Origin of the sequence: uncultured Winogradskyella sp. (assembly GCF_947498005.1) — a bacterium.
Lineage (GTDB): Bacteria > Bacteroidota > Bacteroidia > Flavobacteriales > Flavobacteriaceae > Winogradskyella.
In genome coordinates this window covers 1-461,373 of sequence record NZ_CANMIW010000001.1, presented here as the reverse complement: position 1 = coordinate 461,373, position 461,373 = coordinate 1, and the positions used below count along the sequence as shown (strand labels likewise).

Sequence of the window (461,373 nt, the reverse complement as noted above, 5' to 3'; positions counted from 1 at the left end):
TTGGCTTTTTTGTAGCATTAGCATATTTATCGAAATATTTAATAGGTATTTCTGTCTTCTCTAAATTTTCTAATACTTCAGACCCATTACCAACAACAATAATTCTTAAGTTATCTGCTTGAAAGTATTTATTAGCGACACGCATGATGTCTTCTACAGATACATCTTTAATTTTTTGAAGATATGTAGAATAAAAATCCTGCGGTAAGTTATTTAATTTAATGTTTAAAGCATAATCAGCTATAGTTTGTGGACGCTCTAATGCCATTACAAAATTTCCAATATACTTTTGTTTAGCATCTTTTAAAAGTTGTGCGTCTACAGGCTCTGTTCTAATCCTTTTTATTTCTTTTAAGGCTTCAACCACAGCACTATCAGTAACTTCATTTCTTACTTTTGCTGTAGCATTAAAACGAGATGCACCATATCTACTATTTCCTAATCTAGAATAAGCACCATAAGTATAACCCTTATCTTCTCTTAGGTTCTTAAATAAGTAGCCTTCTCCACCACCACCTAAGATATTATTTGTAATTAAAGCCGCGTGATAATCGTCATCACTCATTTTTAATTTTACATTGTTAGTAATAGAAAGGTTAGATTGTGTTGCATCTGGTACATCAACAAAATTAATTTGTGTGTACTGAACATTAGGACTAGGATTTGGTACTACAGAATTTACATCAACAGACTTCGTCCAATCCTTAAAGTATTTTTTTACTTGCTTCTTTACATCTTTATATTCAACATCACCAATAACCACTAAATAAGCACTATTTGGATTGAAATATTTTTCATAAAAAGCTACAACATCACCAAAAGATACATTATTAATAGTTTCTTCTGTTACAAACTCACCATATGGATGTTTTTTACCATAAGATAAAGCCGATCCTACTCTACCAGCTATGGCATCTGAGCTTTTTTCCTCACTTTTTAATCCTTCTAGTAATTTAACTTTTTCTTTTTCAAATTCTTCTTCAGTTAATAATGGATTAATAGCTGCGTCAGATAACAATTCTAATATTCTATCTGAATACTTTGTTAAAGAACTCGCATAACCACCAGTAAAACCAAAGTTTAAATTTGCACCTAAAAAGTCTACTTCTTCATTAAATTCATCTTTTGATATAGATGTAGTTCCGTTACCTAACATACTACCTAATAAACTCTCAACACCAGCTTTATCTCCTGTGGCAATTGGTTTATTATCTATTCTAAGAGAATATGTTACTTTAGGCAACTTATGATTTTCTACAACCAATACCTTTAAACCATTCTTCAATTCAAATTCCTTAGGCTCTTCAATTGTAATTTCTGGTTCAGGACCAGCAACAGGTGGCTGAGATCTATCTATCTGTGCACTTGCACTAATAGTTATAATAAATAATGCGAAAAACGCTACTATTTTAGTTTTCATACTTAATGTTGTTTTCATATTATTGATCTTCTTTTTTTGGAAGGTATTGTACTTCTACTCTCTGATTTGGGCTTAAATATTTTTTAGCCACTGACTGTATTTCTTCTCTAGTAATTGATCTGTAAATCTCTAATTGATTATTAATGATATTTACATCACCATATAATAAATAATAACTCGCTAAAGAACCTGCTATACCAGCTACACTAGAGTTAGAATTAACAAAATCATTTTCAAATTGATTTAAGAGCTTATTATAATCACGTTCGCTAATAAGTTCATTCTGAATTTTTACAATTTCTTCATCCATATCAGCTAATAAAGTTTCTAAACTAACGTCTCCTGATGGTAATGCAAATAATGCAAAAATGTTATAATCTACTTGACCTAAGTTTACCGCCTGTACAGTTAAAGCTTCTTTCTTTTCATCAATTAATTTTTTGTATAACACTGAACTTTTTCCGCCACTTAAATAACTAGATATCATATCTAAAATATAGGCTTCTCTTGTAGACTGACCAGGTAATCTATAAGCTGCAATAATTGCAGGAATCTGAATATTTTTATCGTAAGCCACCGCCTTTTTAGTTTCCGTAATAGGCGCTTCCATTTTAAAATCACGAACTACTTCTGGTTTTTTCTTTACAGCGCTAAAGTAATCTATTACCATTGCTTTGGTCTTCGCGTAATCTATATCACCAGCAACAACTAATACAGCATTGTTTGGTCCATAATACTTATCAAAATAAGCATTAAACTCTTCTAAAGTTGCAGCATCTAAATGATCCATTTCACCAATTACAGTATCTTTATAAGGATGTTCACTAAAAAGGTTTTCCCCAATTGCTTTCAATAAACCACCATATGGTCTATTGTCCATACTTTGTCTCTTTTCCTCTTTTACAACTTCATTCTGAGTATCTACACCAACTTGGTCAATTACTGGGTGAAGCATACGCTCTGACTCTAACCATAAGCCTAATTCTAACTTATTAGATGGAAATATTTCGTAATAATATGTTCTATCATTATTGGTATTGGCATTAAAAGTTCCGCCATTTGCAGGAATAATTTTCATAAATTCTCCACGCTCTATATTTTCAGAACCTTCGAATAAAAGGTGTTCAAAAAAGTGAGCAAATCCTGTTCGTTCTCTGCTGCCATCTTTTCCTCCAACATCATACATTACAGATGTTATTACAACAGGCGCTGTATTATCTTTGTGCATAATAACGTGCAAGCCATTGTCTAAATCAAATTCTTCAAATTCAACCTTTTGCGCTATTGCCTGATGGCTAATAAACAACAAAGAAGCCAAAGCCATAAAATAGTTTTTCATTGTAGTTTTGTTTAAATTAAAATGTTTTAAGTGATTAGTCTTTGCATGATGTAATTTGTTACATGCAACCAAACAAAAATACATAATGATTATCTCATTCTTTAAGAATATGTGTAAAAACCCTACATTATACACGTGGTTTTTTTATTTAACCTTTTTGTATCTGTGATTTTTAACCCAAAAACAGCTTGAAAAGCCTAAAAACGTTTGTATATTAAGAATATAGGAGTATATTTGCATCCGCTTTCTGAGAAAGAAAGTGATTTGATTATAAACAAATTAATAAAAACGTTACGCTATGTACGCAATTGTAGAGATAGCAGGGCATCAATTCAAAGTTGAAAAAGACCAAAAAGTTTTTGTTAACCGTTTAGCAACAGAAGAAGGTAAGAAAGTAGATTTCGATAACGTTCTTTTAATTGGTGATGGTAACAATGTAACTGTAGGCGCCCCAGCTATAGACGGAGCACAAGTAAGTGCTAAAGTCTTAAGTCACCTTAAAGGTGATAAAGTAATAGTCTTTAAAAAGAAAAGACGTAAAGGTTACCGTGTAAAAAATGGACACAGACAATCTTTAACTGAAATCGTAATTGAAGGTATTACTACTTCTGGAGCTAAAAAAGCTGCTCCAAAGAAAGAAACTAAAAAAGCTGAACCTAAAGTAGAAGCGAAAGCTGCTGCTCCTAAAGCTAAAAAAGCTACAGGTAAAGCTGATGATTTAAAGAAAATTGAAGGTATTGGACCAAAAATCGCATCTACGTTAGTAGAAGCAGGTATCGCTACTTTTTCTGATTTAGCTAAAGCTACACCAGAAGCAATTTCTGAAATCATTGCAGGTGTTCGTGGAAATCACGTTACAGACACATGGCCAGCACAAGCTCAATTAGCTGCTGATGGTAAGTGGGATGAGCTTAAAAAATGGCAAGACGAATTAGATGGTGGTAAAGCATAATTGCTAAATCACTTAAGTATAACAATATAAAACCTTAAGATCATGGCTCATAAAAAAGGAGTTGGTAGTTCGAAGAATGGTAGAGAATCAGAATCGAAACGTTTAGGCGTTAAGATATTTGGTGGACAAGCTGCTATTGCTGGAAACATTATCATAAGACAACGTGGTAACACACACCATCCAGGTGAAAACGTTTACCAAGGAAAAGATCACACTTTACATGCTAAAGTTGACGGTCTAGTAAAATTTACTAAGAAAAAAGACAACAAGTCTTACGTTTCTATAGAGCCTTTTGAGGCTTAAGAAATATAATTTCTTAACAAATTTAAAAGTACCTATTTTTTAGGTGCTTTTTTGTGTTTAATAACAATATGATTATAAAAAAAGTATGTTAGATTAACATACGCTCACTTAATTTGTTGTTTAACCAAATTAAGCGACAAACTTGTTAAGAATAAAATCCTTCCTATTTGTTTTTTTCACTTTTATAGCACTGAGTTATGCCCAAGATTCTCATCCTATAAATGATAAACTTTATCAATTAAAGAGTGAATTAGAAATAGCTAAAAAATCTAAAGACTCCACTAAGATTGCAATCACTTATATTAAGCTTGGTAATTTTTTTCAGCAATTAGGCTTATATAGCGAAGCCATTAAAAACTATCAATCTTTTCAGAAGACTTATACTAAAAAAGATACGTCCCTTGTTAATGTTCAAAATGCATTGGCAAATATTAATTTAGATTTAAAAAAATATAAAGAAGCTAAAAAACATACTTTAGCAAGTCTAGAAATTTCAAATGAGCTGAACTATATTAAAGGTAAAGCAAATGTGCATGCACTATTAGGAAGTATAGCCGAAAAACAGAAGGATTACAAATTAGCCTTAACGCATCAAAACAAAAGTTTATCTATTTTTAAACTGTTAAAAGATAGTACAGGCCTTGCCATTTCTAACGAAAACATTGGCAGCATTTATGAAGATTTAGAACATTACGAAAAAGCGAAGTCCTATTTTAAAAAAGCAAAACGTTTTTCCAATTATTGTAATTCTGATATTCGTATTAATATAATTAACAATTTAGGAGACGTCAACAGAAAAACAGGCAATTTTGATAAAGCAATTCGTTATACAAATCAAGCATTAAAACTTTCTAAAACCACTAAAAATGAATCACAACTAGAAAGTGCCCTCAAAGATTTATCTAGAACTTATGCAGAGTTAGGAGATTATAAGCGTGCCTATGAATATCTCAACAATCAAAGCGTCGTTAACGAACAAGAATTAAAAAGAAAAAATATTGAAGTAGTAAGTACAATGGAAGTACTTTATGAGGTAAATAAAAAAGAGGCTCAATTACAGTTATTAAATAAACAAAATCAAATAAATAAGGTACGACAATACATCATCCTAGTTTGTACACTATTTATAATTTTAGCGTTAACGCTTGCCTTTCTGTATTGGAAAAAAAGAAGAAAACACGAAAAACGAATTTTAGAATATAGACAACAACTACTTCAGGTTGATTTAGATAAAAAGACTGCTGAAGAAATTGCCTTAAAAAAAGAAATAGAAACTAAAGTTTCATCACTAACCAATTACAGCTTAATTATTGCCCATAAAAACAAATTATTATCTGATGTTTCTAAAACCCTTTTTAAACTTAAAGACAGGAATATTAACCTTGTTAAATCAAAATTAAAAGAGCTTATTAAAGAAATTGATACTGATTTAGCAAACCATAATGAATGGACTGAACTTATGGGATATTTTGGTCAAATTCATCCAGAATTCTTTGAGAACATCAAGCAAATAACGTCAGTAAAGTTGTCATCTTCAGAAATGCGATTAGCAATGCTACTTCGGTTAAATTTATCTTCAAAAGAAATTGCAAACATTTTACATATTACGCCAGATAGTGTGAGAATAGCTAGATATCGACTCAGAAAAAAATTACCAATTAACTCTAAGGACGATCTTCAGTCCTTTCTTCAAAATTTATAACACATATTTCCTATTTATGTTTTACATGTTATGAGATTGTAAATGTTGCTCTCTTATATAGCCATTTTAAAGGGTTTTATTACTTTTTGTTAACATATTCTTCAGGTTCAAAAAGTCGTATAAACATAGCTTTGTACAAAACAAAAACCAACTAATAATGAAACATTACATTACCCTTTTATTATTAATAACAGTAACCTTTTTTAGTTATTCCCAAACTGGAAATGTACAAGGTGTTATTACAGATCATAATGGACTTACCGTTCCTGGGGCCACTCTTGTAGTAGATTCTACTAATAAAGGTGTCGTATCAGATTTTAACGGCAAGTATACAATTGTAGATATACCAGAAGGTGTACAAACCATAACCGTAAAATATTTAGGATATGCAGATGTAACTAACGAAGTTACAGTGGTAGCCAATACAACAACTGTTTTAAATTTCACACTTAACTCAGAAGATACAGAATTAGATGAAGTATTAATTTCTGGATTTGGATTAAGTGGACAAGCGAAAGCGCTTAATACACAAAAGAATAAACTGAACATTACTAATATTGTTTCAACGGATCAAATAGGAAAATTTCCAGATGCAAATATTGGTGACGCTGTAAAACGTATTCCTGGTATTACAATGCAAGTAGATCAAGGAGAGGCTCGTACCATTGTTATTCGTGGGTTAGCACCTCAATTAAATTCTGTAACGCTTAATGGAAGTAGAATTCCATCTGCAGAAGGCGACAATAGAGAAGTACAGATGGATTTAATCCCTTCAGATATGATCCAAACCATAGAAGTAAATAAAGCAGTTACACCAGATATGGATGCCGATGCTCTTGGTGGTTCGGTTAATTTAATAACTAAAACTTCTCCTCAAGGTTTTCGTCTATCAGCAACTGCTGGATCAGGTATCAATTTTATCTCAGACAAAAGAATACTAAACGGTTCGTTTTTGGTTGGTGATCGATCTAAAAACGACAAATTTGGTTGGGTAATATCTGCTTCTGTAAACGATAATGATTTTGGTAGCCATAATGCGGAAGCAGAATGGACAGACGAATTTGAATATAATGCTGGTGACGAAGATAATTTAGTAGAAGTAGATGTAAACCCTTATGCTAATGTATTTGAAATTAGAGAATACAAAGTGCAACGTATTAGAAGAAGTTTTTCTGCAAATTTCGATTATAAATTAAACGACAATAATAGTATCTATTTTAAATCTATTTATAACTGGAGAGACGACAGAGAAAACAGATTACGTTTAGAACATGAAATTTTAGATGGTGAGGATATAGGAGCAGCTGATTTTACAGTAGATGCTAATGGAAACCTTACCAGCTTTCTTGTTGAAGCTAAACGCCAAACAAAAGGCGGTATTGATAATGACCGAAATAAAAATACGCGTCTAGAAGACCAGAGAATGCAAAATTATAGTTTAGGAGGCGACCATTTATTAGGCAATGTTCAATTCGATTGGATGGCATCGTTCTCTAAAGCATCAGAAGAGCGTTTAAACGAAAGATATATTGAATATGAAAGTGAATATAGTGTTGCGTTTAATAATAACGAAGACAAACCACTATATACACCATTAAGTGGAGAAGGGAATTTTGAAGATTTTGAATTTGGTGAATTATCCGAAGAAAATCAATATACAGAAGAAAAAGACTATAACATTTCGGTTAATGCTCAAATACCATTATCTATTATCAATGGTGAAGATGGAATTTTAAAAATTGGAGCAAAAGCCAGACTAAAAAACAAAAACAGAAATAATAATTTTACAGAATATAGTGATGAATCTGGAGCTTTAGAGATTTTAGGCTCAATTCCTACTCGCGATTATTCCGACTCAGATTTCCTTGCTGGCAGCCAATATCAAATTGGAAATTTTGTTGATACTGAATTTTTAGGAAGTTTAAATCTAAATGATACCGACCTTTTTGATGGTGAAGATTTACCAGAAGAATACATTACAGCAAATTTTGATGTTGACGAAAATGTATACGCAAGTTATGCAATGCTTAATCAAAATTTATCAGATAAATTTAGTGTTTTAGCTGGTGTAAGATTAGAACATACGTCTATTGATAGTGAAGGAAATGAGCTAGAATTTGATACAGATGGTGATATCTCAGGAATTAATGTTGTTAAAGAAAGCAATTCTTATACTAATATATTACCTGGCTTACATCTAAAGTACAATGTTTCAAATAATACTATCTTAAGATTTGCTTGGACAAACACATTGGCAAGACCTAATTATGTAGATTTAGTACCTTACCGTGAAATAAATAACGAAGACGAAGAAATCTATTTAGGAAACTCAGAATTAGACCCAACAACATCAATGAACTTTGATATTATGGCAGAGCATTATTTTAAATCTGTTGGTATTATTTCTGGTGGTTTATTTTATAAAGACCTCCAAGATTTTGTTTATACGTTTCAAACCGAAGATGAAAATGGCTATGAGGTTTACCAACCCTTAAATGGTGATGAAGCTTCTGTTTTTGGTGCTGAATTTTCATTTCAACGTCGTTTAGATTTTCTTCCTGGTTTTGCAAAAAACTTTAGTGTTTACCTTAATTATACATACTTAACATCGAGCACTGATGGTATAAGAAACGAAGATGGTGAAGAACGTACAGATTTAGATTTACCACAAACAGCTCCTAACATGTTTAATGCATCATTAGGTTATGCAGCTAAGAAATTTAGCATACGTTTATCTGGTAACTACTCTGATGCTTATATCGATGAAATAGGTGGTAATGCTTTTGAAGATAGATACTACGATGAGCAATTTTTCTTAGACTTAACAGCTAACGTTGCACTTAACAAAAACCTAAGTTTATACCTAAACATTAATAATATTACTAATCAGCCCTTACGTTATTACCAAGGTGTAGCAAGCAGAACTATGCAAATGGAATATTACGAGAAGCGTTTAACTTTTGGATTAAAATATGATTTGTTTAAAAAGTAAAATGATGAAGAAAGTATTATTATTAGGCATTTTTACCATAACATTAGTGTCTTGCGGAAACAAGCTACCAGTAATTGCACCAACGTTGGTAACAGAAAAGTTACCACACGATAGTGATGATCCTGCAATTTGGGTTAACAGTAAAAACCCAGAGGAAAGCATTGTTTTTGGTACAGATAAAGATGACGTTAATGGCGGAATTTACGCCTTTGATTTAGACGGAAAAATAATAAAGGATAAAAGCATAACTGGCATCAGTTACCCAAATAATGTTGATGTAGAATACGGCTTTAAACTCAATGATTCTACAACAACAGATATCTTAATGTTTACAGAGCGCGAAAAAAATCAAATACGTTTGTATGCTATTCCAGATATGAAACCTTTAGATAACAATGGTTTCAAAGTATTTACAGATGAAACCAATGTAGAATATAAAAGACCAATGGGAATTTCATTGTTTAAAAACCCAAAAACGGGTAATATTTCGGCTTTTGTAAGCAGAAAATCTGGACCAACAGAAGGTTATCTTTATCAGTATGGTTTAGTTTCAGATTCTACAGGTGTACATGCAAAACTTTTAAGAAAAGTTGGTAAATTTAGTGGTACAAAAGAAATAGAAGCGATTGCTGTAGATGATGAATTAGGTTTTCTCTATTATTCAGATGAAGGTGTTGGTGTTAGAAAATATTACGCTGACCCTCAAATGGGAAATGAAGAAATAGCATTATTTGGTGGCGAATTTTTTAAAGATGATATTGAAGGTATTGCCATTGCAGCCTACCCAAATGAAAAAGGTTATATTATTATATCTAATCAACAAGACCATACTTTTAATTTTTTTAAACGAAGTGATAATAGCTTTGTTAAAACCTTAAACTTAGGTACTATTGAAACTGATGGTTGTGATATTGTCACAACGAGTTTAGGAAAAAAATTCCCGAATGGTTTATTTGTATCTATGAACGATGAAAAAGACTTCTTCTTCCACGCCGTAGATTCTTTAAAATTGAAATTATAATTGAGCTAATTATATATTGGATTAAACCCTTTCTATTTATAGAGAGGGTTTTTTATTGCAATAAATTCTTTATCTTTTTGTTTAATAATGACTAACCAATCATTGAATGAAAAATTTATCTGTCTTTATAATAGTAAGCTTTAGTTTCCTCTTAAGCTGTAAATCTTCTATATGTAAAACGCAACTCCTTTCAGAAAACAATACTTTAAAGAAAAGGATACAGGAACTCGAAACCAAGGATAGTATCAATTTTGAGGCTGCCATAGAACTAAAAAAAATGAATGTGGTATATAGAGGTGTTACAAATCCTATTTATATTACCATACCGCACGCTTTATCATTTGAAGCTTCTGCTCCTGGATTAAAAAAGAACGATAGTATTGGGAATTATATAATGTATCCAGGAAGCGGCACAACCGTCGATATTTTAATTAAAGCTACTCTCAAGAATGGTAAGGAATTTACTCAAATAAAAACATTGAGAATTCGAGATATAGGTAATATTGAAGGAACATTAAATAGTATCCAATGTGGTAATTCTAAATGTCAGCTACTATTTACTAAGGAAGAATTAAAGAATAGTAAAATAGGATTAAACGGCGATAATTTTGTATTTAATCTTGATTTAGATGTAACAGGTTTTAAACTAAAATTACCTAATATTGAAACTATTCAAGTTAATGGAAACACAATTCCTGAAACAATTAATGATGAACTTGACAAATTGAAACCAGATGATAAAATCGTAATTTTTGATATCAATCTAAAAGTTAATAACCCGAATTTTAGTACAATTAGGATTTGTAAAACTCCTATAATTCAAGTAAGAATAATAGAATAATTATATCGCATTAAGACCTTCAAGCCTCTATTTTTAAATCAAACAATCTCCATCTTCTTCAACAAAAAGCTAGCATTCATGTTTTGGCAAACACCTTGTTTTAGTTTGTAATCAAAAAAGAGTTCATCGTTTATAATTTCTGCATCGAAGTAATAATTTTTAACGGCTTCAAGTTCAGTTTCAATTTCTGTGAGACTTAAATCATGTGTGGCTATAATTCCTGTAGCATTTTGTTTTACTAGCTTTTCAACAAACTTCCTAGAACCAATGGCCTTATCTGTACTGTTGGTCCCTTTTAATATTTCATCTAAAATTACAAAATAGCTCTTGTCATTTTCAATGGTATCTACTACAAATTTTAAGCGCGTAAGCTCGCTAAAGAAGTACGAACTATCATCTGTTAACGAATCTGTTGTTCGCATACTTGTAATTAGTTTTATAGGCTTGTATTTACTTTGTCTAGCACAAATAGGCAAACCAACATTAGACATTACAATATGAAGCGCTACAGTTCTTAAAAACGTACTTTTCCCTGCCATGTTTGCACCTGTAACAATAAAGAATTGCTCTTCTTCAAGTTTTAAGTCACTATCGACTCGTTTTTCAGAATTTAAAAGAGGATGTCCTAAACCTTCTGCTAATATGGTTACAGGCTCTTCAGTTAAAATAGGATAAGTAAAATCTTGATGATTAAATGCATAATTTCCAAAACTATTAAAAGCATCAAAAAAAGTAACCACTTCAAACCAATCTTCTACCTTATTGCCATATTGTATAATCCATTTTTCTACATTATAACTACTTCTTATGTCTATTAGCGAAAAACCGTTTCCAAAAATCGCAGAGATTAAATTGTTTCTATTATCTAAAGCATCAAGTGTTTTAGAGAATTTTGAAAATATTTCTGAAGCTTTTAATCCTTCTGACTGAATACGTTTTTGCTTCTTTTGTAATAATTCTGACTTAAATTCAGTAGTTTCAATGGCATTTAGCAACAAGGCATATTGTCTAAAGGTATCTTTTGCTCGTCCTGTATGCTGAGCCAAAATGTTTATTTTCTTTAAATACACACCTGTAATCCCTAAGCCCAAGAGCAACCAGTAACCAGCTATTGAAATCGGAATAATCTCAGCAATTCCAAGACCAATAAGCACCAAAGAAGCTATAGTAAAACCAATAGTTAGCCAGTACTGAGCTTTTCCCAAAAAGGGTTTGTAATCTTTTAACCACGTGATAATAGATTTTGCGGAATGCTCAATTTCTACACCTTGTGCAACAGCAGAATAATTTTGTCTCCATTCCGGCAGAGCCGCTAATTCTTGGATAGCCTGTTGTCGCTCTTCAATATTTGTTATATCATTAGCGAGTAAATTTTTAGTCAGTTTTTGCGTGCCCTCTTTTATTGCTGTTCTATTTATATATTGAAAGAAAGACCCTTTACCGAATAAATCAATATCTAGACTAAAATAATGTTTTGGATTTTGAAATTCTTCGCCATCTAACCTTTCGTAAAAATCGCCATTTGCAATCTTTATTTCATCTTCATTGATGGCGATAAGTCGTTTGTGAAGATTTCTTTTTGCTTTTAAATCTGTATATCTTGAAAGCAAAAAAAGAAAACTTGCTATACCAAAAACACCAATGCACAAGGCTAGTTGCCAATTTTGAAACGTAAAATAAACACCTGTTGCCGTAAGCACAAAAATTGAAAGTCGTAAAATACTATACAAACTGAGTTGCTTAAAAATACGTTTAGATTCCGTTTGATTGGTTTCTAATTGCGCTTTATAAAATGTATTTGGGTTTTGCATAGTGCTAAATTATAGGAGAAATATAGTAAAAGTAAAAATCCCAAACATAATTATGCTTGGGATTTATATATCATTTAACGTCTTCTAATTAATGAAGACTAAATTGTTGTTAACCTTTTAGTGTTGCGGCTAAATACTCACGATTCATACGTGCTATATTCTCTAAAGAAATACCTTTAGGACATTCCACTTCACATGCTCCTGTATTAGTACAGTTACCAAAACCTTCTAAATCCATCTGTGCAACCATGTTTTGTACACGGTCAGCTGCTTCCACTTGCCCTTGAGGTAATAGAGCATACTGTGAAACTTTTGCACCAACAAATAACATGGCTGAAGAGTTTTTACACGTTGCTACGCATGCACCACAACCAATACAAGTTGCCGCATCCATAGCCTCATCTGCTGCATGTTTAGAAATTGGAATAGAGTTAGCATCTTGAGTATTACCTGATGTATTTACAGAAATATAACCACCAGCCTGCTGAATTCTTTCGAACGATGTTCTATCTACCACTAAATCTTTAATGACAGGAAATGCAGCTGCTCTAAATGGCTCTATGGTAATAGTATCTCCATCATTAAACATACGCATGTGTAACTGACATGTTGTAATACCTCTATCTGGTCCATGTGCTTCTCCATTGATATACATAGAACACATTCCACAAATTCCTTCACGACAATCATGGTCAAAAGCTACAGGTTCTTCCCCTGAATTTACTAACTGCTCATTTAAAACATCCATCATTTCTAAGAAAGACATATGTTCTGAAATATCAGTTACTTTATAATCTACCATTTGACCCTTTGAACTAGCGTCTTTTTGTCTCCAAATTTTTAATGTTAAATTCATTCCTTTTCCTGACATAACTTTCTTATTTGTATGAACGTTGTTTTAGTTCAATATCATTAAACTCTAATTCTTCTTTATGTAAAACAGCATCAGCTGGTTCACCTTTATATTCCCAAGCAGAAACAAATGCAAAATCTTCATCATTACGTTTAGCTTCCCCTTTCTGAGGACCATCTAATTCCGCAGATTCTTCTCTGAAGTGTCCTCCACAAGATTCAGCTCTTACTAAAGCATCTTTTGCGAACAATTCCCCTAATTCTAAGAAGTCAGCAACACGGCCAGCTTTTTCAAGCTCAGGATTCATTTCATTTGCTCCACCAGGAACTGAAACTTCTTTCCAGAATTCTTCTCTTATGGCTTTAATTTCTGCCATAGCTTCTGTTAAGCCTTGTGCGTTTCTAGACATTCCTGCCTTGTCCCACATGACCTTTCCTAATTTCTTATGGAAGTAGTCTACAGATTTTGTTCCTTCATTATTAACAAAGAAGTTGATTCTTTCTGTTACTTCTTTTTCAGCTATATCAAATTCTTCAGTATCCGTTGAAATTTTCCCTGTACGAATATCATCAGCTAAATAATCACCAATTGTATAAGGTAATACAAAATAACCATCTGCTAAACCTTGCATTAAAGCTGAAGCTCCAAGTCTGTTGGCACCATGATCAGAGAAATTAGCTTCACCAATACAGTAACAACCAGGAATTGTAGTCATTAAGTTATAGTCAACCCAAACACCACCCATTGTATAGTGTACAGCTGGATAAATCATCATTGGTGTCTCGTATGGATTTTGATCTATAATCTTCTCATACATTTGAAACAAATTCCCGTATTTAGCTTCTACAATAGCCTGTCCAAGTTCTTTAATTTTTGCAGGACTTGGATTTTGTATATTATGAATCTTAGCTTGCTCTTTACCATAGCGTTCAAAAGCAGAAGCAAAATCTAAATAAACTGCTTCACCTGTAGCATTTACTCCATAACCAGCATCACAACGCTCTTTTGCTGCTCTAGATGCAACATCTCGCGGTACTAAATTACCAAATGCAGGATAACGTCTTTCTAAGTAATAATCTCTTTCATCTTCTGACAAATCAGTTGGTTTTTTACGACCTTCTCTAATTGCCAAAACATCTTCCATGTTTTTTGGCACCCAAATACGTCCATCATTACGCAACGATTCTGACATTAATGTCAGTTTAGATTGGTAATCACCAGAACGTGGAATACATGTTGGGTGAATCTGTGTGTAGCAAGGATTTGCGAAATACGCTCCTTTTTTATGTATTTTCCAGGCTGCAGTTGCGTTAGAACCCATAGCGTTTGTTGATAAGAAATATACATTTCCGTATCCACCAGAACCTACTACAACAGCATGTGCTGAATGTCTTTCTATTTCACCAGTAATTAAATTACGAGCAATAATACCTCTTGCTTTTCCGTCTACAATAACAACGTCAAGCATTTCGTGACGGTTAAACATTTCAATTTTACCACGAGCAATTTGTCTATTCATTGCAGAATAGGCTCCTAATAATAATTGTTGTCCTGTTTGACCTTTAGCGTAGAATGTTCTAGATACTAAAACACCACCAAAAGAACGGTTGTCTAATAATCCACCATAATCACGTGCAAAAGGAACACCTTGTGCCACACATTGGTCAATAATATTAGAAGAAACTTCAGCTAAACGATAAACATTTGCTTCACGAGAACGGTAATCACCACCTTTTACAGTATCGTAAAATAAGCGGTAAGTGGAATCACCATCACCTTGGTAATTTTTTGCTGCATTAATACCTCCTTGAGCAGCAATTGAATGTGCTCTACGAGGCGAATCTTGATAAGCAAATGCCTTAACATTATATCCTAATTCTGCTAAAGTTGCAGCAGCAGAACCACCAGCAAGACCAGTACCAACAACGATAACATCAATATGACGTTTGTTAGCTGGGTTTACTAAATCAATTTTATTTTTATAATCAGTCCACTTATTTTTAATTGGACCCTTTGGTACTTTTGAATCTAAAGCCATATTAGATATTTTTTAGTGAGTAAAGTGATGGAATAACGCGATGAAAATAAATCCTAATGGAACTAAAATCGCATAAGCTTTTCCGAATCCCTGTAATCCTTTTGTGTATTTGTTGTTTGCACCAGTAGATTGAAATGCAGACTCAAAACCATGTAATAAGTGCAGTGCCAAAAACACAAAACCTACTATATAGAGTGCAACTCTCCAGATAGGAACAAACTTTTCCTGTAACTCGTGAAAATATCTAAACTCACCATTGTGCATTCCAGACATATCACCAACGATATACTTAGTATTAATCTCTGGAATCCAGAAATCAATAAAGTGTATAATCAAAAACGCTAGGATAAATCCGCCACTCCAAATCATGTTTCTGCTCATCCACGTAGAATTGGCAGCGCCATAATTTTTAGCGTACTTAACACCGTTTGCTTTCTTGTTTTTGATTTCTAATACAAAACCCATTACAAAGTGAAAAATCACTCCAATAATTAAGATAGGTTGAATAACATACTGAATTACCCAAAATGTTCCCATAAAGTGCGATATCTCGTTAAAGGTATCTGGACTTATCACAGAAAATAGGTTAATCACAAAATGTTGTAGTACAAAAATCATGAGGAAGAGTGCCGAAAGTGCCATGGCAAACTTTCTTCCAATCGACGAATTTAGAATTCCGCTCATTGTAGTTCTAATTTATTTTAGTCTAACAAAGATACAGCGCAAATGACTTTTAGGCAACTGCGCTGAGTGATTATTAATTTATTTAGAATGAATTTAATCTAGAACCAAATTATTTAATTTCTAATTTGGTTTTGGCATTATCTATCCTTATCTCATAAACACCTTTTGGTAGATAAATTTTCTTATTTCCTGTTTCTTTAAATTCAATATTTTTGTCTTCTTTCATTAAAGCTTTTTTTCCTTTTTCCGTAAGCTCTAAATTATAATCTAAGTAGTTAAAACCTTTGCCAATAGCTATTGATCTTGAACTTAATATAGTACCTTTTTCAGAGACAATTTTTAAAGTTTTTTGACCAGCAGTATGACTAAAAAACTTAATGGTAGTTTCTGGTATATAAGCTTCAGACCAAGGGCTCCAAGAACTTCCCCATCGACGAGAATATTTAATAGGCTCTATCTCCATAAATGAAATATTATTATCAGAATCTTCAATATTCATCGATTGAAGCGCTTCAATATTAGTTTTATAAATGCTTCTTCCGTGTGTTCCTATCAATAAATCTTTAGCTTCAGGTTGAATAACGATGTCATGCACAGCAACATTTGGAATACCATTTGAAAATGCTTCCCATAATTTTCCTTTGTTAAATGAAACATACGCACCATTATCGGTTCCTAAAAATAATAGATTCTCTTTTGAAGGGTCTTCTCTAATCACGTTGACTGGAGACGACGGAATATTACTGTTTATTGCTTTCCAAGTTTGTCCATAATCGTCACTGACATAAACATAAACTTTAAAGTCATCCCAACGATATCCATTTAAAGTGACATAAACACGTTCTTTTTTATGTTGAGATGCAACCACTCTACTAACCCATAAATCTTTTGGTAGGTTATTTGAAATTGTAGTCCAGCTTCCTCCTGCATCTTTGGTAACACTAACAACACCATCATCACTTCCTGTATAAACTAAGCCAAACTGAAATGGACTCTCACTAATAGTTGTTAAAGTACCATAAGCTACGTTTCCTTTTTTTCCTCCATTGGTTAAATCTTTACTTATAGCTTCAAAATCATCGCCTTTATTCATAGAACGCATCAATTTATTGCCTCCTAAATATAAAATGTCTTGATTATGTGGTGATAACAATATTGGTGTTTGCCAATTGAAGCGATAAGGCGTTTCTCCTAAGGTATGTTTAGGCTGAATATATTTACGCTTACCTGTTTCACGATTAATTCTAAAATAATTTCCAAATTGAAATCCTGTGTAAACAATATTTGCGTCTCTGCTATCTACTTGAATTTGCATGCCGTCGCCTCCCATTATTGATTCCCATGGATATTGACCACTTTGGTGCCAGCTTTTATCTTCTCTTGCATTATGTGCACCAACCCAAACACCATTATCTTGCAAACCACCATAAACATTATATGGTTGTTCATTATCTACATTAATAGCGTAAAATTGACCTACACTAGGCGAATTTAATTTCACCCAACTCTCACCATCATCATAACTCATGTTAAGTCCTCCATCATTTCCATTAATAAGATGACCTTGCATTTTAGGGTTTACCCAAAGTGCCTGATGATCTGCATGTACATTTTCTCGGCTAATGGATGTAAACGATTTACCAGCATCTTTAGATTTAAGAATAGGAACTCCCATTATATAAATGCCATTAGCATCTTGCGGATCCACTCTTATTTCTCCAAAATAATAACCGTAACTGTAATACAAGCCATCTATATAATCATCGTGTGTTTTTTTCCAAGATTTTCCGCCATCAGTACTTTTATAAACCTCAGCTCCAATAACTGGTGTATCAAAAAGTAAAGCATTTGCATCTTCTAAATAATGTGCTAAATCAATTGGCTTTACGGTTCCGCTACTTACCAGTTGTTTTACGTTGGATGCTCTATATTTTTCTTGAAATCCATTGGTTTTTAAATAGGCGTTTAGTTTTTTGTCTTCAAGCTTCATAAAACCCTCAACACTCATGGTTTTAAAATCTTCTTTTGTTAATCCTGAAGATTTACTCTTTTTAGATTGAGCTTTTCTATGAAACTGACTATCGTGAATAGTATAAATAGTATTTTCATCATAAACTGCAATTCCTATTCTACCAACACCTTCTCCTGTTGGGAATCCACTTTTTTTAGTTGATACTTTTATCCAAGTAGCTCCTGCATCTGTACTTTTATAAATTGCAGAGTTATTTCCATTTCCTGTAAAATTCCATGCTTTTCTATCTCTAGTCCAAGAGGAAGCAAACATTATGTTAAAATTATCTGGCGCATGTTGTACATCAATAATGCCGCTCATATTATCCACAAATAATGTTTTAGTCCAAGTTTTACCGCCATCTGTAGTTTTATAAATGCCACGCTCGTCGTTTGGCGAATACAAATGACCAGTCACTCCAATGACAACTTCATTAGGGCTTTTAGGATTTATAAGAATACGACCAATATGATGTGAATCTGGTAAACCAACATTCTGCCATGTTGCACCATTATCTGACGATTTTAAAATTCCAATACCAGCATAACTAGACCTTGAGCTGTTATTTTCGCCTGTACCAACCCAAATGGTTCTGTTTTTCCAATCTACTGCAATATCTCCAACATTTTGAGTGTCTGAACTGTCTAAAATCGGCATAAAGGTTGTCCCATTATTTGTAGTATGCCAAACACCACCTGATGCATAACCAACATAAAATTCTGATGGCATTTCTGGATTTACATCCACATCTACCACACGACCACTCATTACTGTTGGTCCTATATTTTTAAAAGGCACATTTTTGACTAAAGATGTTTCTTGCATTTTTTGCTTTTCAATTAAAGCATCTTTAATGGCTTCTGCAGAAGTAGCAGGTTGCTGAGAAAAAGTAAAAAAAGAACTTAAAAGTAAGGCAAACGAGAGGAATTTGGACATAATTTTTGTGGTTGGATTTTTAATGCTATGAAATTAAGCATTTCAAAACGAACCGTCATAAAAGACTCTTAAATTTTAACAGATTCTAGTCTTGGACTTTTGCTTGCATTTTTAGTTTCACTACCTTTGAGATTGAACTGAAATTAATAACCATACACATTTACAAAGAATTCATTTTTAATGAACACCTTGTGATTACCTATAAATTTTACAATCATGAAATACGATTTAATAGACTCAAAACTCTTCATAAAAAATCGCAAAAATTTTGCTTCGCAAATGAAGCCTAATAGCTTAGCGGTTTTTAATTCTAACGATATTTATCCCATTAGTGCAGACAGCACAATGCCTTTTGAGCAGCACAGAGATATTTTTTATTTAAGTGGCGTTGACCAAGAAGAAAGTGTTTTGGTGTTATTTCCAGATTGTCCAAATGAAGATTTTAAAGAAGTTTTATTTGTTAGAGAAACTAATGCGCATATCGCAGTTTGGGAAGGCGAAAAATTAACTAAGGAAGCTGCATTTAAAACTAGTGGAATTAAGACCGTTTTATGGCTTCAAGATTTAGAGAAAACAATCGCTGAACTTTCTACATATTGCGACACATTCTACATTAATACTAACGAACATTATAGAGCTAATGTAGAAACTGAAACTAGAGAAGACCGTTTTACAAAATGGCTATTAGCTAAATATCCTGCGCATAGCGTTGCAAAAAGCAATCCTATTTTACAACGTTTACGTTCTGTAAAAGACCAGATTGAAATAGATTTAATGCAGCATGCCTGTAATATCACTGAAAAAGGATTCAGAAGAATTTTACCATTTGTAAAACCTGGTGTTTGGGAATATGAAATTGAAGCTGAATTGCTACATGAGTTTGTTAGAAACCGCTCTAAAGGGTTTGCATATACACCAATTATTGCAAGTGGAAACAACGCTAACGTTTTACATTATATTGAAAACAATCAAGAATGTAAAGCTGGCGATTTAATCTTATTTGATATTGCTGCAGAATATGCCAATTATAAAAGTGATTTATCTCGAACGATTCCAGTGTCAGGAAAATTTACAGACCGACAAAAAGCGGTTTACAATGCTGTAAATCATGTTAAAAAAGAGGCTACAAAATTATTAGTGCCTGGTACGCTCTGGAAAGCATACCACGTAGAAGTTGGTAAAATTATGACAGACCAACTATTAAACCTTGGCTTATTAGACAAAGCTGATGTGCAAAATGAGGATCCAAAATGGCCAGCGTATAAAAAGTATTTCATGCACGGCACAAGTCATCATATCGGATTAGATACTCACGATTATGGTTTACTGCACGAACCTATTAAAGCCAATATGGTATTTACGGTAGAACCTGGAATTTATATTCCTGATGAAGGTTTTGGTATTCGTTTAGAAGATGATGTCGTTGTGCAAGAACAAGGCGAACCATTTAATTTAATGGGAAATATTCCTATTGAAGCTGAAGAAATTGAGGATTTGATGAATGCTTAATTCTAATTAATAACAAAAAAAAAGCGCTTTTTAAAAAGCGCTTTTTTTTATTTATATCTCTACTGTAGTAGACTCAAAAACATAACGTTGTAGTTTCTGTAAGGTTTCTAATTTATCACTAGAGTTTACTAACAATGAAATATTGTTATTACTTCCACCATACGCAATCATACGTACATTAACGTCTTGCAGTACTTGAAAAAGTTCTGGCGTATCAGGATGATATATAATATGATTACCTACCAAACAAACAATACTCATATAATCATCAACCTCAACGGTTGCAAACTTCTCTAGTTCTTCAGTTATAGCTTCTAAATGCGTTGTGTTATCAATGGTCAATGACACCGCAATTTCAGACGTTGTAATCATGTCGATAGACGTTTCGTACTTCTCAAAAATTTCAAATACTTTCTTTAAAAATCCGTGTGCCAATAACATACGTACTGACTTAATTTTTATTGCTGTAATTCCATCTTTTGCTGCAATAGCTTTTATGCCTTCGCCATGAATTTTATTTGTTATTAATGTTCCATGCGCATTTGGTGCCATTGTATTTTTTAATCGCAAAGGAATATCTAAATTACGAACAGGCATTACGGTTTGTGGATGTAAAATCTTGGCTCCAAAATAAGCCAACTCAGCAGCTTCATCATAAGACAAATGCGATAATGCTTTGGTATCATTTACAAAACGAGGGTCGTTGTTATGAAAACCATCAATATCTGTCCAAATTTGAACTTCTTCAGCTTCAATGGCCGCACCAATAATGGTTGCTGTGTAATCACTACCTCCTCGTTGTAAATTTGCAATATTTCCATCAACATCTAAACAAATAAAACCCTGTGTTATATAAACATCAGCGTCATTTTTATTTTGCATTAAACGTTCTAAATTCTGTTTGATGTAGAAATTATCAGGTTCATTTGCTCTATCAATTCTCATAAACTCTAAAGCAGGTAAAAGCGCAGCACTGACTCCATGTTGTTGCAATAACTTACTAAACATATAAGTTGAAAGCAATTCCCCATTAGCTAAGATTGAATTATGAAGTAATTCTGAATGCGATTGAGAAACATTATCTAATAATGACACAAAAATAGAATTGACATAATCAATAACATCTTTTTGCAAACCGTTATCTTGTATTAAGTTAGAAACGGTTTCTTTATAGGTTTCGTTTAATTCTATAATCTGTTTTTGGGCTAACTCAGTATTCCCTTCTTTTATTAAATCAGAAATTTCTACCAAAGCATTTGTTGTACCAGACATTGCAGACAGCACCACAATTTTTTTACCATTAGTACCAATGATTTCTTTTACATGGTTCATGTTTTCTACAGAACCAACAGAAGTACCTCCAAACTTATATACTAACATAACTTTTTAAATATTTAGAGAACAAATGTAGAGTTGACATTTGTAATAAACATAAAAATTAAAAAAATAGTTGCTTTTTACACAAATTGTTAATTATATAACAAAATTATCTTTTGAAATATTTACTATTCGGAATGAAAGAGATTCCAAAAAATGAAATTACAGCAGGTAAAACCCATCCTAAACTATAGTTTGCAAAAGGAATATAGCTGGTTATTGATTTTAATTCTTCTGATGGACTCATAAAACCTATCACATCTGGAATACTAAATAGAAGCGTCATTATAACTACAACTCTAAAGACCAAAGGTGTCGCCAATTTCTGAGGCAAAACGTTCAATAAAATTAAGACTATAGTGATAGGATAGATTAATAACAAAACTGGTACAGCCACAACAATTATAGAGTTAAAATCTAATTGACCAACACCAACACCCAAAACACATGCTAATATCGCAGTGATAACATACACCAACTTAGAGTCGTTAAGTAAACCTTTAAAATAATCTGCTGTACCTGCAACAATACCAATAGCTGTTGTAAAACATGCCAATGAGATAAGAATACTTAAAACAGTATTCCCAAATTTACCTAAAGACGAAATACTAATAGCTCGTAATAAGTTTGCGCGTTGCATATCATTACTCAACGCTCCATTTACCGTAATATCTGAACTATAATAAGCTCCAATTGCTATTAAACCTGCATATATAACAAACAGCCCTAAACCTGCGATAATACCAGATTTTCTAATTAACGTACGTTTAGATGCATAGGCTTCAACAGCCATGTTATCAAAATTTAAAGACACAATGATAACTGCTCCAACAACGACTGCTCCAATAGCATCAAAAGTTTGGTATCCTTCTAATATTCCGGTAACAATTGGTGTTTCAAATTGTGAAGTTCCTGTATTAAATTCTGAAGAAAATAAAGCTATACCAATAACAGCCAATAACATGATGACGATAAATGGCGTTAGAAATTTTCCGATGAGATTTAATATTTTTGAACGATTAAGCACAAATACTAATACTAAGGAAAAATAGATGGCACTAGTTAATAATGGACTCGTACCAAAAGCTGGAAAAACCGCAATCTCATGAGTGGCAGCTGCTGTTCTTGGCGAAGGAATGGCCACAGCAATCACATAAATTAGAATACAATAGATTAAACTAAATGTAGGCGATACTTTTTTACCAAAATCAAATAATGTTCCTTGAAGTTTAGCGTGAGCAAGAATTCCTAAAATTGGAATCACTACTGCTGTTATCATAAAACCAATAGTAACCCAAAACCAATTTTCGCCAGCTTTGTAACCCAATAAAGGTGGAATTAATAAATTACCAGCTCCAAAAAACAAGGAGAACAATGCAAAACTAGTAACTAATAATTCTTTGCGTTTTATATCCACTATTTTGTCTTCTTGAGTTTTAAATCTTCAAAATCGAAGCTAAAATCTGTTATTGGCGCAATGTATTTCATGGTTGCAGAAACAGCTTCTTCGTTTTCATTGAACGTAAACTTTACATACACGTCTGCATCATAACTTCTATCATTCCATTTTGCAACAAAAGTGGTTGCATTTAATGGTAATAATTCTCCAAACAATCTTGAGGAACGTTTACTCTTTATAGCATATCCTTTTTTTGCTTCGTGCGAAATTATTATATCTCCAAACCAATCATCTGTATACGTACCAACTATATGTTCTGGTTTTGGTAAGGTTTTAAGTTTTTGAGCTTTATCTATTTTAGTATAAACATCAGCTTTTAAACTATCGTTATATTTTATATAATCTGCATTTCGGTTTCCGTATTTCTCTAACCAATTTCGGTTTTCATAACCCAAATAAGCATCCTTAATAGTATTGGTAATGGTATTAAAAGCAGAACCATTCATTTGGTTGGTTAATACTATAATCCCTAAATCTAAATCTGGGATCATAGTAAACTGAGTTACTGTACCTAACAAACCTCCCGTATGATATACTTGTTTGTGTCCGCCTTTTACATCAGTTAAAAACCAACCGAGTCCATAACCTTTAAAATTAGAATTATAAGAATCATTAGGATATACATTTAATGGTGTTTGTAATTGCCAAAGTTGATGAAATTGTTCTTTGCTTAGCAAACGTTCTCCAGTGTTGGTTACTGCATCATTCATTAAAAAAGCTGCCCAAGTTAACATATCTGGAACATTACTTACAATACCTCCTGCAGGATTTGCAGTTTCACTCCAATCATGCGGAATTTGCACAACCTTTCCTTCTGCCATAGTGTGTGCATCAATAATATTAGATTTATCTGTAACTCTATTATAAGATGCTTTACTATTAATCATTCCAACAGGTTTCATAATTTTAGTCTCTATAAATTCTTCCCAAGACAAACCACTGACACGTTTTAAAACCTCGCCCGCGATGATAAACATATTGTTATTGTATGCAAATTTGCTTCTAAATGAAGTTTTAGGTTCTAAGTATTTAACGTTATTGATGACATCATTAACATCAAAATCACTGCCTTCCGGAAAAAACATTAAATCGCCAGCACCTAATCCCATACCACTTCTGTGAGTTACTAAATCTCTAACCGTAAAATTTTCTGTAACCCAAGCATCGTACAATTGAAATTCTGGTATATGTTTTCTAACCTTATCATCCCAATTTAATTTTCCTTCATCAATTAACATTGCTAAAGCAAAGCATGTAAAACCTTTACTATTAGAAGCTACACCAACTAAGGTTTCATCATTCATATCCTTTTTATTGGTTAATGAACGCACACCATGACCTTTAGAATACACAACCTTTCCATCTTTATAAATACCAACAGAAATTCCTGGAACGTCAAACGTTGTTAAGGTTTCTTCAACGAGTTTATCTAAGCGCGCTTCTTCAATTTGAGCGTTTAATAGATATGCAGAAATAAAAAATATAGTTAAAAAAAGATGTTTTAAAATCATCGAATTCAATTTTCAGGTTTGATTATTTTCAAAGATACTAAAATGTTATAAGGGAATTTAGAAGGGAAAACAATTGCAAAAATTATCTTTGCCATATGACACTTAGCTACAAGAATAGTAATATTAATTACACCATTACAGGTATAGGTAAAACCATTGTTCTACTTCACGGTTTTTTAGAAACCTTAGAAATGTGGAATGATTTTATTCCTCAATTATCAAGTACCAATCAAGTAGTAAGCATTGATTTACTTGGTCACGGCAAAAGTGATTGCTTAGGTTATGTGCACACAATGCAAGATATGGCCGAAGTGGTAATTGCAATTTTAGACCACAACAACATGAATAAAGCAAAAGTTATTGGTCACTCAATGGGTGGCTATGTGGCATTAGCAATAGCAAAACTTAAACCAAATCTGTTAGATGGTTTGTGTTTAATGAATTCTACCTTTGAAGCCGATGATGCTGAAAAAAAAGCACTCAGAACTAGAGCCAATCAAATGGTAAAAACAAATTTTAATAACTTGGTAAGTATGTCTTTTGCGAATTTATTTTCAATTGAAAGCAAAATGAAATACAAGACTGAATACAATAATGCCTTAAAAATAGCATTGAAAACACCTGTTCAAGGTTACATTGCTGCTTCAGAAGGCATGAAACTTAGACCAGACTATTTTGAGGTCTTTAAAAGTTTAAAATCGAAAAAAATAATAATCATTGGGAAGAAAGATCCCTTGATAAATGGAGAAAGAATAAAATCTCAAATTGAAAATACGGATATCATTTACCACGAACTTTCTGAAGGGCATATGAGTCATATTGAAAATAAATCAGAATTATCTTACTTATTGATGCGTTTTATCGAAAAATAAACCCTTTTAACGTTTTGTTTTTGCTTTTTTCCATAAGTTTACATTCCTCTTAACAAATAATTTGTAAACAATTTATTATGAAACTTACAAAAGTATATTGCGATTTATTTGGTCATAATTATAAATTAACCAAAAAAGTAACTCATCATGTAAAAGAGTACACATGTAGCTGTTGTAAAAAACAATTAACCACAAGTAGTACAGGGAAACTTACGGAGTTAACAGAAAAACGTCAAGAAATCAATCTAGCATTAGAACGTATTTATAATAACAGAACAGTACGTTTACAGCAAAAACTAATCAGTTCGTCGATTTATTAAGTGTTGATAACTTATTAGCAACTTAAATTCATATATTTCTACACCCTCAATTATATTAATCCCTCTATAATTAAGAATTAATGAAACACGTTTATTGCTCATTATTTGGTCACGACTATAAAGTCTCCAAAAATGTTACTTATCATGTAAAAGAGTATAAGTGTAAAAACTGCAAATCTGAAATGACTATCGATGGTGATGGGCATTTTATTCCACTAACACCAAAATTCAAAGAAATCAATGCTGTTTTGCACAGGGTGCATAACAAACGTTTAGAAAAGGGTCGTAAACTTTTTATGATTGATCTTTAAGTGCATTCCAACCTTTTGCTATTATAGGAATCTTTTCATCTGCTCTCGTTACGAGATGCATACCTCTATCTTCTTCTGTTATATAACCAATAACGGTTAAATTAGGATTGCCTTTTATTTTAGGAAAATCTTCTTGAGACACTGTCATTAACAACTCATAATCCTCTCCTCCATTTAAAGCAATCGTAGTGCTATCTACATTGAACTCCTCGCATGTAGAGATTACTTGAGGATCTAAAGGGATTTTATTCTCATAAACATCAGCTCCCACTTTACTTTGTTTACATAAATGTAAAATTTCAGAAGATATTCCGTCACTAACATCAATCATACTTGTTGGCTTTACCTTCAGTTCTTTCAATAATTCCACAATATCTTTTCGAGCTTCAGGTTTTAATTGACGTTCAATAATGTACGTATACATTGATAAATCTGGCTGATTATTCGGGTTAACCTTAAAAACTTCTTTTTCGCGTTCTAAAACTTGTAATCCCATAAAAGCACCTCCTAAATCACCAGTTACCACCAATAAATCGTTAGGTTTAGCTGCGGATCTTAAAACCTCATTTCCTTTTTCAACTTTACCAATTGCTGTTACGGAAATTATTAATCCAGAGGTTGAAGATGTTGTGTCTCCACCTATTACATCAACATTATATATTTTTGCAGCAGTAGTAATGCCTGCGTATAATTCTTCTAACGCTTCTAAAGGAAAGCGATTAGAAACCGCAATTGATACCGTAATTTGAGTAGCCATGGCATTCATAGCATAAATATCAGATAGATTAACGACGACGGCTTTATAACCAAGATGCTTTAATGGTGCGTAGCTTAAATCGAAATGCACACCTTCCACTAATAAATCGGTTGATACAACAATTTGACTCTTACCAAAATTTAAAACTGCAGCATCGTCACCAATTCCTTTAATAGTAGATTTTTGTGTAATTTTAAAATGATCTGTTAAATGCTCTATAAGTTTAAATTCACCTAATTCACTCAAAGGTGTTCGCTGTGGGTTTTTATCTTCAATCATATTGCAAAAATATTATGCTTTTTTTTAATAGTATGTATTAATAACATTATTTATGACTATTTCTCCGATTTTGTAGTGAACCACCTCAATTCCTTATAACTATGAACTAAAAATAGCCAATTGCTCATTATAAATAAACCTAAAATTATCCTTCAAAATTGACTAAAACACTCAAAAATCACAAATCACAATGCATTTCATCGAAAATTTAAGCATTTTAACTCTTTTTAATATTGATTTTATAAATTGGTCATCCCAAGTTTAGATAATTAATAGAATGAAACCTACATCAACAGAGTTATTACCCTGTGCCATCTTTGGGCATAATTATGTGAGATCTAAAACCAATATAGATTATTCATTAGAACTCACTTGCACGCATTGCGATGCTGTGGTTAATACGGATTCTCATGGAAATTTTGAAAATAATACAGTTCACAATTCACAGTTAAAAAACACGCTCCAAGAGCTATATAGACTTACAAAACGATTTAATAAACTCAAAGCAACTTCTTAGCTAAATTTTATTCGCACAACTTCAATAGACAAATCTTATCAAATCATATACTAATATAATGTTAGTGCCTATGGTTTAACCTTTGTTATATCGTATATTTGCACTCAATTTAAACCAATTTATTTTAGAACAAAGTAAACTGGTATCAGAACAAATTTATTAAACGATATGATTAAAGTCTCAGATCACGCTAAAAAGAAAGTCATAGAGCTTATGACAGATGACGGCTTCAACCCAAATACAGACTACGTTAGAGTAGGTGTAAAAAGCGGTGGATGTTCTGGCTTGTCTTATGATTTAAAATTTGACAAATCACAAGCAGAAGAGGACAAGGTTTTTGAAGATAACGACGTGAAAATTATTGTAGATAAAAAGAGTTTTTTATACCTCATTGGTACAACTTTAGAATATTCAGGTGGATTAAACGGAACTGGTTTCGTTTTTAATAACCCTAATGCCAACCGAACTTGCGGTTGCGGTGAATCTTTTTCACTTTAAAATTAAAATAAAGACATGTCAAAATATACTGAAGACGACTTAAGGGAAGAGCTAAAAACCAAAGAATACGAATACGGTTTTTACACAGATATTGAATCTGAAACATTTCCTGTTGGGCTTAATGAAGAAATTGTAATTGCTATTTCTAAGAAGAAAGAAGAACCAGAATGGATGACCCAATGGCGACTTGAAGCATTTAAAGTTTGGAAAGAAATGGAAGAGCCAGAGTGGGCTAACGTTCACTATCAGAAACCAGATTTTCAAGGGATATCTTATTATTCTGCACCAAACAGTAAACCAAAGTACGATAGTATTGACGAAGTAGATCCAGAATTATTAGCCACTTTTGAAAAACTTGGTATTTCCCTAGATGAGCAAAAGAAATTAGCTGGTGTTGCTATGGATGTCGTTGTAGATTCAGTTTCTGTAGCTACAACTTTTAAAAAGACTTTAGGCGAAAAAGGCATTATTTTTATGAGTATTTCTGAAGCCATTAAAGAACATCCAGAATTGGTAAGAAAACATCTAGGAACAGTAGTTCCACAAAAAGATAACTTTTACGCAGCTTTAAATTCTGCTGTATTTAGTGATGGTAGTTTCTGTTATATCCCAAAAGGTGTACGTTGCCCAATGGAATTGTCAACGTACTTTAGAATTAACCAAGCAGGTACAGGACAGTTTGAAAGAACACTTGTTATTGCTGATGAAGGCAGCTATGTATCTTATTTAGAAGGCTGTACAGCACCAAGTAGAGACGAAAATCAATTACACGCAGCTGTTGTAGAGTTGATAGCATTAGATGATGCCGAAATAAAATATTCTACTGTACAAAACTGGTATCCAGGAAACGCTGAAGGAAAAGGCGGTGTTTTTAACTTTGTAACCAAAAGAGGCCTTTGTGAAAAAAACGCAAAAATATCTTGGACACAAGTTGAAACAGGTTCTGCAGTAACCTGGAAATACCCTTCTTGTGTTTTAAAAGGTGATAATTCAGTAGGCGAATTTTATTCTATTGCTGTAACAAATAATTATCAGCAAGCCGATACTGGTACTAAAATGATTCACTTAGGTAAAAACACAAAATCAACAATTATATCTAAAGGAATTTCTGCTGGTAAGTCGCAAAACTCGTATCGTGGATTGGTTCAAATTAATTCTAGAGCTGAAAATGCGCGTAATTTTTCGCAATGTGATAGTTTATTAATGGGTAATGAATGTGGTGCACATACCTTCCCATATATTGAAGCGAAAAATAAAAGTGCCATGATTGAGCACGAAGCAACAACAAGTAAAATTGGTGAAGACCAAATATTTTATTGTAATCAAAGAGGTATCGATACGGAAAAAGCAATAGCGTTAATCGTCAATGGGTTTAGTAAAGAAGTCCTAAATAAATTACCGATGGAGTTTGCTGTAGAAGCTCAAAAATTATTAGAAATAAGTCTAGAAGGTTCTGTTGGATAATAACAATGGACATTAGCTTTCGCAGGAATGACAACATATTATGAAAAAAGTAAATTTAATTATCATTTTAGCTTTAGTGATGTTCTCATGTAAGAACGAAACTAAGCAAGACATTGACCTCGAAGAAAACCGAGCAAAATCGTATGACGAAAATGATGGTTTTATAACCATGAAAGGAGACTACGTTTATTTTGAAGACGCAGCAGTTTTACAAACGGCTAGTGAAATTTATGGTGTTGTCATTGATGATAACTTACAACTTTTAGAAAAGGAAGTTAAGCCTCTAAAGAAAGAATCTACAGATATGGTTTCTGTAACTGTTAGAGTAAGAAAATTTAAAAAACCAGAAGGCGAAGAGGGTTGGCCTTTTAGAGTTGAAATAAAAGAAATATTAAAGGTGGAAACACTAGACCCAGATTCAAAAGACGTTATAAAATTAGCAAAATAAGATTATGTTAAAGATCAATAACTTGCACGCAAGTATAGAAGACAAAGCCATATTAAAAGGTATTAATCTAGAAGTAAAAGCAGGAGAAGTTCATGCTATCATGGGACCAAACGGTTCAGGTAAAAGTACTTTAGCTTCCGTAATTGCTGGTAAAGAAGAATACGAAGTTACAGAAGGAAATATCTTATTAGAAGATGAAGATATTGAAGAATTAGCCGCTGAAGAACGTGCTCACAAAGGTGTGTTTTTATCATTTCAATATCCTGTAGAAATCCCTGGAGTTAGCGTCACTAACTTTATGAAAACTGCAATCAACGAAACACGTAAGGCTAAAGGTTTAGAAGATATGCCTGCCAAGGATATGTTAAAAATGATTAGAGACAAATCTGAACTTTTAGAAATTGATCGAAAGTTTTTATCACGTTCTCTAAACGAAGGATTCTCTGGTGGAGAAAAGAAACGTAACGAGATTTTTCAAATGGCCATGTTAGAGCCAAAATTAGCCATCTTAGATGAAACGGATTCTGGTTTAGACATTGATGCACTTCGTATTGTAGCCAATGGTGTCAATAAATTAAAATCTAAAGACAACGCTGTTATTGTAATTACCCACTACCAACGTTTATTAGACCATATTGTACCAGATTTTGTTCATGTTTTATACAACGGAAAGATTGTAAAATCTGGAGGAAAAGAATTAGCACACGAGTTAGAAGCTAAAGGTTACGATTGGATTAAAGAAGAAGTTAACGCATAGCGCTCTGCGCTAGTTGCAGTATTCAGTCTCAGTTTGTAAGTGCTAACTCAGAACTGATTACTCAATCTTTTTGTAACTTCTTTAAATAATAACATAGGACACAGATTACGATCCCAGTTTATACAACTAAAACTGCGACTGAAACCTGAAAACTGAACAAGAATGAGTTTAAAAGAAAAATTAGTATCGTCATTTATGGCATTTGAAGACACAGTAGATGTGCACTCTTCCATACATGATATTCGTACTGAAGCCATAAAGACGTTTGAAGTAGAAGGATTTCCAACTAAGAAATTAGAAGATTGGAAATACACATCCTTAAATTCTGTTTTAAAACAAGATTACAGCGTATTCCCTAAAAATGAAAATGCGTTAGAATTTAAAGATATCAAGAAGTATTTTATTCATGAAATCGATTCATATAAAATCATCTTTATAGATGGTAAGTACTCTTCGCATTTATCACAAACCACGCATGATGGTTTAGACGTTTGCTTAATGTCTGCTGCGCTTACAAAACCAAAATACAAAGTAATTATTGATAATTACTTCAATAAAATTGCTAGTAAAGATGGTTTATCTTCTTTAAATACGGCATTTTCACAAGAAGGTGCATATATCAATATCCCAAAGCATAAAGTTGTAGATAAACCAATTCAAATTATTCATTTTTCAACAGGAAATGAGGCTGCAGTAATGTTACAACCACGTAACTTAATTATAGTTAACGAGAATGCACATGTTCAGATTATAGAGCGTCATCAGAGTTTAACAGACAATCCTGTTTTAACGAATTCTGTAACTGAAATCTTTACTAATAAACGTGCTATTGTAGATTATTACAAAATTCAGAATGATAAGCAAAGTGCGTCCTTAATTGATAACACTTACGTAAATCAGAAACAAGAGAGTTTAGCCAAAGTGCATACCTTTTCTTTTGGTGGTAAATTAACGAGAAACAATCTTAACTTTTATCAAAATGGAGAACGTATAGATTCTACCATGAAAGGGATTACCATTATTGGAGATAAGCAACACGTAGACCATAACACATTAGTACACCATATAGAACCAAATTGCGAAAGCCACCAAGATTACAAAGGTATTTTTGATGACAACGCAACAGGTGTATTTAACGGAAAAGTGGTTGTTGAAAAATTAGCACAGAAAACCAATGCGTTTCAAGCTAATAACAACATTTTAATGAGTGATAAAGCAAGTATCAACACGAAACCACAGCTTGAAATTTTTGCAGATGATGTAAAATGTTCTCACGGCTGTACTATTGGTCAGTTAGATGAAAGTGCTATGTTTTATTTACGTTCTAGAGGAATTCCAGAAAAGGAAGCACGCGCTTTATTGATGTTTGCATTTAGCAACAACGTTATGGATTCGGTTAAAATACCAGAACTTAAAAATAGAATTACCTCTATAATCGCTAAGAAATTAGGCGTTAACCTTGGGTTTGATTTGTAAATAGTTTAGAAAAAAACTGTCTGGTTCTGGAAACCTTACAGGTCCAAATATTATATAAAAAAGGATTGCTATTTAGCGATCCTTTTCTTTTTTAAATACTATCTCCTTCACAGTGCCATCACAAGATAAAAACATACCTGTAACTTTGTCATTTTCATCTTTTAGAAAATGATAAAGTGTTCTGTCATTATTTCCAAAGTCATTTAACTGAACAGCATGCAAACTAATATTTCCATTTCCTTTATAAGTTAATTTCAGTGTTTCATCTTCAATGAAAAAATGATAGATTACATCTAACTCTTCAGAATAAAATTTACCTGTAAAATGAGAAATATCAACCGATTCAGCATCTATAAATTTAGCGTGTTCAAAATAAAATGGCGTTCCACCAAATGAAATAATCATATCGTGAGATGCACTAGGTGTGAAATCAAATTTCACATTCTGGCTTTGTGCTCTGTGAAATTTATTTTCGTCATACTGCACAAGAGCAGTAGACGTTCTACCCATAGAACCTATAGATTTTAAAGAATCCTTTTCTACAAAAATTTTCATAGTCATATCACTGTTGATTTCTTTGTATTCGCCAATAAATTCTTTAAACTTTTGTGCTTTGAATACCATTTCCTCTTCCTCTTCCGTTTCATTTTTAATCCTTTCGTCATTTTCTATCAAAATATCTAAAATTTGATACGCTATTCTTGGTGCATCTATCTCTTGTGAATTTGTTAGAACTATTATTCCTATTTGCTTTTCTAGAACTGTAATTAATTGTGAACGTCCACCAAAACCAAATCCATTGTGATTTAAAGTTTCATAACCTTTATAATTATCTAACATTAATCCACGAGCATATTTCGCCTTCTTTCCTGAAATTAGAGTTTCAGGCGTTTTTAAAAATTCTGCTAAAGGTTTAAATTCTAAAATCTGGGTATTTAGCATTTGCATCCAAATAGCCATGTCATTTACTGAGGAACCCATGCTTCCTGCACCATAACTCAATTGATCATTAGTATTAAACTTGTAGCCAACTTGATTTCTTTTATATCCAACAGCTTTATTTTTTATTGGTTTTCCATGTTCAACTCTTACAAAAGTTGAATTCATTTTTAATGGATTCAATATTTTATGTTTCAAATATTCATTCAGGTTTTGCCCTGAAATACGCTCAATAATTATGGCTAACAAATTATAATTGGTATTAGAATAACTTACTTTTTCGCCAACTAAATGGTTTAAATTTTTCTGTTTAATGGCTAAATCTAAAACCGAATTGTTATCATAATATTGAGTATCGTAATCAAAACCAGCTAAGTACATTAACGTATGATAATTACGAATGCCACTCGTGTGGTTCAGTAAATGTTTTATCCTAATGGTTTCTTCGTACTCTGGAAATTCAGGCAAATACATTCTAATATCATCATCTAAATTGATTTTACCATCATTTGCCAAAGCCCAAATAGCCGAAGCTGTGAATTGTTTTGCTATGGATGCTAAACTAAAAACTGTAGAATCTGAATTCTTAATGTTATAATCTAAATTTGAAAGCCCAAAGCCTTTAGAATAGATAGATTGCCCTTGATTAATCACCTTTATGCTCAATCCTGGCTTATCATTAGAAACATAAGATGCTAATAATTCATCAATTTTTTGATTTGCATTTGTTTGCGCTATCGAACATAAAAAGACAAATAGACAAACGAACAAACAAGTCTTTCTTATGTTTAACATTGCTTATATTTTTGATAAAAATAAGTAGGAATCAATCCGAAATTAAGAAATAGAAAGCCAATAAAAACAATGATACCTCTATATGGCCAAGTCAAAAACTCGAACATAGCACCAATACCGAGAATAAAAAAAGTAATAAATCCGAGGATGTAGAATGATTTTTTCATGATAAATGATTTATGAATATTTATGAATAGATTTTTTATAAGCTGCATAAAAATGAGCAGGAAGTATCACAAGTACTGAAACTATAATTGCACCAAGTAGATAAGCATTTGCATAAGGCCAGTCCATAATTTGAAAAACTAAGCTGACTACCAATAATAGGATGACTAAAAATCCAACAGAGAATTTCACCTTATTTACAGTAATGATTTCTTTAGCTAATTTTTGATGATTAGTTTCCAATTGTAAATTCTGAAAACTAGTGTAACCACCAAATTTCTGTAAGGCTTGCTGATACAGTTTATTGAAATCATCGGAATCTTGATTTTCTATAAATGTGCAGATATGGTCTAGTAAATCATCCCTTAATTCAATGTTTTTCACACCGTATAAAGACAAACTGTTCTCAATAAACGCGATATGCTTTTCTGATAATTCCATGATTATATCGGTTTTGGATTAAAAATTAAATTTAAGGTTTCAATAAAATCATTGATTTCTTCAGTTACAGTCTCTACCATCTTCTTCCCTTCTTTAGTTACTTTATAATATTTCCTAACACGCTTACCGATAAAAATTTTTTCCGTTTCTAAGACCTTTTTCGCTTCAAGCTTATGTAAAATCGGATACAAAGCACCTTCTGAAATATCTATTTTCCCTGAAGTCATCATTTTCACTTCTTGTGTAATCTCGTAACCATACATTCTACCCTTTTCATTTATAAGCTTTAAAATGATCGGTTGCAATGTTCCTTTTGTTAATTCTTTACTATACATATCACAAATATACATTTTATAAAAATGTATCCTAATAAAATGTATGTTAAAAAGTTTAATGAATACTTATAAGTTTTTCTTTAAGAACAATGCGTTGTATCTTTGTAACTAGGAATTAAGCCCATGTTAGACGTACAAAAAATAAGAAAAGACTTCCCCATTCTCAACAGAACAGTTAACGGGAAACCACTCATATATTTCGATAATGCAGCAACTTCGCAAACACCACAACAGGTTATTGACGTTATTGTAGATTATTACAGTAATTTCAATGCTAATATCCATAGAGGTGTACATAGTTTAAGCCAAGAAGCGACTGATGCTTATGAGCAAGCACGTATTAAAATTCAGAATCACTTTAATGCGAAAGAAAGTCATGAAATCATATTCACTTCTGGTACAACGCATAGTATCAATTTAGTTGCTAACGGATTTTCTTCTCTTTTGAAAAAAGGCGATGAAATTATAGTCTCAGCATTAGAACACCACAGTAATATTGTGCCATGGCAAATGCTTTGCGAGCGTACAGGTGCAAGTTTAAAGGTGATTCCTATGAATGAAAATGGCGAATTAATCCTTTCTGACTATGATGCACTTCTAAATGAAAACACCAAATTGGTTTTTGTTAACCATATTTCAAATGCCTTAGGGACTATTAATCCTATTGAATATATTATAGAAAAAGCACATGCGGTTGGAGCTGCTGTTTTAGTAGATGGTGCACAATCTTGTCCGCATATTAAACCAGACGTTCAAGCATTAGATGTTGATTTCTATGTGTGTTCTGCACATAAATTATGCGGACCTACAGGTGTCGGCATGCTTTATGGGAAAGAAGCATGGCTAAACAAATTACCACCTTACCAAGGTGGAGGCGAAATGATTGCAGAAGTTTCTTTTGAAAAAACAACCTACGCAGGTTTACCTCACAAATTCGAAGCTGGTACACCAAACATTTGCGGTGGTATTGCGTTTGGAGCTGCCATTGATTACATGAATAATATTGGTTTTGAAAACATAGCCAAATACGAACAAGAACTTTTAGACTACGGATCTGAACAATTACAACAAATTGAAGGTTTAAAAATCTACGGTACCGCAAAAGAAAAAACCTCTGTAATTTCTTTTAACGTTGGGACTATTCATCCTTATGATATAGGAACCATCTTAGACAAAATGGGAATTGCTGTGCGTACTGGTCATCATTGTGCGCAACCCATTATGGATTTTTATAAAATTCCAGGAACCATTAGAGCATCCTTTATGTTTTATAATACCAAAGAAGAAATTGACGCTTTTATTGTAGCCTTGAAGAAAGCGATTATGATGCTCTCTTAGACTTTGGCATTAAATATGTAACTTACAGTAGTAAACACTTTATAGATGAAAATTTTACTAAGTTTATTTATGCTTTTAACAACGTTGAATTCTTGTGATTCATCAAAAAAAGCGATTGAAAACAGCAAAAAAATGCAAACCTCGCTCTCTGGAACTTATTACATTGTAAATGTTAAAGACATGGATGTGTCTTCAAACAAAATCACTATTAATTTTGATGAAGCATCAAATAAAGTTACTGGATTTGCAGGTTGTAATAGCTTTTTTGGCAATTACACATTAGAAAATAATACGCTAACTTTTCAAAATATTGGTGCGTCTAAGAAATTCTGCCCAGGAACGGCTTCAGTTGTAGAACGTCAATTTTTAAAGGCTTTAAATTCAGTTAACTCATATTCTATTAACGAAAATTCCATTTCATTTTCTATTGATGAATCTATTCTTATAAAAGGAAGCAATGTAATGGCTTCTTCAAAAAAAAGTACTGCAACAACTGAGGTTAATGATAAGACTGCAGTAAAATATGTTACGAGTTCTAAAACGACATATAATTTTGTTTCAATTTCAAAAACAAACGTTTTATTATCAAATGACAAAGGCCTCCAAGATATTAGCACATTTTCAACTGATGCCAAAGATTGGAATGCAATTACTGAATTAATAAACGCAATAGATGTTGAAACAATTCAAGATTTAATTCCGCCTTCTACAAGTCATCAAACAGATGGTGCTTTGCACGCATCTTTAGCCATAATTATTGGCGATATCGAATATATGACGCCAACATTTGATCATGGTAATCCTCCAAGTGCTATAATGGCTTTAGTTAATAAAGTGTTATCCATTAAAGAAAACACGGATTAAAACTAACGATTTCGTAATTTTGCACAAAAGAATGAGACTATGACTATTGAAGAAGTACAAAACGAAATTATTGACGAGTTTTCTATGTTTGAAGATTGGGAGGAACGCTACCAGTATATGATTGACCTCGGAAAGGACTTACCTTTAATTGAGGAAAAATATAAGACCGAAGATAATATAATCAAAGGTTGCCAAAGCAAAGTTTGGGTCCATGCCAATATGGATGAGGAAAAGGTAAACTTTACTGCAGATAGTGATGCCATAATTACAAAAGGAATCATTGCTATTTTGATTAGAGTTTTTTCTAACCAACATCCAAAAGATATTCTCGAAGCAAATACTGATTTTATAGATCAAATAGGCTTAAAAGAACATTTGTCACCTACAAGAGCCAATGGCTTAGTTAGTATGATAAAACAATTAAAAATGTATGCCATAGCATACCAAACACAACTTAATTAATTAGATTTTTTTTATAAAAATCTAATATTTATTAATATCACTCCTATTTTTATAGGAACAAAAAATATAATTTGCCATGAGCGATGCAACCATAGATACAGCAGTTTTAGGAGAAAAAATTCTTAGAGTACTAAAAACCATATACGATCCTGAAATCCCAGTAGATATTTACGAACTTGGTTTAATTTACGATGTTTTTGTAAACGAAGATTTTGAAGTTAAAATTTTAATGACGTTAACTACACCAAACTGCCCTGTTGCTGAAACATTGCCATTAGAAGTTGAAGAGAAAGTTAAATCACTTAACGAAGTCAAAGATGCTGAAGTAGAAATTACTTTTGATCCACCATGGACGCAAGACTTAATGAGTGAAGAGGCTAAGTTAGAACTTGGAATGTTGTAGAGCCTAATTGTTTAAGAACTTTCAATCAATAAAATATTATCCTAGTAATCATTGAGTATATAGTTATTAAGATTTATGAAAGGAGAAATAATTAACAGAGTCACAAATAGTAAGCTAAAAGTTATTGACTTAGAAGATTACTATCCCGAAGGAAGGCGCATTCTTTTTGATATAAAAGATTGGTTACTTGAAGGTTTAGTACTAAGGGAAAAAGACTTTAGAGTATTTGTTGCAGAACATAATTGGTCACAATACCAAGATTGTTTTGTTGCTTTGCATTGCTCTACTGATGCAATTGTACCAGATTGGGCGTACATGTTAATCTCAATTGAGCTTCAATCATATGCTAAATTATCCCTTATTGGTTCTTTATCAGATTTAGAAACGGTATTATATAATGATATTATTTCAAAATTAGATCTTTCCATTTATAATAACTTACCTGTAATTATTAAAGGATGCTCTCACAAACCTGTGCCTTCCAACGCTTTAATTTTGTTAACCCAAAAACTAAAGCCAATTGCAAAATCTATTATGTTTGGAGAAGCATGCTCTTCCGTGCCTTTATTCAAGAAAAGTAAAAAATAAAAGTGACCTTAATAAATTTCAAGTGTCTTAAGAATGGTGATTTAATTGAAAAAAAAAGAACTAAATCTAATAATCACTTATATTTGCAAATTAATTACAAATTATTTTATTAAAATTTAATCCATTATGAACAAGAAATTACTTTTTTCCCTTCTTTTATTATTTGCTGTAACTACGGTTGCATTTGCTCAAACAAAAGAAGAATTGGAAGCTCAAAAAGCTGAAAAACAAGCTGAAGCTGACAAATTTCAAGGAGAAGCAAACGCTTTACAAGCACAAATAGATGCTTTACCAGGCTGGAGAACAGGTGCTTTTGGTACCATTGGTGGTAGCCTTTCTAATTTTAGCAATTGGTACGGTCAAGGAACTCCAGATTTAGCTTCTGGTAGTTTTGGTATTACATTAAATGCATTTGCTAATAAAATTGAAGACAAATATTTTTGGAGAAACTCTTTATTAACTAACTTAAACTGGATAAAGTTTGATGACAAAAATGATGATGACGATGACGATAGCTTCAAAAACGGTACAGACGTTTTCAACATCTCATCTCTTTATGGTAGAAATTTAAGCAAAACATGGGCTATTTCTGGGTTAATGGAATATAGAACTACGCTTTTAGACAACTTTAATGATCCTGGGTATTTAGACGTTGGTGTTGGTGCTACTTGGACTCCTATTGAAAACTTAATAGTAGTGATTCACCCATTAAACTACAACTTTGTATTTGCTAAAAATGATGCTGTTTTTGAATCTTCTATGGGTGCAAAAATTGTTGCGGATTATACTAGACAAATTGGAGCAATAAACTTTAAGACAAACTTCTCTACATTCCAGAGTTACAAATCTAGTGAATTATCAAACTGGACATGGACTAACTCGTTTAGCTACACACTTTGGAAAATGATTGGTGTTGGTTTTGATTTTGGTTTAAGAAGCAATCAGCAAGAAGCACTTAATTACGCCTTCAATCAATGGGATCCAGCAGGAACTGACGCTGAACCAACATTTGATAATCTTGATAACAAGTTACAGTCATATTATACATTTGGTTTAAGCTACAAGTTCTAAATCAAACTTATTTAGAATAAAAAAAGAGGTCTTAATGAGACCTCTTTTTTTATTTATATAGTTTTAATTTAATAGTTATTCTATATCCTCAACATCAGGATATAAGAAGTGATTATAAGGAAATCGTGTTACATGTATTTCTCTTACTTCTTTATAAACTCGTTTTCTAAACTCTTCCATGTTCTCCTTATTTAATGCAGAGATAAATAAAGTATTATCTCCAACTCTATTCATCCAAGTTCGTTTCCACTCGTCAATAGAATAATTTGCTTCCGTTCGTTCCGCAATCAAATCATCGTCATCAAAAGGCTCTGGCTCATAAGCATCAATCTTATTAAAAACCATGATAGTAGGCTTATCCTTGCTTTTTATATCGTCTAAAATCTGATTTACAGAATTTATATGTTCTTCAAAGTTGGTGTGCGATATATCTACAACGTGTAATAATAAATCTGCCTCGCGTACTTCATCTAACGTACTCTTAAAAGATTCTACTAATTGGGTTGGTAATTTTCTTATAAAACCAACAGTATCACTAACTAAAAAAGGTAGATTCCCGATAACTACTTTTCTTACTGTTGTATCTAAAGTTGCAAATAATTTATTCTCAGCAAAAACGTCACTTTTACTAATAACATTCATCAAAGTAGATTTCCCAACATTGGTGTAGCCAACCAAGGCAACACGCACCATTTTTCCACGATTACCACGTTGTACAGCCATTTGCTTATCAATGGTTTTAATCTTGGATTTTAATAATGATATTTTATCACGTACAATACGTCTATCTGTTTCAATCTCAGTTTCTCCAGGTCCGCGCATACCAATTCCACCTTTTTGTCGTTCTAGGTGAGTCCACATACCTTTTAATCTAGGCAACAAATATTCGCATTGCGCTAATTCTACTTGCGTTCTTGCATAACTCGTTTGGGCACGTTGCGCAAAAATATCTAGGATAAGATTAGTTCTGTCTAAAATTTTACAATTTAGAATTTTACTAATATTTCGCTCTTGAGCAGGTGATAATTCATCATCAAAAATTACTGTTCCTATGTCATTTTCCTTAACAAACTTAGTGACGTCTTCCATTTTTCCCGTACCAATAAAGGTCTTAGGATTAGGCATACTCATTTTCTGCGTGTAACGTTTTACAACCTCACCACCTGCAGTATAGGTCAAAAATTCTAATTCGTCTAAATACTCTTTAGAGGTCTCCTCATCTTGATCTTGAGTAATGATACCAATTAAAACGACTTTCTCTAAGGCAATATCTTTTTTTTCTATCATAAATTAATTAAAGTACAAAGTTAAACAATTGAATCATTTCAATGTAACATTATAAAAACCTATATTTAATCCATGATTAATAATCCTGAAATTTACACTTTAGCGTTTTATAATATTGAAAACTTATTTGATACCAAAAACGACCCTTTAACTCATGATGATGATTTTTTACCGAATTCCTTAAAACGCTGGACACCGAAGCGTTATCAAAAAAAACTATTGAAATTAGGAACAGTAATTTCTAAAATAGGAAACGAGAACTCTAATTCCGCTCCTGACATAATTGGTTTAGCTGAAGTTGAAAACGAAAAAGTAGTAAAAGATTTAGTTAACAGTAAAAATCTTATTGAGGAAAATTATAGCTATATACATTATGATTCTATGGACGAACGCGGAGTTGATGTAGCGCTAATCTACAAAAGCGATCGTTTTCAAGTTATAAATTCTGAAACATTTTCAGTTTATCTAGAAAACGACAAAGGAGAACAAGATTATACACGAGACGTATTGTTAGTACAAGGTCTATTGAATAACGAAAATATTAACGTAATTGTAAATCATTGGTCTTCAAAAAGAGAGGGTGAAAAAGAAACTGAATTTAAACGTATTGCCGCAGCTAACGTTGTAATATCAATAATTAAAAAACTAAAAGAAGAAAAACCTGAAGCTAAAATTATAGTAATGGGTGATTTTAATGATAACCCAAATAGTAAAAGCATACTATCACTGCAAGAACAAGGTAATTTATTTAATCCTTTTAAAACGGTTTGGTCTAGAAGTAATGGCAGCCTAAATCATAATTTTCAATGGAATATGTTTGATCAAATTTTATTTTCAACCAATTTTTTTGATGTTAGTAGTTCTTCATTAATTTATCACAACGCTGAAGTGTTTAACAGTAAGTTTCTTACTCAATATAAAGGTAAATTTAAGGGACAGCCATTTAGAACCTTTGTAGGTAGAAAATATACAGGTGGATATAGCGATCATTTCCCTGTTTTCCTTCAATTAAAGACTTCTTAAAAAACAGCCAAACCATTTGTCGATTATAACGGTAGTTAATCTATTATAACATTGTTAACATCTTGTTAATAGCCATTTTTTATATATTCGACTTCACATTGTTTTAAGCGTCTAACCAACGTCAAACTTGTGCTTTACAGCAAAATTTTATCAAACACCAATAAATTCTCTTACAATATACTGATTGTGAGAGCATTAAATAATTCTTAACAAACCGATTAATAATGAAAAAGATTACTCTATTTTTAATCATGCTTGGGTTTATTTTCACAGCAAATGCCCAGTATAATTTCCCTCCAATAGTAGGGCCTACAAACGTGGCCTCAGGAACTCCTGTTACTATTAACTTAAATGATGCAGCAAATACTGCTGCGGTACCAGCATCCTCAACGGGATCTTACAATTCATTTTCAGTTTCAGTAGATTGGGTTGTTGGAGGTGGAAACCCTTGGTCTTCAGAAGCAGACTTAACGGTAACAACAACTTCAGGTACAATTACTATAGATCCACCTACTACAGGAGGATTAACTAGTAATGCAAGTACTACATTAACTTTTGTTGGTGAATTTACTGCAATTTATGATCCTACTGTAGATGGGTTTATAGATTTAGTAATGAATCAAAGTTTTGGTGGTTCTGATGCAGATTGGGAAAACATAGTTGTTACTTTATTTGAAAGTCCAACATGTATTGACCCTTACGATATTAGTTCTTCTAACGTTACTTCTAATTCAGCGATCTTGGATTGGACGGCTGGAGATTCTGAAACAGATTGGAATATAGAATATAACAGTGGTACAGATTTCACACCTGGTAATAGCGAAGAAGAGAATGCAATTTCTGTAACTGGTTCGCCTAACACAACATTAACAGGTTTAACACCCGCAACAACGTACTATATCTATTACCAAGCAAATTGTGGGCCTGGAGACGAAAGTTTATGGGTAGGTCCATTTATCATGACTACAGAGTGTGTAACTTTTATTGCACCATATACTGAAGGTTTTGAAAACGCAGGAGATATACCATTATGTTGGTCTAATGGAGGTGCCGAAGAATGGGAGTATGCTGATGACCCTGGATTTGACCATATTGGAGACAATGGTACAATGTTAGGAAGTACCACTACAAATAATTATTTTGCATTTGTCGATTCTTCAGGAACTGATGATCCGAGTACTTTAACAACACCATTAGTAGATGTTAGTGGCTTAACAGCACCTGCACTTTCATTTTATGAAATTAGTGATAATGAAGGAAATGCCAACAGTACTTTAGACGTAGAAGTTTGGGATGGTGCTGCATGGAACATGATGGCGACCTACAACACTAACACTTCTGGCTGGGAACTTAAAGTTATTGATTTAAGTACGCTTACTATTACTGGAGATGTACAAGCAAGGTTTATCTTTTCGGAAACAGAAAGTGGAGATTTTTATGATGACATTGCAATTGATGATGTTACATTTGATGAAGCTCCAACATGTTTCAATCCAACAGCTTTAATGGCAAATGCTATCACTTCTAATGGAGCGGAATTAAGTTGGTCTCAAGACGGAACAGTCGCATTATGGAATATTGAAATAGTTACGGCAGGTACACCTGCTACTGGTACGCCAACAGATGTAGGTATTACAAACCCATATACGGCTTCAGGATTAAGTGCAGTTACGAGCTACGAATATTATGTACAAGCTAATTGTGGTAGTGAACTTAGTGGTTGGGCAGGACCTTTTGCTTTTGAAACACTTTGTGATATTTTTATTCCAGATTACATTCAAAATTTTACAGATATACCAGCTGACTGTTGGGAAGAAGCAGATAGTGGAGATGCAACTACTGGACCTATGGATTTAGGTGCTGGACTTTGGGCTGCAGATGGATTTTTAAACAATGGAACGACAGGTTCTTTTAGAATAAACATATATCAAGGCGATGTTAGAAGTGACTGGATTATTTCTCCTCAATTTGATTTAACAGGTGGTCCTTTTCAAGTTGAGTTTGATTTTGGAATAATGCTATTTGCAAATTCTACAACAGCAGGTACTTTAGGTTCTGATGATACAGTTCAATTATTAATGACAAATGATAATGGTGCCACATGGATTTCTCTTTTAACTTATGACAACACCTCAGTTGTTCCTGTTACTGGTGAACATCCTGTTGTTGATTTAACAGCATATAGTGGACAAATAGTTCAATTTGGAATTTTAGCTTCAGATGGAACTGTGAATGACCCAGAAGATGTTGATGTATTTGTTGACAATTTTAGAGTAAGAGGAATCCCTACTTGCCCAGAACCATCAGACTTAACTGCAAATAATTTAAGTTTAACTTCAACTGAAGTTGGTTGGACAGAGAATGGAACTTCAACATCTTGGAATATTCAATATGGTGAAGCTGGTTTTGCTTTAGGCACTGGAACAATTGAGCCTGGAGTAACTACTAATCCTTATATTCTTACAGGTTTAAATCCAGATACAAATTATGAGTTCTACGTATCAGCAATTTGTGGACCTGGTGATGAAAGTTCTTATTTTGGTCCTTTTGATTTCTTTACTGGATATTGTGAGTCAATACCATCAAGTAACGATGGAACTGGTATTAATTATGCCAATTTAGGAGTGACGACATTTACGAGTTTAGGTGATTTGACTTATGAAAATCATACAACACCAACAGTAAACGTTTTCCAAGGAATTAATACAAATTTAGAAATAGAGTTTGGTCACAGTTTCACTTACGACGTTAATGTTTGGATTGATTTTGATGACAATTTAATATTTGATGATACAGAACTTGTTTTCCAAGGAGAATCTTCCGGTGCAAGTACACCTCATTTAATGGATGCTTCATTTGTGATGCCAGTTACGGCACCTATTGGAGAACACAGAATGCGTGTTGGATCGGCTGACTTTGGTCAAACCACTCCTGATCCTTGTTATGATGGATCTTGGGGTGTAACATTAGATTTTACAGTTAACATACAACAATTGAACTGTACTTTAGCAGAAGCCGATTATACAGTAGTACCAGATTGTGATAACGATCAATTTTATATTGAAGTTAATGTAACAAGTTTAGGAGATGCTACTTCTTTAGCTCTCACAAACAGTTTAGATGCTAGTTCAGTTCAAGCAACGGCAACAGGTGTTTATCAAGTTGGTCCTTTCCCTTTTGGAAGTTCAGCTAAGGTTTTTGTAACGAATGAGCAAGACAATAACTGTGTAATTAGTAGTGAAACATTTGAAGTTTTAGCATGTCCACCTGCTAATGACGATTGTTCTACAGCAATAACGGCAGTGGTTAATGCAACTAGTACTTGTGATATGGTTACTTCAGGAACTATATTGGCAGCTACGCCTTCGGGTGTACCAGATGGAAGTTGTACTGGATCTCCAGACGATGATGTATGGTTTACTTTTGAAGCACTAGATGAAATTCAAATTATCTCTATTGTGAATGTTGTAGGTGGTACAACAAATATAGACCACGCACTTTACGAAGGTTCTTGTGGAAGTTTAACAGAAATTTACTGTACTGATGATGATGCTACTGTTACACCATCTTTAGTTGTAGGAAATACTTATTATATCCGTGTATTTAGCGGAGGAAGTCAACCAGAAACATCAACTTTTGATTTATGTATTAGACCTGCACCAACAAATATCATTTGTGACAATGCCGAAAACTTCTGTTCTGTTGGAGGTGCCTTAACAACACCAAATATCATTGGAATTCCAAGTACTGGCCAAGTTGCTTGTTTAGGATCTATACCAAACCCAACTTGGAATATTATTCAAGTAGGGGACTCAGGACCTATTGAAATTCAAATTGAACAAACTGATGAAAACGGAAACGGATTAGATGTTGATTTTGTTATTTGGGGTCCATTTACATCAGTTAATCAAGCATGTACGGACATATTATTAGAGGATTGTCCAACTTGTCCTTTCTCTAACAATCCTGATACAGGTTTCTATCCTTTAGGAAACATTGTTGATTGTAGTTATTCAGGAGCGTCAATAGAAAATTTATCTATTGATAATGCACTTAGCGGAGAAATCTACATGTTACTAGTAACTAATTTTAATGGTGGAGCTGGTAATATTACCATAGAACAAACTAATGCTGGTGCTACTGACAACGGAACAATTGAAGCTGAAATCGATGCACAAATTGCGAGTGATGAAGTTATAATAGATCCTAACAACGACCCAACAGAAATTGATGAAGTATCAGTTTGTGGATTTGATTCTGTGACTATATTAACAGATTCTCCTTTTGCAGATGAATTTGTTTGGTATAAAAATGGTTTTGTATTAGATGGAGAAACGTCTTCTTCTCTAGTTGTAACAGAATCGGACAACTACCAAGTACAAGCATTTGATAATCAATGTGGTTCTGAAGCTTTTTCTCAGATCGTAGTTATTAATCTATATGAAGATCCTGGTACTATTGCACCTCAAAACATTACAGTATGTGATGGACCTGAAGCAGATGGATCTGAAATATTTGACCTAGAAGCATTAACAACTTCGTTAGGATTAGGTGACGACTATACAGTATCATATTATACGAGTACAGCGAATGCTAACCAAAGAATAGATCCTGTATCAACTTCATACACATCATCTGGTGAGACATTAATTATGAGAATTGAAGATGCCGATGCAGTAACTAACGATTTCCTTGGTTGTCGTCAATTATCTCAAGTGGAATTAATTGTAAACCCAAGACCAACTGTAAATCAACCAGCAGATTTTGTTATCTGTGATGATTTAGATGGAAATGTTGATGGTGTTACTACTTTTAATTTATTATCTATCAATGATGAAGTTAATACAGATGCCAATGTAGAAATTACATATCATATATCTCAAGCAGATGCAGATGCAGACGCAAGCCCTCTCGCAAGTCCTTACTCAAGTAGTGGAGAAACAATTTTTGTACGTGCGGAGAATACAGATAATGGTTGTTACAACACAACATCGTTTAACTTAGAGGTTAATGTTGTTCCTTTAGCATCTTTTGATTCAGAATTAACATACGCAGTTTGTCCTAATGCAACTGTACCAATAACTATTGGTATTGTACCAACAAACTTTACAGCTGCCGATGTTACAGTTAATTGGTCTTTAGATGGAATTGCAGTAAGCGGAAGTGGATTAACTTTAGATTCAGTATTAATTGCAGGTGAATACGCTGCAACAATAGAGTTTAACGCAACAGGCTGTATCAATACAATTTCAGTTGAGGTTATAGAATTAGAATCGTGTGTATTCCCAGAAGGTATTTCTCCTGGTGTTTCACCTGGTCAAAATGACACATTTGATTTAACAAGTTTTAATGTTACGAAACTTGAAATATTTAATAGAAACGGAACACTTGTATACTCTAAAAACAACTATACTAATGAATGGTATGGACAAACAAACGACGGAAAAGAATTACCTGTAGGAACATATTTCTACACGGTAGTTTATGAAGGTGGTGCTATGTCTAAAAGTTCTTGGGTATATATTAACAGATAATCAACTAACAGAATCAACTTATTATAATGAAAAAACTCTCTATTATAGCGGTTTTGCTTTTAGCATTTCAAATGCATGGGCAACAAGACCCTCAGTACACGCAGTACATGTATAATATGAATATAATAAACCCTGCTTATGCAGGCTCAAAAGAAAATCTTTCTTTTGGATTATTATACAGAAACCAATGGTCAAAAATTGATGGTGGACCAGAAACAGGAACATTTTTCGGACATTCACCTGTCGGCGAAAATATGGGTCTTGGTTTATCTGTAATATCAGATCATATTGGTCCAGTAACCGAAACGAATGCGTACGTAGATGTATCCTATACATTGCAATTAGGAGGAGAACATAGATTAGCTTTTGGTATTAAAGCCGGTGCTACCTTTCACGATATAGGATTAAATACAGGTGTTGAAGTGGTTGATCCAACAGATCCATTCTTCGCTCAAGATATAAGTGAAACGACGCCTAACATTGGAGCTGGTTTCTTTTATTACACAGAAAAGTATTATTTATCATTATCTGTACCTAACTTATTATCTTCTGTTCATTTAGATAATAACGGATTAAAAATCGGATCAGAAACACAGCATTACTTCTTTACGGGTGGTTATGTGTTCGATCTTTCTCCTAATACAGAACTTAAACCATCATTTATGGTAAAATCTGCTTTTGATGCGCCAACATCATTTGATATTAATGTTAACGCTAGATTTTATAAAAAGTTTGAAATTGGAGCATCTTATAGACTCGATGATTCTGTTGCTGGTATGATGAATTTTGCATTAACGCCATCCTTAAGAGTTGGATATGCTTATGACTTTATTTCGTCAGATATTAAAGCGTATGCACCTGCATCACACGAGGTCTTTTTATTATTTGACCTTAATTTCCCAAAACGTGTTTCTCGTTCACCAAGATACTTTTAATCAGTTAAGCTAAACAATTATGAAAAACTTTAAAACATTATTATTTATTACGTTGATGAGTAGCTTTTGCTTAACTGCTCAAAACGCTAGCACAAAAAAAGCAGATAAATACTTTGCACGATTTGAATTTGTTAAGGCTGCTGAAAGTTATAACGAATTAGTAGAAGAAGGTAAGGCAGATACATATGTATACAGTCAATTAGCTGAAAGCTATTATAACATCTTTAATACCGAAGCCGCAGAACGCTACTATGCAAAAGCATTGGAGACATCAGATCAACCAGAAATGGTCTATAAATACGCTCAAATGCTAAAAGCAAATGGAAAATATGCTGAATCTAATACACAAATGGACAAATTTGCAACAATGCGTCCAGCTGATGATAGAGCAACTGCATTTAGAAAAAATCCTAATTACCTTCCAAAGATTTTAGAGCAAGGTAAAAAGTTTAACGTGCAGAATTCAGATTTTAATTCTACTCAGTCTGACTTCGGTGGAACATTACAAGATAACAAGTTATATATTACCTCTAGTCGTAACGACAGTCGTAAAACTTATGGGTGGAATGATCAGCCTTTCTTAGATATTTATACTATCAATAAAAATACTGATGGTTCTTATCAAGAAGCTGAATTAGCTAATAATAAAATTAACACAAGATTTCATGAAGGACTTGTGTCGTTTTCACCAGATGGTAATACTATGTATTTTTCAAGAGAAAGTTATTTTGAAAAAGCGTATGAAAAAGATTCTTTAAGTAGTACACGTTACAGCCAACTTTATTTATTTAAAGCTACTAAACTTGGTGATGATTGGGATACTGTAGAAAGTTTATCTGTAAATAGTCAAAACTACTCTGTTAAAAACCCAACAGTAAGTAATGATGGTAAAACATTATTCTTCGCATCAAACCAACCAGGTGGATATGGAGATTTTGATATTTACAAAGCTGCTATTAATGAAGATGGTACTATTGGTGAAGCTATTAACTTAGGTCAAAAAGTAAATACTGAAGGACAAGAAATGTTTCCTTATATCAGTAGTAATAACACATTATACTTTTCTTCAAACGGTCATTTAGGTTTAGGAGGGTTAGATGTGTTTTATACTAAAGAGATTGATGGAAAAATGGCGCCTATTAGAAATGTAGGTATTCCTATTAACAGTAATGCAGATGACTTTGCATTTATTATAGATGAAGAAGCCGCTGAAGGTTATGTATCTTCTAACAGAGAGGGCGGAAAAGGAAGCGATGACATTTACGAATTTAAAAAATTACAACCTTTATGTGATGTTTTAATTTCAGCAACGGTTTTAGATGATAAAACACGTGAGCCAATAAGTGGTGCATCAGTGTCATTATTTGATGATGAAGGCAATAAAGTAGTTTCTAAAACAACGAATGAAGAAGGTATTGCAGAATTTATCGTTGAGTGTGATAAAGATTCTGAACTAGAAGTAGTAATGGAAGACTTTGAAAGTAAAAAAGTACCAGTAAAAGGAACCAACGATGAAGAAACTAATGTTCAGATTTCCTTAGATCCTATTGAGAAAATTATTGAAGCTGAGCAGGTTGTACTATCACCTATCTACTTTGAGTTTGATAAATCTAATATAACAGCAGAAGGCGCTTTTGAACTAGATAAATTAGTTCAGATTATGAAAAAATATCCTGAAATGGTTATAAAAGCAACTTCTCATACAGATCAGAGAGGTTCAGAAACCTATAATGCTAATCTTTCTGATAGAAGAGCAAAAACTACTGTTCAATATGTAATTTCTCAAGGAATTGATGAAGCTCGTATTTCTGGAGAAGGTAAAGGAGAATCTGAACCAAAAGTAGATTGTTCAAATGGTTGTACAAAAGAACAACATGCTGATAATAGACGTTCTGAATTTTTAATTGTGACTCAAACTGCTGCTACAGAGTAATACACAACTAAAAAACTATAATTTATTAAAACCTATTCAATTCATTGAATAGGTTTTTTATTTCCATGATTTAAAGGGATCTTTGCTTAATTGAGAATTGTAATATCGTATATCACCAGTAACCTCAATACCTAACCAATGTGGTTTTTCAAAAAACTCGTTTTCAGAGTTTAATTCTACCTCTGCAATACACAAACCCTCATTGACGCCAGAGAAAACATCTACTTCAAAAATGTGTTTACCAAAAACAACTTCATAGCGTATTTTATCAATAATTCCATCTTCACAAAGGGTTAACAAATTTTCTGCTTCTTGTTTTGAAATTTCTTTTTCCCACTCAAACCTAGATAATCCATTAGATGTAGATTTTCCTTTTATGGTTATAAAACCGCTATTTTTTTTTAATCTTACCCTAACAGTCCTCTCCTTGTGGCTATTTAAAAACCCTTGTTTTATGGTATAACTTGCAGAAGCCTCAGTTTTAAAAGCTTCAGATTTCACTAAGAATTTGCGTTCTATTTCTATCATTAGAAGATTAAAAATTATTATTTCCAGCCATTTATTGGCTAAATTTACACTATGCCTAACGATTTACCAATTAGAAAGATAATTCATGTAGATATGGATGCATTTTATGCGTCTGTAGCTCAAATGGATAATCCTGAATTGCAAGGAAAACCAATAGCAGTTGGTGGTGGAGGAACTAGAGGTGTAATAAGTGCAGCAAGTTATGAGGCCAGAAAGTTTGGCGTAAAGAGTGCCATGTCTGGTCGTTTAGCCATAAAATTATGTCCAGATTTAATCTTTGTAAAAACCGATTTTGCACGTTACACGGAAATCTCAAAACAAATTAGAAAGATTTTTTTAGATTATACGGACTTGGTAGAACCCTTATCCTTAGATGAAGCTTATTTGGATGTAACAGAAAACAAAATTGGGCTTCCTAGTGCCACTTTATTAGCTCAGAAGATAAGAACACGTATTTATGCAGAAGTAGGCTTAACAGCTTCAGCAGGTATATCCATCAATAAATTTATAGCCAAGGTCGCAAGTGATTATAATAAACCAAATGGTCAAAAAACAGTAAACCCTGAAAACGTGTTACATTTTCTTGAAGAATTAGATATTAGAAAATTTTATGGTGTCGGTAAAGTAACCGCAGAAAAAATGTACCAAAAAGGAATTTTTACAGGAAAAGATTTAAAGTTGAAATCAGCAGAATATTTAGAGGAACACTTTGGTAAATCTGGTCGCCACTATTATCAAGTAGTTCGTGGTATACATAACAGTGAAGTAAAACCTAATCGCATTAGAAAATCATTAGCCGCAGAACGTACTTTTAGCAAAAATCTATCCTCAGAAATTTTTATGCTCGAAAAATTAGACCATATCGCAGAGGAAGTGACCAAACGATTACATAAAAGTAAAGTCGCAGGTAAAACAATTACATTAAAAATTAAGTACAGTGATTTCACATTACAAACTAGAAGCAAAACTTTACCATACTATGTCAGTGAGAAAGCCATTATTTTAGAGGCAGCGAAAGACTTATTATATCAAGATTCCCTAAATAATTCTGTTCGACTTTTAGGTATATCATTATCTAATTTAAATACAGAAATTAAAAAAGTAAAAAAAGAAGATACGTCTGCGGTTAGTGTGCAATTAAAATTTGAATTTTAAAGATTAAAAAATGATTAAAATAAATGACAACGTTATTAACAAACAAGAATTTTTAAACCTAATCAATAACAAGCAAAAGATTCAAGCTATTAAAAAATTAAAAGAAACAACAAATTTAGGTTTAAAGGAATGTAAATATATAATCGATAATTTAACGATGAATCCCAATTATTACGATGGACAAACAATTTCAAAACCAACTATAACATCATTAAAAGATAAGAATAAACTATCTCAACGAACCAAGGGCAGTCATGTCCTTTCTAGCAATTCTTCCAACTCAAAAACTTATATCTTACTAATTCTAATAGTAATCATTACTGTATTATTATACATGTATTTTAACAAGTGAATATGACAACTAATTTTAGTACATTAAAAAAGAGCGGCTGAATATATTCAGTCGCTCTTTTAATATTTAATATGTATTAATAATTAAAAACTACAGCTTTCAATTTCCGAAACACGCAAGGTGTTTACCATACCTTTATCTTGTATTGGCATAGCAGCTAAACTAATTAGCATATCACCAACATCTAAATAGCCTTTTTTACATGCCATGGCATTTACATCTTCAATTGTTTCATCTGTACTTACAAATTTGTCATAATAAAATGCAGTAACTCCCCAAAGTAGACTTAACTGAGTTAATATTCTCCTATTTGAAGTAAATACTAAAATATGAGCTGAAGGCCTCCATGCCGATATTTGAAATGCAGTATATCCACTATTAGTTAATGTAGAAATCGCCTTCGCATTAATTTCATTTGCCATATTAGCAGCATGATAGCAAATCGCTTTCGTTACATAACGCTTAGTACGAATATGTGGTGGCGATTGTGGCACTTCAATTAAAGGTGAATCTTCAACACTACGTATTATATTAGACATTTGTCGAATCACTTGAACAGGATACTGACCAACAGATGTTTCTCCAGATAACATTACAGCATCTGCACCATCCATAACGGAATTTGCAACATCATTTACCTCTGCTCTTGTTGGCGTAAGGCTTGTGATCATTGTTTCCATCATTTGTGTAGCAATAATTACTGGAATTCTTGCGCGTTTCGCTCTTAACACTAATTGTTTTTGTATAAGTGGTACTTCCTCTGCAGGAATCTCTACACCTAAATCTCCACGTGCAACCATTAAACCATCACAATAAGCAACAATTTTGTCGATATTTTCAACAGCTTCTGGCTTTTCAATTTTTGCGATAATAGGAATTTTTTGATCACTATGCTCATTAATTAAACTTTCCAGTTGCATTAAATCTTCCGCATGGCGGACAAATGATAAAGCAATCCAATCTACTTTTTGACTAATTGCAAAAATTGCATCATCTATATCTTTTTCTGTTAAAGCAGGCTGAGAGATATTTGTGTTAGGAAGGTTAACACCTTTTTTAGATTTTAAAGGTCCTCCTTGAATAACTCTTGCTTTTACTTCAGACTTTTTATCCGTTGAAACAACTTCAAAAATTAACTTTCCATCATCTAATAAAATTCGCTCACCAGCTTTAGCATCTTGAGGAAAGTTATCATAGGTCATATAAACGCGCTCTTTTGTTCCTTCAAAACGCTCACCAGTTGCAAAAATAATTTCATCACCTTCATTTACAACAACTTCACCTTTCATTACACCTACACGTAATTTAGGACCTTGTAAATCTCCTAAGATAGATGCATTGTAACCAAACTCTTCATTAAGTTCTCTAATCATTTTTATGCGCTCCTCAACATCTTTGTAATCTGCATGAGAAAAGTTAATCCTAAACACATTACATCCTTCATCTAGCATTGCCTTTAGCACTTCTTTAGTGCTAGTTGCTGGACCTAATGTAGCTACTATTTTTGTTTTTTTATTTGACATCGATTCAAAAAATTAAATTGTCTTTCGACTTTATTTGTAACGGATTTACCGTATAACTCGTTATTATTTGCGGAATAGCTTGTAGTTTATTTAGTATAAGTTTTTCTTGTACATTATTTATTTCATCTGAAATTTTTAAAAAAAAATCAACTTTCTTAAATTCTGTAATTAGATTAAAGGTTTTTAAAACTTTTTCTGGCTTATCAAATAAAGTTCCACTACTAGATAAACTTACTTCTTCCTTTTTACATACATTAGAAATTAAATTCCATTGTATATATTCTGTTTCATTATCCCATTCAAAAATGCTATATGAAGACTCTAAATATTTAAAGTCAATATCCTTTTCTTGGCGTGCTAACTTAAGCTCTAAGTGTTTATTGAGCAAATAAGCTAATCGATAATCTTCTAACCTACAATGAATTGCTATTAATTTATAGGAATCATCATAAAAATCATCTACCTGAAGTTTGTGTAAAGCCATATGTTTACAACTTTGATACTAATTCAATTTTTAATTCTAGAATTAAAAACCTTAATGTTTAATTGGCATAATGATGTAAATATAGTACAATAAAAGCTTAGTTTTATTAAGAAAGGGTTAATCTTATTTAAGAAAATCTACGAAAACGTTATCGTAATTTTTAAGAATTAAAAATACTTAATGAAGTCTGGTTATTTCATTTTGAAACGCAAAAAACGCACGTTTTGATGCTTTTTCCTCTGCCTTTTTCTTAGATGTTGCTCTGGCTTTAGATACCACCTTTTCATTTATTGAAAGTTTTACAGAAAAATGTTTAAGTTCATCGTTTCCTGTGTCATCATAGACCTGATAGTCAAACGTGTTTTTTTCCTTTTGGCACCACTCTATTAATAAGCTCTTATAGCTAATTACTTTACCTTCTAATGTTTCAATATCTACGTGTGGATGTATAACACGTTTGTAAATAAATTTTTCACAAGTATTATATCCTTTGTCTAAATAAATAGCACCTACAAGAGCCTCAAATAAGTTACCGTGAATATTATCTCCAAAATTTGAAATCGGAATTCTACTTTGTACTAAATCTATAAGTCGTAACTCTTCACCCAACTTATTTAAATGCTCTCTACTCACAACTTTAGATCGCATTTTGGTTAAATACCCTTCATCTCCATGAGGTACTTTTTCAAATAAATACGCAGCAATTACAGAACTAAGCATGGCATCGCCAACAAATTCTAATCTCTCGTAATTGATTGCATTACCCAATTCGTCCTTGATATTCATTGAGCGATGCGTAAATGCTTTTATATAAAATGACTTTGATTTTGGCTTAAAACCAAGGATTTCTTTAAGTAATAAAAAAAAATTCCCGTCTTCTTGAGAACGGGAATTTAATATGTTACGAATGAAGCTCATTCGGGATTTAGTCTAATTTTTTGAATACTACACAAGCGTTATGACCGCCAAATCCAAATGTATTACTCATTGCAATTTTTATATCTCGTTTCTGAGGTTTATTGAGTGTTAAATTTAATTCTGGATCTATGTTTTCGTCTACCGTTTCGTGGTTAATTGTTGGTGGCACAATACCATGTTGCATAGCCATAATTGAAGCAATGGCTTCAACAGCACCAGCAGCACCCAACAAGTGACCAGTCATAGATTTAGTAGAATTAATATTTATGTTTTTAGCATGACTGCCAAATACTTCTGATATAGCTTTTAACTCGGCAACATCACCTAATGGTGTAGATGTACCGTGTGTATTAATATGATCTACATCTTCGGGATTTAGGCCAGCATTTTCTAAACAATTTTTCATTACCGCAACAACACCAATTCCGTCAGGATGTGGCGCAGTCATATGATATGCATCTGAAGATAAACCACCACCTACAACTTCTGCATAGATTTTAGCTCCTCTTGCCTTAGCATGTTCATACTCTTCTAAAACAATAGCTCCTGCTCCTTCGCCTAATACAAAACCGTCTCGATTTGCATCAAATGGTCTAGAGGCCGTTTTAGGGTCATCGTTTCGAGTACTCATTGCGTGCATAGCATTAAATCCTCCCATACCAGCTATAGTTACTGCAGCTTCACTTCCGCCTGTAATAATCACATCACAAGACCCTAAACGTATAGTGTTTAAAGCATCGATCATTGAATTTGCAGAAGATGCACATGCAGATACAGTAGTATAATTTGGACCCATAAAACCATATTTTATAGATATGTTTCCTGGTGCTATATCAGCAATCATTTTTGGTATAAAACGTGGATTAAATCGAGGTGTTCCGTCACCAGCAGCATAGTTTAAAACTTCATCTTGAAAAGTTTCTAAGCCACCAATACCAGCTCCCCAAATTACTCCAACTCTTAATTTGTTTATCGCTTCTAGGTCTAGTTTTGAGTCTGCAATTGCTTCATCTGAAGCAACCATTGCATACTGCGAAAACTTATCCATTTGTCGCGCTAATTTTCTATCAATAAAGTCAGTAACTTCAAAGTTTTTTATTTCACAAGCAAATTGTGTTTTGAACTTTTCAGCATCAAAATGTGTTACAGGTGCAGCACCACTTTTGCCACTAATAAGACCTTCCCAATATTCATCTTTGGTATTTCCTATTGGTGTTAGTGCACCTAAACCTGTTACTACAACTCGCTTTAATTCCATAAAAATAAAGTTATTATTTAGCTTCTTCTATATAAGAAACAGCTTGACCAACTGTTGCAATATTCTCAGCTTGATCGTCTGGGATTTGAATATCAAATTCTTTTTCAAATTCCATTATTAATTCTACAGTGTCTAATGAATCCGCTCCTAAATCGTTTGTGAAGCTAGCTTCAGTTACAACCTCGTTTTCATCAACACCTAATTTATCTACGATAATCGCTTTTACTCTTGATGCAATGTCTGACATAATTTTTTAATTTTAAGTTTTAATTAGATGGCAAAAATAAAAAACTTTATTTGAATTTTCATCTTTACCGATAAAATGTGTTTTTAATTTTAGTAAAAATAAAGATAAAGTATTTGGTATTTGCTACTAATTGTTAATTATTATTCTTTTTTTTGTTTGAATAATTGAAGAAATATACCTGTAAATGAAACGTGTAGTAATTTTTGCGTCCGGAAGCGGCTCTAATGCTGAAAATTTAATAAAGTTTTTTCACAACAGCGATAATGCGTCTGTTATTCAGGTACTAACTAACAATCCTCATGCCAAAGTTTTAGATCGTTGTAAAAAACTGAAAGTTAGCGCCTTATCATTTAATAGAATTGCGTTTTCAAAATCTGATGATGTCTTAAATATACTAAAGGCTTCGCGTCCAGATCTTATAGTATTAGCAGGATTTCTATGGAAGTTCCCAGAATTTATACTAAAAGAGTTCCCTAATAAGGTCATTAACATTCATCCTGCATTGTTGCCTAAATATGGAGGAAAAGGAATGTTTGGTATGCATGTGCATGATGCTGTAGTTAAAAGCAAAGAAACCGAAACTGGTATTACCATACATTATGTAAATGAAAATTATGATGAAGGTGCAATTATTTTTCAAGCAAAATGTAAGGTTTTACCTATGGATTCTGCAGAAAATGTCGCTCAAAAGATTCATTTGTTAGAAATGGAGCATTTTCCTAAAGTAGTAGACAAATTATTATTATAAAACATAATTAATAAATTATAAGTCAATATGCCTTCGAAACTGTGAAGGGTAAAATTTAAGATTCATGTTTTCATGAGAACTGAATGATGAGTAAAAAGAAAAAAAAATATTATACCGTTTGGAAAGGACATAAAACTGGTGTTTTTGAAAAGTGGAACGATTGTAAAGCTCAAATAAAAGATTTTCAAGGTGCGCAATACAAATCTTTTGCAACCTTTGAAGCTGCTAAAGAAGCATTAAAAGGGAATTATTTTGATTATATCGGAAAATCAAAATCTTTTAAAAGTGAACTCTCGGAAGCGGAATTAAAAAAAATTGGGCAACCCAATTATAATTCTATTTCAGTAGATGCAGCTTCAAGTGGCAATCCTGGTATAATGGAATACAGAGGTGTAGACACTAAAACAAAAAAACAACTCTTTATTCAAGGCCCTTTTGAACAAGGGACTAATAATATTGGTGAATTTTTAGCCTTGGTACATGGTTTAGCTTTTTTGAAACAACATAAGAGTGAGCGTATAATGTATACAGACTCTAGAACAGCTATGAGTTGGGTACGAAAAAAAACATGTAATTCTAAATTAGAGCGAAATGCAAAAAACAAACCCGTTTATGATTTAGTTGATCGTGCGGTACAATGGTTGAAAACCAATGAGTATTCTACAACAATTGTTAAATGGGAAACTAAAGCTTGGGGAGAAATTCCTGCTGATTTTGGCCGAAAATAGATCTCATTAGCTTTATAAAATTTAGTATTTCACAAGGAATATATTTTACGTAAATTTGCAACTTAATTCAAACGTAGGTAATGAGTAAATTAGTGATTGTAGGTACTGTGGCATTTGATGCTATTGAAACCCCTTTTGGAAAAACTGATAAAATTCTTGGTGGTGCAGCAACTTATATAGGTTTATCTGCTTCAAATTTTAACGTTGATTCTGCTGCAGTTTCTGTAGTTGGAGGCGATTTTCCTCAAGAATATTTAGACCTTTTAGCAAATAGAAATATTGATATTGAAGGTGTAGAAATCGTTAAGGACGGTAAAACGTTCTTTTGGAGTGGCAAATACCATAATGACATGAACTCACGTGATACTTTAGTTACTGAGCTTAATGTATTAGAACATTTTAATCCAATTGTTCCTGAAAACTACAAAGATTCAGAAGTTGTTATGTTAGGCAATTTACACCCACTTGTACAACAAGGTGTATTAGACCAAATGACTAAAAAACCAAAATTGGCCATTTTAGACACTATGAATTTCTGGATGGACATTGCATTAGATGATTTACTTTCTGTAATCAAGAATGTTGATGTTATTACCATAAATGATGAAGAAGCAAGACAATTAACAGGAGAATACTCATTAGTGGTTGCTGCAAGAAAAATTCACCAAATGGGACCTAAATATGTAGTTATAAAAAAAGGAGAACATGGCGCATTATTGTTTCATGATGACAATGTGTTTTATGCTCCTGCACTTCCTTTAGAAGAAGTTTTTGATCCTACAGGTGCTGGTGATACTTTTGCTGGTGGCTTTGCTGGCTATTTAGCAAAAACAGGAGATTTCTCTTTTGAAAATATGAAAACAGCAGTTATCTATGGATCCACACTTGCTTCGTTTTGTGTTGAAAAATTTGGAACAGAGCGAATGCAGAATTTAACGGATAAAGAAATTTATAAACGATTAGACCAGTTTAAGAGTCTAACACAATTTGATATAGAATTAAGTTAAAAAAACGCGCTCAAAATTGAGCGCGTTTTTTTATTCTAATTATTTAAAGACTAAACACTAACAATAGCAGATTACACAACATGAGCGATGCTTTAAAACATGAATGCGGAATTGCACTCATTAGACTTTTAAAACCTTTAGAATATTATAAAGAAAAGTATGGAAGTGCTTTTTATGGTGTTAATAAAATGTATTTAATGATGGAAAAACAGCACAACCGTGGACAAGATGGTGCTGGTTTTGCAAGTATTAAATTAGACACAAAACCTGGCGAGCGTTATATTAGTCGTGTACGCTCTATTGCGCAACAACCGATTCAAGACATTTTTGCCCAAATTAATGAACGCATTAATGATGAATTGACAAAAAATCCTGAATATCAAGATAATGTAGATTTACAAAAAAAGCATATTCCATATATAGGTGAAGTATTATTAGGTCATGTACGCTATGGTACATTTGGTAAAAACAGTGTAGAAAGTGTTCATCCATTTCTAAGACAAAACAACTGGATGCATAGAAACCTTATTGTTGCTGGTAACTTTAACATGACAAATGTTAATGAGTTATTTGATAACTTAATTGATTTAGGTCAGCATCCTAAAGAGAAAGCAGACACCATTACTGTAATGGAAAAGATTGGCCATTTTTTAGATGATGCTGTTTCAAAAATTTACCGAGATCTTAAAAAGGAAGGTTACAATAAAAACGAATGTTCTCCTTTGATTGCAGAACGTTTAAAGGTAAGTAAAATTCTAAAACGAGCAGCAAAAAACTGGGATGGTGGTTACGCTATGGCAGGTTTATTAGGTCATGGTGATTCTTTTGTTTTAAGAGATCCTGCTGGTATAAGACCTGCATACTATTATAAAGACGATGAAGTTGTTGTTGTAGCATCTGAGCGTCCTGTAATTCAAACGGTATTTAATGTTCCTTTTGATGCTGTTAAAGAATTAGATCCAGGACATGCCATTATTACTAAAAAATCTGGAGCAACTAAGATTAAAAAAATATTAGAACCGTTAGAGCGCAAAGCCTGCTCCTTTGAGCGTATATATTTCTCTAGAGGTAGTGATGCTGAAATTTATCAAGAACGTAAAAAACTAGGTCGCTTACTAATGCCAAAAGTTCTTGACGCCATTGATAACGACACCAAAAATACCGTTTTCTCATACATTCCCAATACTGCTGAAACTTCGTTTTTTGGTATGATAGAAAGTGTAGAAGATCACCTCAACGAAAAGAAAACAAAATCCATTTTAAATGGTGGAGGGAAATTATCTGCAGAAAAAGTAACTGAGATTTTATCTGAATTCCCAAGAATTGAGAAAATAGCCATAAAAGATGTAAAACTGAGAACGTTTATTACTGAAGATAGTAGTAGAGACGATTTAGTAGCACACGTCTATGACGTTACCTATGGGGTAATAAAACCAAATGACAACTTAGTTATTATTGACGATAGTATTGTTAGAGGAACTACGCTTAAGAAAAGTATTATTAAAATGATGGATAGGTTAAATCCTAAAAAGATTGTTGTGGTATCTTCTGCACCTCAAATTCGCTATCCAGATTGTTATGGTATTGATATGGCTAACTTAGAATCATTAATTGCCTTTAGAGCAGCGTTAGAGTTGCTAAAAGACAATAATCAATATAATATTATTGATGACGTTTATAAAAAATGTATTCGTCAAATCAATTTAAAAGATGTTGAAGTAATAAATTACGTAAAGGAGGTTTATGACAATTTTACTGACGAACAAATCTCTGATAAAATTTCAGAATTATTAGGTGACGAATCTATAAATGCAGATGTAAAAATTATTTTTCAACCTGTTGATAACTTACACAAAGCATGTCCTAAAAATTTGGGAGATTGGTACTTTACAGGCGATTACCCAACACCTGGAGGTAATAGAGTTGTTAACAGAGCTTTTATCAATTTTTATGAAGGAAATAAAGAAAGAGCGTACTAAATAGCAGTCTGAATAAGCATTTTAACCGAAAAAAACGACATTATATCCAAAAAAAATGCATTTCATCCAATATTTAGGTTCGTTTTAACAAATAAAATATACATTGGTACCACCATAACATAAGTAGGTTAAGTTCATGGTAGATTTGGGGCAAAAAAAGGTGAACTTCGTTCACCTTTTTTTATGGACTAATTTTAAAGTCTAAATTTCTTAAACCCCTCTATTTTTCACTTATCAGCAAACAAAGCATAAGCATTCCACGCTTAGACTAATATATAGGTCGTTTATCCAAAAAATTGATTGCATAGGTATTGTCCTCTTATATTTGATTCACCATAACATAAGTAGGTTAAGTTTATGGTAGATTTGGGGCAAAAAGGGTGAACATCTGTTCGCCCTTTTTCATACCCAATTCCCAATTAAAATTATTTTTGAGCATAAAAAAAACCGAGTCTTATAAGACTCGGTTTTTTTATATAATACCTTTAACTTACTTAGCTTCAGCATATCGTCTTTCAACTTCATTCCAGTTGATTACATTAAAAAATGCTTCAATATAATCTGGTCTTCTGTTTTGGTAATTTAAATAATAAGCATGCTCCCAAACATCTAATCCTAATATAGGAGTACCCTCGCAAGTAACACCTGGCATTAATGGATTATCTTGGTTTGGTGTAGAACAAACTTCTACTTTCCCTCCTTTATGCACACACAACCAAGCCCAACCAGAACCAAATTGCGTAGCTGCAGCTTTAGAAAAAGCATCTTTAAACGCATCAAAAGAACCAAATTCTGCTTCAATAGCATCTTTTAATTCTCCAGACAAACGCCCTTTTCCTTCAGGATTCATAACTTCCCAAAATAATGAGTGATTATAAAAACCACCACCATTATTTCTTACACCTCCATTACTCATATCTAGGTTTCCAAGGATATCCTCAATTGATTTCCCCTCAAGATCAGTTCCTTCAATTGCGGCATTTAATTTATTTGTGTAGCCTTGGTGATGTTTAGAATAGTGAATCTCCATTGTACGAGCATCAATATTTGGTTCTAAAGCATCATAAGCATATTTTAATTTCGGTAGTTCGAAAGCCATAATAATTATATTTTTTATTGATTAATAATTTCTTTGATCTCAAATTTACAATTTTGTGCGTGATTTTCTCTTAATAAACTATTAAGATTCCCTATTTTGGTATAAAAATTTTCTCTTGCATAATTCAACTTACAAAATATACGATGCATCAGCAGGTAGTGGCAAAACATATACCTTAGCTAAAGCCTATATAAAAATACTTGTTCAGGCTAAAAACAACAATCAATTTAAATCTATTTTGGCCATTACATTTACCAACAAAGCCGTTGGCGAAATGAAAGAGCGAATTATTGATATGCTAAGGTCTTTTTCATTAGAGGAAAGCTTATCAAATCCGCATCCTATGTTTGATGCAATTTGCAAAGAATTAGACATTAAGCCTGAATATTTACAAAAAAAATCTAAGAACATTCTAAAACACATCATCCATAATTATGGAGCATTTGACATTTCTACTATTGATGGTTTTACACATAGAGTAATTAGAACATTTGCTCACGATTTAAATTTACCTATAAACTTTGAAGTAGAACTTGACCAAGATAGGCTTCTCAACGAAGCGGTAGATAGTTTGATTTCTAAAGCAGGAAACGACAAAACGTTAACCCAAGTATTAGTCGACTTTGCAATTGAAAAAGCAGATGATGATAAGAGCTGGGATATCAGTTATGATTTTAATAAAATTTCGAAACTTTTAGTTAATGAGAATGATCTTTCTGCAATTAAAACTTTTAAAAACAAAACACTTGAAGATTTTAAAAATCTAAAGCAACAATTATCTAAAGAGATTCTTCAAATTGAAGAAAATATCATAAGTAAAGCAAGTTCAGCATTAACTCTTATCGAAGAATCAGGATTACAATTCAACGATTTTAGCAGCAGCTATCTTCCTAAATATTTTGAAAAATTAAGTAATAAGAATTTTGAAGTTGGTTTTGAAACCGCTTGGCAAAATAATTTAATAGAAGGACATACCATATACCCAAAACGCGTATCTGATGATGTAGCTTCAACTATAGAAAGTATTCAACCGCAATTGGCTAAAGATTTTATCTCCTCAAAAGCTTCAATTTTTGAATTAAAGCTTAAAAAGGGATTCTATAAAAACATTACACCGCTTTCAGTATTAAATGCTATAAAAAAAGAGTTAGATATTTTAAAATCGGATCAGAATAAAATGTTGATTTCAGAATTCAACACTATTATAAGTGAAGAAATAAAAACACAGCCTACACCCTTTATTTATGAACGTTTAGGTGAAAAATTCAAACATTATTTTATTGATGAGTTTCAAGACACCTCTAAAATGCAATGGGAAAATTTAGTACCTTTATTAGATAATGCACTTTCTGCAGCTAATGGTGACGCAATGCTCGTTGGTGACGCCAAACAAGCCATTTATAGATGGAGAGGTGGTGATGCAGAACAGTTTATAAAACTAGGTAACAAAATTAGTAATCCTTTTCAAATTGAGCCAGAGGTATTGTCTTTAGAGACCAATTATAGAAGCTCAAAAGCCGTAATTGAATTTAATAATTCTTTTTTTGATTATTTAAGCACTACGGCATTTAGTGAAGTTACCTACGCTGATTTATTTAAAAAGGCAAAACAAAACACTCACAATTCTTCTGAAGGTTACGTAAGCCTGAATTTTTTAGATCCAGAAAAAGAAGATGACATTAATGAGTTATATGCCATAGAAGTTTTAGCAACTATAAACGAATGTTTGGCTAACGGATTTCCATTAAATGATATTTGTGTTTTGGTTAGAAAACGAAAAGAAGGTGTTGCAATTGCGAATTACTTAAATGAAAAAGGCATTAAAATTACATCTTCGGAAACGTTATTATTAAAAAATTCTGACAAGGTTAATTTTATTAATTCATTTTTAAAATTATTAATTCAACCTACAAATGATAGCTTAAAAATTGAAGTCCTTTCATATTTGGCTGAGCAGCTTCATATTGAAGATAAACACCAATTTTTCACTTCGTACATTAAGGGAAGTCTGGATGATATGTTTTTAGAATTAAAACAGCTAGATATCTATATTGATAAAAACCAATGTCTCCAATTGCCTTTATATGAATTGGTAGAGCATATTGTAAGATGCTTTAATCTTAATATAGACTCTGATGCTTACCTTCAGTTTTACTTAGATGTTGTATTAGAATTCACTCAAAAACAAAATGCAGATATTGCTGGTTTTATTAATTATTTTGAAAACAAAGCAGAAAAACTAAGCGTTGTTACACCAGAGAATATGAATGCTGTTGAGATAATGACCATTCATAAGTCTAAAGGATTAGAATTCCCTGTTGTTATTTTTCCGTTTGCTGATCTTAATATATATAGGGAATTAGAACCAAAGGTTTGGTTTCCGGTTGAAGCTCAAAACTATAATGGTTTTGATACCTTATTACTCAACTATAATAAAGACGTAGAGCACTTTGGAGAAATAGGAACAGAGATTTATAGTGTACACCAATCGCAATTAGAATTAGACAACCTCAATTTGCTCTATGTGGTTTTAACAAGAGCCGTTGAGCAATTATATATTATTTCTAAAAAGGATATAAGCTCTAAAGGTATAATTAATAAAGACACTTATGCTGGTCAGTTTATTTACTTTCTAATTAGCGATAATAAATGGAATGACAATCAATTAGAATACAGTTATGGAACCTTAAAACCTAACGAAGATGTTTCAAAAAAGAACGGTACGTCCATTCCTCTTAAATTAATTTCGGTTCCTAAAGAGGATCATAACCTAAAAATTGTTACCAAATCTGGATTGCTCTGGGACACCCAACAAGAATCTGCCATTGAACGCGGTAACTTGGTGCATTTAATTTTATCGAAAATAATAACTATTGGCGACATTGATTCTGCATTTAAAGATTTGTTGATCTCTGGCGATATTACCACTAAGAATAGCGAATCATTAAAAAAATTAGTTTTAGAAGTTTTAAACCACCCTAAATTAGAAACATACTATAAAGACGATTTTAAAACCTACAACGAGCGCGACATCATTACAAATACTGGTCAACTTTTAAGACCAGACCGATTAAATATCAATTCGAAAAATGAAGCTATAATTATAGATTACAAAACTGGTGATGCTAAAGAATCTCATTCATATCAACTTAACAATTATGAAGCGGTTTTAAATGGAATGCAACTCCATGTAACACAAATATTATTGGTGTATATAAATGATACAGTTGAAGTTCTAGAAGTCTAATTATTCATAGTACCTTTGCAAAACAATCAAAATTTACAGTCATGTACGGAAACATAAAAAATCATTTACAAGAAGAAATAGAATCTATAAAAGAAGCTGGCCTTTTCAAAGAAGAGCGCATAATAACGTCTCCTCAAGGTGCCGAAATCACTTTAAACACGGGACAAAAAGTTTTAAACTTTTGTGCTAACAATTATTTAGGCTTGTCATCGCATCCAGAAGTTATTCAAGCGGCAAAAGACACTATGGATACACACGGATTTGGTATGTCTTCAGTTCGTTTTATTTGTGGCACACAAGATATACACAAAGAATTAGAACAAAAAATAGCCGATTTCTACGGCACAGAAGACACCATATTATACGCAGCTGCTTTTGATGCTAATGGTGGCGTTTTTGAACCGCTTTTAACCAAGGAAGATGCTATTATTTCAGATTCTTTAAATCACGCTTCAATCATTGATGGTGTCAGATTATGTAAAGCAGCAAGATATCGTTACCAAAATAATGATATGGCAGATTTAGAAACACAGTTAATTGAAGCTAACGCTAATGGTGCACGTTTCAAAATCATTGTAACTGATGGTGTATTTTCAATGGATGGCTTAGTAGCACCTTTAGACAAAATCTGTGATTTAGCAGATAAGTATGATGCCATGGTAATGATTGATGAATGCCACGCAACAGGTTTTATTGGAGAATCTGGTATAGGAACTTTAGAAGAAAAAGGTGTTTTAGGCAGAATAGATATTATTACCGGAACATTAGGTAAAGCGATGGGTGGCGCAATGGGTGGTTATACCACCGCTAAAAAAGAAATTGTAGAATTGTTACGTCAACGCTCTAGACCTTACTTGTTCTCAAATTCTTTAGCACCAGCTATTGTTGGTGCTTCAATTAAAGTTTTTGACATGTTAAAGAATGACACCTCCTTAAGGGATAAAGTAGATTGGAATACCAAATACTTTAAAAAAGGAATGAAAGAAGCAGGTTTTGATATTGTAGATGGAGATTCTGCTATTGTTCCAGTAATGTTATATGATGCAAAATTATCTCAAAATATGGCAAATATGTTATTAGAAGAAGGTATCTACGTTATAGGTTTCTTCTACCCTGTGGTTCCAAAAGATAAAGCAAGAATAAGAGTACAACTATCAGCGGCTCATAACCAAGAACAACTTGACAAAGCCATCTCCGCATTCATTAAAGTTGGGAAAGCATTGAATGTTATCTGATATACTAAATATATTATCTCAAACGAGTAAAATTAGGGTTATGAACGTAATAATTTTATACTTTTGTCTTTGTTAATAACATTTAACAACTTACTTTTGCATACAATTAACACTTAAAATTTAAATTAATTACAATATGAAAAATCTTAGCAGATTATTTTTTGTTGCCGTGCTTATTGCAAGTTTTAGCACTTCTAATGCTCAAGACAAGAACAATCCATGGTCTATTACAGTCGGAGCTAACGCTGTTGACTTTTATCCAGTTGGAGAAGATACTCCACAAGGAGATTATTTTGACGAGTACTTTAACGCAGAAGATCATTGGAACGTATTTCCATCTCTTTCTACGATTGCAGTTTCAAGATACCTTAGTGATGGGTTCACATTCACAGCTACAGGTTCTTTAAATAAAATTGATAAAGTAGGATCTAACGTTGACGCATTTTCTGGAGCAGAATCAACAAATAGAGTTGATGACTTAAGTTATTATGCTTTAGATGGTAGAGTATCATATAGTTTAATGGAAGTAATTAACTCTAAAGTTATCGACCCTTACGTTGGTATTGGTGGTGGTTACACTTGGTTAGACGATTCTGGTGCAGGTACATTAAACGGTTCTTTAGGACTTAAATTTTGGCTTACTGAGCAAATTGGTATCGATGTACAATCTACTTACAAGCATGCTTTTGAAGATAACATGAAAAAGCATTTCCAACATTCAGTTGGTGTATCATTTAAATTTGGTGGTACTGATACTGATGGCGACGGTATTTATGACAAAGACGATGCTTGTCCAGAAGAAGCTGGATTAGAAATCTTTAATGGTTGTCCTGATTCTGATAATGACGGTATCCAAGATTCTAAAGATGACTGTCCTAACACTGCTGGTTTAGCAGAATTTAATGGATGTCCTGATGCTGATGGTGATGGTGTAATGGATAAGGATGATAAATGTCCTAATGTAGCTGGTTTAAAAACTTTAGCTGGTTGTCCAGATGCTGATGGTGACGGTGTTGCTGATGGTTCTGATAACTGTCCTAACGAAGCAGGTCCTGCTGCTAATAACGGATGTCCTTGGCCTGATACTGATGGTGATGGTATCTTAGATAAAGATGATAAATGTCCTAGCGAAGCTGGTACAGCTGCCAATAACGGTTGTCCTGAAGTTAAGCCAACTGAAGAAGTAATGAATACTTTAAATGAGTATGCAAGAACAATCTTATTCCAGTCAGGTAAAGCTAGTTTCCAGAAATCAACTGATCAAGTATTACAAGCAATGACAGCTATCTTAAAAGAATACCCAAGAGCAGATTTCTCTATCGAAGGTCATACAGATAGTCAAGGTTCATCTTCAAGTAACCAAGCGTTATCAGAAAGAAGAGCAAATGCAGTTAGAGATTATTTAATTTCTAATGGTATTGCAGCTGATAGATTAACAGCAGCTGGTTTTGGTGAGTCTACTCCAATTGCTAACAATAGAACAGCAGCTGGTAGAAAAGAAAACAGACGTGTAGAAGTGAAGTTGAAAAACTAATCACAAATTACATTCTAAAATAAAGTTGAAAAACGCTCCGAAGTTCGGAGCGTTTTTTATTTTTATAAAATGATTGGTTTTATAAAATCCGTATTAATAGATCTTAAACAAAAAGAGTTAAATCTAGAAGATTTAAATTTTATCCTTCCCAGTAAACGTGCTGGTGTTTTTCTTAAACATCATTTATCTACGCTAATAGATCAACCTATTTTTGCACCACAAATCGTCAGTATTGAAGAATTTGTAGAAGACTTATCTGGTCTACAAAATTTACCAAATACAGACTTATTATTTAGACTCTACGAAACGTATATAAAAATTACACCTAAAAACGAACAAGAAACATTCGATTCTTTTTCTAAATGGGCTCAAATCTTATTACAAGACTTTAATGAGATAGATCGTTACCTTATACCACACGAGCATATCTTTGATTACTTAAAAGACATTCAAGAGCTTAATCACTGGTCGTTAGAAACTAACCCAACAGAATTAGTGAAGAATCACTTAAAGTTCTGGAAACAGCTTAAAAACTATTATATAGCCTTTGTAGAAAACCTTTTAAAAATTAAACAAGGTTATCAAGGACTAATTTATAGAACGGCCGTAAAAAACCTAGATTCCTATATTGAAAGCTCTAATAAAACTCATGTATTTTTAGGATTCAACGCTCTCAATACAGCTGAATCTACAATTATACAAAGTTTATTAAAAAATACAACCTCTCATATCTATTGGGATATTGACAAGGCTTTTATAAATGATAACATCCATGATGCAGGTTGGTTTACGAGACAACATAAAAATCAATGGAATTACTTTGAAACTCATCCGTTTAATTGGACTACCTCTCATTATTCTGAAGTAAAAAACATTCAGGCCATCGGAATCCCAAAACTTGTTGGCCAAGCAAAATATATAGGTCAAATATTAGAGGACATCACACAAAAAGACAATAATTTATCAAAAATAGCCGTAGTTTTAGGCGAAGAGCAATTATTATTACCAGTTCTTAACTCTATTCCCAGTAACATTAAAAAACTAAATGTTACTATGGGTTTACCGTTAGAGTTTGTGCCTTTAGCTTCTTTATTTCAGCTATTATTTTCGGCCCACAAAAACAACTTAAAGCAGTTTTATTTCAAAGATGTGATTAGTATTCTATCGCATCCAACTGTTTATCCATTGTTTGAAACTGAAACGGGTAACATTTCAAGTAAGATTGTACTTCATATTCAACAGCAAAATTTAGTTTATTTAACAGTTACCGAATTAAAAAATATAGATAATTCACATTCCGAATATTTAGACTTACTTTTTAAAACTTGGAATAATTCACCAAATATTGCATTAAATCATTGTCTAGAACTGATTTTAAAAATGAAATCGTATTACAACGATGACAAACAAAAATTTAGTCTTGAGTTAGAATATTTATACCGTTTTAATACCTTATTCAATCAGATTAAGGAAGTCAATAATACGTATCAATATCTCAATTCCATTGTAGCATTACAATCCATTTATAAAGAACTATTAAGTTCAGAAACTTTAGATTTTAAAGGCGAACCGTTAGAAGGGCTTCAAATTATGGGAATGTTAGAGTCTCGAGTTCTAGATTTTGAAACTGTTATCATCAGCTCTGTGAATGAAGGCATTTTACCATCGGGAAAAACTAATAATTCCTTTATTCCGTTTGACGTTAAAACAGAAAATAATCTACCAACCTTTAAAGAAAAAGATGCCGTTTACACCTATCACTTCTACCGACTACTACAACGTGCAAAAAACGTTTACATTTTATATAATACAGAAGTAGATGCACTAAAAGGTGGCGAAAAAAGTAGGTTCATTACCCAATTAGATATTGAAGGGATTCATGACGTTCAGCACAAAATAGTTTCCCCAGAAGTACCAATTGTAGAGCAAAAGTTACAAGAAATAATAAAGACACCTGCCGTTATAGAGCAAATAAAAGTTTTATCTAACAAAGGTTATTCGCCATCCTCATTAACCAATTACATACGTAATCCTATAGATTTCTATTACGATAAAATATTAGGTATTAAAGAATTTGACGAGGTAGAAGAAAACATTGCAGCCAACACTTTGGGTTCAGTAATACATAATTCTTTAGAAGATTTTTACAAACCAATTGAAGGTTCTGTTCTTACCTTAGAGCATCTTAAAATGTTTAAGAGCCAAGTTAAAGCGATGGTTACAAAACACTTTGAAACGCTTTATAATAAAGGTGGATTTTCAACCGGAAAAAACCTCATCATTTTTGAAATTGCCCAACGTTACATCACTAATTTCCTAAATAAAGAAATTGAAAGTGTAAAACAAGGCCACGAAATAAAGATACTCTCCATTGAAGCCGATGAACATATAGAAATTAAAATTGAAGGTTTAGATTTTCCTGTTAAACTTAGAGGAAAAGTAGATAGAGTTGATAGCTTTAATGGTCTTACACGAGTTATAGATTACAAGTCTGGTAAAGTGACTCAAAATAAAGTAGAAGTTGTTGACTGGGAAGATTTAACCACAGATTATGATAAATACAGTAAGTCTTTTCAAGTGTTGTGCTACGCATATATGATGAAACAACAAAACCGCATTGAATTACCAATTAATGCTGGCATAATTTCATTTAAAAATTTAAATGAAGGTTTCTTAAAATTTGGAAAAAAGCCATCATCAAATTCGCGATCTAAAGATCAACTTATCACTCAAGAGACTTTAGATAATTTTGAAATTGAACTAAAAAAATTGATTCTTGAAATATGTAATCCTGAGATTAATTTCATTGAAAAAGAACTCGACTAATGAAAATCGATAAGAACATAATTCTAGAAAGAGACAACAAAAAACCAATATTAATTGATACTTTTTATTCTGAAAACATAGAAAATCAATCTGTTGTTATTTTTAGTCATGGTTATAAAGGATTTAAAGATTGGGGAGCTTGGGATCTTATGTCTGAAACTTTAGCTAAAGCTGGATTCTGTTTTATTAAATTCAACTTTTCTCATAATGGTGGTACTATGGACAATCCCATAGATTTTCCTGATTTGGAAGCTTTTGGAAATAACAATTATACTAAGGAGTTAGACGATTTAGATGCGGTTATAACCTGGACTCAAGATTATTTCAAAAGCAACTCTAATATCAATATCCAAAACATTTCGCTTATTGGTCATAGTCGTGGTGGTGGAATTACAATCTTAAAAGCCTCAGAAGACCATAGAATTACCAAACTCATAACCTTAGCAAGCGTGTGTGACTTTGGCAAACGCACTGCAACTATTGGTGATTTAGACTCATGGAAAAAAGAAGGTGTTAAGTATGTTTTAAATGGAAGAACTAAACAACAAATGCCACATTTCTATCAGTTTTTTGAAGATTTTAAAGCCAACGAAGAACGCCTTCATATTGAATCTGCAGAGAGACGTTTAAACATACCACATTTAATTATTCATGGCTCTGATGATACTTCCGTAAAAATTGATGAAGCCGAAGCTTTACATCAATGGAATCCTAATAGCGAATACAAAATAATTGATAACGCAGACCATGTGTTTAACACTAAACATCCTTGGAATAAAAGCGAGCTTTCTAATGAATTGAATGCTGTTGTAGACCAAGTAATTGATTTTATAAAAAGGTAAACTTGTCTGTTTACTTCAATCCACTCAACACTAAAACAGGCATTTTAGTACTATGGAAGTCTTTCTTTAAAATGGTATTTTTTTCCCAAAGCTTCTTAAAGAATCCTCGCTTACGCCTAACCACACATAATAAATCTGGGTTATTTTCTTTATGATGTTCCAAAAAGGCCATAAAAGTTGTTGGACTATCTGCATATTTAGTTGATGAGACAAGAGACTGTAACTCATCATTAACATCAAAATCGTGTTTTTTATGATGTGGTGTTTTTACTAAAAGTAAAGTGACAGCAGCATTAAATTGAGCTTTTATCGAAGCCAATGGATAAAGCACATTGTCTTTTTTTATAATTGCCGATTTTAAAGCTATCAATAACTTTTCAAATGGTTTAAACGTATAGCCTTCTGGCACAATCAAAGCCGGAATCTGCGTTTGCTTTATAATTTTTCCAGACGTCTTCCCTAAATAAACTTCATCTTTTATTGAATTAGTTCTTGGCTCAAGAATTATTAAATCTACCTTCAATGCATCACAAACTTTTTCTAAGGTATCAATTAATTTTCCCTTAAAAGTTCTAATAATCACATCAACACCTTTAGTGTCAATAGAGGATACATGTGTTTCTAAAAAAGATTTAGATTCAGCCTCTAAAATAGGATCTATTTTAATCATTGTGCCAGCCTTAGTATAAACATTATATATTTGAACTACATATACTTTTGCACCAAATGCTTTAGCAAAATCTACGGCATACTGTAAATGCGATTGTGCATTTTTTGAAGACCCAACAGGAACTAATATCGTTTTCATCTGAAATAATTTTAAACAAAAATAAACATTAAAAATGATTCGTAAAGCACATGAAAAAGATATAGATTCTATTTTGTTACTAACAAAAGCTTGTGCTAAAGCTATGATAGCAAATCACATTTACCAATGGAACAGTCATTATCCAACTAAATTCGCATTTCAAAATGATATTAATCGAAAGGAACTTTATGTATTAGAAATTAATGGTAAAGTCAATGGAACTATTGTTATTTCTACATATATGGATGCAGAATATGAATCAATAAAATGGATAACTTCAAACCAAAACAACATTTATATTCATCGTTTGGCTGTACACCCAAAATATCAAGGTAATGGTTATGCTCAACAACTAATGAGTTATGCAGAACAATTTGCCATAGAAAACAACTATACCTCTATAAGATTAGACACCTTTTCACAGAACAAAAGAAACCAAAAGTTTTACGAACTTCGCGGGTATAAACGATTAGGTGATATACACTTCCCAAAACAGAGTGAATTCCCCTTCCATTGTTACGAATTGATATTGTGAGCAGATCTATAACTTTAAAACAGATAAATACATTAGCTGTTCCTGCAATTATTGCTGGAATTTCTGAACCTATTCTGTCGTTAACCGATTTGGCTATAATTCGCAACATGGAATTTAATGCCACAGAATCTTTAGCCGCTATTGGTATTGTGAGTACATTTATGTCTATGCTCATTTGGGTTTTAGGACAAGCACGCAGTTCTATTTCTTCTATCATTTCTCAATATTTAGGTGCAGGAAATGTAGAAGCCGTTAAAAACTTACCAGCACAAGCTATATTTGTTATTACAAGTTTAAGTCTTATAATTATTGCTGTTTCTTTTCCTTTAGCATCTCAAATATTTAAGCTTTACAACGCTTCAGGAAGCATTTTAGAATTTTGCATTGATTATTATCAAATTCGTGTATTTGGATTTCCTTTTACACTTTTTACTATTGCTGTTTTTGGGACGTTTAGAGGTCTTCAAAACACTTACTACCCAATGTTGATTGCTATTTCTGGTGCTATTTCAAATATTATTCTAGACTTTGTTTTAGTTTACGGAATTCAAGATTTTATTCCTGCATTGCATATTGAAGGTGCTGCTTATGCGAGCGTTATTGCTCAAATAATTATGGCTGTACTTTCTGCGTATTACTTGCTTAAAAAAACGAATATTCCATTATTGGTTTCATTTCCATTTAATCACGAAATGAAACGTTTTACACTAATGATTCTAAATTTATTTGTAAGAACACTGGCTTTAAATGCCGCTTTATATTTTGGGACAAGTTTTGCCACCAAATATGGCGAAAGTTACATTGCAGCCTATACTATTGCCATAAACCTCTGGTTTTTTGGTGCGTTTCTTATTGATGGTTATGCTAGCGCTGGTAATATTTTATCAGGTAAACTATATGGTGCTAAAAATTATAAAACACTAATTGAATTAAGCAATAAACTCATTAAATATGGTATTATTGTTGGCTTATTTATAGGATTAATTGGTGCTCTATTTTATTATCCTTTGGGTCGTTTATTCAGTAACGATGAATACGTTTTAAAAGAATTCTACAATATATTTTGGATTATTCTAGCCATGCAACCCTTATGTGCTTTGGCATTTATTTTTGATGGTGTTTTTAAAGGTCTTGGTAAAATGAAATATTTAAGAAACGTGTTGCTATTCTCAACATTAGTTATATTTATTCCTGTTATATATTGGACAGATGCTCAAAACTATAAACTTACTGGCATTTTTATAGCATTTACACTTTGGATGATAGCTCGTGGTTTACCCTTAATCATAAAATTTAGGAAAACATTCAAAAGCCTTGCTCAAAACACTTAAATTTGTTCGAGAAATTAAATTTCTATAAATGAGTTTTCTAATTGCCTTAATTCAAAACACCAAAATAGACGAAAAACTGAAGCAGGCGCCAGATGACAATTACAGTATTGGCGTTTTTATTGGCACGCTATTACCTTTTGTGGTTTTAGTTATTATAGCTTTTGTCATTTATAGATATAACAAAAACAGATATAAAGATAATTAATATGGATATTCTTAACTTTTTAGGCGGAAACGGCTTGTTTTTAGTCCTAGGATTGGTGCTAATAATTGTATATTTCTATAACCGTAATAAAAGACGATAATGAGTAAAATTCGTATAACAAAACAGTTTTCATTTGAAGCAGGTCATGCGCTTTATGGTTATGATGGTAAATGTAAAAACCTGCATGGTCATAGTTATCATTTATTTGTTACCGTAATTGGTGAACCTATTATTGATCATTCTAATGTGAAATTTGGAATGGTAATAGATTTTGGTGATCTTAAAAAGATTGTAAATAAAGAAATCATTGACGTTTTTGATCACTCAATGATTTTTAATAAAAATACACCACATTTAAACTTAGCAAAAGAACTTAAGAATCAAGAACATCATATTATACTCGTAGATTATCAACCTACAACAGAGATGATGGTCATTGATTTTGCTGAAAAAATAAAGAAACACTTACCAGAGAACATAGCATTACATTCTTTAAAACTGTCTGAAACATCAACGAGTTTTGCTGAATGGTACGCTTCGGATAATGAATAAAACTCATCACATAATACTTGCTGAAGGAAAAAAAATCTACTTCTCATCAGATAATCATTTAGGTGCACCAACACCTGAAGCATCAAAACCTCGTGAAAAAAAATTTGTAGCTTGGTTAGATGAGATTAAAGAAGATGCTGCTGCTATTTTTCTACTAGGCGATTTATTTGATTTCTGGTTTGAATATAAAACAGTGGTCCCAAAAGGATTTACGCGAACTTTAGGGAAATTAGCTGAAATTACAGATTCTGGAATTCCAGTTTATTTCTTTGTAGGGAATCATGATTTATGGATGAAAGATTACTTTAAAACAGAATTAAACATTACTGTTTTTCATAAACCACAAGAATTCTCTTTTAACGATACAACCTTTTTTATTGGTCATGGTGATGGTTTAGGCCCTAAAGACAAAGGCTACAAACGCATGAAAAAGGTGTTTACTAATCCCTTTTTTAAATGGCTGTTTAGATGGATGCATCCAGATATTGGTTTAAAGATTGGGCAATACATGTCTGTAAAAAATAAAATGATTTCTGGTGATGATGATGCCAAATTTTTAGGTGAAGACAACGAGTGGTTGGCTCAATATGCCAAACGTAAACTTGAAGACAAACACAGAGATTTCTTCATTTTTGGTCATAGACATTTACCGCTTGAAATTCAACTTAACGAAACGTCTAAATACGTGAATCTTGGTGATTGGATTCAGTATTACACCTATGGTGTTTTTGACGGAACTACTTTTGAATTGAAGAAATACTAAACGACATCCTCTTTTTCGTGCTCCTCAATATCGTGTTGTAAATCTAGAGTTCTTAAAGGTTTATTCTTAAGTCCTATAACGGAAACAACAATAAGTGTTACAGTTCCGCCAAGCACAACGGCTAAAGGTGCGCCAAATAATCTGGCTGCTATTCCACTTTCTACAGCACCAAGTTCGTTAGATGACCCAACAAACATAGAATTAACAGCACCAACGCGTCCTCTCATATGGTCTGGCGTTTTTAATTGTAATATAGTTTGACGTACAACCATAGAAATTCCATCAAAAACACCAGCAAGGAATAAAGCTACAACACTAAGCCACATAAATTTTGAAGCACCAAAAACGATCATACAAAGACCAAAGCCAAAAATTGAAATCAATAATTTTTTTCCTGTGCTTTTTGCAATAGGAATGTATGTTGTAGCTAACATGGTTAAAATACTTCCTGAGGATAATGCAGCGTGTAAAATACCTAAACCTTTTGGTCCTGCATCTAATATATCTTTTGCAAAAACGGTAAAAATAGCAACAGCACCACCAAACAATACGGCAATCATATCTAAGGTTAATGCTCCTAACACCACTTTGTCATTAAACACAAAATTGAGTCCTGCTTTAAGACTCTCTTTTACGGTTTCGGTATTTCCTTGATTTAAAATTGGTTTTTTGGCAATTCCAAATACTAACAGTAAGGACAGCATAACCAATAAGAATATAATACCAAGCGTATAATGAACACCAATCCAAGCGATTAAAAATCCACCTAATAATGCTCCAAAGACACTAGCACCTTTCCAAGTACTACTGCTCCATGTTGCTGCGTTGGGATAAATTTTCTTTGGAACGAGTAATCCGATTAATGAAAATATAGTTGGGCCAAAAAACGCTCTTAAAACACCACCAAAAAACACCAAACCATAAATACTGTATAAAATAGTATTGGTTGTCCATGAGGTTTCAATTTGATTAGACGTCAACCAAAACAATCCAAAACTTATAAATGAAAACAGTGCAATACATAGTGCAAAAAGATTTCGTTTTTCTTTTTTATCAGCAATATGACCTGCAAAAGGTGCTAGAAAAAAAGCAGGTAAAAACTCGCATAGACCTATTATGGCAAGACTCAATTTGTCGTTAGTCATTGAATACACTTGCCATTCAATTACAACAAATTGCATAGACCAACCAAAAACTAAGGCAAATCTTACTAATAAAAAAATGTTGAATTCTTTAATTCTTAATGCTGCGTAAGGGTCGTTTTTTGCCAATTTTTAGTCTATTATTTTAAACGTTACACGTCTATTTTGCTGTTTTCCTTCTTCCGTATCGTTGGTTGACAAAGGTTGCGAACTTCCATAGCCAAAAGATTTTATTCTTGAAGTATTTAGACCTTGTAAAATTAAATAATCTGCCACAGCTTTTGCACGTTGCTCAGATAATTCTTTATTTCTATTTTCTATACCTGTATTGTCTGTATGGCCGTAAATTTCAACTTTAAAACTAGGATTACTTTTTAAATGTGAATATAGCTGATTAAGTTCTTCTTTTGATGCCACTAGTAATTCTGCTTTATCAATATCGAACAATACATTTTTGAACGTATAGATTTCATTGGTTTTAAGTTTTGGTTCTTTAGTTTTCTCAATTATTATTCCTTTTTCTTCTTTTACTAAGGGTTCAATAGAAATGTCGTCTATGTAGTAATAGGAAAATTGATGTTTAGCTTTAGTTGTTTTTAATATTTCCTGTAGTTCTGTCCTTTTATTATTATTAAAATTTCCTATTAAAAAATGAGTTTCATAGCCTTCAGCAATAAATTCTAGGGAAACTTTTGTCCAATTAACTCTATCATTATAAAATAATTCAGAATCAGTAGAATGTAAACGAAAACGTTTATTCGTGTGTTTTTTAGGGTTAATATTGGTTTCAGAAATGGCTTTAAAACTTTTCGTAGACAACACCAACTTCTGCTCTGTAAATAAAACTTGAATACCTTTTAGAGCATCTGTTGAATTCTCAGCTAAACTGATATAAAATGTAAGCTTATAAGCTTTGCCTTCTTCTAATAATTCACTTAACTCTCCTTGAACATATTCTCTATAGTTATCTGGTGAAAACGCATAAAAACCGGCATAAGATTTGCCGTCTTTGGGCATTTGATAACCAATGTAATTATGAGACCCAACAGCTTTGCTGCAAGTACTAAAAAAATCAGTGGATCCTAAATTTGGAATAGACCAACCTGTTACATTTCTACTGAATTGCCCAATGATTTCTGGACATCTTTCATAATCTTCAAAACTTGGATTAAGAACAAGATTTTGACTCGATGAAAGAAGACTAAAGAATATGAAAAAAGTGAAAATTAAATGTTTCATGTTTTATCAACGAATAGGTAATCTATTGTATTTTATAGTTGATAGGTCTTGAAAAGCCTTAAACGAATTTCTTAGGCTTTAATATCCTTCAACTTTAATTGTAAACTCACATTACCATTCCAGTGATTTTCGTCAATAGAATACGCTGCGCTGAATGGCCTTTTAGTTTTTATAATATCTATTTTGTCGCCTAAACCAAAACCAATACAAACAATCTTATCGTTAAAAGATTGCGTAACAGTTAACCTAATATGCTTATCATCTTCGCCAACACATTTTCCCCAACCTGTATCTTTTATGTTTTGCGACATAAAGGTTGGCGACATATTACCTGGTCCATATGGTGCAAACTGCTTTAAGATACGCATCAATTTATCATTGATTTCTCCTAATTCTATTTCTAAATCAACTTTGAGTTCTGGTGTTAGTAGTTTTGGGTCTATAGTTTCTTTTACAACACTTTCAAACTTTGCTTTAAAGGCTTCGTAGTTTTCTGGCAGTAAGGTTAAGCCTGCGGCATATTTATGACCTCCAAATTGTTCAATATGTTCTGAACATGCTTCTAATGCATTATACACATCAAATCCTTTTACAGAACGTGCAGAAGCCGCTAATTTATCGCCACTTTTTGTAAAAACTAAAGTTGGTCTGTAATACGTTTCTATTAAGCGCGAAGCAACAATACCAATTACTCCTTTGTGCCAAGTTTCGTCATAAACAACGGTTGTAAAGCCTTCTTGTTCATTATTTTCTTCAATTTGAACTAAAGCTTCTTGAGTAATGCGCTTATCGGTTTCTCTTCTATCTGTATTAAATTGGTCTATATCTACAGCATATTCTGCTGCTAGATTAAAATCAGTTTCAGTTAATAGTGTTACGGCATGGTTGCCATGTTTCATTCTTCCTGCTGCATTTATTCTTGGTGCAATGATGAAAACGACATCTGTAATGGTTAGAATATCCTTTTTAACCTCAGCAATAATGGCTTTCATTCCTGGTCTAGGATTGGTGTTTATAACCTGTAGGCCAAGATAGGCCAATGCTCTATTTTCATCTACAATAGGTACAATATCTGCACCAATTGCTGTAGCAACTAAATCTAAATATTCTACTAAATCTTCAGCTGTTTGTCCTTGGTTTACTGCTAAAGCCGTTATTAATTTAAAACCAACGCCACAGCCACATAATTCTTTAAAAGGGTAATCACAGTCGTCGCGTTTTGGATCTAAAACTGCTACAGCATCTGGAATTTTATCTCCTGGTCTATGATGATCACAGATAATAAAATCAATCCCTTTTTCTTTGGCATAAGCCACTTTATCTATGGCTTTTACACCACAATCTAATGCTATAATTAATGTAAAATCGTTATCGTCTGCAAAATCAATACCTTTATAAGACACTCCATAACCTTCGTCATAACGATCAGGAATGTAGGTGGCAACAGAATCAATTCTTGTTTTTAAATAGGAAGACATTAAGGCTACAGAGGTTGTTCCATCTACATCATAATCGCCATAAACCATTATGTTTTCTCCTGCGTCAATGGCTTTTTCAATACGAGCAACGGCAACGTCCATATCTTTCATTAAATATGGATCATGTAAATCACTAAAACTTGGCCTAAAAAATGTTTTGGCTGCTTCAAACGTATCAATGCCACGTTGCAATAGTAAAGTTGCAACAACATCATCAACACCAAGTGCTTTTTTCATTTCAGAAACTTTTACAGCTTCAGGTTTTGGTTTTAACGTCCAACGCATTATTATTAGAGAATTTTAGTGTTTAGTCATCATCACTTTCAAACAGAAAGTTAGTATAACCTAAGGTAATATTTTCTGTATGTGTAGTTGCAGCATTATAGAGACCTGCTTTTAAATAATAGCCATTAGAAATACCTGTATCATTTACCCAATCAGTTGTTGGGTCGGCTTCAAAATCCTCGTCTATAAGAACCGCTTCATCTTGCTTAACCATAATACTAACTATGCCATTGTTTTTTTCTAACGTCACATTAAGAGGAAATTGCGAATAATTGCCATTATTTACAAATGGAAAATCAACCTTACTAAACGTGGTCTCACTAGAACTTACTTCTGGATCTTTACGGATTACGGTTTCAAGTTTATCGTTATGTAATTCTAATCTAAAAAAGGGTTTATTAGAATTACCTCCTCTGTTATGTACTTGCGCAATCGTCATACCTTCTGAAGGAATGTTATAATAAATCCCTTCAAATTCCATTTTAGAATAAGATGTTAAAGGCCCTTCTGTAATTTGTTTAAGCTCGGCACGACGTCCTTTGTCTAATTGGCAAACTAAGTTTAATTCCTCCTCATCATCTTCCATGTAAAAATAAGGTTCATCAGGAAGTGCGTTGTCAAAAACGGTGTCTAAATCATCTTGATTTGTACTGCAAGGCGGACTATCACAACCACCAGTATCCCAACTGTGTTCTATAACTAAATCTTCATTAAACACAAAACGCTCATAAAGGTCTGAAGGATCATCATCATTAGGATCATCATCCGTCATACCTTGTTCATCGTCAGTTCCGTTAGATGTATTATTATCTGATGAGCAACCCATAAACAGAAAAATACATACAACTAAAATATGGCTTATTTTGTTAAGTTGTGTTATCATAATACGCATCGTTTAATTATAAATAAAGACTATCTCAAGCAATCTATGATAGGCTTCATTATTTGTTATGAAAATGTATTTCAGTCTTTACCGTTGCAAATTGTCTAAACATTTCCATTACACCACAGTATTTTTCAACGGATAAATTCACGGCACGTTCGCACTTTTTTTCATTTAAATCTGAACCATAAAAATGATAATCTACTTTCACTGTATGGTATATTTTAGGATGCTCATCTGTTAAATCGCCAGAAACTTCCATTTTAAAATCATCAATTTCTACTTTCATTTTATTTAAAGTAGATACTACGTCTAAACCTGAGCAACCTGCTAAAGAAGATAACATCATAGCTTTTGGTGCCATACCAGAACCTGTACCACCAAACTCTTCAGACGCATCCATCATTATAGAAGGCCATCTTGGGTTATCAGATTCAAACGTCATGTTTCCTCTCCAGTGTGTTGTTATTTTATCGGCCATTTTCTTTTAGTTTAAAAATTAGAACTCTTATCTTGTTCATTCAAAAATACTACTAAAAAAATAACTATGGCACTAGTAACTCCTTTGTCTGCAGAGCACGATTTAGAAACAAAAGAATTAGCAGAATTCTTTAACGAAACCCTTGGCTTTTGCCCTAATTCTGTATTAACCATGCAACGCAGACCTGCAATAAGTAAAGCATTTATTAATTTAAATAAAGCTGTAATGGCAAATGAAGGTAAAGTGACCTCAGCCTTAAAACGAATGATTGCTTGGGTAAGCAGTAATGCGACAGGTTGCAGATACTGCCAAGCCCATGCTATTAGAGCAGCAGAACGTTATGGTGCAGAGCAAGAACAATTAGATAATATTTGGGAATACCGAACACATGCTGCTTTTTCTGAAGCAGAACGTGCTGCATTAGATTTTAGTTTAGCTGCAAGTCAAGTACCAAATGCTGTTAATGCTGAAATAAAAGAGCGTTTGTACCAACATTGGGACGAAGGTGAAATTGTTGAAATGTTGGGTGTTATTTCACTATTTGGCTACCTCAACCGATGGAATGATTCTATGGGAACTAATATTGAAGAAGGTGCTGTTGAAAGTGGTGACAAATATTTAGGCAAACATGGCTTTGAGGTTGGTAAGCATAATGGTTCTCAGTATTAGATTATATTAATACACTTTAAAAGTTATTAAAACCTTGCTTCTTCATATGATGTGAAAGCAAGGTTTTCTATTGAGTACACTTTACTCATTGAAATGGCAAGTTCACTCATTCTGTATTTCTAAATATCATCTTCAAACATACATTTGAGTAAACCAACGCGCTTACTCATGTATAATACAGCCATTAAAATTTTATTTATTCTCTTATTATTACCACTTTTTAGCATTGCTCAAGAAGGTATTGTTACTGGTACTTTAACTACGGAAGACGATGGATTACCATTACCAGGCGCATCAATTATTGTTAAAGGAACGACTAATGGTGTTACAACTGACTTTGATGGTAATTACAGTATTTCATGTTTAGTTGGCGATATTCTAGTTGTTAATTACATAGGTATGACGCCAAGAGAAATTAAGGTAACAGCCAGTATGTTTGGTGCAAAAAACACCGTTTATGTTACTAGAATACCTATTAGACCGATAAACAGTGATGCTTATGCCAATGCAGTAAGTGGCATTAAAAGGGACGAATTAAAAACACCCAATATTGAAGACACTAAATACAGTTACAATACAAAAAACATCTATAATTCCTTGTTGCGTATTAAGGCTATTGATATAAAACCTAATGCTGTTAATCTAACCTATTTTAATCCTGATATATATTTTGAAATTGCTTTAAACTCTGCTTTAAGTTTTCAATTTGTAAAGGATAATAACTTACCTGACTTACAAACAAAATTTAGTCAAGGTGCATCGCAAAATGGCGAACTTACCTTCTTAGGACCAGAAACTGGTAACTATTTTTCTTATGGTCCGGAATTAGCACAACTAGAATTTGATGGTTCTGACTACAATTTTGATTCAAATGGACAATTTGTTGCTTTAGGTAACGGAAATGGCCAAAAAGCGAAATCTTATAAGAACTCTGTTTTTAATACAGCTATAAAAAGATCTCAAAATTTAAACCTTAATGTAGAGTCTGAAAATTGGAGTACCAATCTTAACTACACTAACAAAATTTCTAAAGACATTTTTGGACGTCAACGTACCAAAACAGATGAGCTAATGTTAAGCTTTAAAACTACAAAGCACAGAACAGGTAAACTAAACTGGGACACTTTTGTTAAATATGGAAAACGCAATAATAACCAACCAAACATCAATGGTTTTACCAATAATCTGCTTTTAAACGCTTTGGTAACACCTACAAGTTTTAGCAATTATCAAGGCAGTTTGTTGCCAAACAATACCCAACGAAGTTTTAGTCCTTCAAGTTATAATAATCCTGAATGGCTTTTTAATAATCATAAGAATTACGATGATAATGATTTATATGTAATTAGTCTTCAAAATGAAATTGAGCCTAGTGATAATTTCAAAATTCGAAGTCATATAAATTATAAAACTACCAAGAACGAACAAAGCTTTGGAGCTGTTGCTAACACAATAGGTTTTGAAAACGGCTATTTAAGTAAAAAACATATTAATAGAAACACATTTAACGCAACTCTATTACTAGATTACGAGATAGATCTAGGAGAATTTAACCTAAATCTAAATTCTGTTACAACCTATAGCCATCAAAATCTTAAGTATCAATTTAAAGAATCTGAAGGATTTAGTGAATTTTCATTTTCAAATCCAAGTAACACAACCGAAGTAAACAATTCGCTTTTTCAAAATATTTTAAGACTGAAACAATTTGTAGAATTTTCGCATTCTCATGGTACTAAGTTGAGTTTTAGTAATGATTCTTATGTATCATCAATACAAGGAAATAAGTTGTTTTTACCAACATCTATTTTAAGCGTAGATGTATTAGACCTTATTCATATTTATGATTTTCGATACATCTATTTAAGCGCAAGCAGTGCTTTTGATGTTAGCGGATTACCTTTATTCTACACTAATCAAAGCCACAATAGTTTAGGGTTATCGCCTTCTGAAAGTTTAACTTATACCAGCAATACAGACCTGTTTACAAATAAAAGTATAGAACTAGAAAATAACCACGATTATGCATTTAATGCCGAAATTGGGTTCTACGCTTTGGGTATCAACTGGGATTTTGAAGCCAGTTACTTTGGCTCTCTAACAGAAGGTAGTGTGTTTCCTGTTTTGGAAAATAACAATTTTTCGCTTAAAAACATTGCTGATATTAGTAATAAAGGTTTTGAATTCAATCTTGAATTTTATAAATATTTCGATGAATTAAAGTGGATTCCTAGACTACAATTTTTTACAAATAACACGGAAGTAAAAAAATTATATGATACACAAACACGAGTTCCTATCGATGGTTTTAATTCCGTTTCAAAAAACCTAATTGTTGGCGAATCTGCAGGTGTAATTGTAGGCACAGCATACCAAAGAGACGAACAAAATAATATTGTTATTGATGCTAATGGTTATCCTATTGTTGATGCTGAACAACAAATTATTGGTGATCCTACACCAGATTTCACACTCGGATTTTCTAACGCATTACACTGGAAAAAACTAAAATTAAATCTAGTATTCAACTACCAAAAAGGAGGTGATGTTTGGAATGGCACACAAAACGTGCTCAACTATTTTGGTGTATCTCAGCAGTCTGCAGACCAAAGATCCATCACAAACTATATTTTTAACGGTATTACAGAGCAAGGTACACCTAACACAACAACGGTAGATTTTTATAATGCAGCAAATGGTATTGAAAACAACCGTTTTGTAAGGTATGGATTTGATGGTGTTGCAGAAACAGCTATAGAAGACGCTAGTTTTTTCAACATTAAAACAATCGAACTTTCTTATGATTTCGTAAAAGAATATGATTCCTTTTTTAGACAATTTGAAGTCGGATTGTATGCTACAAATTTATTAACGATAACCAAATATAAAGGCGCTACGCCGTTTTCAAGTCTTTTTGATACTAACTCTGGCAATAACCTCAACTTTTTTAATACACCTATAATTTCTGAAGTTGGGTTTAGAGCAAAACTTAAAATATAGTAACGATGAAATATATAAAACAACATATCAAAATTCTAACATTAATAGTTTGCATTGGTATATCCTTTTTATCATTTAAAGCTTACAAAGCCATTAATAATCCATTAGAAAAAATCTATACACAAACCGATAGACCCTTCTACTTCCCAAGTGAAACCATTTGGTTTAAGTCTTATGTGGTTGGCACAGATCATACCATTTCAACCTTAAGTGATATTATGCATGCAGAACTTATTTCGCCAAAAGGTGCGGTTGTAAAATCATTAATATTAAGCATAAACCAAGGTTATGCCTATGGCGACTTTGATATTGATAAAAATTGGGTTGGTGGAATCTACACGCTTAAATGTTACACCAACTGGATGAATAATTTTGGCGACGATGCCTTTTTTACTAAAAAAATTACAGTACAAAAAGTTGTAAAACCGAATCTCCTGATGCGTTTAAAATTTGAAAAAGAAGGCTATGGGAAATCGGCTAAGGTTATCTCTAATTTTGAAGTAAAAGATTTAAAAAATAATCCTCTAGCTCATACTAACATTACATACACAGTTAGTGTAAAAGGAAAAATAATAATTACCAAATCTGACATTACAGACCAAAAAGGGCAACTTAAACCAACGTTTACGCTACCTGAAAATTTAGAATCCTCAGATGTTGTTTTAAATGTATTAGTTGATTATAAAGGCACAACAGAATCTATCTCTAGAGCTGTACCAGTTGTTCTAAATACCTTAGACTTACAATTTTTACCTGAAAGTGGAAAAATAATAGCAGGTACTTTAAACAAAGTTGCTTTTAAAGCACTTAATGAATTTGGAAAACCTGTAGATGTAAAAGGAAATATATTAGACGAGAATAATGTTGTAGTTTCAAATTTTGAAAGTTTTCACGATGGTATGGGAAGTTTTAATTTTAATCCTAAAAAGAGTGCAACTTATTTTGCTCAACTCACAGAACCATTTATCTCTGATGAATTAATTCCACTTCCAAAAATTCACAACAATGGTGCACGGTTTTCTGTAATTACAGATAGTCTTTTGACTCAGGTTCATCTATTCTCAACCTATTCTACAAATTTATTTCTTGAAGTTTCTAATGCCAATGGTTCGCTTACAAAGAAGAAAATTTCTAACCATCAAAATCTGGTTTTAAACACTGAAGATTTTCCAATAGGAATTACAAAATTCAGCATTAAAAACGAGTTTAATAGCATCTTTGCAGAACGCTTGGTGTTCATCAATTCGCACAAGCAATTACACATTGATCTTACTTTAGATAAAGAAACTTACAATACGAGAGAAAAAGCTAAGCTTACAATTAAAACCTATGATAGTAACAATAAGCCAATTCCTGCAAACTTATCTCTAGCCATTGCAGATCATAATTTACTCTCATTTGCAGATGATAAACAAGATCATATTTTGTCTTATCTACTATTGTCTTCAGAATTAAAAGGAAAGATTCATAAACCTAATTTTTACCTCAATCCTAATGAAGTAAAATCAAAGAAAGCTTTAGATTATTTAATGTTAACTCATGGTTGGCGAACGTATATTGATCAACCAAAAATCACTTTAGACAATGCCGAATTTTTACCCGAACAAAGCGCTATTCAATCTGGCATTGTACTTAACAAAAAAGGAAAACCAACAGCTGCCAATTTATTACTTTTTGATGATAATGGAACTAAGGTACTCGTTTTTAAAACTGCAGAAGATGGGTCTTTCAATTTTAAATATCAGAAAAACCGGAGTCTAACTTTATTAGCTTATAAAGACAATGGAGAAAGCTTAGTCATAAAAAAAACAACTCTAAAAAAAGGCAATTACGGCAATGAAACTGAAAATAATAACACAGAAAACAAGGATGGTTTTAAAGCGTTTATAAAAAACGAAAAATTATTAAAGAAACCTATAAAACAAAAAGCCATAGCGCATATTGGTTTAGAACAAGACGATAGTAGCCTAGAAGAAGTTGTGGTCGTTGCTTATGGTACAATGAAAAGGAGCCAATTATCTGGTGCTATTGCACATATTAATGCGGAACAATTTGACACCAATAATTCTGTTATTAATGTATTATCAGGTAAGGTTGCTGGTGTAAATATAGTAAATGGAAGTGGTCAACCAGGAAATTCACCGACAGTGAGAATAAGAGGTTTCGGATCACTATCGGGAAACAATGAACCATTAATTGTTATTGATGGCGTTCCTTATGAGGAGTCGGTTTTTGCAGATTTAGACTCTAACCAAGTTTCTTCCGTTACAGTTTTAAAAGATGCTGCAGCAACCTCGTTATATGGCAGTAGAGGCGCTTATGGAGTCATCGTTATTTCCACAAAAGATGGGCTAAGTTATGGTCGTAAAAAGAGATTAAACAACCATAAATATAATAACTACGCAGTGCATCAATTCTATAATTTCAATACAATATACACCCATACGCCAAACACCTTTTACATGCCAAAATACGAAGGCACAGCACTACCTGAAGAACGTACAGACTTTAGGCAAACCATATATTGGAATCCAGTTGTACAAACAAATGCTGAAGGTTTGGCTGAACTAGAGTTTTATAATTCTGATGCCATTACATCTTTTAAAATTACAGCTGAAGGTATTGGATTCAATGGACTTGTTGGTAAACAAGATAAATTATATGCGACCAAAAAAATGTTGAATGTAGATTTTAAAGCACCAAATTATATGGTTTTAAATGACATCATTTCATTACCAATTACCATTTCTAATGACACCGAAAAAACACTAGAAACTAAACTAGAAATTAGACTTCCTAAACATTTAAAATTAGTAGAATCTTTTAAAGATAGCGTAACTATTAAAAGCCATAGTGCTGTTACAAAAAACATTAAAGTTATTCCTATTGAAAAAGGTGAAGCTGTTGAGATTACCATAAGAACAATATCTGAAAATTATAAAGATGTGGTAAAAAAACAAGCCACCATTTTAAGTCCTTACTTTCCAACTGAATTATCTTTATCTGATTCAAAATCTCAAAGTTTTGAGTTTCAACTTAATCATGTGGTTGAAAACTCGCTCTCTGCAGAATTTAATATTTATACTGATGTGATTGGTGATGTAATGAATGGTATAGAAGCATTAATTCGCGAGCCTCATGGCTGTTTTGAACAAACATCTTCATCTACATATCCTAATATTATGGTATTAAAATATTTGAAAGAATCAGGAAAAAGTAATCCAGAAATTGAAGCCAAAGCAATGGATTTTATCAAAAAAGGATACAAACGACTCATTAGTTTTGAAACCTCAGAAGGTGGTTTTGAATGGTTTGGTAACACACCTCCTCACGAAACTTTAACCGCTTACGGCATTTTAGAATTCACAGAAATGAAAGCCATTTACAAAGATGTAGATCAAAAAATGATTGATAGAACTGTACAATGGTTACTTAGCAGAAAAGATGGAAAAGGTGGATTTAAGAAAAGTGAAAAGGGTTATGATAGTTTTGCGAGTTCACCGTCTGATGTTGCAAATGCGTATATCATTTACGCATTAAGCGAAGCAAAAATCGAAGCAGATCTTTCTGTAGAATATACAACAGCTTTCAATGATGCTATTAAAAGTAATGACACCTATAAAATGGCATTATTGGCTATGACGAGTTATAACCTCAACAAAACTGAAAATGCTCAAGTCTTAATTGAAAAAATTAAAAACAATATAGAAGATAATGGCTTTGAAAAATTGCCTGTAGAAAACACCATTACAAGATCTTATGGCAACTCAAAAAATATTGAAACCACAGCGCTAACTTTATTAGCATTGATGCGAGAAGCTACAACGGCAGACATTTTAATTACAAAAGGTATTGATTATTTGGTTAAGCAAAGACAGTATAACCGTTTTGGCTCTACACAAGCCACTGCAATGGCCTTAAAAGCACTAATTAATTATACTAAGATGCAAAATCAAAAAATGATCAATGAAAATGATAGCATTACCTTATTGATTAATGGAAAATCATTAAAAAGAAAACTAGAAATAACAACAGATGGAAAAATTACCATCCAAAATATTGAACATTATTTAACAACTGGTAAACAAAACATAGCCGTTAAATTTAACAATCCTAAAACTGAATTTCCATACAGTATAAACCTTACTTGGGACAGCACATTACCTAACAGTTCTGACCAATGTCCTTTACAACTTAAAACTACAATCTTGGAAAACGACTATGCGGTTGGTGACAATGTAAGTTTCTCAATTAACGTGACCAACACAAAAGCAGAACCACTCACTATGACAACAGCTATTATTGGGATTCCCTCTGGTACAACGGCACAACCTTGGCAACTAAAAAAGTTATTAGAAGAACATAAAGCAGCATACTACGAAGTTTTTGATAACTATTTAGTGTTTTACTGGCGCGAATTTAGAGCCTCAGAAACCAAAAATATAAGACTAGATCTAAAAGCAGATATTGCTGGCAATTACCAAGCTCCTGCAAGTACTGTTTATCTGTATTATGGCGACGAGAACAAAACTTGGATTTCTGGGAATGAATTACAGATTGCTGACTAAATAGTTTTATCATTCCTGCGAAGGCAGGAATCTAAATTGATAAACGTTTAAATTGCTTCGCTATTAAATAAATTAGATTAAAACCTTACTAGAAATAGTGAGGTTTATTTAATTATGCCACACACAAAAGGGACAGTTTTACAATATGGTAAAATTGTCCCCTTTTTATTTTAAAAAAATCAACCAACATTCGATTCATCTTTAAAAATTATTTGAACCAAAACCACACAAACAACTGTTTAACAGATATTTAATTCCATGTTTTTACTGTCCTTTTTTTTTAATAGTGTCAATAGTACCTTGCAAACGAAATCATAGTTAATTGTAAACATGTGTTATAATTTAGCTTAAATAAACTATCAATGGAAATATTTAAATTCACAATCGTATTTATAACCTTAATAATTAGTGTCTGTTTCGTAATATTTCTAATATGGGTTCTTATAATGGTTCGTGAACTAAGAGATACACCTAATCAGAAGATTGAAGCATTAGGTAATTTTTTTAGTAAGATTCCTGTGGAAAGGTTCTTCAATCTACCATCAAAGAAAAACGTAAAAAAGAAATATAAAGACTAGTATATTATGCATTATTCCCAATAACTGGATAAGTCAAAATTCTTTACCGCTTCAATAATTCTTCTATCTTCTTCTGCAACTCATCCACAACCAACTCCTCAAACCAAGGATTCTTACTTCGCCAAAAACGATTCGTAGGCGATGGATGCGGAATCGGAAAATATTTGGGCAAATAGTCCTTGTAATCGCCAACACGCTCTGTCAAGTTTTTTTTATCTTTTAAATAATACTTCTGTGCATAAGCGCCAATTAAAATAATTAACTCAACATTTGGCATTTTTTCTAATAATGGCGTATGCCATTGTGGAGCACATTCTGGTCTTGGTGGTAAATCTCCTGTTTTTCCTTTTCCAGGATAGCAAAATCCCATAGGTATAATGGCAAAATTTTCTGTGTTGTAGAATTGCTCGTCTGTGACATTAAGCCATTGTCTTAATTTTTTCCCACTTTGGTCATCCCAAGGAATTCCGGAATTGTGAACTTTTGTTCCAGGTGCTTGGCCAATTATTACAATTTTAGATTTAATATGAGCGGTAGCAACTGGTCTTGGACCTAATGGTAAATGTGCTTTGCAAATAGTGCATTGGCTTATGTTATGAAGTAAATCTTCCAAAGGAAATAAATTTAATTAGATCCTGAAATAAATTCAGGATGACAACGAATTACCTCTTTTTTAGTGGGAATTGTTTAAAGCTTAAGCCTTCAAAACCTGAAATCATGAAATTTCTAATGTTTTGGTGTCCTGTTCCGTTTGGTTCTTTTAAAACATCTTCAAAATAATAACTTCCAAAACAAGCCAAGGTTTCTTTTTTGGTTAAATTCTGGTCTTTTGCAAAAGCAAATAACTTACAAGAACCTGAGTTTTGACCTTCGTCATTTTCTAGTGTTCCATTAGTAAAAGCACTTGGTGTAAACACATAATTTTCTTCTATTACTGTCATTGTTTCAGAAAAATCCGTTGACTCTAAATTAGACTTCAATTTATTTATAAATTCGTTTAAAATCATATTATTTGCTTTTTCCTCCTACAATTATAACTATTTCACCTTTTGGCGGTTTGTTAGTGTAATGTTCTAAAACTTCTTTTGCCGTTCCTCGTATAGTCTCTTCGTAAAGTTTAGTTATTTCTCTAGACACAGAAACTGGTCGGTCTTCTCCAAAATATTCACAGAAATGCCCTAAGGTCTTCACCAACTTGTGTGGACTTTCGTAAAAAATCATGGTTCTGGTTTCTTCAGCGAGTAGTAAAAAACGTGTTTGCCTCCCTTTTTTAACCGGCAGAAATCCTTCAAAAACAAACTTATCATTGGGTAAACCACTATTTACTAAAGCTGGTACAAAAGCTGTTGCACCCGGCAAACAATCTACTTCAATATTGTTTTCAACGCATGCTCTTACTAATAAAAATCCAGGATCTGAAATAGCTGGTGTGCCAGCATCACTAATAACTGCAATGGTTAAACCAGCTTTTAATTTTTCAATTAAATGATTAACCGTTTTATGCTCATTGTGCATATGATGGCTTTGCATCTGTGTAGTGATTTCAAAATGCTTTAAAAGTTTCCCTGAAGTTCTGGTGTCTTCAGCCAAAATTAAATCCACGTCTTTTAGAACCTCAACAGCTCTAAAAGTAATGTCTTTTAAATTTCCTATTGGTGTTGGGACAAGGTAGAGTTTGCTCATCTAATAAATTTGTTAACTAAATTTCCCTTCTACCAACTCCATAAAACGCGTTTCAAATTCCTCTTTTCCTGCCCAATTATTATAGTCTGGTTTAACCATATCTAATATTAATTGTTTTGTTTCATCTAAAGAATGCATCGTGTTAATCTGAGAAATCACACGATCATAATCTTCATTTTTACCATCAAACAAATGTTTAATAAATGCCAACTTATCATTGAGACCAATATTAAGTCGTTTCCCTTTTAACTTATCATTTAATGATTTCTTAGCAGAATCTGCCTCTCGTTTTTTAGCGTCTTCAATGGGTTCAAATTCTGGGATTTCTTCAAAACCAGAAGTAATGTTTTCAAATTCAACAGATGTTGACGTTTTTATATCATTTGGTAACGCTTTTTCTAATAGTGCATCTTCAGGTTCAGATTCTTTTGGCATATGTTCAAACATATCCTTTATTTTGGTCATCACAGGTTCCATAATGCCATCATCTTCAACCTCATCTACATTAACATAGGTTCTGTCTTCAACTTCTATATTATCACTTACCTTATTATTAAAAGCGGTATCTAACATGTCAAAAAACGAAGAGTCGTTACCAATGGTTGGCATATTCTCTTCAAAATTTTCTTGAGCAAATTTTAAAACCGTTAACTTTTCATAAAGCTGAGAAACTTCCGCATGCAATTGATCTACATCCTCTCTTCCTTTTAATTTTAGAATCCTATGTGCAATGCTAACTAATTCTGATTCTAATTTCTTTTTCATCTTTTCGTAAGTTTTACTTTTGATTTTTAATAAATTTGCGAGACCTTTATAAAAATCGAAGACGCACTTCGATTTAGTGCTAAAATTACAAAATGTTTCTCGAAAATACAGTAAATCAGAAAGAACAATTTGGGTGGATTGAAGTCATCTGCGGATCGATGTTCTCTGGCAAGACCGAAGAATTAATTAGACGACTTAAGCGCGCACAATTTGCAAAACAAAAGGTTGAAATTTTTAAACCTGCTGTAGATGTGCGTTATGATGAAGAAATGGTGGTTTCTCATGATGCCAATGAAATACGCTCAACACCTGTACCTGCTGCTGCTAATATTCCTATTTTAGCAGACGGCTGTGATGTGGTTGGTATTGACGAAGCTCAATTTTTTGATGATGAAATTGTTAGAATTTGTAATGATTTAGCCAATAAAGGCATTAGAGTTATTGTCGCTGGTTTAGATATGGATTTTAAGGGGAATCCTTTTGGTCCAATGCCAAATCTTATGGCAACTGCTGAGTATGTTACTAAAGTGCATGCGGTTTGTACCAAAACAGGGAATTTAGCACAATACAGTTACAGAAAAGCATTAAGTGATGATTTAGTTTTACTTGGCGAAGTAGACGAATATGAACCTTTAAGTAGAGCAGCTTACTATAAAAGTATGCAACGCGATAAACTTAGACAACTTAAGGTAAATGATGCGGAAGAAATAGATTCTAAAGACCAAGCAAAAGATGTCTAAAGCCTTAGAAACTGTTCTTGAAATTGATTTAAGTGCGCTTACTCATAACTTCAAATACTTAAAGTCTAAACTACAGCCGCAAACCAAATTTTTAGCAGTAGTAAAAGCATTTGCTTATGGAAGCGATTCCGTAGAAGTAGCAAAACACCTCGAAAAACTAAACGTAGATTATTTTGCCGTGGCTTATGTAAAGGAAGGTGTTGCACTTAGAGATGCAGGTATTGAAACGCCAATATTAGTGCTTCATCCACAATCTATAAATTTTAAAACGCTTATTGAGAGCTGTTTAGAGCCTAGCATTTATAGTACACATGTTTTAGATGAATTTATTAAAGTGGCAGAAGCACAAACTCAAAGTAATTATCCAATTCACTTAAAATTTAATACAGGTTTAAATCGCCTTGGGTTTAAAGAGAGTGATATTGAAACAATCGTAGCTAAACTCAAAAAAACAGTATCCATAAAAGCAACTTCTTTATTTTCTCACTTGGCAGCAAGTGAGGATCCCAAAGAAGAAGACTTTACAACGCTTCAAATTAACAGGTTTAAAACTATCGCAAATTTATTTGAAAAAACATCTGGCTTAACACCTTGGTTGCATTTATGTAATACCTCTGGCATTATTAATTATACTGAAGCCCATTTAGATATGGTAAGATCTGGTATAGGACTATATGGTTTTGGCAATTCTGCAGAAGAAGACAAAAAACTTAAACCTATTGCGAGTTTAAAATCCGTAATTTCTCAAATTCATAGTATTGAAAAAGATGAAACCGTAGGTTACAACAGAGCTTACACTTCTATTGGTACAGAACGTACAGCAACCATACCAATTGGCCATGCAGATGGCATTAATCGAATTTATGGTAATGAAAATGGCTATGTAATTATTAACAACAAAGAAGCGCCAATTTTAGGAAATGTCTGTATGGACATGATAATGGTTAATGTTACCAACATAGATTGTAAAGAAGGTGATGAAGTCATAATTTTTAACGCAGACTATAAAGCAAGCAGCTTATCTAATTCTGCAAAAACCATTTCTTACGAAATTATAACCTCTGTTTCTCAGCGTGTTAAACGCGTTTTTTTAAGGTAATTTCACATTTTTTTAACATGTTGTGACTTTTTCTGCTAACTTTGTGTCTCAACTAACACATTAACTAACTATTAAAAAACATTAAATTATGTTAAAAGAATTTAAGAATTTTATCATGACAGGCAACGTTGTAGAATTTGCAGTTGCTGTTATCATGGCTGGTGCAATTGGAGGCGTTGTTACAGGATTTGTAAACAATATCGTAATGCCAGTTGTAGGTCACTTTTCTGGTGGTATGGACTTCGCAGATAAGAAAATCATTTTAGATGAGGCAATCGTTGATGCTGCAGGTGCAGTTACAACTCCTGAAAACGCAATAATGTGGGGAAGTTGGATCAATACAATCATCAACTTATTAATTGTAGGTTTAGTTATGTTCTTTATTGTTAAGGCATATAACAAAACTAAAGCACCAGTTGAAGAGCCAGCTCCAGCAGGACCTTCTGAGCTTGACATCTTAAAAGAAATCAGAGATTCATTAAAAAAATAAAAGACGTATAGCGTCATCGCTACACTCATATTTTTTAATTAAACCCAGACTAAAAAGTCTGGGTTTTTCTGTTTTTAGACTTTTTATTGCTAAACCAATAATTTAAACGCCTTATTTTTATCACATTTTTAAGACTATTTACAAGGTGTTACTTGAAGAAATACTCTAATTTTGAGACCTTTGAAAAACAACAATTATTAAATTCGTAAATCTCACTTATTAAAATCATTCTTGCCATTAAAGATGGTAAAATTGCGAATAATACGTGAATCTCTTATTAACAATAAATAAATACAAATGAAAGTAGCTATCGTAGGTGCAACAGGCTTAGTAGGAAATGTAATGCTTAACGTTTTAGAAGAACGTAATTTCCCTGTAGATGAATTATTATTAGTCGCTTCTGAGCGTTCAGTAGGTAAAAAAATAAAATTCAAAGGAAAAGATATCTCTGTAATTAGTATTCCTTCTGCTATTGAGGCAAAACCAGATATTGCATTGTTTTCTGCAGGTGGATCTACATCATTAGAATGGGCTCCTAAATTTGCCGAAGTTGGTACAACTGTTATTGATAATTCTTCTGCTTGGAGAATGGACCAAACCAAAAAATTGGTGGTTCCAGAAATTAATGCAACGGAGTTAACTAAAGCAGACAAAATTATTGCTAACCCAAACTGTTCTACTATTCAAATGGTAATGGCATTAGCACCATTACATTCAAAATATAAAATTAAACGAATCATTGTTTCTACATATCAATCTGTTTCAGGAACTGGTGTAAAAGCGGTTGAGCAAATGGAAAATGAAATCGTAGGAAAAGAAGGCGATATGGCTTACCCTTATCCTATTCATAAAAACGCAATTCCACATTGTGATGTTTTTGAAGATAATGGTTACACCAAAGAAGAAATGAAATTGGTTAATGAAACTCAAAAAATATTAGGTGATCGTTCAATCGCTGTTACTGCAACTGCGGTAAGAATACCAACGGCTGGTGGACATAGTGAAGCTATAAATGTAGAGTTTGAAAACGAGTACGATGTTGCTGACGTTAGAGCACTTCTAAATGATACAGATGGTATAACTGTTCAAGATAATTTAGAAACAAATACATACCCAATGCCAATGTATGCTCATGGAAAAGATGATGTCTTTGTTGGACGAATTAGACGTGATGGCTCTCAACCAAATGCCCTTAATCTGTGGGTTGTTAGTGACAACCTTAGAAAAGGAGCTGCTACAAACACTGTACAGATAGCAGAATTTCTTGTAAAGAATGAATTAGTATAAGAAAGGTTATTAATTAATTGAAACTCAAAATAGCGATAAATTCGTGTGTTTCAACTAATTATTTAATTACTTTGTTATAATTGTTTTTATATTGCACTCCCCTTTTACCTTTAATATTTTCGTCTTTAGGCCCTAACCTGAAGACGAAAATATTATATTTGAAATAATGAACCATTTATTTCAATAAAACCTAATTTATGAAAAAATTACTCCTAGTTGCTTTAGCACTATGTACTGTTGTTTCATGTAAAAACGAAACCGAAAACGTGAAACCAATTTCTATAGATTATCCAGAGACTAATAACGTAAATGTTGTTGATACTTTATTTGGAGAAGCCATTGTAGATCCTTATCGCTGGTTAGAAGACGATAAGAGTAAAGAAACTGAGGATTGGGTAAAAGCTCAAAATAGTGTAACTTTTGGTTACTTAGACAATATTCCTTACCGAGAAGAGCTAAAAGAAAGACTTACCAAGCTATGGAATTACGAAAAAATTGGCTCACCTTTTAAAGAAGGAGATTATACTTATTTCTACAAAAATGATGGTTTACAAAACCAATATGTTATTTATAGATATAAAACCAACGCAGATCCTAGTACAGCAGAAGTATTTTTAGACCCAAACACCTTTAAAGAAGATGGTACAATATCTTTAGGAGGTACAAGTTTTTCTAAAGACGGAAAAACATTGGCTTATGCTATTTCTGAAGGTGGAAGTGATTGGCGTAAGGTTTTAATAATGAATACAGAAACTAAAGAAATCATTGAAGATACTTTAGTTGATATAAAATTTAGTGGTATGTCTTGGTATAAAAACGAAGGCTTTTACTACTCTAGTTACGACAAACCTATTGGTAGTGCGTTATCTGCAAAAACAGATCAGCACAAAGTTTACTACCATAAGCTTGGAACAAAACAATCAAAAGATCAATTAATTTTTGGTGGTACACCTGAAGAAAAACACAGATATATTTATGGTGGTGTAACTGAGGATGATCATTATTTAGTGATTTCTCCTCGTGTTTCAACTTCTGGAAATAAACTCTATATAAAAGACTTAACCAAAACAAATGCACCATTAATTGAAATTTTAGGGCACACAGATTCAGATACTAATATTATTGAAAATGTAGGTTCTAAACTTTATATAATGACAAACTTAGGAGCTCCAAATGAAAAAATAGTTACTGTTGATGCGTCTAATCCAACACCAGAAAATTGGGTAGATTTTATTCCTGAAACCGAAAACGTATTAAGTCCATCAACTGGTGGTGGTTACTTTTTTGCAAATTATATGGTTAATGCAGTTTCTAAAGTATTGCAATATGATTACGATGGTAAATTAGTAAGAGAAATAGAATTACCTGGTGTAGGAAGTGCTGGAGGATTTGGAGCAAAGAAAAAAGATGCAGAGCTATATTATTCGTTTACAAACTATGTAACGCCTGGAAGCATTTACAAATATAATATTGAAAAAGGGACTTCAGAATTGTTCAGAAAACCAGACATCGATTTTAATCCGGAAAATTACACGAGCAAACAGATTTTTTATAAGTCTAAGGATGGTACAAAAGTACCAATGATTATAACACATAAAAAAGGCCTTGAACTTAATGGTAAAAACCCAACCATTCTTTATGGTTATGGTGGATTTAATGTGAGCTTAACTCCAAGCTTTAGTATTGCTAATGCCGTTTGGATGGAACAAGGTGGTATCTATGCAGTGCCTAATTTAAGAGGTGGTGGAGAATATGGAAAAGCTTGGCATGATGCAGGTACTAAACTTCAAAAACAAAATGTGTTTGATGATTTTATAGCAGCAGCTGAATATTTAATTTCAGAAAATTATACGTCTTCAGATTATTTGGCAATTAGAGGAGGCTCAAATGGTGGCTTATTAGTTGGCGCTACAATGACACAGCGTCCAGATTTAATGAAAGTTGCATTGCCAGCTGTAGGTGTTTTAGATATGCTTCGTTATCACACATTTACTGCAGGAGCAGGTTGGGCTTATGATTATGGAACTGCTGAAGACAGCAAAGAAATGTTTGACTATCTCAAGGGCTATTCACCAGTACATAATGTAAAAGAAGGTGTAAAATATCCGGCAACAATGGTAACTACAGGAGATCATGACGATCGTGTAGTACCAGCACACAGTTTTAAATTTGCTGCAGAATTACAAAGTAAACAAGCAGGAAACAACCCAACTCTTATAAGAATTGAAACCGATGCTGGTCATGGTGCGGGCACACCTGTTAGCAAAATTATTGAACAGTATGCAGATATCTATGGATTTACACTTTACAATATGGGATACGAAGTGTTGCCAACTAAAACAGAAGAAAAAGTAAAAGGGTAATATTAACTAGCTATTAATTAAAACAGGGTCATTGTCACTTAAACCACTTCATAAACAACTCAAAGAAAAGAAAATAAAGTTTCTTTTTACGGATTATTACGATACTATCCTACATAGAAAAGTACATCCAAATTACACACAGCGTATTTGGGCGAAACTTATGATTAAGGAGATGGGATTGTCTGCCTCTATAGATGAGCTTTACTTTACTAGACAGGCATCAGTAAAATATTTAATAAAAAAACTTAGTCTTGAAGATGTTGAAATTCCGTACAAGGCCTTACAAAACGAAATTTGTAAGCGTTTAATTAATGCAGATATTATTTCTATACATGAAAAAGAGGAATTTCTATCGCTTTTTGAAGCTGCAGATGTTAGGGCAGAATCTAGTGTACAGTATTTAAATCAAGATGTTTTAGATACATTGAAGTATTTTAAATCTAATGGTGGTAAAGTAATATTGGTTTCAGATTTTTATGGTTCTAAAACTTTATTTGAAAAGCTATTGTCCTATCATGGCATTTTAGATTTGTTTGACCATGTTTACAGTTCAGCAGAATTAGAAAAAAGTAAACACAAAGGAACAATCTACGAACCTATATTATCAGAATTATCTATTGATGCCAATGAGGTAATGATGATTGGTGACAATTTAAGAAGTGATTATACTAATGCGGTTAAAAATGGACTTAACGCTTATCAACTTCCACATAAAAAATATCTAAAAAAGAATAAACGTAACAACTTTGGCAACGATAAAAAACGTCTAAATAACATTGTAAATAAGGTTTACAAAAAAGCCCAAAACAGTGCGTCAATTCCTTACACGGAATATATAATGCATTATCATACGTTTGTTGAACGAATGTATGAAACTGCTAAAAAGCAAAATTTAAAAGACTTATTCTTTCTATCACGAGAAGGACAATATCTTAAAAAACTTTTTGATTCTTACCAAGACTATACGTTGCTAGATGAAAGTAAAAAAATAAATACCCATTACTTAAAAATATCGAGACAAGCATCACTTCAAATAGCGCTAAAAGAACTTGAAGTTGAAAATTTTGGATATTTAAGAAAGAAATATTACAACCTTTCGTTAGAGGATTTTCTGTTTACAATTAATTGCCCGGAAGACTTAACCGCTCAAATTATTTCTGAATTAAAACTTGACGGGAAAAATGTTATTGAACAGTTTTTTAAGTCTTCATGTTTTGAAAATTTAAAACTAAACGAAACCTTCATTACATATTATAATACCCATAGAAAAGAAAGTCATGAAGCTTTTAACGCGTATATCAATTCTTTTAATTCTGATATAGAAACTAACGGAATTGCACTTGTAGATATTGGTTGGGGCGGAACGATGCAAGAATCCATTTATAAGTTTTTTGAAGGTAAAATTCCAGTAACAGGATATTATCTCGGACTTGGAGAGATTTATGATATTCAACCAGATACTAAACGTTATGGTTTAAACTTTTCATTACTTCCATTTGTTGATTATAATGATCGTATTTTAATGGCAAACATGCAGTTATACGAGCAATTCTCAGCTGCTGACCATGGAAGTGCGTTAGGTTATAGATTAGATGAAGACAACTATTCTTTTGAATATCATAAACCAGAAGAAAAATGGCTGTATGACAATCATATAAAGGCACATCAGGAAGAGATGCTAAAGCTTCATAAAACACTTTTACCAACCTTAGAGCCTTTGTGTTATAGTCAAGAAGAAATGCAAGATGCTATTTCTAAAATGGCATTAAAAGTAGGCTTGCTTCAAAAAACTAAGAAAATTAAGTTCTTAAAAACGTTAAGTCATGGTTTTTATCAAAATGTTGGAGACAACAAAGTCGGTATTACCTACCGACCACCAAAAATTAAAAGTCCGGTAAAAAGTATTATTAGTTTTTTAATGACACCCGAAAAATATTTTAGGTACTTAGTAAAACTAAAACCATTACTGTATAGCAAAAGTAAGATCGTCGCTTTTTTTGCACCTATGTATTTAATTTATCTCTATTTTAGATTTAATAAATATCTTAGATTTAAAGTTTTAAACCGTTTCTTTCTTCTGAAATATAATGTGTTTAAATAAACCTTTAATTAGTACTTAATTTTCAATTTTTTGATTTAATAATTAAAAATTCGCTAGAAAAAGCTTAGGTTTAGTTTCTATTTACACTTTTAATGGTAGGATATTTATATATTCAACTGTCTCATTAATGTTGTAAACAACAGCGAATGAAAAAAAATTACTATTTCTTATTGCTTATTGTATTGTTAGTATGCTCTTGCGAAAAAGACGATGGTTTATCTCCAATTGATAACCCTTCTATCGTTCATTTCGATTTGGAGAATATGCCTTATCAATCTCTTTCAGAATATCAATTTTTTCTAAATGAATTAAAAAATCTTGAGCCTTCACCTGGTGTTATTCCATATACTTTAAATTCATCTTTATTTAGTAATTACGCTCAAAAAAAGCGTTTTTTATGGATGCCTAATAACAGCAAAGCATCTTATATCGCTGATGATCAAAATTTACAGTTTCCGGTTGGCGCTATTTTAATCAAAAACTTTTATTACAACAACGTTTTGCCCGAGAACAACACTCAGATTATTGAGACGCGATTAATGATTAAAAAACAAGAAGGTTGGATTTTTGCAAATTATAAATGGAACACAGCGCAAACTGAAGCCATTTTAGACATGGATGGAAGCACAATAGATGTACAATGGCTGCTAGACAATGAGGTACAATCTGTTCAATACAGAATTCCATCTGGCCCAGAATGCCATACCTGCCATAAAGTATTAGAAACACCTAAACCTATAGGTCCAAAACCAAGAAACTTAAATTTAAGTTACAACTATAGCGATGGTTCTTCAAATCAATTAGATAAATTAGTAGATCTTGGTTACTTAGAAAATACATTGCCTAATATTATAGACAAATTACCAAACTATAACGATAGTGATGAAACATTAGAACTACGTGTGAGAGCATACGTAGATGTTAACTGTGCTCATTGTCATTCCGAAGAAACACATTGCGCATACAGACCCTTACGATTTGATTTTTCTGATACACACAACCCAACAAATTTAGGTGTTTGTGTAGAAGCAGATACAGATCTTGGTTTTGACTTAGGTCATATTGTAGAATCTGGAGATGCAAGAAATTCGGTATTATATTATAGAATAAGTTCTGTAGAACCCTCAGACAGAATGCCACTTTTAGCGCGTTCTTTTGTTCATAAGGAAGGTGCAGAATTAATTGAAGAATGGATTAACACTTTAAACTCTAACTGCAACTAAAAACACTGATATGAAAAAACCATTACTATTCGCAATTCTTTTAGTCTTATTTTCTACTATTGGCTTTGCGCAGCAAATACAACAATCCGCAGATTGGCCAAACAGTCAATGGACGTTATCTGGTACTTATGATGCTAATTACCTTTATGAAGATCCCACAGGAACAAGTGAATCTTTTTCTTTTGATGATAATCTTGCTGGTGGTTCATCCGTAAATAATGTTGCTGTAGAGTCTCCAGTAATTAATTTAAATGCCGCTTTTACAGCTAACGAAACAGAATTATTTGTTTCGTTTCAATATGTGCTAAATATTTATCAGGCAGAAACTTTACATCTTCAATATTGGGATACTGACTCTAGTGAATGGGTTAATTGGGGAAGTCAATTATCTGAAAACTCACCTAGTACTGTTAATTTTTGCAACGGCACGCCATCGTCTTATATCAGTGATGAATTAGATATTTCTAATTTTTCTAGCACTCAATTATCTGGATTTAAATATCGAATATTTTACAATGACAATACATCCTTTGGTTGGGGTTTTTGTGTTAATTCTGTAAATATTATTTCTAGTGTACCACCTGCATGTCCGAGTATAAATTCATTAACCATTAATAATGTAACCGCAACATCGGCTGATGCAAATTGGATAGCAGGAGATACTGAAACCAATTGGGAAGTAGCAGTATATCTTGCGTCAGAGCCACTTCCATCTTCCGGAGTACCAACGGCTTCCAGTCTTTATACTATTACAAATTTATTACCAGAAACCGATTATATAGTTTGTGTAAGAGCCGATTGTAATGTGGAAGGTTTTAGTGGATGGGAATGTCAAAATTTCACAACTGGTGTAGACACATCTGGTTTTCCTGTAATATTTACAGCAAACTCAATAAATACAACAGGATCTTACGATATTGCATTAGTGGATTTAAATGGCGACTTTTTAGACGATGTTGTATCAGTTAGTTCAAGTAATATTAACATACACTATCAATTATCCTCAGGTGGATTTAATGTTGTAAATATTGCTACCACTATGGCAGATAATGCGCCTAACTGGAGCTTAGCGGCTGGCGATTTTGACCGTAATGGGTTTAATGATCTCGTTTATGGCGGAGGATCTGGTGTAACTTTTATGAAAGCCAACAGCACTGGTACTGGTTATTCTGAAATATCAGGTGCTGATTATGTGTTTTCACAGCGTTCTAATTTTGTAGACATTAATAACGATGGTCACTTAGATGCCTTTGTTTGTCATGATGTAGATGCTAACGTTTATTATATAAATGATGGGTCTGGTAATCTAAGTTTCTACCAAGGTAGAAGTGCTGGTGTAGTACCAAATGGCTTAGGATTAACACCTGGTGGAGGAAACTACGGAACAGTATGGATAGATTTTGATAACGATAGAGATATGGATATGTTTATCGCAAAATGTAGAGGAGGCTCTACAACTATTAGTACAAATGAGTTATGGCGAAATGACGGTAATGGTGTTTTTGTTAATGTAGCAGATACAGGTTGGTACGACTCAAATTATCCAACAGATGGACATAATAACTCTTCTAATCTAGGAGATAATGTACAAACATGGTCTTCTGCTTGGGCAGATTTTGATAATGATGGCGATATGGATGTATTTGTAGGAGCGAGTAGCTCTACTAATGGAAATTCAAAATTAATGCGAAACAATGGCGACGGTACATTTACTGATGTTACATCTGGTTCTGGCGTCTTAGATGCACAAATGGGAATTGAGAATGCACCTGCCGATTTTGATAATGATGGATTTGTAGATGTCTTATCTAATGGCGACATTTTATTTAATAATGGCGATTTTACGTTTACAAATTATTCTGAAAACATGCCTTCAAGTGGAGCTATTGGTGATACCAATAATGATGGTTTTTTAGACGTGTTTAGAAACGGGAATATTTTTATTAATAACACCAACGCCAACAATTGGGTTAAAATAAACACTATTGGTACAATGAGTAATATTAATGGTATTGGTGCTAGAATTGAAATCGAAACCGCTTTAGGTACTCAAATTAGAGATGTTAGAAGTGGAGAAGGTTTTGAGTTTATGAGCTCATTAACTGCGCATTTCGGAATAGGAACTAATACAGCTATTAATAGTATTACAATATATTGGCCATCTGGTAATGTAGATTTTATTGAAAATCCGGCAATAAATACAACACATAACATTACTGAAGGTTCTGCACTAAGTGTTATTGACGAAACACTAACAGATCTTACCATATATCCTAATCCTGTAGAAGACGAATTAAATATTGAAACTACTGCAGATATTACCAATAAAATAGCAACAATTTTTGATATTAATGGTAAACGTGTTCTAAACCTTAAATTGAATTCAAACTTAGTTGATGTTTCAAGTTTAACAAGTGGAGTTTACTTTCTAAGATTAGAATCTAACGGAAAAATTATGAAACGAAAGTTCATAAAGAAATAAACCCTCATATTTTAAATATTAAAGGAAACCGTTTGAGAAATCAAGCGGTTTTTTTATGCAAATTAATTTTTTGAAAGACATATCTTTGCATTATGCTTCAAGTAAAAAATGTCACTTTTGGATATTCTAAAACTAAGATTTTAAAAGCGGTTGACTTTAAAGTTGAAGCTGGAGAAAATCTTGCCATAATTGGCGAAAGTGGCTCAGGAAAAAGCACACTTCTCAAACTAATTTATGGCGAATACGATTTAAAACAAGGTCATATTTTTTGGAAAGACGAAGAAATCTTAGGGCCAAAACACAATTTGGTTATTGGTTACGATTTTATGAAATACGTGACTCAAGAATTCGACCTTATGCCTTTCATTACGGTTGAAGAAAATATAGGTAAATACCTCTCTCGTTTTTATCCTGAAGAAAAACAAAAACGTACAAAAGAACTTATAAAAGTTGTAGAACTTGAAGCTTTTGCCAACACCAAAGTAAAATTACTAAGTGGTGGACAAAAACAGCGTGTAGCTATAGCGAGAGCATTAGCCAAACAACCCGAAATTCTTCTACTAGACGAACCGTTTAGCCATATTGATAATTTTAAAAAACAATCGCTTAGACGTAGTGTTTTTAAATACTTAAAAAACAATAATATTGCTTGCTTGGTTGCCACACACGATAAAAATGATGTACTAGGTTTTGCAGACCAATTACTCGTTATTCACGATTCTAAAATTATAGAAAAAGACACACCACAACATATTTACAATAATCCAAAAACACCTTTAATAGCCTCGTTTTTTGGGGAATTTAATGTCATTGAGCCTTTTGGTATTGTATATGCCAATCAAATTAAAATTGTAGCACAATCCGATTTAAAGGCAGTAGTAAAAACGGCTTATTTTAATGGTAGTAATTGGCTAATTGAAGCTGAATATGAGTCTGAATCTATTTTTATTGAACATTCTGAGCTAATAGAATCAGGTACAGAAATTTACTTTGTGGTTTCTTCGTAATTCTTGATAGAAGCTTTCAATTTTTTAAACATACGGTTTCTCAATTTTAGCGGTTTCAAAACCTCTATACTATCACCAAATCCTAAAATAAGTCGTTCTAACTCAAAATTAATTTGAACAAAAATATTAAAAACAACACCATCTTTCGTTGTTTCAATTACACGTTGTGTGGAATGAAATGGCTTCGTAATAACATAAGGAGCATTTTTATGGTCTATTTTAAATTGAATACGTTGTGCTCTAGAATTTGAGACCGTTACACCAACCACATCCTTATAATAATCATCACCATCTATTTTAAAATCCTGATAATCTTCATTTTCTAGCTTTAGTATTTCAATCATTCTATCTAATGCCAATGTGATAAACTTTCCTTTCTGACTTCCTAATAAAAACCATCTATTATTAAATTCTTTAAGCAATTGCGGATGCACTGTCATTATGCTCGCTTTTCTTGCTTTAAATGACTGATAAGATACTTCAATAACTTTTTTATTCTGAATAGAATCATATAAAACATCAATATATTCAAGACCTTTCAATTGTTCATTCTTATCTAAATGAATTATAGCTCGCTTGTCTTTTTGTGATGAGTTTACTGAATCTTCTAAGCGTTGTAAAACACCATCCATTTCTTTAAATAAAGAAAAATCTTTAAACTGTTTAAGTAACTGTATTGCCTCATCCATAACTTTCACGTCCTTTTCAGTTACAGGAATATTAATAATGCTATAATCGGCATCATCGTACTTATAATACTTTCGGTCGTAAACTACAATTGGTGCATTGTAACCTAACTTGTCGCTACGCATCATTTGCAAATCTAATTGTACAGTACGTTTGCTAACATCAATATCTTTGCCTTCGTATTCGTAAAGCGCATCAGAAACGGCTACTATTAAATCATTAAGTGTCCATTGTCTAAAATGATTCTGAAGACATTTATCAATGGTTTTATATCTTATTAATGCGTTTTTATTTACTGCCATAATTATTGATTACATGTATTACAATACAGATTTTTAACTCCATCTTTTCTTAAATTCTGAAAATCTTTATCTATCCATTTGCACCATCTTTCTTTATTAAATTTAATGGCTCGTTTATGAACCCTTAATAACAAACTTTCATCAGAGTCATTTTGATAAGCAACAAATGTTTTTACAAATACAAAAGCTGAGCTTTCGTCTAATTTGTTATTGTCAAATCTTTCTGCAAGATTATTAATAGTTAAATGATACATACTCCATCTATTGAAGAACAAACTTAAGTCTGTTTCATCTTCAATATTTTGCGCTTGACTTCTAAAATAATCTGTAATGAACTTGAAAGATTCTTCAATTTTAGAACTAAAGTTTATTTGAGCATAATACTGAATACTAGCCATATGGTAGTTTAAAAACAAAGGATTTACTTTGTCTTCATTTTTATAACTTTCAAATAAAGGTTCTACCTTTTCAGGATGCATAACTTTAGAAAAATCATCTAAATTAGTATCCCAATCACTTAGTAATCGTCTCGAGGTTATTGCGTAAAGATTAAGTAGATTTTTTTGAGCAGCCTCAGATAATAACTCAGGTTTAGACAACCAATTTCTAACAAAAAACACAATATTATCTAAGGAATAAAAGTATACGTTCTTTAATAGTAATGCTGATACATTTTGCACCAATTTTGGTTCATCAAATAAATTATCTAATACAAATTCTTCATTTAGAAAAAGATTGCTTTCCTCCTTTAAATACATCTCTGCCAATACTTTATTTACTAAATCATAATTTTCATTCAATATGGCATCTACTAAGTTATAATGTAACACTAATGGGTCGTCTAATTTCCAATTTCCATTGAGGTAAATAATAGCTTTAGAACGTCGTTGTAAGCTGAGTGCTTCTTTCCAGAATTCATTTTTATTATCAGCTAAATATTGTTTTATTTTAGGTTTATGGTTACCTAAAGTATTTTCTAATCCCAATAATTCGGTTTGGTAATAGCATAATTCCCAATTTTCCTTGGCATCAATCTTAAAGGCTTCAGGTTTAATATTTAGTTTACCTTTTAAATAATTCTTTATATAATCCGCACGTTTACTGTGAAGCATGTTGTTCGTTTTTGAATTACCATCTACAGAGGTATAACTCTTTATGTCTATTGAATGAATCTGCTCAGGTTCAATCTCAAGCATTGGATTTGTAACCGGAATGATTTTTCCGCTTTTAAAATCAAAACTCACTTCATAGATGCCATTTACACCCTTCGTTTTTAAAGCAACTTTAGGTGTGTAAATCTCTGGTTTAATATCTCTTAACTCATACCTTTTGCTTGGTATATGACAAGGAACGTTGTAACTACATTTTTTTCCGTCTTTAATTAAAATAATGTTTGCACTGAGTGTTTTACCTCTAAGATGTTCCGGAATTTCTCCTAGAGATACAATTATCCTTTTTGGGTTTTCTGCTGTGTTATTCGCAAATAACTCATCTCTATAAACAGGTTTTAACATTACACCTTCGTAAATATCGGAAGCATCTAGTCTATTTTCTTGGCCACACATTAATTGATTTCTATCTATTAAATCTATAGCGAAACCATCATTTTTATTTTCAATAATTTCATGAAGATTTTCAACACTATGATAACCCATTATCACTTCATTATTAATAATTGTTAATCCATTACCAATGTTTATTATAATATTACTTTTATTTCCTACAAGGTCGTCGCAAGTAGCATCAGTGCTCTGAACAGCAAATGCATTATCAGAAAGTTGACCATCAATTATATAACCTTTTTTACCAAAAACATGTGTCGCAAAAACACGTTTAGTAGTTGTATGATAGCCAAATCCAAAATCGGCATAGTAAAATGAATCCGAAATCATATTGGCATAATGACCTGGCGAATTACGCCAAGACTTAAACATCTCGTAAGCCAATCGTTCTAATTCAGATTTATTTAATGGTAGTTTTTTAGGTCTTGTATACAGAATGTTCTCACCAATATTAGTAAATGACTTATTGAAATGAAAAACGCGCTCTTTTGGATTGGGAAAATCAGTATTATGCTCCACATGATTAAGCGAATTACGACTAACCATATAATCAGTATGCAATTGTGCTGCTTTGGCTAAATCAGGATGTCTTTTAAGTGGATGCTTCCCTTTTGCCTTTCTTAATACATTAATTTTTTCTGTTAAAAGTTCTGATAATTTTTCTTTATCTGATGCCTTTAATTGTGCATTTACACATTGAAAACTACATAAAAATAAAAGGCTAAAACATAAAATGTATTTCATAAGATTGAGAGGGTTTAAAACTTAAATCACTAAACACACCACAACTATAATGCCTGAGTAAAACAACTTATATTTTATTACAACGCCTTGTCTAATTTAAAACAAAAAAAACACTACGCAAAAAGATTGCGCAACACCTAAAGACATTTGATTAAAATTAATAAAATGGAAACTTTAAAGTTGAAAATATTCGAAGTCTTGGTCAATAATATTACAATTGAAGAATTTGAAACATGGTTATATAATTCTGAAGAAATTATTTCAAAAATTAGAACTAATAAATTTATCTTCAAGGTAATAACTATCAACTACAAAAGTAAAAAATGGCGAATTCAACTTGAAGAATTAACATTCTCAAAATTCGATAAAGACGATTTAATTGTATTAATCATTGAAAAAGAATGTAATAATATAATTCACAGCGAAGACTATGATGAAATATATAAAAGTCTAAGTAAAATAATGATGCATTTTGAATATGAATCCGATTCTAAAACCATGTGGGATTTCTTTAGCTTATGGGATCAATTCGACTTAATTAAATTACAATACTACCCAAAAAACACATACTATTCAGATGTAAAAAAATTAGCTTTCGAAACATATTCTTTAATAAAAAATTGCCAAAATATTAGTCAGAAAAAGACAATTTTAAAATCAGGAAAAACCGGGATTTAAAACAACTCAGAACGTCAAAAACTTAGGGGTAAAACCACAAAAAGTATCAATATCTAAAAAATTATTTGCTTTTTTCAAAAAAAGTTAATACTTCGTATTAAGGGCATGAATTTTCTGAAACTGAAAAATTAAATTTTGTAAAGTCGAAAAAAAAGCTAAATATTTGCATCGCATTTCAACCAAAACACACGTTGAATTAAAAATTAGAAACTATGAGTTTATTTATAACATATCAAAACTGTCCAGAAGGAATACCGCCTTTTGTGATGCTTCGTGATTATCGTTAGATAAACTTTTCAAATTTATAAATGAAAAATCCGAAGCCAATTAAAAACTGTTTCGGATTTTTTGTTTTCAGTCATTAGCAAACCTGCTAAACACATTTCCACAAACAGTTATTACAAAAATATTATTCTGTCACTTCGAGAGCAATCGAGAAGTCGCACATTAAAACAAATTTTAAATGAAACATACACAATTCACATAGGCACAGATTCCTAATTGGGAGTAATTAATTGGAATCATTAAAATAGACAAAACAATTGTAAACATGTCTAATGAGACCAAAGCATATAAAAGGGCAAAAGGAAAAAGAAGTCCGTCGATTATTAAAACGTCAAAGTGAAATTTGGAAACTTCAGCGAGACCTAGGTTATATAAAACTAAAAGAACCTATTCGTCACGGTTGGTATAAAGAAATTGTTATAACAGAAAAAGTAGAGCGCTATAAAAACAAGGCAGCGATTCTAGAACTTTATAACAAAATTGAAAGGTATTATTGGGGAAGAACAAAAGAAGAAGCTGAAAACAAATGGCTAAATCAAACGTCAAAACACCTTATATACAAAGGGTTTCCAACAATTAGTAAAAAGCAATTTAATAAGATAAGATATAAGGCACAATGCATGTGTACTTCGTTTCAGTTTAGAAACGAAAACAAAAAGTTAAGAATTAGATTTTATATACGCATCCCAAAAGGAGCCTATAAAATTAAATATTCTAGAGCTTATATCACACACCGAAAACGTATTGACCCAAACCTTATTAGTGAAGATGAATTTATTGATTCGCAACTATTGAGAAAGGGATATTACAACATTAAAGAAGCTTTTTATCCTTGGAAAGACGATTGGAATTTAACCAATTACAAACAAGAAAAATTAAAAACAAAAAGACATCTCAATGAGCTCAAAAAATACGCTCTTAATGATGTCATCAACGAAACTATATCATGGGAAAACCATTAACAAAAACTAAAATAATACAAATAACCTCTGGTCGAGGTCCAGCAGAATGCTGTTGGGTTGTCGCTCAGATTCTAAAACAATTTTTAGAAGCTGTAAAAGACAATGGCATTGATTACAAAATATTACAACGCGAAAAAGGCATTGAAAACATGACGTTGCAATCTGTGACAATTCAGCTCAAAGGCAAAAGTCTAAATGTATTTTTAAGTCAATGGATAGGCACCATTCAATGGATAGGCATTTCAAAATTTAGACCAAATCACAAACGCAAAAACTGGTTTGTTGGTTTGTACGAAGTAAGCAAAAGCGAACAATTTGAAATTCTTGAAAAAGATATTACCTATCAAGCCACTAAAAGTTCTGGACCAGGCGGACAACATGTAAACAAAGTGAGTTCTGCTATTAGAGCCATTCATCAACCAACCAAAACACAAGTGCTGGTTATGGATAGTCGCTCTCAACATCAAAACAGAAAAATAGCAAAAACACGCTTGCAAGAAAAAGTAACAGAACTACAATTAGACGCCTTAAAATCTGGTATAAAAAACCAATGGAAAAACCACTTATCAATAGAAAGAGGAAATCCTGTGCAGGTTTTTAAAGGTTCCGATTTTAAAAAAAATGTAGTTGTAAAAGATTTTAAAAAACAACGATACGCACTAAAAAACGAATTGCGTAATCAATTAAATACTTAAAACCATGGACACTAATTTATTAAATAATTACGTGCTAAAAGCTATAGATGCTTATCCATACGAACTAGAAGAAACTGTAGAAAATCTAAACTACGCCTTATCCTACGAAGCCGATAATGCATACGCTTTGTATTTAATGGGTCGTTTACAAGCCGAACAATTTGGCGATTTTGAAAAAGCCAAGCAATATTATGCTGAAGCTTTGGCTAATAAGCTAGATTTTCACAAGGTGTATTCAAAATACATTCTGGTTTTAATGTGGAATGAAGATTACCAAGAAGCTCAAAAATTAATTGACTATGCTTTAACCGTAAAAGGACTAAACAAAGGCGAAGTTTACTTATTTCAAGGGCAACTTTATGAGGTTCTTCAAAAATATAAGAAAGCATTAAAAGCTTTAAAGCTCGCAAAAAAGCACGTGTACAATAACAGCTTTACAAGTTTCATCGATTCTGAAATTAAAAGAATCAAAAACAAAATGAAACCGAAAAAGACTAAAAAGTCTGAAAACAAAAAGAAGAAAAAAAAGAAAAACAAATGATTGTCATTTCTGCGCAGGCAGGAATCCACAATTAAAAATTAGAATTATGAAACGACAAGAATTATTAAAACGATTTCTAACAAGAACAGACAAAACAGGACGGTTTATAGTAAGTTCAAAAGTTACAGGTATTACCTATTTTATAGAACCCATAGACAACGGAAAACCAGATAAACTTTGGGGAGACGTTGACCCAGCAACAAATAAACTCACTGGAGATTATGGAAACAAAACTATTGGAGCTGTAAAGGAACAAGACTCTTTAATCACTGAAAATAATGGGTTTACAAACATTTTAACCTTCAAAGGAAGTCCCTTAGGCGTAATAGATAGTAGAGATAAAATGTATGAACGCAATAAAATTTAAAAAATATTTTACTACGCAAAAACATTGCGCAATAGTATAAAATATTTGCAGAGTAATTAATTAGAAGTCTTTTTGAAATCAGACTTTAAAGTAGTGCTCTGCCAGAACGAGGCATCTGGCAGAGCTTCATAAAAGTTCTTTAAAATTATTAGGAAGCATTGAGCAACTGGTTGGCTCGCCTGACTGTAAATCAGGTCTTTTATTAAGCTTGTAGGTTCGAGCCCTACTGCTTCCACATCAAGCAAGTCTTGTTAAGTGTTTCGGTATAGCACTATTGTATAAATCCTTACCAATTGGTATGAGGTTTTTATATTCAACTTGACTTGATACCAACGGGTTATTTGGTAAATAATAACCACCATCTATGTACACAGGTTCGAATCCTGTCTTCTCTAACGGGAAGTAGCTAAAGCGGTTATAGCAATAGATTCAATATGTAGGTTCGAGTCCTACCAAACCGAGTTTCGGTTTGTGGCGGAATTGGCAGACGCGCTGTATTTCGGTTACAGTTTGAAATGGAATCATAATCCATAATTAGTTAAAGAAGGTCACTTTTAAAAATAGACTACCAAGTGCGCCACACTTTAATTGGTAAAAACAAAGTGAACTAAAACTCGCAAACGCAATACGTTGCAAATGCAGTCTAGAAAACACCTTGAAATACTGATGTATTAAAAGCCGTTTGAGGTTTTCTTTTAAAGATTCATTTTTCAATAAACGATATAACAAAAACTGTTGTTTCAAAATTGATAAATCATCCAAGAAACAAAATTTAAAAACCCTTTAAATCGCATGTATTTCCGTAGTTAGAAAGATGGTTTTCTTTCGCTCTGTTAGTGAAACCCATTTTTGAAAAGTCTTTGGACGAATTCAAAAATGATGGTTGAACTAATCCCGCTGAAAAGCGGGATTTTAATGAATAGTCATTCTCATAAAGAGAATTCTATTATAAATGTTTAACCGTTCTGAAACAAAAAATAAAAACTTCAGAACAAAAAATTAGAAATCATGTATAGAGTAAGAATTCATGCAGGTACAGTAGGTTTAGTGTTTAAAAACGGTAATTACGCTCGCGTTATTACACCAGGAAAACATTGGATAAATTTTAGAGAGCAAGTCTTAAAATACGACTTATCACAAGCTTTCAGTGCACCAAAAGCATTAGAAATCTTGCTTAAAGATGAGACTTTAGCCAACATGTTGCACGTTGTAGAAGTAAAGGATAACGAAATTGTTTTACTTTACGAAAACAACAACTTTAAAAGCGTATTAAAAGCAGGTCGTTACACCTTCTGGAAGGGTTTAATAAACTACAAATTTGTCACTGCAGATTTAAGTAAAATCGAAATCACAGAAGACATCAAAAACGTCTTGTTCAGCAATATGCAAATGCGTCAACACATTAGAACGTTTGAAGTTGCAGCATACGAAAAAGCAATTATGATTGTTAATGATGAGTTTGTTAAAATCTTAGAACATGGTACTTACCATTTCTGGAGAAACGAGCAGACCATTAAAATATCTAAAGCAGATATGCGTCAATTGCAATTAGAAGTTGCAGGTCAAGAATTGTTAACCAAAGACAAAGCAACCGTTCGTATTAATTTCTACGCACAATACAAAGTTACTAATGTAGAAACGGCGTTAATGCATAGTAAAGACTACGAAAAGCAATTGTACATTATTTTGCAATTAGCATTGCGCGCATTTGTTGGCGCTTACACCTTAGACGAATTGTTAGAGCAAAAGGAAACGATTGCCAAAGCGGTTTTAGAAGATGCAAAAACACAAGCCAACAAGTTAGGTGTAAATGTGTTGCACGCAGGTTTGCGAGACGTTATTTTACCAGGCGACATGAAAGAGATTATGAATCAAGTATTGATTGCTCACAAAAAAGCGCAGGCTAATGTGGTCACAAGACGAGAAGAAACAGCCTCAACAAGAAGCTTGTTAAATACCGCGAAATTAATGGAAGACAACAGCATGTTGTTCAAGTTAAAAGAGATGGAATATGTTGAGAAAATTGCCGACAAAATTGGAGAAATTACAGTAGCCGGAAACGGAAACGTTATTGAACAATTAAAGGATATTTTCTCTGTGAATAAGTAGTGTTATGGCGTTACCCTCTTTCGCTAGCCAACGTCGCTAAAAGCTATGAAGGCTGTAGAAAAGCTTCAGAGGGTCGCGCTTTCCACTATATCTTTTTTAAAAAAAATAAAAAAGGATGCCGTTGCAATCGCTAACGCAGAGCAAGCTAAGGGCTTTATCACAGCAACGAGCATTTAAACACAAGAAAGACAAACAAAACAAAAGTTAAAAACTTAATTAAGTAAAAACTCAAGCCCTATATCAATTCGTAGAATTGAACGTCAAGACGCAGAATAGATGAAGAAAAGCTTCGAAATCAGGAGAACGCAGTTCGACGCGAAGTTTTCAAATCGGTTTCAGTTTGCAAAACTGAAAATTCCTTGGCTTGACCGTGATTTTTTGGTTCGTTTACTCGTGAATTTTCATTTTATGGAACTCGTGATGTGCTTCGCAGTTTGCATCAAGGCAAAATGAACGTAAAGAAAAAAATGAACGAAAGGCAAAAAACAATACCTACCAGGTTTTTGAAACCTTGCAGGATAAAAAAACAACTACGCAAAAACAATGCGCAATACACTATAATATTTGTAGTGTTATTAAAATAGATTCTGAAACAAGTTCAGAATGACAAAACAATAAAAATGAAAACAAATACAAAATTAACCGGTCACGATTTATTAGCCTTAGGTTACAGACAAGGCAAATGGATGAAAGACGCCTTAACTCATATCAACAAAAATGAATTAGAAGGCGACGCCTTAAACACATACTTAGCGCAATTTAAATCGCCAGACCCAATAGAATTACATAAAACGCCAATTGAATTTTCAATCAACATTAAAGCAGAAAACGAAGAAGAAAAAGACAATGTTGATAAAGTGATTAATTCCATGCAAACCTTAATGAAAACACCAACATTAGTAGATGGTGCTATTATGCCAGATGCTTGTCCTGCTGGGCCAGATGGAACAATTCCAGTTGGAGGTGTTGCAGTGGCCAAAAACGCCATTCATCCAGGAATGCATAGTGCAGATATTTGCTGTTCGGTAATGCTAACCGATTTCGGGAAAGCAGAACCAAAAGACATTTTAGATGCAGCACATGCTATAACACATTTTGGTCCTGGTGGACGCGATAGAGATTCACAATTTAGATTTCCAAAGGAATTATTAGACGCTTTTGAATCTAACTTTTTTTTGAATGATGGGAACATGCTTCAAATCGCAAGGTCTCATTTAGGAACACAAGGCGATGGTAATCATTTCTTGTTTGTTGGAACCTCTAAAAAAACAGGAAACACCATGTTGGTAACCCATCATGGTTCAAGAGGTCCTGGAGCAAGACTGTACACCAAAGGCATGAAAATTGCCGAACGTTTCAGAAAAGAATTATCTCCAGATACGAAAAAGCAAAATGCTTGGATTCCGTTTGAAACCGAAGAAGGACAAGCGTATTGGGATGCCTTGCAGATTATAAGAGATTGGACAAAAACCAATCACGAAGTATTGCATAATTCAGTAGCTGAAAATTTAGAAATTAAAATTGAAAACAGATACTGGAACGAACATAACTTTGTCTTTAAGGATGGCGATTTATTTTACCATGCTAAAGGCGCAACACCTTTAGATGCTAAGTTTATGCCAGATATTACAGGACCAAGATTGATTCCGTTAAACATGTCTGAACCTGTATTAATTGTTGAAGGAAACACCACAACTACTAATTTAGGTTTTGCACCACATGGCGCAGGAAGAAACGTGAGTAGAACACAGCATAGAAAAAGCAAAACAGGTACAACCATGCAAATCTTTAAAGAAGAAACACGTGGATTAGATATTAGATTTTTTTCAAAAGAAATTGATATTACTGAGTTGCCATCTGCTTATAAAAACGCCAAAGCGGTTAGACAACAAATGGACGAATTTAATCTAGGAAAAGTCATTGATGAAGTAGTGCCTTATGGTTGCATTATGGCTGGCGATTGGCAGAAAAATGCACCTTGGAAGATTAGGCGAGAGAAACGTAGAAACTCAAAAAAGAGAAATTAATCTTTAAAAATAAGACCTGCTAGTTTTCAATATCGAAAGCTTTCGGGACTGCAAGGTCTACAATTTAACCTTAGAAAGGGAAAAAGTGGGCTGACTTCGGTTGGTCTGCTTTTTAATTTTAAAAAACCTCTACTACCTTAAATTCATTCCCTCTAAAAACCATAGCATCATCAACACCTTTAGACAATAACAATTTTGCAATTGGCGTTGCGGCAGAAATGGCAAAATACTTTGTATTATCCACAATTAATTCACCTGCACTTACAGCAATAAAATAATTGGCTTGTGTTGTTTTTATTACAGAACCTAATGCTACTTTTTGGTGTTTAGCTTCGACATTTATTTTTTGAAGGATTTGTTTTTGCTTTTCAATTTCTGCTAATTGATGACCTGCTTTTTCGCGTTCTAATTGCAACATGGCTCTTCCAGTTTCATGCTTATCACCAGCACTACTTTTGGTTTCGGACGTTAGAGAAATTTGAATTTCAGTTATCGTATTACTGATAGCTTCAAAACGAGCATCTATAAAAGCGTGGCATTGATTGTATAAATCTTGTTTAACGTTCTTTGTCATTATGATGTCGCATTGGGTTATAAAGTGTTATTTCAAAATTAAATATTATCACTATTTAGAATGTCTTCCGTTTCCTTTTTTTGGAGTCCAAAGAAAATTTGGGAAACAATGTTTATATCCTCATTTTTACCTGAAAGGTTTCCCTTTATTTTAATCTGGTTAGTACCTTTTACTTGGCTTGCTTCTATATTTAAAACATCTAATAAAGAAAATAGTTCGTTGGCTCTTGGTATTTGAATATCATCTTGCAATCGATTAAAATTCGTATTAAATTTAAAAAAACTAGAGCTGTTTGTTTCATTAGTATCAACATGCGATTTTGCGGTATTAAAATACATTTTGCTATCTCGCTCTTCTGCATAAAAGGTGTAGTAAGGTATACTTAATAAAACGCTATTTACTATTGCACCTTGATTTATAAGATATGTATTTAGACTTTCATTTTTCTGAATCCCTAAGTCAATCGCAATTTTTGGCACTTCTTTTTCTTGTAGTTTTTTTACTTCTATTTTTTCAAAATTATCATCATACTTGTAACTTATAATAGTATCGTTTTGAAGTGTTCTTCCTTTAATTCCTAAACTAAAAACTCCATTTGATTTGTTTACTAATTGAGACACCTCTAAATTGTTTTTAGTAAAAAATGACAGGTTTTTTAGTCGATTTGTCAATGAGGATTTATGTTCCTCCTTGTTAAAATTAGCATCAAAATATAACTCTAATGAAGCGTCTTTTAAACCAGAATATGAATTGTTAGTTTTATAAGCATCTGTATCCTTTGTGAAAATATCGCCGCCTATTACGGCTTTGTTATCTTCAAAATTTAAGGTTATTAAACTTTCTTTATTTACAAACACAATATGGTCTGTTGCGTCACTTAACTTCTCAATGAGACTATGATTCTCGTCAGTGATAAGTTTATCTTTTAAGAGGACGTCTTCAAAAACAGTTTCTAATTTATCTAAAGGTGTATCTAAAGTTAAAGCTGTGGCAATTTTTTCTGAGTTCCAAGCTAAAATCAGTTTAGACTTTTCTAAAACTAGTGTTTTATAACCTTTTTCGTCACTTGTAATGGTACTAGATTTTTCTTTAGCATATTTTGTTATATACTTTTCAAAAGCCTCTGAATCTTCAATTTTAAACGTGGTAAAAAAGGTGTTATCAATACTTTTAATGGTATAAAAGGCTATTGAATATGGCTGTATGTCTACACCTATATCGTCATCTTTTTTTGAATCGTCTTTATCCTTGTCTTTGTATGATTTTGTGTTTTCCCAATAATAACTTGGCGATGTTAAGGCATCTAAAACTAGTGTTTTTGTAATGTTATGTACGCCAACTTTTATAACAGTTTCTGCATCTTTATGGATAACATTTAGTAAAACAGATGTTTTCTTAAAATGGGTATAACCAAAATACCCTAACAATACTAATAGAAGTATTGATAGGGTTATTTTTAGGAATTTTTTCAAAAGTATTTGAGTTTAAAAATTAATCCATTAACGCATTAATCATATTTAAAAAATAGGCTAAACTATTGCTATTTCCTTTTTCTGGTGTGTTTAAAATCATCTCACCTTCCATAGCGTTATTCTTAACTTTTCCTGTTTTAAAAATGACATCTTCTGTGTTTTCTGCAATAAAATCTATTCTTTCTTTAAAATCATTAGGCATAATTTCTCTTGGAAATGTAGCTGCGATTTCTTTACCATTTACATAGATTGCACTAGAGTTCTTTTTAATTAGGCTTTTATGTTTCCCGCTCACTTTACTATCGAATTTTCCGGTTTTAATTGCAACCATATCTTCAAAAGATGTTCCTAAAAGAATAGCATCATCCTTAAACATTACATTTAAAGCAAAAGGTAATTCATTTGTATTTAGCTGGTAAATTCCGTTAGCATTTAAAGTAACTTCGCCTCTACTTTCCTTTACTGCTATTTTCATTAATTTATGAAACAAATCACCTTCAGAAGACGTTACCATCATTAAAAAACCTGGTAATGTTTCCTTTTTAGTTTTAGTTACTTCTTCTCTTTCATAGTTTTCATCGTACTCATAAGTTGTATATGTTAATTCTCTTTCTTTCATTTCTGTAAGAACGAAAAGCATATCGCCTCTTAATATTTTTGCCGCACCTTCTTCATCTAATAATAAGGATAAAATGTCCATACCAATTGGCAAAAATTCTGCAACTTCGTTATCGTCATAACCTTCAAACATTTTGCTCATCATCTCCGGATAAGCTTCTAAAATGCCTTTTGTACTCATATTCACAGAAAAATATCCTAACATTTTATCTTCATTAAAGTATTTAAAAAAGTTAGAATTCATTTTACCATTATACATAGCCTCTGTGTATTTGGCCATTTCATTATTCATGGTATAATTTGTTTTTAGAGACACATGATTTTTCTCAAAATTAAGCTTAGAGCTAAGAGACATATCTCCATAAAACTTTTGAAAACCATTGTATAATCCTAAATAATCCGAACCTAAACCATAAGAAGCTTGTTGTAATATATCTGAATAAATAGAACTAAGATCACCAATCCAAGCTGTAGCTTCATCTTTACCATTGCCAACTGCTTTTACATATTTTGTATTTTTTAAAATAGAACCATTAGCATAATTTGCTTGCATTGTTGCTTTTGCATAGGCAATTAAAGCTTTATCGCTTATTAATTTTTTGGCTTCTCTCTCCTTCCTTAAATTCTCGTAATAATCATCATTATAAGAAGACGGCTCGTATTCCGTTGATTCTATAACCGTTTCTTCTATTTCTACTTCAGCAGATTCCATAACGATTTCTTCAACTTCTGTTTCTTCTATAACCGTTTCGTCATCACTTACAAAAGAATCTATAGTTAGCTTCTCAACACCATTTTCTGTATTGGTTGTTAAGGTTATGGTTTTGTATTGAGAACCCGATCTGCTTTTACTATTAAACTTAACTATAATTTCACCAGATTCACCAGGACTCATAGCAGTAACTGGATACTCTGGTACAGTACAACCACAACTAGCTCTTGCATCTGTGATAACTAAATCTGCATCACCTGTGTTTGTGAATTTAAAGGAATGAGAAACTTCGCTTCCTTGAGAAATGACTCCAAAATCATGATGATTTTCTGCAAACTCCATTACTGGATAAGAATATGCTTCATCTACCACGTCTTCTACTACAGCTTCTTCTATGCTGTAATCGTTATAACCATAATAATCGTTGGTGTATGTTTCTTGAGATAATGTAAATAGCAATACATTATCATTCCACATCATTACCATATTGTCATAAGAATCTACAAAATAAGACAAATCCCCTTCTGTAATTACATTCTTCTTTTCTCGTTCTGGCATTAATTTTTCAAAACCAGATTTATCCTTTAGAGGTACTAAAAAATTATGTTTTAAACTCAAAGAATCAGACGTCATAAAGTAATAAAAACTACGTTTTAAATCGAACCCTAATTCATTTAGGTTAGATACTTGTCCGTCAGTTTCTTTAATCATTTCTTTCAGGAAAACTTTTCCAATTTTTGAATTTTCAAACTCAGCTACAGAGACTAAATCAGTTACATTTTTTCCTTTTATAGCAATAACTGCTTTAGCATCCTTTGGTATTTTAGATATTAAATCTTGTGCGCCAATAGTTAATGTAATACAGAATAGATAGGTAAATAGTAATATTTTTTTCATGTGATAAGTTGGATTGGGTAGTTTTATTATTTAGATAATTGAATTGAATTTGTAATGTTTTTTTCTCCTAAGATTAAAGACATTAAATCTACTTTTAAGAAGACGGCTTTTTTATTAGGAGATACTTTTGCATTTGAATTAGAGACTTGTTCTACATCATTCTCAAACCTGTAAATACTTGTATAGTTAGCATCGTCAAAAATTTCACGATCCTCACTCTTTAATTTATAAAAGCTTCTTTTAACACTCTCATCATAAGAAAATGTGCGTTTAAAACTGTTAGCACTATAGGAGAAATTGGTGGTATTAAAATTTGTTTTACTCTTTTTGTTGTGCTTACTAATTAAGTCTTTAAACACAGCATCTAAATTAGCTGTAGAGCTAAAATCACATGAAATAGTAAAAATATAATTATCAAAGTCTGAAGTCGTCTTTATGTTAGAAATACCCTCTATAGTTTTAAGGTGACTTTTTGCCTCTTTTAAAGCCAAACCTATATCTTCTTTTGAAGGCACTTTGTAACCATTAACACTATCCAAAAGCATTATGGATGCAATTTTAGATTTACTTTTACTTAAATTAAATGTTACCAGCATTTCGCCACTTCCATCTGCATTTAATTTAATTTCTTCGAGAATTTCAAAACAACTCGAAAACAGGGTTAAGCTTACTATAATTATAAAGAAATTGAAAAATCTTTTCATGCTAAGGTCTCGATTTTAATGGGCTAAAATTGTATTACAGGACAAAACTGATTTCAAAAATAGTAATAATTACAAGGGCTTTAAGACTAAACCGAATAATAATCACTAATATGTCTAAGAAATGGCCATCTCGTTACAAGCATACTTAAACTTTACACTTTATTTCTGTTTCTCTTTAGATTTTGAATACTTTAAAACTCCGAAATATCCCATTTGTTTTACAATCCAAGATTTTCTACTTTCTATATATGTTGTTGCCGGATTTGCTTTATATCGTAAAGGACTTGGCAAAACTGAAGCAATAGCTGCCGCCTCATATTTAGATAAATTCGAAGCTGATTTTTTAAACCAATACTGAGCGGCTGCTTCTGCTCCATAAATACCTGGACCCATTTCTATACTATTTAGGTAGACTTCCATAATGCGTTCTTTTGTCCAGATTAATTCAATTAAAAATGTAAAATAAGTCTCCAATCCTTTACGCAACCAACTTCTATTAGGCCATAGAAATACATTTTTAGCAGTTTGTTGAGAGATGGTACTTGCACCTTTAAGTCTTTTGCCTTTTTTATTATTCTCGTAAGCTTTCTCAATAGCTTTAAAATCGAATCCATTGTGCTTTAAAAAGAACTGATCTTCGCTACAGATGACGGCTTTTTGTAAATTAGTTGAAATCGCTTCAATTGAAACCCATTTATGCTCCCAACCTTTATCGTTTACATCCGTTTTTTCAACATTACGAATTATCATTAAAGGAGTTACTGGTACAGCAACCCATTTAAATAAAAAAACCAATCCAATAGAACAGATAACCAACCAAATAAGAATTTTAAAAATAAATCTAAATAGTCGTTTTAATAATTTCATTACCATTAATTATGCTAAATCTGCTAATTCCTTACCTACTAAACTACCAATCGCAATTCCCATACCTCCTAAACGCACGCCGCAAAACACATGATTAGATAGTTGTTGTACAATAGGATTTTTTTGTTTTCCAACACCCATAATGCCAGACCATCTATAGTCAATTTCAAAATTTGTAGTTGGCAAAATAGTTGTTTTTAATAAGTCTTCAAGCTTATTTTGAATAATTTCTGTTTGCGCAAATACAGTGGTTTCTTCTGTTTTAAAATCTAAGTGTCGTCCACCACCAAGTAATACTCTATTATCTATATTTCTAAAGTAATAGTAACCTTGGTCCAAATGAAACGTACCTTTAATATGTAAATTATCTATAGGTTTTGTGATTAAAACTTGTGCTCTTGCTGGTTGCACTTTTTCTAAATTAAGATGCCTAGCGAACCCATTGGTTGCAATACATAAATTCTTGCTTTTTAATTCAAATTGGTTCGTTTTTATTGTTACTGCATTGACATCTTCAGCATAAGATTCAACCGTTATGTTATTCAGAATTTTTATGCCCAAAGACTGCACTTTTTTCAATAAAGCACTCATCATTTTTCCGGTATCAATTTGTCCTTCAAATGGATTAAAACAATAGTCTGATTTTATATTTTTAAAGCCAAAATCATTGTCTTTAAACAAAAACACATTCGCATTATAAATTGGGAACAAAAGTTTATTAATGGCGCTTTGCTCACTTTTACAAGTATCATAAAGTGTTTTGTCTAATTCTAAGAATAATTCGTAACCACCTAAATTCTGATAATCAATTGTTTTATCTCCTAAATTTTCACGAAGAATTTGAAGTCCATTTATTCGTTTTTTAATCAATTCTAAAACCTCTTCTTTCGAATGAGATTGTAAATCATCAATAATCTCGCTTAGGCTACCAAAACAAGCAAAACCTGCATTTTTGGTACTTGCGCCTTGTGGAAGAATTCCTTTTTCAAGAATTAAAATCTTTGATTTAGGAAAACGCTGTTTTAATTGTAAAGCACAATTTAGACCTACAATGCCACTACCAACAATTGTAAAATCAATGTTAGTTAGCCACGTTTTTGTTTCCCAATACGATAAATTCATAACGACATTATTTTCCATAAAAAAAGCTCCTAAAATTAGGAGCTTTTAAAGTATACATAATAATTTTATTCTACTATAATTTTCTTGGTCACTTTTTGTGAACCGTCAGAAATCATTAGCATATAAACGCCAGCCTGAGCATTACTAAGTTGAATAGTTTCCTCAAAACGACCTGTATTATCATAAACATTTTTATAAATAGAACGGCCTCTAATATCATAAACATCTATTGAAATAGCGTCTCCAGAAGTAGGATTAAACCCTATATTGAATTCTCCATTATTTGGATTTGGATATATGCTTAAATTGTCTAATTCATTTTCTACCACACTTAAAGATTCTGTACAGAATTCCATTGACCAATTGTTTAAAGTACCTGTATCACCATTAAAGAAATCAACCAAAACAAGTGTCCAATCACCATTCATATCTAAGCCATTAAAACTGCTTAAAGCATTTTCTGGAGCTGCTAAACCAACAGTTGGGCTAGCACAAGTAATTGCCGGTTCTCCATCCTTAAACGTTATGTCAATATTTCCAAAAGCTGTTGTGTTACAATTTCTATTCCAAATATTCACAAAATTTACACCGTCAGGATGTTGTAATTGTAATAACAAATCACCAATATAAGAATGTGTAATATCTACGGATACTCTTAAATCTGATATTGTACCAGAATCTGAAACGTTAATTGTATTACCTACAGCAGTTCCTGCCGAGTTAGCACCTGCACCATCTGGTATAGCTAAAGTTAAAGCACCAGACGCAAAAGTTGTACAAATTATATCTACGCCTATAGCAATACTATTGCTATTCACGTTAAAAAAAATGCCGTTTGCAGCCTCAACCATAATTCTACAGTTAGAAGAAGATACATTTGGTACCGTAATATTTTGCGAGCCATCGTTTGGCGTATTACTTGCTAAAACAGTATCAAAATTTAAACCACCATCTGTTGATAGTAATATATTAACATTTGCTTCATTAACTCCATTTGCTGTAGTACCAGAAACATCCCAAGTTACGGTTTGAGACGTACCAATTTCCCAAGAAATTCCACTTGAGTTCTGAGACGTCACAGTAAAAGGCCCAGCAGATGTTGTCACTGTTGCAGTCATATTATCAGAATCTGTTTGTCCTCCACTTGCATCATTATCTCTAACGGTTAAAACAAAATTTAAGTTTCTATTTACTGCGGCTAATTTTTCCCAATCTGTAGATACACCTCCATCAGTTATAATATCTGAAAGTCTTGGAATATAACGTGTAGGATTTGATGTCCCAGGAAAAGTTCTTACTAATGGTCCAGTAGTCGTTGTTTCTGTTGGCACACCTGCTGATCCTAAATCATATTGTTCCCAAGTGTAAGTTAAAGAAGCTGTTCCATCTACATCAGTTGAAGCGCTACCATCTAATTTATATGGTGTACCTTGAGGAATAGTATAATTTGAACCTGCATTAGCTATTGGTTCTGAGTTCCCTGTTGCTGTTCTATTTACAGGACAAGAACCTGTACCTGTGACGTGATTCCATATTCTAAAAATACTATTCTGATGAAAATAATCATCACTACCTATTTGTACATTATCTGATCCGCAAATACCAGCATATGCCATAATTGTAGATCCGCTCCCTGGTTCATAAGCATTAGAGGCAGATCTGTTACCTCCAGCACAACTACCAACAGATCCATTAAAAGTGTGTGGCGCACCAAATTGATGGCCTAATTCATGAGCTACGTAATCAATATCAAAAGAATCACCAACAGGCTGATTAACACCAGTTACTCCTCTTCCCTTGTTATTGTTATTACAAGTAACGCCTAAACCTGCTAATCCACCAGCTCCTGTACTAAACGTGTGTCCTACATCATAATTTCCAGAACCAATAGTGTTACTAATTTGAGTTTGACTTTGATTAATTAAAGCGTTAGTACTATCATTACTAAATGGGTCTGTACTACCATCTGTATAGATTATACTAGTGTTATTAGAAACTAACGTCATGGTAATAGATAAATCTCTTTCATAAACACCATTAACTCTATTAATTGTTACCACAATTGCAGCCATAGCATCGGCTACAGTGCCGCCATGAAATGCAGTGTATTCTCCTGTACAAGCTACAGCAAGTCTGTAATTTCTTAACATACCATCATCAGCATTTTTGGCTAAAGATGTAGCTTCTGTATTATACAATCTTTCATCGTCAATAACACCACATTCAAAATCTGAATTTAACTCTTCAAGATTTTGTCTAGAATAGACAGTATAAATATTTCCATCCGCTGAAAATGGGTCAATAAATTGTGTTCCATTCGCTGTATTTAAAAACATAGCATGAAATCCTTTAGATGTTATACTAAATCTAATAATCTCTGAAGGATTATCAATTCCTTGACCAGCATATGTTCTGGTATTAGGATATTCTGCCTGAAGCTCTGACTCCATCATAGGTGTTTCAAATACTCTATAATTTTTAAGTTCTCCATTAGAGTTTGGAAAACCAATTATTGTATTTCCTTTTTGTTGCCTGTTACCAACATTTTGCAATGTTAACTTTAATTCATCCAGATTTAATTTGAAGAACTTTTCAGTCTTTAATGTAATCTTTCTAAAAACTTGCTCAGATTGCATTGCTTTGTCTTCACTAACGCTTGACCATAATTCGTTAGAATTCTGAGCATTAACAGACATAGAGAAAAACAATACACACAATAGTGTTGTTTTAATTACGTAAATTTTATTCATAGTTATATTTTTTTACAATCCTTAAAGTTAATTGTATTTATTCGATTATCAAAAAATGCCTAAATCTCATTCAATTGAAGCCGTTTTTTTAATAAGTAAAGGGCTTAAATAAAAAACCCAAACTTATTCAGTTTGGGCTTATTTTTAGTCTTCAATTGCATCTTGCAACTTAAAATCTTCCATAAATTTAGTGGTATAATTACCAGCTATATAATCTGGATGATCCATTAATTGCCTGTGAAAAGGAATGGTTGTTTTTATACCTTCTATTACAAATTCATCTAAAGCACGTTTCATCTTATTAATAGCTTCTTCTCTCGTTTGAGCTGTTGTAATAAGTTTCGCAATCATAGAGTCATAATTTGGTGGTATGCTATATCCTGCATAAACATGTGTATCTAATCTAACTCCATGACCACCTGGTGCGTGTAGTGTGGTAATTTTTCCTGGAGAAGGTCTAAAATCGTTAAACGGATCTTCTGCATTTATTCTACATTCTATAGAGTGTAATTGTGGTAAGTAATTTTTACCAGAAATTGGCACACCTGCTGCAACTAATATTTGCTCACGAATTAAATCGAAATCAATAACTTGCTCTGTAATTGGATGTTCTACTTGGATACGTGTATTCATTTCCATGAAATAGAAGTTTCTATGTTTGTCTACAAGAAACTCAACTGTACCAGCACCTTCATATTTTATAAATTCGGCAGCTTTTACAGCCGCTTTACCCATTTTAGTTCTCAATTTATCTGTCATAAACGGAGAAGGTACTTCTTCCGTTAATTTTTGATGACGTCTTTGAATTGAGCAATCACGTTCAGATAAATGACAAGCTTTTCCACGAGAATCACCTACAATTTGGATTTCTATATGTCTAGGCTCTTCAATAAGCTTCTCCATATACATATCGTCATTTCCAAATGCTGCTTTAGATTCTGATCTTGCAGATTCCCACGCATTTTGTAAATCTTCTGGTTTCCAAACGGCACGCATACCTTTTCCACCACCACCTGCTGATGCTTTTAACATTACTGGATAACCGGTTTCTTCTGCAAGGATTACACATTCTTCATAAGATTGAATAACACCTTCACTTCCGGGAACACATGGTACACCAGCTGCTTTCATTGTTGCTTTTGCATTGGCTTTATCACCCATTCGATCAATCATCTCTTCAGATGCTCCAATGAATTTTATTCCATGCTCTTCACAAATTTTTGAGAATTTTGCATTTTCAGATAAAAACCCATAACCAGGATGAATAGCGTCTGCATTTGTAATTTCTGCAGCGGCAATAATATTTGATATTTTAAGGTAAGAATCTGTACTAGAAGGAGGCCCTATACAAACAGCTTCGTCTGCAAATTTAACATGAAGACTTTCTGCATCTGCCGTAGAATAAACTGCAACAGTACGGATACCCATTTCTTTACAGGTTCTAATAACTCTAAGAGCTATTTCACCTCTATTGGCAATTAGTATTTTTTTAAACATGTCTTTTGAGTTTAAGAGTTTATTGTTTAGCAACAAATGCTTAAATATGTCTATTTAAACGTATACTAAAACTTCTAAACCTAAAATTTATGAAGGATCAACTAAGAATAATGGCTGATCAAATTCTACTGGTGATGAATCATCCACTAAAACTTTTACAATTTTTCCTGATACTTCAGACTCTATCTCATTGAATAACTTCATAGCTTCAATAACACAAAGAACGTCACCTTCTTTAATATCTGTACCAACTTCTACAAAAACAGGCTTGTCTGGAGATGGCTTGCGATAAAAAGTACCAATAATTGGCGACTTTATAGTAATATATTTAGAATCTTCTGTTGCTACTGGTGCAGCAGCAGGAACTTCTTGAGCTGGTGCAGCCTGTTGTACTGGTATTTGTTGTTGTAAAACAGGAGCAGCTTGCATAGGTACTTGCTGCACAATTGTAGTGTCATCTGAACCTGTTCTAATGGTAATTTTTACATCATCCATTTCTAACTTAACTTCACTTGCACCCGATTTAGCTACAAACCTAATTAAGTTTTGTATTTCTTTTATATCCATAGTTTTTAGATATTTTTAGTTAGTTAATTGTTTAGGAATTATAAGCCCATTTAAAATAAATTGAGCCCCAAGTAAATCCGCCACCAAAAGCAGCAAATATAATATTATCACCTTTTTTAAGTTGTGATTCGTAATCAAATAATAATAATGGTAATGTTGCAGACGTAGTATTACCATACTTCTGAATATTCATCATTACTTTCTCGTCTTCTAAATTTATTCTATTCGCAGTAGCATCAATAATACGTTTGTTAGCTTGATGTGCTGCCAACCACTCAATATCATCGTTTGTTAGGTCATTTCTTTTCATTATTTTCTCTGCTACATCTGCCATATTGAAAACAGCATTTTTAAAAACTGTTTTTCCATCTTGAAAAATATAATGCTTTCCTTCTTTGAATGTATTTTCGTTTATTGGGTATGAAGAACCTCCATAAGTTGCCTGAAGAAAATCTCTTCCTTCACCATTACTTCTTAGTAGTTCATCTTGCAACCCTAAACCTTCTTCGTTAGGTTCAAACAGAACTGCGCCTGCTCCATCACCAAAGATGATACATGTTGCTCTATCTTCATAATTAATAAATGAAGAATTTTTGTCTGCACCAATAAGAAGAATTTTTTTATATCTACCAGACTCAATGTAGGCAGATGCCGTTGACATACCGAATAAAAAACTCGAACACGCTGCTTCTAAATCGTAAGAAAATGCATTAACGGCTCCTATTTGAGTTGCTGTATACGATGCAGTAGCAGCAGCTTTCATATCTGGAGTTGCTGTACATACAATTACTAAGTCAATCTCTTTAGGATCTAATCCTTTTTTCTGTATTAAATCTTCTGCTGCCTTAATAGCTAAAAAGGAAGTCCCTTTTCCTTCTTCTTTAAGAATTCTACGTTCTTTAATACCAGTTCTTGTAGTAATCCATTCGTCATTAGTTTCTACCATTGTTTCAAGAACTTTGTTCGATAAAACATATTCTGGTACATAGCCTCCGACTGCTGTAATTGCCGCTGTGATTTTACTCATTGTTAGGATTTAGAAAATTAAAAGTATAGAAAATTGACAAAATTTGATCTGTTTTATTCAATTTTTATCGATTTATAGCAAATAATAACGCAAATTAAGTGGTTTTTGCGCTATTGAAAAAATAATAACAAAAAAAACGCTCCCAATGGAGCGTTTTCTTGTATGCATGCATAATACTTATGCTACGTTTTCTTCTTCAACAGATTTGTCAATTAATATTTGACCTCTGTAATATAATTTACCTTCGTGCCAGTGTGCTCTATGGTATAAGTGTGGCTCACCAGTTGTTGGGCAAGTTGCTATTTGAGGTACAGAAGCTTTATAATGTGTTCTTCTTTTATCTCTTCTTGTTTTCGATATTTTACGCTTTGGATGTGCCATTTTAAATGTTATTTATCCGTTAATAGTTTTTTTAAATTATTCCAACGAGGATCAATTTCCTCAGATGATTTTGTTTCATTATCCTGTTTAGGACTTAATTCTTCTAATTTTGAAAGTATATCTGATTGCAATGTGCCATCTTCTATACCTGGATGAATTCGTTTTATAGGAACCGCCAAAATAATAAGTTCATATATATACTGAGCCACATTTATTTCATATTCTCCATGTGGTACGATTAATATATCTTCATTATCATTGTTATACTCATTTCCAAACTTAACAACTAGTTTAAAATTGTCATCAATTGCTTGGTTATAAGGTTCGTTTGTAACATCGCAATTAAGATTAATTGTACCTTTAGCCGAAAAATACAACTCCAATAATGTTGATTTTTTTTCGAATTTAAGGTCAATTTTAACATCAACTGCGTTGAATTCGTCGTATTCAAAATGCTTAAAGAACGTGTTATCAATTTGATAATCAAAATGATGCTCTCCTATTTTTAAACCTACAAAAGGTATTGTATAAGATTTTAATGCCTTCATCATCACTCTCAATTTGAGCCTGCAAATATATAAAATTTTAATTATTTAAAGCCTAGATATCAACAAATTTTGTTTATAACTATCTCGACTGCTTTTTTAACGGGTTTTTACTGAACTGATCATACTCTTTACGACTCCTAAAAATTTGTATTGCAGTATTAATGGCATGCTTCAATGAACCTTCATCTGCAATCCCTTTTCCTGCTATTTCATATGCTGTTCCGTGATCTGGTGATGTTCTTACTTTATTTAAGCCTGCCGTGTAATTTACACCTTCTCCAAAGGCTATTGTTTTAAATGGAATTAAACCTTGATCATGATATGACGCTAAAATTGCATCAAATTTCTTGTAGGTATTAGATCCGAAAAAGCTATCTGCTGAATATGGTCCATAAACTAAATTGCCTTCTGACTTAATTTTCTCTAATGCTGGTTTTAAAATTTTATCATCTTCATCTCCTATGACACCATTATCACCTGCGTGAGGATTTATAGCCAGTACTGCTATTTTTGGTTTTCTAATTCCGAAATCTTGTTTCAAAGATTTCGAAACCGTATTTATTTTTTCGTTTATTAGTTCTTTCGTGATTTTTTCACTTGCTTCTTTAAGTGGAACATGATCAGTTAAAAGACCAACTCTAAGATCATTTGACACCATAAACATTAAACTTTTTCCGTTTAAAGCTTTTGCTAAATAATCTGTATGGCCAGGAAAATTAAATTTTTCGGATTGTATGTTGTGTTTATTTATAGGAGCAGTTACCAATACATCTATTAAACCATCTTTTAAAGCGTTAGTTGCAGCCTCTAAAGATTTAATTGCATATTCTCCAATTTTTTTATCTTCTTTACCAAAATCTATTTTAACTGGTTCGTCCCAAACATTAACTACATTCACTTTACCTGCAGCAACTTTATCAGGAGAATCTATATTGAAAAAATTTATTTTACTCTTAAAATGACTTTTAAAAAACTGCATAATTTTACCTGACGCGAAAATCACTGGCGTACTAAGCTCTAATGTTCTTGGGTCTTCGTAAGCTTTTATAATAATCTCTGGACCAATACCATTGAGGTCTCCTACTGAAATACCTACAATTACTGATTCTATTTGCTTCATATATTATGTACTAAATATTTATAGAAATTAACAAAATTATAATCTATAAGATGCGTTTTCTTTTAGATACAACGTTTTCTCGTAAAATGGGATTAACTTTGTTGCTGCAAATTTAAACTAAATAAAGTACAATTTATGTTCACAGGGATTATAGAAAATTTAGGTATCATTAAAACATTAAAGAAAGACAGTGGAAATCTTCATATCACTGTACAATCCTCAATTACTGGTAAATTAAAAATAGATCAAAGCGTAGCACATAATGGTGTTTGTTTAACGGTTGTTAAAATTGATGGAGATCAATATACGGTTACGGCAATTAAGGAAACTTTAGATAAAACGAATTTAGGGCATTTAAAAAATGACGAATATATTAATCTTGAACGTGCAATGAAGCTTGGTGATCGCTTAGATGGCCATATTGTTCAAGGTCATGTAGATCAAACTGCCAAATGTATAAGTGTTAATGAAAATGATGGAAGTTGGGAATATACTTTTGAATACGACCAAGCACTTAATAATATAACTATAGAAAAAGGTTCTATCACTATAAATGGCGTAAGTTTAACTGTTGTTAATTCTAAAACCAACCAGTTTTCTGTTGCTATTATTCCTTACACGTATAATCATACCACTTTTAAATCCTTAAAAATTGGTAATAATGTAAACTTAGAATTTGATGTTATTGGGAAATACGTAAAACGACTTAACGACCTAAGAAACTAAGCTGTTTTTTTAGATACCGTGTACGCTTTGTAAGCACCAAAACCAAGAGCTAAAACAAATAAAACGATAATACCATTATCAATAGGTAAACCTGGTGGTGGTGGTGGAATAGGTGGTGGTGGTGCAGTGCTTTGCGCCATAGATGCGAAACCTACAAAAAAAACTAAGACAGAGGCTAACATATTTTTGTTTTGCATTCTATTATTTAATGGTGTAAAAGTATTAAAATTATTCAGTTTACAAAATTAATTTAACTAAAAAACATCTTTGAATGGTAATTATTCTCGATGAAATACCAAAAAATGAAGCTGTTTTAGGGAAGATACTTACATTTTCCGTGGTATTTCACGCAAATATAATATTAATTTTTTACCCAAAACACTACTAATAGCAATTACTTTTCAATAATTTCTACGCTTATAATTTCAAATTTAAAGAAACTTCATGTTTAATCAATACTTAAACACAAATTCAAAATATTTATTATAGGTAAGAACAAAAAAATATTTAATTGTTTGAAAATTAATATTTTAAATTTTAATATCTTGAAACACTTCCTTAATTTTTGCTTCGCCATATTTTCTTTCTAAACGTCTTATGGTAAAGTGAGCAGTTGCCATGTTCTGAAAATGATCCACAAATACATAATTCAATCCGCCTCCACCTATGGCTCCAATAACAGGAACAGCTTGCGCTAAAAACTTTTCACTTATAAGTAAACTAAGACGCGTGGCAATACTAGATAAAAAGTTCCCTATAGCATTTGACCCTAAAATGCCAGCGCCTTTTGCTAAACTATCTAGTGTGATTTTAATACCTGAAGCAGAAACATTATTTATGGTAGAATTTAAAGCTAATCTAGTCGTATAATAACTTGCCTCTAAATCATCATCATTTTTAGAACCACCACCTAAGGCAAAGACTTGCAAACAAGCCATTTGTCCTTCTAGCGTATAAATATCCTCTCCTTCACTACGCGCAATATCCATTATACTTCGCATTAAAAACTTAGTTGTTAAAGTTACCTCTGAAGCAAATATAGCAGTACCAAAACCAGTAGATGAACCAAAAAAACCACTTATAGCTCCCGTACTGGTAACAATACCTTTATAGGTGTTTTTAGATGGCTTTTTAAACGTTTTGTTTTTCTGTATTGTAAGCAAATTAGCTTTCACTATTTTCAATAATACAGATTCCGTAATTTTTTGAACTTTTAATAAAATTTTTTCTGGCACAAACTTTATTCCTGTTTCAACGGTATTACCAACCTTATTTACATTTCTAATCGCCCAACTTAAGTTGTGCATACTCATTTTCGCTTTTATTAAAGCGTCATTGTCTTCTGACGAAATTGTATTTGGGACTATATCCATTATTTTACGTTTACCTTAATATGTCGATACTTTGCAGTAATCGTTACATTAGCAATAACTGTAAATTAAGAAAACCTCTTGATTTCTCAAAAGGTTTAACTTAATTCTTGGCTTAAATTCAAAACTCCATTTTAACAACACTAAGAACTATTACATAGTTAAAACTAGTTCTAAATTCAGAAATAAATCAGTATCCAAAAATTATCGATTAAAGAAACTTAGGCTTAATAACCAGCATTGCCCAAGCCCAATTTTGACTTCCTGCTGCGGCATCTTCAGTTACTCCTTTTAAATCATACATTCCATCACTAGCAAACATTTGAGAATATCCCAATACCAATGCATATCCTTTAAATTTTTGCTTAAATACCAAATCTACTTCTGTACCTAAAGATTTTTCTCCACTTGCCAACTCTTGTTCGCCACTAAAATTTAAAGCTTTCACTAATAAACTAGATTTTTCACCTAATTTAAAATTTGCACTCGCATGTATATCTACTAAACCAATTGAATTTGCATGATTACCTACGTAGAAATAATCCATAAATCCATTAAACTTGTGGTTTGTTCCGTATAAAGGAAAGAACGCTCCTGTTTCACCCGCATCGCCATCATTCCCACTAATAACCTCAACACCAGCTCCAAAAGTCACTTTGTCTGACGATTTATAAGTTAAGTCTAAACTCAGTAAATGAGCACCTTTAATATCTACTTCACCTTGTCTTTGACCTGCCTGTAAGTAAGCATTAGCTGCCACACCTAATTTCCCTGAATTATACTTTAAATGTGTACCAATCGTCTGTAAACTACTTGTTCCATCTGCGGTTGTTCCGTCGTCTTCATATTCTTGAAAACCATTATTCATTAACAATAAACTTCCAGAAAATTTAGACCATTTTTTACTTAAATGTAGCATTTGCATGGTTTTATACGAGAAAAAACCAGTAGTATCGTAAGATGTTCCTGCAGAAACAAAACCTGTTGGGTTACTATAGTCTTGGTTGAAAGCTAAAGCAAAATCTAATTTAAAGCTATCTTTAGTATACTTGAGTAAAGCTGCATCATGGTTTCTTCCTTGTTGTGCCCAATCTAATCCACCTAAAATGCGTTGATCATCATAAGACAAGGCTTGACGACCAATTTTAGTTGAGAAGCCTTCACCTAATTTAATATCTGCCCATGCTTCAAATATTGCAAAAGAATTATTTTGATCATATGGTAAAAGCTGTCTGTTTTCTCCCCAAACCATCACGTCTTGTAAACTTAAATAAAACTTATAAGCGTCTGTTTTAAAGCCCGCATTTAATCTTACTCGAGTTGAAATTCCGAATCCCGCATCTGCATCATCAGCAATTAAACTTCCAAATCCGTTTCTATATTCTGTACGAGGTCTAAACTGACCATCTAAACTAAATTGCGCCTGAGCAAATTGTATGAATAATGCTACAAAGGCTAATAAGGCATATTGTTTTTTCATGATTCTTGTTTTTAAGTTTGAATTATTTTTTGAGTTTTTAGGTATCATTTTTTGGTTGTTTTAAGGTTGTAGTCGCCCTGTACTGCTGAAAAATCCTCTTTTTCAATAGCCTATTTAATGCTGATTAAATGTTTTGTTATTTACTTATTAGTGCTCTAAGAAGTCTATTAAGTGTTTTCTGTATTTGTAGTAATCGTCGTGCTCTAAGACTGATTTTCGAGTTCTAGGTCTTTCAAATTCTATATCTAATATATCTCCAATTTTTGCTTTAGGTCCACTTGTCATCATAACCACTCTGTCTGCTAGGAAAATTGCTTCATCAACATCGTGCGTAATCATAACAGCTGTAATTTTTTCCTTGTTCCAAATTTCAATCAGAATATCTTGAAGCTCTCCTCGCGTTAAAGAATCTAACATCCCAAAAGGCTCATCTAATAGCAGTACTTTAGGTTTTATGGCGAATGCTCTTGCAATGCCAACACGTTGTTGCATACCTTGTGATAGATCTGAAGCTCTTTTATTAAAGGCATCTTCTAGTCCTACCTTCTGTAAATAATATTTAGCTATATCATTTCGTTGTGCTTTTGTAGCATGAGGAAAAACCTGATTCACTCCTAATAACACATTTTGTAAAGCCGTCATCCAAGGCATTAAACTTGGTGCCTGAAAAATAACACCTCTATCTGGTCCTGGTCCTTTAATCTGTTTTCCTAAAACTGAAATACGACCTCCCGAAATAGGATTTAAGCCGGCTATCATTGAAAGCATAGTTGTTTTACCACAACCTGAATGGCCAATAATAGTAACAAACTCTTCTTTTCTAATTTGAAGATTTAAATCTTCAAGAACAACATAATCCCCTTTTGGAGTTGGATAAACTTTCTTGAGGTTTTTTAGATCTAGCATCACTTCATTAGAAGGAAAAAGACCATTATCAGTAATAATATTAGACTGGTTTTGTTCAATTATAGTACTCATAATATTTTATATTTAAACTGATTAACAAAATCTTTTGGGCTTAAATCCGGTAGTATTATTTCTTCAATAGAATCTGATTTTCTTTCCTCACCAATATCCATTAAATATTCAATGATTGCATTACGAGTTTTCTTGAAGTTTGCATTATCATTCAATTCCGTTTTATCTCGTGGACGCTCGATATCGATTTTAAATTCTGGTCCTAAAGTTGCATTTGGTCCTGGACGTAATGGAATTATGCGGTCTGCCATGTAAATGCCTTCATCTACATCATTAGTAATTAACAAAGCTGTTCGTTTTTCTTTTCCCCAAATATTTAAAATTTCATCTTGCAAATTACCTCTTGTCAAAGCATCTAATGCTCCTAAAGGTTCGTCCATAATAATCATTTCTGGTTTCATTGCTAATGCTCTCGCAACCGCAACACGCTGACGCATACCACCAGATAATTCCTTTGGGCGTTTATTAATTGCTGGTGTTAGACTAACCATTTCTACATAATCAGCCACAATCTCTTGCAATTCTTTTTTGCTCTTTTTAGGAAAAGCTTCCTTTACTGCCATATAAACATTTTGACCAACGGTTAACCAAGGCAACAACGAGTAATTTTGAAAAATAACACCTCGCTCATGACTTGTTCCAGAAACTGGCTCTCCTTTAAAGAGCACCTCGCCTTTTGTTGGTTCTATTAATCCATTTATAAGGTTTACTAAGGTTGTTTTCCCACTTCCTGTAAAGCCAACAATGGCAACAAATTCCCCTTCCTCTATGGATAAATTTATATTAGATAAGACTTCGGCTTCGGTATCACCTTGACCGTATGTTTTATATATATTATTTAATTCTAAGTACGCCATTTTAATTCTGTTTAATGGTTGATTTGTTATTAGTTAAACCAATTTCACGATTAACTATTCAAACAATTCCATATTATTAAATCGCATCTGTTTTATCAAAAGACACCCAATTTTGTATGGTTAACATCAATCGATCTAATAGGAAGCCAATTATCCCAATAACAAACATCGCAACAATTATTTTTGCATTAGAGTCATTTGCTCCATTCTGAAATTCTTCCCAAACAAATAATCCTAAACCAGGACTTTGGGCCAACAGCTCAATAGCAATTAATACCATCCAAGCTACAGACAACGTTATTTTTAACCCTGTAAAAATTAGAGGTAATGATGAAGGCAATACAACTTTGAAAATTTTTTGAAAAGATCCCAATTTCAATACTTTAGCAACATTGATATAATCTTTATCTACAGAAGAAACTCCCATTGCCGTATTAACTAAAGTTGCCCACATTGAACACAACCCAACACTAATGAATGAGATCGTAAAAGAACTATCTTCGTTAGAATCTATTAACAATGTTTTTACAATCATAAATACAAGTAAATACCATACTACTGGAGATACAGGTTTAAAAATTTGAATAAACCAGTTAAACGCACTTTTTAAAGTAGGACTTAATCCTATAAAAATTCCTAACGGAACTGCTATTAATAAAGCCAATAAAAAGCCAGCAAAAACTGTTTTTAAACTTCTAAATATTTGATCCACAAAAGAAGGTCTTCCTGTATAAGTAATTTCATCTAATCCATCTGCCACACGTTTTTCATTTAAAGCGGCTGTCTTTTCTTTGAAAGCAGCTTTATCTGCAGCTATAATATTGTGATCCCTTAAAAGAGACTTATAAGAATCCCATACTTGAGATGGTGAAGGCAAAGTATTTGGCTTACAACTTACATCTCCCGAAGCTATACAAGCCTCCATAGCATCTGCTGCAGCTTGACCTTGATCTGTTAAAGCTTTTTCAATTTTAAAATCTGCTTCTTTATTATAGAGCGCCTTTGCTCCCATATGCCAAAGCCCAATAAATAATAAAATAGAGGCAAGTGGCACAATAGTTTTACGTAGTAAGGTTTTAAAGTCTTCCTTATCTATGTTACCTGTAAATAAATCTTTAATAGTGCTTAAAAAGCCTAATCCTATAAATTTAGTAACCTTTCCTAATGTTAAACTTTGCTTCATAATTTATTATTTAAAAAATACTTATCTTAATTATTGTGCTGCCTTATCCTTGTTTCCAATTTTAAAGCTATTGATATACGAAATAGGGTCTTTAGCATCATACATAGTACCATCAATAAAATCTGTTGTAGCTGGCTTATAACCGTCTGTTGCTGGTATATCTGTTGCTGGTATGTTTCCTTCTTCTACTAAAAGTGTTGCTGCTTTTTTCCAGATATCTGGTCTGTATATATCTTTAATTGTACTAGCATACCAATCTGCAGACTTTGCTTCAGGAATTTGTCCCCATCTTCTCATTTGAGTTAAGAACCAGATACCATCTGAATAGAAAGGGTAGGTTGCATTATACTTATAGAATACATTAAAATCTGGCATCTCTCTTTTGTCACCTTTTTCAAATTCAAAAGTACCAGTCATTGAATTCGCTAAGACAGCTTCATCAGCACCCACGTATTGAGACATAGATAAAATCTTTACCGCCTCTGCTCTATTACTTGGCTCATCTAACCATTTTCCTGCTCTTATTAATGCTTTTGTAACAGCTATAGCCGTATTTGGATTTTCTTCAACAAACTTCTCTGTCATAACAAATACTTTCTCTGGGTTATTTTTCCAGATATCGTAATTCGTTACTACAGGCACGCCAATTCCTTTGAAAACGGCCTGCTGATTCCATGGCTCACCTACACAATATCCAAAAATAGTACCTGCCTCTAACGTTGCTGGCATTTGTGGTGGAGGCGTTACAGATAATAAAACTTCTGCATCAATTTGTCCTTGCACGTTATCAGCAGTATACATTCCTGGATGAATACCAGCTGCAGCTAACCAATATCTAATTTCATAATTGTGTGTAGATACAGGAAATACCATACCCATTTTAAATGCTTTACCATCTGTTTTATATTGATCAATAACAGGCTTTAACGCTTCTGCATTAATCGGATGAATTGGTTTACCTTCTGAATCTTTAGGAACATTTGGCTTCATTTTAGACCAAACATCATTTGACACTGTGATACCATTTCCGTTTAAATCCATTGAAAAAGCAGTAACCAATTTAGCTTGACGACCAAAACCTGCTCCTGCAGCAATAGGTTGACCCGCTAACATATGTGACCCATCTAATTGACCATCGATAACACGATCTAAAACGTTTTTCCAATTAGACTGCGCTTCAACTGAAACAAATAAACCTTCATCTTCAAAAAAGCCTTTTTCCTTAGCGATTGCTAATGGTGCCATATCTGTTAGTTTAATAAAACCAAAGGTTAATTGTGGCTTTTCAATTTCTAAAGTTTTTGTTGTTGAAACCTCAGCAATTTCTTTTTCTACAGTTTCTTTTTTTTCACTTTCGCCACAAGCAAATAATAAAACTGCTAGTGATAAAATAAATGTAGATTTTGATAATAATGTCTTCATATCTATGTTGATTTTGTAGTTAATCTAAGTATTAATACTTATATGAGACAAATATAGAAGCGAACTTTTAAACAACACATGCAAAACACTAGTATAAAAACGTTTTTTCCGTAGCTCACGCACCACCTTAAAACAAATCAAAAACTGTAGTTTTACATATTATTATTATAAACAACACAACTACAAATCATTATAAATCAAAAAAAATACTTAGATAAAATTAATTACCTAAGTATTAACTATAAAGATTAAGCTTATTTATCTAAGTAAAAGTTATAATTATTGTATTTAAATATGAAGTTTTGGCGTTGACCATTAATTAATTTCGAAGAATTTGAGCTAAATACTAAATCAAATACCAACATAACGTTAGATTTTAATTACTTAGTATTTACCAAAATATAGAGTGGATTGTAGTTATTTGATGTTAACTATTTAAAAAATAATTGTGTTCAGAGATTTCATTTCTAAGCTGCTCTACGTCTACTATACCAATACGTTTGCCAATTGCAAAGATTAAATTTTCTTTCTTAAGTGCAGATATGGTTCTAGTAACCTGCTCATCTGTTGTACCAGCAAAACCCGCGATTTCTTTTCTGCTTAGTTTTAAATCTAGTAAACCTTTATGATTTGTGCCAAATTTTCTATTTATATATAATAACGCATCAATAACTTTTTCTCTAACTGTCATTTGTGCAATGGCTTTAACTTTAGATTCCGTCTTATTCAATTCATAGGCATAAAACAACATAAGATCATAGGTTAATTCAGGGATCTTTTTAAGCATCAGCTTTAATGTTTTATCGGTAAAATTACATAGTATAGAATCTTCTAAGGCGACAGCTCCAATAGAATACTTTTCACGAATACCAAATCCACGATGCCCAATTATCTCTCCATTAGTTACAAAACGAAGAATCTGCTCTTTTCCGTAAATTCCTGTTTTTAACACTTTAGCCTTCCCTTTATTCATAAAGAATAAACCATTTGTTGGAGCGCCTTCCATAACAAATTGCTGACCACTTTTACAAACAATAGTGCTTCTATCTTCCATAAATTCTTGAATTGAATCTAATTCGATATTTTTCTTAATCAAACAATTTTGATTAGCACAAGTTTTACAATGTATTGCTGGTACAGCCATAATTAATTCAACAAATTTAAAACTCGCGTTTTTATGGACGTTTGCAAGAATACTAAATGCTTATTTTCTAACAATTCAGTATTAATACGTATTAAGTTTTAAAAATTCATATTACAACAATATTATAAAACTAAGTATATATACGCAATATTATAGCAACAAAACTACGTACGTATTTGTTTTATTATGCATTCCTTAAATAGGGCTACAAAGAAATTACAATTACTCAAAAAAGAACCTTGAATATTAAGAGTATCGTATTTTATTACTTTAAAGTATAGCGCATTGACTACAAACACTTAATAATCATTTAATTACAACACATTAGACACAATAAACCAAACACATCATAACAAATTCTACAACAGATTATTACGAAAAATAAGAATTCAACCATCGCAATTCTGATTTTTCGCGCTTCTTTTTAATCAAATTGGTATTTAAGTGAGGATAAATTTTGATTTTCGCAAAAATACGTATTACAACATCAGATATGCGTTTCTATGTATAATTTATTACGTATTTATACTTAATTTTGAGTTTGATATGTAAATCCAAATGTTATGAAAACTATAGTTGTTATAGGAAACGGAATGGTTGGCTACAAGTTTTGTGAAAAATTTGTTACTAAGGAAGGACATGAAAATTATAAAATTATTGTGTTTGGTGAAGAACCAAGACCAGCATACGATCGTGTTCATTTAAGTGAGTTTTTTGAAAACCAAGACGCTAAAGCCTTAGAAATGGCTCCAAGATCATGGTATGAAGAAAACAATATTCAACTTATTACAGATACTCGTATCACAGATATACATAGAGGTAAAAAAACAATTACTAGTGTTAGCGAAGAAGAGTTTCCTTATGATTATTTAGTTTTAGCAACGGGCTCTTCTGCGTTTGTTCCACCAATAAAAGGTGTTGAAAAAGAAGGCGTTTTTGTTTATAGAACTATTGAAGATTTAGAGCGCATGTTGAGTTATGCTGCTAAAATTAAAGAAAACAACCCAAATGCAAGAGCTGCAGTACTTGGTGGTGGATTATTAGGTTTAGAGGCCGGAAAGGCTGTTATGGATATGGGCTTAGAACCTCATATTGTAGAATTTGCTTCTAAATTAATGCCAAGACAATTAGACTTAAGAAGTAGTCAAGTATTACAGTTAAAACTAGAGTCCATTGGCTTAAATATCCACTTAAGTAAAGCAACAAATCAAATTTTAGGAGATGATGGCTTTATCACAGGAATGGAATTTGGAGAGGATGACAAGTTAGATGTTGAGATGTTAATCATTTCAGCAGGTATACGTCCAAGGGACGAACTCGGTAAGACTTGTGATTTAGAAATGGGAGTTCGTGGAGGTATTGTTGTTAACAATAAAATGCAAACTTCTGACCAAAATATTTTTGCCATAGGTGAAGTTGCACTTTATAATCATATGATTTATGGTTTGGTTGCACCTGGTTACGATATGGCAGAAATAGCAGCTAGTCAAATATTAGGTCAAAGCGATGTTTTAATGCCAGATGAAATAGACATGTCCACCAAACTAAAACTAATAGGTGTAGACGTTGCTAGTTTTGGAGAACCCTTTATGCCAGCATCTAAAGGACATTCCATTATTTTTGAGAACAAAACACAACATTTATATAAAAGAATCAACGTAAGCCTTGATGGAAAATCTCTACTAGGAGGCATATTAGTTGGTGATGCAGCAGATTATAATATGCTACATCAAATTTACTTAAACGGCATGGCAATCCCAGAAGATCCTGCCCAATTAATTCTTCCTGCCAGTGAAGGTGGCGCCTCTTTTGGCGATGTTTCTGATTTGCCAGATGAAGCACAAGTCTGTTCTTGCGAGAGTGTTACAAAAGGACAAATATGTAGCGTTATTGAAAACGGAGACGCTACAGATGTAGCTGGTGTTGTAAGTTGCACAAAAGCTGGCACAGGCTGTGGTGGATGTAAACCAATGGTAACTGACCTAACGAACTCTACATTAAAAGCGTTAGGTATTGAAGTAAAAGAAGGTGTTTGCGAGCATTTTGACTTAAGCAGACAAGATCTTTACAAAATCATTCAAGTTAAAGGGTATACTAATTTCAATGAAGTCTTAGATAACCATGGCAATGGTGGTCATGGTTGCGAATTATGCAAACCTCTTGTAGCTTCATTGATGGCAACAATTAATGCTGACACAGCAAATAAAGAATATGCTATACAAGATTCTAACGATAGATTTTTAGCGAATATTCAACGTAACGGAACCTATTCCGTAGTACCAAGAGTTCCTGGTGGTGAAATAACGCCAGACAAGTTAATTGCATTAGGTCAAATTGCGAAGAAATATGATTTATACACCAAAGTAACAGGTGGTGTTAGAATAGATTTATTTGGAGCAACACTACAACAATTACCCTTAATTTGGAAAGAACTCATCAGTCATGGATTTGAAAGCGGACACGCTTACGGTAAATCTCTACGTACCGTAAAAACTTGTGTTGGCTCAACATGGTGTCGTTATGGTATGGACGAAAGTGTTTCTTTCGGAATTGAGCTAGAAAACAGATATCGTGGTATACGTGCGCCTCACAAAATTAAAGGAGGTGTTTCTGGCTGTATACGAGAATGTGCTGAGGCACGAGGAAAAGATTTTGGATTAATCGCTGTAGAAGGTGGATGGAATTTATATCTAGGAGGGAATGGTGGTGCAAATCCTCGACATGCTGAATTATTCGCAGAACAAATAGACAATGAAACTGTTATTAAATACTTAGATCGCTATTTAATGTTTTATATGCGTACGGCAAAACCTTTGCAAAGAACTGCTGCTTGGCAAGAACGATTAGAAGGCGGCTTAGATTATCTTAAAGAAGTGATAATAGAAGATAAACTTGGTATTGCTGAAGACTTAGATAATGAAATGCAAACATTGGTTAATAAATTTGAATGCGAGTGGACCCAAGCCGTAAATGACCCTGAAATGATGAAGCGTTTTAATCATTTTATTAATAGTGACGAAGAAGATGACAACTTAGTATTTATTCCAATGAGAGAACAAAAAATGCCTAAGGCTTGGTAATATTTAAAACAAAAAACTATGGATTCAATTCTAGAAAATTATAAAACTGTACAAGTTAAAAGCGTAAAAGTTTGGTTTAAGGTCGCTTCGGTAAACGATTTCCCTACGGATGGTGGAGCCTGCGTAAAATACAAAGACAAACAAATTGCTGTTTATAATTTTAAAAGAACCAACTCTTGGTATGCTTGCCAAAACCTTTGCCCTCACAAACTAGAAATGGTTTTATCTAGAGGAATGATTGGAGATCAAGGAGGTATTCCCAAAGTTGCTTGCCCAATGCACAAAAAAACTTTTTCTTTAGAAACAGGAGAAAATCTTAATGGAGATTTAGGTGCCATAGCCACTTACCCTGTAAAAATTGAAAATAACATTGTGTATATTGGATTTTCTGAATAGATTTAGAAATTACATTAAATCCTTCTCTTTTGAAAACTAAATTTGAAAAAGCAATTGCCTTAATAGATCAAAAAAATTCTGAAGACCCTAATTCTATCGCGTATGAAGGCAAAGAATTTCCTAAAGAATTGCTATACTCACAGCGCATGATGAGTAAACTTCTTGACGTAGACGCTAATGCTTCTGAAGAACTTCAAATAGCCATTAGAGCGCAACATATTGGTCGTTGGCAAATAGAACGAAAATCATATCCTATGGATAAAATTGGATATTTTCAATGGCGAAATGACCTCAAAAAAATGCATTCAGAAATCACGAGTCAAATTTTAAATAGTGTTGGTTATGACAAACCATTTGTTGATCGTGTTTCATTTTTAATAAATAAAAAACTAATAAAAAAAGATACAGAAACGCAATCATTAGAAGATGTTGCATGTTTGGTTTTTTTAGAATATTACTTAGAGGATTTTATAGCAAAACATACTGACGAAAAAATTATTGATATTCTTCAAAAAACTTGGGGAAAAATGTCAGCAAAAGGGCAAGAATTAGCGTTGCAATTAGACCTTTCTTCAAAAGGACTCTCCTTAGTTAAAAAAGCATTAGAATAAAACTCAAAAACAATGACAACCAATGTTGGCTCATTAGATAATCGTACTTTTAGTAAGCTTAGGCGCTTATATATCATTGCGCTAAGTGCTATTGCCTTGTCTGTTTTTATTAGCCAAATATTTGTTAGAAATTATTTAGATGATCAACAAAGTGATTCTACCGTCATTAATGTTGCTGGTCGGCAAAGAATGTTAAGTCAGAGAATCACAAAAGAAATTTTGTTAATCTCCACTGAAAAAAATATTGAAGAAAAAAATGAGCTAAAAAACCAGCTCATAAAAACACTAAGTTTATGGGAAACTTCTCACAACGGATTACAAAAAGGAAGTGACAGTATTAATTTACCAGGAGAGAATAGCCCAGCCATTATTGCCATGTTTAAAAGGGTTAATCCTTATCATCAATCCATTTTAAAAGCAGCAAATTCCATTATACAAACGGTAGAAGCTAACCCAGAAACAGCAAATATTTCTTTGTCCAAAAACATTGAATTAATTAAAGAAAATGAAGCCCCTTTTCTGCAATTAATGGACAAAATAGTAAACCAATACAATGCTGAAGCCAACACAAAAGTAGATCGTTTACGTAACTTAGAATTAATTTTAGTCATCATAACTTTAGCGATTTTGCTAGGTGAATTTATCTTTATTTTTTGGCCTTCAGCAAAATTTGTAAAAGCAACTATAAAACGTTTATTAAAGTCTGAAACACAGGCTTTAAAAATTGCTCGTGATGCAGATATTTTAAGAGAAAAAAACGAAAATTCAGTTAAAGAATTGCGGAAATTAAACGAGGTAATGGATAGAACACTTCTATTCGCCAGAGTAGATGCTAATGGTTTAATTATTCATATTGGTGACAAATTCTCAAGATTATTCAAGCTCTCTCATTTTACACAAGGGTTAAAATTATCTGAAATCATTTCTATACACAAAAGTGAACAAAAAGTTATAGATGATTTATTAGCTTATAATAGTAAAATTGGATGGCAAGGTGAGGTAAAAGCCACTAAAAAAAATAATGAAACCGTATGGCTAGAAATGTATATTATTCCATTTTACAGCGTTAATGAAAAATCTGAATTCATAATTATTTCTTCAGATATAACTTCTAAAAAAAATGCACAATTAGAAGTAGAAAAACTTTCTAACGAGCGCTATAAAGAGCGCATGAATCAACAAAAGTTAATTGCAAGTAAAATCATAGAAAACCAAGAAAAGGAACAAAATAGAATTGCAAAAGATATTCATGATGGCATTGGCCAAATGCTTACAGGTTTAAAATTTAATTTAGAAAGCATAAATCCTAATGATATAGAAAAAGCAGCAGTTAAAGTCGAGTATTTAAAGGAATTGGCCTCAAATATTATTCAAGGCGTAAGAACAGCAACGTTTAATCTTGCACCTCCAGAATTAGGGGATTATGGCATTATTCCTGCGCTAACCAAACTTACTAAGGAGCTTAATAAATTCACAAATAAAAAAATAGAATTTTACAATAAAACGAATTTTGACCAACGATTAGATTCATTAATTGAAATCAACATTTACAGAATAACACAAGAAGCCATAAATAACGCAATAAAATATGCCCAATCTAGCCATATAATAGTAACGCTGTCACACAGCACCAGTATACTAAGTATTATCATAGATGACAATGGCGTTGGTTTTGACACTAACAATAGTAAAAATCCATCTAAGGAGTCTGGTGGTATGGGAATGATGTTTATGAAAGAGCGTATTTCTTATATAAATGGCCGATTTTTTGTAGATTCTTCACCAGAAAACGGAACGCGCATTACGCTTAATATACCTATATCTAATTAGGTATAATTACTTAAAAAATACTATTTTTGTGTTATCAAATTACTAAGTATTTATGAATAACTTAAATATAGTTCTTGTTGATGACCACGTATTGGTAAGAGATGGAATAAAAGCACTTTTAGAAGAAGAGCAAGGAATCACTGTAATTGACGAAGCTTCAAATGGTCTCGAAGCGCTTGAGGTTTTAAAAAATCAAAAGCCCAATTTACTCGTTGTGGACATAAGAATGCCAAAGATGAACGGTATTGAGGTCGTAAAAGAAGTAAAAAAAAATTATTCAGGTATAAAAACATTAGTGCTTTCAATGCATGATTCTGAAGAATATGTATTAGATGCTATTCAGGCTGGTGCAGATGGTTACCTTTTAAAAGGAGCAAGCAAAGAAGAATTTCTTAAAGCATTACAAACTATAGCTTCAGGCGGAAAATATTTTACAGGTGATATTTCTGCTATCATTGTTAATAATCTTACCAATAAGCGCACACCCTCTGAAAGCCCAAAAGAAATGATAGTTGAAAATCCATTTCAATTAACAAAGCGAGAAAAACAAATTCTTAAGTTAGTTTTAAAGGGGAATAGTAATAAGGATATTGCAGCCGAATTAGAAGTAAGCAAGCGCACTGCCGAAGTACACCGTTTTAATCTTATGAAAAAACTGCAGGTAAAGAACCTTATTGAACTATCAAATAAAGCGGCAGAATATAATTTCAATTAGATATTTTTGACGCAATTAGCAATTTAAAGCACACTTTGTTGTGTTATTATAGAAAATTTGCGAATACATTCCTTTTTTGATAAAATTATCAAAAACACTTAGAATTTAAGATTTAAACTACGTATTAATACTTACTTTTATAACTGTTAACTCTATTAATTTCCAAAATTGGTAATTCATTAGAAGGTAACCTCGTTATCAACAGTTCTCATTAAAAATAAGTCTTGTGCAGCAAAATCAAATTAAAACAACGTGTTCTTATTGTGGCGTAGGTTGTGGAATCATTGTAAAAAAAGATTCAAATGACAATATCACTGTTGAAGGAGATAAAGAGCATCCTGTAAATAAAGGAATGCTATGCTCTAAAGGCATGAATCTTCATTATGTAGCTAAAGACACTTCGGACAGGCTTTTGTATCCCCAAATGAGATGGAGTCGGTCTCATCCTCATGAACGTGTTTCTTGGGATTCTGCCTTAGATAGAGCTGCTGGTGTTTTTAAATCTATTATTAATAAATACGGTCCAGACAGTGTAGGGTTTTATGTTTCCGGACAATGTTTAACCGAAGAATACTATATAGCCAATAAACTTACCAAAGGTTTTTTAGGCACCAATAATATTGATACTAACTCTAGATTATGCATGAGTTCTGCCGTTGTTGGCTACAAAAAAGCATTTGGCGAAGACTCTGTCCCAATTTCTTATGAAGATATTGAATTAGCAGATTGCTTTTTCATTACAGGCGCAAATCCTGCGTATTGTCATCCAATTCTTTTTAGACGATTAGAAATGCATAAGGAAAACAATCCTGACGTTAAAATTATTGTTGTAGACCCAAGAAAAACAGACACTGCAAATTTTGCAGATTTACACCTTCAAATTATTCCAGGAACGGATATTGTTCTTAATAATGCCATAGGAAGACGCTTAATTGACCGAAAAAAAATTGATAAAAACTTTATTAAAAATCATACTGAAGATTTTGAAAAATATAAAAAACATGTGCAATCTACCTCGCTTAAAGAAGCTGCACATATTTGCGGTATAACTGTAGATGAAATAAAAAAAGCAGCTACAATGATTGGTAATGCTACCGGTTTTGTAAGCATGTGGACCATGGGACTTAATCAAAGTGCTATTGGAACTTATAAGAATTTCTCATTAATTAATTTATCCCTTATTACAGGTCAAATAGGCAAACCAGGTTCTGGGCCTTTTTCTTTAACAGGCCAACCAAATGCAATGGGAGGAAGAGAAGTTGGAGGTATGGCAAATTTATTAGCCGTTCATAAAGATTTATTAAACGAAAAAGATAGAAATGATGTAGCTGAATTTTGGAATGTAAATAAGATATCTCCAAATCCAGGACTTACAGCAACCGAAATGTTCGACGCCTTAGAAAGCGGAAAAATGAAAGCCATTTGGATTATTTGCACCAACCCAATGGTAAGCATGCCCAATTCTCATCGTATTGAAAAAGCTCTTAAAAATGCCAAATTTGTTGTCGTTCAAGATATTTCAAAAAACGCAGACACAGTAGACTATGCAGATTTAGTACTTCCTGCTGCTGCATGGTTAGAAAAGGAAGGTACCATGACCAATTCTGAGCGTCGTATATCGTATTTACCTAAAGCTCTCGAAGCACCAGGCGAAGCAAGGCCAGATGTAGAAATTTTATGTGATTTTGCAAACAGAATGGATTTTAATGGCTTCAATTATAATTCTACAAGCGAGATTTATCAAGAATACTGCGCCATGACTAAAGGTTCAAACATTGATATTTCTCATCTTAATTATACAAGATTAAAAAATGAAGGCACCTTTCAATGGCCAGTTCCCTCGTCTGGACATAAAGGAACACCTCGACTTTTTGAAGACAAAAAATTCTATACACCTTCTCAAAAAGCAATTTTCAACATTCCTGCGACAACAAAAAACACATCTGAGCATCCAAATTTAGAATTCCCTTTAATTTTAACAACTGGAAGAATAAGAGATCAATGGCATACCATGACAAAAACGGGTAAGGTCTCTAGATTAAAAACCCATTACTCTAGTCCTGTTTTAGAAATTAACAATGCAGATGCCTATGTTAACAAAATTAAAGATGGTGATGTTGTAGAAGTTAGAAGTGGAAATGGTGTTGTTAGAGTACGAGCTAAACTCACAAACAACGTTAGACTTGGCGTTGTGTTTTTACCAATGCATTGGGGAAAACAACTGCAGAGTGACCTAAATAGAGCTAACAATTTAACCAATACGCTCGTTGACCCTATATCAAAAGAACCCGATTTTAAATACACTCGTGTTTCTGTTTCAAAATACAAAAAACAAGAAGAAAAGATTATTGTAGTTGGTGCAGGTGCCGCTGCTTTTAGATTTGTTCAGAATTATCGCGATCATAATGAAACGGATAAAATCAGTGTATTTTCAAAAGAAGATAATCCTTTTTACAATCGTGTTTTACTTCCGGAGTATGTTACTGAGGAATTATCTTGGGAGCAACTTCAAAAAATAAAAGATCTTGAATTAGAAAAACTAAAAATAGATTTATTTGGTAATACATTTATAGTTGAAATTGACAGAGTTAATAAATTAGCTATTGACAATAATGGTAATACACATCCTTATAATAAGCTCATATTGGCAACTGGTAGTCGTGCTTTTGTACCAAATGACGTACAACTAAAACTGCCAGGAAGGTTTACACTAAGAAGCAAAACAGATGCTGACAGGTTTAAATCTTACCTCAACGCAACTAACTTACCTGCAAACAAACAACACGTAACCATTGTTGGAGGAGGCCTTTTAGGGCTAGAACTCGCTGCAGCTTTAAAACACAAAAATGTAAATATTACCATTATTCAAAGAGGCTCTAGACTTATGGAAAGACAATTAGACCAATTGTCTAGTAAATTACTTGCTATGCATGTACAAGAATTAGGTATTCAGGTCTATTTTTCTAACGAAGTAAGTACGGTTTTTAATGACGAGGACACTGACGAATTAGGAATAACACTAAAAAGTGGAAAAGCATTTAAATCTAACGCTATTGTATATGCTATAGGCACTAGGCCAAATATAGAAATAGCAAAAACTTGCGGAATTACTTGTGGTCGAGGCATTAAAATAAATCAACATTTACAATCCTCAGACCCAAATATATTTGCTATCGGTGAGATTGCAGAATTCAAAAGCACCTTATTAGGTATCACATCTGCAGCAGAAGAACAGGCAGCCATATTAGCTAACTTTATTTTAGGAGATATTAGTAGTATTTACAAAGGCTCAGTAGCTATGAATATATTAAAATTTAGCAATTTAGACCTTTGTAGTATAGGTAATATATCTGTGCCAGAAAACGACCCAAGCTACGAGGAAATCATTTTTACGGACATGAGTAAACGCTATTACAAAAAATGTATAGTTAAGGATGATTTGTTAGTTGGCGCCGTTTTAGTTGGTGATAAAAATGAATTTGCAGAATTTAAAGGCCTTATTGAAAGTAAGGTAGAATTATCTAATAAAAGAGATTCTTTATTAAGAGGTGCTTCAAATGATAAACCCGTTTCAGGAAAACTAATTTGTTCTTGTAGTCAAGTCGGTGAAGGTAATTTAGCCGAAGCTATTACCAATGGTTGTACTAACTTCACAGATCTATGCAAGCAAACTGGTGCTGGTCTTGGTTGTGGCAGTTGTAAAACAGAGGTTAGAGAAATTCTCAATGCCCAAAAAGAATTAGTATGATAAACAGACTAACGAGATTGATTATAAAAGGAGGTGTTTTGTCTCCAGCAGAATTAAAACTAATTTGTCAATCTGCAGAGGATTTAGGTTCTGATGTGATATCATTTGGTTCAAGACAAGATATATTATTTCCAGATGACCTAAATAGCGAAAAAACAGAAACGATTGAAGGTTTTCAGATGGTTAATCCCAAAAGAGACCATTCAGAAAATATTATGTCGTCTTATGTTTCTGCAGATATTTTTCCAAATACTTCTTGGCTTACAGGAGACAAGTATTTGTATGTGTTAGAACAATTTAGAAATGAACATCGTTTAAAGATAAATATTACAGATCCAAAACAACGTTTAGTTCCTTTATTTACTGGACACCTTAATTTTATTGCTTCAGAACAAGAAGATTATTGGTACCTGTATATTCGTTTACCTTTTTGGAAAAAAATGGAAATCTACCCTGTTTTAATCTATAGTTGGGACATGGCTAAAGTGGCAACAGTTATAGAAAACCTTCTCAAAGAAGAACCTGAAACAATAGACATGATTTTTGATTTGGTTAATGATGCTATTCAAACGAATAACATCACTATAGACAAGCAATTACACGTACCATTCCATCCATTTCCTTATTACGAAGGCATGAATAGAATTGGTGGCGACAAATATTGGCTAGGTTTATATTGGAGGAATAACCGATACGATCTAGACTTTTTAAAAGCCATGTGCGATTTATGTTCTGATTGTAAAATTGGAAAAATATCTATCACGCCATGGAAATCTTTTATTGTAAAGGATATACCTGTGAGTGCTAAATTACATTGGGAAAAATTTCTAGGAAAACATGGTATCAATGTTAGGCATTCTATGCTCGAGTTAAATTGGCATTTACCTGTAGCTAATGATGATGCTTTAAAACTAAAGAAATACTTAGTTGACTATTTTGACACTAACGATATTAGTACCTACGGCTTAACTTTTGGTATTACTGAATATACTAGAAAAGCCTATTATTTTACTTCTATTGTTATTGAGAAAAATACGCCTCCTACTGGTTTAAAAGATTTTAAAATACGAGATACCTACAACTTATTATACGCTAAAAATTTCGACCCAAATACTAGAGATTATATTGTGCACGTACAAGAAGTTGACAAAGCAGAATTGCCAAATTTACTGATGGAACTGAGTCGGTTATATTTTGAACAATTAGGTTCTGACACAGATGAAATAAAAACTTTAGAAGACACTGAAGAAGAAATTGAGTTTGAAGTGTACCAATGCAGGGACTGCTTAACAGTTTACAACCAAGAGTATGGCGATATTACTCAAAATATTGAACCAAATACAGCTTTTGAAGCTTTAGATAATAATTACACATGTTCGCTTTGTGATGCACCAAAAAGTCATTTTGAAAAAAAGATTTTTACAAAAAAAATAAGTTAAATTACTAACCTCCAATAGTAATCATACTTCTATTGTTAGAATGTTGTTTTGGGTCATTTAATTGCTCAAAACTATTCATTCCACCTCGTTTTGGTAATTTTTTATAAATGGCTTTTGCTATAAACTCTTCAATAGATTCTTGGTTTCTTAAAGCGGTTAAAATATCCGTTTCATTATTAGAAAATAGGCAGTTTTTAACTTTGCCGTTGGCTGTTAGCCGAATTCTATTACAACCATCACAAAAAGGATTACTCACAGAACTTATAATTCCGAATTCGCCGTTATGACCAGAAATTTTATAATCTCTAGATGTAAAGTTGTTTTCATTTTCAAGCTTTATCAAATTCTCAGCTCCAAAATGATTTGTGGTTTGTTCTAAGATATCTTGTTGTGTAACAAGTTTTGATTTATTCCAGTTATTACCATCAAAAGGCATAAATTCTATAAACCGAATTGAAATTGGCAACGCTTTCGTCAGCTCAATAAAATCAACAATTTCATTATCATTAAATCCTTTAATTAAAACAATGTTTAGCTTTACTTTAAAACCATTTTCAATTAACAAATGAATATTTTCGTAGGCTTTAGCAAATTGATTTCGTCTTGTGATGTGATTGAATTTTTCAGCATCTAAAGTATCTAAACTCACATTGATGTTTTTGAGTCTGTAAGTTTTAAAATCGTCAATAAATCGGTCAACTAAAATACCGTTAGTGGTAATGGAAAGTGTTGTTTTTAGAGAAGATAAACGCTTCAAAATGTCTCTAAAATCTTTCCTTACCAAAGGTTCGCCTCCTGTTAATCTAATCTTATCTACACCATTCGCCACAAACACTTTTGCAATTTCATAAACCTCTTCTGCATTCATTAAATGTTGTCTTGGTGTTAATTGCACACCTTCAGATGGCATACAATACGTACAACGTAAATTGCATTTTTCGGTCAACGAGATTCTAAGGTAGTTGTGTGTTCTACCTAAAGTATCTGTTAAAATGGCGTTTGGTTGTTGCATTATTAATGTTGCTGACCTTTTAGTATTTTAAAAACATGTGTTAAATGTGGAAACACAGCATCCATAGATTCTTTGGCGCCATTTGTTGAACCTGGTAATGCCAATATTAAACTGTCTCCAATAGTACCGCAAACACTTCTAGACAACATGGCATAAGGCATTCGGTCTTGTCCGTAACTTCTAATGGCTTCTTCTACACCAGGAATTCGTCGTTCTAAAATTGGCTCTAAAGCTTCAGGTGTAACGTCTCTGTACGATAAGCCTGTTCCACCTGTAAAGATGACTAGATTAGAGGTTTCAGAATACAGCATGGCTTTGTTTCTAATGGCTTCTATTTCATCAGGAATGATATCATAATTACTAATTTCAATGTCACTTTGCTTCAATTTTTCAATAATGGCTTTTCCTGCAAAATCTTCTTTTTTACCCTCGGAAATAGAATCTGAACACACAATAACACTCGCTTTTAATTGTGAACGATGCTTGGTTTTAAAACTACTTTTTCCACCGCGTTTTTCAACTAATCGTATGTTTCCTATTTCAATGTGTTTGTCAATTGGTTTCAACATATCGTACATGGTTAATGCCACAACCGAAGCGCCATGCATAGCTTCTACTTCCACACCAGTTTTATAAATGGTTTTTAAGGTTAAGCTGATTTTTACTTCTAAACCTTCAATTTTATAGGTAATTGCCGTGTATTCAATTGGTAACGGATGACAATCTGGAATCACATTGTGCGTGGTTTTTACAGCAAATAGACCAGCCGTTTTTGCCATCTCAAACACATTACCTTTTGGTACTGTATTATTTTGAAGCGCATCAATAGTTTCTTGCTTGCTCACTTTTACAGTGGCTTCTGCTGTTGCCACACGAAGTGTTTTGATTTTATGCGTAATATCTACCATTTTAATTATTTATTAACCTTCCATTGGTGCGATTCATCTTCAAAAATTTCCTTTCCAAATATGGGCACTTTCTTTTTTACAATATTGACTAAATACTCTGTAGCTGCATACACTTCTTTACTGTGTTTTGCCGAAACGAAAACGAAAAAACAGACTTCGCCAGCTTTAATTTCCCCCAAACTATGGTAAATATGCATGCATGTTAAGTTGAATGTCTTAAACGCTTTTTCTCTAATATCGTCTAAAATAGGATGCGCCATCTCTTCGTAACACGTAAAGTCTATTCCTGCAACGGTTTTATCATTTACAACGTCTGCTCGCACTTGCCCTAAAAAGATATTGTGCGCACCAATACTGTGCTTAGTTTGATGTTTTTCTATAGAATTGGCTATAAATGCTGGTGTAATTGGTCCGTTAATAAATACTTTTTTCATTGTTGATCTTTTGTTGCATTGAAATTACACCACCTTCAATATTTTTTACATTTTGAAATTGATGGTTTTTCAATAGTTTAATGGCTTCTAAACTGCGTTTTCCACTTTGGCAGTAAACCGCATAGTTTTCGTTTTTATTTAAATTTTTAATCTTCGATTCTAGAATTGATAAGGGAATCTGAAGACCATTTGAAAGTTCTAATTTTGGGGTTTCGTGCAATTCTCTAACATCTATACATATGACGTTCTGAGAAATAGCCTCATTTACACAAACGGCTTCTATTTTATGGGTTTTATATTCTGAATTAAAAAAGGCTTCATCAATACTTTTTGTTTCAGACTTTTTGAAATTGATACAATTCTGAGAATTATTTAAGGTGTTATAAACCAAAAGTTGTCCTGATAGAACGTCGCCTGTTTCTAAAATCATTTTTATAACTTCATTCGCTTGAAGCATCCCAATTAAACCAACAGTTGTTCCTAAAACACCAGCCGTTTCGCAATTGGATACTTTCGCTTTATCGTTTTTAAACAAACATCGATAGGTTGGTCCATTCTTATAATTGAATACCGAAACCTGACCTTCAAACCTATAAATAGAACCGTAAACAAAGGGTTTATTTGTAATTATACACGCATCATTAATTAAATAGCGCGTTTGTATACTGTCTGTGGCATCGATTATTATATCGTAGTTTCTAAAAAGCTCTAACGCATTCTCTCCAGACAAATAGTAATTATAAATTTCAATATTTACATTAGAATTTAAAGCTTTTAATTGTTGTTTTGCAACAACGACTTTTTGCTGAGTAATAGACGTTTCTGTATACAGAATTTGACGTTGCAAATTGGTTTCTTCAATGGTGTCTCCATCAATAATTCCGATGTGTTCAATGCCAGAAGCTGTTAAATACGGCAAAATTGCACAGCCCAAACCACCAGCGCCAACCACTAAAATTTTTGCGTCTTTTAGTTTTTGCTGACCTGTTGCACCAACTTGTGGTAATTGTATTTGTCTATTATATCTTTCCAAAATTAACCTCCTGCAAATGGTGGTAACAATGCAATTTCATCGTTATCACTTAATTTAATTGTACTATCTATGTCTACTAAATTTTGATTTAATGCTACAGAAACATCAAACGTCTTTAGGTTATACTTTTCATTTAAAAGCGCCAAACAATCTGAAATTTTTAAGTCTGAAACCGTAAGTTGTTCCTCACTGCATTTTGTAGCTTCGGCAATTGCGCCATAATATTTTATAACAGCCATATTACTTTTTTTTGTTAACCAAGTCTCTTGTAACCTGATTCATTTTTTCTACTTTTTCTTCAAAATTCCCTTTAATGGTTTTTCTAAACTCATTGAGATTAAGCACCATTTCGTTGATATCTTCCGGAATGACATCTTCTAAAAACTGTCTAATACGTTTTGCCGTAGTTGGCGATTTCCCGTTAGTAGAAATCGCAATTTTTACGTGTCCTTTGGTAACAATGCCACCTAAATAATAATCGCATTGGTCTGGTGTATCTGCAATATTTACCAATAAATATTTGGCTTTAGCTTCGCGATTTATTTGCAAATTCACATCGAGATTGTCGGTACAACCAATAACCATATGTCGCTTTTCTAAATCTGAAATATCGTAAGCTTTCTCAGTAAGTTTAACCGTTGAATGCTTACTTGCCAAATCTCTTAACTCTTGCATAAATTCTATAGAAATGACTTCTACATTCGCATTTGGGCTCGATTTTAAAAGAAAAGAGAGTTTCTCTAAACCAACATTTCCACCACCAACAATTAAGACATTGAGTTGGTCTACTTTTACAAATATTGGGTATAATTCGTTTCTTTCCATACTATGGATTTAAGTTTAAATTTTGATATATAAAATCGTCCTCTATAAACGATTCTTTAAAATAAGTCAATGCACTTTTATGACCATTAACCACATCGCCAATAATGATAATTGCAGGACTCGTTAGCTGTTTTTCTTCTACAATAGCTTCAATAGTATTTATAGTGCCAACACCGGAATTTTCATCCTTTTTTGTACCATCTTGAATAACTGCAATAGGCAAATTCTCACGATTGTTTTGCTTGTAAATTGAAACAATCTCAGCTAGTTTTCCCATTCCCATTAAAATTACAACCGTTGCTGAAGATTTAGCCGCGAATTTTACGTCTTCAGATAATTTTCTGTTGGATGTTGTGCCAGTAATAACCCAAAAACTTTCAGTAACGGTTCGTTGTGTTACAGGAATACCAATCGCAGCAGGAACAGCTATTGCAGACGTGATTCCTGGAATAATTGCGGTTCTAATGCCAAAGGTTTCTAAATAATCTGTTTCTTCTTTTCCTCTTCCAAAGACAAAAGGGTCGCCTCCTTTTAACCGAACGATATATTCATATTTTTCAGCGTATTCTACTAACAAATCATTGATTTCATCTTGCGAATAAGCATGTGCACCTTTTCGTTTACCAACAAACAATTTAACTGCATTTGGCGCATGTTCTAAAATAGATTCGTTTACCAAGGCGTCGTACAAAACAGCTTTTGCTTTTTTGAGTGCTTTAACTGCCTTTAGCGTTAGCAATTCTGGGTCTCCTGGTCCAGCGCCAACCAATACAACCTTAGGTCTTTTATTTGTGTGTTCTGTCATTATTTTAATTGGCTTAAAGCTGTTAATTCTTCTTTTGTATTTATGTTTTTTACGGCTATTTTATCTTCAGGTTTTATCTGAATGGTATTATAATCCGTCGTTTTTATAAGGTCTAAAAGTTTTAGTTTATTTTCTGAAATTGCAGTTTTAAAAAGAGACGTTACTTGTTTTGAATACATTCCGATTAATGGATAATCGCTTTCATCATCTTTTAAATAGGTAATTGAATGGTCTTGAAAATTATTCAACAAATAAGTATTTAAAACAGCGGTTTTTATATTCGGGATATCACAACTTAAAATCAGATTGAATTCGTTATCTGAATGATTTAATGCTGAATAAATGCCTCCAACAGGCCCTTTGTTTTCATAAATATCTGCAATTAACGGAAATCCAAATTGCTTATAATTTTCATTTTTTGTGACTAAAACTATAGTTTCACTTATTGGAAGAACAGCTTCAATAATATGTGTTACAAACGGTTTGTCTTCATACAAAACAAGTCCTTTTTCTTCTTGCATTCGCGAGCTTAATCCGCCACATAAAATATAAACTGATATGTTGTTTTTAGTGCTCATTTATATCAATGTCAGTTTAAAACAAGCTATTAATAATACAATGGCAAGTATGTTTCTTAAAACCGTATTCGGGATTTTATGACTACCATAAACGGCACCTAAAAAGCCTCCAACAAGTGCGATAGGAATTAATTTGAAGGATTCTACTGAAATGGAATGATTAAACGCATAACCAGAAATACCTGCAACGGAATTCACAAAAATAAAGAGTGCGGAAATTGCTGCAGCTTCTTTCATGTTTCCCCAACCTAAAAGGATGATAATTGGACTTAAAATAATGCCACCTCCTATACCAATCATTCCTGAGAATAAGCCAATAAAAAAACCAATTCCTAAGGCGAAAGGGGTTTTAAATTCAACTTTAGTGGTTCTACTTTCTTTAGAAGAAAACACGATTCTGAAAATTGCAACCAATAAAAAAACAGCTAAGATTATTTTATACACTTGCGCATCGATAGTGATATAGCCTCCTAAAAATGCAGCAGGAATAGATGCCACTGCAAAAGGGTAAAACAGTTTCCATTTAAAATGATTGTGCTTTTTAAAATACCAAAATGAGATTCCGGAAATGAATATATTTAAGATTAAAGCTGTCGGTTTTATATAGTCTACAGGAAATGAAAATGCTGCCATTAAAGCAATGTACCCACTTGCGCCTCCATGGCCAACACTTGCGTACAGAAATGCAATGCCAATTAAAGCAATAGAAAAAATGACCCATATTTCTGTTGGCATTATCGTCATAATTCTAATTTCTTGTATTCCTCTTCTAAAAAATTAATACAGTTTTGGTTTAAAGTTTCAAATTGAAGGATTAACGATTTTCCATAGTCAGTAACTTGAGTTCCTCCTCCATTTTTACCTCCAATATTTTTCACTAAAACCGGTTGTTCTGCTAGAGTTTCAATCTCATTGAGTAAATTCCACGCTTTTTTATAAGACATTTTTAACGCTTTTGCTGCCGCACTTATTGAGGCTGTTTCATCAACTTGCTTTAATAAATTTATACGTCCGAAACCAATAAATGGTTTGCCTTCTTTCTCAATCCAAAGTCTAGATTTAATCTCCATTATACGTCAAGTTTTATACATGTAACCTCATCTCCTATTTTAACCTCAGCAGTTTCTGATGAAACACAAATCAATACATTGCTCATTGCGTAGGTGTATAACATCGCTGAACTCTGACCTTGAAGCACCTCAACAAATTCGTCTTCTAAATTAGCTTTTAAAAACAGTGTTTTTTGAGATGGATTTTTTATCGCTGATTTACTTTTTGCTATTACTTTCTGTAAGTGATTATTTTTATAACCACACATTTTTCTTAGTAATGGAAGCGCATAAATATAGAAACAAGTCAACGCAGAAGCAGGATTTCCTGGTAATGCAAACACATAAGTGTCTCGTTTTTTGCCAAACCACAATGGTTTGCCTGGTTTTTGGTTGATTTTGTAAAACAACTCTTCTACATCATTTTCTAATAAAGCTTCTTTTACAAAATCGTAATCGCCAACTGAAATTCCACCAGAAACTAATAAAATATCGTTGGCATCTAAAGCATTTTTTATACTCGTTTTAGTTGCTTGGTAATCGTCTTTTACAGCGATAATTTCAATCTCTTTAATTCCTGCTTTTTGCAAGGCTGCTTTTAGCATTACGGAATTGCTTTCGTATATTTTTCCGATTTCTAAATCTGTTCCTGGTTGTTGTAATTCGTTACCAGTAACTAAAATTGCTACGCTTGGTGTTTTACAAACCGAAACCGTTGTTATACCCAAACAGGCTAAAAAACCTATAGCTGCTTCATTTAGTTTAGTTCTTTTTTTTAAAGCTAAATCTCCTATTTTAATTTGCTCGCCCGTTTTACGAATATTAGCAAATTTTGATGGCATTTTTTTAATATGAATAGATGCCTCTAAACGCTCAACATGCTCTTGCATAATAACCGTATCTGCGTTGTCTGGCACTAATGCGCCTGTGAAAATCCGAACAGCTTCCGTTGGTTTGAGGACATAATTAGTAGAATCTCCTGCTTTAGATTCGTCCACCACAGTATATGTTTCTTCTTTTGAAAATTGAATAGCATAACCATCCATTGCAGATTGTCTAAAGGGTGGCATGTTTATAGGCGAAAACACATCTTCAGACAAAACTGAATTTAATGCATCTTGAAGCTGTACTTTTTCAAAAGAAAATGCACTTGGAAAACTATCAATTATATCTAATGCTTGTTTAACTGAAATCATGTTAATTAGAGCGTTATATCTTACCAAACATAACGAATATTTTATATTTAAAGTACAGGTTACTCATATTTTTGTTAAAAAAAGATAACACCCTCTATATACTGAAATAAAACTAGTCACTTTTTAGAGAATTTGAACCTCCTATTAACTGAAAAAACGTACCGCTATTTAAAAATTTCAATGTTACATTCTTTAGTTGTATTACGCTACGTACAAGTGTTTTTACAAGAATTGAGCACGTTTATGATTGAATGAAGCAAGTTGAAATCACTGCAGACACTTATTTTTGAGCAAAGAAACTTAATAGTTAAAATATTATGAATAAACCCTCACTCTTTAAATTAATTGTATTAATAATTACTGGTATAAGTAGCCTTCAATTAAGTGCTCAAACCAATGGAACTTATACTAATGACGGTGGATCAGGAAATGGATTATGGACGTTAGACACAAACTGGACTGCTAGCACAATAGCAGATGCATCAGGAGAAGCAACTATTCAAACTGATGTTGCTTTAAATGGTATGACTGTCGTAGAAGTAGGGTCGGTTAATATTACCACTAACACTGCCCGCACATTTTCTAGTGGTACTTTGCAGCTAAATGGTTCATCTAGTGATTATATCATTAGGTCATGGCCTAGTAATGGAACGACCCTTGACTGTGATGTCATTATAAATGCCAATAACAAGCAATTTCTTATCAGAAATACAGTTAATTCAAAACTAATCTTCTCAGCTGGTTACACTTTAGATCTAGGAAGTAACAGAGTAGATATAAATAACCAATCAGCTAATCCTGTAGAAATTAATGGAAATGTGAGTGGAACGGGTAGTTTTCTTGTTGAAGATGCAGGTTCTAATGGAGGAATGATTTATGCAGCTTCTTCTGATTTTACAGGCTTTTCAGGTAATCATACGACCATTAACAATCCTATTATTTCAAATACTAACTCCGAAATTGTTAAAAGTGGGAAACAAATTCAAGTTAGAAATTCAGGGTCATTTACCGTAAACGTGGCAAATACAATTAATGGTAGTATTAGTAGACATAAAAATGGAATTGGTTTGGTTGGTACCGTAACGTTTAACGCCAATCAAGAAAGCATGGAACAGCTTAAAATTGATCGTGAAGAACTAGCATTAGACTTTGGTGCTGACGTTACATTGGTGCAATTTTCGTCTTATGATACTTCGCCTTCAACTGGAATTCATGGTAGAGTAGATTTAAGAAATTATTTTTCAGGTGTTCTTAGAATTGGAATTTCGGATACTGAAGTATCTCAATCCCTATTAGATACTTGGCTTATTGATGGCGTAGAACCAGCAGATGGTACCATAACGCAGGATGCATCAGGTTATATTAGAGTACCAAGAATTGCTTCGACTACAGCCAACCCTATTGATTGGGAAAACGGCTCTTCTTGGATAGGTGGAGTTGTTCCAACAGCTACAGATAATGTTATTATACAAGGCAATATTCAAATAAATACGGACGTGGTTGTTAATGATTTTGCAATTATAGAAGTTGGAGCAACAGAAAGAGTAAAAGTTGAAGCAGGACATTCTTTAACTATTAATGGAGACGCCATTACTAAAAACAACCTTTTTGCATATTCTACATCTACAAGTTTTGCTAGTTTAATTTTCAATGGAACTGTAAACGGTGATATTCGATATTATAGATATGTAAATGGAGTTTCAGATGGCAATGACCTCATCTCTTCTCCTGTTGATCAAAATTTTTCAACATTAGCTAATAATAATTCAGCTGAATTGGTTTCAAATACAGCACCTAATGAGAACCAAAAATTATTTGGTCCTTTTAATAATGTAAACGGTGTTTACGAAAACTGGGTAACAACTGATGGAGAAATTATAACACCAGGTGAAGGTTATAGAGCCGGAACTATCAATGGAAGCACCATTTATTTCAAAGGAACAGTGCCAGATTCTCCAGTAGCCAACGTGCCAGTTACACTTACAGATGGAGGAGATCCAACGTATGGCCCTTGGAACTTAATAGGAAATCCATATCCTTCATATTTAGATTTTGGTGTCTTTTGGACCGAAAACGAAAGTGTATTAAATGGTGGTAGTGGAGCTTACAAAGCAATTTACGGCTATGATGCAGATGATTCTGACGGCAGCAATTATACCATTTGGAATGCAATCAATACAACTTCTGATAAAATTACACCAAGTCAAGGATTTTATGTTAGAACAGTTTCAGGTGGAACTGTGACTTTCACTCCTGCGATGCGAACGCATGGAACTTCTGAAGATTTTATTGCTGGTAGATCGTCAACATTAAATCCTGTATTATCCGAATTGTTTTTATCTAATGGAGCAAATAATTATAACACAAAAATATACTTTGCTGAAAACCAAACACGTGGCTTAGACCCTGGATATGATGCCGGTACTTTTACAAATTCAACAAGCGGTATATACACTAATCTTGTCGAAAATCATGCAGGTGTAGAGTTCGCTATTCAGGTATTACCTTACGATGATTTTAATGACATAATAGTTCCTCTTGGCGTTAATAGTGAGTCTGGCACACAATTAACAATTGGTTTAAATACTGAAACCACAACAATCCCTTCAAATATTAACGTTTATCTTGAAGATAACGCTACCAATACCTGGACGTTATTGAATAATAGTGATTATGTATTTACACCATCTGATGAATTAAACGGAACTGGTAGATTCTATATCCATTATTCAACAAATGCACTATCCGTAGATGATAATTTGTTAAATGGTTTACAAATATATTCTAACCAATCATCTAAAACCCTAGTGATTAAAGGACAATTAAATTCTGAAACTTCAGCCGTATTATATGACATGCAAGGTCGATTAGTATTTCAAAATATTTTGAATGCGTCAGACACTACAAACACTATTAACGTTGGCAGCCTAAAAACAGGGGTTTATATAGTAGAGTTAATAAATGACACTCAAAACCGAACTCAAAAAATTATAATTAATTAAAATAGAACAGACTTCTAATTTTAAGACTAGTTCATAAAATAAAAACCGTAATATCTTGTTCATATTACGGTTTTTTCTATTATTTAGTTTTACTGAAAATTATTTAGTTCATGCAGACAAACCTCAAAGCACTATATTTAAACAAAATCAATATGTATCTAAAATCCATGAAAAGTTCATTTGCTCAAAATGTTGCCTTACTATTATTACTTACAGCTGTTTTCAGTTGTAAAAGTGAAGTAAAGCAAGACCTTAATAAAACAGATAAAATTAATCCTGTAGAAACACTTGCAATACCTGATGCTCCCGAAGGCATGGTATGGGTAGAACAAAAAACCTTTTTACAAGGTGCCAAAGATGCTGATCAATACGCCATGCCGAGAGAAAAACCAGCGCATTGGGTTACTGTTGATGGTTTTTTTATGGACATTACTGAAGTTACCAATAAGCAATTTAAAGCTTTTGTTGAAGCCACCAACTACGTTACTATTGCAGAACGTGAAATCGATTGGGAAGAAATGAAAAAAGAACTACCTCCAAATACACCAAAACCTCACGATTCTATTTTACAACCAGGTAGTTTAATTTTCAATAAAGATGTAAACGCCGTTGTAAATATGCAGAACTATGGCCAATGGTGGACATGGAAAACAGGAGCGGATTGGAAACACCCTGATGGCCCAGAATCAACTATTGAAGATAAAGATGATTACCCAGTAGTCCATGTAGCCTATGAAGATGCTTTAGCGTATTGCGAATGGGCAAATCGACGTCTGCCAACCGAAGCGGAATGGGAATCTGCTGCCCAAGGAAAAAACACAAACACCATATTTACGTGGGGAAATGATGCTGCTCAACTCGATGTGAATGCCAATACATGGCAAGGTGTTTTCCCTACAAGAAACGAATCCATAGATGGTTTTGAATTTATTTCACCTATAAAATCGTATCCACCAAATAGTATTGGACTTTACGATATGGCTGGAAATGTATGGGAAATAACCAGTGATTTTTTTAATGTAAATTATTATAACGAATTAGACAGCTCTAAGACTATTGAAAATCCTACAGGAGCTGAAAGACATTTTAACCCAGATAATCCTTATCAAGTAGAACACGTGATGAAAGGAGGCTCTTTTTTATGTCATGCCTCTTACTGCGCAAGCTTTAGAATATCAGCTAAAATGGGTGTTTCTGTAGATTCCGGATCCGATCATATGGGCTTTAGAACCGTAGCAACACCAGAGATGTTGAAGTCTGAAGATTAAAACGACTATTTCACATATAACACTAAAAAAAGGGAACGTTAGCTTTCCCTTTTTTTTATTATATAACATGATTTTTATAGCGCTTATGTCGTAAAGCGAAATCTACTGAAAGATTAGTCTATCACAGAAAAGCCTTTAGAAACTCTAGTAACTCTCATATAAAAAGCACCCCAATCTTCACCTTCTTCAGTGGTAAACCAAGCACTCATATCCGTTTCACCCTCAGTAAAGTTACCTGTAAAGCTTATCACTTTAGCATCTTTATCTACCGCTTTGGTTTGCTCCCATGCTCCAATTTTTACACCACCAGATTTGAAATTCATAGTTCTACCATCTGCAATAGCCTCGGTAGAAATAGTACCTGCCTTACCTTCAACAGTGGCATTAATGGCTAAATTAGCTTCAAAAGGCCATCTACTCAATTCAATAGTATAGGTTCCCGATTGCTCAAAGGCTACAGTAAACTCGCCTCCCATAGGGTTCTTTTTTGCTTCTCTAATAAAATTCTGATTCCATGGAATTTTAGAATCGTGTACATGGGTATCATGACAGGTTAATTCAATAGGATTCTGCTGATCTGACCCTAAAACTATAATAGGAAACTGGTTAAATTCTGTTGAAACAGAACTCCACCATTCGTTATAATATCCACGCATTTGCTCCACTTTCTCTGGGAACTGTGCGGCCAAGTCATGCTCTTGTCCTGGATCTTTAGACACATCATACAATTCCTTCCCGTTAACCAATCGCATTTTGTCTGCCATCACGGCACTTTTTCGCCATTTAATAGGGCTCTGTACACGTTGCGAATCAGTAATAAGATAATCTCTTCCAATGCTCTCTTCTTCACCTAAAATAAGTGATGAAATATCAGAACCATCGATTTCCTTTTGGCGTTCTGGTAATTCTAAATCACACAACGTGGCTAAGGTTGGTAAGATATCTAAATGCGCCGTAAGCGCCTTAACATCTCTTCCACCTTCAATATTTTTTCCAGGATACTTAATAAAAAATGGCACACGGTGTCCACCTTCATATTCACTGTTTTTTGTGCCTTTCATTCCTGCATTATAACCGTAAAGTTGCCCTTTAACTTTCTTATATCCTGAAGCCGTTCCGTTATCAGTCATAAATATAACAATGGTATTATCTGCGATGTTTAAGTCTTCTAATTTCTTCTGAAGTTTCGCGACATTATCATCCACGTTGGTAATCATTCCGTAGAATATTTTTTGAAACTCCGGAATGTCTAAATCTTTGTATTGGTTATAATAGTCCTCAGGAACATTATATGGTAAGTGTGGCGCATTTGTAGAGATATACGTAAAAAATAGTTTATCCTTATGCGTTTCAATATAATCTATAGCCTCATCAAACCATACGTCGGTACAATAACCTTCGTACTTTGTAGGCAAACCATTTTTAAAATAGGTATCATCAAAATAATCATTATCCCAATAATCTGGTGTTTGGCCTACTCCACCTCCACCATGAGTGATGGTGTATTCAAACCCTTTATCTTGAGGTCTAGAAGGATAAGTATCTCCTAAATGCCATTTTCCAAACATCGCGGTTTTGTAACCATTTTCTTGAAACACTTCGGCCATAGTCACCTCATCATCTCTTAGAATTGACACGCCACCTATGGTATGCCAAACGCCAACTCTATTAGCATATCTTCCGGTCATTAAACCAGATCTTGAAGGCGCACAAGTAGGCCCAACATGAAAATCGGTTAACCTTACCGATTCATCATGAAGTTGATCTAAAGCTGGTGTTTTCACCAAAGTGTTACCATGAGCACCAAGATCTCCATAACCTTGATCGTCTGTAATAATAACAATCACATTAGGCTGCTTTGTTGTTTTCTTAGTTACTGTTTTTGATGATTGAGATGTACATGAAAATGCAAATCCCATAAGTGCCATTAATACTATTATTTTTTTGTTCATTTCAATACTAGTTTTTGAAAGTCTATGGTGTTATTAAATTATTTTTAAGCGTTATTTAGTTATTCTGGAAGTTCTTTTTTCCATTCGTACCAAAGCTGTTTGAACTCATTAACACGTTGTTGATTCGCTATAGCGACATTATTGTTTTCCTTTGGATCTTTAGAAATTTGATAGAGTTCTTCTCTTTTTATTTTGTCGTTAAACAATAGTTTCCAATCGTCTTTTCTAACCGCTCCTTGTGCCCAATGATTGGTATTTTCTCTAGGGAAACGCCATTCCCAAAATAAGGGTTTTGTTCTTTTAAAACTATTGTTTTCTATAATTGAACTGATATCTTCTCCGTCAATAGCATAATCGTTTGGTAATTCGGTTTGCGCTAAACTGGCAAAGGTTGGCAATAAATCTACGGTTGAAAGCACACTGGTAGAATCTACCTTGTTTTCTTCAACATGATTTTTCCATTTAACAATAAAAGGCACTGCCACACCACCTTGAAAGATATCGACTTTCCGTCCTTTTAAACCTGCTGTAGAACCTGCTTCTTTAGAAGGTCCCCAACCCGCAGGTCCATTATCACTTGAAAAAATTATTAATGTATTCTCATCTAATCCTAGCTCTGAAATAGAGTCTAATAAACGCCCGATATGATAATCGGCATCCTTTAAAACCGCATAATAGGTTTCTTTGCTTGGCGATAAGCCTTTAAACGGTTTGCGCTGTGCCTCAGAAGGCCACAATGGTGTATGCGGATCTTTTAACCAAAGGTTCACAAACATCGGTTGCTTCCCTTTATTCTCCTTTATAAAATCTATGGTTTCGTCTACAGCTATTCTGCTTGAACTTTGCACCCAAAGGGTATCTTTATCCATAAATCGTGTGGTTGGCCATTTTTGATCGCCTTTCCAAGTGGGTCCGTTCCCGTTCCAAACTCTTGTTTCATCATAACCATAGTCTTTTGGTTCTGGTGCTGAAGGATCGCCATGAGGTTTACCACCACCTCCTAAATGCCATTTCCCAAAATGTGCTGTTTTATAACCTGCATTTTGTAAAGTTCGCGGTAGATAAACCGGAAGGGAATCGTTTAAATAATTTGGCATATGACGTTTGGCATTAACTTCGTTTCCTGCAAAGTGTGCATGAACACGATGTCTTGCCGGAAAATGGCCTGTTAAAACCGAAGCTCGACTTGGGGAACACACACCACTTGTCACATGAAACTGGGTGTATCGTGTGCCTTCAGCTGCCATTTTATCTAAATTTGGCGTTGCCACTTCTGTATTTCCGTACACACCTAGATCACCATAACCCCAATCATCCGCAAAAATAAAAATGATGTTGGGTCTTGCATCTTCTGTTTCTGCTATCGTTGCATTATCAGCTACAGTTGTCGTCTTCGTTTCATTACAAGAACTCAGAATGATGGCCACCCATAAAAGTGTGATATGTTTTAAATAACGCATTCTCATTTCGGTATTAATTTTCAAACGTTTCTTTTTTCTGTTCGTTACGTAATGCTGCAGCTAACTCCTTAACCTTTTCAGGGAATTGAGATGCTAAATTGGTGTTTTGTCCTATATCCTCTTTAAGATTGAAGAGTTGTACCGTATCCTTTGCAGTTGTAAAACGTTGCCCTTCTTTAAACCATTTTGGTATTCTGGTGTGGTAACCATCTTTATTATTTATGTATAACCAATCTCCTTTTCTAATCGCATATTTAGACGTCCAAGTATTATGAACAATAGTTTCTCTTACAGGTTCATCCGTATTGGTTAGCCATACATCAGAAAAATTGAAACTATCATGCTGAAACCCTTTTGGCAAATCACTTTTTGTAATAGATGCTAAGGTATTTAAAAGGTCTATTTGACTAAATAATTGCGTACTCTTGGTTCCTGCTTTAATATGATTGGGCCATTTTACAATAAAAGGCACATGATGACCACCTTCATAAACATCTCTTTTAACACCTCTAAAAGGATGCGAACTATCGTGGTCATAATTTTTAATACGGTCATAAGCATAGCGCTCTGACCCATTATCTGATGTAAAAATAACGATGGTATTATCATCGGCATTAATAGCTTTTAAGGCCTCTAAAATTTGTCCGACCGCATCGTCTGTTTGATATACAAAATCGCCATAAGGACCTGCATTACTTTTTCCTCTAAATGCTTCATTCGGAATTATTGGTGCATGTGGCGAAGGAAATGCCATATACAAAAAGAAAGGATCTTTGGCTTGTTCTTGATTTTTAATAAAAGTCACAGCCTTGGTCGTCACCGTTGGTAAAATCTTGTAAAAATCCCAATCTTCAACGGCAGGTCCTGGTCGTAATTCCCAATTGCCTTCTAGTGCAAAATCTTCTTTAGGATGTTGTAAGGTGCGTGTTGGTACTTCCGTTACTTTATCATTTTCTATCCACGTGTAAGGGGGGAAATTAATAGTACCATCACCAAAATAAGAATCAAAACCAATTGATAACGGTCCATTAGGAATGGATTTTCCCCAATCGTAAGCATGTGCTGGCCAAATTTCAACGTCTTTTTTGCCATGCTTCGCTTTTTCTTTTTCCGTAACCGCTTTATTTCTGATAGCTTCCCAGTTCCATCCCAAATGCCATTTTCCAATAGCTGCGGTATGATAACCGTTAGTGTTAAGAATATTTGGTAAGGTTACTTGGTTTTCTTTAAACACAGATTCGCCCATGGCATGTACAATATCATTGAAATCTCTCCAATGGTAACGACCCGATAATAAGGCATATCGACTTGGTGTACACACACCTGAAGAACTATGAGCCTCTGTCATTAAAAGTCCTTCTTTTGCTAATTGATCTAAATGAGGTGTTGGGATTTTAGACTGTGGATTTTGAATCGCTAAATCACCAAAACCCATATCATCAGCATAAAATATAATAATGTTGGGTTTATTAACTTGAGTCGTTGGTTTTGTATGTTCTCGACAAGCCGTTAAGCACACCAACAGTATCATATAAAAGTAGGCGCTCGTCTTCATGGTTTTAGCTTTCTTTTTTCCAGTCAATGGTGGCTTTCTTATTTTCTAAATCGACCCAAATACTAGCATGCTCGTAATTTCGGGTTAAAACCCAACCTTTAACTTGCATCTCATCTAAAGGCTTACCTAAAGGTTTATCAAACTCAGGGTACCATTGAAGTGATCCCATACTTAAGCGATAGCCCCAATTATAACTAATATAAGAATGTTTTTGTGCACCGGCTAAAAAAGAAGCTAATGCGAAAGTTAGATGCTTTTTAGATATTTCTTCTTTTTCCTTTTCAGATTTAGCCATAAATTTTTTGCTTAACCACGCATTTTCTGGCCATGTCTTAAACACCACAATTTTTCCACTTTTACCTGCTTTTTCCATTTCTTGAATATCCTTAAGCATACTTTCTTTGGATTTGCTATTAAAATATCCAAAATGCTCAATCATTATGGCATCGGTATAATCTGGAAAATCATTTTCGCTATTTCTAACAGGCGTAGAACGAATACCATTATAAACGATTAATTTATCATTACCAATTTTAGCTCTCGTTTCTTTAATTAGATCTTTTAAGCCTTGTTGAATTGAGTCAAATTTTTCAGTTCCCCACAATTTTTTATTTCCAGGATTGGTCACTTGGACTAAACCGTCAAAGAAAACACCATCTATATTTTCATTATTCAAATTGTCTTTAGCGACATCAGACCACCAATTTCTAACCTCAGGATTAGACAAATCATATCGTTTAATTCTTTCGTTTTTTAAGTCTAACTCTCCAGTTTTTGTTTTAAGCCACCAATCAGATTTTGTTTGATAATCTTCATGCGCTTTATACATCTTATAATCCAAAAATGCATTCCAATAAAACACCACTTTCATGTCTGGATTAAGCGCTTTTAACACTTTTGCATCTGCCGCAATAGTTTCTTCAGAATATTTGTATTTTGGAAAGCCATGAGCCTTTTCTAATACTGTAAAATTGGAATGCAAAGCAATAAATTTGGCTTCCTTTTTAGTTAAAAGATCCCCTTTTTTTCCAAAGTGAAATGCAACAGGAACCTTATCCCAACTAAATTCTGGATAATGCTTATCGTCTTGAGAAAAGGCTGTTTGAATTAAAAACAAACCAATTAAAAACAAACTTTTATGTAGAAATGGGAGCTTCATGTTATTCCTATTACTTGATTGGTAAAATCTTAATCGATTTTAAACTTGATGTTTGTACATCACCTTCAACTAAAGACGTCTTTATGATATGATTTCCTGCTGTTTTAAACTCTAATATCCCCATTCTGCGGTACGCGTATTTATCAGTAGCCGCTTGTTGATTTTGAACCTTGACACCCTCATCTGTTGTGGTTTTCCAAACTAAACGTCCTTTACCTTTATACTCTAAATCTAGATAATAATAGCCAGGTTCTTGAACATTTACGTCCCAACAAACCATACCATTTTCTTCCCAATTACTGACTTGATTAGCATGTTTCCATTCGCCAAATTTTTCCATCCAGCGTACGTTTTTTTGCTCTGCACCTTCTACTATACCAAACTCTGTTAACAACCTTGTTGGAACATTTGGATAAATCCCTAAATGGGTTTCTACAACTGCTGATTTATCCTTAAGTTCTACTTCTATTACTGAAATTAATTCTTCTGGCGCTTTAAATGGCACATTAATTACCAACCAATCGTTTTCCATTTCATAGGTTAAAGCACTGCTTTTATTACCATCTAAAAGTGAGATTTTCTTCACTTTAGATTTTAAACCTGGCAAATATAATTTACCATTTGTAGGCCACTGCCCTACAGATAAATAAAGCGACTTATCATTTGTTGTAACATCTCCCCATGGTAAAGCATAACCCCAAGGCGAACTTCCGGCATCATACACAACTTGTGGATATTTTTGTATCCAACGCCCAGATTCTTGTAAAAACTCGATACCTATATTGGGAATCGCACCATTACTATCTGGACCCACATTAAATAAATAAGATCCTCCACGAGCGACTGTTTCAATAACACGACCTAAAATTTTCTTTGGGCTTTTAAAGTTGTTATCATACCAGGCATATGACCAAGAATCGTTATTGGTATCACAAGTTTCCCAAAGTCCTTCTACATTACGCGTTGGCACTTCCATATCTCCAATACTAGCATAGTCTCCCATACCATAACCTACACGACTACACATCATCGCATTAGGTTGTAATTCTCTTACCATATCTGCTAATTCTACCACATACTGTTTTGGCATATCACCAGGCGTATCAAACCAAACGAAGTCTATGTCTCCATAATTAGTACATATTTCTTTTACTTGAGGTTTACACTTATTATAAAAATAATCCTTGAAATCTACTTTATTTCCGTTTTCATCGACTTCTGGACCTCTAGTTCCTCCTGGTGCCGTCCAATCTTGATTATGAGAATAATAGAACCCGAACCCAAGGCCTAATTCTTTACAAGCCGCAGATAACTCATGCATTGGATCTCTACCAAATGGAGTAGCGTCTACAATGTTAAAATCACTAGCTTCAGAGTCGAACATAGCGAACCCTTCATGATGTTTACTGGTGATAATAATATATTTCATACCCGCATCCTTAGCCAATTGTGCTATTTGTTTAGCATCAAATTCCACAGGGTTAAAGGTTTTAGCCGTTTCCTTATATTTTTCTGGTGCGATATTGGCCACACGCTTGCTCATTAACCATTCGCCAATGCCATAATAGGTTTTGTCTTCCCATACACCACCAAGATTTGAAAATAAACCCCAATGAATAAACATACCGTAGTTACCTTCATCAAACAACTTTGCTTTCCCACTTTTTAAAGCATCACCAGAAACTGTAGTTTCTCCCCACATTTCTTCCATTCCCTTTTTGTTTTTGTCTTGAGAATGAATATTTGTAATACCTATAAGTATTACCAAAACGGAAAAAATTAAATGTCTATTCTTAATCATATGCCTATTATTTTAATTCTTTTGACCTGAGGTTCAATCAATTAATACTTTTAGATTACAATCTATATCTTAAACCAATTTTCCAAGTTGGAGTTCGGGTGTAATAAGACGTAAAATTTTGCGGATCGTCACCAATATATCTTCGAGTGTCTTCTCCGGTAAGATTACTTACACCTGCACTTGCTTGTAAGCCTTTTATAATGTTATATTTTAAATTGATTCCTAGAAGTGTAGTACCTTCAGTATAATGTGCTTCATCTGCACGTGAAGAACCTATTCCTCCTAAATTACTTAAATAATTACTTCTATGAGCAACGGTAAATCTCAAGGAGAAACCATATTTTTCATAATAAGCAACAGTATTAAAATTATGTTTTGAAGTCCCTGGAAATCCATTAGTGGCATCACCAACGGCTCCATCAAAATTACTTTCAACAAAAGAATAATTGGCTCTTACTCCGAATCCACTTAAAAATCCTGGCAAGAATGTAAAATGCTGATTAAACCCTAATTCAAATCCATAAAGTTGCGCATCAGTTATATTAACAGGTGTAGAAATATCAAATAATAAATCTTGTTGAATAGCTGGTAATTCTACTCCCAATGCTTCTACACCAGGATAGGCTTGGTCATTTAGAGTTTGCCTTCCAATATAATTTTTAATATCCTTGTAAAAGATACTGGCAATAACGGCACCTCCATTTTTACTATATAATTCAAAGGTGGTATCATACATCCAAGCGGAGTAAGGCTTCAATTCTGGATTCCCAGAAGTAATAGTACCTCTGTATAAACTTGTTCCTAAATTAGGTTCGTAATCGGGTGAACTGGGATCAAATATAGCAGATTGAGGATCTAAATACTCCACCTCATTACTTGGCATCATATCTCTATATTTTGGTCGTGATGCACCTTTGGCAGCACTTAATCTTATATTAAAGTTTCTTTTTAATTTAAAATTAGCATTAAAACTAGGTAGTACGTCCCATCTTGAGTTTTCTACCTCATGATATAATGCACCATTGACCACATTGCTAGTTTCAGCAATAGGATCAAATACTTCTACTCCAGTAAAACCTCTAGACTCATTTATTGTATTAATGGCTCTCACACCAAAATTTAAAATTACAGGCACATTTCCTAAATTTGCTCTGGCATCAACTTGCCCATAAGCAGAATAACTTTTTTCTATAGCTCCATAAGATTTTGCAGGATTAAATTGTAGGTCATCAACATTAGAGACGATTTCATCCATTGGTGTATCAAAATTAAAAACGCTTCCACCATCTAAATTATTATAGCCTGGAGTTAAATCTAATACCGCATTTCCAGGAATATTAATCCATTGATCTAAGCCTGTTCCTCCACCTAAAAAATTACCTGGAACATAATAATTATCAATAGAAATAAGATCTGTAAATTGCTGTTGTTGTGCGTCTGTATAGTCACCATATATATCATCTGCATTTGCTTGAGCTTCTCTTGCTTCAAAATCCGTTATTGCTGCTCTAGCTCCTAGAGTAACTTTTGCTTTTTTATTTAATTCATACTCTAAATCTAATCTTGATGCATAATTATAGCCTTTGGTTCTAATATGACGCTTTGCTGCCGATATTAGAGAAAATTGAGTTGGGTCTAAAATTTCATCTGGTATTCCATATTGAGGAAGATCTCCTCTTAAATCCAAGCTAAAAACACTGTTATCATAATCTTGACCTCGCAATCTAGACGTTATTTGGGTTAAATTTTGGAAAAAATCTAAATTAGAATATGACATATCAAAACTAAGATTCCACTTATCTGATTCCGTATATTTAGTGTTTAATCCGATAATATTATTTGTAGTGTTATTATTATAAAATTGATTTTTGTTTTGGATATTTACTCTTGAATTCTCCGCACCAGCGGCATCGATAAAGGCTAAATTATTACCATTAAAAATAAGACTTCCTGGTGTAAAGAAATTTTGCGAGCCTAACAAACCATTATTGTTACCACCTGCGGCCATTGACATTTGAAATTGTTGTCTATCTGAAGCGGCTCTTAATCGTGTTAAAGTATAATCTAATAAAAATTCTAATTTCTCGGTTGGCTTATATTGAATTGCTGTTGAGATCGCCAATTGTTCTCTACTATCGTTTCTTAAAACATTATTAAGTGTTGCTGGGACTAAAATATCTTCGTAAATATTTTCACCAGCTTCAAAAGCACCGTTGCTATCAGTATCTTCATAAAACGTTACATTTCTATACCCTCGCATACCTGCTTCTTCACGTTGCCTAAAATCATCTGCATACACTATGGAAACAGCAGCACCTAAATTATCGCTTATTTTTCCACCAAATACTCCTGAATATCTTTGATCAAAATCTATATTCTCAAAATCCGCTTCACTATCTCCTCTTAAATTAACACTAGCAAAATATTTTTTACCCTTTTTATACCTTTTATCTAAAGGTCTTAAGGTTTGAAAATCCACAGAGCCTCCTATAGCTGTTGATAACTCTTTGGCTTGAGTAGTTTTATGAATTCGTGCTCCATTTATAATTTCGGTCGGTATAACGTTTAAGTTAAATTTACGAAAATCTGATTTACCTTCATTTCCTGCCGAGATTGGCGAACGCCCATTCATTGTAATTTGAACAAATTGTGGACCAATACCTCTAATAGAAACCCGATCACCAGATACACCATCGTCGTTACGTTCTATTTGCACACCTGCAACTCGTTGCAAGGCATCTGTTATGTTACTATCTGAAAAACTCCCAATATCTTCAGGTGTTATAGCCTCAATAACCGTTGTCGCATCACGCTTTTCCTTAACGGCCCTTAATTGTGAACTCCTTATACCTACATTAAGGACGACTTCATCTAAAGCCTCAGAATCCACTTCCATCTGAACATTAATTACACTTTTACCGCTTGAAGAAATTTCTACTGTTTTATAACCTAAATAATGAAACTCAAGAATGGCATTTGAATTTTTTAATGTAATAGAATATTCACCATCCATATTAGACATGACACCATTTTTAGTCCCTTTTTCAATAACACTTGCTCCTGGCAATGGTACATTCTCCTTATCTGTGATTTTACCTGTTATTTCTTTGTCTTGAGCAAAACCAAATGCACACTGCATTACTAATATTAAAAACAATAAACCTTTAAAATTATTTTTTTTCATGACGTGATAAGTTAGTTTGTATGACTACAAATATGTACCAATTAACGTTAATCAACTTGCTCAGTTCGTTTTTAAATTTTCTCAAATCAATCAAAACCCTTCCTACCTATACCTTTCAACAAATTTGAAATTTTACAGCAACAAAATGACAGATTAGAGAAGCGTTTACAAATTAGTAAATTGTTACTTTGTATAGTATCATATTAGAAACTATATGGCTTTTAAATCCTATATTATTATCCCCTTTTTAATCTTAAACACGAGTCTTGCTTTTGGTCAAATTACAACAAGTTCAAAAACCATTGAGGCGAATTGGGAATCTATGGTAGCCAACTATAACGTACCAGAATGGTTTCAAGATAGTAAAATAGGCGTATGGATGCATTGGGGAATTCCATCTTCAATCGATGAAAATAGACCTGAAGACGGATCGCATTACGGCAGACGCATGTATGGGGATGAAGATTATGATGCAAGAAATGAACCGGACAGATTGCGCACCGTAAGATTATCGGAATGGCATGAAAAACGTTACGGATTACCTTCAGAATTTGGTTACGAAAATTTTATCGCAAATTTTAAAGCTGAAAACTTTGACGCTAATGCTATTGTGAAATTCGTTAAAGATTGTGGTGCACGTTTCATAATGCCTGTCGCTACACATCATGATAATTTTGACATGTATGATTCCTTCTTTCCTTGGAATGCCGTAAAAATGGGACCAAAAAGAGATATTCTTAGAGAATGGAAAGATGCCGCTTACAAGCATGGTTTAAAATTTGGTGTTTCTACACATTTATACTGGTCACCACGCTTTTTTAGAACCGCAAGAAAATTTCAAAAAGAAGGCACAGAAGCTTGGGACTTTTTCAATATGGACTATGACACCTATAAGTTTGCTAGCCAAGATAGCTGGAACCAACATTGGTACAAACGCTCTTGGGATTTAATTGAAAAGTATGATCCCGATATGTTTAACAACGATTCGCCATATCCTAAAATAGGTTCAGGTAAAGGCTTAGGCGTTAAACTATTTTCAGCCTATTTAAACCGAGATTTAAAAGAAAACAATGGCAAACAAACGACCGTTTTATCTTTTAAAAACACCAAACAAAACAAAGCAGCGTTTACCTATAATTTAGAGCGTGGTATGTTTGGCGAACTACAAGAACACCCTTGGATTTGGGCTACCGATATATCAGGAAGTTGGTTTTACCGAAAGAACTCGTTTACCAGAATGTCCTTAGCGGTTTTAATTGGGAATGCTATTGATGCTATTAGTAAAAATGGTGCCGTTATGATTAATATTGCTTTAAAAGGTGATGGGACCATTCCTGAAAACCAAGAACAAATGCTTAGTGCTTTTGGTGCTTTTGTTAAACATAACCAAGAAGGCATTTACAATACTAGACCTTGGAAAACCTTTGGCGAAGGTCCTCTAGAGATTATAACCAAACGTGCAGGAGAAAATCTAAAACCCTTCTCTGAGAAGGATATTCGTTTTACCACAAAAGACAACAATATTTATGCCTTTGTCTTAGCACCACCAACCAAAGATCTTTTAATTGAAACTTTAAAAACTGACGGACTTTTAGAAAAAGACATAAAAGAAATACAATTATTAGGAAGTGATCAAGTCATTAGTTGGAAGAGAGATAATGAAGGTTTATTAATATCGTATAACTTTACAACGCTACCAAATCAATCAGCAATATGCTTTAAAATAATCACGGAATAATTGAAATTTAGAAAAAGATTAATGCATTACAAATCATCCATTTTATTGCTTTTACTAGCCGGTTTTTTAATGACCTGTGCTTCACATCAGCAAGAAAACATTATAGAAAAACAGAAATTACCTGACTTTTCTTGGGATACAATGCCCTTGTATATGCATTTACGCAAATCAACAGCCTTCAATAGAGAAGAACTAAAATACCTTTCAAAATTCCCTTTAATTACCTTTGAAAAAACAACAGGAAGTAAAACTTACGGATCTGCAGAAAAAGGAACTCTAAAAGCAGCAAAAGCGGTAAAAAAAATAAATCCGGAAACCACAATTTTGTATTATAAAAATGTAGTCGTTAATTGGGGCGGCTATAAGGAAGACAAAGCCTTTTTAAAACAACATCCAGAGGCGCTGTTGGTAAACACTAATGGTCAAAAAGCTTTAATGCCTAATAAGAGAACAGGTTTTTTTGATATATCCAAAGATTACGTTCGTTCGTATTGGTTAAATCATGTGAAAACCATTACTGAAAACCCTTATATTGATGGTGTATTTCTAGATGCTAATATTAAAGTTTTAGCACCAATTTTTTTTAGTAATCGTGTTGGCGAAGCAAAGCAAAAAACTATTGAAACGGGTTACTTAAAGATGATGTCCGATTTAAATACCCAATTAGGAAATCACAACTTATTGCTAGCGAATATGCTTCGTGTACGTCCGGATTTTAAAGATTCAGGTAGAAACTATATGAAATTCTTTGATGGCTCTTATATTGAAGGTTTTGAACACGAAAATTTTGGCATGACTTATGAAGATTATCTTGCCAAAGGTATTGAAGCAGTTCAAAAATCAGCTCGAGAAGGTAAAGTCATTGCCATGTCTCTTGGTATTGGTAAAGCTTTAGAGAATGAAAATGTAGGTATGGATGATGTAAGAGCGCGCTTAACTAACGATGATGATCTAACGAAACGTATAGACTATCTATTGGCTATTTTTCTAATTTGTGCCGAAAAACACAGCTACGTCTACCCTCATGATGGCTATGACGTTAACAAATCTGCAGTCTGGTTAAAAACTTTTCCGCAGTACAACAAAAAATTAGGAGCGCCAAAAGACTACGCGCAACGCGATGGCTACATTTATACGCGTGCTTTTGAACACTTGGATGTGTGGCTAGATATTAAAAACCAAACCGCCCAATTACACTGGAAATAAACTAAATATTTATACATAAAAAATGAAATCACTTTTAACAACGCTTACTATTTTATTGTGTTTTACTAATTATGTCATTAGTCAAAACAAAAGCAGTATAGACAAACCTAATATTGTTATCTTTTATGTGGATGATTTAGGTTGGCAAGATTCAGAACTGAATGATTTAGATGAGCCTACACCATGGGAAACACCCAATATGGTCGCACTCGCAAAAGAAGGCATTAATTTTACCAATGGCTATTCGCCTGCACCTACTTGTGCACCATCTCGAGCAGCAATGCTTTCGGGATTACATCCTACTAAAACAGGTGTAACTCATGTAAGTGGAGGCACCTTACCTAAAGCGACTAAACGCTCTAAGTATCTAACGCCATTTTATCCTGTTGGTTTAATGCCAGAAAATTTCACTATTGCAGAAGCATTAAAAATGAATGGCTACAAAACAGGTCATGTTGGTAAATGGCACGTTGGTGCACTTGACATTCAGAAATCAACCAAACAAGGTTTCGATTTTGCATACGAATCTAGAGGTGCACACCAAGGGCCTAAGAGAGAAAAGAACCGGATAAACAATTTTGCAACCCACGAGGAAGGCGATCCTTACCGTTTAAGTGATGAAAAATATCCTCCGTTTACCAAATCATCGCCTAAAGGAATTTCATATCCAAAAGATATGGTAACAGATAAAGCTCTTGAATTTATTTCAACAAGTAAAGAAGAACCGTTCTTTTTATACTTAGCACATTGGTTGGTACATGCGCCAATTCACACGAAGAACAAGGAATTATTACAATATTACAGTGATAAATTAGGGATTGAAATGCCTACAAAAGATATCCCTATTAAAACAGGAGGCCAAACCAACCCATTTTACGGTTCTATGGTGACCACTTTAGATTGGAGTTTAGGACGTATAGTAGATTTATTAAAAACCACCGACGATCCAAGACATCCTGGTAAAAAATTAATTGAAACGACTTATATTATTTTCTCTTCAGATAACGGAGGTGTTGAAAAAGCCAATGGCGATATCGTTACAGATAATTTCCCGTTAGATCAAGGTAAAAAGTATGCGCAAGAAGGTGGTATTAGAGTACCTTTGGTTATTGCTGGTCCGCAAATTCCTAAAGGAAAAACTAAAGATGTATTGATTAATCAATTAGACTTTTTTCCAACAGTATTAAACCTTACCAACAGTACCGTGCCTGAAAAATACAGTTCAGAGTTTGATGGTTTAGATATTTCTGGGATCTTATTAGATAATGAAAAAAAAGTAGCAGATAAAAACGGAAACGCTAGAGAAGATTTATGGTGGCACTTTCCACATAACACGGATTCTCAAATGCAATCTGCGATAAGACATGGTGATTATAAGTTATACAAAAACTTAATTCCGGGAACCTATGAATTATACCGTTTGTACAAAAATGGTAAAAGAGAAGATTTAGAAGAGAAATTTGATATTGCTAAAGACAACCCAAAAGTGGTTAAAGACTTAGCAGCAAGATTAGAAAAATATCTAGAGGAATATAACGCACAATTCCCTTATAAAAATCCTTCAAAATTCAAGGCTGAAGAAACTGCGTCTATACCAGTAATTGTAACCGATACCTATGATGCGGAATCGCGTAAAGCAACAATAACTTTAGAAAAAGGAAAATCTGATGTTGTAGAACCTTATGTTTTAATTCGAATTGCTAATAAGTCGGCATTAAAAAAGAAAGGAAAGCTAAAAAAGCATTCTACAACCTTTATTAAAGTGCCTTTAGAAGCGAGCAAAAACAATTTAGAATACACCTACACTGCACCTGAAAACATCATGGAATATGGGTTTGTTTTAATTGATGAAAATCAGTTTATGGTTCAAAGTGAATTCCGTAGAATCAACTAAAAAAATAAGCTATAAAATGAAACACAATAAATTAATCGCAGCCCTAGTTTTTCTAGCGTTCTTTTCCTCAAACTATAGTCACGGTCAGGAAAACGATTTAATAAAACCGAACATCATCATTTTTTATGCAGATGACTTAGGTTGGCAAGACGTGCAAATCAATGATTTAGATGAGCCTTGTGCTTGGGACACTCCAAACATTAAAAAGTTAGCAGAAGACGCCATTAATTTTACTAATGGTTATTCGCCTGCACCAACTTGTGCGCCTTCACGATGTGCCATTTTAACGGGATTACATCCTGCAAAAACAGGCATAACGAATGTAAGCGGTGGGAAAATTCCAAAAGCGCATAGATCGTCTCAATATATTAGTCCTTATTTTCCTGAAGGTTTAATGCCAGAACATTTCACTATTGCGGAAGCTTTAAAAATGAATGGTTATAAAACAGGACACGTCGGAAAATGGCACGCAGGACACTTAAAAATTCAAAGTTCTACCAATCAAGGTTTCGATTTTGCGCACGAATCTCGTGGTGCACACCAAGGCCCGAAAGGTAAAAATAATAGAACCAATTTTTTTGCCACGCATGATGAAGACGACAAATACCAATTGAGTGAAGAAAAGTACTTTCCTTTTACTAAAGCATCACCTAATGGTATTTCGTATCCTAAAGATGCGGTTACTGAAAACGCCCTTCAATTTATTAAAGACAATAAAGAAGAGCCGTTCTTTTTATACCTCGCACACTGGATGGTACATTACCCAATTCACACTAAAAACCGTGAATTATTACAGTACTATTGCGATAAATTAGGCGTAGACTTCCCAACCGAAGATGTTCCAATGACCTCAGGAGGCCAAACCAATCCTTATTTTGGAGCGATGGTAACCACCTTAGACTGGAGTTTAGGACGTGTGATCGATTTATTAAAAACTACAGACGACCCAAGAAATCCCGGCAAGAAATTATACGAGACGACTTATATCTTTTTCTCTTCGGATAACGGAGGCGCTGAACAGCGTAAAACAGAAATCATGTCTGATAACGCGCCTTTAGATAAAGGTAAAAAATACACCGAAGAAGGTGGTATTAGAGTGCCAATGCTTATTTCTGGCCCAAACATTTCCAAAGGACAAACACAGGATGTTTTAATCAATCAGTTAGATTATTTCCCAACGATATTAAATCTTACCAACAGTGAAATTCCTTCAGAATACAGTGCTGATTTTGATGGTTTAGATATTTCAGAGGTTTTATTTGAAGGAAAAAGCGAGGTCAAAGATAACGACGGAAAGGTTAGAGAAGATTTATGGTGGCACTATCCTTATGGTCTCGAGCATCAAAACCAATCGGCTATACGCTCTGGAGATTATAAATTGTATAAGAAATTTATGACTGGCGAATATCTGTTATATCGCTTATATAAAAATGGCAAACGACACGATTTAGAAGAGCAACACAATATTGCTAAAGACGAACCAAAAATTGTAAAAGCTTTATCTGAAAAATTAGAACAATACATCAAAGATTACGATGCTAAGTTGCCATATAAGGAGCCTTCAAAATTTAAAGGAGATAAGAATGTTGCTGCTATTCCTGTGATTACAACAAATACATTTAACGCAGCATCTCGTAAAGCAACCGTACAAGTAGAACAAGGAAAGTCTAATGTAATTGAAAGCTATGCGCTTGTAAAAATTTCAGATCCTGTTAAAAGAACAAACAAAGGCAAGAAGAAAAAAGTAAGGTCTACCTACTTAAAAGTCCCTGTAAATATTAGCAATAATGGATTAGAATTCAGCTATTCCGTTCCGGAAGAGGCCATAGAATACGGACTTATTTTAATTGATGAAAACCGTTTCATGGTAAAAAGTGAGTTTCAAAAAGTTAAATAAGTAAGTGTTGAAGATGAAAATAGGAATCATAAAATATAGCGTTATATGCTATTGCTTGTTTTTCCTATTTTTTATTCAAACCACTGATGGGCAAACGTTTCCTAAAGCCTTAAAAAATAGCAGACCAAACATCATCTTTGTAATGACCGATGATCAAGGTATGGGCGATTTGTCTTGTACGGGAAATGAAGTCGTAAAAACCCCAAACATTGATGCGTTTTATCAAAAATCAACGCGTTTTACAGAATATCATGTAAGTCCTACTTGTGCACCAACGAGAGCTGCAATTATGAGTGGTCGGCACGAATTTAGAGTTGGCGTTACACATACTATTTTAGAACGTGAACGTATGGCTTTAGATGTATATACGCTACCTCAAGCCTTGCAATCTGTAGGCTATAAAACCGGATTATTTGGCAAATGGCATTTGGGAGATGCTGATGATTATTTGCCTCAAAACAGAGGTTTTGATGAAGTATTAATGCATGGAGGTGGTGGAATTGGTCAAGTAAATCTTGGAGATTTTCCACCGAATAAAGACAATGTGTATTTTGATAATGTTTTGCTTCATAATGAAACCATTGTAAAAACTAAAGGCTTTTGTACAGATGTGTTTTTTGATGCCGCCATGGCTTGGATCAAAGAGAACATAGATAATAAACAACAGTATTTTACCTATGTTTCTTTAAATGCACCACACGCTCCTCTGGTTGCACCTGAAAATTATAAAAAGCGCTTTTTAGAGTTAGGCTATGATGAAGGCACTGCGAGTAGATATGGCATGATTGAAAACATCGATGATAATTTCGGAAGGTTAATGAGCAAGCTTGAAGAGTGGAATGTTTTAGAAAACACCCTAGTTATTTTTACTACAGATAATGGAGCTACACATTTAAGAGGTACTTTAAATGGCGAAAAGGTAAAACATTTTAATGCCAACCTTAAAGGTGGAAAAAACTCACCAAACGAAGGTGGCGATCACGTGCCACTTTTCATGTATTGGAAAGGTGTTTTAACCGAAGGTAAAGACATTAACCAACTTACCGCACATATCGATTTATATCCAACCTTTTCAGAATTAACAGGAGCTCAATTACCAGAAACCATGCAACGTTTAGAAGGGTTATCATTAATCCCATTATTAGAAAACACGGTAAGCATTTGGGAAGATCGTTTACTGTTTACACATTGTGGACGCTGGAAAACAGGAATGGTAAACAAAGCCAAATACACTAAAATGGCGATAAGAAGTCAGCAATGGCGTTTTGTAAATAATGCCGAATTGTATGATATAATTAATGATCCTGGAGAGCGTCATAATGTTGCGGCAGAACATCCAGATGTGATTGCAAAATTTCTAGAACCTTATAATGAATGGTGGTCCAATTCTATTCCTTTGATGATAAATGAAAATAGAAAAAGAGTAAAGGAACAACCACTTCATATAAAGTATTATAAACAACTAGAAGCCGAAGGAATTCCAAATTGGAATCCAGAAGATACAATTACAGAAAAAAACTAGGAAACAACAGGTAATAATTTCGAATATATATAAAGCAGTTTAAATTATTTAAATAAGACATATTTTAGATTGAATAAGACATGACATTATAATGAAAGAAACTGCAAATTAGTAACCTTGAAAACTTTTATTTCGTAGCAAAGCGATTTAGATGTATAAAGCATTTATTAATTACAAAAAGCATTGCAAAATCATGACTGAAACTATAAACAACAATTTTTCTAAAGATCTTAACTTTCTAAAAGCGCATACCAACATCATTGTGTTGCAAGAAGGCGAAAGTGCTTTAGCTATAGCACCACAATTTCAAGGTCGTGTAATGACCAGTACGACGAACGTATCAGAAGGTCCTAGTTTTGGTTGGATTAACAAAAAAGTCATTAAAGCCGGTTTTTTACCCGAGGAAGAACGCAAAGGTCGCTTAGAAAATCAGATTTATGTGTTTGGAGGCGAAGAACGCTTTTGGTTAGGTCCTGAAGGCGGACAGTTTTCGCTCTTCTTTAAACCGGAAGACAATTTCGATTTTTCAAATTGGAAAACACCTGCTGTTATAGATACCGAAGCATTTACCTTGGTGTCTAAAACGAATAATACGGCAACATTTAAACACCAGTGCGAATTAGTAAACAAAAGTGGCACCGTTTTTAAAATGGGAATTGGACGTTCCATTTCTATTTTGAATAAAGTGTCGATACAAAATATTATTAATAAACCATTTTCAGACAGCATTGCATTTGTTGGCTATCAAACCAACAATCAAATTACAAATATTGGTAAAAAACCTTGGCTTCCAGAAACAGGATTACCTTCTATTTGGCTTTTAGGTATGTATAAACCTTCACCAGAAACCACAGTGGTTATTCCTTTTAAGGCAGGTGAAGATGATGATTTAGGATCAAAAGTAAACGACACTTATTTTGGTAAAGTTCCTGAAGTTTATTTAGAAGTCAACAATGATGTTTTATACTTTAAAGGTGATGGAACCAAACGAAGTAAAATTGGGGTCAACTCAAAACGTTCTAAAGGTATTGCCGGAAGTTACGATGCTGTGGGCAAAGTTTTAACCTTAGTGAAATATAATGCGCAAGATGCTTCTAACGGTTACGTGAATTCAGCTTGGGAATACCAAGAAGAACCCTATGCTGGCGATGTGATAAATGCCTATAACGATGGCGAGCCAGAACCAGGTGTTGCACCTATGGGACCGTTTTATGAACTTGAAACCTCATCACCTGCTGCTGCTTTAAAACCGAATGAAACGATGGTTCATATTCAAACCACCATTCATTTACAAGGTGATGAAGATGAACTCAGTGACATTGCTGAAGCCACTTTAGGTGTGCGTGTAGATGCTATTTTAAAATCGTTAGAACGATGAAAAACAACAAAGTATTTAAAGTTTTTTCGCTAAGTCTATCGCTTTTAGGATTACTTGTTCAGTTTTCTAGTTTTATTCCAAAGAACACAACAGTAAAACCTAAGACTAAAAAGCCTAACATCATCTACATTCTAGCTGATGATTTAGGTATTGGCGATCTTAGTATTTACAATGGAAACAGCAAAATACAAACACCGCATTTAGACCAAATGGCTAAAGAAGGGATGCGATTTACCGATGCACATACCTCATCTGCAGTTTGTACACCAACACGTTACGGCATTTTAACCGGACGCTATAATTGGCGAACCCCTTTAAAGGAATTTGTGACTTGGGGAAACTCACCGAGTTTAATTCAGAAAAACAGATTAACCGTTGCGCAACTACTCAAAAATCAAGGTTATAAAACCGCTAACATTGGTAAATGGCATTTGGGTCTAAACTGGAGCATGAAAAATAATAGTTCTGAATTTGATCATTATTCAGAGCGTTCGGACCGTTTAAATTTTAAGGCTATTGATTATAGCCAACCCTTAAAATTCGGCCCTTTAGATATGGGATTTGATTATTCGTTTATGATTGCAGCATCTTTAAATATGCCACCTTATGTGTATTTAGAAAATGACAAGGCCACGATGCTACCAACAGATAAAACCGAAAGAAATAGAAAAATATATCCGTTTAGTAGCTGGATAAAAGGAGACATTGCAGACGATTTTAAACACCAGGAAGTTTTACCTAAAATAGTTGACAAATCCATTTCATTCATAAAAGAGAATGCCAACGAAGACCAACCGTTCTTTATGTACATTCCTTTGCCTTCGCCTCATAATCCTGTGCTTCCCATTGCACCATGGAAAGGCCAAAGCGAGATTGGTAGTCCTTATGCCGATTTTGTAATGATGATTGACGATTTAATGGGCACTATTTTTGAAACCCTAAAAGCACAAGGCATTGACGACAGCACCTTAGTGGTTTTTGCTAGTGATAATGGCTTTGCCACTACCAACGATTTAAAAACCTTGAGACAAAAAAAACACAGTCCTAGTTATGTGTATAGTGGTTACAAAGGCAGTTATTTAGAAGGTGGTCATCGCGTTCCGTTTTTAGTGAAATGGCCAGGTAAAATTAAACCAAATTCCATTTCTGATGCTACTATATGTACTACAGACTTTATGGCTACTTGTGCCGATATCGTAGATTATGAATTTAAAGATAATGAAGCAGAAGATAGTTTTAGCATGTTGCCTTTACTAACCAATGAAGGCACTTATTTAAGAGACGCTACGATTCATCATGATAAATATGGTGTTTTTGCTATTCGGAAAGACGACTGGAAACTTGTTGTAGCGCCTAATTCTGGCATTATGGCTTCCGGAAAAACTAAGATTCATAAAGGTGTTCATTCAGAAGTAATACTTTATAACTTAAAAGAAGATATCAAAGAAAAAAATAATGTAGCTGATCAATTTCCTGAAAAAGTGAAGGCACTAAAAACCATTCTCATTAAACAGATTAGAGATGGCAGAAGTACCCCTGGGAAAATTCAAGAAAACGATGCTATACCTGGCGAATGGCCGCAAGCCGCATTTGCCTTTGAAAACTAATTTCAATTAAATTAACCCATAAAGCCCATGTACATTTTAAGAGTTCTTATCATCTGTGTTTTAATAACATCCAGCAAATCCAATACAGAAGCTACACAACAAGATGTTACAAATAAAACCAAGGCGCCTAATATTGTCTACATTTTAGCTGATGATATGGGTTATGGGGATCTTTCGGCTTTAAACTCAGAATCTGCCATCCAAACGCCATACATGGATAACATACTAAAAAATGGCGTTCATTTTACAGATGCACATTCCAATTCGTCTGTTTGCACACCTACGCGCTACGGCATAATCACAGGACGTTATGCTTGGAGAAGCCCATTAAAAAAAGGCGTTCTACATGGTTACAAACCGGCTTTAATAGAAGAAAGTCGACCAACAGTTGCATCATATCTTAAAAGTAACGGTTATACAACGGCATGTATTGGGAAATGGCACATAGGTTTAGATATGCAACCCAAAGATGGAGCGCAAAAAGTCATAGCAAAAGACGGCATTAGTAATGTAGATTTTAGTAAACGCATAAAAGACCCAAGCGATTTAGGTTTTGATTATTCATACACCATGCCAGCATCTTTAGACATTCCGCCTTATGTCTATATTGAAAACGGAAAAACGGTAGAGTTACCCACAGAATATACCAAAGGTAAAAATGAAGGTAGAGGTGTGATGTGGCGACCAGGTGAAAAAGCACCCAATTTTGTATTTGAAGAAGTACTCGATCATTTTACTAAAAAATCGGTGTCGTTTATCAACGAACAACAAGATGTAAACGTACCTTTCTTTCTTTATTTTCCTTTAACCGCACCGCATAAACCTTGGTTACCTGTTGGTGAAGCCATTGGAAAATCTAAAGCAGGACTTTATGGAGATTACGTCACTATGGTAGATGATGCTGTTGGCGCTGTTGTTAATGCTTTAAAAGAATCAGGTCAATTAGAAAACACATTAATCATTGTGACTTCAGATAACGGCTCTAATTGGACCGAAAGAGATCAAGAAAAATATCCACATCGTGCCAATTACATTTACAAAGGTCGTAAAGCCGACATTTATGATGGCGGTCATCGCGTTCCATATATAGCACAATGGCCAGGCGTCATTCCTGCAGGATTAGAATCGAATCAATTAATGTGTACCACAGATTTGTTTGCTACATTACCAGGCATATTAAATCAACCTCAAATAGAAAAAGGTGCGGAAGATAGTTACAATTTATGGCCTGCTTACACGTCTAATGTAAAAAGACCTATTAGAGAAGCCGTTGTTCATCATTCTATTTACGGTATGTTTTCCATTAGAAAAGGCAAATGGAAATATACGCCACAATTAGGTTCGGGAGGATTTACAAAGCCAAAAACTGTTGAACCAAAACCTAATGAAGCACCAGACACTTTATATGATATGATTAATGATCCTGAAGAAAAAAACAATCTCTATAACACACACCCAGAAGTTGTTAAAGAATTAGACCAACTTTTAGAAACCTATAAAAATCAAGGCTTCAGTAACAAATAAAAATTTCAGCAACATGACCACATTTATGGGACTTCAAATAAATAGACTTTTGATGATTGCTTTTACCATAGCATCGGTGTGGCATGGCTTTTCACAATCCGATGATGTATCTAATGGTGCATACAAAGCTTTTTTACTTCAAAAAACGTGGCAGAAATTAGACCCAGATCATAATCAGAAATTTACCGAATCTGAAGACAAAAGACAATGGAGGCGTTACAAACACTATGATGTCAATAAAGATAGCATACTTACCCAAGAAGAATTTACCACTAATTTCCGCATTCCCTATTTAAAAACCGAAGGTAAAAGGAAATTAAATGTCTTGTACAAAACCACAAAAGAGGACGATTTATACTTAGACATTTATTATCCTAAACACATTAAGAAGGATGAGAAATTACCCGTTGTTTTCTACACTCATGGTGGAGGTTGGGCTGCAGGAAGTAGACATGGCGCTGCCAACGCGTCTTTTAAAACCGTACATATGGCACTTTTAGAGCAAGGGTTTTGTGTGGTGTCTGTGAGTTATAGATTAGTAGAAAAAAATGGCACAACAGCAATGCGCGACTGTGTTATAGACAGTAAAGACGCGCTTCGATATATCTCTAAACACAGTGAAAAGCTAGGGATTGATAAAAACAGATTCTATGCTTTTGGGGATTCCGCAGGAGGACAAATTGCTCAAATGTTGGTATTGAGTTCGCCCGACAGTCTCATTGGAGATAAAGATTTATCAAAATACGATTATACCATGGCTGCAGGTGTATCCTGGTATGGTCCTAGCGATTTTGAAAACACAAGTCTGTTTAATCCGGATGATAGACCAAATTTTAAAGATCGATTTAGCCCAAGAATCTTAAAGTCCGGTACTAAAAAAGAAGAGGCCTTGTCCTTGTATAGAGAAATGAGTCCTGTAAATTATTTAACTCAAGACAGTCCTCCTTTGTTATTACTACAAGGCGATAGTGACAACACCATTCCTGTAAAACATGCGTATTATATGGAAGAAAAGAATAAAGCTATTAATGCGCCCATCACGATTCAAATTGTAAAAAATTCCGGACATAACTGGCGAAAAGTAGGGAAACCCATTCAACCAACACGAGATGAGATTGTGCAAACCACCATTGACTTTTTTGTAGCACATTTAAAATGATTTAGAACCTGTTTAATAGCAAATTATAAAAATTATTGCTTCTTTTTCTTTAAAAAAAATAAGGTGGATTAAAGCAAACAAAAGGGGTTTTAAGGCAATTCTTTGGATGCGTTTTCTTTTATTTTTACTAAATAATAAATAAGCAGCTAATCATGAAACCCATACAAATTATATTACTCGCCATATTATTCCTTTCATCTTGTTCTAAGCAGGATGATCAGCCAATAGATGATCAGTCAATAACTGAAGAACCGGATCCAACACCAGAATCAAGAGCAGAATGGTTAAGTGGTTCTTGGGGAGTTACCTTTCCTATTTATGGAGGTGAGCGATTAGATTCTGAAGTCGCTGGAGGTTATGATTACAGAGCTGGTGCGCAACAAATTATTGATGAATTACCTGCAACAGGCCACATTATAACTAATCTTTCTAATTTTGCAAAATCATATTATTTTACTTTAAGAGGGAATGAAAATGTAGATATCGCTACAGAAATAGACGAACTTTTAGTTCCAAGTCTAGAAAATGAACAAATAATCTTTGATGTTCTTCAAAATTTTAAAGATGTGGGAAAGAAAAATATTCTATATATCTCTACCAATTATTTTGATAGATTAGGACCAGAGGAATCAGATGATGAAGACTTTAATGCAGCACATACAGCATGGATAACATATTACACAAATGAATTTGAAGGAAATGAATATGCTGCATACAGAGACCTAGTACAAGGATTTATTTTACGCATTAAAGATTATGCTGATGGCTATTGGCTAGACACTACCGCAGAACTAGACGATGATGGTCATATAGAAGATTTTGTTCAAATGATTAGAGATGCAGATCCTGATGCTGCTATTTCAGCATCTCCTAACGGAGCATATTTCACAGATGAAAACAATGAGTTTATAAAAGTAGATTCTGACGGTGTTGATGATACAGATGATAGAGATTATAAAATTGTAAGCTTCGAAGGTGTAAATAACTATCAAGATTTTACTAGTGGCCATGTAACACCTTTAGGACAAGGAGCACCTCCTAATTCATGGGCTTATGAAGAGTTTACAATGCCAGCAATGGTTGCCAATCCTTGGGACGAATATGATGGAAAAGTAATATTAAAACATGCATGGTTTCCGGTAAGAGACAAATGGCACGTATCATCAGCAAATTTAATATTTGGTACCGAAGATGCTTATAGATTTACAAGAACACTTAAAGATGCAAATGCTGGCGTGACATTTGCAACTACTATTGATGATGTAAATAACAAAGGATATATGATGGCAGAAGAAATGATAATTATGAAAACTATTAACGATAGATTGCTTTCTAATCCTATGCCTGACTTTGAACCTTATGTTAGGCCTGAAGGAGCTTTTTTAGTGGGTGAGTAAAGTTGTGATAAGTTATTTTAATAAGTAGTAAAAAGTTAAATAATGATGAATAGAATGCGTTTTTTTTATGTGAAATTTGTTTTTGCAATGTTTATGTCGATGACTTGGTCAGGATATGCACAAGAAAAATCAAAACAACCCAATATCGTATTTATCGTATGTGATGATTTAGGTTATGGAGAAGTACAAGCACTTGCTCCAGAAACAAGTAAGATTAAAACACCAAGTATAGACCAATTGACACGAGAAGGTATGGTGTTTACCGATGCGCATTCTGGTTCTGCTGTTTGTACACCAACGCGTTATGGTATTATGACTGGGCGTTACAGCTGGCGTACAAAACTACAAAGAGGCGTGGTACAGGGTTTTGCCCCTAACCTTATTAAAGAAGACCGTCCGACCATTGCCAACTTCCTAAAAGATCAAGGGTATCATACGGCTTTAATTGGAAAATGGCACTTAAATTTTCAATACATAGATCCAGTTACAAAAACAGCCATTGAGAAAAAATCTAAAAAGCATTTACCACCTGTAGGTGCCACGATTCCTGATGGCCCTATTAATCGTGGGTTTGATTATTACCACGGTTTTCATCATGCTAAAGACATGAAAGCAGTTATTGAAAATGATAAAGTCATTCTCTATGATGATGAAATTAACATGCTACCACGTTTAACAACAAAATCTGTAGATTATATTAACCAGCAGGCAAAAAATAAAGAAGGAAAACCGTTTTTCTTATATGTGCCTTTAGGCTCACCACATACACCAATTTTACCTTCAAAAGAATGGCAAGGCAAGAGTGGTATGGGCGATTATGCCGATTTTGTCATGCAAACCGATGCCACTGTGGGTGCTATAACAGATGCTTTGGAAGCTAACGGATTATCAGAAAACACCTTAGTGATTTTTACGAGTGATAATGGAACCTCTAAAGCTGCAGATATTGAAGGACTTGCGGCACAAGGCCATATTGTAAGTGCTGGCTATCGTGGTTCAAAATCCGATTTATGGGATGGAGGTCATCGTGTGCCATTTATTGTAAAATGGCCAAGTAAAGTAAAACCAAACAGTACAAATGACGATTTAATTTGTTTAACCGACATCTTCGCTACCTTTTCTGAAATCACAGCTGTTCCTGTACCAAGTAAAGCTGGAGAAGACAGTGTAAGTTTTTTACCCGCTTTACATGGCGAAGCTATTAATAGTACGCGCGCTGGTGTCATCCACCACTCTATCACAGGCCACTTTGCTTATCGCTTAGGCAAATGGAAATTAATATTGGCTAAAGGTTCTGGTGGTTGGTCGTCTCCACGAGAAAAAGAATCCGCAGACATGCCTAAGGCACAATTGTATGACATGGAAAATGATCCTGCTGAAACCGAAAATTTATATACAAAACGTCCTGAAATTGCAGAACAATTATTAGAGCAATTAGAATTAGACATCAAAACAGGGCGCAGCACCAAAGGTGAGTTTTCTGAAAATGATGTGGACAAAATTGTGCTTTGGAAAACAAAACCAAAACGTAAAAAATCTAAGAATTAATCAACCTACTTTCATGAAATTTAGTCTTTCTAGTATTAGTGTATTCTCAATTGTTTTATTGTTTTGTTCATGTACAACTGCCCAAACCCCTTATAAAACAAGTGATGGTAGTACTTTTGAAACAAAATCGTTTTATCCGAAATTTAGCTGGGAAACGACACCGATGTACTATATGTTTGGGGATCCAAAACGCGTTTTACATCCAGAAGAAGTTGAATTTATTGCGGAACGAACAGACTTTATTTGTATTGAAAAATCGCATGGTCATGGGGATTTAGGAGCTGCAGAATTAGGCGCAAAACATGAAGTCGCAGCGTTTAAAAAGGCAAAACCAGATATGAAAGTGCTTTTTTATTTTAATTCAGCTTATGCTTGGCCTTTCACTTCTTACAATGAGAATTTTACGAAAGAAAACATTAATAATTACCCAGAACTAAAGGCCTTCTTAATAGAAAATCCTGAAACCAACGCCTTAGAAGAACGAAAAAACGTTTTTTATTTTGATGTTTTAAATCCAGATTTTCGGGAATGGTGGGTAAATACAGTCGCAGAAGCGGTTGAATTTTCTGGTGCTGATGGTGCGTTTATAGATCAAATGCATGGTTTTGCGTGGTTACGCCAAGATAAAGCACAAGACGTTCAAAAAGCCATGGGAACTATGATGAAAGCCCTTAAAGAAAAACTAGGGCCTGATAAAATACTATTAGGGAACAATGCAAATGCTAAATTGGCACGATATGTATTCCCGTCTATAGATGCCAATATGTTTGAACATTATGGTGATAAAATGTTAACCAAAGAAAAACTGCTTACTGATTGGGAAGACATGCTTAAAATTTCTAAAGCTGGAAAAATGTCAATATTTAGAATTGGTGTCGAGTACGATAGTGTAGCGATCGCCAATCCTTCTTATTATAAAGGCAAAAAGAGAAATGAACGTTATGCAAAACTCTCTAAAGAGAAATTAGAATATTATCACGCTTGTTATTTAATAGGCGCGCAGCCCTACTCTTATTTTCAATATGGTTGGGGTTGGCAATTGGCGCATGGCTCTTTAATGGAATATCCAGAATTGCAAAAACCATTAGGTGCTCCCAAAGGTGCATATCATAGAACCTCAGCAACAGGTTGGGAGTTTACGCGCGAATATGAACATGCTTCCGTTTGGGTGAATACGGAAACTAGACAAGCTAAGATCACTTGGCATTAAAAAGTCCTTAGATACCACAACATTATAGTTAAAAAAAAACTCAGCATGGTTAATCTATACTGAGCATTTAAGTTTAGGTCGTTTTACCGACGATATAAAATGAAGTAATTCCTTATTTTACTTGAACATCAAAGACTTTACTTTCGTAGTTTTTAACCGCTGTTACTTTTAGTGTTTTTCCCTTGCTCGTATTTACAATTTTATATAATTCTCTAACGCCTGGAACATCTACACCGTTTACTTTCTGAATAACCCAACCTTTGGTTAGGCCAGCATTTGTCCACATTCGACCTCTTTTCTTAATTAATTTAATATAACAACCATAATTATAACCTCCATTGGCATCAATTAAATCTGGGTCTTCTCCAATATTTATCATCGTGGCTCCATAGACGTCTTTTTGCAGCGCACCTCTTTCTTGTTCAATTTCCCCTTCAAATTTCCCTGCAAGTAAAGTACTTAACCAGCTTGGGTAGGTTACTTGGTCTACTTTTGTAAACGTAGCTTCCGTTGTAAATCCAGAGGCAAGTCCTTCATCAGTAAACGTTATCGCTTTTACAGTAGTGGTTTTAGTTACTGTAAAAGGTGCTGTATATGGTATCGATTTTAAGGTAGGTTCAGAACCATCTGTAGTATAAAATATTTCCGCTTTATGTCCTGCTTCAACATCCGCTTTTAAAGTGACAGTTTTCGATGTTTCAAAATCTGCTCCAAATGGTAAAATACGTGTCATTTCATGACCAAATTTATCCATAGGAAAGTTTTTAAATCCTTGTTTTAATACTGGTGAATCTTCTTTCACTTGATAATTTCCATTTAAAGGATCTACAAAATGAGGGTTTCCTATATAAGAATCTACATCGTATCCTTGTGCTTTCCATAATGTGATATCAAAGGTTTCTGCTAAATCAAAATTGACTGGATAGTTCACGTTCCAATAAGAATTATGATTATAATTTTTACTCCATTCTTGATCATCAGGTAACTTTACAGTACGTATAAAATTTCTTGTAGGTGCTTTTTTTCCTGGCACTGTTCCTGCAATCACAAAAATATTTTTATAGATTTCATCTTCTGAATCTTTTGGCCATGCATGCCAACCAGAAGGAACAGCGCTTACGGTAATATTATTAAAGACTTTACGTGCCATACCATCTCTTAATTTAATAGAAGAGCCTAGACTAAGATTGTTGTAAATTTCAAAATAACTAGAACCATCATCAAGGTCAATCGTCCAGTTACCTGCACTTATAGATTTACGATAATTAGCAATACGATTATTTCTTATAATAGTATTGTCAATGGCATCTAATCGGGTTAGCTTAGTATCAAAATTCCCTGTTTTTCCTGGCCTTGTTTTCCATTGTCTTTCACGACCCCAAGAATTAAAAGGTCCGTGTTCCCCAGTTTCCCTTACAGTTTCCCAAATATCGTTATGCTCTATAATATGTCCTCCCCAAGTACCGTCATTAATGCAAATTCCGGCACGCGGACAGTTGTAAATGGTATTGTGTGCAGCTGTTATTTTATGACTCATAGCAATAAAGACACCTGCAGTTTACTTTCCAACAGTACCAATATCATGTATAATGTTATTTTCTGCAACGCAATTCTTAGGATAGTCAGGTGTTTTAGGACCTGGCTTTAAGTCCATGTTCTTACTCATTTCTATCCAATTTTTGCCATGTAAGTCAACATCATCCCATGTTAGATAGTTTCTTACGGCTGAGGGTGATCCAACAAAGCAAATAGCACTTTCGCCTGTGTGCACAAATCTAGATCTTACGACTTTGTTATCACGATTATAAGCACTCATAAAAACAGCGTTTCCTCCTAAATATTCAAAATTACAATCTGTTATAATACAGTTTTCGGTACCCTCTAAATAGATAGCACCTCCTCTGTGAATAGCCCAATCTCCACGAGCAACTGGCTCATATTTATTCATAAAAGTGTAAGTAGATTGCGTGAAAGTGAACCCTTTTAAATGAATGTTTTTCACTGGTGCATCCTTATTTCCTTTAATTTGAATTAAATCTTTTAGAATAGGAATTTCTATACTGGCTGTTGCTAAATCTTCACCTATAAAAGGATAGTAATATAGCGTATTGGTGTTGTTATTAAAAAACCATTCTCCAGCCACATCTAACTCTTCAAATATGTTTTCTACAAAATAAGCCGAAGAATGCTTGCCTGTACCGCCAATACCGTAATCTCTCTGCATTTGAAAACCTCCTTCTCCAAGGTGTATCTTATATTCTTTCCTATCAATGCTTTTTATTCTATACTGCATATTTCCCCAGTTATGACTTTGGAATGCATGTACAATACCGGTTTCTGGGTTTGCCCACTCTTTATTTGAAAAAGTTTTAGCATCATATCCAAACCATTTGTCTAATCGTAAATTTGAACCGCCTTTTACATGAGCATACCCTTTTCCATCACGTAAAGGATTGTCATAATCATAATTAGGAAAACGTGCTCTTATCTGTCTTTCATTATTGATGAATAATTGATCTACAAATAGGCCTTGAGGTAATTGCGTTTGGTAAATACCATTTTTGTATGCGGTCCATTTTAAACCTTCTATTTTTTTAGACCCTTTGATACTTACTTTAGAATTAGGTAAGGCAGAAAATACAACCGGATGTTTAGCTGTTCCGCTATAAGCACTACTTAACTGAATCGTTTGGCTAAGATAATAGTCACCTGTTTCAAACCATACTGTTACAGCTTCTTTACCTGCGTATTTTTCAACTTCTTTTAGTGCTTTTTCAAAACTTAGGTAGGGACTAGCCTTTGTCCCTTTATTTTTATCATCACCATGAGTAGAAACATAAATTTCTTTAGCCATAGAATAACTCTGAAATAACAGAACAGTTATGAGAGTTAATACGCAGTTCTTTTTATTCATAATTTTACTATTTAAGTCTATTGAAATAATGAGATACTCAAATATAAATGCTGCGTTAAATTTACACTTGCTTTAATTGGTTTTGTTTTTGCTATAATCTATATTATATGATTTAAAAAAACACAGGATTCATATTTCAAGGTTTAATATGAATGATATAAGCATAAATGGTATGAATTTATAAAACATACTTGTTTTAGAAATCCTAAGTAATTCCATTAAAGTGAAAAAATCATGACCTTTGCAACAGTTCTTAATTTCGAAAAGGATATACTAATGTAGTATTTAACTCAATTATGATAAAACCAATTAAATTTTCAAAAGAACTTCTCCTTAAGTAAGAAAAATAGACATTGTATAAACTAGCAATTGGATTTATAAAATCTCTTTTCTTCGAATTTTAACTCGCATAGTTCCTTCAATAGGTTTTTCAGAGACCAATATCAAATACCCACCTCCACCTGCTCCAGCTAATTTCCACGCAAGTGCTTTGTCTTTATATTTAGAAATCTCTGCATCTATTCTTGAGTTAACCATTGCAGGAAACATTTTGGTTTGAGCATTAAATGATTTTAGAAATCCATTTGCAAATTTTTGCAAATCTTTATTTTTAATAGCCTCCCAAACAATATCAGATGAAGCAGCAAGTGATTTTACATTTTCTGTATTAATATTCGTGTCTTCTAGAAGTTCTAATCCTTGTTCTCTTGGCCAAAGCAGTACCATATGAAGACGTTCCTCTAACCAAGAAAGGGTAGTTTCAGAATGAATAGACTCAAATTTTGTTGGCCAATAAGCGTTGTCGTAAAAATGTCTCACTAATCCTGGCATGCATATTCCGATAGCATCTTGTGCTCCAGAAATTAAAGTTGAACCAGGTGTATTTTCAAATTTAAAAAGTATTTCAGCTAATTTTTCTGGCTTATCAAAAGGCAAATAATGTGGCCATATTTTTTTAGCAGCATTCCTAGTTGAGGTAGACATACCACAACGTTCGTTATACTCAATGATAGGTTCTAAAGATAATGTTATTGCCCATCCAGGATGATATTTCGATACATAAGGTTGATCTATCCATGTGCCTGCTAAGTCTATTCTATAGGGTAATGAGCAATTTCCGGTTGTTCTAATAGCAGTCGTTGAGCGCGGCGGAAGATCTGCATCTGGAACACGTTTTAATATTTTTAATTCAATGCCTAAGGAATTACAAAACTCTTCTTTCATAGCAGAAAAACCATCTTCGTTAACTACAAAAAGGTCTGGGTTTAATTTTTCTAGTTCTGTTTTGAAATCTAAAATTCCCGAACCAGTATTGACGAAAACTTCTTTGACATACTTTATAGAGTCAATCATATAAACTCTTTCTTGTTCTGAAGTAATTGTTTTACGCCCTTTTAATTTTTCTATTGTTGCATCAGAACCAATTCCAACATATAAATCACCATAAGTAGCAGCTTCTTTAAAAAACGCGACATGTCCGCTATGTAACATATCAAAACAACCCGAAACAAATACCTTTTTTTTCATCCTTAAAACCTATTATATTAGAAAATGCTAGGCTAAATATACCTAACTCTATTACAGTCCAAATTTCATGTATTTTTCTCTAAAATAAGATTAATCAATTAAAAAAAAGTTAGCCTAATTTATAAAACAGTTTAACATATGATATACTTGGCTAAATTATTGCATATCACTATAAAAGTATGTGCCATATTTTAGTACAATGCAGAATTACAGATAATAATTGAAGGATTAGAGAAGCACTTTCAAGTGTTTATAAAATATATTTGTTATTCAACTTTATATAATGGTAATTTATTAGATCCTATTCGTAACTATGTTTAAATTAAAACTTAAATCACATGTCTTATGTTTGTTAATTCTTGTGTCGAGCACTTTATTTGCACAAAATAAACAAGTTGATTTTAAGGTCAATTTCGAGTCCTTTTTATCTAAACATGATATGCTTTGGGATATTATGCCAGACAAATGGCAAACTGCACCCTATTCTGGAAATGGAAATGTTGGTTTTTTGTTTTATCAAGGATCAGAGGAAGCAGACAATGTGATTTCACTACATATTGGAAGACATGATTATTACGATCATAGAGAAGCCGAAACAAAAGCTGAAGAAATGCTTTGGATCAAACGCAGTAGATTACCATTGGGTCATTTTAAACTAACATCTAAAGGAAAAATTACAGGTGTTGACATGCGTTTGGATTTATGGAACGCCGAACTTAAAGGAACCATAACGACCAATCAAGGGTCTTATAACATTAAAGGGTTTACACACAGCACTAACGATATTATTTATTTTGAAACGGATGCCAAAAACGAAACTGTAGAAATCACATGGCATGCCGAAGCCCCTATTCCACCAGTTTACGAAGTTCTAAAAAAAGGTGGTGGTCCAAAAGGTGGTACTTGGGATAAAATGAGAGCGGCGACTTTAGAAATGGCGCCAAAACCAGAATTCGGTAATAAAAATGGTTACAATTTCTGCTATCAAGCCTTATTTGATAATAGAGGAGAAACCACTACAGGTTATAAGATAACTGGTAATGCTTCTAAAAAACAACAGTTAATAGCAAGTGTGCATCATACCTTCCCAGAACATAATTCATTAGACATAGTTGTTAAAAATTTAGAAACTGCTGATCATCTTATTAAAGAAAACAATTTTATATCCACACATCAACAATGGTGGCACCAGTATTATCCGTTAAGTTTTATAAGCATCAACGATGCCGAAAAGGAATCGTTTTATTGGATTCAAATGTATAAATTAGGCTCTGCCTCTCGTGGTAACGGACCAATTTTAGATTTAATGGGACCTTGGTATAACAGAACATTTTGGCCAATGGTTTGGGGAGATTTAAATGTGCAACTCATCTATTGGACGCATTTAACAGCTAATAGAATGTCTATTGGTAAATCTTTACCCAACAATATTGACAAGTACACAGAAAACTTAGAAAACAATGTGCCTAAACATTGGAAAAACAGTGCGGCCGTAGCGGCTTTAATGCCACAAGATTTAATTGCTTTCAATGGTGGGAAAGTTCCAGATATGTTGGCGTGGATTTTAAATGATTATTGGTTGCATTGCCAATTTGCAGGTGATGATGAGCGTATGCGCGATAAGTTGTTTCCGATTTTAAAAAAGACCGTAAATAGTTATTTAAACTATATTAAAGACAATCCTGTCGAGGACGAAGACGGTAAAATTCATATTAAATACAGTTGGTCGCCAGAATACAAACCTGGTCGTGGACAAGATATCAACTTTACCTTGGCTTTAATTCGTTGGAGTTGTCAAACCCTTATTGACATTGACAATCAGCATAGCATAAACGATCCGCTTAAAAAAGAATGGCAACATTTGCTAAATAATTTAGTGGAGTTTCAGATTGATGAGAATGGGCTTATGGTTGGAAAGGATAGACCATTTGCGAATCCTCATCGTCATTATTCACATTTACTCGCTTTTTATCCATTAATGGTAATTACACCAGAAAAGGAAGAAAACAAAAAATTATTACGCACCTCATTAGACCACTGGTTAGATGTTACATTTAATAGTGGTAAAAAGATTAAAGCCATGCCAGTAACCGGTTATACGGCTACAGGAGCGTCTTCTATGTATGCCAATTTAGGCGATGCCGAAAAGGCCTATTATTATCTCGATTTCTTAATTAAGCACAAGAATATTTCATCCACCACCATGTATTCTGAAGGAAAAATAAATCCGGTAATTGAAAGTCCTTTGTCTTTTGCCACAAGCTTACACGATATGATGCTGCAAAGTTGGGGCGAAAAAATTCGTGTTTTTCCAGCTAGTCCTAAAAAATGGAAAGATGTAGCCTTTCACGATTTTAGAACGCAAGGTGCCTTTTTAGTAAGTGCTAAAAAAATAGAAGGCGAAACGGAATTTGTGTCGGTTAAAAGTTTAAAAGGCAACATATGTACTGTTCAAGTTGATTTCGAGAATCCAAAATTTTATAAAAATGGAAAATCAATTTCAGTGGAGGAATCTTCAGACGGCTTTTATACAATCGATTTAAAAACCGATGAAACGGTTATTATTACTTCAAAATCCTTAAAAGAAACTGATTTAACTATTGAAGAATTACCAAAATCGGAAGCTGAACAGAACCTTTTCGGTTATGGAAAGAAAACAAAACGTCTACCAGGTCATAACTATTACAGTTCTTATTAATTTATTATGAAACGAGCATGCTAAAAATATCATTACCCAACAGAATGATTAATAGCGAACAGCATGTGACCGCTAAAAAACAATAAATATAATCACATGAAACCCTTTTTATACAGCCTCTTTATACTCTCGTCATTCTTCTCATGCACAGCGCAAGAACAACCTAAGAAACCAAATATTATTTTCGTGTTTTCAGACGATCAACGCTTCAATTCGTTAAGCATGACAGGCGATCCGATAACGGAAACCCCAAACATTGATCAGCTTGCAAATGAAGGCGTCTTTTTTAATAACGCTTATATTACTAGCCCTATTTGCGGACCTAGTAGAGCAAATATTTTTACAGGCCAATGGGAACGTAGAAATAAAATCGGCTTTAATTATATATCTAAAAATATCATTACGGAAGACACCTATAAAAAAAGCTGGCAAGTGCTTTTGAGGGAAGCAGGCTATTCTACTGCATTTATTGGTAAGAGTCACACTAAAATTGGTAATAAACACAATACACCATTAAACGAAAACACGGATTTTGCTTATTATGGCAATGGTCATTTAGGATTTTATCCTGCAAAACGCCATAAGCAATTTTCAAACCTTAAAAACGAAACGCAAATTGAAGGTATGCTCGAGGCAACTAAAGCCTATTTATCACAAGATGATAGCTACGATTATTTTTATGAAAATGCACAACCTTACATAAAAAAACAACTGAACAAAAGAGATCCCAACAAACCTTTTTCGGCTTGGATTAATTTAAATCTTCCACATGCGTCTAGTATTGGTGGAATGGGCACGCAGCCAAACGATCCGGAATATTACAAATCAAAATACGAGGATGTAAAACATAATATTGAACTGCCTGAAGGTTATCCGCAAGACATTAGTTTACCCGATAATGTTTATGCCACAAAGGATTTAATGAAATATTATGTCACCTCAAAAAAAGGGAAATTATTAAATGAAAAGCTCAAAATGGATCGTGCGGTCTATGCTATTGACTTAATGCTTGGGGAATTACGCAAATTCTTAAAGGAAATCGGTGAAGCAGAAAACACTATTATCGTGTTCTGTTCAGACAATGGTCTATTTTTAGGCGAACACGGCCTAGGCGGAAAAACCATTTTATATGATGAATCTGTGCATGTGCCTATGATTGTGTATTCGCCATTTTTCAAGGACAAAACCAAAGGAAAAATTATTGAAGACTTGGTAGTTGGGCAAGATATTCCTGCCACTATTTTAGAGCTATGCGGTATGGAAACACCTGTATCCTACCAAGGCAAAAGTGTACTGCCTTTAATACATAATGAGCCTATAGACTGGCGAGAAGATATCTTCTTAGAAAACCTATTTACAGACCAAGGCTACCCTAGACAAGAAGCGGTGAGAAGTAAACAGTTTAAATATATTCGTTCGTTTAGTAAGGATAATGACCGCTCTAAATATGTTCCTAATCAGACCGTAGAAACTGACGAAAAACCAATTTATGAGGAACTATATGATATTATTAACGACCCTAAAGAACAAAACAATTTAGTTGGAAACAAAGACTATCTTGAAATTTTAAACCAATACAGAAACCGATGCAAAACATTAGTATCGGAACTCAACTAATTTAAATTACCATCTAAACAATCGTGTAAAAAGATTTTGCTTTTAAAAGAGAGGATATATACTTCATTGCTATAATTTAAAATCCACTAAAGTTCAAAACACTAGCGTAGTGCGCTATTTACCATCTAAACGTACTTATGCATAAAAAGAGCAAGCATTTGATAGAATAAAGAACCGTTTTTTCGCATAAGTATAAGATATTTGAATACATATTAATACTAATTTAAACGCTATGAAAACTATCAAGTATATTTCAGCTATTCTCTTATTGTTTAGCCTATCCTGTTCATCTGATCTAGATTATGACCCAGTTGTGATTCCTGAATCAGTGACATTTGGTATGAACGAATTTGGTACAGTAGATTTCAAAACCGTTGAAGGTATAGAAATAGGAGTAGACACGTCTGTAGAATTAGAGGCATTACATGGAGAACCAGAAGAAATAACTCAAGAGGTAGATGGTTTAGTTAGATGGCAATATTTATCTGAAGGCATAGGATTTGGTGTAAACACAACAACAGATATTATTGATAAAATATATTTATATTCTGACTTATACGAAGGTTATACTATTAATTATCCGCGTGCACTTGAAGAAAATTTGCAATTTGAATTTGGAACATTAAAAGCAAAACATCCTCCACTTAGAATTGATGATGCTAATGGCAATGACTGGCCTTACACAGCAGAGACGCTTATAGAAGCAACTGATGGTCAAGTAAACGGTGTGTATTCTTTCAACTTTGATAGTATTGGCAGGTTCATCTTTATTTCAGACAGTATCGATAATACGGAAGGATTTGTAGTACAAATCATCCTAGAGTCTGAAGATTATGGTGGTGGTGTTGGTAATGATAATCCAGGTATATTATTTGATGACGCTGGTGAAAATAGTCAAACCTTTAATGTAGGACAAGAAGATGAAGATGATCTTAATCAAGATATAATTACCATAGGTGGTACAGGTGTACTTGTAGAAAATAATAATTTCATCGGTGTTTCTACTATAGATGCTAGTGATGATGGTGCCACTGCCGTTTTCACTTTTGACTTAACTACAAATGCAACTTCTGCATTTGATGCTACTTTAAATTTAGAATTAGCAAAAAGAGCAAAAGGTAGTGTTACCGGAACAGTTTCTGTGACAGGTTATCCAGACACACCTTTTTCTTATGCGGCTACATCAACAGAAAATGGTGGTAGTGCACCAGCTCTAGATTTTGAATTTGCATCGATGCTTTCACTTGTTTCAGGCACACCACTTACTGTTAGTATTACTCTAGATGAGATGCTAACAGAAGGTAATACAACAAATCCTATTTTTAGGTTATCAAAAGTAACTGTTGAAAAAGAAGGAGATACTAATCCTCCTGCACAAGGCACTTGGCTTGATGTGGATAATTCAATTACAAACATAACATTATCAACAACTTGTAGTGACTGTTCTGTATCAACAGTGACAAATCCAGATACAGCAGATACAGAGGCTACGAATGTTACAAATTGGACTATAGGTTCTACTTCTGGAAGTGGAAATAAAAGCCTTAGTTTTGATTTCAACGAAGGAGAAGATGTTGCTCTTACTGACTATCCTAATTTAATAGTAACCGTACGTATGTATTGGCCGAATTTTAATGACATCAGTAATTTTGATAGTAATGAACGTGTTAGATTTTACTTAGGTGATGGAACAGCTTCACAACAAATACAAGGTAATTTTGTTGAATCAAACGAAGGTGAATGGCATACTATGGTATTCGATTTTACGGGATCACCATCAGGTGCTGCCCTAACTTCTGATATCATTAGTGGAGAAATTAGATTAATAGGAAATAACTTTACAAATTTAGATAATGGTCTTGAATTTTATATAGATACAATTACTTATGAAATAAATTAAGTGTCATTAATATAATTAGACAACATGATAATAGAAAGTCCTTAGTTAAAAAATTAACTTAGGACTTTTTTTTGGTTTAAAACAAATAACCTTACACATTGCAATTACAAACTTTATATTAAGTTGATAAAAGACATAATTAAGAATTAATTATTTAAGGTAACCGTGTAAAATATCTGTAACAGAAAGATAAGTTCTTTTAGTTAATTCAAATGATGCTTTAGAGCAACTATTTGACTATTTTAAGAAACGAGATTCCCTGTTCAAGATATATCTTTGATTTAATAATCAGAAGCTAACTTAATTAACAATGAAAAAGTCTTTACCTATTTTCTTTTTTTTGATTTCTTTCGTTCAATTATCCAACGCTCAATTTTTATGGTATGAGAACGAAACTAACACCTATAAAATTGAACAGGAGAGTACAACATCCGCAACATTTTTGAGAGCGGTATCAAATCCAGAAATTTCAGGGAATAATACTAATACTAATGTTTCACAATTTAATAGGGAAGCAGGTCAAGAGAGTTTTTTACAATTTGATGTTTACAACGCAGTAACAGATTTCTCAGGATATTCTGTAACATTTAAAGCATATATCGATATACCTACAGCATCCTTAACAGCAACTAACTCAAAAATAAGTGTACACTTTTCTAATGCCACGGTGAGTGCAGAAAGTGCTGTAGAATTGAATTTTACAGTTGGACAAGAATGGGAAACTTTCACCTTTAACTTTAACGGCACTTCAATACCAACTGAAGTCATCAATGCTGATGGATATCAATTTATTAAAATAGGATTTGCAAATGGCACAAGCTCTGTTCCGGCAACAACCTATTATATAGATTCTATAAGTGGTTCAACAGATCAGGTTGTAGATGTGGCATCACATCCAGCCAATTGGTTATCTGGTTCATGGGGAATTACCTTTCCGGTTTATGGCGGCGAACGTTTAGACTCTGAAGTGGCTGGCGGCTACGACCTTCCTGCTGGCGCTCAAGAAGTGGTGGATGAATTGCCAGCAGTAGGTCACGTGATTACAAACTTGTCTTATTTTGCTCATTCTCATTATTTCGCGCTTAGACAGAACAGCAATGTAGATGTCGCTGCTGAAATTCATGAAGCATTAGTGCCTAGTGTAGCCAATCAAAACATCATTTTTGAAGTCATGCAAACATTCATAGACGATGGTAAAAAGGTGATTTTGTACATCTCTACCAATTATTTAGATAGAGCTATTAACGATGGCGCAGATATTGAAGCCGCTTGGGTCAATTACTACACAAACAATTTTGCAGGCGATGAATATGCTGCCTACAAGGATTTAATTGAAGGTTTTGTACTAGAAGTTAAAGATTATGCCGATGGATATTGGTTAGATACCACCTCAGAACTTCTCAATGATGGCCATTTAGAAGATTTTGCTCAAATGATTAAAAATACCGATCCGACTGCAATTATCGGAGCACAACCTACAGGGCTTTATTTTACAGATGAAAATGGCAACAATCTTTTGGTAGATTCTGATGGTATTGATGATGAAGATGAAAGCGACTATAGAATTATAAAGTTTGAAGCCAATAGCACTTATCAAGATTATACCAAAGGGCATGTTACACCACTTGGTCAAGGAGCACCACCAAACTCTTGGGCTTATGAAGAATATACCATACCTAATATGGTAGAAAATCCATGGTCTATGTACGAAGGGAATACCGTATTAAAACATGCTTGGTTTCCTATTAGAGAGAAATGGCATGTCTCTTCTCATCCCATAGTCTTTGGTATTGAAGATGCGTATAGATTTACTAAGCGCTTGGTGCAAGCTAATGCTGCTCTAACTTTTGCAACAACTATCGATGACACAGGAAATGATAAAGGTTATATGATGGATGATGAAATGTTCATCATGAAAGCCATTAACGACAGACTTTTATCTATTCCTGTTGTGGAATGTGAACCTTATGTGAGACCTGAAGGCGCTCACTTAGTGGGTGAAGCACCTTTGTCAGTGATAAATTATAATCCATCAGATGTAAACTTTTACCCTAACCCTGTGACCGATCTTTTAACCATTAACCGCATGACTACAGAGGTCAACTACATCACTGTTTTTAGTACCATAGGCACGAAAATGATGGAAAACGTATGGAATAATGGTTCTACAACAACACAACTAGACTTAACATCTTTAGATTCAGGTATGTATTTTGTAAAACTTACCGATGGAAAAAAACTCAATATTACTCGAAAAATATTAGTATCAAACTAACCCTAAACTATTAAAAAACTAATAATATAAAGCTCTAAAAGATTTATGAAACACCTAATTTTATCATGTATTCTTGTCGTGATTACGGCAAGTAGTTTTTCACAAGATAGACCGAACATTATCTTCTTATTATCCGATGATCAAACCAGTATTGCAACAGGTTGTTATGGTAATGATCAGGTAGTCACACCCAATATGGATGCCTTAGCTGAAGAAGGGGTGTTATTTGAAAATCATTATAATACAACAGCAATTTGTATGGCAAGTAGAGCCATTATTCTTACCGGAATGTACGAATATAAAGCAGGATGTAACTTTGAACATGGCCCCTTACGTAAGGAAAAATTTGCAAAATCTTATCCTGTTCTTTTGAGAGAACAAGGTTACTATACTGGTTTTGCAGGCAAATTTGGTTTAGCAGTTTCAGATGATGGTGATGGAACAAGTCATAACAAATGGGGGTCACTTCCTGTAGATGATTTCGATAATTGGGCAGGTGGCTTAGGACAAACAAGTTATAAAACATCTAAGAATAAATACATGGCAAAATATGCCGAAGAATATCCGCATAGTACTAGAGCTTATGCAGCTTGGGCAGAAGATTTTATTATTGAAGCCAAAGCCTCAGGTAAACCGTTTTCTATGTCCATTAGTTTTAAGGCACCACACATGCCTTTTTCACCAGACCAATATTTTGACTATGTTTATAAAGACAAAACATACAAGAAACCAGAAAATTATGGTGAAGAGAATGCAGAACATATAGCGCCTCAAGCAAAAACAGGACGACAATATAATAGTTACGATTTTTGGCGAGATTCTGAAGAAAGCTACCAAAAAACCATTAAAAATTACAACCAATTAATCCATGGCGTTGACTATGCTTTAGGTATGATAAGAAAAACCTTAGAAGAGCAAGGTATTGCAGACAACACTATCATTATTTTTACAAGTGATAATGGCTATAGCTGTGGAGCACACAGTTTTGGAGGAAAAGTTTTACCTTACGAAGAAGCATCAAAATCTCCACTTATCATTTACGATCCTAGAGTACCAAGTAAAAAAAGAGGTGTCCGTCGTGAAGCGATTACCGCAAATATTGACATGGCTCCAACCATTTTAAAATATGCAGGTATAGAACCACCAGAAAACATGGATGGTGAAGATTTAAACCTACTAATTAAAAAACCAAAGAAATTTAAACGCGAAACGGTGGCCCTTACCAATATGTGGGGCAATGATGAAATACAAGCTATGGGAGTCGTTTCTCAAGATTGGAAATACATCTTTTGGCAGTATGAAGATGATCGTATGAATCCTACAGAAGAACTTTATCACATTGGAGAAGATAAGTTAGAAATGACGAATAAGGCAAGTGATCCTTCAGCCAAAAAACATCTCGAAAAAATGCGTGCTGTTTATGATGAACATCTCGAAAAATTACGAAAAGAAGCGACAACAGATAATCGTTATCAAAAATATGGTGTGCTATTTGATAGAAAGGCGACTGCTGAAGATAAAAAACCTTATTTAATTGGTACTTATGAAGAAGTATTAAAAAGATCAAGCAACAAGAAGAAAAAGAAGAGAAACAAAAAGAAGAAGAAAAACTAAAGACATTCCAAATAAATAAATCCAATAAATTATTACCTCAATACAATGTATAAAATATTCTTACTTTCAATTTGTGTACTGTTTAGCATCCCAACAACATGCAGTAGTCAAACTCCTGTAAAAACAGATAACGAAAGACCGAGCAAACCTAATGTATTACTGATTGTAACTGATGATTTAGGTTGGCAAGACGTAAAATGTTATGACGTGGATGAACCTTCACCATTTGAAACTCCAAACATTGATCAACTCGCTAAAGAAGGTGTAATGTTCTGGCAAGCCTATTCACCTGCTCCAACGTGTTCGCCTTCGAGAGGCGCAATATTATCTGGTAAGCATCCTGTTAGAATAGAACGCACAAACGTCAGAGGTGGTCATCCACCTCTACCGTTTAATCATGGTTCTACTTTAATTAGTCCTTGGATGCGAGGTGCTTTAGATGCTTCAGAAGTAACCATTGCAGAATCACTTCAGACTAATGGTTATAAAACAGGGCATTCTGGTAAATGGCACGTAGGTGCTGCACGATCAGATGAACCTTTACCAACACAGCAAGGTTTTGATTTCTCAAAACATGGCTTTGGATCTCATCAAAGAATGAAGGATAGAACAACAGGATTTGCAACTACAGATCCTTCAGATCCATTTTATTTAGACGAAGAAGGGTTTCCTTTTGATGATATTACTCAAGATGGTATTGACTTTATGGACCAATCTAAATCAGATCCCTTTTTTCTTTACTATTGTTCGCGTTTAGTACATACACCTATTCACACTAGAAGTGAGGCATTGCTAAAGAAATACTATGAAAAATTGGGTATAGAATATCCAAGAGAAAGCGACGTTTGGGATGAACAAGGTCAAAGAAATGCCTATTATGCTGCCATGGTTGAAACCATAGATCATTATACGGGTTTATTACTTAAATACCTGAAAGAAACAGAAGATCCAAGATGGCCAGGGCATATGTTAGTTGAAAACACTTATGTTATTTTTACTTCCGACAATGGTGGCATGGAACGCCATACAAGAGAAATTATAACAGATAATTATCCTTTAGATAAAGGAAAAATAAATGCCAAAGAAGGTGGTGTTAGAGTACCACTTATTATAACAGGACCTAATATTGATTCCAATGTTGAATCTAATGTCATCGTAAATGGAATTGACTTCTACCCAACCATATTAAGCTGGACAGGCACTAAAAAACAAAAAGATCAAATTCTTGATGGTGCTGATTTATCTGCTTTATTGGATAAAGACCCAACCGACTCCAAATTGGTAATTGATCCTTGGACAGGTGAATCAAGAAACACCATGATGTGGCACTTCCCTAACAGTTCAATGCAATCTACACTGCGTGTAGGTGATTACAAATTGGTGCGTAACTATACCGACACTAAGGAAAGTATGACTTTAGATTTGTATCAGCTTTATGAAAATGGTTCTAAACGTGTAGATATTGAAGAATCAAAAAACCTTGCCGCTTCAATGCCAGAGAAAGCGAAAGCAATGAATCAATTGTTACAAGAGCGCTTAGATCAACTTAACGCAAGATATCCATTCTTAAACCCAACGAGTAAAAAATCATTACCAAACCAATCTAAAGTACCTACCGTTGTAGATCACGGATCAAAAGACAATACCGTTTGGATAGAATTTAAAAACAATGGAGCTCAGGTAACTAGTGCAGAACTAATTTACACTACAAATGGTGGTATAAAAGGTGAAATCTGGTTTCCTGCAACTATGACGCTAAAAGGCAATAAAGCATCTGTTACCTTACCTAAAGGCACAACTCATTATGTCTTTAACTTAGTTGATGAAAATAACTACTTAGTTAGTTATCCAGATGCTGGTTATCAAAAATTAACGAAAGTTTTCGCAACAAAAGCCATTGCGGTTAAATAGCAACTCACTTTAAAAATAAAAAAAGCATCAAGGCATTTACGTTTTGATGCTTTTTTCATTTTTACAATTATATGTTTTTCATCTATCTATAATTGTAATATACTAATGAATATAACATATAATGAAACTAAAAGAGGGATATGAGTAAAGTCTTGATTGAAATTAGAAAACCAAAACCGACCAGGATATCTATTTTTACAAAAAATAAAGTCATTATGAAAAACACTACATTGCTCTTTTTGTTCAGCGTACTTTTAGCACCGCAACTTTATGGACAAGTTATAGACAAGCCAAACATTGTAATCTTCTATGTAGATGATTTGGGTTGGCAAGACACTAATCTTAATAATGTTGAAAACCCGGTGCCTTGGGCAACACCTAAGATGGAAGCTTTAGCTGCAGATGGCGCTAAATTTTCTCAAGCGTATTCGCCTGCACCAACTTGTGCACCTTCTAGAGCAGCAATGTTAAGTGGAAGGCATCCCATAAAAACTAAACTTACGCAAGTTTCTGGTGGTAAATTACCCGGATTAACGAATGCGCAATCTGCTAATAAAATAATAGGTCCCTATTATCCAAAACGATTAGATGTTAATGAGTACACTATAGCAGAAGCTTTAAGTGCAAATGGATACCATACAGGCCATATTGGCAAATGGCATGTTGATGGAGCTAATGGCTTTCCTGTAGCTGTAGATCAAGGTTTTAATACTGAATTTACAAGTAGAGGAGTACAACAAAATATGGGTGATCGATATGATGTTTCAAATTTTGGTGGGAATGATTCAAATTACCCTTTAGATGCTGATGGCATACCATATGATTCTGTAACAGATGAAGCTGTAGCGTATTTAGAAGATAGAGTTGCTGCTAATGGCGGAGCAGGAGAACCTTTTTTCTTATATATGGCGACTTGGTTAGTACACACACCTATACAAACTAGAGATTTACCAATGTTGCAAGCCATAACGCAAACATTAGTTGATGCAGGTGAAATAGATGCAGCCGATGTTGGTCCAGATGGTATACCAACGGAGACAACACCTTTAACTGCAGCTGGAGAACATAATCCATTTTATGGTGCAATGGTTCAAACCTTAGATTGGAGTTTAGGTAAGCTCGTTGATTATTTAAAGGCAACTGATGATCCAAGGCATCCTGGAATGAAATTATTTGATACAACTTATGTTATTTTTTCTTCAGATAATGGCGCTTCAGAACAAAATAATGCAGCTAACGGTTTTGAAGTTGTGGCGGACAACTATCCTTTAGACGAAGGAAAAACAAGTTCTCGAGAAGGTGGTATTCGTGTACCTATGATAGTAACTGGACCTGATATACCAGTAGCTGAATATAGTAATGTTGTTAATGGTTTAGATTTTTTTCCTACAATTTTGTCTTTAACAGATACCACTATAGCTAGCGCTCTTAATGATGATTTAGATGGTGCGGATTTAAGCGATTTACTAAAAGGAAATAATACCATAGTAGAGCAAACAATAGGAGGTACAACAACGGAAAGAACAGATCTTTTTTGGCACTATCCTAGTGTTGGTAGTGATATTAAAGCAAAATCATCTATAAGAAGAGGTGATTATAAGTTATATAAAAAGTATGTTGATAATACTTACGAAGCATACCAATTGTATAATGGTGGAGATACTTTTGTTGACATAAATGAACAAACAGATGTCATTAACACTATGGATCAAACCATTAAACAAGATATGATTAATACATTAGAAGCCTATTTAGCAAATAATGATGCAAGAATTCCGTCATGGAATCCTGATTATTCAGAACCTGATGGGCCTTTACCTAATCAACTGCTTGTTCCAGATTTTACTGACGTCAGTTACAACGAAGAGACAGGCGTTGCAACAGCAATAATAGCTAATAGTTCAGGTGAAGCGGAAATTAGTTATGGTCATTTATTGTATAGAACAAATGAACCAAATGTAGAATGGATTGAAGCTGAAGCGGTAACTGTAAATGGAAATATTGTTACGGCTAACGTACCTGATGATGCCTCCGGAATTGTGTTCAACTTAAGAGATGAAAATAATTTCTTAGTATTATCTGAAGAACTTGAGATTGTTAATATCACTAAGATTACACTTAATACGGTTGACGAAGTACAGTTGTTTGAACCGGAAGAAACGGATGTTTATGGGGAACTAATTGGATCTGCTACTGCAAATTCGGCATTTATACAAATGAGAACTGTTGGTGGTGGAGATGGTTTTAATATCAATGTAAAGGCTGATCAATCTGTGTTATGCGAAAAAGTTGTATTTCATATTAGGTCTCGTGAAGGCGATACCGTAAATTTTGATGTTACTATTGGTACAGATACCCAAAGTTTTGAATATACGAGTGTTAGCGATACCGATGACTTATATTACGAATTTGATGTTCCCACTACTTTTACGGAATCTGCACAAGCCATGGAGCTTTTGGTAACTGATTTGGTAAATGCTGATCCAGCATTACCACCAAGATTTAGGGTTTATGATATTTCATTTCATTTAGATTTAGATAGTTTAGGAGTGGAAGATGTTGCAAATAATCTTCAAAATTTGTTAGTGTACCCTAATCCAGCAAAAGGCGTTTTTAGCCTAAATAAACCGGTCGAATCGGGTGTTTTATATAATGTATTAGGTGAAAAATCATTAGAATTTTCAAATCAATACCAGAATATAGACATATCAGGAATTAATCCAGGTTTATACTTCTTACAAGTATATGACCAGTATGGTAATAAGACAACCTTAAAATTGATGAAGAAATAAAAAGACTTCTTTTAAAAAAAGTATAGGTCGCTATATCTATTTGTTTTTACTTCCTAACCTGTAAGTATAACTCAAAATGACATAGCGACCTAAGCTTTCTGAAGTTGTTTGTTCAAAATAATTGGTCGTACTTCGACGTTCAAAATCTACGTTTTTATCGAGCAGGTCGATTAAAACTAGTTTAAATATATGCCTGTTTTCTATGGTGTAGGAAAAAGCCATATTCCATATAGGGAGAAAAAGATTGGTGTCAAATTGATTATCTGAATAAACGAAATAATCAAACTGTGTGTTAAAATTTAGTTTTTCAATGACATCATAATCTATTGCTGAAAAATAGTGTTGCTTTACGTACGTTCTGTTTAAATCTTCTTCTAGTGAGAAAGAGGTATTGTTTATACTGTAATTAGACCCAAGTTTTAAGTCTATAAAATTCTTATTGGCGTTTTCAAAAGATAAACCTAATGACAAGTCTCTTGCAACTACATCGTTTAGTTGTAAATTAATCATTGAAGTATAAGAATCATAATAAATATTATTCTTAATTATGTAACGAATTCCTAAACCCTTTATCTTTTTACTAAAATTAAATGACGTTGTTAATCGTTTTCTAGTGCCACTATTGATATAACTTCTAGTTTTAATAAATTCTTCGTCAATTGCTATATTTGAGATAATAGCATCTTGAGAAAGTTGATATCTTATTCTACTCGTAAAATTTAATGATGATTTATAGTTGTAAATATTAGCTGTTAATAAAAAATCATCATTTTTTTCGGTTTTCAGGTTTGGATTTCCTTTTCTAATAAAGAAAGGGTTTAGATCATTAATAACTGTTGAGCTTTCTGCTGTTCTTGGACTACGTATTTTCCGTTTATAAACCAATCGATACTTTACTCCTTTTTTAGGTTTATATTGCAACGTAGAAAAAGGGTTCAAGTAAAATTGGGTGCTATTAAATTTATCCTCAGTGATAACACCAAAAGAACGCTCTAATTCTTGAAACTCTATACCTGCTAAAATATTTAGTTTTTTAGTACTGTAATTGTAAGCTACTTGGTTTTGATAACTGCCTTCTCTGTTGTTGTATCTAAATGCTAAAAGCTCCTGAGCATTATTATCGGTTATTATCGTTTTATGTTGATAAATGTCTTCATTCTGATTTAAAATACTTAGATAAGACTGAAATTTGAGATAATGAAAACCACCCAAAGGTTCTGTATATTTAAAATTAAACTTATAAAGACCATTATTAAAAACTTCATCCCTTATGGCATAAATTTCACTGTTAGATGAATTATCACTAGAAACATTTCTAGTAATAAAAGTAGTTTGTTCATTATCTTTTGCTCTATCGCTTATTGTAGTATTAAAGCCAACACTAAAACTACGTCCCACCTTTGGCAATTTTTGATAGAAGTTGATGTTAAAATTTAAAGAATTCTTAATGTTTTTATTATTATAATATTGACTATTTGTAGTTTCTATAACATCTACATCATTATAATAAAAACCATCTCTGGTTGAATTCTGAAAGGTTTCATCTGAGATTAAACGGCCTTTAATTCTTAGACTATTTGATTTATTAGATCTATTGAGATAATTAAAATTGAAGTTATGATTTTTTGAAACATTATTATATTCATTGTTTGCTTCGTAATCAAAGTTATTAGTGTTTGAGAATGAAACTCTTTTAGATCGTGATGTGCCTCTATTATCAGAAAGGTTGTAAAAATAATCGGCATTGAATGCTTCTTTCTTTTTAAACTCATGCCCCAAATTTATTCCACTCACAGCTGTTTTTAAATAACCACTTAAATTTTGTGATTTATTTACGTTGCTATAGTCATCATCAGATTCATCCGTAATACCATCCGCATTTTCCAAAAACCCTTGAATATTAGATCCTGTAATATTAATATTGTTGTATTTACCAATAATAGATAGCTGTGTTTTTGGAGAAAATTTATTGTAATTCAGGTTGCCAAAATATCGTCTATCAAATCCTATGCCTGCAGATGTTTTTCCGAATCCTTGATTTTTTTTTGATTCTTTTAGAGTAAAATTTATAACAATTTGTTTATTGCCATCATCTATGCCTGTAAGTTCTGCTTCATCACTTTTTTTGTCAATGATTTCAACTTTTGAGATAGCGTCTGCCGATAAATTTTTTAAAACAATAGCAGGATCACCTCCAAAAAACTCTTTTCCATCTACATAAATCTTAGTTACCTGATCACCTTGTGCGACAACTTTTCCATTAGAATCAATCTCTACACCTGGTAATTTTCTCAATAATCCTTCTAAATTATCGTTTGGGTTTACTTTAAAAGCTTTAGTATTAAAAGCAATGGTATCTTCCTTTATCTGAATTGGGATAACTGCAGATAATGTAACAACATCTAATTGGAAAGATTCTTCTGTAAGTATAACATTACCTAAGTCTACAAGTTTATTATTGTAACGAATATGTTCAAAATGCGTTACATAGCCCAGATAAGAAAATTGAAGTAATACCGACTCTGTTGATTTATCAAAAAATTCGAATCCTCCTTTAATATCTGTAAGTGTATAATCTATTAATGTAGAATCCTTTTGTTTTAAAATTGCTACAGAGACCAGTTCTAAAGGCGTTTTGTCTTCGTTGGTAACGATGCCCTTAATTAGTGGTGAAGACTGACTAAAAAGAACGTTAGACAAAGTTAGAAATACTACAATTAAAATTTTTGACGAATTCATGTATTAGTAAAATCACTTAGATTTTAATGTAAGGCATTGTTTTTATAGTAATAAATCAGTTTTTTAGTCTTTACTTTAAGCTGTGAGTAAATATAAATTTTATAATCGCAACTTTATGACTCTATGAAATAGAAAAAGAGTTCCTCAGTAAAACTTACCAAAGAACTCTTTTAATAATAATTTGCGAATAATTGATAAGCTTACTCTTTAACTATCTTCATAGTTTGCGAACCTAATTCTGTTTCAATATTTGCAAGGTAAATACCTGCCACTAAATCACTAATATCATAATTTGCTTGTTCGTTAAATGTCTTTATTAAACGACCAGTAATGTTATAAAGTGTTACACTTTCTATAGTTGTATTTGATTCAATTTTGAAGTTATTTACTACTGGGTTTGGAAAAATACGTGTTTCAATGTCGTTATTTGAAAGATCATCAATACCTAAAGTTCCATCTTTTTCAAGTATAACATCTTGTATCCTAAAAATTGGGTTTGTTGTATTATCTACATTAAGCATTTCTTCAAGTGTAATAGTAACCGTAAGTGGCGAACCTGAAACAAGTGAAATAATTTCTCCAAACTGAAAATTGATCTCGGGAGAAGCGCCACCAGTAGTTCCATCAGACGCATAAGCAAATGTTGTATCTGAATATCCTGTTACAGAAACTGTACCATTAACACTACATCCTCCTCTTTTTTCCAAAGTTAAATTAAGTGGTGTAAGTATAGCTGTAGCTGAATTAGTAGTAACAGTGAAAATAATCGTACCTGTTACACCATCATTTGTATTAGAATCCCCTAAAATACCTAAAAAGTTATTGTTAGTTGCTACCGTTCCACCACCCAATGCAGTAACGATGGCTGGGTCATTAATATCATCTGCATCTTGTTGTCCTACAGTAAATATTTGAAGATCCGCACCTGCAGCATCAAATGAAGCTTCGCTGCTCAGCTGTGCAAAAGAAAATGTTAAAGCTCCTAAAAAAGCGATTGTAAAAAGTAATTGTTTTTTCATAATATATGTGGTTTAAAAATTAGTTAGTCAAAGTTAAGTTTATGCAGTGATTTTAATTTGCTGAATTCATTCTAAACCATACTCATTTCTTGTAAAAAGGCTAAACCTAATCTGAAAAACAAGTATTTATGATATTATCAGTATTGATTTTAATTTTTTAAATTCTAGATCAAAACAAATTTAGTTATTACGTAAAGCGTAATTAGAATACTTCTTTTTATTCTTTTTTAGAGATTTGTTAGACGGCATTTCTGGATAACTGACTAAGAAATTATGAGCATCAATTAAGTTAATTAAATAATGGGTTGTTCCTTTGGGTAAAATAGCAGTTATTGTTCCATCTGTGTTTATTTCTGCATCGGTTTTAAACCACTCCTCGTAACGAAGCCCTCCATTAATTGTGTATAATAAATTAGCCTTTATCACCTTAGCGCCATTTTCTTTGTATTTAAAATTAACTTGGTTATTTTTTTTAGACACAAATAATACAGTAGGAACCGTTTCTTTATGTTCTAAATCTCCTTTATAATATGGATTGTAAGATGGGTAGCTCGCGTTCATTTCTGTTAAAATTTCAGTCAGTCGCTTGTTCATTTTTATTGTTATCTCAGGACTTGATGTTGCTAAATTATTAGCCTCCTCAATATCTGTGCGTTCTGCTTTACCATTAATGGTTGTATATAACTTGTATAGTTCAAACTCTGGAGTATTAGGATTATTTTTAAAATCATAGTTTCTAATAAATTTATAATCTCCGTCACGCAATGTACTTTGGTAAGAAGCGTGTGGAAAGTGCCACATCATTGTCGTTCTTTCTTTTCCGTTATTATCTAGAACTAATTTAGAATCGGTAGGATCTGTTAACAATAAGTTAGATAAGTCTGAACCATCTAAATGCTTGTCTTTAGGTTTTTCAAGCCCTATTAAAGATAGAATTGTAGGATAAAAATCAAGCCCGTTTAAAACGACATCTGATTCTACTCCACTATCTATTCCTGGTCCAGAAATAAACAAAGGGACTCTTGTACCACCTTCTTTGGCATTTATCTTCCCTTTATCTAAAGGGTAATTATCTGTTACTATATCACCATGTGCTTTTTCCATACCACCATTATCTGAAGTAAAAATGATATAGGTATTTTCACTTAATTTATGACCAGGCCACCTTGGGTCATCGGTTGTTTCTAAATAGTTAAAAACTTGTCCCACATAATGATCTAACATTTCTACCATTGCTGCATAATAAGGATTGTTCTGTCCTTTTACTTCCCAATGCTCAGGATCTGTTGGATATGAAAGTCCTAATTTTTTACAATATTTTTCTAATAGAGCTTTACTCCTTGTGTGTATTGGTGCATGCACTAAATATGTGGCATAATATAAAAAGAAAGGGTCTTGTTTATTTTCTCTTAAAAAATTTAATGCATCTTCATTATTTTGATGAAAAGGAAAGCCGTCCTCATCTAATTGATAAGGATCTGATGTCGCCGAACTTGCAAAATCAGTTAGTCTATTTGGTTTTTGTGGACTTGTTGCGCCACGATTAGCTGTTGAGATATCAAAACCTTGGTCTTCTGGTTGTGGAAATGCAAAGTGATTAATTGCCATGTGCCACTTTCCTGCATGGCCAGTAGTATATCCATTTTGTTGTAGCACTCTTGCTAATGTCATTTCATTTGCTGGTATACGGCCACTATACCAAGGATCCATAAGCCGTTGTGTACTTTTGTTAGCATGCACTGTCGGTGGAGCACCACCAACAACATGTGTTTTTTGAGCTCTTGCAGGATGTGTTCCGCTCATTATTGCACATCTACTGGGAGCGCATGTTGGAGCTGGTGAATAAGCCTGCCAAAACTGTACACCTTTTTTCGCTAATGCGTCAATATTTGGTGTTTCGTAGGGAGAAGGCTTGTCAACGTCATAAGCCTTTACATCTTGCCATCCTAAATCATCAGTGAGCAAAAGCAAGATATTGGGTTGAGGTCTATCTGCATTAACTATTTCAGAGCTTGATACTTTTAAGTTTTTTATATTACAGCTAATACTGACACTTATTACAACTGTAAAAATTATAAGGTATTTGTATCTCATTTTTGTTAAGTTTATTTCGTCTTATACTATGCTTCTAATATTATCTTTCTTAATAATTTTTAGATAGGCTTTCGTTATTTCGCTAAATAACAAAACTATTAATTCATACCCTGTCTCAAATAGTTTTAAACTTTGCTTAGATCAATCTGTTTGACTACTAAATTCAACTTAATCTTATACATTCAGCATTCTATATTTTAGTATAAATGTCAATTATCGACCATATTAAGTGGATTATAGAAAGAAATAGGGCGATAAGAGAAAATATTACAGTAGTATCTTAATTATCTTTCAAAAAATTTAAGACGCTAATTTTATGATTCCAATATTTAAAATTATTGCAATTATTATAAGACTTAAAAACAACATTTTTGAAAACTAAATACCCTACTAATATGATACATAAATTATTTACAAAAAGAGAGGTGCATTATAAAAGCACTTTGCTTTTAGCGTTGTTATTTTTGGTTTCTTTTTCTTATGCTCAAGTAGGAGTCGGAAACACAAATCCACAAGCGGCTTTAGATATTACAGCATCTAACCAAGCATCACCATCTAATGAGGATGGTATTTTAATCCCTAGAGTTGATGATTTTCCCGCAACAGCCCCTACAGCTGCCCAAAATGGTATGCTTATTTATCTTACCACGACAGTTGGACCTGACACAAAAGGGTTCTATTATTGGGACAATGCTGTGACAGATTGGATAAGATTTTCAAGTATTGAAAGATTAAATGATCTATCTGATGGAAAATCTGATGTAGGTGGTGCTACTCCTGGTTCTTCGATTTTTATAGGTATAGATGCAGGGCTAAATGATGATGGTAATCACAATCAAAATGTTGGTGTAGGTTTTAACGCATTAATGACAAATGTATCTGGCGATGCTAATTCTGCTTTTGGATTTCAAGCATTAACTTTAAGTACTACGGGTTTGAATAATTCTGCTTTTGGTTTTAGATCTCTAGCTACAAATAGCACAGGACGAAGAAATTCTGCTTATGGTAGGGGTTCTTTAGAAGGAAACACTACTGGTAGTTTTAACACTGCTTTAGGAACACTAGCCTCTGCTAGCAATACAACTGGTGGAAATAATGTAGCCATAGGTGATTGGGCACTGTTCTCTAATGTAACTGGAGGTGCTAATACCGCAGTTGGTAAAGAGGCCTTATATACTAATACTGCCGCACAAAATACTGCGGTTGGTTTCCAAGCTTCATATCTAAATGCAGGAGGGGAACAAAATACTAGTGTAGGATATCGGGCGCTATATTCAAATGTTTCTGGTGAAAATAATTCTGCATTTGGTCATGGTGCACTTAATTCTAGTACAGGAAATAATAATTCTGCGTTTGGAGTTAACGCTTTGTCTGGCACCACAACAGGTACTTCTAATGTTGCTATTGGCGCAAATGCAGGAAGTGGCAATACTACTGGAGAAGACAATGTTCTTATTGGTTTTAATTCTGGCCTTTCTTTAACAGGAGGAATTAAAAATGTTTTTATAGGCAAAAACACGGGACGTGATGCAACAGGAAGCAATAACATTTTTATTGGCGATAATGCGGGCTTACACAATAGTTTTGATACGGTTGATAATACGTTGGTAATTCAAAACGCAAGTGGTCCGACTCCATTGATTTATGGAGAGTTTGATAACGATATAGTAAGAGTAAATGGAGAATTGCAAGTAGCGGATCCTAGCGGGACCGGATTTGCATTTCCGACAATAGATGGTACCGCAGATCAAATTTTGGTAACAGATGGCGCTGGCCAATTAACGTTTGAAGATCAAGCACCTGATGTTTCTATGTTTCCTATTATTAGAGCTACGCTTAGTACCAACCAAGCGCTTACTGCTACAGGATCTCAAAAAATTGCTTTTGATACGGTTGGGTTAAACCCTACTGGTTCAACCGAATTTAACACCACTGCTAACGAATTTGTAGCAGCATCTACTGGTGTTTATAGAATAGATGCTAGCTTTCATAGTACCACTTCCCAAACTAATACAGAATATTATGGAATTGTGGTACATATAAATGGTACGCCATATCAAGAGTATTCTGTAAATCATTATTATAATGGCACAGATTCCAGTCAAGTAGCAAGACAAATTTCATGTGTTGCGAATGTAACTTTCGGTCAATCAATAGAAGTTTATGTAATTAACAACCAAACGGGTGTTACGTTAGATTCATCTTCTACTAAAACACATGTTACAATTCAAAGGGTTAGATAATACACATTACAAATAATTTAGTATGAAAGCTTCTTGTTGTCAAGAAGCTTTTTTTGGTATTCTGTATGGAAATTTAAAATACATTTCTTATTAAGTTGTTTTAATAAGTTAAACGACATTATTCAATTACATCGCAGAAACAAATAGAAGTGAAGCCTATACATTGTTTTCTCCTATTATTACATCAAAGTCAATGGCACAGAGTAAGTAGCGTTAGATGTAAATAACTGTAATAATTCCATAACCTAACAAATACCTTATTCAATTCTTTATTCGGAATTATATAAAGTATAGAGAGAAACTTTCTCTTTTGCATAAGAGATTAAGTTATTCCACAAAAAAATATCCTTTAAAAATATTCATAAATACTTTTAAAGGATATATAATTTAAGGTCTAATTCAATAAGTGTTTACTCTATAAACTTGATTCCTTTAAGGAAGCCTTTTACAGAGCTCATAATTGTAGAAGCAATTAATTTTTCTTCTTCTTTTTCCCTTTTCCTTTTCCTTTCCCCTTATTCTTTTTAGAGGCATTTTTTATTTCTTTAGCACGTTCGTCTCCAAAAGCTTCCTTTAACGCTTTACCATAAGTTTTGTTATTTTCTTTTCTTTTTGCTTTTAGCTCATCCGATCCTTTTTCGTACGTTTCATTAATTTCTAAACTCGCTTTTGCGTGTGCAGTGTTTAATGTTCTTAAAGTTTCTTTTTCTTCAGCAGTAAGTGTTACTTTACTTTCTACACGCTCTATGTAAGCATTAACTTTTTTTTCTATTTTACTATCTAGATCACTTTGAGCAAATAATGAACTCGATAATGCGATACTAAAAACTAGGAATAATATTGATTTTTTCATAATGTTAAAATGGTTTAAAATTAATTAATTGAATAACAAATTTAGTTTATACTATTTTTAATAGCATTCTGCAAATCATCATTTAATTGCTGAAAACTATCATTTTTGCCTTTTTGAGTATTCTGATGGCGAAATCCCATGTAATTTTTTAAATGAAGTAGAAAAATAAGAATTAGACTCTATACCTATTTGATACATCACTTCTGCAACGTTAAAACCACTATTGCTATCTAATAACTCAGCTGCTCTCTGCAACCTAAAATTACGTAAATAAGCATTAGGGACTTGCCCAGTAAGTTGCTTCAGTTTTCTATAAAAATGTGATGAACTTAAACCAGCTTCTTTAGAAAGCTCTTCCACACCAAAATTTGAATTTGATAAATTATTCTCTATAATTTCCGTGATATTCTCTAAAAACTCCAAGTCTCTTTTAGAAAAACCTAATTCCTTTTTGTTTTTTGGTGGCACACTATTTTTTGAAAAATGAGTTTTTATTTTTACATTATTTTCTATAAGTTTCTGCAATCGAAGTTCTAAATGCTTTAAAGAAAATGGTTTGCTTATATATTCATCTGCCCCAAACTCTAAACCCTTAATTAAATCGACATTGTCACCTAAAGCTGTTAATAATAATACTGGTAGTTGACAAGTTTCTGGATTGGCTTTTATCCGTTTACATAATTCAAAACCATCCATTTCTGGCATCATTACATCACTTATAATTGTACTGAACTCCGTTTTTTTAATTTCCTCTAAGGCCTCTACTCCATTATTTGCTATGGTAATATTATAGGTGTCTGATAATGCATTATTAAGAAAATCTTGTATGTCTAACTCATTTTCAACTACTAATATATTATGCTGTTTTTTATTGTTTTTTTGACTATCCTTTTCTTGAATATTATTGGTTTGTAAAGGAACCCAATTTTTTATGAATGACTTTTTTTCTTCATTCACTTCAATAGCCACATCTTCAACCGCAGAAGAAGGAATCACAACGCTAAAACGTGTTTCCTTATTAGGTTTACTTTTTACAGAAATGCTTCCATTAAATAATTCCACCAAAGATTTACAAAATGATAATCCAATACCTCCTCCACTAACATTTCCATCTTGATTTCCTAATTGATAAAAACGTTCAAAAATGTTATTTAAACTTTCCTTCGGAATTCCTTTTCCGGTATCTATCACATCAATTTTTATGTTCTTAGCCTTATCTTCAAAAACAATGGACGCATTGATACTTATAGTTCCTTGAACTGGTGTGTTTTTGAAAGCGTTAGAGAGTAAATTAAAAATTATTCGTTCCAGCTTTTCTACATCAATAATAATTTCTTCATTTGGAGAACTTATTTTATAATGAAAATTAATATTCTTTTCTAATGCATAATTTTCAAAAGCCTCAGTTGTTGGGTATAAGAAATCCCCTAAAGTTAACTTAGTGTAGTTTAAATTTAGATAACCCTGTTCCGCCTGTCTAAAAGTGATCAACTGATCTATTAAACTTAAAAGTCGATGAGTGTTTCTTTTAATGATTGCTAAGAAGCGTTCACTTTCTGGATTGTTATTATTTTCAATTACCCTATCTAAAGGTCCTGAAATTAGTGTAAGAGGTGTTCTAAACTCATGAGATAAGTTTGTAAAGTATTTGAATTTTCCTTGGTTGATAACCTCTACCCTATTCTTGTCTAATTGCTCGTAAATCAATTTTTGTTTTAATTTTTCGTGCTGGACGAAATAAAACACAATACCGACACCAACACCTAAAAAGATTAGCACCAACAGTGTGTAACTCCACCAGGTTTGATACCAAAGCGGCAAAACAATTAATGTTACAGTTTTAGTTGAATCGCTCCAAATACCGTCTCCATTTGCAGACTTCACTTTTAAAGTGTAAGTTCCATCAGATAAATTAGTATATGTTATGGTAGATTTACCCTCATCTGTTTCTACCCAATCTTTGTTGAATCCTTCTAGTTTATAAGCTAATTTATTTTTAGCAGGTGCAGAGGTGTGTTCAGCTACTAAATTAAAGGATATAATACGTTGACTTTTGCAAATCTCAATTGTATCTGTTTCTGAAATTGCTTTGTCTAGAATAGTAATGTTATTTAATTTCTCACCAATTTTTACGGGTTTATTATTTACCAATAATGACGTTATTAATACGCGTGGCGAATGATTATTTAAAGCAATGTTCTCAGGGTCAAAAATAGTTAGTCCGTTTAGTCCACCAAAATACATATATCCTGATGAACCCAAGGTGTATGCTGATTGTCTAAAGTTGTTTTGAATTAATCCATCGCTAACATCAAAAATATTTAATTTGTTGGTGTCTGTACTAAACCTTACCAATCCCATATCTGTACTGAACCACATATTTTCACTGTTTTTTTGTGGTAATATGCCATAAATTACATCGTCTGGTAAAACATCGTTTTTTCTGAAATACTCTATTTTCTGAGGATTATTTTCACTATCTAAAGTTAATTTATTTAAACCTCCACCAAATGTACCTATCCAGATATTTTGCCTATTATCTTCAAAAAGTGTAAAAACTCGATTTGAACTTAGCATAATATTCCCTTTGTTGGCAGTATTTGTATTAAAATGATTTATAACTTCAATATTTCCATCGACATATTTACATTGCTTCAGGCCCTTATCTGTACCAAACCATAACTGACCATTGCTATGTTGTAAAAAACTTACAACTCTATTTGCGTCTAATTTTAAACGAGATTTTATAGTTATTTTTGGCTTCCTACTACCACTAAAGGCTTTCCAAGGATTCTCAATAACCAAAACTCTATTTCCAGAAAGCACAAAGTCTGTATCATTAATCTGAGTAATATTCCGAGTTAAAAACAATGAAGAACTAACTCCATTTAATAAAAATTGTATCTCCTTAAAATCGTTTTTTATTGGGTTGTATACCACTACTTTTTTGTCCGTACCAATCCAAATATAATTTCTTTTATCTTGATAAATACACCTTATAACATCATTAGATTCTATAGGTAATTTAGATTGTAAATCTTCAAATTTAATTTTGTCAATAGTATTGGCATTTATGGCATCTATACTTCGAAATAATTTTTTGTTATAACCAGAAACCCAGACTTTACCACTGCTATCTTCCAAAATTGAAGTAATTAAGTTATCTCCAATCGAAAACTTGTCATAAGGATTGTTAGAATATGAATAAAAAGGCTTTTGATAAAGATCTAGTTTATTAATACCTCCTTGAGCTGTACCTACCCAAAGCACATTAAAACTATCTTGATAAACCGTATTAATCTGAAGACTACTGATACTATTTTTATTCTTTACGTCATAATTGAAGTGTTTAAAAGAATTTAGAATAGGGTTAAATTTGTATAATCCATTTCCAATGGTTCCTATCCATAAAACATTATCATTATCTCTAAAAAGGCTATTAACAAAAATCGCAGAATCTTGATTGGGAACTTTAATTTCTTTGACCAAATAATTAGCATTTACATCTAAATTGGTGCTAAATAGTCCTTTTGTGGTTCCAACCCAAAAAATATTGTCCACCTTTATTATTTCAGTAATGTCTTTATCTTTAAAAAATTCGAAGTTATTTAAATTAGGAGTTTCCGATTTTAATGGTAGTGGATCAGACTGACACCTTACTTTTTTCAAACCATCAGTTGTTCCTAAAATTATTGAATTATTCAATCCAAAAGTAAATGTATTTACTTCTATAGGTTTTCCATTTAAATCTAAAATGTTTTCTGATACTTCAAAAACACCTTTTTTGATATCTTTTAGTTTGCAACGAATTAATTCTTTTGAAGAAGACACCCAGACATAACCGTCATCTCTAGATGCAATTTTATTGACATTGATATTCGATTTTAGTGGCACGGTAAAAAACTGTTCTAACCAAGGAATATATATATTAACCCCAACATTAGTCCCTATCCAAAGAATACCATCTTTATCATTAAATAAATAAGTTACATTATTGCTAGAAATGGAATACTCATCTTTTGACTGGGCACTATATGTTTTAAACTCATAACCGTCATAACGTATTAATCCGTTTGGTGTGGCATACCATAAAAATCCATATTTGTCTTGTGCAATAGCGTTGACTGTATTTTGATTGAAACCCTCACTATTAGAGATGCGTTCAAAATTTTGAGTATAAGCGTATTGCGTAAATAGTATTATTATGACACTAATAAGGCATATAATTCTGCGCATGTTATTTATTAAGTTTAACTGAAGAATATAAGCAATATAATTTATTGCTTTATAAATTCAAGTAATTTTTTTACCATAAATGGGCTTCCACAATAAAATGGTGCTCGCTCATGTATTTCTGTAGGAATAATGTCTAATGTACCTTGCCTACCATCAGTTGCAATACCATTAGCTTGTTCCGTTAAAAATGCTATTGGGTTACATTCATAAAGCAACCTTAGTTTTCCATCTGCATTAACAGTACTATTAGGATAAAGGTATATTCCACCTTTTATCATATTTCTATGAAAATCTGACACTAAAGAGCCTATATAACGTTGTGAATAAGGTCTATCTTCTTCAACTTCTTGACAGTATTTTATATATCGTTTTACCGATTCTGGAAAATGACTATAATTCCCTTCATTAACAGAATAAATAGATCCTTTTTCTGGAAATTTCATATTAGGGTGTGATAAATAGAAAGACCCAATTGCTGGATTAAGCGTAAATCCATTAACACCATCACCAGTGGTATAAACCAACATGGTAGAGGTACCATAAACAATATAACCTGCCGCTACTTGCTTTCTGCCAGGTTGCAAAAAATCTTTTTCTTCTACAGGTGTACCTTGTGGTGTGATTCTTCTATAGATGGAAAAAATAGTACCAACAGAAACATTAACATCTATATTAGACGAGCCATCCAAAGGATCCATAAGAACCACATATTTACCATTAGATGCTTTATCACGACCTTCAATAGTAATAAATTCGTCATTTTCTTCTGATACAATGCCGCAAACAATATTTCTATTCTTTAAGGATTGAATAAATGTATGGTTAGCGAATACATCTAATTTTTGTTGTTGTTCTCCTTGAACATTCATATCGCCAGAATCTCCAAACAAATCTACTAAACCAGCTTTGTTTACCTCATGATTAACCACTTTAGCAGCTAAACGTAAGGCGTTTAATAGACTTGATAATTCTCCACTGGAAAAAGGAAAAGAAGATTGGTTTTTTATAATAAACTCTCCTAATGTTGTTTTCTGATGACTCATAGTAGTTGATTTAGATATATGATTTCATCATTAACGCAGCACCTAAAGCACTTTCATTTTTACAATCAGAAATTTTTATTTGGATATCAGGGTTCAACAGCTCTAGAAACTTAATAAATATAAGGTTTTTATTAAATCCTCCTGAAATATAAACATCTTTAATAACTGTATTTTCATCAGAAATTAAATTAATACCTTGAATTACTTTTTTGCTCATTTCAAAAATTATTTGATAGTAAGCGGCTTCATAATTATCGTAATTTGTCAATAAATATGGATGTGCTTCAAAATCAGTATCAATTCCTTCAGATAAAAATACTCGTGCATCTGTATCTCTGATTTCATTGCATAAAACTTCATTTAATTCTAAGTGTAAATGCGTATCAATATCAACTTTAAAATAGGTACTTAACGCATCAATATACACCTCGTGAATTTTTCCAAGAAACTGCATGGACGATTTTATTTGCTGTTTCTGAGGGGTCATAAAACACAAACAGTTGTTTTTTAACTGATGTTGTGTTAAATTTTCTTTGCTAAAAGGATTCATCGCAATAATCCAAGTACCTGTTGACAATAGAATAAATTCATTGTTTTTTTCAGTTTCCAATATCGGAATTATTGAAGAAGAACTATCGTGCAATCCGGTTCCGATAGCAATTTCTCGTCCATTAAAAGTCGCTACAATTGCCTCTTTACCATTTTGTGGTGTGGGTAAATTTAAATTGTAATCTGACACCCACTTATGGTATTGCATAGTATCAAAATCCCAAGTCGCAGTATGCGCTCCTACAGAGGTAAAATCGGCAGTTATTTTTTTTGTAAAAAGGTAGCTTAAGTATTGTGGATAATGCAGAATTGAAACGACTTGGCTCCAAAACTCAGGTTTTTCTTTTTGTAATTTTAAAATCTGAAGTCCAGTGTTTAACATGCCATAAGCAGGCGAGGCTGTTCGTCTAGAAAATTCTTCCTGACCTCCATATTGGTCATAAAACTCATGATATTCATCTAAGTTTAGTGGCTTCAAATAATTGTATAATGGTGTTACTCTATTGCTTTTTTTATCTAAATAAATAAGACTTGCGCCATGGGTTGAAAAGTTGATGGCCTTAATATTATATTCCCCTTCTGATTGAATTCTTTTTATTTCATTTTGAATCCAATTTTCAATCGATTCTATATCATCGCAAGGATCTGCATCTTCATCCGTAATTTCATCAAATCGTGTTGAATTGCTATAAACGACATCCAACGTTTCATTAAATAAAAGAATTTTTTTATTGGTTTTTCCTATATCAATTACAGCAATTACATTCACCATCTCAATTCAAATTTTATAAAAAAAGGTGTTTGACCATATGAAAGTCAAACACCCTTTTTTGGTTATTCTATTTAGTTTTTAAATCCGTATAACGGACCATAATTTTCACATGCTCTATAATCAGCTCCTTCTATGTTTTCGCCAAAAGCAGACCATGCACTTGGTCTAAACACGTCGTCTTCACTAACGTTATGCATATTTACTGGAATACGTAACATCGCAGCTAATGAAATTAAATCAGCTCCAATATGTCCGTGAGAAATCGCTCCGTGATTCGCTCCCCATTTCGCCATTACAGTATAGACATCTTTAAAGCAACCTGATCCTGTTGTTCTTGGTACAAACCATGTTGTAGGCCAAGTTGGATTCGTTCTCTCATCTAATACTTCATGAACATCTTCAGGTAATTCTACACTCCAACCTTCTACTATTTGTAAAACTGGTCCAATCCCTTTTACCAAGTTTAATCTACACATTGTCATTGGTAACTCTCCAATTGTTTTAAATTGTGAAGAGAATCCTCCACCTCTAAAATATTCAGCAATTGCGGCTGGCCATTTGGTATTATCTAAACATTTTTGAACCTCTTCTTCTGTAATATCCCAGAATGGTTTCATGGTTGGATTACCATCAGCATCGGTTTGTTGTGCTGTAGCGTCTAAGGTTGTAGAACCAGAGTTGATTAAGTGAATTATGCCGTTTTCTGCAATACCAGTTAATTTCTTACCGGTTACACGCTCTACAGATTCTGGACTCCAGTAAGTTCTTACATCTGAGAATAACTGTGCTTTGTTGGTTAACAAGTGACCGAACAACATTGAAATAGCGTTTAGACAGTCATTTTCTGTAGCGAAAGTGTACGCTTGTCGAATGCCATTCCAATCAAAAGAAGAATTTAAAATAGACTCTGTAAAATCGGCGTTTGGTTGGTAATCGGTCCACTGACGTTGCCCTTGGAAACCTCCCATTATGGCATTTCTACCTTTAGATTCTTCTCCGAATCCCATATCTTTCAACTTTGGGTTTCCGTTCATTAAATCTTTACAGATTAAAGTCATTTTAACAACTTTTTCCCATTCAGCATCTTTTACTTCTGCTGATTTTTGAGCTTCAGGACTGTTATAATCTTTGCCTTCTTTACAGTTTTCTTTGGTCCAAGCTAATGCTTTTTCATATTCTTCATGGTCGTAAATACCTTCATCAATACGTCTTAATAACTCTACAGACTCCACAAATTCTGCTCTTACGCCTAAGTAATCTTGTAAAAAGTTAACATCTACCATAGAACCTGCAATTCCCATAGAACTGTAACCTATTGATAAATAAGACTTACCATTCATTTGAGCAACGGCTAAACCTCCTTTTACAAAACGTAATATTTTCTCAGATACATCTTGAGGAATGGTTTGGTCGCCTCCATCTTGAACTTCTTTACCATAAATTCCAAAAGCCGGTAATCCTTTTTGAGAATAGCCTGCTAATGCTGCCGCTAAATATACAGCACCAGGTCGTTCCGTTCCGTTAAAACCCCAAACGGCTTTAGGTGTTAAGGGGTCAGTGTCCATTACTTCAGTTCCATAACACCAACATGGCGTTACTGTTAAAGACACTTCAACACCTTCTCTTTTAAATTTATCTGCACAAGCTGCCGCATCTGCAACACCACCAATCGTAGTATCAGCAATAACAACTTCTACTTTCTCTCCACTTGGAAAACGTAAATTATCTTCTATTAATTTCGCCGCAGCTATAGCCATGTCCATCGTTTGAACTTCTAAAGACTCTCTTACGCCTAATTCACGTCCGTCAATCACAGGACGAATGCCTACTTTTGGTAATCTACCTATTAATCTACTCATGATTTATATTTTTTTTATTCTATGTGAATTGTTCTAATTCTGTTAATTGCTCATTTGAAAGTCCAGCTGGTTTAAAACCTGCCGCCCAACACATCATTAACATTTTAGCGCCTTTGTTTGCTACATCTAAAAAGTCCCATGCTTGCATTACATCTGGAGCTGTTGCGGTTGCACCATGCTTTTCCCATAAAGACACGTTTCTAGTTTTAAATGCTTCCATAGTTACTTCTGCCAATGCAGCTGTACTAGACAAAGCATATGGAGTACAATGAATTCCTTTAGGTACAAAAACCTTAACTTCTGGACACATTGCCCATATTTGTCTGTTCAATTCTTCTTCATCGTCAAACAATTCATGATGACTCATACATATTAATTCTAAAGGATGTGTATGCACAACCGCTAAATTTTCTGGATGATGAATAGAATTAAAAAGGTGAATGCTTGAGTGCGAAATCAATTCACATGTTGGACCAAAGTTTTCTCGTTTCCCTCCCCAAATAATAGAATAAGCAGTAGCATCTTCATTTATATATAAAATACAAGAGGCCTCTTCAAGCTTATTTACTAAATCTCTCAAATAGCAACCTGTACCTGTAATATAGATTACAAATCCTGCTGCGCCTTTTGGAAATTCAAATGGTACTTCTGTTCCAATACCTTGCACTTCTTCTTTAGAAAAGTATGAGGTTAAGTTCATAGAAATATTACCTGCATTACGCTCAGCCCACTCACGTTGCCATAAATAACCTGCAACTTCGGATACTTTTTTTAATTCTGCTTCTACTTGTGCTGGAAGTTTTATCGTTTTCATTTGTATATGTTTTTTGCTTTTTATTTGTCAAATGGTATATCCATATTAATCATAGCATCTCGTTCTGCACTTTGGTTATGAATGGCTTATATTATTTTAACTAAAATTATTGTAACAAAAATAGAGGCACTATACTCCTTATTAAATATTCAAAATCTGTATTTTTGTATCTAATTCAAACATTGACACTGCATGAAGTTTGTAAAAAACATTGAATTAGGTGACCCTTCTGCAAATCATCAAAACTTTATTGACCTGAAATTAAAGATGTTATGCTGTAGATATTGGTTGTTAGATTTATGGGATTGTCATGAAATGGTTTTTCCGTTTTGGAGGCTATATTGGAATAAAAACACAGGCGGCCAATTAATTCACCAAGAAGTTGTTTATGAAATGGATCCAAATCATATCTATATCATTCCTCCATTTACATCTTTTTCATCGCGCTATACAAAAAATCACAGCTATAATGAAGGCATTCATGTTTCCGGAAAACAATTAAATATTAAACACAATGAAGCTGATTTAGAGAATATGTTTCTCATCCATTTTTTTGCGCACTTCAATTTAGGTGTTCCTTTTGACAGTGTCTATCCTGGCATTTTAAAAATTGAATTAACAGATTATCTAAAGGATCGGTTACATTATTTAACCAATCGCTTAAAGATTGAAAATAAAAACTTTAAACTTACCTTTAATTTAAAATTACAAGCTTTTATTAAGGAAGCACTTACTAATATTGGACCTGAATTGTGGAAAACTATTAATATAGACGAGCGAGTCTTAAAAGTTATTCGCTATATAGAGGTTAACCTTGATAAAAAGTTGAGTAATACCGAAATGTCATCACTTGTAAATATGGCTCCAAATTCGTTTGCTCGATTGTTTAAAGAAGAAATGAATGTTACTTTGCATCAATTTGTTCAGAATAGAAAAATCGCAAAATCTTGTGAATTATTTGAACATACAAATAAGTCTATTGAAAATGTAGCTTTTAACTTAGGCTTTTCAGATCGCTATCATTTTTCCCGTGTTTTTAAATCCGTTACAGGATTGACACCTGCATCTTATAAATCTGGGAAATACACCTAAAATTTCTTTAAAAAGCATTCTTGAACTTAAGTTTAGTTAGGACTGTTTTAATGCTATGAAGATTTTGAGCAAGTAATTGACGGATTTGAGAAACGTTATTCATTCTATTTATTCATCCTTTGTAGAGACCAATTTTTTCGGTCTTAGGTTCTCATATTTCTATGACAATATTAAATTTTTCATTACAAAATATTGTTGAATACTTAAACACAGAAATCTTTCAATGTTTAAATTATACATATTATTGATTAATATGGATAAATTCTAAAAACACATTGTTATATAAGTTTGTTAACCACATTGACAAATAAGAATTCACTACTTTGTTTAATTCTAACAAAATATTTGAATTTATTATACATATCACAACATAAACTAAACGTAAACACTCATGAAAGAATTTAATCAATTTATAAACGGAAAGTTTGTAAAGTCTACTTCTTCAGAAGTAACAAAAGTACTTAACCCTTGTACAGAAGAAGTATTGTCAGAGATACCACATGGATCAGTTGAAGATGCCAACAAAGCATTAGATGCAGCAAAAGAATCACAACATGCTTGGAAATCTCTAACAGCAATTGAGCGCGCTGGTTATTTAAATAAAATGGCTAATGTCATTCGTGAAAATCGTGTGTTTTTAGCAGAGACTTTAGCAGCAGAACAAGCTAAAGTAATGGGATTAGCGCAAGTAGAAATTGATGTTACAGCAGATTATTTTGATTATTATGCAGGTTTTGCGAGACGAATAGAAGGAGAAATTATTCAGAGTGACCGTAAAAAGGAACACATCTTTTTACACAAAGCACCAATTGGCGTTGCCGTTGGTATCTTACCATGGAACTTTCCTTTCTTTGTAATGGCAAGAAAAGTTGCAGCATCATTAATAACAGGAAATACTTGTGTTATTAAACCGAGTTGTATAGCGCCAAATACAATAATGGAGTGGGTAGATTTAATTCAAAAAATCGATTTACCTGCAGGAGTATTAAACTTTGTGTGTGGTTCAGGACCAGTTGTTGGTAACGCATTGTCTAAAAGTCCAATTACGGGTATTATCAGTTTAACTGGTAGTGTTTTTGCTGGCCAGAAAGTAATGGAAGCCGCTTCTCAAAATATTACTAAAGTATCCTTAGAATTAGGAGGTAAAGCACCTGCAATTGTATGTGCCGATGCCAATTTAGAATTAGCAGTTAACGCTGTTGTTGGCTCAAGAATTATATATAGCGGACAAGTTTGTAATTGTGCAGAACGTGTGTATGTTGAAGAATCTATCCACGATCAATTTTTAGAAATGGTTACTGCTAAAATGAAAGCTATAAAGGTTGAAGATGCTTTTTCTGATAATAATCCTGATATGAGCGCCATGGTTTCTAAAATGCAACTAGACAAGGTAGCCGAAATGGTAGAGTTTGCTAAAAAAGAAGGAGCAGAAGTGTTACTTGGTGGAAATAAATCGACTCAGTTTGACAAAGGCTATTTTTACCAACCTACGTTGTTAACTAACGTAAAACAAGACATGCAAATTATTCAAGATGAAGTTTTCGGTCCTGTTTTACCTGTAATGAAATTTAGCACTTTAGATGAAGCTATTGCATTAGCAAATGATTCTGAATATGGATTAACATCATCAATTTTTTCAGAAAACTTCAATAAAGTAATGCATGCTGCAGAAGAATTACAATATGGAGAAACTTATATAAATAGAGAACATTTTGAAGCAATTCAAGGGTTCCACGCAGGATGGAAGAAATCTGGAATTGGTGGTGCTGATGGAAAACATGGTATGGAAGAATACCTTCAAACTAAAGTGATTTACGCTCAATACAGATAGAAATTAATAGCAGATTATACTAGCATCGTTCATTTTTAGATTTTAACTTGAATGGTGCTTTATTTCACTGAAACAAAAAACCTAGCTAAATGACAAATTCAACAAAAATACCAGTAGTATCTAAAGAGGTTATTGTGCCATTTGTACTCATCACTTCTTTATTTGCACTTTGGGGTTTTGCCAATGATATTACCAATCCTATGGTCGCTGCGTTTGGGACTGTAATGGAAATTTCAACCGCCAAAGCGGCATTGGTGCAATTGGCATTTTATGGTGGTTATGCTACAATGGCTATTCCTGCTGCTCTTTTTGTTAGAAAATATAGCTATAAAAAAGGAATTCTATTAGGTTTAACACTTTACGCTGTGGGAGCTCTTTTATTTTTCCCAGCCGCCAAATTTGAGGTTTTTGGATTCTTCTTAGGGTCTTTGTACATTTTAACGTTTGGATTGGCTTTTTTAGAAACTACAGCAAACCCTTTTATACTTTCTATGGGTGATGAACGTACAGCAACCCAACGTTTAAACTTAGCCCAAGCTTTTAATCCTATCGGTTCTTTATTTGGGATGTTTGTAGCATCAAAATTTATACTTGTCGCTTTAGATTCTGATAAACGAAATGAAGCTGGTAAACTTATTTTTAATACACTAGATGAAGCGCAAAAAGCCCTAATTAGAACCCACGATTTAGAAATTATTAGAAACCCATATGTTATTCTCGGTTTTGTGGTTATCGCAATGTTAGTTGTTATTTCTATTACTAAAATGCCTAAAAGAACTGCTAGCGCAAACCCTACAAGTGCTGCATCATCATTTAAGAGATTATTTAAAAACGGAAAATACAAGGAAGGCGTTTTAGCCCAATTATTTTATGTAGCTGCTCAGATTATGTGTTGGACATTTATTATTCAATACGCAGGAAATCTTGGGATACCAAAAGCAGAAGCTCAAAATTACAATATTGTAGCCATGGCTATATTTTTATGTAGTAGATTTATAAGTACGTTTTTAATGAAGTATGTCAATTCTAGAAAACTACTCATGATTTTTGCGCTATGTGCTATGGCAACCATGTCTGGAGTTATCTTAATTGAAGGTATTGTAGGTCTGTATTTATTAGTGGCCACTTCAGCATTTATGTCATTAATGTTTCCAACCATTTACGGTATTGCATTAGACGGTTTAAGAGCAGACGACACTGCGATTGGTGCAGCTGGTTTAGTTATGGCAATTGTTGGAGGCGCTTTAATGCCAATTTTACAAGGATTAATGATAGATACTGATCAAATTGGCCCATTATCTGGTGTTAATTTTTCTTTTATTTTGCCTTTTATATGTTTTTGCTTTATAGCAATTTATGGTTATCGAACTTTAAAGATTTATAAATAAGAAAGCGCAATTAAAACTTTAGAAATTTTAAAATGGAAATAAAAATAAATCCCAAATATCCTTCAGTAACGGATTTAAGAAAAAGAGCGATGGTTAAAATGCCAAAATTCGCTTTTGAATACTTAGATGGTGGATGTAATGAAGATATAAATTTAGATAAAAATCGTACTGATCTTCAGAAAATTGAATTGATGCCACAATATTTATCAAAATTTGACAAATCTAATTTAAAAACAGAATTGTTTGGGCACACTTACGATGCTCCTTTTGGAATTGCTCCCGTTGGTTTACAGGGTTTAATGTGGCCAAATTCACCAGAAATTTTGGCAAAATCAGCTTTCAGTCATAACATTCCTTTTATACTAAGTACAGTAACCACATCTAGTATTGAACGTGTTGCAGAATTAACCGAAGGAAAATCTTGGTTTCAACTTTATCATCCTGCTGAAGAAAAAGTAAAGAGAGATTTATTAGATAGGGCGGCGCATGCAGGAACTGATGTTTTAGTCATTCTAGCAGATGTACCAACATTTGGTTACAGACCTAGAGATGTTAGAAATGGCTTAGCCATGCCACCATCTATGAGTCTAAAAAATATTATTGAAGTTTTTAGAAAACCAGATTGGGCTATTCAAACTTTAATACACGGACAACCCGCTTTTAAAACGATGGAAAAATATATGCCTAAAGGACTAAGTTTAAAAAAATTAGGTGAATTTATGGATGTTACTTTTTCTGGTCGTTTAAATGAAGACAGAATAGCGTCTATAAGAGATCAATGGAAAGGGAAATTAGTTATTAAAGGTATTGTAAATGAAATAGATGCTCAAAAAGCGATTAATTTAGGTGTCGATGGATTAATTGTATCTAATCATGGTGGGAGACAATTAGATGCTGGTCAATCTTCAATTGTACCCATGACACATTTGGCAAAAAAATTTAAGAATGAGATAAAAATCATGGTAGACTCTGGTTTACGTGGTGGTCCAGATATTGCAAGAGCAATGGCAAATGGAGCAGAATTTACATTTATGGGACGTAGTTTTATGTATGGTGTTGGAGCATTAGGAAAAGAAGGAGGAAACCATACTATTTCTTTAATGAAACGCGAATTTCAACAAGTTATGGAGCAACTATGCTGTGAACGTGTTGAGGATTTACCAAAACATATAGTAATTAAATAATCTTAAAATAATAATTGTCATTAACATACAATTATTCCTAGAAGAAAAGCCGCTGTAGGGAGCGGCTTTTTTTTATTTAATATCCTTAAAGTAAACTTTTAAATAATGGTTTAAGGTTTACTTCATTAAGAATCTACTCAATATAAAATGATTTAAAAGCTCCGCGGTTTTAGACTTCAGGTAAAAACCTCTTATTCAATAATTTAAAATTATTCATTGTTTGTTTGAAATAAAAAAAGCCTCACATTTCTGTAAGGCTTCATTTAAAAAGTGGTCCCACTTGGGCTCGAACCAAGGACCACCTGATTATGAGTCAGGTGCTCTAACCAACTGAGCTATGGGACCAATTAACATTGCTGTTAATTTTACTCTTATTTAAAAGAGTGTGCAATATTACTACATATTTTAAAACTCTACAAGAAAAATAAATCGTTTTAGTCCTTTATCTCCTGACATAGTTCTATTAGAACGCCATTTGTAGATTTTGGATGCAAAAAAGCAATTAATTTATTGTCTGCTCCCTTTTTAGGTTCTTTATGAATCATAGTAAAGCCTTCTTCCATTAATCGTTTTATTTCATCTTCAATATTATCTACTGCAAAAGCGATATGATGAATACCTTCGCCTTTTTTTTCAATAAACTTTGCAATAGGACTTTCTTCATTAGTAGCTTGAAGCAGTTCTATTTTATTTGGTCCGCATTTAAAAAAAGATGTTTTTACACCTTCACTTTCTACATCTTCAATTTTATAATGTTTTTCTCCGAATAAGGATTTAAACAACTGATTAGAATTTTCTAAATCTTTAACAGCAATACCAATATGTTCTATTTTTTTCATCTTTAATCTACTGAAGCAGTTCTATTTTCAATTTTTAAGTGTAATTGATTCATAAAATCAAATTCTACCATCAAAAATAAGATAATCCTTAAATATCATCTACTTTTGCAGAAGTTTAGTTAGAATAGGCATTATGGAAGAATTTACACAAAGACAAAAAAAAATTGGAGGCATCCTTCAACAAGACTTAGCGCAAGTATTACAAAAAGCAGCCACAGATGGTGGATTGCGTGGTGTAATAATATCAGTAAGTAAAGTAAATGTTACTACAGACTTATCGGTGGCTAAGGTATATCTTAGTATTTTTCCAAACAAAGAAGCACAGCCGTTATTAGAAGGCATTAAATCTAATAAACCACTTATTAGGCATGAATTATCGCAACGAACACGTCATCAATTAAGACGAATGCCACAATTAGAGTTTTTTATAGATGATTCATTAGAATATATTGATGGCATTGAACGTTCTCTTAAAGGTGAAGACAACCCTCTAGAAAACCCAGATTTATTAGGTAAGCGCAAAAAGTCTTAAGTGAATTTTCCTTTATATATAGCAAAACGATATTTGTTTTCAAAAAGCAGTAATAATGCCATTAATATAATGACATTGATTGCTTCAGGAGGCGTCATTATTGCATCAGCAGCACTTTTAATTGTGTTGTCTGTTTTTGCTGGTTTAAAGGATTTTAGTCTACAATATTCTTCTTTTGTTGATCCAGATTTAAAATTGATACCTACAGAAGGTAAATCATTTCAATGGACAGAAAAAGACAAAGCATCACTAATTAAAATCGATGGTATCGATTCCTACTCTAAGATTGTAGAGGAGCGTATTTTCATAAAATCTGACAATAAAAATTTAGTTGCCACTCTAAAAGGTGTTGATGAAAATTACCTTAAAGTTACCAACATCGATTCTATGGTTACAAAAGGTAATTGGATTACACCAGGAACTAATGATGTTGTTTCGGGTTGGGGAATATCTAATAATCTATCATTCGGAATTTTAGATTACTTACAACCTTTATCATTATATGTGCCTAAAGTTGGTGTTGGCCAAGCAAGCACGCCTCAAGGGTATTACAATTCTGTGTATGTAACTAATGTTGGATTATTTGAAATAAACGAAGAATTAAACAATAAATATATGTTTGCCGATATTGAATTGGCAAGACAACTTTTAAATTTTGCTGATAATCAATTGAGTGCTGTTGAACTAAAATTAAATAATGATAGCGACGAAGATCACATAAGATCACAACTTAAAGCAACTTTTGGCGATAAGTTTATCATTAAAAACAGAGCTGAATTAAATGATGCTCTATTCAAAATGTTGAATACAGAAAACCTTGCTATTTACCTCATTTTTACGTTAGTCATAATCATTGCATTATTCAATGTAATTGGTGCCATAATTATGATGATTTTAGATAAAAAGAAATCTCTCAACACGTTATTTCATTTAGGTACAGAAACCAAAGCGATTAAATCTATTTTCTTTCTACAAGGTAGTTTAATGACTATTGTGAGTGGAATTATAGGTGTTGTGATAGGTATAATCGTAGTGTTTGTACAGCAGACTTTTGAATTGGTTATGCTTACACCTGACTTAGCTTATCCTGTACGTCTTAACTTCTTCAATGTTATTTTGGTATTAGTAACCATTTTTGCTTTTGGTATAATGGCATCAAAAATTGCATCCCAACGTATTACGCCTAGCTTAATTAAAAGCTAAAATTGAAAGACGCCTTCAAACCAAACTAGAATAACTTTTTGATACTTAAATTAGATTAAGACGTAAACTGATGGTCTGCAAACTTTTCTAAAACCTCATCAAAAGCCGCAAATACATCTTTAGAGTCATCACTTGTAACCATTTTCATTCGGTATTCTTTAAAGTGCGGAATTCCTCTAAAATAATTGGTATAATGTCTTCGGGTTTCGAATACGCCAAGGGTTTCTCCTTTCCAGTCTATAGCCATTTGCAGATGTCTTCTGGCCGCTTCAACACGTTCTGGCATTGATATAGGTGCTAAATGCTCTCCTGTTTCAAAAAAGTGTTTTACTTGTTTAAAAAACCAAGGATTTCCTATAGATGCTCTTCCTATCATTGCGCCATCCAATCCGTAAGAATCTCGCATTTCCGCAGCTCTTTCTGGTGAGGTAACATCACCATTTCCAAATACAGGAATATGCATACGTGGATTATTCTTTACTTCTGTAATTGGTTTCCAATCTGCATCACCTTTATACATTTGGGCTCTGGTTCTTCCATGAATTGAAATGGCAGCACAACCAACATCTTGCAAACGTTCTGCAACCTCAACAATTTTAATAGAATTGTCGTCCCAACCTAGACGCGTTTTTACAGTTACAGGTAAATTGGTGCGTTTAACCATTTCTGCTGTAAGCTGTTCCATAAGACAAATATCTTTTAAGATGCCAGCTCCTGCGCCTTTAGACACTACCTTTTTAACCGGACAACCAAAATTAATATCTATTATATCTGGTTTAGATTTTTCTACAATATCAATGGTTTGCAACATGCTTTCCATATTGGCACCAAATATTTGTATACCTACAGGTCGTTCTTTTTCGTAAATATCTAATTTCATTACGCTTTTTGCCGCGTCTCTAATTAAACCTTCACTAGAAATAAACTCTGTATATACTACATCTGCACCTTGCTCTTTACATAACGCTCTAAATGGAGGATCGCTTACATCTTCCATTGGTGCTAAAAGCAATGGGAAATCTGGTAATTCTATGTCGCCTATTTTAACCAATCTATATGTATTTAATCGTCGCCTAATTCTGTTATTTTTTTCTCGTAGAGTTTTTTACTCTCAACAACGGCAACATTCAATTCTTGCATAATGCCATCTACTCTATCTTCAATACTTTTCATTTGTCCGTTTATAGAATCAAACGAATTTAAAGCCGCTGCGACTTCTAAAGCTTTAACCACCTCAACAGCATCTTTATGTAATAGTCTTAATTTACCTATAGCCTCAGATGTATTAGACAAAGTAACATTATACTTTGTTTTGGCCTTATTTATAGCTTTTAGCAAGGTGTTTCTACTTTTCTCATCACTTAAACTATTGGTTTGCGTTTCCATGGCTGTAAATAAGTTTGAAGCTTTAGTTTTTAAATCTTCGTATTCCTTATTTAGATTGTTAACGCGCTTGTCTACTTTCTCCCAATCGCCATACACCTTAGCAAATTCTTTATCTTCATTTTTTGCGTCTTCTAAAGCTAATTTTAATTCCCCTAAAGATTCTAAACCTTGAGATACCTTTTTATTAGCCACCTCCTTTTTACTTTCAAAATCTGAGACTTGAGATTTAAACTTGTCTTTTAAACGAATTAAGTCTTCAGGACTTTTGTCTTTCCAACAAGAACTAAAAACGATTAGTAAAGACAGTATAGCAAGTGATTTTTTAAACATAACAAATATGATAAGATTAATTTGGCTGCAAATATACAATGAACCTTGTAAAACCCAATGTTTTAGAAATTGTATTATTATGGCTTGTATTAACCAAATTGAACATATTATGTATATTTACAGCCAAATCTATTATTATGAAAAATAACCTACTTACATTATTCATAGCATTTGTGGTACTCTATAGTTGTGACGTTGTGGACGATTTAACCAAGTTTGATTTAGACTATCAAACGAATTACTCCATTCCGGCAACAACACTAATTGACTCACCTTTTAGTCTAAATACGCCAGATGTTACAACAGAATCAGACTCCTCATTTGAAAGTAACAACACGCACAAAGATTTAATTGAGAGCATTAAATTGAAAAGTTTAAAACTAACAATCGACTCGCCTGAAAGTGGTAACTTTAATTTTCTAAAAGAAGTACACATTTATATTGATGCTGAAGATTTAGAGGAATTAGAAATTGCTAATATCTTTAATCTTGAAAACACAGACGATAATACAATTTCTCTAGATGTTTTAGGACAAGAACTAAAGTCTTACATTAAAAAAGACAGTTTTAATTTACGTGTAAAAACTATTACAGACGAAACCATTAGCCAAACACACGACATTACAATAGACACCAAATTTAGAGTTGATGCTGAAATTTTAGGTGTTTAAAAAATTCAAATACCTTGCAAATTCCATTTGAACCTATAGTATTTGGATACCAAATAAATATACATCTCATATTAGAGTATGCTGCATTTTTTATTGGTTTTAGATACTATGTGTTTTTAAAACGAAGGCAAACCGATGTCATTTCTAACAACAATCGTTTATCCATTATTCTTGGTGCAGCTTTAGGTGCTTTAATTGGCTCACGCCTTATTGGCATTTTAGAAAATCCGCTTGTTGAATTCTCTCAACAAAACTTGCTTCAATTGCTAAATACCAAAACCATAATGGGTGGATTATTTGGTGGTTTGCTCGGTGTAGAGTTGGCTAAACATATTATTGGCGAAAAACAATCGTCTGGCGACTTGTTTGTGTTTCCTATAATTTTTGGCATTTTTATAGGAAGAATTGGTTGCTTTTTATCTGGAGTTAATGAATTTACTTATGGAAATGAAACCTCATCCATCTTTGGTATGGATTTAGGAGATGGTTTACTTAGACACCCAACGTCACTTTACGAATTGGTGTTCTTGATTCTTCTATTCATTATTTTAAAGCGAACTAAAAGCCATAATAATTTAAAAAATGGAGATCTCTTCAAAATTTTTATGTTGAGTTATTTTGGCTTTCGTTTTTTTATGGAATTTCTAAAACCAAATGTTTTTTACCTCCTAGGACTAAGCACTATTCAACTATTATGTGTAATTTGTTGGTTGTATTACTACAAATTCATCCTACGAAACATCAAAAATGCCAGTTAGAAACTATACTTATTACGATTTTACTTTAAGCTTATGTCCTGAATGTTTAAAACGTGTAGATGCCAAAATTGTATTTGAAAACGGTAATGTCTATATGCTAAAACGTTGCAAAGAACACGGCAACTCTAAAGTGCTTATTGCAGATGATATTGAATATTACAAAAACATAAGAAACTACAACAAACCTAGCGAAACGCCTTATAAATTCAACACTAAAACAGATTATGGTTGTCCTTACGATTGTGGTTTGTGTCCAGACCACGAGCAACACAGTTGTTTAACAGTCGTAGAAGTTACAGACCGTTGTAATTTAACTTGCCCAACCTGCTATGCTGGTTCTTCACCAACTTATGGAAGACATAGAACGCTAGAAGAAGTTAAAGCCATGTTAGATACTATTGTTAGGAATGAAAAAGAGCCAGATGTGGTACAAATTTCTGGAGGTGAACCAACCATTCATCCTCAGTTTTGGGAAATTATGGACTATGCAAAATCATTACCTATTAGACATTTAATGTTGAATACTAATGGCATTAAAATAGCTAAAGATTTTGCCTTTGCCGAAAGACTTAAAACCTACGCTCCTGATTTTGAAATTTATTTACAATTTGATTCGTTTGAAAACAGTGTTTTAAAAGAATTACGAGGTGCAGATTTAAATGATATTAGAAAACAAGCTATAGAAAATTTAAATAAGCTTAACTTATCTACAACTTTGGTTGTAACACTTCAAAAAGGCTTAAATGATAATGAAATAGGAAAAATAATAGACTACGCATTAAAACAGCAATGTGTTAGAGGAGTAACCTTACAACCTACGCAAATTGCTGGTCGTTTAGATAATTTTAATCCAGAAACGGATAGAATGACTCTAACTGAAGTACGACGAAAAATAATGGAACAAACCGATATTTTTAATCCAGATGATCTATTGCCTGTGCCTTGTAATCCTGACGCTTTAGTTATGGGTTATGCCTTAAAACTAGGTAACGAAGTTTTACCACTTACTCGCTATATTAACCCAAATGATTTATTAGATAATAGTAAAAACACTATTATTTATGAGCAAGATGAACAGCTTCAAGATAAAATGATTGAATTATTTAGTACTGGGAATTCCGTTGAGGTTGCAGAAGAAAACTTAAAATCAATAATGTGTTGTTTACCAAATATTGATGCGCCAAAATTAGGGTATGATAATTTGTTTAGGGTTATAATAATGCAATTTATAGATGCCTATAATTTTGATGTACGCGCCATAAAAAAATCGTGCGTACATATTGTAGATAAAGACAATAAAATTATCCCTTTTGAAACCATGAATTTGTTTTACAGAGATGATAAAAAAGCACGACTAGAAGAACTTAGAAACGAAATATAGCTATGACAACATTATTGATTGAAGCAACGGGAGGAATGAATTTAGATGGCTTAATAATATTAATTGTTGCTATAATGTTTGGTCCTGCAATTTTACTAGCTATTATTGGCTTTGCAGTACTCAAAAAAAACAAAAAAGCAGCTAAAGTTTTATTCATTTTAGCTGCTGTATATGTTATTATAAGTTTAGGAATTTGTGGCAGTATGATGATGTGATATTAATACCCAAAGTCCGTAACAACCAAGAAATATCTCTGCAAAAGCGCCAAATTGATATCCAAAAGTTGGTGTGCCATCTATAAGCCAACTCAAAATTCTTCCAAAGCCTAATCCTATCATAAAAATGATATTGGAAGTCAATGCCAGTTTGAAAAATTTAGCTTTAAAAATCCCTAAAATCCAAACTATTGAAAACCCTAAATATAAACCCATAACGGCTTTAAACTGGTTATGCTCATCAATAGTATTCAAATGAATATCAAACTCTGAACTTGGATTGAATCCGTAAACAAAAGCAATTGGTACAACAATTAACACCGAAATTACAAGATGAACTTTAGTAATAATTGCGTTTTGAGTTATCTTCATTAATATGGTTTTTTCAATGTTTTATTACCTGAAAGACCTATTAATATAATTATCGCAAAAACAAGTCTTATTGTTTAGTCCAAACAGAGGTAGAGACTGTTGTGCTAGATGTTACTGTACCTGTTGTAGGTTCTGTTTGAGATACTGTTTCGTCTTGTGAAAATGTTAGTGTTTGGCCATCAGCAGAAATATCAAATGTTCCTGTTTGTTCGCCTTGTAATGCACTATCATCCATGCCTTCAAATTCAAATTCAAAAAACGATCCATCTACAGTCATAACATTTCCGCTTGTAGTATACGTTCCACTTCCACTGACATTCTCTAATGTGTAAGGCTCTGACTGAGCAATTTCTCCATTTACAACAATACTGGTATCATAAGTGTAATTTCCACTTGTTGTAAAATTACTTTCTGTAAATGTTAGCTCGTAATTTTCTTCAGTACTTTGTATATCAATATCAGACGTAAAACTTTGTCCATTAAAATCTGTAGACGTTTCTAAGGTAACACTAAAATCAGTTAAATCCCAAGTGCCTATTAATGCTACATTAGTATTATTTGGTCCTGAATCTATACCATCATCTATAGGTTCGTCTTCACAAGTAAATGCTGTTAACAAGGTAAAAAGACAAAATAGAGATAAAAGTTTTTTCATAATATTTGGGAATTTAATTAATGTTAAACCACAAATCTACATTATTTTTTTGAGTCTATTCCTTTCCAATTGGTTCCTATAAAGTTTCTATCATCATAATCTTCAGATAAAACAACATAAAAATATTGTGATAAGTAATAAACCTCTGTGTTTCGCTTGGTCTTTTTTAAATCTCCGTTATCCTTAGATTGAATTTCTACTTTATGATTTTCATAGTTTTCATTAATTAGGATAACTTGTTTGGTTTTCCAAGGTTCGCTATGACACAAAATTTTTAAAGGGTTTAAATATAGCAATCCAACTAGAGTTATTGTTGGAATAGCGTTTCTCAATATAGGTTCAGAACAATTTGCTTTTAGTTCCATAATAAGCATAGGAATAGGTAAAAGTAAAATGCTGTAATAAATGAAACTTTTAAAAAAGATTAGTTTTGATTGAAACAAATCGAATACATCTCCAATAAAAAAGAATAATATAACATAGAAAATTACTCGTGTTATTTTTAACATTCCTACATGCTCTACTTATTAAATCAAAACTAAGTTTCTTCTAAAACTTAACCTTTGTATTAATAGTTTCTTTGCCTCTTAATACAGTAATTGCTGCTTCATCGCCTTTATCAAAAATAGATAACGCTCTCATATAACTCATCATATCAGTTACAGTACTATCACCTAATTTAATAACCACATCCCCTTTTTGTATACCAGCATTAAAAGCTGGTGTTTCTTCTCGCGTGCCATCAATGCGCATACCTTTACCGTCAAATAAATAATCTGGAACAACACCTAAGCCTACCTTAAATCGAGGTGTTTCTTCGCTTTCATTTTTTGTTTTTCTAAATGCTAATTCGCCATTATCATCTAAATCGGTAATAATATTGAAGATGTAATCTGAAATTAAATTCATGCCATCATAATTCAACTTTTCTGAATCATCACCCGGTTTATGATAATCTTCATGCTGACCAGTAAAAAAGTGCAACACCGGAATATCAATTAAATAGAAAGACGTGTGATCACTTGGTCCTACTCCACTTTCGTTTTCAACGATTTTAAACTTATCGTTATTTGCTTTAATTGTTTGTTTAAACATTGGTGATGTACCTGTTCCGTATACAGCTAAAGTACTATCCGCTTTCATTCTGCCAACCATATCCATATTAATCATATAATTAATAGATTCAGATTCAATAGTTGGGTTTTTTGAAAAATAATTAGAACCTAACAATCCCATTTCTTCTCCAGAAAAAGCCATGAATAAATAGTTGTTTTTATCTTTTATTTCAGCCTGATCATTTCTCACTTTTAATCGGCTTGCCAAATTTAGCATTACTGCTACTCCACTTGCATTATCATCCGCACCATTATGGATTGCTTTTTCTTCGCCTCTAAACAAAGAGCCTTCACCACCATATCCTAAATGGTCGTAATGCGCACCTATAACAATTGTAGTTGTCGCTTTATTATCTATAAAACCAATAACATTATGACCTGTAATTGTGCTATCTTCATTAGTTGTAAATTCTACTTCACTATGAGGATCTGTTTTAGGTTTAAACGAAAATGATTGCAAAAACCCTTCAGTTCCTTTAGGTTGTAGCCCAATATCGGTATAGCGTTTAATAAGGTATTCTGAAGCTAAAACTTCACCTTGTGTACCTGTTTGACGACCTTCTAACTTATCATCTGCTAAAAACACAACGTCTTCTTTAATGTTATCCTCAGCAACTTTGGGCTCGTTTTTACAAGCTGATATTCCTACTAAAAGGTATAAAAAAAGTAATTTTTTCATCTGTAAACCATATTTTTACACAAAATTAGGCATTAAAAGCCATTTATTATAATCCTATATTATGTACAGAATCATTGTTATTTTACTTCTACTTGTTACAATTTCGTCTTGTAAAAATGAAAAGTCTGAAGCTTCAGAATATTCAACCGATACCACCTCTGGAGCAACTAAAAAATACGATTCATTAATCTACCCAGAAGAAACCCATTTTAAATCTATTAGACAAGTGACTTATGGAGGCGATAATGCAGAAGCGTATTGGAGTTTTGATGATAAACAATTAGTGTTTCAGTCTAACAACGCAAAATGGGGCGTTGGTTGCGACCAAATGTTTTTAATGAATGCAAACGAAACCTTTACAGATAGTATTGCACCACCAATGCTAAGTACCGGAAAAGGGAGAACAACATGTGCATATTTCTTGCCAGATAATAAACATATTATCTATGCGTCTACGCATTTAAAACAAGACGAATGTCCTGATACGCCTCTTAAAAAAGATGGGAAATACATTTGGCCAATCTATGACAGCTATGATATTTTTGTAGCCGACTTAGAAGGTAATATTGTAAAACAATTAACCGATGAGATTGGATACGACGCAGAACCTACAGTATCTCCTAAAGGCGATAAAATTGTATTTACCTCAACCAGAAGTGGTGATTTAGAATTATATACCATGAACATTGATGGTAGTGATGTTAAACAAATAACGCATGAATTAGGTTACGATGGAGGCGCATTTTTCTCTCCGGATGGTAGTAAGTTAATCTTCCGTTCTTCTCGACCAAAAACAGAAGAAGAAATTAAAGAATACAAAGACTTATTAGCTGAAGGTTTAGTACAGCCAACAGAAATGGAACTTTATATCTGTAATGCAGATGGTTCTGATTTAAGACAATTAACCGATTTAGGCAACGCTAATTGGAGTCCATTTTTTCATCCTTCTGGAAATAAAGTATTATTCTCTTCTAATTTTGAGGCAGAACGCGGTTTTCCTTTCAACTTATATTTAATAGATATCGATGGAAAGAATTTAAAACGTGTAACACATGGCGAAACGTTTGATGCATTCCCTGTGTTTTCTAATGATGGTAAATATTTAGCCTTTTCTTCTAATAGAAATAATGGTGGTGGACGCGATACTAATCTGTTTATTGCAGAATGGCGCGATTAGGGATGTTCTGAAATACATAAATTGAGATACAGACTTGTTTATTGCAGAATAGCAGGATTAAAGTCTTTCGCGTTCTTCTGCATCTGTAGTACGTTCGTTAGTAGACAACTTAGTATTACCAAATTTATAACGGAAACCTAGTTTTATGAATCTATTATCAATATCCACAGAACTGTAACTAGATTGGTTTAAATAACGTGTTCTAGATTTAAAATCTTGAAGATCAAAGAAGTCTTCAACAGCAAAAGTAATTACACCCTTTTTCTTTAAAATAGTTTTAGAAACACTTAGTTCTGAGACCAACCTATCATCTATAGTTTGAAATTGCTGTAAGTTTTTACCAACCCAAGTGAAAGTTAAACTGGCATTTAAACTTTGGTCTTTTAAAAATGCAAAACTATTAGATAACACACTGTAATTAGACCATTGATTTTGCTCAGCAAAACCTTCTATAAAACTGGCTTCTTCAGCGATATTATAAAAAGAAGTTACAAAATATAGGTCCCAATGTCTTGCTGGTGCAGCGATATATTCTAAATCAAACCCATACTCTACTTTGTTCTCGAGATTGGTTGGTGTATAAGCAATTATATTAGTATCATTATCTTGTCTAGGTAACTCTACAATATCGCCATCAAAATTTTTGTAATATCCTGAAATGGTAAAGTTCTCTAAAAAGTTAACACCTAAATAATAATAATCTATGTATGTTGGATTTAAATTAGGGTTACCAAGAACCACATTGCTCTCATTTAAAAAAAAAGTAAACGGGTTTAAATCCTTGTAACTTGGTCTTGTAATACTTCGTTTGTAATTAGCTGTTACATTGACTGATTCTGAAATTTGATGTGATAAACTCGCATTAGGAAACCAATTTAAATAATCTTGCTCGTTGGTTTCATTTAAAGTAACAGATGTACCTTCAATATTACTCTGTTCTACTCTAAGACCAATACTTAATTCCCATTTATCCCAAGATTTTGAGTAGTTTGAATAAGCTGCTAATACATTTTCATCATATTGAAAGGCGTCTGTGTTATCTATATTTATAACTTCAGTTCCGCCAACAATATCAAACCTTGTAATGTCGCTTTCTGTATTTATGTGAGAGTATTTTGCTCCAACATCTAAACTCGATGTTTCATTTATAGGTAAACTGTAATCTGCTTTACCATTAATAATATTGGTTTTTTGGTTGGCGTCTGTATTAAACTCTGAGCTATCTTCAAAAATATTATCAATATCATAATTATTGGTAAACACGTTTTGATCTCGATTATAATCATAGATCGTATAGTGACCATTTAACGATAGGCTTGCACCACTTTCAAAACTATGTCTGAAGTTTAAATCTGTACCAATGTTATATTGTTTATCTCTAGATAAATTATCTGTAGTAAAACGATCTTGAAGGCTTAAATTCTCATCAAAAATATCAGTTTTGTTTTTAACCAAATACTTATAATAAGGCGTGTAAAGACCTGTACTTGTAAGGCTCAAAGTATTATTATCATCAATATAATAATCAAAATTAAGATTTAGATTATGTGTTTGAGACCATGTGTTTCTGTTAATATTAGATTTCCAAATTTGGTCAATTTCGTAAATAGCTTCTTCGTCTGGATTAGGATTTGTATTTTCTAAATAATTAATAGTATCATCTTGATCTCTATTTACTTTATTTTGAGAATAACTATAGTTTAAGTTAAGATTGATTTTATTGTTTTTAAAGTAATGGCTCGTACCTGCATTATATCTCGGAAAAACTGCTTGAGTATAATTAGCAAATGCACTTCCTCTATAACCTGTAACTAGGTTTTTATTCATTATTATATTAATTACAGATCCAGAATCTGCGTCATAACTTGCTGGCGGATTTGTAATTACCTCAACCGATTTTATACTGTTTGCAGGCGCACTTTCTAATAATGTTATGAGCTCATCAGATGTGAGTTGTACACGTCTATTATTTATAAAAACTGTTGCAGGTGAGCTTTTAATATTCATACTACCCTCAGAAACAATAATACCAGGTGTACTTTTTAAAACACCAAGTGTAGAACCTTCTGTTAAAGCCGTATTTTCTACATTAAATACAAGTCGATCTGGCTTACGAGTTATAGTTGGTTTTTTTGCAATGACAGTAACTTCATCTAAACTTTCGGAAATTGCTTGAAGCTGAATTTTTGCTAAATCTAAGTTTCCTGTTAGTATAATTTTTTGTTCAAATTCTTCAAAACCAATGAAGCTAATTTTTATTACATATATTTCGGTAGAAAGGTTTGTTATATTAAAAAAACCTTCATCATCTGTAGATGTCCCTTTTAAAAAAGACGTACCGTCTTCACTAAGTATGACCACATTAGCCAATGAAATAGGCATATTGTTAGTATCCACTACTTGTCCTGAAATTGAAGACTCTTGAGCCCAATTAGTAGAACTAAGCAAAACAAAGATTAAACAAATGAAGTAACGACTACTAAATACCATTCACAAAAATTGAGAGGCAATATATTAATAGTTTTTTACTTTTTGTTGTGGTTTTGACGTAAATAGCAGCGTTTAATTGTAATAATTGATAGTTTAAAGCACAAGAAATCGATTATATTTGCAAATTAGATATTAGAACTCGATTTTGATGAGTTCATTGCCTTTAAAATAGACATGAAGAACATACGTAACTTTTGCATTATTGCACATATTGACCACGGAAAAAGCACCTTAGCAGATCGCTTGTTAGATTATACAGGTTCTGTGACGGCTAGAGAGCAACAAGCCCAACTTTTAGATAGTATGGATTTGGAGCGCGAACGTGGTATTACCATAAAATCACATGCCATACAAATGGATTATGAATTTGAAGGCGAGAAATATGTTCTTAACCTAATTGATACACCTGGTCACGTAGATTTTTCATACGAAGTTTCTCGATCTATTGCTGCTTGTGAAGGTGCATTACTTATTGTAGATGCTGCTCAAAGTATACAAGCACAAACCATTTCTAATCTATATTTAGCTTTAGAAAATGATTTAGAGATTATTCCGGTTTTAAATAAAGTAGATTTACCAAGTGCAAACCCAGAAGAAGTTACAGATGATATTGTTGATCTATTAGGTTGTGATCCTGAAGAAGTGATTCATGCAAGTGGAAAAACAGGGTTTGGTGTCGATGAAATTTTAAAAGCAATTATTGAACGTGTTCCTGCACCAAAAGGCAATGTAGATGAACCATTACAAGCCTTAATTTTCGATTCTGTGTACAATACATTTAGAGGAATTGAAACCTATTTTAGAGTCTTTAATGGCGAAATTAAAAAAGGACAAAAAATTAAATTCGTTGCCACAGGAAAAGAATATTTTGCTGATGAAGTAGGAACATTGAAACTTAACCAAGTACCTAAACAAAGCGTAAAAGCTGGTGATGTTGGGTACTTAATTACAGGAATAAAAACGGCTAAAGAAGTGAAAGTTGGTGATACTATTACCGATTTTGCTAATCCTACAACCAATATTGTTGAAGGTTTTGAAGATGTAAAACCAATGGTATTTGCTGGTATTTATCCTGTAGACACTGAAGATTACGAAGAGTTAAGAAACTCTATGGAAAAACTGCAGCTAAATGACGCGTCTTTGGTATTTCAGCCAGAAAGTTCTGCTGCTTTAGGTTTTGGATTCCGTTGTGGATTCTTAGGTATGTTGCACATGGAAATCATTCAAGAACGTTTAGAGCGTGAGTTTGATATGACGGTTATTACAACGGTTCCTAACGTATCTTATAATGCCTATACTAACAAAGAACCAGAGGTTCCTTTTATAGTTAATAATCCTAGTGATTTACCAGAACCAACTACAGTTAATAGAGTTGAAGAACCTTTTATTAAGGCTACCATTATTACAAAAGCAGATTTTGTTGGTAACGTAATGAGCCTTTGTATAGAAAAGCGTGGTATGATTGTTAATCAAACCTATTTAACAACAGAGCGTGTTGAATTAATTTTTGAAATGCCATTAGCAGAGATAGTTTTCGATTTTTACGATCGTTTAAAAACCGTTTCTAAAGGCTATGCTTCTTTTGATTATTCTCCTATTGGCATGAAGGTCTCTAAACTAGTAAGATTAGATGTTTTATTAAACGCACAACCTGTAGATGCGCTGTCTGCTTTAATTCACGCAGATAATGCACATAATATTGGTAAAAAGATGTGTGAGAAGTTAAAAGAGCTTATTCCACGTCAACAATTTGATATTCCTATTCAAGCTGCTATTGGAGCAAAAATTATTGCCAGAGAAACCGTGAAAGCTTTACGTAAAGATGTAACTGCAAAATGTTATGGTGGTGATATTTCTCGTAAGCGTAAGTTATTAGAAAAACAGAAAAAAGGTAAAAAACGTATGCGCCAAGTAGGTAATGTAGAAATACCTCAACAAGCATTTATGGCTGTTTTAAAATTGAATGATTAAATAATTTATTAAACTTATATAAAAAAATCCCTTCTTTCAGAGGGATTTTTTTATGCTTCATTCTTTTGTAACATCAGGTAGATTATCGTCTTCATGCACCACTTTTTCAACATCAAATGGTTTTCCTAAATACACCAATTTGTTTTTATCTCCTATGTCTTTTATTTCTTTATTGAATGAAGAAATGATATGTAATTCGCCCTCGTCATCTTTAATAAATAGAGGAATAATATCCTTATTCTTATTCGTAATTTCTATAAGGTTTTCATATTGTACTTTGTCTTCAATATCTATTTCCTGTATGGATGGATATTTTCTAGTAACCTCTAATAAAGAAGTGTAATCATCAGTGGGCGAAAACAACCCTTCTGTTGGATTAACATCTGGATTACTAATTTCTTCTGAAGTGACTAATCTAAATGATCCGTTTTCTCCAAATTGCTTTTTAAATTTATTAATAGCGTATTTATTAATATCCGAATTTCCGGTAATTGCCATTAAATAACCAACGTCATTCAATTCTATATTATCCGTTAAGGCATCAGAATAAATATTAGTGTTTAATGCTTCTAAGCCTAGTTCCTTTGCTTTTGTAATATTGTTTTGGTTACTATCTATTAGCACTACATGTCTTCCATTTGATTCTAAATAATGACCTAATAATCTAGAAACTTTAGATGCTCCTACAATTAAAATTCCATTGGATGATTTTAAGAAAACGCCTACCAATCTTGCAAATAATCTTGCTGTAGTTGCATTAAGCAAAACCGTACCTAATACAATTACAAATACTAAGGGTGTTATATATTCTGCTCCAGGAACACCTAATCTCGCTAATTTTAAACCAAATAGCGATGCTATACCAGCAGCTACTATTCCTCGTGGTCCTACCCAACTTATAAAGAGTTTTTCGTTCAGTTTTAGTGTAGAACCAATGGTACTTAAAAACACACCAATAGGTCTTATTAAAAATACAATGACTAAGAAAAGGATTGCTGTTTTCCAGTTATAAATTAATAATAATTCTTCAAAATTAATATTTGCTGCTAAAAGGATAAAGAGTATTGAAATAAGCAGTACACTAAGTGATTCTTTAAAATATAAAATATCCTTTAGATGTGGTGAATTAGAGTTTCCTAATACCATTCCCATAACAACTACTGCCAATAATCCAGATTCGTGAGCAAAGGCATCAGACAATACAAAAACACCTAAAACTGCAGCTAACGTAAAGACATTCATTAAATAATGAGGGACCCATTTTTTATTCAAAATAAAATTTAATGCATGAGCAAATGTAAACCCGAATGTAGAGCCAAATAATACAATTTTACCAAATTCTATTAACGCTGTTTTTGTGAATTCGCCTCCAGCATCTACACTAATAAATTCAAAAACCAAAACGGCAACTAATGCACCAATTGGATCTATTAAAATACCTTCCCATTTTAAAACGGCTGAAACATCTTTTTTTAATGGAATGTTTCTTAAGATAGGTGTAATAACAGTAGGGCCTGTAACGATAATAAGACCAGAAAACAGAAATGAAATCTCCCAGCTAAGTTCAAAAATAAAACGTGCTGCTATTGCTGCTCCGAAAAATGTAACTAGTGAACCAATGGTTATTAACTTTGTAATTACTGGTCCCACATTCTTTATTTCATTTAGTTTTAGCGTTAAACCGCCTTCAAAAAGAATAATACTAATGGCAAGTGAAACAAAATAAAATAGGCTTTCTCCAGGAAATAACCCTTCGGTTTCATTCCATATAGGTTCAATCCACTTTGTACCATCTGCACTTAAAAATTCTGCGGCAATTGGGCCAACTAAAAGACCAATCAATATTAGTGGTAAAATCGCTGGAATTTTAAATTTCCATGCCATCCATTGCGCCAATATACCAAGTATAATTATTCCTGCTAATTCTAACATTTTAATACATTTTGCGTGAAAATACTAAATATTGACTTTAAAACCATTTAATTCTATTGGAACGCGACTTACTCTAATTGATAATTAAACAGGAATTACCTTTAAAACTCAACTTTTGGTATTTTATTAAAGTGGTTCTATTCCGTTTTACTAAATTTATAGATCACGTTATTTTTTATTAATTGCTAATCGTTTTTACTTTTTTCTGCGCTATAATAAAGTTTCTTTAGACTTCTCTTTAAAAGTGTGAATCTATAAACACCAATCACAAAAAAAATGACGCAAAACACCAAGGCTACGAGCGCTAAATATTCAAAATTTGCAAATTCTTTTAATTGATACAGTGCAATAGCGCCTAATAATAAATATAAAGACGAACGAACATACGATAAAAGTGTACGTTCATTAGCCAAACGTGTGCGCTCAATGGCTAAATAATCTCTTAAAATTACTTTTTGATCTGGATTAAAATCGCGACCAAAGCTTAATAAATTTTTCTTTTTAGATTTCTTTTTAGACGTATTCATTTCTATAGATATGTGGTTTTAAAAACCTGATAGCTAAATGTAATTATTTTTTGAGAATTGAAAGTGAATAATACGGTTCTTATTTGTTAAAAATCCTGTAATTTATGCTAACTAACAACAATTAGTTTTAATGCTTTTAGTAATTTGCAAGACTTTACAAAAATTTGCCAATGCAATTATATCCTATTAATGCCGGAAATTTTAAACTAGATGGTGGTGCTATGTTTGGTGTTGTACCAAAATCATTGTGGCAACGTACCAATCCTGCAGACCAAAATAATATGATTGATATTGCTGCACGTTGTTTATTAATTGAAGATGGTGATCGTCTTATTTTAATAGATACAGGTATGGGAAATAAACAAAGTGAAAAATTCTATGGTTACTATTTTCTATATGGTGATGATAGTATTGATAAATCTTTGGCGCAATACGGATTTCACAGAGATGATATTACTGATGTTTTTATGACACATCTTCATTTTGATCATTGTGGAGGAAGTATTCAATGGAATAAAGACCGAACAGGTTATGAACCAGCTTTTAAAAACGCACATTTTTGGAGTAATGAAAATCATTGGAAATGGGCAACAGAGCCTAACCGAAGAGAAGTTGCTTCGTTTTTAAAAGAGAATATTTTACCAATGCACGAAAGTGGTCATCTAAAATTTACTGATATTCCTGAAAGTCATATTTTAAAAAATTCTAACTTAGGTTTTGATATTTTCTTTGCAAATGGTCATACAGATAAACAAATGATTCCTATGATTCAGTATAAAGGAAAAACCATTTGCTTTATGGCAGACTTATTGCCAACAGTTGGTCATTTACCTTTACCTTTTGTTATGGGCTATGATACTAGACCATTATTAACTTTAGATGAAAAAGAGTTATTTTTGAACATGGCTGCAGACCATAACTTCTATTTATTTTTAGAACATGATGCGCATAACGAAATTATAACGGTTAAACACACAGAAAAAGGTGTGAGACTAAACGAAACATTTACAACAAACTCACTATTTAACTAAAGCTTTAAACATTAAAGAAAAATGAAAATTAATTACAATTTAATCGCCTATTTAGGATTTGCCGGAACCTTATTTTTAGGTTGTGGAACAGGAGATATTATATCTACACCAATTGAAAATATTGATACATCACCTTTAAAAGTTACAGAATTAACTGATGCTCAAAAAGAAAATTGGGGACACTTAGATCTAATTAAAGATACAATTCCTGGTATGAGCGTAGATAAAGCTTACGCTGAAATTATTAATAACAAAAAAGGAAAGACAGTAATTGTTGCTGTAATAGATTCAGGTATTGATATTGATCATGAAGATTTAGATGGTGTACTTTGGACAAACAAAGGAGAAAAACCAAATAACGGAATTGACGATGATAAAAATGGTTATGTAGACGATATTCATGGTTGGAATTTCTTAGGAGATGCCTATGATGAGCAATTAGAATTTGTAAGAATTATTGCTTCAGGAGATACGTCTAACCCTAGTTATTCTGCTGCGCAAGCACAATACGATAAGGATTACCAATTATGGACAGGACGTAAAGCACAATACGACCAAATAGCGCAAGCTGTTAGTGGTGCACATGAAACTTTAACTAAACAATTAGGAAAAAGTGACTACACATTAGAGGAAGTAAACGCTATTGAAACTGAAGATGAGTCTTTATCTCAAGCAAAGCAAATTGCCAACCAAATGAGTGCAAATGGTTTAACTTTAGCTGAAGCTAATGTAGAAATTAATAATGCTTTAGAGAGTATTAACGAACGTTTAAACTTTAACTTAAACAAAGACTTTTCTGGTCGTAAAACAGTAGATGATATTAACAACTTATCTGATACTGGTTATGGTAACGGTAACGTTAAGCCTGTAAAAAAATCTGAATCTCATGGTACTCACGTTGCTGGTATTATTGCTGCAGAACGTAATAATGGTTTAGGAGCAAATGGTGTTGCTAACAATGTAGAAATTATGTCTATTAGAGCTGTACCAAATGGAGATGAGTATGATAAAGATGTTGCTTTAGCTATCCGTTACGCAGTAGATAATGGTGCACAAGTAATTAACGGAAGTTTTGGTAAGTCTTTCTCTCCACATTCAGAATGGGTAAGAGACGCTATTAAGTATGCTTCTGATAACGATGTGGTTTTTGTACATGCTGCAGGTAACTCAAGTGAAAACATTGACGTAGAGCCTAACTTTCCTGATGATAATGTAGATTTTGTTGAGGTATCTAACACTTATATTAGAGTAGGTTCATTAACATCTAAATATGGATCTAAAATGGTTTCTGGTTTTTCTAACTACGGTAAAAAGAATGTTGATGTCTTTGCGCCAGGTTCTGGAATCTATTCTACATTCCCAGAAAATGAATATAAAAGTATAAGTGGAACTTCTATGGCCTCACCTGCTGTTGCTGGTGTTGCTGCTTTAGTACGTTCATATTATCCTAAATTATCTGCTGCACAAGTAAAGCAAGTTATTTTAGAATCTGGTTTACCTTTAACAACTAAAGTTGTTGTAGGTGGAGATGCTTCTAATGTAAAACCGTTTTCAGATTTATCTAAAACAGGACGCATAGTAAATGCTTACAATGCTTTAATTTTAGCTTCAAAAATGTAATCATCTACATCATTGTAGACCTGTAAAATGAGTTATTGAGTTGTAATGGCTTAATAACTCATTTTAGTTAATTATCAATAAACTTTAGTTTCAAATTAAATCAAATTTCATGAGACATTTCTTAATAAGTCTTTTTTCACTTGTATTATTTATAGCGTGTGGTGCATCAAATCCTCCAAAGGAAGTTGTTAAAGAATTACCTATTTCTAAAGACAGCTACTGGCAACAACACGTAGATTATTCTATGGAAATAGATATGGATGTCAATAATTACCAATATGTAGGCAAACAGAAATTGGTTTATACTAACAATTCACCAGATGTACTAAAGCGTGTATATTACCATTTATATTTCAATGCTTTTCAGCCAGGCAGTGAAATGGATGTACGCTCACGTACTATAAAAGATCCTAGTCCAAAAATTGGTGATCGTATAAGTAAACTTCAACCTAATGAAATAGGATATATTAAAGTTAATTCTCTAAAACAAAACGGAACAGCGATAAGTTATGAAACCGTAGGTACCGTTTTAGAAGTAAAACTAAGCCAACCTATACAACCTGGAGAAAAGGTCACTTTTGATATGGATTTTGATGCTCAAGTTCCTGTTCAAATTCGTCGTTCAGGTAGAGATAACGCAGAAGGTGTCGCTTTATCTATGTCGCAATGGTATCCTAAATTAGCAGAATATGACGATGAAGGATGGCATGCAGATCCATATATAGCGAGAGAATTTCATGGTGTTTGGGGGAATTTTGATGTAAAATTAACAATAGATAAAGATTACGTCGTTGGTGGAACTGGCTATTTACAAGGCGAACCAACTAAAAAGTCTGGAAAGAAAACCCATCACTTTAAAGCACCAAATGTTCACGATTTTACTTGGGCTGCAGATCCAGATTTTATTCATGATACGTTTCAAATGCCAAATGGACCAATGCTTCATTTCTACTATAAAAAAGATTTAAAGAAAGAATACTTAGACAATTGGAAAAAACTACAAGCAGAAACAGCACAACTAATGGATTTCTTTAGTGATAATGTTGGTAAATACCCATACGATCAATACTCCGTAATACAAGGTGGTGATGGCGGCATGGAGTATGCTATGTGTACACTTATAACAGGTAAGCGAAAATATGGTAGTTTATTAGGTGTCACTGCTCATGAGTTAGCACATACTTGGTTTCAATTTTTACTAGCTTCTAACGAAACAAAACATGAGTGGATGGATGAAGGTTTTACAACCTACATATCAACTTTAGCGATGAATTCACTTAAAGATGATAAAAACCCTAATCCGCTTGCTCGTACTTATAAGGGTTATCTTGGTTTAGCTAATTCAGGTTATGAACAACCATTAACAACTCATTCTGATCGTTATGCATTTAATCAAGTTTATGGTGCTGCTGCTTATAACAAAGGAGCTGTTTTTTTAGCCCAATTAGGTTATGTAATTGGTAATGATAATTTAAATAAAACTATTAAATCATACTTTAATAATTTTTCATTTAAACACCCTAAACCCTTCGATATTATAAGAACAGCAGAACGTATTACGGATTTTGAACTCGACTGGTATTTTATTGATTTTGCACAAACCACAAATACCATTGATTACGCTGTAAAATCTATAGATAATAAAACAATTACATTAGAACGTATTGGCTTAATGCCAATGCCTGTAGACCTTTCAGTAACTTATGTAGATGGTACAACAGAAGATTTTTATATTCCTTTACAAATGATGCGTGGCGAAAAACCAACCTCAGCAACAATTATTAGCGATTGGGCTTGGGCAATGCCAACGTATTCCTTTAAGACAAATAAAGATGTAAAATCAGTAGAAATTGATGCATCTCAAATGATGGCTGATGTTAACCGTGAAAATAACACTATAGCTATAGAATAATTTTTTATCGTAATACAATTTATTAAACCTCATCATTAAGTGATGAGGTTTTTTTATCCCTGAATTTTGGGATACTAAATTCGCCATTATTAGTTATTTGCATAATTAGTATTTGAGTTAATTTTACACTGTAATTAACACTAAATAAACCATGAAAAAATTAATTTTATCCTGTATTACTTTATTATTTATTGCAACAAGCTGTAACGATGAAAAAAAAGCCTCCAATGCTGAGCAAGTAAATACTAAATCCTTAGATAAATTTGAATCTAAAGAATTTATAGATAAATACAATATGTACATAGGCTTTGGGAACCGTTTCGATAAAAATGTTGGGAATTCTTATGAGCGCTATTTTAGTTGGGCAGATTATGAAAAAGGACCATCTAATGAAAGTAAAAGAATTGGTGGTGTAACAACATTAAGTGATTTTGAATTAGAAAAACTAGAAAAAGCAATTGCTCTAGATCCAGAAATTGAAGAAGTAGACGATTTAATGAAAACTGTATTAAAAGATGCTACCACACTCTATTCTACCTTAGAAAAAGCAGATTCATACTATCAAAAACAAGATTACAAAGATGATGATTTTGCACTTGGTAAAGATTTACATAAAGAACTTGTAAAAGCTTTTGAAAACTATTATAAAAGTTATGACACTATGTACATTAACTTTAAAGGGTTACAAAATAGCCTGAAAGAATTTGAAGCTAATAAGTACAAGGAAAATGGTGAGCTAATTAGATATAATCTTATGATGGAATTAAATAAAGCAGATCAGGTTTTTGATGTTATCGGTAACTTAGATGGTGAAAAATTAAAATCCGTAGATATTAAAGAACTAAAAGCAAAACTCGCTGATTTTAGAACTGTACATAATGAATTAGAAGCGCAAAATAAAGACGAAACCCAAAAGACAAAAGAATTTGGAAAAACTAGTATCGCAAAAAGTTTTCTACCAAGTTTTATCAGAGAAGGCAATTCATTCATTAGAGAAACAAGAAATTTAATTGAACGTATTGAAAAAAATGATTTTGATTATGGAATAACACATCCTTCAATTCCGGCATCTGGTTCTGCATTAAAATTGAGAGCGGTTTTTGGTAACTTGGTAACTAATTACAACCGCATGAATTAAAATTTATCATTAATAAAAATTTTTATAAACTCTTTAAGACCATATCATTTGATATGGTTTTTTAATATAATTAAATCAAATCGTTGATAGTAACAAATACAATTCTATTTTTGTTGCACTAGATAATAAAGAGTGAACTTCAAATATTCAAAAAAAGATAAGCTAAAAAGTAAAAAGTTAATCGAACAGCTTTTTACAGAAGGAAAGGCTGTAACAGCCTATCCTCTTAAACTTATATATCTAAAAACCGAATTTGATGATGGTTCTGCACTAAAAACAGGTGTTTCCGTAAGTAAGCGATTGCATAAAACCGCAGTGTCTAGAAACCAAATAAAACGTTTACTACGTGAAGCTTACAGACTAAATAAACCACTATATTTTAACAATAGTTCTACTTCTTTTGCGTTTATGATTTTATATCTTAGTAAAGATGGAACAACTTTTGATAAACTTAATGGTAGTATGAAATTATTGTTCAAAAAATTTATTGACAAAACTTCTAACTAATGAGAAAACAACTACGTAATAAAATATTGTTTCCAGCAATAGCTGTGCTTATCTTTTTTGGTACCACAGCTTTTAAAAATGATTTCTTCGAAATTGCTAAGCAAATAGAAATATTTACAACATTATTTAAGGAAATCAACATGAATTATGTTGATGATACCAATCCTGGTAGTTTAATGAATACTGCTATAAAAAGCATGTTAGATGATTTAGATCCTTATACCCAATTTTATAACGAACAAGATGTAGAAGCCTCTAGAATAAATAATGCAGGTGATTATACAGGCATTGGTGCTAAAGTATTAACACTAAAAGATAAATTGGTTATTGTAGAACCATATCAAAATTATGCAGCTGATAAAGCAGGTTTAAAAGCTGGTGATGAAATCATTCAAGTAGATAAAGTAATAGTAGCAGATTTTAAAGATGATGCTGCTAACCTATTACAAGGAGCCGCAGGTACAGAAGTTTCAATTACATATAAACGTCAAGGAAAAACAAATACCGTTAAAATTATAAGAGAATCTTTAGAGATAAAAGCTGTACCACATTATGCAATGATAGATAAAGAAACGGGCTATGTTGTACTAAGAAAGTTTAATGCAAAAGCGTCTTCTGAAACTATTAGAGCTATTAAAGCCTTAAAAAATCAAGGTGCAACAAAACTTATTTTAGATCTTAGAGGAAATCCTGGTGGCTTACTTCATGAAGCTGTTAACGTTACTAATATTTTTGTACCAAAAGATCAGTTAGTTGTAACTACAAAATCTAAAGTAAAAAAATATAATAAAACCTACCACACTAAACGCGAACCAATAGATACTGAAATTCCACTTGTAGTTTTAATTGATGGTAGTAGTGCCTCAGCGAGTGAAATTGTTTCTGGTGCTTTGCAAGATATGGATAGAGCTGTTGTTGTAGGTACTAGAAGTTTTGGAAAAGGTTTAGTACAAAGACCAAAACCATTAACTTATGGTACACAAATGAAAATTACTATTTCAAGATATTATACACCTTCTGGTCGCTGTATACAAGCATTAGATTATTGGAATAGAGATGAAAACGGTAAAGCAACACGTACTAAACAAGAAAATTACAATGCTTTTAAAACTAAAAATGGACGTAACGTATTTGATGGAGGAGGCGTACAACCAGATATTGAAGTAGAATTTGCTAAACAAACACCAATTACAAAAGCAATATCAAACGAAAATTTGGTCTTTAACTATGCAACTAATTATTATTACAACAATAATGTTGACGATTTAAAGACTTTTGAATTGTCTGATTCAGATTTTAAAAAATTTAAAAACTATATAAAAACAAGTGGTTTTAACTTTGAAACTAAAACCGAAAAAGCACTAACAAACGCCATAAATGTTGCAAAAGAAGAAGAACTTGAGTCTGCAATTAAATCTGAGTTTAATGATTTAAATAAAGCGCTAATGACTTATAAATCTAATGCAATTGACGGAAATAAAACACAATTAAAAACATTACTTACAGCAGAGATTATTAAACGATATTTTTACAGTGAAGGTTTATATACCTATTATCTAACGCATAATAATGAAATAAAAAAAGCTATGAATATCCTAAATGACCCAACACAATACGCTAGTATTTTGAGATAAAGGCAAATTTTTTCTATATTTAGCGTTATAAACATTTTCTGTAAGTAAGAAAATTATTATTAAATGAAGTCCCTAGTTATCTTTTTGTTGTTATGTTTTCAACTCTCTTTTTCCCAAGAAGAATTGAAACATGAAGTTTATTTTGACACTGATAAACACGATATTCCCGAAACTGAACATAGTAGATTATTACTTTTTTTAACCGAAATTGAAGATTTAGATATCGAAAAAATTTCTATTTATGGTTTTACTGATGATAGAGGTAGTGACAATTATAATTTAGTATTATCTCAAAACAGAGCACAATCCATTAAAGAAGTATTTTCTAATAACGAATTTGATGAGTCTGTAATAACAAACGTAGATGGTAAAGGTGAGATATTAGTTAACATCGTCCACGAAGAAAATCTGAGTAAAATTCGTGGTTTAAACCGTAAAGTTGAAATTATTGTGACTCCTGTTTATCCACCAAAACCTAAAGAAGAAAAACCAGAAAAAACTAAAACTGAAGATATTTTAAAAGGTGAGCTAAAAGAAGGTGATAAGATTTTACTCGAAAATCTATTGTTTAGAACAGGTTATAGTTATTTAACCAAAGAATCTAAATTGGTACTTGATGGAATTGCTGAAGTTTTAGTAGAACGTACAAATGTTTATTTTACTATTGAAGGGCATGTTTGCTGTACAGAAGGTACTAGAGATGCAATAGATCGTAAGACTAAAAAACGAAATCTGTCAATGGCTCGTGCAAAATATATATATGATTATTTAGTAAAAGCTGGTGTAAAACCTTACCGAATGAAATTTGCAGGTATGAGACGTAAAGCACCACTTGGTGGTGAACCAGAACAAGATAGACGTGTAGAAATTTTGGTTACTAAAATTTACGAGAAAAAATAACAGTTTCTAAAAACCTAAGAACGCAGCATAGCAATATGCGGAATATCATCTTCTAAGTACTCTTCTCCTATTTCCTTAAATTCTAAATTGTTATAAAACCGTTTTAGATATACTTGAGCAGAAATTTTTATTTCAGTTGTATTATAATGCATTTTAATAGCATCAATTGAAGCCTTCATTATATCATAACCATAGCTATGTTTCCTTTCATTTTCTAGCACTACTACTCTACCAATACTCGCTTCTTTAAAATAATCTCCTGGTTTAAAAATTCTTGTGTATGCAACTAGGCTTTTATTATTATAACCTAAAACATGTAATGCATTCTGATCTTTACCATCAATATCTTGATAGACACAATCTTGCTCCACCACAAAGACTTCACTACGTAATTGAAGTAAACTATATAGTTCATCTATAGAAAGCTCGTTAAAAGCGCTTATTTTAATTGTTAGCATAATTAGTCTTGTACAATAATATCTTTAGTATCACTTTTACCAAATTCTGGTTGAATGTTTACGTGATTGATATCGTATTTATGATAAATAAATTCCTCAATTTTATTGAGAATAACATCAAATTCTGTTAATGTAATATCTTTTTCAAAATCCACATGTGCTTCAAAATGAATTTCTTCTTCATTTAATTGCCAAACATGTACATGGTGCACATTACTAATGGTTTCAAAACTATTAAGCTTAGTTACAATTTCATCTACCGGAATCGAGTCTGGTGTAAATAACATGAGAACTTTGGTTGATGTTTTTAATAAATCAAATCCCATCCAAATTAAATACAAAGCAATTAAAAACGTAAGTACACTATCTATCCACCAAATTTGAAAAAATTTCATTAACAGTCCACCAACTAAAACAGCCACACTTGCCATCATATCTGTTAATAGATGTAAGTATGCGCTTTTCATATTCATGTTAGTACTAGCATTATTTTTTAATAATAAAACACTAAAACCATTACCTAAAATAGCAACTACAGATAACCATATTACCAAATTAGATTCTATTTGTTGTGGGTTTTGAAAGCGCTTTATCGCTTCTATAATAAGAAGTACAGCAACAATTATTAACGTAGAAGCATTAATAAAAGCAGCTAAAATTTCGGCACGTTTATAACCAAACGTACGTTTTAAAGAAGCTTTACGTTTTACTAATTTATTAGCGATGTAACTAATAATTAAAGACACTACATCACTAAAATTATGAAGTGCATCACTTAATAAAGCTAAACTACCAGAAAGTAAACCACCAATTACTTGAGCGACTGTAATAGCGATATTTAGAAGTATAGAAATTAAAAGATTACGACCATTCAGATCGTGTGTATGCAAATGTGAATGTTGATGAGATTGACTCATGATTTATCAATTTAAAATTGATAGTTTAGATGTTTAGCATGACATAGGTATTTTATCTACTCTATTTTGATGACGGCCACCTTCAAACTCAGTTTCTAAAAAGGTATCTACCATTTTAATAGCTTGCGGAATAGATGTAAAACGTGCAGGTATACAAAGCACATTAGCATTATTATGTAAACGTGTTAGTTCAGTAATTTCACTAGTCCAACAAACACCAGCTCTTACATGTTGATATTTATTAGCGGTCATTGCTACACCATTTGCACTTCCACATACTAAAATACCAAAATCAACTTTTTTAGCTTCAACATCTTTAGCAACAGGATGCACAAAATCTGGATAATCAACACTATCTAAAGTATCTGTTCCATAATTATTAACTGTGTAACCTTTTGCTTCTAAATGTTTAACAATGGCAAATTTATAATCTGGTCCTGCGTGATCGTTTCCTATTGAAATAGTCATGATAATTGAAATAATTTATTACCACAAAGTTACAAATAAAAAAGGCTTAATACTTTTGATTTATAAGTTCTTTAGAGCATAATTTAAAAAAAATAGGAAAACTTAAAACGGACTTAATTCTAAACAAAATTTAATAAAAAAAAGCTTAAGAATCATCTCAAGCTTTTTTTCTAATTTTATAAAGTTAACTTTTAGTCCTTAATTAATTTTTTAGTTACGATTCCGTTGTTTGTAGAAATCCTAATTAAATAAATTCCTGATTGTAGTTGACTTGTAAAAATTTGTGTTTTTGTAGTTTTCAATATTTGTTTACCTGTAATATCAAATAGAACAATATCATTTATAATACTTGAATTATATAATTCAATATTTAATTGATTTTTCATTGGGTTTGGTCCTACATATACTTTATATGATTCAAATTCTGAATCACTTAACGTACAACTTTCACTATAACTAATACTTGCATCTTTAACCCAGTCTTCATATATATTTGTACCAGCATTTGCAGCAGATTCATCTATAACGGTAATACACTGTAAATTCGTCATATTATTAGCAATTAAAATATTTAAAACTGAATTCGCTGAAACATCTAAGTTGTTAAGATTAGAATCAGATACATTCAAATAATTTAATATTGTATTATTACTAAGATCTATATTTACAATGTTTGTATTTGCTACACTTATATAGTCTAAAGATGTATTATTACTTACGTCTATATTACTAATGGAAGTATTATAAATATTTAAATACATTAATGCTGTATTGTTAACAAGGTTTAAACTTGAAATAGATGTATTCCACGCATTTAAATTAACTAATGCTAAATTATTACTAATATCTAAACTATTTAGTAGTGCATTTTCAGATACATCTAAGGTTATTAAATCTGTAAAATTTTGTAGTCCTGTTAAATCACTAACACCTTTTGCTCCTAAATCTATAGTAGTTACTGTATTAATATTATTGGTTAATACATAATCATCTAAAACAGTATCATAGCCTTCATCAATTAAATACTGTTCAAAAACATCGTCTGGTATAAAAGTTTGTTGAGAAAAAGAAAAGTTTGAAAAAAGCACACCAAACAATAATGGTGTATAGAGTAGTTTTGTTTTCATAATTTTAAGTTACTTTTTAATAATAGATTATTAGGGAGTACAATTATATATTAAGTTTTATTATTTTATTATAAACCAGTTATTTATCGATAATAATTGTACAAAAAAACATAATATCGGCTTTATTTGTCTCTTATAGTTAATTCTTACAAGACTATATATTCTGATAACTTTACCAATAACTTGTTAATAAGTGTTCACAACTCTTTAAAATTAAAATTAGGTTTATCCACTTATTTTTTCAAACCAAAATACGTTTGAGATATGCAAATTAGTTAGTTGTTTTTTTAAAGCAAGTTATTAAACATCATTTGTAGTGAAATGAACAAGATTTATAAATAAACATATGAGTCATTTGTATTAACATCTGTTATTAACAACTGTTAATAGCTTTTAAAACTCTCTTAAAAATGAACTAGTTATATGTAAACTCAATGTTAACTAAGTATTAAGTAAATCTAATAAGTCACATCTCAAAATAAAACTTCAAAAAGTTATACTAGCTATTAACATACTATAATAACCATTATTTTATTTTTTAAATTTTAAAAGAAAAATGATTATATGTATATATATGTTGATAACATCGTTTTTCATTAATTTAACCTTCTCTAAACACCATTAAAAAATTAAAACGTAACTTTGTAGTAAACTTAATAACCTCTCTTCGCTTTATATTAAGTTTTAAATTAGAATTCCTATCACTTATAGGAAATGAATATGATTACAAATTAAATGACAAAAAAGAAAAAAAAGAAATCTAAAAAAGGGATTTCAAATCATACAAATACTATTCTGGGTATTTTAAAAAAAGACAGAAACAAAACTTTTAATTATAAGCAGATTGCAGCTATACTTGGTGTTAACGATGCTAGTAGCCGAAATCAGATTATAAAAAAGCTTCACCAGCTTAAAGCTAAACAAGAAATTGAAGAAGTAGATCGTGGTAAATTTAAAGTTGTTGTAAATACAGAATATCATACAGGTATTTTAGATTTAGCATCTAAAGGTAACGGTTATATTATTTGCGATGATTTTGAAGAAGATGTATTTATCGCTTCAAACAATATTAATAAAGCTTTAAATGGCGATGAAGTAGAATTTTACGCTTACAAAAGAAAACATAGAGGCAAGCAAGAAGGAGAAATTACCAATATTATTAAACGTGCAAAAACGGAATATGTTGGTACTATTCAAATTCATGAGAAAAAGAATTTTGCTTTTGTTGTACCAGATAGTAACAAAATGTACAAAGATATTTTTGTACCTATCAATAAAATAAACAAAGCAGAAGATGGAGATAAAGTACTTGTATCTCTTGAAGATTGGCCAGAAAGAGCAGATTCTCCCAACGGAAAAGTAATTCAGGTACTAGGAAAACCAGGAGAACACGGTACAGAGATTAATGCTATCATGGCAGAATATGGTTTACCATTAGAATTTCCTCATGAAGTTGAAGCCTATGCTAACAATATTGATTTAGAAATAAAACCCGAAGAAATTGCTAAGCGTAGAGATATGCGTAAAGATTTAACCTTTACCATAGATCCAAAAGATGCTAAAGATTTTGATGATGCCTTATCGTTTACAGTTTTAGATAATGGTTTATATGAAATAGGAATACATATCGCAGATGTATCGCATTATTTACAACCAGGAACGGTTTTAGATGACGAAGCTTACGAGCGTGCAACCTCAATTTATTTAGTAGATCGTGTAGTACCAATGTTACCAGAAATTTTATCTAATGGTGCATGTTCTTTACGTCCACACGAAGAAAAATATACCTTTTCTGCCGTGTTTCAAATGAATGAAAAATGCGAAATTAAAAACGAATGGTTTGGTAGAACTGTAACGTATTCTGATGCACGTTTCGCTTACGAAGAAGCACAGGCTATTATAGAAAATAATCCTGAAATGCCTTCTAAAGCAGCAATTTCAGATATTGATACTACAATTCCTACTGAAGTTTCGTTAACCGGAAAACAATATAAAACATCAAACGATATTGCTTTTGCAGTATTAAAAATGAATGAATTAGCGCGTAAAATGCGAGGTGCTCGTATGCGAGATGGCGCTATTTCGTTTGATAAAGTTGAAGTAAAATTTAATTTAGATGAAGAAGCTAACCCAGTTGGTGTTTTCTTTAAAACGAGTAAAGATGCTAATAAATTAATTGAAGAGTTTATGTTGTTAGCCAACAGAAAGGTTTCAGAGTTTGTTGGTAAACAGAAAAAAACATTTGTATACAGAGTACACGATGAGCCAGATGAATCTAAATTAGCGCAATTACAAACCGTTGTAGCACGTTTTGGACATAAATTAAACTTTAAAGATAAAGGTAGTATTTCATCCTCGTTAAATAATTTACTCAAAGATGTTGTTGGTAAAAAAGAACAGAATTTAGTAGATACGTTAACGATTAGAACCATGTCTAAAGCAGAATATACCACGCATAATATTGGTCATTACGGTTTATCTTTTGACTATTATAGCCACTTTACATCGCCAATTCGTCGTTATCCAGATGTTATGGCACATCGTTTATTACAACGCTATTTAGATGGCGAAAAATCTGCAAATGAAGAGGTGTATGAAGAGCGTTGTAAACATTCTAGTAATATGGAATATTTAGCAACTAAAGCTGAGCGAGATTCTATTAAGTACATGCAAATTCGTTTTATGCAAGATCATCAAGACGAAGAATTTGTTGGTGTTATTTCTGGTGTTACAGATTGGGGAATTTATGTAGAAATTATTTCTAATAAATGTGAAGGTATGGTAAGTGTTAGAGATATGAAAGATGATCACTATCAGTTTGACCAGGATCAATATGCTATGGTTGGTAAAAATTCAGGCGTTGTGTATCAACTTGGAGATGAAGTAATTGTGAAAGTGAAAAATACAGACTTAACTAAGAAACACTTAGATTTTTATATGGTTGGAAAACCTGAAACGGAATAAATAACATGATAGATCATGTTAATACTGAAGAAAAGTTTGTTATTCTGAATTTATTTTAGAATCTGAAACGAGTTCAGATTAACAAATCAATCATTTTTAAACAATTTCTTTATTTTTAGGAATTATTAAACAAACAATTATGATTCTTACCACAACTAACTCAATTGAAAACTATAAAATAATAGATTATTTAGGCATTGTAACAGGTGTTGCTATGAATAAAGAAGCTTTATCTATGGGCTTTAGCATGTCTAAATATTATACTAAAATACAGAATAGTATAGAAGATGTGAAAGAAGAAGCATTTCAAACTTTACAAAATAATGCAGCAAAATTAAATGCAAATGCGGTTGTAGGTATTAAAGTTGAAATAGAACTTACAACACACAATTATGCTATGGTTTCTGTAACAGGAACAGCAGTAAAAGTGGCCGTTTAATTATGAAAACATCTACAAAAGCCAGTATATATATTTTCTTAATCTTCTTAGTAACGTATATGGTTATAAGATTCGGAATCCAACTAGTGTATAGTGATATTAATCGTTATGTATTAACAGGAATTTCTGCATTTTTAACCGTTTTATTATCACCACAAAGGCGCATTGTTAAGAAGCGTTCTGGCGACGAAATTCAATTAAAATGGCTATTTAGTAATAAAGTGATAGTCTTAAAATAAATTTTATAAACATGAAAAATTTTTTCTTTGTAATACTATGTATAGTTGGTTTTACAGCGAATGCTCAAGATTCTATAGAGAAAACTGTAGGTGAGTTTTCAACTTTAAAAGTGTTTGATTTAATCCAAGTAAAAATGATTCAATCAGATGAAAATAAAGTCATTATTTCTGGAAAAAATAAAGAAGACGTAGAAGTTGTTAATAACAATGGAAAATTAAAAATACGCATGAATCTTGAAGAAAGTTATGATGGTAATGATACTGTTGTAGAATTGTATTTTGTTTCTGTAGATGTTATTGATGCTAATGAAGGTGCTTTTGTGATTGTAAAAGATCCTATTAAGCAATTTGAAATAGATTTAAGAGTACAAGAAGGTGCTGGTATTACAGCAAGTTTAGAAACTAGTTATGCTAATATTAGAGCTGTAACTGGTGGAGAAATAAATGTAGCTGGTAGTTCTAAAAATCAAGATATTTCAATTTATACAGGTGGTGTTTATAATGGTAAAGAGTTTATAACCGAAAATACCGAAGTAAGTATAAATGCTGCTGGTGAGGCACATGTAAATGTTTCTGAAATGGTAGATGTTAGAATTAAAGCAGGTGGTGAGGTATTTATTTATGGTGATCCAAAAGAAGTTAAAGAAAATACACTTCTTGGTGGGAGAATAAAACGTATGTAAATTCCTCTTAGTTTCTTACATTTGTGTAAACAGCAGTTTATACATGTTAGACGATATCTTAACAGCCATTCCATTTGGAATAATTTTAGCCTTTACTATAGGTCCTGTTTTTTTTGTTCTACTCGAAACAGGTGCAACCAAAGGCTTTACAAGTGCTGTAATATTTGATTTAGGCGTTATTTTCGCAGATATTGTTTTCATTTTCGTTATATTTTTTAGTACAGACTCTCTTTTAGATAAAATTAAAGATGATCCTAAACTGTTAGTATTTGGTGGCACTTTATTGGTTGTCTATGGTCTTATAAGTTTTATTAAAACATCTAAATCTTTCCGATCTATTGTTAGAGAGCATCATAGAATTGAGCTTCCAAAGAAAGATTACGGTAAACTTTTTATTAAAGGTTTTTTACTCAATTTTATTAATATTGGTGTATTACTAGGTTGGCTAGGTTTTATTGTAATTGGTACATCTATTACAACTTCAGATAATGGTGTAACCATCTTTATTACTACGATGTTAATTTCTTACTTTTTGGCAGATTTGGTAAAAATAGCAGCTGCAAAACGGCTACGAAATAAGTTAACACCAAGACGTATCTTTAAGACTAAAAAAATCGTGTCATTAGTCATTTTAATCTTCGGAATATTTCTATTGGTTCAAGGGCTTTTTCCTAAAGTTTATGAGAAAAGTATTAAGCAGATTGAGAAGGTAAATCCTATGCAGTAAATACGATGTTTATATGAATTCAAAAATTCTAACATTTCCACTACGATTAGCTGTAATTGTTTTAATTTTTGGAGCCTTATTCAAAATTATGCACTGGCCTTATGCAACGCAATTAATGTTAATTAGTGGAGTTTCAATGGGTCTTTTATATAGTATTCGTTTTATAAAAAAAGCAGATAAATCTAGGCTAGATTATATAAAGTTGAGTCTAATCTTACTCTGGGTTTTTAGTTATTTAGTTAAAGCTTTTCGCATATTTTATCTTCCATATGTTTTTGAATTTCTATTAGCTATTCTCTTTATCTATTGGTTTTCTATTGAAGGCATAGATTATCTTAAAAACAGAAAATACAGGAAGAATTCTTTTTTAAAAGCTTTATATTTCTTGTTAATTGCTTTGACAATTTTTGCTTTATTTTTTGGAATACTTTTTAAAATTCAACATTGGCCTTATGGTTCATTATTATTTACAATCGGTGTTTTATTATTAAGTATTCTGTTGCTATTTGATTATTTAATAATTGATAGAAAACACAGTTAATAGCATCATTACAAAATATCACATAAATAAAAAGGCTTCTAAATAAAAATTAGAAGCCTTCGTAATTAAGTTAACCTTGATATTAAAGATTATTTTCTAATAATGTTTGTAGTGATTTTGTTCTTTCCGCTACGTTATGAACATTAGAAGTTGGTTTATGATCTAAAGTTAAGGTGTTATTATCAAAACTTGCCCAAGTATTTGAGCTAGAATTTCCTGCTTCATTTTTAATGATAATGGTTTCTAATTCATCGTTTAAGGCTTCTTTTCCCATGTCGTCTTGGCAAATTGATTTTAAAGAATTAACTAAAGGTTCAAAATAAACAGGAGGCCAGGCCTTATTGTATAAATGACTCATTCCGTCAGTAGATAATGTTTTCCAATCTACATTTACTGCAATATCTTTTCCGACGATATCCTTAATTTCTTTTAAAATAGTTTCAAATTCATTGGCTTCAAATGCTTTTGCTACTCGTTTTTCTGCTAATCCCATAATGTCTATATTTTTTTGATTTATAATTTAGATTCTAAAACAACTCTTAATTGCGTCTTAAAATCGGTTTTAAACTTGGTTTTAAAATTTATGTGTATGTTGATGGTATCGTTTATTTTAGTTAGCTCTAGAGCTGTGTTATCCTCAGGTTTAATAACTAATAGTTTCAAAGAATTTAGTGCTTGGTGACCTAAATCATCTTTAGAAATAGTGTTTAATATGTCTTTTAAAACTTTAATAAATACTTCGAATTGATATTTTTCAAGTTCAGTTTTAAGATTATTTATTATAAGTTTTGAGTTAAGTTCAAAATCATATAACTTTTCTATGATGTCTTTTTCTTGTTTAAATAAACGTTTTAGTTCTAATGATGTAGAAACTTTTGTGTTACTAAGATCCATGTGGTCCTCATTAGTAAGAAACTCAATATTATGCGTTGATGAATTGAGCTCAACATGATTTAATAAATTAATATTTATGTAGATTAAAGATGCTTTGCATTGGAGTAATACTACCTTTTCTGTTTTATTAATATCAATAGGAATTCCTTCTTTTATTGAACCGTTAGAAAAGTGAATACTTGTAGAAATTTTGAGAGTATTTTTTTCTAACGATTTGTTGTAGAAAATAATTTTTTCTAAAATTTTTTGTGGACTTATCAAGGTTATGTTATCCAAATTCATGGTATTCAATAAGGGCTTATTAGTATTAAATTCTATGGTTCAAAATTACTAGAGATTGTAACCCTGAACTACCCTGTTTTCCGTGAAATTGCTTTGGTATTTTATAGCTAATACCTAATTTATAAGGTTTTATAAGTAGAAGTAAATAGGTTGTATAAAGGCTTTTTAATGAAAAAAATTAACTTTATAAGAAAGTACGTTTAAGCTTAGTTTAATAAATGAAAATGAAAAAAGAGATACTGAGAAGTGTCTCTTTCTTGAGGTGTTTTGATCTACAGGTTTAGTAAGAACCGCGTACCTATTATTGCAAATTTTATTAAAATTTAAAAAATAAAAAAGCCTCTAAGAGAACTTAGAAGCTTTTTGAGGTGTCGAGCGGATTCGAACCGCTGTAGATGGTGTTGCAGACCACTGCCTAGCCACTCGGCCACGACACCCTAAATTCTTTTGAAAAAAAGGAATCTCATTAATAACTAACGAGAGCGCAAATATATAAATTATATACTTTTTAAGCTAAATAGCTTCACTTTTTTCGATTCTGATTCATTTTTATCGTAACCATCTCAACATCACCACCAATTGGTGGATTAATTTTACTTACCGCAACTGTGGCTTTTGTAATTATTGAAGAATCTTTAAAAACACGATCTAAAATCCGTTGAGCTACTGTTTCTAATAACTTAGAAGGTATTGCCATTTCTTCACGTACTACTTTGTTTAAAAACACATAATCTACTGTATCACTTAAGTCATCAGATTTAGATGATTTTTTTAAGTCAGCTTTGACTTCTATATCTACTCTATAATCACTACCAATAGCCGTTTCTTCTTTTAAACAACCATGATTAGCAAATATGCGTATGTTTTCAACTTTTATTATTCCCATGATTCAAAAGTAATATTTCTTGATGAATTTTGGTCACTGTTCGCAACTGAAGTAACATACATGAGAAATGGTTAAAATCGTAATTGTTGAATAAAAACAAAATTTTTATCAGTTATCACTAAATAGGTCTTTGTTCTTTGTTCTAAAAGCGAAGCGGTCTTAAGTCTATATTCATAAACCGACTAACTTAATTCGTAAACAAATCAAAAACATTACTCAATGCGCTAGTCTTTGCTTTATAAAATTCTGTATAACTACACTTTTTACAAGTTACTGAGCTGAATTTTTTATTCTGAATATCAAATATTTTAGACCATCGTCCACCAGTTGCTCTCATTTCGTCAACTTCATAAGTTGTATTGTCGCATTTTGGGCAGATATAATTCATAATTTTCTATAAGTTTTGATTCATACTATCAGTCTAAAAAGATAAATAAATGTTACATTTTGCTTAATTTTACCAACTGGAATAATGATGTTGATGTTTAGAGTTATGTATATAAGATTTACCTAACAGCTAATAGTCAACAGCTAATACCTTAAACATGTCAGAAGAAATAAAAGCCCTCAATTTTATTGAGCATATAATAGAAGAAGATTTAGCGAATGGTTTACCAAAAGAAAAGCTTCGTTTTCGTTTTCCGCCAGAACCAAATGGATATTTACACATTGGTCATACCAAAGCTATTGGTATAAGTTTTGGGTTAGGAGAGAAGTACAATGCACCTGTTAATTTAAGGTTCGATGATACTAATCCTGCTAAGGAAGAACAAGAATATGTAGATGCTATAAAAAAAGACATTGCTTGGTTAGGTTATAAATGGGAAAATGAATTGTACTCATCAGATTACTTTCAGAAGTTATACGATTGGGCAGTTTTAATGATAAAAGATGGAAAAGCTTATGTAGATTCTCAATCTTCAGAAGTCATGGCTGAGCAAAAGGGAACACCAACTCAGGTAGGTACAAATAGCCCTTATAGAGACCGAAGTGTTGAAGAAAATTTGGAATTATTTGAAGGTATGAAAGCCGGAAAATTTCCTGCTGGTACACATCTATTGCGTGCCAAAATAGACATGGAAGATCCAAATATGTTAATGAGAGATCCTATTATGTATCGTATTATGTACGCACATCATCACAGAACTGGAGATGATTGGTGTATTTATCCAATGTATGATTGGACGCATGGTGAAAGTGATTACTTAGAACAGATTTCGCACTCATTATGTTCTTTAGAATTTAAACCTCATAGAAAACTTTACGATTGGTTTAAGGATAATGTTTATGAATACAGTAAAGAAAACTATCCATTAGCACCAAAACAGCTTGAATTTGCTAGACTAAATTTAAGTTACACCATTATGAGTAAGCGTAAATTATTACGTTTAGTAGAAGAGGGTGTAGTTTCTGGTTGGGACGATCCACGTATGCCAACAATATCTGGTTTGCGTCGTCGTGGTTACACACCAAATTCTATTAGAAAATTCATAGAAAAAGTAGGTGTTGCTAAGCGCGAAAACGTCATTGATGTGTCACTATTAGAATTCTGTATTCGTGAAGATTTAAATAAAACAGCCAATAGAGTCATGGCGGTTTTAGATCCAGTAAAAGTGGTAATTACTAATTATCCTAAAGATAAAGAAGAATGGTTAGAAGCCGAAAATAACCAAGAAGATGATTCAGCCGGATTCAGAAAAGTTCCATTTTCTAGAGAAATCTATATTGAAAGAGAAGATTTTAAAGAAGAAGCCGGAAACAAATTTTTTAGATTGAAACTAGGAGGTGAAGTAAGATTAAAAAATGCTTACATCATTAAAGCTAATGAGGTTAGAAAAGACCAAAACGGAGATATTTTAGAAATACAGTGTACTTATGATGAGGATACGTCTAAAAAGGTAAAAGGTACTTTGCATTGGGTTTCAGTAAAACATGCTATAACTGCAGAAATTAGAGAATATGATCGTTTATTTAATGACGAAGCTCCAGACAGTCATGGCGAAAAGGATTTTATGGAATTTATTAACCCAAATTCTTTAACCGTAAAAACAGGGTATTTAGAACCAAGTTTAGCAGAAGCGAAAGTAGGAGAGCAGTTTCAGTTTCAACGTTTAGGCTATTTTAATGTAGATGATGATTCCACACCAGAAAAATTAGTATTTAATAAAACGGTTGGTTTAAGAGATAGTTGGTCAAAACAAAAGCCTAAGCCTCAAAATAACCAAAACCAAAATAAACCTAATCCGCAACAACAAAAACGTTCTGCGATTAGTGTTATTCAACAATTTGGTAAGAAATACACAAAATTCCCTGAAGAAAAACAATTAAAAGCTAAAGCTGAAATACAAGTGTTGGCTAAAGATGTGTCTTATGATGATTTAGAGCCGTTATTTGGCACTGCAGTAAAAAAAGCAGGTACACGTATAGTTGTTTTAATTGCGTTAAAAGAGTTGCTTAAAAATGGCTTAGAAAAAAATGAAGCGATTACTGAATTTATTGAGAAGGCTAAGGAAGACAAAAATGACATTTTAGTTGCGGAAGCTTCTGATATTTAACAGTTTATTGAGATAGTTTGGTTCAGATTATTTGTAACTTATGATAAACATTATAAATTATGAAAGAATCACAGAAAATATTAACTGAAATTTCAACAGTAACCAGAGATATAGAAGATAATTATCCAGAACTTCAGAAACATTTAGATGAAACACGAAGCACTTTACCACAAGGTTCAAATAATAGTGCAAGTATAAATGATACCGATTTAAAAAATTATCTCAACGAATTAAAAACGATTAGAGATAAATATATAGAAGAACACTAAGTCAATTTCAAATATAAAAAACCTCATAATCAGTAATTATGAGGTTTTTTTATTTGTATAAATTTTAAATTAAATTTCCTCTACTTGTACATCGTCTTCAGGAATTTCTAAACTTGTTTCAAAATTTGGAACAATCTTATTTACTAACACTTCATTTTTTAATTGTTTAGCTTCTACAAACCACCAATAGTTATCAACATCATTGTAAATACCAACAAAATGAATTGTAGATTTTACACGTTGACCAGACATAGTCATTTCTGTATAACCCGTCATTATGCATCGCGATTGGCCTTGCTCTTTAATAATTTTTGAAACATTAATTACATCTGCTTTTTCAATAACTAAACCTTGTGCTTTTGCACCTTCCATTGTAGATTTTAAAACTTGTAGAGCGGCTTCTTTTCCGCCCATCATATCTAGTACAGCAGGTAGTGTATGTTTTACTACGGTATCAAAATCCAAATCTAAATTAGCTTTTATGGCTGCTGTAGCATCGTTTAATGCGCTTTCTTTAGTTTGAGAAAATGAAACTGTACTTATTGCTATTATTATTAGTAATAGAATTTTTTTTAGTTTATTCATCATCCTTCTTTTTATTTAATTTTTTTGCTTTCATAGCTTCACCTATTTGATTACTAGCTGTAAAACTAGCTACCATGTCATTTAACATTTGACTACCAGCTTGAGGAGAATTAGGTAATAAGATTAAGTTACTATTTGTTTCTTGCCCAATAGATTGCAAGGTATCATAATGTTGTGTCACAACTATAAGAGCAGATGCTTCTTGTGAGTTAATACCAACTCTGTTTAATACATCTACAGACTCTTCTAATCCACGTGCAATCTCACGTCTTTGGTCTGCAATACCTTGTCCTTGTAAACGCTTACTCTCAGCTTCAGCTTTTGCTTTTTCTACTATTAAAATTCTTGCCGCATCACCTTCAAATTGTGCAGCTGTTTTTTCTCTATCTGCAGCATTAATTCTGTTCATAGCAGCTTTTACTTGTGCATCTGGATCAATATCTGTTACTAAAGTTTTAATAATGTCATAACCATATTCCATCATGGCATCATTTAATTCAGATTTTACAGCAATGGCCACATCATCTTTACGTACAAAAACGTCATCTAATTTCATTTTTGGCACTTCAGCACGTACCACATCAAATACATAAGATGTAATTTGATCATGAGGATAATCTAATTTATAAAAGGCATCATATACCTTATCTCTAATTACTTTGTATTGTACAGAAACCTTAAGACGAACGAATACATCATCTAAAGTCTTCGTTTCAATAATAACGTCTAATTGTTGAATTTTAAGACTTAATTTTCCCGCTACTTTATCAATTAATGGAATTTTTAGTTGCAAACCAGAATGTCTAATACTTTGAAATTTCCCAAAGCGTTCAATAATAGCTGAGGTTTGTTGTTTTACCACAAAGAATGATGAAATTAAAACAACGACAGCAAAAAAGATAATTGGAATAAAAATAAATTGACCCATAACACGTTTTTTAAAAGTTAAATAATACGAGACTTTAAAAGTAAGTAATATTAAATAATTTTACCTACGTTTGTTTATATCAGCTTTTATATCAGCATGAAAAATTTAAAATCTATTCTATTAGTCGTCATTTGTATCACTTTTGTTACAACCGGATTTGCACAACGAAAAAATTATAAAATTAAAAACGGTATTGGTCTTCAAGGTGGTGTTACCCAATTTGATATTTTAACCGATAATTTTGAAACAAAAGCCAATACTGGTTATATTGGAGGTATGTCTGCTTCTGTAGATTTACCCAATAAATGGTATAATGTGAGTTATAATATGCAATTATCTCAAAACCACATTGATATTAGTGCATCTAAAGTTGGGCTTTTAACGAGTGAATTTGTGGAGTATAAAATGTTCACCGCAGATGTTTCGTTTTTATTTCATATTAAATTAATTAGTAATAATATTACTTTAGATGTTGGACCAATGCTTCAATATAATAGTGAATTAGAGCTAAAAGACGATTCTAAAGAAGGTTATATCTTAACTGGTTATAACAATTTGTTTACAGAAGATATTAGAGAAATTTCAAATTTTAACGTCAATGGAACAGTTGGTTTAACCTTTGGTGTAAGACGTTTCTTTATTAGAGCACAATACATATATGGTTTTACAAATATGTTGGGTAAATTGAATGATCAAGATTTTAATATCTCAAGTGACGAAAAATTTAAAGGAAATCAATCACTAATGGCTTTAACTTTAAATATTACGCTATAGATTTTTTGTTATTCATTATAAGTTGGAATGAGCGAAGGGTAATCTAATTAATTGGTAATTAGTTGAATACTCTACTGTTTCAACAATTGATCAATAGCTAAATCTAGTTTTTCAACTTCCATTTCAATAGGCAATATACTATCTGTCTTAAATAGCTTTTCTTTCGAAGTATAGCCAATAAAATAGCGCCAACCTTCTGAGCGTAATTCACGTCTTTTAAGAACCAAATTATATAGCGAATCTGCTTCTAAATGTTCAATTTCAGCAATAGGATTTTCAATAGAAATTTCAGGATATAAATCCTTCAAAATTTTCTGAGCCATATAAAAATGTCCAATATTATTAGGATGAACACCATCTGGTATAAACGTAGAATCTGATTTTATGCTTTTCATTGCTGTTAACATAGAATCTAGATGATGATGTAAATCCACAACTTTAAGTTCTTCCGTTTCTATACTTAATAACCAATTAGAATAGGCTTCTAAAACATTATTATATTTAAAATACGGATGCCAATATTCATATGTTTCGTTTTCTTTTGATAAACGATCAGAAATAGGGTTTGGATCAAAAACAGTTGGTGTCATTAAAATTAATTTTGCATTAATAGCTGCAGCCTTTGTTTTCAATTCTAAAATTCCATCTTTGTAGGCTTCAAATCGAAGGCTATCTAATGGCGAATAATTACCATCATTCATACCATAGCAAGCAATTACTAAGTCAGGTTTAATTTCGCTAAGAGCATTATCCAATCTTTTTCTAACATTTGGTCTAGGAAATTCTCGACCAATTTCTGTAGTTCCAGAAATAGTTTCGCCAGATAAACCAATACTAATGATATCTAAGGGATTATTAGGGTATTGTTTTCTGATGTAATATTCTAAAAAATCAACGTATCGACCATTTTGTGTAATGCTATTTCCTAAAATTAGTACACGTTTTTCGTTTAAGACTAAATCTATTTTATCCGCTGAAAAGTCAGCTTTTTTTTCCTTTTTACAAGAGATTAAAAAACCCGTAATCAGTATTAGAATAAAAAAATGAGACTTCATAATTTTGATGTTTTAGACCTGTCAGGTTTTTAAAACCTGACAGGTCTAAGTTATATTAAATATTTTTAATCAAATTCTCAATACGTTTCACGGTTTCAGCTTTACCAATCATATACATAATATCAAAAACATCTGGTCCTTGTAAAGCACCAACTAAAGCGAGTCTTAAAGGCATCATTACTTTACCAAACCCAATCTCATTATCGGTAATCCAACCTTTAATGTTAGTTTGAAGGTTTACAACCGTAAAATCTTCAGTAGCATTAACCAATTCTATAACCTTAGTCATAATATCTGCTGTACCTTCTTTCAATGCTTTTTTAGAAGCTTTTTCATCATAAGCTTTTGGCGCTGTAAAAAAGAAATGACTCAAATCCCAAAAATCTGAAACAAACGTTGCGCGTTCTTTTATTAAGCCAACACATAAAGCAATGTAATTAACATCAATGTCTGCTAATTCTGCTTTGGAAGCTTTAAATTGTTCGGCTAAATCTAAATCTAGTTGTTGTTGCATGTATTGATGATTAAACCACTTCGTTTTATCTGGATCAAAACGTGCACCAGCTTTATTGACTCTAGCTAAATCAAAATCTGCAATCATTTGTTCTAAGCTAAAAATCTCTTGTTCTGTTCCAGGATTCCATCCTAAAAAGGCTAAGAAATTGACAACTGCCTCTGGGAAATAACCATCTTCTTTATAGCCTCTAGAAACGGTGCCGTCTGGAGCTGTATATTCTAATGGAAATACTGGGAATCCCATTTTATCACCATCACGTTTGCTTAGTTTACCTTTTCCTGTTGGTTTTAAAATCAATGGTAAATGCGCGAATTCTGGCGCTTCCCAACCAAAAGCATCATATAATAATTTGTGTAATGCTAAAGATGGTAACCATTCTTCGCCACGAATCACATGTGTAATTTCCATTAAATGGTCATCTACAATATTCGCTAAATGATAGGTAGGCATACCATCACTTTTAAATAAAATTTTATCGTCTAAAACATTAGTATCAATCTTAATATTCCCACGAATAATATCCGTTAAATGCAACGTTTCATCTTGAGGCGATTTAAAACGAATCACAAAATGATCACCTGCTTCAATTTTAGCTTTAGTTTCTTCTTCAGTTAACACTAAAGAATTAACCAAACGTCCTTTTTCACGATTGTGCCAATTATAAATAAAGGTTTTGCCTTCGGCTTCGTGGCCTTTTCGTTCGGCATCTAATTGTTCAGCAGTATCAAAAGCATAATAGGCTTTGCCATTTGCAATTAATTCATCAGCATATTGTTTGTACAAATGTTTGCGTTCACTTTGTCTGTATGGACCAAATTTTTCGTTTTTTCCTGGACCTTCGTCAAACGACATACCACACCAGTCTAATGATTTAACAATATAATCTTCAGCACCTTCTACAAAACGATTTTGGTCTGTATCTTCAATTCTTAATACAAAATCGCCACCATGTTTTTTGGCAAATAAATAGTTGAATAAAGCAGTTCTTACACCACCAATATGTAAAGGTCCTGTTGGACTAGGTGCAAAACGCACACGTACTTTTTTAGACATAACGGAAAATAGAAATAGTTTGTCATTCTGAATTTATTTCAGAATCTCGCGCAAAGATAGTTTGATAGAATTTTAGAACAAAGAAAATAAGCAGTTGTTAAGTTTTGCCGTATTTAACAGTTAATTCTTCTATATTAACAGAATCTTATTAGTTGTCAACTATTTTCGATTAAAATAAATTTGTAGTTTAGTCAGTTAAAGGTAATATAGAGTGTAGTTTAACATTTTGTATTTTACAATTGAACCCATGAAAAAGCTTTTAGTAATACTATCAATAATTACTGTTTTTATCTCGTGTAAGAATGAAGTGAAAGAAGCAGAAGTAAAAGAAGAAACTGAAATCTTTGAAGAAGTTACTTATCAAGACATAAAGCACGATGATTACGAATTAAGCAAACCAGTTAAAAACATAGAAGCGACATTAGTTCTTTTTGGAGGTTTTCCAGAAACGGCTAAAGACGTAAAACGGGAATTTAAAATTCTTGAAAAGGCTAAAAACAATGACGTTGCTGTTTTGTTTATGAATTATAACAGAAAGTTATGGCTCGGAAAAAGTGAATTAGAAGAACTAACTAAAGATCTTAAAACCATTTTCAATGAGCATAATTTACCTGAAGATAATATGTTTATAGGTGGATTTTCAAGTGGCGGAAATATGGCACTTTTAATAAGCGATTACATGACTAATGGAAATTCTAATTTAGTTCCAGAAGGTGTTTTTATTGTTGATTCGCCTATTGATTTGGTAGCTCTATATAAGACTTCTGAAAAAAACTTAAAACGTAATTTGTCTAATTCTACAATGGAAGAGAGCACGTGGATACTAGAAACTTTAAGTAAAGAATTTGGCAATCCTCATAAAAACCTTTCTAACTATGAAGCGTTTGCTGTATTTACATCAGAAACGAATAATTTTGACAATATCGAGAACTTAAAAAACACAAGAATTAGACTTTATACAGAACCAGATACACTTTGGTGGAAAGAAAGAACAATGGCTAAATATGATGAAATGAATGCATATTATATTAAAAGTCTATCTGAATCTTTGAAGAATTTTGGGTTTAAAGATGTACAGTATATTGCAACAAAAAATAAAGGTTACCGTTCTAACGGAGATCGCCATCCTCACAGTTGGTCTATTGTTGATAAAGATAATTTGATAGACTGGATTTTAAAAGAAGAATTATAATTGGCTAAATGAGCAATTTCGAAACCATAAAACAAAAGCTAGAGCAATTCATTAAAAGGTATTACACCAATGAACTACTAAAAGGTGCTATCTTATTTTTCGCCATTGGTTTACTATATCTTATAATTACATTATTCGTAGAATATGTGTTATGGCTTAATCCAACAGCTAGAACGATATTATTTTGGACGTTTATCGCAGTAGAATTAGCACTCTTCGTAAAGTTTATAGCCATTCCGTTGTCACATTTATTCAAATTAAAACAAGGCATCAATTTTGAAACGGCTTCTAAACTGATAGGAAATCATTTTCCAGAAGTGAACGATAAGTTATTAAATGTACTTCAACTTAATCAAAGCCCTCAACAATCCGATTTGCTTTTAGCAAGTATAGAACAGAAGTCGCAAGAATTACAACCCATTCCTTTTAAATCTGCGATTAACTTTAAATCAAATACCAAATATTTAAAATATGCAGCCATTCCAATCGCCATTTTATTGTTGTCGTTTGTTACTGGAAAAATAAATTGGTTTAGTGATAGTTACGAACGTGTTGTTAATTACAAAACGGCATACGAACCACCAGCGCCTTTTCAGTTTTTTGTGTTGAATGAAAATTTACAAGCTATTGAAAATAAGGATTTTAAACTCAATATTTCCACAGCAGGAAATGTGATACCTGAGAACGCACAAATCAAATTCAACGGGCAATCTTACTTTTTACAACAAGTCGCAGCTGGCGAATTTCAATACACATTCAGTTTACCTAAAGAACCGATAGAATTTACCTTATCGGCTAATGATGTCACATCAAAACCTTATAAATTAACGGTAGTCAACACACCAAATTTGGTAAATTTCGAAATGGTTTTAGACTATCCATCGCATACCAAAAAGCAAGATGAGGTGTTGAAAAGTACAGGTTCTGCAGTAATTCCTGAAGGTACAAATATCACGTGGAAAGCAAAGACAAAATCTACAACAGGTGTTCAAATTTATGCGGAAGATACTTTAAGTTTTAAGTCGAATAGCAATGGAATTTTTGAAGCTTCAAAACGACTTTACAACAACTACAATTACAGTATTACGACCAGTAATGATGACCTTAAAGATTATGAAAACTTAGCGTACAACATCAACGTCATTAAGGATGGTTATCCTGAAATGAAAATCAAGGTACAAAAAGATTCCATAGACCAACAGAGTTTGTATTTCTATGGACAAGCGAGTGATGATTATGGCTTAACAAAACTACAATTGGTGTATTATCCAACAGACGATGAGTCTAAAAAAGTAGTAGAACCCATTACTATTTCTAAATCAAATTTTTCAGAATTTGTAAGTGCATTTCCAAATCAATTCAACCTTGAAGATGGTGTAAGTTACCAACTGTATTTCGAGGTTTTCGATAATGATGCACTGCACAATTACAAGCGTACCAAAAGTTCTACGTTCAGTTACCGAAAATTAACAAAGGATGAAGAAGAGCAAAAACAGCTTAATGAGCAGAACGAAACGATAAAGGATATCAGTAAAACGTTTGATAAACTTCAAGAACAAGATAAAAAGCTTGAAGAATTATCTAAAACGCAAAAGGAAAAAGAAAGTCTAAATTTTAATGACAAGAAGAAGTTTGAAGAGTTCTTAAAACGTCAAAAAAATCAAGAGCAGTTGATGAAAAACTTCAACAAAAAACTGCAAGATAATTTAGAGGAATTTCAAAAAGACGAAAAGAAAGACGACCAATTTAAAGAAGATTTAAAAGAACGTTTAAAAGAAAATGAAGAGCAATTAAAAAAGGATGAAGAATTGCTTAAAGAATTGGAAGAATTAAAGGATAAAATAAACAAAGAAGAATTCACACAAAAACTTGAAGAATTAACCAAACAAAACAAGAATAAGAAACGTAGCATGAAGCAACTTTTAGAGTTGACCAAACGTTTCTATGTGATGAAGAAGGCTGAGAAAGTTTCAAGTGAATTAGAAAAACTGTCAGAAGAACAAGAAGAGTTATCCAAAAAGGAAAAAGAAAACACCAAAGAAGCTCAAGAAAAATTGAATGAGGAGTTTGATAAACTTCAAAAAGATTTAGAAGATTTAAAACGCGAGGACCGTCAACTTCAAAAACCAATGAAAATTGCAAGGGATGAGTTTTTAGAAGATGAAATTAAATTCGACCAAAAGGAAGCTAAGGAAGCCTTAGAAAAGAAAGAAGAAGCCGAATCTAAGGGCGACCAAAAAGAAGCGCAAGAACAGAAAGTGAAAGCCAAAAAACAGCAGAAGAAAGCCGCTCAGAAAATGAAACAAATGAGTGAGATGATGAAAATGAAAGCTGGAGGAGGTGGTGGAGGCGACCAAATGTCTGAAGATATTGACGCACTTCGTCAAATATTAGAGAATTTATTATTGTATTCTTTTGACCAAGAAGAGCTCATGGAAACCTTTGAGAGTATTGGTATCAATAACAATAATTACGGAAAATATATCATAGAGCAAAGCAACCTTAGAGAACATTTTGAGCATATAGACGATAGTTTATTTGCATTGTCTTTAAGGCAACCAAAAATTTCAGAGAAAGTAAATTCTCAGATTACTGAGGTGTATTTCAACATCGATAAGGCATTAGAACAACTTTCAGAAAATAGATTATATCAAGGCGTTGGTGCACAACAATATGCAGTTACGTCTACTAATGAATTGGCAAGTTTTTTAAGTGATGTTTTAGATAATATGGAAATGTCTATGAATCCATCACAAGGCGAAGGTGGAGAAGGACAATTAGATGATATTATTATGAGTCAAGAAGAGCTCAATAAAAAGATGGAGGAAGGCGTAAAGAAAGGTGAGGAAGGAAAAGAAGGCAAAGAAGGAGAAGAGGGTAAGGAAGGCGAAGGAGAGAAACCAGGTAACGAGGGAAAAGAAGGTAAAGACGGTCAAGGCGAAAAACCTGGAGAGCAAGGCAAAGCTGGTAAGGAAGGTAAAGATGGCAAAAGTGGAGAGAATGGAAAGCGTGGAGAAGGACAAGGAAAGAGTGGTCAAGGTGGTAAATCTGGACAAAATGGAGAACAACAAGGAGAAGGCAACCAAAATGGTCAAAAAGAAGGGAAGAATGGTAAAGATGGCAATGGTGGTAAAGAAGGAAAAGGAGAAGGTGATAATGGAGAAATTGAAAATGGTGAGGGAAAAGGAAAGAATGGCAAGAATGGAAAAAATGGACGTGATGGTGAAGGCGAACAAAATGATGGTTATGGAGAAGGAGGAAGCGAAGAACAGAATGGTGAACTTTATAAAATTTACCAGAAACAACAATTATTACGTCAGGCTTTAGAAGATAAATTTGCAAAGGAAGGAAAGATAGAATCAGCAGGACAACTAATAAAGCAAATGGAAGAAATTGAATTAGATTTATTAAACACAGGATTCACAAATCAAACGCTTCAAAAAATGATGGATGTGCAGCATCAATTATTAAAAATGGAGAATGCTACGTTTATGCAAGGTCAAGATACCAAGCGTAAATCTGAAACTAATACAGTAGAATTCAATCAGAATAATGGAAGTCAAATTCCAACAGCTAAACAATATTTTAATACCACTGAGATTTTAAATAGACAAGCATTACCTTTGCAAAATCATTTTAAGAAGAAAATTCAAGAGTATTTTAATAAAGCCAATGATTAGTTTTAACTACGAAACAGATTTTAAATTAGAGAACGAAGTTCATTTTTCAAAGTGGATTTCAAGTACCATTCAAGAAGAAAATTGTAGAGAAGGAGAAATCATTTACGTTTTTTGTTCTGATGATTACTTACATAAATTGAATGTCGATTTTCTAAATCACGATACATTAACGGACATTATTAGCTTTGATTATTCTGTAGGAAAAGAATTACATGGCGAAATCTATATTTCTGTGGATAGAGTTAAAGAAAATGCTTCAGATTTTAATGTTTCTTTTGAAGATGAAATCGCAAGAGTAATCATTCATGGTGTACTTCATTATTGTGGATACAAAGATAAGTCAGACGACGAAGAAAAGTTAATGCGCTCAAAAGAAGATTACTATCTAGGTATACGATGAATTCCTTTGAAAAAAGGAATCTCTAATTCAGATTACAAAAAGTAGTTGATGAGTACTGTTTGAATTTCATTGTATATTTGCGAACTCAAATTTTTAATTTGAATTCAATAGAGTTGTTCCACGTGGAACAATAGTTTTATTGACCGAGTTTTAGGTGTGTCATTCTGAACTTGTTTCAGAATCTAGTATTTAATTATAGTATAGAAGCTGAAACAAGTTCAGCTTGACAAAAGCAAAGATAAAAGGTTGTGAATAATTAAGATAAACCAAAGTTATGTTTAACGAAGAATATGATGTTGTAGTTGTTGGAGCAGGACATGCAGGAAGTGAAGCTGCTGCTGCTGCTGCAAACATGGGAAGTAAGACGTTGTTAATTACGATGAATCTTCAAAACATTGCACAAATGTCTTGTAATCCTGCAATGGGAGGAATTGCAAAAGGACAAATTGTTAGAGAGATTGATGCGCTTGGTGGTTATAGCGGAATTGTTTCAGATACGTCTGCGATTCAATTTAAGATGCTAAACAAATCTAAAGGACCAGCAATGTGGAGTCCAAGAGTGCAATCGGATAGAATGCGTTTCGCTGAAGATTGGAGGATGCTTTTAGAAGGCACTGAAAATCTTGATTTCTATCAAGAGATGGTGTCTGGCCTTATTGTAGAAAATCATAAAGTGGTTGGTGTAAAAACATCTCTTGGAGTTGAAGTAAGAGCGAAGTCTGTTGTGTTAACTAATGGAACTTTTTTAAATGGCTTAATTCATATAGGAGATAAAAATTTTGGTGGAGGAAGGGCAGGTGAAAGAGCAGCAACTGGGATCACAGAACAACTCGTTAATTTAGGTTTCGAATCAGGAAGAATGAAAACAGGAACACCACCAAGAGTTGATGGTCGTTCTTTAGATTTTTCTAAAATGATTGAGCAACCTGGTGATGTAAATCCTGAGAAGTTTTCTTATTTGGATATTACAAAACCATTGACAGAACAACGTTCTTGTCATATGTCTTATACAAGTGAATTGGTTCACGATTTGTTGCGTGAAGGTTTTGACCGTTCGCCAATGTTTAATGGTAGAATTAAAAGTGTTGGACCTCGTTATTGTCCTTCAATTGAAGATAAGATTAATCGATTTACTGATAAGGATAGACATCAGTTATTCGTAGAACCTGAAGGTTGGAATACATGCGAATATTATATTAATGGTTTCTCCACATCGTTGCCAGAAGATGTTCAGTTCAAAGCCTTACGTTCTGTAGTTGGATTTGAAAATGTGAAATTTTTCAGACCAGGTTATGCTATAGAATATGATTATTTTCCACCAACACAATTAAAACATACGCTAGAAACAAAGTTAGTAGATGGTCTATATTTTGCTGGACAAATTAATGGAACTACGGGATATGAAGAAGCCGCTTCTCAAGGTTTGATGGCTGGAATAAATGCGAGTTTAAAAGTTCAAGAAAAGGAAGCATTTACCTTGCAAAGAGATGAAGCTTATATAGGTGTTTTAATTGATGATTTAATTACGAAGGGAACAGAAGAGCCTTATAGAATGTTTACATCTCGTGCTGAATACAGAACTTTATTAAGGCAAGATAACGCTGATTTCAGGTTGACACCTAAAGGGTATCAATTAGGTTTAGCTTCTGAAATACGTCTAAAACGTATGGAAGAAAAGCAATCTAAATCGGAAGCTTTTGTGCAATTTTTTAGAGACACAAGTGTGAAACCCGAAGAAGCAAATCCTGTTTTAGAATCTAAAAATTCTGCTATAGTGAAGCAGCAAGATAAGATGTTTAAGTTGTATGCAAGACCAAATATTACCATTGACGATGTAAGAAAGTTTGAGGCCGTTGAAGGTTATATTCGAGCGAATGATTTGGATAGGGAAGTTATAGAGCAAACTGAAATCCAGGTTAAATATGCTGGTTATATTGAGAAGGAAAAGAACAATGCAGATAAGTTAAATAGACTTGAAAATTTAAAGATTCCTGCAGATTTTGATTATTCAAAATTGAAATCTATGAGTATTGAAGCGAGACAAAAATTAAACAAAATACAGCCGGTAACTATTTCTCAGGCATCTCGAATTAGTGGAGTTTCGCCTAATGATATTTCTGTTTTATTAGTTTATTTAGGTCGCTAAATTCCTTTGAAAAAGGGAAATCGCAGATTCAGCGAAGCTAATCTTATGAAATGTTATATTAATGTTCCACGTGAAACAATCATTTGAAAAAAGCTAAAGACATACTGATTTTTGTTTTCGCTGTTGTTGTTTTGTCAACGATTGGATTTGTTTTTTTTATACTTAATGATATACAAGATAAATATAATGAAGAGCCTTTTGTTCAAAATTCTAGCATTCTTCAAACAAGGTATTTGTATAGTTTTTTTAATGATTCTATAAAACTAAGAACTGAATATCGTCTGAGTAAAACAATTAAAGATTCAGTAATTACGTATCGTTATACTTGTGAAACAGACTTGGCTAGAAGTTTAAAGATTGACTACAATTTGAATTCTAAAATTTTGAGTTTTGATATTGGTTCTAAATATGAATTAAATAAATTAAAAGTATTGTTTGATTCAGAAGGAAATTCATTTGATAGTTTTAGAATGAAGGATCCGATAGTTGACGGAATAGAACCTATTTTATTTAATGAAAATTATGGAATTTTGGCGTTTACAGGTGCGCTTAATCCTTCTACATTCTTCATTTCAAAAAAGGATGATATTTCATTTGTTAGACAAATTGAAGAAATATTTTATTATTGATATTGTAAATTATTTAAAATGTAAATAGTATTCGTGCCAAACAACAAACAAACATACCTAACCCTAAAAGACCATTCCGTCTCTAAAGAAGAGTTTCAATTATTACATAATAAAGAACTCGATATGTTAGAAACTTTTCCAGAACCTAAAGGAGAAAAGTTATCTGAATATTATAAAAGTGAAGACTATATTTCACACACAGATACGAAGCGGAATTTATTAGAATTTGTGTATCACAAAGTGAGAGAAATTTCTCTAAAGCGAAAACTGAAATTAATTAATTCTTTTCAGTCAGAAACCAAACAGCTTTTAGATATTGGATGTGGAACAGGCGACTTTTTACAAACCGCTTTAAAAGATAGTTGGAGTATTGCTGGAATAGAACCCAATGAAAGTGCAAGACAAATTGCCAACTCTAAAACTAATAACGCTGTCTTTGAAACTGAAGAGTTATCAAAACTAAAACCGAACAGTTTTGATGTTATTACGCTTTGGCATGTGTTAGAGCATTTACCAGATTTAGAAATGCACACAGCATTATTTAAATCGTTATTAAAACCAAATGGCACTTTAGTAATTGCGGTTCCAAATTATAAAAGTTACGATGCGCAGTATTATAAAAAGTTTTGGGCAGCTTATGATGTGCCAAGACACCTTTGGCATTTTTCTAAAACATCTATTTCAGAATTGTTCAAAAAGAAAAAGATGACATTAGAAAAAGTATTACCAATGACATTTGATGCTTATTATGTGTGTTTACTTTCTGAAAAATATAAATCTGGATTTATGAATCCGGTTAAGGCATTTTGGATTGGTTGGCGCTCTAATCGGAAGGCAAAACACTCTAAAGAGTATTCGTCGCATATTTATGTGCTCAAGAATACTAATTCGTAATTTAAATATGTTTTTTTAGAGCTTCTAAGAGTTTCAAGTCTAGTAACAACAGAAATTTTAGAAATGCGCTTAAAACGCCTTAAATGACGTCGTTTTCAATAGATTTTAAAAATAAGGGTGTTTATTTTCCATAGAAAATATCAATATTTAAAAAATTCGCCATTTCACTCTGTAACTTTTATACATTTGCAAAAATTAATTTGAAACATAAATAAGAAAGATTTTAACTTTCATAATTAGTAAATAACAAAATAGAATGAAAAAAGTAATTTTAGGTTTAATGGTTTTAGTTGGAGCGGCTTCTTGCCAAGAACAACAAAAAACAGCATTTGTAGATAATACAAAAGTGGTAAACGAATTTAATAAGAAAGTTGACTTTGAAGAATCATTTAAAATTAAAGTAGATGCCTTCAATAAAAAAGCGGATAGCCTTAATCAAATGATTCAAATGGAAGCGCAAGCATTTCAATCTCAAGCTTCAAAAATGAATAAGACTAAGCAAGAAGAAGTATATAATGCATTGGTTCAGAAAAAACAAATGCAAGATTATCAAATTGGTAACGAGGAAAAAGCTTTGCAAACAGAAGGTCAGAAAGAAATTGATACTTTAGTTAAACAAGTAAAAGCTTTTATCAAGGATTATGGTAAAGCTAATGGATATACTTTTATATTAGGCGCAAATGATGCTGGTAGTGTTTTATATGGTGCAGAAGGAAAGGATATAACAGAGGAAATTCTTTCAGCATTAAATAAAGGAGGTGAAGCAAAAGAAACTAGTGCTGAAACTACAGCAACTGAATAATGTTGATTAAAATAAAAATTACAAAGCCAGGCCTAAGAAGCTTGGCTTTTTTTATGAAGTAAACGTGTCAGTTTTATAGATAAATCGGTTAAAACAATCTTAGAATTACCATTACGTTCTATATGGTAAATGGCATCTTGCAGTTCTTCTGATATTTCCATTATGTTAGAATCATGCACAAAAGGCGCAAATTTTTCAAGCTTAAACCCATCAGATTTTGGTTCTAAATATACCAATTCATCAGCTTTATAATTAAGCAACAGTGCTTGCCTAAAATAATTTAAACAAAAGGCTAAAAATTTCTTTTGTGTTTCTCGTCCTGTTTTCGCAATTTCTTCAGACCATGAAATTAAATCGTGAATAGCAGCTTTGTTTCCTTTAGCTTTAAATGCTGAACGAATCCAGATCACAAACCATTTTTCAAATTGAATATCTTCACTGTCTTGATAAATAAGATCACAAGCTTTATTGTAATTTCCATTCGCTTGATGTGCAATTTTAGTCGCAACTGATTCTTCAATATGATAGTTTTTAACTAAAGCTTCAGCAATAGCTTCTTCCGCTAATGGCGGAAAATGTAAGATTTGACAACGTGAACGGATTGTATTAATTATTTGCTCTTCGTCTTCAGCAATGAGAATAAATATAGTTTTCTCAGGTGGCTCTTCAATGAGTTTAAGTAACTTGTTGGCACTAGCTGTATTCATCTTTTCTGCCATCCAAATAAGCATTACTTTGTAGCCACCTTCATACGATTTTAGCGTTAAAGATTTTACAATTTGTAAAGCTTCATCTACACCAATTTGCCCTTGTTTATTATCTACACCAAGCATTTTATACCAATCAAATAGGTTTCCGTAAGGTTGTTGATCTAGGAGTTGTCGCCATTCTTCTAAATAGAAACTAGAAACAGGTTTGCTTTTAACCTTATCGCTTGTAGTTACCGGAAACGCAAAATGTAGATCTGGATGAGAAAAATTCTTAAATTTTATATTACAAGATTCGTTACCGCCAGAATTCTCGCCATTGGTATTACTACACAAAATGTATTGTGCATACGCTAAAGCCATTGGCAATGTACCAGAACCTTCAGGACCAACAAATAGTTGCGCATGGGCAATTCTGCCAGCATCAACACTTGTAGTAAGGTGGTTTTTTATGTGTTTTTGACCTAAAACTTCAGAAAATTGCATAAAGCAAAACTATGTTTTTTTTATGAATCTAAAATTAATTTTTTCTGAGTTATATATTATTAAGTTATGCCATACAAAGAAAGGCGTAGATTAACGAAAAGGTTATCGTAAATAAAGGCCATTTATTAGTGAAATGTAGTGCTTTAAAGTCTATTTTTTAACTTGGTAATCTTTATATTTGTGATTCAAAACAGTTTTTTTCACCTCTTATTTAAATTCTCATGAAGACATTAAACGATTTCAATTTTAAAAATAAAAAAGCATTAATCCGAGTAGATTTTAATGTGCCATTAAATGATGATTTTCAGGTAACAGATGCTACTAGAATTGTATCTGCTAAGCCAACAATCATTAAAATATTAGAAGATGGTGGTAGTTGTGTTTTAATGTCACACTTGGGTAGACCAAAAGGTGTGCAAGAAGAATTTTCGTTAAAACATATCATTCCAAAAATTGAAGATGTTTTAGGTGTTGGAGTAAAATTTGCTAGTAATTGTGTTGGTTCTGAAGCTGAGGAAATGGCTAATGCTTTGCAGCCAGGTGAAATCTTATTATTAGAGAATTTACGTTTTCACGAAGAAGAAAAAGAAGGAAATAAAGATTTTGCTGAGCAATTATCAAAATTAGGCGATATCTATGTGAATGATGCCTTTGGTACAGCACACAGAGCGCATGCTTCTACTACAATTGTGGCTCAATTTTTCCCAGAAGACAAGTGTTTTGGTAGCTTATTAGCTAAAGAGATTGAGAGTATTAAAAAGGTAATGGAAGATGGTGAAAAGCCGGTTTTAGCTGTATTAGGTGGAGCAAAAGTATCTTCAAAAATTACCGTTATAGAGAATATACTAGACAAAGTAGATCATCTAATAATTGGAGGAGGAATGACATTTACCTTCATAAAAGCACAAGGTGGTAAAATTGGAGATTCTATCTGTGAAGACGACAAGATGGAATTAGCCTTAGATATTCTAAAGCAAGCAAAAGAAAAAGGTGTACAAATTCATATACCTGTAGATGTTATAGCTGCAGATGCCTTTAGTAATGATGCAAATACTCAAGTTTGTGATGTTACAGAAATACCAGACGGATGGCAAGGTTTAGACGCTGGTCCTAAATCAATAGCAAACTTTGATGCTGTTGTTAACCAATGCAAAACGATTCTTTGGAATGGTCCTTTAGGCGTTTTTGAATTAGAAAGTTTTGCTAACGGAACCATAGAACTTGGTAATTCTATTGCAAACTCAACTCAAAATGGTGCCTTTTCTCTTGTTGGAGGAGGCGATTCTGTCGCTGCTGTAAAACAATTTGGTTTTGAAAACAAAGTAAGTTATGTAAGTACAGGAGGAGGTGCAATGCTAGAAAGCTTAGAGGGTAAAACTTTGCCAGGTATTGCTGCTATTTTAAGCTAATCTTCAGATATGAGTTTATATAGAATTTTATTTTTTAGTATTCTATTCTTGTCTTTGGGATGCTCTTCTAGTGATGATTCTTCATCAAATGGAGCGTTGGATGTGAGATATAAAGTGTTGTTTAGTTATGATGGCGATGTTGTATTTATTGGTGACCAATCAAATGAGGTTATAAAAAAAATATATTCGCAAAATAGCATTTTGGGTATTCTAGGTTATTATAATAATGAGAATACAAATGAGATTTTTTTTATTACCAGAAATGATTTCTCAAACAATGTAACTCTTAATAAAATTAATTTATCAGAGTTATTCAGTTCTGAAGAATACTATTATACACCACAACAGTCCATAATTACATTTAATGAAAATGAGGATCTTATAAGTGAAATCTATTTTGAATCTGAAAGTAGGTTTCACGCAATTTTTGGTCTCAGTGATTACAATGCAGTTTTAAAAACTTTTGAAAATGGATCGGAAGTTTTAGAAAGAAATATTACTGCAAATTTTGGAATGGATCGATATGGAATTGAATTCAGTACGTTTTTTGAAGATGATACTTTAATTTTAATGGAAAGTGTATTTAATTCGTCATTAAAACGAATAAAGTTAGTAGATCTAAATTCATTTACACTCATTAGTGAAAACACAAATTTTAGTTTTAATTTCTTTCAAGGTTTTGGTAATTCTACAGGTAAGTATATAATTGGGAGAAAGATAATTAATTACGAAACGCACGAGTATTTAGCTAACATACAAGGTAATATTCTATATGACATTACAGATGGTTATTCGTTTTTAGGACATTCATCCATTGGATATGATGAAGCAGACAACGCTTTTGAATATTTTGATAGAGGTGATGGTCGCAATGAAACAGGTGTAATAAATACTAACAACGGAGAAGTTACTAAAACAAATATAGCTGGTGAACCAAACTTTAGAAGTTCACCGGTTTTTTATTTTATACCAAATTAATCGAGGTTTAAAAAAGTATAAAGCCTTAACAACTATTATCAATTTTTAGCTAATACCGTAAAAAACACTATTTTTAGCGATTCCAGCGTTATAGTTTTACGTTGATTATTAAGAAGCAATTTGTAAACCATGACATCAAAAATGTTTTTATTGGCTTGCCTATGTATGTCTTTATTTAGTGGGTTTTCCCAAACTAAAATAGATAGCATTTCAAAAACAACGTCTAATACTGTTTCAAATAAAGGTGAAGTTGTAGATGGAAAGCTCTTTTCTAATGGAAAAGAGATAAAGGCAAAAATAGATACTACATCAATTAAGAACCTTAAAGATTTACCAGAAGCTGCAGAGTTAGATGCTAAATGGTTAGAGGAATTATACAATAATAATCTTTTTGATACTATTTATAAATCGGTTACAGAATTAGAGTATGCGCCAGTTTATTACCCTGAGTTATCTACAGATACTTTAAAAGCAAGGCTGGCACGTCTTAATGCAAGAACGCCTTTTAATGTAGAATACAACACATCTTTAGAAAGTGTAATTAAAGGTTATTTGAAGCATAGGCGTACTTCTATGGAGCGCTTAATGGGATTAAGTCATTTTTACTTTCCTATGTTTGAGCAAGAATTTGACAACCATGATATTCCGTTAGAAATGAAATATTTGGCCATTGTTGAGTCTGCGTTAAAACCAAGAGCACGCTCTAGAGTTGGAGCAACTGGGATTTGGCAGTTTATGTACGGTACAGGCAAAGAACATGATCTAGATGTTAGTAGTTATGTAGACGATCGTAGTGATCCTATAAAATCTACTAAAGCAGCTGCAGAGTATTTAGGAAGAATGTATCGCATTTTTGGCGACTGGGATTTATCATTAGCAGCATATAATTCTGGACCAGGAAATGTGAATAAAGCCATTAGACGATCTGGTGGTTATAAAAACTATTGGAACATTAGAAGTAATCTACCAAGAGAAACAGCTGGTTATGTGCCTGCTTTTTTAGCGACCATGTATATTTTTGAATATGCCGAAGAACATGGTTTTAAGCCAGAGCGTCCACCATTTCAATTAATTCAAACAGATACAGTACATGTAAAACAAATGATATCGTTAGATCATGTATCTGAAGTTACAGGTGTTAAAATTGAAGAATTACAGTTTTTAAATCCGGCTTATAAATTAGATATTATTCCTAAAGTTGAAGGAAAAACGTACGCTTTAAGATTGCCGAGAGAGGCTGTTGGGCCTTTTGTAACTAATGAAGACAAAATCTATGCATTTGCAAATGCGGAATTTAATCAACGCGAAAAACCATTACCACAAGTATTTAGTTCTGATTCTAAAATTAGTTATCGCGTTAGAGATGGTGATTACTTAGGAAAAATTGCTAGAAAACATGGCGTAAGAGTAAGTCAGCTAAAGCAATGGAATGGCTTAAGAAGTAATAACCTTAAAATAGGACAACGATTAACTATTTATCCTAGAAATCAAGGTGCTTCAAGTCCACCAAAACCGCCTAAAAAAGTATTAAATACAGAAGGCAAACAAACGTATAAGGTAAAGTCAGGAGATTCTCTTTGGACTATTGCGCAAAAATATTCTGGAGTTTCTGTTCAGAATATTAAAGATTGGAACGATATTAGTAGTAATAAACTAAAAATAGGAATGATATTAATTGTTTCTGAATAAAAACCATCAAAACTAAAACTTATGAAAGCGTTTTATACCGTATTATTAAGCGTATTGCTATTGGCTTGTGGCGAGTCAGATAAAAAGGATAGCAAAATGTATTTACCAGATTCTAACGGAAATCTAAACACAATATCTATAGTTGCTGATAATGTATTATGGGAAGACAGTGTAGGAGAATCTATTAGAGATATTTTCGCAGCACCATTAAATGGTTTACCGACTGAAGAACCTATGTTTGGCATGAGGCAAATACCACCACAGGTTTTTGATGGTTTTGCAGCCAGAAATAGAATTGTTTTAAAAATTGAAAAAGGAGATTTAGAAGCAGCGACAAAGATTGTAAATGACGTATATGCCAAACCGCAAACGGTTGCTGTTGTTAGTGGTAAAACTAATCAAGAGATTATAGATCAATTAAAAGAGAATAGTGATAAAATATTCGATGCTTTTAATAAAGAAGAAGTAAAAGAAAAATTAAGACGTATTAATCTTTCTTTATTAACTGATAAAGAAATGGAAGATCAATTAGGTATAACTATTGATATTCCTTCAGCATATAGAATTAGTAAGGCAGAAGAAGATTTTTACTGGATCCGTAAAAACCTTAAAAACTCAAAAACCATTGAACTTATGTTATATGAAGTGCCAATGGAAACCATTTCTCAAGGCGACAGCACTATAGTAGATATTATAAAGATGAGAGATAATATTACTAAAACTAAAATCCCTGGAGAAGACGGTATCTATATGGCTGTAGAAGATGCATATGTACCTTCTTTGTTTAAAACTATTATAGACAATAAACCAGCTTACGAAGTAAGAGGAATGTGGGACATGCAAGGCTACAGTATGGCAGGTCCATTTATTACTTACGCCATAGAAGATAAAATTAATAACAGGTATTTATTAGCAGATGGCTATGTATATGCACCATCGCTACCAAAGCGAGATTATATTTTTGAACTCGAAGCTATGATTAAGTCCATAACGATTAAGTAATAAAAAAAGCCAACTTACAAAGTTGGCTTTTTTTTATATCTAAGAAGTGTAATATTATTCTTTACTTTCTGAAGAATCATTTTCCTTACTAGCATCTTTAAATTCCTTAATTCCACTTCCTAACCCTTTCATTAATTCTGGTATTTTTTTTCCACCAAAAATCAATAAAACAACAACTGCGATAAGAATTACCTGTGGCATTCCAATCATTAATGGTAACATGCTTAAACTCATAACTTTTAATTTAATGGTGCAAAGTTAGTAATTATAGTTTAATAATAGTGTTGTTATATTAACTTTAGGACTTTAATATATTGCTATTAGAGTATTTTAACTAATTTTGTTTTAATGGCAAAAAAGAAAAAAAAGGAAAAAAAATTAGCTAAAAAGCTACTTCATAAGTACCGTTTAGTCATATTAAACGAAGATACTTTTGAAGAACGCTTCGCTATAAAATTAACGCGTCTCAATGTTTTTATTCTAACATCGATTTCTGCCATTTCTCTTATATTTTTAACTGTTTTATTAATTGCTTTTACACCTTTAAGGGAATATATTCCTGGTTATTCGTCTGCTAAATTAAAGAAGAAGGCAACAATGCTCAATTATAAAACCGACTCATTAGTTCAAGAGTTAGAATTAAATAAAAAATATTACGCCTCAATTAGAAAAGTATTGACAGGTGATGTAGCCACCTTAGAATTTAATAGAGACTCTATAATTGAAGCAGCTAAAACGGACTTAGATATTTTACAAGTACCTACCAACCGGGAAGATTCTCTACTGAGACTAAAAGTGGATAAAGAAGATAAATATAATTTATTTGAAGTTGAAGGTGATCAATCGAGTTATGTGCTTTTTCCACCAGTAAATGGTACTATTTCTGAGGGATATGATTTTGAAGAGAAACATTATGCAGTAGATGTTGTAGTACCAATTAATACACCAGTAAAAGCAACAGCGGATGGTACAATAATTTTTGCAGAATGGACTGTAGAAACAGGTTTTGTGGTTATTATTGAACACAACCGAGAGTTAATTTCGGTATATAAACACAATTCTGCGATCACAAAAACACAAGGAGATTTAGTAAAATCTGGAGAGGTTATAGCAATGTCTGGTGATGGTGGCGAATTAACCACAGGACCACATCTTCATTTTGAATTGTGGAGTAAGGGTTATTCTGTTGATCCAACAAATTTTATTGATTTTGAATGAAAATAGTTTATAAATTATTTCTCTTCTTTTAGTTTGAAGAAATACAAAAACTAGTATTTTTCAGAACACATTCTTTTACAAGAATCTTTAAACAACACAGAAACTTTTTATATTTAAAACAGACGTCAGTCAAGTATCAGTTTTTTAAAAAACTACAAATCTTAATTATTAACTGGTTTAAAAATGCACAATACATAATGTTATCATTAAAAGCAGCTCTAGCAAAACCATTTGCAAAACGTGTTTATAAATCCATTAAAAAATGGTCTTCAAAACCTGTTGAAACACAGCAAAAAGTATTTGAAAATTTAATTGGAGAAGCAAAGCATACCGCTTTTGGGAAAGATCATAATTTTAGTTCAATTTCTTCTTTTAAAGATTTTCAAAACAATGTTCCAGTAAGAGATTACGAAGAATTAAAACCATACGTAGAGCGTGTAGTTGCCGGTGAAGAAGATATCCTATGGAAAGGGAAGCCCATTTACTTTGCAAAAACCTCTGGGACGACCTCTGGTGCAAAATATATTCCTATTACCAAGGAAAGCATGCCTACACATGTAAATGCTGCTAGAAACGCTATATTAATGTATATTCATGAAACAGGTAATGCAAAATTTGTAGATGGTAAAATGATATTTCTTCAAGGAAGTCCAATTTTAGAGGAGAAACATGGAATTAAACTTGGAAGATTATCTGGTATTGTAGCGCATTATGTGCCAAAATATCTTCAAAAAAATAGAATGCCAAGCTTAGAGACCAATTGTATTGAGGATTGGGAAACCAAGGTAGATGCTATTGTAGAGGAAACCATAAATGAAGATATGAGTATCATTTCTGGAATTCCATCATGGGTACAAATGTATTTTGAAAAATTGATTGAGAAGTCGGGTAAAAACGTTGGCGACCTTTTTAAGAATTTCAATCTTTTCATATTTGGAGGCGTAAACTATGAGCCCTACAGAGCAAAATTCGAAAACTTAATAGGACGAAAAGTAGATAGTATAGAATTGTATCCTGCGAGTGAAGGGTTTTTTGCATTTCAAGATAAACAAAATGAAAAAGGCATGTTACTTCAGTTAGATTCAGGAATTTTTTATGAATTTATAGAAGCAGAACACTTTTTTGAAAACAACCCAAAACGTATCACTATTGCAGATGTAAAGTTAAGCGTAAATTATGTTATGATTATTTCTACAACAGCTGGTCTTTGGGCATACAATATTGGAGACACTATTCAGTTTACATCACTAAAACCATATAGAGTGATTGTAAGTGGAAGAATAAAACATTTTATTTCGGCTTTTGGGGAACATGTTATAGGAAAAGAAGTAGAACAGGCTTTAAAAGAAGCCACAGAAAACACCTCAATTTCGGTAAACGAATTTACCGTTGCACCACAAATTAACCCTAAAGAAGGCTTGCCATATCATGAGTGGTTAATAGAATTTGAAAACGAACCAGAAAATGAACCGCAATTAATAGAAGCTTTAGAAACGTCATTAAAACAACAAAATTCGTATTATCTAGATTTAATAGACGGGAAAGTTTTAAGGCCTTTAAAGATTACAAAAATTAAAAAAGATGGATTTCAAACTTATATGAAATCAATAGGAAAATTGGGAGGACAAAATAAAATACCAAGACTCTCTAACGACCGAAAAATTGCAGACCATCTACACCAATTTAATCTGACTAAATAAACCTATATTTGTGTGTTAAAATAGCTTAATAATATGAAGAAAAAACACGAAAGAACCAGAGCACAAGAAAGCTCTAGCGCCATAGAACGAATGTATATAACTATGCGTCATCTTTTTAATCGTGGTTTCTATAAACCCATGGGAGTTTCTGGAGAAACATTACGTGAAGCGTTATTGCTTTTACGTCCAGAAATTTATGGTTCTATAGGAGAAGAAAAGGCAGAGTTAGAAGGCTTACTTTATGTTGTAGACCGTTTACCTCATGGTATTGAAGAGTGCACATTTATTAATCTTACGAGTGATGAAGGTTATGCAAATTCGCATTTTAAAGCTATAATTCCACCTAAAAGAAGGAGAAATTGTTATCGAATAGACGATGAGCAAATGAATATTGAAATTACAAGAGGTCGTTCTGAGATTTATGATATTTTAACCCACTTAACCTTCTTGTTTGTAGAATCTCATAAAATTAGCAAGCGTGTTTTAATTGATGAAGAAGGGACTACAGTAAGAGATTGGAAAAAGTTAGAAAGTGCTGTAACGTCAACTAAAAAACTAACTCAAAAAGAACGCGAAATTGCAATAACACATACAGCTAATATTCTTGGTAGAACGTTTAATGAATTAACGGAAGCTTATCCAAAATTTGCCACAGATACGCAACCTGAGCGTTTACTTCAAATAGTGTACTGGTTAGGTAAATTAGCCATTGAAGAAACGGTAAATAACAACAAACGAACTATTACTTTTAGTCCTGTTTTAAGAGAACGTTTAGGGCATCATATACATGGAGAAGCTTGGGCAGACACCATTAAATCTGAATTACATAAAAATGATTTGTTAGAGCGACCAATTCATATTATTAGTGCAAATATGCACAGTGTAATGAATTCATTATTTGCAAAAGGCACATTAAAAGGTGCAGACGCAAAAAAGGATATTTTTGATACCTATGAAGATTTAAGTAACTCAAAAAATTCAGCATTACGCAATAAAGTAGAGAAATCAGCGTTGCAAAATGGGATGATTCAGATAAAGGATACGTCTGGAACTAATATTGACATTCAGATTTTTGATACAGATAAGATTGATTTTTCAAAATCAGAATTTAAATATTTAGAAGAGAAGGTAGAAGATAAAGCTGTAATTTTTGTGATGGATTATGCTTTTGGAGAACAAGCTTATGAAACCTTAGATGAGTTTTTAAAACCAATGAAGGTTGATGGTAAAAAGGTGCATTTAGATGTGAAATCTATTTCAATAATGGGTAAAGCCGGAATCTTAGAAGGAGGAAAGGGAGACGTTATGATACCTACTGCTCATATTTTTGAGGGAACAGCTGACAATTATCCATTTAAAAATGAATTGAGCAAAGATGATTTATTAGATTGTGGTGTATCAGTTTATGAAGGAACAATGGTTACTGTTTTAGGAACTTCACTTCAAAACAAAGAAATCTTGAAATTCTTTAAGAATTCTACATGGAATGTTATTGGATTAGAGATGGAAGGAGCGCATTATCAAAAAGCAATACAAGCAGCATCTCGAGTTAGAGGTAGTATTAATGAAGACGTGAAGGTAAGATATGCGTATTATGCTTCAGATAATCCTTTAGAAACAGGAAGCACATTAGCATCTGGAGGTTTAGGAACATCAGGTGTAAAACCAACATACGTGATTACAAAAAAGATATTAGAACAAATATTTAATTCATAACACATGAGTGAAAAATTACCACAACAACCACAAAGCGAAGAGGTTGATTTAGGGCAATTATTTAATGCTATTGGCAAATTATTTGAGAAATTATTTGCTTTTATTGGTCGCATATTTAAAGGCATTTTCTCAGCAATTATCTATGCCATCAAGCCTTTGGTAGTACATTTTAAAATCGTTGCAGCTGCGCTTGTTATTACTGCGATATTAGGATATGTTTTGCAAAAATCAGGTGAGCCAATATATTACTCTGAAATGATTGTAAAGCCAAATTTTGATTCTAAATATCAGTTAGCTACAAATATTAATTATTTTAATGAATTAATAACGTCTAAGAACCATACTGAGTTATCACAAATTTTTGAAATAGAACAAAATGATGCTAGTCAGCTTGTGAGTTTTGAGCTGAAGGCAGGACCAGAAACTCAAAATGACTTGTTTATTGAATATGATGAATATGTTATGTCTATAGATACATCTTTAGTTGATGAACTCAATTATAAGGATTATTTAGAGAAAAGGGACCTTATGTCTGGTAGAGTGTTTACAATAACCGCAAAATCTAACAAAATTGATGTTTTTTCGCTTTTAAATGAGGGTTTTAAAAATACTTTTATTAATAATTATTCTGAGCACCAAAAGAAAGTTAGAGATACTTTGGCTTATATAGAGCGAAAGTCACTGAATATGCAATTAGATCGATTGGACAGCATTCAAAAAACGTATTTAGAAGCTATTAAAAACGATTCTAAAAATCCAAAATTTTCATTAGAAGTTGGTAGCGCATTACCAGTTCAAGAGGAGAAAACGGCAACAAAAGAATATGATTTATTTTTAAAAGAACAGGAAATTAGAAGAAACCTAAACAAGTTGAACCTTATGGTAGCAGAAGAGAATACATACTATGATGTATTATCATCTTTTGATAAAATTGGAAAAAAAGACAAAAGTATAGGGCAACGTTATGTGTTATTATTTCCGGTTTTAACTTTAGTACTTATGCTATTAGTCTTTTTAGGATTGAAAGCGTTCAATTACATAAAAAACTATGAATAAAAATTTGTAGCTATTTTATTCTTAATTAGTTTATGGCAATTTCTAAACGGATAGAGATGCAAAGTTTAATTCATTTTCATAAAAATTAGTGAAGTACTTTAATTTAGTAGTTGAATGGTAGTAAAGGAGACAAAATTAAAAGGCTGTTTTATTATTCAGCCTAACATTTTTAAAGATAAACGAGGTTATTTTATAGAGTCATTTAATCAAGAGGCGTTTAATGCTAAATTAAATTTAGACATAATATTTGTACAAGATAATGAATCACAATCCTCTAAAGGCGTTTTAAGAGGTTTACACTATCAAAAAGGCGAGTACAGTCAGGCTAAATTAGTTAGGGTTATTAAAGGGCGTGTATGGGACGTTGTGGTTGATATGAGAAGAGAGTCAGACACCTTTGGAGAGCATTTTTCTATTGAGTTAACGGAAGAGAATAAAACGCAATTATTTATTCCAAAAGGATTTGCTCACGGATTTATAGTATTAGAGGATAATACTATTTTTAGCTATAAATGTGATGAGTTTTATAATAAAGATTCAGAAACTGGTATTATATACAATGATAAAGACTTAAACATTAATTGGTTTTTACCAGAGTCAGATTTTATTCTTTCAGAAAAGGATTTAATACTTCCGAACTTTAAAGATGCTGAAACATGTTAAAAGTTTTAATTACTGGTAAAGACGGCCAGTTAGCACAATGTGTAAAGAGTATATCACAACAACACCCTAGTCTTCAATTTATTTTTAAATCATCTTCTGAATTAGATATCACAAATTTTAAGTCAATAGAAGCTGCATTTAGTTTAAAACAGTTTGATTACTGCATTAATTGTGCAGCATATACCAATGTTGATAAAGCTGAATCGGAAAGCGCTTTAGCTCATAAAATAAATGTTACAGGAGCTAAGAATTTGGCTATAGCTTGCCATAAATATAATGTTACCCTCATTCACGTGTCCACTGATTTTGTGTTTGACGGAACTGCAACTGAGCCTTACTCTGAAGATTCAGCTACTAATCCATTAGGAATTTACGGTAAAACTAAACTGGAAGGTGAAACGGAAATCGCTAAAATTTTGAATAATCATTTTATAATTAGAACCTCTTGGTTGTATTCAGAATTTGGAAATAATTTCTTAAAAACTATGCTCAAATTTGGGAAAGAGCGTGAACAGATAAGTGTTGTTAGCGACCAAGTAGGAAGCCCAACATATGCTGTAGATTTAGCACATGTTATATTGAGATTAATTGAAAGTAAAAGTAAGTCTTATGGTCTTTATCACTATAGTAATAAAGGGGCAATAAGTTGGTATGAATTTGCTGGAGAAATCTTTAAACTAAGTAAATCTCCAATAATTTTAAACGAAATTGAAAGTAAAGATTATCCAACTAAAGCTGTGCGACCTAAGTATAGCGTGTTAGATACCATTAAAATAGAAAATAAAGAAAAATTAAAGATTCTAAACTGGAAAATTAGCTTAGAAACGGCCATTACTAATGTAAACCGTAGCACCAAATATTCATAGCGCTATTACGGTCGTTTAGTATTACAAACTATAGGTCAACTCATTTATAATAGTATTTTTGTAAAACCAATGTCTATCATAATTTTTTTAAGTTTAATACTGTCTACAATTCTTGCATGAAGAAGAAAAACCTTATCATTTTCGGAACACGTCCTGAAGCCATAAAAATGGCACCATTAGTGAAGACGTTCTTGAATTATTCTAATGACTTTGAAACTAAAGTGTGTATTACGGCACAGCATAGAGAAATGTTGGACCAAGTGTTAGATTTCTTTCAGATTATTCCAGATTATGACTTAGACTTAATGAAACCTAATCAAAACCTTTATAATTTAACAGCTGAGATTATAACTGGTTTAAAACCAATATTAGAAGAATTCAAACCAGATTTCGTATATGTTCATGGAGATACAACAACCACGATGTCTGCAAGTATTGCAGCGTTTTATTCTGGCGCAAAAGTATGTCATATAGAAGCGGGTTTAAGAACATTTAATAAACGCTCCCCTTTTCCTGAGGAAATTAATAGAAGTATTACTGGTCGAGTTTCAGATTATCATTTTGCACCAACTAAGACATCAAAAGATAATTTACTAAATGAAAATGTGAAAGAATCTCATGTTTTAGTTACAGGAAATACAGTTATTGACGCATTAGATTATAGCACTAGAACAGTTAATGCTGAATATTTTGAGGATATTGAAGTTGAGTATTTAAAAGCTAATTTAGACACAAATAAAAAATTAATTTTAGTAACTGGTCATAGACGAGAAAATCATGGTAAAGGATTTATTAATATCTGTGCAGCTTTAAAAGAAATAGCACAATTTCATAGTGATGTACAAATAATTTATCCGGTACATTTAAACCCAAATGTTCAGAAACCCGTTTTTGAGTTATTAAGTGATTGCGAAAATATAAAGTTAATTAAGCCGTTATCCTATCCTGCATTTGTGTGGTTAATGAACCATTCTTATTTAATAATTACAGACAGTGGAGGCGTTCAAGAGGAGGCTCCAAGTTTAGGCAAGCCTGTTTTGGTAATGAGGGACACAACAGAGCGACCAGAAGCAGTAGAAGCTGGCACTGTGTTATTAGTTGGCACTGATACAGATAAAATTGTTAATGAAGCTAATACACTTTTAACAGATACTGTTCGTTATGAGAAAATGAGTAGTCTTCATAATCCTTATGGAGATGGAAAAGCGTGTGAACGAATTGTTAAATTTATTTTGAACTTATAAAATGAATAAACCTGAAGTAGTAATGATGGGTTTGGGCTATATTGGTCTACCAACAGCAGCATTAATAGCACAAAATAACACTCGAGTACATGGTGTAGACATAAACCCTAGAATTGTCGAAATTATAAATGCAGGTAAAATACATATTATTGAACCAGATTTAGATACTGCAGTTGCAGATGCTGTTAAAAATGGATATTTAATAGCGAATACCAAACCTATTGAAGCTAATACCTATTTAATTGTTGTTCCTACACCATTTAAGGCTAAAAACAAGCCAGACATCTCATTTGTAGAGGCAGCAACCAAAGCTATTATTCCTTTATTAAAACCGGGAGACTTATATATTATCGAATCTACCTCACCTATAGGCACTACTGAGAAAATGATGAGGTTAATATACTCAGAACGCCCAGAGTTAAAAGAAAAGTTATTTCTAGCATATTGTCCAGAGCGTGTTTTACCTGGAAATGTAATGTATGAATTGGTAAATAATGATAGAGTTATAGGAGGTGTAAATGAAGCTTCTACTGATAAGGCAATTGATTTTTATAGACAATTTATAAAAGGAGATTTACACAAAACAAATGCACGTACAGCAGAAATGTGTAAACTCGTAGAAAATTCCTCTAGAGATGTACAAATAGCGTTTGCAAATGAGTTATCTTTAATATGTGATAAAGCAGACATTAATGTTTGGGAACTCATAGAATTAGCAAATAAACACCCAAGAGTAAATATTTTACAACCAGGTTGTGGTGTGGGAGGACATTGTATAGCAGTAGACCCTTATTTTATAGTATCTGATTACCCAGAAGAATCTAAGATTATTAGTAAAGCAAGAGAAATTAATAATTACAAGTCTCTATGGTGTGCCGAAAAAGTACAAACAGCTAAATTAGAGTTTGAAATAAAAAATGGATATAAACCCAAAATAGCACTCATGGGTTTAGCCTTTAAACCTAATATTGATGATTTAAGAGAATCTCCTGCTAAATATATTGCTCAAACAGTATTACAAAACTCGAACAATGAAATGTATTATATTGTTGAGCCCAATATAAAAAACCATAATGTTTTTAAATTAACTAATTATGAAGAAGCAGTGGAGAAAGCAGATATTATAGTGTTCTTAGTCGCGCATAAAGAGTTTTCAAAAATTAATATTAAACCAAATCAAATTATTTTAGATTTTTGTGGTGTTAGAAAATAAAAATTTTGAAAAAATATTTCTTTTATGGTAGTTCAATATTATTTAGCAGAGGTTTAGAATATTTAATTCTTCTAATAGCTCCATTTTACCTTACAAAAGAAAATTATGGAAGCTTAGAATTTTATAAAAAAATAATTGAGCTTGGTGCAGCAATGCTTACGTTTGGTTTGCCTACATTGATAATGACCTACCCAAAAAGTAATGAAAGCAAAAAATACTTTACCGTAATTTCATTATTGTTTATTACCACTTTAGCTGTATTGGTTACACCATTGCTTAGTATTTTTAACTATCTATTCCTATTAATACCTATTTACTTTCATTCTGTTTTTTTCAATAATGGTATTGTAGCTCCATTTATTTTAACTTACAAAGGCAGTAATTATGCTTCGCTATATAAATCGATCATATCTTTAGTATTTTACTCTACTGTACTAATTTCAATATTTTATTTTGACAAGCCCAACTTGGCATTTGTATATGTCAACTACTTATTGTTGCCTCTAATATTGGTTTACACCATATTTTTCATTTATAAAAACAAAATTGTTCTAAGGATTTTAAAAAAGTACTGGGTGCTTTTTAAAAAGCTTATTTTCAGCTCTTTAACTATAGTTGTGAGCAATTTTGCAAATATGATGTTTTTATATACTGATATATTAATTATAAAAATCCTTTCTAATTCTGCAGATGTAGAAATAGCAAATTATAGTTTTTCTTTAAACATAGCCAATGCTTTAATAATTATACCTTTAACCTTGGTTCAAGTTGATATAGAAAAGCTAAAAAAGAATTTAAAATATGCACGAACCCTTAGAGTTAAAATCTTTCGACTGGTATTAATAATGACCGTTGCTTTAGTCTTTATCTTTATCTTTTTAACGCATTTTTATTTTGAAGCCTATAGTTCGGTTCTTTATGTTTTTTTAATAATTTTAGGAGCTAAATTTATTCAAGCGTTATCAGTATCTTATGGCGCTGTAATTATTATAAGAAAATTGTTTTCACAGAACTTAGTAATTAACCTATTTGCATTATCATGCAATGTTGTTTTAAGCTATTTTTTATATAGCCAGATTGGGTTGATGGGTATAGCGGTTTCAAGTCTAGCAACCTTGCTCATTAGATTTGTATTATTACTTAAGCTTAACAATAAGGTGTGATTTAAAATTATATGAAGTTAAAACTGAAATACCTATATGATTTTATAATACTGTTACCAATCATAATGGTTTTTGTAGGCGAAATTATAGCTTATTTATATCCTAATTTATCTTCTCCAATTAAGGTCTTAACGTGTTTAGTTTTAACCTGTCCTGTCTGGTTAAAAATTAGAATACCTAATAAATTAGCATTAGCAGTATTCATTTTTTTGTTTTTTTTTGTAATAGCCTTCACAAGATCATTCAACTATAATGCAGCTTTAGAAGACGGTATTAGATATTTTTTTCCTATTGCAGTACTTTTATATGGTTATTATAATAAACACAAGCTGAAACTTTTTGTTGGGTTTATTATTGTCTTTACTTTAATTAATTTTATTGCACAATTTAAAAATTATTATCATTTTTATATTGATCCACAGCGACAATGGTTCTATGCAAGGTATTTCATAGAGAGTCAAAACAGAACAGTTTACTGGTCACCAAAAACATTTGGTGTTCTTAGAGCGACTGGTTTAGTAATCTTTTTTGGCGCATACGGTATTCTAAATTTTATTGCGTTTTGGCTAACATATTATTACTATTATGGTAAGTACCGAAAAACTTGTTTAACCATTTTTACAATAGGTGTATTTATTAGTACTTCGTTTAAAACAATAGGTTTTTTTATAATCACGCTTGCAATTAAGTATTATAAGAAGTTAAAATACTTATTGATATTACCTTTTATATTATTAAGCCTTTATATCATAGTAGGAAATGAGATACGTACATCAATCGAAAAATCAATAGAGGTAAGGTTAAAACTATACATAACAGAAGGAAATTCAGCAAGGTCAGAATCCTATAGAGCTATGTTCAATGAGTTTAAGGACTTTAACTTATTAGGAAAGGGAATAGGTGTTTTTGGAGGCCCAGCATCAACAAAATACAATTCTCCATATTATGAAGAAATTGATTTTAATTGGTACGATACCGGTTTTTTAGCTACTACAGATACTTATTATCCGCACTTATTTGTTGAATTAGGAATTTTAGGTGGTTTAGCCTATATGTTAGTTCTTTTATCACCATTTATATTAAAAAAAATAAATTATGGTAAACTAAAGATTTTGTGTATTATTTGTGGGATGTTATTTTTTGATGGCTTATTTTCGTTTTCAATAAATAACCTTGTAATGCTTACTATGACAATATTATTTGTTTATCCAATAATTGAGAGTTCTTTTGTAAAGATTAAATAAAATAGTTGATATTAGAGAATATAACTAAAAAGTTTTATTCTAAAAATGCAGTAGCGGTTATGGTTATACATAATTAAGAAATAAAATATTTATATGAAAGCAGTACTATTAGCTGGTGGTTTTGGGACTAGATTAAGTGAGGAAACGCAAAATATTCCTAAACCAATGGTAACAATTGGTAGTAAGCCTATTTTATGGCACATAATGAAAACGTATTCAAGTTATGGTATTAACGATTTCATTATATTATTGGGTTATAAAGGCTATGTGATTAAAGAGTATTTTGCAAATTATTTCTTACATCAAAGTGATGTTACAATTGATTTAAAAAATAATAATATTGAAATATTAAACAATTCAGCTGAGCCTTGGAAAGTAACTTTAATCGATACAGGGTTGCATACGATGACAGGAGGCAGAATAAAAAGAATTCAAAATTTAATTAACGGTGAAAGATTTATGCTGACCTATGGAGATGGTGTTGCAGATATCAATATTGATGAGCTTTTAAAAACACACATCGATCACGGCAAGACAATAACAATGACAGCCGTTCAACCAGAAGGAAGGTTTGGTTCCTTAAAAATTGTTGGAAATCAAAAAGTAGCTTCTTTCGAAGAAAAACCCAAAGGTGATGGCACATGGATAAATGGAGGTTATTTTGTTTGTGAACCCAATGTTTTCGATTATATAACTGAAGGAGATAAAACCGTTTTTGAGAAAACGCCTTTAGAAAATTTAGCAAAAGAAGGAGAGCTTTATTCATACAAGCATTTTGGTTTTTGGAAACCAATGGATACATTAAGAGATAATAAAGTTTTAAATGAATTATGGGATAATAATAATGCCAAATGGAAAATATGGAAATAGAATCATTATTTGGTGGCATATATAAAGACAGAGTTTGTTTAGTTACAGGTGACACGGGTTTTAAAGGCACTTGGCTGGTGTATTGGCTTAACAAAATGGGAGCAAAGGTTATTGGATACGCTCTAGAACCTGTGACGGAACCTAGTCATTATAATTTATTAGAAAAAAATTACACCTCAATTATTGGCAATCTAGCGGATTTTGAAAAGTTAAATAAAGTATTTAAAAAATATCAACCCGAAATAATTTTTCATCTAGCAGCTCAAGCTTTAGTTAGGTATTCTTACGACAATCCAACAGAAACATTTAATACCAATATTATGGGTACAGTAAATGTTTTTGAAGCTTCAAAAAACACAAAATCTGTAAAGGCTATTGTAAATGTAACTAGTGATAAATGTTACGATAATAAAGAATGGATTTGGGGATATAGAGAAAATGATGCTATGGGTGGTTATGACCCTTATAGTGCATCAAAAGGATGTGCAGAGATTATAACTACATCTTATCAAAAATCATTCTTTAATGGAAATGAAAAGTTGCTTGCAAGTGGAAGAGCAGGCAATGTTATTGGAGGAGGAGATTGGTCTGCAGATAGATTAATACCAGACATAATTAAGTCAGCTGAAAAGGGTACAGAAGTAGAAATAAGAAATCCCCTAGCAACTAGACCATGGCAACATGTTTTAGAGCCATTGAGTGGTTATTTGGTATTAGGCTGGAATTTATTATTAGGTAAAAAAGAATACGCCGGAGGTTGGAATTTTGGGCCAGATTTAAATAATAATCTCAAAGTAAATGAAGTGGTAAAAGAAGCTGAAAAACATTGGAAAAAAATAAAATTTAGGATTGGTACAGATAAAAACATGCACCATGAAGCTAATTTGTTAATGTTAGACTGTTCTAAAGCCAACAAAAAACTTAAATGGAACTCCGTTTGGGATTTTGATATTACCATTGAGAAAACAATCTTATGGTATAAAGATTTTATTGAAAATGATCAAATAAATACTGAAAACGATTTGATTAGTTTTATAGAGAATGCAAAAAATAAGAATGCAATTTGGACTTAAAAAACTTAAAGGATAAAAAAATTATAGTAACTGGTGGACAGGGTTTTTTAGGATACTTATTACTTGAAAAACTTTATTTATTAGGTGCTCAAGTCTTTTCATTTGATATTACATTACAAGAGCAGAACCATATTAAGCATATAGATATAGATATTACCAATTTTGACAATTTAAAAGAAGAAATAAATAAAATTCAACCCAATTTTATATTTCACTTAGCAGCCAAGTTAGATAGAAATAGAGACTTTGATAATATTAACAATATTTCTGCTGTTAATTATAGTGGGACTTTAAATTTGTTAAGAGCATTAAAAGACGTCAGTTTTACTAATTTTATTTTTACAAGCACTAGTGAGGTATATGGTCTGAGCACATCAGAACCGTATCTAGAAACGGATGAAGTAATTGCTGCTTCTCCTTATTCTTTATCTAAATTAAATGCTGAGAACGCAATAAAAACCTATTCAAAAATCTATAATAAGAATTATACGATTTTACGACTATTTAATTTTTACGGAGAAGGAATGCCTAAAGGGTTTTTTATATCTGATTTAGTAGAAAAATTAAAAAATAATGAAGGTTTTGATATGACTTTAGGGGAACAAAAACGAGATTTTTTGGCAGTAGAAAGCGTTATTAATGCCTTAATATTGTCAACACAAAATGTTGCCCAAGGAAACACATACAATGTCTGTAGCGGAAAAGGTGTTAAAATCAGGGATTTAGCAAAGAAATTTAAATTAAATTTAAAAAGTAATTCTGTAATAAATTTTGGAAAATTACCTTATCGAAAGAATGAAATTTGGGAAATGATTGGAGATAATAATAAGATTAAAAAGGAATTAGGTTGGACCCCAAAAGAACTTTTTAAATGAGCAAAACTCAAAAGAAAACTAAAATAATTTTAGGACCATTTAAAAAAGATAATCATGGTTCCATATCGCTTTTAAATACTGTTTTTAAGAATAATTTAGATGCGAATTATGAAGTCATTCGTTTTTTTACAGACAGAAATAAAGGAAAGACGAGTTTATCAAAGTTAAATTTTTATAACATAGTATATTTTTTAAAACAACAACTAGACCTTATTCGTTTAGTTAGAAAGCTTCACCCTCAAATTTTTCATTTTTCCATACATTCTTTTTGGAGCATGGAGAAAAGTTTGGTAATGATAGCTATCGCCAAATTATTTGGAACAGAAAAAACTATAGCTCATTTACACGGTGGGTCATTCGAAAGCTTTTGGATTAATATGAACCCAATTCGAAGAAAAATAGCAAGAATTATGTTTAAAAATGTAGACATGATTATTGTAGCTAGTACATATTGGAAATTTTTTTTTGAGGAGAATGGGTTTAAAAACCAAATAAAAATAGTTAATAATCCAATTGACGAAGAATTTGTTAAAGCAATTGAAAAAGTAAAAGGTACACATAGAAATTCAGATTTCTTGTTTGTAGGCAGTTTAGGTAAGAGAAAAGGGACCTATGATTTATTAAAGGTGGCTGAGCTCAATAAAGATTTCTCTCTTGTTTTAATTGGTAACAGCGAAGAAACAGGCGATTTTGAGAAAGTCTCTAATATTATTGAACAGCACAAACTATCAAACGTTAAACTAATTAGATCAGATAAGTTGTCATTAAAAGATAAAGTAAAGTATTTCTCAGAATCTGGTTGTTTTATTTTTCCTTCATATACAGAGAATTTCCCTTTGGTTATTATTGAAGCTGCAGCTGCTGGCATGCCTATTATTTCAACAAAAGTAGGCGCTGTGCCAGAGTTCTTTGGAAACAGAGAAAATATATTGTTTGTGGAGGCTGGTAATATTCAACTAATTAATGAAGCAATTATAACTTTAGAAAAGAACAAAGATTTTGGTATTGAATTAGGTAAAAATGCAAGAACAACATACGTAAATAAATTAGCCTTACCTTTAATTATTAATCAATTACATAACGCATATAAAACTCTATTAAACTAATGCTAAATGCTTACAAAATATACCGTCTAGCTCATGTTTTATATCGTTATAAAATCCCAATATTACCTCAGTTATTGAAGCTATGTGTTTTTCTTATTTATAATTCTAGTATACCTTATCAAGCAAAAATAGGTAAAGGGTCTCATTTTGGTTATGGAGGGATAGGTGTTGTTGTGCATAAAAAAGCAGTTATTGGTAATAATTGTCAAATAGGAACTAATGTTACTATTGGAGGACGATCTGGTCATCCAGAGGTTCCTGTTATAGGAAACCATGTTTACCTCGCAACAGGTTGTAAAATTCTTGGTCCAATTTGTATAGGACACAATGTAACAGTAGGTGCAAATGCTGTTGTTATAGATAATGTTCCAGATAATGCTATAGTCGTTGGTGTTCCTGCAAAAATTATACGTATCAAAGATGAAATTACCTAGCAACTTAACCTTATATCTAATCTTTTCTTTTCTCTTTTGCTATTTGAGTATTAACTTTTTAATGAATGCAAAAGAAGATTTTTTTGTGTTAAATTACAATTGGAATCAAGCAGAGAATCAAGAAATAGCAAGTGTTAAAATCATTGATTATGAGGTTAATAGGTTCAAAGTGTATCCTAAAAATGCTTTGTTTTTAAATAATCAAAAAACTTATGTAATTAATAACAAACATTACTTTCGTTCAGAAAGAATAGAAACAAATAAAGATACACTAACTTTTATCGGTGTGCATTGGATTAACGAGTATCCTAGACATCTACAAGGCGATATTCAATTAGGTCTAAGTAATTTGCTATTAAACCAAAAAGAAGGCATAAGCATTGCTATGATTGGAGATTCTCAAATGGGTTGGCGCGAAGGAAAATATACCAGAAAATGGATTTCAGAAAAATTAAATGTGCGTTTTGTAGGTAATAAAAAGGATGTATTTGGCTTTCCTTATTATTTTGAGAATAGTTATACATCAAATGATATTTTTCTAAATAATTTAAAATTTAATGATACCGATATAGTCATTTTGTATTTAGGTTTACCTGAAAATCGCGAGGATTTTGAAACTAATCTAAAGAAATTTGTTGCCTTAAATGAGGAGAAAGAAATTATAATTGTTCATAACACTTTAGTGAAAGCTGATTCTAGTAAGTTACATTATCTCAATATATCAGAATATAATAAGAGTACGTATTTTAAAGATGATGGTATTCATCTTAACTATAAAGGACATCATAAATTAGCGCAAGAGCTTATAGCTAAATTAATACTAATTGGAGTTGAAAAAAATTAATTGGGACTATTTACAAAATCTGGCACTAATATTAGTGGTTATTACACTACCAATGCCAAAATACAGCTTAAATTCTCAGGCTTTAATTGTATTGATAGCGGTTTGGTTATTTTCTCGAGGTTTCTCAAATAAGATTGCAAATTTAAAACAGAAGAGATTTCAATTTTTTAGTGTTTCTATTTGGTTTCTTATGTTTATAATAGGTTTAACCTATTCAGATAGTTTAGATATTGGCTTTAAAAATATTGTTAAAAACCTTCCATTACTTGCGATTCCTTTAGTAATTTTTAGTCAAGAAATAAGCTTAAAAAAGCTAGAATATATTTTAAAATGGTTTAGTATAGCTGTTATTTGTTGTGCAATCTTTGCATTGATAAAAGCATCTTATTTTACGTATATGGGTTTTGGAAATTACTTTTACAATCAAAATCTCGCGTTGTTATTAAATATCCATACGACTTATTATGCATTGTTTTGTGTTATAGTAATACTTACTAATATGTACTTAATAGTACTTGATAAAAGTAAACGCTTACATTGGGTTTGTGTATTATTTCTATTATTTTTTTTATATTTATTAAGTTCTCGTATGAGCATTTTTGCCCTTGGTATTGGGACGCTACCAATTTTATACAATAAGTACGGTAAAAAGGCATTGACAAGCATTCCTATTATTTCTTTATTAATTTTCGGCTTTTTATTTACTCCAAATTTTCAGAAAAGAGAGAATGGGCAAGAAGATTTTGGGATAAACACTCCAACCTTAAGCACACGTATATTACATTGGCAAGCTGTAATTGATGCGGTAGAAGAAACAAATATATATTTTGGTGTTGGAAGTGGTACGGATAAAAAACACGTTTATACGGCCTATAATGAATTTAATTTTGTCGAAGGTGTTAAACACAAGTATAATGCGCATAACCAATTTTTAGAATATTATATATATTTTGGCTTAATGGCAATTATAGTCTGGTTTTTCTGTTTTTGGGTTTGGATTAAGAAAATATTTAATGACTACTATGCATACCAGTTTTCAGTATTCATAGTGTTAATTTGCTTTATGCTAACTGAGTCTATTTTAGAAAGGCAAAACGGCATTGTTATTTTTGCATTACTACTATCTTTGATATTAAATTGGAATTTTAAAAAAAATGAAGCTTATAAGTAAAATTGCTAGAGTTTTTAACGAAAAACTGAGTAAAAACAATTCTTTAGCCTATTTAGTTTATTTAATTCTACCTAATAATAACGTCATTTTAGGAAGGGAATATCGTAGAATAAAAAGATCCATATCACTTGTAGCACCTCCTCAATTAGATTCCTTAAAAAGTATGCTAAATTTTGTTGTAAATAACGTCCCTTTTTACAGCGATTATAACACTATTAAGTATAAGGATTTTCCGTTTATCAATAAAAAAATAATTGTTGATGAGGAGGAACATTTTTTTTCGAAAGTATATAAAAGTAGAGATTATGAAGTTGTAACATCAGGAGGAACAACTGGTATACCTGCAAAATATTATTCTCCTAAAAACAGATATAAAAAGGAATATGCATATTTTCATTTTCTTTGGGAAAAATTAGGGTATACCAATCAATTACGTGCTGTACTTAGGAATACTAGTTTATCTGAAGATAGAGATTACAAAATTAACCCAATAACAAGAGAAGTTGTATTTGACGCCTTTAGAAATACCGATTTGTATTTCATGCAAATTTATAAAATTATTAAAAAACTTAAAATAAATTACCTACAGGCATATCCTTCATCTGCATACAATTTTTTAAATTTTTGTTATCAAAAAAGTTTAGATTTAAAATTTTTAAAAGGAGTTTTTCTGAGTTCAGAAAGTTATTTAGAATATCAACAATTGTTATTTGAAAAAAAGTTAAATCTAAAAGTTATTTCAGTTTATGGCCATTCTGAAAGGTTAATACTCATTTATAGAGATTTCGCTACTGGTGAACACAAGGTTTTACATCAATATGGATTTTTTGATTTAGTTGACACCAACGGTAACTCAATTACAGAAGAAAATATAGTAGGAGAAATAGTTGGTACCAGCTTAGATAATTTTGGTTATCCCTTAATAAAGTATAAAACAGGAGATTATACTTCTTACAAAAAGTATAATTCAAATGGAGAATGCACATTAAATGAAATTCTTAGCCGTAGAGAGGATTTAAGAATTTATAACAAAGACGAAAGTTATGTTTCGCCTACAGCTCTTAATATGCATGGGGAATTTTATACTAAAATAAAGGGATTACAGTATTTTCAAAAAACAAAAGGTAAGTTAAAGATAAAAATTATTAAGTCAGATACTTATAGGTATGAGGACGAATTGTTTTTGATTAATTTCATGACAGAACGTTTTTCTCCCACTACAGAAATTACCATTGAATATGTTCATAAGTTGAAAACAACCAACAGCGGTAAAAATTTATTGTTAGAATCTAAAATTGAATATTAGAGGAGTTAGGATAAAAAAAATTCAATTTCTATTTAGTTCGATTATCTTATTTCCAATTGATTTAGCAGTAAATTCAACACCATCTTTGTTTTGATGAAGTCCATCATGACTTAGATAATCTTTTTCCCAATTTTCATTATCTAGAATTTTCTTTCTTAAATCTAAAACAATAATTTGTTTGTTCTCTTTAAATTTCTCTATTAATTTTTTAGATAAATCTATATTAAATAAATCCCGCTTTTTGTTGGTTGTAGGGATTGGAGTTAGATATAAAATTTTTGCCTTAGGATTTAACAAGGTTAAGTGTTCGGTTATTTTGGTAATATTTATAAAAGTAGTTTCAATATTATTTTTCCAATCATTAGTACCAAGTAATAACGTATAAAAATCGGCGCTAGGTATGTTGTCAATTCGATTTAATAGCTCACTAGAATTATTTCCGCCCTCACCCTCATGTCCATAACCAAAGATATCAGTATTACTACCTACAAAAATTAAGTTTTCATTAGTATCGTTAATGTATTTTCTTAAATTTTGAGCGTTAGACCACCAGGTTTGACTATCACCAATGGTGCATAATGAAGTAGTGCCAAATTGAATAAAGTCAATATCAACGATTTTAAAATTAATCTTTTTAAAATCCTCAAATTCTTGAGGTGCTTTACCAATCCATTCTATATTAGATAAAACACTTTGATTTTCCTTAAATGAAACCCATCCAAATCTAAAAAAAAAGGCATTTTGTAAAGAATCTTTGAATCTATAAATACTATTAAAATTGAATTCATTTTTAAGGTTATTGTACTGAACCGGACTTGAAATATTACCATGTTCTTTGCTAAAAATTATTTTGTTCTTTTTATATTTTACAGTATAATTTCCTAGATCAAAAACAGGTTTAATGTTATTGATATTGTAGTGGTCTTTCTCAACATTTGTTTGATGGGAGTTTTCATTACAGCCTGAACTTATTACAAAAATGAAAATTAAAAAAAGGATATATTTTATTGCTTTTCTCATAGAAGATTTTATTTATACCATACAAACTTACCCGAAAACATGAACAAAGTCAATTATAAAGATAATATTAATACTTTTGCGATTAAATAAACTTAAAAGGTGCTAAACAGTAAAGACAGCTTTGATATTTTAAAGGACTATTGCGAAATAGAAGGGTTTAAAGGTTGGGATCCGTATGATGGTTTAAATAGTTGGGTAATTCAAAAAACGCCTCTCGGGAACTCGCGTTTATTTAGATTAGCTTGGATTCAATTGTTTAAAAGAAACCCAATTAACCTAAGACCATTGTTTGGTATAAAAAAGGAATACAATCCTAAAGGTTTAGGGCTTTTTTTAATGGGCTATTGCAATTTATATAAAAAAAAACCAAGTAATAATTACTTAGAAAAAATAGAGTTTTTAGCTAAGGAAATCATAAAATTAAGAACTAAAGATTATTCAAATTATTGTTGGGGTTATAATTTTGACTGGCAAGCAAGAGCATTTTTTCAACCAAAACACACACCAACAGTTGTTGCGACAACTTTTATAGCGGATGCCTTAATTGAGGCATATGAAATCACTAAGAATGAGGAATATTTAAATGTTGCCATAAGCGCTTCTAAATTTGTTTTAAACGATTTAAATAGATCTTACGACAAGGATGGAGACTTTACATTTTCTTATTCACCATTAGACAAAACACAAGTATACAATGCAGGCTTATTAGGGGCAAAACTTCTATGTCTTGTTTATAAGTACACAAATGATGAAAATTTATTAGCGACTGCCAAATCTGTTGCTAATTATGTTTGTAAGAGACAAAATAAAAATGGCTCTTGGGCATATGGAACTTTACCGTTTCATCAGTGGGTTGATAATTTTCATACGGGTTATAATTTAGAATGTTTAAGAATATATCAAAATGTTTCAAGAGACGAATCATTTAATACAAATATAGAAACAGGAATGTCCTATTATTTAAATACTTTTTTTACCGAAGAAGGGATGAGCAAGTATTATAATGACAAGACCTATCCGGTTGATATTCATGCTCCTGCGCAATTAATCGTTACCTTACATAAATGTAATAGACTAAGTGATAACAAAACGGTTGTGGACAGAGTTTTAAATTGGACAATTGATAATATGCAAACAAAAGAAGGTTTTTTTATTTATCAAAAGAGAAAACTAATTTCTTCTAGAATTCCATATATTCGTTGGGCACAAGGCTGGATGTTTTATGCTTTGAGTTTTTACAATTTAGATAATGAATAGACAAAAGTTTTTAAATACGGAAATAGACAATATTTCTATGGCCGAAACTTTGTGCTGTATTGAAACTGCAATTAAAAACAATGAACAAATTCATCACGTTGTTGTAAATGCTGGTAAGATAGTGGCAATGCAAAATGATTTACAGTTACGTAAAAGTGTTAACGATAGTGATTTAATCAATGCTGACGGACAAGCCGTTGTATGGGCATCCCATTTTTTAAATAAGCCATTAAAAGAGCGTGTAGCAGGCATTGATTTAATGGAAAAGCTGGTTGAATTGGCTTTTCATAAAAGATATAAAATTTTCTTTCTCGGCGCTCAAGAGGATATTGTAAAGTCTGTTACTAAAAAATATGCTGAACAATATTCCAATTCAATAATTGCAGGTTACAGAAATGGTTATTTTAGCAAAAAAGAAGAGTCTATTATTGCAACTCAAATTTCAGAAAGTGGTGCAGATATATTGTTTGTGGCTATAAGTTCTCCAACAAAAGAAAATTTTCTTTACGATAATAAAAAACACTTAAAAAATGTCAACTTCATAATGGGTGTTGGCGGTAGTTTTGATGTTGTTGCTGGTAAAGTAACTAGAGCACCGTTATGGATGCAAAAATCGGGTTTGGAATGGTTTTATCGATTTATTCAAGAACCGAAACGTATGTGGAAGCGCTATCTTTTTGGTAATTCAAAATTTATTTATTTGGTACTAAAAGAAAAATTGACGAAGTGAATAATTTTAAAAACAGAAAATTTTTAAAAATTAATGAAATCCACTACTATTTTAGTTACAGTTCATTAATTAATTCTAATTACCTTTATGGTTTAAAGTTATAAATTGAGTCTATTTAAGCAAGGAAGATATTCAGGTTATTTACGTCCTATTTCATATATAATTGATTTATCAACTATAAATGTTATAGCCATTTTATATTTACTTAAAGATAAAGACCCAGTAATATTTACAGTATTTATATCTGTAGGTTGGGTGTTATTATCTGTTTACTCCCAATTCTACGAAGTTTATAGGTTTACAAGACCGATTAATATTTTATCTTTAATTGTAAGACAATCCATACTTTATTTATTATTAGTATTTGCTTTTTCAGGTTTGTATCATGAGTTAGATATCTTCCCAAGACCAATTGTAAAATATGTACTTCTGTGTTGTTTATTTATTACAATTTTTAAGTTCGCAATCTATTATTTGTTGCAGAAATATAGAACCTCATTTGGAGGGAATTATAGAACGACTGTTATTTTTGGTCTTAATAAGAAGACAATAGCTTTAGATAATTTTTTTAACAAAAATCCAGAATATGGGTATTCTCATAAAAAGACATTTAACTTTAAAAACAACGAGCATACATTAAAAGACTGCTTTCAGTACGTATTAGATCAGAATATAGATGAAATTTATTGCTCTATTTCAGAACTGACTAACGCTCAAATTGCAGATATTGTGGATTTTGCAGATAACAATTTAAAGATTTTAAAATTTATACCAGATAGTAAAGAAATTTATGCTAAAAAGCTGCAATATGAGTATTACGATTATATTCCTGTTTTAAGCCTTAGAAATATACCGCTCGAGGATTCCGTAAATACATTTATAAAAAGAGGTTTTGATATTGTATTCTCAAGTTTTATGATTGTATTTGTTTTGTCATGGTTAACACCATTAATAGCGATTTTAATTAAATTAGAGTCTAAAGGACCTGTTTTCTTTAAGCAATCACGTAACGGGTTTAATTACAAAGAATTTGACTGCTATAAGTTTAGATCAATGATGCCAAACAAAGATGCGCATTTATATCAGGCCACAAGAGGTGATGAGCGTGTAACTAAAGTTGGGAAATTTATAAGAAAAACAAGTATCGATGAGTTACCGCAGTTCTTCAATGTATTGTTTGGTGATATGTCGGTTGTGGGTCCCAGGCCACACATGGTTAGTCACACCAATATGTACGCAAAAAAAATAGATAAATTTATGGTAAGACACTTCGTTAAGCCAGGTATAACAGGATTAGCACAAACGAGTGGCTTTAGAGGTGAAGTAGAAACGGATAAAGATATAATTGGTAGAGTTAAATATGATATTTTTTATATAGAAAACTGGTCACTACTTTTAGATATCAAAATTATTTTTCAAACTTTTGTAAATGCCATAAATGGTGATGAAAAAGCCTATTAGAGAACTTCTTTTAGCGCACTTAATTGCTTTCTAAAATCAAATTGAATCATGGCTGTATGCTGTATTGCGGCTTTTAATTCAAGATTTAATCGCTGTGATGAAATTGATTTTAATACTGTATTTAAATCCTCATAATCACTTTCCTTAGCAACCCAACCAAGGTTATTTTTCTTTATGATATCTTCGCCTTCGCCACCTCCAAAATAGAGCATAGGTAAGCCTAATTTGGCGTATTCAAATATTTTAGAGGGTACTGAGCCATAAATTCTATTTAACAACGGAATTATCGTTAAATCATAGCTCAGCAGAACTTTGTGTAGTTCCGTTCTATTCACTCTACCGTGAAAATATAGAGGTAAGTCCTTATTAGTTTCTATTAAGCTTTTTATAACTTGTTCTTCGGCACCAGAACCATAAATATGAAATTCAATAGCGGTATAATCAATTTCATTACACAGTTTGTAAATTCCTTGTGCCACACCTAAAAGACCAGCGTAAACCATTTTTATTTTACCGTTTGGCGCAGTTGTATCTTTAAGTTTAGGAAATTCAATTTCAGGAAAGTTTCTGTACAAAAACAACTCTGGTTTTGTTGTAATCGTCTTAACATGATTAAGGATTTCGTTGCTTTGTCCTAAAATCAAATCTGCCTTTTTGTAATTAAAAGCTTCAAGCTTTTTCAGTATATTATAAGCAAAACCTTCTTTTAATGCGCCTAATTCTAAGCCTGCGCTTGGCCACAAATCACTAACATTAAGAATAAGTTTTCTTTTTTTATATCTTAAAAGGAACATACAGGTAAAAGACACCAAAAGCGGAGGCGATTGCACAATCACTTTATCAGGAATCTTATGCCACATGATAAACCAAACTAAACTAAAGCTATACGAAAGCATTGCTATTAATCGCAAAAACTTATTTTTAGAAACTGAAGCATAGATCCATAAACGATTAATCTTGATGCCATTTTCAACCGTTTTTGAACTGAATTTTCCTTTATATGCCGAAAATATTTTACCAGTTGGGTAGTTAGGAAGTGGTGTAACCACATTAACATCATAATCATCTTTTAAACCATCTGCTAAATGGAATATTCGGTTAGACGCAGCTCCAATCTCTGGTGGAAAATAACTGGTAATAATCATTAATTTCTGCACTACTATCTTATTTAATATGAGATGTAAATTGTTTTAATTTTCCAGATTTAGAGCGCTCTAAATTCTCTACTCGCTCAAAGTTAATTGTAATGTTTGGCTCGAGGTAGCGAATCATTTCATTTTTAATGGTTCTTTTTTCAACCTCAGAAAGTTTATGTTTACTAACATAGCTGATTTTAAAAGTATCTAAATGTAATTGTGCTACAATAAACTCAGAAACGTTACCATCATTTTCAATTACACTTTTTGTAATATAATAGAAGGTAAGTCCTGCTGCTTTTTTCCCACTTGGTAAAATAACGATATCGTTTGTTCTCCCAATTAGTTTTTTGAGAATAGGCTTCTTAATTGTGCTTTTTTTAGATAAAATCCCAATATCTCCAATATCATAGCGAATAAAAGGATGTGCTTTATTATGTAATGACGTAATTACAATTCTACCTTCTTCTCCATAAGGTAAAACAGAATCATTCTCATCTAGGATTTCTATAAAAAGCGTTTCACTGTTAAGTTGCCATTCGTCTTCAGGATTCTGAAAAGCAATAAGATCTAATTCCGATGCGCCATATTCATTTACCACTGGCACGCCAAACCGCGATTCTAGTAGTGTTTTATCATCATCAAATAACATTTCAGAGGTAACAACGCACACTTTTAGGGTTGTACAAACGGAGTTTAAAATCATATTTTTACGTTTCAAGTACTTTGCAAATTGCACTATAGCGCTTGTATAACCGTTAATGTAATCAAAATCTGTTGTTCTAAATTTTTCTAAAGTCGCTTCATGAGCTGTATCACTTAAATCAAATACCGAAAACCGAAAACGGTTGCTAAAATAATCTTTTAATCGTTCCTTATAATAACCTTTCTTATCTAAAGGTATACCATAAAAACGTGCCTGTTTTGACTTATTAAAATCAATGTTATACCAACCAAATCTATCTGTAATTTCCGCCCAAGTAAGCGCATGCGACCATTTATCTTTAGCAAAAACAAAGGGATCTCCAGAACTGCCAGACGTTTTATTGAGATAGACATTTTTAGTAGTAAAACCATTACTTAAACGTTGTTCTAATGGCTGTTGTAAATGACGTTTGGTTAGTATAGGAACAGAATTCCAATCCTCGAGATCAATAGACTTTCCTAGAGTTTTATAAAATGAATTGTTTTCTAAATGATAAGAAATGATAGCTTTTTTTTGTTCTTCAATATAGGCTTCAAAATCAGATGCGTTTTTCCCTTTAATATTGTTTAACGCAGCTTTAGCCTTGTGGATATCAAAGCCGTTTAATTTTAGTGAAAAATCGAATAGTTGCAAAGTGTTTATTGCCTTTAAGGTTTGTGTAAAATAATTGTTTTTTAAGCTGAAAACCAATTATTTTTGTCCAAACAATTTATTAGCATGAATATTTTAGTACTTGGTTCAGGAGGAAGAGAACACACATTTGCATGGAAATTAGCTCAAAGTGACCGTTGTAAGGCTCTTTTTGTAGCTCCTGGAAACTCAGGAACACAAGCGATTGCGACAAATTTAAATATTGGTGTAACTGATTTTGAAGCTATTAAATCAGCTGTTTTAGAGCATAAAATTGATTTAGTAGTTGTTGGGCCAGAAGATCCATTAGTACAAGGAGTTCATGATTTCTTTTTAGAAGATGAAGCTTTAAAACATGTTTCAGTCATTGGGCCTGAAAAAGCCGCAGCGGAATTAGAAGGAAGTAAGGAATTTGCTAAAGAATTTATGATGCGTCATGATATTCCTACAGCAGCTTATGAGAGTTTTACAGAGGAAAATGTAGAGGACGGTTACAAGTTTTTAGAAACCCTAAATGCACCTTACGTTCTAAAAGCAGATGGTTTAGCAGCAGGTAAAGGTGTTTTAATTCTAAATGACCTACAAGAAGCTAAAGATGAATTAAAAAGCATGCTGGTAGATTCTAAATTTGGAGATGCAAGTACCAAAGTGGTTATTGAAGAGTTTTTAGATGGTATTGAGTTAAGTTGTTTTGTGCTTTCTGATGGAAAAGATTATAAAATTTTGCCAACTGCAAAGGATTATAAACGCATAGGAGAAGGCGATACAGGCTTAAACACAGGAGGAATGGGAGCCGTTTCTCCAGTGCCTTTTGCAACAAAAGAATTTTTAGATAAAATTGAAAATCAAGTTGTAATTCCTACAGTTGAAGGTTTAAAGAACGATAATTTACCATACGTAGGTTTTATATTTATTGGATTAATTAAAGTAGGTAATGCCCCTAAGGTAATTGAGTATAATGTTAGAATGGGAGACCCGGAAACAGAAGTTGTTTTGCCAAGACTAAAAACTGATTTGGTAGATGTTTTTGAAGCGATGTCTAACCAAACGTTGTCTCAAATTAATATTGAAATTGATGAACGTGCTGCAACAACTGTAATGTTAGTGTCTGGTGGTTACCCTGAAGCTTATGAAAAAGGAAAAGAAATCACAGGAATTGAAAAAATAACAGATTCTATTGCGTTTCATGCAGGAGCCAAATTACAAGACGGTAAAGTTGTAACTTCAGGTGGACGCGTTATGGCGATAACTTCGTACGGAAATAGTTACCAAGAGGCCATAAAAAAATCTTATCAAAGTATAGAAAATCTACATTTTGATAAGATGAATTATCGTAAGGATATTGGTTTTGATCTATAAATATGAATGAGAAGAAATACTCTTATCTTCTTCACCATTTTCATTGTATTTCTTAAGTTGTAGCATCCAATATACAAATGCAACAAAACCAATTGCCATAAAAATCCATGAAAAGATGTTGGCAGAAAACCAGCTCTCAAGTTCCAATGCTCTAAGGGCATCAAATGGTGCGAATAATACATTCACAAATAAATCCGCTATTCCGTTAAAGAAATCAGTCATAACTTTATAAATTTACACCAATTCTAATTTTCTGAATTGGAATTAAAATGCGAAAATACAAAAACTGTTAATGATTACAAGTGTTTTTAGTAAATCTAAGCCTATAAACTTCATATTCGTTGCGGTTTATGTCTCGCTATTTTTTATTCTAACAAATTACACACTACTTTTTTCAGATTTAAATACCACTGTTGCAACACTCTTTAGATGGCTCGTGACGTTATTTTTAATTTTTCTGTTAGACTTTATTGTTGCTAAAAATAATTTAACGCAAAGAAATAGTTATGCAATTTTAACTTTTGGTTTACTGTTCGGGATGTTTCCAGATGCGATGGCTCATTTAAACATTTTAATATCTAATTTGTTTATACTATTTGCGTTAAGAAGACTTATCAGCTTGCACTCTAAGCTAAATATTAAAAAGAAATTATTCGATGCAGCATTTTGGATTACTTTGGCATCATTTTTCTTTTTTTGGTCAATATTGTTTTTTACCCTCGTTTTAGTAGCTTTAATTTATTACTCCCAAAATGATTTTAAAAACGTAATTGTTCCGTTTATAGCGGTATTAACCGCTATAATTTTACTATTGATTTATAATATTATTTTTTACGATTTATACTTTAGACCAGAAAACTTTGATCGTCATTCTAGTTTAGATTTTACGTCATATAATAGTAAAGAAAACGTTTTTAAACTTACCGTCATATTTAGTTCTCTTGTATGGACTTTATTCTATTATTTTAGAATGATACCTGATAAGAATAAAAAATTAAAACCTTCATATTTTATCATTGCGTGGGCTTCAATATTATCGCTTTTAATTGCGGTTATTGCTCCTGTAAAAAACGGAAGTGAGTACCTGTTTTTGTTTGCTCCGTTTTCTATAATTATGGCTAATTATATCGAAGTGATTTCAGAAAAATGGTTTAAAGAAGTATTTATTACGCTTTTATTAATTACACCGATAATTAGTTTACTGCTGTAATTTATTACCAAAGGCTAAATCGCCAGCATCGCCTAATCCAGGAATAATATAACCTTTTTCATTCAGTTTTTCGTCAATATCAGCAATCCAAAGTTTTACGTCAGAATTAAAAGCATTAGAGACATATTCTACACCTTCTTGCGCACCAATAATACTAACTAAATGAATTTCTTTTGGTGTTCCAAATGGTTTTAGCGCTTCAAAAGTAGCGACCATAGATTGTCCTGTGGCTAACATTGGGTCTGCTAATATTAAGGTTTTACCTTCTAAACTTGGACAAGCTAAATATTCCACTATAATTTCAAAACTTTCTGGGTCATGTTTATGATGTCTATACGCTGAAATAAAAGCGTTTTCAGCTGCATCAAAATAATTTAATAAACCATTATGTAACGGAACACCAGCTCTTAAAATAGAGCAAAGTACATTGTCTTTTTTGTGTAAAACGGTTGTTGCGGTTCCTAAAGGTGTTTCTATATCGTGTACTTCAAATTGAAGCGATTTACTTAATTCATAACCCATTATTTCGCCAATACGTTCTATGTTTCGTCTAAAGCGCATACTGTCTTTTTGTACGGTTTTATCTCTTAATTCAGACATAAAAGTATTTAATATTGAAGGCGTTTCAGAAAGGTTATGAATTTGCATAATATGTAATTTAGTTCGGTCGTTAAAGTTAATAATTCAAACTATATTTGTAAACATTAAATTGATTTCATTATGTTTTCAGAAAAAGCAAACGCCATATTTCAAGAGGTTATTAAGACTTACAAAGTTTTAAATACAGTAGACCAACCTTTTACAAATAAGTATGATAAAAACGATGATTTAATTGCACATTTATTATACAGAAAATCTTGGATAGACACGGTTCAATGGGCTTACGAAGATATTATTAGAGACCCAAACATTGATCCTGTGGCGGCTTTAAAGTTAAAGCGAATGATTGATGCTTCTAACCAAGATAGAACAGATACTGTTGAATTTATAGACAGTTATTTTCTAGATAAATTTAAAGACGTTTCTGTAAAACCAGATGCAAAAATCAATTCTGAAAGTCCAGCTTGGGCTATAGACAGATTATCAATTTTAGCCCTTAAAATTTACCACATGCATCTTGAAACCGTTAGAGAAGATGCAACTGATGCGCATAAAGCTTCTTGCCAAACAAAATTGAATGTTTTATTAGAACAACGTGTAGATTTAAGTACTGCTATTGACGATTTGTTAGAGGATATTTCTAAAGGCGAAAAGTACATGAAAGTGTATAAGCAAATGAAAATGTACAATGACGATGAACTTAATCCTGTTTTAAGAGGACAGAAGTAATTGATGAACCTGTAAGGTTTTCAGAACCTGACAGGTCTGTATAAGAATGCCAAAACCAAAACACATACTAGTCCTTAGGTTTTCTGCAATGGGAGACGTAGCAATGACAGTGCCTGTGTTGCGAGCATTAACCACACTACACCCTGAACTTAAAATAACAGTCGTAACTAGAGCATTTTTTAAACCTTTTTTTCAAGATTTGGAAAATGTAACTGTGTATGAAGCCGATTTAAAAGGCAAACACAAAGGTGTTTTAGGTCTTTATAAATTATCTAAAGAATTAATATCCTTAAATTTTGATGCTGTTGCAGACTTACATAACGTATTACGAAGTAAGATTTTAAAGTTCTTTTTCTTCGGAAAAAAAGTGGTGCAATTAAATAAAGGTAGAGCTGAAAAAAAAGCATTAGTTTCTGGGAAAAAGTTTACACAATTAAAAACCACACATCAACGCTATGCTGAGGTTTTTAAAGTTTTGGGTTATTCCGTAGATTTATCGCAACCTAGATTTCCTGAACCTAAATCTTTGTCTGAAAATTTAAAATCGTTTATATCAAAAACAGACTTAAAAACAATTGGCATTGCACCTTTTGCTGCACACCAAAGTAAAATGTATCCATTATCTCAAATGGAAGTAATAATTACAGAATTATCTAAAAATTACAATATCATCTTATTTGGAGGAGGACAAAAGGAAGTCGAAATTTTAAATCAGTTTGAAACCAAATATAACAACGTAACATCTGTAGCCGGAAAATTAAATTTAGAAGAGGAGTTAGCTCTTATTTCAAATTTAGACCTCATGTTAGCTATGGATTCTGGTAATGCACATTTAGCCGCAATGTTAGGCAAAAAAGTAATTACAATTTGGGGCGTTACGCATCCATTTGCGGGATTTGCACCTTTTAATCAACCAAAAGATTTTGCACTGACAGCAGACAGAGAACAATTCCCATTAATCCCAACATCAATTTACGGAAATAAGTTTCCTGAAGGTTATGAGAATGCTGCAGGTAGTGTTTCAGAAGCTGCAATCGTTTCAAAAATAAAAGCCGTTTTATAAAACTTCCTATTAGAATTTTTTGTCCTCAAAATTATACGAAGTTATATCACGGCAAATAATTAACCTAACATCAAATCGAGTGAAATTCTTTTTTTAGAATTTTGTATCGAGAACCTTTTGAAAATAAAAAGACCTATCAGAATTAAAATTCTGATAGGTCTTTTTGTCTTAAATCTAAAAGCGAAGCGATCTAGATTCTTGGCTCTATTTTAAACATCATCAAAATCCACAGCAATAGTAGCAGATGTAGGATGCGCTTGGCACGTTAAAATTAAACCTTCTGCAACTTCGCCATCCGTTAAAATATTATTCTGACGCATTTCTGCAGTACCTTCAGTTAACTTTGCGATACAACTACTACAAATTCCACCTTGACAAGAATAAGGTGCATCAATATCTTGTTTTAAAGCGGCATCAAGAATAGTTGCTTTTTGAGACATGTTGAATTCAAACTCTTCTTCATCAACAACCACTTTAATTTTAGTTTCGCCAGATGGTAAATCTGTAACAGCTTCAGCTTCAGTTTCAACAGGAGCTGTAAATAATTCAAACTTAATGGCTTTTTCTTTCACACCATTTTCAATTAAAACATCTTTAACTGTATGAATCATTTGTTCTGGTCCACAGAGGTAGAAATTTTCTATGGTAACACCTTTGTATTTGTTCTTTACAATAAGGTTAACAGTGCTTTTTTCAATACGTCCAAATAAGGCATCTTCTTCTTGCGATTGACTGTAAATAAAGTGCGCATGAAAACGATTATCGTACTCTTTTTTCAATTGTAATAATTGGTCAATAAACATAGCATCAGCCAATGTTTTATTACCATACACCAGGATAAAATTACTAAAAGGCTCTTCTTCTAAAAGTGTTTTTGCAATACTTAATACAGGTGTAATTCCGCTTCCTGCAGCAAAGGCAGCTACAGTTCTGGTTTTAGCCGCATTAGCTTCAAATATAAAGCGACCATTAGGTTCTGCAACCTCTAAAGTGTCGCCAGCTTTAAGTGCTGTGTTGGCATAGACAGAAAACGTTCCGTTTTCAACTGCTTTTACTGCAACGGTTACATTTCCGCTATTTTGAGAAGCACAAATAGAGTAATCTCTTCTAATATCTTCGCCGTTTATGGTAGTTTTTAAGGTAATATATTGTCCGGCTTTAAAGCTGAATTTTTCTTTAAGATTTTCAGGAATATCAAAGGTAATAGCAACTGAACTGTCTGTTACTTTATCAACTGATTTTATAGTGAGTGAATGAAATTGTGACATTATAAATAATTTTCTGCAAAGATAAACATTCTACTTTAGACCAGACAGGTTTCATAAACCTGTCTGGTCTTTTTTAATACATCTCATACCTAAGTTTCTTATACATAAGAAAATTATGTATATATTTGTAATACAATGAGCAATTCAAAATTATATAAAGGGAGTTTAAATACTATTATTTTAAAGCTTTTAAATGAGCACGATAAAATGTATGGTTACGAGATTACCCAAAAAGTAAAGGCATTAACCAAAGGCGAACTGAAAATCACAGAAGGCGCCTTATATCCTGCGTTACACAAGTTAGAAGCCGAAGGTTTACTAGATGTTGAAGTCGCAAAAGTAGATAATCGTTTGCGTAAATATTACAAGTTAACGGAAACAGGAACTAAAGAAACCGTGACTAAGCTTGAAGAATTAGCTGAGTATATTAAAACAATGCAAGCCTTGGTAAATCCCAAACTGGCATAATCAAGGTTGACCTCGCGGGTTTTAAAAACCTAGCAGGTCTAAAAGTAAATTAACAGTGAAACTAACAAAACAAGAAATACAATTCATAGACAACTACCTCATTAAAAATGAGGTTAAGTTTTGGGATGTGCGTATAGAATTACTAGACCACATTGTTTCTGCGGTTGAAGATAAAATGACTAACGAAGGTATTTCGTTTAATGAAGCTTTACTAGATGTTCATAGAAGTTTTGGCAACCAATTTATTGAATTTGGAGTTTCAAAAGATAAGATTTTTGAAAAAGGACTTTATCAGAGCAATGCTGGATTTAAGAAGTTTATTAGAAATAAGCAAAAAGAAATAGGAAGAAAAAACAGAAAACGGTATTGGGTTATATTTAGAGAAACGTTCTTTTTACAAAAATTTATATTAGAATATATTGTGTTCATACTTGCTATATTTATCACATATCAGTATAAACCTAAGGCAGCTTTTATGATAGCATTATTAGCTTTAGTAGTGCCAGAATTATTAAAGTTTAAGTACGTATTTAAAAAAGGAGTACGTCATTCCTTAAATGCTAACATGGTAGGTTTACTTAATACTTCATTTTTATGTTTTCAAGGAATGTTTTTAGATTTCTATAAAGATGAGTTTACATATAATGGCATAATTGATTATCGCTATATTATTTGTTTTTATGTTTTAGTTTATCCTTTAGTGAGAGTAAGTTTTAATCTATATAAAGAAGTGCTGAATACTACAAAAGAACGTTACAAGCTTTTAATATCATGAAACTAACCGAATCCCAAATACAAGACCTCTACTCATTTACAAGGCAACATTTTGTAGAACATTACGATTTACAAACCGAACTCGTAGATCATTTAGCCAATGATATTGAAACGCAGTGGCAAGAGCAACCAAAACTCAGTTTTGAAGATGCCAAAAACAAAGCCTTTAAAAAGTTTGGCATTTTTGGTTTTATGGATGCTATCGAGCAGAAAGGTAAGGCTATGAATAAACGCTATAGAGGATATTTGTGGAACGAGTTAAAAAAATGGTTCGAGATTCCGCAGGCATTTGCAACGTTAGGTTTGTTTCTTCTATTTTATTTTTCTTTTACATCATCTTTAGCTGTTGAATTAGCCATTACCTATTATGTTTTAGTAATTATTTGGTCTATAACAAAAAGTATCTTGCTGAATAGACAGTTTAAGCGTAGAAAAAAAGCATCAAATAAAAAATGGCTATTAGAGGAAATGATTTTTAAACAGGCAGGAGGTACGTCGTTAGTTTTTTTGTCTCAGATTTATAACATTCATATAGTGACTGGCGATTTCTTATCTAATCCTTATGTAATTGTATTATTAGCAATGGTATTTACTATTATCGCTTTAGTTTATTACATAAGCTTTGAACTGATTCCAAACAAAGCCGAAAAACTACTAAATGAAACCTATCCAGAATTTAGTTTGTAACAAATTCTTCGTTTTTAATACTTACTACATAAACCAACCCATCATTACATTATGATAAAACACTTTCTCAATCTAGAATGGAAACAATATTTCCGTTCGTCTTATTGGCAAAAAAACATGGCCATCAATATTTTAATGGTGTTTTTTGCGCTTTATTTTATTGTAATGTTTTTAGGCTTAGGCTTCGGACTTCTTCTAATTTTAAAGAAAACCTTTCCTGACCAAGACCCATTTGTAATAGCTAATGGCTATGTATTCTTCTGGATAATTGGCGACTTAATGATGCGCTTTTTTTTACAAAAGCTACCTGTAATGAGCGTAAAGCCTTTATTAACGCTACCTATTAAACGGTCAACCGTTGTTAATTATGTATTAGGAAAATCGGTAGCTTCCTTTTTTAATTTGCTGCCTCTGTTTGCTATAATTCCATTTAGTATTATGCTCATTATGGATGGTTATGCAACCTCAATGATAGTAACATGGCTATTTGCCATGATAATTTTGGTGCTAATTTCAAATTTCTTAAACTTTATTATCGAAGCATTTTCTTCAGAAAAGGAATTATCGTTTTTACCAATTATTACAGTGGTTGGTGTTTTATTTGGTTTAAATTATTTTGGAATATTGCCAATGACCTCGTTAATAGGAGATGCACTTTTAGGCATAGCGAATAATCCTATTCTAATCCTTATTCCATTAGCAATTTTGGCAGCGTGTTATGCTTACAATTTTAAAATTTTAAAAAGTAAACTCTTTTTAGATAGTTCTTTAAAATCTAAAGTTGAAGAAGTTAATGCGGCAGATTTATCTTGGACAGAACGTTTTGGAGACGTTGCACCATTTATGAAGCTAGATTTAAAACTCATTTGGAGAAATAAGCGTACCAAATCCATGGCGTTTTTACTATTAATTGGTGTGTTGTATGGTTTATTCTTTTATCCGCAACCTATGTATAGAGAAATGACTTTTATGTCTGCTTTTATCGGGATTTTTTCAACAGGATTTTTCCTTATTAATTTCGGACAATTCATTCCGGCTTGGGATAGTGGTTATTACAAACTGCTAATGAGTCAGAATATTAAATACGAGCAATATTTACGTTCAAAATTCATTTTAATGGTCATTAGTGTAGTGTTACTTTTTGTACTCGGCATTCCTTATGTGTATTTTGGTTATAAAATTTTAATTGCGCATTTCGCTGCAGCTATTTATAATATTGGTGTGAATACTCACGTGATACTTTGGGGAGGATCCTTCAATCGAAAAAAAATAGAATTAGATAAAAAAGCCGCTTTTAATTACCAAGGTACAGGTGCTGTACAATGGCTTATTGGTATTCCGTTAATGTTGGTGCCAATGGCAATGTTTGGCCTAGTAAATTGGTTAGTAGGTTTTGCAGCTGCAGTAGCTTTACTTATCGTTTTAGGATTGGTAGGCATCGTTTTTCATAAAAAACTAATGAAAGCCATTACACATAAATATCTAGATTCAAAATACAAAATGATTAACGCGTTTAGTCAAGACAATTAATACAACACAACCATGATACATACAAAAGACCTTTCAAAAACATATAACGGAACAACCGTTCTTAATATTGAAGAATTAACTATTCCTAAAGGCCAAAGTTTTGGTTTAGTTGGAAATAATGGTGCGGGAAAAACAACCTATTTCAGTCTATTACTAGATTTAATAAAACCTACCACAGGAAACATTACAAGTAATGATGTTGTTGTAGACCAAAGCGAAGACTGGAAACCTTTTACATCATCGTTTATAGATGAAAGTTTTTTAATCGGTTACCTTACACCAGAAGAATACTTCTATTTTATTGGAGAATTAAGAGGGCAAAACAAAGCCGATGTTGATAGCTTAACATCAAAATTTGAAGATTTCTTTAACGGAGAAATTATAGGAAAGAAAAAGTATCTTAGAGATTTAAGCAAAGGAAACCAGAAGAAAGCCGGAATTGTAGCTGCGCTTATTGGTAATCCTGAAGTTATTATCTTAGATGAACCTTTTGCAAACTTGGATCCAACAACTCAAATAAGACTAAAACAAATTATAAAAGATTTAGCCGAAAAACAAGGTGTCACTGTTTTAGTCTCTAGTCACGATTTAATGCATGTTACGGACGTATGCGAGAGAATTGTTGTGCTAGAAAAAGGAAATGTGGTAAAAGATTTAGAAACCAATCCTGCAACCTTAAAAGAGTTAGAAGCGCATTTTGCTAATGGAGCAGTGGTTTCTCAGGAGGAGGAGTAAAAGCCCCTTTAATTCCCCAAAGGGGAAAACTGATATATGCACAACTTGCGAGTATTGTACGTTGTGCTTTTTCATAATTACAATTCTATTTTTTAAGTAACAGTGAGCCTTTACGTCCCTCTGCCTTCGCGTGAATTTTATGTTTTCAATAAAATCCCTTAGCAACAAAGCATTCTAATATCTTCTAAAATTCAGCCGCAAATTCAAAAAGATGCTTATTTTTACCACCTAACACACTAAACAGTGCGTTTTTCAGTTATCTATAATACCAATTTAATATTGAATTATGTGCAATAATTTAATGTTAAATGGGTATCAAATTAAATAGAACCAACGTTTGAAAACCTATTACAAATTTATATTACTCCTATCATGTGTAGCTTTGATTGCTCAAAGTTGTTCGCGAAAAAAAGATAAATTCATAAATAAGAAGTTTCATGCTCTTGCAACTAAATATAATGTGCTTTATAATGGTAACATAGCTTTAGAACGCGGAATTGAAGGTGTAAATAATGAATTCACTGAAAACTTTTGGGAGCTTTTGCCTATTGAAAGAATGGCTGTTGCAGAAGATATTTTCCTTCCTGGCCAGATTAAAAATGCAGATTTTGAACGTGCGGAGGAAAAAGCGATCAAAGCGATCCAAGTACATGGAATGAATATTGGAGGTAAAGAAAAAAATCCTCAAATAGATGAAGCCTATTTACTTTTAGGTCAAGCACGTTATTTTGATCAGCGTTTTGTGCCAGCTATGGCAGCTTTTAATAATATTTTAAATAAATATCCTACTAGCGATAAAATTAATCAGGTAAAAATTTGGCGCGAAAAAACAAGCATGCGTTTAGATAATGATGCTGGTGCTATAGAAAAATTAAAACGTTTACTTGAAGAGGAAAAAGGTGTTATTGAAGGTCAGGATTTGGCAGATGCTTCAGCAGCATTAGCTCAGGCTTATCTTAACACAAAATCTAAAGATAGTGCTATTGCTCAGTTGGCTATAGCTGCAGAACACACAAAAATTAAAAGAGAAAAAGCACGTTACCATTTTATTAGAGGACAATTGTATAACCAGTTTGGTAAAAAAGATAGTGCTAATATAGAATTTGATGCTATTATAGATATGCATCGCCAAGTACCACGTTCATTTTATATAAATGCCCATTTAGAAAAGTCTTATAATGCAGATGCGTCAAATGTAGATGATGTTGAGTTTCAAGAATATCTTACAGATTTAGAAGAAAATAGAGAGAATAGGCCCTTTTTAGATAAAATATATTATCGTATTGCAGAGTATCATCGTCATAAGATGTCAGATAGCCTTGCTGAAGTTTATTATAATAAATCGCTTAGAAAAACAAAATCAGATAAATATCTTAGATCCCTCAGTTACGAAACTTTAGGTAACATGTATTTTGATAAAAATGTTTACAAAACTGCAGGAGCTTATTATGATTCTACATTGACGGCTATGGTGTTAAATTCTAAACCATATAGAATTATAAAAAAGAAGCGTGAAAATCTTGATGATGTTATATATTATGAAAGCATAGCACAAACTAATGATAGCATCTTAAGGGTTGTAGCTTTACCTAAATCAGAGCAATTAGCAATTTATACACAGCATGCAGAGAACCAAAGGTTAAAAGCATTAGAAGAAAAAAAGGAACGAGAAGAAGCTATAAAAAAACAAAATAATCAACCAACGCCTAGTAATAACAATAGCCAAAGAGCTGAACGTAGCCCTAGAGCGGCAGGAAGTCCTCCAGGAATGATTACTGATACGCAACGAAGATCAGGAAGTAGTAGCTTTTACTTTTATAATACAACAACGGTTTCTTATGGTAAAAGTGAGTTTTTAAAAATTTGGGGAGATCGTAAACTTCAAGATAATTGGAGGCACTCTAGTGAGCGAGCTAGTATAGCAAATTCAACTAAATCAGACAGTTCATCTGTAGATGAGGTTGTAGATGTTCGCTTTAATCCAGAAACGTATTTAGCATCGTTACCAACTAAAAAAGTAGAATTAGACAGTATTGCTAAAGAGCGTAATTTCGCATATTATCAATTAGGAATAATCTATAAGGAAAAATTTAAGGAACTTATTTTAGCAAAAGATAAGCTTGAAAAGCTCCTAGAGAATAATCCTGAAGACCGATTAATTTTACCTTCAAAGTATAATTTATTCCGTATATATACTGAACTTGGATTAAACAGAAGAGCAGAAGAAATGAAACTAGCAATAATTACCGATTATCCAGAGTCGCGTTATGCAGAAATTCTTTTAAATCCACAGTCAGAATTATCTAAGGACGAAAATAGTCCGGAAGCAATATACACAAGGCTTTACAAACAGTTTAATGATGAAGAATACGAGGCTGTTATTGCGGAAGCAGAAGCGCAGATTAAGCGATTAGAAGGCGATGATTTTGTGCCTAAGTTCGAAATTTTAAAAGCATCTGCCAATGGAAGACTTTTTGGTTTTGAAGCTTATAAAAAAGGAATTAATTATATTGCTTTAACCTATGGCAATACAGAAGAAGGGAAAAAGGCGTTAGATATTATAGAAAACGCATTTCCTATATTAGAGAAAAAGGAATTTGTAGTAGATGATGCTGCAGATAAATTCAATGTTATTTTTCAGTTCGAAAATAATTCGGGTGAAGATATTGAAGCGTTTATTAAGATTTTAGATGAAGAAGTAGCTAAAATAAAGTACTTTGATCTAACTACATCAAAGGATGTTTATGATGAAAACACTACCTTTGTTGTTGTTCATGGATTAAAAAGTATTGGCGGAGCAAATGGATTTGCTGAATTACTTAAGTCAGAAGAAAAAGACAAGAGAGGTCGACCTATTAAACCTAAAATAACTAGGCCATACTTTGCAATTTCATCACCGAATTACGCCATAATTCAGAGACACAAAAACTTAAATGCGTACTTAAAATTACAGTAATTTAAAACCAAATCAACATGTTTTCACCAGACAAAAAAAAACAAAAACACTCAAGTATGGAAGCAACTACACAACAAAATATCATAGCACAAGGCACTAAAATTGTAGGCGATATTGCAAGTCAAGGACCATTTAGAATAGACGGAACTGTAGAAGGTAACGTAAAAACATCTGGTAAAGTGGTTGTAGGTAAGTCTGGTTACATAAAAGGAACTTTACAAGGCGAAAATGCAGATTTTGAAGGTAAATTTTCTGGTAAACTTATATTATCTGGAACATTATCTCTTAAATCTACAGCTCATATTGAAGGCGAAGTACATATTACAAAATTAGCTGTAGAACCTGGAGCAACATTTAATGCTACTTGTAGTATGAAAGGAACAGTTAAATCATTATCTAACGAAGCTAGTAAGCCACAACTTTCACAAAGTGCCCAAACCAGGTAATAGACCAAGTAAGTATTTAAGATTTACGTCAGTTGCGTTTCAAATGGGAGGCACTATTTTTCTTGGTAATTATTTAGGTCAATGGCTAGACGCCAAGTATGATAGAGATTTTTGGGAAACTACACTAACACTTTTATCTGTTTTTGCTTCAATGTATTTAGTAATTTCTCAGGTCATTAAAGTTTCTAAGGAAGATGATTAAGGCAGTAGCGACTTACATTATTTCTTTTAGCATATTGTTTGCGCTTATTTATGTTTCGCAGAATTATATTCTTAACGCATCAGGTAAAGTTATAAGATTTAGTCTTTGGGATACAAATATGTTTTTTGCTTTATCGTCATTTATAATCTGTATACATTTTCAATTCTTTTCAGGTATAAAAAGCATTCAACCTCAATTAGGATTTATCTATTTGCCGACGTTATTTATAAAAGGTATTTTGTTTTTTCTCATGTTTAAAACTTCAATCTTTGAATTGGAAGCCTTATTAACAGCAGAAAAATTAAATCTTTTAATTCCATTGTTCTTGTTTCTAGGACTAGAGGTGTTTTTTGTCGTTAAAATCATTACTAAAAACGAGACCTAAATATTAAGCATAAAAACGCATTGTTATTTTAATAAATTACGTACTTTTGCACCGAATTTGAAGAGAGTAGATTTTTGATTTTATAACAATGAATATATTTCAACAAAGTTTTAAATTTTTAGCACTAGCATTATTAGTGTTTCTGCCTACATCAATTTTTGCAAATAGCGAAGGAGGAGATGGTGGTCAAGTAGACACAAAGAAAGAAGTTGAAGATTACATTCTTCACCACATTCAAGATTCTCACGATTTTTCTTTGTTTTCTTATACAAGCGATGAAGGAGAAAGAAAACATTTTGGTTTTCCATTACCAGTAATTTTATGGTCTTCTGATGGCTTAAAGACTTTTATGTCTTCTGAGTTTCATCACAATGATGACGGAACTGTTATTGTGGAAAAAGATGGTGTAAAATTCGCAAAGATACATTCCAAAATATATGAATTAGATGCTGGAGCATCTTCAGTTAATTTTGATGCAGATCATCACGCAACAAACGGTCATAAAGTTTTGGATTTTTCAATTACCAAAAGTGTATTTGGTGTATTGGTTATTGGTTTACTAATGTTGTTTTGGTTTTCTAGTTTAGCAAGGCAATACAAGAAAAAGCAAATCCCAACAGGTTTTGGTCGTGTATTAGAGCCATTAGTACTTTACGTTAGAGATGAAATCGCAAGGCCAAACATTGGTGATAAGCATTACAGAAGATTTACAGGTTATTTGTTGACGGTGTTTTTCTTTATCTGGTTTTTAAATTTAGCAGGTCTTACACCTTTAGGTTTTAACGTTACAGGTCAATTAGCTGTTACGGCTTGTTTAGCAATTTTTACACTTGTTATATATACAGTTAGTGGTAACAAAGATTATTGGATGCACATTTTATGGATGCCAGGAGTACCAGTTTTAATTCGTCCGGTTTTAGCGATTATTGAATTAGCAGGAGCTTTAGTTATTAAGCCATTCTCATTATTAGTACGTTTATTCGCAAACATTTCTGCTGGTCACATTGTTGTTATGAGCTTAATTGCTATTATGTTCACCTTAAAGGAAGCTTTAACAGTTCCTGGAGCAATGGGTTTATCATTTGTATTATCATTTTTTATATTACTAATTGAAGTATTAGTTGCGTTTTTACAAGCGTACATATTTACAATGCTTTCAGCTCTATTTATTGGTATGGCTGTTGCAGAACACGATCACGAGCATGAGCACGATGATCATGGACATGAAATTCCTGATGCGCAAGACGTAAGAGGTGATTTCATTTAATAAGAGTTTTTTTAATTTAACTATAAATATTTTTACTATGTACAATTTAATTGGAGCAGGATTAATCGTAATCGGAGCAGGTATTGGACTTGGTCAAATCGGTGGAAAAGCAATGGAAGGTATTGCTCGTCAGCCAGAAGCGACAGGTAAGATTCAAACAGCGATGATTATCATTGCGGCACTTTTAGAAGGTTTAGCATTTGGTGCTTTATTCTTAGGAAAATAAGAACCGAATTAAACTTACAAAAACACTATCCTGTAACGGTTGGTTACAGGACGTGTTTTTAAATTAAAAAAAAGACAAAACACTTAATTACTTAATAATATGGATAAGTTATTAAACGATTTTTCACCAGGATTATTTGTAGTATCAACAATATTATTGTTGGCACTGATCGCTTTAATGGTAAAATTTGCATGGAAACCAATTCTTAACTCATTAAATGAAAGAGAAGAAGGAATCCAAGGTGCTTTAGATGCTGCTGAAAAGGCTAAGCGTGAAATGGCAAATCTGCAGGCAGATAACCAAAAATTATTGCAAGAAGCGCGTTTAGAAAGAGAAACAATGCTAAAGGAAGCTCGCGAACTTAAAAGCAAAATGATTGCAGATGCAGAAGAGGAAGCTAAAACACAGGCTAACAAAATGATCGCTCAGGCACAAGATGCAATTGCTAGCGAAAAGAAGGCTGCTATGGCAGAAATTAAAAGCCATGTAGCAGGTTTATCTTTAGAGATAGCAGAAAAAGTAGTGCGTAACGAATTATCTAATAAAGACAAGCAACTAGAGTTAGTAGAGTCTATGTTAGGTGAAGCAACTTTAAACTAGTAAGACATGTCAGGATCAAGAGCAGCAATTAGATACGCTAAAGCGGTTTTAAGTATAGCAACAGATCAGAAATCTGCAGATGCAGTAAATAGTGATATGAAAACTATCGCTAATGTTATTGCTGAAAATAAAGATTTAAACCAGATGCTTCAAAGTCCTGTTGTAAGATCTTCAGATAAAAAAGCAGTATTAACATCTGTTTTTAAAGATGCAAATACTTCAACTACTAATTTAATAGATACGTTAATAGCTAACAAAAGATTACCTTTATTGAGTGATGTTGCTGTTAGTTATACGCAATTATTTGATCAGCTAAGAGGTAGCCAAGTAGCATCTGTTACAACTGCTGTGCCTTTAACGGATGATTTAAAAACGAAAGTATTAGCAAAGGTTAAAGAACTAACTGGTAAAGAAGCAGAAGTAGAAAATATAGTTGATGAAAGCATTTTAGGTGGTTTCATACTTAGAGTTGGAGATATACAGTATAATGCTAGTATTTCAAACAAACTCGATAAATTAAAAAGAGAATTTACACTAAATTAATATAGTTTTAGATAAGCCCAAAAGGCTAACAGCTAAAAGCTAAAGACTAAAAAAGATGGCAGAAGTAAAACCAGCTGAAATATCAGCAATCTTAAAACAACAACTTTCAGGTTTTGAAGCAAGTGCTTCATTAGACGAAGTAGGAACAGTATTAACTGTAGGTGATGGTATTGTACGTGCTTACGGATTGGCTAACGCGCAATATGGCGAATTAGTAGAATTCGAAGGTGGTGCAGAAGGAATTGTACTAAACCTTGAGGAAGATAACGTAGGTATTGTACTTTTAGGTACTTCAGTAGGCGTAAAAGAAGGGTCTACCGTAAAACGTACTGAACGTATCGCATCTGTAAAAGTAGGTGAAGGTATTGTTGGTCGTGTGGTAGATACTTTAGGTAACCCAATTGATGGTAAAGGACCAATAGCAGGTGATACTTATGAAATGCCTTTAGAGCGTAAAGCACCAGGTGTTATCTATAGAGAACCAGTAACTGAGCCATTACAAACTGGTATTAAGGCAATTGATGCTATGATTCCTGTAGGTAGAGGTCAACGTGAGTTGGTTATTGGTGACCGTCAAACAGGTAAAACAGCTGTTTGTATTGATGCTATCTTAAATCAAAAAGAATTTTACGATGCAGGCGAGCCTGTTTATTGTATATATGTTGCTGTAGGTCAAAAGGCTTCAACAGTAGCTTTAATTGCTAAGACGTTAGAAGAAAAAGGTGCTTTAGCTTATACAACAATAGTAGCTGCAAATGCATCAGATCCTGCTGCAATGCAAGTTTACGCTCCTTTTACAGGTGCTTCTATTGGAGAATATTTTAGAGATACTGGTAGACCAGCGTTAATTGTTTTTGATGATTTATCAAAACAAGCCGTTGCTTACCGTGAGGTATCTTTATTATTAAGACGTCCTCCAGGACGTGAGGCATATCCTGGTGATGTATTTTATTTACACTCAAGATTATTAGAGCGTTCTGCAAAAGTAATTAACGATGATTCTATCGCTAAAGAAATGAACGATTTACCAGAGGTTTTAAAGCCTTTAGTAAAAGGTGGTGGTTCATTAACAGCTTTACCAATTATTGAAACGCAAGCAGGTGACGTTTCTGCATATATCCCAACTAACGTAATTTCTATTACGGATGGTCAGATCTTCTTAGATGGTGATTTATTTAACTCTGGTGTACGTCCAGCAATTAACGTAGGTATTTCTGTATCTCGTGTTGGTGGTAACGCTCAGATTAAATCAATGAAGAAGGTATCTGGTACATTAAAATTAGATCAAGCTCAGTTCCGTGAATTAGAAGCATTTGCTAAGTTTGGTTCGGATTTAGATGCTGTAACTTTAAATGTAATTAATAAAGGTAAACGTAACGTTGAAATCTTAAAGCAAGCGCAAAATGATCCTTTTAAAGTAGAAGATCAAGTTGCAATTATATATGCTGGTTCTAAGAATTTATTAAAGGATGTTCCTGTAGATAAAGTAAAAGAATTTGAACGTGATTATTTAGAGTTCTTAAGAGCGAAGCATAGCGACGTACTTAGTACTTTAAAAGCAGGTAAATTAACTGATGAGGTTATTGATACACTTACAACTGTAGCAAAAGACCTTTCAGGAAAGTATAAAGGATAATAGATCTTGTCATCCTGAACTTGTTTCAGGATCTCAATAGTAATAAAAAGATTCTGATATAAATTCAGAATGACAAAAAGAGATTATGGCGAATTTAAAGGAAATTAGAAACAGAATATCATCGGTATCTTCAACGATGCAGATTACTAGTGCTATGAAAATGGTATCTGCTGCAAAGTTAAAGAAAGCTCAAGATGCTATTACAGCAATGCGACCTTACTCTAATAAGTTAACAGAATTACTTCAGAGTTTAAGTGCAACTTTAGATGCTGATTCTGGAAGTAAATATTCTGAGCAACGTGACGTAAATAAAGTACTTATTGTTGCGGTAACTTCTAATAGAGGTTTAGCTGGTGCATTTAATTCTAATATTATTAAGCAAGTAACAAAACTTGCTAATGAAACTTATGCTAACAAAGACGTATCTTACTTAGCAATAGGAAAGAAAGCTAATGATGCATTCAAAAAAACGAATAAAGTTATTGCAAATAAAAGTGATTTGTTTGATGACTTAACGTTTGACAATGTTGCTGAAATTGCAGAAATGTTAATGGATAAGTTTGTTTCTGGAGAGTTTGATAAGATAGAGGTTGTGTACAATCACTTTAAAAACGCTGCAACTCAAGTTATAATGACAGAGCAATTTTTACCAATTGTACCTGTTGAAAGTGATGACAATGTAAATTTAGATTACGTATTTGAACCTTCAAAGTTAGAAATTGTTGAAGAGTTAATTCCAAAGTCGTTAAAGACACAATTATATAAAGGCATAAGAGATTCTTTTGCTTCTGAGCATGGTGCACGTATGACAGCAATGCATAAAGCAACAGATAACGCTACAGAATTGAGAGATCAACTTAAGTTAACATATAACAAAGCACGTCAAGCTGCGATTACTAATGAGATCTTAGAAATTGTTGGTGGAGCAGAGGCTTTAAACAACTAAAACAGGAGGAGTTTACATAACTTACTTTTTTATAAAATCAAAAACCTAACTTGTTTCGAGTTAGGTTTTTTTTATGCCTTTAATTTTATAAACTATATATTTAAAGAATGAAATCACCTCGATTAGTCATAATAATGCTCTTAGCGTTATTATTATTGGTAACATGCACATCTGTGCCAAAATTTTCAAACGAAGTCTCTAGTGATATCAAATCTACTTATTATCAACATTGGAATAGTGGATTACAAAATGGTAAAAGTGGAACGGATTTATATATCCAATTAATTGAAAATTCAGTCATTTTAGATAGTGTGTTATTTAAAGGGCAAATATCAAAACTAAATCAGACCTCTTATGATAGTTTATTATATGTGGCTCATCTCGGTTTTAAACTTCAGAGCGATAAGGATTTAATTAAATCTTCTTTCGGAAAATTTCAAATTAATGAAGATGAATGTGTAATTAGTTACCATGTTGTGAGTAACAAAAAACGTCGATTTTCTAAAATTTCTAACCTTGAAGAACAGAAAAGTGTTAATTATCCGAGTTCTCCCGTTCAAAATTAACATTATTTACATGTATTCCTACAAATAAATACTGTTTGTCGTATTTATATTGCTTTTTATAGATTTGTTTGTATCTTGCACATCCAAATCTTTAAGCTATTGCAAAATGAAACAACTTAAGAAGGTATTATTTACCATATTGGTGTTCAGTGTTTTATCTACAACCTTTCAGTGTTCAAGTTCAAGGCTAAATACTAAGTCGCAACAAAAAAGCGTGTCATTTAAAGTAAAACCTATTTTTTACCAGGAATGGTACACACATATAGATGAAGAAAATACAGGTATTAATGTTTTTGTTCCAATAGAAAATAAGCCAGAAAATGTAATTATAGACAGTATTTACTTTAATAATTTAAAAGGACAACTCGTCAGAAATTATGGCAGATATACTGCTGTTTTAAAAGATAATTCGCCTGACCATACATTTAATAATCAGGAGAATTCTAATGAATATCCATTTACTTTATCAGAAAACGAATGTGCAATTAGATATATCGAAAATGATAAAATTAAATATCTAAAGGTAGCTAATGTATTAGAAAAGGAACGAGTTCAATATGAAGACGGTCCTCCTTTAGCGTATCAAAGGCGACGCGAAGCTATGATTGTTTCTGGTCACGACACAGATATAAAACCTACACCATCTTTTCAGGCATCTACTACTTTCAAAGTTAAAACAATATCATTTCAAGAATGGTATGCTGGCATAAAGGTAGGAGGCACAGGAATGAATGTTTTTGTGCCAATTGTAAATAAACAAGAGCATATAAAAATTGACAGTGTTTATTTTAGAAATCTTAAAGCAAAACTTGTTGAAAATTATGGAAGATACACAGCAGTTTTAAAAAACAAATCGCCTTATTATACCTTTAAGAAAGCAGAGAAGGATAAAGATTTTCCATTTACTTTAGAAGACAATGAATGTGCTATTAGTTATGTTGAAAATGGTATAGTGAAATATGTAAAGGTGTCTGATTTAGATGAAAAAAGAGGTGTTTATTACGAAAACGGACCTCCTGAAATCTATAAAAGAGAAGCACGAGCAGCGACAGAAGACATGATTACTATAAAAAATGTTAATGAATTAGAAAACATTTTCAATGAATTAGCAATAACTGAGGTAGCTTTAAGTTATACCAACAATACTATAATTACTTACAATAAAAAGGAGCTCAAACGTTTTAATGAGCCCATAACATCAATTAGAAATAGTAATTATATAGCCGGTTTTAATTTAGAATAGTACCTCAGGTAGTTTCATAACTTCAATTAACTGTACTTTTAAGATAATTTCAATACTTTTGATGCAATTCAAGAGCAATACGTTGAGCGGACTCAAATCACTTTTTAAACAAACATTTATTTACGGTTTAGCGACCGTTTTACCTCGAATGTTAGGTTTTATTTTGGTACCACTTTATACCAATCCAGAGGTGTTGTCTGTTGAAGAATATGGTCGTGTATCTTTCATTTTTGCCTACTTTGTATTGTTTAATGTGGTGTTAGCTTACGGAATGGAAACCGCATTCTTTAGGTTTTTTAACAAAGAGGATGACAAAGAAAAGGTAATAAGCACCTCTGCAATATCATTGATTATTAGCTCTTTTTCCTTAATAGGCATTGCTTTTCTATTAAGACACCAAATTTCTTCATTCATAAATATAGAGCTTAAATATCTCAATTTAGTCTTTGTTATTTTGCTCTTAGATGCTTTGGTTATTATTCCATTTTCCTGGTTAAGAGCTACAGCAAGACCAATGCGTTATGCCGTAATTAAAATATTTAATGTTGCTGTAAATTTAGGTTTGAATATTTTCTTGTTATTGTATTTACAAGGTTTAGCTAAAGGCAATTCATTTTTCAATAGTATTTATATTCCCGAGTTTCAAATTAGTTACATTTTCATTTCTAATGTAATAGCTAGTGGATTAACCTTATTAGTTTTATTGCCTTTCTACACCAAAATAAAATTCTCATTTGATACTGAACTTTGGAAAAAAATGATGCGTTATGCACTGCCAGTACTAATTGCAGGTATTGCATATTCCGTCAATGAAACCTTTGATCGTATTTTATTAGAGTATCTATTACCAGATGACATTGCAGACCAACAAATTGGGATGTATTCAGCCTGTTATAAGCTCGCTTTGTTCATGACTTTGTTTGCAACAGCTTTTCGTTTAGGTATAGAACCCTATTTTTTTAGCCATTCTAATACTAAAAACCCGCAAAAAAATTATGCTAAGATCTTAGAATATTTTGTAGCCTTTGGTTCTGTAATTCTTTTAGTAGTTGTTGTATTTGCGGATCTTTTAAAGCCATACATTATTCTAAGCGAAGCTTATTACGAAGCCATGTGGATTGTACCTTTTATTCTGTTGGCTAACTTTTGTTTAGGTATTTATCACAATCTATCGGTTTGGTATAAAATTACAGATCGCACTAAGTTTGGTGCTTATATTTCAATCTTAGGAGCCTTAGTAACCTTAGTATTAAATTTTATTTTAATTCCTAGAATTGGATTTAAAGGTTCTGCCATTGCAACTGTTTCTGCGTATGCTGTTATGATGTTATTATCATTTTATTTTGGACGAAAATATTATCCAATCCCATATAATCTCAAGAAAATAAGTTTATACCTCGTAATATCTATCGTATTCTCATTTACGTTTTTTTATAACTATCGCGAAAATTATTTGGTAGGAATTGCAATGTTAATTGTATTTTTGGGCTTAGTTATTATGCTTGAAAAGAAAGAGTTAAAACAAGTATTGAACAGACAAAAGTGAACATGAAAATTAAAATAATAAACAAATCTATACACGATTTACCACATTACGAAACTATCGCTTCTGCAGGTATGGATTTACGTGCAAGTATTACCGAAGCTAGAATATTAAAACCTTTAGAGCGTACTATCGTTGGTACAGGTTTATTCATAGAATTGCCAGTTGGTATTGAAGCACAAGTAAGACCAAGAAGTGGACTTGCAGCGAAAAAAGGCATTACAGTTTTAAATGCACCAGGAACGATTGATGCAGATTATAGAGGCGAAATCGGAGTGATATTAGTCAATCTTTCTAATGACGATTTTTTAATTCAAAATGGTGAGCGTATAGCACAATTAGTCATAGCAAAATATGAACGTGCAGAATGGGAACAGGTAGAAATACTTTCTAATACAGATCGCGGAGAAGGCGGTTTTGGGAGTACAGGTACCAAATAATTAAGTCGTACTCAGACAAGAGTCTCAGAATAAAAATGAAGCCTAATTGTTATGATTTAAGAACTAATTAGAATTTAAATAATAATAAAATTAGTAATAATAGAGTTTCCTACTTTAATAGGAAAATAGTTTAATTTAAAAGATACCTGCTTACGCAGGCATAGTTATGAAAATAATAGTACCAATGGCAGGCAGAGGATCTCGCCTAAGACCACATAGTTTAACAGTACCTAAACCATTAATACCAGTTGCAGGTCAACCCATAGTGCATCGTTTAGTAAAAGATATTGCTAAAGTTTTAAAGCAACCTATTGAAGAAATTGCATTTGTTTTGGGCGATCCAGCTTTTTTTGGAGATGACGTTGTCAGCAGCTTACAAGAATTAGCAGAAGGTTTAGGTGCAAAAGCTTCCATCTATAGACAAGACCAACCTTTGGGTACAGGTCATGCTATTATGAGTGCAAAGCCATCGCTCTCTGGACCAGCAGTAATCGCCTATGCAGATACGTTAATTAGAGCTGAATTTGATTTAGATCCTTCAGCAGATAGTGTGATTTGGACCAAATGTGTTGCCAACCCAGAAGCTTATGGCGTTGTAAAATTAAATGACGATCAAAATATTGTAGAGCTTGTAGAAAAGCCAGAATCTTTTGTTAGTGATCAAGCCGTTATAGGCATCTATTACTTTAAAGATGTCGCTGTCTTAAAAGAAAAATTACAAGAAATTTTAGATGAAAACATCATGAATGGTGGCGAATACCAAATCAATGATGGTATTAAACGTATGATGGCAGATGGTAGAGTTTTTAAAACTGGAACCGTTGACGAATGGATGGATTGTGGAAACAAAGCCGTTACCTTAGAAACTAACGCCAAAATGTTAGGCTTTTTAACAGCAGACAACGAAGAACAATTAATTGATGATTCTGTCGTTTTAGAAAACTCAAAAGTAATTGAACCTTGTTATATTGGTAAAGGAACAGTGTTAAAGAATACAACGGTAGGACCTCATGTTTCAATAGGTAAAGATTGTGTTATTGAGAATTCAACCGTTAAAAATAGCTTAATACAAAACCAGAGTACTATCAAAAACGCTAATTTAGATGAAGCAATGATTGGTAATCATGTTAAGTACAATGGTGAGTTTACTAAGATTAGTATAGGAGATTACACAATTATGGAGTAACAAATTTTTGCGAAAGCAGAAATCTCTTTTTTTGGTTGAGTTATCTTTGGAACAACTTTTGAAAGACACCTTATAACTATGATTAAGCAATGATGTATATCGTTTTGTACACTATTAGAATTAAACCCAACCAAGAAGAAAAATTCATTGAAGCTTGGACAGGTTTAACAAAATTGATTTACAAACATGAAGGAAGTTTAGGCTCTCGATTACATAAAAAAGATAACCTAAACTTCTTTGCATATGCACAATGGCCAAATAAATCTACATTTGATAATGCTGGAGGAAATTTACCAGAAGAAGCCAATCATTTTAGAAAAAAAATGAAAGCATCTTGTGAAACGTTTGAAGTCTTAGAAAAATTTGAAATGGTTGAAGACTTGCTAAAACAACAACAAAGTGAATAAGCAATTTATTTTGATATTGGTTTTTATTTTCGGAATGTTAAGCGTTCCGCAGGCAAGCTATGCTCAAGTGGATTTTAATAAAAGACCAGATGATGATCTAGGAAATTATGAAGACGAATTTCAAGAACATTTCTTTGAAGCTTTGAAACAAAAAGGGATTGAAAATTATGATAAAGCAGTAGATGCGCTTCATAAATGTTTAAATCTCGATAGTAAAAAACCAGTTATTTATTTTGAACTTGGTAAAAACTACAACAAACTTAAAAATTTTGGAGCAGCAGAAGATAATCTAAAAAAGGCTATAGAAATGCAGCCAGACAATGTTTGGTTTCTAGATGAGCTTTACGATGTATATTTTCAGCAAGAGGATGTGAAAAATGCTTTAAAAACAATAAAGCAACTCGTAAAATATCATCCAGATTATAAAGAAGATTTAGCATCGCTATATGTTAGAGAAGAGAAATACAAGCAAGCATTAGATATTTTAGATGAGTTAGATGCAGAATTTGGTTTGAGTGAATCTAGAGATGCAATGAGAAATCATATCTACAGCATCACAGGTAATGCAGATGATAGAATTGAAAACTTAGAACAGCGTATAGCCAACAACCCTAACAATGAAGACAACCACTTAAAACTTATTTATAGATATAGCCAGACAGGCGATCGTAAAAATGCTTATAAAGCCGCTCAAAACTTGTTAAAAACAAAACCAGATTCAAAATTTGTGCATTTGGCATTGTATAAGTTCTATCTTCAAGATGGCAAAGTAGAGGACGCAATTGGCTCTGTAAAAACGGTTTTAACAAGTCCTGAGATTAATGCAGACGCTAAAGCCAAAGTGCTTAAGGATTTTGTATCGTTTGTTGGTAGAAATCCTGAATACGAATCTGATTTAATAGACGTGACCTCATTAATAGATGAAAATAAAGATGCGCAAACACATAGTGATTTAGGGTATTATTATTTAAAAGCTGGTGATAAGTTAAAAGCACTCTCTAATTTTAAAGAAGCCTTAAAACAGACGCCAGACGACTTTAAACTAATAAAAGACGCCTTACTACTTCAGTTAGATATTGAAGACTATAAAGCCGTTGCAAATGATGGAGAAGCAGCCTTAGAATTATATCCGGCACAACCTATTTTATATTTGGTGGTTGGCGTGGCACAAAACAAACTTGGCACACCTAAAAAAGCAATTGAAAACTTAGAAATGGGATTAGATTTTTTAATTGATAACCCAAATATGGAAGCCGATTTTTATTCAGAATTAAGTATTGCTTATAAAACGTTAAATAATATTAGTAAATCAGATACGTTTGCTAAAAAAGCAAAAGCCCTAAAATTGCAACAATAAAAATATACATGAAATTTTCTCAGTTCGTTACAAACATAAAATTTACAATTAGTGCTTTATTTATAGTGGTAGCATTCAGTTGTAACTCGGCAAAAAATGTCATTGCTTCAGGTGAGGCTAGTGATAAGCTCTCTGTAAAGCAAGTGATAAAACAGCACGAAAAAAATAGTACAACGTATAAAACCTTAAAAGCAAGAGTTAAAATAGATATAACTCAGAATGATAAAACTCAAGGTGCAGGTTTTACTCTGCGTATGGAGAAAGATAGGGTAATTTGGTTAAGTGAGTCTCTTTTTGGAGTGGCTCGTATGATGATTACACCTGATAAAGTGAAGTTTTATAATAAGATAGATAATGAGTATTTTGATGGCGATTACAAACTATTAAGTGATGTTGTTGGTATTGAATTAGATTTTATGAAAGTGCAGAATATCTTATTAGGTCAGGCGATTTATGACCTAAAAGCAGAACCACATCAGGTTGCTGTAAATGGTAATTCTTATGCAGTGAGTCCTAAAGATCAAAGTGCACTTATGGAATTATTCTATTTAATAAATCCTTCGCATTTTAAGATGGACAGTTTGCAATTGCAACAACAATTAAAAAGACGAATGCTTCAAGTGGATTACGCTTCATATCAAGAAGTGGATGAAGAAATCATTCCTAAAAACATTAGAATTGTTGCCGTTGATGATAGTGATGAGGTGGCAGTTGCTATGGAGTTTAAATCCGTATCTTTGAATGATGAAGTGCGTTTTCCTTTTAAAATTCCTTCTGGTTATAAAGAAATAGTTATAAAATAATGGTTTGTCATCGGGACAGATAGAAGCATGAACAACGAGAAATCTCATATTAATATTTCAATGAAAAAACTAACATATATTGTATTTCTGTTAGGTTTTATATTCTCAACAACGACAGTTTTTGCGCAAAGTAATAAGCAAAAAGAATTAGAGGCACAACGTCAGCAAAAGTTAAAAGAAATTAAGCTGATAAATGCGTTATTATACACTAAAAAGAAAGAGCAGAAATCTGCAATTACACTCATTGAAGACATTAATTATAAGGTGAGCGTTCGTAAAAATTTAATTAGAATAACTAACGAGCAAGCTAATTTACTGACTAGGGAAATTAATAGCAATCAAAATGAAATTTCAAGCTTAAAAACGCAGCTAAAAGAGCTTAAAGATGATTATGCTGCCATGGTAGTAAAATCTTATAAAAGTAAGTCAGAGCAAAGTAAAGTGATGTTCTTATTATCGTCTAGCAACTTTCAGCAAGCGTATAAGCGTCTACAATACATAAAACAGTATTCTAATTACCAAAAGGAACAAGGTGTTGCTATAAAAGCTAAAACTAAAGAGTTAGAGACTTTAAATGTAGAATTAAATAAGCAAAAGAAAGACAAGGAAAAACTAATTGAAGAAAACCGTATTGCTAAACGCGAATTAGAAGGTGAGTTAAAACAACGTGAAGTTTTAATGGCTTCAATTAAATCTGAAATGGGAAAATTCACAGCTCAGATTAAAAAGAAAAAGCAGGAAACCGCACGTTTAGATAAAGAAATTAATCGAATAATTAGAGAAACTATTGCTGCAGCTAATAAGAAATCTGGTAGCACGTCTTCTAAAGGGAAATTTGTAGAGACACCAGAAGCTAAAAAACTGTCAGCGAACTTTGAATCTAACCGAGGAAAGTTAGGTTGGCCTGTTTCTAGAGGTGTTATTAAAGGGAAATTTGGAAAAAGGCGTTCGTTAACAGATAACTCAATTACTCAAAATTATAAGAGTATCTATATTGCCACAGACGCAAATTCAGATGTTAAAGCGGTATTTAATGGTGTCGTTTCTAAAATTCATGTTATGAAACGTGGTAATCCTACCATTTTAGTAAGACATGGAAAATATTTTAGTGTGTATATGAACCTTTCTGAGGTTAATGTAAAGACTGGTGATAAAATCACAACGGGTCAGGTTATTGGTAAGGTGTTCTCTAACAAATCTTCAGGTGAATCATTATTAGGTTTTCGAATATATAAAAATGACCTTGTACTTAATCCAGAACCTTGGTTAGCTAAGTATTAATCAAAAAGGGCTTTAAGCTCAGTAGCGTCTTCTGGCTTTATTTTTCCTGCTAATAATAGGCTCAATTGTTTACGACGCAAAGCGGCATCATAACGTAGTTTTTCTAATTCGGTTTCAGGTACCAATTCAGGTACTTTTACAGGTCTTCCGGTTTCATCTACGGCAACAAACGTATAAATGGCTTCGTTAGCTTTAACACATTCACCAGACTCTCTGTCTTCTATCCAAACGTCCATATAAACTTCCATTGAAGATGAGAATGCTCTAGAAACTTTTGCTTCAATCATTACAACGCTACCTAAGGGCACTGATCTATTAAATGCGACATGATTTACAGAAGCCGTAACAACGATACGTCTAGAGTGTCTCCTAGCAGATATACTAGCAGCTCTGTCCATACGAGCTAATAATTCTCCACCAAATAAATTATTGATAGGATTGGTTTCACTTGGTAACACTAAATCAGTTACAATAGTTTTAGATTGAGACGCAGTTCTAGATTGCATAAGGATATTAAGAATTTGTGCAAAGATAGAGTGATTCTTGCAGGTAGATGTAAGATTAACATTAAATAATGAAAAGCGAGAAGATTTACTTTAAGGTCTTGATTAATAACCAAGCATCGCGATTATGCGCTTTACGAATTTTATATAATTCGCGTTGTGCTTCATCTCTAGAAATATAGCTAGCATAAACAACTTCATGTAAACCATAGCGATTAGTGCCAATTTTACGAGCTTTATAACCTTTTGCTCTAAGTTGATCTACCTTTTTATCAGAATTAGCTTCAACTCTAAACGCACCAGCAACAATGTGGTAATTGCCACTTTGTTTTTCTAAAGAAAGTGTGGCAGCAGGTAAAGGATTACTAATTACAAACGTAGCTTCTTGTACTTTGGCATCGAGTTGCTCATTAGCTTGCTCTTGTGCTAATTGATTGTGATTCTCTATAGAGTTATTGTTATGGTAAGTAACAGCGCTAAAACCGCCAAGTCCTAACAATAGAACAGCAGCTGCAGCATACTTCATCCAGTTACGATTAGATCGCTTTTCTGGGTTTAAAACAATAGGAGAATTAACTTCTATGTCCTCAACATTTGCTAAGTAAATTTCACGATCTACATCAGTAGATGTAAAGTGAGATAGCCCAAATGAATCTGTTAAGTAGTTAATTTGGTGTGATGGATCAAATTCAATTTTCCCATCCGCATTCATTACCAAATCACCAATGTTTTTAAGCTGAACGGTTTCACCTTCAACTAAAAATGCTTTAATAGATTTTATTTGATTAGAGATTTTATTTAAAGCTTTTAAATATGGTATTTTTTCAACCTCAGCAATATAATTAGCTAACAAACCATCATTTTGTTGCAACTGCTCGTTAAAAGATAATGCCTTTTTTGGAGGGTAAAACGAATTAGTAGTTTCGTGTAATTTCGCTGATTCACGTTGCGTTAAAAATGCCCCAAACTCAGGAACAGTAACACAATCGTAACGGTATAAAAGGTCGCTAATGTAAGTCTCTAATTGCATATTAACGCAAAGTTAAAAATATTTGTTTCTGAACGAAATTTAGTTTGACTTAGTTATTAACATCGAAATTAAAAATTATCTATGTGCTTGATTTGCTATGGCTTCTTGACAAAATATTTACTAAAAGTGATGTATATTTTTAAAGATTAGCTTGTGGATCATAATTGCTATAATCTGGAGTTTTTGGCAATAGGCGTGTAAGTGCTGCACGTCTATAAGTTATATTAAAGTCTCTAAAAAAACTCTTTTTTAAGTTTTCAGAAGAAAATGCAATAAAACCGTCTCTCATCACTTCAATTTTCGCCATGTCAACTTTTAATCCAGCAGGATGTTTGCTCAATTTTGCAGTATAATTAAAAGGTTTTAATCTTGGTGATGTATCATTATTGGTAAATGAAAACTCACTTAAATCTATCATTGTTATAGTTGGTTTTATAGCAATAGAGTCCTCAATACCATTTAATTTTGACTTTTGCGCTGTAGCGATAATAGATGACATTACAAGTAGGATAAATATTGAGCCGGTTTTCATAAATTATTATTGATGATATAAAAATAAGAAAAACCTTCTTTTATCTTGTGAAGTATTTTGTTAAATTGGTGGCTGAAGAATTCTAATTAATGACAGACCAGCAACTTATTTATGCTTTAGCCTTGCAACACGTTCCAAAAATTGGCGCGACAACAGCTAAAAAATTAATAAACCATTGTGGTTCTGCAGAAGCCGTTTTAAATGAAAAGAAATCCAAACTTTTAAAAATAGATGGTATTGGTACTATAACTATTCAAGGCCTTTTTGATAGAATTCATCTCGACGAAGCAGAGCGAGAATTAAAGTTTATTAAAGACAATAACATACGTCCACATTACTTCACAGAAGACACCTATCCTGAACGCTTAAAACATTGTATTGATGGACCATTAGTATTATTTCAATCGGGTAATATTAATATTAAGCAACAAAGAATTATAAGTATTGTTGGCGCTAGAAAAATTACAACAAGTGGTATTGCTTTTTGCGAAAAATTGGTAGAAACGTTATCACAATTTAACCCAATAATAGTTTCAGGTTTTGCTTACGGTACAGATATTACAGCACAAAAAGCTGCAGTAAAACATAATTTGCAAACCATAGGTTGTTTGGCTCATGGCTTAAACCAAATATATCCTAAAGTACATAAAAAGTATGTAGCAGATATTGAAAATCACGGTGGTTTTTATTCTGACTTTTGGAGTACAGATAATTTTGATCGCAATAATTTTTTAAAACGAAATAGAATTATTGCAGGATTAAGTGAGGCTACAATCGTTATTGAATCTGCTGAAAAAGGTGGTAGTTTGGTCACTGCAGATATTGCCAATTCTTATAATAGAGAAGTATTTGCTGTACCGGGAAGAACGACAGACAGTCAAAGTATAGGTTGTAATAACTTAATTAAATTTCAGAAGGCACATTTATTATCTAATCCTTTAGATGTGCCTTATATGTTAAATTGGCAATTAGAATCAAATAAAAAACCTATAGTTCAGCAACAGTTATTTGTAGAATTAGAGCCAGATGAAAAAATTATTTATAATTTTCTGAAAGATAACAATAAGGAGTTACTAGATGTTATTGCTCTAAGATGTGAAATGCCAACCTACAAAATAGCTGGAATATTGTTGAATATGGAATTGAAAGGCGTGGTTAGGCCTTTACCAGGTAAGTTGTTTGAGGTTATTTAGAAGAATTTTTATTGTAATCTTTAATTATCTTAAAAACAATAAAAATTAATACGCAAATAGTTAAAATTTTAAACCACAAAGGCCAATTCTCACTAAAAGCTTTATAGAGAATTATAACGAAAAATAAGATAGTTAGTATGTGTTGTTTGAACAGCTTCATTTGTTTAATAACCAACCTTACCTCTAACACGCTTCAAAACACCATCAGCAACTAATTTAGCTTTTGCGGCACCTTTAGCCAAAGCAGCATCAACTTCTTCTAAATTATCCATGTAATATGTGTAGCGCTCTCTTATTTTAGAAAAACGCTCTAAAATTAATTCGTATAAGGCTTGTTTGGCATGACCATAACCATAATTTCCACCTTCATAATTGGTTTTCATTTCACTGATTTGGTCGTCTGAAGCCAATAAACTGAATATTGCAAAACAGTTACATGTTTTCCAGTCCTTAGGATCCTCTAGGGCTGTGCTGTCCGTTTCAATAGACATTATTTTTTTACGTAATTGCTTTTCGGGTAAAAAGATATTGATAAAATTACCTCTACTTTTACTCATCTTTTCGCCATCTGTACCAGGAACAAGCATTCCATTTTCTTGAATTTTTCCTTTTGGTAAAACAAATGCTTCACCCATTTTAGCATGAAAACGTGAGGCAACATCACGTGTCATTTCAATATGTTGCAATTGGTCTTTTCCAACAGGAATAACCTCAGCATCATACAATAATATATCGGCAGCCATGAGCATTGGATAAGTAAATAAACCAGAGTTAACATCTTCTAAACGATCTGCTTTATCTTTAAACCCATGAGCTAATGTTAAACGTTGGTACGGAAAAAAACAGCTTAAATACCAAGATAATTCAGTTACTTGAGGAATATCACTTTGTCTGTAAAACACGGTTTTTTCAATATCTAGACCACAAGCTAACCAGGTTGCCGCTACAGAATAGGTATGATTTCTTAATTCCTCAGCATTCTTTATTTGAGTTAAGGTATGAAGATTTGCAATAAATAAAAACGAATCGTTATTAGAATCGTTAGCCATTTCTATTGCTGGTAATATTGCTCCTATTATGTTTCCTAAATGTGGTGTTCCTGTACTTTGTACGCCTGTTAATATTCTTGCCATGTTCACGTCCCACTAATGCAGGAATCTCTTTAATTATTAAACGAAAAAAGCAAAGGTAAATTTTTTAAAAGAACTATAGGAATACATTTAACTTTAAAGGAACATTTTTTCAGCAAAAATCAAAAGTATAAACGAGTTCTTATTTTAAATAGTTAGTTTTGGAGCTATGGCAATTTTTAAATATCCATTTTGGGTTTTATATCGTGTATGGTTTTACATATTAGTGGCTATACCGATTATTGTGATGTTTCCTATTTTAATTATTTCAATATCAAGAGAGCAATGGTATCCATTGTTTTTTAAATTGGCTCGTATTTGGTCAAAGTTTATATTAATAGGAATGGGCTTTGGGTACAAAATAAAACGAGAAGAAATCCCTGTGCCAAACAAGAGTTATATGTTTGTTGCCAACCACACTTCTATGGCAGATATAATGCTAATGTTAGTAGCTGTAAAAAACCCGTTTGTATTTGTAGGAAAACAAGAATTAGCTAAAATTCCGTTATTTGGTTTCTTTTACAAGCGTACCTGTATTTTAGTAGATCGATCTAGTGCTAAGAGTAGACAAGCCGTATTTCTAAGAGCGCAACGTCGTTTAAAGCAAGGTGTTAGTATTTGTATTTTCCCCGAAGGAGGTGTGCCAGAAGAACATGTGTTATTAGATGTATTTAAAGATGGTGCTTTTAGACTGGCAATTAACCATCAAATACCAATTGTTCCGATTACATTTTACGATAATAAAAAACGGTTTTCATATACCTTTTTAAGTGGAAGCCCAGGTAAAATGCGCGCTAAGATTCATAAATTTATTCCAACAACAGGTTTGACTATAACAGATACTAAGCAACTCAACGAAAAAACAAGAAATTTAATTTGGGACGAGCTAAGTTTAAGCACAAAAAAAAGCTACCCTAACCAAGAGTAGCTTTTGTAAGCATTGCATTCATCATAGCTTTTTTTATCTACCAAAAAGGTAGTTTTGCAATAACCTAAAATTTAAAACTTAAGCCTGTGTACACACCAATAAAGAAGGGTTTAAAGTCGCCAGTTGTATTATTAAATGTGTTAATTTGATATTTAAACGTTGGTTCTAAGTTTAGACTCCATTGCTTAGAAAGATTGTAGTCCATGCCTAAACCAAAATTGGCACTAAAACTAGTATCATTTATGTTATTTGCTTCACCGATTAATGTTGAGGTTCCATTAACATCTGCATAAATCTCATTATTATTTAAAATAAAAGTACTAAATCCGCCAATTAAATTAATACCAAATTTTCTGTCCAATAAATTGTATTCTAATTCAATGGGTACTTCTATAAATCCAAACTTCTGATCAATTTTTCCAGCTGTTTTAGTATTAAAAATTTCTGGTACAGAAGATCTATTCATCATCATAGAACTCATTATTGAAACGTGGTCTTGGTTACCATTAAAAGCGATGTTGCTGAATTCTGCTTCTACACCTCTTGCTGCAGTTTCTGCTCCAGTAAAAGCATAAACATCAGAAGTAGACTGATTTAAGTTAACTCTGTTAATACCAGCTCTAATTTTTAATTTTTTAGAAATAGCATAACTACCTGCAATACCATAACTCATATTAATATCGCCTCCTTTGTTATTATCATTAAATTGCTCATCTAATGAAGAACCATTGCCTAACGAATTAAAGTAAACAGGCGCAACATTTGGTGCAACGCTCCACCTGCTTGGTTCATTTTCTTTTTCTTCTTCATCAATACTTTCTTTATTTTCTGCAATAGCATCTTCAATAGATTCCTTTTCAGCTTCCTTTACTAATGTGTTCTCAGAGTCATTATTCTCAGTTTTTGTAGTAGTATTTATAGAAGATTCGGAATTTACTTTTTCTGAAGGATTATCTTCGTAAACAACTTTTTCAGAATTAGAAATTGCCTTTTTGATGGCAGATTTTCTTTCAGTTTCAGATTTTAGTTGTGCCTTATTCTCTGTCTTTATTATTGTGTTTGGAGTCTTCTGGGTAGCAACCTTGTCGGTGTTATCTTTGGCAGTTGTTATTGGTAATTTATTACGCTTTTGAGACGTGGAAGATGATTTTTTAGTCTTGGAATTATTAGCTACACCTTCCATTTGTGAATTCGAATATTCTGGAATTGTGCTTATCTTTTGTTTTTGAGACTCTTTTTGAGTATTAATAACGTCTTTTGAATTTGATAACTCTTCTAAATCAGATTTTGAGTTGGCAATAGACGAGTTATTTTCGTCATTTACTTTTAATTCATCCTGTTTGGACTTTGTAGAATTATTAATATTAGATTTTGTTTCCTTTTGGTCCGTATTAACAACAGGTAATTCATCTGAGTTATTACTATCAGAATTATAAACAGAAATACCAATAGTAAATAACAGAGCGATAGCAGCTGCTATACCACCAACTTGCCACCATAGTGCAATAACTCTTCTTTTCTTCTTTTTCTTTGGCAGGCTTTCATTTATACGATTCCATACGGCATCGTCAGGTGTTATTTCAAAGTCTTTAAACTTTTCCTGAAAAAGTCTGTCTATGTTCTTATTCTCTTTCATTTTTATAAACTCTGCGCATTTGGGGCTAACGCGTTATAATCTTCAATTTTATCTTTTAAAATCATTCTTGCTCTCGCTAAGTTAGATTTTGATGTTCCTGTTGAAATATTAATTAATTCGCTTATTTCAACATGTGAATAACCATCTAGTACATACAAATTAAATACCAATCTATATCTGTCTGGTAATTCTTGAATAATTTTTAGCAAATATTCAATACTTACGTCATCTTCGTTAATATCTACTGATACATCTTCAATATTACCTTCATTAATAATATCATAAACGCCAACATTATCTCTATAGCGTTGCAACGATGTATTAATTGCAATACGTTTAAGCCAACCTTCGAAAGAACCTTTATTATTATACTGGTCTATTTTTCCAAAAATAGTTATAAATGCATCATGCAAATTATCTTCCGCTTCTGCATAGTTTTTTGAATACTTAAGACAAAGCGAAAATAATTTACTTGCAAACTGCTTGTATAATTGGCTCTGTGCTTTAGCATCTTGACTAATACAATTTTCTATGAGTTGGTTTAAACTCACATGAGTCTAGGAATTAATTAATAATTAGTTACTACCATTAAATTAGTTAGTAGGCGTTCTACCTTCCATGACAGGCACTTCTACCAAATAATATTGATCTTCACCGCTATTTGGATCTTCACCTTGGAAAAATTTAAATATATAGGTTTCATTTCCAGAAACATAGAGATCAAAACTGACTGTAACGAGTTCAGAAACTTCATCACAACTGACTCCATTATTGGCATAGTAAACCGTATTTACTACTGCGACAGTTCTTTCATTTCCATCAATTTCATATATAAAATCGTTGAACGTATGACAAGAATTAGGCTTGATATAGGTCACGAAAATTTCATAGGTTTCACCTTGTACAAAAGATTCTGGCATTTCAACACCATCAATAGGTAAAACCGCTAAGTAAAAGTTGCTTTCTGCACCATCATCAAGGCTACAAGATGTTAATGTAGAAACGAATATTAAAGCTAAAAGGGCAAATTTTTTCATAATTAATTATAGTCAATATCAATATATAGATGCAAAAAGTGTAAAAGGGTTGCGTCTAAAACTAAAAAAATCCTGATTTTTCAGGATTTTTTTAATATTGAATTATTTAGATTCATTTATTAAGGTTCGTACTTTTTCCTCTAATTCATCCATGAGATCCGGATTATCTTGAATTAAAAGTTTAACAGCATCTCTACCTTGTCCTAATTTTGTGTCGCCATAGCTAAACCAAGATCCACTCTTTTTAACAATATCATGTTCAACAGCTAAATCTAAAATTTCTCCTACTTTAGATACACCTGCACCATACATAATGTCAAATTCTGCAAGTCTAAATGGTGGAGCAACTTTGTTTTTTACAACCTTAACTCGGGTTTTGTTACCCATTACATTTCCATTGCTATCTTTTATTTGTGTAGATCGTCTAATATCTAAACGAACAGAAGCATAGAATTTTAAGGCGTTACCACCAGTTGTTGTTTCTGGGTTACCAAACATTACACCAATTTTTTCACGTAATTGGTTAATAAAGATAACCGTACAATTGGTTTTACTAATTGATGCCGTAAGTTTTCTTAAAGCTTGAGACATTAAACGTGCATGTAGTCCCATTTTAGAATCTCCCATTTCACCTTCAATTTCACTTTTAGGTGTTAAGGCAGCTACAGAATCTACTACAACAATGTCAATAGCTCCAGATCGTATAAGATTATCAGCAATTTCTAAAGCTTGCTCACCATTATCTGGTTGAGAAATGATTAAATTATCTATATCAACGTTTAATTTTTCAGCGTAAAAACGATCAAAAGCATGTTCTGCATCAATAAATGCTGCTATACCTCCAGCTTTTTGAGCTTCAGCGATAGCATGTAAAGTTAAAGTAGTTTTACCAGAAGATTCTGGTCCGTAAATTTCAATAACACGACCTCTTGGATAGCCACCAACGCCTAATGCAATATCTAAACCTAATGAGCCAGATGATATAGCATCTACATCAACTACAGCTTGATCGCTCATTTTCATTACCGTTCCTTTTCCGTACGCTTTGTCTAATTTATCTAAAGTTAATTTTAAAGCTTTTAATTTTGCATCTTTTTCGCTACTCATTTGTTCTTTTATTTCTGAATTAATCTGACTTCAAAAATACCACTTATTTTATTTATTTCATTTCTCGTTTAACAATTACTGTAAAAGAAAATATTTTTTTCAATTAATAACGCAACCCTTTTACACTTTTTGCATCTACTTAATGAAAAAGGAAAAATTTGCTATGATATGCGCTACAAAAACTCTAAATTTATTTTAGAGTTTAGTGGCGGATTGAAAGATGTAAAGTTCAATTAAATTAAGAAAAAGATTAGTACGATATTAGGTGTTTCAATTGTTGTCGATCCCTCAACAACTGTAAAGCCGATGAAGATTAACTTTTTAGGTTAAAATTTTAAGTTAGTAAGTTAATCTAAAAGCACTTTGAGATAATCGAAGTGCTTTTTTTGTGCCTAGTTATGAGGCATCTCACTAAAAGTAATATCTTTGCAGATAATATATCTAAACTCTAGTAAAGATGTATTTTAATTATTCTTTTAACCTTAAAATTAGTATAGCATGCAACTGTACAATAACTTAAGTGCTAAAGAAAGAGCAGAGCTTATTCAACAAGCAGGCAAAGAACGCTTAACTATCTCTTTCTACAAGTACGCCAAAATTAACAATACCGAAATTTTTAGAAACCATCTATTTTTAGCTTGGGACGAATTAGATGTCCTAGGAAGAATCTACGTCGCTAAGGAAGGTATTAACGCACAACTCTCTGTGCCAGCAGATAATTTTGAACCGTTTAAAAATCATTTAGACACCATTTCTTTCTTAGAAAATGTTAGATTAAATATTGCTGTTGAGCATGATAATTTTGCCTTTTTAAAGCTTAAAGTTAAGGTCCGTAATAAAATCGTCGCAGATGGATTAAATGATGCGTCTTTTGACGTAACCAATAAAGGTGTGCATGTCAATGCAGAAAAGTTTAACGAACTCATTGAAGACCCAAACACAGTTTTAGTAGATATGAGAAATCACTACGAAAGCGAAATTGGTCATTTTAAAAATGCAGTCACTCCAGATGTAGATACCTTTAGAGAGTCTTTAGATTTAATTGAAGAAGATTTAAGAGAGCATAAGGAAGATAAAAAGCTTGTAATGTATTGCACAGGTGGAATTCGTTGTGAAAAAGCAAGCGCATATTATAAACATAAAGGATTTAAAAACGTTTTTCAATTAGAAGGTGGTATAATTAATTATGTGCGTCAAATTGAAGCCGAAGGTTTAGAAAACAAATTTCTTGGGAAAAACTTTGTGTTTGATCAACGTCGTTCGGAACGTATTTCAGATGATATTATCGCCAACTGCCATCAATGTGGTGAGCCAGCAGATTTACATACAAACTGTGCTAATGAAGCTTGTCATTTATTGTTTATTCAATGTGATTCATGTAAAGAAAAAATGGAGAATTGTTGCTCTACCAATTGCATGGAAATAAATAGGCTACCGTTTGAAGAGCAGAAAGCATTAAGAAAAGGTCAAGGCAACAGTAATGATATCTTTAAAAAAGGACGTGCAGATCATTTGCCGTTTAAAAAAGACTTGCGTAATATTTTTGAGACTATGCCCTCTAAAAAAGACTAATAAAAGCGACTAATTTAAGTGCTGTTATATTTTTTAGTATTAAACTATAAATCTATGGTATGAGTAAGCTAAATAAATAATATTATCTTTACTCATTAATTATTTACGAATCCGATATCTAGATTTTTATAAAATCTAGATTTAATATATAAAATTTTTATGGCTTGTAACAGTTGCGCAACTGGAGAAGATGGCCAACCAAAAGGATGCAAAAACAATGGAACTTGCGGCACAGATAGCTGCAACAAACTCACTGTTTTTGATTGGTTAGCAAACATGTCGCTTCCAAACGGACAAAAACCGTTTATTGGTGTAGAAGTACGTTTTAAAAACGGAAGAAAACACTATTATAAAAACACAGAAAACCTTACTTTAAGCATTGGAGATATTGTAGCAACACAGGCAAAGTCTGGTCACGATATTGGTATGGTTACGCTTACTGGTGAGTTAGTGAGTGTACAAATGAAGCGTAAAAAAGTAAGATTAGACGACGCTGAAAATGTTTTAAAAATATACCGAAAAGCATCACAGAAAGATATTGATATTTGGTCTGTTTCTAGAGATAAGGAAGAGCCAATGAAGGTAAAAGCGCGTCAGTTCGCGATAGATTTAAATCTGAAGATGAAAATATCAGATATTGAATTTCAAGGTGATGGAAGCAAAGCCACTTTTTATTACACAGCAGAAGAACGCGTAGATTTTAGAGAACTTATTAAAGTTTTTGCACGTGAGTTTAGAACACGTATAGAGATGAAACAAGTTGGTTTTAGGCAAGAGGCTGCAAGGCTTGGTGGCATTGGTTCTTGTGGTAGAGAATTATGTTGCTCAACTTGGTTAACAGATTTTAGATCAGTGAGCACATCTGCAGCACGTTACCAACAATTATCTTTAAATCCATTAAAACTTGCAGGACAATGCGGTAAGCTAAAGTGTTGCCTTAACTATGAGTTAGATGCTTACTTAGATGCTTTAAAAGCATTTCCTAGAAATGATACAAAATTGTATACTGAAAAAGGAAATGCTGTTTGTCAAAAAACGGATATTTTTAAAGGTTTAATGTGGTATGCTTACGAGGGTGAATGGATGAATTGGCATGTGATTACAACAGATCAAGCCAATGAAATTATAGAAAAAAACAAGAAAAAAGAAAAAGTTGCTAGTCTTGAAGAATATGCGGCTGAGCATATAGAAGACACTAAAAATGAGTTTGAGAACGTTGTAGGTCAAGATAGTTTAACACGTTTTGATAGTCCAAAATCAAATAAGAAACGTAAAAAGAATAGGAATAACAGAAATAATAAGAACCGAAATAACAATAGCAACGGTAATACTAATAATCGTAATAACAGAAATAAATCTCAAAATCGAAACCGTAATCAAAAACCTAAAGCCAAACCAAATGCAAATACTAAAAAGAACTAGTTGGTTATTTTTAGTTGTTGTAAGCTGTATTTTAATTACAAATTGCGACTCTAACGCTGTTTTTGATCAGTACCAACCTGTTCCTAACCAATGGAACAAAGACTCTATAGCGAGTTTCAGTTTTAAAGCACCAGATACAACTAGTAATTACAATTTGTACGTCAATCTTAGAAATACAGACGATTATAAATTCAGTAATTTATTTTTAATTGTTGAGTTAAATTATCCTAACGGAAAAGCTGTAAAAGATACGCTAGAGTACAAAATGGCCGCACCTAATGGCGAATTATTAGGTACTGGTTTTTCAGATTTAAAAGAAAATAAGCTTTGGTTTAGAGGATTTAAGGAAGCCTTTAAATTTAAAGAAGAAGGAGACTACATTGTAAACATACAACATGCCATGAGAAATAATGGCGAAGTTAATGGTGTAGAAAACTTAAAAGGAATAACAGATATAGGTTTTAGAGTAGAGAAGGCTCAAAAATAATAATTATGGCAAAAAAGAAAACAACATCGTCTAAATCAGAAACATTAGACTTTACAAAATACGTTCGTTGGTTTTGGATTATATTTTTAGGCGGAATTGCGTCTGTTGTGTTATTATTTCTATTAGCATCTTGGGGAGCTTTAGGGGAAATGCCAGATTATACAAGATTAGAAAACCCTGAAACTAATTTGGCAACAGAAATTATTTCATCAGATGATAAAACGTTAGGTAAATTTTATTTCAATGATAATAGAACACCTATTGATTTTAAAGATTTACCGAGGAATTTAGTTGATGCTTTAATTGCAACTGAAGATGTTCGTCATTACGAGCATTCAGGTATCGATGGTAGAGGGACCTTGCGAGCTTTTGTTTACCTTGGAAAAAAAGGTGGTGCAAGTACCATTTCACAACAATTGGCGAGACAATTGTTCATTGGTGTAAGGGACAAGGACAATACAACAAATGCAATCATTCAAAAAATACAAGAATGGGTTTTGGCAATCCAATTAGAACGTCAATATACTAAGGAAGAAATTTTAGCCATGTATTTTAATATCTATGATTTTGGCAATAATGGTGACGGTATACGTTCAGCTTCAAGAATATATTTTGGGAAAGAACCTAAAGATTTAGAATTAAAAGAATCGGCAATGTTGGTTGGTATGTTTAAGAACTCCTCATTGTATAATCCAAGAAGAAATCCTGTTGGTGTAAAAAACCGACGTAATGTAGTTTTAGCTCAAATGATGAAATATGAGTTTATTTCAGAAGAAGTAAAAGATTCATTGCAGAACACAGAACTTGATTTAGATTTCTCTCCAGAAAATCACCGCGAAGGTATTGCTACATATTTTAGAGAGTACCTGAGAGGGTTCATGAAAGAATGGGCAAACAAAGAAGAGAATAGAAAGCCAGACGGAAGTAAATACGATTTATATAGTGACGGTTTAAAGGTGTTTACAACCATTGACTCACGTATGCAGCAATATGCAGAAGACGCCGTAGCTCAGCATATGCCAAGATTACAAGCTGAGTTTGATAACCAAAACACACCAGACAGAAATAAAACTGCGCCTTTTTTAGAGTTAGATGCATCTGAAGTTAAGAAGTTAATGAATGATGGAATGAAGCGTGGTGAGCGATGGAGAATTCTTAAAAATCAAGGTAAATCTGATAAAGAAATTAGAGCTTCTTTTGAGAAGCCAACAGATATGCGAATTTTTAAATGGGTTGATGGTAAGGCAAGTGAAGTAGATACAATTATGAAACCTATTGACTCTATGCGTTATTACAAATCCTTTTTGCGACCAGGCATGATGTCTATGGATCCTTTAACAGGTCACGTAAAAGCATGGGTTGGAGGTATGAATTATAAACACTTTCAATACGATATGGTTAAGCAAGGTGCTCGCCAAGTAGGTTCTACGTTTAAGCCTTTTGTATACGCTACAGCAATTGACCAATTACAATTTTCGCCCTGTGATTCGTTTCCTAGAACGCAAATAACTATAGAAGCAAATAAATTTGGTAATCCAGAACCTTGGACGGTTAAAAATTCAGACGGAAATTATTCTGGTAAACAAACTTTAAAAGATGCGTTAGCGAGCTCTACAAACACAGTTACTGCACGTTTAATGAATGAAATTGGTCCTCAACCAGTTGTGCAAATGGCAAAAAAGTTAGGAATTACAGCAGAGATTCTACCTGTACCTGCAATTGCGCTAGGAACTCCAGATATAAGTATTTACGAGATGGTTGCTGCATATTCTACATTTGCGAATAAAGGTGTGTATAACAAACCAGTAATGGTTACCAGAATAGAAGACAAAAATGGAACCGTATTGTATCAATTTGCTCCAGAAAGTAAAGATGTGTTAAGTGAGGAAGTGGCTTATGTTACTGTAAATCTTATGGAAGGCGTTACACAAGCTGGTTCTGGTAAACGACTTAGACATAATTCTAGTTGGTTAGCAAAATCTGCTGTTTATAAAGAAATAATGACTGGTTATCCATATGAATTAAAAAACCCAATAGCAGGTAAAACAGGAACAACCCAAAATCAAAGTGATGGCTGGTTTATGGGAATGGTACCAAATTTAGTTACCGGTGTTTGGGTAGGCGCAGAAGATAGAGCAGCTCACTTTAGAACCATTCATTATGGTCAAGGTGCCTCAATGGCATTACCAATTTGGGGTTTATATATGAAAGCTTGTTACGCTGATGAGACTCTAAATGTTTCTGATGGTAGATTTGAAAAACCTTCAAACTTAAAAATTGATATCAATTGTGAAGCTAGAGACGAAGGCGATATTGGAGGAAATGGAAGTCCTGCTGATGAGTTTGATACTGATTTCTAAAAATCTATAATAGTCTCACGCATATTTAATTCCTATATATTATAAAGTAAGTGCTTAGTTTCGTATTTTTAAAAAGCTAAATTTTTAAACAATATGATTAACAAAGAAGTAGATAATATTTCAGAAGCCTTACAAGGTGTCTCTGATAATATGACCTTTATGTTCGGTGGTTTTGGTTTGTCTGGTATTCCAGAAAATGCTATTGCAGAACTTGTAAAACTAAACATAAAAGGTTTAACCTGTATCTCTAATAATGCAGGCGTAGATGACTTTGGTCTGGGCTTGCTATTGCAACAAAAGCAAATAAAAAAAATGATTTCATCTTATGTTGGTGAAAATGATGAATTTGAGCGCCAGATGCTTTCTGGTGAGTTAGATGTAGAATTAATTCCTCAAGGTACCTTAGCAGAACGTTGCAGAGCTGCACAAGCAGGTTTCCCGGCTATTTATACACCAGCTGGTTTTGGTACAGAAGTGGCAGAAGGTAAAGAAACAAGAGATTTTGATGGAAAAATGCATGTATTAGAATATGCATTTAAAGCAGACTTTGCTTTTATTAAAGCATGGAAGGGTGATGCCGCAGGAAATTTAATTTTTAAAGGCACAGCGCGTAATTTTAATCCTAATATGTGTGGCGCTGCTAAAGTAACGGTTGTTGAGGTTGAAGAATTAGTGCCTGTTGGTGCATTAGATCCTAGCCAAATTCATATTCCAGGGATTTTTGTACAACGCATTTTTAAAGGTGCACATTTTGAAAAGCGAATAGAGCAACGAACAGTAAGACAAAAAGCATAGTTATGTTAGATAAAAACGGAATAGCGAAACGAATCGCAAAAGAAGTAAAAGATGGCTACTATGTTAATCTCGGAATTGGAATACCAACATTGGTAGCTAATTTTGTTAGAGATGATATTGAAGTAGAGTTTCAAAGTGAGAATGGAGTTTTAGGTATGGGACCTTTTCCATTTGAAGGTGAAGAAGATGCTGATATCATTAATGCAGGTAAACAAACCATAACGACTTTACCTGGTGCATCATTTTTTGACTCTGCTACGAGTTTTGCAATGATTAGAGGGAAGCACGTAGACTTAACGATTCTAGGAGCCATGGAGGTATCAGAGAATGGTGATATTGCAAACTGGAAAATACCAGGAAAAATGGTAAAAGGAATGGGTGGCGCAATGGATTTAGTCGCAAGTGCAGAAAATATCATTGTAGCAATGATGCATACCAATAGAGCAGGAGCTTCAAAATTGCTGAAAAAATGTTCTTTGCCTTTAACAGGTGTTGGTTGTGTAAAGAAGATTGTAACTAATATGGCTGTTATTGAAGTCACAGAAAAAGGATTTAAACTTTTAGAACGTGCGCCAGGTATTTCTGTAGATGAAATTAAAGATGCTACTGATGGCGAATTGATAATTGAAGGAAATATTCCTGAAATGGTGTTATAAATTTTTTAATTGTAAAAAGAAAGCCACTAAATGTAGTGGCTTTTTTGTGCGTAAATTCTTCATTAAGCGTGTTAAATGTTAAAAAAAGATGTATTTCAACGATTAATAATGTATTTGAGCAGATTAATTGAAAATAAGTTACATATTGCAGTCCCAAACAAATAAACTGAATTAACCTGATTTTTAACATAAAACGCAATTTACCTTTTTGTCCCAAATCTACCTTGAATTACTGCTTATGAAAACAAAATCAAATCTACCAGAAACAATTTTAAATGAAGATCAAGAATTTTCAGTTTTAGAAGACACTTTGAAGTTAGTCTCAAATGTTTTTAAATTAGCCAAAAAAGTATTCATGCTATAGTCCTTTTGGAATAGCATGAATTAACTTTTTTGTGTACGCTTTTTTTGGTGCAGCATATATCTGATCTGCATCTCCAATTTCTTCAATTTTACCTTTGTTCATTACCAATAATTGGTCTGCCATATACTTTACAACTGCTAAGTCATGCGAAATAAAAATGTAGGTAAATCCAAACTGTGATTTTAAGTTATTTAATAAATTTAAAACCTGTGCTTGTACAGAAATATCTAGAGCAGAAACTGATTCGTCACACACTATAAGTTGAGGTTCTAAAGCAATAGTTCTTGCTATACCAACACGCTGTCGTTGACCACCAGAAAACTCATGAGGATAACGATCAAAAGCAGAAGCGTCTAGTCCTACTTTTTTTAAAATATCAATTACCTTTTCTTTTCGATCGCTTGTAAAAGTGCCAATATTATGCACTTTCATTGGCTCTAAAATTGCATTTCCAACTGTGAGTCTAGGGTTTAATGATGCAAAAGGATCTTGAAAAATAATTTGGATATCTTTTCTTAATGTTTGCATTTCAGTTCTACTCAAATTAGAGAGATCGCGACCTTTATACAGTATTTTACCCGAAGTGGCTTTGTCTAATTGTAAAATAGCATTTCCTAATGTTGATTTCCCACAGCCAGACTCACCAACTAGTCCAATTGTTTCCCCAGGATATACTTTAAAACTTACGCCATCAACAGCATTAAAAGTTAAATCTTTTGAAAACCATCCTGTTTTTGAGAGGTATGTTTTTTTTACGTCAATTATTTCAAGTAAGGGTTGTTGTGTATATAATTTTTTGTGATTCATTTTTCTGTCAGCATCAGAAATAACAGCAGTGTTAAGGCTATCTTTCATAAAATCTGAGATCGTCGGTAATTGTTTTAATCGAAAATCTGTAGAAGGTCTGGCAGCAATTAATGCTTTTGTATAGTTGTGTTCTGGTGCGTTAAAAATGGTTTTTGTTGTACCTTGTTCAACAATCTTCCCTTGATACATCACGATAACACGGTCTGCTAATTCTGAGACTAAGGACAAATCGTGTGAAATAAATAGCACACTCATTTTAGTTTCGGTTTGCAGGTCTTTTAGTAGTTCTAAAATTTCTTTTTGTACGGTAACGTCTAATGCTGTGGTTGGCTCATCAGCAATGAGTAATTTAGGTTTACAGGCAATTGCCATGGCAATCATAACACGTTGTTTCTGTCCACCAGAAATTTCGTGTGGATAGGCTTTATAGATTCTAGAAGGATTAGGGAGTTTGACTTTTTCAAATAGATTTAAAATTTCATCTTTTATTTCTGAATTCGAAAGCTTAAAGTGCTGTTTTAAAATTTCTTCCACTTGTTGTCCACAGCGCATAGAAGGATTTAAAGAACTCATAGGTTCCTGAAAAATCATCGCTATTTCTTTTCCTCTTATCGCTTGAAATTCTTTCTGTGATAGATGTACCAAATCTTTGTCTTCGAATAAAATAGAACCAGACGTAATTTTTGAAATCTGTTTTGGTAATAAACCCATTAATGCTAATGAAGAAATAGATTTCCCAGAACCAGATTCACCTACAACCGCAACAATCTCATTTTTTAGAATTTTATACGAGATATTCTTAATGATTTCCTTTTCAACTTTATTCTTAAAAAATGAAATATTTAAAGCGTCTACAGAGAGTAAATTTTTAATTGCCATAGGTAAATGTAGTCAATTTCTTCAATAGTGTTGTGGTAAAACCGTAACTATAAAAACTTTGCAGTATTTAATCGAAATCGTTTTCGTTATTTAACATTATTTTAATAATTTCAATGAATTATCAATAAATATTAACTTAAAATAATACTAATTTTTATGAAAAAAAACTATTCTAATGGTGTTTGTTTAGTATTGCTTTTGTTGTGTTTTCTGCCAACATATTCGCAAACAAACCTTCAAAAAGAGCAGATAATTAGTCGTTATGATTTAGAAGTAATTCAAGATTTAAGCGAAAAATTTAATGAACAGGCTAAAACTGAAAAGGCTGAAGCCGTACAAATGGCATTATTAAACGGTTGGCCATTGATTATTAAGAATGAAAATTCATATTTAGAACTTCAGAAAATATCTTCCGAAGGTAAGCCAATCTATTACACTACGTATAATGTGGACGCTGCAGAATCAACGAGAACTAATCATTTAAATTCTGGTGGTTCATTGGGTTTAAATTTGGATGGTCAAAATATGATAGCTCATGTTTGGGATGGTGGTTTAGCCCGTGCATCTCACCAAGAATATGATGGAGCAGGAGGTAGTAATAGATTTTCTATTGGTGATGGAACTACAACTTTAAATTACCATTCAGCACACGTAACAGGTACTATTATTGCATCTGGTGTGGTTGCTAATGCTAAAGGTATGGCTCCTCAAGCCAGTGCAGTTGGTTATGAGTGGAACAATGATATATCTGAGGCAACTAGTGCGGCAGGTAACGGAATGCTAATATCTAATCATTCTTATGGATATGCTGCCAGAAATTCGGCAGGTCAACCGCAATTACCAAATTATTATTTTGGTGGTTACATTACCGACTCTAGAGATTGGGATGAAATAATGTTTAATGCGCCTTACTATTTAATGGTTGTGGCAGCAGGAAATGATGGTTCTGATAATTCTGCAAATGGATCACCTTTAGATGGAAATTCTTCATATGATAAACTTTCTGGTCATGCTACTGCTAAAAACAATATGGTAGTTGCTAATGCAAATGATGCAAATATCGATGCAAATGGAAACTTGGTAAGTGTTTCTATAAATTCTAGTAGTAGTGAAGGACCAACTGATGACTATAGAATTAAACCAGATATTACTGGTAATGGAACTGGTGTATATTCTACATATGAGTCTAGTAATACGGCTTATAATAGTATAACAGGTACTTCAATGGCGTCTCCAAATGTGGCTGGTTCGTTGTTATTATTACAACAGCATGCCAATAATGTTAATGGAAGTTATTTAAAAGCATCTACTTTAAAAGGTTTAGCGCTTCACACAGCCGATGATGCTGGATCTAATGGACCAGATGCAATTTATGGTTGGGGATTAATGAATACAAAAAGTGCCGCAGAAGCCATTACTAATAATGGTAACGAATCTAAAATAGAAGAATTAACATTATCTAATGGACAATCTTATCAGATTACTGTTGATTCTGATGGTATTAATGATTTGTATGCATCAATTTCTTGGACAGATAGAGCAGGTACTGCTACAACTGCTACCAATTCTAATTCAGCTGTGTTAGTTAATGATTTAGATATTAGAGTCTCAAAAGGAGTAACAACGTATAGTCCATGGCGTTTAACAGGAGTTTCTACAAATGGCCAAGGTGATAATATTAAGGATCCTTATGAAAGAGTAGATGTTACTAATGCAACAGGAACATATACTATTACCATTACTCACAAAGGGTCGTTAACAGGAGGCAGTCAAAACTATTCGTTAATTGTAACAGGTTTATCTGGTACTCCAATAGTTTGTAGTGCAACCACACCAACAGGATTATCTATTGATGGATTTGGGTCATCTACAGCAACCGTTTCTTGGGATGCTGTGCCAGGAGCGTCATATGATTGTAGATATCGTGAATCAGGTACGTCAGCTTGGACAACATCTTCAGTGTCTGGAACTTCAACTTCCTTATCTGGTTTAACGCCAGAAACATCTTATGAAGTGCAAGTGAGAAGTATCTGTGCCGATAATTCAACGTCGTCATACACAAGTTCTGCAAGTTTTACAACAACCGAAGTGCAACTAAACTATTGTACATCTACAAGTAGTAATGTTAACGATGAATATATTAGTCGTGTACAATTAGGAATTATAGATAATACATCCGGAGCTCAGTTTTATTCAGATTTTACTAATTTATCAACCGTGTTAAATCAAGGAGAGAGTTATTCAATTACAGTAACTCCTACTTGGACAGGAACTACATATGCAGAAGGTTATTCAGTGTGGATAGATTATAATCACGATGGCGATTTTTCAGATTCAGGAGAACAGGTCTGGTCGCAAGCAGCAACACAGACTGCTCCAGTTAGTGGTAGCTTTCTAATTCCTTCAGGAACTTATATAGGAAATACCAGAATGCGCGTTTCTATGAATTATAATGCAGTGCCAACAGAATGTCAATCATTTACTTATGGAGAAGTAGAGGATTACACGGTAAATCTTACAGGAGGAACACCAGATACAACTGCACCAGTTATTACATTAACAGGAGCTTCCACAATTAACTTAGAAGTTGGTGATACTTACAGTGAATTAGGTGCAACTGCAACAGATAATATAGATGGCAATTTAACATCTAGTATTGTCATTACAGGAACGGTAAATACAAATTCTGCAGGTACATATACTAAATATTATAATGTTAGTGATGCTGCAGGTAATGCGGCAACCCAACGCACGAGGACAATTATTGTAACTGAACCAGCAGATACAACAGCACCAGTTATTACGTTAACAGGCGCTTCTACAATTAATTTGGAAGTTGGTGATGCTTACAATGAATTAGGTGCAACAGCAACAGATAATGTAGATGGTAACTTAACTTCTAGTATTGTGATTACAGGAACCGTGAATACCAATTCTGCAGGAACTTATACCAAGTATTATAATGTTAGTGATGCAGCAGGAAATGCAGCAACGCAACGAACACGGTCTATTGTAGTTACAGAACCTTCTACAGGAAGTGGTTGTACAAGTGGAATCTCTTCATTCCCTTACTCTGAAAGTTTTGAAAACACTTTTGGAGCATGGACACAAGCAACAGGTGATGATTTTAATTGGGCAACAAGAAGTGGAACAACACCATCCAGTAATACAGGTCCTTCTAGTGCAGATACAGGTTCTTATTATATTTATATGGAATCTTCATCTCCTAATTATTCAACAAAACGAGCGATTTTAAATTCGCCTTGTTATGATTTATCAGGTGTGTCTCAGGCTACTTTCGGGTTTCAATATCATATGTATGGCGCCTCTTCAATGGGAAGCTTAGCTTTAGAATTGAGTGATGATGATGGTGCGTCATGGACAAGTATCTGGAGCGCATCTGGAAATCAAGGGAATTCTTGGTTATCAGCTAGTGTTAATTTAGCTGCTTACGTTGGTGCTTCAGTACAATTAAGATTTAATGGTGTCACTGGTACTACTTGGCAAGGTGACATGGCAGTAGATGCAGTTAGTTTATCTGCAGGTGGTGGATCTGGTTCAACTTGTGCTGATGTTTCATTATCTATAACATTTGATAATTACCCGGAAGAAACAGCTTGGAGTGTTGTTGATGCCTCAGGTAGTACAGTGGCTTCAGGAGGAACTTATGGTTCTCAGGCAGATGGTTCCACATTAACTATTGATGTTGGATGTTTAGATGTAGGTTGTTATGATTTTGTGATTACAGACACTTATGGAGATGGTATTTGCTGTTCTTATGGTAATGGTTCATATTCATTAACAAATTCTGATACAGGATCTGTATTAGCTTCAGGTGGCTCGTTTACAAGTTCTGAAACTACAAATTTCTGTATAGGAAGTTCTAGTTCTAATTTCGGATTAAATGCAAGTGTAATTGCAGAAAATCCTGCTCAGTATTTTAAAGTACATCCAAACCCTGTTAAAGAATCACTTACTATTGATTTAGTTGGGTACGAAGCGCAGACTTATGAAATATTAAACATGTTAGGGCAAATTGTAGCAAAAGGACGTTACAGTTCTACAATTGATGTATCTAAATTTGAAAATGGTGTTTATATCTTACAATTGAATATTGGAGAAAAGAAACAGTTAAAACGATTTATTAAGGAATAAAATGGTCCTTGATATTTTTTGTTAGTAATGAAAAAGTCCTGATTATTATATCAGGACTTTTTTTATACATGCTTTATTTCGTTCTCATGAAGCAATTCATCTCCTCGTAACCTCAGGAAAATTTGAGCTACAGCGATGGTGTCTTTTTCACAATAGATTATAATACGGTCAATTTCTTTCTCTTTGTAATACACTCTATAAACTTCACTACCATCAATATCATCTTTTGGTGATGGAATGCCTAAAACGTTAGTCATTAGTTTTAAGGATGTGTAGGTTTTATAGTCGCCAAATTTCCAGAGTTCTAAAGTATCTAAATGAGGCACTTCCCATGGTTTCTTTCCAAAGAGATTTAGTTTGTATGGCAATTCTATGTTGTGGATAATCATTCTTCTGGCTATGTACGGAAAATCAAATTCCTTACCATTATGAGCGCAAAGTAAATGTTTGTTTGAGCTAAAATGTGATATTAGTAAATTTTTAAAATCTTTTAAAAGTTTAATTTCATCGCCATAAAAAGAAGTCACTCTAAAGGTTCTAGATTCGCCCTCCATTTTAAAATATCCAACTGAAATACAAACTATTTTACCAAACTCGGCCCAAATACCTGCTCTATCGTAAAATTCTTCAGCGGTAAACTCTTCTTTTCTTTGATAACGCGATTTAGCATCCCAAAGATCTTGTTTAGTTTTGTCTAAATCAGAGAAATTTTCCGTTTCTGGAACAGTTTCAATATCCAAGAATAAAATGTTTTCTAAGTTTAGTTTATTAATCATCTTTAAGTGTATAATTTACAATTGAAATAGCAAATAATAGGCGTTGTAGATAATATACAACTGATGAAATGCTTATAATTAGGTAATTTTCTTTGACGTATTCAGAGTAATTAATCGTTGCTTCACGATAACCTTCAAGCGATGAAATACCGTAAATACCATAAAGCACTTGTAAAACTTGAATAACAAAATAAATACCAATTAGCCAAACTATTAACTTTATCAGATTATCCTTAATTAGCACTTTTTGCTTAGTAATTAATTTTAATATTACGTGCACAGAGATTATAAAAACGGCTAATTGGACTACTTCCTTTACAATTATAACAAGCAAAGGATCTTGATTAATAAAAATTAAAAACTGGTTTATTATTTGACCAATAAAATTGGCTAATTCAGAAGTTAGCAGGATTGAAAACCCACCGACAACTAAAAATAATAGATGTTCTTTTGTTATTAATTTGTTCAAGTTTAGAATTATTTTTCCATCATCTTATAAGCTTCTTCAATGTATAGACTAATGTCATTTGTAAAAACACCAACACCAGCATCTGGCGATTTTTTATGTCCTAATCTAACAATGATTACATTATCTTCTGGTTGCACTATAACGTACTGACCAAGGTGGCCACGCATCATAAAAAAGTCTTTGCCAAATTGTTTTTTTAACCACCATCCATAACCGTATTCTGGGCTTTCAGGAAATCTAGGTTTTATAGACTTAGCAACAAACGTAGAATCTAATATTTGTTTACCGTTCCATTTTCCGTGGTCTTTAAATAACTTGCCATATCTAGCAAAATCTTTAGCGTTGCTTGCAATACAGCAATAAGCTTTTACTAAATCATTATCTTCACTATCTACTTGCCAAAGCGTTTCGTTTTCTGAACCGAGTGGTTTCCAAAAACTAGATTCAAAATAATCATATAGTTTTTTACCACTTGCTTTTTCAATAACCATAGCGAGCATTTGCGTGTCTCCACTCGCATATTTATAGGATTTTCCTGGATCTGTATCCATTTTTAAACCATTCATCACTTTAGCTAAATCATCATCAAAATATGCACGTGTTGTTATGGATAATGGCGAATAGTAGGCCTCGTCCCAATTGGTACCAGAACTCATTGAAGATAAATCGCCAACCGTCATTTTTGCGGCTTTACCATCGCAAAATGCAGGTAAGAAATCGCAAACTGGTTGGTCTATACTTTTTATATATCCATCTTGTATAGCTTTGAACATTAAGCCAGACACATAACTTTTTGCCATAGAGAATGAGTTGGTCTTAGAGTCTTCATTAAAACCATCGTAATATTCTTCAAACCAAACACTGTCATTTTTTATGATGACGTACGCAATAGATTTCCAATCAGTATTGGCTGATTTTAAATCATCTGTGGCTTCTACAGAATTATAGGCTTTATGATTTGGCCAAGGTTGTGGATTATCACTTGCAGCAATCGCTTGATTATCGAATTTTTTGTAATCTTCTAAGTAAGCCGTAGAATGACCTGTTAGATAAATAGTTCGTACTGCTTTTAATAGATAATCTGTGTCTGTTATGTATAATGCAGCAATAACTATAGCAAGTAATATGGCTATAAATTTTAAAGTCTTTTTTAGGAATTTCATATAGAGAGCTTGTTTATTTATTAGTTTTTCGATTGGCTATTTTTTCTTTATAAAACTGTTTATCTGCGATATAAAGTGTTTTATTAAAAGTAGCAATAATATTTTGTTCTGCATCTACAAGATCTATTGTTTTAGAAATATCGGTTTCGTTATTAGAGGCTACAATTTCTTTTATGGCCTCTATTTCTTCAATTTTAAAAACAAATTCGCCATAGATTATTGTTTTGCCTGGTTTTTTATAGCGTGCTTCTACGGCTTTATCCCAAACCACATAATCGTCGCCAAGTAACTGAATTAATTGTATCATATAAATTGGGTCTGTTGCAGATAGCATACTTCCACCGAAAATAGAGCCTGCGTAGTTGCGGTTTTTCCAGTTGGGTTTTATTCTAATTTTTACATAAAGCAAATCGTCACTGACTTCTATAAGTTTTGCAGTTGTACGTCTGTACATTGGTGACCAATTAAAACCATATTTATAAATAGTAGATGTTTTAAAAAAGCGTTTTAAGATTTCCGTACCTTTTTTATACATTAAAATAAAGATTGTTGTTTGTAGTCGCTTTCATGATTAAGCAGCCATTGTTTTCTATATAACCCACTTGCATAACCTGTTAAACTTCCGTCGCTACCAATAACTCTGTGGCAAGGCACAATAATCCAAAGTGGATTTTTACCGTTAGCACTAGCAGCAGCTCTGATGGCTTTTACGTCGCCTAATTGTTTAGATAATTGTAAATAGGAAATCGTTTTGCCAAAAGGTATAGTTTCTAACTGATGCCATACTTTTTTTTGAAAAATGGTACCATCAGGATTCAACTTTAGGTCAAAGGTTTTGCGTTCTTCGTTAAAATATTCTTTAAGCTGTATGACACAATCAAGTAAAACTTCAGGTATAGTGTCTGATATTTCTTTTTTGGTGTCTAATACTGAAACAGAGGTAATGCCATTGTCGTCGCCTACGATTTTGGCATGGCCTAGAGGTGTTTCAATATAGCAAATTTGCATTATTCTACAGGCTTATCGTTATCAATAATGCCTAAACGTTTTGCTCTAGTTTCCCAACTTCGTCTTGCTAATAATTGTAAGTCAGATACATTATCACTTTCGTCCATAATTTCAAGACCAAGTAATGTTTCAATAACATCTTCCATAGTAACTAAACCGCTTACTGTACCATATTCATCTACAACGAGAGCCAGGTGGTTACGGCTTTCAATAAGTTGTTCAAACAAGGTAGGTATTGATAAGTCTCTATTTACGATAATGATACTTCGCTTAATTTCTGATAATAATTTTGAACCATTGCCTAATGCCATTTCTTTAAAAACTTCGGCTTTTAAAACTAAACCAGTAATGTTATCTACATCATTAGTATAAACCGGAATTCTAGAAAAACGAATATTAGAATTGGCATTGAAAAATGCTTCAATGGTCATTTTTTCGTTTTCAGTTTTTACAACTGTTCGAGGCGTCATTACATCTTTAGCTCTAACTTCTTTAAAATTCAGTAAGTTTTTAATGACTTTACTTTCGTTTTCTTCAAAAACACCTTCTTCTTGTGCAATATCTGCCATAGCAACAAAGCCTTCTCTACTTAATACACTTCCATGACCTTTGCCACCTATTAATTTGGTAGTGAGTTGAAGTAACCACAAAATACCTGTCCATTTTAAAGGGAATATTAAAATATTTAGCGCTTTGGTAGTAAAGTTGGCTAACTTTTTCCAGTAGGTTGCACCAATAGTTTTTGGGATAATTTCTGAAGCCACCAAAATAAGAATTGTCATTATAGTTGATACTACACCAACCATAATATCTTCGGTAAACTCAAAACCTAAAAAGGATTGTTTAGTACTACCATAAATCTCAGCATAAGCCACTTTTGCTTGTACACCAACTAAAATAGCACCAACTGTGTGTGCAATGGTATTTAAAGTAAGGATTGCAATAAGAGGACGATCGACGTCTTTTTTTAATTCTTCTAATTCTATAGCATAGGCTTTGCCTTCTTTCTTTTTAAGATTAAGAAAAGTTGGTGTAATACTTAAGAGTACAGCTTCTAGAATAGAACATAGAAATGAAAAGAAGATGGAAATGACAGCGTAAAAAATGAGTAAGCCCATTAATATTTGGAAGTTTTAGATGTACAAAGTTACAAAATGAATACTAATTTAAAGCTAGCTAATTTTATAGTTATTACCAAGTTATATTTAATACATAATAAAGGCGCATTAATAAATTTTGTAAATTGAAGCATGAAAAATTTTATTTTAATAATCTGCTTGATAGGAATCTATGCCTTATCTGCTCAAAATAAAGGAAAAATTACCTACCGAATTGAAGCAATTAAAGATAGCATTGAGAAGCCTTTTGAAAATTTAGAAAACTCAGAAGCCAAAAATATGGCATTACAAATGTTTCAAGATTCTAAACCTGTAGAAGCTTATTTGGTCTTTAATGATAGTGTTTCTATTTATAATGTAGAGCCAAAAATTGATATTCCTGGATGGAATAATAGTAGTGATGGTCTTATCATCACAAAAAGCAAAATCAATATTTCATGGTCATTAGCAGGTGGTAGTTCAGTATATTTTAATGACCTGAGTCGTGATTTTACTATTACTCAAAATGAAATAATGGGTCCAACAGTAAGAGTGATTCAAAAGCCTAAAGAGTGGACAATTACCGAAGAATCTAAAGTTATTGATGGTTACACTTGTTATTTAGCCACCATTGATAAGCTTAATGATAAAAAAGTAAAAGCGTGGTATACAAAGGAAATACCAGTGACACATGGACCAAAAGGATTTAACGGTTTACCAGGTTTAATTTTAGAAATTGAAGATGTAATCTACTTATGGAAAGCCATTAAAATAGATTTTGAAAGCCCTGAAGCTAATGATATCGTAGAACCAGTTGAAGGCGATTTAATGACCAATGAAGAGTTTGTGCAGTTTTGCGGCAACCCATTTGGTAAGGATTAGAATATAAAAAAAAGTTTAACTAATCAATTTCACAACATCCTTAGCAAAATAAGAAGCAATTATATCTGCACCAGCACGCTTAATAGATGTTACTTGTTCCATCATTACAGCATCGTGGTTTAACCAACCTTTTTCTGCAGCTGCTTTTAGCATGGCATATTCGCCAGATACCTGATAAACAGAAATAGGGATGTCAAAAGTATTTTTAATATCTCGTACAATATCAAGGTAACATAAACCTGGTTTAACCATTACAATATCTGCACCTTCATTAATATCCATTTCGGTTTCTCTAAGCGCTTCTTCTCTGTTAGCAAAATCCATTTGATAAGTTTTTTTATCCTTTGGAATATCAACCACATCAACAGGTGCTGAATCTAGAGCATCTCTAAAAGGCCCATAAAAAGCAGAGGCATATTTAGCCGAATAACTCATAATACCAACATCGATGAGGTTAGATTGGTCTAAGGTTTCTCTTATACCAATAATTCTACCATCCATCATATCACTTGGTGCAACAAAATTGGCACCAGCTTCAGCGTGAGACAAACTCATTTCAGCTAAAGCTTCAACGGTTGCGTCGTTTATAATTTTTCCACCTTCCACAATACCATCGTGTCCGTAGGATGAATAAGGGTCTAAAGCCACATCAGTCATAACTAACATGTCTGGACAAACCTCTTTTACCGTTTTAATAGCACGTTGCATTAAACCATTCGGATTCCAAGCTTCAGTACCTTTATTATCTTTTAGTTTGTCATCTACTTTTACAAAAAGTAAAACCGATTTTAAACCTAAATTCCAAAGTGTTTTTACTTCGTCTTTTAATAAATCTAAACTAAAACGATAGTAATTTGGCATCGATGCAATTTCTTCTTTTACACCTTTTCCTTCTACCACAAAAAGTGGCACTAAAAAGTCGTTTGGTGTAATGTAAGTTTCTCTAACCAAACTTCTAATTGCTTCGTTAGTTCTTAGTCTTCGATTTCTTCTAATTGGAAACATGTTGGTGTCTATTTAAAGGCCTGTCAGGTTTTTGAAACCTGACAGGTTTTTACATTAATTATGATTAATTTTATCGTCTTCAAAGTTAATCAATAAAACCATTTTAGAGTGCTCAAATCCCTAGATGATTTAGAATTTATTTTTCCTTGGCGAAGCTACCAAGCCGAACTTTTAAAGCACTTTAATAGTCATATTGCAGATAACCATTTTCATGTTATTGCACCACCAGGTTCTGGGAAAACCATTTTAGGATTAGAAATTGTTAGAAAATTAGGGAAGAAAACCTTGGTTTTAGCACCAACGCTGACCATTAGAAACCAATGGGAAGACCGATTGCAAAACTTTTTTACCGAGAATTGTGATTTTGAAACCTTTTCATTCGATATTAAATCGCCACGCGATGTTACCTTTTCTACTTACCAATCTTTGCACGCTTTTTATAAAACGTTTGAAGACAAAAACGACTATTACCAATTCTTTACAAAGCAAAATATTGAAACTTTAGTTTTAGACGAAGCACATCATTTAAAAAATGCCTGGTGGAATTGCTTAATGGATTTAAAACGCAATTCTGAATTTTACATCGTTGCGCTCACAGCTACACCACCTTACGACAGCAGCAGAGCTGAGGTTTCTAAATATTTTGCACTTTGTGGCGAAGTAGATGATGAAATTGCAGTACCAGATTTGGTGCGTGAAAAGGATTTGAGTCCACATCAAGATTTTGTCTATTTCTCAAAACCTGAAGATTTAGAGATAAATTTTATTGTTGATTTCAGACGAAACATTTCAGATTTTAAAGATGAATTATTAAAAGACGAAACCTTTATAGATTTTTTAATTGACCATCGGTTTTACAAAAACCCAAATTGGCATTTAGATGAACTCTATGCGAATGCCGAATATTTTTCAGCCATTCTCATCTTTCTGAATGCTTGTGGATTTGAAATTGACCATCAAAAATTAGAGGTTTTAGGGTTCGATGAAAAAGAAATGATTCAATTTCCTGAACTCGATTTACATTGGTTAAGCATTTTATTTCAAAACCTATTAGTTTCCGATAGAGAACAATTAATTGAACAAGAAAAGTATGTTTCAACCTTAGAAAAACGATTACGAAAACTTCATGTTTTTGAGCGAAATTCAGTTGATTTTATTGGAGAACAACGACTATATAAATCCCTTTCGAACAGTCCGAGTAAGCTAAAAAGCATCGTAAGCATTGTAAATGCCGAACGTAAGAGTTTAAAACGCGATTTAAGATGCGTGATTCTTACGGATTATATTCGGAAGGAATTCTTAACGGTTAAAGACAATGAAATAGAGCATATTGATAAAATTGGCGTGCTTCCTATTTTTCAATACATAAGGCAGTATTGCGAAAAACCTGAAGATTTAGCAGTGCTTTCTGGTAGTATCGTTATCATTCATCACTCTATTTTAAGACATTTTAAGGCGATTGAAACTTTAGACCATTTTTCGTTTTCGCCATTACAAATAGACGAATCTTTTTTATTGGTAACTTCAAAAGGAAAGCCGGAAAATTCTATTGTAAGCATTATTACTCAACTTTTTGAAGCAGGCTATATTAGAGTTTTGGTTGGTACAAAATCCTTATTAGGCGAAGGTTGGGACGCACCATCCATTAACAGTTTAATTCTGGCCTCATTCATCGGTTCGTTTGTGTCGTCTAACCAAATGCGAGGTAGAGCGATTAGAAAAGATGCCGATTCGCCAAAAAAAACTGGAAACATTTGGCATTTGGCCTGTGTGGACCCTACCGTTTTAGATGGTGGTAAAGAAGTAGATACTTTAAAGCGACGCTTCGAAGCTTTTGTAGGTGTAACCAACAGTACCATTCCGTTTATTTCCAATGGTTTTGAGCGCTTAAATATTCCTGATGAGGTTTCTGTGGAATCTATTGATGCCTTAAATAAATCTACATTAGAAGTGGCGACCAAACGTATTCTAATTACCGAAAAATGGAATAATGCCATCGGAAAAGGCACTAAATTAACCAAAGAAGTTAAGATTATGCATCAAGGCCAACGTCCTTATAAACGCCAAAAGCAAATCTATTATTTTGATGTACTTCGGTTTTTTGTAGTCGAATTGTTAATTACAATTTCGCTTTTTTATGTGGAATTTATAGCAGGCAGTTTCAACCTTATTTTACAACGTGGTGTGCTTTATTTTGTCTATGCATTTATTGCTGCGTTTGTCGCCATGTTTGGTTATAAACTTTGGAAAGCCGTAAAACTCTACATTCGTCATGGTTATTTGTATAAGAAAATCGGGAAAATGGGATTAGCCATCTTAGATACTTTAGATGAATTAGGTTATATCACTTCTGGTAGAGCTAATATTAGCGTGAATTCTTATGTATTAGCAAAAGGCGATGTGGTTTGTAATTTGATTGGTGCCAATGCGTTAGAAAATTCATTATTCGCCAAAGCATTGAGTGAGCTTTTAGAGCCAATTGAATCGCCAAGATATTTAATTATAAAGACGAATTTTTTTAGAAAACAATTAGATGTTGAAAATTTCTACCCAGTTCCGGAATTATTTGGTGATAAAAAAGATAATGCTTTAGTGTTTCAAAAATATTGGAACCAATATTTAGGGCAAAGTAAATTGGTTTTTACACGAAGCGTTGAAGGCAGGAAACTACTTTTAAAAGCAAGATTGTTTCATGTATATAATGCTTTTAAGGAAGTGACTAAAGAAGTTATGGTTTGGAAGTGATGTAAAATAAAATTTCAGACCTGACAGGTTTCAAAAACCTGAAAGGTCTTGATGTAATTATTCCAAATTCCTGATAAATTTATCATTATTGATGTAAACATCATCTTCGCCTTGTTGGTCAAAAGGATTTTCTAAATGCGACTGAATATTATCTAAAGCCACCAAAATAACACTAAACATAATTGGTACAGCATATTGTAACCCGAAGTTATAACTCGTTACATTATGAGCAAAATGTGGACCGTAAATAACAGGTAAAACCACAATAAAAATGTCACTATAGGTGCGTAATGTTCTTGGTGTTCTGTATTGGTAGATGTGTTTTACACGCTCAAAAGAAATCATCATCTTACTTAAAAATTGATTAGACCTTGAAGCTTCGCCAGAAGGTAAGCCATGGGAACGCATGCTTTTTATGAACTTTGATAAATCTTGAAAACTATGATAGACGGCTTTTTCATTTTCCTCTAAGTCTTCAACTGAATTAGAAAACACATGTTTGCAAGACTTTAATAGGTTGCTGAGATGCACTTTCAATTCGTCTTTAAGCTCTTGAGGCGGATTTTCTAACCAATCGGAAACGGCAAAATAAAGTGCTCTTCCGTGTGCTTTAATAGAACCATATTCGTCTAAGGCAACTTCTCTACGTTTGTAAGCACCACCAATTGAAAACACAATAGGGAACACAATGGCTGTACCAATTAATGTTAATGGGAAATCTGCTTTAATATGAAAATGTAAACAAATAGCAGTTGAAGCAATTGCCAAACCAGTGATTACAAATGTTTTTATGTTAATAATTAGAAATACACGTTTAAATAATTTCCACATAATTTAATTTTTTATTGACTTAATCCTAAGTAATACCAACGATTATTTTCTGTTACAAAAGTCGATTTTTCATGAATAACATCCACTTTTCCGTTTTCAAAGAAATAAGCGTTAAAGGTAACAATTCCATTAACATCATTTTTAGTGCCTTCTGAAGTTTCTAGGATTTCGAGTCTAATCCATTGTACAGATTTTGCCCATTTCACAATTGCTTTTTTCTCTTTTATTGGTCGTGTAGATTGGTGATGAGTAGCCATTAAATAATCGCCATTGGCAAGGACAAAAGCGGAATATCTAGAACGCATGAGTTGTTCGGCTGTTTCTGTTTTTCCGTGGTTGAGATGGAAAACTTCACAGCAGTCTTGGTAGGTTTTGGTCGTTCCGCAGTAACAGTTCATTGTTTTTAATTTTGCTCAGACCTGTCAGGTTTTTAAAACCTGACAGGTCTATTTAAATCAAACCCAGTCCACTGGATTTTGCAATACTTTAATCAGTTTTTCTTCTTCGCTTCCAGCTTCAGGATGATGGTCGTAAACCCATTGTACATGTGGTGGTAAACTCATTAAAATACTTTCAATTCGCCCATTAGTTTTTAAACCAAATAACGTGCCTTTATCATGCACCAAATTGAATTCTACATAACGTCCTCTTCTTATTTCTTGCCAGTCGCGTTGCGCTTTTGTGTAGTTTAATTTTTTTCGTTTTTCAACAATCGGCACATAGGCTTCTAAGAAACTATCGCCAACTTCAGTGACAAAGTCGTACCAGTTTTGCATACTCATCTCATCTGTTGCTTTGCAATAATCAAAGAATAAACCTCCTAAACCACGCCTTTCATTTCGGTGTGCGTTATAAAAATACTCATCGCAACGGGCTTTGTATTTGGCATAAAACTCGGGATTATGCTTATCGCAAGCCGTTTTGCAGGTTTGATGGAAGTGTTTGGCATCGTCTTCAAACAGATAATAAGGTGTTAGGTCTTGTCCACCGCCAAACCATTGGTCTACAATATTGCCGTCTTTATCATACATTTCAAAATAGCGCCAATTTGCATGAACGGTTGGCACCATAGGGTTTGTAGGATGCAATACTAAACTTAGTCCGCAAGCAAAGAAATCGGCATCTTCTACACCTAAGTATTTTTGCATAGAGTCTGGTAATTTCCCATGAACACCAGAGATATTGACACCACCTTTTTCAAAAACGTTACCGTTTTCTATAACGCGTGTTCGTCCGCCACCACCTTCTGGGCGTTCCCAAATATCTTCTTGAAACGTGGCTTTGCCGTCTACGGCTTCAAGTTTAGAAGTGATAGTGTCTTGTAATTGGTGAATGTATTTGAAGAATTTGTCTTTGACCTTTAAATCTCCTGTCAGGTTTTCAAAACCTGACAGGTCTTTTTTAGCAGTATCTTGATGCATATAATTAAAGTTTTCTAAGTTTTCGAATAACGAAATTACATCGTCTTTTTTTGAATCGATTATACTTTCACTATTTATTAAAAAACTCTGAAATGATGAGAATTTATAACTGGAAAAATCCGCTGTTATTTTGTGATTTTCGGGATTTTTATGAACGTATATAATTAGGTTTTTAAGATATTCTTCGTCTTTAATCAGTTTTCTTTTAAAAGGACGTTCAAATAAAGTGCCAGTTCTAAAATTCTGTTTATTGAAAGCTTTGCTGTAAGCATTAAATAAATTTGAAAATGCTTGTGAGGCATCGTCATTTTTAATTTCAACTATAAAATGAAAGTGATTATTAAGTAAACAGTAACTTAGAATTGCAATAGAATCAGAAAGATGTTTTTTAACTAAAGTTAAAAAATATGACATATTATCGTCATCTTTAAAAATGTTGGTTCCATTAACTCCTCGGTTATAAATGTGAAAAACATGCCCTTTTTTTAATTTTTCCATAGTCAAATTCTACTTAATTATTATCATTTGGGTTAATACCTGTCAGGTTTTGGAAACCTTACAGGAATCAGAAACTAACTCGTACAACTCCATATCCAAAGGTGTTTCTCCAATTGGTGTAAACTCATTAATCAAGGTTTTTATCCACGTAAAATTATTTTTTAAAGCCACATTTACACTCGCTAAATTGTCTTTATGTGCGATTATTTGAAGTGTTTCTAAGCTTAAATTATTAAAAGCGTATTGAGACAAGTGTTTAATCGCTTTAGAAGTTAGGCCTTTCCCTTCAAATGTATAGCCAATACAATACGCAAATTCGCCTTGCTTGGTTTCCCAATTCAGTTCTTTGAGATAGATTAATCCAGCTAGTTCCCTTGTTTCAGAATGTTTTAATGTGAATAGAAATTCATCTTTGTTTTCAAAGGCTTTCACTTTTGACTCTACAAAATAATTAGATAAGGTCGGATTAAGATTTTGTTCTAAAGTTTTGGGGAAATAGCGTTTTAATCGGTCTTCATTGGCCACACAGAAATTACAAACTTTCCAAGCGTCTCCACTATGGATTGGATTAATTTCGAAACCGTTAAATAGTGCAATCATTATACGACTACTGTATTTTGACTTAAAGTTTTTTCCTGTTCAATTAATTTTACGGTATTAAGCGAAGATGCTGTTACACTCATTGGTAAAACGAGAATAACACCCACCACAGGAATTAATAAAAACAGCATAAAAACGATACCATTTCCTATGGCAATGCCTTTATGTCTTCCAACAAATTTTACGCTTTCTCTGTATTTATAATGACGTTCTAAAGTATAATCCATATTACCAAAACCTGCGTAATAAGCTTGTAACAGAAATAATAAAACGGTTGAAAATATATTAATAATCGGAATAAATTTTAATACCAATAATGGAATTGTAAACAATAGTTCTTTACCTAAATTTCTAATGTTTATTCTAATCCCTCTCCATAGTTGTTCTTGAAACGAGGTTTTTCTATGGTTATGACGTTCTATACCTGTGAGATGGGCTTCAATTTTTTCTGAAACCGGACTCATAAATGGCGCAGAAAATGCCATGATAATATGTTTGTATAAGATAAGCCCAATCGCGATAACAACAATTCCTCCAATAAAAGTAGAAATTGAAGCAAAGGTTTCACTTCCCCAATCCCAAGGCCAAATATTCGCAATAAAACGACCAATATTATCTGACAAACCGTAAGCGGATAATCCTATGATAAATGCTGTTACAACACTAATGATTATAGGAATAGCAAAATACTTCCAAAGTTTTAATTTTGAAATTAAAGCTAACGTACCTGTGTAAGCTTGGATACCTTTTAATATATTCTTTATCATATTATTGTTTTTGATGATGATTACTTAAAAGACGCAAAAAGAGGCTTCAAGTTACAATAATTGATGACTAAACTCGCTATGCTTTAAAGTTCACTTCAAAAGTTAGGAATATTTAAACACTTTTTAAAATGAGTAAGCCGTCCGAGTTTGTGTTCCTTCCCAATTGGGAATCCCGATAGCTATCGGTAAGGATGGGTTTTAGCTTTTATATTCTTTTACAGCATCAATAAATGCTTTTGCATTCTCTAAAGGAATATTTGGTAAAATACCATGACCTAAATTAACGATATATTTATCTTTTCCGAAATCATTAATCATCTGAGTAACCATCTTTTTGATTTCTGCAGGTGGCGAAAATAAACGTGTTGGGTCAAAATTACCTTGTAAGGTAATGTTTCCTCCTGTTAAGTATCTTGCGTTTTTAGCAGAACAGGTCCAATCGACTCCTAAAGCTGAAGCGCCAGATTTTGCCATTGTATCTAAGGCAAACCAACAGCCTTTTCCAAAGGCGATTACTGGTGCGTCGTCTTTTAAAGCATCAATGATTTGTTGAATATATTGCCAAGAAAATTCTTGATAATCTACAGGCGACAACATGCCTCCCCAAGAATCGAATACTTGAACGGCATTACAACCTGCTTTTACTTTTTCCTTTAAATAGGCAATGGTTGTATCTGTAATCTTCTGTAATAGCTGGTGCGCAGCAATTGGATTTGTAAAACAAAATTCTTTGGCTTTATCAAAGTTTTTAGAGCCTTGTCCTTGCACACAATAACATAAGATGGTCCATGGCGAACCAGCAAAACCAATTAACGGAATTTCATCGTTTAGTTTTTCTTTAGTCGCTTTTATAGCTTCGTAAACATAGTTTAGAGCCTCTTTGACATCAGGAACAATAACATTATTCACATCCTTTTGAGAGCGAATAGGATTTGGTAAATAAGGGCCAAAATTAGGTTTCATCTGTACCTCAATATTCATCGCTTGTGGAATCACTAAAATATCTGAAAACAAAATTGCAGCATCCATTCCGTAACGACGAATTGGTTGAACCGTTATTTCACTTGCTAATTCTGGTGTTTGGCAACGTGTAAAGAAATCATATTTCGCTTTGATTTCCATAAACTCTGGTAAATATCTACCTGCTTGGCGCATCATCCAAACTGGTGGGCGTTCTACGGTTTCGCCTTTTAATGCTCTAAGGAATAAATCGTTTTTTATCATGTTAGCCTTTGGCTTTTGGCTATTAGCTTTTGGCTTTTCGCCAGTTACTATTAGCTGTTTTTAATCTTGCTTATTAAACTATTTATCATTCTTGCCTCTTTATGAATAAGTTCAAAAATGACTTTTAAATTTTCTTCAGGAATAAACTCGAGTTCTTTAGAAATAATTAATTGTGTTTCAACTTCAAAAAGTGAACCCATTGCTATTTCAAGAAATCGTTTAAATTCTATATCACTATTTCTACTGCATCCTTCAGCAATATTGGATGGAATTGAAACGGCTGCTCTTGTAACTTGACTTCTTAAACCAAACTTTTCTTCTGACGGTAATTGCTGAGAAAGGACATAAACTTGTTTAACAATTGTAATTCCATTTTTCCAAATTTCAAGTATCCTAAAATTTCTCATATTTTCAACTTTTAACTTTTCACAACAGTGATGCTAACAGCTAACCGCTAAAAGCCAATAGCAATCACAAATAATACGCATTAACCAACTCCACAACACTCTCTACCAAAGGTACTTTAGCAACTCTTACATCTTCAAAATACTTTTTGGCTTCAGTTGCCGTCGTTTCTCCTATACAAAATGCAATACCTTTTGCTTTGTTTTGTTTTAAGAAACTTTGAACCGTAGATGGACTGTAAAACATTACACCATCTAAATCGCCTTCTACTTTTTCGGCATCAAACTTTGTCTCGTAGGCTTCTACTTCGTTGACTTTTATGTTGTTTTCTGATAAAATATCTGGAATAGTATCTAATCTTAAATTACTACAGAAATACGTTGCTTCTGCACCATCCATAAGTTCCACCATATGGTCGGCTAAAGCTTTTGCATTCTGTTCGTAATGCTTCACTTTTCCTATGCGTTTTTCAACAATACGCTTCGTTTTTCGACCTACACAATAAATATTTTTGAATTGTAATTCTGCGGCAGAAAAGTTAGTCAATAAGGCTTCAACAGCATTCTGACTGGTAATAATAACATTTTCAATTTCGTTACGAACGATGTTCTTAGATAATCGGTTAGGATTAATTTTTACAGAATCATTGCTTTGTGCAACCACGTCATCATGAAACTGAGCAACTTGGTCGTTGGTTAGTTTTTTTGTGGAATATATATTAGTGATTTTATCGCCTTGCGTTAATTCGTCAATTAAAACCTTACCACCTTTACCAATGATATAATCCGCACAAAATTCAGCAACTTCTTCATGTTTACCTAAAGGCACAACTTTAGTGACTTCAATCTTTTTGGTGCCATCTTTACTTAAAAGAATACCTTTAAAATTAACTTCTTCCTCTTTATTGATGTAACAAATTGCTCCAATTGGTGCAGTACAACCACCTTCTAAACGGTTTAGGAATTCGCGCTCAATTGAGGTACAGATTTGAGTGGTTTCGTCGTTGATTTCTGATAGGATAGTTCTTGTCTCCTCATCAGCTTCTAAAGCCGTAATCATAATAGTACCTTGTGCTGGTGCAGGAATCATCCAACCTAAATTAATAGAGTTTTCTGGTGTAATATTTAAACGACCTAAACCTGCACCTGCGAAAATAGCTCCATTCCAATCGTCGTTGGTTTCAAGTTTTTCTAATCTAGAATTGACATTACCGCGTAAACCAACTATTGTATGCGTTGGGTAACGGTTAAGCCATTGTGCGCGTCGTCTTAAACTTCCGGTTGCTATAACGGCATCTCTAGCAGATAAAAACTCTTCATTGTCTTTAAAAACCAAAGTGTCATTAATGTTTCCACGTTTTAAAACAGCAGCTTGTACAATGCCTTTAGGTAAAACTGTTGGCACATCTTTTAAGGAATGCACAGCAATATCAATATTACCATTTAGCATGGCTATATCTAGGGTTTTTGTAAAAATTCCTGTAATACCAAGTTCGTACAAGGGTTTGTCGAGAACTAAATCTCCTGTTGATTTTACGGGAACAAGTACGGTTTTATGACCTAAATGTTCAAGTTGAGATTGAACAGTTTTTGCTTGCCACATAGCGAGCTGGCTGTCGCGTGTGCCAATGCGAATTAATTTAGACATTATCGGTAGTTTCTAACTGAAATATTTTTTTGATAAGCTCAATGCTTTCATCTGAAGACGTACTATCTTCTCTTAAGTGGTGTGCAAACTGATTTGTGATTTTCTGAATTAAATTATTCGTAATTAATTCTGCCTGGTCTTCATTAAAATCAGACATTTTTTTACGTTGCGTATTGAATTCAGAATTTTTAAAATCTGTTAATTTATGTTTTATAGCCTGAATGGTTGGGACGAATTTTAGGGTGTCTAACCATGCATTAAATTCGGCTGTAATGTCTTCTATTATTGATTCAGCTGCAGGAATAAAGGCTTTGCGTTTTTCTAAGGTGTCATCCGTTATTTTCGCTAAATCATCTAAGTGTACTAAGGTAATATTAGAAAGGTCTCTAATATCTTCGTTCACATTTTTAGGAATTGATAAATCTAATACCAATAATGGCTTTTCAGTTGAGATTAAAGACTTATAAATCGTAGGGTTTTGTGCGCCTGTTGCAACAATAACAATATCTGAAGCATTAAGTTCTTGGCTTAAATCTTCGTAATCTTTTACCACAAGATTAAATTTGCCAGCAACTTCTTCAGCTTTTGTTTTTGTTCTGTTGATTAAGGTAATATGAGAATTCTTAGTATGTTTTACTAAATTTTCGCAGGTGTTTCTTCCAATTTTTCCAGTTCCGAAAAGTAGAATATTCTTTTCAGAGATGGTTTCTACGTTATTCATAATATATTGAACAGAGGCAAAAGAGACAGACGTTGCACCAGAAGATAATTCTGTTTCGTTTTTAATGCGCTTACTAGCTTGAATTACAGAATTCACTAAACGTTCTGTAAATGAATTTAACAATCCTACTTTTCTAGATGCTTTTGCACCGAATTTAAGTTGACTTATAATTTCAAAATCACCAAGAATCTGACTGTCTAAACCAGAACCCACACGAAACATGTGGTTAATGGCTTCTTTGTTTTTATGAACATATGCAACCTCTCTAAATTCTTCAACGGTTCCTTTTGTGTTATCACACAATAACTGAATCAGTTGAAAAGGGTGTTCTGCAAAACCATAAAGTTCAGTTCTGTTACATGTAGAAATAACTAATAGGCTATCTACACCATTTTGTTTTGCTTGAGACAAAACGTTTTGTTTTGCATCATCGCTTAAACTAAAATGACCACGTACGCGCGCATCAGCTTTTTTATAGCTGAGGCCTATAGCGTAAAAATATTTGCTTCTGTTTGGCATGTGTTGCTTTACTCGTTTACCTGACTTAGGAAAGTAACAGCGCAAATGTAATTTTGATATTTATAAAAAAACAACGCTAGAAGAACTTAAAGTATCGTTTCTGGTTTTTTAAGATAGTTTTTCACTAAAACATGATAATTATCATATTTTTGTAGTGTAATCAAGGGTTTTTAAAGCTTTTGTTTAGAACGAATCTAAATAAGATTGAAATGAATTTAGAAAAAATGGACTCGAAAAGTATCGCTAAAGGTACTTTTGATGAAACTCATATTGAAGATGGCTTTTTTATTATAACAAGTAAAAACGATAACGATACCGCTAAAGTTCTTGAACGTGAGATTGATAGCAGTTATATTCAATTTCATTTTTGCAATAAGGGATCCGCGGCATTTATGTTTAATCAAGGTAATTATACCCTGAATATAGATGAGGAAACCTCGTTATTGCTTTACAATCCACAAAGAGATTTACCTATACATTTAGAATTACGTCCACATTCCTGGTTGGTTTCTTTAGTAATATCTATTGAAAAGTTTCATGGCTTATTTTCTGACGATGCTAATTATGTAACCTTTTTAACTGAAGATAATAAGGATAAAAAATATTATAAGGACGGTAAAATATCGCCTTCAATGGCTGTAGTATTGAATCAGTTAATTAGTTTTAATCTTAACAATTCCATTAAGTCCTTATATTTTAAAGGTAAAGCTTATGAGTTATTAAGTTTGTTTTTTAACCGAAGTGAAGATGCTGATATTGAGCAATGTCCTTATTTAGTAGATGAGGTTAATGTAGCGAAATTAAAGAAGGCAAAAGATATCATTATTGCCAATATGGCTGAGCCACCAACTTTACAAGAATTAGCAGATGAAATAGAATTAAGCCTTAAAAAATTAAAAGAAGGTTTTAAACAGATTTATGGCGATTCGGTTTTTAGTTTTCTATTCGATTATAAAATGGAAGTGGCACGTAAACTTTTAGAATCTGGTGATTATAACGTTAACGAGGTTGGTCTAAAAGTTGGGTACAGTACAGGTAGCCACTTTATCGCTGCTTTTAAAAAGAAATTTGGTACTACGCCTAAGAAGTATATTACGGCTTCTAGTTAATAATTGTAATAACCATCCCGTCCACTTGGTGTAACTCGCTCTCTATCCTTGTAGATAGCTAAATTGATAATTTCTGTGTACTGCTCTTCTAGTTCTTTAGTTTTATCAACTATAGTTCCGTAGCTTTCTGATTTAGAATAATATTCTACAACCAATTGGGTTGGATCTTTCGGTTTAATGAATGATATGTAATGTAAGGCTTCAACCTTACCAGAATAGTCATCGTCCTTGTCTACTTTAAAGAAATACATCACAGCATTTTTATTGCCTTTATCGGTTACAAAACCGCGTTTAAAAAGGAACTGAATTGAATCTTGTTCTTTTTCATAATTAGCATTAGCTAATAACTTTGATTTAGCAAACTGCTGTTGGTCAATTTTAAATGATTTTAGCTTCTTTAATAGTTTAGCATCATCTAGTTCTTCTAACAGTAAATATTGGTTTTCTTCATCGTCTACTAATTTTTCCGTCAATTTTGCTGGTATGTCTTCTTTCGCCTTCGTTAATAATACATAATACTTTACTAGCGCATTTTTATCGTCGACGTTTAATAGTTTTTCAAAGAAATCTTGAGCTGAACGTTCCTTTCTATAAGGGAAAATAAGCCTTACATACGTTGATAATGTGTACGAGTAAGAGTTGTAACCATAGCCAGTATTTCCGAGATTACGTTTCACTTCAATTTTTCCATCATTGATGAGTTGACTTTTATACTTTTTATAAGATTTTCTCTTAATTAAACCACTATCTGCAGCTCTTACCAATAAATTATAGAGTGGCTGTTTGTATTCTGAAATGGTTGTATATTCTAATATTTTTGGAAATAAAGTCGCTTTTAAAGCTAAAGAATCTTTGCCGTAGTAATTATAAAACATGCTGCTTACATTGCCTAAAGGTAAATCGCGTTCCATCAATTCTAATGCTATTTCATAATTCTCCTCTTCATTAGAATTAAACAATCCATTTAAAATCGCCGTTTGTGTTTGTGTATCAGAATAACTATCATGATACAGCTGCTTAATAAAAGGCAAATTGTTTTTTAAATCTATTTCTATTAGTTTTCCTACTAAATGAGATTTAATGTCTAATCGTTCTTTTTCGAATTCAAAATCTTTTAAAACAGAAACAATCTCTTTGCTGTTATGCTTTTTAAATTTAATTAAACCATAGGATTCTAAGATTATACTATCCTTGGCTCTAAGCGCTTCAAAAAACTGTTGAGTCTTATCTTCTAGAACGCTTTTACCCATAAGTGTATCAATAGGTGTAAAGGAATCGTAAAATTCTGTAACAAATTTTGAAGGTCCACTTATAGAATCTACCAACGTTTTTAATTCAAAAAGTACGCCTTTTTTCAATATGTTTTTAACTAAAACTTGTTTCGCACTTGCAGAATCTGTGTAGCTAAAGCGATTGGTGTAGATAGAGTCTTTTTTAGATGATGAACGGTTAGAAATTTTGAATTTTTTACTGTCATTATAGTAATATGAGCTGTAATTCACTTGCTTTTCTAAGCTAGACCAAAGACTATCTATGTTATGATACATTTGCAAATCGTGAAACTTAGTTCTAGAAATTGAAATTTGCTCATTAGCATTTGTAGAATATGTTGTTTCATTTACTTTCTGCTCGTAATCTTTATCTTTTTTTCCACTGTTATAGCCATATCCATAACCATAAGGATTTGGTCCTGGTGCTTTTGAGTTTGTATTAACTGAAAAGTGTAACGTAGTATCTATAACTTTTTTAAATTCTGGATATTCGGTTTTATTGAATTTAAATGATTTAAAAAACGCAGATTTATCAGCTTCATCTGTACCAACATAACCAAGTAAATAATAGCTTCCGTCTTTTACAATTGTTTTTAAATGTAGTCTTTTATTAGACGTAGAATCTAAAAGGGCTTTAGACTCATATGTTTTATAATCACCAGCTTTAAAACCACCTTTTTCTTCTTTTAGTTTGTAGTTTTTATATAATGCATGATGAAAATATTTCGCCTCAAAACTATCCTCTTCAATGTAAGACATATCGTTAAGTGCTGCTTCTTCAACAAAATAATAAGCATCGTTTTTATGACCCTCAATAAGTTTTTTACCAAAATTATTTATGTTGCTAGAAACATAGTATTCAGGAAAATTGACTTGAAACTTTTTATTTGGTGAAACAAATAATTGAGTGTCGTTTGAAGGTGTTTTTAGTGATATTGAATCAAATATTTTGCTTTGGTGTTTTAGAACAAAATCACTTCTACCAGCAAATTTTATAATAATAATTTCTAATGGCGTTTGATAAATATGGTATTTCTGAAACTCGCCTTTCTTTGTTTTGTTAACAATACTAATTCCTGGATATGGACTTGTTAGTTCTTCCTTTTTTATAATATCTCCTGGAATATCTTCATAGAGCAAATGATCTATTTCTTTAAGTGTAATATTTTCTTTTTCGTTTGGTAAATATGTAAAGCGACTAATTCTATTCATGGTGAGATAAGCTCCATTAGTCATATCTGGATCTAAGTAATATTTTTGCCCACCATACGAGAATTCACGCAATTCATCATAAGTATTTATACTAAGAAAATTATCTGGTGTACTATGGTTTTTAAGAACAGGTGCAATAAATAAACTATCTAATTTCGTTTTTTCGGTTTTACTATAATCCGTTTGGTCTGATGTTAAGGATGTTACTGTGTAACCTCTTTCTCTTAACATATTAATCATGCCTTGTTTACCTGGTAAATGTGCTGCACCAACACCTGCAAACACAGATTTAGTTGGCATTAGGTCTATTAGAGATACAACCATATTCTTATTACGAATATATAGCATGTTTTCTCTATAGAATTCTGTATTTACACCAGCACCAATAGAATCTAATAGATCTAAGTTTCTATCGCGATACAAATTTTCTTGAATTAAATATGGGTTTTCCTTAGCATACAGTTTTTGAACCCAGGGATCTAACTCTTTTTTATTGGCATTATAAGCTGCTTTAGTAGTTAAATAGCGAGACTCTGCTAAATCTTCTAAAGCATAAATATCTTTATTATTTTTCTTACCAGCTTGAAAGATAAACATGTCTAAATATGTTTCTTCTTCAAAATTATCTGAAGCATAGCTTTTTCTATATAAATAGGCATTAACTGCATTATTGTCCATTCTTACAGATCCTCTAATAGCCATTTCTTCAGGATGTGTAAGCTTAAATAAGTTGGTGTAAAACTCATTACTATTATTGTTATATGCAGACATTTGATCTAACATCATATCATAGTTAAAACCTGGCCAAGTTGTTGGGTCAGATTCTAAAGCAATACATTCACTTTCATTAAGCGCTTTATAAAAAACGTCATCTAAACGGAATGCTACTTTTTTACTCACGTGCATAGTACCATATAAATAAGATGGTTTTTCTAATCCGTTACCAGTGATTTTCCAGAGTAAGCTTTGATATTGTTGTTGAGAGAAAGCGATTGTTGTAAAAAATGTAAGAAATATAAATAGGATTTTTTTCATAATATGTTTTGGTCGAGTCTTGTAAAGATATTTAAATCCTTTAAATAGCCATATATAATTAATAAAACTCGTTAAAAAGAAATAAATATAGATGTGAATTATGAATAGTTTAACTACAAAAGCCATAAAATATTTTGTGATATCACTATTAATAAAAGCAATACTATTCTTCTTATACTATTGTAATTAGTGTTGTATTTTTGTGTTAGAAAAAAAAACGCATGTCAAAAGGAATTTTATTAGTCAATTTGGGCTCTCCAGACAGTCCAAATCCAAAGGATGTAAAAAAGTATCTCGGAGAATTTTTAATGGACGAACGTGTTATTGATTTACCATTATTAGCGCGCACGTTATTGGTTAAGGGTATAATTTTAAATACTAGGCCTAAGGCTTCAGCTGCTGCTTATAAGAAAATTTGGTGGGAAGAAGGTTCGCCTTTAATTGTTCTATCAGAACGACTTCAAGAGAAACTTCAAAAGAAAGTGGATTATCCTGTTGCGCTAGCTATGCGTTATGGAAGTATGACCATAAAAAAAGGATTACAAGAGTTGGTAGATAAGGGCTGTACAGAAATAAAAACCGTTCCTTTGTATCCTCAATTTGCCATGGCAACGACAGAAACTATTGATGTTAAAGTAGATGAGTTGGTTTCTGAATTTTTTCCTGAGGTAAAAATCACAAGAACACCTGCATTTTATCATCGTCAAGACTATATAAACGTACTCTCTAAAAGTATAGGAGAAGTTTTAAATGATTTAGATTATGAGCATATTCTTTTTAGCTATCATGGCGTGCCAGAACGACATATTAGAAAAAGTGATATTACCAATGGCAATTGCAAAATGAATGGAAAATGTTGCTTTAAAAAAGGCAGTAAGCAGCATGAGTTTTGTTACCGTCATCAATGTGAAATTACAACCGTAAATGTCGCTAAAAAATTAGGCTTAAAAAATGGAACGTATTCTACAACCTTTCAATCAAGACTTGGGTTTGACCCTTGGTTAAAACCATATACAGATCGAACCATTGAAAGAATGGGTAAGGAAGGTATTAAAAAAATGGCTATTGTAACACCTGCTTTTGTGAGCGATTGTTTAGAAACTTTAGAAGAAATTGCTATGGAAGGAGAAGAAATTTTTCACGAAATGGGAGGTGAAGAATTCACTGTTATTCCGTGTCTTAATGAGCGCGACGATTTTACCGAAGTACTTGCAAATATTGCTAACGAATGGGTAAATGCTGAAAATATAGCCATATAATGGCAAAAGTATCGTCACAAGATTTAGGGACTGAACGTATTGGTAAATTGCTAATAAAGCAAGCTGTGCCTGCAGCTATTGGTATATTGGTAATGTCGCTAAATATCTTAGTAGACACTATTTTTGTTGGTAATTGGATTGGTTCTACTGCTATAGCGGCTATTAATGTTGTACTACCTGTTTCTTTTTTTATTGCGGCATTGGGCATGGCCATTGGTGTTGGAGGTTCTTCAATAATCTCGCGAGCTTTAGGTGGAGATAACAAACCAAAAGCCTTAAAGACTTTTGGTAATCAGTTGTCTCTTACCTTTTTGTTTACAATTACATTTGCTGTATTTGGTTTGTATTTTGTAGATACGCTAATACCTGCTTTTGGAGGAAAAGGAAATATTTTTGAGCCTGCAAAAATATATTACGAAATTATACTTTACGGTGTTCCTATTTTGGGCTTTGTAATGTTGGGTAATAATGTAATAAGAGCAGAAGGTAAACCAAAATTTGCCATGTATGCTATGCTAATTCCATCCGTTGGTAACTTAGTTTTAGATTATGTTTTTATTAATGTTTTAGATTACGGAATGGCTGGAGCAGCATGGGCAACTACTGGTTCTTATATTGTTGCGTTCTTATTTATATTCTGGTATTTTTTATCTAAAAATTCTGAATTAAAAATTAACCTTTCGCATTTTGGTTTTAATAAAGCTATAGTGTCAGAAATAAGCTCTTTAGGATTTGTTACTTTAGCCAGACAAGCCGTTGTAAGTGTAACGTTTTTATTAGTCAATAATGCGCTTTACGATTTTGGTGGAGAAACTTCGGTAACTACATATGCTATTATTGGTAGGTTAAGCATGTTTGCGTTATTTCCTGTTTTTGGCATAACACAGGGCTTCATACCAATTGCAGGTTATAATTTTGGAGCGGAAAAATACGATAGGGTAAAAGAAGTCATTTTTACAGCTATAAAATATGCTACAATTTTAGGCACTATTGTTTTTATAGCACTTATGTTTTTTCCGGAAGTAATAACCAAATGGTTTACAACAGATGCAGATGTTATAAGAGAAACACCAAGTAATATGAGATGGACGTTTGCTGCTGTGCCAATTTTAGCACTACAGCTTATTGGAGCAGCGTATTTTCAGGCTGTAGGTAAAGCATTACCAGCCTTGTTATTGACCTTAACAAGACAAGCCATTTTCTTTATTCCGTTAATGTATATTTTGCCGTTATATTTGGGAGAATTTGGTATATGGTTATCATTTCCTATTGCAGATTTCCTTTCTACTTTAGTAACGGCTTATTTTTTATATCGTGAAGTGAATTTAAATCTCAATCCAAAAACAACAGCGTAACATTTTTAATCTGTAATTTTACATAATTGTATAATTTTTCAACTTACCGTTTTATCTCATGGAATATTACAACTACATAAAATCGTTGCATCTCATCTTTGTAATAACATGGTTTGCTGGCTTGTTTTATATTCCTAGATTGTTTGTATATCAAATTGAAGCTTTTCATAAGCCATCACCAGAAAAGGAAATCTTAGGTAAGCAACTAAAATTAATGTCAAAACGGTTATGGTTTATAATTACATGGCCCTCTTCAATTTTAGCAACGCTATTTGCGGTTTGGTTAATGATATTAATGCCAAGTTGGTTTCAGCAAAGTTGGATGCATGTTAAATTACTATTTGTGTTTTTGTTATTTATTTATCATTTTAAAACTCATCAGTATTATAAGCAACTTCAAAATGATGAGGTTTTAGTAACCTCAAGTTATATGCGTATTTGGAATGAAGGTGCAACATTTATCTTATTTGCCGTTGTGTTCCTTGTAATCCTAAAAAGCTCAATCAATTGGATTTTTGGAATTATTGGTTTAGTAGTTTTAGGTGTTTTAATTATGTTAGGCTTTAAGCTTTATAAAAACATAAGGGCTAAAAACCCTGAAGCATAAAAGTTTGTTTTAAAAATTAAAGTATTCATAAATTGAGGTTATCGCTTCAATAGTTTGGATTGATTATTGTTATATTTAAAACTTATAATTCAGTATAAAATTTAGCGTTCAAGATAATTTAAATGAATAAAAAACGTCTGTCCTTAAGAGCTCGTATCATTATAAATATGGTGCTTTTAGTATTGGTAGCTTCGGTTTTAATAGCCGCAGTAACCATTTATCAATATCGTGAAGAGGCAAAGGATTATCATAAAGAACGTTTAGAGCGCAAAGAAAAGGCGATTAGGCAAAGTATTGACTTTGTAATAAGAGAGACGACTTACCCAAAGACTACAGATAAAATTCCACTTATATTTAAAGATGAAATATTTGATATAGATGCTATTCATAATCTACAGATCAATCTTTACGATTTAAATGGTAGACTACTAAAGAGCTCAAAACGAACCATATTACGAGATTCTACTGAGGCATTTTTAGATCCTATAATTTTAAAAACTTTAGCGAACACTGTAGACCATCGTTATGTTGTAAAAAACAAGGAAGCTGGTCAAACATTTCAATCATCTTATACATATATAACAGACGAAAAATTTAAAACATTAGCCATTTTAAATTTACCTTATTTAGAAAATGATGATTTTTTAAATAAGGAACTAAAGGAGTTTTTAATGCGATTGGCTTATGCCTATTTGGTTTTAATATTTGTAGCTATAGTATTTGCTTATTTTATATCTAAGTTCATTACAAAATCACTGAGAACAATTAGTGATAAAATGAATGAAACACGATTAGAAAAGCGAAATAAAAAAATTCAAATAGAATCTACAAGTGAAGAGATTGAAGCGCTAGTAAATGCATACAATAGTATGATAGATGAACTCGAAGCAAGTGCAGTGGTTTTAGCAACAAATGAAAGAGAACAAGCTTGGCGAGAAATGGCAAAACAAGTAGCCCATGAGATTAAAAACCCGTTAACTCCTATGCGGTTAACGGTACAGAGTTTTCAGAGAAAATTTGATCCACAAGATGAAAACATACATCAAAAAGTCAATGAATATAGTAATACTTTAATTGAGCAAATAGACACCATGAGCTCTATTGCATCTGCATTCTCTAATTTTGCTAAAATGCCAGCACAGAAGAGCGAAAACTTAAACGTTGTAAATATTGTAAAGTTAGCACTCGATATTTTTAATGAGCATTACATTGAGTTTTATCCAGAAACCGAAGAAATAATTGCAAAATTTGATAGAACGCAACTTATAAGAGTGGTCACAAATTTGGTTAAAAACGGTATTCAGGCTATTCCTGAAGATTTTGAGAACCCTAAAATAAAGGTAAGTGTTGTTAATGAAGGCGATAATGTTAGTATTATTATAGAAGACAATGGTTCTGGTATCGCAGAAGATACTAAAGCTAAAATTTTTGAACCTAAATTTACAACCAAATCTAGCGGAATGGGCTTAGGCTTAGCTATGGTAAAAAACATTGTAGAAACTTATAACGGAAGTATTACCTTTACATCTCAATTAGAAAAAGGGACAACATTTAAGGTTACTTTTCCTAAAGAATAATAAACTTAATCTATATGGCTTACAACAACATTATATCTAACTACTCAAATGGTATTACTACCATAACAATTAATAGACCTAAAAAGTTAAATGCCTTAAATAAAGATACTATACAAGAATTACATGATGCATTTGACGATGCAGAAAACCATAAGGAAACAAAGGTTGTAGTTATCACAGGTAGTGGAGAAAAAGCTTTTGTTGCAGGTGCAGATATTAGTGAATTTGCAGATTTTAGTATAAAAGAAGGAGGTAAGTTGGCAGCTCAAGGCCAAGCACTACTTTTTGATTTTGTAGAAAACTTAAGTAAACCAGTAATAGCAGCAGTAAACGGTTTTGCGTTAGGTGGAGGATTAGAATTGGCAATGGCTTGTCACTTTAGAATCGCAAGTACAAATGCAAAAATGGGGTTACCTGAAACTTCATTAGGCGTAATTCCTGGTTATGGAGGAACACAACGTTTGCCGCAACTAGTTGGTAAAGGTAGAGCAATGGAGATGATAATGACCGCAGGTATGATTGATGCAAATCAAGCATTAAACTATGGTTTAATAAATCACGTCGTAGCACAAGAAGAATTATTACCGTTTGCAGAGAAAATTGGAAGCAAGATTATACGAAACTCATCTGTAGCCATAAGTAAAGCTATAAAAGCTATTAATGCAAATTATAAGGACGGAAAGGATGGATACGAGACCGAAATTAAGCAATTTGGAAAATGCTTTGGCACTAATGATTTTGTAGAAGGTACAACCGCATTTTTAGAAAAACGAAAGGCCAATTTTCCTGGTAACTAAGTGTGTCTAGTTCTTTAACTTTTATTTAAAATGTTGAAGTTCAACAAAGTTAGCAATGTATAGAAGTAACGAAATTTTCTAATTAGAATAAATAAAATGTTTTAAACAAAAAAAAGTGGGTTCTCTACTACCCACTTTTTTAACTAAATAAATAAACTAATAATATATAAACAACAATTTATATTCTAAAATTTTTGACGAACACTCTGTCGTTAGACTTGATGATGGTTGTGTAATCTCCATCAAGAGTTTCATCTAATTTGTACACACGGTTTAAAATCTTTTCTCCTTCAACTATTTCTGAATGGATTAATTCTCCTTCAAAATAAAGCTCAATTTCCATGTTTTCTGCATCTAAAGCTAATTTAGAAATTAATATTCTAGAGTCTTCTGTTCTTACTACTGGAGTATGAATCATTTTTTTGTCAGAATCTATAACAGAAACCACATTGTTTTTTACTTCAATAGTGTTAAGTTCAATTTTAAAATCTTTGGTAACTTCTACATTATACGTTCCGTTTTTTAACTGTGTAAAATCAAAAAGTGTAATTAGGTTACCGCTATAATTAATTTCTCCACTGTAGATAACTTCACCAGAAGTATCTGATACAGAAATGTAATTTCCTTTTTCAACGTGGTTGTAAGAAGACTTAACTTCCGCAACTTCGTTTGCGTAGCTTGTATATGTTCCTAACACTACAGCTGCTACTAATAATTTTTTAAATACGTTTTTCATAATAAAATTGTATTACGTTATTACTGATACAAATATATATTGAATTGTAAGTATAGAAAACATCATAATTGCCTGATTTGTGTGTTATTTTAACCGAATAGCCTATTGTCTTAATAGTGTTTGTTAAAATAGTATAGATTTATGATAATTTGCCATAGATTCAATTTTTACCTCAATTTTAGAGCAATTAAGAAGTACCCAATAATTAAGCTAAAAATTACCATCTACATATAATTATATGGTGTAGTTGATATTGACTTAATGGATGGAAGGACTTTAATTATTAATAGGTATCGGTATAATAAGATGAAATCTGTTTTTTTGCTGTAATTATCGTGGGTTTTATATCTGAACAGGATTTAATGTTTAAGCTGCAAGGCAAAAAAAAAGGTAAGCTGTACAAGCTTACCTTTTTTCTAGTTTAAATTAATAGGACATCAATTTAGATTTTGAAATTTTTTACAAACACTCTATCATTAGTTTTAATAATAGTTGTGTAGTTGCCTTTAAGAGTTTCATCTAATTTAAAAACGCGATTAAGGATTGTAGATCCAGCTAGAGTTTCAGTATGGATAAGATTACCTTTATAGTAAATCTCTATTTCCATGTCTTCACCATTTAGTGCTAATTTAGAAATAATTAGTTTAGAGCTTTCGTTTCTAACAACTGGTTTGTAAATAACCATTTTGTTTGTTTCTAAAATAGATACTATAGTATCGTTAACTTCTATTGTACTTATTTCTATTTTATATCCATTAGTGACTTCTACATCATATTTACCATTTTTTAATTGAGTAAAATCGTAAAGTGTAATGAGGTTTCCGCTATAGTTAATTTCTCCACTATAGATGATTTCTCCAAAAGCATCTGAAACAGAAATATGGTTTCCTTTCTTTACGTAGTTAATAGTAGTGTTAACTTCTACAACTTCGTTTGCGTAGCTTGTACATGTTCCTAACACTACAGCTAATACTAATAATTTTTTAAATACTTTTCTCATAATAAATTGTATTAAGTGATTACTGATACAAATGTATAGCGCATTTACTATCTAGAAAACATCAATTTTGGCATGTTTATATGTAAAATTAACCGGTTTACTCAAAAGGTGTTTCTTGTGGGTTAAAATAGAATATTTTTGAGTTAATTTTAGTGATGTGAGATATTCGGTTGTAATTTTAGATTTTGATCTAAGACTTAGATATAAATTTTGTTTTGTACTTGCTAGAAGAAAAGTTCTTTAGTTTAATTTATAGCTAAGTATCTTACACCAAAATAGGAGATATAATCATAAAGTTAAGTTGCTTTGAAGATGATTCAGGAAAGTATAGCAAATAAAAAAGTGGGCTCTTGGCCCACTTTTCAACTAATAAAACTAATGTATAAACAATAATCTATAATTTGAAATCTTCAACATACACACGCCCATTTGCTTTAATGATTGCAGTGTATTCTCCTTTTCTTGTTTTATCTAATTGGTAAACTCGGTTTATTATATCTTCTCCTTTTACGGTTTCAGTATAGATTAAGTCATTTCCAAAATATAACTCTATTTCCATATGATCTGTGTCAATTGCCAATTTAGATACAATAACTTTAGAATCTTCTGATCTAAAAACTGGTTTGTAAATTGTAGAATTTGAGCTTTCTAAAAAAGTAACAACGTTGTTAAGAACTTGTATTTTGTTTATTTTAATTTCAAAATCCTTATTTACTTCTATTGTATAAACGCCATCTTTTAATTGAGAAAAATCATATAGATTTTGAATGTTTCCTGAATAGTTAATGCGACCGTTGTATACAACTTCTCCCGAAGCATCAGTAACAGAAATTAAATCGCCTTCATTTACACTGTTAAATGTACGTGAAACTTCTACTGTCGCATTTGCGTAGCTTGTGCATGTTCCTAACATCACTGCTAATACTAAAATGTTTTTAAATAATGTTTTCATAATATCTTGTTTTTAAGTTAAAACTGAATTTAAAACTTGTCTATTTTTTTTAGTGACAATTTTATTATCTATCAGATCAATTAAATCAACACTGCAAATTTATGGCAGCATTTCATTCTGGAAAACATCAATTTTGGCAAATTTATATACAAAATTAACCTTTTGAGGGTGTTAAATAAATATTAAGGTTAATTTTGTGTATGTTTTTGGTAATTCTACATAGAAAGTAATAATAATATACCTTAAATTTGTATTAATTGAGATGTTATGAAAGCAAGAAAACCTACTTTAGAAAAAATTAGCCCTGAATTTGGTAGCTCCTTAAAAGTAAGGAGGCATAAAATGGATGTTTATAAAGGTGAAAATAAGCCGTTTTGGCATTTTCATCCAGAGATTGAACTGGTATACGTTAACAAAGGTCAAGGGAAACGCCATATTGGCAACCATTTATCTTACTTTAATAATAGCCAGTTATTATTAATTGGACCTAATTTACCGCATAATGGTTTTACAGATCGTTTAACTATAAATGGTTCTGAAACCTTAGTGCAGTTTAAACCAGAATTTTTAGGAGATCATTTTTTTGATATTCCAGAGATGGAAAAAATCAACCTTTTGTTTGAGCGTTCTAAAAAAGGAATTCTGTTTGGTGTAAAAACAAAACAGAAGCTTGGTTCTAAAATAGAAAAGCTTAATGAGAAGGAAGGATTTAAAAAAATATTAATTTTATTAGAAGTATTACACGGTTTAGCAAAGTCTGAAGATTACACCTTGTTAAATGTAGATGGTTTTGCATTTGAAACAGAACCACAAGATAGTGCTAAGATTGATATTGTTTTTAAGCATGTTAACCAAAACTTTAAAGAACATATTAGTTTAGATGAAATAGCAGAAAAGGTAAGTATGACGGTTCCTGCATTTTGTCGCTACTTTAAAAAAGTAACAGGAAAAACATTTACTAAGCTCGTAAACGAATATAGAGTAGTACATGCTACTAAGTTACTTTCTGAGAGCCAAATGAGTATTGCTGATGTAAGTTATGAGTGTGGCTTTAATAATTTTTCACACTTTAATAAACTATTTAAGGAGTTTACTGGTAAAAGTGCCTCTAAATATCGAGGGGAATTAAAAATGATGATGGTTTAATACAATACGTTATACTTATGGAAGATAAAATAGATATCACAATTGCGTATTATACAAAGAAAGGGCAAGATATTTTAGATGCTGTAAATACTAATAAAACTTTAACTGCAGACCAGATTATTCATTATGGTGAAGAAATGGCAGCAATAGAGTATAAGTTAACAGCTTTAGAAGTTGCCAAAGAGAACTAAGTCATTTACTTCTCACCTTCCCATTCTGCGTAAAACTGTTTTAAAAACCCTTCCATATACTTATGGCGTTCTAAGGCAATACGTTTCCCAGTTTTAGTATTCATTTTATCTTTTAATAACAATAATTTTTCATAAAAATGATTAATTGTTGGCGCATTAGAAGATTTGTATTCAGCCTTAGTCATGTTAAGATTAGGTGTTACTTCTGGATCATAAAGCGCTCTATCTTTAAAACCTCCATAATTAAAACAACGTGCTATACCTATAGCTCCTATAGCATCTAAGCGATCTGCATCTTGCACAACTTCCATTTCTTTAGATGTAAAGGCTGTCGTTAGATCAAAAGTATTTTTAAAAGACATGTTATCAATGATCTGAGTAACATGTTCAATAATTTCACTGTCTACATTATGTTTTAAAAGAAAAATACTTGCAATCTTTGATCCCAAAGTTTCATCACCTTTATGAAATTTAGAATCTGCAATATCATGAAGTAAAGCTGCTAATGAAACAATGGTAATATCTACCTTTTCTTGTTTAGCAATTAATAAACTGTTTTTATATACACGCTCAATATGAAACCAATCATGACCGCCTTCAGCATTTTTTAATTCATTTTTTACAAAGTTAATTGTAGCGTCAATTAATTGAGCATCAGAAATTGTCATTATAATAATTTATGCAGGATCTACCCATTTAAACTGAAATGAATTTTCCGGTATTTTGATACGTTCAGATAAGCGATACATTCTAGGAGGTAATTTCATTAAATAATCTCTAGCTTTTTCTGCTTCTTCATTTAAGCCAGTCATGTTACCAATATCCCAACGATCTATAAGCTTTTGTAAAATATCTACATAATCATTAGAGGTATAAACACCAATACGCTGTGCAGTATTAGAAAATTCTTCAAAAGCAGCTCCTATACTTTCGCCAGATTCTCTTAAAAAGTGAGCAGGCATTGCAATTTTGCGCTTCATCATATCATGAAAAGCCATCATCATTTGATTAGGGTCTACAGCAAAAATACGTTCTACAAACTCAGAATAAGCATGGTGGTGACGCATCTCATCGCCAGAAATAATCTTACACATTTTGGCCAGTTGTTTGTTGCCTTTTTGTTTTGCAATCTTAGCTACACGATTATGAGATATGTACGTTGCTAATTCTTGAAAACTAGTGTAAACAAAGTTTTTATAAGGATCTCTACCTGTACCAATATCAAAACCATCGTTAATCAAATACTGAGTTGTTTTTTCTATCTCGCGCATGTTTACACGCCCAGATAAGTATAGGTATTTATTTAAAACATCACCATGTCTATTTTCTTCACCTGTCCAGTGTCGTAACCATGTAGACCAACCGTTGCGTTCTACTTGGTCCACACCTTCTACATCCATTAACCAAGATTCGTAGCTAGGTAATGCTTCTTCAGTAATCATATCACCAACTAAAACTACCCAAAAATCATAGTCTAATTCTTTAGAAAGTTCTCTAATTTCCCTTACCTCTTCAAAAAAGGTTTCTTTTTTAGAATCTGGTAAAAAATCTGATGGTTGCCAGATTTTTTCAACAGGTATTAAGTATTTCTCAATAAGAAACTGAACATCTTTTTCAAGATGTTGCATTACTTCTAATCGTATATTTTTTAAAGACATTTATGCAGTTATTTTTGATGGTTAACGCTCTATTGCTTCTACAATAGTTTGTTCAAGTTGCTGAATTAATTCAGCTTTATCAGTAAAGTTAACGATTTCTAAGGGCTTATGCACTGTAAATTTAATATGATTTCCTATTCCCATGGGAAATTGACCATATCTCAGCATTTTCCAAGAATTATTCACTGTGATTGGCACAATTAGAGCTGATGGAACTTTTTTCATTAGTAGTTCTAGGCCTTTTGTTTTAAAAGGTCTTGGTGTTCCATCTTTACTTCTAGTGCCTTCTGGGAAAATGACAGCGGCACGTTTTGTATTTTCAATATATTCGCCAAACTTCATCATTGCTGGCAGAGCTTGTCGTGGATTTTTTCTATCTATTAATACAGATCCACCATGCTGTAAATTGTAAGATATGCTTGGTATCCCTTTTCCTAATTCTTTCTTTGATACAAACTTGACATGGTGTTTACGCAAATACCACATTATTGGCGAAATATCATACATGCTTTGATGGTTGGCCACAATAATTATTGGTCTATCTGTGCTAATATCGTATGGATTTTTGAACGTAATTCTTGTACCTAATAGATTAAGGCATCGCATTATAGCAAATTGTAAGGCATCAACAGTGAGTTTTAGACCTTTGTAGCCAAAGACTCTGTGAGAAAACCATTGTATACCATGAAATATAACCAAGGTTAAACCAAAGCATAAATAAAATAAAACGGAAAGCGGATAGGCTAATAGTTTTCTCATATCACAAATGTAAATCAATGTCTTTTAAGCACAAAAAAACCACGAAATAATTCGTGGTTTTTTTATAACTGTCTAACGTATTAGAGCTAAAGTTTTTTAGCAATGCTCGTTATAAGCATCTTTAAGGTTTTCTGCGATTAAATCTGCAGGACGACCTTCAATATGGTGACGCTCTAACATATGCACTAATTCGCCATTTTTAAACAAAGCCATACTCGGTGAGCTTGGAGGAAAAGGAACCATGTGAGCTCTAGCTGTATCTACAGCTTCTTTGTCAACACCTGCAAATACAGTAACAATATGGTCTGGGCGTTTGTCGTTTTCAATACTATTCTTTGCTCCTGGTCTTGCATTTGCTGCTGCACATCCACAAACCGAATTTACAACTACTAAAGTTGTACCTTCTTTTGCTAATGCTGCTTCAACAGCTTCTGATGTATGTAATTCTTCAAAACCTACGCTAGTTAAATCTGCGCGCATTGGTTTTACTAATTCTGCTGGATACATATTTTTTAATTTTAATTAATCTTAATTTGAAGTGCAAAGATAATGAAAATTTATGCGCATTACACGGTCTTCAGTATGTAGTCTCAATAGAACTATTTTCGTTTTGAATAGTAACAAAAACCATAAAAGATAGACTAACAAATAGTATATTTGAATTTCATAAAAATAGATGATATGAGTTTTGCAAAATGGATTGGTGGTGCTTTGGGTTGGTCTTTTGGTGGACCAATAGGTGCAATTATAGGATTGGCTATTGGTAGCTTTGTTGATAATTTAAAAATTGGAGAAACCCCTTTATTGGGTGATCGCCAAACTGGTCAACAAAGAGGAACCTACAGAAAAACACCAAATTATGGCAAGCGTACCTCTTCTCGACCACAAACGCAATCTGGAGATTTTGAAGTAAGCCTATTAATTTTAGCATCAATTGTTATAAAAGCTGATGGTAAACAAGATCAACGCGAATTAGATTTTGTGCGTCAACAATTTACTAATATGTATGGTAAGGACAGGGCAAATAAAGCTTTTGAATTATTTAAACGTATAACAAAGCAAAATATTTCTACACGTCAAGTGTGTACTCAGATTCGTCAAATGATGGATCATCCATCACGTTTGCAATTATTGCATTTTTTATTCGGCATTGCAAAAGCAGATGGATTGGTAACTGAAGATGAATTAAGACAAATTTATACTATAACTGGTTATTTAGGTATTAGCAGCAGAGATTACGAAAGTATTAAAGCGATGTTTTATAACACGAGTGATAATGCGTACAAAATTCTAGAAATTGATAAATCTGTTTCTGATGATCAGGTTAAGAAAGCTTATAGAACTATGGCTAAAAAATACCATCCAGATCGCGTAGGTCACTTAGGTAAAGAACATCAAGATGGTGCGGAAGCTAAGTTTAGGCAAGTGCAAGAAGCTTATGAGCATATTCAGAAAGAACGTGGGTTTAAGTAAATTAAGACTGTTGTGAGTCTTTACCTTTCCTTTGTTTTTCTATATATTTAAAGTATCGTTGTGTTTTGTATTTGTTAAATATAAAAACACAAAGCACAATAAAAGCTAATAAGATTAAGCCTGCTTTGCCTGTAAAATATTCAAATAATTCCATTGATTATTTATAATTTAGGGTTTAATAGTCGTAATAAGAATGAAAGCTTTCGGGATTAATTATTTTTTTCTTTTTGTTTAAAATAAAGTTACCCTCTAAATAAAAAGAAATCATCCTTCATATCTTCAATTTGAGCGTCTTCATTAGTAATTATATAATCTATCGCTTTTGAAGTAAACTCATCGCCTTTCTTAGTAAGGGAAACAATATTTTTTTCTATATGAATCATATTATTTTTTTGAGCTAAATCTAAAACAGTCTTAGCGCGTACTTTTTGCCAATTTATGTGTTCGTTGAGATGGTTAACGTGTCGCTCTTCTAACTCGTCATGGTTTTTTAGGTGTAATAAAAATGTAAGTAAAGAGACTTCGGTTTGTTGTTGTTTTTCCCGGTACATTACAGCGATAATGCCTTTAGAAGGTGCAAATAAATACACTAGTAAAAATACCAATCCTAGAACGGTTGTAATTGAACCAGCAATCGAAGCATCTAGCCAATGTGCTACCCAATACCCAAAAATGGCACTAAAAATTCCAAAGCATATAGCCAAAGCAAGCATTTTCTTTAAATCTGTAGTCAATAAATAAGCGGTTGCAGCAGGTGCAATCATCAGAGCAACGACTAAAATAGCGCCAACAGCATCAAAAGCTCCCACTGTAGTTACTGAAGAAACGGACATTAAACCGTAATGGATAATAGCTGGGGAAAAGCCTAATGAAGCGGCTAAACCTTTATCAAACGTACTCACTTTTAATTCTTTAAAAAACAGGATTAAAAGCGTTATAGTAATTAACAGAATTACACCAACAACCCAAAGCGATTTTGGGCCAACATCTGTGCCAGCAATTAATAATCTATCAAAAGGAGCAAAAGCTAATTCGCCTAATAATACAGCATCGACATCTAAGTGTACATCATTTGCATTCTTAGCAATCATTATGACACCAATACTAAATAGAGCAGGAAAAACTAAACCGATGGCTGTATCTTCTTTTACTAAGCCTGTTTTTTGAATGTATTCTACCAGTACAACGGTTATGATTCCCGTTAAGGCTGCTAATAGAATTAACAAAGGCGAATTTAAATCTTGGGTAATAAAAAAACCAATCACGATTCCTGGTAAAATGGAATGACTAATGGCATCACTAATCATAGCCATTTTTCTAAGAACAAGAAAAGTCCCTGGAATAGCACATGCAACAGCAACGATACTGGCAATAAGTTGAATTTCAATTTGCGCGCTACTCATCTTCTGTTATTTGTTTGGTATATAAGTTCGCTGCTGTTTCAAAACCAACTTTGGTTAAACTCCACATATTTCCCTGGAGCTGTACGTAATCTTTTTCTACTAACTTTCGAAGCGTGTTCTTTGTATAACCTTGAAAATTATTGAGTAATTTAATGGCATGTGGATGTGATATATCTTCATGCGTTTCAGCAATATGATGCATAAATGCTAAAGTTTTATGCAATTCTAAATCGCGTCTGTTTTTTATAAAACGTATTTGTTTAAAAAGTAGACCTCGACTCGGTGAAAAAATAAACGAAAAAACCACAAAAACGGCAGCAACCAAAACAATTACTGGTCCTGTAGATAAATTATTTTGACTTGCACTAATTGCCGTACCAAAGACTCCCGAAAAGGCTCCAAAAATGGCAGCTAAAAATACCATAACAGATAAGCTGTTTGTCCATTGCCTAGCTGCAGCTGCAGGTGCCAATAGCATAGCACTCATTAAAACGACACCTACGGTTTGTAAGCCTAGAACAATAGCCAAAACAATAAAAGTTGTAATGAGAATATCTATAATCTTGGTATTAAAACCAAGTGTTTTGGTGTAATCAGCATCAAATAATAATATTTTGAATTCTTTCCAGAATGTGAGCATTACAATTAAACAAAGCCCTGTAACAATGGCCATCATCCAAACATCACTTTCTACTAATGTAGCCGCTTGTCCAAAAAGATATTTGTCTAAACCAGCTTGATTAGCATTGGGTTGTTTTTGAATAAAGGTTAATAACAACATGCCAAACCCAAAAAACAATGACAAAATTAAGCCTAAAGCTGTGTCTGATTTTAAGTGGGTTTTGGTTATGATGCCTCTAATCCAGAAGGTTCCCACTAAGCCACTTACTAAAGCCCCAAGTAATAAAGTATTGCTGTCTTTTGCGCCAGTAATTAAAAAGGCAATGGCAATACCTGGTAAGGCGGCATGTGAAATGGCATCACCTAACAAGCTTTGTTTTCTTAGTACAGCAAAGCTTCCCAACATGCCAGTCACAGCGCCCAAAATTGCTGTGCCAAGCGTAATGGTTCTTAAGGTGTAGTCCGTGAAGACTAGTTCTATGTATTCTGTAATGTCCATTTCGATATTCTGAATTTATTTCAGAATTTTAAATTTCATTCGTTAATTTAATTTTTAATAGGTGTGCAAATTTCTATTAGAAATCCATTAATATCTCTTAAATAACCAACCTTTTGTCCCCAAGGTTTTTCAATGATAGGTTCGTATTGTATGGCTCCAGCTTTTATAGCTTTTGCGAAATCATCTTCAATGTTTTCTGTTGTAAATGCCATCTCAATGCCATTAGGTTTTGTGTTTAAATCTAATTTTTCAAAGCCTTTTTTAAAATTAGATTGTCCCAATTCATTAGAAGCAAATGCAATAGTTGTTTCGCCAGAAACTAGTTCACCGTAATCATGTTTTGGTGTCATAAACTTCTTTTGAAATCCGAATGCAGAATTGTAGAATTCTATGGTCTTTTCAATATCTTCTACGTATAAAATAGTGTAAGCGTATTTCATCTTTAAAATTTAATTTTATTTAAATGGGTTTTCGACTGCAATCAGACTATTACTATTTAAAACAGTAATTAAAGAAGACTGAGATTGAGAACTTATTTTTAGGAACGCTATGTAACATATAATGAACACTGTTTACTTTTTTCACTCCTGGATACTTACTTTATAATTAATACCATAGGTCTTCGTTAAATTATCATCATTAAAAATATCCTTAACAGGTCCTGTGGCAATCTTCTTTACATTTAAAAACGTTACCCAATCAAAATATTCTGGTACGGTTTGTAAATCATGATGAACAACGATTACTGTTTTGCCGGCTTTTCTTAGTTCTTTTAAAATATTGATAATTGCAATTTCAGTCGTAGCGTCTACACCTTGAAACGGTTCGTCCATAAAATAGATGGATGCATTTTGCACTAAAGCTCTTGCCAAAAATATGCGTTGTTGCTGTCCTCCAGAAAGTTGACTTATTTGACGGCTTTTAAATGCCAACATGCCTACTTTCTCTAAAGCTTCAAGTGAAGCTTTTTTTTCTTTTTGGCCTGGTCGTTTTATCCAGCCCAAACTTCCGTATGTACCCATCATAACAACATCTAAGGCTGTCGTTGGGAAATCCCAATCTACGCTCCCTTTTTGTGGAACGTAAGCAACAAGCTGCCTTTGTTTTTCATAAGGTTTGCCATAAATAGAAACACTTCCTGCGATGGGTTTTAAAATGCCTAATATAGATTTGATTAGTGTAGATTTCCCAGCACCATTTGGACCAACAATAGCCATAAGAACACCTTCAGGGATTTCTAAATCGATATCCCAAAGTACAGGTTTGTAGTTGTAAGCTACGGTTAAATCATCAACTTTTACGGCTATGTTGTTCATGTGTTTTATCTATTCTAAGCTTGTTTAGAGTTATATCATATTAATTTTAGAGTGGTTTACAATCAGCAATAAATTACTATTGCAATGCACTAACAATCGTTTTTATATTGTAACGATACATACCTAAATAAGTGCCTTCGGGTGTGCCAGCAGTCCCTAACGCATCAGAAAATAATGTACCGCCTATTTCAACTTTGTGCCCTTTTGCGTTTACGGCTGCTTTTAACGCTTCAATGGTTCGTTTAGGAACAGAACTTTCAACAAAAATGGCCTTTATATTCTTGTCAATAATAAAAGCAGCCAACTTTTGTACATCTTGTACACCAGCTTCTGTTGCAGTAGATAATCCTTGTAAGCCAACAACTTCAAAACCGTATGCTTTACCAAAATAATTAAAGGCATCATGCGCAGTGACTAAGATTCTTTTTTCTGGTGAAAGAGCGGCTACAACACCTTTTACATCTTCTTGTAAATTGTCTAAATCGGCTAAATATCGTTTTTCATTAGCTCTAAAAGTTTCTGCATTTTTTGGATCTTTTTCGCATAAAATTATAGTTACTTTTTCAGTAAACTTTTTAAAGAATTCAATATTAAACCAGACATGAGGATCATAATTAGATGCAAAATATTCTGAACCTATCAGTAGCTTTTTATTTAATTCATCAGCTAAAGCAACAGGTGTTTTTTCTCCTCCAGACATTTTTTCAAAGACTTCTACAAGTTTTCCTTCTAAATGCAAACCGTTATAAAATATAATGTCTGCATCTACTAGCTTAGAAACATCACCTTCACTAGCTTTATATAAGTGAGGATCTACACCAGAGCCCATTAATCCTTGTACGTTGATTGAATCTCCACCAATATTTCTTACTAGATCTGTAATCATACTGGTTGTAGTGACCACATTTAGCTTTTTGTTAATTTTTGATTCGTTATCGTTTTTACAATTAAAAGCGAGTGTTATAGTAAGTAATAGTATTAATTTTTTCATTTGTTTATATTTAATGTGAAAGTAATAAATTTCAATGAGTTACTTTAAATTATATCTTAAACCAAAAAATAACCGGATCCCTTGGTTTGGACCATATACGTAAGAAGGATCAAAAGTAAGTGCATATGGATTGTTTGATGTTGGTATTACGGCTCCGTTTTCAACCTCAATAGTTCTAGTAGAATTGGGTACGGGATAGGTTTGTGTAGAGCCCGTTTCGTTGTACTCTACATTTTGGTCAAAAGGATCGTCAGCTCTTGCAATTATAAAAGGGTTTCCTTTGTTAGGCGTCCAGTTTAATAGGTTTTTTACACCTCCATAAATTTCTAAATTATTCAATCCGTCATAGGTAATTTGTATGTTTTGTATGCTCCAAGTAGGAGAATATTCACTTCTCGGATCTAATTCTCCTAATAAAGGTAATCGCATTGGTCCATAGAGATTTCCTGTGTAATCAAAGGTAAGGTTTGTGCCGTAATGTTTATAGCTAAACGACCACACGCCAGAGAAGTTTTCTGTTAAAATTTGTTCTGTTCGTATTCCGTTTTCGGTTTGTGAGACATCTTGGTACGTTGCTCCAATAGATGCTTTAATTCCACTACCTAAAACGGCATCAATATTAAAACTAAGTCCTTTTGATGTGGAATAACCCTCTAAATTATCATATATAATTTGATTTGGATTGGTATCATAATCTGGTAATATGGCATTGGTAAAGTAAGTGTACCAAGCTGAGGTATCTAATGTGAAATACATGCCGTTTTTGAGATACAATTTTTTAAGATAATTAAGAGTTACATTGTAAGATTCTTCAGGCTCTAAGGTTTCTTCAATTATTACATCTCTAGAACCTGTTAAAGCAGCATGATCTTCAGTAAATAGATTAACAACTCTAAAACCAGTACCTGCATTTAATCTTATAATATCATTATCAGTAGGTTTATATCTATAGGCTAGCCTTGGTGTAAAAATATTGCCATGTCTGCTATCGTAATCATAGCGCATGCCTAATAACAAACTTTGTTTTTTGTTGAATTTAATTTCATCTTGTACAAATAGCGAAGGCATAGTAACTTCGTCAGCTTTAATCGTTGCTGTTGTATTATCGTTATAATAATTATAGCGGAGTGCTGAGCCAAATAGTAAATCGTGATTATTGATCTTTTTATCCCAAACTAATTGTCCAAATCCAATGCGCTGTTGTGCTAAATATGGTGTATTACCATAAACTGAATTTTGGTCGTGGTCTGAGTAGGAGAATTGAAAGTTTACTATCTCTTTTATTGGTAACTGATAATTACCAAGAAGCTCAAAACGTGAGGTATAAATACTTTCTCCATAAACTTGATCTCCACCTCTAAATCCTTTGTTCCATTGTAATTCTCCACCCCAACGATCTTCATAAAAGTAACGGCCAGCTAAAGAGAACTTTCTATTTTTAGTGCGTTTAAAATCCCATTTTTGAAAAATAGAAATACGATCTTGTAGCGTTAGATCTGTAAAATTATCATTGTTATTATCAATAGGGTTGTCGTATTTAAAATAATTTGTTCCGACCAATACATTTGCTTTTTCCCCTACTTTAGCTTTAAAACCAAGGTCTAAATTTAATTCTCCCCAATCTGAAACAAAGCCATCGGCAAAGAAACGTGAAGCATTTTCAGGTAATTTAGTTATAACGTTAATTAGGCCACCAACAGCTTCACTTCCGTATAAAGAAGATGCAGGACCTTTAACCACTTCAATTTGTTCAATAAGTGAATTTGGTATTCCAGATAAACCGTATACTGTAGATAAGCCGCTTACAATTGGCATTCCATCTATTAAAACCAAGGTATAAGGCCCTTCTAAACCATTGATATGAATATCTCCAGTGTTGCACACATTACAATTAAGTTGCGGACGTACACCATTGACGTTCTGTAGGGCTTCAAAAATATTAGGAGTTGGGTTTTTCTTTAGGAATGTAGTAGAATACACTTCTACAGGTACAGGACTTTCTAATCTAGAGACTGCCTTTAAAGTCCCTGTAATAATTACTTCGTCTAGAGAATCGTCTTCATTAAGAGTAAAATTAATAGTAACGTCTTTATCTGTTATTTCAATTGTTTTTTTTTGAATAGCGTAACCTGTAAAAGATGCGGCTACAGAGTAAGTGCCAGGTTCTAGATTAGAAATTGTAAACGCACCATCCTCATTACTTGTAGCACCTTTACTTGTGTTTTCAATATAAATGTTTGCATAAGCTAAAGGATAGCCATTAGCTCTTACTGTTCCATTAAGGTTAAAGGTGTCTTGAGCAGATAGTATTGAGCAAAATAGAAAAATGTATACGTTAATTAGTTTCACTGTATAATATTTTTACGCAAATTTAAAATAATTTTTAGACTAGTCTAAAAATATATTGAGAAATATATCTTTTCTATATTTGCATAACACTAGAAATTTATGATAACACTAACGGAAGAGAATTATATTAAAGAGATTTACCATTTAGGAAGTAATGGTAGTACATCTGTAAATACAAACGCAATTGCAGTAGCTATGAATACTAAAGCGTCTTCTGTTACTGACATGGTAAAAAAACTATCCGAAAAAAAATATGCAGATTATAAGAAATACCAAGGTGTTACATTAACTGATTTAGGAAGACACGTTGCTGTTAATATTATTAGAAAACATCGGCTTTGGGAAGTATTTCTAGTAGAAAAGCTGAATTTTTCTTGGGATGAAGTCCATGAAGTAGCAGAACATCTAGAACATATTAAATCTGAAAAATTGATTAATCAATTAGATGCTTTTTTAGAATTCCCTAAGCATGATCCGCATGGAGATCCTATTCCAGATAAAGAAGGGAAGTTTCAACATATAGAAAAGATAATTTTAGCACAAGCAGAAGTGGGTTCTAAATATAAATGTGTTGGTGTAGATGATAGTTCTTCTAGTTTTCTAAAATATTTAGACAGTAACAAAATTGCATTGGGTACCAATATTACCATATTGCATAAAGAACCCTATGACAATTCTTTAAAAATAGAGATAGAAGATTGTGAAATTGTGGTTTCTCAAAATGTTGCTAAGAATCTTTACCTAAAGAAAATTTAGTCTAAAACTACTTTTGATATTATTGTAAAAGCTAAAATTCTCTTAAAATAGGGAAGGTTAAACGTTAATCTACCAATTACGCTCTAGTTTTGGAGTGAATTCAATTTATAAAATTTTTTTTTATGTCAACCATCCTTAAGTCTAGTCTAGTCTGTTTTTTGTTATTAGTAATTTCTACGAGCTGTAAAGAAGAAAATAAAGCTACACCAGAATTAGAAACACCTGTTATTGAATCTGTAGCGGAAAAGAAGTTATCGGCTACAGAAACTATAGAGGAAGCTTACAAAAAAGACAACTTTTTGTCTCATGATGCCATTGAAGTAGATATGGTTATCAGTTTTGGAGGCAATGTGCGTTTAGATGCTAAAATGACCTATCTAACGAATTCTACCAAAGGTAAAATAGAATTAAAAGACGGTTCTTCTATATATTATGATGGTGCAAAAGTATTTCATTCAGCAGATCTTAAAAATGCAAAAGCAGCACGTTTTGATGCCTATACATGGATGTACTTTTTATTATTTCCTAATAAATTAAATGACCAAGGTACTATTTGGTCTGACGTAGAATCTGCAGAGCTTAATAATAAAACTTATAATTCTCAACGTTTAACCTTTAAAGCCAATACAGGTGATGCACCAGATGATTGGTACATTGTTTATAGTGATCCTAAAACTAATTTAATTGATTATGTGGCCTACATAGTGACAGTTAATAAGTCTACAGAAGCAGCAGAGGCAGATCCGCATGCTATTGGTTATTCTAATTTTAAAATGATCGATGGCATACCAGTTGCTCATAATTGGGAATTTTACGAGTGGTCTAGCACAAATGGTTTAGGCAAAGTTATTGGTGATGCAACGATTAGAAGTGCAAAATTTGTAAAAACGGCACCTAATGCTTTTGATATACCAAAGGGTTTTATTGAGAAATAATCTTTACTTTCTGTAAGTTCAATTACTCTTACTATTAATCCACGCTTTAATAACAAAAACGAGTATAATTTCTACGCCTAAATAGAAGATGCCATGTACAATTGTAAGATTAAATAGACTTACAAATGCAAGTGCTGAAATGCCAAGTAAGACACAAACAATTATTCCGCTCGAAAGATCTTTTAAGAATGTAGGTCGATTTGATTTGAAATCAAAATAGTAAGCAATAAGTATCAGTAGAATTGACAAACTTTAAGTGTTAGATTTCATCTGTTGAACCATTTTAATGGCAACCACAACCATCATCTCCACCACAAGATTTAGAAGGTTTCGCCTTAGGAGTCCAGACAAACTTGCGTATTAAAAACATTAGAGCAATTGCTAATGCGGTAAAGACTAATATGTTTTGAATTATTATGTTCATATTTATTTTAATACTTGAAAAGCTATCAATGCTACAAGATAAGCAAAACTACTCATAATTACTAACTGATAAACTGGCCATTTCCAAGAGTTTGTCTCTCGTTTTACAATAGCCAACGTACTCATGCATTGCATAGCAAATGCGTAAAATAATAATAGCGAAATACCAGAAGCAAAATTAAATAAAGGTCCTCCTAGAATAGGATTTACTTCACCAGCCATTCTATTCTTTATTGTTTCTTCCTCATCACTGCCAACACTATAAATGGTTGCTAGAGTACCAACAAACACTTCGCGTGCGGCAAAAGAACTCACAATGGCAATACCGATTTTCCAATCATAACCTAAAGGTCTAATAACAGGTTCTATAGCATGGCCTGCTATACCAATAAACGAGTGTTCTAGTTTATGAGATGCGATTTTTTGTTCTAATTCTTCTTCGTTTAAATTTTCTGAAGCATAGTGTTCAGTTACGATAGCTTCTGCATTATTAAAATTGTCTCCAGGTCCATAAGATGCTAAAAACCATAAGACAATAGATATGGCTAATATAATTTTACCAGCACCGAAGACAAAAGCTTTTGTTTTTTCTAAAACCGTAAGGGCAACATTTTTTAAAAGTGGCAACTTGTAATTAGGCATTTCTACAACGAAAAACGTTTTGCTTTTCATTTTTAAAACTTTATTTAAAATCCAAGCAGAGCCAACAGCAGTTCCAAAACCAATAAGGTATAACAGCATTAAAGTTAATGCTTGGTAGCTTATCACACCTAAAAACCGGCCTTCAGGAATAACTAAAGCAATAATTATTAAATACACAGGTAATCTCGCAGCACAAGTAGTAAATGGCGTTACTAAAATGGTAATTAAGCGTTCTTTCCAGCTTTCAATGTTTCGTGTTGCCATAATCGCGGGAATTGCACATGCAGTACCAGAAATTAAGGGCACAACACTTTTACCACTTAGTCCAAAACGACGCATTATTCTATCCATTAAGAATACAACACGGCTCATATAACCACTTTCTTCCAATATTGAAATGAAAAGAAATAGGAAGGCAATCTGTGGAATAAAAATAACCACACCACCAAGTCCAGAAATTATACCTTCTGCCAACAAATTGGTAAATGCTCCTTCTGGCAATGTGTTTTTCGTCCACTCACTTAATGAGGCAAAAGCTCCATCAATAAAATCCATTGGAATACTAGACCAGTCGTAAATCGCTTGAAAAATTAGTAATAGGATAGCAGCAAAAATTACATATCCCCAAACTTTATGCGTTAAGATTCTGTCTAATTTTATACGTAAATCCTTTGCAGATTTAAGGTCAATAGTTTGTCCTTTCTTTAAAGTTTCGTTTATAAACTGATAACGCTTTATAGTTTCTTTTTGCTGAAGTCGTTTTAAATCTGTTTTAGATTTAGTTTTAAAATCTTCAACTTTATCAAAAGTAGCTCTATCCGTTTTTCCAAAATTGACATCTTGTGTAATAACTAACCATAATTTGTATAATAGTTGGTTAGGGAATGCTTTTCTTAAGTTGTTAAAATATGTTTCGTCTATAACAGAAGCGTCTAAACAAGGTTCAGTTGTTAGCTCTTTGTAATTTGTTACCAGTTCTTTTAAGTACTCTATTCCCTTATTTTTTCTTGTACTTATAAGAGCAATTTTAGTTTTTAATTGGTCTTGTAAATAAGGAATGTCTACAGATATACCTTTGTACTCCATTCTGTCCGCCATATTAATGACTAAGATTGTCGGAATCTCTAAATCTTTAATTTGCGTAAATAAAAGTAAGTTTCGTTTTAAATTTTCAACATCACTGACCACAACAGCTACGTCTGGATAATCCTTATCATTCTTATTAAGAAGTAATTCTATAACCACATTTTCATCAAGTGAAGATGCGTTAAGACTATAAGTTCCTGGCAAATCAATGATATGAGCTTTTAAACCTCTAGGTAATTTGCAGATACCTTCTTTCTTTTCAACGGTAATACCAGGATAATTTCCAACCTTCTGATTCAAACCGGTTAAGGCATTAAAAACAGAGGTTTTGCCGGTGTTTGGGTTTCCTATTAATGCAACGTTAATCTGCTTACTCATCTATCGTTTCAATTGTGATGTGAATAGCAGTTTCTTTTCTGATTGCTAAATGCGTGCCATTGATGTTGAGATACATTGGGTCCGCAAATGGTGCAACTTGTACTAGTTTAACTGAATTACCAGGTAAGCAACCCATTTCGAGAAGTTTTAATGGAATATGAATTGAAGACACATCTGTAATGATGCCTTGTTGTCCTCGTTTTAATTCTGCTAATGTCAACCTTTGCTTATTTAGAATAGTTTTAAAGAAGCAAAAGTAAGCGAAATTTATTAGTGTATAAAACGAGATTATAAATATTTAACAGCTTTATAGTATTTTATGATTTGTCAAAGTCCTTTAGGGTTTCAATATCGTCTAAAAGGCGTTCTATATCTTCAGTATTTGTGCCATCATAAATACCTCTAATTTGGCGCTTTTTATCAATGAGCATAAAGTTTTCAGTATGAATCATATCGTACTTATCGCCATTACCATCTGTTTTTACAGCTAAATAACTTTTTCTTGCTAATTCATAAATATGTTTTTTGTCGCCTGTTACTAAATTCCATTTACGGTCAATAACGCCTTTTTCTAAAGCATACTTTTTTAGTTGAGCAACACTGTCTATTTGAGGTGTTACAGTATGTGACAGTAACATAATATCATCATCATTTATAATTTCCTTTTGAATTTGCTCCATGTTTTTAGTCATTATTGGGCAAATAGTTTGGCAAGTTGTAAAAAAGAAATCTGCGACATATATTTTGTCTTTATAATCGTCTTGCGTAATCGTTTTACCGTTTTGATTGGTTAAACTAAAATCAGCAATTTTATGATATTTTAATTGGTGCTGAATAGTGCTATCAACTAATTCCGCATTAACCTTTCCAGGTTGATAAATTGGTAATGGCTGCTTTACATTTAAAACATTGTATATAATAGCAATAATAATTATACAAAGTATAGAAAAGAAGATTCCGAAGTTTTTATAGCCTTTAAAAAAAGAAAGAAACGACATTTTGCAAGTATTATAGAAAGTTGAGCTGCAAAAATACGACCCAATCTCAATAAAAGCTTTATTTTTAACATTAAAAAGTGTGTATTATGAAACGATTTTTAGGGTGCTTATTCCTAATGTTTGCATTGCAAATTAATGCTCAAGATTATCATGAGACGTTAAATGCAATTCGATCTTCTGAAGCTAATTTGGCATTAAGTCAAATGCTGAATAGCCAAAATGCAAATACTGGGAATTACGACGTAAAATATCATAGATTAGAGCTTAATGTAGATCCTTCAGTTTCTCAGATTGATGGAGAAGTCACTACTTATTTTGAAGCCAAAGAAGCCATTACAACAATAACATTTGATTTGGCTGATAACATGATAGTGTCTCAAGTTGTGCAACGTGGTAATAGTTTAAACTTTGAGCAAAATGCCAATGATGAATTAATAATTACATTGCCTGCTACGCAAGCTTTGGGTGTTTTAGACTCTTTATCGGTAAGTTATTCAGGTAATCCTATAAGTTCAGGTTTTGGGTCTTTTGAGCAAACTACACATAATGGAGATCCTATAATGTGGACCCTTTCAGAACCTTATGGAGCAAAAGGTTGGTGGCCTTGTAAACAAGATTTAATAGATAAAATAGATTCTGTAGATATATATGTAACAACGCCAGAATTTAATGCTAGCAATGAAAGTTATGTCGTGGCTTCAAACGGATTAGAAATTAGCCAAGAAACGCAGAATTCCGAAAAAACCACTCGTTTTAAGCATAAGCATCTCATTCCCGCTTATTTAATTGCATTTGCTGTTACCAACTATGAAGTGTATTCACACCAAGTTCCTAACAACGGAAATCCTTTTGAAATTATAAATTACGTCTACCCAGAAAGTTTGGTGAGTGCACAGGCAAGTACCGAAATTACTGTAGATATAATGGATATTTTCACAAATTTGTTTGAAGAATACCCTTTTGCGGACGAAAAATATGGTCATGCACAATTTGGCTGGGGAGGAGGTATGGAACATACCACTATTTCCTTTATGGGCTCATTTAGTAGAGGTTTAATTGCACATGAATTAGCACATCAATGGTTTGGAAATAAAATTACCTGTGGTAGTTGGAAGGATATTTGGTTAAATGAAGGTTTTGCTACGTATTTGGCTGCGTTGGTGATTGAAGATTTAGATGGCGAAGCTAGTTTTACTAACTGGAGGCAACAAACCGTTAATAGTATTACATCGCAACCAGGAGGCGCAGTTTATCTCACAGATCAAGATACCACTTTAGTAGGTAGGATTTTTAATAGTCGTTTAAGTTATAGTAAAGGTGCTATGGTTTTGCATATGCTAAGGCGTCAGTTAGGAGATGCCAATTTTTATCAAGGCTTACAAGATTATTTAGCCGAACCAGATTTGGCTTTCGATTATGCTAAAACACAAGATTTTATTGATGTTATGGAATTATCTACTGGTGAAACATTAGATGAGTTTTTTGATGATTGGCTATACAACCAAGGTTATCCAAGTTATAGTGTCGATTGGGATCAAGACGGAAATCAACTCAATCTTATTGTGTCACAAACGCAAAGCCATGCATCAGTTTCGTTTTTTGAAGCAGGTTTACCTATAAGGGTTTTGGGTACATTGGGTGAAACTTTAGATATTGTATTAGATCATACGGTTAACAATCAACAGTTTTTAGAAACAGTAAATTTTACCATTCAAGATGTGTTGGTAGATCCAGATGCACATCTTATTTCAAAAAACAATACGTCTACTTTAAGTACGTTAGACTATGCTATTAATAATGATATTTCGGTTTATCCAAGTCCAACATCATCAGTAGTAAATTTTTTAAAACCAGAGTCTGTTGATGTAAAACGTATTAAAATATATAATAGTTTAGGGCAATTAATACTTGAAGATAGTTGGAAGTCACAATTAGATTTAAATGCTTTAGCCTCTGGTTTATTGTTTATTCAGTTTCAAACGGAAGATCAGATAATTAACAAACGTATTATTAAAAATTAGAGTTGAAACTCTAAAAATTTATGTCAATTAAATAGGCTTTTCTTTTGATATAAATACCTTACTTTTGCGAATCGCATTTTGAAAAAAATTACATGGAATTTATAATAAAAATATCTCAATTCTTACTTAGTTTGTCTTTGCTTATTGTTTTGCACGAGCTTGGGCACTTTATACCTGCTAAACTTTTTAAAACTAAAGTTGAAAAATTTTACCTCTTTTTTGATGTTAAATTTTCACTTTTCAAAAAGAAAATAGGAGATACCGTTTATGGCATTGGTTGGTTACCACTTGGTGGTTATGTGAAAATCGCCGGAATGATAGACGAAAGTATGGATAAGGAGCAAATGGCATTGCCTCCACAACCATGGGAATTTCGTTCTAAACCAGCTTGGCAGCGACTCATTATAATGTTAGGTGGTGTTACCGTTAATTTTATTTTGGCATATGTTATTTATGTAGCAATGTCTTTTGTTTATGGCGATGCAGATGTAAAAGTAGATAGCTTAAAAGATGGTTATTGGATAGATAATCCTGCGTTATTAGATATAGGTTTTAAAACAGGCGATAAAGTTTTAGTTATAAATGATACACCAATTATAAACGACTCTGATATTGGTTATAATTTAATAAGTGCAGAAACAATTACAATTAATAGAGCAGGCGAGGAGAAAGTAATTACATTGCCAGAAGACTTTTTAGGTCAATACTCATCTAGTAAAAGCAAACTTAATTTTGAGTTTAGAATGCCTTTTATGGTAGATAAGGTAGCAGATACCTCATTAAATGTAAATAAAGGATTAGTACAAGGTGATATTATAAAAAGTATTAACGGAAAAGAGTTAACCTACTTTGATCAAGTTGAAGAATTCACTAAAAATTTAAGTAACCAAACCGTAATGGTTGAAGTTCTAAAGAAAGATAATTCTGTAGTTAATAAAGAATTAATGTTAGATGCAGAAGGTAAATTTGGAATTAGACCAGGTTATAACGCTTCAAGATTTGACGAATTAGGCTATTTTGAAGTATTTAGAAAGGAATACACTTTTGGAGAAAGTTTTGGTGCTGGTGGACGTAAGTTTACTAAAACTATAACAAACTACTTTGATCAATTAAAAGCGATATTTAATCCTAAAACTGGTGCTTATAAAGGCTTGGGAGGATTTAAAGCCATATACGATCAGTTTTCTCCGGTATGGAGTTGGTCTTATTTTTGGGGATTAACAGCTTTTTTATCAGTAATGTTAGCGATACTTAATTTACTGCCTATACCAGCATTAGATGGTGGACATGTGATGTTTTTACTATACGAAATGATTTCAGGTAAAAAACCAAGTGAGAAGTTTTTAGAGCGTGCACAAATGGTTGGATTCTTTATTTTAATCGCTTTAGTATTGTTTGCGAACGGAAATGATATCTTCAAAGCGATAACAGATTAAATTTTTTTCATTTTAACATGAAAAAAATATTATTTCATTTGGTAGGAATCAAAAAAATGATTTATATTTGCGCTCGCTAACGCGAAAAATAACCTTCCTCTTTAGCTCAGTTGGTTAGAGCATCTGACTGTTAATCAGAGGGTCCTTAGTTCGAGCCTAAGAAGAGGAGCAAATAAAACCGATACGAAAGTGTCGGTTTTTTTGTGTTTTATACTTTCCTTGTTATTACTGGTTTTACAGCATAATGTGAATTTTTTACACATTTAATAAATACTGATATTCTTCTCAAATAAGCCAAATTAGGCTGAAAATTCGACACCCAAAAAAAATTACGAGACACCCATTATTAACCCCTATAAAACCTCAGAATATGACAATTTTATATTTATTAAATAAGACTAAAACTAACAAAAAAAGACTTACACCTTTATTGTGTAGGATAACTTATAAAAAGAAAAGGAAAACTTTTAGTATTAAGCAATTTATTAACCATGATTTGTGGGATAGCAAAAAACAGAAACTATTAGGTGATTCAGAAACATCTCAACTAGTAAACAAACAATTAAGCTTGATTAATAATAAAATTAATCAGGCTTTTTTATTACTTCAAATTCAAGGAAATGATTTTGATGTAGAAGATATTTATAGAACTTTTAAAGGAGGAAAATTACATAAAGACCAATCTGTAGTGGAGTTTTTTCAAAACTACTTAAACAAGCTTAAAATGCTAGTAGATATAGATATTAAACAGCTTACATGGAATAAGTTTTACTATATAAAAAATGATATGTCAGAATTTATAAAATGGAAGTACAATAGAAATGATTATCCATTAAAGAAGTTAAATCATCACTTCTTAATTGAATTAGAATTTTACTATAAAACGGTAAAGCACTTAAAGCAGATTACTATTAATAAGAAGGTACAACGCTTTAAAAAAGTGATTAGAGTTGCTGTTGCTGAGAATTATTTAGATAAGAATCCTTTTATACTTCATAAACCTAAAACAGTTAAAAAAGAAGTTGTGTTTTTAAATACAGAGGAATTAAGTAAACTAGAGAACCATGTTTTTACTCAAAAACGACTACAACTTGTGAAGAATCTGTTTGTTTTTTCTTGCTATACAGGTTTGCCGTACAGAGAGTTAATGAATTTAAAACATAGTAATATAACTAAAGGGTTTGATGAAAATTTATGGATTAAGATGAAACGTGAAAAAACTTCTAAGAACCTGTCAATTCCTCTATTACCTACTGCTGTTGAGGTTATGAGTCTTTATAATGAAGAAGTTTTCATTTTTCCAAGGATAAGCAATCAGCGTTATAATTCCTATTTAAAAGAAATAGCTGCTATCTTAGGAATTAATAAAAATCTAACAACACATATGGCGAGAAGAACTTTTGCTAGTACAGTCTTGTTATACAATGATGTACCTATGGAGGTAGTGAGTGAGTTGTTGGGGCACTCTAGTATGAAAGTTACCCAAGATTCTTATGGTAAAGTAGTTCAAAGGAAGATTAGTTTGGAAATGGAGAAATTAAAGAAGAAATGATTAAATTTCAATATCAAAAAAATCTTGTAATGACACTTCAAGAGCAATAGAAATAATAGAAAGGGTTACAATGTTTGGTGTTACAATTCCTTTTTCAATTTTGTATAAATATTGTCTATCCTTTCCTATTGATTGAGCTAATTTGGTTTGGGTAATACCTTTTTCTTTTCTAAAAAAGCGTACTCTATTTCCTATTTTTTTTGGAATTGAGTCTTTTAGCTCTTTTAGCTTTTCATCAGATAAATCTACCATAAGGCAAAATTCAATGATGAAGATTCAATTATTGTAACCTTAAAATACTACATTGCAGTTAACTTAAAAAAAAATAATTATGAAATATATTTTAGTTTCATTTGCAATATTCTTGACTTCCTGTCAAAGAGATATAGATTTGTCTAATTTAGATTCTTTTATCGATTATTCTATAAAATATATAGAAAAGGGAGATGTGAACGCTTTCTTAGATTTGACTGATATTGATACGATGCGTGTTATAACAGGAAAGATTAGAAATACTAACAAGAAAATATTTTCGAGTCAGTTGTCGGAACACAATCGGATTGAAGTTATAAAATATGAAATCATGTCTATTCCTAAGAGAGATATTTATGGTAGGGTAGTAAAATCCTCAAAGTCTACAACTTCAATTGAATATTATTTGATTATGGATCAGTCATATTACTTAATTGAAGCTGCAGTTAGTAAAAGAAATGATGCATTTTATTATAGTTCAGTTAATTTGAAAAATCTATCTAAAAATTGTCATTACGATCTAAATAATAATTATGTACCTATAATGTTCCGTTTAGATCGAGGTTATTGGCTAGCTAGTAATGATCGGAAATCCTTTAAAGAACTAACATTAAGAGGGGTTAACAATACTAGGTTACAGATAGATCAAATTCAATTTAAACTTAAATTAAATAAAATTAATGGAGATGAGTTTTTTTCTAAAACGATAACAAAAGATGTAACAATAGAACCAGATGATACATTTCAGTTTAGAATTAATGAATTAGATGATTATTTTGTTGGATTTGAACTAACAAATGAAACCTTTAGATTTACTACAGACGTTATTTCAGTATTACCTAAACCAAGAAGTCTTTCCTGTTTAAAAATTGAAGAATTAGCCAATGATGAATGAATTCTAATTTTTTTTATTTTTTTTGAGGTTACATTTATCAATATTCAATTTAATAATTGAATAAAAGCCCCCCCCCTTTACTTTTTATGCAAGAATTACACAGCTATGGGGAACCTACAAACACCCCCCACGCTAAGTTTGATTTGGGCAGATAGCCCGTACCTTTTGTTAAATCTAAAAATTAAAAAACTATGGTAAAAATTGTAGATTTTAAAACCCATCAAACTGAAGATGGAAAAGACTTTTGTACACTGATTGTACAAGGTGGAGTAGAAGCTGTAAAAAGCAAGGAAACTAATAAAACTTATTTAACAGCTAGAACAGCAAGCGTACCTTGTACGTTTACTGAAGCTACATGTAAGTCTTTAATAGGAACAGACTTAAATGGTGGAGTTCATAAAGTGCAAGTGGAACCTTATGAATACACGGTTAAAGAAACAGGGGAGGTCATTACATTATCCCATCGATATGAGTATATGGATGAAGAAGAAATGATTGTGAAAGACAATGTCGTACAAGATGTAGAGGTGTTTTAAATCTCAAATCATTAAAAGAAAATATGAAGCTCTAACTTAGGTTAGGGCTTTTTTTTATGGACTATATCAAAACATGGTATAGTCTACTTATTTAAATAATATAATAACTAAATATTTTTTTATGAAACTACAACAAGCAAAAAGACATCAAGTTAAGTTAAGACTTGGTCTAAGTGGAGCAAGTGGGTTTGGTAAAAGCATGAGTGCTTTACTGCTAGCCTATGGTATTACAAATGATTGGTCAAAAATAGCTGTAATTGATACTGAAAACGGAAGTGCAAGTCTATACTCTCACTTAGGAAATTACAACGTTTTATCATTAACAGAACCATTTAGTCCAGAAAGGTATATAGAAGCCATTAAAACGTGTGAAAACGCCTCTATCGAAGTAATAATTATTGATAGTATTACACATGAATGGAGTGGAAAAGGAGGTTGTTTACAAATTCATGAACAATTAGGTGGTAGATTCCAAGATTGGGCAAAATTAACCCCTCGCCATCAGGCTTTTATCGATGCAATATTACAATCAAAATGCCATATTATCACAACAGTTAGGAAGAAAATTGACTATTCAATGGACAGGGACTCTAGCGGTAAAACTAAAGTGGTAAAGCATGGGTTAAAAGATATTACAAGAGAGGGGTTTAGTTATGAGCTTACAGTAGATTTTGAAGTTGTTAATGACAAGCATTTAGTGAGAGCATCAAAAGATAGAACTGGCTTATTTATGGATAAGCCTGAATTTGTAATTAATGCTGCTACAGGTAAAAAACTAATTGCGTGGTGTAATCAAGGAATTTCTAAGGAGCAGATTAAAAATGAAATAGATAACTGTAAATCATTACAGCAATTAAAACATGTCTATTCTAAATATGCAGCAATACAGAGTGAGTTAAAACCATTGATTATAGATAGAAAAAAACAATTAGAGTCCGTAGAAAATCAAATAATCGATACTAACGAAATTATTAAATCATCAAATACAACAAAGAATGGAATTAATAGCAAATAAGAATATACCAAATATGGTAATAAATCATAATGAAGTAATAATTAATACTTCTACTAATTTTATTGAAGCAAATACAGAGAAAGTATCTTTAGAACACTTAAAAGAAAAGTGTACAATTCCTGTTTTTGCAAAAGATAATGAAACAACAATAAGTCATTATCAATTTATTAATGAAACTTTAGATGTCATTAAATCTCAATTTCCAAATACACAAACTATTAAACCAGATATCAGAGTTAGTCATGTTGTAAAAGGAAGAATTCCATCGGCAATAGGAAAACCAGCTAAGGAATTAATGGAACATGAGAAAACAATCTATTATGAACGTTGTGCATTTGTAATAGAATTACCTCAATTTAAACAAGTAATAAACGGAAACGAATTAACATTGTGTATAGGTGGTGTGCGTGCTTATAACCAAGAAAATCTTTACAGTAAAAAGAGCTTAGAGAAATTTAAAATGTTTGTGGGATATCAAAATAAGGTATGTACCAATCTGTGTATTAGTACCGATGGATTTACTAATGAAATTAGGATTGGGTCTATCTTAGACTTAAATCTAAATATTCAGAATTTATTAAGTCACTACGATAAAGATAATCATCTAAGTAAAATGGAAGCCATGTCCAACTATGCGCTAACAGAAGAGCAATTTGGGCATTTGGTAGGTAAGGCAAGAATGTTTCAACATTTAAGCAAAACTGAGCAGCAAGGTATATTTCCATTACTGTTAAATGATAGCCAGATTAATAATGTAGTTAAAGAATATTATAACTGCCCTAATTTTAAAAGAAGTGAAGATGGAAACATCAATATGTGGAATCTCTATAATTTATTCACGGAAGCGAACAAGAGTAGTTATATAGATTCTAATTTTGAACGTAACGTTAACACATACCAATACGTAAATCACTTGGTAGAATCACTTAAAAACGGCTCTGATAGTTATTACATCATATAAATATTATAGCTATTTGATAAAATTTTCATTAGGTAGCTATTTAAAAAATCTAATAATTATGAGTGATGAAGAATTAGCTGAAATACTAAAATATAGTTCTTCTATAGAGCTTTATATCGTTACGTGGAATAATATATTGAAACTTCTGTATTGCCCTTTTGTAGTACTTGTAATCCATGATATAGGAATGTTAATCACAGGTCAGAAAGTGATGGTTGATGAGGTTAAAGTTACACATGATTTACAAACGGTCTATATTATAAAAAATGTAGCTTATTATTACTATCATTTTGAGATAATATTAGGGTAATAACTGTTAGATATAATAATTCAAATTTGAGTGGACTTTATGCTGTATTTTGTTTGAAACAATCTTTTGAGATGGTTTAGTCCGTAAAGAAAACCTCTGAAAATGAAGATAACAAGGTGTTTGATGATTAATGTTAAACATCTTGTTTTGTTGATGTATTCTCAGTATTTTAACATTAAAAATAAAATATATTCAATATTATTTGGAAATAATCAATTATTATTCTTATTTTTGTAAAACTGTAAAATCAGAAAAAGGGTCAGAATGACAATGAAAGAGACGATGAAAAACCAAAAAGACTATACATATAAAAGTTATTTGGACATGTACTATTTCTTCTAGTTCTAGATAACTATCCCCTTTTATTATAAATTAAATTCAGGTAGATGGTAACTGAAATAACCTGATTACCCATACTAATCATATTAATGGGTATAAATAATGAAAATGAGATGAAATTAAAAAATCATCAAATGAAAAAGAATTTAAAAAATGAGAGAAAAATTAAAAGAAACTAAAATTGAAGTAAAAAAATTAATTGACTTAATTAATGAAGTAGAAAAAGAGCCATTACCAAAATTTATTTGGAAAGGCATACCAGAGAAGTCAGCAGGACTAATTGTAGGACACCCAAAGGCAGGAAAAACAACGCTTGCAGAAAATTTAGCAATATCAATTAGTGTGGGAAGAAAATCATTTTTTGGCTCAGAGCTAGATGGTATTCCAAAAAAAGTACTATTTGTTGGTTTGGAAGAACCTTACAAATTACGTGCACGAAGAAACAAATTACAATTATCATCATTAAACAAAAAAGAGATTGAACTCTTTTCTAATAATTTTGACACTACAGGAAAAGATTTTATAGAATTTATAAATGATGAAAACGATTGGAAAGTATTACGTGATTACATCAAAGCATCAGAAGCTAAAATTGTTTTTATTGATAGTTTAACAAGTATGTTCGAAGGTAAAATAGAGGATAGTAATACAGGTAGAAAATTCACCCAACTTTTTTCAAAATACCTGAAGCCTCTTAATAAAACTTATATTTTAATACATCATACTACAAAAAGTAATGAGAAGCCTATGGAACCAAGTAATGTGGCTGGAAGTAGAGTTATTCTTCAGTATTTTGAGTATATATATGGTATGTCTGAAGTTCCATCCGAAGAAGGTGGTTATTATTTTTGTGATATTCAAAATAAACATGTAGAAAAGGACTCAACAAGTGCAATGATGTATCGGTGCAATAGTGACAGATGGATGGAGTATTTAAGTAAAGAAAACAAGTATAAATTATACAATGATAAAGTCAAGAGAAATATAGATGGAAGATATGATGATACTAATGAAAATGTTATTTATGATTTCGCTCTTAAACAGTATAATCAGGGTAATACGTATACTTCAACTTCAACTATGATTGCAGAGCTTGTTAATGGAGATAATAAAGTTATGTCACATGATACATTCCATAAAGCAAAAAACAAGCTTATTGAAAAAGGGCGTTTAGAGAAAAAAGCTAGAGGAGAATTTAAAATTGTTTTAAAACCTGAGATTGAAAATGGAGAAAGAAAATAATTACATAATTTACAAAGCAGAAAATCAAATTAATGGCTGCATTTATATAGGTGCAACTAGTAATTCAGTACATCAAAGAAAATTAGACCATTTAGAAAGAGGTAATAGACAAGAAAAAGGTAAATTTTATGAAGCAATAAGTACTTTTGGAAAAGATGCATTTAATTGGGAGCAAGTAGATACCGCAAGTACTAAAGACGAGTTAGCTGAAAAAGAAAAATCCTATATTTTAGAATATAATTCTCAAGAGAATGGCTATAATTCAGACTCAGGTGGCGGAATAAAAAAGACAGTTTACCAATATAATACTAGCGATGGTAGTTTAGTTAATAGTTATGATTCATTACAAAATGCAGCTAATGCAGTTAATGCATATAAAACCAGTATAAGTAGTGCATGCACCGGTCAGAACAAAACGTGTAAAGGGTATCATTGGAGCTACAATCTTAGTGAGCCATTTAAATTGAAGAAAGATTTAAGGAAAAAGCAAGTAATTCAATATGATATATCAGAAGAACAAATTGCAGTTTACCAATCTGTAGCAGAAGCTTCAAGGCAAACAGGAGTTTCTAAATCTAGTATTTCAAGAGTATGTAGAGGAGAACGGAGTAGAAGTGGAGGTTTTATTTGGAAGTATAATTAAATTTTAAAGATTAAGGGCAGTAGAAATACTGCTCTTTTTTTTGTTTATATTTTTCATGTTGAGAGGTTTACAATAAAAACTAAATACGGAAAACCTTATTATTTAATCAATATATATTTATACATTTAAATCTTAAATAATCAACAGTTTAATAATGGCATTGTACCAAGTTTCAGTATTAAAACAACACATCACTTTACAAGACAAAGAACTTGTTTCTAAAGCTTACAAAAAATATTCAAAGTATTTCTTAAATCCTACGATACAAGACAATATACGTAGCTCTAAAGAAGAAGAATATCAAGGTATATTCCTTACCGAATTATTTGTAAATATATTAGGATACACACTTAAGCCTAAAGCAGATTTTAATTTAGTAGCAGAGTATAAAAACCAAAACAACGCACGTAAAGCAGATGGTGCAATATTACATAATGATATTGCTATTGGTGTTATTGAATTAAAAGGAACTAACACAAAAGATTTAGAAAGCATACGCAAACAAGCATTCGACTATAAAGCCAATCAAAAAGGTTGTGTCTATGTCATAACCTCAAACTTTGAGAAACTAAGATTCTATATAAACGATGCCACAGAGTTTGAAGAATTTAATCTCTTTGAGCTATCGCCAGAGCGGTTTACATTACTATATTTATGCTTACAAAAGGATAATGTTATAAATAACGTACCCTTAAAAATAAAAGAAGCCTCTGTAGTTGTAGAAGAAAAAATCACAAAACAATTCTATAAAGACTATTCCGTATTTAAGCGTGAATTATACAGAGACTTAGTAAAACGTAATGCTAAAACATTAAAAGCTCAAGTGTCTAATGTCACCTTAAGCTCAGTCGAGAGGTCTCAAGAAGAACAACAGGAACTTCAACGCTTAGAAAAAAACGTTAAACTAACCCTCTTTAAAAAATCACAAAAACTAATAGACCGTTACCTCTTTATTTTCTTTGCAGAAGATAGAGGTTTACTACCTGCAAACAGCACGCAACAAATTTTAGACAAGTGGAAAGATGATGTAGATTTTGGAGACGACAGACCGCTATATACCCTGTTTAAGCAATACTTTAACTTTTTAGACCAAGGAAGAGCAGGAACATCTAAAAGAGCTGAAATATACGCCTATAACGGTGGTTTATTTAAAGAAGATAAAACATTAGATAGTTTAGAAATTGATAACGATTTACTATACAAACACACTAGTAAATTAGCAGCTTACGATTTTGAAAGTCAAGTAGATGTTAACATATTAGGACATATTTTTGAAAACTCTCTAAACGAAATTGAAAGCGTTAACGCAGAAATTGAAGGTGGCGACTTCGATAAACAAAAATCTAAACGTAAAAAAGATGGTGTATTCTACACACCAAAATACATTACCAAATACATAGTAGAAAATACCATTGGTAAACTTTGTGACGAAAAGAAAACCCAATTAGGCTTTAAAGAAGAAGAATATTTTAAAGGACGTAAAAACCGAAACAAAACTACAATAACCAAATTAGTAACAATCCTAGACGATTATAGAGATTGGCTACTACAACTTACAATATGCGACCCTGCTTGTGGCTCTGGTGCATTTTTAAACCAAGCATTAGATTTTTTAATAAAAGAACACACTTATATAGATGAGTTGAAAACAAAAGTATTAGGTGGTGGTTTACAGTTTCCAGATATAGAAAATACCATTCTTGAAAACAATATTTACGGTGTAGACCTTAACGAAGAATCTGTAGAGATTGCAAAACTATCCTTATGGCTACGCACAGCACAACCAAGACGTAAATTAAACGATTTAAGCTCTAATATTAAATGTGGGAACTCTTTAATAGATAGCAAAGCAGTTGCAAGAGATAAAGCCTTTAATTGGGAAGAGCAATTTCCTAAAGTATTCAACCCGTCATTGCGAGAAGGCACGACGAAGCAATCTCTTGAAAACAAAGGCGGGTTTGATGTAATTATTGGGAATCCGCCTTATGGAGCGGAATTAAAAGGGAAGGAATGGTTAAAAATTAAATTTAAAGCATCAAGTTTTGGTAATATTGATTCTTATAAATACTTTGTTCAATTAGGTTCTGAAATATTGAAAACAAAAGGAACCTTAAGTTATATTATGCCTGATTCTTATTTGGAAAAAGAGTACTTTAAAGATATTAGGCTATTTACTTCTAAATTATTTGAAACGATTACAAATATAAAAATGGGAGACGATGTATTTGATGAAGTTAACTTACCAACTGCGATAATTGTTTTAGAGGAAAAAGGAAAGCACGCTTCTAAATTTAGATTTCAAGATTTATCAAAAATAAATAAGATCCATAAGTCTGACTTTCTATTTAATGAAACAAAGTTTATAATAGATCAACCTGTAGTTGAAAAAACGTTCGTAGTCCAGAATAGTATTATAAAAAGAATCAACACTATTCCTTTGATTGAAGTTTATTATCAAGTTATGGGTGTAAAGGTTTATCAAAAAGGAAAAGGTAAGCCAAAACAAACTTCTGTTGAAAAAGAAAATAATGTTTTTGTCTCAAAAGAGAATACTGATTATTTTGATTTTCCATATGTTTCTCAGGGTATTGGAAGATATTATTATCAGACTCAAAATGAGTTTATTTCATACGGAGAATGGTTAGCTGAACCACGAAAGATAGAATATTTTAATTCACCAAAAATTGTTGTCAGAGAAATAATTAACCCGAGGATATTTGCTAGTTACATTGAAGAACCTGCTGTTGTAAAAAATATAGCAGCAGTAATTATTAATAAGGATAAAGACTATCCTATTAAATTTTTATTGGGATTAATTAATTCCAAGTTATTAACTTTTTATGTAAATGAGCAGTCTCCAAAAAGTAACAATAAAAGTTATCCTAGCTTTAATTCTCGTTTATTAAAAGAGATTCCGATAGCTATTTGTACAGATATTGAAAAAAACAAGATTATTGTAAAAACAGAGGCTTTAATTACTTTAACCCAAGAACAAGTTGAACATAACAATAAATTCCAAAAGTATCTTCTACAAAAATTTACTTTAAGAAAACTATCCAAAAAATTACAAAACTGGCACGATTTAGAATTTGGAGACTTTATAAAAGAGTTAAACAAAGCCATAAAAGCAAATAACAAACTACGTGTAAAAGATGGTTTAGAAGAAGTGCCAACATTAACTAAAAAAGATGAGTTTGAGTGGCTAGACCTTTTTGAAGAAAACAAACAAAAAGCACAAGCCTTACAAACCCAAATTAACCAAACAGATAAAGAAATCGACCAAATGGTCTATGAGTTATATGGTTTGACTGAGGATGAAATAGCAATTGTAGAGAATAGTTAATTTATGGATACATCTCATTTTTTATATCATTATAACATTACGCTTCGAAATAGGATTAATCCAAATGGTAAAGAGATTAGAGGTGTTAAACCTATAATAAAAGATACTTGTTTTGAATATAATTTCGAAAACGAGTTAGACTTTTTAGATGTTTTTGATGTGAATAAATCCGAATTATATCAAGATGGAGATAGTGATATTTATACAGATTATATCTTTAGAGGTCACAAGGATTCAACATGGGATTTATTGCCTAGTGTTTATAGAAAAAAGCAAGAGGAGTTAGATAAAGATTATAAAAATAGAATTAACACTTATGCATCAGGTAATGGTGCGACTCAATATAATGAAGTAAATAATTTCGCATTGTTTGTTAAGGAAATTGACAATTTAGGATTTTCCATAACAGATTGTTCTCATAAAACAATACAGTTTTTAGATAAAAAAAGCAATATCAATGGAGGGAATTTATTGAAGAATAATGATATGTTTAGCTTTCCAAAAGAAACGCAATTAAGTGAGTTGGCTTTAGCGCAGCATTATGGAGTTGGCACAAGGTTATTAGATTTTACTAAAAATCCATTTACAGCTTTATTTTTTGCTTCGGAAAATGCATATCCTTTCTCTAGACTAATAAAGCCTAATGATAAAAGAATAGGAATATGGGTAATACCAAAACTGTTAATTGATGCTATTGCTCAAGAAAGGTTTTTAAAATATGTTGACGTTAAAAAATTTCAAAATAGTTATATAGCTGCTCAAAAAGGTGTTTTTCTGCATTATTTTCCTTCAAGTGATTCATATCTTGATTTAGATTTTAAAGAGGATATAACTTTGAAGCTTGATGGACTTTTAACAGCAAATTATAAAAATGAATATATTAATAAATTAATTAATGAGCATATCGGTAAACCAATGCTATTTACTTTACCACACAGCAATCTACTACCAATAGCTAAAAGATTAAAACAATTAAATGTTAGCTGGGCTACTTTAATGCCAAGTTTAGATGGTGTTAAGAAAGAGGTGCTAAGACAAAATGAAAAGCCTTATTCGAACGATATTTAACCTTATGATTCAACTGTTAAAAATGAAAATTATAGTAAATTATAGTGAAAATGTGGTAAAGTGTTGTACATTTGTGGCAACAGTACACACCACGCTACAGGTCTTACTCCGGTTAGAAACAGCGTCCCAGGGTGTGTCTTTTGCTTTATATAGGTTTCTTTTCTTCTCAAACTTTACAAAAATAACGCAATAAATGTTCGACAAAAAACCATTTACACTTACTGAACAAGTAAAGCAACTACAAGAGCGTGGCTTAATAATTAAACATCCACTTATTGCAGAGAAATACCTTATAAATATTAGTTATTATAGATTAGGTGAGTATTGGTACGTAATGCAAACAGATAAAGAGAACCATATATTTAAGCCCAATAGTAAGTTTGTAGATGTTATTTCACTATATAATTTTGATGCAGAACTACGTCTATTAATTTTTGATGTCATAGAGAAAATAGAAATCAGTTTACGCACCAAATTGATATACCATCTTTCTCACGAAATAGACCCTTGGTGGTTTCAAAACTTCGACCTTTTTAACGATAGTAAAGCTTTGGTAAAAACCTTATCTAATTTAGAAACGGAAATTGAGCGCACTAAAGATGAATCAATAAAAAAGCATATTAAAAAATATAAAAACGATAAAAGGTTTCCTCCTGCATGGAAATCTTTAGAGCAAACAAGTTTTGGTGCATTATCAAAGCTATATGGTAATTTAAAACATACTGTGAAATCTAAAGATATAATCGCTGCCCAATTTGGTGCTGTAAATCACACCTATCTACCAAGTTGGTTGCAATCCATAGCACAAATACGTAACTTTTGTGCACATCATTCTCGCTTATGGAATCGTAATTTACCAGGAACAGTAAAACTGTTATCTAAACCACCAAACCCTTGGATATTAAATCCGTTAAATGTCCCTAAACAACACGAATTCACAAAAATTTATGTACATATGTGTTTAATGCGTTATATGTTAAATACAATCCTTCCAAGAAATGAATTTAGTGCAAAATTAGATAATCTATTTAAAAAATATCCTAGTGTTGACCCAAATGCATTAGGTATGAAACCCAACTGGCAAGAAGAACCGCTTTGGAAAAACCTAAAATCCAAGTATTAGTATTAAATATTTCTTTCTGTTTTACGGTAAACCATAATAATCTATGTTTTATATCTAGTAATTTTAAATTTAATTAACAACTTAATGTTTTATGAAAAATTTATTATTCCTAGTTCTGCTATTAATATTGTCATGCAGTAAAGACAATGATGAAGAATGTGAAGCGCTTTATGAGCAATATATTACGTCTTTAAGTAATACAGGAGGTAGCCAAGCTGCTATTGAAGAGATTACAAGACAGTATGAAGAAAGAAAGGCAGATTTAGGTTGCAATTAGATACCTATATAATAACTTGAGATTAAAGCTTAACTCAATATTTAATTTATACCTACTTTTAGAGTGTTAATTAAATTATTATGTTTCAATGTATTTAATTTTGTTTTGACATGTCCACATCTTTATACGCTATATCAAATATCAGAATACCTCAAGAACCATCTTTTGAGTATCTCAATGAAAAAACTGAAGCATTAAATGCGTTCAATTTAGGTAATACCTATATAACTTATAGAGACGATAACGGTAAGTTAATTACTAAAACAGATGCGCGTTCGTGGTATCACGAGACAACAAATGAAAATGGTTTCTTAGAAATTTACTTTAATGGAGGCTCGCCTTATGATATAACTTTAATGCCCAACTTAGGTTTTATCTCTTTTATGTTAAAATATAGAGAGCTTTATGGACTTTATAAATCTTCTCACCTAACTAAATTCAGAAAAGAATTATATCAAATTATAAAATTGTTTGGTGGCTCAGAGGTTGTTTTCTTAGCAGATAATGGTTGTGATAAACTAAGTCATTATTTAGAGCTTATGGCTTGGGAAAATATACCTTATCAAGAGATAAAAGAACTAATGATTAAAGATTTAGGCGAGCCAGTAACAGATTATGCTTTGTTAGATGAATCCAAAATGTCTTATAAGCATATTACAGAATTTGTGATGGATGATTTTTTAGATATTAATAAATAATATATTTAAAAAAGGCATAGAAAAGGACACCCAAAAAATTACAAGCAATATAACATAAAGAATATCAGCAAATTAAAGTCCTTAGTTCGAGCCTAAGAAGAGGAGCATACAAAGCCATTACGAAAGTAGTGGCTTTTTTGTTTATTTACACTTTGCTAATTATTTTCTAATCATATATTATTCACTTAAAAATTTTTAAAATTTCACATGATTTATAACTTTTATTTAGACTCGTTTGAATCGCTCTATTAGATTTCAGAATAAATTATTGCGTCAAAAGAAGAGATTAGAAAAAGCTTATTAAAAAGTAAAGAGCAAAAAAATCCCATCAAGAAAAGATGGGAATTTTATAATTATATTTAAGGCAGATTAAATTACGCCTTATATTTTTTCTTTAATTGCTTTAGCATTTCTGAAGTCATGGTTTTAAGATCAAAATCGTGCGACCAATTCCAGTCTTTACGAGCGACACTATCATCTATTGACGATGGCCAACTATCTGCAATAGCTTGTCTAAAATCTGGTTTGTAACTCATTTTAAATTCAGGCATTTCTGCTTTAATACTATCTGCAATTTCTTTTGGCGTAAAACTTATTGCAGACAGGTTGTATGACGATCTTATAGTTAAATTTTCTGAAGGAGCAGCCATAATTTCTGTTGTTGCTTTAATGGCATCATCCATAAACATCATCGGCAAATTTGTGTCTGCAGCTAAAAAGCTTTCGTATTTACCTTCTTTTATTGCTTCGTGATAAATTTCAACGGCATAGTCGGTAGTTCCACCTCCAGGCATGGCCTTATGGCTAATGATGCCAGGATAGCGAATGCTTCTAACATCTACGCCATATTTATTATAGTAATATTCGCACCAACGCTCACCGACTTGCTTTGTAATTCCATAAACCGTTGTAGGTTCGCTGATGGTATGTTGTGGTGTGTTTTCGGTTGGTGTAGTTGGCCCAAAAACAGCAATGCTACTAGGCCAGAACACTTTTTTAATATGTCCACCTTTAGCTAAATTAAGAACATGAAAAAGTGAATTCATATTTAAATCCCAAGCTTCCATAGGATATTTTTCGCCTGTAGCACTTAAAAGCGCAGCCATGAGATAGACCGTATCTATATTATTATTGATGCAACAATCCTTAATGGCATTAAAGTTTTTAGCATCTAAAATTACAAATGGACCTGCGTTTACTAAATCTAACTTTCTAGTATTAATATCACTTGCAATAACATTATCCACACCATGGATTTGTCTTAATTTAATGGTAAGCTCTGTACCAATTTGCCCACAGGCACCAATGATTAATATTTTTGAAGACATTTGCTCTAAATTATTTTATTCGCAAAAATAATAAGAAAATATACGATGCAATATTAAAATTTTCAGAAAATAGCGTGTTTCATTGTGAAGTTTTCAATCTTAAAACAGGAGTGTTAATACTAAATAATAGAATATTTAGTTTAAGTATCTTTACAATCTTAAATTACATGCATTTATGAAGATTTCATTTGTCGTTTTTATTCTCTTTGGTGTTATTATGCTTAGTTGTGGTAATGACAAAACAGCAACAACGGAAGAAGAGGTTACTGAGAACAGTAACCAAGAAAAAAAAATTACAGCTAAAACAATTGAAAGTATATCCTATAAAGATTATGCCCTAAGTCCTGAAGCTGATGAAGAGCTTGTTCCTTGGGCAGATTATCATGAATTGGCGAAGCAGATAGAATTTTTAAAGAAAGGCGATTTTTCTTTTTTTAATAATGATGTTGAAGCTTTACAGGAGTTTATTAAAGGTTTTAAGGCAAGTATGCCAAATACGTTTAGAACCAACCCAATACAATCTAGAAATGTAATTATTGAAACTGCGCTCTTAAAACTAAATGAATATTTAACATTAGATAATATTTCTAGAAGTGATAAATTACAAGGTATTAAGGACGTTTTTGTAGCATTTTCTAACCTTAACTATCAAATTAATAAAAAGTTAGAACGCGATATGTATAATGATATACAACCAGAATAATTAAATAAAAAAAGCAGCTCATTGAGCTGCTTTTTTTATTTAAAAACTGATGTTCTTAATTTTTTTGCTCTGCAGCTGCACGTTGCGCTTTTTGAGCTTCTAAAGCTTCTCTACTAATTTTTGCCATATTAAAATTAGGGTCTATAGCTAATGCTTCATTGAATAACTGTAATGCGATATCTACATTTGCAGTTTTATTTTCATTAAACTTTAATAAGCCTTTTAAGTACAAAAGAGCAGCTTTCATTGATGTTTCGTAAGGTTGTTTTGTCTCGTAGAAAGCGCGTTTGTCCTCGTCCTTTACGTTTGTTAATGCATAATCAATATTTAATTTTGCACCAACCAAATCATTTACTTGCATTTTCATATCTGCCATTTCATAAGCCAAATAAACGTTTGGGTTACGGACAAATAATATTTCAAAATGTTCTAATGCCATTTTTGGCTGATTAAGATTTTTTAATGCTAAGGCTTTTACTTCAACATTGATATCAGAATCTGTTTCGTTTTTTTCAACACCAATAGTATTTAAAGCTTGCAGATATTGCCCTTCAGAAAGGTAGATGTACGCAATAGTATCTCTACGAGCTACCGAAGGCTCTAAAACTTCGAGATGTGTCATGGCATTTATTATACCTTGTACATCACCTTGTTTTTTCATTTGTTTATAATATGCTTCGTAGTGATCTTTTAATTCTGTATTAGTCTGTGCAAATAAGCTTACAGAAAATAGCATAAGAAATGCAATAGTAATCGTCTTCATTTGTATTTAATTAGTTTATTAATGGCTAAATCTATAAAAATTTCTAAGAAATGGTCTTAAAAATCTATTAATTTCTAAGGTTCTACCTTAAAAGTATAATCCAAAAGTTGTACCAATTTAGAGCTGTCTATAATTTTTCCTTTACTTTTTGCTGAAGTGTTATAATTTGGTAACGGTAAATTATGCTGTTTACAATAAGTTTTATAATACTGCTCTTTATTAGTATGTTTGGGATATGCAGCGTTTAAAATATTGTTCCAAGATTTGATTTCAATAATTTTATGAATTATTGCAATGCAGTCCGTTTTATGAATTAAATTAATTGGAGCTTCTGGGTTAGAAACATTTTCTCTACCAGATAACATTTTTGAAGGATGTCTTTGCGCATCAAACAAGCCACCAAATCTTAATATTGTAGTATTAAAATTAGGGTTGTTGATAAACATATTTTCTATTTCTATAAGTTGTTGTCCACTATTTGACTTGGCGTTTGGCTTAGTGTTTTCGGTTATAGTTTTAAAATTTTCTTCATTTTGAAAAACAGAAGTAGAACTAATATAGAGTACGTTTTTAATAGTGCTATCTTCAATGGCATGTATTAAATGTTTTAATTCTGCGACGTGATTCTTGTCTGGATCTCGTCTTAATCCTGGTGGAATGTTAACAATTATGGTTTCGCTTCCGGATAAAAACTGCGCATAATCTCCTGATATCCCGTTTTCATTTAAGGTTAATAAAAAGGGCTCTATTTCAAATTGATTAAGCGTTTTTAATTTTTCAACTGAGGTTGTAGAACCATGAATTTTAAACCCGTCAGTAATTAAGGATTTCGCTAAAGGTAAGCCTAGCCAACCACAGCCAATAACGCTAATTTGTGCTTTCAATATATATTTAAATTGATGGAGTTAATAGTATAGAATTATATTTTCAAAGGTACGAAATAATAGTACTGTTATAGTTGAATTTGGTTAACCAATTAATTTTCAGTAACTTTAGAATTCACTCTAAAAACAATTGTTATGCCAGTAAAAAGTTTTCAAGGTTCTCGTAAGCAACAAAATGCTTCGCAAACAATAGCCCTAAAAGTAAGAGATTATATGACAACAAACCTCATAACATTTAGGCCAGAACAGTCTGTGCAAGAAGTTGTAGAGGCACTTATAAAAAACAAAATTTCTGGTGGACCAGTAGTTAATAGTAACCAACAGTTGGTAGGTATTATCTCTGAGGGTGATTGCCTAAAACAATTAAGTGAAAGTAGATACTATAACATGCCATTAGAGCATGATAATGTAGAAAAACGTATGGCTACTAATGTAGAAACTATAGACGCAAATCTTGATGTTTTTGATGCAGCTAATAAGTTTTTACAATCGAAAAGACGACGTTTTCCTATTGTGGAGAATGGAAAATTAATTGGTCAAATTAGCCAAAAAGATATTTTAAAGGCAGCGCTACAATTAAAAGGAGAAAACTGGAATAGCGCTACTAAAGGTTAAATTCTTCTGTCTTTTTTTAGAGCTTCTGGCATATCTGTTAGAAGAAACTTTTGTTTTTCATTCCCAAATATTTGAAGGATTTTAGAATAAGAATAGCCTTCAATTGGTTGATTTAAGCTTTTCCATTTGGCAATGCCTTTTATTGTAATTACTTCGTCTAATTCTATGACTCCTTCTTTATACCTTAATGTTTTATTGAGGCCTAAAAGATTGGTGCTTTTTTTGTTTAAGCTTTTAAGGTAATTTGTTTGAAGCGGTGAAGCATCATTTAAAAATTCACTTTTTAAAATATGATCTTTTACGAGGTATACGCGAGAATATTTATTGGCTTGCGTTGCATTTATAAGAGCGAGTTCATTACCAGATTCTATAAAGAAATCTTGCATTTTTTTGTCCTCAGCATATTTGCTCCAGCCATTTTTTACTTTTTGCTCTATGATAACATGATAGTATACGCACTTCTTACCACTTAAAGGAGCAACTAATGGCTCATGCACATATTTTGCTTTACCAATTATTTTTGCATACTCATTATCTCTAATCCTATTGATAGGTTTTACAGGTGTTTTTAATAAGGCTCTTAGAATGTTCTTTTTTGTGCTGAAAAAATAACTTACAATTAAGACTGTTATTATCCCAACCGCAAACAATACAGGTATTAGAAACTCAAAATTTTGAGAAATTATTTTAATCATTTAATCATCGCGTTTTACTAATGCATAATATTCACCTTCGAGAGGTAAGTAACCTTGGTCATATACAAAATAATAAACAGTACCAGCTTTTGTGGTGTAAATACTAGTGAAGTAATTAAAATCAAAACCTTTTTCAATCAATTTAGCTCTTGAGCATTTCATTTTTTTGTTTGGGTTAAGAGCTTCAAGTATTCTGTAGTTTTTTCGTAATCTGTTATTGGTATTTCTTACGAGGTTTTTAGAATCTTTATTAAGACGGTTATTTTGCGCATTTCTACAGCCATCACTACAGTATTTTTTATCGATTCTGCCAATAATAACATCACCACATTCTGGACACTTTTTGCGCATAATTTTAAATTTGTATCAACAATATACTAATTATAATTTTTGAATGGTAATGATTTTTAGTTCATTAGATGGTACTAAGCGAAAGTTTTATTTCGCTATCGTAAACCCAACAGGTGCTTTAAGTTTACCAGAATCGTACATGTTAATATAAATAGAAACGGTGTCTTTTGCGTTTTCCCATGTTACTCTGTAATTATCTAACATGGCATAACCCATCAATCCATTTTTACTTTCTACTGGGCAACAGCTACCTGCTCTAAAGTATGAAATTGCTTCACCATTAGGACCTAGTTAGAGCATTGAGATAACGTCGTTCATTTCTAGGACCTTCCTTTTCTTTAGAGCCACCAACTTCGACTGCATTTTCTGGTGTTAGACCATATGTTTTATCTGTAGAAATTTCTGTTATTAAAAACGTATTACTATCCTTTAAAATTTGGGCAACATTTTTATTTTCAGCATTCACTTTATTTGATGGAACTTCTTTTTTAGAACCACATGATATTAGTAATACGGTTAGGGCAAATAAGATAGCATATTTCTTCATTCTATTAGGTTTGGTTTAGTGCTTCTAATTTAATGAATTAAATTGATAAAATATATAAAGTAACTATGTTGCTTAAATTAATAGCTGCCATAATTTCTGTCTAAATAATCGATCATGTTTTTATAAAATGTAATAATAGGAACCAATGTCTTTTCTTTGTTATTAAAGCCTAAATAGAACTGCGTATTGAGTATATAATTCTCATTTTTTTGGTAGCCTTTTATAATAGGCTCAAAAGCGTCTTTCTCTGCTAGCTCTGTTAACTGGGTTGCTTTTAAATTTTCTAAAATTGTTCTTTCTAGCAGTCTGTTAGAAGATTTAATAGACCATCTTTTAGCTTTAAAGCTAAGTAATCTCGAAAAATGACTTCTTGTAGTTAATTCAATATTAGGAATGATTGTTTTGGGTATTAATGTGGTTTCTATTACAGCCATATTATGATTACCAAATTCATATTTTATATGAATAGTATGCTGTTGGTAAGGAATCTTTATTTTATAAATATCTATTTCTGATGCAGAATTATCTATACCAATAACTCTTTTCTTTATAAGGTGATAAATAGTTTGGTACTCATCTGCTAGTTTTTGAAACGCTTCTTTAATCATCCTTGCACTGAATTAATGGCCTTTTCTAATTTATCGAGTTCGGTTTTAATAAGTGGTTGTAATTTAAATTCTTTTGTATGTTTAATATAGTTTGCGGCAGATGCATAATTTTTTCGTTCAAACTCTACGTTGGCCAAGTTGAGTAATACAATAGAGGTGTCATTTTTAGTTCTTAGTCCAATACGGTTGGCTTCTATAAGATTTGTATATGCATTGTCCCAGTCTTCTTTTTCAGAATCTATAATACCTTTACTAAAATAATAATAGCTCTTTTGCCCTTTGCTTAATCGATCAGGATTTTTAATCATTGAAATCAAAGCTTCAGCTTTTTTAAAGTTTTGTTTTTTTAACTGTTGAAAGGCAGCGTAAACGGTTCCTGATTTATAATAACCATAAACAAATAAAGCACTAGCAATTAACATCATTACCATATTAGAATACATGGCTTCAGTGTAAAAAAAAATGGCTGTTATTATTCCTATAATAACAAATATGAGTCTTAACGTTGGTGTAAACATTGAAACTTTGTGATATTAATAATTTAATATTTATAGCAATTTTATCTAGGAGAAGCTTCTATTAAACTTTTTAGTTTTGATGGTAAACCTTCAAATACAACTGCTTTCTTAGGATCGTTTAATTGATATATAATAAAATCTGAATTTACAGTTTTACGTTTGCTTTTCAATGTTATTTCAAAAGTTTTATTATCAACTACATATTCAAATAAATGTATATAGAATGCAGATGTCTTGTTCGGTTTTATACGTTCAGTAAATTTTAGATTCCCTTTAGTAATAATTCCATTGTGCAGGATATCAACGATTTTCTTTTTTTAAAATGCCACTGAATAATAGAGGTTAAAAATGCTAATTGAAACACAATAGCTATTCCTTTCCAAAAGAAACCTTCTGTAATGAGATATTTAGGTTCTGAGCTAAACAGGTCGTAATTTATAACTGCAAAAACTATAATCACAATTATAATGATATAGTAATTTCGGTTTAAAATTTTGGCAACGTTAGTTGTGTTAGGCAATTGTAGTTTCCCTGTTTTCAATTTACTTTGATATTTCTAAGTGAATGTATATTGGTTAAATATAACATAATTAGAAATGAGGTTTTAAACAACGTAAACTAAAATCATAATAAATTATCAGTTAATATAAATCCTCTTAGTACTCTCTATTTTTGAAGTGTAAACTTTTGGCAGAAACATCTTCACATGGTGTTGGTATTAAGCTTTATCTTTACGAAATATCAAAAATTTGGCATCTTTTCCTTGGATGCTCATTAACTTAAAACTCATTGATTTCTCAGCAATCACAAGCTTTTAAGTGTTTTTAAACAACTACAATCGTTTACAAACGAATGTAAGTGATTAATTACCGAATATAGTTTGCAAGCCATTACATCTTTGCAGTGTCGAAACATAAGAACTCGATAGTATTAACTGTTTAACCATTAAAATTTAGAAATTATGAACACGCTTAAAAACAAAGTACAGTTGATTGGTAACTTAGGTAATGATCCAGAAATTACTAATTTTGAATCAGGAAAAATCCTCGCTAAATTTTCTATCGCTACAAATGATAGTTATAAAAATGCGCAAGGCGAAAAAGTAAATGACACGCAATGGCACAATGTTGTCGCTTGGGGAAAAACCGCTCAAATTATTGAAAAATATATTACGAAAGGAAAAGAGATTGCAATAGAAGGTAAGTTGACGTCTAGAACTTGGGAAGATAAGGATGGCATAAAGCGATACACAACAGAAGTAGTTTGTAATGAGCTTTTGATGTTAGGTAAGAACTAATTTATTTTATTTAAATACACAAAAGAGCAACCCAATAGGTTGCTCTTTTTGCATTTGTATAATTGCTTTATTGTAAACTAAATTATTCTACAGTTAAAGTATATTGAGGTGTTTTGTTTAATGGGCAAAAATAAATGTATTCTCCTTTTTCTAATTTGGTTACATTACTAGTTTCACTAGTATTGTTTTCTACGGCTTTAGTAACGTAAGCCGTTTTAATGTGATTTTCTGGTTTCGATGCATCTTTTCCTTTTGGTACCAAAACAAAACCTACTTGGTTACCAACGTTGTTGTTAGCAATTTCAAAAATATAATCTCCTTCAGTTAGTGTTAATGATTTCTGAGTGAATTCACCTTTGGTTTGTTCTAAAGTTACAGTTTTTGCTTTAGTTTTTAAATTGTCTTGTGCATTTCCGTTTATTGTAAAGGTTAATGCTATTACTAGAATTGTGATTAATTTTTTCATTTTTTTTTCTGATTTTTAAGTTATATTAATAATTATATAGTTTCTAATTCTAAGGGTTGTGCTAAGGGAAAATCTACAGGAACTAAGGTTGTACTGTGTACATAATTTGAAATTGTTTTATCACCAACTAAAGAAATAGTATCAATTAAGTTTCCTTTTGTATAACCTGCATTAAAATAATTTTCTAATACCGTTTGGTCTGTTTTCCCTCTGTTTTCGGTAATGTTTTTAGCCAATTTTGCTAAAGCATCAAGTTTGTTGTTAATTGATGAGAAGCCAGCTCTAAACTCTAATATTTGCTCGTCTGTAAAGCCATTCATCTTGCCTATTGCTGTATGTGCAGATAAACAATAAATACAATCGTTTACTTGGCTTACTGCAAGGTTTACAACTTCTTTTTCTTTAGCTGATAAAGATGTTTTTGCATTGGCAAAATTTAAGTAGTTTTCTAATGCTGTGTCACTATTAGCGTAAGTGGCATACAAGTTAGGCACAAAACCAAGTGCTTTATTAAGGTTGTCAAATATGGCTTGGTTATTAGCGCTTACGTCTTCTCTTTTTAAAATATTAAATGTGCTCATGTTTTTAAATAATTTTACTCTAATCTTAAATTAGAAAGTTTGTGAATTGTTTTATGTTTTGATGGTACAAAGTTGCTTCAAATCTCAATGTCAAAAAATGGTTGTTATTCCCAATGACATGTCAATTTTTCCCAGTGATAGAAATTAGCCTATATAAGGCTTTTCTGCATCACAATAAAAGTCGTGAATGTGCTTTTGAGCACAATGTGTTTCGGTATTAATAGTGCTTGCTATTTTTTTTGGACTATTGGTAAAGATCTCTATGAGATTGAATATAGATCTGTTTTTAAATTTCATCTTACTGTTGTTTTAATGTTACAGTGCAAAGATGCTCTAGATATCAATGACATAAAATGAAGAATTTGCCCTTAAGCATGTCAATTTTTCCTAACTATGAGTTTTAAGGCGTTTTTTATAGTCTGAAGGTGATATGGAAGTGATTTTTTTAAACAAGCGACTTAAGTGTGATGCGTCTTCAAAACCAATATCATAAGCAATTTCTTTTGCTGTTTTATCAGTATAAACTAATTGACGTTGGGTTTCTAGCACAATACGATCATGTATAATTTGTAATGGACTTCTATTTAACTTGGCAAAGTTATTAGAAAGCGTTTTTGGCGATCTGAATAATTTTTCGGCATAGAAAGATACGCTGTGTTCTGTTTTAAAATGTTGCTCAACTAAGTAATTAAATTCACGCAGCAAATCTACTTTAGAGCTTTTAGGCGATTCTGTAATGCCTTCCTTAGCTTTTAATAAACGAGTGGTTTTAATGATAAATCTTGCCATTAACATTCTGAGCATTTCAGCTTGAATGTTATCTTCAGTTTCTAATTCGTCAATAAAAACTTCATGTAGTGTATCAAATTTTAGTTGCTCAACAGTATCTAAATGAATAATAGGAATATTGGTATTTCCAAAAAATAAAATACCAACACAACTTACTTCCTGATCATGATCTTTAATACAATAAAATTCACGATTAAATTGATATACAATGGCATGCTTACCATTAATATATTGAAGGTATTGAATTGGAGTAAGTGCTAATATACTATTGGCAGGTACTGTAATAGGTACATTGTCTATAATTAATTCTACAGCTTCTAACTTCGCCCAAATAAATGTAAATAACTCACATTGTTTTGCTGTTTTAAAGGCGCGCAAATCATCCGCATTGCCAATATTAAAAATGGCATTTGTAGAAAATTCTTTAAATGTGTAAATCATAGCTCTTAAGTCTATAAAATCAACTAAAAATTACAAAAGAGCTAGATTATTTATTTAAAAAATGATAAATAAAGCGATTTGTGTTTCAGGTTTTAGAATAGAACGTTCTATTGATTTACGTTTTTACAATTCTGTTATTCTAACGCTTCAACTTGGATAGTATTTTCGTCTATTTTACTATTCCCTATAAAGTGAAAACTGATCATAATTAACGTAGATATAATGGCTATGACAAGGTTTGACTTTCTTTTATTAAGACTTTTTATTATAATGCTGACATTAAGTAGGTAAAAGATAATGAGAACACAATAGTGAAATAAATACACAAATAAACCGTCTGTAAGATGATCTCCTCCTTTAGAAACATAATCTGTTTTATTGGAAAAATTTAAAATAGATGGTAAGTGAATCGCTATGAAGGTGTATAGTGCAATTAATAATAAAATACTATTAGTGATTATTAAGGTTTTATTTTTCATTTTTATTTGGCCATTTATTCTCCTATAGGTCTTGAAGGCTCGAGATCAAAGTCTTCAGCTCTTTCTACACTTTCGCGATTATTATTAACTATCATTTCGTTAGGACAATCGTCGTCATCTAAACAGCTTATTACAGCAAACATCATTGTTAGTAGTATTGCATAGTTGAATGTTTTATAAGCGTACGCTTTTGTTTATTTGCATTTAAGTTAGTTAATCAATAAGGTTTCAATATCAATACATTATGCTAATGACTAGAAAAGTAGCCATACATTTGATAGATAAATAACGCAACACCTGCTAAAATTAAATACCAATTAACCGCTTTATAAAAAGCAGAAAACTGATTGCTTTTTCTGGCAAGTGTAATTAAGAATACAATAGGGATTAATGCTAATATTTGCCCTATTTCTACACCTAAATTGAAACACAAAATCTTTGCTAATAATTGATCAGTACCTAAATCAAATGACTGCAGTTTAGTAGACAATCCAAACCCATGGATTAACCCAAAAATACCAACCATTAATAATAAATTAGGAACATTAATATTTAGTTTTTTAAAGTCATTTAAGTTTTCAAAACCTTTATATAAAACACTTAATGCAATCACAGCATCAATTAAATGATCATTGGCGGTAATACCAGCATATGTTGCGCCAATTAATGTGATACAATGGCCTATTGTAAAAACACTAATAAATTTAAGAATGTCTTTAAAATTCTTTAAGTAAAATACAACACCAGCTAAAAACAGAAGGTGGTCATAACCTGTTAGCATATGAGTTGCACCAACTCTAATGTAAGCCCATAATCCGCCTTGTAGCAAAAGCTCTTGGTCAGCATCAGTGACACCATGAGCGATGCCTAAAACCGGAATCATTAATAATGTAACAGTTAATGACCGTTTGAAATTAATTGCCATTATGACTCTTTTTTTCTAAAGATTAAAAATAAAATGGCGACAATAAAAACACTAGCTAAAATGAAAACCCATATTGGTAATCCATTCTCATCTTCATGATCGTGACTGTGACTATCTGTTTTAGAATTAGGATCGTGAGAGTGGCTAACACCAAAAGTAAGTGTTGCCCATTTAGATTTATGAGTTAGTGTATCGCTATCAATAACATTTTTCATACTAATAGTGCGTACATAGTAAGTACCATCTTCTGGCAAGTCTACTGTAACAATACCCTTATCATTAGTTTGTAATTGTTGACCATTAGTGTGCGAATGCTCTTTTTCAGAATCGTCATGTGCGTGGCTATGACTATCAGAGGTAGTTGCATCTTCATGGCTGTGATGTTCTCCATCGCTCTCATGGTTGTGGCTGTCGTTGTGCGAATGCTCATTGGTATTATTAGCATGCTCATGCTCATGGCTTTCTCCTTCATGCTTATGTGCTTTACCTTCATCGCTATGTTTGTGTGTATGATTATCTTTAACATAATTTGCAAAAACGAGTTGGTTAGTCAGTGGCTCACCATCGAGTAGTAACAGTAAATCTAATTTTTCGCCACTATGCTTTTCATAAGGATTTGCTTGTGGTACAAACTCAATTGGGTAACCCAAAATGGTTTTCCAGTCATTACTTTTAATATCTCCAACTTGATATATGGCTTTTACGTGCTTTTGATAATTTTCAACAGCGTCTTGATCTAATAAACTATCATTAGTTCGTTTTTTCAACATATCAAATACGCCATCACTTTTTAAGTAGGCATTGAATTTTTCTGCAGTTAATTCTATATTTCTATCCTTAGTAGAAACACCTGCAACGTATGTACCAGGTTTACCGACATTAAATGTTAATTGCGTTAGGGTTGTGTCTTGATCTTTCCATGACGCTGAATCTATTGCAGTACGTTTACCGTGAGCTACAATAGAGGCATCTAAAATGCGATCGCGTGTTATGGTATTTTCACTACTCTCAAAAGTTCCGTTGTATAAACTTAGTGTGGTTTCTTGATTGGGTTGTAAAAAATAGGATTCCATTTTTATAAACAGATCATGACTACAAAACAGTATAAAAGCCAATAGTAGATAAAATGGTGTGCGAAATTTAGTTATTAATTTTTTAGAAAATTTTCCGTTATTTAATATCATAATTTGTTGTTTAACGATTTCAATATACAAAAAGAATTAGTCTAATGAAGACATTAGGGAACAAGTAATGACTAAAATAAATTTGCTTTTTAGTTTTTATTTGGTCTAGTTTTTTGATGTAGAATCCATGATGGTGAATTTCAGTTTTTTTTTTTAAATATGTTGTTTTAATTTCTAACCAATAGCACTGTTTGTGGTTTTGGTTTTTTGCAACTACAACTCTGTGTTTTATTTCTGTCCAAGTTGCTGGTGAACCATTGACCTGAAACATAAAAAATCGTACTTCAACATTAGCAGGTTTTTTAAATGCACTATTTTTCTAGTCGTCATTATTCGGTCTTCTTTTTTCAATAAATTCTTGATTGTTTGATTTCAGGAAGGCTTCAATTTCATCATCAAAAGATTTTATCTTTCTGTAGTATAGAATTTTTATATGGCTAAACACCATATATAAAAGGCAACAAAATAAAATTATGACAAAAAAGTTTTCCATTTGTTTGGTTTTATATCATGAACTTAAATCGATTTTTTAGTTTCAAGAGTTTATTTATTCTAAAATCCATAATGTCGTCTTTTTAAACTATCAATACTCTTCATTAATTTCATAGGTGGAAGTCCAATTGAAATTCTTCTATCATCGAGTTTATCAAATTCTATAATATCTTCTTCTCCTGAATTATCATAAATTCCATAGATGAATTTTTTTTCTTCTGGCACACGTCTTTGATAACTATCCACAAAGTTTCCGAGGCTATTTGGTGGTGCTTGACCTGTTTTAATTAATTCTTTAAGCGTCTTTGTCCAATAATCGAAATCATCAAAATGAAACAGTAAAATCATTGGATTTACACTTTTCTGGTCTATTTTATATCCTCCAATAACTTTGTCATCAGGATAACCATAGGTTGCGATAATTTGTTTTAATTCTATTTCATTTATAGTATCAATACTGTCACACTTTTGTTGATTATATTGACCTCTTTGTCTATATAGTTGGTCAATTCTTGTCATTTCACTTACTTTTTTTCTCAATTCTAGGTTGATAGAATTAAGGTATTGTGTGTGTAACAAATCAAATTCTTTTTCTACATCATGCCATTGGGTTGTGTTAATGATATTTTGAAAAGCCGCATTGGTTTTAAAATCATCTAATTCATAACCTTTTAAAATTAATTTTCTGATGAGTTCAAAAGTTTTTTCGTTTTTTCCGATATGAGCAGTGGATTCAGCATATTTTTCAATTTCGTAAATCATACTTTGGTTAATAAGTTCGCACTTATTTTCTACAGTGGACATTATTTCAACAACCTTTTTATAATCTTTTTTGTAGTAAGCTTCTTCTGCTAAATAAACATCTTGATAGTAATTTTTGATATAGTTATATGCTTCCTTTTTTTGACAAGACAGCATTAAAAAAACCAATAATGTTCCTATAATTATTTTGTTCATTAATGTGCGTTTAAAATGGTTGTAAAGTGTTTTTACATTTTCTTTAAAATCCAATTCGATATTTTTTCAATCCGGAATATTATAATTAATGTCAGTATAGTTTTTAGAATATACTTAGGAAATGCAAAATCTGGTAATTCTAAATCTTCGTTACCGTTCATTACAGATATAAATTTAAAACAGTAATCAATGAATTCTGGGATGAGGTAGATTAATTGTGCCAACCAAGTAACACCAACAGTTAATAGAATCACTTTGGTTAAAGATTTAGGGGTGAGTTCCGTTTTTATTTCTTCTTCTGATTTAATTAGTTTTTCAGCAATCCATTCTGCTTTTATAAAAAGAAATAGTGAAACAGTAATGTTGGCTATTGTCATAAACGCTCCTGTAAAATATAACTTATCAATTGGTTCAGTTAATAATTCATCGAATTGTGCCATTATCAAAGCGCCATAAATTGAGAGGAAATAAGACCCAAAATGATCAAAAATCTTAGTGAATAAATATAGTCCTGCTATTCTAATTGTAAGTGCTGATAAAACTCGGTTGGTCATTATTTTTTGGTTTTAGTCTTCTGTGGTCTCACGTGTTTTTACTTTCTGTTTTGATTCACACTTTTCATTATAATAGTCCACAACAGATCCAATTCCATAACGGTTAAAAAAATCTCGAGTATTAATTTTGTCTATTAAATCCGTACAATCATTAAAAAATTTTGGTGCAATTTTTTTTCTAAATCTATTTGAGTACGTATTACCTTGTCTTAGGTCTATAATTGTATCATTATCTTTTTTTGAAATGTAATAACTAGTAGTTGTATAAGTCATTCCAAAACCTCCTGTTGCTATTGCATTTGTATTTGTAGTTGTGTTTTTTATATAGAGATTAACCTTGCCAGCTTTATAAATTTCTAATAGTTTATGATGTTTCATGCCATCGAAATAAGTGAATTTATACTCATAACTTTTATCATAATCGTCATAATGAATTGTCACTTTTTTGACTTTTTTTTCAGTCTTATAACTATAGATCTCTTTTTCAGATTTTTTTTCCTTTCTGTAAAGAATATTACCATTCAACTTAATTCTGCCATAACCTTTTATTTCGGTACTATCGGTAAATTGAATAGTGATTTTATCTTGTGAATATGAAACAGTGATAGCAAAGACGATAAATAATACTATAAAAATGTTTTTCATTGTTTAAAATTTAATCAGCAAATGCGCAGTCAACTTCTATTTCTTGAGGACCATCAAAGGTATCTATGGTTTTTGTGCAAGGCTCTTCATCACATGATAAAATAATTGATGTCATAAATATCATAAATAATAGTTTTTTCATTTCTTAATTAAATTTGGTTGTGTCAATAATAGGTTTGATTAATAGCTTGTTTTAGCCACTAATTTAGTAAATACAATTGAAATAGAAGGTTGATATGGATTTTTGTAAGTAGGCTAGTAGAAGTAATTAATTTTATATGGTGTTGTGCAACGTACTTTAAGTATTACTTCGGTTCTATCAAATAATCTTTGTCTTCCATTTCTATCATAGCGTCTCTAACAAAATTTTCAATTTCGTATTCGCTCCCATCTTCAAATTCCATTCCGTCACAGTATTCTTTTATAATTTCGGAAACCTCAATATAATCATTAGATATTTTTTCCGTTCGCAATAATTTTAATTCGAGTGCATAAGTCATAGTATACTTGTCAAAAGGCACTCTGTCTTTCCTGTGTGCAGACCAAATTAATCCACTCGCAATCGTCAATCCAATTCCGTCTAACGAATCAAGTCCGATTAACAATTCGTCATGATTTTCTTTTAGCGAGTATTTAGCAAAATAATTCTCAATCGGTTTTAATTGCTCCAAACAATTTCGTTTATGGTCTTGAGCGTATGGCATTAATGGCCATAATTCGTCAAATAAATATAAAATGTCCGATTTTGAAATTCTACTCATAATGTTTCTCTCGTATGTTGCATAACGTGTTTGTGTATGGTTAGTTGCGTGTTTCAGCAATTAATTTAGTAAATACAAACCGAATAGAAAATCCGTGAGGATTTTCGTAAGTAGGCGAGAACTAGCCATTAATTTTATACGGTGTTAGGCAACGTTATTATTCTTTAGGATATAATACTTCTATTCCAACCATAGGATTTGAAATTCCAGTTTTAGTTCGTTTGAATTTTTTATGTTCTATTGAGCTACCTTTCCAACCTGAATTATGATAATTAGACCAAGTTCTGGCGTTTTTATCTTTGTTAATTGTGTATCTAAACATTGGACCGAAACGAGCATATTTTTTTACTTTACCAAAAGTGTTAACCATTTCTATTCCTATAAAAACTCCGTTTATCGGAAAATTTATATCAAAATCCTTTACATCTATCCATAAACGATATTTCTTATTTTTTGGTTTGACATAAAGGTTCTTGTTGTGTAACAATTTTCGTGGTTTGTTATTAATTGAGTCTAACTCGTAGATTTTTATATTTAAAGTGGCTATATATTCAGCGTTTTTTCTTTTCTTTAAATCAATGTAGATTCGCTTTAGCTTTCCTTTTATATTTTTTGGATTATCTATAAAAATTGCAGTTTCGTAGCCAATTAAAGAAGTAACTCCAATATTTCCCTCTTTTTTGTCTCCTAATAATTTTTTATCAGTATATTTTATTTTTTTGCTTGATATTAAGACTTCATCTAAATTTTCAACTCTCGGTTTTAATAATATCTCAAATTTTATTGCTTTTTTTAGATTAATTAGAGGCAAAATTTTTGATTCATAACCAAGGTTAGAAATTTTTAAAGTATCCGTAGTAAAATTTTTTATTTCTAATTCAAACCCTCCAAATTCATTTGAATATGTTCCTTTTCCATTTTTCAGAACTATATTGGCAAAAGCTACATTTTCTCCAGTAACTGAATCTTTTACGGTTCCATTTATAGTTTGTGAATTAATTAAGTTAATGCTAATTAAAAAAAGTAAAAATGAGATTTTTTTCAAATTATGTGTTTTCTTTTGCGGTTGAGTTTTAATGTTGCCTAACGTGATTGTGTATGGTTAGTTGCGTGGTTAAGCAACTAAGTTAGCAAATAAATCACGGATAGAAAATTCCAGCGGAATTTTCGTAAGTCGGCAGTGACCTAGCAATTAATTATACACGGTGTTGGCTTTTAGTGCTTTTTTTCTGATTTAAAATTTTTTCAGCTTTCTTATTTTGTCAATCTTTAATTCCACAATCAATCTCTTAGATTTAGCAAGATTTTCATTCAACAAACTCGCAATAATTCGCCATATATTTCAATTTCGATTTAGAGATATTGAGTACAAATTTTATAAATTTCACTAACCAACTAAAATTCCCAATGCTGTTTTATTTATTCAATTGCTTTAGCTTTGCGATAGTTAGAATATATTAGAATAATTCCAATAGTCGAAGCAAACAATAACATATAAAACCCTATATAACTACTTTTAAATGGTGACTCCGTGAAAAAATCAGTCATTAATAGTAGAAAAGAAATTGTACTTATAACCCAAAGAAGAGTAAATATTATTAATTTCTTTTTTGATGGTGGTTTCTGTACATTAGTTTTGATGTTCTTCATGTTTTCTGGTTTTTTGGGCATTAAAGCCAACGTGTTTGTGTATGGTTAGTTGCGTGGTTAAGCAACTAAATTAGCAAACTTTTACGAACCCGAGAAAATTCCGCAGGAATTTTCGCAAGTAGGGAAGAACCTAGCAATAAATTATACACGGTGTTAGCCATAGTGTTTATTTACGTATTGTTATTTATCTTAACTATCAACTTTCGATTCGGACAGATTATGTAAAAATCAATATTTCCAATTCCAAAACTGTGCATATAGTATTCATAAGCATAATAATTTCCATTTTCGTTGAGTAAATCCTCTAATTCAAAATCCAGTTCATCAAGAGTGCTATGTGCAAAGTCTAAAAATTTCTGTTCATTTTGGTCAAAAGGTGTACGTTTCCAAAATTCAGAATCCCAATCATTTCTGAAATCGGTTTTTGGATATTTGATAAAAAACTCTTCATTTGGGTTTTTGAAATATTCGGCAGTTTTTTCGTCGATTTTATAAATCCAAATCGAATATCCATCTCCATTAAAAGCTCGTTCAGTTTCGTATTCGTATATCAAATCTCCATCATTATATTCAAATCCGGTTAATTCAAGATTATAGTTTTTTTCTTGAGCGTTTTCTATAGGTTGCCAAAAAAAGTCAGAGCCAGGTAGTAATTTCCAGAAAAAGCCAGGAATCAAAATCAGAATTAATAATATGATAGAAAGTCGATAAAATTTCGGCTTATTCTTTTTCTTAAGAGACTTGAACATTTTAAATCCGATAATAGGATAGAAAAGCACAATAATTAAGGTTAAAAACAGAAATATTATAATCATCTATGGCGTTGGTTTCACATTATGGCTAACGTGTTTGTGTATGGTTAGTTGCGTGGTTAAGCAACTAAGTTAGCAAACTTTAACGAACCCGTGAATATTCCGAA

Annotated in this window: 404 protein-coding genes and 4 tRNA genes (1 of these 408 only partly in view); 222 read left to right on the top strand and 186 right to left on the bottom strand. The window is 32.4% G+C overall.

Annotated elements, in window-relative coordinates; genetic code table 11:
- Both Q0891_RS02030 and Q0891_RS02025 read right to left on the bottom strand, forming a co-directional pair.
- Positions 1–1,420, bottom strand: partial view of a pitrilysin family protein gene (locus Q0891_RS02030; RefSeq protein ID WP_299098393.1) — the 5' portion only. Its footprint begins 638 nt before the window's first position; only the first 1,420 of its 2,058 coding nucleotides appear in the window; its start codon is at positions 1,418–1,420; its stop codon lies off the left edge, out of view.
- Between the two features lie 19 nt (positions 1,421–1,439).
- Positions 1,440–2,759 (bottom strand): pitrilysin family protein, encoded by a 1,320-nt coding sequence (locus Q0891_RS02025; RefSeq protein ID WP_299098392.1) that lies wholly within the window; start codon positions 2,757–2,759, stop codon positions 1,440–1,442.
- A 298-nt stretch (positions 2,760–3,057) separates the two neighbouring features.
- On the opposite strand from Q0891_RS02025, the gene rplU reads away from it, so the two are divergent.
- From rplU to Q0891_RS01995, 6 genes are all read left to right on the top strand, one after another.
- The gene (gene rplU, locus Q0891_RS02020) at positions 3,058–3,711 is read left to right on the top strand and encodes a 50S ribosomal protein L21 (protein WP_299098391.1); all 654 of its coding nucleotides are present in this window, start codon (positions 3,058–3,060) and stop codon (positions 3,709–3,711) included.
- Between the two features lie 42 nt (positions 3,712–3,753).
- Positions 3,754–4,014, top strand: a complete 261-nt coding sequence (gene rpmA, locus Q0891_RS02015; protein ID WP_013869859.1) for a 50S ribosomal protein L27 — start codon at positions 3,754–3,756, stop codon at positions 4,012–4,014.
- Between the two features lie 142 nt (positions 4,015–4,156).
- Positions 4,157–5,716, top strand: a complete 1,560-nt coding sequence (locus Q0891_RS02010) for a tetratricopeptide repeat protein (protein ID WP_299098390.1) — start codon at positions 4,157–4,159, stop codon at positions 5,714–5,716.
- Positions 5,717–5,873: 157 nt separating this feature from the next.
- Positions 5,874–8,708, top strand: coding sequence for a TonB-dependent receptor (locus Q0891_RS02005; RefSeq protein WP_299098389.1), 2,835 nt, complete (start codon positions 5,874–5,876; stop codon positions 8,706–8,708).
- Positions 8,709–8,712: 4 nt separating this feature from the next.
- Positions 8,713–9,729, top strand: coding sequence for a phytase (locus tag Q0891_RS02000; RefSeq protein WP_299098388.1), 1,017 nt, complete (start codon positions 8,713–8,715; stop codon positions 9,727–9,729).
- Between the two features lie 106 nt (positions 9,730–9,835).
- Positions 9,836–10,570: a GldM family protein gene (locus Q0891_RS01995; RefSeq protein ID WP_299098387.1), complete on the top strand. Its 735-nt coding sequence runs from the start codon at positions 9,836–9,838 to the stop codon at positions 10,568–10,570.
- Between the two features lie 38 nt (positions 10,571–10,608).
- Here the strand turns inward: Q0891_RS01995 and Q0891_RS01990 are convergent, their stop codons facing one another.
- From Q0891_RS01990 to Q0891_RS01970, 5 genes are all read right to left on the bottom strand, one after another.
- Positions 10,609–12,381 carry a DNA mismatch repair protein MutS gene (locus Q0891_RS01990; RefSeq protein ID WP_299098386.1) on the bottom strand — a complete coding sequence of 591 codons (1,773 nt, stop codon included), beginning with the start codon at positions 12,379–12,381 and terminating at the stop codon, positions 10,609–10,611.
- A 109-nt stretch (positions 12,382–12,490) separates the two neighbouring features.
- Positions 12,491–13,237 carry a succinate dehydrogenase/fumarate reductase iron-sulfur subunit gene (locus tag Q0891_RS01985; protein WP_299098762.1) on the bottom strand — a complete coding sequence of 249 codons (747 nt, stop codon included), beginning with the start codon at positions 13,235–13,237 and terminating at the stop codon, positions 12,491–12,493.
- Between the two features lie 22 nt (positions 13,238–13,259).
- Positions 13,260–15,272 (bottom strand): fumarate reductase/succinate dehydrogenase flavoprotein subunit, encoded by a 2,013-nt coding sequence (locus Q0891_RS01980; protein ID WP_299098385.1) that lies wholly within the window; start codon positions 15,270–15,272, stop codon positions 13,260–13,262.
- A 12-nt stretch (positions 15,273–15,284) separates the two neighbouring features.
- Positions 15,285–15,956 carry a succinate dehydrogenase cytochrome b subunit gene (locus Q0891_RS01975; protein WP_299098384.1) on the bottom strand — a complete coding sequence of 224 codons (672 nt, stop codon included), beginning with the start codon at positions 15,954–15,956 and terminating at the stop codon, positions 15,285–15,287.
- Between the two features lie 109 nt (positions 15,957–16,065).
- Positions 16,066–18,903 carry a glycosyl hydrolase gene (locus tag Q0891_RS01970; protein WP_299098383.1) on the bottom strand — a complete coding sequence of 946 codons (2,838 nt, stop codon included), beginning with the start codon at positions 18,901–18,903 and terminating at the stop codon, positions 16,066–16,068.
- Between the two features lie 216 nt (positions 18,904–19,119).
- Here Q0891_RS01970 and Q0891_RS01965 point away from each other — a divergent pair, with 216 nt between their 5' ends.
- On the top strand, positions 19,120–20,412 hold the full coding sequence (locus Q0891_RS01965) for an aminopeptidase P family protein (protein ID WP_299098382.1): 1,293 nt from the start codon (positions 19,120–19,122) through the stop codon (positions 20,410–20,412).
- Between the two features lie 51 nt (positions 20,413–20,463).
- On the opposite strand, the gene Q0891_RS01960 is transcribed toward Q0891_RS01965, so the two are convergent.
- The 3 genes from Q0891_RS01960 to Q0891_RS01950 all read right to left on the bottom strand — a co-directional run bounded on the left by Q0891_RS01960 (position 20,464) and on the right by Q0891_RS01950 (position 24,759).
- Complete coding sequence (locus tag Q0891_RS01960) at positions 20,464–21,792, bottom strand: aspartate kinase (protein WP_299098381.1); 1,329 nt, start codon at positions 21,790–21,792, stop codon at positions 20,464–20,466.
- Positions 21,793–21,898: 106 nt separating this feature from the next.
- A complete protein-coding gene (brnQ, locus tag Q0891_RS01955) occupies positions 21,899–23,206 on the bottom strand; it encodes a branched-chain amino acid transport system II carrier protein (RefSeq protein ID WP_299098380.1) in 1,308 nt (435 codons plus the stop codon).
- The gene (locus tag Q0891_RS01950; protein ID WP_299098379.1) at positions 23,206–24,759 is read right to left on the bottom strand and encodes a serine hydrolase; all 1,554 of its coding nucleotides are present in this window, start codon (positions 24,757–24,759) and stop codon (positions 23,206–23,208) included. The genes brnQ and Q0891_RS01950 overlap by 1 nt, the downstream gene beginning before the upstream one ends.
- 95 nt (positions 24,760–24,854) lie before the next feature.
- Here Q0891_RS01950 and Q0891_RS01945 point away from each other — a divergent pair, with 95 nt between their 5' ends.
- Positions 24,855–25,631, top strand: coding sequence for an alpha/beta fold hydrolase (locus Q0891_RS01945; protein ID WP_299098378.1), 777 nt, complete (start codon positions 24,855–24,857; stop codon positions 25,629–25,631).
- A gap of 77 nt (positions 25,632–25,708) precedes the next feature.
- Positions 25,709–25,951, top strand: coding sequence for a hypothetical protein (locus Q0891_RS01940; RefSeq protein ID WP_299098377.1), 243 nt, complete (start codon positions 25,709–25,711; stop codon positions 25,949–25,951).
- Positions 25,952–26,245: 294 nt separating this feature from the next.
- On the opposite strand, the gene thiL is transcribed toward Q0891_RS01940, so the two are convergent.
- Positions 26,246–27,298, bottom strand: coding sequence for a thiamine-phosphate kinase (thiL, locus tag Q0891_RS01935; protein ID WP_299098376.1), 1,053 nt, complete (start codon positions 27,296–27,298; stop codon positions 26,246–26,248).
- Between the two features lie 277 nt (positions 27,299–27,575).
- Here thiL and Q0891_RS01930 point away from each other — a divergent pair, with 277 nt between their 5' ends.
- The 6 genes from Q0891_RS01930 (at position 27,576) to sufD (ending at position 32,458) form a co-directional block, all read left to right on the top strand.
- Positions 27,576–27,815 carry a hypothetical protein gene (locus Q0891_RS01930; protein WP_299098375.1) on the top strand — a complete coding sequence of 80 codons (240 nt, stop codon included), beginning with the start codon at positions 27,576–27,578 and terminating at the stop codon, positions 27,813–27,815.
- 168 nt (positions 27,816–27,983) lie between these two features.
- Positions 27,984–28,313, top strand: coding sequence for an iron-sulfur cluster assembly accessory protein (locus Q0891_RS01925; protein ID WP_299098374.1), 330 nt, complete (start codon positions 27,984–27,986; stop codon positions 28,311–28,313).
- Between the two features lie 15 nt (positions 28,314–28,328).
- Positions 28,329–29,777, top strand: a complete 1,449-nt coding sequence (gene sufB, locus Q0891_RS01920) for a Fe-S cluster assembly protein SufB (RefSeq protein WP_299098373.1) — start codon at positions 28,329–28,331, stop codon at positions 29,775–29,777.
- Between the two features lie 40 nt (positions 29,778–29,817).
- Entirely contained in the window at positions 29,818–30,225 is a 408-nt protein-coding gene (locus Q0891_RS01915) for a hypothetical protein (protein WP_299098372.1), read from the top strand.
- A 4-nt stretch (positions 30,226–30,229) separates the two neighbouring features.
- Entirely contained in the window at positions 30,230–30,982 is a 753-nt protein-coding gene (gene sufC / locus Q0891_RS01910) for a Fe-S cluster assembly ATPase SufC (protein WP_299098371.1), read from the top strand.
- A gap of 162 nt (positions 30,983–31,144) precedes the next feature.
- Positions 31,145–32,458, top strand: a complete 1,314-nt coding sequence (sufD, locus tag Q0891_RS01905; protein ID WP_299098370.1) for a Fe-S cluster assembly protein SufD — start codon at positions 31,145–31,147, stop codon at positions 32,456–32,458.
- 72 nt (positions 32,459–32,530) lie between these two features.
- Here sufD and Q0891_RS01900 read toward each other — a convergent pair whose 3' ends face one another.
- From Q0891_RS01900 to Q0891_RS01885, 4 genes are read right to left on the bottom strand one after another with little or no spacing between them, the layout of a single operon-like run.
- Complete coding sequence (locus tag Q0891_RS01900) at positions 32,531–34,192, bottom strand: serine hydrolase (RefSeq protein ID WP_299098369.1); 1,662 nt, start codon at positions 34,190–34,192, stop codon at positions 32,531–32,533.
- The gene (locus Q0891_RS01895; RefSeq protein WP_299098368.1) at positions 34,186–34,359 is read right to left on the bottom strand and encodes a hypothetical protein; all 174 of its coding nucleotides are present in this window, start codon (positions 34,357–34,359) and stop codon (positions 34,186–34,188) included. Before Q0891_RS01895 ends, Q0891_RS01900 begins: the two co-directional genes overlap by 7 nt.
- A gap of 10 nt (positions 34,360–34,369) precedes the next feature.
- On the bottom strand, positions 34,370–34,798 hold the full coding sequence (locus tag Q0891_RS01890) for a hypothetical protein (protein ID WP_299098367.1): 429 nt from the start codon (positions 34,796–34,798) through the stop codon (positions 34,370–34,372).
- A 2-nt stretch (positions 34,799–34,800) separates the two neighbouring features.
- Positions 34,801–35,133 carry a PadR family transcriptional regulator gene (locus Q0891_RS01885; protein WP_299098366.1) on the bottom strand — a complete coding sequence of 111 codons (333 nt, stop codon included), beginning with the start codon at positions 35,131–35,133 and terminating at the stop codon, positions 34,801–34,803.
- A 123-nt stretch (positions 35,134–35,256) separates the two neighbouring features.
- On the opposite strand from Q0891_RS01885, the gene Q0891_RS01880 reads away from it, so the two are divergent.
- From Q0891_RS01880 to Q0891_RS01855, 6 genes are all read left to right on the top strand, one after another.
- Positions 35,257–36,471 (top strand): aminotransferase class V-fold PLP-dependent enzyme, encoded by a 1,215-nt coding sequence (locus Q0891_RS01880; protein WP_299098365.1) that lies wholly within the window; start codon positions 35,257–35,259, stop codon positions 36,469–36,471.
- Positions 36,472–36,516: 45 nt separating this feature from the next.
- Positions 36,517–37,335: an META domain-containing protein gene (locus Q0891_RS01875; protein ID WP_299098364.1), complete on the top strand. Its 819-nt coding sequence runs from the start codon at positions 36,517–36,519 to the stop codon at positions 37,333–37,335.
- 39 nt (positions 37,336–37,374) lie between these two features.
- Complete coding sequence (locus Q0891_RS01870; RefSeq protein WP_299098363.1) at positions 37,375–37,797, top strand: SufE family protein; 423 nt, start codon at positions 37,375–37,377, stop codon at positions 37,795–37,797.
- A 76-nt stretch (positions 37,798–37,873) separates the two neighbouring features.
- Entirely contained in the window at positions 37,874–38,200 is a 327-nt protein-coding gene (locus Q0891_RS01865; RefSeq protein ID WP_299098362.1) for a DUF59 domain-containing protein, read from the top strand.
- A 75-nt stretch (positions 38,201–38,275) separates the two neighbouring features.
- A complete protein-coding gene (locus Q0891_RS01860) occupies positions 38,276–38,788 on the top strand; it encodes a DUF2480 family protein (RefSeq protein ID WP_299098361.1) in 513 nt (170 codons plus the stop codon).
- Between the two features lie 126 nt (positions 38,789–38,914).
- Positions 38,915–39,859, top strand: coding sequence for a DUF3078 domain-containing protein (locus Q0891_RS01855; protein WP_299098360.1), 945 nt, complete (start codon positions 38,915–38,917; stop codon positions 39,857–39,859).
- A 75-nt stretch (positions 39,860–39,934) separates the two neighbouring features.
- Here the strand turns inward: Q0891_RS01855 and hflX are convergent, their stop codons facing one another.
- Positions 39,935–41,146: a GTPase HflX gene (gene hflX, locus Q0891_RS01850; protein ID WP_299098359.1), complete on the bottom strand. Its 1,212-nt coding sequence runs from the start codon at positions 41,144–41,146 to the stop codon at positions 39,935–39,937.
- Positions 41,147–41,218: 72 nt separating this feature from the next.
- Between hflX and Q0891_RS01845 the strand changes: the two genes are divergently transcribed.
- From Q0891_RS01845 to Q0891_RS01830, 4 genes are all read left to right on the top strand, one after another.
- A complete protein-coding gene (locus Q0891_RS01845) occupies positions 41,219–42,169 on the top strand; it encodes an endonuclease/exonuclease/phosphatase family protein (protein WP_299098358.1) in 951 nt (316 codons plus the stop codon).
- A 224-nt stretch (positions 42,170–42,393) separates the two neighbouring features.
- A complete protein-coding gene (locus tag Q0891_RS01840; RefSeq protein WP_299098357.1) occupies positions 42,394–47,703 on the top strand; it encodes a gliding motility-associated C-terminal domain-containing protein in 5,310 nt (1,769 codons plus the stop codon).
- A gap of 26 nt (positions 47,704–47,729) precedes the next feature.
- Positions 47,730–48,638, top strand: coding sequence for a type IX secretion system membrane protein PorP/SprF (locus Q0891_RS01835; RefSeq protein WP_299098356.1), 909 nt, complete (start codon positions 47,730–47,732; stop codon positions 48,636–48,638).
- A 19-nt stretch (positions 48,639–48,657) separates the two neighbouring features.
- The gene (locus tag Q0891_RS01830; protein WP_299098355.1) at positions 48,658–50,571 is read left to right on the top strand and encodes an OmpA family protein; all 1,914 of its coding nucleotides are present in this window, start codon (positions 48,658–48,660) and stop codon (positions 50,569–50,571) included.
- A 57-nt stretch (positions 50,572–50,628) separates the two neighbouring features.
- Here the strand turns inward: Q0891_RS01830 and Q0891_RS01825 are convergent, their stop codons facing one another.
- Positions 50,629–51,099, bottom strand: a complete 471-nt coding sequence (locus Q0891_RS01825; protein ID WP_299098354.1) for a CYTH domain-containing protein — start codon at positions 51,097–51,099, stop codon at positions 50,629–50,631.
- Positions 51,100–51,150: 51 nt separating this feature from the next.
- On the opposite strand from Q0891_RS01825, the gene dinB reads away from it, so the two are divergent.
- Together dinB and Q0891_RS17280 are read left to right on the top strand one after the other, a co-directional pair.
- Positions 51,151–52,254: a DNA polymerase IV gene (gene dinB, locus Q0891_RS01820; protein ID WP_299098353.1), complete on the top strand. Its 1,104-nt coding sequence runs from the start codon at positions 51,151–51,153 to the stop codon at positions 52,252–52,254.
- A 10-nt stretch (positions 52,255–52,264) separates the two neighbouring features.
- Entirely contained in the window at positions 52,265–52,606 is a 342-nt protein-coding gene (locus Q0891_RS17280; RefSeq protein WP_367179553.1) for a ribosomal protein L7/L12, read from the top strand.
- 83 nt (positions 52,607–52,689) lie between these two features.
- Here the strand turns inward: Q0891_RS17280 and pyk are convergent, their stop codons facing one another.
- The 5 genes from pyk to Q0891_RS01795 all read right to left on the bottom strand — a co-directional run bounded on the left by pyk (position 52,690) and on the right by Q0891_RS01795 (position 57,036).
- Positions 52,690–54,129 carry a pyruvate kinase gene (gene pyk, locus Q0891_RS01815; RefSeq protein WP_299098352.1) on the bottom strand — a complete coding sequence of 480 codons (1,440 nt, stop codon included), beginning with the start codon at positions 54,127–54,129 and terminating at the stop codon, positions 52,690–52,692.
- A gap of 4 nt (positions 54,130–54,133) precedes the next feature.
- Positions 54,134–54,613: an IPExxxVDY family protein gene (locus tag Q0891_RS01810; RefSeq protein ID WP_299098351.1), complete on the bottom strand. Its 480-nt coding sequence runs from the start codon at positions 54,611–54,613 to the stop codon at positions 54,134–54,136.
- Between the two features lie 177 nt (positions 54,614–54,790).
- On the bottom strand, positions 54,791–55,531 hold the full coding sequence (gene rnc / locus Q0891_RS01805) for a ribonuclease III (protein WP_299098350.1): 741 nt from the start codon (positions 55,529–55,531) through the stop codon (positions 54,791–54,793).
- Positions 55,532–55,538: 7 nt separating this feature from the next.
- Positions 55,539–56,789 carry a beta-ketoacyl-ACP synthase II gene (fabF, locus tag Q0891_RS01800; RefSeq protein ID WP_299098349.1) on the bottom strand — a complete coding sequence of 417 codons (1,251 nt, stop codon included), beginning with the start codon at positions 56,787–56,789 and terminating at the stop codon, positions 55,539–55,541.
- 13 nt (positions 56,790–56,802) lie between these two features.
- Positions 56,803–57,036: an acyl carrier protein gene (locus Q0891_RS01795; protein WP_013750595.1), complete on the bottom strand. Its 234-nt coding sequence runs from the start codon at positions 57,034–57,036 to the stop codon at positions 56,803–56,805.
- 184 nt (positions 57,037–57,220) lie between these two features.
- Here Q0891_RS01795 and Q0891_RS01790 point away from each other — a divergent pair, with 184 nt between their 5' ends.
- The 4 genes from Q0891_RS01790 to Q0891_RS01775 all read left to right on the top strand — a co-directional run bounded on the left by Q0891_RS01790 (position 57,221) and on the right by Q0891_RS01775 (position 61,498).
- The gene (locus Q0891_RS01790) at positions 57,221–57,784 is read left to right on the top strand and encodes a phosphoribosylglycinamide formyltransferase (RefSeq protein WP_299098348.1); all 564 of its coding nucleotides are present in this window, start codon (positions 57,221–57,223) and stop codon (positions 57,782–57,784) included.
- Between the two features lie 86 nt (positions 57,785–57,870).
- A complete protein-coding gene (locus Q0891_RS01785; protein ID WP_299098347.1) occupies positions 57,871–58,512 on the top strand; it encodes a ribonuclease H family protein in 642 nt (213 codons plus the stop codon).
- 80 nt (positions 58,513–58,592) lie between these two features.
- Positions 58,593–59,519, top strand: coding sequence for a PfkB family carbohydrate kinase (locus Q0891_RS01780; protein WP_299098346.1), 927 nt, complete (start codon positions 58,593–58,595; stop codon positions 59,517–59,519).
- An 80-nt stretch (positions 59,520–59,599) separates the two neighbouring features.
- Positions 59,600–61,498, top strand: coding sequence for an amidophosphoribosyltransferase (locus Q0891_RS01775; RefSeq protein ID WP_299098345.1), 1,899 nt, complete (start codon positions 59,600–59,602; stop codon positions 61,496–61,498).
- 490 nt (positions 61,499–61,988) lie between these two features.
- On the opposite strand, the gene Q0891_RS01770 is transcribed toward Q0891_RS01775, so the two are convergent.
- Positions 61,989–62,597 carry a superoxide dismutase gene (locus Q0891_RS01770; protein WP_299098344.1) on the bottom strand — a complete coding sequence of 203 codons (609 nt, stop codon included), beginning with the start codon at positions 62,595–62,597 and terminating at the stop codon, positions 61,989–61,991.
- A gap of 115 nt (positions 62,598–62,712) precedes the next feature.
- Between Q0891_RS01770 and Q0891_RS01765 the strand changes: the two genes are divergently transcribed.
- From Q0891_RS01765 to Q0891_RS01745, 5 genes are all read left to right on the top strand, one after another.
- The gene (locus Q0891_RS01765) at positions 62,713–65,844 is read left to right on the top strand and encodes an exodeoxyribonuclease V subunit beta (protein WP_299098343.1); all 3,132 of its coding nucleotides are present in this window, start codon (positions 62,713–62,715) and stop codon (positions 65,842–65,844) included.
- Between the two features lie 41 nt (positions 65,845–65,885).
- Positions 65,886–67,079: a glycine C-acetyltransferase gene (gene kbl / locus Q0891_RS01760; protein WP_299098342.1), complete on the top strand. Its 1,194-nt coding sequence runs from the start codon at positions 65,886–65,888 to the stop codon at positions 67,077–67,079.
- A 136-nt stretch (positions 67,080–67,215) separates the two neighbouring features.
- Positions 67,216–68,613 carry an OmpA family protein gene (locus Q0891_RS01755; protein WP_299098341.1) on the top strand — a complete coding sequence of 466 codons (1,398 nt, stop codon included), beginning with the start codon at positions 67,216–67,218 and terminating at the stop codon, positions 68,611–68,613.
- A 69-nt stretch (positions 68,614–68,682) separates the two neighbouring features.
- Positions 68,683–71,439 (top strand): PD-(D/E)XK nuclease family protein, encoded by a 2,757-nt coding sequence (locus Q0891_RS01750; protein WP_299098340.1) that lies wholly within the window; start codon positions 68,683–68,685, stop codon positions 71,437–71,439.
- Positions 71,439–72,281 (top strand): alpha/beta hydrolase, encoded by an 843-nt coding sequence (locus Q0891_RS01745; protein ID WP_299098339.1) that lies wholly within the window; start codon positions 71,439–71,441, stop codon positions 72,279–72,281. Before Q0891_RS01750 ends, Q0891_RS01745 begins: the two co-directional genes overlap by 1 nt.
- Before the next feature lie 10 nt (positions 72,282–72,291).
- Here Q0891_RS01745 and Q0891_RS01740 read toward each other — a convergent pair whose 3' ends face one another.
- Complete coding sequence (locus tag Q0891_RS01740) at positions 72,292–73,089, bottom strand: universal stress protein (protein ID WP_299098338.1); 798 nt, start codon at positions 73,087–73,089, stop codon at positions 72,292–72,294.
- Positions 73,090–73,123: 34 nt separating this feature from the next.
- On the opposite strand from Q0891_RS01740, the gene Q0891_RS01735 reads away from it, so the two are divergent.
- From Q0891_RS01735 to Q0891_RS01715, 5 genes are all read left to right on the top strand, one after another.
- A complete protein-coding gene (locus Q0891_RS01735; RefSeq protein ID WP_299098337.1) occupies positions 73,124–73,624 on the top strand; it encodes a GNAT family N-acetyltransferase in 501 nt (166 codons plus the stop codon).
- Positions 73,621–74,955 (top strand): MATE family efflux transporter, encoded by a 1,335-nt coding sequence (locus Q0891_RS01730; RefSeq protein WP_299098336.1) that lies wholly within the window; start codon positions 73,621–73,623, stop codon positions 74,953–74,955. Before Q0891_RS01735 ends, Q0891_RS01730 begins: the two co-directional genes overlap by 4 nt.
- A gap of 28 nt (positions 74,956–74,983) precedes the next feature.
- Entirely contained in the window at positions 74,984–75,160 is a 177-nt protein-coding gene (locus Q0891_RS01725) for a hypothetical protein (RefSeq protein WP_299098335.1), read from the top strand.
- A gap of 99 nt (positions 75,161–75,259) precedes the next feature.
- Positions 75,260–75,712, top strand: a complete 453-nt coding sequence (locus Q0891_RS01720; protein WP_299098334.1) for a 6-carboxytetrahydropterin synthase — start codon at positions 75,260–75,262, stop codon at positions 75,710–75,712.
- A gap of 10 nt (positions 75,713–75,722) precedes the next feature.
- A complete protein-coding gene (locus tag Q0891_RS01715) occupies positions 75,723–76,475 on the top strand; it encodes a UDP-2,3-diacylglucosamine diphosphatase (RefSeq protein WP_299098760.1) in 753 nt (250 codons plus the stop codon).
- On the opposite strand, the gene Q0891_RS01710 is transcribed toward Q0891_RS01715, so the two are convergent.
- The 5 genes from Q0891_RS01710 to Q0891_RS01690 all read right to left on the bottom strand — a co-directional run bounded on the left by Q0891_RS01710 (position 76,472) and on the right by Q0891_RS01690 (position 81,983).
- Positions 76,472–77,746: an MFS transporter gene (locus Q0891_RS01710; protein ID WP_299098333.1), complete on the bottom strand. Its 1,275-nt coding sequence runs from the start codon at positions 77,744–77,746 to the stop codon at positions 76,472–76,474. The two genes, Q0891_RS01715 and Q0891_RS01710, sit on opposite strands and share 4 nt — an antisense overlap.
- Before the next feature lie 3 nt (positions 77,747–77,749).
- Positions 77,750–78,856, bottom strand: coding sequence for an OmpA family protein (locus Q0891_RS01705; protein WP_299098332.1), 1,107 nt, complete (start codon positions 78,854–78,856; stop codon positions 77,750–77,752).
- Positions 78,857–78,927: 71 nt separating this feature from the next.
- The gene (gene recJ, locus Q0891_RS01700) at positions 78,928–80,619 is read right to left on the bottom strand and encodes a single-stranded-DNA-specific exonuclease RecJ (protein WP_299098331.1); all 1,692 of its coding nucleotides are present in this window, start codon (positions 80,617–80,619) and stop codon (positions 78,928–78,930) included.
- 22 nt (positions 80,620–80,641) lie between these two features.
- The gene (locus tag Q0891_RS01695; protein WP_299098330.1) at positions 80,642–81,502 is read right to left on the bottom strand and encodes a polysaccharide lyase family 7 protein; all 861 of its coding nucleotides are present in this window, start codon (positions 81,500–81,502) and stop codon (positions 80,642–80,644) included.
- 58 nt (positions 81,503–81,560) lie between these two features.
- Positions 81,561–81,983, bottom strand: coding sequence for an OsmC family protein (locus tag Q0891_RS01690; RefSeq protein WP_299098329.1), 423 nt, complete (start codon positions 81,981–81,983; stop codon positions 81,561–81,563).
- Positions 81,984–82,049: 66 nt separating this feature from the next.
- On the opposite strand from Q0891_RS01690, the gene Q0891_RS01685 reads away from it, so the two are divergent.
- The 3 genes from Q0891_RS01685 to Q0891_RS01675 all read left to right on the top strand — a co-directional run bounded on the left by Q0891_RS01685 (position 82,050) and on the right by Q0891_RS01675 (position 90,220).
- Positions 82,050–82,652, top strand: a complete 603-nt coding sequence (locus Q0891_RS01685; RefSeq protein ID WP_299098328.1) for a carboxymuconolactone decarboxylase family protein — start codon at positions 82,050–82,052, stop codon at positions 82,650–82,652.
- A 144-nt stretch (positions 82,653–82,796) separates the two neighbouring features.
- Positions 82,797–85,652, top strand: coding sequence for a carboxypeptidase-like regulatory domain-containing protein (locus Q0891_RS01680; protein ID WP_299098327.1), 2,856 nt, complete (start codon positions 82,797–82,799; stop codon positions 85,650–85,652).
- 5 nt (positions 85,653–85,657) lie between these two features.
- Positions 85,658–90,220: a TonB-dependent receptor plug domain-containing protein gene (locus Q0891_RS01675; RefSeq protein ID WP_299098326.1), complete on the top strand. Its 4,563-nt coding sequence runs from the start codon at positions 85,658–85,660 to the stop codon at positions 90,218–90,220.
- Between the two features lie 621 nt (positions 90,221–90,841).
- Here the strand turns inward: Q0891_RS01675 and Q0891_RS01670 are convergent.
- Genes Q0891_RS01670 through Q0891_RS01655 form a run of 4 tightly spaced genes read right to left on the bottom strand, consistent with a single transcriptional unit; the run spans position 90,842 to position 93,246 of the window.
- Positions 90,842–91,411 (bottom strand): uracil-DNA glycosylase family protein, encoded by a 570-nt coding sequence (locus Q0891_RS01670; protein WP_299098325.1) that lies wholly within the window; start codon positions 91,409–91,411, stop codon positions 90,842–90,844.
- A gap of 49 nt (positions 91,412–91,460) precedes the next feature.
- Positions 91,461–91,805, bottom strand: a complete 345-nt coding sequence (locus Q0891_RS01665) for a HopJ type III effector protein (RefSeq protein ID WP_299098324.1) — start codon at positions 91,803–91,805, stop codon at positions 91,461–91,463.
- A 1-nt stretch (position 91,806) separates the two neighbouring features.
- Positions 91,807–92,481, bottom strand: coding sequence for a 16S rRNA (cytidine(1402)-2'-O)-methyltransferase (gene rsmI, locus Q0891_RS01660; protein ID WP_299098323.1), 675 nt, complete (start codon positions 92,479–92,481; stop codon positions 91,807–91,809).
- A gap of 12 nt (positions 92,482–92,493) precedes the next feature.
- Positions 92,494–93,246, bottom strand: a complete 753-nt coding sequence (locus Q0891_RS01655; protein WP_299098322.1) for a hypothetical protein — start codon at positions 93,244–93,246, stop codon at positions 92,494–92,496.
- A 92-nt stretch (positions 93,247–93,338) separates the two neighbouring features.
- Between Q0891_RS01655 and Q0891_RS01650 the strand changes: the two genes are divergently transcribed.
- From Q0891_RS01650 to Q0891_RS01610, 9 genes are all read left to right on the top strand, one after another.
- Positions 93,339–93,986 (top strand): thymidine kinase, encoded by a 648-nt coding sequence (locus tag Q0891_RS01650; RefSeq protein ID WP_299098321.1) that lies wholly within the window; start codon positions 93,339–93,341, stop codon positions 93,984–93,986.
- Entirely contained in the window at positions 93,979–95,085 is a 1,107-nt protein-coding gene (gene alr / locus Q0891_RS01645) for an alanine racemase (protein WP_299098320.1), read from the top strand. The genes Q0891_RS01650 and alr overlap by 8 nt, the downstream gene beginning before the upstream one ends.
- Before the next feature lie 88 nt (positions 95,086–95,173).
- Positions 95,174–95,575: a large conductance mechanosensitive channel protein MscL gene (gene mscL, locus Q0891_RS01640; protein ID WP_299098319.1), complete on the top strand. Its 402-nt coding sequence runs from the start codon at positions 95,174–95,176 to the stop codon at positions 95,573–95,575.
- Positions 95,576–95,872: 297 nt separating this feature from the next.
- Complete coding sequence (locus tag Q0891_RS01635) at positions 95,873–96,862, top strand: aspartate-semialdehyde dehydrogenase (protein ID WP_299098318.1); 990 nt, start codon at positions 95,873–95,875, stop codon at positions 96,860–96,862.
- A gap of 197 nt (positions 96,863–97,059) precedes the next feature.
- Positions 97,060–99,225: a prolyl oligopeptidase family serine peptidase gene (locus tag Q0891_RS01630; RefSeq protein ID WP_299098317.1), complete on the top strand. Its 2,166-nt coding sequence runs from the start codon at positions 97,060–97,062 to the stop codon at positions 99,223–99,225.
- A 31-nt stretch (positions 99,226–99,256) separates the two neighbouring features.
- Entirely contained in the window at positions 99,257–101,326 is a 2,070-nt protein-coding gene (locus Q0891_RS01625; RefSeq protein WP_299098316.1) for an HAD family hydrolase, read from the top strand.
- A 146-nt stretch (positions 101,327–101,472) separates the two neighbouring features.
- Positions 101,473–102,549, top strand: coding sequence for a hypothetical protein (locus tag Q0891_RS01620; protein ID WP_299098315.1), 1,077 nt, complete (start codon positions 101,473–101,475; stop codon positions 102,547–102,549).
- Positions 102,550–102,559: 10 nt separating this feature from the next.
- Positions 102,560–105,031 (top strand): FG-GAP-like repeat-containing protein, encoded by a 2,472-nt coding sequence (locus tag Q0891_RS01615; protein WP_299098314.1) that lies wholly within the window; start codon positions 102,560–102,562, stop codon positions 105,029–105,031.
- A 92-nt stretch (positions 105,032–105,123) separates the two neighbouring features.
- Positions 105,124–106,038: an ABC transporter ATP-binding protein gene (locus Q0891_RS01610; RefSeq protein ID WP_299098313.1), complete on the top strand. Its 915-nt coding sequence runs from the start codon at positions 105,124–105,126 to the stop codon at positions 106,036–106,038.
- On the opposite strand, the gene Q0891_RS01605 is transcribed toward Q0891_RS01610, so the two are convergent.
- Both Q0891_RS01605 and Q0891_RS01600 read right to left on the bottom strand, forming a co-directional pair.
- Complete coding sequence (locus Q0891_RS01605; protein WP_299098312.1) at positions 106,017–107,027, bottom strand: WYL domain-containing protein; 1,011 nt, start codon at positions 107,025–107,027, stop codon at positions 106,017–106,019. The two genes, Q0891_RS01610 and Q0891_RS01605, sit on opposite strands and share 22 nt — an antisense overlap.
- 2 nt (positions 107,028–107,029) lie before the next feature.
- The gene (locus Q0891_RS01600; RefSeq protein ID WP_299098311.1) at positions 107,030–109,333 is read right to left on the bottom strand and encodes a CAP domain-containing protein; all 2,304 of its coding nucleotides are present in this window, start codon (positions 109,331–109,333) and stop codon (positions 107,030–107,032) included.
- A 165-nt stretch (positions 109,334–109,498) separates the two neighbouring features.
- On the opposite strand from Q0891_RS01600, the gene Q0891_RS01595 reads away from it, so the two are divergent.
- The 8 genes from Q0891_RS01595 (at position 109,499) to Q0891_RS01560 (ending at position 116,997) form a co-directional block, all read left to right on the top strand.
- Positions 109,499–110,011, top strand: coding sequence for a hypothetical protein (locus tag Q0891_RS01595; protein ID WP_299098310.1), 513 nt, complete (start codon positions 109,499–109,501; stop codon positions 110,009–110,011).
- A 557-nt stretch (positions 110,012–110,568) separates the two neighbouring features.
- Complete coding sequence (locus Q0891_RS01590; RefSeq protein ID WP_299098309.1) at positions 110,569–111,258, top strand: hypothetical protein; 690 nt, start codon at positions 110,569–110,571, stop codon at positions 111,256–111,258.
- Entirely contained in the window at positions 111,243–111,953 is a 711-nt protein-coding gene (gene prfH / locus Q0891_RS01585; protein ID WP_299098308.1) for a peptide chain release factor H, read from the top strand. The genes Q0891_RS01590 and prfH overlap by 16 nt, the downstream gene beginning before the upstream one ends.
- Before the next feature lie 4 nt (positions 111,954–111,957).
- Positions 111,958–112,494 carry a hypothetical protein gene (locus Q0891_RS01580; RefSeq protein ID WP_299098307.1) on the top strand — a complete coding sequence of 179 codons (537 nt, stop codon included), beginning with the start codon at positions 111,958–111,960 and terminating at the stop codon, positions 112,492–112,494.
- 46 nt (positions 112,495–112,540) lie between these two features.
- Positions 112,541–112,861, top strand: coding sequence for a hypothetical protein (locus tag Q0891_RS01575; protein ID WP_299098306.1), 321 nt, complete (start codon positions 112,541–112,543; stop codon positions 112,859–112,861).
- Positions 112,862–113,012: 151 nt separating this feature from the next.
- Positions 113,013–113,096: transfer RNA gene (locus Q0891_RS01570), tRNA-Tyr, on the top strand.
- Positions 113,097–113,869: 773 nt separating this feature from the next.
- Positions 113,870–114,970 carry a slipin family protein gene (locus Q0891_RS01565; protein ID WP_299098305.1) on the top strand — a complete coding sequence of 367 codons (1,101 nt, stop codon included), beginning with the start codon at positions 113,870–113,872 and terminating at the stop codon, positions 114,968–114,970.
- A gap of 620 nt (positions 114,971–115,590) precedes the next feature.
- The gene (locus Q0891_RS01560) at positions 115,591–116,997 is read left to right on the top strand and encodes an RtcB family protein (protein ID WP_299098304.1); all 1,407 of its coding nucleotides are present in this window, start codon (positions 115,591–115,593) and stop codon (positions 116,995–116,997) included.
- 118 nt (positions 116,998–117,115) lie between these two features.
- On the opposite strand, the gene Q0891_RS01555 is transcribed toward Q0891_RS01560, so the two are convergent.
- From Q0891_RS01555 to pdxA, 13 genes are all read right to left on the bottom strand, one after another.
- Positions 117,116–117,571 (bottom strand): 3-oxoacyl-ACP synthase, encoded by a 456-nt coding sequence (locus tag Q0891_RS01555; protein WP_299098303.1) that lies wholly within the window; start codon positions 117,569–117,571, stop codon positions 117,116–117,118.
- 38 nt (positions 117,572–117,609) lie between these two features.
- Entirely contained in the window at positions 117,610–119,043 is a 1,434-nt protein-coding gene (locus Q0891_RS01550) for a hypothetical protein (protein ID WP_299098302.1), read from the bottom strand.
- Between the two features lie 19 nt (positions 119,044–119,062).
- The gene (locus Q0891_RS01545; protein WP_299098301.1) at positions 119,063–121,270 is read right to left on the bottom strand and encodes a DUF1573 domain-containing protein; all 2,208 of its coding nucleotides are present in this window, start codon (positions 121,268–121,270) and stop codon (positions 119,063–119,065) included.
- 26 nt (positions 121,271–121,296) lie between these two features.
- The gene (locus Q0891_RS01540; protein WP_299098300.1) at positions 121,297–121,974 is read right to left on the bottom strand and encodes a hypothetical protein; all 678 of its coding nucleotides are present in this window, start codon (positions 121,972–121,974) and stop codon (positions 121,297–121,299) included.
- A gap of 159 nt (positions 121,975–122,133) precedes the next feature.
- Positions 122,134–122,841 carry a monofunctional biosynthetic peptidoglycan transglycosylase gene (gene mtgA / locus Q0891_RS01535; protein WP_299098299.1) on the bottom strand — a complete coding sequence of 236 codons (708 nt, stop codon included), beginning with the start codon at positions 122,839–122,841 and terminating at the stop codon, positions 122,134–122,136.
- A gap of 9 nt (positions 122,842–122,850) precedes the next feature.
- Complete coding sequence (locus Q0891_RS01530; protein ID WP_299098298.1) at positions 122,851–123,963, bottom strand: FAD-binding oxidoreductase; 1,113 nt, start codon at positions 123,961–123,963, stop codon at positions 122,851–122,853.
- Positions 123,964–124,028: 65 nt separating this feature from the next.
- Positions 124,029–126,713: a reprolysin-like metallopeptidase gene (locus tag Q0891_RS01525; RefSeq protein WP_299098297.1), complete on the bottom strand. Its 2,685-nt coding sequence runs from the start codon at positions 126,711–126,713 to the stop codon at positions 124,029–124,031.
- A gap of 144 nt (positions 126,714–126,857) precedes the next feature.
- The gene (accC, locus tag Q0891_RS01520) at positions 126,858–128,210 is read right to left on the bottom strand and encodes an acetyl-CoA carboxylase biotin carboxylase subunit (protein WP_299098296.1); all 1,353 of its coding nucleotides are present in this window, start codon (positions 128,208–128,210) and stop codon (positions 126,858–126,860) included.
- 87 nt (positions 128,211–128,297) lie between these two features.
- Complete coding sequence (accB, locus tag Q0891_RS01515) at positions 128,298–128,777, bottom strand: acetyl-CoA carboxylase biotin carboxyl carrier protein (protein ID WP_299098295.1); 480 nt, start codon at positions 128,775–128,777, stop codon at positions 128,298–128,300.
- A 31-nt stretch (positions 128,778–128,808) separates the two neighbouring features.
- Positions 128,809–129,804: a beta-ketoacyl-ACP synthase III gene (locus tag Q0891_RS01510; protein ID WP_299098294.1), complete on the bottom strand. Its 996-nt coding sequence runs from the start codon at positions 129,802–129,804 to the stop codon at positions 128,809–128,811.
- Positions 129,805–129,981: 177 nt separating this feature from the next.
- Positions 129,982–130,185, bottom strand: coding sequence for a 50S ribosomal protein L32 (gene rpmF / locus Q0891_RS01505; RefSeq protein ID WP_157364235.1), 204 nt, complete (start codon positions 130,183–130,185; stop codon positions 129,982–129,984).
- Positions 130,186–130,193: 8 nt separating this feature from the next.
- Entirely contained in the window at positions 130,194–130,733 is a 540-nt protein-coding gene (locus Q0891_RS01500) for a DUF177 domain-containing protein (protein WP_299098758.1), read from the bottom strand.
- Positions 130,734–130,812: 79 nt separating this feature from the next.
- Positions 130,813–131,853, bottom strand: a complete 1,041-nt coding sequence (gene pdxA, locus Q0891_RS01495) for a 4-hydroxythreonine-4-phosphate dehydrogenase PdxA (RefSeq protein WP_299098293.1) — start codon at positions 131,851–131,853, stop codon at positions 130,813–130,815.
- 135 nt (positions 131,854–131,988) lie between these two features.
- Between pdxA and Q0891_RS01490 the strand changes: the two genes are divergently transcribed.
- Positions 131,989–132,579, top strand: a complete 591-nt coding sequence (locus tag Q0891_RS01490) for a riboflavin synthase (RefSeq protein WP_299098292.1) — start codon at positions 131,989–131,991, stop codon at positions 132,577–132,579.
- On the opposite strand, the gene Q0891_RS01485 is transcribed toward Q0891_RS01490, so the two are convergent.
- The 8 genes from Q0891_RS01485 to Q0891_RS01450 form a co-directional block, all read right to left on the bottom strand.
- Positions 132,576–132,776, bottom strand: a complete 201-nt coding sequence (locus Q0891_RS01485) for a hypothetical protein (RefSeq protein ID WP_299098291.1) — start codon at positions 132,774–132,776, stop codon at positions 132,576–132,578. The genes Q0891_RS01490 and Q0891_RS01485 overlap by 4 nt on opposite strands.
- A gap of 333 nt (positions 132,777–133,109) precedes the next feature.
- Positions 133,110–133,952, bottom strand: coding sequence for an EcsC family protein (locus tag Q0891_RS01480; protein ID WP_299098290.1), 843 nt, complete (start codon positions 133,950–133,952; stop codon positions 133,110–133,112).
- A gap of 208 nt (positions 133,953–134,160) precedes the next feature.
- Positions 134,161–135,429, bottom strand: a complete 1,269-nt coding sequence (locus tag Q0891_RS01475) for an alginate export family protein (protein ID WP_299098289.1) — start codon at positions 135,427–135,429, stop codon at positions 134,161–134,163.
- Positions 135,430–135,576: 147 nt separating this feature from the next.
- Positions 135,577–136,407: an ABC transporter ATP-binding protein gene (locus tag Q0891_RS01470; RefSeq protein WP_299098288.1), complete on the bottom strand. Its 831-nt coding sequence runs from the start codon at positions 136,405–136,407 to the stop codon at positions 135,577–135,579.
- Positions 136,404–137,264, bottom strand: a complete 861-nt coding sequence (locus Q0891_RS01465) for an ABC transporter ATP-binding protein (protein ID WP_299098287.1) — start codon at positions 137,262–137,264, stop codon at positions 136,404–136,406. Before Q0891_RS01465 ends, Q0891_RS01470 begins: the two co-directional genes overlap by 4 nt.
- Before the next feature lie 76 nt (positions 137,265–137,340).
- Complete coding sequence (locus Q0891_RS01460) at positions 137,341–138,447, bottom strand: ABC transporter permease (RefSeq protein ID WP_299098286.1); 1,107 nt, start codon at positions 138,445–138,447, stop codon at positions 137,341–137,343.
- A gap of 30 nt (positions 138,448–138,477) precedes the next feature.
- Complete coding sequence (locus tag Q0891_RS01455; RefSeq protein ID WP_299098285.1) at positions 138,478–139,869, bottom strand: CmpA/NrtA family ABC transporter substrate-binding protein; 1,392 nt, start codon at positions 139,867–139,869, stop codon at positions 138,478–138,480.
- A gap of 427 nt (positions 139,870–140,296) precedes the next feature.
- Positions 140,297–140,965, bottom strand: coding sequence for a Crp/Fnr family transcriptional regulator (locus Q0891_RS01450; protein ID WP_299098284.1), 669 nt, complete (start codon positions 140,963–140,965; stop codon positions 140,297–140,299).
- 611 nt (positions 140,966–141,576) lie between these two features.
- On the opposite strand from Q0891_RS01450, the gene nirB reads away from it, so the two are divergent.
- The 7 genes from nirB to Q0891_RS01415 all read left to right on the top strand — a co-directional run bounded on the left by nirB (position 141,577) and on the right by Q0891_RS01415 (position 152,832).
- Positions 141,577–144,093: a nitrite reductase large subunit NirB gene (gene nirB, locus Q0891_RS01445; protein ID WP_299098283.1), complete on the top strand. Its 2,517-nt coding sequence runs from the start codon at positions 141,577–141,579 to the stop codon at positions 144,091–144,093.
- Positions 144,094–144,111: 18 nt separating this feature from the next.
- Complete coding sequence (gene nirD / locus Q0891_RS01440; RefSeq protein ID WP_299098282.1) at positions 144,112–144,489, top strand: nitrite reductase small subunit NirD; 378 nt, start codon at positions 144,112–144,114, stop codon at positions 144,487–144,489.
- 29 nt (positions 144,490–144,518) lie between these two features.
- The gene (locus Q0891_RS01435) at positions 144,519–145,100 is read left to right on the top strand and encodes a DUF4202 domain-containing protein (protein ID WP_299098281.1); all 582 of its coding nucleotides are present in this window, start codon (positions 144,519–144,521) and stop codon (positions 145,098–145,100) included.
- Positions 145,101–145,112: 12 nt separating this feature from the next.
- Complete coding sequence (locus Q0891_RS01430) at positions 145,113–146,930, top strand: type IV pili methyl-accepting chemotaxis transducer N-terminal domain-containing protein (RefSeq protein WP_299098280.1); 1,818 nt, start codon at positions 145,113–145,115, stop codon at positions 146,928–146,930.
- 52 nt (positions 146,931–146,982) lie between these two features.
- A complete protein-coding gene (locus tag Q0891_RS01425; RefSeq protein ID WP_299098279.1) occupies positions 146,983–147,645 on the top strand; it encodes a response regulator transcription factor in 663 nt (220 codons plus the stop codon).
- 226 nt (positions 147,646–147,871) lie between these two features.
- Positions 147,872–151,393: a nitrate reductase gene (locus tag Q0891_RS01420; RefSeq protein ID WP_299098278.1), complete on the top strand. Its 3,522-nt coding sequence runs from the start codon at positions 147,872–147,874 to the stop codon at positions 151,391–151,393.
- Positions 151,390–152,832: a rubredoxin gene (locus tag Q0891_RS01415; RefSeq protein ID WP_299098277.1), complete on the top strand. Its 1,443-nt coding sequence runs from the start codon at positions 151,390–151,392 to the stop codon at positions 152,830–152,832. The genes Q0891_RS01420 and Q0891_RS01415 overlap by 4 nt, the downstream gene beginning before the upstream one ends.
- 4 nt (positions 152,833–152,836) lie before the next feature.
- Here the strand turns inward: Q0891_RS01415 and moaA are convergent, their stop codons facing one another.
- From moaA to glp, 11 genes are read right to left on the bottom strand one after another with little or no spacing between them, the layout of a single operon-like run.
- On the bottom strand, positions 152,837–153,844 hold the full coding sequence (moaA, locus tag Q0891_RS01410) for a GTP 3',8-cyclase MoaA (RefSeq protein ID WP_299098276.1): 1,008 nt from the start codon (positions 153,842–153,844) through the stop codon (positions 152,837–152,839).
- 2 nt (positions 153,845–153,846) lie between these two features.
- On the bottom strand, positions 153,847–154,752 hold the full coding sequence (gene moaCB / locus Q0891_RS01405; protein ID WP_299098275.1) for a bifunctional molybdenum cofactor biosynthesis protein MoaC/MoaB: 906 nt from the start codon (positions 154,750–154,752) through the stop codon (positions 153,847–153,849).
- Between the two features lie 5 nt (positions 154,753–154,757).
- Positions 154,758–155,186, bottom strand: a complete 429-nt coding sequence (locus Q0891_RS01400) for a molybdenum cofactor biosynthesis protein MoaE (protein ID WP_299098274.1) — start codon at positions 155,184–155,186, stop codon at positions 154,758–154,760.
- The gene (locus Q0891_RS01395; RefSeq protein WP_299098273.1) at positions 155,167–156,219 is read right to left on the bottom strand and encodes a HesA/MoeB/ThiF family protein; all 1,053 of its coding nucleotides are present in this window, start codon (positions 156,217–156,219) and stop codon (positions 155,167–155,169) included. The genes Q0891_RS01400 and Q0891_RS01395 overlap by 20 nt, the downstream gene beginning before the upstream one ends.
- Before the next feature lie 2 nt (positions 156,220–156,221).
- A complete protein-coding gene (locus Q0891_RS01390) occupies positions 156,222–156,458 on the bottom strand; it encodes a MoaD/ThiS family protein (RefSeq protein ID WP_299098272.1) in 237 nt (78 codons plus the stop codon).
- A gap of 1 nt (position 156,459) precedes the next feature.
- Positions 156,460–157,044, bottom strand: a complete 585-nt coding sequence (locus Q0891_RS01385) for a bifunctional precorrin-2 dehydrogenase/sirohydrochlorin ferrochelatase (RefSeq protein ID WP_299098271.1) — start codon at positions 157,042–157,044, stop codon at positions 156,460–156,462.
- A gap of 1 nt (position 157,045) precedes the next feature.
- A complete protein-coding gene (gene cobA, locus Q0891_RS01380; RefSeq protein WP_299098270.1) occupies positions 157,046–157,849 on the bottom strand; it encodes a uroporphyrinogen-III C-methyltransferase in 804 nt (267 codons plus the stop codon).
- A complete protein-coding gene (locus Q0891_RS01375; RefSeq protein ID WP_299098269.1) occupies positions 157,849–158,427 on the bottom strand; it encodes a molybdenum cofactor guanylyltransferase in 579 nt (192 codons plus the stop codon). The genes cobA and Q0891_RS01375 overlap by 1 nt, the downstream gene beginning before the upstream one ends.
- Complete coding sequence (locus Q0891_RS01370; RefSeq protein ID WP_367179552.1) at positions 158,428–159,162, bottom strand: sulfite exporter TauE/SafE family protein; 735 nt, start codon at positions 159,160–159,162, stop codon at positions 158,428–158,430. It lies immediately after the preceding gene.
- Between the two features lie 5 nt (positions 159,163–159,167).
- The gene (locus Q0891_RS01365) at positions 159,168–159,497 is read right to left on the bottom strand and encodes a winged helix-turn-helix domain-containing protein (protein WP_299098267.1); all 330 of its coding nucleotides are present in this window, start codon (positions 159,495–159,497) and stop codon (positions 159,168–159,170) included.
- The gene (gene glp / locus Q0891_RS01360) at positions 159,497–160,672 is read right to left on the bottom strand and encodes a gephyrin-like molybdotransferase Glp (protein WP_299098266.1); all 1,176 of its coding nucleotides are present in this window, start codon (positions 160,670–160,672) and stop codon (positions 159,497–159,499) included. The genes Q0891_RS01365 and glp overlap by 1 nt, the downstream gene beginning before the upstream one ends.
- Before the next feature lie 317 nt (positions 160,673–160,989).
- Here glp and Q0891_RS01355 point away from each other — a divergent pair, with 317 nt between their 5' ends.
- On the top strand, positions 160,990–163,674 hold the full coding sequence (locus tag Q0891_RS01355) for a T9SS type A sorting domain-containing protein (protein ID WP_299098265.1): 2,685 nt from the start codon (positions 160,990–160,992) through the stop codon (positions 163,672–163,674).
- 167 nt (positions 163,675–163,841) lie between these two features.
- Positions 163,842–164,942, top strand: coding sequence for a formylglycine-generating enzyme family protein (locus tag Q0891_RS01350; RefSeq protein ID WP_299098264.1), 1,101 nt, complete (start codon positions 163,842–163,844; stop codon positions 164,940–164,942).
- A 113-nt stretch (positions 164,943–165,055) separates the two neighbouring features.
- Here the strand turns inward: Q0891_RS01350 and Q0891_RS01345 are convergent, their stop codons facing one another.
- From Q0891_RS01345 to Q0891_RS01320, 6 genes are read right to left on the bottom strand one after another with little or no spacing between them, the layout of a single operon-like run.
- Positions 165,056–166,894, bottom strand: a complete 1,839-nt coding sequence (locus Q0891_RS01345; RefSeq protein WP_299098263.1) for an arylsulfatase — start codon at positions 166,892–166,894, stop codon at positions 165,056–165,058.
- A gap of 59 nt (positions 166,895–166,953) precedes the next feature.
- Positions 166,954–168,378, bottom strand: coding sequence for a sulfatase-like hydrolase/transferase (locus tag Q0891_RS01340; protein WP_299098262.1), 1,425 nt, complete (start codon positions 168,376–168,378; stop codon positions 166,954–166,956).
- A complete protein-coding gene (locus Q0891_RS01335; protein WP_299098261.1) occupies positions 168,368–169,909 on the bottom strand; it encodes an arylsulfatase in 1,542 nt (513 codons plus the stop codon). The genes Q0891_RS01340 and Q0891_RS01335 overlap by 11 nt, the downstream gene beginning before the upstream one ends.
- 4 nt (positions 169,910–169,913) lie before the next feature.
- A complete protein-coding gene (locus tag Q0891_RS01330) occupies positions 169,914–171,068 on the bottom strand; it encodes a putative glycoside hydrolase (RefSeq protein WP_299098260.1) in 1,155 nt (384 codons plus the stop codon).
- Between the two features lie 10 nt (positions 171,069–171,078).
- A complete protein-coding gene (locus Q0891_RS01325; protein ID WP_299098259.1) occupies positions 171,079–172,869 on the bottom strand; it encodes an alpha-L-fucosidase in 1,791 nt (596 codons plus the stop codon).
- Between the two features lie 55 nt (positions 172,870–172,924).
- Positions 172,925–176,053 (bottom strand): TonB-dependent receptor, encoded by a 3,129-nt coding sequence (locus tag Q0891_RS01320; RefSeq protein WP_299098258.1) that lies wholly within the window; start codon positions 176,051–176,053, stop codon positions 172,925–172,927.
- Between the two features lie 214 nt (positions 176,054–176,267).
- On the opposite strand from Q0891_RS01320, the gene Q0891_RS01315 reads away from it, so the two are divergent.
- The 12 genes from Q0891_RS01315 (at position 176,268) to Q0891_RS01260 (ending at position 194,133) form a co-directional block, all read left to right on the top strand.
- Entirely contained in the window at positions 176,268–177,791 is a 1,524-nt protein-coding gene (locus Q0891_RS01315; protein WP_299098257.1) for an alpha-L-fucosidase, read from the top strand.
- Between the two features lie 21 nt (positions 177,792–177,812).
- Positions 177,813–178,997: a putative glycoside hydrolase gene (locus tag Q0891_RS01310; RefSeq protein WP_299098256.1), complete on the top strand. Its 1,185-nt coding sequence runs from the start codon at positions 177,813–177,815 to the stop codon at positions 178,995–178,997.
- Positions 178,998–179,019: 22 nt separating this feature from the next.
- A complete protein-coding gene (locus Q0891_RS01305; protein WP_299098255.1) occupies positions 179,020–180,891 on the top strand; it encodes a sulfatase in 1,872 nt (623 codons plus the stop codon).
- Positions 180,892–180,907: 16 nt separating this feature from the next.
- On the top strand, positions 180,908–182,788 hold the full coding sequence (locus Q0891_RS01300) for a sulfatase (RefSeq protein WP_299098254.1): 1,881 nt from the start codon (positions 180,908–180,910) through the stop codon (positions 182,786–182,788).
- Positions 182,789–182,801: 13 nt separating this feature from the next.
- Complete coding sequence (locus tag Q0891_RS01295) at positions 182,802–184,310, top strand: arylsulfatase (protein WP_299098253.1); 1,509 nt, start codon at positions 182,802–182,804, stop codon at positions 184,308–184,310.
- Positions 184,311–184,503: 193 nt separating this feature from the next.
- Positions 184,504–185,688, top strand: a complete 1,185-nt coding sequence (locus Q0891_RS01290) for a DUF6786 family protein (RefSeq protein ID WP_299098252.1) — start codon at positions 184,504–184,506, stop codon at positions 185,686–185,688.
- Positions 185,685–187,295: an arylsulfatase gene (locus Q0891_RS01285; protein WP_299098251.1), complete on the top strand. Its 1,611-nt coding sequence runs from the start codon at positions 185,685–185,687 to the stop codon at positions 187,293–187,295. The genes Q0891_RS01290 and Q0891_RS01285 overlap by 4 nt, the downstream gene beginning before the upstream one ends.
- A 27-nt stretch (positions 187,296–187,322) precedes the next feature.
- Entirely contained in the window at positions 187,323–188,819 is a 1,497-nt protein-coding gene (locus Q0891_RS01280) for a sulfatase-like hydrolase/transferase (RefSeq protein WP_299098250.1), read from the top strand.
- A gap of 13 nt (positions 188,820–188,832) precedes the next feature.
- Positions 188,833–189,978: an alpha/beta hydrolase gene (locus tag Q0891_RS01275; protein WP_299098249.1), complete on the top strand. Its 1,146-nt coding sequence runs from the start codon at positions 188,833–188,835 to the stop codon at positions 189,976–189,978.
- A 152-nt stretch (positions 189,979–190,130) separates the two neighbouring features.
- Positions 190,131–191,375, top strand: a complete 1,245-nt coding sequence (locus Q0891_RS01270; RefSeq protein ID WP_299098248.1) for a hypothetical protein — start codon at positions 190,131–190,133, stop codon at positions 191,373–191,375.
- Between the two features lie 99 nt (positions 191,376–191,474).
- Positions 191,475–192,923 carry an arylsulfatase gene (locus Q0891_RS01265; RefSeq protein ID WP_299098247.1) on the top strand — a complete coding sequence of 483 codons (1,449 nt, stop codon included), beginning with the start codon at positions 191,475–191,477 and terminating at the stop codon, positions 192,921–192,923.
- 13 nt (positions 192,924–192,936) lie between these two features.
- Positions 192,937–194,133, top strand: coding sequence for a putative glycoside hydrolase (locus Q0891_RS01260; RefSeq protein WP_299098246.1), 1,197 nt, complete (start codon positions 192,937–192,939; stop codon positions 194,131–194,133).
- Between the two features lie 112 nt (positions 194,134–194,245).
- On the opposite strand, the gene Q0891_RS01255 is transcribed toward Q0891_RS01260, so the two are convergent.
- The 3 genes from Q0891_RS01255 to Q0891_RS01245 all read right to left on the bottom strand — a co-directional run bounded on the left by Q0891_RS01255 (position 194,246) and on the right by Q0891_RS01245 (position 198,574).
- The gene (locus Q0891_RS01255; RefSeq protein WP_299098245.1) at positions 194,246–195,670 is read right to left on the bottom strand and encodes a chitobiase/beta-hexosaminidase C-terminal domain-containing protein; all 1,425 of its coding nucleotides are present in this window, start codon (positions 195,668–195,670) and stop codon (positions 194,246–194,248) included.
- 21 nt (positions 195,671–195,691) lie between these two features.
- On the bottom strand, positions 195,692–197,047 hold the full coding sequence (locus Q0891_RS01250) for a hypothetical protein (protein WP_299098244.1): 1,356 nt from the start codon (positions 197,045–197,047) through the stop codon (positions 195,692–195,694).
- A gap of 375 nt (positions 197,048–197,422) precedes the next feature.
- Positions 197,423–198,574 carry an adenylyltransferase/cytidyltransferase family protein gene (locus Q0891_RS01245; RefSeq protein ID WP_299098243.1) on the bottom strand — a complete coding sequence of 384 codons (1,152 nt, stop codon included), beginning with the start codon at positions 198,572–198,574 and terminating at the stop codon, positions 197,423–197,425.
- Between the two features lie 439 nt (positions 198,575–199,013).
- Here Q0891_RS01245 and Q0891_RS01240 point away from each other — a divergent pair, with 439 nt between their 5' ends.
- The 7 genes from Q0891_RS01240 to Q0891_RS01210 all read left to right on the top strand — a co-directional run bounded on the left by Q0891_RS01240 (position 199,014) and on the right by Q0891_RS01210 (position 213,381).
- Entirely contained in the window at positions 199,014–201,272 is a 2,259-nt protein-coding gene (locus Q0891_RS01240) for a glycoside hydrolase family 95-like protein (RefSeq protein WP_299098242.1), read from the top strand.
- Positions 201,273–201,368: 96 nt separating this feature from the next.
- Positions 201,369–202,889, top strand: coding sequence for a sulfatase-like hydrolase/transferase (locus Q0891_RS01235; protein WP_299098241.1), 1,521 nt, complete (start codon positions 201,369–201,371; stop codon positions 202,887–202,889).
- 232 nt (positions 202,890–203,121) lie between these two features.
- Entirely contained in the window at positions 203,122–204,789 is a 1,668-nt protein-coding gene (locus tag Q0891_RS01230; RefSeq protein ID WP_299098240.1) for a hypothetical protein, read from the top strand.
- 310 nt (positions 204,790–205,099) lie between these two features.
- Positions 205,100–207,064, top strand: a complete 1,965-nt coding sequence (locus Q0891_RS01225) for a T9SS type A sorting domain-containing protein (protein WP_299098239.1) — start codon at positions 205,100–205,102, stop codon at positions 207,062–207,064.
- Between the two features lie 45 nt (positions 207,065–207,109).
- A complete protein-coding gene (locus tag Q0891_RS01220; protein ID WP_299098238.1) occupies positions 207,110–208,678 on the top strand; it encodes a sulfatase in 1,569 nt (522 codons plus the stop codon).
- Positions 208,679–208,723: 45 nt separating this feature from the next.
- Positions 208,724–210,589 (top strand): sulfatase, encoded by a 1,866-nt coding sequence (locus Q0891_RS01215; RefSeq protein ID WP_299098237.1) that lies wholly within the window; start codon positions 208,724–208,726, stop codon positions 210,587–210,589.
- A 215-nt stretch (positions 210,590–210,804) separates the two neighbouring features.
- The gene (locus Q0891_RS01210; protein ID WP_299098236.1) at positions 210,805–213,381 is read left to right on the top strand and encodes a sulfatase-like hydrolase/transferase; all 2,577 of its coding nucleotides are present in this window, start codon (positions 210,805–210,807) and stop codon (positions 213,379–213,381) included.
- Positions 213,382–213,417: 36 nt separating this feature from the next.
- On the opposite strand, the gene Q0891_RS01205 is transcribed toward Q0891_RS01210, so the two are convergent.
- The 3 genes from Q0891_RS01205 to Q0891_RS01195 form a co-directional block, all read right to left on the bottom strand.
- Positions 213,418–216,120, bottom strand: a complete 2,703-nt coding sequence (locus Q0891_RS01205; protein ID WP_299098235.1) for an outer membrane beta-barrel protein — start codon at positions 216,118–216,120, stop codon at positions 213,418–213,420.
- Positions 216,121–216,320: 200 nt separating this feature from the next.
- Positions 216,321–217,139, bottom strand: a complete 819-nt coding sequence (locus Q0891_RS01200) for a T9SS type A sorting domain-containing protein (protein WP_299098234.1) — start codon at positions 217,137–217,139, stop codon at positions 216,321–216,323.
- A gap of 180 nt (positions 217,140–217,319) precedes the next feature.
- Complete coding sequence (locus Q0891_RS01195) at positions 217,320–219,233, bottom strand: sulfatase (protein WP_299098233.1); 1,914 nt, start codon at positions 219,231–219,233, stop codon at positions 217,320–217,322.
- A 395-nt stretch (positions 219,234–219,628) separates the two neighbouring features.
- On the opposite strand from Q0891_RS01195, the gene Q0891_RS01190 reads away from it, so the two are divergent.
- Positions 219,629–221,476: a hypothetical protein gene (locus Q0891_RS01190; protein ID WP_299098232.1), complete on the top strand. Its 1,848-nt coding sequence runs from the start codon at positions 219,629–219,631 to the stop codon at positions 221,474–221,476.
- Between the two features lie 472 nt (positions 221,477–221,948).
- Here the strand turns inward: Q0891_RS01190 and Q0891_RS01185 are convergent, their stop codons facing one another.
- From Q0891_RS01185 to rhaD, 6 genes are all read right to left on the bottom strand, one after another.
- Positions 221,949–222,329: a hypothetical protein gene (locus Q0891_RS01185; protein WP_299098231.1), complete on the bottom strand. Its 381-nt coding sequence runs from the start codon at positions 222,327–222,329 to the stop codon at positions 221,949–221,951.
- Between the two features lie 99 nt (positions 222,330–222,428).
- On the bottom strand, positions 222,429–226,565 hold the full coding sequence (locus Q0891_RS01180; RefSeq protein WP_299098230.1) for a two-component regulator propeller domain-containing protein: 4,137 nt from the start codon (positions 226,563–226,565) through the stop codon (positions 222,429–222,431).
- A 41-nt stretch (positions 226,566–226,606) separates the two neighbouring features.
- Positions 226,607–227,608 (bottom strand): class 1 fructose-bisphosphatase, encoded by a 1,002-nt coding sequence (fbp, locus tag Q0891_RS01175; protein ID WP_299098229.1) that lies wholly within the window; start codon positions 227,606–227,608, stop codon positions 226,607–226,609.
- Positions 227,609–227,618: 10 nt separating this feature from the next.
- The gene (locus tag Q0891_RS01170; protein ID WP_299098228.1) at positions 227,619–228,929 is read right to left on the bottom strand and encodes an FGGY family carbohydrate kinase; all 1,311 of its coding nucleotides are present in this window, start codon (positions 228,927–228,929) and stop codon (positions 227,619–227,621) included.
- Positions 228,930–229,000: 71 nt separating this feature from the next.
- Positions 229,001–230,788, bottom strand: a complete 1,788-nt coding sequence (locus Q0891_RS01165; protein WP_299098227.1) for an L-fucose isomerase — start codon at positions 230,786–230,788, stop codon at positions 229,001–229,003.
- A 19-nt stretch (positions 230,789–230,807) separates the two neighbouring features.
- Positions 230,808–231,602 (bottom strand): rhamnulose-1-phosphate aldolase, encoded by a 795-nt coding sequence (gene rhaD / locus Q0891_RS01160; protein WP_299098226.1) that lies wholly within the window; start codon positions 231,600–231,602, stop codon positions 230,808–230,810.
- Between the two features lie 192 nt (positions 231,603–231,794).
- Here rhaD and Q0891_RS01155 point away from each other — a divergent pair, with 192 nt between their 5' ends.
- The 4 genes from Q0891_RS01155 (at position 231,795) to Q0891_RS01140 (ending at position 237,097) form a co-directional block, all read left to right on the top strand.
- Positions 231,795–232,694 carry an AraC family transcriptional regulator gene (locus Q0891_RS01155; protein ID WP_299098225.1) on the top strand — a complete coding sequence of 300 codons (900 nt, stop codon included), beginning with the start codon at positions 231,795–231,797 and terminating at the stop codon, positions 232,692–232,694.
- 391 nt (positions 232,695–233,085) lie between these two features.
- The gene (aldA, locus tag Q0891_RS01150) at positions 233,086–234,525 is read left to right on the top strand and encodes an aldehyde dehydrogenase (protein ID WP_299098224.1); all 1,440 of its coding nucleotides are present in this window, start codon (positions 233,086–233,088) and stop codon (positions 234,523–234,525) included.
- Between the two features lie 89 nt (positions 234,526–234,614).
- Entirely contained in the window at positions 234,615–235,913 is a 1,299-nt protein-coding gene (gene fucP / locus Q0891_RS01145; protein WP_299098223.1) for an L-fucose:H+ symporter permease, read from the top strand.
- 32 nt (positions 235,914–235,945) lie between these two features.
- On the top strand, positions 235,946–237,097 hold the full coding sequence (locus tag Q0891_RS01140; protein ID WP_299098222.1) for an alpha-hydroxy acid oxidase: 1,152 nt from the start codon (positions 235,946–235,948) through the stop codon (positions 237,095–237,097).
- Between the two features lie 271 nt (positions 237,098–237,368).
- Here Q0891_RS01140 and Q0891_RS01135 read toward each other — a convergent pair.
- Positions 237,369–237,442: transfer RNA gene (locus tag Q0891_RS01135), tRNA-Ile, on the bottom strand.
- 89 nt (positions 237,443–237,531) lie between these two features.
- The gene (mce, locus tag Q0891_RS01130; protein WP_299098221.1) at positions 237,532–237,936 is read right to left on the bottom strand and encodes a methylmalonyl-CoA epimerase; all 405 of its coding nucleotides are present in this window, start codon (positions 237,934–237,936) and stop codon (positions 237,532–237,534) included.
- Positions 237,937–238,069: 133 nt separating this feature from the next.
- Between mce and rbfA the strand changes: the two genes are divergently transcribed.
- Together rbfA and Q0891_RS01120 are read left to right on the top strand one after the other, a co-directional pair.
- A complete protein-coding gene (rbfA, locus tag Q0891_RS01125) occupies positions 238,070–238,468 on the top strand; it encodes a 30S ribosome-binding factor RbfA (RefSeq protein ID WP_299098220.1) in 399 nt (132 codons plus the stop codon).
- Positions 238,469–239,671: an FtsX-like permease family protein gene (locus Q0891_RS01120; RefSeq protein ID WP_299098219.1), complete on the top strand. Its 1,203-nt coding sequence runs from the start codon at positions 238,469–238,471 to the stop codon at positions 239,669–239,671. It begins immediately after the preceding gene.
- A gap of 55 nt (positions 239,672–239,726) precedes the next feature.
- Here Q0891_RS01120 and dusB read toward each other — a convergent pair whose 3' ends face one another.
- Together dusB and Q0891_RS01110 are read right to left on the bottom strand one after the other, a co-directional pair.
- A complete protein-coding gene (gene dusB, locus Q0891_RS01115; protein ID WP_299098218.1) occupies positions 239,727–240,722 on the bottom strand; it encodes a tRNA dihydrouridine synthase DusB in 996 nt (331 codons plus the stop codon).
- An 11-nt stretch (positions 240,723–240,733) separates the two neighbouring features.
- Positions 240,734–241,387 (bottom strand): hypothetical protein, encoded by a 654-nt coding sequence (locus tag Q0891_RS01110; RefSeq protein WP_299098217.1) that lies wholly within the window; start codon positions 241,385–241,387, stop codon positions 240,734–240,736.
- A gap of 137 nt (positions 241,388–241,524) precedes the next feature.
- Here Q0891_RS01110 and Q0891_RS01105 point away from each other — a divergent pair, with 137 nt between their 5' ends.
- Genes Q0891_RS01105 through Q0891_RS01090 form a run of 4 tightly spaced genes read left to right on the top strand, consistent with a single transcriptional unit; the run spans position 241,525 to position 244,412 of the window.
- Positions 241,525–242,058, top strand: coding sequence for a hypothetical protein (locus tag Q0891_RS01105; protein WP_299098216.1), 534 nt, complete (start codon positions 241,525–241,527; stop codon positions 242,056–242,058).
- 14 nt (positions 242,059–242,072) lie between these two features.
- A complete protein-coding gene (locus Q0891_RS01100; RefSeq protein WP_299098215.1) occupies positions 242,073–242,816 on the top strand; it encodes a prolipoprotein diacylglyceryl transferase family protein in 744 nt (247 codons plus the stop codon).
- The gene (locus Q0891_RS01095; protein ID WP_299098214.1) at positions 242,806–244,197 is read left to right on the top strand and encodes a radical SAM protein; all 1,392 of its coding nucleotides are present in this window, start codon (positions 242,806–242,808) and stop codon (positions 244,195–244,197) included. Before Q0891_RS01100 ends, Q0891_RS01095 begins: the two co-directional genes overlap by 11 nt.
- Positions 244,198–244,199: 2 nt before the next feature.
- The gene (locus Q0891_RS01090; protein ID WP_299098213.1) at positions 244,200–244,412 is read left to right on the top strand and encodes a hypothetical protein; all 213 of its coding nucleotides are present in this window, start codon (positions 244,200–244,202) and stop codon (positions 244,410–244,412) included.
- On the opposite strand, the gene Q0891_RS01085 is transcribed toward Q0891_RS01090, so the two are convergent.
- From Q0891_RS01085 to Q0891_RS01070, 4 genes are all read right to left on the bottom strand, one after another.
- Complete coding sequence (locus tag Q0891_RS01085) at positions 244,383–244,784, bottom strand: DUF4345 domain-containing protein (protein WP_299098212.1); 402 nt, start codon at positions 244,782–244,784, stop codon at positions 244,383–244,385. The two genes, Q0891_RS01090 and Q0891_RS01085, sit on opposite strands and share 30 nt — an antisense overlap.
- 67 nt (positions 244,785–244,851) lie before the next feature.
- On the bottom strand, positions 244,852–245,439 hold the full coding sequence (locus Q0891_RS01080) for a hypothetical protein (RefSeq protein ID WP_299098211.1): 588 nt from the start codon (positions 245,437–245,439) through the stop codon (positions 244,852–244,854).
- Between the two features lie 41 nt (positions 245,440–245,480).
- Entirely contained in the window at positions 245,481–245,948 is a 468-nt protein-coding gene (locus Q0891_RS01075) for a hypothetical protein (protein WP_299098210.1), read from the bottom strand.
- Positions 245,949–245,988: 40 nt separating this feature from the next.
- Positions 245,989–247,233, bottom strand: coding sequence for a M28 family peptidase (locus Q0891_RS01070; RefSeq protein ID WP_299098209.1), 1,245 nt, complete (start codon positions 247,231–247,233; stop codon positions 245,989–245,991).
- Positions 247,234–247,294: 61 nt separating this feature from the next.
- Between Q0891_RS01070 and Q0891_RS01065 the strand changes: the two genes are divergently transcribed.
- Positions 247,295–248,410 (top strand): hypothetical protein, encoded by a 1,116-nt coding sequence (locus Q0891_RS01065; protein WP_299098208.1) that lies wholly within the window; start codon positions 247,295–247,297, stop codon positions 248,408–248,410.
- A gap of 57 nt (positions 248,411–248,467) precedes the next feature.
- Here the strand turns inward: Q0891_RS01065 and Q0891_RS01060 are convergent, their stop codons facing one another.
- Positions 248,468–250,858, bottom strand: a complete 2,391-nt coding sequence (locus Q0891_RS01060; RefSeq protein WP_299098207.1) for an outer membrane beta-barrel family protein — start codon at positions 250,856–250,858, stop codon at positions 248,468–248,470.
- A 216-nt stretch (positions 250,859–251,074) separates the two neighbouring features.
- On the opposite strand from Q0891_RS01060, the gene lepA reads away from it, so the two are divergent.
- Complete coding sequence (gene lepA / locus Q0891_RS01055; RefSeq protein ID WP_299098206.1) at positions 251,075–252,871, top strand: translation elongation factor 4; 1,797 nt, start codon at positions 251,075–251,077, stop codon at positions 252,869–252,871.
- A 57-nt stretch (positions 252,872–252,928) separates the two neighbouring features.
- On the opposite strand, the gene Q0891_RS01050 is transcribed toward lepA, so the two are convergent.
- On the bottom strand, positions 252,929–254,803 hold the full coding sequence (locus Q0891_RS01050; protein WP_299098205.1) for a cation:proton antiporter: 1,875 nt from the start codon (positions 254,801–254,803) through the stop codon (positions 252,929–252,931).
- Between the two features lie 185 nt (positions 254,804–254,988).
- Entirely contained in the window at positions 254,989–255,330 is a 342-nt protein-coding gene (locus Q0891_RS01045; protein WP_299098204.1) for a DUF202 domain-containing protein, read from the bottom strand.
- A gap of 170 nt (positions 255,331–255,500) precedes the next feature.
- Here Q0891_RS01045 and Q0891_RS01040 point away from each other — a divergent pair, with 170 nt between their 5' ends.
- From Q0891_RS01040 to Q0891_RS01010, 7 genes are all read left to right on the top strand, one after another.
- Complete coding sequence (locus Q0891_RS01040) at positions 255,501–256,361, top strand: MBL fold metallo-hydrolase (RefSeq protein WP_299098203.1); 861 nt, start codon at positions 255,501–255,503, stop codon at positions 256,359–256,361.
- A gap of 21 nt (positions 256,362–256,382) precedes the next feature.
- On the top strand, positions 256,383–257,981 hold the full coding sequence (locus Q0891_RS01035; protein ID WP_299098202.1) for a S8 family peptidase: 1,599 nt from the start codon (positions 256,383–256,385) through the stop codon (positions 257,979–257,981).
- A gap of 109 nt (positions 257,982–258,090) precedes the next feature.
- Positions 258,091–259,893 carry a M1 family metallopeptidase gene (locus tag Q0891_RS01030; RefSeq protein ID WP_299098201.1) on the top strand — a complete coding sequence of 601 codons (1,803 nt, stop codon included), beginning with the start codon at positions 258,091–258,093 and terminating at the stop codon, positions 259,891–259,893.
- A 151-nt stretch (positions 259,894–260,044) separates the two neighbouring features.
- A complete protein-coding gene (locus Q0891_RS01025) occupies positions 260,045–261,031 on the top strand; it encodes a YiiG family protein (RefSeq protein WP_299098200.1) in 987 nt (328 codons plus the stop codon).
- A 132-nt stretch (positions 261,032–261,163) separates the two neighbouring features.
- On the top strand, positions 261,164–261,538 hold the full coding sequence (gene rnpA / locus Q0891_RS01020) for a ribonuclease P protein component (protein ID WP_299098199.1): 375 nt from the start codon (positions 261,164–261,166) through the stop codon (positions 261,536–261,538).
- The gene (locus Q0891_RS01015; RefSeq protein ID WP_299098198.1) at positions 261,538–263,172 is read left to right on the top strand and encodes a S41 family peptidase; all 1,635 of its coding nucleotides are present in this window, start codon (positions 261,538–261,540) and stop codon (positions 263,170–263,172) included. The genes rnpA and Q0891_RS01015 overlap by 1 nt, the downstream gene beginning before the upstream one ends.
- A 63-nt stretch (positions 263,173–263,235) precedes the next feature.
- The gene (locus Q0891_RS01010) at positions 263,236–264,072 is read left to right on the top strand and encodes an OmpA family protein (protein WP_299098197.1); all 837 of its coding nucleotides are present in this window, start codon (positions 263,236–263,238) and stop codon (positions 264,070–264,072) included.
- Between the two features lie 14 nt (positions 264,073–264,086).
- On the opposite strand, the gene Q0891_RS01005 is transcribed toward Q0891_RS01010, so the two are convergent.
- The 4 genes from Q0891_RS01005 to Q0891_RS00990 form a co-directional block, all read right to left on the bottom strand.
- A complete protein-coding gene (locus Q0891_RS01005) occupies positions 264,087–264,530 on the bottom strand; it encodes a GNAT family N-acetyltransferase (RefSeq protein ID WP_299098196.1) in 444 nt (147 codons plus the stop codon).
- Positions 264,531–264,532: 2 nt separating this feature from the next.
- Positions 264,533–265,447: a cation diffusion facilitator family transporter gene (locus Q0891_RS01000; protein ID WP_299098195.1), complete on the bottom strand. Its 915-nt coding sequence runs from the start codon at positions 265,445–265,447 to the stop codon at positions 264,533–264,535.
- A gap of 33 nt (positions 265,448–265,480) precedes the next feature.
- A complete protein-coding gene (gene rpiB, locus Q0891_RS00995; RefSeq protein WP_299098194.1) occupies positions 265,481–265,915 on the bottom strand; it encodes a ribose 5-phosphate isomerase B in 435 nt (144 codons plus the stop codon).
- A gap of 191 nt (positions 265,916–266,106) precedes the next feature.
- Positions 266,107–267,042 (bottom strand): T9SS type A sorting domain-containing protein, encoded by a 936-nt coding sequence (locus Q0891_RS00990; protein ID WP_299098193.1) that lies wholly within the window; start codon positions 267,040–267,042, stop codon positions 266,107–266,109.
- A 735-nt stretch (positions 267,043–267,777) separates the two neighbouring features.
- On the opposite strand from Q0891_RS00990, the gene Q0891_RS00985 reads away from it, so the two are divergent.
- The 6 genes from Q0891_RS00985 (at position 267,778) to Q0891_RS00960 (ending at position 272,635) form a co-directional block, all read left to right on the top strand.
- Positions 267,778–270,006: an RNB domain-containing ribonuclease gene (locus tag Q0891_RS00985; RefSeq protein ID WP_299098192.1), complete on the top strand. Its 2,229-nt coding sequence runs from the start codon at positions 267,778–267,780 to the stop codon at positions 270,004–270,006.
- A gap of 139 nt (positions 270,007–270,145) precedes the next feature.
- Positions 270,146–270,445, top strand: a complete 300-nt coding sequence (locus Q0891_RS00980) for a heavy metal-binding domain-containing protein (protein WP_299098191.1) — start codon at positions 270,146–270,148, stop codon at positions 270,443–270,445.
- A gap of 2 nt (positions 270,446–270,447) precedes the next feature.
- Entirely contained in the window at positions 270,448–270,684 is a 237-nt protein-coding gene (locus tag Q0891_RS00975) for a hypothetical protein (protein ID WP_299098190.1), read from the top strand.
- A gap of 11 nt (positions 270,685–270,695) precedes the next feature.
- Positions 270,696–271,367 (top strand): head GIN domain-containing protein, encoded by a 672-nt coding sequence (locus Q0891_RS00970; protein ID WP_299098189.1) that lies wholly within the window; start codon positions 270,696–270,698, stop codon positions 271,365–271,367.
- 43 nt (positions 271,368–271,410) lie between these two features.
- Positions 271,411–272,094 (top strand): LysE family transporter, encoded by a 684-nt coding sequence (locus Q0891_RS00965; RefSeq protein ID WP_299098188.1) that lies wholly within the window; start codon positions 271,411–271,413, stop codon positions 272,092–272,094.
- Between the two features lie 13 nt (positions 272,095–272,107).
- Entirely contained in the window at positions 272,108–272,635 is a 528-nt protein-coding gene (locus Q0891_RS00960) for a hypothetical protein (protein ID WP_299098187.1), read from the top strand.
- A gap of 82 nt (positions 272,636–272,717) precedes the next feature.
- Here Q0891_RS00960 and Q0891_RS00955 read toward each other — a convergent pair whose 3' ends face one another.
- The 5 genes from Q0891_RS00955 to Q0891_RS00935 form a co-directional block, all read right to left on the bottom strand.
- Positions 272,718–273,128, bottom strand: coding sequence for a hypothetical protein (locus Q0891_RS00955; protein ID WP_299098186.1), 411 nt, complete (start codon positions 273,126–273,128; stop codon positions 272,718–272,720).
- Positions 273,129–273,148: 20 nt separating this feature from the next.
- Complete coding sequence (locus Q0891_RS00950; RefSeq protein WP_299098185.1) at positions 273,149–273,811, bottom strand: hypothetical protein; 663 nt, start codon at positions 273,809–273,811, stop codon at positions 273,149–273,151.
- Between the two features lie 366 nt (positions 273,812–274,177).
- Positions 274,178–274,248 (bottom strand) — tRNA-Cys (locus tag Q0891_RS00945).
- An 86-nt stretch (positions 274,249–274,334) separates the two neighbouring features.
- Positions 274,335–274,697, bottom strand: a complete 363-nt coding sequence (folB, locus tag Q0891_RS00940; protein ID WP_299098184.1) for a dihydroneopterin aldolase — start codon at positions 274,695–274,697, stop codon at positions 274,335–274,337.
- Positions 274,698–274,884: 187 nt separating this feature from the next.
- Positions 274,885–275,085, bottom strand: coding sequence for a zinc ribbon domain-containing protein (locus tag Q0891_RS00935; protein WP_299098183.1), 201 nt, complete (start codon positions 275,083–275,085; stop codon positions 274,885–274,887).
- A 157-nt stretch (positions 275,086–275,242) separates the two neighbouring features.
- On the opposite strand from Q0891_RS00935, the gene Q0891_RS00930 reads away from it, so the two are divergent.
- The gene (locus tag Q0891_RS00930; RefSeq protein ID WP_299098182.1) at positions 275,243–277,252 is read left to right on the top strand and encodes a glutamine--tRNA ligase/YqeY domain fusion protein; all 2,010 of its coding nucleotides are present in this window, start codon (positions 275,243–275,245) and stop codon (positions 277,250–277,252) included.
- Between the two features lie 59 nt (positions 277,253–277,311).
- Positions 277,312–277,521, top strand: coding sequence for a hypothetical protein (locus tag Q0891_RS00925; protein WP_299098181.1), 210 nt, complete (start codon positions 277,312–277,314; stop codon positions 277,519–277,521).
- A 69-nt stretch (positions 277,522–277,590) separates the two neighbouring features.
- Here Q0891_RS00925 and Q0891_RS00920 read toward each other — a convergent pair whose 3' ends face one another.
- On the bottom strand, positions 277,591–278,106 hold the full coding sequence (locus Q0891_RS00920) for a hypothetical protein (RefSeq protein WP_299098180.1): 516 nt from the start codon (positions 278,104–278,106) through the stop codon (positions 277,591–277,593).
- Positions 278,099–279,034 carry an SPFH domain-containing protein gene (locus Q0891_RS00915; RefSeq protein ID WP_299098179.1) on the bottom strand — a complete coding sequence of 312 codons (936 nt, stop codon included), beginning with the start codon at positions 279,032–279,034 and terminating at the stop codon, positions 278,099–278,101. Before Q0891_RS00915 ends, Q0891_RS00920 begins: the two co-directional genes overlap by 8 nt.
- A 96-nt stretch (positions 279,035–279,130) precedes the next feature.
- On the opposite strand from Q0891_RS00915, the gene Q0891_RS00910 reads away from it, so the two are divergent.
- On the top strand, positions 279,131–279,808 hold the full coding sequence (locus tag Q0891_RS00910; RefSeq protein WP_299098178.1) for a hypothetical protein: 678 nt from the start codon (positions 279,131–279,133) through the stop codon (positions 279,806–279,808).
- A 71-nt stretch (positions 279,809–279,879) separates the two neighbouring features.
- On the opposite strand, the gene Q0891_RS00905 is transcribed toward Q0891_RS00910, so the two are convergent.
- Both Q0891_RS00905 and gltX read right to left on the bottom strand, forming a co-directional pair.
- The gene (locus Q0891_RS00905) at positions 279,880–280,863 is read right to left on the bottom strand and encodes an SGNH/GDSL hydrolase family protein (RefSeq protein ID WP_299098177.1); all 984 of its coding nucleotides are present in this window, start codon (positions 280,861–280,863) and stop codon (positions 279,880–279,882) included.
- A 55-nt stretch (positions 280,864–280,918) separates the two neighbouring features.
- Entirely contained in the window at positions 280,919–282,433 is a 1,515-nt protein-coding gene (gene gltX, locus Q0891_RS00900) for a glutamate--tRNA ligase (protein WP_299098176.1), read from the bottom strand.
- 247 nt (positions 282,434–282,680) lie between these two features.
- Between gltX and Q0891_RS00895 the strand changes: the two genes are divergently transcribed.
- The 7 genes from Q0891_RS00895 to Q0891_RS00865 all read left to right on the top strand — a co-directional run bounded on the left by Q0891_RS00895 (position 282,681) and on the right by Q0891_RS00865 (position 292,176).
- Positions 282,681–283,625, top strand: a complete 945-nt coding sequence (locus Q0891_RS00895; protein ID WP_299098175.1) for a hypothetical protein — start codon at positions 282,681–282,683, stop codon at positions 283,623–283,625.
- Between the two features lie 8 nt (positions 283,626–283,633).
- Positions 283,634–287,305: a DUF4175 family protein gene (locus Q0891_RS00890; RefSeq protein ID WP_299098174.1), complete on the top strand. Its 3,672-nt coding sequence runs from the start codon at positions 283,634–283,636 to the stop codon at positions 287,303–287,305.
- The gene (gene ybeY / locus Q0891_RS00885; protein ID WP_299098173.1) at positions 287,298–287,705 is read left to right on the top strand and encodes an rRNA maturation RNase YbeY; all 408 of its coding nucleotides are present in this window, start codon (positions 287,298–287,300) and stop codon (positions 287,703–287,705) included. The genes Q0891_RS00890 and ybeY overlap by 8 nt, the downstream gene beginning before the upstream one ends.
- Before the next feature lie 274 nt (positions 287,706–287,979).
- Positions 287,980–289,851 carry a tRNA uridine-5-carboxymethylaminomethyl(34) synthesis enzyme MnmG gene (gene mnmG / locus Q0891_RS00880; RefSeq protein ID WP_299098172.1) on the top strand — a complete coding sequence of 624 codons (1,872 nt, stop codon included), beginning with the start codon at positions 287,980–287,982 and terminating at the stop codon, positions 289,849–289,851.
- An 83-nt stretch (positions 289,852–289,934) separates the two neighbouring features.
- Positions 289,935–290,480, top strand: coding sequence for a hypothetical protein (locus tag Q0891_RS00875; RefSeq protein ID WP_299098171.1), 546 nt, complete (start codon positions 289,935–289,937; stop codon positions 290,478–290,480).
- Between the two features lie 33 nt (positions 290,481–290,513).
- On the top strand, positions 290,514–291,374 hold the full coding sequence (locus Q0891_RS00870; RefSeq protein WP_299098170.1) for a class I SAM-dependent methyltransferase: 861 nt from the start codon (positions 290,514–290,516) through the stop codon (positions 291,372–291,374).
- Positions 291,375–291,630: 256 nt separating this feature from the next.
- A complete protein-coding gene (locus Q0891_RS00865) occupies positions 291,631–292,176 on the top strand; it encodes an OmpH family outer membrane protein (RefSeq protein ID WP_299098169.1) in 546 nt (181 codons plus the stop codon).
- A gap of 32 nt (positions 292,177–292,208) precedes the next feature.
- Here Q0891_RS00865 and Q0891_RS00860 read toward each other — a convergent pair whose 3' ends face one another.
- Positions 292,209–293,369: a DNA polymerase III subunit delta' gene (locus tag Q0891_RS00860; protein ID WP_299098168.1), complete on the bottom strand. Its 1,161-nt coding sequence runs from the start codon at positions 293,367–293,369 to the stop codon at positions 292,209–292,211.
- Between the two features lie 221 nt (positions 293,370–293,590).
- Between Q0891_RS00860 and pgk the strand changes: the two genes are divergently transcribed.
- The 4 genes from pgk to Q0891_RS00840 all read left to right on the top strand — a co-directional run bounded on the left by pgk (position 293,591) and on the right by Q0891_RS00840 (position 298,447).
- Complete coding sequence (pgk, locus tag Q0891_RS00855) at positions 293,591–294,778, top strand: phosphoglycerate kinase (RefSeq protein ID WP_299098167.1); 1,188 nt, start codon at positions 293,591–293,593, stop codon at positions 294,776–294,778.
- A 9-nt stretch (positions 294,779–294,787) separates the two neighbouring features.
- Positions 294,788–295,756, top strand: a complete 969-nt coding sequence (locus tag Q0891_RS00850; protein ID WP_299098166.1) for a hypothetical protein — start codon at positions 294,788–294,790, stop codon at positions 295,754–295,756.
- Positions 295,757–295,885: 129 nt separating this feature from the next.
- Complete coding sequence (locus Q0891_RS00845) at positions 295,886–297,445, top strand: LysM peptidoglycan-binding domain-containing protein (RefSeq protein WP_299098165.1); 1,560 nt, start codon at positions 295,886–295,888, stop codon at positions 297,443–297,445.
- Positions 297,446–297,466: 21 nt separating this feature from the next.
- Positions 297,467–298,447, top strand: coding sequence for a DUF4837 family protein (locus Q0891_RS00840; RefSeq protein ID WP_299098164.1), 981 nt, complete (start codon positions 297,467–297,469; stop codon positions 298,445–298,447).
- A gap of 54 nt (positions 298,448–298,501) precedes the next feature.
- On the opposite strand, the gene Q0891_RS00835 is transcribed toward Q0891_RS00840, so the two are convergent.
- Complete coding sequence (locus Q0891_RS00835) at positions 298,502–298,681, bottom strand: twin-arginine translocase TatA/TatE family subunit (protein WP_299098163.1); 180 nt, start codon at positions 298,679–298,681, stop codon at positions 298,502–298,504.
- Between the two features lie 114 nt (positions 298,682–298,795).
- Here Q0891_RS00835 and Q0891_RS00830 point away from each other — a divergent pair, with 114 nt between their 5' ends.
- The 18 genes from Q0891_RS00830 (at position 298,796) to Q0891_RS00745 (ending at position 318,209) form a co-directional block, all read left to right on the top strand.
- Positions 298,796–299,665 carry a M23 family metallopeptidase gene (locus tag Q0891_RS00830; RefSeq protein ID WP_299098162.1) on the top strand — a complete coding sequence of 290 codons (870 nt, stop codon included), beginning with the start codon at positions 298,796–298,798 and terminating at the stop codon, positions 299,663–299,665.
- Between the two features lie 197 nt (positions 299,666–299,862).
- Positions 299,863–301,365: a GH3 auxin-responsive promoter family protein gene (locus Q0891_RS00825; RefSeq protein ID WP_299098161.1), complete on the top strand. Its 1,503-nt coding sequence runs from the start codon at positions 299,863–299,865 to the stop codon at positions 301,363–301,365.
- A gap of 33 nt (positions 301,366–301,398) precedes the next feature.
- The gene (locus Q0891_RS00820) at positions 301,399–303,081 is read left to right on the top strand and encodes a hypothetical protein (protein ID WP_299098160.1); all 1,683 of its coding nucleotides are present in this window, start codon (positions 301,399–301,401) and stop codon (positions 303,079–303,081) included.
- A 3-nt stretch (positions 303,082–303,084) separates the two neighbouring features.
- Positions 303,085–304,137 (top strand): hypothetical protein, encoded by a 1,053-nt coding sequence (locus Q0891_RS00815; RefSeq protein WP_299098159.1) that lies wholly within the window; start codon positions 303,085–303,087, stop codon positions 304,135–304,137.
- Between the two features lie 114 nt (positions 304,138–304,251).
- Positions 304,252–304,800 (top strand): dTDP-4-dehydrorhamnose 3,5-epimerase, encoded by a 549-nt coding sequence (gene rfbC, locus Q0891_RS00810; RefSeq protein ID WP_299098158.1) that lies wholly within the window; start codon positions 304,252–304,254, stop codon positions 304,798–304,800.
- Positions 304,794–305,666, top strand: coding sequence for a dTDP-4-dehydrorhamnose reductase (gene rfbD, locus Q0891_RS00805; RefSeq protein ID WP_299098157.1), 873 nt, complete (start codon positions 304,794–304,796; stop codon positions 305,664–305,666). Before rfbC ends, rfbD begins: the two co-directional genes overlap by 7 nt.
- A 116-nt stretch (positions 305,667–305,782) precedes the next feature.
- Complete coding sequence (gene wecB / locus Q0891_RS00800; RefSeq protein ID WP_299098156.1) at positions 305,783–306,910, top strand: non-hydrolyzing UDP-N-acetylglucosamine 2-epimerase; 1,128 nt, start codon at positions 305,783–305,785, stop codon at positions 306,908–306,910.
- A 1-nt stretch (position 306,911) separates the two neighbouring features.
- Positions 306,912–308,123: a UDP-N-acetyl-D-mannosamine dehydrogenase gene (gene wecC, locus Q0891_RS00795; protein WP_299098155.1), complete on the top strand. Its 1,212-nt coding sequence runs from the start codon at positions 306,912–306,914 to the stop codon at positions 308,121–308,123.
- A 5-nt stretch (positions 308,124–308,128) separates the two neighbouring features.
- Positions 308,129–309,286, top strand: a complete 1,158-nt coding sequence (locus Q0891_RS00790; RefSeq protein WP_299098154.1) for an oligosaccharide flippase family protein — start codon at positions 308,129–308,131, stop codon at positions 309,284–309,286.
- A gap of 11 nt (positions 309,287–309,297) precedes the next feature.
- A complete protein-coding gene (locus Q0891_RS00785; protein ID WP_299098153.1) occupies positions 309,298–310,530 on the top strand; it encodes a hypothetical protein in 1,233 nt (410 codons plus the stop codon).
- A gap of 93 nt (positions 310,531–310,623) precedes the next feature.
- Positions 310,624–311,400 (top strand): glucose-1-phosphate cytidylyltransferase, encoded by a 777-nt coding sequence (rfbF, locus tag Q0891_RS00780; RefSeq protein WP_299098152.1) that lies wholly within the window; start codon positions 310,624–310,626, stop codon positions 311,398–311,400.
- On the top strand, positions 311,391–312,473 hold the full coding sequence (gene rfbG / locus Q0891_RS00775) for a CDP-glucose 4,6-dehydratase (protein WP_299098151.1): 1,083 nt from the start codon (positions 311,391–311,393) through the stop codon (positions 312,471–312,473). The genes rfbF and rfbG overlap by 10 nt, the downstream gene beginning before the upstream one ends.
- Entirely contained in the window at positions 312,464–313,348 is an 885-nt protein-coding gene (locus Q0891_RS00770; RefSeq protein ID WP_299098150.1) for an NAD(P)-dependent oxidoreductase, read from the top strand. Before rfbG ends, Q0891_RS00770 begins: the two co-directional genes overlap by 10 nt.
- Positions 313,345–314,454, top strand: a complete 1,110-nt coding sequence (locus Q0891_RS00765) for a glycosyltransferase family 4 protein (RefSeq protein WP_299098149.1) — start codon at positions 313,345–313,347, stop codon at positions 314,452–314,454. The genes Q0891_RS00770 and Q0891_RS00765 overlap by 4 nt, the downstream gene beginning before the upstream one ends.
- Complete coding sequence (locus tag Q0891_RS00760; protein WP_299098148.1) at positions 314,454–314,888, top strand: hypothetical protein; 435 nt, start codon at positions 314,454–314,456, stop codon at positions 314,886–314,888. Before Q0891_RS00765 ends, Q0891_RS00760 begins: the two co-directional genes overlap by 1 nt.
- Before the next feature lie 61 nt (positions 314,889–314,949).
- Complete coding sequence (locus Q0891_RS00755; RefSeq protein ID WP_299098147.1) at positions 314,950–315,732, top strand: hypothetical protein; 783 nt, start codon at positions 314,950–314,952, stop codon at positions 315,730–315,732.
- On the top strand, positions 315,719–316,903 hold the full coding sequence (locus Q0891_RS00750; RefSeq protein ID WP_299098146.1) for an O-antigen ligase family protein: 1,185 nt from the start codon (positions 315,719–315,721) through the stop codon (positions 316,901–316,903). The genes Q0891_RS00755 and Q0891_RS00750 overlap by 14 nt, the downstream gene beginning before the upstream one ends.
- On the top strand, positions 316,887–318,209 hold the full coding sequence (locus Q0891_RS00745; protein ID WP_299098145.1) for a hypothetical protein: 1,323 nt from the start codon (positions 316,887–316,889) through the stop codon (positions 318,207–318,209). Before Q0891_RS00750 ends, Q0891_RS00745 begins: the two co-directional genes overlap by 17 nt.
- A gap of 21 nt (positions 318,210–318,230) precedes the next feature.
- Here Q0891_RS00745 and Q0891_RS00740 read toward each other — a convergent pair whose 3' ends face one another.
- On the bottom strand, positions 318,231–319,229 hold the full coding sequence (locus Q0891_RS00740; protein ID WP_299098144.1) for an SGNH/GDSL hydrolase family protein: 999 nt from the start codon (positions 319,227–319,229) through the stop codon (positions 318,231–318,233).
- 99 nt (positions 319,230–319,328) lie between these two features.
- On the opposite strand from Q0891_RS00740, the gene Q0891_RS00735 reads away from it, so the two are divergent.
- From Q0891_RS00735 to Q0891_RS00725, 3 genes are all read left to right on the top strand, one after another.
- Positions 319,329–320,486: a delta-aminolevulinic acid dehydratase gene (locus Q0891_RS00735; protein ID WP_299098143.1), complete on the top strand. Its 1,158-nt coding sequence runs from the start codon at positions 319,329–319,331 to the stop codon at positions 320,484–320,486.
- Positions 320,479–321,216 (top strand): WecB/TagA/CpsF family glycosyltransferase, encoded by a 738-nt coding sequence (locus Q0891_RS00730; RefSeq protein ID WP_299098142.1) that lies wholly within the window; start codon positions 320,479–320,481, stop codon positions 321,214–321,216. The genes Q0891_RS00735 and Q0891_RS00730 overlap by 8 nt, the downstream gene beginning before the upstream one ends.
- Before the next feature lie 105 nt (positions 321,217–321,321).
- On the top strand, positions 321,322–322,677 hold the full coding sequence (locus Q0891_RS00725) for an undecaprenyl-phosphate glucose phosphotransferase (RefSeq protein WP_299098141.1): 1,356 nt from the start codon (positions 321,322–321,324) through the stop codon (positions 322,675–322,677).
- Here the strand turns inward: Q0891_RS00725 and Q0891_RS00720 are convergent.
- Positions 322,674–323,834 carry a glycosyltransferase family 4 protein gene (locus Q0891_RS00720; RefSeq protein WP_299098140.1) on the bottom strand — a complete coding sequence of 387 codons (1,161 nt, stop codon included), beginning with the start codon at positions 323,832–323,834 and terminating at the stop codon, positions 322,674–322,676. The genes Q0891_RS00725 and Q0891_RS00720 overlap by 4 nt on opposite strands.
- A gap of 7 nt (positions 323,835–323,841) precedes the next feature.
- Positions 323,842–325,152, bottom strand: coding sequence for a phenylacetate--CoA ligase family protein (locus tag Q0891_RS00715; protein ID WP_299098139.1), 1,311 nt, complete (start codon positions 325,150–325,152; stop codon positions 323,842–323,844).
- Positions 325,153–325,236: 84 nt separating this feature from the next.
- On the opposite strand from Q0891_RS00715, the gene purD reads away from it, so the two are divergent.
- Positions 325,237–326,508 (top strand): phosphoribosylamine--glycine ligase, encoded by a 1,272-nt coding sequence (gene purD, locus Q0891_RS00710; RefSeq protein ID WP_299098138.1) that lies wholly within the window; start codon positions 325,237–325,239, stop codon positions 326,506–326,508.
- On the opposite strand, the gene Q0891_RS00705 is transcribed toward purD, so the two are convergent.
- Entirely contained in the window at positions 326,503–326,730 is a 228-nt protein-coding gene (locus tag Q0891_RS00705; protein WP_299098137.1) for a uracil phosphoribosyltransferase, read from the bottom strand. The genes purD and Q0891_RS00705 overlap by 6 nt on opposite strands.
- 70 nt (positions 326,731–326,800) lie before the next feature.
- On the opposite strand from Q0891_RS00705, the gene Q0891_RS00700 reads away from it, so the two are divergent.
- On the top strand, positions 326,801–327,718 hold the full coding sequence (locus tag Q0891_RS00700; RefSeq protein ID WP_299098136.1) for a DUF6427 family protein: 918 nt from the start codon (positions 326,801–326,803) through the stop codon (positions 327,716–327,718).
- Here the strand turns inward: Q0891_RS00700 and upp are convergent.
- Entirely contained in the window at positions 327,707–328,366 is a 660-nt protein-coding gene (upp, locus tag Q0891_RS00695; RefSeq protein WP_299098135.1) for a uracil phosphoribosyltransferase, read from the bottom strand. The two genes, Q0891_RS00700 and upp, sit on opposite strands and share 12 nt — an antisense overlap.
- Positions 328,367–328,438: 72 nt before the next feature.
- On the opposite strand from upp, the gene Q0891_RS00690 reads away from it, so the two are divergent.
- Together Q0891_RS00690 and Q0891_RS00685 are read left to right on the top strand one after the other, a co-directional pair.
- Positions 328,439–329,047, top strand: coding sequence for a DUF4254 domain-containing protein (locus Q0891_RS00690; RefSeq protein ID WP_299098134.1), 609 nt, complete (start codon positions 328,439–328,441; stop codon positions 329,045–329,047).
- A gap of 46 nt (positions 329,048–329,093) precedes the next feature.
- Positions 329,094–330,110, top strand: coding sequence for a glycosyltransferase family 9 protein (locus tag Q0891_RS00685; RefSeq protein ID WP_299098133.1), 1,017 nt, complete (start codon positions 329,094–329,096; stop codon positions 330,108–330,110).
- Positions 330,111–330,319: 209 nt separating this feature from the next.
- Here Q0891_RS00685 and Q0891_RS00680 read toward each other — a convergent pair whose 3' ends face one another.
- The gene (locus Q0891_RS00680) at positions 330,320–331,378 is read right to left on the bottom strand and encodes a ferredoxin--NADP reductase (RefSeq protein WP_299098132.1); all 1,059 of its coding nucleotides are present in this window, start codon (positions 331,376–331,378) and stop codon (positions 330,320–330,322) included.
- A 135-nt stretch (positions 331,379–331,513) separates the two neighbouring features.
- On the opposite strand from Q0891_RS00680, the gene Q0891_RS00675 reads away from it, so the two are divergent.
- The 24 genes from Q0891_RS00675 to Q0891_RS00565 all read left to right on the top strand — a co-directional run bounded on the left by Q0891_RS00675 (position 331,514) and on the right by Q0891_RS00565 (position 353,605).
- Entirely contained in the window at positions 331,514–331,846 is a 333-nt protein-coding gene (locus tag Q0891_RS00675; RefSeq protein ID WP_157364119.1) for a PadR family transcriptional regulator, read from the top strand.
- A 55-nt stretch (positions 331,847–331,901) separates the two neighbouring features.
- A complete protein-coding gene (locus tag Q0891_RS00670; protein ID WP_299098130.1) occupies positions 331,902–332,621 on the top strand; it encodes a hypothetical protein in 720 nt (239 codons plus the stop codon).
- Positions 332,618–333,307 (top strand): hypothetical protein, encoded by a 690-nt coding sequence (locus Q0891_RS00665; protein ID WP_299098128.1) that lies wholly within the window; start codon positions 332,618–332,620, stop codon positions 333,305–333,307. The genes Q0891_RS00670 and Q0891_RS00665 overlap by 4 nt, the downstream gene beginning before the upstream one ends.
- Before the next feature lie 51 nt (positions 333,308–333,358).
- Complete coding sequence (locus tag Q0891_RS00660) at positions 333,359–334,837, top strand: DUF5687 family protein (protein ID WP_299098126.1); 1,479 nt, start codon at positions 333,359–333,361, stop codon at positions 334,835–334,837.
- Positions 334,838–334,849: 12 nt separating this feature from the next.
- The gene (locus tag Q0891_RS00655) at positions 334,850–335,572 is read left to right on the top strand and encodes an ABC transporter ATP-binding protein (RefSeq protein ID WP_299098124.1); all 723 of its coding nucleotides are present in this window, start codon (positions 334,850–334,852) and stop codon (positions 335,570–335,572) included.
- Between the two features lie 337 nt (positions 335,573–335,909).
- On the top strand, positions 335,910–338,528 hold the full coding sequence (locus Q0891_RS00650) for a tetratricopeptide repeat protein (RefSeq protein ID WP_299098122.1): 2,619 nt from the start codon (positions 335,910–335,912) through the stop codon (positions 338,526–338,528).
- Between the two features lie 17 nt (positions 338,529–338,545).
- Positions 338,546–338,974, top strand: coding sequence for a polymer-forming cytoskeletal protein (locus Q0891_RS00645; protein WP_299098120.1), 429 nt, complete (start codon positions 338,546–338,548; stop codon positions 338,972–338,974).
- The gene (locus Q0891_RS00640) at positions 338,958–339,176 is read left to right on the top strand and encodes an AtpZ/AtpI family protein (RefSeq protein WP_299098118.1); all 219 of its coding nucleotides are present in this window, start codon (positions 338,958–338,960) and stop codon (positions 339,174–339,176) included. Before Q0891_RS00645 ends, Q0891_RS00640 begins: the two co-directional genes overlap by 17 nt.
- A complete protein-coding gene (locus tag Q0891_RS17275; RefSeq protein WP_367179551.1) occupies positions 339,169–339,561 on the top strand; it encodes a DUF6168 family protein in 393 nt (130 codons plus the stop codon). Before Q0891_RS00640 ends, Q0891_RS17275 begins: the two co-directional genes overlap by 8 nt.
- An 88-nt stretch (positions 339,562–339,649) precedes the next feature.
- A complete protein-coding gene (gene atpB, locus Q0891_RS00635) occupies positions 339,650–340,828 on the top strand; it encodes a F0F1 ATP synthase subunit A (protein WP_299098116.1) in 1,179 nt (392 codons plus the stop codon).
- Between the two features lie 37 nt (positions 340,829–340,865).
- Positions 340,866–341,054, top strand: coding sequence for an ATP synthase F0 subunit C (atpE, locus tag Q0891_RS00630; protein WP_013993139.1), 189 nt, complete (start codon positions 340,866–340,868; stop codon positions 341,052–341,054).
- 99 nt (positions 341,055–341,153) lie between these two features.
- Positions 341,154–341,654 carry a F0F1 ATP synthase subunit B gene (locus tag Q0891_RS00625; protein ID WP_299098114.1) on the top strand — a complete coding sequence of 167 codons (501 nt, stop codon included), beginning with the start codon at positions 341,154–341,156 and terminating at the stop codon, positions 341,652–341,654.
- 6 nt (positions 341,655–341,660) lie between these two features.
- Positions 341,661–342,197, top strand: coding sequence for an ATP synthase F1 subunit delta (gene atpH, locus Q0891_RS00620; protein WP_299098112.1), 537 nt, complete (start codon positions 341,661–341,663; stop codon positions 342,195–342,197).
- 55 nt (positions 342,198–342,252) lie between these two features.
- Positions 342,253–343,833 carry a F0F1 ATP synthase subunit alpha gene (gene atpA / locus Q0891_RS00615; protein WP_299098110.1) on the top strand — a complete coding sequence of 527 codons (1,581 nt, stop codon included), beginning with the start codon at positions 342,253–342,255 and terminating at the stop codon, positions 343,831–343,833.
- A gap of 85 nt (positions 343,834–343,918) precedes the next feature.
- Positions 343,919–344,779 (top strand): ATP synthase F1 subunit gamma, encoded by an 861-nt coding sequence (atpG, locus tag Q0891_RS00610; RefSeq protein ID WP_299098108.1) that lies wholly within the window; start codon positions 343,919–343,921, stop codon positions 344,777–344,779.
- Positions 344,780–344,886: 107 nt separating this feature from the next.
- Positions 344,887–345,345, top strand: coding sequence for a hypothetical protein (locus tag Q0891_RS00605; RefSeq protein WP_299098106.1), 459 nt, complete (start codon positions 344,887–344,889; stop codon positions 345,343–345,345).
- Between the two features lie 106 nt (positions 345,346–345,451).
- Positions 345,452–346,588, top strand: coding sequence for a hypothetical protein (locus Q0891_RS00600; RefSeq protein WP_299098105.1), 1,137 nt, complete (start codon positions 345,452–345,454; stop codon positions 346,586–346,588).
- Positions 346,589–346,670: 82 nt separating this feature from the next.
- On the top strand, positions 346,671–348,134 hold the full coding sequence (locus Q0891_RS00595; RefSeq protein WP_299098103.1) for an oligosaccharide flippase family protein: 1,464 nt from the start codon (positions 346,671–346,673) through the stop codon (positions 348,132–348,134).
- A gap of 2 nt (positions 348,135–348,136) precedes the next feature.
- Positions 348,137–348,571 (top strand): dUTP diphosphatase, encoded by a 435-nt coding sequence (gene dut, locus Q0891_RS00590; protein WP_299098101.1) that lies wholly within the window; start codon positions 348,137–348,139, stop codon positions 348,569–348,571.
- 166 nt (positions 348,572–348,737) lie between these two features.
- Entirely contained in the window at positions 348,738–349,757 is a 1,020-nt protein-coding gene (locus tag Q0891_RS00585; RefSeq protein ID WP_299098099.1) for a sugar phosphate nucleotidyltransferase, read from the top strand.
- Between the two features lie 89 nt (positions 349,758–349,846).
- Positions 349,847–350,164, top strand: coding sequence for an antibiotic biosynthesis monooxygenase (locus tag Q0891_RS00580; RefSeq protein ID WP_299098097.1), 318 nt, complete (start codon positions 349,847–349,849; stop codon positions 350,162–350,164).
- Positions 350,157–351,521, top strand: a complete 1,365-nt coding sequence (locus Q0891_RS00575) for a tetratricopeptide repeat protein (protein ID WP_299098095.1) — start codon at positions 350,157–350,159, stop codon at positions 351,519–351,521. The genes Q0891_RS00580 and Q0891_RS00575 overlap by 8 nt, the downstream gene beginning before the upstream one ends.
- Positions 351,522–351,529: 8 nt before the next feature.
- Positions 351,530–352,324 carry a DUF4292 domain-containing protein gene (locus Q0891_RS00570; protein ID WP_299098093.1) on the top strand — a complete coding sequence of 265 codons (795 nt, stop codon included), beginning with the start codon at positions 351,530–351,532 and terminating at the stop codon, positions 352,322–352,324.
- Positions 352,325–352,384: 60 nt separating this feature from the next.
- Positions 352,385–353,605, top strand: a complete 1,221-nt coding sequence (locus Q0891_RS00565) for a peptidoglycan DD-metalloendopeptidase family protein (protein ID WP_299098092.1) — start codon at positions 352,385–352,387, stop codon at positions 353,603–353,605.
- Here Q0891_RS00565 and Q0891_RS00560 read toward each other — a convergent pair.
- The 3 genes from Q0891_RS00560 to Q0891_RS00550 form a co-directional block, all read right to left on the bottom strand.
- Positions 353,602–354,111, bottom strand: coding sequence for an acyl-CoA thioesterase (locus Q0891_RS00560; protein WP_299098091.1), 510 nt, complete (start codon positions 354,109–354,111; stop codon positions 353,602–353,604). The two genes, Q0891_RS00565 and Q0891_RS00560, sit on opposite strands and share 4 nt — an antisense overlap.
- 85 nt (positions 354,112–354,196) lie before the next feature.
- Positions 354,197–355,138 (bottom strand): SPOR domain-containing protein, encoded by a 942-nt coding sequence (locus Q0891_RS00555; RefSeq protein ID WP_299098089.1) that lies wholly within the window; start codon positions 355,136–355,138, stop codon positions 354,197–354,199.
- A gap of 139 nt (positions 355,139–355,277) precedes the next feature.
- The gene (locus Q0891_RS00550) at positions 355,278–355,637 is read right to left on the bottom strand and encodes a hypothetical protein (RefSeq protein WP_299098086.1); all 360 of its coding nucleotides are present in this window, start codon (positions 355,635–355,637) and stop codon (positions 355,278–355,280) included.
- Positions 355,638–355,759: 122 nt separating this feature from the next.
- On the opposite strand from Q0891_RS00550, the gene dprA reads away from it, so the two are divergent.
- The gene (gene dprA, locus Q0891_RS00545; RefSeq protein WP_299098084.1) at positions 355,760–356,863 is read left to right on the top strand and encodes a DNA-processing protein DprA; all 1,104 of its coding nucleotides are present in this window, start codon (positions 355,760–355,762) and stop codon (positions 356,861–356,863) included.
- A 164-nt stretch (positions 356,864–357,027) separates the two neighbouring features.
- Here dprA and trpS read toward each other — a convergent pair whose 3' ends face one another.
- On the bottom strand, positions 357,028–357,996 hold the full coding sequence (trpS, locus tag Q0891_RS00540; RefSeq protein ID WP_299098082.1) for a tryptophan--tRNA ligase: 969 nt from the start codon (positions 357,994–357,996) through the stop codon (positions 357,028–357,030).
- A 166-nt stretch (positions 357,997–358,162) separates the two neighbouring features.
- Between trpS and Q0891_RS00535 the strand changes: the two genes are divergently transcribed.
- Complete coding sequence (locus Q0891_RS00535) at positions 358,163–358,921, top strand: 1-acyl-sn-glycerol-3-phosphate acyltransferase (RefSeq protein ID WP_299098080.1); 759 nt, start codon at positions 358,163–358,165, stop codon at positions 358,919–358,921.
- A 64-nt stretch (positions 358,922–358,985) separates the two neighbouring features.
- Here Q0891_RS00535 and Q0891_RS00530 read toward each other — a convergent pair whose 3' ends face one another.
- The 4 genes from Q0891_RS00530 to recA form a co-directional block, all read right to left on the bottom strand.
- Positions 358,986–360,557 (bottom strand): hypothetical protein, encoded by a 1,572-nt coding sequence (locus Q0891_RS00530; RefSeq protein ID WP_299098078.1) that lies wholly within the window; start codon positions 360,555–360,557, stop codon positions 358,986–358,988.
- Between the two features lie 2 nt (positions 360,558–360,559).
- Positions 360,560–361,108 carry a sigma-70 family RNA polymerase sigma factor gene (locus Q0891_RS00525; RefSeq protein ID WP_299098076.1) on the bottom strand — a complete coding sequence of 183 codons (549 nt, stop codon included), beginning with the start codon at positions 361,106–361,108 and terminating at the stop codon, positions 360,560–360,562.
- A gap of 42 nt (positions 361,109–361,150) precedes the next feature.
- Positions 361,151–361,594 (bottom strand): hypothetical protein, encoded by a 444-nt coding sequence (locus Q0891_RS00520; RefSeq protein WP_299098074.1) that lies wholly within the window; start codon positions 361,592–361,594, stop codon positions 361,151–361,153.
- A 102-nt stretch (positions 361,595–361,696) separates the two neighbouring features.
- Positions 361,697–362,701, bottom strand: a complete 1,005-nt coding sequence (recA, locus tag Q0891_RS00515; RefSeq protein WP_299098072.1) for a recombinase RecA — start codon at positions 362,699–362,701, stop codon at positions 361,697–361,699.
- Positions 362,702–363,199: 498 nt separating this feature from the next.
- On the opposite strand from recA, the gene Q0891_RS00510 reads away from it, so the two are divergent.
- From Q0891_RS00510 to Q0891_RS00480, 7 genes are all read left to right on the top strand, one after another.
- Entirely contained in the window at positions 363,200–364,273 is a 1,074-nt protein-coding gene (locus Q0891_RS00510; RefSeq protein ID WP_299098071.1) for a rhodanese-related sulfurtransferase, read from the top strand.
- Between the two features lie 159 nt (positions 364,274–364,432).
- A complete protein-coding gene (locus Q0891_RS00505; RefSeq protein WP_299098069.1) occupies positions 364,433–365,695 on the top strand; it encodes a regulatory iron-sulfur-containing complex subunit RicT in 1,263 nt (420 codons plus the stop codon).
- Positions 365,673–366,182 (top strand): gliding motility lipoprotein GldH, encoded by a 510-nt coding sequence (locus Q0891_RS00500; protein WP_299098067.1) that lies wholly within the window; start codon positions 365,673–365,675, stop codon positions 366,180–366,182. Before Q0891_RS00505 ends, Q0891_RS00500 begins: the two co-directional genes overlap by 23 nt.
- Positions 366,183–366,187: 5 nt before the next feature.
- Positions 366,188–368,542 (top strand): transglycosylase domain-containing protein, encoded by a 2,355-nt coding sequence (locus tag Q0891_RS00495; RefSeq protein ID WP_299098065.1) that lies wholly within the window; start codon positions 366,188–366,190, stop codon positions 368,540–368,542.
- A 93-nt stretch (positions 368,543–368,635) separates the two neighbouring features.
- The gene (locus tag Q0891_RS00490; RefSeq protein ID WP_299098063.1) at positions 368,636–369,337 is read left to right on the top strand and encodes a CoA transferase subunit A; all 702 of its coding nucleotides are present in this window, start codon (positions 368,636–368,638) and stop codon (positions 369,335–369,337) included.
- Between the two features lie 2 nt (positions 369,338–369,339).
- Positions 369,340–369,993: a CoA transferase subunit B gene (locus tag Q0891_RS00485; protein WP_299098061.1), complete on the top strand. Its 654-nt coding sequence runs from the start codon at positions 369,340–369,342 to the stop codon at positions 369,991–369,993.
- Between the two features lie 238 nt (positions 369,994–370,231).
- On the top strand, positions 370,232–370,357 hold the full coding sequence (locus Q0891_RS00480) for a hypothetical protein (protein ID WP_299098059.1): 126 nt from the start codon (positions 370,232–370,234) through the stop codon (positions 370,355–370,357).
- On the opposite strand, the gene Q0891_RS00475 is transcribed toward Q0891_RS00480, so the two are convergent.
- A complete protein-coding gene (locus tag Q0891_RS00475; RefSeq protein WP_299098057.1) occupies positions 370,352–372,043 on the bottom strand; it encodes an ABC transporter ATP-binding protein in 1,692 nt (563 codons plus the stop codon). The genes Q0891_RS00480 and Q0891_RS00475 overlap by 6 nt on opposite strands.
- A 156-nt stretch (positions 372,044–372,199) precedes the next feature.
- On the opposite strand from Q0891_RS00475, the gene Q0891_RS00470 reads away from it, so the two are divergent.
- Complete coding sequence (locus Q0891_RS00470; RefSeq protein WP_299098055.1) at positions 372,200–376,198, top strand: immunoglobulin-like domain-containing protein; 3,999 nt, start codon at positions 372,200–372,202, stop codon at positions 376,196–376,198.
- Between the two features lie 62 nt (positions 376,199–376,260).
- On the opposite strand, the gene Q0891_RS00465 is transcribed toward Q0891_RS00470, so the two are convergent.
- From Q0891_RS00465 to Q0891_RS00440, 6 genes are read right to left on the bottom strand one after another with little or no spacing between them, the layout of a single operon-like run.
- The gene (locus tag Q0891_RS00465; protein WP_299098053.1) at positions 376,261–376,974 is read right to left on the bottom strand and encodes a 3'-5' exonuclease; all 714 of its coding nucleotides are present in this window, start codon (positions 376,972–376,974) and stop codon (positions 376,261–376,263) included.
- Positions 376,967–377,443: a hypothetical protein gene (locus Q0891_RS00460; RefSeq protein WP_299098051.1), complete on the bottom strand. Its 477-nt coding sequence runs from the start codon at positions 377,441–377,443 to the stop codon at positions 376,967–376,969. The genes Q0891_RS00465 and Q0891_RS00460 overlap by 8 nt, the downstream gene beginning before the upstream one ends.
- Before the next feature lie 8 nt (positions 377,444–377,451).
- Positions 377,452–378,606, bottom strand: a complete 1,155-nt coding sequence (locus tag Q0891_RS00455) for a serine hydrolase (RefSeq protein ID WP_299098049.1) — start codon at positions 378,604–378,606, stop codon at positions 377,452–377,454.
- A gap of 13 nt (positions 378,607–378,619) precedes the next feature.
- Positions 378,620–379,141: a DUF4442 domain-containing protein gene (locus tag Q0891_RS00450; RefSeq protein ID WP_299098047.1), complete on the bottom strand. Its 522-nt coding sequence runs from the start codon at positions 379,139–379,141 to the stop codon at positions 378,620–378,622.
- On the bottom strand, positions 379,141–379,614 hold the full coding sequence (locus tag Q0891_RS00445) for a methylated-DNA--[protein]-cysteine S-methyltransferase (protein ID WP_299098045.1): 474 nt from the start codon (positions 379,612–379,614) through the stop codon (positions 379,141–379,143). Before Q0891_RS00445 ends, Q0891_RS00450 begins: the two co-directional genes overlap by 1 nt.
- Entirely contained in the window at positions 379,614–380,732 is a 1,119-nt protein-coding gene (locus Q0891_RS00440) for a CNNM domain-containing protein (protein WP_299098043.1), read from the bottom strand. Before Q0891_RS00440 ends, Q0891_RS00445 begins: the two co-directional genes overlap by 1 nt.
- A 132-nt stretch (positions 380,733–380,864) precedes the next feature.
- On the opposite strand from Q0891_RS00440, the gene Q0891_RS00435 reads away from it, so the two are divergent.
- A complete protein-coding gene (locus tag Q0891_RS00435; RefSeq protein ID WP_299098041.1) occupies positions 380,865–381,593 on the top strand; it encodes a GLPGLI family protein in 729 nt (242 codons plus the stop codon).
- Positions 381,594–381,608: 15 nt separating this feature from the next.
- Here the strand turns inward: Q0891_RS00435 and hemB are convergent, their stop codons facing one another.
- Positions 381,609–382,598, bottom strand: a complete 990-nt coding sequence (hemB, locus tag Q0891_RS00430; protein ID WP_299098040.1) for a porphobilinogen synthase — start codon at positions 382,596–382,598, stop codon at positions 381,609–381,611.
- A 108-nt stretch (positions 382,599–382,706) separates the two neighbouring features.
- Between hemB and Q0891_RS00425 the strand changes: the two genes are divergently transcribed.
- Positions 382,707–385,343 carry a DEAD/DEAH box helicase family protein gene (locus Q0891_RS00425; RefSeq protein WP_299098038.1) on the top strand — a complete coding sequence of 879 codons (2,637 nt, stop codon included), beginning with the start codon at positions 382,707–382,709 and terminating at the stop codon, positions 385,341–385,343.
- A 57-nt stretch (positions 385,344–385,400) separates the two neighbouring features.
- Here the strand turns inward: Q0891_RS00425 and Q0891_RS00420 are convergent, their stop codons facing one another.
- The 9 genes from Q0891_RS00420 to hemA form a co-directional block, all read right to left on the bottom strand.
- The gene (locus tag Q0891_RS00420; RefSeq protein WP_299098036.1) at positions 385,401–386,174 is read right to left on the bottom strand and encodes a hypothetical protein; all 774 of its coding nucleotides are present in this window, start codon (positions 386,172–386,174) and stop codon (positions 385,401–385,403) included.
- Positions 386,175–386,185: 11 nt separating this feature from the next.
- Entirely contained in the window at positions 386,186–386,572 is a 387-nt protein-coding gene (locus Q0891_RS00415) for a YchJ family metal-binding protein (RefSeq protein WP_299098034.1), read from the bottom strand.
- A gap of 57 nt (positions 386,573–386,629) precedes the next feature.
- A complete protein-coding gene (gene hemF, locus Q0891_RS00410) occupies positions 386,630–387,550 on the bottom strand; it encodes an oxygen-dependent coproporphyrinogen oxidase (RefSeq protein ID WP_299098756.1) in 921 nt (306 codons plus the stop codon).
- A gap of 585 nt (positions 387,551–388,135) precedes the next feature.
- The gene (locus Q0891_RS00405; protein WP_299098032.1) at positions 388,136–388,693 is read right to left on the bottom strand and encodes a GNAT family N-acetyltransferase; all 558 of its coding nucleotides are present in this window, start codon (positions 388,691–388,693) and stop codon (positions 388,136–388,138) included.
- On the bottom strand, positions 388,693–389,460 hold the full coding sequence (locus tag Q0891_RS00400) for an EI24 domain-containing protein (protein ID WP_299098030.1): 768 nt from the start codon (positions 389,458–389,460) through the stop codon (positions 388,693–388,695). The genes Q0891_RS00405 and Q0891_RS00400 overlap by 1 nt, the downstream gene beginning before the upstream one ends.
- A 198-nt stretch (positions 389,461–389,658) precedes the next feature.
- Positions 389,659–390,684, bottom strand: a complete 1,026-nt coding sequence (hemE, locus tag Q0891_RS00395; RefSeq protein ID WP_299098028.1) for a uroporphyrinogen decarboxylase — start codon at positions 390,682–390,684, stop codon at positions 389,659–389,661.
- Positions 390,685–390,734: 50 nt separating this feature from the next.
- Positions 390,735–391,091 carry a four helix bundle protein gene (locus Q0891_RS00390; RefSeq protein ID WP_299098026.1) on the bottom strand — a complete coding sequence of 119 codons (357 nt, stop codon included), beginning with the start codon at positions 391,089–391,091 and terminating at the stop codon, positions 390,735–390,737.
- A 64-nt stretch (positions 391,092–391,155) separates the two neighbouring features.
- Positions 391,156–392,736: a hydroxymethylbilane synthase gene (hemC, locus tag Q0891_RS00385; RefSeq protein ID WP_299098024.1), complete on the bottom strand. Its 1,581-nt coding sequence runs from the start codon at positions 392,734–392,736 to the stop codon at positions 391,156–391,158.
- Positions 392,729–393,976, bottom strand: a complete 1,248-nt coding sequence (gene hemA, locus Q0891_RS00380) for a glutamyl-tRNA reductase (protein WP_299098022.1) — start codon at positions 393,974–393,976, stop codon at positions 392,729–392,731. Before hemA ends, hemC begins: the two co-directional genes overlap by 8 nt.
- Positions 393,977–394,185: 209 nt before the next feature.
- Here hemA and Q0891_RS00375 point away from each other — a divergent pair, with 209 nt between their 5' ends.
- Entirely contained in the window at positions 394,186–395,085 is a 900-nt protein-coding gene (locus Q0891_RS00375; protein WP_299098020.1) for a helix-turn-helix transcriptional regulator, read from the top strand.
- Here Q0891_RS00375 and Q0891_RS00370 read toward each other — a convergent pair.
- Positions 395,082–398,603: a TraB/GumN family protein gene (locus Q0891_RS00370; RefSeq protein WP_299098018.1), complete on the bottom strand. Its 3,522-nt coding sequence runs from the start codon at positions 398,601–398,603 to the stop codon at positions 395,082–395,084. The two genes, Q0891_RS00375 and Q0891_RS00370, sit on opposite strands and share 4 nt — an antisense overlap.
- A 221-nt stretch (positions 398,604–398,824) precedes the next feature.
- Between Q0891_RS00370 and hemH the strand changes: the two genes are divergently transcribed.
- The 5 genes from hemH (at position 398,825) to Q0891_RS00345 (ending at position 404,198) form a co-directional block, all read left to right on the top strand.
- Positions 398,825–399,862 carry a ferrochelatase gene (gene hemH / locus Q0891_RS00365; protein WP_299098016.1) on the top strand — a complete coding sequence of 346 codons (1,038 nt, stop codon included), beginning with the start codon at positions 398,825–398,827 and terminating at the stop codon, positions 399,860–399,862.
- The gene (locus Q0891_RS00360) at positions 399,862–401,217 is read left to right on the top strand and encodes an MATE family efflux transporter (RefSeq protein ID WP_299098014.1); all 1,356 of its coding nucleotides are present in this window, start codon (positions 399,862–399,864) and stop codon (positions 401,215–401,217) included. The genes hemH and Q0891_RS00360 overlap by 1 nt, the downstream gene beginning before the upstream one ends.
- A 58-nt stretch (positions 401,218–401,275) precedes the next feature.
- A complete protein-coding gene (locus tag Q0891_RS00355) occupies positions 401,276–401,824 on the top strand; it encodes a CopD family protein (RefSeq protein WP_299098012.1) in 549 nt (182 codons plus the stop codon).
- Positions 401,825–401,946: 122 nt separating this feature from the next.
- A complete protein-coding gene (locus Q0891_RS00350; RefSeq protein ID WP_299098010.1) occupies positions 401,947–403,401 on the top strand; it encodes an ATP-binding protein in 1,455 nt (484 codons plus the stop codon).
- Positions 403,402–403,415: 14 nt separating this feature from the next.
- Positions 403,416–404,198, top strand: a complete 783-nt coding sequence (locus Q0891_RS00345) for an enoyl-CoA hydratase-related protein (RefSeq protein ID WP_299098008.1) — start codon at positions 403,416–403,418, stop codon at positions 404,196–404,198.
- A gap of 178 nt (positions 404,199–404,376) precedes the next feature.
- Here Q0891_RS00345 and Q0891_RS00340 read toward each other — a convergent pair whose 3' ends face one another.
- From Q0891_RS00340 to Q0891_RS00330, 3 genes are all read right to left on the bottom strand, one after another.
- The gene (locus tag Q0891_RS00340) at positions 404,377–404,934 is read right to left on the bottom strand and encodes a hypothetical protein (protein WP_299098006.1); all 558 of its coding nucleotides are present in this window, start codon (positions 404,932–404,934) and stop codon (positions 404,377–404,379) included.
- Between the two features lie 442 nt (positions 404,935–405,376).
- Positions 405,377–405,934, bottom strand: a complete 558-nt coding sequence (locus tag Q0891_RS00335; protein ID WP_299098004.1) for a hypothetical protein — start codon at positions 405,932–405,934, stop codon at positions 405,377–405,379.
- 394 nt (positions 405,935–406,328) lie between these two features.
- Complete coding sequence (locus tag Q0891_RS00330; RefSeq protein ID WP_299098002.1) at positions 406,329–406,886, bottom strand: hypothetical protein; 558 nt, start codon at positions 406,884–406,886, stop codon at positions 406,329–406,331.
- 267 nt (positions 406,887–407,153) lie between these two features.
- Between Q0891_RS00330 and Q0891_RS00325 the strand changes: the two genes are divergently transcribed.
- Positions 407,154–408,032, top strand: a complete 879-nt coding sequence (locus Q0891_RS00325; protein WP_299098000.1) for an AraC family transcriptional regulator — start codon at positions 407,154–407,156, stop codon at positions 408,030–408,032.
- Between the two features lie 17 nt (positions 408,033–408,049).
- Positions 408,050–408,223 carry a hypothetical protein gene (locus Q0891_RS00320; RefSeq protein ID WP_299097998.1) on the top strand — a complete coding sequence of 58 codons (174 nt, stop codon included), beginning with the start codon at positions 408,050–408,052 and terminating at the stop codon, positions 408,221–408,223.
- Between the two features lie 5 nt (positions 408,224–408,228).
- Here Q0891_RS00320 and Q0891_RS00315 read toward each other — a convergent pair whose 3' ends face one another.
- From Q0891_RS00315 to Q0891_RS00300, 4 genes are all read right to left on the bottom strand, one after another.
- Positions 408,229–408,891 carry an HD domain-containing protein gene (locus Q0891_RS00315; RefSeq protein WP_299097996.1) on the bottom strand — a complete coding sequence of 221 codons (663 nt, stop codon included), beginning with the start codon at positions 408,889–408,891 and terminating at the stop codon, positions 408,229–408,231.
- 9 nt (positions 408,892–408,900) lie between these two features.
- The gene (locus tag Q0891_RS00310; RefSeq protein ID WP_299097994.1) at positions 408,901–409,881 is read right to left on the bottom strand and encodes an acyl-ACP desaturase; all 981 of its coding nucleotides are present in this window, start codon (positions 409,879–409,881) and stop codon (positions 408,901–408,903) included.
- A 21-nt stretch (positions 409,882–409,902) separates the two neighbouring features.
- Positions 409,903–410,640 (bottom strand): 1-acyl-sn-glycerol-3-phosphate acyltransferase, encoded by a 738-nt coding sequence (locus tag Q0891_RS00305; protein WP_299097992.1) that lies wholly within the window; start codon positions 410,638–410,640, stop codon positions 409,903–409,905.
- Between the two features lie 96 nt (positions 410,641–410,736).
- Positions 410,737–411,147 carry a BrxA/BrxB family bacilliredoxin gene (locus Q0891_RS00300; RefSeq protein ID WP_299097990.1) on the bottom strand — a complete coding sequence of 137 codons (411 nt, stop codon included), beginning with the start codon at positions 411,145–411,147 and terminating at the stop codon, positions 410,737–410,739.
- Positions 411,148–411,321: 174 nt separating this feature from the next.
- Here Q0891_RS00300 and Q0891_RS00295 point away from each other — a divergent pair, with 174 nt between their 5' ends.
- Positions 411,322–412,113: a TerB family tellurite resistance protein gene (locus Q0891_RS00295; RefSeq protein ID WP_299097988.1), complete on the top strand. Its 792-nt coding sequence runs from the start codon at positions 411,322–411,324 to the stop codon at positions 412,111–412,113.
- Between the two features lie 242 nt (positions 412,114–412,355).
- Here Q0891_RS00295 and Q0891_RS00290 read toward each other — a convergent pair whose 3' ends face one another.
- The 6 genes from Q0891_RS00290 to Q0891_RS00265 all read right to left on the bottom strand — a co-directional run bounded on the left by Q0891_RS00290 (position 412,356) and on the right by Q0891_RS00265 (position 419,292).
- A complete protein-coding gene (locus Q0891_RS00290) occupies positions 412,356–413,516 on the bottom strand; it encodes a metal ABC transporter permease (protein ID WP_299097986.1) in 1,161 nt (386 codons plus the stop codon).
- Positions 413,509–414,636: a metal ABC transporter permease gene (locus tag Q0891_RS00285; RefSeq protein ID WP_299097984.1), complete on the bottom strand. Its 1,128-nt coding sequence runs from the start codon at positions 414,634–414,636 to the stop codon at positions 413,509–413,511. Before Q0891_RS00285 ends, Q0891_RS00290 begins: the two co-directional genes overlap by 8 nt.
- 47 nt (positions 414,637–414,683) lie before the next feature.
- Complete coding sequence (locus Q0891_RS00280; protein WP_299097982.1) at positions 414,684–415,076, bottom strand: VOC family protein; 393 nt, start codon at positions 415,074–415,076, stop codon at positions 414,684–414,686.
- Between the two features lie 141 nt (positions 415,077–415,217).
- Positions 415,218–415,952: a metal ABC transporter ATP-binding protein gene (locus Q0891_RS00275; RefSeq protein ID WP_299097981.1), complete on the bottom strand. Its 735-nt coding sequence runs from the start codon at positions 415,950–415,952 to the stop codon at positions 415,218–415,220.
- Between the two features lie 76 nt (positions 415,953–416,028).
- On the bottom strand, positions 416,029–416,943 hold the full coding sequence (locus Q0891_RS00270) for a zinc ABC transporter substrate-binding protein (protein WP_299097979.1): 915 nt from the start codon (positions 416,941–416,943) through the stop codon (positions 416,029–416,031).
- Positions 416,944–416,982: 39 nt separating this feature from the next.
- Positions 416,983–419,292 carry a TonB-dependent receptor gene (locus tag Q0891_RS00265; RefSeq protein ID WP_299097977.1) on the bottom strand — a complete coding sequence of 770 codons (2,310 nt, stop codon included), beginning with the start codon at positions 419,290–419,292 and terminating at the stop codon, positions 416,983–416,985.
- A gap of 99 nt (positions 419,293–419,391) precedes the next feature.
- Here Q0891_RS00265 and Q0891_RS00260 point away from each other — a divergent pair, with 99 nt between their 5' ends.
- Positions 419,392–420,048, top strand: a complete 657-nt coding sequence (locus Q0891_RS00260) for a metal-dependent transcriptional regulator (protein WP_299097975.1) — start codon at positions 419,392–419,394, stop codon at positions 420,046–420,048.
- A gap of 122 nt (positions 420,049–420,170) precedes the next feature.
- Positions 420,171–420,983 carry a DUF6503 family protein gene (locus Q0891_RS00255; RefSeq protein WP_299097973.1) on the top strand — a complete coding sequence of 271 codons (813 nt, stop codon included), beginning with the start codon at positions 420,171–420,173 and terminating at the stop codon, positions 420,981–420,983.
- Positions 420,984–421,266: 283 nt separating this feature from the next.
- Here the strand turns inward: Q0891_RS00255 and Q0891_RS00250 are convergent, their stop codons facing one another.
- The 4 genes from Q0891_RS00250 to Q0891_RS00235 form a co-directional block, all read right to left on the bottom strand.
- Positions 421,267–421,407: a FeoB-associated Cys-rich membrane protein gene (locus Q0891_RS00250; RefSeq protein WP_299097970.1), complete on the bottom strand. Its 141-nt coding sequence runs from the start codon at positions 421,405–421,407 to the stop codon at positions 421,267–421,269.
- A 2-nt stretch (positions 421,408–421,409) separates the two neighbouring features.
- Complete coding sequence (gene feoB, locus Q0891_RS00245; RefSeq protein WP_299097968.1) at positions 421,410–423,512, bottom strand: ferrous iron transport protein B; 2,103 nt, start codon at positions 423,510–423,512, stop codon at positions 421,410–421,412.
- Positions 423,505–423,732, bottom strand: coding sequence for a FeoA family protein (locus tag Q0891_RS00240; RefSeq protein WP_299097966.1), 228 nt, complete (start codon positions 423,730–423,732; stop codon positions 423,505–423,507). The genes feoB and Q0891_RS00240 overlap by 8 nt, the downstream gene beginning before the upstream one ends.
- A gap of 97 nt (positions 423,733–423,829) precedes the next feature.
- Positions 423,830–424,510, bottom strand: coding sequence for an SCO family protein (locus Q0891_RS00235; RefSeq protein ID WP_299097964.1), 681 nt, complete (start codon positions 424,508–424,510; stop codon positions 423,830–423,832).
- An 86-nt stretch (positions 424,511–424,596) separates the two neighbouring features.
- Between Q0891_RS00235 and Q0891_RS00230 the strand changes: the two genes are divergently transcribed.
- The 4 genes from Q0891_RS00230 (at position 424,597) to Q0891_RS00215 (ending at position 429,519) form a co-directional block, all read left to right on the top strand.
- Positions 424,597–426,531: a M1 family aminopeptidase gene (locus Q0891_RS00230; protein WP_299097962.1), complete on the top strand. Its 1,935-nt coding sequence runs from the start codon at positions 424,597–424,599 to the stop codon at positions 426,529–426,531.
- A 92-nt stretch (positions 426,532–426,623) separates the two neighbouring features.
- A complete protein-coding gene (gene rseP, locus Q0891_RS00225) occupies positions 426,624–427,967 on the top strand; it encodes an RIP metalloprotease RseP (RefSeq protein WP_299097960.1) in 1,344 nt (447 codons plus the stop codon).
- Between the two features lie 95 nt (positions 427,968–428,062).
- Positions 428,063–428,136: transfer RNA gene (locus Q0891_RS00220), tRNA-Asn, on the top strand.
- A 201-nt stretch (positions 428,137–428,337) separates the two neighbouring features.
- Positions 428,338–429,519 carry a site-specific integrase gene (locus Q0891_RS00215; RefSeq protein ID WP_299097958.1) on the top strand — a complete coding sequence of 394 codons (1,182 nt, stop codon included), beginning with the start codon at positions 428,338–428,340 and terminating at the stop codon, positions 429,517–429,519.
- Here the strand turns inward: Q0891_RS00215 and Q0891_RS00210 are convergent, their stop codons facing one another.
- Positions 429,520–429,771, bottom strand: a complete 252-nt coding sequence (locus Q0891_RS00210; RefSeq protein ID WP_299097956.1) for a helix-turn-helix transcriptional regulator — start codon at positions 429,769–429,771, stop codon at positions 429,520–429,522.
- Positions 429,772–429,850: 79 nt separating this feature from the next.
- Here Q0891_RS00210 and Q0891_RS00205 point away from each other — a divergent pair, with 79 nt between their 5' ends.
- From Q0891_RS00205 to Q0891_RS00150, 12 genes are all read left to right on the top strand, one after another.
- Positions 429,851–430,666, top strand: coding sequence for a hypothetical protein (locus Q0891_RS00205; protein WP_299097954.1), 816 nt, complete (start codon positions 429,851–429,853; stop codon positions 430,664–430,666).
- 191 nt (positions 430,667–430,857) lie between these two features.
- On the top strand, positions 430,858–431,202 hold the full coding sequence (locus Q0891_RS00200) for a hypothetical protein (RefSeq protein ID WP_299097952.1): 345 nt from the start codon (positions 430,858–430,860) through the stop codon (positions 431,200–431,202).
- A gap of 121 nt (positions 431,203–431,323) precedes the next feature.
- A complete protein-coding gene (locus Q0891_RS00195; RefSeq protein ID WP_299097950.1) occupies positions 431,324–432,217 on the top strand; it encodes an AAA family ATPase in 894 nt (297 codons plus the stop codon).
- Complete coding sequence (locus Q0891_RS00190; RefSeq protein WP_299097948.1) at positions 432,198–433,178, top strand: DUF3871 family protein; 981 nt, start codon at positions 432,198–432,200, stop codon at positions 433,176–433,178. The genes Q0891_RS00195 and Q0891_RS00190 overlap by 20 nt, the downstream gene beginning before the upstream one ends.
- 13 nt (positions 433,179–433,191) lie before the next feature.
- Positions 433,192–433,488: a hypothetical protein gene (locus tag Q0891_RS00185; RefSeq protein ID WP_299097946.1), complete on the top strand. Its 297-nt coding sequence runs from the start codon at positions 433,192–433,194 to the stop codon at positions 433,486–433,488.
- Between the two features lie 492 nt (positions 433,489–433,980).
- Positions 433,981–435,069: an AAA family ATPase gene (locus tag Q0891_RS00180; RefSeq protein ID WP_299097942.1), complete on the top strand. Its 1,089-nt coding sequence runs from the start codon at positions 433,981–433,983 to the stop codon at positions 435,067–435,069.
- On the top strand, positions 435,053–435,712 hold the full coding sequence (locus tag Q0891_RS00175) for an NUMOD1 domain-containing DNA-binding protein (protein WP_299097940.1): 660 nt from the start codon (positions 435,053–435,055) through the stop codon (positions 435,710–435,712). Before Q0891_RS00180 ends, Q0891_RS00175 begins: the two co-directional genes overlap by 17 nt.
- Positions 435,713–435,866: 154 nt before the next feature.
- Positions 435,867–439,055 (top strand): N-6 DNA methylase, encoded by a 3,189-nt coding sequence (locus Q0891_RS00170; RefSeq protein ID WP_299097938.1) that lies wholly within the window; start codon positions 435,867–435,869, stop codon positions 439,053–439,055.
- Between the two features lie 3 nt (positions 439,056–439,058).
- On the top strand, positions 439,059–440,123 hold the full coding sequence (locus Q0891_RS00165) for an FRG domain-containing protein (RefSeq protein WP_299097936.1): 1,065 nt from the start codon (positions 439,059–439,061) through the stop codon (positions 440,121–440,123).
- A 193-nt stretch (positions 440,124–440,316) separates the two neighbouring features.
- Entirely contained in the window at positions 440,317–441,246 is a 930-nt protein-coding gene (locus tag Q0891_RS00160; protein WP_299097934.1) for an Abi family protein, read from the top strand.
- Between the two features lie 91 nt (positions 441,247–441,337).
- Positions 441,338–441,523 carry a hypothetical protein gene (locus Q0891_RS00155; RefSeq protein WP_299097932.1) on the top strand — a complete coding sequence of 62 codons (186 nt, stop codon included), beginning with the start codon at positions 441,338–441,340 and terminating at the stop codon, positions 441,521–441,523.
- A gap of 110 nt (positions 441,524–441,633) precedes the next feature.
- Positions 441,634–442,221 carry a hypothetical protein gene (locus tag Q0891_RS00150; RefSeq protein WP_299097930.1) on the top strand — a complete coding sequence of 196 codons (588 nt, stop codon included), beginning with the start codon at positions 441,634–441,636 and terminating at the stop codon, positions 442,219–442,221.
- A 374-nt stretch (positions 442,222–442,595) separates the two neighbouring features.
- Here Q0891_RS00150 and Q0891_RS00145 read toward each other — a convergent pair whose 3' ends face one another.
- Positions 442,596–443,549 (bottom strand): NAD-dependent epimerase/dehydratase family protein, encoded by a 954-nt coding sequence (locus Q0891_RS00145; RefSeq protein ID WP_299097928.1) that lies wholly within the window; start codon positions 443,547–443,549, stop codon positions 442,596–442,598.
- Positions 443,550–443,724: 175 nt separating this feature from the next.
- Here Q0891_RS00145 and Q0891_RS00140 point away from each other — a divergent pair, with 175 nt between their 5' ends.
- Positions 443,725–444,252, top strand: a complete 528-nt coding sequence (locus tag Q0891_RS00140) for a hypothetical protein (protein WP_299097926.1) — start codon at positions 443,725–443,727, stop codon at positions 444,250–444,252.
- A 55-nt stretch (positions 444,253–444,307) separates the two neighbouring features.
- Here the strand turns inward: Q0891_RS00140 and Q0891_RS00135 are convergent, their stop codons facing one another.
- Together Q0891_RS00135 and Q0891_RS00130 are read right to left on the bottom strand one after the other, a co-directional pair.
- Positions 444,308–445,015: a hypothetical protein gene (locus tag Q0891_RS00135; protein ID WP_299097924.1), complete on the bottom strand. Its 708-nt coding sequence runs from the start codon at positions 445,013–445,015 to the stop codon at positions 444,308–444,310.
- A gap of 74 nt (positions 445,016–445,089) precedes the next feature.
- On the bottom strand, positions 445,090–445,899 hold the full coding sequence (locus Q0891_RS00130) for a hypothetical protein (RefSeq protein ID WP_299097922.1): 810 nt from the start codon (positions 445,897–445,899) through the stop codon (positions 445,090–445,092).
- A 135-nt stretch (positions 445,900–446,034) separates the two neighbouring features.
- On the opposite strand from Q0891_RS00130, the gene Q0891_RS00125 reads away from it, so the two are divergent.
- Entirely contained in the window at positions 446,035–446,514 is a 480-nt protein-coding gene (locus Q0891_RS00125; protein WP_299097920.1) for a CBS domain-containing protein, read from the top strand.
- Here Q0891_RS00125 and Q0891_RS00120 read toward each other — a convergent pair.
- The 8 genes from Q0891_RS00120 to Q0891_RS00085 form a co-directional block, all read right to left on the bottom strand.
- Complete coding sequence (locus Q0891_RS00120) at positions 446,511–447,209, bottom strand: hypothetical protein (protein WP_299097917.1); 699 nt, start codon at positions 447,207–447,209, stop codon at positions 446,511–446,513. The two genes, Q0891_RS00125 and Q0891_RS00120, sit on opposite strands and share 4 nt — an antisense overlap.
- Entirely contained in the window at positions 447,210–447,560 is a 351-nt protein-coding gene (locus Q0891_RS00115; protein WP_178991074.1) for a hypothetical protein, read from the bottom strand.
- 87 nt (positions 447,561–447,647) lie between these two features.
- Complete coding sequence (locus Q0891_RS00110) at positions 447,648–447,776, bottom strand: hypothetical protein (RefSeq protein ID WP_299097915.1); 129 nt, start codon at positions 447,774–447,776, stop codon at positions 447,648–447,650.
- Between the two features lie 64 nt (positions 447,777–447,840).
- Entirely contained in the window at positions 447,841–448,107 is a 267-nt protein-coding gene (locus Q0891_RS00105) for a hypothetical protein (RefSeq protein WP_299097913.1), read from the bottom strand.
- Positions 448,108–448,184: 77 nt separating this feature from the next.
- Positions 448,185–448,715, bottom strand: coding sequence for a hypothetical protein (locus tag Q0891_RS00100; protein ID WP_299097911.1), 531 nt, complete (start codon positions 448,713–448,715; stop codon positions 448,185–448,187).
- Positions 448,712–449,233, bottom strand: coding sequence for a hypothetical protein (locus Q0891_RS00095; protein ID WP_299097909.1), 522 nt, complete (start codon positions 449,231–449,233; stop codon positions 448,712–448,714). Before Q0891_RS00095 ends, Q0891_RS00100 begins: the two co-directional genes overlap by 4 nt.
- A 41-nt stretch (positions 449,234–449,274) precedes the next feature.
- Positions 449,275–449,403, bottom strand: coding sequence for a hypothetical protein (locus Q0891_RS00090; protein ID WP_299097907.1), 129 nt, complete (start codon positions 449,401–449,403; stop codon positions 449,275–449,277).
- A 92-nt stretch (positions 449,404–449,495) separates the two neighbouring features.
- The gene (locus Q0891_RS00085) at positions 449,496–449,774 is read right to left on the bottom strand and encodes a hypothetical protein (protein ID WP_299097905.1); all 279 of its coding nucleotides are present in this window, start codon (positions 449,772–449,774) and stop codon (positions 449,496–449,498) included.
- Positions 449,775–450,194: 420 nt separating this feature from the next.
- On the opposite strand from Q0891_RS00085, the gene Q0891_RS00080 reads away from it, so the two are divergent.
- Positions 450,195–450,530 carry a single-stranded DNA-binding protein gene (locus tag Q0891_RS00080; protein ID WP_299097903.1) on the top strand — a complete coding sequence of 112 codons (336 nt, stop codon included), beginning with the start codon at positions 450,195–450,197 and terminating at the stop codon, positions 450,528–450,530.
- 82 nt (positions 450,531–450,612) lie between these two features.
- Here Q0891_RS00080 and Q0891_RS00075 read toward each other — a convergent pair whose 3' ends face one another.
- The 13 genes from Q0891_RS00075 to Q0891_RS00015 all read right to left on the bottom strand — a co-directional run bounded on the left by Q0891_RS00075 (position 450,613) and on the right by Q0891_RS00015 (position 459,849).
- Positions 450,613–450,996 (bottom strand): cupredoxin domain-containing protein, encoded by a 384-nt coding sequence (locus Q0891_RS00075; RefSeq protein ID WP_299097901.1) that lies wholly within the window; start codon positions 450,994–450,996, stop codon positions 450,613–450,615.
- A 32-nt stretch (positions 450,997–451,028) separates the two neighbouring features.
- Positions 451,029–451,577, bottom strand: coding sequence for a carboxymuconolactone decarboxylase family protein (locus Q0891_RS00070; RefSeq protein WP_299097899.1), 549 nt, complete (start codon positions 451,575–451,577; stop codon positions 451,029–451,031).
- 144 nt (positions 451,578–451,721) lie between these two features.
- The gene (locus Q0891_RS00065; RefSeq protein ID WP_299097897.1) at positions 451,722–451,874 is read right to left on the bottom strand and encodes a hypothetical protein; all 153 of its coding nucleotides are present in this window, start codon (positions 451,872–451,874) and stop codon (positions 451,722–451,724) included.
- A 90-nt stretch (positions 451,875–451,964) separates the two neighbouring features.
- A complete protein-coding gene (locus Q0891_RS00060) occupies positions 451,965–452,807 on the bottom strand; it encodes a helix-turn-helix domain-containing protein (protein WP_299097894.1) in 843 nt (280 codons plus the stop codon).
- A gap of 493 nt (positions 452,808–453,300) precedes the next feature.
- Positions 453,301–453,432, bottom strand: coding sequence for a hypothetical protein (locus Q0891_RS00055; protein WP_299097892.1), 132 nt, complete (start codon positions 453,430–453,432; stop codon positions 453,301–453,303).
- A gap of 101 nt (positions 453,433–453,533) precedes the next feature.
- Positions 453,534–454,211: a HupE/UreJ family protein gene (locus tag Q0891_RS00050; protein ID WP_299097891.1), complete on the bottom strand. Its 678-nt coding sequence runs from the start codon at positions 454,209–454,211 to the stop codon at positions 453,534–453,536.
- On the bottom strand, positions 454,211–455,326 hold the full coding sequence (locus Q0891_RS00045; protein WP_299098754.1) for a DUF4198 domain-containing protein: 1,116 nt from the start codon (positions 455,324–455,326) through the stop codon (positions 454,211–454,213). Before Q0891_RS00045 ends, Q0891_RS00050 begins: the two co-directional genes overlap by 1 nt.
- Positions 455,327–455,947: 621 nt before the next feature.
- Positions 455,948–456,844 (bottom strand): hypothetical protein, encoded by an 897-nt coding sequence (locus Q0891_RS00040; RefSeq protein WP_299097890.1) that lies wholly within the window; start codon positions 456,842–456,844, stop codon positions 455,948–455,950.
- A 32-nt stretch (positions 456,845–456,876) separates the two neighbouring features.
- A complete protein-coding gene (locus Q0891_RS00035; RefSeq protein ID WP_299097888.1) occupies positions 456,877–457,398 on the bottom strand; it encodes a hypothetical protein in 522 nt (173 codons plus the stop codon).
- A gap of 12 nt (positions 457,399–457,410) precedes the next feature.
- A complete protein-coding gene (locus tag Q0891_RS00030; RefSeq protein ID WP_299097886.1) occupies positions 457,411–458,043 on the bottom strand; it encodes a hypothetical protein in 633 nt (210 codons plus the stop codon).
- Between the two features lie 10 nt (positions 458,044–458,053).
- The gene (locus tag Q0891_RS00025; RefSeq protein ID WP_299097884.1) at positions 458,054–458,185 is read right to left on the bottom strand and encodes a hypothetical protein; all 132 of its coding nucleotides are present in this window, start codon (positions 458,183–458,185) and stop codon (positions 458,054–458,056) included.
- 163 nt (positions 458,186–458,348) lie between these two features.
- Positions 458,349–458,804: a hypothetical protein gene (locus Q0891_RS00020; RefSeq protein WP_299097882.1), complete on the bottom strand. Its 456-nt coding sequence runs from the start codon at positions 458,802–458,804 to the stop codon at positions 458,349–458,351.
- 157 nt (positions 458,805–458,961) lie between these two features.
- Positions 458,962–459,849, bottom strand: a complete 888-nt coding sequence (locus tag Q0891_RS00015) for a carboxypeptidase-like regulatory domain-containing protein (protein WP_299097879.1) — start codon at positions 459,847–459,849, stop codon at positions 458,962–458,964.
- A gap of 486 nt (positions 459,850–460,335) precedes the next feature.
- Between Q0891_RS00015 and Q0891_RS00010 the strand changes: the two genes are divergently transcribed.
- Positions 460,336–460,503 (top strand): hypothetical protein, encoded by a 168-nt coding sequence (locus Q0891_RS00010; protein WP_299097877.1) that lies wholly within the window; start codon positions 460,336–460,338, stop codon positions 460,501–460,503.
- 121 nt (positions 460,504–460,624) lie between these two features.
- On the opposite strand, the gene Q0891_RS00005 is transcribed toward Q0891_RS00010, so the two are convergent.
- Complete coding sequence (locus tag Q0891_RS00005) at positions 460,625–461,203, bottom strand: hypothetical protein (protein ID WP_299097866.1); 579 nt, start codon at positions 461,201–461,203, stop codon at positions 460,625–460,627.
- Between the last annotated feature and the right edge of the window lie 170 nt (positions 461,204–461,373).

What these genes read in the sequence shown, in the direction of transcription:
- Q0891_RS02025 (WP_299098392.1), bottom strand. Translation starts at nt 2,759, where the DNA reads ATGAAAAACTATTTTATGGCTTTGGCTTCTTTGTTGTTTATTAGCCAT.
- rplU (WP_299098391.1), top strand. Translation starts at nt 3,058, where the DNA reads ATGTACGCAATTGTAGAGATAGCAGGGCATCAATTCAAAGTTGAAAAA.
- rpmA (WP_013869859.1), top strand. Translation starts at nt 3,754, where the DNA reads ATGGCTCATAAAAAAGGAGTTGGTAGTTCGAAGAATGGTAGAGAATCA.
- Q0891_RS02005 (WP_299098389.1), top strand. Translation starts at nt 5,874, where the DNA reads ATGAAACATTACATTACCCTTTTATTATTAATAACAGTAACCTTTTTT.
- Q0891_RS02000 (WP_299098388.1), top strand. Translation starts at nt 8,713, where the DNA reads ATGAAGAAAGTATTATTATTAGGCATTTTTACCATAACATTAGTGTCT.
- Q0891_RS01995 (WP_299098387.1), top strand. Translation starts at nt 9,836, where the DNA reads ATGAAAAATTTATCTGTCTTTATAATAGTAAGCTTTAGTTTCCTCTTA.
- Q0891_RS01990 (WP_299098386.1), bottom strand. Translation starts at nt 12,381, where the DNA reads ATGCAAAACCCAAATACATTTTATAAAGCGCAATTAGAAACCAATCAA.
- Q0891_RS01985 (WP_299098762.1), bottom strand. Translation starts at nt 13,237, where the DNA reads ATGAATTTAACATTAAAAATTTGGAGACAAAAAGACGCTAGTTCAAAG.
- Q0891_RS01980 (WP_299098385.1), bottom strand. Translation starts at nt 15,272, where the DNA reads ATGGCTTTAGATTCAAAAGTACCAAAGGGTCCAATTAAAAATAAGTGG.
- Q0891_RS01975 (WP_299098384.1), bottom strand. Translation starts at nt 15,956, where the DNA reads ATGAGCGGAATTCTAAATTCGTCGATTGGAAGAAAGTTTGCCATGGCA.
- Q0891_RS01970 (WP_299098383.1), bottom strand. Translation starts at nt 18,903, where the DNA reads ATGTCCAAATTCCTCTCGTTTGCCTTACTTTTAAGTTCTTTTTTTACT.
- Q0891_RS01965 (WP_299098382.1), top strand. Translation starts at nt 19,120, where the DNA reads ATGAAATACGATTTAATAGACTCAAAACTCTTCATAAAAAATCGCAAA.
- Q0891_RS01960 (WP_299098381.1), bottom strand. Translation starts at nt 21,792, where the DNA reads ATGTTAGTATATAAGTTTGGAGGTACTTCTGTTGGTTCTGTAGAAAAC.
- Q0891_RS01950 (WP_299098379.1), bottom strand. Translation starts at nt 24,759, where the DNA reads ATGATTTTAAAACATCTTTTTTTAACTATATTTTTTATTTCTGCATAT.
- Q0891_RS01945 (WP_299098378.1), top strand. Translation starts at nt 24,855, where the DNA reads ATGACACTTAGCTACAAGAATAGTAATATTAATTACACCATTACAGGT.
- Q0891_RS01940 (WP_299098377.1), top strand. Translation starts at nt 25,709, where the DNA reads ATGAAACTTACAAAAGTATATTGCGATTTATTTGGTCATAATTATAAA.
- thiL (WP_299098376.1), bottom strand. Translation starts at nt 27,298, where the DNA reads ATGATTGAAGATAAAAACCCACAGCGAACACCTTTGAGTGAATTAGGT.
- Q0891_RS01930 (WP_299098375.1), top strand. Translation starts at nt 27,576, where the DNA reads ATGAAACCTACATCAACAGAGTTATTACCCTGTGCCATCTTTGGGCAT.
- Q0891_RS01925 (WP_299098374.1), top strand. Translation starts at nt 27,984, where the DNA reads ATGATTAAAGTCTCAGATCACGCTAAAAAGAAAGTCATAGAGCTTATG.
- sufB (WP_299098373.1), top strand. Translation starts at nt 28,329, where the DNA reads ATGTCAAAATATACTGAAGACGACTTAAGGGAAGAGCTAAAAACCAAA.
- Q0891_RS01915 (WP_299098372.1), top strand. Translation starts at nt 29,818, where the DNA reads ATGAAAAAAGTAAATTTAATTATCATTTTAGCTTTAGTGATGTTCTCA.
- sufC (WP_299098371.1), top strand. Translation starts at nt 30,230, where the DNA reads ATGTTAAAGATCAATAACTTGCACGCAAGTATAGAAGACAAAGCCATA.
- sufD (WP_299098370.1), top strand. Translation starts at nt 31,145, where the DNA reads ATGAGTTTAAAAGAAAAATTAGTATCGTCATTTATGGCATTTGAAGAC.
- Q0891_RS01900 (WP_299098369.1), bottom strand. Translation starts at nt 34,192, where the DNA reads ATGTTAAACATAAGAAAGACTTGTTTGTTCGTTTGTCTATTTGTCTTT.
- Q0891_RS01895 (WP_299098368.1), bottom strand. Translation starts at nt 34,359, where the DNA reads ATGAAAAAATCATTCTACATCCTCGGATTTATTACTTTTTTTATTCTC.
- Q0891_RS01890 (WP_299098367.1), bottom strand. Translation starts at nt 34,798, where the DNA reads ATGGAATTATCAGAAAAGCATATCGCGTTTATTGAGAACAGTTTGTCT.
- Q0891_RS01885 (WP_299098366.1), bottom strand. Translation starts at nt 35,133, where the DNA reads ATGTATAGTAAAGAATTAACAAAAGGAACATTGCAACCGATCATTTTA.
- Q0891_RS01880 (WP_299098365.1), top strand. Translation starts at nt 35,257, where the DNA reads ATGTTAGACGTACAAAAAATAAGAAAAGACTTCCCCATTCTCAACAGA.
- Q0891_RS01875 (WP_299098364.1), top strand. Translation starts at nt 36,517, where the DNA reads ATGAAAATTTTACTAAGTTTATTTATGCTTTTAACAACGTTGAATTCT.
- Q0891_RS01870 (WP_299098363.1), top strand. Translation starts at nt 37,375, where the DNA reads ATGACTATTGAAGAAGTACAAAACGAAATTATTGACGAGTTTTCTATG.
- Q0891_RS01865 (WP_299098362.1), top strand. Translation starts at nt 37,874, where the DNA reads ATGAGCGATGCAACCATAGATACAGCAGTTTTAGGAGAAAAAATTCTT.
- Q0891_RS01860 (WP_299098361.1), top strand. Translation starts at nt 38,276, where the DNA reads ATGAAAGGAGAAATAATTAACAGAGTCACAAATAGTAAGCTAAAAGTT.
- Q0891_RS01855 (WP_299098360.1), top strand. Translation starts at nt 38,915, where the DNA reads ATGAACAAGAAATTACTTTTTTCCCTTCTTTTATTATTTGCTGTAACT.
- hflX (WP_299098359.1), bottom strand. Translation starts at nt 41,146, where the DNA reads ATGATAGAAAAAAAAGATATTGCCTTAGAGAAAGTCGTTTTAATTGGT.
- Q0891_RS01845 (WP_299098358.1), top strand. Translation starts at nt 41,219, where the DNA reads ATGATTAATAATCCTGAAATTTACACTTTAGCGTTTTATAATATTGAA.
- Q0891_RS01840 (WP_299098357.1), top strand. Translation starts at nt 42,394, where the DNA reads ATGAAAAAGATTACTCTATTTTTAATCATGCTTGGGTTTATTTTCACA.
- Q0891_RS01835 (WP_299098356.1), top strand. Translation starts at nt 47,730, where the DNA reads ATGAAAAAACTCTCTATTATAGCGGTTTTGCTTTTAGCATTTCAAATG.
- Q0891_RS01830 (WP_299098355.1), top strand. Translation starts at nt 48,658, where the DNA reads ATGAAAAACTTTAAAACATTATTATTTATTACGTTGATGAGTAGCTTT.
- Q0891_RS01825 (WP_299098354.1), bottom strand. Translation starts at nt 51,099, where the DNA reads ATGATAGAAATAGAACGCAAATTCTTAGTGAAATCTGAAGCTTTTAAA.
- dinB (WP_299098353.1), top strand. Translation starts at nt 51,151, where the DNA reads ATGCCTAACGATTTACCAATTAGAAAGATAATTCATGTAGATATGGAT.
- Q0891_RS17280 (WP_367179553.1), top strand. Translation starts at nt 52,265, where the DNA reads ATGATTAAAATAAATGACAACGTTATTAACAAACAAGAATTTTTAAAC.
- pyk (WP_299098352.1), bottom strand. Translation starts at nt 54,129, where the DNA reads ATGTCAAATAAAAAAACAAAAATAGTAGCTACATTAGGTCCAGCAACT.
- Q0891_RS01810 (WP_299098351.1), bottom strand. Translation starts at nt 54,613, where the DNA reads ATGGCTTTACACAAACTTCAGGTAGATGATTTTTATGATGATTCCTAT.
- rnc (WP_299098350.1), bottom strand. Translation starts at nt 55,531, where the DNA reads ATGAGCTTCATTCGTAACATATTAAATTCCCGTTCTCAAGAAGACGGG.
- fabF (WP_299098349.1), bottom strand. Translation starts at nt 56,789, where the DNA reads ATGGAATTAAAGCGAGTTGTAGTAACAGGTTTAGGTGCACTAACACCA.
- Q0891_RS01795 (WP_013750595.1), bottom strand. Translation starts at nt 57,036, where the DNA reads ATGTCAGACATTGCATCAAGAGTAAAAGCGATTATCGTAGATAAATTA.
- Q0891_RS01790 (WP_299098348.1), top strand. Translation starts at nt 57,221, where the DNA reads ATGAAACGTGTAGTAATTTTTGCGTCCGGAAGCGGCTCTAATGCTGAA.
- Q0891_RS01785 (WP_299098347.1), top strand. Translation starts at nt 57,871, where the DNA reads ATGAGTAAAAAGAAAAAAAAATATTATACCGTTTGGAAAGGACATAAA.
- Q0891_RS01780 (WP_299098346.1), top strand. Translation starts at nt 58,593, where the DNA reads ATGAGTAAATTAGTGATTGTAGGTACTGTGGCATTTGATGCTATTGAA.
- Q0891_RS01775 (WP_299098345.1), top strand. Translation starts at nt 59,600, where the DNA reads ATGAGCGATGCTTTAAAACATGAATGCGGAATTGCACTCATTAGACTT.
- Q0891_RS01770 (WP_299098344.1), bottom strand. Translation starts at nt 62,597, where the DNA reads ATGGCTTTCGAACTACCGAAATTAAAATATGCTTATGATGCTTTAGAA.
- kbl (WP_299098342.1), top strand. Translation starts at nt 65,886, where the DNA reads ATGTACGGAAACATAAAAAATCATTTACAAGAAGAAATAGAATCTATA.
- Q0891_RS01755 (WP_299098341.1), top strand. Translation starts at nt 67,216, where the DNA reads ATGAAAAATCTTAGCAGATTATTTTTTGTTGCCGTGCTTATTGCAAGT.
- Q0891_RS01750 (WP_299098340.1), top strand. Translation starts at nt 68,683, where the DNA reads ATGATTGGTTTTATAAAATCCGTATTAATAGATCTTAAACAAAAAGAG.
- Q0891_RS01745 (WP_299098339.1), top strand. Translation starts at nt 71,439, where the DNA reads ATGAAAATCGATAAGAACATAATTCTAGAAAGAGACAACAAAAAACCA.
- Q0891_RS01740 (WP_299098338.1), bottom strand. Translation starts at nt 73,089, where the DNA reads ATGAAAACGATATTAGTTCCTGTTGGGTCTTCAAAAAATGCACAATCG.
- Q0891_RS01735 (WP_299098337.1), top strand. Translation starts at nt 73,124, where the DNA reads ATGATTCGTAAAGCACATGAAAAAGATATAGATTCTATTTTGTTACTA.
- Q0891_RS01725 (WP_299098335.1), top strand. Translation starts at nt 74,984, where the DNA reads ATGAGTTTTCTAATTGCCTTAATTCAAAACACCAAAATAGACGAAAAA.
- Q0891_RS01720 (WP_299098334.1), top strand. Translation starts at nt 75,260, where the DNA reads ATGAGTAAAATTCGTATAACAAAACAGTTTTCATTTGAAGCAGGTCAT.
- Q0891_RS01705 (WP_299098332.1), bottom strand. Translation starts at nt 78,856, where the DNA reads ATGAAACATTTAATTTTCACTTTTTTCATATTCTTTAGTCTTCTTTCA.
- recJ (WP_299098331.1), bottom strand. Translation starts at nt 80,619, where the DNA reads ATGCGTTGGACGTTAAAACCAAAACCTGAAGCTGTAAAAGTTTCTGAA.
- Q0891_RS01695 (WP_299098330.1), bottom strand. Translation starts at nt 81,502, where the DNA reads ATGATAACACAACTTAACAAAATAAGCCATATTTTAGTTGTATGTATT.
- Q0891_RS01690 (WP_299098329.1), bottom strand. Translation starts at nt 81,983, where the DNA reads ATGGCCGATAAAATAACAACACACTGGAGAGGAAACATGACGTTTGAA.
- Q0891_RS01685 (WP_299098328.1), top strand. Translation starts at nt 82,050, where the DNA reads ATGGCACTAGTAACTCCTTTGTCTGCAGAGCACGATTTAGAAACAAAA.
- Q0891_RS01675 (WP_299098326.1), top strand. Translation starts at nt 85,658, where the DNA reads ATGAAATATATAAAACAACATATCAAAATTCTAACATTAATAGTTTGC.
- Q0891_RS01665 (WP_299098324.1), bottom strand. Translation starts at nt 91,805, where the DNA reads ATGATTTTAAACGAATTTATAAATAAATTGAAGTCTAATTTAGAGTCA.
- rsmI (WP_299098323.1), bottom strand. Translation starts at nt 92,481, where the DNA reads ATGAGCAAACTCTACCTTGTCCCAACACCAATAGGAAATTTAAAAGAC.
- Q0891_RS01655 (WP_299098322.1), bottom strand. Translation starts at nt 93,246, where the DNA reads ATGAAAAAGAAATTAGAATCAGAATTAGTTAGCATTGCACATAGGATT.
- Q0891_RS01650 (WP_299098321.1), top strand. Translation starts at nt 93,339, where the DNA reads ATGTTTCTCGAAAATACAGTAAATCAGAAAGAACAATTTGGGTGGATT.
- alr (WP_299098320.1), top strand. Translation starts at nt 93,979, where the DNA reads ATGTCTAAAGCCTTAGAAACTGTTCTTGAAATTGATTTAAGTGCGCTT.
- mscL (WP_299098319.1), top strand. Translation starts at nt 95,174, where the DNA reads ATGTTAAAAGAATTTAAGAATTTTATCATGACAGGCAACGTTGTAGAA.
- Q0891_RS01635 (WP_299098318.1), top strand. Translation starts at nt 95,873, where the DNA reads ATGAAAGTAGCTATCGTAGGTGCAACAGGCTTAGTAGGAAATGTAATG.
- Q0891_RS01630 (WP_299098317.1), top strand. Translation starts at nt 97,060, where the DNA reads ATGAAAAAATTACTCCTAGTTGCTTTAGCACTATGTACTGTTGTTTCA.
- Q0891_RS01620 (WP_299098315.1), top strand. Translation starts at nt 101,473, where the DNA reads ATGAAAAAAAATTACTATTTCTTATTGCTTATTGTATTGTTAGTATGC.
- Q0891_RS01615 (WP_299098314.1), top strand. Translation starts at nt 102,560, where the DNA reads ATGAAAAAACCATTACTATTCGCAATTCTTTTAGTCTTATTTTCTACT.
- Q0891_RS01610 (WP_299098313.1), top strand. Translation starts at nt 105,124, where the DNA reads ATGCTTCAAGTAAAAAATGTCACTTTTGGATATTCTAAAACTAAGATT.
- Q0891_RS01605 (WP_299098312.1), bottom strand. Translation starts at nt 107,027, where the DNA reads ATGGCAGTAAATAAAAACGCATTAATAAGATATAAAACCATTGATAAA.
- Q0891_RS01600 (WP_299098311.1), bottom strand. Translation starts at nt 109,333, where the DNA reads ATGAAATACATTTTATGTTTTAGCCTTTTATTTTTATGTAGTTTTCAA.
- Q0891_RS01595 (WP_299098310.1), top strand. Translation starts at nt 109,499, where the DNA reads ATGGAAACTTTAAAGTTGAAAATATTCGAAGTCTTGGTCAATAATATT.
- Q0891_RS01590 (WP_299098309.1), top strand. Translation starts at nt 110,569, where the DNA reads ATGAGACCAAAGCATATAAAAGGGCAAAAGGAAAAAGAAGTCCGTCGA.
- prfH (WP_299098308.1), top strand. Translation starts at nt 111,243, where the DNA reads ATGGGAAAACCATTAACAAAAACTAAAATAATACAAATAACCTCTGGT.
- Q0891_RS01580 (WP_299098307.1), top strand. Translation starts at nt 111,958, where the DNA reads ATGGACACTAATTTATTAAATAATTACGTGCTAAAAGCTATAGATGCT.
- Q0891_RS01575 (WP_299098306.1), top strand. Translation starts at nt 112,541, where the DNA reads ATGAAACGACAAGAATTATTAAAACGATTTCTAACAAGAACAGACAAA.
- Q0891_RS01565 (WP_299098305.1), top strand. Translation starts at nt 113,870, where the DNA reads ATGTATAGAGTAAGAATTCATGCAGGTACAGTAGGTTTAGTGTTTAAA.
- Q0891_RS01560 (WP_299098304.1), top strand. Translation starts at nt 115,591, where the DNA reads ATGAAAACAAATACAAAATTAACCGGTCACGATTTATTAGCCTTAGGT.
- Q0891_RS01555 (WP_299098303.1), bottom strand. Translation starts at nt 117,571, where the DNA reads ATGACAAAGAACGTTAAACAAGATTTATACAATCAATGCCACGCTTTT.
- Q0891_RS01545 (WP_299098301.1), bottom strand. Translation starts at nt 121,270, where the DNA reads ATGAAAAAAATATTACTATTTACCTATCTATTCTGTATTACATTAACT.
- Q0891_RS01540 (WP_299098300.1), bottom strand. Translation starts at nt 121,974, where the DNA reads ATGAAAAGATTTTTCAATTTCTTTATAATTATAGTAAGCTTAACCCTG.
- mtgA (WP_299098299.1), bottom strand. Translation starts at nt 122,841, where the DNA reads ATGAAATTATTAAAACGACTATTTAGATTTATTTTTAAAATTCTTATT.
- Q0891_RS01530 (WP_299098298.1), bottom strand. Translation starts at nt 123,963, where the DNA reads ATGAATTTATCGTATTGGGAAACAAAAACGTGGCTAACTAACATTGAT.
- Q0891_RS01525 (WP_299098297.1), bottom strand. Translation starts at nt 126,713, where the DNA reads ATGAATAAAATTTACGTAATTAAAACAACACTATTGTGTGTATTGTTT.
- accC (WP_299098296.1), bottom strand. Translation starts at nt 128,210, where the DNA reads ATGTTTAAAAAAATACTAATTGCCAATAGAGGTGAAATAGCTCTTAGA.
- accB (WP_299098295.1), bottom strand. Translation starts at nt 128,777, where the DNA reads ATGGATATAAAAGAAATACAAAACTTAATTAGGTTTGTAGCTAAATCG.
- Q0891_RS01510 (WP_299098294.1), bottom strand. Translation starts at nt 129,804, where the DNA reads ATGAGTAAAATCACAGCGGCAATTACAGCAGTCGGAGGCTATGTACCA.
- rpmF (WP_157364235.1), bottom strand. Translation starts at nt 130,185, where the DNA reads ATGGCACATCCAAAGCGTAAAATATCGAAAACAAGAAGAGATAAAAGA.
- Q0891_RS01500 (WP_299098758.1), bottom strand. Translation starts at nt 130,733, where the DNA reads ATGAAGGCATTAAAATCTTATACAATACCTTTTGTAGGTTTAAAAATA.
- pdxA (WP_299098293.1), bottom strand. Translation starts at nt 131,853, where the DNA reads ATGAAGCAAATAGAATCAGTAATTGTAGGTATTTCAGTAGGAGACCTC.
- Q0891_RS01490 (WP_299098292.1), top strand. Translation starts at nt 131,989, where the DNA reads ATGTTCACAGGGATTATAGAAAATTTAGGTATCATTAAAACATTAAAG.
- Q0891_RS01485 (WP_299098291.1), bottom strand. Translation starts at nt 132,776, where the DNA reads ATGCAAAACAAAAATATGTTAGCCTCTGTCTTAGTTTTTTTTGTAGGT.
- Q0891_RS01480 (WP_299098290.1), bottom strand. Translation starts at nt 133,952, where the DNA reads ATGGATATAGTCCCAAATACAATTTCGTCAGAAGACAATGACGCTTTA.
- Q0891_RS01475 (WP_299098289.1), bottom strand. Translation starts at nt 135,429, where the DNA reads ATGAAAAAACAATATGCCTTATTAGCCTTTGTAGCATTATTCATACAA.
- Q0891_RS01470 (WP_299098288.1), bottom strand. Translation starts at nt 136,407, where the DNA reads ATGAGTACTATAATTGAACAAAACCAGTCTAATATTATTACTGATAAT.
- Q0891_RS01465 (WP_299098287.1), bottom strand. Translation starts at nt 137,264, where the DNA reads ATGGCGTACTTAGAATTAAATAATATATATAAAACATACGGTCAAGGT.
- Q0891_RS01460 (WP_299098286.1), bottom strand. Translation starts at nt 138,447, where the DNA reads ATGAAGCAAAGTTTAACATTAGGAAAGGTTACTAAATTTATAGGATTA.
- Q0891_RS01455 (WP_299098285.1), bottom strand. Translation starts at nt 139,869, where the DNA reads ATGAAGACATTATTATCAAAATCTACATTTATTTTATCACTAGCAGTT.
- nirB (WP_299098283.1), top strand. Translation starts at nt 141,577, where the DNA reads ATGAAAACTATAGTTGTTATAGGAAACGGAATGGTTGGCTACAAGTTT.
- nirD (WP_299098282.1), top strand. Translation starts at nt 144,112, where the DNA reads ATGGATTCAATTCTAGAAAATTATAAAACTGTACAAGTTAAAAGCGTA.
- Q0891_RS01430 (WP_299098280.1), top strand. Translation starts at nt 145,113, where the DNA reads ATGACAACCAATGTTGGCTCATTAGATAATCGTACTTTTAGTAAGCTT.
- Q0891_RS01425 (WP_299098279.1), top strand. Translation starts at nt 146,983, where the DNA reads ATGAATAACTTAAATATAGTTCTTGTTGATGACCACGTATTGGTAAGA.
- Q0891_RS01415 (WP_299098277.1), top strand. Translation starts at nt 151,390, where the DNA reads ATGATAAACAGACTAACGAGATTGATTATAAAAGGAGGTGTTTTGTCT.
- moaA (WP_299098276.1), bottom strand. Translation starts at nt 153,844, where the DNA reads ATGCAACAACCAAACGCCATTTTAACAGATACTTTAGGTAGAACACAC.
- moaCB (WP_299098275.1), bottom strand. Translation starts at nt 154,752, where the DNA reads ATGGTAGATATTACGCATAAAATCAAAACACTTCGTGTGGCAACAGCA.
- Q0891_RS01400 (WP_299098274.1), bottom strand. Translation starts at nt 155,186, where the DNA reads ATGAAAAAAGTATTTATTAACGGACCAATTACACCAGCATTTATAGCC.
- Q0891_RS01390 (WP_299098272.1), bottom strand. Translation starts at nt 156,458, where the DNA reads ATGGCTGTTATAAAATATTATGGCGCAATTGCCGAAGCTACAAAATGC.
- Q0891_RS01385 (WP_299098271.1), bottom strand. Translation starts at nt 157,044, where the DNA reads ATGGAAAGAAACGAATTATACCCAATATTTGTAAAAGTAGACCAACTC.
- cobA (WP_299098270.1), bottom strand. Translation starts at nt 157,849, where the DNA reads ATGACAGAACACACAAATAAAAGACCTAAGGTTGTATTGGTTGGCGCT.
- Q0891_RS01375 (WP_299098269.1), bottom strand. Translation starts at nt 158,427, where the DNA reads ATGAGCACTAAAAACAACATATCAGTTTATATTTTATGTGGCGGATTA.
- Q0891_RS01370 (WP_367179552.1), bottom strand. Translation starts at nt 159,162, where the DNA reads ATGCCAACAGAAATATGGGTCATTTTTTCTATTGCTTTAATTGGCATT.
- Q0891_RS01365 (WP_299098267.1), bottom strand. Translation starts at nt 159,497, where the DNA reads ATGGAGATTAAATCTAGACTTTGGATTGAGAAAGAAGGCAAACCATTT.
- glp (WP_299098266.1), bottom strand. Translation starts at nt 160,672, where the DNA reads ATGATTTCAGTTAAACAAGCATTAGATATAATTGATAGTTTTCCAAGT.
- Q0891_RS01355 (WP_299098265.1), top strand. Translation starts at nt 160,990, where the DNA reads ATGAATAAACCCTCACTCTTTAAATTAATTGTATTAATAATTACTGGT.
- Q0891_RS01350 (WP_299098264.1), top strand. Translation starts at nt 163,842, where the DNA reads ATGAAAAGTTCATTTGCTCAAAATGTTGCCTTACTATTATTACTTACA.
- Q0891_RS01345 (WP_299098263.1), bottom strand. Translation starts at nt 166,894, where the DNA reads ATGAACAAAAAAATAATAGTATTAATGGCACTTATGGGATTTGCATTT.
- Q0891_RS01335 (WP_299098261.1), bottom strand. Translation starts at nt 169,909, where the DNA reads ATGAAGACGAGCGCCTACTTTTATATGATACTGTTGGTGTGCTTAACG.
- Q0891_RS01330 (WP_299098260.1), bottom strand. Translation starts at nt 171,068, where the DNA reads ATGAAGCTCCCATTTCTACATAAAAGTTTGTTTTTAATTGGTTTGTTT.
- Q0891_RS01325 (WP_299098259.1), bottom strand. Translation starts at nt 172,869, where the DNA reads ATGATTAAGAATAGACATTTAATTTTTTCCGTTTTGGTAATACTTATA.
- Q0891_RS01320 (WP_299098258.1), bottom strand. Translation starts at nt 176,053, where the DNA reads ATGAAAAAAAATAATTTTAAAGGTTTATTGTTTTTAATATTAGTAATG.
- Q0891_RS01315 (WP_299098257.1), top strand. Translation starts at nt 176,268, where the DNA reads ATGGCTTTTAAATCCTATATTATTATCCCCTTTTTAATCTTAAACACG.
- Q0891_RS01310 (WP_299098256.1), top strand. Translation starts at nt 177,813, where the DNA reads ATGCATTACAAATCATCCATTTTATTGCTTTTACTAGCCGGTTTTTTA.
- Q0891_RS01305 (WP_299098255.1), top strand. Translation starts at nt 179,020, where the DNA reads ATGAAATCACTTTTAACAACGCTTACTATTTTATTGTGTTTTACTAAT.
- Q0891_RS01300 (WP_299098254.1), top strand. Translation starts at nt 180,908, where the DNA reads ATGAAACACAATAAATTAATCGCAGCCCTAGTTTTTCTAGCGTTCTTT.
- Q0891_RS01295 (WP_299098253.1), top strand. Translation starts at nt 182,802, where the DNA reads ATGAAAATAGGAATCATAAAATATAGCGTTATATGCTATTGCTTGTTT.
- Q0891_RS01290 (WP_299098252.1), top strand. Translation starts at nt 184,504, where the DNA reads ATGACTGAAACTATAAACAACAATTTTTCTAAAGATCTTAACTTTCTA.
- Q0891_RS01285 (WP_299098251.1), top strand. Translation starts at nt 185,685, where the DNA reads ATGAAAAACAACAAAGTATTTAAAGTTTTTTCGCTAAGTCTATCGCTT.
- Q0891_RS01280 (WP_299098250.1), top strand. Translation starts at nt 187,323, where the DNA reads ATGTACATTTTAAGAGTTCTTATCATCTGTGTTTTAATAACATCCAGC.
- Q0891_RS01275 (WP_299098249.1), top strand. Translation starts at nt 188,833, where the DNA reads ATGACCACATTTATGGGACTTCAAATAAATAGACTTTTGATGATTGCT.
- Q0891_RS01270 (WP_299098248.1), top strand. Translation starts at nt 190,131, where the DNA reads ATGAAACCCATACAAATTATATTACTCGCCATATTATTCCTTTCATCT.
- Q0891_RS01265 (WP_299098247.1), top strand. Translation starts at nt 191,475, where the DNA reads ATGACTTGGTCAGGATATGCACAAGAAAAATCAAAACAACCCAATATC.
- Q0891_RS01260 (WP_299098246.1), top strand. Translation starts at nt 192,937, where the DNA reads ATGAAATTTAGTCTTTCTAGTATTAGTGTATTCTCAATTGTTTTATTG.
- Q0891_RS01255 (WP_299098245.1), bottom strand. Translation starts at nt 195,670, where the DNA reads ATGAGTCATAAAATAACAGCTGCACACAATACCATTTACAACTGTCCG.
- Q0891_RS01250 (WP_299098244.1), bottom strand. Translation starts at nt 197,047, where the DNA reads ATGAATAAAAAGAACTGCGTATTAACTCTCATAACTGTTCTGTTATTT.
- Q0891_RS01245 (WP_299098243.1), bottom strand. Translation starts at nt 198,574, where the DNA reads ATGAAAAAAAAGGTATTTGTTTCGGGTTGTTTTGATATGTTACATAGC.
- Q0891_RS01240 (WP_299098242.1), top strand. Translation starts at nt 199,014, where the DNA reads ATGCTTTGGGATATTATGCCAGACAAATGGCAAACTGCACCCTATTCT.
- Q0891_RS01235 (WP_299098241.1), top strand. Translation starts at nt 201,369, where the DNA reads ATGAAACCCTTTTTATACAGCCTCTTTATACTCTCGTCATTCTTCTCA.
- Q0891_RS01230 (WP_299098240.1), top strand. Translation starts at nt 203,122, where the DNA reads ATGAAAACTATCAAGTATATTTCAGCTATTCTCTTATTGTTTAGCCTA.
- Q0891_RS01225 (WP_299098239.1), top strand. Translation starts at nt 205,100, where the DNA reads ATGAAAAAGTCTTTACCTATTTTCTTTTTTTTGATTTCTTTCGTTCAA.
- Q0891_RS01220 (WP_299098238.1), top strand. Translation starts at nt 207,110, where the DNA reads ATGAAACACCTAATTTTATCATGTATTCTTGTCGTGATTACGGCAAGT.
- Q0891_RS01215 (WP_299098237.1), top strand. Translation starts at nt 208,724, where the DNA reads ATGTATAAAATATTCTTACTTTCAATTTGTGTACTGTTTAGCATCCCA.
- Q0891_RS01210 (WP_299098236.1), top strand. Translation starts at nt 210,805, where the DNA reads ATGAAAAACACTACATTGCTCTTTTTGTTCAGCGTACTTTTAGCACCG.
- Q0891_RS01205 (WP_299098235.1), bottom strand. Translation starts at nt 216,120, where the DNA reads ATGAATTCGTCAAAAATTTTAATTGTAGTATTTCTAACTTTGTCTAAC.
- Q0891_RS01200 (WP_299098234.1), bottom strand. Translation starts at nt 217,139, where the DNA reads ATGAAAAAACAATTACTTTTTACAATCGCTTTTTTAGGAGCTTTAACA.
- Q0891_RS01195 (WP_299098233.1), bottom strand. Translation starts at nt 219,233, where the DNA reads ATGAGATACAAATACCTTATAATTTTTACAGTTGTAATAAGTGTCAGT.
- Q0891_RS01190 (WP_299098232.1), top strand. Translation starts at nt 219,629, where the DNA reads ATGATACATAAATTATTTACAAAAAGAGAGGTGCATTATAAAAGCACT.
- Q0891_RS01185 (WP_299098231.1), bottom strand. Translation starts at nt 222,329, where the DNA reads ATGAAAAAATCAATATTATTCCTAGTTTTTAGTATCGCATTATCGAGT.
- Q0891_RS01180 (WP_299098230.1), bottom strand. Translation starts at nt 226,565, where the DNA reads ATGCGCAGAATTATATGCCTTATTAGTGTCATAATAATACTATTTACG.
- fbp (WP_299098229.1), bottom strand. Translation starts at nt 227,608, where the DNA reads ATGAGTCATCAGAAAACAACATTAGGAGAGTTTATTATAAAAAACCAA.
- Q0891_RS01170 (WP_299098228.1), bottom strand. Translation starts at nt 228,929, where the DNA reads ATGGTGAATGTAATTGCTGTAATTGATATAGGAAAAACCAATAAAAAA.
- Q0891_RS01165 (WP_299098227.1), bottom strand. Translation starts at nt 230,788, where the DNA reads ATGAGTAGATTAATAGGTAGATTACCAAAAGTAGGCATTCGTCCTGTG.
- rhaD (WP_299098226.1), bottom strand. Translation starts at nt 231,602, where the DNA reads ATGAAAACGATAAAACTTCCAGCACAAGTAGAAGCAGAATTAAAAAAA.
- Q0891_RS01155 (WP_299098225.1), top strand. Translation starts at nt 231,795, where the DNA reads ATGAAGTTTGTAAAAAACATTGAATTAGGTGACCCTTCTGCAAATCAT.
- aldA (WP_299098224.1), top strand. Translation starts at nt 233,086, where the DNA reads ATGAAAGAATTTAATCAATTTATAAACGGAAAGTTTGTAAAGTCTACT.
- fucP (WP_299098223.1), top strand. Translation starts at nt 234,615, where the DNA reads ATGACAAATTCAACAAAAATACCAGTAGTATCTAAAGAGGTTATTGTG.
- Q0891_RS01140 (WP_299098222.1), top strand. Translation starts at nt 235,946, where the DNA reads ATGGAAATAAAAATAAATCCCAAATATCCTTCAGTAACGGATTTAAGA.
- mce (WP_299098221.1), bottom strand. Translation starts at nt 237,936, where the DNA reads ATGAAAAAAATAGAACATATTGGTATTGCTGTTAAAGATTTAGAAAAT.
- rbfA (WP_299098220.1), top strand. Translation starts at nt 238,070, where the DNA reads ATGGAAGAATTTACACAAAGACAAAAAAAAATTGGAGGCATCCTTCAA.
- Q0891_RS01110 (WP_299098217.1), bottom strand. Translation starts at nt 241,387, where the DNA reads ATGTTTAAAAAATCACTTGCTATACTGTCTTTACTAATCGTTTTTAGT.
- Q0891_RS01105 (WP_299098216.1), top strand. Translation starts at nt 241,525, where the DNA reads ATGAAAAATAACCTACTTACATTATTCATAGCATTTGTGGTACTCTAT.
- Q0891_RS01095 (WP_299098214.1), top strand. Translation starts at nt 242,806, where the DNA reads ATGCCAGTTAGAAACTATACTTATTACGATTTTACTTTAAGCTTATGT.
- Q0891_RS01090 (WP_299098213.1), top strand. Translation starts at nt 244,200, where the DNA reads ATGACAACATTATTGATTGAAGCAACGGGAGGAATGAATTTAGATGGC.
- Q0891_RS01085 (WP_299098212.1), bottom strand. Translation starts at nt 244,784, where the DNA reads ATGAAGATAACTCAAAACGCAATTATTACTAAAGTTCATCTTGTAATT.
- Q0891_RS01080 (WP_299098211.1), bottom strand. Translation starts at nt 245,439, where the DNA reads ATGAAAAAACTTTTATCTCTATTTTGTCTTTTTACCTTGTTAACAGCA.
- Q0891_RS01075 (WP_299098210.1), bottom strand. Translation starts at nt 245,948, where the DNA reads ATGTTAAAAATAACACGAGTAATTTTCTATGTTATATTATTCTTTTTT.
- Q0891_RS01070 (WP_299098209.1), bottom strand. Translation starts at nt 247,233, where the DNA reads ATGAAAAAATTACTTTTTTTATACCTTTTAGTAGGAATATCAGCTTGT.
- Q0891_RS01065 (WP_299098208.1), top strand. Translation starts at nt 247,295, where the DNA reads ATGTACAGAATCATTGTTATTTTACTTCTACTTGTTACAATTTCGTCT.
- lepA (WP_299098206.1), top strand. Translation starts at nt 251,075, where the DNA reads ATGAAGAACATACGTAACTTTTGCATTATTGCACATATTGACCACGGA.
- Q0891_RS01050 (WP_299098205.1), bottom strand. Translation starts at nt 254,803, where the DNA reads ATGTTAGAATTAGCAGGAATAATTATACTTGGTATATTGGCGCAATGG.
- Q0891_RS01045 (WP_299098204.1), bottom strand. Translation starts at nt 255,330, where the DNA reads ATGAATACGTCTAAAAAGAAATCTAAAAAGAAAAATTTATTAAGCTTT.
- Q0891_RS01040 (WP_299098203.1), top strand. Translation starts at nt 255,501, where the DNA reads ATGCAATTATATCCTATTAATGCCGGAAATTTTAAACTAGATGGTGGT.
- Q0891_RS01035 (WP_299098202.1), top strand. Translation starts at nt 256,383, where the DNA reads ATGAAAATTAATTACAATTTAATCGCCTATTTAGGATTTGCCGGAACC.
- Q0891_RS01030 (WP_299098201.1), top strand. Translation starts at nt 258,091, where the DNA reads ATGAGACATTTCTTAATAAGTCTTTTTTCACTTGTATTATTTATAGCG.
- Q0891_RS01025 (WP_299098200.1), top strand. Translation starts at nt 260,045, where the DNA reads ATGAAAAAATTAATTTTATCCTGTATTACTTTATTATTTATTGCAACA.
- Q0891_RS01015 (WP_299098198.1), top strand. Translation starts at nt 261,538, where the DNA reads ATGAGAAAACAACTACGTAATAAAATATTGTTTCCAGCAATAGCTGTG.
- Q0891_RS01010 (WP_299098197.1), top strand. Translation starts at nt 263,236, where the DNA reads ATGAAGTCCCTAGTTATCTTTTTGTTGTTATGTTTTCAACTCTCTTTT.
- Q0891_RS01005 (WP_299098196.1), bottom strand. Translation starts at nt 264,530, where the DNA reads ATGCTAACAATTAAAATAAGCGCTTTTAACGAGCTTTCTATAGATGAA.
- Q0891_RS01000 (WP_299098195.1), bottom strand. Translation starts at nt 265,447, where the DNA reads ATGAGTCAATCTCATCAACATTCACATTTGCATACACACGATCTGAAT.
- rpiB (WP_299098194.1), bottom strand. Translation starts at nt 265,915, where the DNA reads ATGACTATTTCAATAGGAAACGATCACGCAGGACCAGATTATAAATTT.
- Q0891_RS00990 (WP_299098193.1), bottom strand. Translation starts at nt 267,042, where the DNA reads ATGAAAACAAAACTACTCTATACACCATTATTGTTTGGTGTGCTTTTT.
- Q0891_RS00985 (WP_299098192.1), top strand. Translation starts at nt 267,778, where the DNA reads ATGACAAAAAAGAAAAAAAAGAAATCTAAAAAAGGGATTTCAAATCAT.
- Q0891_RS00980 (WP_299098191.1), top strand. Translation starts at nt 270,146, where the DNA reads ATGATTCTTACCACAACTAACTCAATTGAAAACTATAAAATAATAGAT.
- Q0891_RS00975 (WP_299098190.1), top strand. Translation starts at nt 270,448, where the DNA reads ATGAAAACATCTACAAAAGCCAGTATATATATTTTCTTAATCTTCTTA.
- Q0891_RS00970 (WP_299098189.1), top strand. Translation starts at nt 270,696, where the DNA reads ATGAAAAATTTTTTCTTTGTAATACTATGTATAGTTGGTTTTACAGCG.
- Q0891_RS00965 (WP_299098188.1), top strand. Translation starts at nt 271,411, where the DNA reads ATGTTAGACGATATCTTAACAGCCATTCCATTTGGAATAATTTTAGCC.
- Q0891_RS00960 (WP_299098187.1), top strand. Translation starts at nt 272,108, where the DNA reads ATGAATTCAAAAATTCTAACATTTCCACTACGATTAGCTGTAATTGTT.
- Q0891_RS00955 (WP_299098186.1), bottom strand. Translation starts at nt 273,128, where the DNA reads ATGGGATTAGCAGAAAAACGAGTAGCAAAAGCATTTGAAGCCAATGAA.
- Q0891_RS00950 (WP_299098185.1), bottom strand. Translation starts at nt 273,811, where the DNA reads ATGAATTTGGATAACATAACCTTGATAAGTCCACAAAAAATTTTAGAA.
- folB (WP_299098184.1), bottom strand. Translation starts at nt 274,697, where the DNA reads ATGGGAATAATAAAAGTTGAAAACATACGCATATTTGCTAATCATGGT.
- Q0891_RS00935 (WP_299098183.1), bottom strand. Translation starts at nt 275,085, where the DNA reads ATGAATTATATCTGCCCAAAATGCGACAATACAACTTATGAAGTTGAC.
- Q0891_RS00930 (WP_299098182.1), top strand. Translation starts at nt 275,243, where the DNA reads ATGTCAGAAGAAATAAAAGCCCTCAATTTTATTGAGCATATAATAGAA.
- Q0891_RS00925 (WP_299098181.1), top strand. Translation starts at nt 277,312, where the DNA reads ATGAAAGAATCACAGAAAATATTAACTGAAATTTCAACAGTAACCAGA.
- Q0891_RS00920 (WP_299098180.1), bottom strand. Translation starts at nt 278,106, where the DNA reads ATGAATAAACTAAAAAAAATTCTATTACTAATAATAATAGCAATAAGT.
- Q0891_RS00915 (WP_299098179.1), bottom strand. Translation starts at nt 279,034, where the DNA reads ATGGGTCAATTTATTTTTATTCCAATTATCTTTTTTGCTGTCGTTGTT.
- Q0891_RS00910 (WP_299098178.1), top strand. Translation starts at nt 279,131, where the DNA reads ATGAAAAATTTAAAATCTATTCTATTAGTCGTCATTTGTATCACTTTT.
- Q0891_RS00905 (WP_299098177.1), bottom strand. Translation starts at nt 280,863, where the DNA reads ATGAAGTCTCATTTTTTTATTCTAATACTGATTACGGGTTTTTTAATC.
- gltX (WP_299098176.1), bottom strand. Translation starts at nt 282,433, where the DNA reads ATGTCTAAAAAAGTACGTGTGCGTTTTGCACCTAGTCCAACAGGACCT.
- Q0891_RS00895 (WP_299098175.1), top strand. Translation starts at nt 282,681, where the DNA reads ATGAAAAAGCTTTTAGTAATACTATCAATAATTACTGTTTTTATCTCG.
- Q0891_RS00890 (WP_299098174.1), top strand. Translation starts at nt 283,634, where the DNA reads ATGAGCAATTTCGAAACCATAAAACAAAAGCTAGAGCAATTCATTAAA.
- ybeY (WP_299098173.1), top strand. Translation starts at nt 287,298, where the DNA reads ATGATTAGTTTTAACTACGAAACAGATTTTAAATTAGAGAACGAAGTT.
- mnmG (WP_299098172.1), top strand. Translation starts at nt 287,980, where the DNA reads ATGTTTAACGAAGAATATGATGTTGTAGTTGTTGGAGCAGGACATGCA.
- Q0891_RS00865 (WP_299098169.1), top strand. Translation starts at nt 291,631, where the DNA reads ATGAAAAAAGTAATTTTAGGTTTAATGGTTTTAGTTGGAGCGGCTTCT.
- Q0891_RS00860 (WP_299098168.1), bottom strand. Translation starts at nt 293,369, where the DNA reads ATGCAATTTTCTGAAGTTTTAGGTCAAAAACACATAAAAAACCACCTT.
- pgk (WP_299098167.1), top strand. Translation starts at nt 293,591, where the DNA reads ATGAAGACATTAAACGATTTCAATTTTAAAAATAAAAAAGCATTAATC.
- Q0891_RS00850 (WP_299098166.1), top strand. Translation starts at nt 294,788, where the DNA reads ATGAGTTTATATAGAATTTTATTTTTTAGTATTCTATTCTTGTCTTTG.
- Q0891_RS00845 (WP_299098165.1), top strand. Translation starts at nt 295,886, where the DNA reads ATGACATCAAAAATGTTTTTATTGGCTTGCCTATGTATGTCTTTATTT.
- Q0891_RS00840 (WP_299098164.1), top strand. Translation starts at nt 297,467, where the DNA reads ATGAAAGCGTTTTATACCGTATTATTAAGCGTATTGCTATTGGCTTGT.
- Q0891_RS00835 (WP_299098163.1), bottom strand. Translation starts at nt 298,681, where the DNA reads ATGAGTTTAAGCATGTTACCATTAATGATTGGAATGCCACAGGTAATT.
- Q0891_RS00830 (WP_299098162.1), top strand. Translation starts at nt 298,796, where the DNA reads ATGGCAAAAAAGAAAAAAAAGGAAAAAAAATTAGCTAAAAAGCTACTT.
- Q0891_RS00825 (WP_299098161.1), top strand. Translation starts at nt 299,863, where the DNA reads ATGTTATCATTAAAAGCAGCTCTAGCAAAACCATTTGCAAAACGTGTT.
- Q0891_RS00820 (WP_299098160.1), top strand. Translation starts at nt 301,399, where the DNA reads ATGAAGAAAAAACACGAAAGAACCAGAGCACAAGAAAGCTCTAGCGCC.
- Q0891_RS00815 (WP_299098159.1), top strand. Translation starts at nt 303,085, where the DNA reads ATGAGTGAAAAATTACCACAACAACCACAAAGCGAAGAGGTTGATTTA.
- rfbC (WP_299098158.1), top strand. Translation starts at nt 304,252, where the DNA reads ATGGTAGTAAAGGAGACAAAATTAAAAGGCTGTTTTATTATTCAGCCT.
- rfbD (WP_299098157.1), top strand. Translation starts at nt 304,794, where the DNA reads ATGTTAAAAGTTTTAATTACTGGTAAAGACGGCCAGTTAGCACAATGT.
- wecB (WP_299098156.1), top strand. Translation starts at nt 305,783, where the DNA reads ATGAAGAAGAAAAACCTTATCATTTTCGGAACACGTCCTGAAGCCATA.
- wecC (WP_299098155.1), top strand. Translation starts at nt 306,912, where the DNA reads ATGAATAAACCTGAAGTAGTAATGATGGGTTTGGGCTATATTGGTCTA.
- Q0891_RS00785 (WP_299098153.1), top strand. Translation starts at nt 309,298, where the DNA reads ATGAAGTTAAAACTGAAATACCTATATGATTTTATAATACTGTTACCA.
- rfbF (WP_299098152.1), top strand. Translation starts at nt 310,624, where the DNA reads ATGAAAGCAGTACTATTAGCTGGTGGTTTTGGGACTAGATTAAGTGAG.
- rfbG (WP_299098151.1), top strand. Translation starts at nt 311,391, where the DNA reads ATGGAAATAGAATCATTATTTGGTGGCATATATAAAGACAGAGTTTGT.
- Q0891_RS00765 (WP_299098149.1), top strand. Translation starts at nt 313,345, where the DNA reads ATGAGCAAAACTCAAAAGAAAACTAAAATAATTTTAGGACCATTTAAA.
- Q0891_RS00760 (WP_299098148.1), top strand. Translation starts at nt 314,454, where the DNA reads ATGCTAAATGCTTACAAAATATACCGTCTAGCTCATGTTTTATATCGT.
- Q0891_RS00755 (WP_299098147.1), top strand. Translation starts at nt 314,950, where the DNA reads ATGAATGCAAAAGAAGATTTTTTTGTGTTAAATTACAATTGGAATCAA.
- Q0891_RS00745 (WP_299098145.1), top strand. Translation starts at nt 316,887, where the DNA reads ATGAAGCTTATAAGTAAAATTGCTAGAGTTTTTAACGAAAAACTGAGT.
- Q0891_RS00740 (WP_299098144.1), bottom strand. Translation starts at nt 319,229, where the DNA reads ATGAGAAAAGCAATAAAATATATCCTTTTTTTAATTTTCATTTTTGTA.
- Q0891_RS00730 (WP_299098142.1), top strand. Translation starts at nt 320,479, where the DNA reads ATGAATAGACAAAAGTTTTTAAATACGGAAATAGACAATATTTCTATG.
- purD (WP_299098138.1), top strand. Translation starts at nt 325,237, where the DNA reads ATGAATATTTTAGTACTTGGTTCAGGAGGAAGAGAACACACATTTGCA.
- Q0891_RS00705 (WP_299098137.1), bottom strand. Translation starts at nt 326,730, where the DNA reads ATGACTGATTTCTTTAACGGAATAGCGGATTTATTTGTGAATGTATTA.
- Q0891_RS00700 (WP_299098136.1), top strand. Translation starts at nt 326,801, where the DNA reads ATGATTACAAGTGTTTTTAGTAAATCTAAGCCTATAAACTTCATATTC.
- upp (WP_299098135.1), bottom strand. Translation starts at nt 328,366, where the DNA reads ATGCAAATTCATAACCTTTCTGAAACGCCTTCAATATTAAATACTTTT.
- Q0891_RS00690 (WP_299098134.1), top strand. Translation starts at nt 328,439, where the DNA reads ATGTTTTCAGAAAAAGCAAACGCCATATTTCAAGAGGTTATTAAGACT.
- Q0891_RS00685 (WP_299098133.1), top strand. Translation starts at nt 329,094, where the DNA reads ATGCCAAAACCAAAACACATACTAGTCCTTAGGTTTTCTGCAATGGGA.
- Q0891_RS00680 (WP_299098132.1), bottom strand. Translation starts at nt 331,378, where the DNA reads ATGTCACAATTTCATTCACTCACTATAAAATCAGTTGATAAAGTAACA.
- Q0891_RS00675 (WP_157364119.1), top strand. Translation starts at nt 331,514, where the DNA reads ATGAGCAATTCAAAATTATATAAAGGGAGTTTAAATACTATTATTTTA.
- Q0891_RS00665 (WP_299098128.1), top strand. Translation starts at nt 332,618, where the DNA reads ATGAAACTAACCGAATCCCAAATACAAGACCTCTACTCATTTACAAGG.
- Q0891_RS00660 (WP_299098126.1), top strand. Translation starts at nt 333,359, where the DNA reads ATGATAAAACACTTTCTCAATCTAGAATGGAAACAATATTTCCGTTCG.
- Q0891_RS00655 (WP_299098124.1), top strand. Translation starts at nt 334,850, where the DNA reads ATGATACATACAAAAGACCTTTCAAAAACATATAACGGAACAACCGTT.
- Q0891_RS00645 (WP_299098120.1), top strand. Translation starts at nt 338,546, where the DNA reads ATGTTTTCACCAGACAAAAAAAAACAAAAACACTCAAGTATGGAAGCA.
- Q0891_RS17275 (WP_367179551.1), top strand. Translation starts at nt 339,169, where the DNA reads ATGATTAAGGCAGTAGCGACTTACATTATTTCTTTTAGCATATTGTTT.
- atpB (WP_299098116.1), top strand. Translation starts at nt 339,650, where the DNA reads ATGAATATATTTCAACAAAGTTTTAAATTTTTAGCACTAGCATTATTA.
- atpE (WP_013993139.1), top strand. Translation starts at nt 340,866, where the DNA reads ATGTACAATTTAATTGGAGCAGGATTAATCGTAATCGGAGCAGGTATT.
- Q0891_RS00625 (WP_299098114.1), top strand. Translation starts at nt 341,154, where the DNA reads ATGGATAAGTTATTAAACGATTTTTCACCAGGATTATTTGTAGTATCA.
- atpH (WP_299098112.1), top strand. Translation starts at nt 341,661, where the DNA reads ATGTCAGGATCAAGAGCAGCAATTAGATACGCTAAAGCGGTTTTAAGT.
- atpA (WP_299098110.1), top strand. Translation starts at nt 342,253, where the DNA reads ATGGCAGAAGTAAAACCAGCTGAAATATCAGCAATCTTAAAACAACAA.
- atpG (WP_299098108.1), top strand. Translation starts at nt 343,919, where the DNA reads ATGGCGAATTTAAAGGAAATTAGAAACAGAATATCATCGGTATCTTCA.
- Q0891_RS00605 (WP_299098106.1), top strand. Translation starts at nt 344,887, where the DNA reads ATGAAATCACCTCGATTAGTCATAATAATGCTCTTAGCGTTATTATTA.
- Q0891_RS00600 (WP_299098105.1), top strand. Translation starts at nt 345,452, where the DNA reads ATGAAACAACTTAAGAAGGTATTATTTACCATATTGGTGTTCAGTGTT.
- dut (WP_299098101.1), top strand. Translation starts at nt 348,137, where the DNA reads ATGAAAATTAAAATAATAAACAAATCTATACACGATTTACCACATTAC.
- Q0891_RS00585 (WP_299098099.1), top strand. Translation starts at nt 348,738, where the DNA reads ATGAAAATAATAGTACCAATGGCAGGCAGAGGATCTCGCCTAAGACCA.
- Q0891_RS00580 (WP_299098097.1), top strand. Translation starts at nt 349,847, where the DNA reads ATGATGTATATCGTTTTGTACACTATTAGAATTAAACCCAACCAAGAA.
- Q0891_RS00570 (WP_299098093.1), top strand. Translation starts at nt 351,530, where the DNA reads ATGAAATTTTCTCAGTTCGTTACAAACATAAAATTTACAATTAGTGCT.
- Q0891_RS00565 (WP_299098092.1), top strand. Translation starts at nt 352,385, where the DNA reads ATGAAAAAACTAACATATATTGTATTTCTGTTAGGTTTTATATTCTCA.
- Q0891_RS00560 (WP_299098091.1), bottom strand. Translation starts at nt 354,111, where the DNA reads ATGCAATCTAGAACTGCGTCTCAATCTAAAACTATTGTAACTGATTTA.
- Q0891_RS00555 (WP_299098089.1), bottom strand. Translation starts at nt 355,138, where the DNA reads ATGCAATTAGAGACTTACATTAGCGACCTTTTATACCGTTACGATTGT.
- Q0891_RS00550 (WP_299098086.1), bottom strand. Translation starts at nt 355,637, where the DNA reads ATGTCATCTATTATCGCTACAGCGCAAAAGTCAAAATTAAATGGTATT.
- dprA (WP_299098084.1), top strand. Translation starts at nt 355,760, where the DNA reads ATGACAGACCAGCAACTTATTTATGCTTTAGCCTTGCAACACGTTCCA.
- trpS (WP_299098082.1), bottom strand. Translation starts at nt 357,996, where the DNA reads ATGGCAAGAATATTAACAGGCGTACAAAGTACAGGAACACCACATTTA.
- Q0891_RS00535 (WP_299098080.1), top strand. Translation starts at nt 358,163, where the DNA reads ATGGCAATTTTTAAATATCCATTTTGGGTTTTATATCGTGTATGGTTT.
- Q0891_RS00530 (WP_299098078.1), bottom strand. Translation starts at nt 360,557, where the DNA reads ATGAAAGAGAATAAGAACATAGACAGACTTTTTCAGGAAAAGTTTAAA.
- Q0891_RS00520 (WP_299098074.1), bottom strand. Translation starts at nt 361,594, where the DNA reads ATGAAAAAATTTGCCCTTTTAGCTTTAATATTCGTTTCTACATTAACA.
- recA (WP_299098072.1), bottom strand. Translation starts at nt 362,701, where the DNA reads ATGAGTAGCGAAAAAGATGCAAAATTAAAAGCTTTAAAATTAACTTTA.
- Q0891_RS00510 (WP_299098071.1), top strand. Translation starts at nt 363,200, where the DNA reads ATGCAACTGTACAATAACTTAAGTGCTAAAGAAAGAGCAGAGCTTATT.
- Q0891_RS00505 (WP_299098069.1), top strand. Translation starts at nt 364,433, where the DNA reads ATGGCTTGTAACAGTTGCGCAACTGGAGAAGATGGCCAACCAAAAGGA.
- Q0891_RS00500 (WP_299098067.1), top strand. Translation starts at nt 365,673, where the DNA reads ATGCAAATACTAAAAAGAACTAGTTGGTTATTTTTAGTTGTTGTAAGC.
- Q0891_RS00495 (WP_299098065.1), top strand. Translation starts at nt 366,188, where the DNA reads ATGGCAAAAAAGAAAACAACATCGTCTAAATCAGAAACATTAGACTTT.
- Q0891_RS00490 (WP_299098063.1), top strand. Translation starts at nt 368,636, where the DNA reads ATGATTAACAAAGAAGTAGATAATATTTCAGAAGCCTTACAAGGTGTC.
- Q0891_RS00485 (WP_299098061.1), top strand. Translation starts at nt 369,340, where the DNA reads ATGTTAGATAAAAACGGAATAGCGAAACGAATCGCAAAAGAAGTAAAA.
- Q0891_RS00480 (WP_299098059.1), top strand. Translation starts at nt 370,232, where the DNA reads ATGAAAACAAAATCAAATCTACCAGAAACAATTTTAAATGAAGATCAA.
- Q0891_RS00475 (WP_299098057.1), bottom strand. Translation starts at nt 372,043, where the DNA reads ATGGCAATTAAAAATTTACTCTCTGTAGACGCTTTAAATATTTCATTT.
- Q0891_RS00470 (WP_299098055.1), top strand. Translation starts at nt 372,200, where the DNA reads ATGAAAAAAAACTATTCTAATGGTGTTTGTTTAGTATTGCTTTTGTTG.
- Q0891_RS00465 (WP_299098053.1), bottom strand. Translation starts at nt 376,974, where the DNA reads ATGATTAATAAACTAAACTTAGAAAACATTTTATTCTTGGATATTGAA.
- Q0891_RS00455 (WP_299098049.1), bottom strand. Translation starts at nt 378,606, where the DNA reads ATGAAATTCCTAAAAAAGACTTTAAAATTTATAGCCATATTACTTGCT.
- Q0891_RS00450 (WP_299098047.1), bottom strand. Translation starts at nt 379,141, where the DNA reads ATGTATAAAAAAGGTACGGAAATCTTAAAACGCTTTTTTAAAACATCT.
- Q0891_RS00445 (WP_299098045.1), bottom strand. Translation starts at nt 379,614, where the DNA reads ATGCAAATTTGCTATATTGAAACACCTCTAGGCCATGCCAAAATCGTA.
- Q0891_RS00440 (WP_299098043.1), bottom strand. Translation starts at nt 380,732, where the DNA reads ATGGGCTTACTCATTTTTTACGCTGTCATTTCCATCTTCTTTTCATTT.
- Q0891_RS00435 (WP_299098041.1), top strand. Translation starts at nt 380,865, where the DNA reads ATGAAAAATTTTATTTTAATAATCTGCTTGATAGGAATCTATGCCTTA.
- hemB (WP_299098040.1), bottom strand. Translation starts at nt 382,598, where the DNA reads ATGTTTCCAATTAGAAGAAATCGAAGACTAAGAACTAACGAAGCAATT.
- Q0891_RS00420 (WP_299098036.1), bottom strand. Translation starts at nt 386,174, where the DNA reads ATGTGGAAATTATTTAAACGTGTATTTCTAATTATTAACATAAAAACA.
- Q0891_RS00415 (WP_299098034.1), bottom strand. Translation starts at nt 386,572, where the DNA reads ATGAACTGTTACTGCGGAACGACCAAAACCTACCAAGACTGCTGTGAA.
- Q0891_RS00405 (WP_299098032.1), bottom strand. Translation starts at nt 388,693, where the DNA reads ATGATTGCACTATTTAACGGTTTCGAAATTAATCCAATCCATAGTGGA.
- Q0891_RS00400 (WP_299098030.1), bottom strand. Translation starts at nt 389,460, where the DNA reads ATGATAAAGAATATATTAAAAGGTATCCAAGCTTACACAGGTACGTTA.
- hemE (WP_299098028.1), bottom strand. Translation starts at nt 390,684, where the DNA reads ATGATAAAAAACGATTTATTCCTTAGAGCATTAAAAGGCGAAACCGTA.
- Q0891_RS00390 (WP_299098026.1), bottom strand. Translation starts at nt 391,091, where the DNA reads ATGAGAAATTTTAGGATACTTGAAATTTGGAAAAATGGAATTACAATT.
- hemC (WP_299098024.1), bottom strand. Translation starts at nt 392,736, where the DNA reads ATGTCTAAATTAATTCGCATTGGCACACGCGACAGCCAGCTCGCTATG.
- hemA (WP_299098022.1), bottom strand. Translation starts at nt 393,976, where the DNA reads ATGCCAAACAGAAGCAAATATTTTTACGCTATAGGCCTCAGCTATAAA.
- Q0891_RS00375 (WP_299098020.1), top strand. Translation starts at nt 394,186, where the DNA reads ATGAATTTAGAAAAAATGGACTCGAAAAGTATCGCTAAAGGTACTTTT.
- Q0891_RS00370 (WP_299098018.1), bottom strand. Translation starts at nt 398,603, where the DNA reads ATGAAAAAAATCCTATTTATATTTCTTACATTTTTTACAACAATCGCT.
- hemH (WP_299098016.1), top strand. Translation starts at nt 398,825, where the DNA reads ATGTCAAAAGGAATTTTATTAGTCAATTTGGGCTCTCCAGACAGTCCA.
- Q0891_RS00360 (WP_299098014.1), top strand. Translation starts at nt 399,862, where the DNA reads ATGGCAAAAGTATCGTCACAAGATTTAGGGACTGAACGTATTGGTAAA.
- Q0891_RS00355 (WP_299098012.1), top strand. Translation starts at nt 401,276, where the DNA reads ATGGAATATTACAACTACATAAAATCGTTGCATCTCATCTTTGTAATA.
- Q0891_RS00350 (WP_299098010.1), top strand. Translation starts at nt 401,947, where the DNA reads ATGAATAAAAAACGTCTGTCCTTAAGAGCTCGTATCATTATAAATATG.
- Q0891_RS00345 (WP_299098008.1), top strand. Translation starts at nt 403,416, where the DNA reads ATGGCTTACAACAACATTATATCTAACTACTCAAATGGTATTACTACC.
- Q0891_RS00340 (WP_299098006.1), bottom strand. Translation starts at nt 404,934, where the DNA reads ATGAAAAACGTATTTAAAAAATTATTAGTAGCAGCTGTAGTGTTAGGA.
- Q0891_RS00335 (WP_299098004.1), bottom strand. Translation starts at nt 405,934, where the DNA reads ATGAGAAAAGTATTTAAAAAATTATTAGTATTAGCTGTAGTGTTAGGA.
- Q0891_RS00330 (WP_299098002.1), bottom strand. Translation starts at nt 406,886, where the DNA reads ATGAAAACATTATTTAAAAACATTTTAGTATTAGCAGTGATGTTAGGA.
- Q0891_RS00325 (WP_299098000.1), top strand. Translation starts at nt 407,154, where the DNA reads ATGAAAGCAAGAAAACCTACTTTAGAAAAAATTAGCCCTGAATTTGGT.
- Q0891_RS00320 (WP_299097998.1), top strand. Translation starts at nt 408,050, where the DNA reads ATGGAAGATAAAATAGATATCACAATTGCGTATTATACAAAGAAAGGG.
- Q0891_RS00315 (WP_299097996.1), bottom strand. Translation starts at nt 408,891, where the DNA reads ATGACAATTTCTGATGCTCAATTAATTGACGCTACAATTAACTTTGTA.
- Q0891_RS00310 (WP_299097994.1), bottom strand. Translation starts at nt 409,881, where the DNA reads ATGTCTTTAAAAAATATACGATTAGAAGTAATGCAACATCTTGAAAAA.
- Q0891_RS00305 (WP_299097992.1), bottom strand. Translation starts at nt 410,640, where the DNA reads ATGAGAAAACTATTAGCCTATCCGCTTTCCGTTTTATTTTATTTATGC.
- Q0891_RS00300 (WP_299097990.1), bottom strand. Translation starts at nt 411,147, where the DNA reads ATGTATCCAGCAGAATTAGTAAAACCAATGCGCGCAGATTTAACTAGC.
- Q0891_RS00295 (WP_299097988.1), top strand. Translation starts at nt 411,322, where the DNA reads ATGAGTTTTGCAAAATGGATTGGTGGTGCTTTGGGTTGGTCTTTTGGT.
- Q0891_RS00290 (WP_299097986.1), bottom strand. Translation starts at nt 413,516, where the DNA reads ATGAGTAGCGCGCAAATTGAAATTCAACTTATTGCCAGTATCGTTGCT.
- Q0891_RS00285 (WP_299097984.1), bottom strand. Translation starts at nt 414,636, where the DNA reads ATGGACATTACAGAATACATAGAACTAGTCTTCACGGACTACACCTTA.
- Q0891_RS00280 (WP_299097982.1), bottom strand. Translation starts at nt 415,076, where the DNA reads ATGAAATACGCTTACACTATTTTATACGTAGAAGATATTGAAAAGACC.
- Q0891_RS00275 (WP_299097981.1), bottom strand. Translation starts at nt 415,952, where the DNA reads ATGAACAACATAGCCGTAAAAGTTGATGATTTAACCGTAGCTTACAAC.
- Q0891_RS00270 (WP_299097979.1), bottom strand. Translation starts at nt 416,943, where the DNA reads ATGAAAAAATTAATACTATTACTTACTATAACACTCGCTTTTAATTGT.
- Q0891_RS00260 (WP_299097975.1), top strand. Translation starts at nt 419,392, where the DNA reads ATGATAACACTAACGGAAGAGAATTATATTAAAGAGATTTACCATTTA.
- Q0891_RS00255 (WP_299097973.1), top strand. Translation starts at nt 420,171, where the DNA reads ATGTCAACCATCCTTAAGTCTAGTCTAGTCTGTTTTTTGTTATTAGTA.
- Q0891_RS00250 (WP_299097970.1), bottom strand. Translation starts at nt 421,407, where the DNA reads ATGAACATAATAATTCAAAACATATTAGTCTTTACCGCATTAGCAATT.
- feoB (WP_299097968.1), bottom strand. Translation starts at nt 423,512, where the DNA reads ATGAGTAAGCAGATTAACGTTGCATTAATAGGAAACCCAAACACCGGC.
- Q0891_RS00235 (WP_299097964.1), bottom strand. Translation starts at nt 424,510, where the DNA reads ATGTCGTTTCTTTCTTTTTTTAAAGGCTATAAAAACTTCGGAATCTTC.
- Q0891_RS00230 (WP_299097962.1), top strand. Translation starts at nt 424,597, where the DNA reads ATGAAACGATTTTTAGGGTGCTTATTCCTAATGTTTGCATTGCAAATT.
- rseP (WP_299097960.1), top strand. Translation starts at nt 426,624, where the DNA reads ATGGAATTTATAATAAAAATATCTCAATTCTTACTTAGTTTGTCTTTG.
- Q0891_RS00215 (WP_299097958.1), top strand. Translation starts at nt 428,338, where the DNA reads ATGACAATTTTATATTTATTAAATAAGACTAAAACTAACAAAAAAAGA.
- Q0891_RS00210 (WP_299097956.1), bottom strand. Translation starts at nt 429,771, where the DNA reads ATGGTAGATTTATCTGATGAAAAGCTAAAAGAGCTAAAAGACTCAATT.
- Q0891_RS00205 (WP_299097954.1), top strand. Translation starts at nt 429,851, where the DNA reads ATGAAATATATTTTAGTTTCATTTGCAATATTCTTGACTTCCTGTCAA.
- Q0891_RS00200 (WP_299097952.1), top strand. Translation starts at nt 430,858, where the DNA reads ATGGTAAAAATTGTAGATTTTAAAACCCATCAAACTGAAGATGGAAAA.
- Q0891_RS00195 (WP_299097950.1), top strand. Translation starts at nt 431,324, where the DNA reads ATGAAACTACAACAAGCAAAAAGACATCAAGTTAAGTTAAGACTTGGT.
- Q0891_RS00190 (WP_299097948.1), top strand. Translation starts at nt 432,198, where the DNA reads ATGGAATTAATAGCAAATAAGAATATACCAAATATGGTAATAAATCAT.
- Q0891_RS00180 (WP_299097942.1), top strand. Translation starts at nt 433,981, where the DNA reads ATGAGAGAAAAATTAAAAGAAACTAAAATTGAAGTAAAAAAATTAATT.
- Q0891_RS00175 (WP_299097940.1), top strand. Translation starts at nt 435,053, where the DNA reads ATGGAGAAAGAAAATAATTACATAATTTACAAAGCAGAAAATCAAATT.
- Q0891_RS00170 (WP_299097938.1), top strand. Translation starts at nt 435,867, where the DNA reads ATGGCATTGTACCAAGTTTCAGTATTAAAACAACACATCACTTTACAA.
- Q0891_RS00165 (WP_299097936.1), top strand. Translation starts at nt 439,059, where the DNA reads ATGGATACATCTCATTTTTTATATCATTATAACATTACGCTTCGAAAT.
- Q0891_RS00160 (WP_299097934.1), top strand. Translation starts at nt 440,317, where the DNA reads ATGTTCGACAAAAAACCATTTACACTTACTGAACAAGTAAAGCAACTA.
- Q0891_RS00155 (WP_299097932.1), top strand. Translation starts at nt 441,338, where the DNA reads ATGAAAAATTTATTATTCCTAGTTCTGCTATTAATATTGTCATGCAGT.
- Q0891_RS00150 (WP_299097930.1), top strand. Translation starts at nt 441,634, where the DNA reads ATGTCCACATCTTTATACGCTATATCAAATATCAGAATACCTCAAGAA.
- Q0891_RS00145 (WP_299097928.1), bottom strand. Translation starts at nt 443,549, where the DNA reads ATGTCTTCAAAAATATTAATCATTGGTGCCTGTGGGCAAATTGGTACA.
- Q0891_RS00140 (WP_299097926.1), top strand. Translation starts at nt 443,725, where the DNA reads ATGAAGATTTCATTTGTCGTTTTTATTCTCTTTGGTGTTATTATGCTT.
- Q0891_RS00135 (WP_299097924.1), bottom strand. Translation starts at nt 445,015, where the DNA reads ATGAAGACGATTACTATTGCATTTCTTATGCTATTTTCTGTAAGCTTA.
- Q0891_RS00125 (WP_299097920.1), top strand. Translation starts at nt 446,035, where the DNA reads ATGCCAGTAAAAAGTTTTCAAGGTTCTCGTAAGCAACAAAATGCTTCG.
- Q0891_RS00120 (WP_299097917.1), bottom strand. Translation starts at nt 447,209, where the DNA reads ATGATTAAAATAATTTCTCAAAATTTTGAGTTTCTAATACCTGTATTG.
- Q0891_RS00115 (WP_178991074.1), bottom strand. Translation starts at nt 447,560, where the DNA reads ATGCGCAAAAAGTGTCCAGAATGTGGTGATGTTATTATTGGCAGAATC.
- Q0891_RS00110 (WP_299097915.1), bottom strand. Translation starts at nt 447,776, where the DNA reads ATGGGTTATGCCATGTTAGATAATTACAGAGTAACATGGGAAAACGCA.
- Q0891_RS00105 (WP_299097913.1), bottom strand. Translation starts at nt 448,107, where the DNA reads ATGAAGAAATATGCTATCTTATTTGCCCTAACCGTATTACTAATATCA.
- Q0891_RS00100 (WP_299097911.1), bottom strand. Translation starts at nt 448,715, where the DNA reads ATGATTAAAGAAGCGTTTCAAAAACTAGCAGATGAGTACCAAACTATT.
- Q0891_RS00095 (WP_299097909.1), bottom strand. Translation starts at nt 449,233, where the DNA reads ATGTTTACACCAACGTTAAGACTCATATTTGTTATTATAGGAATAATA.
- Q0891_RS00080 (WP_299097903.1), top strand. Translation starts at nt 450,195, where the DNA reads ATGAACACGCTTAAAAACAAAGTACAGTTGATTGGTAACTTAGGTAAT.
- Q0891_RS00075 (WP_299097901.1), bottom strand. Translation starts at nt 450,996, where the DNA reads ATGAAAAAATTAATCACAATTCTAGTAATAGCATTAACCTTTACAATA.
- Q0891_RS00070 (WP_299097899.1), bottom strand. Translation starts at nt 451,577, where the DNA reads ATGAGCACATTTAATATTTTAAAAAGAGAAGACGTAAGCGCTAATAAC.
- Q0891_RS00065 (WP_299097897.1), bottom strand. Translation starts at nt 451,874, where the DNA reads ATGAAATTTAAAAACAGATCTATATTCAATCTCATAGAGATCTTTACC.
- Q0891_RS00060 (WP_299097894.1), bottom strand. Translation starts at nt 452,807, where the DNA reads ATGATTTACACATTTAAAGAATTTTCTACAAATGCCATTTTTAATATT.
- Q0891_RS00055 (WP_299097892.1), bottom strand. Translation starts at nt 453,432, where the DNA reads ATGATGTTTGCTGTAATAAGCTGTTTAGATGACGACGATTGTCCTAAC.
- Q0891_RS00050 (WP_299097891.1), bottom strand. Translation starts at nt 454,211, where the DNA reads ATGGCAATTAATTTCAAACGGTCATTAACTGTTACATTATTAATGATT.
- Q0891_RS00040 (WP_299097890.1), bottom strand. Translation starts at nt 456,844, where the DNA reads ATGAACAAAATAATTATAGGAACATTATTGGTTTTTTTAATGCTGTCT.
- Q0891_RS00035 (WP_299097888.1), bottom strand. Translation starts at nt 457,398, where the DNA reads ATGACCAACCGAGTTTTATCAGCACTTACAATTAGAATAGCAGGACTA.
- Q0891_RS00030 (WP_299097886.1), bottom strand. Translation starts at nt 458,043, where the DNA reads ATGAAAAACATTTTTATAGTATTATTTATCGTCTTTGCTATCACTGTT.
- Q0891_RS00025 (WP_299097884.1), bottom strand. Translation starts at nt 458,185, where the DNA reads ATGAAAAAACTATTATTTATGATATTTATGACATCAATTATTTTATCA.
- Q0891_RS00020 (WP_299097882.1), bottom strand. Translation starts at nt 458,804, where the DNA reads ATGAGTAGAATTTCAAAATCGGACATTTTATATTTATTTGACGAATTA.
- Q0891_RS00005 (WP_299097866.1), bottom strand. Translation starts at nt 461,203, where the DNA reads ATGTTCAAGTCTCTTAAGAAAAAGAATAAGCCGAAATTTTATCGACTT.